Origin of the sequence: Bacillus sp. FSL R5-0434 (genome assembly GCF_038004745.1) — a bacterium.
Taxonomy (GTDB): domain Bacteria; phylum Bacillota; class Bacilli; order Bacillales; family Bacillaceae; genus Bacillus; species Bacillus halotolerans.
Genome location: NZ_JBBORV010000001.1, coordinates 935,001 through 1,392,366 on the forward strand (window position 1 = coordinate 935,001; position 457,366 = coordinate 1,392,366).

At 44.4% G+C, this 457,366-nt stretch carries 483 protein-coding genes, 18 tRNA genes, 1 rRNA gene, 11 pseudogenes, 8 riboswitches and 1 other annotated feature (2 of these 522 only partly in view); of the genes and pseudogenes, 333 read left to right on the forward strand and 180 right to left on the reverse strand.

Annotated elements, in window-relative coordinates; all coding sequences use genetic code 11:
- The 17 genes from rrf to NYE43_RS04800 form a co-directional block, all read left to right on the forward strand.
- Positions 1-61 (forward strand): 5S ribosomal RNA (rrf, locus tag NYE43_RS04720) (it extends 55 nt beyond the left edge of the window).
- A gap of 9 nt (positions 62-70) precedes the next feature.
- Positions 71-145: transfer RNA gene (locus NYE43_RS04725), tRNA-Asn, on the forward strand.
- A 5-nt stretch (positions 146-150) separates the two neighbouring features.
- Positions 151-242, forward strand: a tRNA-Ser gene (locus NYE43_RS04730).
- A 34-nt stretch (positions 243-276) separates the two neighbouring features.
- A tRNA-Glu gene (locus tag NYE43_RS04735) sits at positions 277-348 on the forward strand.
- Positions 349-357: 9 nt separating this feature from the next.
- A tRNA-Val gene (locus NYE43_RS04740) sits at positions 358-433 on the forward strand.
- A 7-nt stretch (positions 434-440) separates the two neighbouring features.
- A tRNA-Met gene (locus NYE43_RS04745) sits at positions 441-517 on the forward strand.
- Positions 518-530: 13 nt separating this feature from the next.
- Positions 531-607: transfer RNA gene (locus NYE43_RS04750), tRNA-Asp, on the forward strand.
- 12 nt (positions 608-619) lie between these two features.
- Positions 620-695, forward strand: a tRNA-Phe gene (locus NYE43_RS04755).
- Positions 696-700: 5 nt separating this feature from the next.
- Positions 701-773: transfer RNA gene (locus tag NYE43_RS04760), tRNA-Thr, on the forward strand.
- Between the two features lie 22 nt (positions 774-795).
- Positions 796-880 (forward strand) — tRNA-Tyr (locus NYE43_RS04765).
- A 5-nt stretch (positions 881-885) separates the two neighbouring features.
- Positions 886-959: transfer RNA gene (locus NYE43_RS04770), tRNA-Trp, on the forward strand.
- A 24-nt stretch (positions 960-983) separates the two neighbouring features.
- Positions 984-1,059: transfer RNA gene (locus NYE43_RS04775), tRNA-His, on the forward strand.
- A gap of 9 nt (positions 1,060-1,068) precedes the next feature.
- Positions 1,069-1,140, forward strand: a tRNA-Gln gene (locus tag NYE43_RS04780).
- Between the two features lie 49 nt (positions 1,141-1,189).
- Positions 1,190-1,264 (forward strand) — tRNA-Gly (locus tag NYE43_RS04785).
- A 5-nt stretch (positions 1,265-1,269) separates the two neighbouring features.
- Positions 1,270-1,340, forward strand: a tRNA-Cys gene (locus tag NYE43_RS04790).
- A 7-nt stretch (positions 1,341-1,347) separates the two neighbouring features.
- Positions 1,348-1,436, forward strand: a tRNA-Leu gene (locus NYE43_RS04795).
- Between the two features lie 254 nt (positions 1,437-1,690).
- Positions 1,691-1,772, forward strand: a tRNA-Leu gene (locus tag NYE43_RS04800).
- Positions 1,773-1,870: 98 nt separating this feature from the next.
- Here NYE43_RS04800 and NYE43_RS04805 read toward each other — a convergent pair.
- Positions 1,871-2,647: a sporulation protein gene (locus tag NYE43_RS04805; protein WP_341061090.1), complete on the reverse strand. Its 777-nt coding sequence runs from the start codon at positions 2,645-2,647 to the stop codon at positions 1,871-1,873.
- 153 nt (positions 2,648-2,800) lie between these two features.
- Here NYE43_RS04805 and NYE43_RS04810 point away from each other — a divergent pair, with 153 nt between their 5' ends.
- Complete coding sequence (locus NYE43_RS04810; RefSeq protein WP_010333477.1) at positions 2,801-2,998, forward strand: hypothetical protein; 198 nt, start codon at positions 2,801-2,803, stop codon at positions 2,996-2,998.
- A 40-nt stretch (positions 2,999-3,038) separates the two neighbouring features.
- Here NYE43_RS04810 and NYE43_RS04815 read toward each other — a convergent pair whose 3' ends face one another.
- Genes NYE43_RS04815 through NYE43_RS04825 form a run of 3 tightly spaced genes read right to left on the reverse strand, consistent with a single transcriptional unit; the run spans position 3,039 to position 4,776 of the window.
- Positions 3,039-4,175 (reverse strand): zinc-dependent alcohol dehydrogenase, encoded by a 1,137-nt coding sequence (locus NYE43_RS04815; RefSeq protein WP_198097931.1) that lies wholly within the window; start codon positions 4,173-4,175, stop codon positions 3,039-3,041.
- A 20-nt stretch (positions 4,176-4,195) separates the two neighbouring features.
- On the reverse strand, positions 4,196-4,555 hold the full coding sequence (locus tag NYE43_RS04820; protein ID WP_010333479.1) for a spore coat protein: 360 nt from the start codon (positions 4,553-4,555) through the stop codon (positions 4,196-4,198).
- Positions 4,552-4,776 carry a hypothetical protein gene (locus NYE43_RS04825; RefSeq protein WP_024120670.1) on the reverse strand — a complete coding sequence of 75 codons (225 nt, stop codon included), beginning with the start codon at positions 4,774-4,776 and terminating at the stop codon, positions 4,552-4,554. The genes NYE43_RS04820 and NYE43_RS04825 overlap by 4 nt, the downstream gene beginning before the upstream one ends.
- A 101-nt stretch (positions 4,777-4,877) precedes the next feature.
- On the opposite strand from NYE43_RS04825, the gene NYE43_RS04830 reads away from it, so the two are divergent.
- The 3 genes from NYE43_RS04830 (at position 4,878) to NYE43_RS04840 (ending at position 7,979) form a co-directional block, all read left to right on the forward strand.
- Entirely contained in the window at positions 4,878-5,570 is a 693-nt protein-coding gene (locus tag NYE43_RS04830; protein ID WP_341061093.1) for a Type 1 glutamine amidotransferase-like domain-containing protein, read from the forward strand.
- Positions 5,571-5,638: 68 nt separating this feature from the next.
- Positions 5,639-5,746, forward strand: a riboswitch (TPP riboswitch).
- 132 nt (positions 5,747-5,878) lie between these two features.
- Positions 5,879-7,651: a phosphomethylpyrimidine synthase ThiC gene (thiC, locus tag NYE43_RS04835; RefSeq protein WP_024120672.1), complete on the forward strand. Its 1,773-nt coding sequence runs from the start codon at positions 5,879-5,881 to the stop codon at positions 7,649-7,651.
- Between the two features lie 142 nt (positions 7,652-7,793).
- Positions 7,794-7,979, forward strand: a complete 186-nt coding sequence (locus tag NYE43_RS04840) for an FbpB family small basic protein (protein ID WP_024120673.1) — start codon at positions 7,794-7,796, stop codon at positions 7,977-7,979.
- A 39-nt stretch (positions 7,980-8,018) separates the two neighbouring features.
- Here NYE43_RS04840 and katA read toward each other — a convergent pair whose 3' ends face one another.
- Positions 8,019-9,470 (reverse strand): catalase KatA, encoded by a 1,452-nt coding sequence (katA, locus tag NYE43_RS04845; protein ID WP_341061096.1) that lies wholly within the window; start codon positions 9,468-9,470, stop codon positions 8,019-8,021.
- A gap of 398 nt (positions 9,471-9,868) precedes the next feature.
- Between katA and NYE43_RS04850 the strand changes: the two genes are divergently transcribed.
- The 6 genes from NYE43_RS04850 to rpsN all read left to right on the forward strand — a co-directional run bounded on the left by NYE43_RS04850 (position 9,869) and on the right by rpsN (position 14,637).
- Positions 9,869-10,636: an ABC transporter ATP-binding protein gene (locus NYE43_RS04850; RefSeq protein WP_101860917.1), complete on the forward strand. Its 768-nt coding sequence runs from the start codon at positions 9,869-9,871 to the stop codon at positions 10,634-10,636.
- A gap of 17 nt (positions 10,637-10,653) precedes the next feature.
- Positions 10,654-11,655: an aliphatic sulfonate ABC transporter substrate-binding protein gene (locus NYE43_RS04855; protein WP_106021575.1), complete on the forward strand. Its 1,002-nt coding sequence runs from the start codon at positions 10,654-10,656 to the stop codon at positions 11,653-11,655.
- A complete protein-coding gene (locus tag NYE43_RS04860) occupies positions 11,649-12,482 on the forward strand; it encodes an ABC transporter permease (protein WP_081638258.1) in 834 nt (277 codons plus the stop codon). The genes NYE43_RS04855 and NYE43_RS04860 overlap by 7 nt, the downstream gene beginning before the upstream one ends.
- Positions 12,483-12,501: 19 nt before the next feature.
- Entirely contained in the window at positions 12,502-13,638 is a 1,137-nt protein-coding gene (ssuD, locus tag NYE43_RS04865) for an FMNH2-dependent alkanesulfonate monooxygenase (RefSeq protein ID WP_103672353.1), read from the forward strand.
- 91 nt (positions 13,639-13,729) lie between these two features.
- Entirely contained in the window at positions 13,730-14,260 is a 531-nt protein-coding gene (locus tag NYE43_RS04870; protein WP_268544843.1) for a hypothetical protein, read from the forward strand.
- Positions 14,261-14,367: 107 nt separating this feature from the next.
- Positions 14,368-14,637: a 30S ribosomal protein S14 gene (gene rpsN / locus NYE43_RS04875; protein ID WP_341061101.1), complete on the forward strand. Its 270-nt coding sequence runs from the start codon at positions 14,368-14,370 to the stop codon at positions 14,635-14,637.
- A gap of 17 nt (positions 14,638-14,654) precedes the next feature.
- Here rpsN and NYE43_RS04880 read toward each other — a convergent pair whose 3' ends face one another.
- A complete protein-coding gene (locus NYE43_RS04880; RefSeq protein WP_095713775.1) occupies positions 14,655-15,128 on the reverse strand; it encodes a hypothetical protein in 474 nt (157 codons plus the stop codon).
- Between the two features lies 1 nt (position 15,129).
- On the reverse strand, positions 15,130-15,330 hold the full coding sequence (locus tag NYE43_RS04885) for a helix-turn-helix transcriptional regulator (RefSeq protein WP_095713785.1): 201 nt from the start codon (positions 15,328-15,330) through the stop codon (positions 15,130-15,132).
- Positions 15,331-15,523: 193 nt separating this feature from the next.
- Between NYE43_RS04885 and NYE43_RS04890 the strand changes: the two genes are divergently transcribed.
- Positions 15,524-15,597, forward strand: a tRNA-Gly gene (locus tag NYE43_RS04890).
- A gap of 90 nt (positions 15,598-15,687) precedes the next feature.
- Here the strand turns inward: NYE43_RS04890 and NYE43_RS04895 are convergent.
- Positions 15,688-16,311 (reverse strand): hypothetical protein, encoded by a 624-nt coding sequence (locus NYE43_RS04895; RefSeq protein WP_095713773.1) that lies wholly within the window; start codon positions 16,309-16,311, stop codon positions 15,688-15,690.
- A gap of 83 nt (positions 16,312-16,394) precedes the next feature.
- Here NYE43_RS04895 and queG point away from each other — a divergent pair, with 83 nt between their 5' ends.
- From queG to NYE43_RS04985, 18 genes and pseudogenes are all read left to right on the forward strand, one after another.
- Entirely contained in the window at positions 16,395-17,540 is a 1,146-nt protein-coding gene (gene queG, locus NYE43_RS04900) for a tRNA epoxyqueuosine(34) reductase QueG (RefSeq protein ID WP_268544832.1), read from the forward strand.
- A gap of 79 nt (positions 17,541-17,619) precedes the next feature.
- The gene (locus tag NYE43_RS04905) at positions 17,620-18,549 is read left to right on the forward strand and encodes an amidase domain-containing protein (RefSeq protein ID WP_095713771.1); all 930 of its coding nucleotides are present in this window, start codon (positions 17,620-17,622) and stop codon (positions 18,547-18,549) included.
- A gap of 37 nt (positions 18,550-18,586) precedes the next feature.
- Complete coding sequence (gene trmL, locus NYE43_RS04910; protein WP_081638260.1) at positions 18,587-19,069, forward strand: tRNA (uridine(34)/cytosine(34)/5-carboxymethylaminomethyluridine(34)-2'-O)-methyltransferase TrmL; 483 nt, start codon at positions 18,587-18,589, stop codon at positions 19,067-19,069.
- 117 nt (positions 19,070-19,186) lie between these two features.
- Entirely contained in the window at positions 19,187-19,828 is a 642-nt protein-coding gene (locus tag NYE43_RS04915; RefSeq protein WP_174754410.1) for a YhbD family protein, read from the forward strand.
- Entirely contained in the window at positions 19,819-20,532 is a 714-nt protein-coding gene (locus NYE43_RS04920) for a bactofilin family protein (RefSeq protein WP_341061108.1), read from the forward strand. Before NYE43_RS04915 ends, NYE43_RS04920 begins: the two co-directional genes overlap by 10 nt.
- Before the next feature lie 10 nt (positions 20,533-20,542).
- Positions 20,543-21,250: a polymer-forming cytoskeletal protein gene (locus tag NYE43_RS04925; protein WP_024120687.1), complete on the forward strand. Its 708-nt coding sequence runs from the start codon at positions 20,543-20,545 to the stop codon at positions 21,248-21,250.
- A 357-nt stretch (positions 21,251-21,607) separates the two neighbouring features.
- Positions 21,608-23,503, forward strand: coding sequence for a serine/threonine protein kinase PrkA (prkA, locus tag NYE43_RS04930; protein ID WP_024120689.1), 1,896 nt, complete (start codon positions 21,608-21,610; stop codon positions 23,501-23,503).
- A gap of 178 nt (positions 23,504-23,681) precedes the next feature.
- Positions 23,682-24,860 (forward strand): sporulation protein YhbH, encoded by a 1,179-nt coding sequence (gene yhbH, locus NYE43_RS04935; RefSeq protein WP_095713766.1) that lies wholly within the window; start codon positions 23,682-23,684, stop codon positions 24,858-24,860.
- Positions 24,861-25,019: 159 nt separating this feature from the next.
- Positions 25,020-25,484, forward strand: a complete 465-nt coding sequence (locus NYE43_RS04940; RefSeq protein ID WP_024120690.1) for a MarR family transcriptional regulator — start codon at positions 25,020-25,022, stop codon at positions 25,482-25,484.
- A gap of 35 nt (positions 25,485-25,519) precedes the next feature.
- Positions 25,520-26,186: pseudogene (locus tag NYE43_RS04945) on the forward strand (HlyD family efflux transporter periplasmic adaptor subunit).
- Between the two features lie 40 nt (positions 26,187-26,226).
- Positions 26,227-27,831, forward strand: a complete 1,605-nt coding sequence (locus NYE43_RS04950) for an MFS transporter (RefSeq protein ID WP_044156655.1) — start codon at positions 26,227-26,229, stop codon at positions 27,829-27,831.
- Between the two features lie 22 nt (positions 27,832-27,853).
- Entirely contained in the window at positions 27,854-28,384 is a 531-nt protein-coding gene (locus NYE43_RS04955; protein ID WP_003224063.1) for an NAD(P)H-dependent oxidoreductase, read from the forward strand.
- Between the two features lie 12 nt (positions 28,385-28,396).
- The gene (locus NYE43_RS04960; protein ID WP_024120693.1) at positions 28,397-28,771 is read left to right on the forward strand and encodes a hypothetical protein; all 375 of its coding nucleotides are present in this window, start codon (positions 28,397-28,399) and stop codon (positions 28,769-28,771) included.
- Between the two features lie 169 nt (positions 28,772-28,940).
- On the forward strand, positions 28,941-29,720 hold the full coding sequence (locus NYE43_RS04965) for a hypothetical protein (protein WP_341061113.1): 780 nt from the start codon (positions 28,941-28,943) through the stop codon (positions 29,718-29,720).
- Positions 29,721-29,725: 5 nt separating this feature from the next.
- Positions 29,726-30,097 carry a GntR family transcriptional regulator gene (locus NYE43_RS04970; RefSeq protein WP_024120695.1) on the forward strand — a complete coding sequence of 124 codons (372 nt, stop codon included), beginning with the start codon at positions 29,726-29,728 and terminating at the stop codon, positions 30,095-30,097.
- The gene (locus NYE43_RS04975; protein WP_106021565.1) at positions 30,094-30,792 is read left to right on the forward strand and encodes an ABC transporter ATP-binding protein; all 699 of its coding nucleotides are present in this window, start codon (positions 30,094-30,096) and stop codon (positions 30,790-30,792) included. Before NYE43_RS04970 ends, NYE43_RS04975 begins: the two co-directional genes overlap by 4 nt.
- Positions 30,793-30,808: 16 nt before the next feature.
- Positions 30,809-31,726 carry an ABC transporter ATP-binding protein gene (locus NYE43_RS04980; protein ID WP_024120697.1) on the forward strand — a complete coding sequence of 306 codons (918 nt, stop codon included), beginning with the start codon at positions 30,809-30,811 and terminating at the stop codon, positions 31,724-31,726.
- The gene (locus NYE43_RS04985) at positions 31,719-32,660 is read left to right on the forward strand and encodes an ABC transporter permease (RefSeq protein ID WP_268497993.1); all 942 of its coding nucleotides are present in this window, start codon (positions 31,719-31,721) and stop codon (positions 32,658-32,660) included. Before NYE43_RS04980 ends, NYE43_RS04985 begins: the two co-directional genes overlap by 8 nt.
- Before the next feature lie 91 nt (positions 32,661-32,751).
- Here NYE43_RS04985 and cspB read toward each other — a convergent pair whose 3' ends face one another.
- On the reverse strand, positions 32,752-32,955 hold the full coding sequence (cspB, locus tag NYE43_RS04990; protein WP_010333511.1) for a cold shock-like protein CspB: 204 nt from the start codon (positions 32,953-32,955) through the stop codon (positions 32,752-32,754).
- 444 nt (positions 32,956-33,399) lie between these two features.
- Between cspB and NYE43_RS04995 the strand changes: the two genes are divergently transcribed.
- Complete coding sequence (locus NYE43_RS04995; protein WP_341061120.1) at positions 33,400-34,230, forward strand: MetQ/NlpA family ABC transporter substrate-binding protein; 831 nt, start codon at positions 33,400-33,402, stop codon at positions 34,228-34,230.
- A gap of 2 nt (positions 34,231-34,232) precedes the next feature.
- Here NYE43_RS04995 and NYE43_RS05000 read toward each other — a convergent pair whose 3' ends face one another.
- Positions 34,233-35,312, reverse strand: coding sequence for a GGDEF domain-containing protein (locus tag NYE43_RS05000; RefSeq protein WP_095713756.1), 1,080 nt, complete (start codon positions 35,310-35,312; stop codon positions 34,233-34,235).
- A 172-nt stretch (positions 35,313-35,484) separates the two neighbouring features.
- On the opposite strand from NYE43_RS05000, the gene NYE43_RS05005 reads away from it, so the two are divergent.
- Positions 35,485-36,876, forward strand: a complete 1,392-nt coding sequence (locus NYE43_RS05005; protein WP_341061123.1) for an L-cystine transporter — start codon at positions 35,485-35,487, stop codon at positions 36,874-36,876.
- A 42-nt stretch (positions 36,877-36,918) separates the two neighbouring features.
- On the opposite strand, the gene NYE43_RS05010 is transcribed toward NYE43_RS05005, so the two are convergent.
- Entirely contained in the window at positions 36,919-37,359 is a 441-nt protein-coding gene (locus NYE43_RS05010) for a hypothetical protein (protein WP_024120702.1), read from the reverse strand.
- 154 nt (positions 37,360-37,513) lie between these two features.
- On the opposite strand from NYE43_RS05010, the gene NYE43_RS05015 reads away from it, so the two are divergent.
- Both NYE43_RS05015 and NYE43_RS05020 read left to right on the forward strand, forming a co-directional pair.
- Positions 37,514-38,083 (forward strand): YhcN/YlaJ family sporulation lipoprotein, encoded by a 570-nt coding sequence (locus NYE43_RS05015; RefSeq protein ID WP_024120703.1) that lies wholly within the window; start codon positions 37,514-37,516, stop codon positions 38,081-38,083.
- A 121-nt stretch (positions 38,084-38,204) separates the two neighbouring features.
- Positions 38,205-39,171 (forward strand): annotated as a pseudogene (locus NYE43_RS05020) (hypothetical protein).
- Here the strand turns inward: NYE43_RS05020 and NYE43_RS05025 are convergent.
- Positions 39,103-39,750, reverse strand: a complete 648-nt coding sequence (locus NYE43_RS05025; protein ID WP_024120704.1) for a spore coat protein — start codon at positions 39,748-39,750, stop codon at positions 39,103-39,105. The pseudogene NYE43_RS05020 and the gene NYE43_RS05025 overlap by 69 nt on opposite strands.
- Positions 39,751-39,894: 144 nt before the next feature.
- On the opposite strand from NYE43_RS05025, the gene NYE43_RS05030 reads away from it, so the two are divergent.
- Together NYE43_RS05030 and srtA are read left to right on the forward strand one after the other, a co-directional pair.
- Positions 39,895-43,461 (forward strand): 5'-nucleotidase C-terminal domain-containing protein, encoded by a 3,567-nt coding sequence (locus NYE43_RS05030; RefSeq protein ID WP_341061126.1) that lies wholly within the window; start codon positions 39,895-39,897, stop codon positions 43,459-43,461.
- Entirely contained in the window at positions 43,458-44,054 is a 597-nt protein-coding gene (srtA, locus tag NYE43_RS05035; protein ID WP_095713752.1) for a sortase SrtA, read from the forward strand. Before NYE43_RS05030 ends, srtA begins: the two co-directional genes overlap by 4 nt.
- A gap of 35 nt (positions 44,055-44,089) precedes the next feature.
- On the opposite strand, the gene NYE43_RS05040 is transcribed toward srtA, so the two are convergent.
- Positions 44,090-44,998, reverse strand: a complete 909-nt coding sequence (locus NYE43_RS05040; RefSeq protein ID WP_106021561.1) for an RluA family pseudouridine synthase — start codon at positions 44,996-44,998, stop codon at positions 44,090-44,092.
- A gap of 111 nt (positions 44,999-45,109) precedes the next feature.
- Here NYE43_RS05040 and NYE43_RS05045 point away from each other — a divergent pair, with 111 nt between their 5' ends.
- The 14 genes and pseudogenes from NYE43_RS05045 (at position 45,110) to NYE43_RS05110 (ending at position 60,084) form a co-directional block, all read left to right on the forward strand.
- Positions 45,110-45,505, forward strand: a complete 396-nt coding sequence (locus tag NYE43_RS05045; RefSeq protein ID WP_024120707.1) for a YhcU family protein — start codon at positions 45,110-45,112, stop codon at positions 45,503-45,505.
- Between the two features lie 136 nt (positions 45,506-45,641).
- Positions 45,642-46,064 carry a CBS domain-containing protein gene (locus NYE43_RS05050; RefSeq protein ID WP_024120708.1) on the forward strand — a complete coding sequence of 141 codons (423 nt, stop codon included), beginning with the start codon at positions 45,642-45,644 and terminating at the stop codon, positions 46,062-46,064.
- 122 nt (positions 46,065-46,186) lie between these two features.
- Positions 46,187-46,849 (forward strand): HAD family hydrolase, encoded by a 663-nt coding sequence (locus NYE43_RS05055; protein ID WP_024120709.1) that lies wholly within the window; start codon positions 46,187-46,189, stop codon positions 46,847-46,849.
- 15 nt (positions 46,850-46,864) lie between these two features.
- On the forward strand, positions 46,865-48,406 hold the full coding sequence (locus NYE43_RS05060) for a bifunctional GNAT family N-acetyltransferase/carbon-nitrogen hydrolase family protein (protein WP_024120710.1): 1,542 nt from the start codon (positions 46,865-46,867) through the stop codon (positions 48,404-48,406).
- Between the two features lie 123 nt (positions 48,407-48,529).
- Positions 48,530-49,338, forward strand: a pseudogene (locus tag NYE43_RS05065) (AEC family transporter).
- Between the two features lie 137 nt (positions 49,339-49,475).
- Complete coding sequence (locus NYE43_RS05070; protein ID WP_081638261.1) at positions 49,476-50,828, forward strand: aspartate aminotransferase family protein; 1,353 nt, start codon at positions 49,476-49,478, stop codon at positions 50,826-50,828.
- A 30-nt stretch (positions 50,829-50,858) separates the two neighbouring features.
- Complete coding sequence (gene glpP, locus NYE43_RS05075; protein WP_024120712.1) at positions 50,859-51,434, forward strand: glycerol uptake operon antiterminator GlpP; 576 nt, start codon at positions 50,859-50,861, stop codon at positions 51,432-51,434.
- A 170-nt stretch (positions 51,435-51,604) separates the two neighbouring features.
- The gene (glpF, locus tag NYE43_RS05080) at positions 51,605-52,429 is read left to right on the forward strand and encodes a glycerol uptake facilitator protein GlpF (protein WP_024120713.1); all 825 of its coding nucleotides are present in this window, start codon (positions 51,605-51,607) and stop codon (positions 52,427-52,429) included.
- A gap of 18 nt (positions 52,430-52,447) precedes the next feature.
- Entirely contained in the window at positions 52,448-53,938 is a 1,491-nt protein-coding gene (gene glpK / locus NYE43_RS05085; protein WP_024120714.1) for a glycerol kinase GlpK, read from the forward strand.
- 144 nt (positions 53,939-54,082) lie between these two features.
- Complete coding sequence (glpD, locus tag NYE43_RS05090; protein WP_095713746.1) at positions 54,083-55,750, forward strand: glycerol-3-phosphate dehydrogenase; 1,668 nt, start codon at positions 54,083-54,085, stop codon at positions 55,748-55,750.
- Positions 55,751-55,883: 133 nt separating this feature from the next.
- A complete protein-coding gene (locus tag NYE43_RS05095) occupies positions 55,884-57,629 on the forward strand; it encodes a phospho-sugar mutase (RefSeq protein WP_341061132.1) in 1,746 nt (581 codons plus the stop codon).
- A gap of 147 nt (positions 57,630-57,776) precedes the next feature.
- Complete coding sequence (locus NYE43_RS05100) at positions 57,777-58,919, forward strand: GAF domain-containing sensor histidine kinase (protein WP_069486301.1); 1,143 nt, start codon at positions 57,777-57,779, stop codon at positions 58,917-58,919.
- A complete protein-coding gene (locus NYE43_RS05105; protein WP_127695604.1) occupies positions 58,916-59,563 on the forward strand; it encodes a response regulator in 648 nt (215 codons plus the stop codon). The genes NYE43_RS05100 and NYE43_RS05105 overlap by 4 nt, the downstream gene beginning before the upstream one ends.
- Entirely contained in the window at positions 59,560-60,084 is a 525-nt protein-coding gene (locus tag NYE43_RS05110) for an NADPH-dependent FMN reductase (RefSeq protein ID WP_024120718.1), read from the forward strand. Before NYE43_RS05105 ends, NYE43_RS05110 begins: the two co-directional genes overlap by 4 nt.
- A gap of 15 nt (positions 60,085-60,099) precedes the next feature.
- Here the strand turns inward: NYE43_RS05110 and NYE43_RS05115 are convergent, their stop codons facing one another.
- Complete coding sequence (locus NYE43_RS05115) at positions 60,100-60,342, reverse strand: YhdB family protein (RefSeq protein WP_024120719.1); 243 nt, start codon at positions 60,340-60,342, stop codon at positions 60,100-60,102.
- A gap of 201 nt (positions 60,343-60,543) precedes the next feature.
- Here NYE43_RS05115 and NYE43_RS05120 point away from each other — a divergent pair, with 201 nt between their 5' ends.
- Positions 60,544-60,867 (forward strand): YqzG/YhdC family protein, encoded by a 324-nt coding sequence (locus NYE43_RS05120; RefSeq protein ID WP_213418462.1) that lies wholly within the window; start codon positions 60,544-60,546, stop codon positions 60,865-60,867.
- Between the two features lie 42 nt (positions 60,868-60,909).
- On the opposite strand, the gene NYE43_RS05125 is transcribed toward NYE43_RS05120, so the two are convergent.
- The 3 genes from NYE43_RS05125 to NYE43_RS05135 all read right to left on the reverse strand — a co-directional run bounded on the left by NYE43_RS05125 (position 60,910) and on the right by NYE43_RS05135 (position 64,592).
- Positions 60,910-62,355, reverse strand: coding sequence for a C40 family peptidase (locus tag NYE43_RS05125; RefSeq protein WP_341061143.1), 1,446 nt, complete (start codon positions 62,353-62,355; stop codon positions 60,910-60,912).
- Between the two features lie 152 nt (positions 62,356-62,507).
- Positions 62,508-62,948, reverse strand: coding sequence for a nitric oxide-sensing transcriptional repressor NsrR (gene nsrR, locus NYE43_RS05130; RefSeq protein WP_010333538.1), 441 nt, complete (start codon positions 62,946-62,948; stop codon positions 62,508-62,510).
- A 111-nt stretch (positions 62,949-63,059) separates the two neighbouring features.
- On the reverse strand, positions 63,060-64,592 hold the full coding sequence (locus tag NYE43_RS05135) for a mechanosensitive ion channel (RefSeq protein ID WP_024120722.1): 1,533 nt from the start codon (positions 64,590-64,592) through the stop codon (positions 63,060-63,062).
- Positions 64,593-64,758: 166 nt separating this feature from the next.
- Here NYE43_RS05135 and spoVR point away from each other — a divergent pair, with 166 nt between their 5' ends.
- Positions 64,759-66,165: a stage V sporulation protein SpoVR gene (spoVR, locus tag NYE43_RS05140; protein ID WP_024120723.1), complete on the forward strand. Its 1,407-nt coding sequence runs from the start codon at positions 64,759-64,761 to the stop codon at positions 66,163-66,165.
- Between the two features lie 30 nt (positions 66,166-66,195).
- On the opposite strand, the gene phoA is transcribed toward spoVR, so the two are convergent.
- On the reverse strand, positions 66,196-67,572 hold the full coding sequence (gene phoA / locus NYE43_RS05145; RefSeq protein WP_024120724.1) for an alkaline phosphatase PhoA: 1,377 nt from the start codon (positions 67,570-67,572) through the stop codon (positions 66,196-66,198).
- A gap of 538 nt (positions 67,573-68,110) precedes the next feature.
- Here phoA and NYE43_RS05150 point away from each other — a divergent pair.
- Positions 68,111-69,112: a C40 family peptidase gene (locus NYE43_RS05150; protein WP_024120725.1), complete on the forward strand. Its 1,002-nt coding sequence runs from the start codon at positions 68,111-68,113 to the stop codon at positions 69,110-69,112.
- Between the two features lie 69 nt (positions 69,113-69,181).
- Here NYE43_RS05150 and citR read toward each other — a convergent pair whose 3' ends face one another.
- Positions 69,182-70,057 carry a transcriptional regulator CitR gene (gene citR, locus NYE43_RS05155; RefSeq protein ID WP_024120726.1) on the reverse strand — a complete coding sequence of 292 codons (876 nt, stop codon included), beginning with the start codon at positions 70,055-70,057 and terminating at the stop codon, positions 69,182-69,184.
- Between the two features lie 108 nt (positions 70,058-70,165).
- On the opposite strand from citR, the gene citA reads away from it, so the two are divergent.
- From citA to NYE43_RS05175, 4 genes are all read left to right on the forward strand, one after another.
- Positions 70,166-71,266, forward strand: coding sequence for a citrate synthase CitA (gene citA / locus NYE43_RS05160; RefSeq protein ID WP_326323241.1), 1,101 nt, complete (start codon positions 70,166-70,168; stop codon positions 71,264-71,266).
- Positions 71,267-71,338: 72 nt separating this feature from the next.
- The gene (locus NYE43_RS05165) at positions 71,339-72,208 is read left to right on the forward strand and encodes an SDR family oxidoreductase (protein WP_341061149.1); all 870 of its coding nucleotides are present in this window, start codon (positions 71,339-71,341) and stop codon (positions 72,206-72,208) included.
- 248 nt (positions 72,209-72,456) lie between these two features.
- Complete coding sequence (gene bcaP, locus NYE43_RS05170) at positions 72,457-73,854, forward strand: branched-chain amino acid transporter BcaP (protein ID WP_024120729.1); 1,398 nt, start codon at positions 72,457-72,459, stop codon at positions 73,852-73,854.
- A 117-nt stretch (positions 73,855-73,971) separates the two neighbouring features.
- Complete coding sequence (locus tag NYE43_RS05175; protein WP_024120730.1) at positions 73,972-75,327, forward strand: sodium-dependent transporter; 1,356 nt, start codon at positions 73,972-73,974, stop codon at positions 75,325-75,327.
- A 37-nt stretch (positions 75,328-75,364) separates the two neighbouring features.
- On the opposite strand, the gene pdxR (NYE43_RS05180) is transcribed toward NYE43_RS05175, so the two are convergent.
- The gene (gene pdxR / locus NYE43_RS05180) at positions 75,365-76,771 is read right to left on the reverse strand and encodes a MocR-like pyridoxine biosynthesis transcription factor PdxR (protein WP_216394576.1); all 1,407 of its coding nucleotides are present in this window, start codon (positions 76,769-76,771) and stop codon (positions 75,365-75,367) included.
- 109 nt (positions 76,772-76,880) lie between these two features.
- On the opposite strand from pdxR (NYE43_RS05180), the gene NYE43_RS05185 reads away from it, so the two are divergent.
- Positions 76,881-77,309: a GNAT family N-acetyltransferase gene (locus NYE43_RS05185; RefSeq protein WP_095713736.1), complete on the forward strand. Its 429-nt coding sequence runs from the start codon at positions 76,881-76,883 to the stop codon at positions 77,307-77,309.
- Between the two features lie 32 nt (positions 77,310-77,341).
- On the opposite strand, the gene NYE43_RS05190 is transcribed toward NYE43_RS05185, so the two are convergent.
- Genes NYE43_RS05190 through sigM form a run of 3 tightly spaced genes read right to left on the reverse strand, consistent with a single transcriptional unit; the run spans position 77,342 to position 79,177 of the window.
- Complete coding sequence (locus NYE43_RS05190) at positions 77,342-77,632, reverse strand: hypothetical protein (RefSeq protein WP_024120733.1); 291 nt, start codon at positions 77,630-77,632, stop codon at positions 77,342-77,344.
- Complete coding sequence (locus NYE43_RS05195; protein ID WP_081638263.1) at positions 77,620-78,696, reverse strand: anti-sigma factor; 1,077 nt, start codon at positions 78,694-78,696, stop codon at positions 77,620-77,622. Before NYE43_RS05195 ends, NYE43_RS05190 begins: the two co-directional genes overlap by 13 nt.
- Positions 78,686-79,177, reverse strand: a complete 492-nt coding sequence (gene sigM, locus NYE43_RS05200; protein ID WP_024120735.1) for an RNA polymerase sigma factor SigM — start codon at positions 79,175-79,177, stop codon at positions 78,686-78,688. The genes NYE43_RS05195 and sigM overlap by 11 nt, the downstream gene beginning before the upstream one ends.
- Before the next feature lie 196 nt (positions 79,178-79,373).
- Here sigM and NYE43_RS05205 point away from each other — a divergent pair, with 196 nt between their 5' ends.
- The 3 genes from NYE43_RS05205 to NYE43_RS05215 all read left to right on the forward strand — a co-directional run bounded on the left by NYE43_RS05205 (position 79,374) and on the right by NYE43_RS05215 (position 82,333).
- Positions 79,374-80,369 (forward strand): aldo/keto reductase, encoded by a 996-nt coding sequence (locus NYE43_RS05205; protein ID WP_185848138.1) that lies wholly within the window; start codon positions 79,374-79,376, stop codon positions 80,367-80,369.
- A 135-nt stretch (positions 80,370-80,504) separates the two neighbouring features.
- On the forward strand, positions 80,505-81,104 hold the full coding sequence (locus tag NYE43_RS05210) for a 1-acylglycerol-3-phosphate O-acyltransferase (RefSeq protein WP_024120737.1): 600 nt from the start codon (positions 80,505-80,507) through the stop codon (positions 81,102-81,104).
- A gap of 101 nt (positions 81,105-81,205) precedes the next feature.
- Entirely contained in the window at positions 81,206-82,333 is a 1,128-nt protein-coding gene (locus NYE43_RS05215; RefSeq protein WP_024120738.1) for an NAD(P)/FAD-dependent oxidoreductase, read from the forward strand.
- A 24-nt stretch (positions 82,334-82,357) separates the two neighbouring features.
- On the opposite strand, the gene NYE43_RS05220 is transcribed toward NYE43_RS05215, so the two are convergent.
- From NYE43_RS05220 to NYE43_RS05230, 3 genes are all read right to left on the reverse strand, one after another.
- On the reverse strand, positions 82,358-83,257 hold the full coding sequence (locus NYE43_RS05220) for an NAD-dependent epimerase/dehydratase family protein (RefSeq protein ID WP_101860894.1): 900 nt from the start codon (positions 83,255-83,257) through the stop codon (positions 82,358-82,360).
- Positions 83,258-83,430: 173 nt separating this feature from the next.
- Complete coding sequence (locus NYE43_RS05225) at positions 83,431-84,768, reverse strand: hemolysin family protein (protein WP_341061152.1); 1,338 nt, start codon at positions 84,766-84,768, stop codon at positions 83,431-83,433.
- 58 nt (positions 84,769-84,826) lie between these two features.
- Positions 84,827-85,258: a MerR family transcriptional regulator gene (locus tag NYE43_RS05230; protein WP_095713762.1), complete on the reverse strand. Its 432-nt coding sequence runs from the start codon at positions 85,256-85,258 to the stop codon at positions 84,827-84,829.
- A gap of 157 nt (positions 85,259-85,415) precedes the next feature.
- On the opposite strand from NYE43_RS05230, the gene NYE43_RS05235 reads away from it, so the two are divergent.
- Positions 85,416-86,597 (forward strand): pyridoxal phosphate-dependent aminotransferase, encoded by a 1,182-nt coding sequence (locus NYE43_RS05235; RefSeq protein ID WP_326323244.1) that lies wholly within the window; start codon positions 85,416-85,418, stop codon positions 86,595-86,597.
- Positions 86,598-86,603: 6 nt separating this feature from the next.
- Here the strand turns inward: NYE43_RS05235 and NYE43_RS05240 are convergent, their stop codons facing one another.
- Complete coding sequence (locus NYE43_RS05240) at positions 86,604-86,843, reverse strand: hypothetical protein (protein ID WP_326323245.1); 240 nt, start codon at positions 86,841-86,843, stop codon at positions 86,604-86,606.
- Positions 86,844-87,251: 408 nt separating this feature from the next.
- On the opposite strand from NYE43_RS05240, the gene NYE43_RS05245 reads away from it, so the two are divergent.
- Positions 87,252-88,637 carry a hemolysin family protein gene (locus NYE43_RS05245; protein WP_101863766.1) on the forward strand — a complete coding sequence of 462 codons (1,386 nt, stop codon included), beginning with the start codon at positions 87,252-87,254 and terminating at the stop codon, positions 88,635-88,637.
- A 13-nt stretch (positions 88,638-88,650) separates the two neighbouring features.
- Here the strand turns inward: NYE43_RS05245 and crcB are convergent, their stop codons facing one another.
- From crcB to NYE43_RS05260, 3 genes are read right to left on the reverse strand one after another with little or no spacing between them, the layout of a single operon-like run.
- On the reverse strand, positions 88,651-89,007 hold the full coding sequence (gene crcB, locus NYE43_RS05250; RefSeq protein WP_024120744.1) for a fluoride efflux transporter CrcB: 357 nt from the start codon (positions 89,005-89,007) through the stop codon (positions 88,651-88,653).
- Positions 89,007-89,399 carry a fluoride efflux transporter FluC gene (locus NYE43_RS05255; RefSeq protein WP_341061156.1) on the reverse strand — a complete coding sequence of 131 codons (393 nt, stop codon included), beginning with the start codon at positions 89,397-89,399 and terminating at the stop codon, positions 89,007-89,009. Before NYE43_RS05255 ends, crcB begins: the two co-directional genes overlap by 1 nt.
- The gene (locus NYE43_RS05260) at positions 89,392-90,117 is read right to left on the reverse strand and encodes a glycerophosphodiester phosphodiesterase (RefSeq protein ID WP_151174873.1); all 726 of its coding nucleotides are present in this window, start codon (positions 90,115-90,117) and stop codon (positions 89,392-89,394) included. Before NYE43_RS05260 ends, NYE43_RS05255 begins: the two co-directional genes overlap by 8 nt.
- A gap of 234 nt (positions 90,118-90,351) precedes the next feature.
- Between NYE43_RS05260 and NYE43_RS05265 the strand changes: the two genes are divergently transcribed.
- The 3 genes from NYE43_RS05265 to NYE43_RS05275 all read left to right on the forward strand — a co-directional run bounded on the left by NYE43_RS05265 (position 90,352) and on the right by NYE43_RS05275 (position 92,547).
- Positions 90,352-90,459, forward strand: coding sequence for a YhdX family protein (locus tag NYE43_RS05265; RefSeq protein ID WP_024120747.1), 108 nt, complete (start codon positions 90,352-90,354; stop codon positions 90,457-90,459).
- A 150-nt stretch (positions 90,460-90,609) separates the two neighbouring features.
- Complete coding sequence (locus NYE43_RS05270; protein WP_095713728.1) at positions 90,610-91,725, forward strand: mechanosensitive ion channel family protein; 1,116 nt, start codon at positions 90,610-90,612, stop codon at positions 91,723-91,725.
- 78 nt (positions 91,726-91,803) lie between these two features.
- Entirely contained in the window at positions 91,804-92,547 is a 744-nt protein-coding gene (locus tag NYE43_RS05275; RefSeq protein ID WP_059293135.1) for an NAD-dependent protein deacylase, read from the forward strand.
- A gap of 24 nt (positions 92,548-92,571) precedes the next feature.
- Here NYE43_RS05275 and NYE43_RS05280 read toward each other — a convergent pair whose 3' ends face one another.
- On the reverse strand, positions 92,572-93,420 hold the full coding sequence (locus NYE43_RS05280) for a polysaccharide deacetylase family protein (RefSeq protein ID WP_024120750.1): 849 nt from the start codon (positions 93,418-93,420) through the stop codon (positions 92,572-92,574).
- Between the two features lie 282 nt (positions 93,421-93,702).
- Between NYE43_RS05280 and dat the strand changes: the two genes are divergently transcribed.
- Positions 93,703-94,554, forward strand: a complete 852-nt coding sequence (gene dat / locus NYE43_RS05285; RefSeq protein WP_341061161.1) for a D-amino-acid transaminase — start codon at positions 93,703-93,705, stop codon at positions 94,552-94,554.
- Between the two features lie 37 nt (positions 94,555-94,591).
- On the opposite strand, the gene nhaC is transcribed toward dat, so the two are convergent.
- Together nhaC and NYE43_RS05295 are read right to left on the reverse strand one after the other, a co-directional pair.
- Positions 94,592-95,953: a Na+/H+ antiporter NhaC gene (nhaC, locus tag NYE43_RS05290; RefSeq protein WP_326366323.1), complete on the reverse strand. Its 1,362-nt coding sequence runs from the start codon at positions 95,951-95,953 to the stop codon at positions 94,592-94,594.
- A gap of 125 nt (positions 95,954-96,078) precedes the next feature.
- Positions 96,079-96,579: a universal stress protein gene (locus tag NYE43_RS05295; RefSeq protein ID WP_024120753.1), complete on the reverse strand. Its 501-nt coding sequence runs from the start codon at positions 96,577-96,579 to the stop codon at positions 96,079-96,081.
- A gap of 447 nt (positions 96,580-97,026) precedes the next feature.
- On the opposite strand from NYE43_RS05295, the gene NYE43_RS05300 reads away from it, so the two are divergent.
- Both NYE43_RS05300 and NYE43_RS05305 read left to right on the forward strand, forming a co-directional pair.
- Positions 97,027-98,784: an ABC transporter ATP-binding protein gene (locus NYE43_RS05300; protein ID WP_284560410.1), complete on the forward strand. Its 1,758-nt coding sequence runs from the start codon at positions 97,027-97,029 to the stop codon at positions 98,782-98,784.
- A complete protein-coding gene (locus NYE43_RS05305; protein WP_341061168.1) occupies positions 98,781-100,802 on the forward strand; it encodes an ABC transporter ATP-binding protein in 2,022 nt (673 codons plus the stop codon). The genes NYE43_RS05300 and NYE43_RS05305 overlap by 4 nt, the downstream gene beginning before the upstream one ends.
- Before the next feature lie 45 nt (positions 100,803-100,847).
- On the opposite strand, the gene NYE43_RS05310 is transcribed toward NYE43_RS05305, so the two are convergent.
- From NYE43_RS05310 to NYE43_RS05335, 6 genes are all read right to left on the reverse strand, one after another.
- Positions 100,848-101,468: an NAD(P)-dependent oxidoreductase gene (locus tag NYE43_RS05310; RefSeq protein WP_268498477.1), complete on the reverse strand. Its 621-nt coding sequence runs from the start codon at positions 101,466-101,468 to the stop codon at positions 100,848-100,850.
- 38 nt (positions 101,469-101,506) lie between these two features.
- Positions 101,507-101,632, reverse strand: coding sequence for a hypothetical protein (locus tag NYE43_RS05315; RefSeq protein ID WP_081638264.1), 126 nt, complete (start codon positions 101,630-101,632; stop codon positions 101,507-101,509).
- Between the two features lie 106 nt (positions 101,633-101,738).
- Complete coding sequence (gene sspB / locus NYE43_RS05320) at positions 101,739-101,942, reverse strand: beta type acid-soluble spore protein SspB (RefSeq protein WP_010333571.1); 204 nt, start codon at positions 101,940-101,942, stop codon at positions 101,739-101,741.
- 212 nt (positions 101,943-102,154) lie between these two features.
- Positions 102,155-102,364: a YheE family protein gene (locus tag NYE43_RS05325; protein WP_024120758.1), complete on the reverse strand. Its 210-nt coding sequence runs from the start codon at positions 102,362-102,364 to the stop codon at positions 102,155-102,157.
- A gap of 158 nt (positions 102,365-102,522) precedes the next feature.
- Positions 102,523-103,884 carry a YheC/YheD family endospore coat-associated protein gene (locus tag NYE43_RS05330; RefSeq protein ID WP_069486318.1) on the reverse strand — a complete coding sequence of 454 codons (1,362 nt, stop codon included), beginning with the start codon at positions 103,882-103,884 and terminating at the stop codon, positions 102,523-102,525.
- Positions 103,874-104,965, reverse strand: coding sequence for a YheC/YheD family endospore coat-associated protein (locus NYE43_RS05335; protein ID WP_095713721.1), 1,092 nt, complete (start codon positions 104,963-104,965; stop codon positions 103,874-103,876). The genes NYE43_RS05330 and NYE43_RS05335 overlap by 11 nt, the downstream gene beginning before the upstream one ends.
- Before the next feature lie 262 nt (positions 104,966-105,227).
- On the opposite strand from NYE43_RS05335, the gene NYE43_RS05340 reads away from it, so the two are divergent.
- Both NYE43_RS05340 and NYE43_RS05345 read left to right on the forward strand, forming a co-directional pair.
- Positions 105,228-106,361: a DUF445 domain-containing protein gene (locus tag NYE43_RS05340; RefSeq protein ID WP_095713720.1), complete on the forward strand. Its 1,134-nt coding sequence runs from the start codon at positions 105,228-105,230 to the stop codon at positions 106,359-106,361.
- A gap of 145 nt (positions 106,362-106,506) precedes the next feature.
- Positions 106,507-106,860: a YlbF family regulator gene (locus NYE43_RS05345; protein WP_010333576.1), complete on the forward strand. Its 354-nt coding sequence runs from the start codon at positions 106,507-106,509 to the stop codon at positions 106,858-106,860.
- Positions 106,861-106,904: 44 nt separating this feature from the next.
- On the opposite strand, the gene NYE43_RS05350 is transcribed toward NYE43_RS05345, so the two are convergent.
- Positions 106,905-107,978 (reverse strand): DNA alkylation repair protein, encoded by a 1,074-nt coding sequence (locus NYE43_RS05350; RefSeq protein WP_341061175.1) that lies wholly within the window; start codon positions 107,976-107,978, stop codon positions 106,905-106,907.
- Positions 107,979-108,469: 491 nt separating this feature from the next.
- Between NYE43_RS05350 and NYE43_RS05355 the strand changes: the two genes are divergently transcribed.
- Positions 108,470-109,336, forward strand: a complete 867-nt coding sequence (locus tag NYE43_RS05355; RefSeq protein ID WP_024120763.1) for a Cof-type HAD-IIB family hydrolase — start codon at positions 108,470-108,472, stop codon at positions 109,334-109,336.
- Positions 109,337-109,448: 112 nt separating this feature from the next.
- A complete protein-coding gene (locus NYE43_RS05360) occupies positions 109,449-110,954 on the forward strand; it encodes a coproporphyrinogen III oxidase (protein WP_216394568.1) in 1,506 nt (501 codons plus the stop codon).
- Between the two features lie 18 nt (positions 110,955-110,972).
- Here the strand turns inward: NYE43_RS05360 and khtU are convergent, their stop codons facing one another.
- The 3 genes from khtU to NYE43_RS05375 form a co-directional block, all read right to left on the reverse strand.
- Complete coding sequence (khtU, locus tag NYE43_RS05365; protein ID WP_010333580.1) at positions 110,973-112,193, reverse strand: K(+)/H(+) antiporter subunit KhtU; 1,221 nt, start codon at positions 112,191-112,193, stop codon at positions 110,973-110,975.
- Between the two features lie 7 nt (positions 112,194-112,200).
- A complete protein-coding gene (gene khtT / locus NYE43_RS05370; protein ID WP_010333581.1) occupies positions 112,201-112,698 on the reverse strand; it encodes a K(+)/H(+) antiporter subunit KhtT in 498 nt (165 codons plus the stop codon).
- A 62-nt stretch (positions 112,699-112,760) separates the two neighbouring features.
- On the reverse strand, positions 112,761-113,099 hold the full coding sequence (locus NYE43_RS05375) for a hypothetical protein (RefSeq protein WP_103672383.1): 339 nt from the start codon (positions 113,097-113,099) through the stop codon (positions 112,761-112,763).
- A 165-nt stretch (positions 113,100-113,264) separates the two neighbouring features.
- Between NYE43_RS05375 and NYE43_RS05380 the strand changes: the two genes are divergently transcribed.
- Complete coding sequence (locus tag NYE43_RS05380) at positions 113,265-114,032, forward strand: enoyl-CoA hydratase (protein ID WP_024120767.1); 768 nt, start codon at positions 113,265-113,267, stop codon at positions 114,030-114,032.
- A 20-nt stretch (positions 114,033-114,052) separates the two neighbouring features.
- Here the strand turns inward: NYE43_RS05380 and NYE43_RS05385 are convergent, their stop codons facing one another.
- Complete coding sequence (locus NYE43_RS05385; protein WP_127695566.1) at positions 114,053-114,238, reverse strand: YhzD family protein; 186 nt, start codon at positions 114,236-114,238, stop codon at positions 114,053-114,055.
- 127 nt (positions 114,239-114,365) lie between these two features.
- Between NYE43_RS05385 and NYE43_RS05390 the strand changes: the two genes are divergently transcribed.
- The 6 genes from NYE43_RS05390 to NYE43_RS05415 all read left to right on the forward strand — a co-directional run bounded on the left by NYE43_RS05390 (position 114,366) and on the right by NYE43_RS05415 (position 122,114).
- Positions 114,366-115,262, forward strand: a complete 897-nt coding sequence (locus tag NYE43_RS05390; protein ID WP_106020628.1) for an ABC transporter ATP-binding protein — start codon at positions 114,366-114,368, stop codon at positions 115,260-115,262.
- Positions 115,255-116,514, forward strand: a complete 1,260-nt coding sequence (locus NYE43_RS05395) for an ABC transporter permease (protein ID WP_024120770.1) — start codon at positions 115,255-115,257, stop codon at positions 116,512-116,514. The genes NYE43_RS05390 and NYE43_RS05395 overlap by 8 nt, the downstream gene beginning before the upstream one ends.
- A 116-nt stretch (positions 116,515-116,630) precedes the next feature.
- Positions 116,631-117,857, forward strand: a complete 1,227-nt coding sequence (locus tag NYE43_RS05400) for a metallophosphoesterase family protein (protein WP_326323250.1) — start codon at positions 116,631-116,633, stop codon at positions 117,855-117,857.
- A 4-nt stretch (positions 117,858-117,861) separates the two neighbouring features.
- Complete coding sequence (locus tag NYE43_RS05405) at positions 117,862-120,759, forward strand: ATP-binding protein (protein WP_326323251.1); 2,898 nt, start codon at positions 117,862-117,864, stop codon at positions 120,757-120,759.
- 73 nt (positions 120,760-120,832) lie between these two features.
- Positions 120,833-121,777: a 3'-5' exoribonuclease YhaM gene (yhaM, locus tag NYE43_RS05410; protein ID WP_024120773.1), complete on the forward strand. Its 945-nt coding sequence runs from the start codon at positions 120,833-120,835 to the stop codon at positions 121,775-121,777.
- A gap of 124 nt (positions 121,778-121,901) precedes the next feature.
- Positions 121,902-122,114 carry a sporulation YhaL family protein gene (locus NYE43_RS05415; RefSeq protein WP_010333590.1) on the forward strand — a complete coding sequence of 71 codons (213 nt, stop codon included), beginning with the start codon at positions 121,902-121,904 and terminating at the stop codon, positions 122,112-122,114.
- A 43-nt stretch (positions 122,115-122,157) separates the two neighbouring features.
- On the opposite strand, the gene NYE43_RS05420 is transcribed toward NYE43_RS05415, so the two are convergent.
- The gene (locus tag NYE43_RS05420) at positions 122,158-123,024 is read right to left on the reverse strand and encodes a peptidylprolyl isomerase (RefSeq protein WP_101860879.1); all 867 of its coding nucleotides are present in this window, start codon (positions 123,022-123,024) and stop codon (positions 122,158-122,160) included.
- A gap of 158 nt (positions 123,025-123,182) precedes the next feature.
- On the opposite strand from NYE43_RS05420, the gene yhzE1 reads away from it, so the two are divergent.
- Together yhzE1 and yhzE2 are read left to right on the forward strand one after the other, a co-directional pair.
- Positions 123,183-123,269, forward strand: a complete 87-nt coding sequence (yhzE1, locus tag NYE43_RS05425) for a sporulation protein YhzE1 (protein ID WP_003327753.1) — start codon at positions 123,183-123,185, stop codon at positions 123,267-123,269.
- 125 nt (positions 123,270-123,394) lie between these two features.
- On the forward strand, positions 123,395-123,481 hold the full coding sequence (gene yhzE2 / locus NYE43_RS05430; RefSeq protein WP_003155248.1) for a sporulation protein YhzE2: 87 nt from the start codon (positions 123,395-123,397) through the stop codon (positions 123,479-123,481).
- 70 nt (positions 123,482-123,551) lie between these two features.
- Here the strand turns inward: yhzE2 and NYE43_RS05435 are convergent, their stop codons facing one another.
- Together NYE43_RS05435 and NYE43_RS05440 are read right to left on the reverse strand one after the other, a co-directional pair.
- Entirely contained in the window at positions 123,552-123,770 is a 219-nt protein-coding gene (locus tag NYE43_RS05435) for a hypothetical protein (protein ID WP_081638266.1), read from the reverse strand.
- A gap of 71 nt (positions 123,771-123,841) precedes the next feature.
- A complete protein-coding gene (locus NYE43_RS05440; protein WP_024120775.1) occupies positions 123,842-124,360 on the reverse strand; it encodes a DUF3267 domain-containing protein in 519 nt (172 codons plus the stop codon).
- A 207-nt stretch (positions 124,361-124,567) separates the two neighbouring features.
- Between NYE43_RS05440 and NYE43_RS05445 the strand changes: the two genes are divergently transcribed.
- Positions 124,568-124,909 carry a YhaI family protein gene (locus tag NYE43_RS05445; protein ID WP_024120776.1) on the forward strand — a complete coding sequence of 114 codons (342 nt, stop codon included), beginning with the start codon at positions 124,568-124,570 and terminating at the stop codon, positions 124,907-124,909.
- Here NYE43_RS05445 and NYE43_RS05450 read toward each other — a convergent pair.
- Positions 124,906-125,517 (reverse strand): HTH-type transcriptional regulator Hpr, encoded by a 612-nt coding sequence (locus NYE43_RS05450; RefSeq protein WP_127695558.1) that lies wholly within the window; start codon positions 125,515-125,517, stop codon positions 124,906-124,908. The two genes, NYE43_RS05445 and NYE43_RS05450, sit on opposite strands and share 4 nt — an antisense overlap.
- Positions 125,518-125,694: 177 nt before the next feature.
- Complete coding sequence (locus NYE43_RS05455) at positions 125,695-126,051, reverse strand: YtxH domain-containing protein (protein ID WP_024120778.1); 357 nt, start codon at positions 126,049-126,051, stop codon at positions 125,695-125,697.
- A gap of 127 nt (positions 126,052-126,178) precedes the next feature.
- Between NYE43_RS05455 and NYE43_RS05460 the strand changes: the two genes are divergently transcribed.
- Entirely contained in the window at positions 126,179-126,370 is a 192-nt protein-coding gene (locus NYE43_RS05460) for a hypothetical protein (protein WP_024120779.1), read from the forward strand.
- Positions 126,371-126,442: 72 nt separating this feature from the next.
- Here NYE43_RS05460 and trpP read toward each other — a convergent pair whose 3' ends face one another.
- The 3 genes from trpP to NYE43_RS05475 all read right to left on the reverse strand — a co-directional run bounded on the left by trpP (position 126,443) and on the right by NYE43_RS05475 (position 128,749).
- Positions 126,443-126,961, reverse strand: coding sequence for a tryptophan transporter TrpP (gene trpP, locus NYE43_RS05465; protein WP_185848128.1), 519 nt, complete (start codon positions 126,959-126,961; stop codon positions 126,443-126,445).
- Positions 126,962-127,084: 123 nt separating this feature from the next.
- Positions 127,085-128,164, reverse strand: coding sequence for a 3-phosphoserine/phosphohydroxythreonine transaminase (serC, locus tag NYE43_RS05470; RefSeq protein ID WP_326231391.1), 1,080 nt, complete (start codon positions 128,162-128,164; stop codon positions 127,085-127,087).
- 147 nt (positions 128,165-128,311) lie between these two features.
- Positions 128,312-128,749, reverse strand: coding sequence for an HIT family protein (locus NYE43_RS05475; protein WP_003327743.1), 438 nt, complete (start codon positions 128,747-128,749; stop codon positions 128,312-128,314).
- A 489-nt stretch (positions 128,750-129,238) separates the two neighbouring features.
- Here NYE43_RS05475 and ecsA point away from each other — a divergent pair, with 489 nt between their 5' ends.
- From ecsA to NYE43_RS05490, 3 genes are read left to right on the forward strand one after another with little or no spacing between them, the layout of a single operon-like run.
- Entirely contained in the window at positions 129,239-129,982 is a 744-nt protein-coding gene (gene ecsA, locus NYE43_RS05480) for an ABC transporter ATP-binding protein EcsA (RefSeq protein WP_024120782.1), read from the forward strand.
- A complete protein-coding gene (locus NYE43_RS05485; protein WP_101860877.1) occupies positions 129,975-131,201 on the forward strand; it encodes an ABC transporter permease in 1,227 nt (408 codons plus the stop codon). The genes ecsA and NYE43_RS05485 overlap by 8 nt, the downstream gene beginning before the upstream one ends.
- Positions 131,202-131,223: 22 nt before the next feature.
- The gene (locus NYE43_RS05490; protein ID WP_341061196.1) at positions 131,224-131,931 is read left to right on the forward strand and encodes an EcsC family protein; all 708 of its coding nucleotides are present in this window, start codon (positions 131,224-131,226) and stop codon (positions 131,929-131,931) included.
- A 16-nt stretch (positions 131,932-131,947) separates the two neighbouring features.
- Here the strand turns inward: NYE43_RS05490 and NYE43_RS05495 are convergent, their stop codons facing one another.
- From NYE43_RS05495 to hmoB, 4 genes are all read right to left on the reverse strand, one after another.
- Positions 131,948-133,138: a M20 family metallopeptidase gene (locus NYE43_RS05495; RefSeq protein ID WP_095713709.1), complete on the reverse strand. Its 1,191-nt coding sequence runs from the start codon at positions 133,136-133,138 to the stop codon at positions 131,948-131,950.
- Positions 133,139-133,210: 72 nt separating this feature from the next.
- Positions 133,211-134,602 carry a hypothetical protein gene (locus NYE43_RS05500; RefSeq protein ID WP_341061198.1) on the reverse strand — a complete coding sequence of 464 codons (1,392 nt, stop codon included), beginning with the start codon at positions 134,600-134,602 and terminating at the stop codon, positions 133,211-133,213.
- A 79-nt stretch (positions 134,603-134,681) separates the two neighbouring features.
- Positions 134,682-134,996: a hypothetical protein gene (locus tag NYE43_RS05505; RefSeq protein ID WP_341061200.1), complete on the reverse strand. Its 315-nt coding sequence runs from the start codon at positions 134,994-134,996 to the stop codon at positions 134,682-134,684.
- Positions 134,997-135,046: 50 nt separating this feature from the next.
- A complete protein-coding gene (hmoB, locus tag NYE43_RS05510; RefSeq protein ID WP_341061202.1) occupies positions 135,047-135,547 on the reverse strand; it encodes a heme-degrading oxygenase HmoB in 501 nt (166 codons plus the stop codon).
- A 121-nt stretch (positions 135,548-135,668) separates the two neighbouring features.
- Here hmoB and NYE43_RS05515 point away from each other — a divergent pair, with 121 nt between their 5' ends.
- From NYE43_RS05515 to NYE43_RS05540, 6 genes are all read left to right on the forward strand, one after another.
- Positions 135,669-137,813, forward strand: coding sequence for a transglycosylase domain-containing protein (locus NYE43_RS05515; protein ID WP_341061204.1), 2,145 nt, complete (start codon positions 135,669-135,671; stop codon positions 137,811-137,813).
- Positions 137,814-137,933: 120 nt separating this feature from the next.
- Complete coding sequence (gene hemE / locus NYE43_RS05520) at positions 137,934-138,995, forward strand: uroporphyrinogen decarboxylase (protein WP_106022384.1); 1,062 nt, start codon at positions 137,934-137,936, stop codon at positions 138,993-138,995.
- A gap of 74 nt (positions 138,996-139,069) precedes the next feature.
- Entirely contained in the window at positions 139,070-140,002 is a 933-nt protein-coding gene (gene hemH, locus NYE43_RS05525; RefSeq protein ID WP_106020617.1) for a ferrochelatase, read from the forward strand.
- A 14-nt stretch (positions 140,003-140,016) separates the two neighbouring features.
- Complete coding sequence (gene hemY, locus NYE43_RS05530; RefSeq protein ID WP_341061207.1) at positions 140,017-141,429, forward strand: protoporphyrinogen oxidase; 1,413 nt, start codon at positions 140,017-140,019, stop codon at positions 141,427-141,429.
- Positions 141,430-141,579: 150 nt separating this feature from the next.
- Positions 141,580-142,155 carry a TetR/AcrR family transcriptional regulator gene (locus tag NYE43_RS05535; protein ID WP_010333611.1) on the forward strand — a complete coding sequence of 192 codons (576 nt, stop codon included), beginning with the start codon at positions 141,580-141,582 and terminating at the stop codon, positions 142,153-142,155.
- 70 nt (positions 142,156-142,225) lie between these two features.
- The gene (locus tag NYE43_RS05540) at positions 142,226-144,553 is read left to right on the forward strand and encodes a YhgE/Pip domain-containing protein (RefSeq protein ID WP_103672392.1); all 2,328 of its coding nucleotides are present in this window, start codon (positions 142,226-142,228) and stop codon (positions 144,551-144,553) included.
- A 42-nt stretch (positions 144,554-144,595) separates the two neighbouring features.
- On the opposite strand, the gene fabHB is transcribed toward NYE43_RS05540, so the two are convergent.
- Positions 144,596-145,573, reverse strand: coding sequence for a beta-ketoacyl-ACP synthase III FabHB (gene fabHB / locus NYE43_RS05545; RefSeq protein WP_341061210.1), 978 nt, complete (start codon positions 145,571-145,573; stop codon positions 144,596-144,598).
- 121 nt (positions 145,574-145,694) lie between these two features.
- On the opposite strand from fabHB, the gene NYE43_RS05550 reads away from it, so the two are divergent.
- From NYE43_RS05550 to NYE43_RS05565, 4 genes are all read left to right on the forward strand, one after another.
- A complete protein-coding gene (locus NYE43_RS05550; RefSeq protein ID WP_095713702.1) occupies positions 145,695-146,471 on the forward strand; it encodes a YhfC family intramembrane metalloprotease in 777 nt (258 codons plus the stop codon).
- Between the two features lie 96 nt (positions 146,472-146,567).
- Entirely contained in the window at positions 146,568-146,750 is a 183-nt protein-coding gene (locus NYE43_RS05555; protein WP_081638270.1) for a hypothetical protein, read from the forward strand.
- A 133-nt stretch (positions 146,751-146,883) separates the two neighbouring features.
- On the forward strand, positions 146,884-147,924 hold the full coding sequence (locus tag NYE43_RS05560) for a M42 family metallopeptidase (protein ID WP_106020612.1): 1,041 nt from the start codon (positions 146,884-146,886) through the stop codon (positions 147,922-147,924).
- A 14-nt stretch (positions 147,925-147,938) separates the two neighbouring features.
- A complete protein-coding gene (locus tag NYE43_RS05565) occupies positions 147,939-148,346 on the forward strand; it encodes an ASCH domain-containing protein (RefSeq protein ID WP_101860869.1) in 408 nt (135 codons plus the stop codon).
- Positions 148,347-148,387: 41 nt separating this feature from the next.
- Here the strand turns inward: NYE43_RS05565 and gltT are convergent, their stop codons facing one another.
- Positions 148,388-149,677 carry a glutamate/proton symporter GltT gene (gltT, locus tag NYE43_RS05570; RefSeq protein ID WP_024120798.1) on the reverse strand — a complete coding sequence of 430 codons (1,290 nt, stop codon included), beginning with the start codon at positions 149,675-149,677 and terminating at the stop codon, positions 148,388-148,390.
- Positions 149,678-149,948: 271 nt separating this feature from the next.
- A complete protein-coding gene (yhfH, locus tag NYE43_RS05575; protein ID WP_024120799.1) occupies positions 149,949-150,083 on the reverse strand; it encodes a protein YhfH in 135 nt (44 codons plus the stop codon).
- Positions 150,084-150,240: 157 nt separating this feature from the next.
- Here yhfH and NYE43_RS05580 point away from each other — a divergent pair, with 157 nt between their 5' ends.
- The 4 genes from NYE43_RS05580 to NYE43_RS05595 all read left to right on the forward strand — a co-directional run bounded on the left by NYE43_RS05580 (position 150,241) and on the right by NYE43_RS05595 (position 154,350).
- Positions 150,241-150,975 (forward strand): MBL fold metallo-hydrolase, encoded by a 735-nt coding sequence (locus NYE43_RS05580; RefSeq protein WP_044156532.1) that lies wholly within the window; start codon positions 150,241-150,243, stop codon positions 150,973-150,975.
- 12 nt (positions 150,976-150,987) lie between these two features.
- Positions 150,988-151,983, forward strand: coding sequence for a lipoate--protein ligase LplJ (gene lplJ / locus NYE43_RS05585; protein WP_103672394.1), 996 nt, complete (start codon positions 150,988-150,990; stop codon positions 151,981-151,983).
- Positions 151,984-152,046: 63 nt separating this feature from the next.
- Positions 152,047-152,691, forward strand: coding sequence for an SDR family oxidoreductase (locus NYE43_RS05590; RefSeq protein ID WP_341061216.1), 645 nt, complete (start codon positions 152,047-152,049; stop codon positions 152,689-152,691).
- Between the two features lie 117 nt (positions 152,692-152,808).
- Positions 152,809-154,350, forward strand: a complete 1,542-nt coding sequence (locus NYE43_RS05595) for a fatty acid--CoA ligase family protein (RefSeq protein ID WP_103672396.1) — start codon at positions 152,809-152,811, stop codon at positions 154,348-154,350.
- 41 nt (positions 154,351-154,391) lie between these two features.
- Here NYE43_RS05595 and NYE43_RS05600 read toward each other — a convergent pair whose 3' ends face one another.
- Positions 154,392-154,787 (reverse strand): hypothetical protein, encoded by a 396-nt coding sequence (locus NYE43_RS05600; RefSeq protein ID WP_103672400.1) that lies wholly within the window; start codon positions 154,785-154,787, stop codon positions 154,392-154,394.
- A 142-nt stretch (positions 154,788-154,929) separates the two neighbouring features.
- On the opposite strand from NYE43_RS05600, the gene NYE43_RS05605 reads away from it, so the two are divergent.
- Together NYE43_RS05605 and NYE43_RS05610 are read left to right on the forward strand one after the other, a co-directional pair.
- Positions 154,930-156,222 carry a M48 family metallopeptidase gene (locus tag NYE43_RS05605; RefSeq protein ID WP_103672397.1) on the forward strand — a complete coding sequence of 431 codons (1,293 nt, stop codon included), beginning with the start codon at positions 154,930-154,932 and terminating at the stop codon, positions 156,220-156,222.
- A 115-nt stretch (positions 156,223-156,337) separates the two neighbouring features.
- A protein-coding gene (locus tag NYE43_RS05610; protein ID WP_127695692.1) for an IS3 family transposase occupies positions 156,338-157,488 on the forward strand; the annotation gives its coding sequence in 2 pieces (ribosomal slippage) (positions 156,338-156,611 and positions 156,611-157,488; 1,152 coding nt in all).
- A gap of 65 nt (positions 157,489-157,553) precedes the next feature.
- Here NYE43_RS05610 and aprE read toward each other — a convergent pair.
- Positions 157,554-158,699 (reverse strand): subtilisin AprE, encoded by a 1,146-nt coding sequence (gene aprE, locus NYE43_RS05615; RefSeq protein WP_024120806.1) that lies wholly within the window; start codon positions 158,697-158,699, stop codon positions 157,554-157,556.
- A gap of 441 nt (positions 158,700-159,140) precedes the next feature.
- Between aprE and NYE43_RS05620 the strand changes: the two genes are divergently transcribed.
- The 3 genes from NYE43_RS05620 to NYE43_RS05630 all read left to right on the forward strand — a co-directional run bounded on the left by NYE43_RS05620 (position 159,141) and on the right by NYE43_RS05630 (position 161,851).
- Positions 159,141-159,590 carry a GNAT family N-acetyltransferase gene (locus tag NYE43_RS05620; protein WP_024120808.1) on the forward strand — a complete coding sequence of 150 codons (450 nt, stop codon included), beginning with the start codon at positions 159,141-159,143 and terminating at the stop codon, positions 159,588-159,590.
- Positions 159,591-159,661: 71 nt separating this feature from the next.
- Complete coding sequence (locus tag NYE43_RS05625; protein WP_103672343.1) at positions 159,662-160,654, forward strand: NADPH:quinone oxidoreductase family protein; 993 nt, start codon at positions 159,662-159,664, stop codon at positions 160,652-160,654.
- A gap of 225 nt (positions 160,655-160,879) precedes the next feature.
- A complete protein-coding gene (locus NYE43_RS05630) occupies positions 160,880-161,851 on the forward strand; it encodes an ABC transporter substrate-binding protein (protein WP_151174888.1) in 972 nt (323 codons plus the stop codon).
- A 28-nt stretch (positions 161,852-161,879) separates the two neighbouring features.
- Here NYE43_RS05630 and NYE43_RS05635 read toward each other — a convergent pair whose 3' ends face one another.
- From NYE43_RS05635 to NYE43_RS05660, 7 genes and pseudogenes are all read right to left on the reverse strand, one after another.
- Entirely contained in the window at positions 161,880-162,461 is a 582-nt protein-coding gene (locus tag NYE43_RS05635; protein WP_095713691.1) for a histidine phosphatase family protein, read from the reverse strand.
- A gap of 71 nt (positions 162,462-162,532) precedes the next feature.
- On the reverse strand, positions 162,533-163,627 hold the full coding sequence (locus NYE43_RS05640; RefSeq protein WP_341061222.1) for an acetyl-CoA C-acyltransferase: 1,095 nt from the start codon (positions 163,625-163,627) through the stop codon (positions 162,533-162,535).
- On the reverse strand, positions 163,624-165,063 hold the full coding sequence (locus NYE43_RS05645; RefSeq protein ID WP_341061223.1) for an acyl-CoA synthetase: 1,440 nt from the start codon (positions 165,061-165,063) through the stop codon (positions 163,624-163,626). The genes NYE43_RS05640 and NYE43_RS05645 overlap by 4 nt, the downstream gene beginning before the upstream one ends.
- Before the next feature lie 6 nt (positions 165,064-165,069).
- Complete coding sequence (locus NYE43_RS05650) at positions 165,070-165,627, reverse strand: biotin transporter BioY (RefSeq protein WP_341061225.1); 558 nt, start codon at positions 165,625-165,627, stop codon at positions 165,070-165,072.
- Between the two features lie 134 nt (positions 165,628-165,761).
- A complete protein-coding gene (locus tag NYE43_RS21710; RefSeq protein WP_369810943.1) occupies positions 165,762-166,277 on the reverse strand; it encodes a methyl-accepting chemotaxis protein in 516 nt (171 codons plus the stop codon).
- 288 nt (positions 166,278-166,565) lie between these two features.
- Positions 166,566-166,943 (reverse strand): annotated as a pseudogene (locus NYE43_RS21715) (protoglobin domain-containing protein); the annotation flags it as partial.
- A gap of 257 nt (positions 166,944-167,200) precedes the next feature.
- Positions 167,201-168,730 (reverse strand): FAD-dependent oxidoreductase, encoded by a 1,530-nt coding sequence (locus NYE43_RS05660; RefSeq protein ID WP_341061227.1) that lies wholly within the window; start codon positions 168,728-168,730, stop codon positions 167,201-167,203.
- 111 nt (positions 168,731-168,841) lie between these two features.
- Between NYE43_RS05660 and NYE43_RS05665 the strand changes: the two genes are divergently transcribed.
- Complete coding sequence (locus NYE43_RS05665; RefSeq protein WP_339236479.1) at positions 168,842-169,699, forward strand: SDR family oxidoreductase; 858 nt, start codon at positions 168,842-168,844, stop codon at positions 169,697-169,699.
- A gap of 28 nt (positions 169,700-169,727) precedes the next feature.
- Here NYE43_RS05665 and NYE43_RS05670 read toward each other — a convergent pair whose 3' ends face one another.
- Complete coding sequence (locus tag NYE43_RS05670) at positions 169,728-169,961, reverse strand: IDEAL domain-containing protein (RefSeq protein ID WP_010333637.1); 234 nt, start codon at positions 169,959-169,961, stop codon at positions 169,728-169,730.
- Positions 169,962-170,253: 292 nt separating this feature from the next.
- Between NYE43_RS05670 and comK the strand changes: the two genes are divergently transcribed.
- Entirely contained in the window at positions 170,254-170,832 is a 579-nt protein-coding gene (gene comK / locus NYE43_RS05675) for a competence transcription factor ComK (RefSeq protein ID WP_024120818.1), read from the forward strand.
- 45 nt (positions 170,833-170,877) lie between these two features.
- Here comK and NYE43_RS05680 read toward each other — a convergent pair whose 3' ends face one another.
- Positions 170,878-171,777: an SDR family oxidoreductase gene (locus NYE43_RS05680; protein WP_101863809.1), complete on the reverse strand. Its 900-nt coding sequence runs from the start codon at positions 171,775-171,777 to the stop codon at positions 170,878-170,880.
- Positions 171,778-171,979: 202 nt separating this feature from the next.
- On the opposite strand from NYE43_RS05680, the gene NYE43_RS05685 reads away from it, so the two are divergent.
- Positions 171,980-172,249 (forward strand): excalibur calcium-binding domain-containing protein, encoded by a 270-nt coding sequence (locus tag NYE43_RS05685; protein WP_010333640.1) that lies wholly within the window; start codon positions 171,980-171,982, stop codon positions 172,247-172,249.
- A 40-nt stretch (positions 172,250-172,289) separates the two neighbouring features.
- Here the strand turns inward: NYE43_RS05685 and NYE43_RS05690 are convergent, their stop codons facing one another.
- The 3 genes from NYE43_RS05690 to NYE43_RS05700 form a co-directional block, all read right to left on the reverse strand.
- Positions 172,290-173,759, reverse strand: a complete 1,470-nt coding sequence (locus NYE43_RS05690) for a sodium:solute symporter family protein (protein WP_024120821.1) — start codon at positions 173,757-173,759, stop codon at positions 172,290-172,292.
- The gene (locus NYE43_RS05695) at positions 173,756-173,956 is read right to left on the reverse strand and encodes a DUF3311 domain-containing protein (protein ID WP_010333642.1); all 201 of its coding nucleotides are present in this window, start codon (positions 173,954-173,956) and stop codon (positions 173,756-173,758) included. The genes NYE43_RS05690 and NYE43_RS05695 overlap by 4 nt, the downstream gene beginning before the upstream one ends.
- Positions 173,957-174,181: 225 nt before the next feature.
- A complete protein-coding gene (locus NYE43_RS05700) occupies positions 174,182-174,544 on the reverse strand; it encodes a hypothetical protein (protein ID WP_024120822.1) in 363 nt (120 codons plus the stop codon).
- Positions 174,545-174,699: 155 nt separating this feature from the next.
- Between NYE43_RS05700 and NYE43_RS05705 the strand changes: the two genes are divergently transcribed.
- The 4 genes from NYE43_RS05705 (at position 174,700) to NYE43_RS05720 (ending at position 178,124) form a co-directional block, all read left to right on the forward strand.
- Entirely contained in the window at positions 174,700-175,320 is a 621-nt protein-coding gene (locus NYE43_RS05705) for a TVP38/TMEM64 family protein (protein WP_024120823.1), read from the forward strand.
- Position 175,321: 1 nt separating this feature from the next.
- Entirely contained in the window at positions 175,322-175,822 is a 501-nt protein-coding gene (gene lepB / locus NYE43_RS05710; RefSeq protein ID WP_024120824.1) for a signal peptidase I, read from the forward strand.
- Between the two features lie 197 nt (positions 175,823-176,019).
- A complete protein-coding gene (locus tag NYE43_RS05715) occupies positions 176,020-177,519 on the forward strand; it encodes a monooxygenase (RefSeq protein ID WP_339236486.1) in 1,500 nt (499 codons plus the stop codon).
- 77 nt (positions 177,520-177,596) lie between these two features.
- Positions 177,597-178,124, forward strand: a complete 528-nt coding sequence (locus NYE43_RS05720) for a MarR family transcriptional regulator (protein WP_339236489.1) — start codon at positions 177,597-177,599, stop codon at positions 178,122-178,124.
- Positions 178,125-178,150: 26 nt separating this feature from the next.
- Here the strand turns inward: NYE43_RS05720 and NYE43_RS05725 are convergent, their stop codons facing one another.
- The 5 genes from NYE43_RS05725 to NYE43_RS05745 all read right to left on the reverse strand — a co-directional run bounded on the left by NYE43_RS05725 (position 178,151) and on the right by NYE43_RS05745 (position 183,186).
- A complete protein-coding gene (locus tag NYE43_RS05725; RefSeq protein ID WP_032731040.1) occupies positions 178,151-178,348 on the reverse strand; it encodes a hypothetical protein in 198 nt (65 codons plus the stop codon).
- A 348-nt stretch (positions 178,349-178,696) separates the two neighbouring features.
- The gene (gene glcP / locus NYE43_RS05730) at positions 178,697-179,902 is read right to left on the reverse strand and encodes a glucose/mannose transporter GlcP (protein ID WP_103672334.1); all 1,206 of its coding nucleotides are present in this window, start codon (positions 179,900-179,902) and stop codon (positions 178,697-178,699) included.
- A gap of 71 nt (positions 179,903-179,973) precedes the next feature.
- The gene (gene ntdC, locus NYE43_RS05735) at positions 179,974-181,026 is read right to left on the reverse strand and encodes a glucose-6-phosphate 3-dehydrogenase NdtC (RefSeq protein WP_024120829.1); all 1,053 of its coding nucleotides are present in this window, start codon (positions 181,024-181,026) and stop codon (positions 179,974-179,976) included.
- A gap of 14 nt (positions 181,027-181,040) precedes the next feature.
- Positions 181,041-181,889: a kanosamine-6-phosphate phosphatase gene (gene ntdB, locus NYE43_RS05740; RefSeq protein WP_024120830.1), complete on the reverse strand. Its 849-nt coding sequence runs from the start codon at positions 181,887-181,889 to the stop codon at positions 181,041-181,043.
- Positions 181,861-183,186 (reverse strand): DegT/DnrJ/EryC1/StrS family aminotransferase, encoded by a 1,326-nt coding sequence (locus NYE43_RS05745; protein ID WP_213418489.1) that lies wholly within the window; start codon positions 183,184-183,186, stop codon positions 181,861-181,863. The genes ntdB and NYE43_RS05745 overlap by 29 nt, the downstream gene beginning before the upstream one ends.
- Before the next feature lie 105 nt (positions 183,187-183,291).
- Between NYE43_RS05745 and ntdR the strand changes: the two genes are divergently transcribed.
- Entirely contained in the window at positions 183,292-184,281 is a 990-nt protein-coding gene (gene ntdR / locus NYE43_RS05750; RefSeq protein ID WP_095713678.1) for an NTD biosynthesis operon transcriptional regulator NtdR, read from the forward strand.
- Between the two features lie 174 nt (positions 184,282-184,455).
- On the opposite strand, the gene NYE43_RS05755 is transcribed toward ntdR, so the two are convergent.
- Complete coding sequence (locus NYE43_RS05755) at positions 184,456-185,610, reverse strand: AbrB family transcriptional regulator (protein ID WP_101863817.1); 1,155 nt, start codon at positions 185,608-185,610, stop codon at positions 184,456-184,458.
- A gap of 107 nt (positions 185,611-185,717) precedes the next feature.
- Positions 185,718-186,920, reverse strand: a complete 1,203-nt coding sequence (locus NYE43_RS05760) for an MDR family MFS transporter (protein ID WP_024120834.1) — start codon at positions 186,918-186,920, stop codon at positions 185,718-185,720.
- 115 nt (positions 186,921-187,035) lie between these two features.
- Here NYE43_RS05760 and NYE43_RS05765 point away from each other — a divergent pair.
- Positions 187,036-188,767 (forward strand): annotated as a pseudogene (locus NYE43_RS05765) (ABC transporter substrate-binding protein).
- Between the two features lie 33 nt (positions 188,768-188,800).
- On the opposite strand, the gene NYE43_RS05770 reads toward NYE43_RS05765, so the two are convergent.
- Both NYE43_RS05770 and NYE43_RS05775 read right to left on the reverse strand, forming a co-directional pair.
- Entirely contained in the window at positions 188,801-189,115 is a 315-nt protein-coding gene (locus NYE43_RS05770) for a four-helix bundle copper-binding protein (RefSeq protein ID WP_341061235.1), read from the reverse strand.
- A 128-nt stretch (positions 189,116-189,243) separates the two neighbouring features.
- On the reverse strand, positions 189,244-189,681 hold the full coding sequence (locus tag NYE43_RS05775) for a ferritin family protein (RefSeq protein WP_024120837.1): 438 nt from the start codon (positions 189,679-189,681) through the stop codon (positions 189,244-189,246).
- Between the two features lie 183 nt (positions 189,682-189,864).
- Here NYE43_RS05775 and addB point away from each other — a divergent pair, with 183 nt between their 5' ends.
- From addB to NYE43_RS05800, 5 genes are all read left to right on the forward strand, one after another.
- A complete protein-coding gene (addB, locus tag NYE43_RS05780; RefSeq protein ID WP_341061237.1) occupies positions 189,865-193,365 on the forward strand; it encodes a helicase-exonuclease AddAB subunit AddB in 3,501 nt (1,166 codons plus the stop codon).
- Complete coding sequence (addA, locus tag NYE43_RS05785) at positions 193,352-197,056, forward strand: helicase-exonuclease AddAB subunit AddA (protein WP_341061239.1); 3,705 nt, start codon at positions 193,352-193,354, stop codon at positions 197,054-197,056. Before addB ends, addA begins: the two co-directional genes overlap by 14 nt.
- Positions 197,057-197,127: 71 nt before the next feature.
- A complete protein-coding gene (gene sbcD / locus NYE43_RS05790; RefSeq protein WP_103672327.1) occupies positions 197,128-198,306 on the forward strand; it encodes an exonuclease subunit SbcD in 1,179 nt (392 codons plus the stop codon).
- Positions 198,303-201,695, forward strand: a complete 3,393-nt coding sequence (gene sbcC / locus NYE43_RS05795) for an exonuclease subunit SbcC (protein ID WP_341061242.1) — start codon at positions 198,303-198,305, stop codon at positions 201,693-201,695. Before sbcD ends, sbcC begins: the two co-directional genes overlap by 4 nt.
- 12 nt (positions 201,696-201,707) lie before the next feature.
- Positions 201,708-202,010 carry a hypothetical protein gene (locus NYE43_RS05800; protein WP_103672325.1) on the forward strand — a complete coding sequence of 101 codons (303 nt, stop codon included), beginning with the start codon at positions 201,708-201,710 and terminating at the stop codon, positions 202,008-202,010.
- 33 nt (positions 202,011-202,043) lie between these two features.
- On the opposite strand, the gene NYE43_RS05805 is transcribed toward NYE43_RS05800, so the two are convergent.
- The 8 genes from NYE43_RS05805 to NYE43_RS05840 all read right to left on the reverse strand — a co-directional run bounded on the left by NYE43_RS05805 (position 202,044) and on the right by NYE43_RS05840 (position 205,744).
- Positions 202,044-202,262 carry a spore germination protein gene (locus NYE43_RS05805; RefSeq protein ID WP_095713669.1) on the reverse strand — a complete coding sequence of 73 codons (219 nt, stop codon included), beginning with the start codon at positions 202,260-202,262 and terminating at the stop codon, positions 202,044-202,046.
- A 31-nt stretch (positions 202,263-202,293) separates the two neighbouring features.
- Positions 202,294-202,695 carry a spore germination protein GerPE gene (locus tag NYE43_RS05810; RefSeq protein ID WP_095713668.1) on the reverse strand — a complete coding sequence of 134 codons (402 nt, stop codon included), beginning with the start codon at positions 202,693-202,695 and terminating at the stop codon, positions 202,294-202,296.
- Positions 202,688-202,870, reverse strand: coding sequence for a spore germination protein GerPD (gene gerPD, locus NYE43_RS05815; protein ID WP_024120844.1), 183 nt, complete (start codon positions 202,868-202,870; stop codon positions 202,688-202,690). Before gerPD ends, NYE43_RS05810 begins: the two co-directional genes overlap by 8 nt.
- Positions 202,867-203,484, reverse strand: coding sequence for a spore germination protein GerPC (locus NYE43_RS05820; RefSeq protein WP_326323262.1), 618 nt, complete (start codon positions 203,482-203,484; stop codon positions 202,867-202,869). Before NYE43_RS05820 ends, gerPD begins: the two co-directional genes overlap by 4 nt.
- Positions 203,485-203,508: 24 nt before the next feature.
- Positions 203,509-203,742: a spore germination protein GerPB gene (locus NYE43_RS05825; protein ID WP_024120846.1), complete on the reverse strand. Its 234-nt coding sequence runs from the start codon at positions 203,740-203,742 to the stop codon at positions 203,509-203,511.
- A gap of 14 nt (positions 203,743-203,756) precedes the next feature.
- On the reverse strand, positions 203,757-203,978 hold the full coding sequence (locus NYE43_RS05830) for a spore germination protein (RefSeq protein WP_010333672.1): 222 nt from the start codon (positions 203,976-203,978) through the stop codon (positions 203,757-203,759).
- Between the two features lie 492 nt (positions 203,979-204,470).
- Entirely contained in the window at positions 204,471-204,635 is a 165-nt protein-coding gene (locus NYE43_RS05835) for an aspartyl-phosphate phosphatase Spo0E family protein (RefSeq protein ID WP_106020581.1), read from the reverse strand.
- 152 nt (positions 204,636-204,787) lie between these two features.
- Positions 204,788-205,744: a CotH kinase family protein gene (locus NYE43_RS05840; protein WP_326323263.1), complete on the reverse strand. Its 957-nt coding sequence runs from the start codon at positions 205,742-205,744 to the stop codon at positions 204,788-204,790.
- Between the two features lie 157 nt (positions 205,745-205,901).
- Between NYE43_RS05840 and NYE43_RS05845 the strand changes: the two genes are divergently transcribed.
- From NYE43_RS05845 to NYE43_RS05855, 3 genes are all read left to right on the forward strand, one after another.
- Positions 205,902-206,807: a fumarylacetoacetate hydrolase family protein gene (locus NYE43_RS05845; protein ID WP_044156469.1), complete on the forward strand. Its 906-nt coding sequence runs from the start codon at positions 205,902-205,904 to the stop codon at positions 206,805-206,807.
- Positions 206,808-206,921: 114 nt separating this feature from the next.
- Positions 206,922-207,278, forward strand: coding sequence for a YisL family protein (locus tag NYE43_RS05850; protein ID WP_095713666.1), 357 nt, complete (start codon positions 206,922-206,924; stop codon positions 207,276-207,278).
- A gap of 168 nt (positions 207,279-207,446) precedes the next feature.
- Positions 207,447-210,131, forward strand: a complete 2,685-nt coding sequence (locus NYE43_RS05855; protein WP_341061249.1) for a S8 family peptidase — start codon at positions 207,447-207,449, stop codon at positions 210,129-210,131.
- A gap of 29 nt (positions 210,132-210,160) precedes the next feature.
- Here NYE43_RS05855 and NYE43_RS05860 read toward each other — a convergent pair whose 3' ends face one another.
- Positions 210,161-210,718, reverse strand: a complete 558-nt coding sequence (locus NYE43_RS05860) for a DUF2777 domain-containing protein (RefSeq protein ID WP_326323265.1) — start codon at positions 210,716-210,718, stop codon at positions 210,161-210,163.
- A gap of 174 nt (positions 210,719-210,892) precedes the next feature.
- On the opposite strand from NYE43_RS05860, the gene asnB reads away from it, so the two are divergent.
- Entirely contained in the window at positions 210,893-212,737 is a 1,845-nt protein-coding gene (gene asnB / locus NYE43_RS05865; protein WP_326230787.1) for an asparagine synthase (glutamine-hydrolyzing), read from the forward strand.
- 144 nt (positions 212,738-212,881) lie between these two features.
- On the opposite strand, the gene NYE43_RS05870 is transcribed toward asnB, so the two are convergent.
- Entirely contained in the window at positions 212,882-213,361 is a 480-nt protein-coding gene (locus tag NYE43_RS05870) for a DinB family protein (RefSeq protein ID WP_024120855.1), read from the reverse strand.
- 286 nt (positions 213,362-213,647) lie between these two features.
- Between NYE43_RS05870 and NYE43_RS05875 the strand changes: the two are divergent.
- Positions 213,648-214,477, forward strand: a pseudogene (locus NYE43_RS05875) (phytoene/squalene synthase family protein).
- Between the two features lie 28 nt (positions 214,478-214,505).
- On the opposite strand, the gene NYE43_RS05880 reads toward NYE43_RS05875, so the two are convergent.
- The gene (locus NYE43_RS05880) at positions 214,506-215,873 is read right to left on the reverse strand and encodes an MATE family efflux transporter (protein WP_095713661.1); all 1,368 of its coding nucleotides are present in this window, start codon (positions 215,871-215,873) and stop codon (positions 214,506-214,508) included.
- A gap of 123 nt (positions 215,874-215,996) precedes the next feature.
- On the opposite strand from NYE43_RS05880, the gene NYE43_RS05885 reads away from it, so the two are divergent.
- From NYE43_RS05885 to NYE43_RS05895, 3 genes are all read left to right on the forward strand, one after another.
- Positions 215,997-216,860, forward strand: coding sequence for an AraC family transcriptional regulator (locus NYE43_RS05885; protein WP_095713660.1), 864 nt, complete (start codon positions 215,997-215,999; stop codon positions 216,858-216,860).
- A gap of 17 nt (positions 216,861-216,877) precedes the next feature.
- Positions 216,878-217,900: a LacI family DNA-binding transcriptional regulator gene (locus NYE43_RS05890; RefSeq protein WP_024120859.1), complete on the forward strand. Its 1,023-nt coding sequence runs from the start codon at positions 216,878-216,880 to the stop codon at positions 217,898-217,900.
- Positions 217,901-218,104: 204 nt separating this feature from the next.
- Positions 218,105-219,133 (forward strand): Gfo/Idh/MocA family oxidoreductase, encoded by a 1,029-nt coding sequence (locus NYE43_RS05895; RefSeq protein ID WP_341061257.1) that lies wholly within the window; start codon positions 218,105-218,107, stop codon positions 219,131-219,133.
- Positions 219,134-219,184: 51 nt separating this feature from the next.
- Here the strand turns inward: NYE43_RS05895 and NYE43_RS05900 are convergent, their stop codons facing one another.
- Both NYE43_RS05900 and NYE43_RS05905 read right to left on the reverse strand, forming a co-directional pair.
- Positions 219,185-219,694: a DinB family protein gene (locus tag NYE43_RS05900; RefSeq protein ID WP_216394533.1), complete on the reverse strand. Its 510-nt coding sequence runs from the start codon at positions 219,692-219,694 to the stop codon at positions 219,185-219,187.
- 56 nt (positions 219,695-219,750) lie between these two features.
- Positions 219,751-220,359: a LysE/ArgO family amino acid transporter gene (locus NYE43_RS05905; protein ID WP_185848096.1), complete on the reverse strand. Its 609-nt coding sequence runs from the start codon at positions 220,357-220,359 to the stop codon at positions 219,751-219,753.
- 116 nt (positions 220,360-220,475) lie between these two features.
- Between NYE43_RS05905 and pdxR (NYE43_RS05910) the strand changes: the two genes are divergently transcribed.
- Positions 220,476-221,933, forward strand: a complete 1,458-nt coding sequence (pdxR, locus tag NYE43_RS05910) for a MocR-like pyridoxine biosynthesis transcription factor PdxR (RefSeq protein ID WP_185848095.1) — start codon at positions 220,476-220,478, stop codon at positions 221,931-221,933.
- A 1-nt stretch (position 221,934) separates the two neighbouring features.
- On the opposite strand, the gene NYE43_RS05915 is transcribed toward pdxR (NYE43_RS05910), so the two are convergent.
- Complete coding sequence (locus NYE43_RS05915; RefSeq protein ID WP_024120865.1) at positions 221,935-222,573, reverse strand: pentapeptide repeat-containing protein; 639 nt, start codon at positions 222,571-222,573, stop codon at positions 221,935-221,937.
- 207 nt (positions 222,574-222,780) lie between these two features.
- Here NYE43_RS05915 and NYE43_RS05920 point away from each other — a divergent pair, with 207 nt between their 5' ends.
- Positions 222,781-223,584 carry an alpha/beta fold hydrolase gene (locus NYE43_RS05920; protein ID WP_059293068.1) on the forward strand — a complete coding sequence of 268 codons (804 nt, stop codon included), beginning with the start codon at positions 222,781-222,783 and terminating at the stop codon, positions 223,582-223,584.
- A gap of 25 nt (positions 223,585-223,609) precedes the next feature.
- Here NYE43_RS05920 and cysC read toward each other — a convergent pair whose 3' ends face one another.
- The 3 genes from cysC to NYE43_RS05935 all read right to left on the reverse strand — a co-directional run bounded on the left by cysC (position 223,610) and on the right by NYE43_RS05935 (position 226,220).
- The gene (gene cysC / locus NYE43_RS05925) at positions 223,610-224,209 is read right to left on the reverse strand and encodes an adenylyl-sulfate kinase (protein WP_185848094.1); all 600 of its coding nucleotides are present in this window, start codon (positions 224,207-224,209) and stop codon (positions 223,610-223,612) included.
- Positions 224,206-225,375 (reverse strand): sulfate adenylyltransferase, encoded by a 1,170-nt coding sequence (sat, locus tag NYE43_RS05930; protein WP_326366223.1) that lies wholly within the window; start codon positions 225,373-225,375, stop codon positions 224,206-224,208. Before sat ends, cysC begins: the two co-directional genes overlap by 4 nt.
- Positions 225,376-225,509: 134 nt before the next feature.
- A complete protein-coding gene (locus tag NYE43_RS05935) occupies positions 225,510-226,220 on the reverse strand; it encodes a phosphoadenylyl-sulfate reductase (protein WP_341061262.1) in 711 nt (236 codons plus the stop codon).
- A gap of 200 nt (positions 226,221-226,420) precedes the next feature.
- Between NYE43_RS05935 and NYE43_RS05940 the strand changes: the two genes are divergently transcribed.
- Positions 226,421-227,104, forward strand: a complete 684-nt coding sequence (locus NYE43_RS05940) for a 2-phosphosulfolactate phosphatase (RefSeq protein WP_341061264.1) — start codon at positions 226,421-226,423, stop codon at positions 227,102-227,104.
- Positions 227,101-227,859, forward strand: a complete 759-nt coding sequence (locus tag NYE43_RS05945) for a phosphosulfolactate synthase (protein ID WP_105990569.1) — start codon at positions 227,101-227,103, stop codon at positions 227,857-227,859. The genes NYE43_RS05940 and NYE43_RS05945 overlap by 4 nt, the downstream gene beginning before the upstream one ends.
- 45 nt (positions 227,860-227,904) lie before the next feature.
- Here the strand turns inward: NYE43_RS05945 and NYE43_RS05950 are convergent, their stop codons facing one another.
- The 7 genes from NYE43_RS05950 to NYE43_RS05980 form a co-directional block, all read right to left on the reverse strand.
- The gene (locus NYE43_RS05950; RefSeq protein WP_341061267.1) at positions 227,905-228,534 is read right to left on the reverse strand and encodes a YitT family protein; all 630 of its coding nucleotides are present in this window, start codon (positions 228,532-228,534) and stop codon (positions 227,905-227,907) included.
- A gap of 95 nt (positions 228,535-228,629) precedes the next feature.
- Positions 228,630-229,745: a mandelate racemase/muconate lactonizing enzyme family protein gene (locus NYE43_RS05955; RefSeq protein ID WP_341061269.1), complete on the reverse strand. Its 1,116-nt coding sequence runs from the start codon at positions 229,743-229,745 to the stop codon at positions 228,630-228,632.
- An 8-nt stretch (positions 229,746-229,753) separates the two neighbouring features.
- Positions 229,754-231,022 (reverse strand): MFS transporter, encoded by a 1,269-nt coding sequence (locus NYE43_RS05960; protein ID WP_213418504.1) that lies wholly within the window; start codon positions 231,020-231,022, stop codon positions 229,754-229,756.
- Positions 231,023-231,111: 89 nt separating this feature from the next.
- Positions 231,112-231,963: a GNAT family N-acetyltransferase gene (locus NYE43_RS05965; protein ID WP_341061272.1), complete on the reverse strand. Its 852-nt coding sequence runs from the start codon at positions 231,961-231,963 to the stop codon at positions 231,112-231,114.
- A gap of 4 nt (positions 231,964-231,967) precedes the next feature.
- Complete coding sequence (locus tag NYE43_RS05970; protein WP_101860826.1) at positions 231,968-232,417, reverse strand: GNAT family N-acetyltransferase; 450 nt, start codon at positions 232,415-232,417, stop codon at positions 231,968-231,970.
- Positions 232,418-232,515: 98 nt separating this feature from the next.
- On the reverse strand, positions 232,516-234,354 hold the full coding sequence (locus NYE43_RS05975) for a bifunctional homocysteine S-methyltransferase/methylenetetrahydrofolate reductase (RefSeq protein WP_103672315.1): 1,839 nt from the start codon (positions 234,352-234,354) through the stop codon (positions 232,516-232,518).
- Positions 234,355-234,444: 90 nt separating this feature from the next.
- A riboswitch (SAM riboswitch) is annotated at positions 234,445-234,562 on the reverse strand.
- 107 nt (positions 234,563-234,669) lie between these two features.
- Complete coding sequence (locus tag NYE43_RS05980) at positions 234,670-235,161, reverse strand: YajQ family cyclic di-GMP-binding protein (RefSeq protein ID WP_044156433.1); 492 nt, start codon at positions 235,159-235,161, stop codon at positions 234,670-234,672.
- A 98-nt stretch (positions 235,162-235,259) separates the two neighbouring features.
- Here NYE43_RS05980 and NYE43_RS05985 point away from each other — a divergent pair.
- Positions 235,260-236,158: pseudogene (locus NYE43_RS05985) on the forward strand (CvfB family protein).
- Positions 236,159-236,211: 53 nt separating this feature from the next.
- On the opposite strand, the gene NYE43_RS05990 reads toward NYE43_RS05985, so the two are convergent.
- The 3 genes from NYE43_RS05990 to NYE43_RS06000 are packed head-to-tail and all read right to left on the reverse strand — an operon-like array spanning position 236,212 to position 238,249.
- Positions 236,212-236,796, reverse strand: coding sequence for a sporulation delaying protein family toxin (locus NYE43_RS05990; RefSeq protein WP_024120881.1), 585 nt, complete (start codon positions 236,794-236,796; stop codon positions 236,212-236,214).
- Complete coding sequence (locus tag NYE43_RS05995) at positions 236,793-237,728, reverse strand: sporulation-delaying protein SdpB family protein (RefSeq protein WP_216394528.1); 936 nt, start codon at positions 237,726-237,728, stop codon at positions 236,793-236,795. Before NYE43_RS05995 ends, NYE43_RS05990 begins: the two co-directional genes overlap by 4 nt.
- Entirely contained in the window at positions 237,713-238,249 is a 537-nt protein-coding gene (locus NYE43_RS06000) for an SdpA family antimicrobial peptide system protein (protein ID WP_024120883.1), read from the reverse strand. The genes NYE43_RS05995 and NYE43_RS06000 overlap by 16 nt, the downstream gene beginning before the upstream one ends.
- 181 nt (positions 238,250-238,430) lie before the next feature.
- Between NYE43_RS06000 and NYE43_RS06005 the strand changes: the two genes are divergently transcribed.
- The 4 genes from NYE43_RS06005 to NYE43_RS06020 all read left to right on the forward strand — a co-directional run bounded on the left by NYE43_RS06005 (position 238,431) and on the right by NYE43_RS06020 (position 241,434).
- The gene (locus tag NYE43_RS06005) at positions 238,431-238,778 is read left to right on the forward strand and encodes a PadR family transcriptional regulator (protein ID WP_010333707.1); all 348 of its coding nucleotides are present in this window, start codon (positions 238,431-238,433) and stop codon (positions 238,776-238,778) included.
- The gene (locus tag NYE43_RS06010; protein WP_326366227.1) at positions 238,775-239,362 is read left to right on the forward strand and encodes an HAAS signaling domain-containing protein; all 588 of its coding nucleotides are present in this window, start codon (positions 238,775-238,777) and stop codon (positions 239,360-239,362) included. Before NYE43_RS06005 ends, NYE43_RS06010 begins: the two co-directional genes overlap by 4 nt.
- A 19-nt stretch (positions 239,363-239,381) precedes the next feature.
- Positions 239,382-239,675, forward strand: a complete 294-nt coding sequence (locus tag NYE43_RS06015) for a DUF3784 domain-containing protein (RefSeq protein WP_024120885.1) — start codon at positions 239,382-239,384, stop codon at positions 239,673-239,675.
- A 136-nt stretch (positions 239,676-239,811) separates the two neighbouring features.
- Entirely contained in the window at positions 239,812-241,434 is a 1,623-nt protein-coding gene (locus NYE43_RS06020; RefSeq protein ID WP_341061282.1) for a M4 family metallopeptidase, read from the forward strand.
- Positions 241,435-241,476: 42 nt separating this feature from the next.
- Here NYE43_RS06020 and NYE43_RS06025 read toward each other — a convergent pair whose 3' ends face one another.
- Positions 241,477-242,331 (reverse strand): DegV family protein, encoded by an 855-nt coding sequence (locus NYE43_RS06025; protein WP_024120887.1) that lies wholly within the window; start codon positions 242,329-242,331, stop codon positions 241,477-241,479.
- A gap of 138 nt (positions 242,332-242,469) precedes the next feature.
- Here NYE43_RS06025 and NYE43_RS06030 point away from each other — a divergent pair, with 138 nt between their 5' ends.
- Together NYE43_RS06030 and NYE43_RS06035 are read left to right on the forward strand one after the other, a co-directional pair.
- A complete protein-coding gene (locus NYE43_RS06030; RefSeq protein WP_024120888.1) occupies positions 242,470-243,312 on the forward strand; it encodes a YitT family protein in 843 nt (280 codons plus the stop codon).
- Between the two features lie 18 nt (positions 243,313-243,330).
- Positions 243,331-243,786: a BsuPI-related putative proteinase inhibitor gene (locus tag NYE43_RS06035; protein WP_308314990.1), complete on the forward strand. Its 456-nt coding sequence runs from the start codon at positions 243,331-243,333 to the stop codon at positions 243,784-243,786.
- Positions 243,787-243,817: 31 nt separating this feature from the next.
- Here NYE43_RS06035 and NYE43_RS06040 read toward each other — a convergent pair whose 3' ends face one another.
- The 3 genes from NYE43_RS06040 to NYE43_RS06050 form a co-directional block, all read right to left on the reverse strand.
- Positions 243,818-244,015 (reverse strand): DUF3813 domain-containing protein, encoded by a 198-nt coding sequence (locus tag NYE43_RS06040; RefSeq protein ID WP_003224518.1) that lies wholly within the window; start codon positions 244,013-244,015, stop codon positions 243,818-243,820.
- Positions 244,016-244,168, reverse strand: coding sequence for a hypothetical protein (locus tag NYE43_RS06045; protein WP_024120890.1), 153 nt, complete (start codon positions 244,166-244,168; stop codon positions 244,016-244,018). It abuts the gene before it with no gap.
- Positions 244,169-244,272: 104 nt separating this feature from the next.
- Positions 244,273-245,085, reverse strand: coding sequence for a Cof-type HAD-IIB family hydrolase (locus NYE43_RS06050; protein WP_103672314.1), 813 nt, complete (start codon positions 245,083-245,085; stop codon positions 244,273-244,275).
- A gap of 119 nt (positions 245,086-245,204) precedes the next feature.
- Here NYE43_RS06050 and NYE43_RS06055 point away from each other — a divergent pair, with 119 nt between their 5' ends.
- The 13 genes and pseudogenes from NYE43_RS06055 to NYE43_RS06115 all read left to right on the forward strand — a co-directional run bounded on the left by NYE43_RS06055 (position 245,205) and on the right by NYE43_RS06115 (position 258,467).
- On the forward strand, positions 245,205-245,972 hold the full coding sequence (locus tag NYE43_RS06055) for a prolyl oligopeptidase family serine peptidase (protein WP_024120892.1): 768 nt from the start codon (positions 245,205-245,207) through the stop codon (positions 245,970-245,972).
- Between the two features lie 63 nt (positions 245,973-246,035).
- The gene (locus NYE43_RS06060) at positions 246,036-246,344 is read left to right on the forward strand and encodes a metal-sulfur cluster assembly factor (protein WP_003224525.1); all 309 of its coding nucleotides are present in this window, start codon (positions 246,036-246,038) and stop codon (positions 246,342-246,344) included.
- A 63-nt stretch (positions 246,345-246,407) separates the two neighbouring features.
- A complete protein-coding gene (locus NYE43_RS06065) occupies positions 246,408-246,578 on the forward strand; it encodes a YqaE/Pmp3 family membrane protein (RefSeq protein ID WP_003224527.1) in 171 nt (56 codons plus the stop codon).
- A 61-nt stretch (positions 246,579-246,639) separates the two neighbouring features.
- On the forward strand, positions 246,640-248,070 hold the full coding sequence (locus NYE43_RS06070; RefSeq protein ID WP_341061288.1) for an FAD-binding oxidoreductase: 1,431 nt from the start codon (positions 246,640-246,642) through the stop codon (positions 248,068-248,070).
- Positions 248,070-248,609, forward strand: a complete 540-nt coding sequence (locus NYE43_RS06075) for an MFS transporter (RefSeq protein WP_044156416.1) — start codon at positions 248,070-248,072, stop codon at positions 248,607-248,609. Before NYE43_RS06070 ends, NYE43_RS06075 begins: the two co-directional genes overlap by 1 nt.
- A 203-nt stretch (positions 248,610-248,812) precedes the next feature.
- Positions 248,813-249,850 (forward strand): N-acetyl-gamma-glutamyl-phosphate reductase, encoded by a 1,038-nt coding sequence (gene argC, locus NYE43_RS06080; RefSeq protein WP_326230777.1) that lies wholly within the window; start codon positions 248,813-248,815, stop codon positions 249,848-249,850.
- Between the two features lie 19 nt (positions 249,851-249,869).
- Positions 249,870-251,090, forward strand: coding sequence for a bifunctional ornithine acetyltransferase/N-acetylglutamate synthase (gene argJ / locus NYE43_RS06085; protein ID WP_341061291.1), 1,221 nt, complete (start codon positions 249,870-249,872; stop codon positions 251,088-251,090).
- Between the two features lie 14 nt (positions 251,091-251,104).
- The gene (argB, locus tag NYE43_RS06090) at positions 251,105-251,881 is read left to right on the forward strand and encodes an acetylglutamate kinase (protein ID WP_024120896.1); all 777 of its coding nucleotides are present in this window, start codon (positions 251,105-251,107) and stop codon (positions 251,879-251,881) included.
- Positions 251,878-253,035 carry an acetylornithine transaminase gene (locus NYE43_RS06095; protein WP_268543190.1) on the forward strand — a complete coding sequence of 386 codons (1,158 nt, stop codon included), beginning with the start codon at positions 251,878-251,880 and terminating at the stop codon, positions 253,033-253,035. Before argB ends, NYE43_RS06095 begins: the two co-directional genes overlap by 4 nt.
- A 70-nt stretch (positions 253,036-253,105) precedes the next feature.
- Positions 253,106-254,167 carry a carbamoyl phosphate synthase small subunit gene (locus tag NYE43_RS06100; protein WP_198097497.1) on the forward strand — a complete coding sequence of 354 codons (1,062 nt, stop codon included), beginning with the start codon at positions 253,106-253,108 and terminating at the stop codon, positions 254,165-254,167.
- Positions 254,160-257,252, forward strand: coding sequence for a carbamoyl phosphate synthase large subunit (locus NYE43_RS06105; RefSeq protein WP_185848086.1), 3,093 nt, complete (start codon positions 254,160-254,162; stop codon positions 257,250-257,252). Before NYE43_RS06100 ends, NYE43_RS06105 begins: the two co-directional genes overlap by 8 nt.
- A gap of 2 nt (positions 257,253-257,254) precedes the next feature.
- Positions 257,255-258,203, forward strand: a pseudogene (gene argF / locus NYE43_RS06110) (ornithine carbamoyltransferase).
- An 84-nt stretch (positions 258,204-258,287) separates the two neighbouring features.
- Positions 258,288-258,467 carry a YjzC family protein gene (locus NYE43_RS06115; protein WP_003239319.1) on the forward strand — a complete coding sequence of 60 codons (180 nt, stop codon included), beginning with the start codon at positions 258,288-258,290 and terminating at the stop codon, positions 258,465-258,467.
- A 45-nt stretch (positions 258,468-258,512) separates the two neighbouring features.
- Here the strand turns inward: NYE43_RS06115 and NYE43_RS06120 are convergent, their stop codons facing one another.
- A complete protein-coding gene (locus tag NYE43_RS06120) occupies positions 258,513-258,698 on the reverse strand; it encodes a YjzD family protein (protein WP_010333727.1) in 186 nt (61 codons plus the stop codon).
- 258 nt (positions 258,699-258,956) lie between these two features.
- On the opposite strand from NYE43_RS06120, the gene NYE43_RS06125 reads away from it, so the two are divergent.
- The 4 genes from NYE43_RS06125 (at position 258,957) to comZ (ending at position 261,590) form a co-directional block, all read left to right on the forward strand.
- Positions 258,957-259,694 carry a hypothetical protein gene (locus NYE43_RS06125; protein WP_095713629.1) on the forward strand — a complete coding sequence of 246 codons (738 nt, stop codon included), beginning with the start codon at positions 258,957-258,959 and terminating at the stop codon, positions 259,692-259,694.
- Between the two features lie 82 nt (positions 259,695-259,776).
- Positions 259,777-260,340 (forward strand): hypothetical protein, encoded by a 564-nt coding sequence (locus tag NYE43_RS06130; RefSeq protein ID WP_105990586.1) that lies wholly within the window; start codon positions 259,777-259,779, stop codon positions 260,338-260,340.
- A gap of 90 nt (positions 260,341-260,430) precedes the next feature.
- Positions 260,431-261,384 (forward strand): BMP family ABC transporter substrate-binding protein, encoded by a 954-nt coding sequence (locus NYE43_RS06135; RefSeq protein WP_341061297.1) that lies wholly within the window; start codon positions 260,431-260,433, stop codon positions 261,382-261,384.
- 14 nt (positions 261,385-261,398) lie between these two features.
- On the forward strand, positions 261,399-261,590 hold the full coding sequence (gene comZ / locus NYE43_RS06140; protein WP_003224559.1) for a ComG operon transcriptional repressor ComZ: 192 nt from the start codon (positions 261,399-261,401) through the stop codon (positions 261,588-261,590).
- 29 nt (positions 261,591-261,619) lie between these two features.
- Here comZ and NYE43_RS06145 read toward each other — a convergent pair whose 3' ends face one another.
- On the reverse strand, positions 261,620-261,850 hold the full coding sequence (locus NYE43_RS06145; RefSeq protein WP_229147837.1) for a hypothetical protein: 231 nt from the start codon (positions 261,848-261,850) through the stop codon (positions 261,620-261,622).
- A 165-nt stretch (positions 261,851-262,015) separates the two neighbouring features.
- Between NYE43_RS06145 and fabH the strand changes: the two genes are divergently transcribed.
- The 9 genes from fabH (at position 262,016) to NYE43_RS06190 (ending at position 271,867) form a co-directional block, all read left to right on the forward strand.
- On the forward strand, positions 262,016-262,954 hold the full coding sequence (fabH, locus tag NYE43_RS06150; protein ID WP_010333732.1) for a beta-ketoacyl-ACP synthase III: 939 nt from the start codon (positions 262,016-262,018) through the stop codon (positions 262,952-262,954).
- A 22-nt stretch (positions 262,955-262,976) separates the two neighbouring features.
- A complete protein-coding gene (gene fabF / locus NYE43_RS06155) occupies positions 262,977-264,215 on the forward strand; it encodes a beta-ketoacyl-ACP synthase II (protein WP_341061300.1) in 1,239 nt (412 codons plus the stop codon).
- A 79-nt stretch (positions 264,216-264,294) separates the two neighbouring features.
- Positions 264,295-265,080, forward strand: a complete 786-nt coding sequence (locus tag NYE43_RS06160) for a DUF2268 domain-containing protein (protein WP_024120906.1) — start codon at positions 264,295-264,297, stop codon at positions 265,078-265,080.
- Between the two features lie 189 nt (positions 265,081-265,269).
- Positions 265,270-266,256: an oligopeptide ABC transporter ATP-binding protein AppD gene (appD, locus tag NYE43_RS06165; protein ID WP_106020547.1), complete on the forward strand. Its 987-nt coding sequence runs from the start codon at positions 265,270-265,272 to the stop codon at positions 266,254-266,256.
- Positions 266,253-267,242 (forward strand): oligopeptide ABC transporter ATP-binding protein AppF, encoded by a 990-nt coding sequence (gene appF / locus NYE43_RS06170; protein WP_044156397.1) that lies wholly within the window; start codon positions 266,253-266,255, stop codon positions 267,240-267,242. The genes appD and appF overlap by 4 nt, the downstream gene beginning before the upstream one ends.
- A gap of 88 nt (positions 267,243-267,330) precedes the next feature.
- Complete coding sequence (locus NYE43_RS06175; RefSeq protein WP_168747417.1) at positions 267,331-268,956, forward strand: peptide-binding protein; 1,626 nt, start codon at positions 267,331-267,333, stop codon at positions 268,954-268,956.
- Between the two features lie 74 nt (positions 268,957-269,030).
- The gene (locus NYE43_RS06180; protein WP_105990589.1) at positions 269,031-269,981 is read left to right on the forward strand and encodes an ABC transporter permease; all 951 of its coding nucleotides are present in this window, start codon (positions 269,031-269,033) and stop codon (positions 269,979-269,981) included.
- A gap of 15 nt (positions 269,982-269,996) precedes the next feature.
- Positions 269,997-270,911 (forward strand): oligopeptide ABC transporter permease, encoded by a 915-nt coding sequence (opp4C, locus tag NYE43_RS06185; RefSeq protein ID WP_168747418.1) that lies wholly within the window; start codon positions 269,997-269,999, stop codon positions 270,909-270,911.
- 203 nt (positions 270,912-271,114) lie between these two features.
- A complete protein-coding gene (locus NYE43_RS06190) occupies positions 271,115-271,867 on the forward strand; it encodes a YjbA family protein (protein ID WP_341061306.1) in 753 nt (250 codons plus the stop codon).
- Positions 271,868-271,905: 38 nt separating this feature from the next.
- Here the strand turns inward: NYE43_RS06190 and trpS are convergent, their stop codons facing one another.
- Positions 271,906-272,898, reverse strand: a complete 993-nt coding sequence (gene trpS, locus NYE43_RS06195; RefSeq protein WP_010333741.1) for a tryptophan--tRNA ligase — start codon at positions 272,896-272,898, stop codon at positions 271,906-271,908.
- A gap of 58 nt (positions 272,899-272,956) precedes the next feature.
- Positions 272,957-273,168: a binding site (T-box leader), on the reverse strand.
- 471 nt (positions 273,169-273,639) lie between these two features.
- Between trpS and oppA the strand changes: the two genes are divergently transcribed.
- The 8 genes from oppA to spx all read left to right on the forward strand — a co-directional run bounded on the left by oppA (position 273,640) and on the right by spx (position 281,887).
- Positions 273,640-275,277 carry an oligopeptide ABC transporter substrate-binding protein OppA gene (gene oppA / locus NYE43_RS06200; RefSeq protein ID WP_216394519.1) on the forward strand — a complete coding sequence of 546 codons (1,638 nt, stop codon included), beginning with the start codon at positions 273,640-273,642 and terminating at the stop codon, positions 275,275-275,277.
- 107 nt (positions 275,278-275,384) lie between these two features.
- A complete protein-coding gene (oppB, locus tag NYE43_RS06205; RefSeq protein ID WP_044156389.1) occupies positions 275,385-276,320 on the forward strand; it encodes an oligopeptide ABC transporter permease OppB in 936 nt (311 codons plus the stop codon).
- Between the two features lie 3 nt (positions 276,321-276,323).
- Positions 276,324-277,241: an oligopeptide ABC transporter permease OppC gene (gene oppC, locus NYE43_RS06210; protein WP_024120915.1), complete on the forward strand. Its 918-nt coding sequence runs from the start codon at positions 276,324-276,326 to the stop codon at positions 277,239-277,241.
- Positions 277,242-277,245: 4 nt separating this feature from the next.
- Positions 277,246-278,322: an oligopeptide ABC transporter ATP-binding protein OppD gene (oppD, locus tag NYE43_RS06215; RefSeq protein WP_341061312.1), complete on the forward strand. Its 1,077-nt coding sequence runs from the start codon at positions 277,246-277,248 to the stop codon at positions 278,320-278,322.
- A 1-nt stretch (position 278,323) separates the two neighbouring features.
- Positions 278,324-279,241, forward strand: coding sequence for an oligopeptide ABC transporter ATP-binding protein OppF (gene oppF, locus NYE43_RS06220; RefSeq protein ID WP_024120917.1), 918 nt, complete (start codon positions 278,324-278,326; stop codon positions 279,239-279,241).
- Positions 279,242-279,350: 109 nt separating this feature from the next.
- On the forward strand, positions 279,351-280,568 hold the full coding sequence (locus tag NYE43_RS06225) for an MFS transporter (protein WP_326323284.1): 1,218 nt from the start codon (positions 279,351-279,353) through the stop codon (positions 280,566-280,568).
- A gap of 165 nt (positions 280,569-280,733) precedes the next feature.
- Complete coding sequence (locus NYE43_RS06230) at positions 280,734-281,312, forward strand: GNAT family N-acetyltransferase (RefSeq protein WP_010333747.1); 579 nt, start codon at positions 280,734-280,736, stop codon at positions 281,310-281,312.
- A 179-nt stretch (positions 281,313-281,491) separates the two neighbouring features.
- Positions 281,492-281,887, forward strand: a complete 396-nt coding sequence (gene spx, locus NYE43_RS06235; protein WP_024120919.1) for a transcriptional regulator Spx — start codon at positions 281,492-281,494, stop codon at positions 281,885-281,887.
- A gap of 42 nt (positions 281,888-281,929) precedes the next feature.
- On the opposite strand, the gene NYE43_RS06240 is transcribed toward spx, so the two are convergent.
- Complete coding sequence (locus tag NYE43_RS06240) at positions 281,930-282,586, reverse strand: TerC family protein (RefSeq protein WP_044156385.1); 657 nt, start codon at positions 282,584-282,586, stop codon at positions 281,930-281,932.
- A 186-nt stretch (positions 282,587-282,772) separates the two neighbouring features.
- Between NYE43_RS06240 and NYE43_RS06245 the strand changes: the two genes are divergently transcribed.
- The 4 genes from NYE43_RS06245 (at position 282,773) to pepF (ending at position 286,889) form a co-directional block, all read left to right on the forward strand.
- Complete coding sequence (locus NYE43_RS06245; protein WP_120698858.1) at positions 282,773-282,898, forward strand: hypothetical protein; 126 nt, start codon at positions 282,773-282,775, stop codon at positions 282,896-282,898.
- Positions 282,865-283,521 (forward strand): adaptor protein MecA, encoded by a 657-nt coding sequence (gene mecA, locus NYE43_RS06250; RefSeq protein WP_024120921.1) that lies wholly within the window; start codon positions 282,865-282,867, stop codon positions 283,519-283,521. Before NYE43_RS06245 ends, mecA begins: the two co-directional genes overlap by 34 nt.
- Before the next feature lie 157 nt (positions 283,522-283,678).
- A complete protein-coding gene (locus NYE43_RS06255; RefSeq protein ID WP_213418515.1) occupies positions 283,679-284,830 on the forward strand; it encodes a competence protein CoiA family protein in 1,152 nt (383 codons plus the stop codon).
- Positions 284,831-285,059: 229 nt separating this feature from the next.
- Entirely contained in the window at positions 285,060-286,889 is a 1,830-nt protein-coding gene (gene pepF, locus NYE43_RS06260; protein ID WP_341061314.1) for an oligoendopeptidase F, read from the forward strand.
- 35 nt (positions 286,890-286,924) lie between these two features.
- Here pepF and NYE43_RS06265 read toward each other — a convergent pair whose 3' ends face one another.
- From NYE43_RS06265 to NYE43_RS06285, 5 genes are all read right to left on the reverse strand, one after another.
- Complete coding sequence (locus NYE43_RS06265) at positions 286,925-287,092, reverse strand: hypothetical protein (protein ID WP_024120925.1); 168 nt, start codon at positions 287,090-287,092, stop codon at positions 286,925-286,927.
- A gap of 313 nt (positions 287,093-287,405) precedes the next feature.
- Positions 287,406-288,305, reverse strand: a complete 900-nt coding sequence (gene spxH, locus NYE43_RS06270; protein ID WP_024120926.1) for a protease adaptor protein SpxH — start codon at positions 288,303-288,305, stop codon at positions 287,406-287,408.
- Positions 288,302-288,700 (reverse strand): globin domain-containing protein, encoded by a 399-nt coding sequence (locus tag NYE43_RS06275; RefSeq protein WP_010333756.1) that lies wholly within the window; start codon positions 288,698-288,700, stop codon positions 288,302-288,304. Before NYE43_RS06275 ends, spxH begins: the two co-directional genes overlap by 4 nt.
- A 256-nt stretch (positions 288,701-288,956) precedes the next feature.
- Positions 288,957-289,688 (reverse strand): lytic transglycosylase domain-containing protein, encoded by a 732-nt coding sequence (locus NYE43_RS06280; protein ID WP_268498316.1) that lies wholly within the window; start codon positions 289,686-289,688, stop codon positions 288,957-288,959.
- A 14-nt stretch (positions 289,689-289,702) separates the two neighbouring features.
- The gene (locus NYE43_RS06285) at positions 289,703-290,275 is read right to left on the reverse strand and encodes a CYTH domain-containing protein (protein WP_024120928.1); all 573 of its coding nucleotides are present in this window, start codon (positions 290,273-290,275) and stop codon (positions 289,703-289,705) included.
- Between the two features lie 123 nt (positions 290,276-290,398).
- On the opposite strand from NYE43_RS06285, the gene NYE43_RS06290 reads away from it, so the two are divergent.
- From NYE43_RS06290 to NYE43_RS06305, 4 genes are read left to right on the forward strand one after another with little or no spacing between them, the layout of a single operon-like run.
- Positions 290,399-290,767: a UPF0738 family protein gene (locus NYE43_RS06290; RefSeq protein WP_024120929.1), complete on the forward strand. Its 369-nt coding sequence runs from the start codon at positions 290,399-290,401 to the stop codon at positions 290,765-290,767.
- A 28-nt stretch (positions 290,768-290,795) separates the two neighbouring features.
- On the forward strand, positions 290,796-291,431 hold the full coding sequence (yjbM, locus tag NYE43_RS06295; protein ID WP_024120930.1) for a GTP diphosphokinase: 636 nt from the start codon (positions 290,796-290,798) through the stop codon (positions 291,429-291,431).
- A gap of 19 nt (positions 291,432-291,450) precedes the next feature.
- Entirely contained in the window at positions 291,451-292,251 is an 801-nt protein-coding gene (locus NYE43_RS06300) for an NAD kinase (protein ID WP_010333761.1), read from the forward strand.
- A gap of 14 nt (positions 292,252-292,265) precedes the next feature.
- Positions 292,266-293,165: an RluA family pseudouridine synthase gene (locus tag NYE43_RS06305; protein WP_198097491.1), complete on the forward strand. Its 900-nt coding sequence runs from the start codon at positions 292,266-292,268 to the stop codon at positions 293,163-293,165.
- Between the two features lie 17 nt (positions 293,166-293,182).
- Here the strand turns inward: NYE43_RS06305 and prpE are convergent, their stop codons facing one another.
- On the reverse strand, positions 293,183-293,920 hold the full coding sequence (gene prpE / locus NYE43_RS06310) for a bis(5'-nucleosyl)-tetraphosphatase PrpE (protein WP_024120932.1): 738 nt from the start codon (positions 293,918-293,920) through the stop codon (positions 293,183-293,185).
- A gap of 183 nt (positions 293,921-294,103) precedes the next feature.
- Here prpE and NYE43_RS06315 point away from each other — a divergent pair, with 183 nt between their 5' ends.
- The 10 genes from NYE43_RS06315 to cotO all read left to right on the forward strand — a co-directional run bounded on the left by NYE43_RS06315 (position 294,104) and on the right by cotO (position 303,142).
- Positions 294,104-295,948 carry a monovalent cation:proton antiporter family protein gene (locus NYE43_RS06315; RefSeq protein WP_044156372.1) on the forward strand — a complete coding sequence of 615 codons (1,845 nt, stop codon included), beginning with the start codon at positions 294,104-294,106 and terminating at the stop codon, positions 295,946-295,948.
- 62 nt (positions 295,949-296,010) lie between these two features.
- Positions 296,011-296,119: riboswitch (TPP riboswitch) on the forward strand.
- 80 nt (positions 296,120-296,199) lie between these two features.
- Positions 296,200-296,907, forward strand: coding sequence for a thiaminase II (gene tenA / locus NYE43_RS06320; protein WP_101860802.1), 708 nt, complete (start codon positions 296,200-296,202; stop codon positions 296,905-296,907).
- Positions 296,885-297,502 (forward strand): thiazole tautomerase TenI, encoded by a 618-nt coding sequence (tenI, locus tag NYE43_RS06325; RefSeq protein ID WP_198097489.1) that lies wholly within the window; start codon positions 296,885-296,887, stop codon positions 297,500-297,502. Before tenA ends, tenI begins: the two co-directional genes overlap by 23 nt.
- Positions 297,486-298,595, forward strand: coding sequence for a glycine oxidase ThiO (gene thiO / locus NYE43_RS06330; RefSeq protein WP_103672302.1), 1,110 nt, complete (start codon positions 297,486-297,488; stop codon positions 298,593-298,595). Before tenI ends, thiO begins: the two co-directional genes overlap by 17 nt.
- The gene (thiS, locus tag NYE43_RS06335; protein ID WP_081638285.1) at positions 298,595-298,795 is read left to right on the forward strand and encodes a sulfur carrier protein ThiS; all 201 of its coding nucleotides are present in this window, start codon (positions 298,595-298,597) and stop codon (positions 298,793-298,795) included. Before thiO ends, thiS begins: the two co-directional genes overlap by 1 nt.
- Positions 298,792-299,562: a thiazole synthase gene (gene thiG, locus NYE43_RS06340; protein WP_185848074.1), complete on the forward strand. Its 771-nt coding sequence runs from the start codon at positions 298,792-298,794 to the stop codon at positions 299,560-299,562. The genes thiS and thiG overlap by 4 nt, the downstream gene beginning before the upstream one ends.
- Entirely contained in the window at positions 299,559-300,569 is a 1,011-nt protein-coding gene (thiF, locus tag NYE43_RS06345) for a thiazole biosynthesis adenylyltransferase ThiF (protein WP_341061324.1), read from the forward strand. Before thiG ends, thiF begins: the two co-directional genes overlap by 4 nt.
- An 18-nt stretch (positions 300,570-300,587) precedes the next feature.
- A complete protein-coding gene (gene thiD, locus NYE43_RS06350) occupies positions 300,588-301,403 on the forward strand; it encodes a bifunctional hydroxymethylpyrimidine kinase/phosphomethylpyrimidine kinase (protein ID WP_101860798.1) in 816 nt (271 codons plus the stop codon).
- Positions 301,404-301,539: 136 nt separating this feature from the next.
- Positions 301,540-302,316, forward strand: a complete 777-nt coding sequence (gene fabI / locus NYE43_RS06355) for an enoyl-ACP reductase FabI (RefSeq protein ID WP_024120941.1) — start codon at positions 301,540-301,542, stop codon at positions 302,314-302,316.
- Positions 302,317-302,416: 100 nt separating this feature from the next.
- Positions 302,417-303,142 (forward strand): spore coat protein CotO, encoded by a 726-nt coding sequence (cotO, locus tag NYE43_RS06360; RefSeq protein ID WP_326323276.1) that lies wholly within the window; start codon positions 302,417-302,419, stop codon positions 303,140-303,142.
- Positions 303,143-303,228: 86 nt separating this feature from the next.
- On the opposite strand, the gene cotZ is transcribed toward cotO, so the two are convergent.
- The 5 genes from cotZ to cotV all read right to left on the reverse strand — a co-directional run bounded on the left by cotZ (position 303,229) and on the right by cotV (position 305,796).
- A complete protein-coding gene (gene cotZ, locus NYE43_RS06365; protein ID WP_024120943.1) occupies positions 303,229-303,678 on the reverse strand; it encodes a spore coat protein CotZ in 450 nt (149 codons plus the stop codon).
- Between the two features lie 127 nt (positions 303,679-303,805).
- Positions 303,806-304,294, reverse strand: a complete 489-nt coding sequence (gene cotY, locus NYE43_RS06370; protein ID WP_003239243.1) for a spore coat protein CotY — start codon at positions 304,292-304,294, stop codon at positions 303,806-303,808.
- 150 nt (positions 304,295-304,444) lie between these two features.
- Positions 304,445-304,951 carry a spore coat protein CotX gene (gene cotX / locus NYE43_RS06375; protein WP_095713607.1) on the reverse strand — a complete coding sequence of 169 codons (507 nt, stop codon included), beginning with the start codon at positions 304,949-304,951 and terminating at the stop codon, positions 304,445-304,447.
- An 88-nt stretch (positions 304,952-305,039) separates the two neighbouring features.
- Positions 305,040-305,369, reverse strand: coding sequence for a spore coat protein CotW (cotW, locus tag NYE43_RS06380; RefSeq protein WP_326323277.1), 330 nt, complete (start codon positions 305,367-305,369; stop codon positions 305,040-305,042).
- 40 nt (positions 305,370-305,409) lie between these two features.
- Positions 305,410-305,796, reverse strand: a complete 387-nt coding sequence (gene cotV, locus NYE43_RS06385; protein WP_105953710.1) for a spore coat protein CotV — start codon at positions 305,794-305,796, stop codon at positions 305,410-305,412.
- A gap of 155 nt (positions 305,797-305,951) precedes the next feature.
- On the opposite strand from cotV, the gene NYE43_RS06390 reads away from it, so the two are divergent.
- From NYE43_RS06390 to NYE43_RS06405, 4 genes are all read left to right on the forward strand, one after another.
- Positions 305,952-306,308, forward strand: a complete 357-nt coding sequence (locus NYE43_RS06390) for a DUF1360 domain-containing protein (protein ID WP_326323278.1) — start codon at positions 305,952-305,954, stop codon at positions 306,306-306,308.
- 285 nt (positions 306,309-306,593) lie between these two features.
- Complete coding sequence (locus NYE43_RS06395) at positions 306,594-306,800, forward strand: hypothetical protein (RefSeq protein ID WP_095713604.1); 207 nt, start codon at positions 306,594-306,596, stop codon at positions 306,798-306,800.
- A gap of 81 nt (positions 306,801-306,881) precedes the next feature.
- Complete coding sequence (locus NYE43_RS06400; protein ID WP_010333783.1) at positions 306,882-307,022, forward strand: YjcZ family sporulation protein; 141 nt, start codon at positions 306,882-306,884, stop codon at positions 307,020-307,022.
- Positions 307,023-307,185: 163 nt separating this feature from the next.
- On the forward strand, positions 307,186-307,440 hold the full coding sequence (locus NYE43_RS06405) for a stage VI sporulation protein F (RefSeq protein ID WP_024120950.1): 255 nt from the start codon (positions 307,186-307,188) through the stop codon (positions 307,438-307,440).
- Between the two features lie 65 nt (positions 307,441-307,505).
- Here the strand turns inward: NYE43_RS06405 and NYE43_RS06410 are convergent, their stop codons facing one another.
- Positions 307,506-309,785 carry an ATP-dependent helicase gene (locus NYE43_RS06410; protein ID WP_341061328.1) on the reverse strand — a complete coding sequence of 760 codons (2,280 nt, stop codon included), beginning with the start codon at positions 309,783-309,785 and terminating at the stop codon, positions 307,506-307,508.
- 115 nt (positions 309,786-309,900) lie between these two features.
- Here NYE43_RS06410 and NYE43_RS06415 point away from each other — a divergent pair, with 115 nt between their 5' ends.
- Positions 309,901-310,155: a hypothetical protein gene (locus NYE43_RS06415; protein WP_024120952.1), complete on the forward strand. Its 255-nt coding sequence runs from the start codon at positions 309,901-309,903 to the stop codon at positions 310,153-310,155.
- Positions 310,156-310,226: 71 nt separating this feature from the next.
- Here the strand turns inward: NYE43_RS06415 and NYE43_RS06420 are convergent, their stop codons facing one another.
- From NYE43_RS06420 to NYE43_RS06430, 3 genes are read right to left on the reverse strand one after another with little or no spacing between them, the layout of a single operon-like run.
- A complete protein-coding gene (locus NYE43_RS06420) occupies positions 310,227-310,649 on the reverse strand; it encodes a GNAT family N-acetyltransferase (protein WP_024120953.1) in 423 nt (140 codons plus the stop codon).
- Between the two features lie 4 nt (positions 310,650-310,653).
- A complete protein-coding gene (locus tag NYE43_RS06425) occupies positions 310,654-311,169 on the reverse strand; it encodes a YjcG family protein (protein ID WP_010333788.1) in 516 nt (171 codons plus the stop codon).
- 28 nt (positions 311,170-311,197) lie between these two features.
- Positions 311,198-311,920, reverse strand: a complete 723-nt coding sequence (locus NYE43_RS06430) for an esterase family protein (protein ID WP_024120954.1) — start codon at positions 311,918-311,920, stop codon at positions 311,198-311,200.
- Between the two features lie 166 nt (positions 311,921-312,086).
- Positions 312,087-312,207: riboswitch (SAM riboswitch) on the forward strand.
- 67 nt (positions 312,208-312,274) lie between these two features.
- Between NYE43_RS06430 and metI the strand changes: the two genes are divergently transcribed.
- Together metI and metC are read left to right on the forward strand one after the other, a co-directional pair.
- Positions 312,275-313,396: a cystathionine gamma-synthase/O-acetylhomoserine thiolyase gene (metI, locus tag NYE43_RS06435; RefSeq protein WP_095713630.1), complete on the forward strand. Its 1,122-nt coding sequence runs from the start codon at positions 312,275-312,277 to the stop codon at positions 313,394-313,396.
- Positions 313,389-314,561 (forward strand): cystathionine beta-lyase, encoded by a 1,173-nt coding sequence (gene metC, locus NYE43_RS06440; RefSeq protein WP_101860794.1) that lies wholly within the window; start codon positions 313,389-313,391, stop codon positions 314,559-314,561. Before metI ends, metC begins: the two co-directional genes overlap by 8 nt.
- A 32-nt stretch (positions 314,562-314,593) precedes the next feature.
- Here metC and NYE43_RS06445 read toward each other — a convergent pair whose 3' ends face one another.
- Together NYE43_RS06445 and NYE43_RS06450 are read right to left on the reverse strand one after the other, a co-directional pair.
- Positions 314,594-315,139 carry a GNAT family N-acetyltransferase gene (locus NYE43_RS06445; RefSeq protein ID WP_101860793.1) on the reverse strand — a complete coding sequence of 182 codons (546 nt, stop codon included), beginning with the start codon at positions 315,137-315,139 and terminating at the stop codon, positions 314,594-314,596.
- A gap of 57 nt (positions 315,140-315,196) precedes the next feature.
- On the reverse strand, positions 315,197-316,387 hold the full coding sequence (locus tag NYE43_RS06450) for a DUF819 family protein (protein WP_283912918.1): 1,191 nt from the start codon (positions 316,385-316,387) through the stop codon (positions 315,197-315,199).
- A gap of 173 nt (positions 316,388-316,560) precedes the next feature.
- Between NYE43_RS06450 and NYE43_RS06455 the strand changes: the two genes are divergently transcribed.
- Positions 316,561-316,633 (forward strand) — tRNA-Val (locus tag NYE43_RS06455).
- A 279-nt stretch (positions 316,634-316,912) separates the two neighbouring features.
- On the opposite strand, the gene NYE43_RS06460 is transcribed toward NYE43_RS06455, so the two are convergent.
- Positions 316,913-317,368: a hypothetical protein gene (locus tag NYE43_RS06460; RefSeq protein ID WP_257963047.1), complete on the reverse strand. Its 456-nt coding sequence runs from the start codon at positions 317,366-317,368 to the stop codon at positions 316,913-316,915.
- 53 nt (positions 317,369-317,421) lie between these two features.
- Positions 317,422-318,057 (reverse strand): response regulator aspartate phosphatase, encoded by a 636-nt coding sequence (locus tag NYE43_RS06465; RefSeq protein WP_260627274.1) that lies wholly within the window; start codon positions 318,055-318,057, stop codon positions 317,422-317,424.
- Positions 318,058-318,333: 276 nt separating this feature from the next.
- Here NYE43_RS06465 and NYE43_RS06470 point away from each other — a divergent pair, with 276 nt between their 5' ends.
- Positions 318,334-318,621, forward strand: coding sequence for a putative quinol monooxygenase (locus NYE43_RS06470; protein WP_223203927.1), 288 nt, complete (start codon positions 318,334-318,336; stop codon positions 318,619-318,621).
- Between the two features lie 357 nt (positions 318,622-318,978).
- Here the strand turns inward: NYE43_RS06470 and NYE43_RS06475 are convergent, their stop codons facing one another.
- The gene (locus NYE43_RS06475; protein WP_185848067.1) at positions 318,979-319,206 is read right to left on the reverse strand and encodes a spore coat protein C; all 228 of its coding nucleotides are present in this window, start codon (positions 319,204-319,206) and stop codon (positions 318,979-318,981) included.
- Between the two features lie 411 nt (positions 319,207-319,617).
- The gene (locus tag NYE43_RS06480; protein ID WP_024120994.1) at positions 319,618-320,013 is read right to left on the reverse strand and encodes a hypothetical protein; all 396 of its coding nucleotides are present in this window, start codon (positions 320,011-320,013) and stop codon (positions 319,618-319,620) included.
- A 283-nt stretch (positions 320,014-320,296) separates the two neighbouring features.
- On the opposite strand from NYE43_RS06480, the gene NYE43_RS06485 reads away from it, so the two are divergent.
- The 7 genes from NYE43_RS06485 to NYE43_RS06515 all read left to right on the forward strand — a co-directional run bounded on the left by NYE43_RS06485 (position 320,297) and on the right by NYE43_RS06515 (position 325,459).
- Positions 320,297-320,737, forward strand: a complete 441-nt coding sequence (locus tag NYE43_RS06485) for a DUF805 domain-containing protein (RefSeq protein ID WP_024120995.1) — start codon at positions 320,297-320,299, stop codon at positions 320,735-320,737.
- A 370-nt stretch (positions 320,738-321,107) separates the two neighbouring features.
- The gene (locus NYE43_RS06490) at positions 321,108-321,374 is read left to right on the forward strand and encodes a hypothetical protein (RefSeq protein WP_024120997.1); all 267 of its coding nucleotides are present in this window, start codon (positions 321,108-321,110) and stop codon (positions 321,372-321,374) included.
- Positions 321,375-321,710: 336 nt separating this feature from the next.
- Positions 321,711-322,430, forward strand: a complete 720-nt coding sequence (locus tag NYE43_RS06495; protein ID WP_101860789.1) for an NPP1 family protein — start codon at positions 321,711-321,713, stop codon at positions 322,428-322,430.
- Between the two features lie 349 nt (positions 322,431-322,779).
- Positions 322,780-323,616, forward strand: coding sequence for a chitosanase (gene csn, locus NYE43_RS06500; RefSeq protein ID WP_095713539.1), 837 nt, complete (start codon positions 322,780-322,782; stop codon positions 323,614-323,616).
- A 497-nt stretch (positions 323,617-324,113) separates the two neighbouring features.
- A complete protein-coding gene (locus tag NYE43_RS06505; protein ID WP_095713538.1) occupies positions 324,114-324,236 on the forward strand; it encodes a biofilm-forming protein in 123 nt (40 codons plus the stop codon).
- An 89-nt stretch (positions 324,237-324,325) separates the two neighbouring features.
- Positions 324,326-324,613 carry a YozQ family protein gene (locus NYE43_RS06510; protein WP_101860788.1) on the forward strand — a complete coding sequence of 96 codons (288 nt, stop codon included), beginning with the start codon at positions 324,326-324,328 and terminating at the stop codon, positions 324,611-324,613.
- A 432-nt stretch (positions 324,614-325,045) separates the two neighbouring features.
- On the forward strand, positions 325,046-325,459 hold the full coding sequence (locus NYE43_RS06515; RefSeq protein WP_024121003.1) for a YjdF family protein: 414 nt from the start codon (positions 325,046-325,048) through the stop codon (positions 325,457-325,459).
- 51 nt (positions 325,460-325,510) lie between these two features.
- On the opposite strand, the gene NYE43_RS06520 is transcribed toward NYE43_RS06515, so the two are convergent.
- Together NYE43_RS06520 and NYE43_RS06525 are read right to left on the reverse strand one after the other, a co-directional pair.
- Positions 325,511-326,017 carry a GNAT family N-acetyltransferase gene (locus tag NYE43_RS06520; RefSeq protein ID WP_024121004.1) on the reverse strand — a complete coding sequence of 169 codons (507 nt, stop codon included), beginning with the start codon at positions 326,015-326,017 and terminating at the stop codon, positions 325,511-325,513.
- Between the two features lie 312 nt (positions 326,018-326,329).
- The gene (locus tag NYE43_RS06525) at positions 326,330-327,196 is read right to left on the reverse strand and encodes a LysR family transcriptional regulator (RefSeq protein WP_185848066.1); all 867 of its coding nucleotides are present in this window, start codon (positions 327,194-327,196) and stop codon (positions 326,330-326,332) included.
- A 128-nt stretch (positions 327,197-327,324) separates the two neighbouring features.
- Here NYE43_RS06525 and NYE43_RS06530 point away from each other — a divergent pair, with 128 nt between their 5' ends.
- The 3 genes from NYE43_RS06530 (at position 327,325) to NYE43_RS06540 (ending at position 329,351) form a co-directional block, all read left to right on the forward strand.
- Positions 327,325-328,296 carry a DMT family transporter gene (locus tag NYE43_RS06530; protein ID WP_341061335.1) on the forward strand — a complete coding sequence of 324 codons (972 nt, stop codon included), beginning with the start codon at positions 327,325-327,327 and terminating at the stop codon, positions 328,294-328,296.
- Positions 328,297-328,313: 17 nt separating this feature from the next.
- Positions 328,314-328,457, forward strand: coding sequence for a YrzO family protein (locus NYE43_RS06535; protein ID WP_024121008.1), 144 nt, complete (start codon positions 328,314-328,316; stop codon positions 328,455-328,457).
- Between the two features lie 126 nt (positions 328,458-328,583).
- Complete coding sequence (locus NYE43_RS06540) at positions 328,584-329,351, forward strand: MerR family transcriptional regulator (RefSeq protein WP_095713534.1); 768 nt, start codon at positions 328,584-328,586, stop codon at positions 329,349-329,351.
- Between the two features lie 182 nt (positions 329,352-329,533).
- On the opposite strand, the gene NYE43_RS06545 is transcribed toward NYE43_RS06540, so the two are convergent.
- Together NYE43_RS06545 and NYE43_RS06550 are read right to left on the reverse strand one after the other, a co-directional pair.
- A complete protein-coding gene (locus tag NYE43_RS06545; protein WP_024121010.1) occupies positions 329,534-329,728 on the reverse strand; it encodes a DUF4177 domain-containing protein in 195 nt (64 codons plus the stop codon).
- Between the two features lie 326 nt (positions 329,729-330,054).
- Positions 330,055-330,363 carry a YjdJ family protein gene (locus NYE43_RS06550; RefSeq protein WP_101860785.1) on the reverse strand — a complete coding sequence of 103 codons (309 nt, stop codon included), beginning with the start codon at positions 330,361-330,363 and terminating at the stop codon, positions 330,055-330,057.
- Positions 330,364-330,712: 349 nt separating this feature from the next.
- On the opposite strand from NYE43_RS06550, the gene NYE43_RS06555 reads away from it, so the two are divergent.
- The gene (locus NYE43_RS06555; protein ID WP_257963045.1) at positions 330,713-330,835 is read left to right on the forward strand and encodes a hypothetical protein; all 123 of its coding nucleotides are present in this window, start codon (positions 330,713-330,715) and stop codon (positions 330,833-330,835) included.
- A gap of 26 nt (positions 330,836-330,861) precedes the next feature.
- Here the strand turns inward: NYE43_RS06555 and cyoE are convergent, their stop codons facing one another.
- Both cyoE and NYE43_RS06565 read right to left on the reverse strand, forming a co-directional pair.
- Entirely contained in the window at positions 330,862-331,848 is a 987-nt protein-coding gene (gene cyoE / locus NYE43_RS06560; RefSeq protein ID WP_101860924.1) for a heme o synthase, read from the reverse strand.
- A gap of 125 nt (positions 331,849-331,973) precedes the next feature.
- The gene (locus NYE43_RS06565) at positions 331,974-332,210 is read right to left on the reverse strand and encodes a hypothetical protein (RefSeq protein ID WP_024121014.1); all 237 of its coding nucleotides are present in this window, start codon (positions 332,208-332,210) and stop codon (positions 331,974-331,976) included.
- A gap of 276 nt (positions 332,211-332,486) precedes the next feature.
- Here NYE43_RS06565 and NYE43_RS06570 point away from each other — a divergent pair, with 276 nt between their 5' ends.
- Positions 332,487-333,887, forward strand: coding sequence for a polysaccharide deacetylase family protein (locus NYE43_RS06570; protein ID WP_341061336.1), 1,401 nt, complete (start codon positions 332,487-332,489; stop codon positions 333,885-333,887).
- Positions 333,888-333,937: 50 nt separating this feature from the next.
- Here the strand turns inward: NYE43_RS06570 and NYE43_RS06575 are convergent, their stop codons facing one another.
- Together NYE43_RS06575 and NYE43_RS06580 are read right to left on the reverse strand one after the other, a co-directional pair.
- Complete coding sequence (locus NYE43_RS06575) at positions 333,938-334,411, reverse strand: YjfA family protein (protein ID WP_059336143.1); 474 nt, start codon at positions 334,409-334,411, stop codon at positions 333,938-333,940.
- A gap of 127 nt (positions 334,412-334,538) precedes the next feature.
- On the reverse strand, positions 334,539-334,706 hold the full coding sequence (locus NYE43_RS06580) for a YjfB family protein (protein WP_101860783.1): 168 nt from the start codon (positions 334,704-334,706) through the stop codon (positions 334,539-334,541).
- 125 nt (positions 334,707-334,831) lie between these two features.
- Here NYE43_RS06580 and NYE43_RS06585 point away from each other — a divergent pair, with 125 nt between their 5' ends.
- Complete coding sequence (locus tag NYE43_RS06585) at positions 334,832-335,731, forward strand: DUF2268 domain-containing protein (RefSeq protein ID WP_095713529.1); 900 nt, start codon at positions 334,832-334,834, stop codon at positions 335,729-335,731.
- Positions 335,732-335,745: 14 nt separating this feature from the next.
- Here the strand turns inward: NYE43_RS06585 and NYE43_RS06590 are convergent, their stop codons facing one another.
- On the reverse strand, positions 335,746-336,138 hold the full coding sequence (locus tag NYE43_RS06590; protein WP_185848064.1) for a ribosomal maturation YjgA family protein: 393 nt from the start codon (positions 336,136-336,138) through the stop codon (positions 335,746-335,748).
- Positions 336,139-336,239: 101 nt separating this feature from the next.
- Positions 336,240-336,806: a YjgB family protein gene (locus tag NYE43_RS06595; protein ID WP_101860781.1), complete on the reverse strand. Its 567-nt coding sequence runs from the start codon at positions 336,804-336,806 to the stop codon at positions 336,240-336,242.
- Between the two features lie 146 nt (positions 336,807-336,952).
- Here NYE43_RS06595 and fdhF point away from each other — a divergent pair, with 146 nt between their 5' ends.
- The 4 genes and pseudogenes from fdhF (at position 336,953) to NYE43_RS06615 (ending at position 342,006) form a co-directional block, all read left to right on the forward strand.
- The gene (fdhF, locus tag NYE43_RS06600) at positions 336,953-339,910 is read left to right on the forward strand and encodes a formate dehydrogenase subunit alpha (protein ID WP_101860780.1); all 2,958 of its coding nucleotides are present in this window, start codon (positions 336,953-336,955) and stop codon (positions 339,908-339,910) included.
- Positions 339,903-340,464, forward strand: a pseudogene (locus tag NYE43_RS06605) (DUF1641 domain-containing protein). The gene fdhF and the pseudogene NYE43_RS06605 overlap by 8 nt, the downstream one beginning before the upstream one ends.
- A gap of 197 nt (positions 340,465-340,661) precedes the next feature.
- Entirely contained in the window at positions 340,662-341,303 is a 642-nt protein-coding gene (locus NYE43_RS06610) for a DUF4352 domain-containing protein (RefSeq protein ID WP_101860778.1), read from the forward strand.
- A gap of 76 nt (positions 341,304-341,379) precedes the next feature.
- The gene (locus tag NYE43_RS06615; protein WP_101860923.1) at positions 341,380-342,006 is read left to right on the forward strand and encodes an NUDIX hydrolase; all 627 of its coding nucleotides are present in this window, start codon (positions 341,380-341,382) and stop codon (positions 342,004-342,006) included.
- Between the two features lie 31 nt (positions 342,007-342,037).
- Here the strand turns inward: NYE43_RS06615 and NYE43_RS06620 are convergent, their stop codons facing one another.
- The gene (locus NYE43_RS06620; RefSeq protein WP_101860777.1) at positions 342,038-342,316 is read right to left on the reverse strand and encodes a hypothetical protein; all 279 of its coding nucleotides are present in this window, start codon (positions 342,314-342,316) and stop codon (positions 342,038-342,040) included.
- Between the two features lie 389 nt (positions 342,317-342,705).
- Here NYE43_RS06620 and NYE43_RS06625 point away from each other — a divergent pair, with 389 nt between their 5' ends.
- The 3 genes from NYE43_RS06625 (at position 342,706) to NYE43_RS06635 (ending at position 345,701) form a co-directional block, all read left to right on the forward strand.
- Positions 342,706-343,896 (forward strand): cytochrome P450, encoded by a 1,191-nt coding sequence (locus NYE43_RS06625; RefSeq protein WP_095713522.1) that lies wholly within the window; start codon positions 342,706-342,708, stop codon positions 343,894-343,896.
- A gap of 23 nt (positions 343,897-343,919) precedes the next feature.
- Positions 343,920-345,098 (forward strand): macrolide family glycosyltransferase, encoded by a 1,179-nt coding sequence (locus NYE43_RS06630; protein WP_095713521.1) that lies wholly within the window; start codon positions 343,920-343,922, stop codon positions 345,096-345,098.
- 63 nt (positions 345,099-345,161) lie between these two features.
- A complete protein-coding gene (locus NYE43_RS06635) occupies positions 345,162-345,701 on the forward strand; it encodes an AAA family ATPase (protein WP_101860776.1) in 540 nt (179 codons plus the stop codon).
- 67 nt (positions 345,702-345,768) lie between these two features.
- Here the strand turns inward: NYE43_RS06635 and NYE43_RS06640 are convergent, their stop codons facing one another.
- Positions 345,769-345,954, reverse strand: a complete 186-nt coding sequence (locus NYE43_RS06640; protein WP_024121027.1) for a hypothetical protein — start codon at positions 345,952-345,954, stop codon at positions 345,769-345,771.
- A gap of 178 nt (positions 345,955-346,132) precedes the next feature.
- Here NYE43_RS06640 and NYE43_RS06645 point away from each other — a divergent pair, with 178 nt between their 5' ends.
- Positions 346,133-346,951: a uroporphyrinogen-III synthase gene (locus NYE43_RS06645; RefSeq protein ID WP_339236703.1), complete on the forward strand. Its 819-nt coding sequence runs from the start codon at positions 346,133-346,135 to the stop codon at positions 346,949-346,951.
- A gap of 75 nt (positions 346,952-347,026) precedes the next feature.
- Here NYE43_RS06645 and NYE43_RS06650 read toward each other — a convergent pair whose 3' ends face one another.
- From NYE43_RS06650 to NYE43_RS06660, 3 genes are all read right to left on the reverse strand, one after another.
- Positions 347,027-347,779, reverse strand: coding sequence for an ABC transporter permease (locus NYE43_RS06650; protein WP_024121029.1), 753 nt, complete (start codon positions 347,777-347,779; stop codon positions 347,027-347,029).
- Positions 347,779-348,531, reverse strand: coding sequence for an ABC transporter ATP-binding protein (locus tag NYE43_RS06655; RefSeq protein ID WP_216394667.1), 753 nt, complete (start codon positions 348,529-348,531; stop codon positions 347,779-347,781). The genes NYE43_RS06650 and NYE43_RS06655 overlap by 1 nt, the downstream gene beginning before the upstream one ends.
- Positions 348,532-348,652: 121 nt before the next feature.
- A complete protein-coding gene (locus tag NYE43_RS06660) occupies positions 348,653-349,624 on the reverse strand; it encodes a DMT family transporter (RefSeq protein ID WP_151174947.1) in 972 nt (323 codons plus the stop codon).
- A gap of 128 nt (positions 349,625-349,752) precedes the next feature.
- Between NYE43_RS06660 and NYE43_RS06665 the strand changes: the two genes are divergently transcribed.
- The 13 genes from NYE43_RS06665 (at position 349,753) to NYE43_RS06725 (ending at position 364,831) form a co-directional block, all read left to right on the forward strand.
- Entirely contained in the window at positions 349,753-350,265 is a 513-nt protein-coding gene (locus NYE43_RS06665; protein ID WP_373271218.1) for a cupin domain-containing protein, read from the forward strand.
- Positions 350,266-350,639: 374 nt separating this feature from the next.
- The gene (locus NYE43_RS06670) at positions 350,640-351,056 is read left to right on the forward strand and encodes a DUF1641 domain-containing protein (RefSeq protein ID WP_010333866.1); all 417 of its coding nucleotides are present in this window, start codon (positions 350,640-350,642) and stop codon (positions 351,054-351,056) included.
- 39 nt (positions 351,057-351,095) lie between these two features.
- Positions 351,096-352,274: an NAD(P)/FAD-dependent oxidoreductase gene (locus tag NYE43_RS06675; protein ID WP_024121033.1), complete on the forward strand. Its 1,179-nt coding sequence runs from the start codon at positions 351,096-351,098 to the stop codon at positions 352,272-352,274.
- Positions 352,275-352,473: 199 nt separating this feature from the next.
- On the forward strand, positions 352,474-353,895 hold the full coding sequence (uxaC, locus tag NYE43_RS06680; RefSeq protein WP_341061340.1) for a glucuronate isomerase: 1,422 nt from the start codon (positions 352,474-352,476) through the stop codon (positions 353,893-353,895).
- 72 nt (positions 353,896-353,967) lie between these two features.
- Positions 353,968-355,347 carry an MFS transporter gene (locus NYE43_RS06685; RefSeq protein ID WP_341061342.1) on the forward strand — a complete coding sequence of 460 codons (1,380 nt, stop codon included), beginning with the start codon at positions 353,968-353,970 and terminating at the stop codon, positions 355,345-355,347.
- A gap of 99 nt (positions 355,348-355,446) precedes the next feature.
- Positions 355,447-356,460, forward strand: a complete 1,014-nt coding sequence (gene allD, locus NYE43_RS06690) for an ureidoglycolate dehydrogenase (RefSeq protein ID WP_106022260.1) — start codon at positions 355,447-355,449, stop codon at positions 356,458-356,460.
- Between the two features lie 4 nt (positions 356,461-356,464).
- The gene (locus NYE43_RS06695; RefSeq protein ID WP_106022259.1) at positions 356,465-357,484 is read left to right on the forward strand and encodes a zinc-binding alcohol dehydrogenase family protein; all 1,020 of its coding nucleotides are present in this window, start codon (positions 356,465-356,467) and stop codon (positions 357,482-357,484) included.
- Between the two features lie 23 nt (positions 357,485-357,507).
- Positions 357,508-358,587: a mannonate dehydratase gene (gene uxuA, locus NYE43_RS06700; protein WP_341061344.1), complete on the forward strand. Its 1,080-nt coding sequence runs from the start codon at positions 357,508-357,510 to the stop codon at positions 358,585-358,587.
- Positions 358,584-359,420, forward strand: coding sequence for an SDR family oxidoreductase (locus tag NYE43_RS06705; RefSeq protein ID WP_341061346.1), 837 nt, complete (start codon positions 358,584-358,586; stop codon positions 359,418-359,420). Before uxuA ends, NYE43_RS06705 begins: the two co-directional genes overlap by 4 nt.
- 45 nt (positions 359,421-359,465) lie before the next feature.
- Complete coding sequence (locus tag NYE43_RS06710) at positions 359,466-360,734, forward strand: MFS transporter (protein ID WP_024121040.1); 1,269 nt, start codon at positions 359,466-359,468, stop codon at positions 360,732-360,734.
- 87 nt (positions 360,735-360,821) lie between these two features.
- Positions 360,822-361,823: a LacI family DNA-binding transcriptional regulator gene (locus NYE43_RS06715; protein WP_024121041.1), complete on the forward strand. Its 1,002-nt coding sequence runs from the start codon at positions 360,822-360,824 to the stop codon at positions 361,821-361,823.
- Between the two features lie 78 nt (positions 361,824-361,901).
- On the forward strand, positions 361,902-363,341 hold the full coding sequence (locus NYE43_RS06720) for a tagaturonate reductase (RefSeq protein WP_213418544.1): 1,440 nt from the start codon (positions 361,902-361,904) through the stop codon (positions 363,339-363,341).
- A complete protein-coding gene (locus tag NYE43_RS06725) occupies positions 363,338-364,831 on the forward strand; it encodes a UxaA family hydrolase (protein WP_339236725.1) in 1,494 nt (497 codons plus the stop codon). The genes NYE43_RS06720 and NYE43_RS06725 overlap by 4 nt, the downstream gene beginning before the upstream one ends.
- Positions 364,832-364,869: 38 nt before the next feature.
- On the opposite strand, the gene NYE43_RS06730 is transcribed toward NYE43_RS06725, so the two are convergent.
- The gene (locus NYE43_RS06730; RefSeq protein WP_044156273.1) at positions 364,870-365,634 is read right to left on the reverse strand and encodes a sulfite exporter TauE/SafE family protein; all 765 of its coding nucleotides are present in this window, start codon (positions 365,632-365,634) and stop codon (positions 364,870-364,872) included.
- A gap of 337 nt (positions 365,635-365,971) precedes the next feature.
- Complete coding sequence (locus tag NYE43_RS06735) at positions 365,972-366,436, reverse strand: DinB family protein (RefSeq protein ID WP_101860768.1); 465 nt, start codon at positions 366,434-366,436, stop codon at positions 365,972-365,974.
- A gap of 203 nt (positions 366,437-366,639) precedes the next feature.
- Between NYE43_RS06735 and rapA the strand changes: the two genes are divergently transcribed.
- Both rapA and phrA read left to right on the forward strand, forming a co-directional pair.
- Complete coding sequence (rapA, locus tag NYE43_RS06740) at positions 366,640-367,776, forward strand: response regulator aspartate phosphatase RapA (RefSeq protein ID WP_081638280.1); 1,137 nt, start codon at positions 366,640-366,642, stop codon at positions 367,774-367,776.
- Positions 367,766-367,900, forward strand: a complete 135-nt coding sequence (gene phrA, locus NYE43_RS06745; RefSeq protein ID WP_024121047.1) for a phosphatase RapA inhibitor PhrA — start codon at positions 367,766-367,768, stop codon at positions 367,898-367,900. The genes rapA and phrA overlap by 11 nt, the downstream gene beginning before the upstream one ends.
- A 41-nt stretch (positions 367,901-367,941) precedes the next feature.
- Here phrA and NYE43_RS06750 read toward each other — a convergent pair whose 3' ends face one another.
- Complete coding sequence (locus tag NYE43_RS06750) at positions 367,942-368,196, reverse strand: YciI family protein (RefSeq protein ID WP_213418546.1); 255 nt, start codon at positions 368,194-368,196, stop codon at positions 367,942-367,944.
- 109 nt (positions 368,197-368,305) lie between these two features.
- On the opposite strand from NYE43_RS06750, the gene NYE43_RS06755 reads away from it, so the two are divergent.
- Positions 368,306-369,253, forward strand: coding sequence for an N-acetylmuramoyl-L-alanine amidase (locus NYE43_RS06755; protein WP_213418547.1), 948 nt, complete (start codon positions 368,306-368,308; stop codon positions 369,251-369,253).
- Positions 369,254-369,501: 248 nt separating this feature from the next.
- Here NYE43_RS06755 and NYE43_RS06760 read toward each other — a convergent pair whose 3' ends face one another.
- Positions 369,502-369,729 carry a hypothetical protein gene (locus NYE43_RS06760; protein WP_024121050.1) on the reverse strand — a complete coding sequence of 76 codons (228 nt, stop codon included), beginning with the start codon at positions 369,727-369,729 and terminating at the stop codon, positions 369,502-369,504.
- Positions 369,730-370,138: 409 nt separating this feature from the next.
- Between NYE43_RS06760 and NYE43_RS06765 the strand changes: the two genes are divergently transcribed.
- Complete coding sequence (locus tag NYE43_RS06765; protein WP_024121051.1) at positions 370,139-370,762, forward strand: poly-gamma-glutamate hydrolase family protein; 624 nt, start codon at positions 370,139-370,141, stop codon at positions 370,760-370,762.
- A 54-nt stretch (positions 370,763-370,816) separates the two neighbouring features.
- Positions 370,817-371,653 carry a manganese catalase family protein gene (locus tag NYE43_RS06770; protein ID WP_103671550.1) on the forward strand — a complete coding sequence of 279 codons (837 nt, stop codon included), beginning with the start codon at positions 370,817-370,819 and terminating at the stop codon, positions 371,651-371,653.
- A 45-nt stretch (positions 371,654-371,698) separates the two neighbouring features.
- On the opposite strand, the gene NYE43_RS06775 is transcribed toward NYE43_RS06770, so the two are convergent.
- Positions 371,699-372,295, reverse strand: coding sequence for an ImmA/IrrE family metallo-endopeptidase (locus tag NYE43_RS06775; RefSeq protein ID WP_103671551.1), 597 nt, complete (start codon positions 372,293-372,295; stop codon positions 371,699-371,701).
- A 160-nt stretch (positions 372,296-372,455) separates the two neighbouring features.
- Positions 372,456-372,797 carry an HTH-type transcriptional regulator Xre gene (gene xre, locus NYE43_RS06780; protein WP_024121054.1) on the reverse strand — a complete coding sequence of 114 codons (342 nt, stop codon included), beginning with the start codon at positions 372,795-372,797 and terminating at the stop codon, positions 372,456-372,458.
- Positions 372,798-372,975: 178 nt separating this feature from the next.
- On the opposite strand from xre, the gene NYE43_RS06785 reads away from it, so the two are divergent.
- From NYE43_RS06785 to NYE43_RS06970, 37 genes and pseudogenes are all read left to right on the forward strand, one after another.
- Entirely contained in the window at positions 372,976-373,155 is a 180-nt protein-coding gene (locus NYE43_RS06785) for a hypothetical protein (protein ID WP_095713505.1), read from the forward strand.
- A complete protein-coding gene (locus NYE43_RS06790) occupies positions 373,142-373,978 on the forward strand; it encodes a phage portal protein (RefSeq protein WP_341061354.1) in 837 nt (278 codons plus the stop codon). The genes NYE43_RS06785 and NYE43_RS06790 overlap by 14 nt, the downstream gene beginning before the upstream one ends.
- Positions 373,878-374,678: an ATP-binding protein gene (locus tag NYE43_RS06795; RefSeq protein ID WP_185848054.1), complete on the forward strand. Its 801-nt coding sequence runs from the start codon at positions 373,878-373,880 to the stop codon at positions 374,676-374,678. Before NYE43_RS06790 ends, NYE43_RS06795 begins: the two co-directional genes overlap by 101 nt.
- Positions 374,678-374,845, forward strand: coding sequence for a hypothetical protein (locus NYE43_RS06800; RefSeq protein ID WP_024121058.1), 168 nt, complete (start codon positions 374,678-374,680; stop codon positions 374,843-374,845). The genes NYE43_RS06795 and NYE43_RS06800 overlap by 1 nt, the downstream gene beginning before the upstream one ends.
- Positions 374,846-374,938: 93 nt before the next feature.
- Positions 374,939-375,289, forward strand: a complete 351-nt coding sequence (locus NYE43_RS06805; RefSeq protein WP_253295357.1) for a phage portal protein — start codon at positions 374,939-374,941, stop codon at positions 375,287-375,289.
- Positions 375,276-375,482, forward strand: a complete 207-nt coding sequence (locus tag NYE43_RS06810; RefSeq protein ID WP_024121060.1) for an XtrA/YqaO family protein — start codon at positions 375,276-375,278, stop codon at positions 375,480-375,482. The genes NYE43_RS06805 and NYE43_RS06810 overlap by 14 nt, the downstream gene beginning before the upstream one ends.
- Positions 375,483-375,598: 116 nt before the next feature.
- Positions 375,599-376,108 (forward strand): sigma-70 family RNA polymerase sigma factor, encoded by a 510-nt coding sequence (locus NYE43_RS06815; protein ID WP_024121061.1) that lies wholly within the window; start codon positions 375,599-375,601, stop codon positions 376,106-376,108.
- 117 nt (positions 376,109-376,225) lie between these two features.
- The gene (locus NYE43_RS06820) at positions 376,226-377,017 is read left to right on the forward strand and encodes a terminase small subunit (RefSeq protein ID WP_024121062.1); all 792 of its coding nucleotides are present in this window, start codon (positions 376,226-376,228) and stop codon (positions 377,015-377,017) included.
- Positions 377,014-378,315, forward strand: coding sequence for a PBSX family phage terminase large subunit (locus NYE43_RS06825; RefSeq protein WP_024121063.1), 1,302 nt, complete (start codon positions 377,014-377,016; stop codon positions 378,313-378,315). The genes NYE43_RS06820 and NYE43_RS06825 overlap by 4 nt, the downstream gene beginning before the upstream one ends.
- Positions 378,316-379,806 carry a phage portal protein gene (locus tag NYE43_RS06830; protein ID WP_101860762.1) on the forward strand — a complete coding sequence of 497 codons (1,491 nt, stop codon included), beginning with the start codon at positions 378,316-378,318 and terminating at the stop codon, positions 379,804-379,806.
- Between the two features lie 19 nt (positions 379,807-379,825).
- Positions 379,826-380,653: an XkdF-like putative serine protease domain-containing protein gene (locus NYE43_RS06835; protein WP_024121065.1), complete on the forward strand. Its 828-nt coding sequence runs from the start codon at positions 379,826-379,828 to the stop codon at positions 380,651-380,653.
- A 21-nt stretch (positions 380,654-380,674) separates the two neighbouring features.
- Positions 380,675-381,613 (forward strand): annotated as a pseudogene (locus tag NYE43_RS06840) (phage major capsid protein); the annotation flags it as partial.
- Positions 381,614-381,636: 23 nt separating this feature from the next.
- Positions 381,637-382,020: a protein YqbG gene (yqbG, locus tag NYE43_RS06845; protein WP_103671556.1), complete on the forward strand. Its 384-nt coding sequence runs from the start codon at positions 381,637-381,639 to the stop codon at positions 382,018-382,020.
- Positions 382,017-382,373, forward strand: a complete 357-nt coding sequence (locus tag NYE43_RS06850; RefSeq protein WP_326324158.1) for a YqbH/XkdH family protein — start codon at positions 382,017-382,019, stop codon at positions 382,371-382,373. Before yqbG ends, NYE43_RS06850 begins: the two co-directional genes overlap by 4 nt.
- A complete protein-coding gene (locus tag NYE43_RS06855) occupies positions 382,370-382,858 on the forward strand; it encodes an HK97 gp10 family phage protein (RefSeq protein ID WP_095713498.1) in 489 nt (162 codons plus the stop codon). The genes NYE43_RS06850 and NYE43_RS06855 overlap by 4 nt, the downstream gene beginning before the upstream one ends.
- A 12-nt stretch (positions 382,859-382,870) precedes the next feature.
- Positions 382,871-383,311, forward strand: coding sequence for a phage tail terminator family protein (locus NYE43_RS06860; RefSeq protein WP_106020456.1), 441 nt, complete (start codon positions 382,871-382,873; stop codon positions 383,309-383,311).
- A gap of 2 nt (positions 383,312-383,313) precedes the next feature.
- Entirely contained in the window at positions 383,314-383,526 is a 213-nt protein-coding gene (locus NYE43_RS06865) for a hypothetical protein (protein WP_059336109.1), read from the forward strand.
- A complete protein-coding gene (locus NYE43_RS06870; RefSeq protein ID WP_024121072.1) occupies positions 383,526-384,926 on the forward strand; it encodes a phage tail sheath family protein in 1,401 nt (466 codons plus the stop codon). The genes NYE43_RS06865 and NYE43_RS06870 overlap by 1 nt, the downstream gene beginning before the upstream one ends.
- A gap of 1 nt (position 384,927) precedes the next feature.
- The gene (locus NYE43_RS06875) at positions 384,928-385,371 is read left to right on the forward strand and encodes a phage tail tube protein (RefSeq protein ID WP_003220592.1); all 444 of its coding nucleotides are present in this window, start codon (positions 384,928-384,930) and stop codon (positions 385,369-385,371) included.
- An 89-nt stretch (positions 385,372-385,460) separates the two neighbouring features.
- On the forward strand, positions 385,461-385,907 hold the full coding sequence (locus NYE43_RS06880; protein WP_014113481.1) for a phage tail assembly chaperone: 447 nt from the start codon (positions 385,461-385,463) through the stop codon (positions 385,905-385,907).
- Positions 385,908-385,948: 41 nt separating this feature from the next.
- Positions 385,949-386,089, forward strand: coding sequence for a hypothetical protein (locus NYE43_RS06885; RefSeq protein ID WP_341062718.1), 141 nt, complete (start codon positions 385,949-385,951; stop codon positions 386,087-386,089).
- A complete protein-coding gene (locus tag NYE43_RS06890) occupies positions 386,090-391,246 on the forward strand; it encodes a transglycosylase SLT domain-containing protein (RefSeq protein ID WP_341061365.1) in 5,157 nt (1,718 codons plus the stop codon).
- Positions 391,239-391,898: a LysM peptidoglycan-binding domain-containing protein gene (locus NYE43_RS06895; protein WP_185848049.1), complete on the forward strand. Its 660-nt coding sequence runs from the start codon at positions 391,239-391,241 to the stop codon at positions 391,896-391,898. The genes NYE43_RS06890 and NYE43_RS06895 overlap by 8 nt, the downstream gene beginning before the upstream one ends.
- 15 nt (positions 391,899-391,913) lie before the next feature.
- A complete protein-coding gene (locus NYE43_RS06900) occupies positions 391,914-392,891 on the forward strand; it encodes an XkdQ/YqbQ family protein (protein ID WP_341061368.1) in 978 nt (325 codons plus the stop codon).
- Positions 392,891-393,157 carry a DUF2577 family protein gene (locus NYE43_RS06905; RefSeq protein WP_024121076.1) on the forward strand — a complete coding sequence of 89 codons (267 nt, stop codon included), beginning with the start codon at positions 392,891-392,893 and terminating at the stop codon, positions 393,155-393,157. Before NYE43_RS06900 ends, NYE43_RS06905 begins: the two co-directional genes overlap by 1 nt.
- Before the next feature lie 58 nt (positions 393,158-393,215).
- The gene (locus tag NYE43_RS06910; protein WP_024121077.1) at positions 393,216-393,641 is read left to right on the forward strand and encodes a DUF2634 domain-containing protein; all 426 of its coding nucleotides are present in this window, start codon (positions 393,216-393,218) and stop codon (positions 393,639-393,641) included.
- Entirely contained in the window at positions 393,634-394,680 is a 1,047-nt protein-coding gene (locus NYE43_RS06915) for a baseplate J/gp47 family protein (protein ID WP_044156236.1), read from the forward strand. Before NYE43_RS06910 ends, NYE43_RS06915 begins: the two co-directional genes overlap by 8 nt.
- The gene (locus NYE43_RS06920; protein WP_339236762.1) at positions 394,664-395,242 is read left to right on the forward strand and encodes a YmfQ family protein; all 579 of its coding nucleotides are present in this window, start codon (positions 394,664-394,666) and stop codon (positions 395,240-395,242) included. The genes NYE43_RS06915 and NYE43_RS06920 overlap by 17 nt, the downstream gene beginning before the upstream one ends.
- Entirely contained in the window at positions 395,239-395,511 is a 273-nt protein-coding gene (locus tag NYE43_RS06925) for a hypothetical protein (RefSeq protein ID WP_198097782.1), read from the forward strand. Before NYE43_RS06920 ends, NYE43_RS06925 begins: the two co-directional genes overlap by 4 nt.
- Before the next feature lie 2 nt (positions 395,512-395,513).
- Positions 395,514-397,628 (forward strand): terminase, encoded by a 2,115-nt coding sequence (locus NYE43_RS06935; RefSeq protein WP_445213841.1) that lies wholly within the window; start codon positions 395,514-395,516, stop codon positions 397,626-397,628.
- 10 nt (positions 397,629-397,638) lie between these two features.
- The gene (locus NYE43_RS06940; protein ID WP_216394651.1) at positions 397,639-397,968 is read left to right on the forward strand and encodes an XkdW family protein; all 330 of its coding nucleotides are present in this window, start codon (positions 397,639-397,641) and stop codon (positions 397,966-397,968) included.
- Positions 397,965-398,129, forward strand: coding sequence for an XkdX family protein (locus NYE43_RS06945; RefSeq protein WP_185848046.1), 165 nt, complete (start codon positions 397,965-397,967; stop codon positions 398,127-398,129). Before NYE43_RS06940 ends, NYE43_RS06945 begins: the two co-directional genes overlap by 4 nt.
- A 43-nt stretch (positions 398,130-398,172) precedes the next feature.
- On the forward strand, positions 398,173-399,012 hold the full coding sequence (xepA, locus tag NYE43_RS06950) for a phage-like element PBSX protein XepA (protein ID WP_216394650.1): 840 nt from the start codon (positions 398,173-398,175) through the stop codon (positions 399,010-399,012).
- A 55-nt stretch (positions 399,013-399,067) separates the two neighbouring features.
- On the forward strand, positions 399,068-399,337 hold the full coding sequence (locus NYE43_RS06955) for a hemolysin XhlA family protein (RefSeq protein ID WP_024121085.1): 270 nt from the start codon (positions 399,068-399,070) through the stop codon (positions 399,335-399,337).
- 12 nt (positions 399,338-399,349) lie between these two features.
- Positions 399,350-399,613 (forward strand): phage holin, encoded by a 264-nt coding sequence (locus NYE43_RS06960; protein ID WP_024121086.1) that lies wholly within the window; start codon positions 399,350-399,352, stop codon positions 399,611-399,613.
- A gap of 12 nt (positions 399,614-399,625) precedes the next feature.
- Positions 399,626-400,522 carry an N-acetylmuramoyl-L-alanine amidase gene (locus NYE43_RS06965; protein ID WP_216394649.1) on the forward strand — a complete coding sequence of 299 codons (897 nt, stop codon included), beginning with the start codon at positions 399,626-399,628 and terminating at the stop codon, positions 400,520-400,522.
- Between the two features lie 76 nt (positions 400,523-400,598).
- A complete protein-coding gene (locus NYE43_RS06970) occupies positions 400,599-401,690 on the forward strand; it encodes an acyltransferase family protein (RefSeq protein ID WP_255004241.1) in 1,092 nt (363 codons plus the stop codon).
- On the opposite strand, the gene spoIISC is transcribed toward NYE43_RS06970, so the two are convergent.
- The 6 genes from spoIISC to steT all read right to left on the reverse strand — a co-directional run bounded on the left by spoIISC (position 401,687) and on the right by steT (position 406,172).
- Positions 401,687-401,839 (reverse strand): three component toxin-antitoxin-antitoxin system antitoxin SpoIISC, encoded by a 153-nt coding sequence (spoIISC, locus tag NYE43_RS06975; RefSeq protein ID WP_151174960.1) that lies wholly within the window; start codon positions 401,837-401,839, stop codon positions 401,687-401,689. The genes NYE43_RS06970 and spoIISC overlap by 4 nt on opposite strands.
- An 83-nt stretch (positions 401,840-401,922) precedes the next feature.
- Positions 401,923-402,093, reverse strand: a complete 171-nt coding sequence (locus NYE43_RS06980; RefSeq protein WP_024121090.1) for a type II toxin-antitoxin system SpoIISB family antitoxin — start codon at positions 402,091-402,093, stop codon at positions 401,923-401,925.
- Positions 402,093-402,839 (reverse strand): toxin-antitoxin-antitoxin system toxin SpoIISA, encoded by a 747-nt coding sequence (gene spoIISA, locus NYE43_RS06985; protein WP_024121091.1) that lies wholly within the window; start codon positions 402,837-402,839, stop codon positions 402,093-402,095. The genes NYE43_RS06980 and spoIISA overlap by 1 nt, the downstream gene beginning before the upstream one ends.
- Positions 402,840-402,948: 109 nt before the next feature.
- Positions 402,949-403,950 (reverse strand): inorganic phosphate transporter, encoded by a 1,002-nt coding sequence (locus NYE43_RS06990; protein WP_024121092.1) that lies wholly within the window; start codon positions 403,948-403,950, stop codon positions 402,949-402,951.
- A gap of 12 nt (positions 403,951-403,962) precedes the next feature.
- Complete coding sequence (locus tag NYE43_RS06995; protein WP_010333926.1) at positions 403,963-404,580, reverse strand: DUF47 domain-containing protein; 618 nt, start codon at positions 404,578-404,580, stop codon at positions 403,963-403,965.
- Between the two features lie 275 nt (positions 404,581-404,855).
- Positions 404,856-406,172, reverse strand: coding sequence for a serine/threonine exchanger (steT, locus tag NYE43_RS07000; protein ID WP_099042852.1), 1,317 nt, complete (start codon positions 406,170-406,172; stop codon positions 404,856-404,858).
- A gap of 394 nt (positions 406,173-406,566) precedes the next feature.
- Here steT and NYE43_RS07005 point away from each other — a divergent pair, with 394 nt between their 5' ends.
- The 4 genes and pseudogenes from NYE43_RS07005 to NYE43_RS07020 all read left to right on the forward strand — a co-directional run bounded on the left by NYE43_RS07005 (position 406,567) and on the right by NYE43_RS07020 (position 410,923).
- Positions 406,567-407,517 carry a ring-cleaving dioxygenase gene (locus NYE43_RS07005; protein ID WP_341061377.1) on the forward strand — a complete coding sequence of 317 codons (951 nt, stop codon included), beginning with the start codon at positions 406,567-406,569 and terminating at the stop codon, positions 407,515-407,517.
- A 143-nt stretch (positions 407,518-407,660) separates the two neighbouring features.
- Positions 407,661-407,756: pseudogene (locus tag NYE43_RS07010) on the forward strand (hypothetical protein); the annotation flags it as partial.
- Positions 407,757-407,764: 8 nt separating this feature from the next.
- Positions 407,765-409,939 carry a glycosyltransferase family 39 protein gene (locus NYE43_RS07015; protein ID WP_341061379.1) on the forward strand — a complete coding sequence of 725 codons (2,175 nt, stop codon included), beginning with the start codon at positions 407,765-407,767 and terminating at the stop codon, positions 409,937-409,939.
- A gap of 12 nt (positions 409,940-409,951) precedes the next feature.
- Positions 409,952-410,923: a glycosyltransferase family 2 protein gene (locus NYE43_RS07020; protein WP_341061381.1), complete on the forward strand. Its 972-nt coding sequence runs from the start codon at positions 409,952-409,954 to the stop codon at positions 410,921-410,923.
- A gap of 457 nt (positions 410,924-411,380) precedes the next feature.
- Here NYE43_RS07020 and htrA read toward each other — a convergent pair whose 3' ends face one another.
- On the reverse strand, positions 411,381-412,736 hold the full coding sequence (gene htrA / locus NYE43_RS07025) for a serine protease HtrA (RefSeq protein WP_198097772.1): 1,356 nt from the start codon (positions 412,734-412,736) through the stop codon (positions 411,381-411,383).
- A 219-nt stretch (positions 412,737-412,955) separates the two neighbouring features.
- Here htrA and proG point away from each other — a divergent pair, with 219 nt between their 5' ends.
- The 10 genes from proG (at position 412,956) to NYE43_RS07075 (ending at position 423,294) form a co-directional block, all read left to right on the forward strand.
- Complete coding sequence (gene proG / locus NYE43_RS07030; RefSeq protein ID WP_341061385.1) at positions 412,956-413,741, forward strand: pyrroline-5-carboxylate reductase ProG; 786 nt, start codon at positions 412,956-412,958, stop codon at positions 413,739-413,741.
- 127 nt (positions 413,742-413,868) lie between these two features.
- Positions 413,869-414,693, forward strand: a complete 825-nt coding sequence (gene dppA, locus NYE43_RS07035; RefSeq protein ID WP_024121100.1) for a D-aminopeptidase DppA — start codon at positions 413,869-413,871, stop codon at positions 414,691-414,693.
- A 15-nt stretch (positions 414,694-414,708) separates the two neighbouring features.
- Positions 414,709-415,635: a dipeptide ABC transporter permease DppB gene (dppB, locus tag NYE43_RS07040; RefSeq protein ID WP_101860745.1), complete on the forward strand. Its 927-nt coding sequence runs from the start codon at positions 414,709-414,711 to the stop codon at positions 415,633-415,635.
- A 5-nt stretch (positions 415,636-415,640) separates the two neighbouring features.
- Positions 415,641-416,603: a dipeptide ABC transporter permease DppC gene (gene dppC / locus NYE43_RS07045; protein ID WP_024121102.1), complete on the forward strand. Its 963-nt coding sequence runs from the start codon at positions 415,641-415,643 to the stop codon at positions 416,601-416,603.
- A 4-nt stretch (positions 416,604-416,607) separates the two neighbouring features.
- Positions 416,608-417,615, forward strand: coding sequence for an ABC transporter ATP-binding protein (locus NYE43_RS07050; RefSeq protein ID WP_341061387.1), 1,008 nt, complete (start codon positions 416,608-416,610; stop codon positions 417,613-417,615).
- An 18-nt stretch (positions 417,616-417,633) separates the two neighbouring features.
- Positions 417,634-419,265 (forward strand): dipeptide ABC transporter substrate-binding protein DppE, encoded by a 1,632-nt coding sequence (gene dppE, locus NYE43_RS07055; RefSeq protein ID WP_038954184.1) that lies wholly within the window; start codon positions 417,634-417,636, stop codon positions 419,263-419,265.
- 107 nt (positions 419,266-419,372) lie between these two features.
- On the forward strand, positions 419,373-420,308 hold the full coding sequence (locus NYE43_RS07060; RefSeq protein ID WP_198097767.1) for a S66 peptidase family protein: 936 nt from the start codon (positions 419,373-419,375) through the stop codon (positions 420,306-420,308).
- Between the two features lie 2 nt (positions 420,309-420,310).
- The gene (gene ykfB, locus NYE43_RS07065) at positions 420,311-421,411 is read left to right on the forward strand and encodes an L-Ala-D/L-Glu epimerase (protein ID WP_198097766.1); all 1,101 of its coding nucleotides are present in this window, start codon (positions 420,311-420,313) and stop codon (positions 421,409-421,411) included.
- On the forward strand, positions 421,408-422,298 hold the full coding sequence (locus NYE43_RS07070) for a C40 family peptidase (RefSeq protein WP_198097765.1): 891 nt from the start codon (positions 421,408-421,410) through the stop codon (positions 422,296-422,298). Before ykfB ends, NYE43_RS07070 begins: the two co-directional genes overlap by 4 nt.
- Positions 422,299-422,310: 12 nt before the next feature.
- Positions 422,311-423,294 (forward strand): ABC transporter ATP-binding protein, encoded by a 984-nt coding sequence (locus tag NYE43_RS07075; protein WP_198097764.1) that lies wholly within the window; start codon positions 422,311-422,313, stop codon positions 423,292-423,294.
- A 41-nt stretch (positions 423,295-423,335) separates the two neighbouring features.
- On the opposite strand, the gene NYE43_RS07080 is transcribed toward NYE43_RS07075, so the two are convergent.
- Together NYE43_RS07080 and NYE43_RS07085 are read right to left on the reverse strand one after the other, a co-directional pair.
- The gene (locus NYE43_RS07080) at positions 423,336-424,382 is read right to left on the reverse strand and encodes a lactonase family protein (protein ID WP_103671576.1); all 1,047 of its coding nucleotides are present in this window, start codon (positions 424,380-424,382) and stop codon (positions 423,336-423,338) included.
- 89 nt (positions 424,383-424,471) lie between these two features.
- Entirely contained in the window at positions 424,472-425,332 is an 861-nt protein-coding gene (locus NYE43_RS07085; protein WP_101860741.1) for a dimethylarginine dimethylaminohydrolase family protein, read from the reverse strand.
- A 188-nt stretch (positions 425,333-425,520) separates the two neighbouring features.
- Here NYE43_RS07085 and NYE43_RS07090 point away from each other — a divergent pair, with 188 nt between their 5' ends.
- Together NYE43_RS07090 and hmpA are read left to right on the forward strand one after the other, a co-directional pair.
- Positions 425,521-426,039 carry an acyl-CoA thioesterase gene (locus NYE43_RS07090; protein ID WP_024121110.1) on the forward strand — a complete coding sequence of 173 codons (519 nt, stop codon included), beginning with the start codon at positions 425,521-425,523 and terminating at the stop codon, positions 426,037-426,039.
- 249 nt (positions 426,040-426,288) lie between these two features.
- A complete protein-coding gene (hmpA, locus tag NYE43_RS07095; protein ID WP_326324137.1) occupies positions 426,289-427,491 on the forward strand; it encodes an NO-inducible flavohemoprotein in 1,203 nt (400 codons plus the stop codon).
- A 73-nt stretch (positions 427,492-427,564) separates the two neighbouring features.
- Here hmpA and NYE43_RS07100 read toward each other — a convergent pair whose 3' ends face one another.
- Positions 427,565-427,789: a hypothetical protein gene (locus NYE43_RS07100; protein WP_103671579.1), complete on the reverse strand. Its 225-nt coding sequence runs from the start codon at positions 427,787-427,789 to the stop codon at positions 427,565-427,567.
- Positions 427,790-427,939: 150 nt separating this feature from the next.
- Here NYE43_RS07100 and NYE43_RS07105 point away from each other — a divergent pair, with 150 nt between their 5' ends.
- The 9 genes from NYE43_RS07105 to NYE43_RS07145 all read left to right on the forward strand — a co-directional run bounded on the left by NYE43_RS07105 (position 427,940) and on the right by NYE43_RS07145 (position 434,936).
- Positions 427,940-428,671: a DUF421 domain-containing protein gene (locus NYE43_RS07105; RefSeq protein WP_024121113.1), complete on the forward strand. Its 732-nt coding sequence runs from the start codon at positions 427,940-427,942 to the stop codon at positions 428,669-428,671.
- A 112-nt stretch (positions 428,672-428,783) separates the two neighbouring features.
- Positions 428,784-429,311, forward strand: coding sequence for a DinB family protein (locus NYE43_RS07110; RefSeq protein WP_326324135.1), 528 nt, complete (start codon positions 428,784-428,786; stop codon positions 429,309-429,311).
- Entirely contained in the window at positions 429,301-429,816 is a 516-nt protein-coding gene (locus NYE43_RS07115; RefSeq protein WP_095713471.1) for a GNAT family N-acetyltransferase, read from the forward strand. The genes NYE43_RS07110 and NYE43_RS07115 overlap by 11 nt, the downstream gene beginning before the upstream one ends.
- 32 nt (positions 429,817-429,848) lie before the next feature.
- A riboswitch (guanidine-I (ykkC/yxkD leader) is annotated at positions 429,849-429,961 on the forward strand.
- Positions 429,962-430,043: 82 nt separating this feature from the next.
- Entirely contained in the window at positions 430,044-430,382 is a 339-nt protein-coding gene (locus NYE43_RS07120; protein ID WP_024121115.1) for a DMT family transporter, read from the forward strand.
- Positions 430,382-430,699 (forward strand): DMT family transporter, encoded by a 318-nt coding sequence (locus NYE43_RS07125; protein ID WP_024121116.1) that lies wholly within the window; start codon positions 430,382-430,384, stop codon positions 430,697-430,699. The genes NYE43_RS07120 and NYE43_RS07125 overlap by 1 nt, the downstream gene beginning before the upstream one ends.
- 70 nt (positions 430,700-430,769) lie before the next feature.
- A complete protein-coding gene (gene purU / locus NYE43_RS07130; RefSeq protein ID WP_024121117.1) occupies positions 430,770-431,672 on the forward strand; it encodes a formyltetrahydrofolate deformylase in 903 nt (300 codons plus the stop codon).
- A 361-nt stretch (positions 431,673-432,033) separates the two neighbouring features.
- Positions 432,034-433,131, forward strand: a complete 1,098-nt coding sequence (proB, locus tag NYE43_RS07135) for a glutamate 5-kinase (protein WP_044156184.1) — start codon at positions 432,034-432,036, stop codon at positions 433,129-433,131.
- An 11-nt stretch (positions 433,132-433,142) separates the two neighbouring features.
- Positions 433,143-434,390, forward strand: coding sequence for a glutamate-5-semialdehyde dehydrogenase (gene proA / locus NYE43_RS07140; RefSeq protein ID WP_326324133.1), 1,248 nt, complete (start codon positions 433,143-433,145; stop codon positions 434,388-434,390).
- Positions 434,391-434,510: 120 nt separating this feature from the next.
- Positions 434,511-434,936 (forward strand): organic hydroperoxide resistance protein, encoded by a 426-nt coding sequence (locus NYE43_RS07145; RefSeq protein ID WP_326324131.1) that lies wholly within the window; start codon positions 434,511-434,513, stop codon positions 434,934-434,936.
- A gap of 29 nt (positions 434,937-434,965) precedes the next feature.
- On the opposite strand, the gene NYE43_RS07150 is transcribed toward NYE43_RS07145, so the two are convergent.
- Positions 434,966-435,409, reverse strand: coding sequence for a MarR family winged helix-turn-helix transcriptional regulator (locus NYE43_RS07150; RefSeq protein ID WP_095713468.1), 444 nt, complete (start codon positions 435,407-435,409; stop codon positions 434,966-434,968).
- Positions 435,410-435,552: 143 nt separating this feature from the next.
- Between NYE43_RS07150 and NYE43_RS07155 the strand changes: the two genes are divergently transcribed.
- The gene (locus NYE43_RS07155; protein WP_095713467.1) at positions 435,553-435,963 is read left to right on the forward strand and encodes an organic hydroperoxide resistance protein; all 411 of its coding nucleotides are present in this window, start codon (positions 435,553-435,555) and stop codon (positions 435,961-435,963) included.
- A 119-nt stretch (positions 435,964-436,082) separates the two neighbouring features.
- Positions 436,083-437,186, forward strand: a complete 1,104-nt coding sequence (locus NYE43_RS07160) for a glycosyltransferase (RefSeq protein WP_326324127.1) — start codon at positions 436,083-436,085, stop codon at positions 437,184-437,186.
- Between the two features lie 4 nt (positions 437,187-437,190).
- On the opposite strand, the gene NYE43_RS07165 is transcribed toward NYE43_RS07160, so the two are convergent.
- Positions 437,191-437,661, reverse strand: a complete 471-nt coding sequence (locus NYE43_RS07165) for a nucleoside deaminase (RefSeq protein ID WP_024121123.1) — start codon at positions 437,659-437,661, stop codon at positions 437,191-437,193.
- 130 nt (positions 437,662-437,791) lie between these two features.
- Between NYE43_RS07165 and NYE43_RS07170 the strand changes: the two genes are divergently transcribed.
- Positions 437,792-438,418 carry a histidine phosphatase family protein gene (locus NYE43_RS07170; RefSeq protein ID WP_341061401.1) on the forward strand — a complete coding sequence of 209 codons (627 nt, stop codon included), beginning with the start codon at positions 437,792-437,794 and terminating at the stop codon, positions 438,416-438,418.
- A gap of 37 nt (positions 438,419-438,455) precedes the next feature.
- On the opposite strand, the gene metE is transcribed toward NYE43_RS07170, so the two are convergent.
- A complete protein-coding gene (gene metE / locus NYE43_RS07175) occupies positions 438,456-440,744 on the reverse strand; it encodes a 5-methyltetrahydropteroyltriglutamate--homocysteine S-methyltransferase (protein ID WP_341061403.1) in 2,289 nt (762 codons plus the stop codon).
- 128 nt (positions 440,745-440,872) lie between these two features.
- A riboswitch (SAM riboswitch) is annotated at positions 440,873-441,028 on the reverse strand.
- Between the two features lie 131 nt (positions 441,029-441,159).
- The gene (isp, locus tag NYE43_RS07180) at positions 441,160-442,119 is read right to left on the reverse strand and encodes a serine protease Isp (RefSeq protein ID WP_024121126.1); all 960 of its coding nucleotides are present in this window, start codon (positions 442,117-442,119) and stop codon (positions 441,160-441,162) included.
- A gap of 222 nt (positions 442,120-442,341) precedes the next feature.
- On the opposite strand from isp, the gene rsbRB reads away from it, so the two are divergent.
- Positions 442,342-443,175, forward strand: coding sequence for an RsbT co-antagonist RsbRB (gene rsbRB, locus NYE43_RS07185; protein ID WP_024121127.1), 834 nt, complete (start codon positions 442,342-442,344; stop codon positions 443,173-443,175).
- 33 nt (positions 443,176-443,208) lie between these two features.
- Here the strand turns inward: rsbRB and NYE43_RS07190 are convergent, their stop codons facing one another.
- From NYE43_RS07190 to NYE43_RS07205, 4 genes are read right to left on the reverse strand one after another with little or no spacing between them, the layout of a single operon-like run.
- Entirely contained in the window at positions 443,209-443,973 is a 765-nt protein-coding gene (locus NYE43_RS07190; protein WP_095713462.1) for a CbiQ family ECF transporter T component, read from the reverse strand.
- The gene (locus NYE43_RS07195) at positions 443,948-445,591 is read right to left on the reverse strand and encodes an ABC transporter ATP-binding protein (RefSeq protein ID WP_341061406.1); all 1,644 of its coding nucleotides are present in this window, start codon (positions 445,589-445,591) and stop codon (positions 443,948-443,950) included. Before NYE43_RS07195 ends, NYE43_RS07190 begins: the two co-directional genes overlap by 26 nt.
- Positions 445,578-446,177, reverse strand: a complete 600-nt coding sequence (locus NYE43_RS07200; protein WP_101860626.1) for an ECF transporter S component — start codon at positions 446,175-446,177, stop codon at positions 445,578-445,580. Before NYE43_RS07200 ends, NYE43_RS07195 begins: the two co-directional genes overlap by 14 nt.
- Positions 446,174-446,779: a YkoF family thiamine/hydroxymethylpyrimidine-binding protein gene (locus tag NYE43_RS07205; protein ID WP_044156171.1), complete on the reverse strand. Its 606-nt coding sequence runs from the start codon at positions 446,777-446,779 to the stop codon at positions 446,174-446,176. Before NYE43_RS07205 ends, NYE43_RS07200 begins: the two co-directional genes overlap by 4 nt.
- A 96-nt stretch (positions 446,780-446,875) precedes the next feature.
- Positions 446,876-446,987: riboswitch (TPP riboswitch) on the reverse strand.
- A gap of 101 nt (positions 446,988-447,088) precedes the next feature.
- Between NYE43_RS07205 and NYE43_RS07210 the strand changes: the two genes are divergently transcribed.
- The 7 genes from NYE43_RS07210 to mgtE all read left to right on the forward strand — a co-directional run bounded on the left by NYE43_RS07210 (position 447,089) and on the right by mgtE (position 452,505).
- Entirely contained in the window at positions 447,089-447,775 is a 687-nt protein-coding gene (locus tag NYE43_RS07210; protein ID WP_198097650.1) for a response regulator transcription factor, read from the forward strand.
- Positions 447,776-447,778: 3 nt separating this feature from the next.
- Positions 447,779-449,143: a sensor histidine kinase gene (locus NYE43_RS07215; protein WP_268543616.1), complete on the forward strand. Its 1,365-nt coding sequence runs from the start codon at positions 447,779-447,781 to the stop codon at positions 449,141-449,143.
- Positions 449,140-449,820 (forward strand): PepSY domain-containing protein, encoded by a 681-nt coding sequence (locus tag NYE43_RS07220; protein ID WP_341061413.1) that lies wholly within the window; start codon positions 449,140-449,142, stop codon positions 449,818-449,820. The genes NYE43_RS07215 and NYE43_RS07220 overlap by 4 nt, the downstream gene beginning before the upstream one ends.
- Before the next feature lie 92 nt (positions 449,821-449,912).
- On the forward strand, positions 449,913-450,425 hold the full coding sequence (locus tag NYE43_RS07225; protein ID WP_101860630.1) for a PepSY domain-containing protein: 513 nt from the start codon (positions 449,913-449,915) through the stop codon (positions 450,423-450,425).
- Positions 450,426-450,501: 76 nt separating this feature from the next.
- Complete coding sequence (locus NYE43_RS07230; protein WP_003218541.1) at positions 450,502-450,639, forward strand: transcriptional regulator SplA domain-containing protein; 138 nt, start codon at positions 450,502-450,504, stop codon at positions 450,637-450,639.
- A gap of 108 nt (positions 450,640-450,747) precedes the next feature.
- A riboswitch (M-box (ykoK) riboswitch) is annotated at positions 450,748-450,914 on the forward strand.
- Between the two features lie 95 nt (positions 450,915-451,009).
- Positions 451,010-451,132, forward strand: a complete 123-nt coding sequence (locus NYE43_RS07235) for a hypothetical protein (RefSeq protein WP_010330178.1) — start codon at positions 451,010-451,012, stop codon at positions 451,130-451,132.
- A gap of 17 nt (positions 451,133-451,149) precedes the next feature.
- Positions 451,150-452,505 (forward strand): magnesium transporter, encoded by a 1,356-nt coding sequence (gene mgtE / locus NYE43_RS07240; RefSeq protein WP_024121136.1) that lies wholly within the window; start codon positions 451,150-451,152, stop codon positions 452,503-452,505.
- Between the two features lie 43 nt (positions 452,506-452,548).
- Here the strand turns inward: mgtE and tnrA are convergent, their stop codons facing one another.
- Entirely contained in the window at positions 452,549-452,881 is a 333-nt protein-coding gene (gene tnrA, locus NYE43_RS07245) for a MerR family transcriptional regulator TnrA (RefSeq protein WP_003239028.1), read from the reverse strand.
- Between the two features lie 193 nt (positions 452,882-453,074).
- Here tnrA and NYE43_RS07250 point away from each other — a divergent pair, with 193 nt between their 5' ends.
- The 3 genes from NYE43_RS07250 to NYE43_RS07260 all read left to right on the forward strand — a co-directional run bounded on the left by NYE43_RS07250 (position 453,075) and on the right by NYE43_RS07260 (position 454,102).
- On the forward strand, positions 453,075-453,230 hold the full coding sequence (locus NYE43_RS07250) for a hypothetical protein (RefSeq protein ID WP_010333974.1): 156 nt from the start codon (positions 453,075-453,077) through the stop codon (positions 453,228-453,230).
- A gap of 87 nt (positions 453,231-453,317) precedes the next feature.
- Positions 453,318-453,500 (forward strand): hypothetical protein, encoded by a 183-nt coding sequence (locus tag NYE43_RS07255; RefSeq protein ID WP_024121137.1) that lies wholly within the window; start codon positions 453,318-453,320, stop codon positions 453,498-453,500.
- A 137-nt stretch (positions 453,501-453,637) separates the two neighbouring features.
- Positions 453,638-454,102 (forward strand): MarR family winged helix-turn-helix transcriptional regulator, encoded by a 465-nt coding sequence (locus tag NYE43_RS07260; protein ID WP_081638289.1) that lies wholly within the window; start codon positions 453,638-453,640, stop codon positions 454,100-454,102.
- 18 nt (positions 454,103-454,120) lie between these two features.
- Here NYE43_RS07260 and NYE43_RS07265 read toward each other — a convergent pair whose 3' ends face one another.
- Positions 454,121-455,242, reverse strand: a complete 1,122-nt coding sequence (locus NYE43_RS07265; protein WP_198097648.1) for an MGDG synthase family glycosyltransferase — start codon at positions 455,240-455,242, stop codon at positions 454,121-454,123.
- Positions 455,243-455,335: 93 nt separating this feature from the next.
- On the opposite strand from NYE43_RS07265, the gene NYE43_RS07270 reads away from it, so the two are divergent.
- Positions 455,336-455,887 carry a YkoP family protein gene (locus NYE43_RS07270; protein ID WP_101865237.1) on the forward strand — a complete coding sequence of 184 codons (552 nt, stop codon included), beginning with the start codon at positions 455,336-455,338 and terminating at the stop codon, positions 455,885-455,887.
- 22 nt (positions 455,888-455,909) lie between these two features.
- Here the strand turns inward: NYE43_RS07270 and NYE43_RS07275 are convergent, their stop codons facing one another.
- Positions 455,910-456,683 (reverse strand): metallophosphoesterase, encoded by a 774-nt coding sequence (locus NYE43_RS07275; protein WP_267476670.1) that lies wholly within the window; start codon positions 456,681-456,683, stop codon positions 455,910-455,912.
- A 238-nt stretch (positions 456,684-456,921) separates the two neighbouring features.
- Between NYE43_RS07275 and NYE43_RS07280 the strand changes: the two genes are divergently transcribed.
- On the forward strand, positions 456,922-457,366 hold the 5' end (the start) of the coding sequence (locus NYE43_RS07280) for a DUF6044 family protein (protein WP_024121141.1). The gene runs 1,247 nt beyond the window's last position; only the first 445 of its 1,692 coding nucleotides appear in the window; its start codon is at positions 456,922-456,924; the stop codon falls past the right edge of the window.

Below are 457,366 nucleotides of genomic sequence, written 5' to 3' on the forward strand. Positions count from 1 at the left end.
AGCTCTTCAGCGCCGATGGTAGTCGGGGGGTTCCCCCTGTGAGAGTAGGACATCGCCAGGCAGACTTCATTCCGCAGTAGCTCAGTGGTAGAGCTATCGGCTGTTAACCGATCGGTCGTAGGTTCGAATCCTACCTGCGGAGCCATTATTGGAGAGCTGTCCGAGTGGTCGAAGGAGCACGATTGGAAATCGTGTAGGCGGTCAACTCCGTCTCAAGGGTTCGAATCCCTTGCTCTCCGCCACTGATATTTATACATAATCACAATTGAAAGTCTGGGCCCGTTGGTCAAGCGGTTAAGACACCGCCCTTTCACGGCGGTAACACGGGTTCGAATCCCGTACGGGTCATTATATGATGGAGGATTAGCTCAGCTGGGAGAGCATCTGCCTTACAAGCAGAGGGTCGGCGGTTCGAGCCCGTCATCCTCCACCATTATCATCGCGGGGTGGAGCAGTTCGGTAGCTCGTCGGGCTCATAACCCGAAGGTCGCAGGTTCAAATCCTGCCCCCGCAACCAATTAAAATCAAATGGTCCGGTAGTTCAGTTGGTTAGAATGCCTGCCTGTCACGCAGGAGGTCGCGGGTTCGAGTCCCGTCCGGACCGCCATTTAAATAATAAGGCTCGGTAGCTCAGTTGGTAGAGCAACGGACTGAAAATCCGTGTGTCGGCGGTTCGATTCCGTCCCGAGCCACCACCTATGCCGGTGTAGCTCAATTGGTAGAGCAACTGACTTGTAATCAGTAGGTTGGGGGTTCAAGTCCTCTTGCCGGCACTGTTTTTTCAAAACTTAATGTGGAGGGGTAGCGAAGTGGCTAAACGCGGCGGACTGTAAATCCGCTCCCTCAGGGTTCGGCAGTTCGAATCTGCCCCCCTCCACCATTTATAGGGGCATAGTTTAACGGTAGAACAGAGGTCTCCAAAACCTCCGGTGTGGGTTCGATTCCTACTGCCCCTGCCAAATTTATGACATCTTGAGATTATGGCGGTTGTGGCGAAGTGGTTAACGCACCAGATTGTGGCTCTGGCACTCGTGGGTTCGATTCCCATCAATCGCCCCATATTATCATTGGGCTATAGCCAAGCGGTAAGGCAACGGACTTTGACTCCGTCATGCGTTGGTTCGAATCCAGCTAGCCCAGTCTCACTTTTTTATATCAATTGAATATAATGTATTAAGTCCCTTAAGATGCGGAAGTAGTTCAGTGGTAGAACACCACCTTGCCAAGGTGGGGGTCGCGGGTTCGAATCCCGTCTTCCGCTCCAATTACGGCGGCATAGCCAAGTGGTAAGGCAGAGGTCTGCAAAACCTTTATCCCCGGTTCGAATCCGGGTGTCGCCTTTCTTTTGCCGGGGTGGTGGAATTGGCAGACACACAGGACTTAAAATCCTGCGGTAGGTGACTACCGTGCCGGTTCAAGTCCGGCCCTCGGCACCAATTTTACTTACTTGATAAGTTAAATTGGTGTTTGTGCTTAAAAATATAATGAAGCTAATCATATCAATGATCTACTTATGTAGATCATTTTTTTATTGTATGAAAGTGTCGAAGTAAGCATTGGGCTGTATTTCATAAAAAGTCGCTTTAGCCCTTTATTATTATATTTCCCAAAAAACTTTTTTGAAATACATTGACACTTTATCATATCCATGATATATTTATATTCGTCGGTTAGATACGACGTAAAACTTGCCGGTGTGGCGGAATTGGCAGACGCGCACGACTCAAAATCGTGTTCCTTCTGGAGTGTCGGTTCGACCCCGACCACCGGTATACAAAAGAACCCCGTTTCTTACTTATGTAAGAAACGGGGTTTCGTTTTTATTAAAAGAAGGAGCCTATATTAATAAGCAGAGGCTCCTTTTTGTTATTTACTCAGCATATTGGTCGATGATCTCTTCTAAGACCTCTTCAAGTTGTTCGATATCATCAAGCTCTGATTGTCTGAAACGGACACGTACAAGCTGCTCTCCGTCATTATATATCTCTTCCAGCCATCCACGCAGGCCTCTTGCCCGGCGATCAACTTCGAAAATAATTTCTAAACCGTCTTCCTCTAAAAGAAAAATAAGCTCTAATTCATCAAGCATCTGACGGTAATAGCCTGATGTTGGAACAAACTCAAATTCTTGAACGAAAGGCAGACGGCGCTGGAAGTAAGATGCCTGTTCACAGTCTGCTTCGTTAAGACGGAAGCCAAGGTTCTCAATTGCTTCTAATACATTTTCAACCCAAGGATGTGCTTCTACGAAGATACGATCGTGATCTGATTTATCAATACCGCCTTGAATGTCAAGGTCTGTCACTACTACGACTTCTACCTTCCCTACAGTAATCGGTGTATCAAGAGGCAGGATGAAGGAGAACGGAAATCGGTGTTCTTCTCCAGGCTGAATGGTGAATGAACCAGTTACCCGAAAAGAATGAATTGTTGCGTGTTTCCGGTGCTCTTCATCGTCTTTTACAATGACATATCTTGTGTTGAGCTGTAAGTCAATATAACGGATATCCTGGGCGATTTTCCCGCCTTTTACATGTACAGTTCCGCGGACTTCTTCTCCTGGACAATACGCATCTTTCTCCAAAATGGTATCGACTTTTGCTGCACCGATGCCGGCACTTGCGGCAAGTTTCTTAAAAAATGACATATTAGATCTTCCCCTTTTTCTTTTTCTCAACAGTTATACGTGGGAAGAAGGAAAAAAGGTTCATTTATTTTGAAATAAATGAACCTTTTTTCCTATATTCGTTTATCTGAGGGACAGACTAAAAGTGATGCTTAAGTATAGGAGGAGATATGAATGAATAAAGAAACGATGGTCGCTGATGAATTACATAGAATGTTTTTAGCTGGTGAGCTGCAAATCACAGTCGAGGAGGACATTAACAATCTTTCAGAAAGACTGAGAAGCGGTGAACTCAGATTAGACAGTTTGACCGGGGAAGATGCGTTTATAAAAGAAACAGTAAACGAAGCGTTAAGAAGAGTGGAGCAATAAAATAGAGAGACGGCTTCTCAAAATGAGAGACCGTCTTTTTTTATGGTTTAAGAAGCACTTTAATGGCTCCGTCTGTTTTCGTATCAAACACCTCATAACCGTGCTTTGCTTGATCTAACGGCAGAACATGGGTAATGATGTCGCCCGGATCTACTTTACCTGTAGCAATCAGTTCATACAGGTACGGCATATAATGAATGACGGGGGCTTGGCCGGTTCTAATATTTACGTTCCTTTGGAAGATGTCTCCGAATGGAAATGCATTGTATCTCATTCCGTACACACCTGTCACTTGAATTGTGCCGCATTTTCTGACAGCCTGTGCCGCCGTTACCAGCGCACCCATGGCTCCGCCGTGCATTTTAACACCGGTGGCGAGAAATTCAAGCGGGGACATTTTGCCGTCCATTCCGACGCAGTCGATGACGACATCTGCACCGCCCTGTGTGATTTCTTTCAAATATGAACCAGCGTTTTCATGATGCTCGAAATTAACGATTTCTACATTGTTTGTTTTTTTTGCGTGCTGAAGGCGATAGTCTACATAATCCACTGCAATGACTCTTTTGGCGCCTTTCATCCATGCGAATTTTTGCGCGAGCAGCCCGACAGGACCGCAGCCGAGAATAATGACGGTATTTGCCTCTTTTACTCCTGCGTTGTCTACGCTCCAATAGGCTGTCGACATAGCGTCTGAAAGCAATACCAATTTCTCATCTTCTACTTCACAGTCATCAGGAAGTTTAAAGGGAGTGAAGTTAGCATAGGGGACGCGCATGTATTCAGCCTGGCCTCCGGGATAGCCGCCTGCTGAGTCTGAATAGCCAAAATAAGCACCGACTTCGCCGTTTGCATTTGAATTGTCACATTGGCTTTCAAGCTGGTTTTTGCAGAAAAAACATTCGCCGCAGCTGACGTTAAACGGTATGATGACACGATCGCCTTTTTTAACCTTGTGAACGTCGGGGCCTGTTTCTTCAACAATGCCCATTGGTTCATGGCCGATGATATAATCTTCAGGAAAATTGGGAACCATGCCGTGAATTAGGTGTAAATCAGATCCGCAGATTGCTGTGGTTGTCAGTTTGACGATGATATCATCAGGTTTTTTGATTTCTGGCGCTTTTACCTCTTTGACGCGGACGTCTTTAATGCCTTGATACGTAACAGCTTTCATTCATGATGTCTCCTTATTGTTTAGTGATCGGGCGTTGCGAATGTTCCGAGACGGTTCGTGTTATCGGGGAAAAGTTTTAGTCCGGCGATATCAACGGCTGTTTGTGCTGATTTCATATCGATTTGAAATTGTTTGTCCAAGTCAGAAGGGAAAAGCCAGCCTTTTTCCATCATGAGCTGTGATAGTTCTCCGTGCAGGTAAATAGCGGCGTCTAATTGATTTCGCAATGCTGTTCTGAGTTCTGGGCTTGCGGTTTCCGTGATGGCGACAGCATAATTTTTGATGCCGGTTTTTACGGAAATTAAGAAATCTAGGGCAAGTGCTGAATCAGCAAGGTCAGGCATGCCTTTTGCGTTTTTCGGGTCTAAGAAATCGTTCAATGATAGTCACCTCCTGTTATTGTCGGGGCCTTTTGATAGAGGCTCTGAAGCTCAGTTACGTCCCGTACAGACTGCTGTACATCCTTCTCCATAAGGGCTCTCAGTTCCTGATCGAACACCAGTCCCTGCATCATTTTTGATTTAAGTAAACATACGGTTTTGAAGTTGAGGATTTCGTGTAAATCAACTGTTTCGTGGTTTGCCAAACGGTCTTGTTCCATTTATTCGGTCACCTCCTGATTCAAAGGTATTTTTACCTTGTATCATGCTTTTATGCGAAAGTGCTATAATGGGGAAAATATTTTCTTGGGGGAGTCGGATGATGAAACAGATTATTGCGATGGGTGGCGGAGGTTTTTCAATGGAACCAGATCATCTGGTTCTTGATCAATTTATCATTAATCAGTTAAAGCAGCCCTCACCTCGCATTTGTTTTTTGCCAACGGCAAGCGGGGATGCGGAGAACTATGTTCAGCGGTTTTACCATGCTTTTCAAAAGCTTGATTGTGACCCGTCTCATTTGTCTTTATTTAAGCCGCCGACAACAGATTTAGCCTCCTTTATTATGGAGAAAGATGTGATTTATGTCGGCGGGGGAAATACAAGAAATTTGCTGGTGCTGTGGAAGGAGTGGGGACTGGATCACATATTGAAAAAAGCTTGGGAGAACGGGATTATTTTAGCGGGATTAAGTGCAGGTGCGATCTGCTGGTTTGAAGAAGGTGTGACGGATTCTGCCGGACCGCTGACCGGTTTGAAAAGCTTGGGTTTTTTGCAAGGCAGTTTTTGTCCTCATTATGATGGAGAAAAGGATCGGAGACCTACATATCATCACATGATATCAGAGAAAGCGTTGAGCAGCGGTTATGCGGCGGATGATGGAGCAGCTCTTCATTTTATTGATGATCATTTTTTTCAGGCTGTGAGTTCAAGATCTGATGCAAATGCGTATCAGGTGGTGCTTCATGAAAATGAAATCTCCGAAATAGCATTGCCGATTACATATTTGTCTTGAATTTGCTGAATATTTTATACATTGCTCTTTTTTTCAGTTTGTTTTTATGATACGATAAGTGCGAAATTAATAGTTACTGGGGGTGCCCGCTGACGGGCTGAGAGAGAAGATATGCTTCTTAACCCTTTGGACCTGATCTGGTTCGTACCAGCGTGGGGAAGTAGAGGAATTGTTTTTATTATTGCTGAATACTGCAATAATATGTTTCTTTCTGACTGTAACCGGGTTCATTCAATTGAATCCGGTTTTTTGTGCTGGTTATGGGCTTGATTTTGTCCTTTCAAACAAAGAGAGGGGAAGGATAAGTGATGCAAAATCATTCAGTGCAGCAAGCCAACATTTCCATTATGTCGAGTTTTTCGGGGAGTAAAAAAGTATATGTAGAGGGGGCTTCGCCGGATATTCAAGTGCCGATGAGAGAAATTGAACTCAGTCCGACAACAGGATCATTCGGCGAAGAGGAAAACGCGCCGGTTCGTGTCTATGATACAAGCGGACCGTATACGGACCCCGATGTAAAAATTAATATTCAAGAAGGTTTAAAACCGCTTCGGCACAAGTGGATCACTGGGCGCGGCGATGTTGAAGAATACGATGGACGTGCTGTGAAGCCAGAAGACAACGGCTATAAAAAGGCTAACCCTAATGTAAGCTATCCCGGGTTAAAACGGAAACCGCTGCGGGCGAAAACAGGCCAAAATGTCACTCAAATGCATTATGCGAAAAAGGGGATAATTACCCCTGAAATGGAGTTTATCGCTATTCGTGAGCATGTGTCTCCCGAATTTGTCAGAGATGAAGTAGCCAGCGGCCGGGCGATTATTCCAGCAAATATTAATCATCCGGAAAGTGAACCAATGATAATCGGCCGAAATTTCCATGTGAAAATTAACGCGAATATCGGGAATTCAGCCGTTACATCTTCGATTGAAGAAGAAGTGGAAAAAATGACGTGGGCGATTCGCTGGGGAGCAGATACGATGATGGATCTTTCCACGGGGAAAGATATTCATACGACGCGTGAATGGATTATCCGAAATTGTCCGGTTCCGGTTGGCACCGTTCCGATCTATCAAGCGCTTGAAAAAGTAAACGGTGTAGCGGAGGATTTAACGTGGGAAATCTACCGTGACACGCTGATTGAGCAGGCTGAACAGGGTGTGGATTATTTTACGATTCACGCGGGTGTTTTGCTGCGATATGTGCCGCTAACTGCTAAACGGACAACGGGAATTGTGTCACGCGGCGGAGCGATTATGGCCCAGTGGTGTCTGGCTCATCATCAGGAAAGCTTTCTGTATACTCATTTTGAAGAAATCTGTGAAATTATGAAAACGTATGATATTGCCTTTTCTCTTGGAGACGGGCTTCGCCCAGGGTCAATTGCCGATGCCAATGACGAAGCGCAGTTTGCTGAATTAGAGACTCTCGGAGAACTCACGCAAATTGCCTGGAAGCATGATGTTCAGGTGATGATTGAGGGGCCGGGTCATGTGCCGATGCATAAAATCAAGGAGAACGTCGATAAACAAATGGAAATCTGTAAAGAAGCGCCTTTTTACACGCTAGGACCGCTGACGACGGATATTGCACCGGGCTATGACCACATTACATCAGCGATCGGAGCGGCGATGATCGGCTGGTACGGTACGGCCATGCTTTGTTATGTGACGCCGAAGGAGCATCTCGGGCTGCCAAACCGTGAAGATGTGCGGGAAGGGGTTATTACATACAAAATTGCGGCGCATGCGGCTGACCTTGCAAAAGGGCATCCGGGAGCGCAAATACGAGATGACGCTTTATCAAAAGCCCGCTTTGAATTCCGCTGGCGAGACCAATTTAACCTGTCGCTTGATCCGGAAAGAGCGCTTGAATATCATGATGAGACCCTGCCTGCTGAAGGGGCGAAAACGGCTCATTTCTGTTCGATGTGCGGGCCGAAATTTTGCAGCATGAGAATTTCTCAGGATATCCGTGATTATGCCAAAGACAAAGAGCTTAATGAGTGGGATGCCATTCAAGAGGGCATGAAAGAAAAAGCCGAGGAATTTGTGAATCAAGGGAGCAAACTTTATAAGTAACAGTATAGAAAGTCATTGACAGGCCGAATTGAATACGTTTAAATATAGCTAATATACATTTCCAACATTTGCTGATCGGATCACCGAAGGCTCTTATCTTTTGAGATAAGAGCCTTTTTTATTTTTAAAGGAGGGAGAAATGATGGGAACCAAAAAAGAGAAAGGGAGAAGACGCTTCAGAAAACGAAAAACATATGGCAATCAGATGCTGCCGCTGGCGCTTCTTATTGAAAAGAACAAGCGGGAGATAATGAATAGTGAGGAGTTAATGGAAAAAATTTATATGAAGATTGACGAGAAGCATACGGCAATCCGTAAATCTATGTAAAAAACCCGCTGAATAAACAGCGGGTTTTTTTCTATGCTATTAAACTTCTTTTTTAATTGGCAAACCTAAGCCCTCTGCTACGCGTCTTCCGTATTCAGGATCAGCTTTGTAAAAGTGCTCGATTTGGCGGAGTTTGATTTCTTCTTTTTCTACCGGTTTCATTGCATTTACGATATTTTCTACAAGGCGGGTGCGTTCCTCTTCGCTCATTAAACGGTAGAGATCGCCAGCTTGTGTGTAGTGATCATTGTGATCGTAGCTTACGCTGTCAGCCCTTCCTTGTACTGGATAAGCCGCTTGTTTATCCTCAGGTGACTCAGTCGGTCCGCCGAAGCTGTTTGGCTCGTAGTAGACGGAGCCGCCGCCGTTATTGTCAAAGCGCATTTGTCCGTCACGCTGATAGTTTCTTACTTCGTTGCGTGCGCGGTTGATCGGCAGGGCCTGGTGGTTTGCTCCCACACGGTAGCGATGCGCATCATGATACGCAAACAGACGCCCTTGAAGCATTTTATCCGGTGATACATCAATACCGGGGACCAGTGTTCCAGGTGAGAATGTTGCTTGTTCTACTTCTGCAAAGTAGTTTTCCGGATTTCTGTCAAGAACCATACGGCCGACTTCAATGAGCGGATAGTCTTTTTGAGACCATACTTTTGTGACATCAAACGGATTGAAGCGGTACGTATTTGCATCTTCTAAAGGCATGATTTGCACATATAATTTCCATGCAGGGAAATCGCCGTTTTCGATTGCATTGAACAGATCTTCAGTATGATAATCGGGGTTTTCACCGGCAATTTTTGCTGCTGTCTTCACATCAAGGTTCTTCACGCCTTGTTCTGTTTTAAAGTGATACTTGATCCATACGCCTTCGCCTTCGGCATTTGTCCATTTGAATGTATGGCTACCAAAACCGTGCATGTGGCGAAGTGTAGCAGGAATTCCGCGGTCAGACATCAGGATCGTCACTTGGTGTAGAGATTCCGGTGAAAGTGACCAGAAATCCCATACAGCTGTAGGATTTTTCAAGTGTGTTTTTGGATCTCTTTTTTGTGTATGGATAAAATCAGGGAACTTAATCGCATCGCGGATGAAGAATACCGGCGTATTGTTGCCGACGATGTCATAGTTTCCTTCTTCTGTATAAAACTTAACAGCAAATCCGCGCGGGTCGCGAACGGTGTCAGCAGAGCCAAGTTCACCGGCAACTGTTGAGAAACGGATGAACAAAGGTGTGCGTTTGCCGACTTCTGATAAGAAAGCAGCTTTTGTATATTTTGTTACATCGTTTGTCACTTCAAAATAACCGTGTGCGCCTGCACCTTTAGCATGAACGACACGCTCAGGAACACGTTCTCTGTTAAAATGGGCCAATTTTTCGAGTAAGTGTACATCTTGGATTAAAGTTGGTCCGCGAGAACCGGCAGTCATTGAATTTTGATTATCTCCAACTGGAGCTCCCCAGCTAGTTGTCAGTTTATTTGAACTCATGTCATCACCTCTTGGAATTGATAAGAACATAATATCATCTATAAGTAAAAAGTCAATATTATTTTATAATGATTATAAAATAATCATTTTTATAATACGATAAAAACTATTGAAAAAAGCAGAAAACCCTTGGCAGAACAGTTTAATAGAGATGATCGAGGGTTCATAGAAATAAGCGCTATTTGCGAATATGAAAAGTAAGTGATAAACATTAATCCAAAAAATGTTGAATAAAAAAGAGTTGACATATCGGAATAATTTGAATTAACATGATATTCAAACAAAAAAACAATTGGGCAGCTGATCGGACCGCCGAAGGCTCTCATCTCTACAAAAACAGAGATGGGGGCCTTTTTGTTTTTTTAGAAGGCGGGGTTGGCAGAAGGAGAGGGATAAAAGTGGCTGTGACCATCAACATCAAGGAAAAAGCATTTGCTCAAGAAGGCCGCCAAACTACGGTCTTGGAGAATATTCAATTATCAATTGCACCGGGTGAGTTTTTAACGATCATCGGACCGAGCGGATGCGGAAAAAGCACACTTTTAAAGATAATTGCAGGACTTGATTCTGATTTTAGCGGGAGTGTCGAAATTAACGGACGCCATGTGACTGCACCAGGTATTCAGCAAGGATTTATTTTTCAGGAACACCGTCTTTTTCCTTGGCTGACGGTTGAGCAGAATATTGCCGCCGATTTGAATTTGAAAGATCCTAAAGTCAAACAGAAGGTAGATGAACTGATCGAGATTGTCAGATTAAAAGGATCGGAGAAAGCATATCCGCGTGAGCTGTCGGGCGGTATGTCTCAAAGAGTGGCCATCGCACGAGCTCTTCTGCGGGAGCCGGAGGTGCTGCTTTTGGATGAACCGTTCGGTGCGTTAGACGCGTTTACTCGAAAACACCTTCAAGACGTGCTGCTGGATATATGGCGGAGGAAAAAGACAACGATGATACTCGTCACTCATGATATAGATGAATCTGTTTATTTAGGGAATGAGATTGCGATCCTAAAAGCCAAACCGGGAAAAATTCACAAGCTGATGCCAATTCATCTGGCTTATCCCCGAAACAGGACGACGACTGATTTCCAAGCGATCAGACAGAAAGTGCTGTCGGAATTCGAAAAAACAGAAGACTTTGAGTATGCAGAAGGATCAGGGATATAGAAAGGGCTGAAGCAGAGATGAAAAAAGGAATCATTGTATTGGCATCTATTTTTTTTCTGCTGGCAGGGTGCGGAGCAAATGGAGCCAGCGGTGATAAAAAACCATTGAAAGAAATTCGGATCGGAATACAGCAAAGCTTAAGCCCGCTTTTAATTGCCAAGGAAAAAGGCTGGTTTGAAAAGGCTTTTGAAAAAGAAGGCATCAAGGTGAAATGGGTGGAGTTTCAAAGCGGGCCGCCACAATTTGAAGGGCTTGCAGCAGATAAACTTGACTTTTCTCAAGTCGGCAATTCACCAGTGATCGCTGGACAGGCGGCAGGCATTGATTTTAAAGAAATCGGCTTGTCTCAGGACGGATTAAAGGCGAACGGAATACTTGTGAATCCAGCCAGCGGGATTAAGGAGGTCAAAGATTTAAAAGGAAAGAAAATTGCTGTAGCGAAAGGCAGCAGCGGCTTTGACTTTTTGTATAAAGCGCTTGATCAATCAGGCTTGTCAGCTGATGACGTGACCATTATTCAGCTGCAGCCTGATGAAGCGGCCTCTGCGTTTGAAAACGGTTCGGTTGACGCTTGGTCCATCTGGGAGCCGTACCTATCCTTAGAAACAATCAAACACGGAGCGAAACTTCTTGTGAACGGGGAAAGCACCGATTTATATTCACCAGGGTTTACATTAGTGAGAACAACATTCTCTAAGGAACATCCAGACGAAGTGGTCCGTTTTCTGAAGGTATTTAATCAGGCGGTTGTATGGCAAAAGGAACATCCGGATGAAGCGGCTGACTTGTATGCAAAAATAAAAGATCTCGATAAAAAGGTCGTTGAAAATGTGCTGAAAAATACGGAGCCTCTGAATGAGGTTATTAGTGAAGACATTATAAAAGCGCAGCAGGAGACAGCGGATTTTCAATTTAAAACAAAAGCGATAGATAAGAAAATTGATGTGAGAGAAGTTGTTGATAATTCATTTATCAAAAAAGCGTTAAAGGAAAAAGTCTCTGGAGGTGATCCATCATGAAAGCAGAGGCTGCAGGTTCACTGCCGAAAGCAAATGCTGAAGCGATACAAAGAAAGCCCCATAGAATCAAATACGGGTGGGCAAAGGGGCTTCTGCTGCCTGCTGTGATCATAGCCATCTGGCAGGTGATCGGCAGTCTTGGCATCGTGTCGGCGACAGTGCTCCCTACACCTGTTGCGATCTTGCTGACGTTTAAAGAGCTCATTTTGACAGGCGAGCTCTTTGGCCATCTGCAAATCAGTATATACCGGGCAGCGCTTGGTTTTGTACTTGGTGCGGGGCTTGGACTTTTGATCGGAATTTTGGCCGGATTTTCAAAACGGACGGAATTGTATCTTGACCCATCATTGCAAATGCTCAGAACTGTTCCGCATCTGGCTGTCACGCCGCTGTTTATTTTATGGTTCGGTTTTGATGAAATATCTAAAATTTTGCTGATTGCGCTCGGCGCTTTCTTCCCTGTGTATATCAATACATTTAACGGCATTCGCGGAGTTGACGCTAAGCTGTTCGAAGTTGCCCGGGTGCTTGAATTTAAATGGCACCAGCAGATGACAAAAGTGATTGTGCCGGCATCCCTGCCCAATATATTGCTCGGCATTCGCTTATCGCTGGGTATTGCATGGCTTGGGCTTGTTGTAGCGGAGCTGATGGGTTCAAGCTCAGGGGTCGGTTATATGATCATGGATGCCAGACAATTTTCACAAACAAATAAAGTGTTTGCCGGGATTATCATTTTTGCGGTGGTTGGAAAGCTGACGGATTCTTTTGTCAGACTGCTTGAACGAAAGCTATTAAAGTGGAGAAACAGTTACGAGGGAAAATAGACGAAAAGGAGAGATTGATATGGACATTCTTTGGTTTATTCCGACACATGGAGATGCAAGGTATTTAGGGTCGGAAAGCGATGGACGGACGGCGGATCATGAATACTTTAAACAAGTGGCGCAGGCCGCTGACAGGCTGGGGTATACAGGAGTCCTTCTGCCTACGGGAAGATCGTGCGAGGACCCTTGGCTCACAGCCGCGGCGTTAGCCGGGGAAACAAAGGACTTAAAGTTTTTAGTCGCGGTACGGCCTGGGTTAATGCAGCCTTCTCTTGCAGCCAGAATGACCTCTACCTTAGATCACATTTCAGATGGACGGCTGCTGATTAATGTTGTGGCAGGGGGCGATCCGTACGAGCTAGCCGGGGACGGACTGTTTATCAGTCATGATGAGCGCTATGAAGCAACGGACGAATTTTTAACTGTTTGGCGGGGGCTTTTGCGCGGAGAAACGGTTACCTATGAAGGAAACCATATAAAAGTGGAAAACAGCAATCTGCTATTCCCGCCGCGGCAAGCACCGCACCCGCCTATCTATTTCGGCGGGTCCTCACAGGCTGGAATTGAAGTCGCGGCAAAGCATACAGATGTGTATTTAACGTGGGGTGAGCCGCCTGAGCAGGTAAAAGAAAAGATCGAGAGAGTCAAAAAGCAAGCGGAAAAAGAGGGAAGAACAGTGCGGTTCGGCATTAGGCTGCATGTGATCGCCCGTGAAACAGAACATGAGGCGTGGGAAGCGGCTGAGCGTTTAATCAGCCATTTGGATGATGACACGATTGCCAAAGCACAGAACGCTTTGCGCCGTGCTGATTCTTCGGGTCAAAAGCGGATGGCGGAGCTTCATCGAGGCGATCGGACAAAGCTTGAAATCAGCCCGAATCTGTGGGCGGGTATCGGCCTGGTCAGAGGAGGGGCAGGCACGGCTCTTGTCGGAGATCCGCAGACTATTGCCGACCGTATAGCGGAGTACCAGGCCCTCGGCATTGAATCATTTATTTTTTCCGGCTATCCTCATTTAGAAGAAGCGTACTATTTTGCAGAGCTCGTCTTCCCGCTTTTGCCGTTCGAAAATGAGCGGACAAGGAAACTTCAGAAAAAAAGAGGAGAAGCCGTCGGTAACACTTATTTTGTCAAAGAGAATCATGCGTCAGTTTAAGTGAAAACACAGCCTCCGAACATGGTATGATAATCAAAAAAGGGGGCTGTTTTTTCTGAAAATACTTATAAGTGCCGTTACTCTGTTGGTCATGCTGTCAGCATGCGGAAATACGAAGCACATGGAAATCAAAGAGGCAGATGTTTCAGATATTGAAAAAAACAGAATGAAGATTGCGGCTCCGCATTCATTCGCTGCTGAAGTTACTAATATCAATGAAAGCATTTCTGAGGCAGACATGTACATTGAACATTACCAAAACGGAAAGCTTGTTGAAACGATAGGTCCGGTAACGGCTGATTACACGGAAGAAAATCCCGATACATTACAATTTGTTTATTTTGAGAATGAGGAAGGGCAGAAAAAAATGAGCACCGTTCACTTTGGCATTGTTGATGAACAAGGGAGCAGCACGGCTGCTTCATCGTTTCAGCGTGACGTCAGCGCTGCACAGGAAATGACTCAAAATATTTCATCAGCGGAGCCAATTTCTTTCGGGAAACCGGTATTGATCGGCAGCAGCATAAAGGATTCTAACGGTACAATGAAAACCTCTGAAAACAAAAATGAACTGATTAAACATAAAGATGCTCTGCTTTATTATGTTGAATTGCATAAATAAAATGGACGGCTTCGGCCGTCTGTTTTACCGAGCGGTGTGCTTGCATTTTAGAATACATCGTGATACATTTTAAATCGTAAATATTACGATTTAAAGGAGGCTTTTTCTTGGCTAAGAAATCAAAAGTGGCAAAAGAATTAAAACGCCAGAAGCTTGTTGAACAATATGTTGCTATCAGACAAGAGTTAAAGGCAAAAGGAGATTACGAAGCACTCAGCAAGCTGCCGAGAGATTCAGCACCGGGAAGACTCCATAACCGCAGTATGGTAACGGGCCGCCCGAGAGGATATATGAGAAAATTTAAAATGTCCAGAATTGCATTTAGGGAGCTGGCGCATAAAGGTCAAATTCCGGGTGTGAAAAAAGCAAGCTGGTAAGAAAAAACTCCGGACGATTACACCGCGCCGGAGTTTTTTTCATTTTTCTTGAAGGAAATGACGTAGGATATGTGCTGGATGATCATGATGATAAACACGATAATAATAGGGAAAAAGGGAATGTGTGACTGAAACAGCGGATAAAAAATGAGCAGGACAGCGGCGGCAGGCAGTGAAAAGTAGACGGCGATATATGACGCACGGCAGGCTTTTGCCGTCATCATCTGCTCTCTTTCATCCTGTTCCTCAAATTCATCTGGCAGCAGGAGATTTTTTGACGCAGGTCGGCTTTTCTTTTGTAAATAGATATAAACTGCAGCTGCCGCAATAAAAAGAATAAACGGGGTGATGTTTATTTCAAACATCATCTGGCCGTTCCTTGTGCTGAAAAAGGCTTCAATGCCTTCCGAAGCTTCAAAGTATGCAATCAGTGTCCAGCATGCAAGGCCGAACAAAACGAGGTGAAATGCTGCTTTTGTTTTCATGCCCATATTAGTCTTCCTCCTCTAGCCAAAAGACATCCTCCATTTTCATGGAGAAGGCTTTGCAGATTTTTAATGCTAATAACAGTGAGGGAACATAGTCTCCTTTTTCAATTGCTGCTACCGTTTGTCTCGTGACGTCGACCGTTTCTCCGAGTTTTTCCTGAGAATAGCTGAAACGCGCTCTGAGCTCTTTCACTTTATTTTTCATCATGACGTCTGCCACCTTCACATTCTCACTTTCTTCCATTGTATAGTTTATTTAACATTATGTAAATGTAACTTAACAATATTACAAAAATAAAAATTTTTTTCGACAAATTTTTTATATTCTCTTGACGAAAAATTAATAAACGTGTAACATAATAAAAGTCAAAGCGGTGCTGACACCGCCAATAATAAATGCGGGTGTAGTTTAGTGGTAAAACCTCAGCCTTCCAAGCTGATGTCGTGAGTTCGATTCTCATCACCCGCTCCATACATACGTTATTAACGCAGTGTTTCGTTTCTCAGATAAACGAAGTATTGCGTTTTTTTATGTGTAAAAGAACACGAATCTCGTGTTCTTTTACGTAAGCCAATGTACTGTATGGCAGCCGCCGTGAATTTGTTCAAACATTTTCGTTAATGATGTTAATAGGTTAACGGCGTTTTCTTTTTTAATCGATGGCGGGAAAAAGATGATTTGCAGCATGCTTTTTGTATCTGCTGTGACGGGTTTTTGATTGACTTTGTTTTTGAAATCGCCGAATACCCCGTCTTCATCAGAATAAATCAGTATGTTATCTTTTTCTCCTATTGAAATCCGGACTGGCTCCTGAAGCTTGCCAGCATCATAGATCATAATGGGGAGAGAATATTTTAACGCGAAAAAATGTATGGTATCATGGGCTGAATCCTCGCTTTCCATGAATTGTTCTTTGGATATCGGGATCAGCATTTGCTCCATCGGCGTTTTTTCTCCCTCGAATGAAGGGTCAAGCTGCTTAAAGATTGTCTGCCATTCTTTGACGTAAGGCTGGCTGGAAATTCCGCCGTCCGCATAGTCAAAAAACAGGGACTCTTGAAATAAACGAAGTCTGCCTTTCAGCATTTGCGGAGAGGGGCCGACTTCAATATTTTCATATATCACAGCGGCTGCATTTATTCCTGCCGCGCGTTCAGTAATAACAGGATCAAGTTTGATATTCACATGCATTCACTCCAATTACGGGATATCAACCTATTATACAACGGCTTATTGTTTTATCACAAAGAAAGGAGGCTGTGCAAACCATGAACGTTTATCAGCTGAAAGAAGAATTAATTGAATACGCGAAAAGCATTGGCGTGGACAAGATCGGTTTTACGACCGCTGATACATTTGCCAGTTTAAAAGACCGTTTGATTCTTCAGGAGTCACTCGGATATCTTTCCGGTTTTGAAGAGCCTGATATTGAAAAAAGAGTGACGCCGACGCTGCTTTTGCCGAAAGCGAAATCAATCGTGGCGATTGCACTTGCTTATCCTTCGAGAATGAAGGATGCGCCAAGAAGCACGCGAACTGAGCGCAGAGGCATTTTTTGCAGAGCCTCCTGGGGAAAGGACTATCATGACGTCCTGCGGGAAAAGCTCGATCTTCTGGAGGATTTCCTGAGAAGCAAGCATGAGGATATCAGGACAAAATCAATGGTCGATACGGGTGAATTGTCTGATCGGGCAGTGGCGGAACGGGCCGGAATTGGGTTCAGCGCCAAAAATTGTATGATTACAACGCCAGAGTACGGGTCTTATGTGTATTTGGCGGAAATGATTACAAATATACCTTTCGAGCCGGATGTGCCGATTGAGGATATGTGCGGATCATGCACCAAATGTTTAGATGCTTGCCCGACGGGAGCGCTTGTGAACCCTGGGCAGCTTAACGCTCAGCGCTGTATATCTTTTCTGACCCAGACAAAAGGATTTTTGCCGGATGAATTCCGCACGAAAATCGGAAACCGACTGTATGGATGCGATACGTGCCAAACGGTATGTCCAATCAATAAAGCGAAGGATTTTCATCTGCATCCTGAAATGGAACCGGACCCCGAGATTGCAAAACCGTTGCTGAAGCCGCTTTTAACCATCAGCAACCGTGAATTTAAAGAGAAATTCGGACATGTTTCAGGCTCGTGGCGCGGAAAAAAACCGATTCAGCGGAATGCGATTCTGGCGCTTGCCCACTTTAAAGACACCTCCGCACTGTCTGAACTGACGGAGCTTATGCATAAAGATCCGCGCCCGGTCATCAGGGGAACGGCTGCCTGGGCTATCGGGAAAATCGGAGACAACACATACGCGGAGGAGCTTGAAAAAGCACTGGAAAAAGAAAATGATGAAGAGGCAAAGCAGGAAATTGAAAAAGGAATTGAATTGCTAAAAGCCGGCATGACTAAATAAGTCTTGTCCTGACATACGTATAGAGCAGAAGGAAAAAACACTTGAGATGCAGCCAAGTGTTTTTTCTCTATAAAAAAGTATGTCGGGTGGGGTGAGCTTGAAGCACATATTAGAACAACTAGCGGAGGAGCGTCTCAGCTATCTGGTCAACGGGCATGATCTGAGACAGGAGCCTCAAGTCGGAGACCTGGAAGTCATGGAACGAAAGAAAAAGCTTCTGGAAAAACGTAAGATTGAGATGATAAAAGCGAAAGCAAAAGCTGTCATAGACTATGTGCAGGTTGAGGATGACGGAACCGCCTGCATCAGGTATATCATACACTTCGAATATCTATACAAGGAGCAGGATGACAGTCTGTATATGGAAGAGCAGATAGAAGAAAGAGTCGCTTTTGTTTATGATCAAATTCTGATTAAGGATCAGGAAGTGATAAAAAAACCGGCGGGGTTTAGTGAAGGCCAAAGCATTATTGACTATTCACAGGAAGAAAGGGAAGCGTTTGGCCGAGCTTTTCAATATGACCGGCTCGGAGCGGTACAATATGCCGAAAAATATTGGAACAAGCGTAATCCGGCTTATAAGAATTTCAGCGATAATTGTACGAATTTTATTTCTCAGTGTCTTCATGCAGGAGGAGCGCCAATGCGCGGTCACCCGAACAGAGGATCTGGCTGGTGGATGAAACAAAGCTCTTGGAGCTATAGCTGGACGGTGGCGCACTCGATGAAAATGTATTTGACGAATTCCAAGGCCGGCCTTCGGGCGGTTCGGGTGAAATCAGCGGAAGACCTGGTGCCGGGTGATGTGATTTGCTATGATTTTGAGGGAGACGGCCGGTTTAATCATACAACGATTGTGGTGGCGAAGGACAAAGGCAATATGCCGCTTGTCAACGCCCAGTCCTATGACAGCCGGATGAGGTATTGGTCATACGAGGATTCAACTGCATACACACCGTCTATCCGATATGCCTTTTTTCATATCGTTGATGATACGACAAAAGAGTAATTAATGATATAATGATGAGCGGATAAGAAAAATAGAGGTGAACACAGTGGCATTACATGTCGTTTTATATCAACCAGAAATTCCTGCTAATACAGGGAATATCGCACGTACTTGCGCAGCAACAGATACAACGCTCCACCTGATTCGTCCGCTCGGCTTTTCAACAGATGATAAAATGCTGAAGCGCGCCGGACTTGATTATTGGGAGTTTGTAAACGTAGTGTATCATGACTCGTTAGAAGAATTGTTTGAGGCATATAAAAAAGGGCAGTTTTTCTTCATCACGAAATTCGGCCAAAAGCCGCATACATCTTTTGACTACACGGATATTGACGAGGATTATTTCTTTGTGTTCGGAAGAGAAACAAGCGGCTTGCCAAAGGAATTAATTCAAAATAATATGGACCGATGCCTGCGCCTTCCGATGACAGAGCATGTCAGATCGCTAAATCTGTCCAATACCGCAGCGATTCTTGTGTATGAGGCGCTGCGTCAGCAAAATTACCGAGATTTAAAATAGTGAAAAACCCGCTCATGTGTATGGGCGGGTTTTTTTTATAGAACTGTGTTTTGTTATTTTAGGCTTAACAACGTAACAGTGTTATGTTACAATGTATCCATCAAAGGAGCTGGACTTATGGAAGATCAATTAATCTCTAAAAAAGAATTGCTTGAAGAAACATCCATCTCATACGGTCAGCTGTATCGATGGAAACGAAAAAATTTAATCCCTGAGGAGTGGTTTATACGTAAATCCACATTTACAGGGCAAGAGACGTTTTTTCCTAGAGAGGATATTTTAAAGCGCATTTCAATCATTCAAAAGATGAAAGAAAATTTGTCTTTGGATGAGATGCGGGAGATGCTGTCACCGAAAATGAAGGATGTGAGCATGACAGCTGATGAATTGCTGACGAAAGGTTTGATATCAAAGCCGGCTCTGCATGTCTTTTCAGAAGGCGGAGCAGACACGGTGTTTTCTTCTCGGGAGCTGTTGTCGCTGTATGTGCTTGAAGGGCTTTTACAATCCGGAAATGTCAGCTTGGAAGAAGCGAAAATGGCTGCTGAGGTATTGAGGAAGTATGATACAGCGGAGATCAAGAAGCAGACGGAACTGATCATTTTACGCAAGCTGGGTGTAACGACTTGTTTTATAGCGGCTGCCGCGGACAGCATCCTTTTTGAGTCGTCCGTCAAGATTGTCGAAAGAGTGGATTTAGCAAATGCTTCAGAGGAACTAAAGACAAAATATATGCAGGAGGGCCATCAATGGAAATAATGGATAATCTGGTGATAAACGGTACGGGGAGTTCAAAGGGCGGAAAATTTCAATCAGTTGAGATTAATGGCAGCGGAACCGTGGCCGGAGACGTGGAGTGTGACTCTTTTTCATTTAACGGGACCGGTAAAGCGGATGGGAGCGTCAAGGCAAAAACAGTAACCATCAGCGGTTCAGGGAAAATTCATGGGGATGTTGAAGCAGAATCCATCCGCATGAATGGAACAGGCTTTATTCAAGGTGATACCGCCGCTAAACAATTGAAGGTTGCGGGATCGTCAACATTTGGCGGAACAGTCAAGGCTGATGACATTGTGATCACCGGAAAGGCGGTCATGGAAGCTGATTGTGAAACGGAAACATTTCAGACCGAAGGGAAATGCAAAGTCAGCGGTCTTTTAAATGCTGATCAGGTGAATATCAAGCTTTCTTCCGGAGAGAGTTATGTGCGGGAAATCGGCTGCCGCCATCTTCAAGTGACGGGCAGAAAAGGGATGCTGACATTGCTGAAGCTGATGCCGACCCCTGTGTTAACGGCTGAATTGATCGAGGGGGACGTGATTGAGCTGACAAATACGAACGCCAAGACTGTGCGGGGAAACACAGTGAAAATCGGTCCGAACTGCCGGATTGAGACCGTGGAATACAGCGGTGATTATACTTGTTATCCGAACGCTTCGGTAGGCATGTACACAAGAATGTAAGGAGGATCATATGGAAACAGTAAAATTAGGGAATTTAAAATTATATGGTGCCGGGCACGCTGCGGGAGGTGCCTATCACCATGTCAGCATCAAAGGTGAAGGTACGGTTGGAGAAGGACTGTCCGCTGCAGGCTGCCGCATATACGGCACAGGCCGTTTTCTCGGGAACGCGGAGACTGAACGGCTGAAAGTATTCGGAGAAAGCGAGTTTGAAGGCGATTTGACTGCGGACAAAATCAGCATATATGGGACGATGCAAGTCAGAGGAGCTCTTCATGTTGGCCGATTGAAGCTGAAGGGTCTGACTGAGATCGGCGGCAATATGGCAGGGGATTCGTGTGAAGCAAAAGGAAAGCTCAGCGTGAAAGGCGATTGTGAAATCGAATCGTTTCATATCACTGGCTGTGTGGACGTAACAGGTTTGTTGAATGCAGGCGAGATTGATATCGGATTGAGCCATGATGCCAGCCGGGTTCGGGAAATAGGCGGAACGTCCATTACTGTAAAAAAACGTGCGCGCTTTTTTACGCGAAAAAAAGCGAAACTAACTGCGGAGCTGATTGAAGGAGATAAAATCTATTTGGAAAATACCGAGGCGGCGGTTGTCAGAGGGAAAGAAGTCGTTATCGGGCCTGGCTGTAAAATCGGCACAGTTGAGTTTGAAAACAAATGCGAATGCGATCAGCATTCAAAAATGATGAAAAGAATTAAGTTGTAAAACATTGTTCTGTTACAAAGAAAAAGGGCGCTCTCAGGAGGGAGCACCCTTTTCTTTTTATTCTTTTCCCGGCTTGCTATCGTACCCTGCGGTAAAAATTGATACTAAAAAAGTGACAATGACTCCCATCATGATGATTGTTTTCACCGTCTCTCCCCCTCTTCAATTTTTCCTGCTGTCCGAGTCTGGATGATTCTGTATTTTCTTTATTATGAACGCACGCAGTCTGCCTTGTCAACGCTGTATAAGGTATCTTTATTTTTAAGAAACCAAAGCATGTATCACGAGCTGACGGCATAGATTGTATCAAAGTACCTTTTTTTGCACAGCGCATCAAACATGATAGAGGAGGTCCTTATGGATATATTAAAGAAAATTGAAAAGTACAGAGAGGAAGAGCAGCGTCTGAAATGGGAAGGAACATTCGCTGATTATTTGGAGATTATTAAAGAGAATCCAATGGTCGCGCAATCTGCTCATTCTCGTGTTTTTAATATGATAAAAGACAGCGGGATAGAGGAGATTGACGGACGGAAGAAGTACAGCTTTTTTGACCGCGAGCTGTTCGGGCTTGAAGAATCCCTCGAGCGCCTTGTGGAAGAATATTTTCATCCGGCTGCGAAAAGGCTTGATGTCAGAAAGCGGATTCTGCTTTTAATGGGCCCTGTGAGCGGCGGTAAGTCAACGCTGGTCACGATGCTCAAAAAAGGTCTTGAAGCGTACACGCTGACGGATAATGGTGCTGTATATGCGATTAAAGGCTGCCCGATGCACGAGGACCCCCTTCATTTAATCCCTCATCATTTGCGGGAGGATTTTTACAGAGAATACGGCATTAGAATAGAAGGAAGTCTTTCACCATTAAATGTGATGAGGCTGGAGGAAGAGTACGGAGGGCGTATTGAAGATGTGAGGGTGGAGCGAATCTTCTTTTCTGAGGATAAGCGTACGGGAATCGGCACCTTTAGCCCGTCTGACCCGAAATCTCAGGATATTGCCGATTTGACGGGAAGTATTGATTTTTCAACCATTGCCGAGTACGGTTCTGAATCTGATCCGCGAGCCTACCGGTTTGACGGAGAGCTGAACAAGGCGAACCGAGGCATGATGGAGTTTCAGGAGATGCTGAAATGTGATGAGAAGTTTCTCTGGCATTTGCTCTCACTGACACAGGAAGGGAATTTTAAAGCCGGGCGATTTGCGTTAATTTCTGCTGATGAGCTGATCGTAGCTCACACGAATGAAACGGAGTATCGCTCATTTATTTCTAATAAGAAAAACGAAGCCTTGCACTCCAGAATTATTGTGATGCCTGTTCCTTATAACTTAAAAGTGTCTGAGGAAGAAAGAATTTATGAAAAAATGATCGCAGAAAGTGATGTATCGGATGTTCATATTGCTCCTCACACCCTTAAGGTCGCCGCGATGTTTTCAATCCTTACGAGATTAAAAGAGCCGAAGCGGTCTGATATTGATCTGGTGAAGAAAATGAGACTGTATGACGGAGAAAGTGTGGAAGGCTTTAATTCAGTAGACGTTGAGGACATGAAGAAAGAATATAATGATGAGGGTATGAGCGGAATTGACCCGCGCTACGTGATCAACCGCATTTCTTCAACCATTATCAGAAAAAATATGGAGTCGATCAATTCCCTTGATGTTCTCCGTTCTTTAAAAGAAGGACTTGATCAGCATCCGTCTATTTCAAACGAGGATCGGGAGCGGTACTTGAATTTTATTTCTGCAGCCCGTAAGGAATATGATGATATTGCGAAGAAGGAAGTCCAAAAAGCGTTTGTGTATTCATATGAAGAATCAGCCAAAACGCTCATGGATAATTATCTCGACAACGTAGAGGCTTATTGCAATAAAAATAAGCTGCGTGATCCTTTGACAGGGGAAGAAATGAATCCGGACGAAAAGCTGATGAGATCGATCGAAGAACAGATCGGCATTTCCGAAAACGCGAAAAAAGCGTTCCGCGAAGAAATCTTAATCCGCATCTCCGCTTATGCGAGAAAAGGAAAGCGGTTTGACTACAATTCCCACGAAAGACTGCGTGAAGCCATTCAGAAAAAATTGTTTGCTGATTTGAAGGATGTCGTTAAAATTACGACCTCAACGAAAACGCCTGATGAGCAGCAGCTGAAGAAAGTAAATGAAGTCGTAGCCCGTTTAATTGATGAGCACGGCTACAACTCGACGAGTGCCAATGAGCTGCTGAAATACGTCGGCAGCCTGCTGAACCGATAAGCAAGTGACCCGTCCGAACAGGGCGGGTTGTTTTGTGCCATTTTCTAAATAGTTTGTCAATTAACTGTACTTATGCGCATATGATGAATATAAATCTTTTCGAAAGACTTGTTTCATAATCTGGCACAAGCCGGAATAGGTATGTATCACGACCACAAATGGTTAAGGAGGGGAATTCATGTCCCAAAATGACAGCGGCCATTTTTTAATTTCTGAGGAAAACTGGTCCCTCCATCGCAAAGGCTTCGATGACCAGCAGCGCCACCAGAAAAAAGTACAGGAAGCCATAAAAAACAATCTCCCGGATCTCGTAACCGAGGAAAGCATTATTATGTCTAACGGCAAAGATGTAGTGAAAATTCCAATCCGATCACTGGATGAGTATAAAATCCGCTATAACTACGATAAAAATAAACATGTAGGGCAAGGGGACGGCGACAGCCAGGTTGGAGATGTTGTAGCCCGGGACGGATCAGACAAAAAGCAGGGGCCGGGTAAAGGCCAGGGAGCCGGAGATCAGGCAGGCGAGGATTATTATGAAGCAGAAGTTTCACTAATGGATTTAGAAGAAGCGCTCTTCAAAGAATTAGAGCTTCCGAATCTTCAGCAAAAAGAAAGAGATAATATCATCCACACGGATATTGAGTTTAACGATATCCGTAAAACAGGGTTAACCGGTAATATTGATAAGAAAAGAACAATGATGTCGGCTTTTAAACGCAACGCGATGACAGGGAAGCCGTCTTTCTATCCGATTTATCCGGAGGACTTAAAATATAAAACATGGAATGATGTCACGAAGCCTGAGTCAAAAGCTGTCGTGTTAGCAATGATGGATACGAGCGGCAGTATGGGCGTGTGGGAAAAGTACATGGCGAGAAGCTTCTTTTTCTGGATGACCCGCTTTTTACGGACGAAATATGAAACAGTTGAAATTGAATTTATTGCCCATCATACAGAAGCAAAAGTTGTGTCTGAGGAAGATTTCTTTTCAAAGGGAGAAAGCGGCGGAACAATCTGTTCTTCCGTATATCGAAAGTCGCTTGAGCTGATCGATGAAAAATACAGCCCCGCCCGTTATAATATTTACCCTTTTCATTTCTCCGACGGCGACAATCTCACATCTGATAATGCCCGGTGCGTGAAATTGGTGAATGATATTATGAAGAAAGCGAATTTGTTCTGTTATGGCGAGGTTAATCAATACAATAGACACTCGACGTTAATGTCGGCTTATAAAAATGTGAAAGACGAGAAATTCAAGTACTATATTTTAAAGCAGAAGTCAGACGTTTTTCAGGCGCTGAAGAACTTTTTTAGAAATGAAGAAACTGGCATCAGCCATCAATTATCCTAGTGAAGAGCCCATTTCAGGGCTTTTTTTTATTTAAAAAAAGTAAGAAAGCGATTACGAAAAAAATAAGAAGAAAAAAGGAATTTTTCCTTTGACAAATCTTCTTTCATTTATTAATATTTTATCTTGTGAACTATTATTGAGGAATGAGGTGAAAAGGAGTTGACTGAATCAGAACGTGCTTTGCTCACTTTTGAACAGCTCTTCGATACGTCTCGGTCTATCTATAAAAAACAGAAGAAGATATTGGAGATTGTGCTTGAGCCTTTTGATATTACAGTCCTTCAATATTTACTGATGTTTAAAATTCATCAAAGCGGAAGCACGCCGCTCAGCAAGCTGGCCATGTCTCTTGATCTTAAGCCTGCTTCTGTGACCCGGATGACCGATATCCTATATAACCGGCAATTGATGAATCGATATGACAGTCCGGATGACCGCCGTATCGTCATGATTCAGTTAACCGAAGAGGGGGAAAAACTTTTACAGAAAGCCGCTGTGCAATACGCAAAAATGGGCGCGAGCCTGTATCAGAAGCTTGACACGTCTCAGCTTCAATATTTGCGTAAGCTTGCCGGGAGTTTATCAAAACTCGCTGAAGGCTGTGCAGAAAAAAGCGGTAATTGAAAACTTCCCACATATTTTCACCAGCTTTCCACAAAATGATAGAGGAAGAAACGAAAGGAGAAAAACAAAATGAACAGAGGACGTTTAATTCTGACCAACATTATCGGTTTGATTGTTGTTCTTGCAATTATAGGCGGAGGTGCTTACTACTATTATCAAAGCACAAACTACGTAAAAACAGATGAAGCAAAAGTAGCCGGCGATATGGCAGCTATCTCAGCTCCAGCAGCAGGTAAAGTATCCGACTGGGATCTTGAAGAAGGAAAAACAGTGAAAAAAGGCGATACAGTTGCAAAAATCAAAGGTGAACAAACGGTTGATGTGAAATCCATCATGGATGGAACAATTGTGAAAAACGAAGTGAAAAACGGACAAACCGTACAGGCTGGTACAACAATTGCGCAAACGATTGACATGGACAACCTGTACATCACAGCAAATATTAAAGAAACAGATATTGCGGATGTTGAAGTAGGAAATAGTGTAGACGTAGTAGTTGACGGAGATCCTGATACAACTTTTGACGGTACTGTAGAAGAAATTGGCTATGCGACGAACTCAACTTTTGATATGCTTCCATCTACAAATTCAAGCGGAAACTACACAAAAGTAACGCAAAAAGTTCCTGTTAAAATTTCAATCAAAAACCCATCTGATAAGGTGCTTCCAGGTATGAATGCATCTGTTAAGATTTCTGAGTAAAACAGATCAGTCATCAAACCATGAAAGGAGGTTGTCTTAGATGGCTACAGGCAAAGAAAAAAATACAAAAAGCCCTATGACATTGCTGATTGTGCTAATGGCGGGTTTGTTTTTGGCAATACTAAACCAAACATTGCTTAACGTCGCAATGCCGCACTTAATGACTGAATTTGGCGTAAGTGCAACGACGATTCAGTGGCTGACAACAGGTTACATGCTTGTTAACGGCGTATTGATTCCGTTATCTGCCTTCCTGATTACACGTTTTGGCCAACGGAGTCTCTTTCTCGTTGCGATGTTCTGTTTTACGCTCGGTACGTTAGTCTGCGGTATCGCACCTAACTTCTCTGTAATGCTGATCGGCCGTTTGATCCAGGCCGTGGGCGGAGGTATCTTGCAGCCGCTCGTTATGACAACCATTCTGTTAATCTTCCCGCCTGAAAGCAGGGGGAAAGGAATGGGGATTTTCGGACTTGCGATGATGTTTGCTCCAGCGGTCGGCCCGACTCTTTCTGGGTGGATTATTGAGCATTACACATGGCGCATTATGTTTTACGGACTTGTGCCGGTCGGCGCAATTGTTATCATCGTGGCTTTCTTCATCTTTAAGAATCTGGTGGAGCCGCAAAAAATCAAACTTGACACACTTGGAGCGATCCTCTCAATTGTCGGTTTCGCATCCTTATTATACGGAGTCAGTGAAGCGGGTTCTGACGGCTGGACCGACCCGGTTGTACTGTCTACAGTTATAATCGGCGTCATTGCAATTATTGCTTTTGTTGTTCAGCAATTGCGCCATGATGATCCGATGCTTGATTTCAGAGTGTTTAAATACGACATTTTCTCACTCTCAAGTGTTATTAATATCATTATTACAGTGGCACTTTACACTGGTATGTTCCTGTTACCGATCTATCTGCAAAACCTGGTCGGATTTACGGCGCTTCAATCCGGTCTGCTTCTGCTTCCGGGTGCGATCGTGATGCTGATCATGTCTCCGATTTCAGGTATTTTGTTTGATAAATTCGGCCCGAGACCGCTTGCGATTATCGGTCTGGTCGTGACAGTGGTGACAACATTCCAATATACGCAATTGACCATCGATACACCGTATACACACATTATGCTTGTATACTCAATTCGCGCATTCGGTATGTCACTCTTAATGATGCCTGTCATGACAGCCGGGATGAACCAGCTTCCTGCCCGTCTGAACAGTCACGGAACGGCGATGAGCAACACGCTCCGCCAAATCAGCGGATCAATTGGAACAAGCTTAATTACGACGATTTATACAAACCGCACGACATTCCATTATTCACAAATTGCAGATAAAACAAGCACGGCGGACCCGAACTTCCTCCATGCGTTCCAAAATGCAGTTTCGAATATAATGGTGAATATGAATGTGCCTTATGAAACAGCGAAAACGTATGTTTACTCACATATTTATAAACACGCGACACTCGATTCAAACGTCATGGGGATTAATGACGCCTTTATGTGGGCGACATTATTCTGTGTGGCAGGTGTGATTCTCAGTCTTTTCCTGCGTGATGTCAGAAAAGATAAATTGCGTGCGGAGAAAAAGAAAAAAGAGGAGCTTTCATTGCTTCCGGCTCCAAAAGAAGTTAAGGAATCTTAAACTGTACAGGGAGGTTTCCTGAATGAAAATTTATGTAGTGTATGACAGTGAAGGCGAACATACAAAGGTATTGGCAGAAGCGATTGCTGAAGGCGCTCGGGAAAACGACGCGGCTGAAGTATTCATCGACCACGTAGATCAGGCGGATATCCGCAAGCTTAAAGACATGGACGCGATTATTTGGGGATGCCCCGGGCATTTCGGAACAATCAGTGCAGGTCTGAAAACTTGGATCGACAGACTCGGCTACTTATGGGCTGAAGGCGAGCTGATCAACAAAGTCGGCGCAGTATTCTGCACAACGGCAACAACACACGGCGGCTTGGAAATGACAATGCACAACTTAATCACGCCAATGTTCCACCAAGGGATGATTGTTGTCGGTCTGCCTGGCAATGTGCCTGAAAACGCGCTGTACGGTTCTTACTACGGAGCGGGCGTCACTTGCCCGGTAGACAGTGATGAGTTAATGTCTGAGGAAGGTATCCAGCTGGGCCGCGCATTAGGAAGACGCGTCAGCCAAGTTACAGGAAACTTAACAGCCGGACAGTAAGGAGAGGTTAAAATGGCCATTATTATAGCAATTATTGCTGCTGTCATTGTGATTGCGGGCCTTATCACGTATAACGTCCGCAACGCCTCTGCTGGACTCGAGAAGCGAGAAACAGCTGAAAAAATCGCCCCTCCAGAAGAGGAAGAAAACGAAGCACAATACCCTGCTGAAGCACGGGCTGCTGAGCATGTCCCAGCCGTTGTAAAAACTGACTCTGAAAAAGAGAAAAGTGACTCAATTGGGGATGACTTCTACAGGCAGGCGCTTCAAAAGTTTAAGCATTCTGAGGAAGATCAGAAAGACAAAGAGGTCACTGAAAAAAGTGACAAAATGCAGGACAGCAGTTATCGTGATGCGCTGCTCTCCATGAAAAATAAAAAGAAATAATATCAAAGGCAAATCCGTTTACTCATGGCGGGTTTGCTTTTTTTATGCTGTTTAAATGCATAAAACTTGGTTTTTTATAAAATAAATCCATGGAATATGTTGTATTTCAGAAAGTTCTAGTGTACTATTTGAGTCATACACTTCATAAGTGTTTTTAGGAGGAAAAACAATGAAACCGTTTTGGGGTTTAGTAAAAAAGGATCTGAGACTGTCAAAAATGCGGTTTTTTGCATGTCTCGGTGCAGTCATACTTTTAGCTGCCGGAAGCTTTTTATTGGAACGATTGACTGAAGAACCTTTAGCTGCTTTTGGATGCTGGGTAATGCTTGCCATTTTTCAAGTGTTTTTAGCTCCTTTGCTGATCTACAATAGTCTTCGTGTAGAGGGGAAAAATCAGCTATGGTTATATAATCCAAACGGCGCAGCCGCGCTTTTACTCTCGAAGCTGACTACCGGTCTTGTCTATCAATTTATTTTTCAGTTTTTGATTTCAGTTTATGGAGTCTTTCTTTATCAGTACCTTGACTCAAAAGCGCTCATTGCTGATCAAGTTCCGCTTGCAGGCACTATACTGATCTTTAATCTTTATGGGCTGGTATTTACTGCTTATCTTTCCTGTGCGGTGATCCTGCTGTGGAATGTGTTTCATTCTTTAAAATCGAGTTCTTCCTTCATCAGGCGGTTTCGCTGGTTCATTTGTATGTTACTGGGGATAGGGTGGTTTTATGTAGAGGACCATTTGATCATGCCTTGGGTGACACCGCTGGATAAACTGTATTATTTCACAACGTATGGAGATGTCGGTTTTACATACAAGGGATCCTTAGGGTGGAGCGTGGAATTAAACATCTTCCATCTTCCCTATCCGTCTATTATAGTCATGCTGGTTTTGGCAGCTGTATTTCTTTTTCTGGCTTCCAGGCTCCTGCAGCGAAAAGTTGAGGTGTAGAGAACATGAGACAAGACTTTCAATCCTCTAAACCGATTTATTTGCAAATTGCTGATCAAATCTTTTATAGGCTGGTCAGACAGGAGCTTGTTCCCGGAGACAAGCTGCCGTCTGTCAGAGAAATGGCAATTCAAACAAAAGTAAATCCGAATACGATTCAAAGAACCTACAGTGAAATGGAAAGGCTGGGAATTGTGGAGACAAGAAGAGGGCAAGGGACGTTTATCGCTGACAAAGCTGAACTCGTGGATGAACTGAAAGAGAGGCTTACCCGTGAAGTGTTTGAAAGCTTTATTCATCAAATGGCAGAGCTGGGATTAACAAAAGAAGAAATGCTGGCAGGCATTAAAAAATACACGGGAGGAGGACAGGAATGAATATTGTATTTGACAATGTGTCTAAGAGATACGGCGGCCACACGGCGCTAAACAATATATCATTCACTTTATATCCGGGAAAAATTTACGGATTTTTGGGCTCGAATGGCAGCGGGAAATCGACAACCTTGAAATTAATGGCCGGATTGATGTTTCCTACTACAGGTTCAGTAAAAGCGGGTGAACAGCCTGTAACAAGAGACATGATCAAGCAGACGGCTTATCTAACAGAGTTAGACATGTTTTATCCCGGATTTACGGTGAAAGATATGCTCGATTTTTACGAATCACAGTTCCCTGACTTTCAGATGGAAAAAGCCTATCAGCTGCTTGAGGAAATGCAGCTGAAGCCTGAAAAAAAGATAAAGCAGCTTTCTAAGGGGAATCGAGGCCGTCTTAAAATCGTGCTGGCACTATCAAGAAAAGCTTCCGTCATTCTGCTGGATGAGCCTTTTTCCGGTCTTGATCCAATGGTCAGGGATTCAATCGTAAACAGCCTCGTTTCTTATATTGATTTTGAGCAGCAGATCGTTGTCATTGCGACACACGAAATTGATGAAATTGAAATCCTGCTTGACGAGGTCATCGTGCTCGCCGACGGAGAAAAAATGGCACAGCGTGATGTAGAAGAGATTCGCGAGCAGGAAGGTATGTCCGTGCTGCAATGGTTTAAAACGAATATGGAAGTTTACTAGAAAGAGGAGGAATTTGATGAAAACAGTATTGGAATTAAAAAATGTGACAAAAAACATCAGAGGCCGGACGATCATTGATCATCTGAGCTTTACGATTCGCGAAGGCGAAGTATTTGGATTTCTGGGACCAAACGGAGCAGGGAAAACGACGACAATCAGAATGATGGTCGGTTTAATGAAGCTGTCACAAGGTGACGTGCTCATTTGCGGCCAATCAATCACAAAAGATTATGCCAAGGCAATCAAACATATCGGGGCTATTGTAGAGAATCCAGAGCTGTATAAATTCTTAAGCGGATATAAAAATCTCCAGCAATACGCAAGGATGGTAAAGGGTGTCACGAAGGAAAAAATTGATGAAGTGGTAGAACTGGTAGGCCTCAAAGAAAGAATCCATGATAAAGTGAAAACCTACTCTCTGGGAATGAGACAGCGTCTCGGCTTGGCACAATGCCTTCTGCACGATCCGAAAGTGCTGATTTTGGATGAACCGACTAACGGCCTTGATCCGGCGGGAATCAGAGAAATCAGAGACCATTTAAAGAAGCTGACGCGAGAAAGAGGAATGTCTGTCATCGTATCAAGCCATCTGCTGTCAGAAATGGAACTAATGTGTGACCGAATTGCGATTATCCAAAAAGGAAAACTTATCGATATTCAGAATGTAAGAGATGAAATAACTGATGAAAAGGATACATATTTCTTCCATGTGGAGCAGCCGAAAGAAGCTGCTGCGATTCTAAAAGAATATGATTCGGTAATCAAGACAAACGGTTTGGAAATCAAACTGGCTAAAGAGGACGTCCCTGCAGTCATTGAATTGCTGGTCATGCAGCAAATCCGCATTTATGAAGTCAAAGTGATTACAAAATCATTAGAGGATCGTTTCTTAGAAATCACAGGCGAAGCAAAAGAGGAGGTTCAACATGCTTAATTTGATTTATAATGAGTGGATCAAAATTTTCAGCCGTGTCGGAACATGGGTGATGATCGGAATCCTGGCTTTGACAATGATCGGGTGGGCATTTTTAACAAACCACTTTTCAACCGATGAAGCAAATCCGAAGTGGGAAGAAACGCTTCAAGCACAAAATGCTGATTTGAAGAAGGCGATGAAAGAAGATCCTTCCCTAAAAGGACAATATGAAGAAACGATTACAATCAATAACTATCGCATTGAACATAATATCCCGAGTGACACTGGATATACCGTTTGGTCTTATGTAACGGATTCTGCCGGTTTTACAATCCTTACTGGGCTGTTCACGATTATAATTGCAGCTGGCATCGTCGCAAACGAATTTAACTGGGGTACGGTTAAGCTGTTAATGATTCGGCCGCTCAGCCGTTTTCAAATTCTGCTTTCTAAATATATTACCGTTCTTTTATTTGGTCTCTTATTGCTGTTTATATTATTTATAGGTTCAACTTTGCTGGGACTGGTCTTTTTTGGAACAGGCGGGGACACTGCCGCGAATGTTCATTTAATCTATAAAGATGGTCATGTATTGGAACAAAACATGTTAGGATATTTGGCCAAAACGTATCTCTCAGAATCTGTTGCGGCTTTAATGCTGGCTACGATGGCATTTATGCTGTCCGCAGTATTCAGAAACAGCTCTCTTGCTGTAGGGTTTTCTATCTTTTTATTGGTAACGGGCACGACAGCCACTACATTTATGGCGATGAAGTTTGACTGGGCGAAGTATATTTTATTTGCCAATGTTGATCTGATGCAGTATGTAGAAGGAACACCGTTAGTGGAAGGGATGACAATCACTTTTTCTATTGTGATGCTGGTGATTTACTTTGTCGTCTTTCTGTTGCTTGCTTTCGGAATCTTTATGAAACGGGATATTGCGAACTAATGAAAAAAGCTGTTTTGCATAAGCAAAACAGCTTTTTCTTTTAAATAAAAACTGCAGGCTTGCACCTGCAGTTTTTATTATCAATTTATGCTTACGCTTCTTTAGTAACGTTAGCAGCTTGTGGTCCACGGTTTCCTTCAACGATTTCGAAAGAAACTGATTGGCCTTCTTCTAAAGTTTTGAAGCCTTCGCCTTGAATAGCAGAGAAATGAACGAATACATCGTCTTGACCTTCTACTTCGATGAATCCGAAACCTTTTTCAGAGTTGAACCATTTTACTTTACCTTCTAACATGAAATTTCCTCCTAAAGCGATCATAACGCTTAAATTCACTATTCTTGCTCTAAAACAAACTTCCAAGACGAAAACTCTTACAAAACTTTCTTCTTAAAGATAGTTCGAACAAAAATAATTACCTTTACTCTACCAGTAATTTTGAGAAAAAACAACTGTTAAACGAAACTTTTTTCGGAAAATAACATATTATTTTTCATTTTGATATTTATTTGCCGAAATGTATCTGTTTTTTCGATACGTGATCATATGTTTGCAGGACTTTTTACTTTAATTTCTCTTTACGCAAAGGTAGGGTAATAGTAATTGACAACCCTATCTGATATGAGTAAGGTAAAGTTAACCAATGTTACAAATGACAACGTTTATCAACTAAGAGCGTCTGATTTTTATGTCTGATATTGCTTGCATGCTCTAATAAATAGATAGGAGTATGGTGTCACAATGAAAAAGTGGCTTGTATGCAGTTTTGTTCTTATTCTTTTCATTTCATTTTCTGCATGCTCACCGTCAGCAGAACATGAAACGATAAAAATTGGAATTGCTGAGTCGGACGAAGCGATATGGAACTATATCGTAAAAAAGGCTGAAGCGGAAGGGCTTAATATTCAGCTGATTCCATTCTCTGATTATGCAGAATCAGATATTGCGCTGGCTAACAAAGAGATTGATGCCAATGCTATTCAATCCATTTCATATTTTCAGTCGTTTTCAAAGAAATACAAACATAAACTGGCACCGCTCGGCACGACATACATAGCGCCTATGGGCATTTATTCAAAACGATATCAGCGAATCAAAGATATTCCGCGCGGTGCTGTTGTTGCTGTCCCAGATGAAGCGCTCGATTTTGGGCGAGCCCTTACGCTGCTGCAGGAAGCGGGTTTGCTTACTTTGAAGAACGGATTTAACGGAACCGGTTCAATTGATGTGATAAAAGATAATCCGAAACACTTGAAATTGAAAACCGTACGCCGACAGGATGTATTGAGCGGAGCCGACGTGTTTGTGATGAATACAGCCGCCGCAAAAAAAGCGGGGCTGAACCCGCAGAAGCATACATTAAAGGGCGGCAGACAAACCGGGAAGGAAGATATGAATGTAATTGTTGTCAGAGCTGAGGACAGAGATCGCGAAACACTGCAAACCATCCTTGAACTCTATCAATCAGATGATACAGCGGCATTTATAGAGAAAGAGTATCAAGGGATGCTTGTTCCCGCTTTTTTGCCTTTACATCGTCTTTCAGATTGGAAGAATGAATTCAAAAAATGAATTCATTCTTTTTTTTCAGAAAACCATACTTTGTTTCGGCCGCTTTCTTTCGCTTTATACAGCATTTGATCAGCAAGAACCGGCAAGGTTTCCGGCTTATCTGTGTTTCGGGGGTAATGGGCTACCCCCAGTGAGGCCGTAACGGCAAGCTTTTCCCCGTTTGTTAATACAATCGGTGTATGACTAATCGAGTGCCTGATCCGTTCGGCGATTTGGAATGCTTTCTCGGGCGTGCAATTTGGCAAGAGGACGGCAAATTCCTCGCCGCCGATCCGTGCGGCAGGATCAGTGTTGCGGATATTTTGTTTTAGTCGGGATCCCAGCTCTTTTAGAACCTGATCCCCCTCATGATGGCCGTATTGATCGTTAATGGTTTTAAAGTGATCGATATCCATATAAATAAGCGAAAATTGTAAAGATGGAGTGTGTGCAGCCTGTTGATACAGGTCTTGTGTGATTTCTTCAAACTTTCTGCGGTTATAAATACCTGTCAAAAAGTCAAAGTGCGCCTGGAACTTATACTGTTTAAATAAAAGATGTGCATTTGTTTCATGCTCGATAATATATAGGCTGAGCATGCCGCCGATAATTGAAATCAGCCAAAAGTAAAAGTGAAGCTTAAGTGAATAGATATCAACAAATACATAGAAGAAAAAGGAGATGAAACCATTTGAAATGATTAAAAGTAACAGAACGTGTTTCAGCTGAACTTTTTCTCTCCTTGATGCAATAAGTGACAGCACGGCAGCGATACAAATTGTAATCATGGAATACAGCGCTGATTCATTCAAGCTGATCAGCATGCGTCCTGCTGCGATTATCATCAGGGCTGCCGCCGTAGACACCCAGCCTCCATAAAGAGCGGCGATCATAATAGGGATATTTCTAAAATCTATGATTGAATGGTGATACGTCAAACCAAAATTCATAAGAATAACCCCGAGGAGACCGCAGGCAGTTCCTTTTATTAACTGAAAGGACAGGCGGTCTTTTTTATGTATTAACCTTTCTTTAAACAGGTGGGTGAACAGATAATTAAATGTGATTAAAATGGTCAAATTTACGAACAGTTCTTTCAGCAATATTATCACCCTTATATAAGTTACTAAAGAAAGGGGGGAATGAAAAGAACAAAAACGGTATTCATTGGGTTTTTTTATCCAAATATTGATGCTGAAATAATTCTTACTTGAACTATCGGAATTTGTGTAATATAGTATATAAGAAAAATTTTGAAGGGAGAGTTTGCCTCAATTGGAGACTTTGCTAGTCATTTTGCACGTATTTATTTTACTTTTACTCATTATTGGGCTATTTGCCATGCAGAAGAAACATGTTTCTTTTTCAAAACGTGTGTTTACTGCCCTGGGGCTGGGGATCGTTTTTGGATTTGCGCTTCAGCTGATATACGGTCCGACTTCAAACATTGTGGTTCAAACAGCCGACTGGTTTAATATTGCCGGGGGCGGATATGTCAAATTGCTTGAAATGATTGTCATGCCGCTTGTTTTTATTTCCATTCTAGGCGCTTTTACAAAGATGAAGCTGACAAAAAATCTCGGGAAAATCAGCGGTTTGATTATCGGGATTTTGGTTGCGACTACAGCGGTAGCCGCGGCGGTTGGTATTGCGTCCGCCCTTTCCTTTGATCTTCAGGCGATTCAGGTTGACCAAGGAAATACAGAGCTTTCTCGGGGACAGGAGCTTGAACAGAAATCAGAGGAGATGACAGCGAAAACACTGCCGCAGCAAATGATTGAGCTGCTTCCTGGAAATCCGTTTTTGGATTTTACAGGGGCTAGACCGACATCAACTATCGGAGTCGTTATTTTTGCCGCTTTTCTGGGCATTGCATTTCTAGGTGTGAGACGGAAACAGCCGGAACAGGCTGAAACGTTCAAAAAATTGATTGATGCTGTTTACGCCATTGTCATGCGTGTTGTTACTCTCATCTTGAGACTGACGCCTTACGGTGTGCTGGCCATTATGACAAAAACGATTGCGACAAGTGATATTGACAGCATTTTGAAACTGGGTATGTTTGTCATTGCTTCATATGCCGCGTTAATTGTAATGTTTATCATCCACTTGCTTCTGCTGACGATCAGCGGATTAAATCCGGTTGTTTATTTGAAAAAAGCGCTGCCTGTACTCGTGTTTGCATTTACGTCACGATCAAGCGCAGGCGCTTTGCCGCTGAATATTAAAACACAAAGAAGCTTGGGTGTCCCGGAAGGAATTGCGAATTTCGCCGGCTCGTTCGGGCTATCTATCGGCCAAAATGGCTGTGCAGGCATTTATCCGGCTATGCTGGCGATGATGATTGCCCCGACAATCGGTCAAAATCCGTTTGATCCGGCGTTTATTATCTCAGTTATCGCGGTTGTTGCCATCAGTTCGTTTGGTGTCGCCGGGGTTGGCGGCGGAGCTACATTCGCTGCGCTGCTCGTTTTATCAGCGTTAAATATGCCTGTCGCGCTCGCCGGTTTATTAATCTCTATCGAACCGTTGATTGACATGGGACGTACTGCGCTGAATGTCAGCGGAAGTATGACATCAGGCCTGATTACCAGCAAAGTCACGAAGGAAATAGATTCTGGTGTATTCCAAGATCGATCCAATGTGATCGAAGCGGAAGAAGCCTAGTCATATTAAACGTGTAATCCCGCGGGGGATTACACGTTTTTTTTAACGGCCGGGTTCTAAGTCTTCCAGCATTTCCATTACAGTGTTGTCATCCATTACATTCATTGCGCTTTGTTCGAAATGGATTGGCTCTGCATATTGCTGCTGTCTATTTCTGGCTGTTGTTGTGTCCGTTTGGCGATTATGCTTAGACTGAGACTGATGCTGTTGAGGGTGGCTTTGCTGCTGGCCTGCATGCTGATGCTGCCGGCCATTTTGCTGACGATTTTGAGATTGATCTTGATTATTCCCGCCAAACGCCTGTTTCATCATATCTCCAACATTAGAAACATCAAACGACTTATTTTGAGAATTCCGGTTGCTCATTTGACCTGTAATAAACCCGCTGATTTTTTGCCGGATCTGCGGTGATAAAGCAGCAACAAGCACAGTTGAACCGATAACTAAGGCTGTCGGACTGATTCCTTTTCGCTGATTGAACAACGTGATCCCTCCTTTATAAGTGTATTGATATTTTCCCCTCTGATTAGACAAATTAACCGTTTTATTTCCCGGGAAAGCATTTCCGTTATTTTTTCATGCATATTTAGAGCCAATTAGAAAAACCTATAAGTAAAGTGATAAAGGAGGAATTCACATGCTTGGAAAAAAACAAGTCCTTGCGTCCATGCTTCTTATCCCTTTGCTTATGACTGGCTGCAGTATGGCCAATCAGGGTGAGGGCAGACGTGATAATGCAGAGCCTGAAAATGTTAACTACCGCAATCCGGCAAATGATAACGGCACAAGAAATATCAACAATGCAAATGATAGCCGTGACAACGTTGACAATAATATGACGAATAATGGTAATGACAATAACGGTAATGATAACCGTAAGTTGGAAGTTGCTGATGATGCAGCCGATAAAATTACCGATATGAAAGAAGTTAAACACGCGAATGTGATTGTTGCCGGAAATCAAGCGTATGTTGCAGTTGTATTAACAAATGGGAAAAAAGAAGTTGGAAAAGATCTGAAAAAGAAAATTTCCGATAAAGTTAGAGACACTGATAAGAACATGGACAATGTTTATGTTTCTGCAAATCCAGACTTTGTTGATCGGATGCAGGGGTATGGCGAACGGATTCAAAATGGTGATCCGATTGCAGGATTCTTTGATGAATTCAGTCAAACAGTACAACGTGTCTTTCCGCAAGCTGAATAACAGATAAAAAGCCGCATAACTTGTGCGGCTTTTTTCTTTGCAGAAATGACACGCTGTGAACTAAGGCTGCATAGAGTAAAAATAAAAGGTACAAGACGGACCGGCTCAGGGAGGGAGACGTTTGCAGGGTGGCATAGGAAAGCGTGCGGCATCCGCTCTATTCCTGTGCGGAGTCCTTGTGATGCTGGCCGTAAGCTCGGCCATCGTATCAAGCACGATGTATATTCTGTCTTTGCCAGGGCAGACATCTGGGATAACGAAAGAACAAGTGACGAAGCACATGAAGAAAGAGTCATTTAAACAGGCCGATGTTTATTACACTTCTAAGGAAAAATCCTTACTGCCATTAACGAAAGAAACGCTTGAATATGCGGTGAGTATTAATCAGGTCATGCTTGACTATTCGAATCATAAGCCTATTGATATTATTTTTTTTCCTAATGAAAAACAGATGGAGGCTTATTCCGGTTTATTGGATGTTGTCGGCTTTTATTCTGAGCGGGAGCAGCTGATCGGATTATTGCCTGAAGAGAAAAAGCAGCTTTTAGAAGGTGATGATGTAGCGGTTTATCTGTATCAGAGATTATTGATTCATGAGTACACACACCATGCGTTTCATCAGAAATTACGGGAGCTCGAAGCAGGTCCTGATGAGTTCCCCTTATGGTTCCATGAAGGATTAAGCGAGTGGATCGCGAACTATGAATTGCTCATAGATCCGATCACGTTTACTGTCGTGCCGTTTGACCGTTTGCAGACAGATCAGAACTGGCAGGAAGCTCGATCGGAATATGAAACCGATGTTTATTTGCAAAGCTTTTATATGATCAATGAGCTGACGGAAACATACGGGAAAGACATTATTTTGGAGATTATAAAGGAAACAGCGAAAAAAGGGGATTTTAAAAAAGGGTTTAAAGCGGCGACGCAGGATAGTCTTGATCAATTTGAAAAAGATTTTACCAGAACGTTTGAAGAAAATGCGGCATTGGATAGTTTCTATCCAATGCCTTTTTTATTTAATGAAGTCCCTGCTGGCCCATACCGCCTTGAGTCGGAGGCATTTGTCCTTGTGCAGGGGCAAATGAATTTCTCAGTTGTTCCATATCCTGCGCGTCAAGCTGCGGAACTTGGTAATAACCATGTTTGTTTTGGTAAAGGAAAATCTCAAAAGCCATTTCGACATACTGCTGAATTTGCGCAGACAGTACACGTCTTACGGCCGGATTTGTCATTTCTAGAGAAGCCATCGTCAGCATAGATGCCTGTGCCTTAACAGCGCAAAGCATTTGGCGGCTGATGATGCTGTCATCAATGTCATTCATGGATTGAACAGGTTTCTTAGGCTGTGCCGGCTGCATACCGTAAACAGTCTGGTTGTCTTCTTTCATCATATAAGTTGCCGTTTTTTGTGAAGGCTCGCTTCCTGTTTTGAAGCACTCTGCCGTTAAGTTATATTGAGATGTAATGAATTGATATTGACGGTCAAGGATGTTTAATAATTCCTGATCCTTACAGAATTGTCTCAGCATCATAAACTGATCAAGCACAGTAAGCGTTCCGGAAAGCACCTCGTGCATATCAAACATTTCATGTCCGCCGTGATTTTGATGCGGTTTGCCTGGTATCCCTTTATTCTGTGATTGCTGCTGAAATTGCTGATCCAAACCGAATTCCTCCTTTTTTTTCAGATCAGCTGTATTTTGTGCTTGTCTGCGGTGTTTTATGCAGCGCCTGACAGGATTTATATACTGATTGTCGAAGTGATTATCAAATAAACGAATGATGCAAGATGTAAGGGAGGAAAACTGATGAGGCGTTTTTTGCATGTTGTTTTGATCATACTTTTCATTTTCTTGAATGTCATGTCCGCTTATGAAGCTGTAAGAGCTGCTGAGCCAGAACCAATATCGGTTGAAAAAGCGATACAGCAAAAAGAGGGGCAAGCTCTTGTCGAAGGATATACAATCGGCCAAGCCGTTTCACCCCAGCATTACAATCTGACAAGCCCTTTTTCAAATGATTATAACGTTGCTATAGCGGACAGCAAAAACGAGACATCACCCGATCACATTCTTCCCGTGCAAATCCCCTCAGCGTTTAGAAGCCAATTCGGACTGCAAACGAACCCGCTGCTTCTTGGGAAAAAGATAGCTGTTCAAGGTGAGCTTGAACATTATTTTAATACGGCAGGTCTTAAGAAGGTTCAGTCAATGGTCTTAAAGGATGACGCTGAATCTCCGCCGGCAGCACAGCCTATTACAATACAGGAAGCGCGCGGCCGAATGAATGAACATGTCACGATTAAAGGCGTTGTTACTGCCGATCAGAGCGCAATCGGAGGCGGAAAGCTGTCGACCTTTATGCAGGATGACACAGGCGGCATCAACATTTATTCGGCAGCACCAGAGAATTTCCCTGAGTTAAAAGAAGGAATGGACATTACGGTGACAGGGAAAATAACGACTTACCAAGGGCTTACTGAAATAGTTCCGGATACATCAGGCATCCGTATTACCCAATCAAATCAGCCTCTCCCTGTCCCTGAATTTTCAACGATCAATGAACTGGTCAATGGCAGCTTGGGTGATCAATATGAAGGGCGTCTTGTAACAGTCAAAGCTTATATTTCTTCCATTCCAAATTCTCAAGCAGGCGGCGGTTACAATGTTACGATGATTGATAATGATCACCACGCAATGACACTGCGTGTTATGAGTGAGACAGGTATCATTGATGAACTGACTGAGGATAAATGGTATGAAATCACTGGCGTGTTGAGCAGATATCAATCCTTTCAGCTTCTTCCGCGAAAATCAGCAGACATGAAGCTGCTTCAAGAGCAGCCTGCCCCGCCGCCTTCAGAAGGCGAATATGAAACTGTGGTTGATCGCGTTGTAGACGGTGACACCATTCATGTCAAAAAACCGATACTTGGCACGGCAAAAATCCGCTTTGTAAATGTAGACACGCCAGAAACATACCACACACCAAAAAATGAAGCGGATGAAAATCAATTAAGATTTGGAAAAAAAGCCTCTGACTATTTAAAAACTGTTTTGTCTCCAGGAGATCACATTACTGTAAAAGTCGGCAGCGAAGCCATGGACAGCTATGGGAGACTTCTTGGACAGGTTGTGACTGAGACAGGGGCAAATGTAAATTTAGAACTCGTGAAAAATGGCTATGCTCCAACATATTTTATTTGGCCTGTTGAAAATGAAGAGGATTATCAGGAATTTCAGGCCGCAGCCGCCAATGCTAAAAAGGAGCAAAAAGGCATTTGGAATGAAGCGGATCCTCTAATGGAAATGCCGTTTGAATTTAGAGCCAGAGAGCAGGGAAAAGGGCTGACAAGGTATGTGGGAGACTCATCAAACAAGACCTATGTTTCGCCAGCAGACTGGAAGCAGGTGGCTGTGGAAAACAGGATCTTCTTTGCTTCAGCAGCTGAAGCAGAGAGTGCCGGTTACAAGAAAAAGCAAACCTCTCTCCAAGAAAATATACCGCTTAGAATTTTAAGCATGAACGATTTACATGGGAAAATCGATCAGCAATACGAGCTTGACCTTGATGGAGACGGCAGTCCAGATGGCACATTCGGACGCATGGACTATGCAGCTGCCTATTTGAAAGAAAAAAAGGCGGAAAAGAAAAACACGCTCACTGTGCACGCCGGGGATATGATCGGAGGAAGTTCGCCCGTATCATCTCTTCTTCAAGACGAACCAACTGTCGAGCTGATGGAGGATATCGGATTTGATGTCGGAACTGTGGGCAATCACGAGTTCGATGAAGGTACGGATGAACTCATGAGAATGTTAAAAGGGGGAGATCACCCGAAAGGCACTAGCGGCTATGACGGACAAAACTTTCCCCTTGTGTGCGCCAATTGTAAAATGAAGTCTACCGGAGAACCCTTTTTGCCGGCTTATGACATTATAAACGTAGAGGGCATACCAGTTGCTTTTATTGGGGTTGTCACACAGTCGGCGGCCGGAATGGTCATGCCTGACGGAATAAAGGATATTGAGTTTACCGATGAAATACAAGCGGTAAATGACGCTGCCGAAGAGTTGAAGAAAAAAGGCATCAGGGCCATTGCAGTGCTCGCACATATGTCTGCCGAACAAAATGGCAGTACAATAACAGGCGAATCTGCTGACCTTGCAAACAAATCAGATTCTGAGATAGACATCATTTTTGCAGCGCATAACCATAAGGTCGTCAATGGTGAAGTGAACGGCAAGCTGATCGTTCAGGCGTTTGAATACGGAAAAGCGATAGGTGTTGTAGATCTGGAAATCAATAAACAGACAAAAGACATCGTCAAAAAATCGGCTGATATCGAATATGTCGATCAAAGCAAGAAAAAACCTGATGCCAGCGCCTCAGCTATTTTAAGCAAGTATCAGGCCCTTGCTGAACCGATTATCAGCGAAGTAGTCGGTGAGGCGGCTGTTGATATGGAAGGCGGTTATTCTAATGATGGCGACACACCACTTGGGAATTTGATTGCTGATGGCATGAGAGCGGCGATGAAAACGGATTTTGCGCTAATGAATGGCGGCGGGATACGGGAAGGACTGAAGAAAGGCCCAATTACATGGGGAGACCTTTATAACATTCAGCCGTTTGGAAATGTGCTGACGAAGCTTGAGATTAAAGGAAAAGATTTGCGGGAGATCATCAATGCGCAAATCTCACCGATTTTCGGCCCTGACTACAGCATAAGCGGGTTTACGTATACGTGGGATACAGAAACAGGCAAAGCGGTTGATATAAAGATGGCAGACGGAACCGAAATCCAGCCGGATGCCACATACACATTGACCGTTAATCATTTTATGGCGACGGCGACAGGAGCCAAATACCAGCCAATCGGATTGCTTGGGAAACATCCGGTTACAGGGCCTGAGGATTTAGAAGCGACTGTAGAGTATGTAAAAAGCTTTGATAAGCCGATTTCATATACGAAAGAAGGCAGAATAAAACTGGCTGAAGACAGTCAGGCTGAAGACCCAGTCACTGAAGACCCGGCAGACAGTCCGGGAACAGACGATCCGGGCAAGGTAAATCCGACACCTGGGGAAGAACAGCCTGATCTAAGAGAGACCCCGGGGACAGCTCCGGTCCATCAGCTGCCGCCTGCAGTCATTTCGACCTTTGAAGAATTAACAGAGACCAAACAGCCTGCCACTGCCGCCGGCCGTATAAACACACTGCCTTTGCATAAAGAAAGTGAGGAAAGCGGTTCTGATCATAAGCTTCCGGATACATCAGCAGGATACTACAACTTCATTGTGATCGGCGCAGCGGTCTCACTGTCCGGAACGTATTTATATATCAGAAGGAAAAGGAGTGCCGCTACGACGTGAAAAAATATATTCCTCTTGTGATCATTGTGATCGGTCTTGTGATCACAGGCTACGGGGGCTTCAAGCTGATAGATACCAGCATGAAAACAGAGCAGACATTAAAAGAAGCAAAAAAGGCGGCTGAACAGCCGCAGGCCATTGCAGGCACGAAGAAAAACGATAATCAAGCCGAGAAAAAATCATCGTTTAAGCCGAAGACCGGCCAAGCAAGCGGCATACTGGAAATACCGAAAATCAATGCGGAGCTTCCGATCGTGGAAGGGACCGATGCAGATGATTTAGAAAAGGGTGTGGGGCATTACAAGGACAGCTATTATCCAGATGAAAACGGGCAAATTGTACTGTCAGGACATCGGGACACCGTTTTTCGCCGGACAGGAGAGCTTGAAAAAGGTGACCGGCTCAACATCATCCTTTCATATGGTGATTTCACATATGAAATTGAAAAAACAAAAATCGTGGATAAGGATGATACCTCCATTATTACGCTGCAGCACGAAAAGGAAGAGCTCATTCTGACCACCTGCTATCCTTTTTCATACGTCGGGGATGCCCCGAAACGTTATATTATTTACGGAAAACGTATTTCGTAAAAAAAAGCCGCAGGACAATCCCTGCGGCTTTTCTTTCATGATAAATACGTATGGCAAAGGCTTTCTATATCAGCGGGAAGAGGTGCTTCGGCAACGACCAGCTCTTCGGTAATTGGATGAACAGCCTGTACCTTTTTGGCATGCAGTGCCTGCCTGTTAAGAAATTGGCTCCCGCCTCCGTAAAGTGTATCCCCAGTAAGCGGATGGCCGATGCTTGCCATATGCACACGGATTTGATGTGTTCTGCCTGTTTCCAGCTCTAATTCAGCAAGCGAGAGCTGTTCTCTCGCATTGATAGAAAGGGTACGGTAATGGGTGACGGCGGCTTGTCCGCCTGGCGAAACCCGCCGTCTTGTCGGATGTGATCTGTCTCTTCCAATCGGCGAATCGATCTTGCCTTTTTTCGGTTTCAGTTTTCCTTCAACAATTGCGAGATACGTACGCTTCAGCGTTTTTTTCTCTAACTGCTGGTCTAAGATGGCATGCGCCAGACGGTGCTTGGCGAATACGACAGCGCCTGATGTATCCTGATCAAGACGGTGGACATGGCGCACTTTGATTGTTTCGCCATTCACCTGAAAGTGATATGCGATCAAATTGGCGAGTGTGCCGGTTTGGCCTTCTTCATTTGGATGAGTGGAAATGCCAGCTGGTTTATTGACGATTAACATGTGGCGGTCTTCAAATAAGATATCAAGCTCTCCATACTCAGGTATGACGGAGGACTCTTCGTTTTCCTGAAGATCAATAAACAGGCGGTCACCCTTTTTTACGAGTATGTTGTTTTTGACATGCTCGTGATTGACCTTTATATTGTGATAAGTCATCCATTCTTGGATAACGGGTTTAGAAGCTTTGAGCTCTGTTTTCAGCACAGAAAACAGCCATTGTCCGTCCTGTTTTTCACTGATTATCAGCTCTAGCCCTTTGCCTTTTTCTTTCATGATCAAATGGCTCCTTTTTTGCGCGAAAGGCCGCTGCTTCTCATAGGAAACACTTACCTTAGCTTTCGCGTTTTTTTCTGTGATATTCTTGAGAAAGACTTTGGATATTCGATGGCAAGAAAGGTGATAGACGTGAGAATCGTGAACGCAGCAACTGAAGAACAGGAAAGCTTTATCAAGGAACTGTCAATGGAGCTTTTCCATCATGTATTTCCTCTTTATTTCTCCGAACTGGACATTCAGCGCTTTAAAAAGAAAGGCGTTCTGTCTTTAAATAACCAATATTACCAAGGAACATTAAAAGAAGCTTTTCAAATTATGGCTTGTCTGCAAATGATACATATTATTCTGACAAAGCCTTCACCGCACGATGACTTGAGTGATCAAGCCATTTTTGATAAAAACAGCAAGATGCTGAATGATTGCGGAGTATATTTTCCGTTTGCTTTATCTGATTTTCAACCGAAAACAAACAATGCCTTTTCGGGTCACAGAAGGCTGATATAATCTGCGGCAAGAGCTTTTCCGTTTCGAGAAAAGCTCTTTTTGCATCAGAGAAATCATACCACAAAACCTTTCCTGCAACTCCCTTTTTAATCATCCGGTGTCTGAACATACTAATGATTGAAAGGGGTGCTGACCAATGAGTTCAGTTAAACATTCAATGACAACGCAGGTAGCAACCGTTTCTCCGAATCAAACGATTCAGGAAGCGGCTTCTCTGATGAAACAGCATAACGTCGGGGCGGTTCCCGTGGTAGAGCAAGGTGTTTTAAAAGGAATGCTGACTGACCGTGACATTGCATTGAGAACCACAGCTCAAGGCCGAGATGGCCAGACACCCGTTTCAGAAGTGATGTCAACAGACCTCGTATCAGGAAATCCTAATATGAGTCTGGAAGACGCGTCGCATCTGATGGCCCAGCACCAAATCCGCCGCCTTCCTATTGTAGATCAAAACAATCTAGTCGGGATCGTTGCGCTTGGAGACCTGGCTGTCAATCAGATGTCGAACGAGTCTGCTGGAGAAGCGCTGACAAACATTTCTCATCAAAACTTGCATTAATAAGAAAGAGCTTGCAATGTGCAGGCTCTTTCTTCACATAAACCCTTACTTTTTGAAAGCAGAGACGTTTCGGGGTATAGTGTATACATATGTCTCAATTCGGGCCAAAGGAGTTGTACGCAGTGATAAAAGCGTTAATTTTTGATTTTGATGGGCTTATTCTTGATACAGAAACCCATGAATATGAAGTCCTTCAGGAAATTTTTGAAGAACATGGCTCAGTTCTGCCGTTATCCGTTTGGGGCAAGGTTATCGGAACAGCGGCGGGATTTCGGCCATTTGAATACTTAGAAGAGCAGATAGGCAAAAAGCTGAACCATGAAGAGCTGACAAAACTGAGAAGAGACCGGTTTGCAAAACGCATGGAAACAGAAAAAGCGAGACCTGGTGTTGAAGCGTATCTGAATGCGGCAAAGGATTTAGGCTTAAAAGTAGGACTGGCTTCCAGCTCAGATTATAAATGGGTATCCGGCCATTTGAAGCAACTTGGCCTGTTTGACGAATTCGAAGTGATTCAGACAGCTGATGATGTAGAAGAGGTCAAGCCCAATCCCGAGCTGTATTTGTTAGCGGCAAAGAATCTTGGAGTATCGCCGTCGGAATGCCTCGCATTCGAGGATTCCGTCAATGGTTCGATTGCTGCCAAGCGAGCGGGCATGAAGTGTGTCATCGTTCCAAATCAAGTAACAGGCACCTTGATGTTTGAAGAATACGATCACAGGCTCGAATCAATGGCGGAGATGGAGCTCGCCCTATTGCTTGATCATCTGAACGCACAAAACTAGAAAGGAGCGAGTAGATTGTCTGAGAAATTAGATTTGACCCGTTTTGAAAAGAAAATGGTCATCCGTAATATCGAAGAGAAAGATATCGACAACATTATCGACCTTCAAAAGGACTGCTTTCCAGGCATGGAGCCGTGGAAGCGCGAGCATTTAATCAGCCATCTGGAGCATTTTCCGGAAGGGCAGTTTTGTGCAGAATTCGAAGGTGAAATTATCGGTTCGTGCTCAAGCCTCCTGATTAACTTTGATGAATATGATGACCGCCATACGTGGCAGGACATTACAGATGACGGATACATCACCAATCACAATCCGGATGGCTTAAACATGTACGGGATCGAGGTCATGGTGCATCCTGATTACAGACGGATGAAAATCGGCCATCGTTTGTATGAGGCAAGAAAGGATTTGGCAAGACGTTTAAATCTGAAAAGCATCATCATAGGCGGACGGATACCGAACTATCATAAATATGCTGATGAAATGACTGCGAGAGAGTATGTTGAACAGGTTACACGCCATCAAATTTACGATCCTGTCCTTTCTTTTCAGCTGATGAACGGTTTTACCCTGATGCGGATTAACCCGGATTATCTTCCGGATGATACAGCTTCAATCAAATATGCGACGCTCATGGAATGGAATAATGTCGATTATCTGCCGCAGCAGACAAAGCGTTATTATAAATCGGCCTTCCCTGTGAGAATTTGTGTCATTCAATACGAAATGAAAAAAATCTATTCCTTTGAGGAATTTGCAAATCAAGTAGAGTACTATGTCGATGTCGCATCTGACGCGAGGTCTGATTTTGCAGTGTTCCCGGAAATTTTCACAACCCAGCTGATGTCCTTCCTTGAGGAACGTTCACCAAGTTTGGCGGTACAGAGAATTACCGAGTATACTGAGGATTACATCAGTCTGTTTACAGACTTGGCTGTTAAGTATAATGTCAACATTATCGGCGGATCTCATTTTGTAGAAGAGGAAGGGAAAATTTATAATATCGCCTACCTGTTCAGACGTGATGGAACGATTGAGAAGCAATATAAACTGCATATTACGCCGAATGAACGCAAATGGTGGGGAATCAGCGCGGGCGACCAGGTACGTGTGTTTGATACGGACTGCGGGAAAATTGCGATCCAAATTTGCTATGACATTGAGTTTCCTGAGCTTGCCCGCATTGCGGCCGATAAAGGCGCAAAAATTATTTTTACGCCATTTTGTACGGAAGACCGCCAAGGCTACTTGCGTGTCAGATACTGTTCACAGGCAAGAGCAGTCGAAAATCAAATTTATACCGTCATTTCCGGAACGGTTGGAAACCTGCCGCAAACGGAAAATATGGATATCCAATATGCTCAGTCCGGCATCTTTGCCCCTTCTGATTTTGAATTCGCAAGAGACGGCATCGTTGGGGAAACCAATCCGAATATTGAAATGGTTGTCATTGGCGATGTTGACTTAGAAATTCTCAGAAGACAGCGCCAAAACGGAACAGTGCGTCAGCTCAAAGACAGACGCCGCGATATTTATCATATTCACTATAAAAAATAATGCGAAAGCCCGCCTGAATTGGCGGGCTTTTTTAAAAAAAGCGGAATTGAAACGCTTCCGTGCTTTCTTTAAAATAGAAATAAATGTGTGTACATCGGAAAAGAAGGTGCCCTATGGAGCCCTATGGAGTTTCTGCTTGTTTTAGTTCCTGTTTTCGGAATCTTCGCAATTGGTTATATCGGACAGAAAACACTCGGTTTTGATATACAGACACTGTCCAAAATGTCATTATATTTAATGTCTCCTTTTTATCCTTTTTTCATAAGTATCCGAACCAAGATCACTGTGCCATGATTCTCTCATCAGCCTTTATGAATAACGGTAATTACGGCACGCCTGTCATATTGCTTGTGTTTGGGACGGCGGGGCTGGATACGGCTGTTGTGTTAATGGTGCTGCAGCAGTTAATTATGAGTACTATCGGCATGTATTACGCTGCAAAGGGCGGTTCGGAGGAAGGCGGATGTAAAACGGTGATGACTCGGGTTATCCGTATGCCTGTGGCGTACGGAGCACTTTTAGGCGCAATACTTCAGCTTATGCATATTTCAATCCCTAAAGAGTTAATGACAGGCATTGAACTGGTCGGAAATGCGACGATTCCGACGATCATGATTATTCTTGGCATGCAGCTTGCGCTGATCTCTTTCAGGAATATTGAATATAGAAAAATTTCTTATTCTCTGCTGCTGAAGCTTATGGTATCACCGTTAATTGCGCTGGCATTCACATTGATTTTGCCTGTGGATGACATGACGAAGCAAATCATGATTCTCGTAGCGGCCATGCCGACCGCTGCCAATACGACCTTAATGGCCGTTCAGTTTAATACAAGGCCCGAAGTCGTTTCCAGTGCCACTTTTATCAGCACAATGCTGAGCATAGTCACTTTGCCGGTCCTGCTTTGGATGCTGCATCCTCTTTCTTCTTGATGAAAGAGGATGTTTTAATTACCCGGCGGTTTATTGACTCCTTTGTCGTCTGGCTTTATATTGAAGTCAGGGAAATCATCACCTAGACATCACATAAGAGAAGGTCTGTTTCAATTTATTTATTGAACGCTAATGAAATGGAGATGATGGGGATGGAAAACATTCAGCAAAATCAGGGATTAAAGCAAAAGGATGAGCAATTCGTGTGGCATGCTATGAAGGGAGCGCATCAAGCGGACAGTCTGATTGCCCAAAAGGCGGAAGGAGCCTGGGTGACTGATATAGACGGACGCCGCTATCTTGATGCGATGTCCGGTTTGTGGTGCGTTAATGTTGGTTACGGCAGAAAAGAGCTTGCGGAGGCTGCTTATGAACAATTAAAGGAACTGCCGTATTACCCGTTAACGCAAAGTCACGCACCTGCGATTCACTTGGCGGAGAAGCTGAATGAGTGGCTTGGCGGCGATTATGTGATTTTCTTTTCCAACAGCGGATCGGAAGCAAATGAAACCGCTTTTAAGATCGCTCGCCAGTACCATCTGGAAAACGGCGACCACAGCCGTTATAAATTCATCTCTAGATATAGAGCCTATCACGGCAATACGTTGGGAGCACTCTCTGCAACCGGCCAGGCACAGCGGAAATATAAATATGAACCGTTAAGCCAAGGATTCTTGCACGCCGCCCCGCCTGATGTCTACCGAAATCCTGAAGACGCCGATACGCTAGAGAGCGCAAATGAAATTGACCGCATCATGACATGGGAATTAAGCGAAACGATTGCCGGTGTCATTATGGAGCCCATTATTACTGGCGGAGGCATTTTAATGCCGCCGGACGGATATATGAAGAAAGTGGAGGAAATCTGCCGCCGCCACGGCGCCCTGCTGATTTGTGACGAAGTCATCTGCGGATTTGGGCGGACTGGCGAGCCGTTCGGATTTATGCACTACGGCGTGAAGCCCGATATCATTACAATGGCGAAAGGGATTACAAGCGCGTATCTGCCATTGTCAGCGACCGCAGTTAAACGGGAGATTTTTGAAGCATACCAAGGAGAAGCTCCTTATGACCGTTTCCGCCACGTCAACACATTCGGCGGCAGCCCGGCAGCCTGCGCATTGGCTTTGAAAAACCTGCAAATTATGGAGGATGAACAGCTGATTCAGCGATCCCGCGATCTCGGAGCAAAGCTTTTAGGTGAGCTTCAGTCGTTGAGAGAACACCCTGCAGTAGGAGATGTAAGGGGAAAAGGGCTGCTGGTCGGAATCGAACTTGTCAAAGATAAGCTGACTAAAGAGCCGGCTGGCGCTGACCAAGTGAACCAAGTGGTTGCGGCATGCAAAGAGAAAGGGCTGATCATCGGCAAAAACGGCGATACAGTCGCCGGATATAACAATGTCATTCAGCTCGCCCCGCCATTTTGTCTGACAGAAGAAGACCTTGCATTTATCGTAAAAACGGTGAAGGAAAGCATACTGACGATTTGATACAAAAGTGATTTGTTAAAGGAGCACACTATGAGTTTTCACAACCAGCCTATTTTACCGGCTATTCGCAATATGAAGCAATTTGATGAGTTTTTAAACAGCTCGTTTTCGTACGGCGTGATACTTGATATTCATCTCGGACAATTAAAGGGCGTGATCAGAGAGGCGCAAAAGCACGGGAAGAAGATGATGGTGCATGTCGATTTAATCCAAGGGATCAAACATGATGAATACGGAGCGGAATTTATCTGCCAGGATATCAAGCCAGCGGGGATTATCTCAACAAGATCAAACGTGATTGCAAAAGCGAAGCAAAAGAAAATCTATGCGATCCAGCGTTTGTTTCTGCTTGATACAAGCGCAATGGAAAAAAGCATGGAGTTTGTCGGCAAGCATAAGCCTGACTTCATTGAAGTGCTGCCGGGCATCGTGCCGTCACTTATTCAGGAAATTAAAGAGAAAACAGGTATCCCTATCTTTGCGGGAGGTTTCATCCGCACAGAACAAGATGTAGAACAGGCACTGAAAGCTGGTGCCGTTGCTGTCACCACATCTAACACCAAATTATGGAAAAAATATGAAAACTTTTTGACAAAAAGTGATTGACACCGCTTTCATCCACTGATACAATTGAACTAGGTTAATACAATGTGATGGAGAATCCGGAGACCCACAGCAGCTCTTTACGGTAAAAGTTATACATCCGTAAAGCGGTTTGTTGTGGTTTTTTTATACTCTATCATACTTCTTAATCGCAACCTTAGGAGGAATTATCTATGACAGCATTTTGGGGAGAACTAATCGGTACGATGCTGCTTGTTATTTTTGGCGCAGGTGTTTGTGCAGGAGTCAATTTGAAGAAATCGCTTTCATATCAATCTGGCTGGATTGTTGTTGTATTTGGATGGGGATTAGGTGTGGCAATGGCCGCTTATGCGGTCGGCGGCATCAGCGGCGCCCATCTCAATCCCGCGTTAACGATAGCATTAGCTTTTGTTGGTGATTTTCCGTGGAAAGAGGTTCCGGTTTACATTGCGGCGCAAATGATCGGTGCAATGATCGGTGCGGTGATTGTTTACCTTCATTACCTGCCGCATTGGAAGTCTACCGATGATCCCGCTGCCAAGCTGGGTGTTTTTTCAACCGGACCCAGCATTCCGCATACGTTTGCAAACGTTTTAAGTGAGGTTATTGGGACATTTGTCCTTGTGCTTGGAATTTTGGCGATTGGGGCAAATGAGTTTACAGAGGGACTTAACCCTTTAATCGTCGGTTTTCTCATCGTTGCTATCGGTATTTCTCTTGGAGGAACCACGGGATATGCAATTAATCCCGCCCGCGACTTAGGCCCGCGGATTGCCCATGCACTTCTGCCGATTCCGGGGAAAGGCTCATCAAACTGGAAGTACGCATGGGTTCCTGTTGCCGGCCCGATTTTGGGCGGATCATTCGGCGGTGTATTTTACAGCGCAGCGTTTCAGGGGCAGATTACAAGCAGTTTCTGGATTGTAAGCGTTGTTTTGGTTGTGGTATTGTTAGGACTCTATGGCTATACGAAAAAACATGCAGCTAAAACACTATCAAATTCAAAATATATTTAAGCAAAGGGGAGACATCTTATGGAAACTTACATTTTATCCTTAGATCAAGGGACAACAAGTTCAAGAGCGATTCTGTTTAATAAAGAAGGCAAAATCGTTCACTCCGCTCAAAAGGAATTTACACAATACTTCCCGCATCCAGGGTGGGTTGAGCATAATGCAAATGAAATTTGGGGATCTGTCCTTGCTGTTATCGCATCTGTCATTTCTGAATCGGGAATCAGCGCTTCTCAAATTGCCGGAATCGGCATTACCAACCAAAGGGAAACAGCGGTTGTTTGGGATAAGGATACAGGAAAGCCTGTGTATAATGCGATCGTTTGGCAGTCACGACAGACGTCTGGAATCTGCGAGGAGCTTCGTGAAAAAGGATATAATGATACATTCAGAGAGAAAACAGGCCTTTTGATAGATCCATATTTTTCTGGCACGAAGGTGAAATGGATTTTAGACAATGTGGAAGGCGCAAGAGAAAAAGCGGAAAAAGGCGAGCTGTTGTTTGGAACGATTGACACATGGCTCATTTGGAAAATGTCAGGCGGAAAAGCCCACGTGACGGATTATTCCAACGCCTCAAGAACGCTGATGTTTAATATTTACGATTTGAAATGGGACGATGAGCTGCTTGAGATTTTAGGCGTTCCGAAATCAATGCTCCCTGAAGTGAAACCGTCCTCTCATGTGTATGCGGAGACAGTTGATTATCACTTCTTCGGAAAAAATATTCCGATTGCTGGAGCGGCAGGCGACCAGCAGTCCGCGCTGTTCGGCCAGGCGTGCTTTGAAGCAGGCATGGGGAAAAACACATACGGCACAGGATGTTTCATGCTGATGAATACAGGGGAAAAAGCAATTAAGTCGGAACACGGGCTGCTAACAACAATCGCCTGGGGCATTGACGGTAAAGTTGAATATGCTTTAGAAGGAAGTATTTTTGTCGCAGGCTCAGCCATCCAATGGCTCAGAGATGGAATGAGAATGTTCCAGGACTCTTCGCTTAGCGAATCATACGCGGAGAAAGTTGATTCAACTGACGGCGTATATGTCGTTCCGGCCTTTGTCGGCTTGGGAACGCCTTACTGGGACAGCGATGTGCGCGGTTCAGTTTTCGGCCTGACAAGAGGCACAACAAAAGAACATTTTATCCGTGCCACGCTGGAGTCATTGGCTTATCAGACGAAAGATGTGCTTGATGCAATGGAAGCGGATTCTAACATTTCATTGAAAACGCTTCGTGTGGATGGCGGCGCTGTTAAAAATAACTTTTTGATGCAGTTTCAAGGGGATATTTTGGATGTGCCTGTGGAACGACCGGAAATCAATGAAACAACTGCGCTTGGCGCGGCATATTTGGCAGGTATCGCTGTGGGGTTCTGGAAGGATCGTTCTGAAATTATTAACCAGTGGAATCTGGATAAGCGTTTTGAACCTAAATTGGAAGAAGAAAAACGAAATGAGCTGTATACAGGCTGGCAAAAAGCCGTTAAAGCAGCTATGGCTTTTAAATAAAATAAGAGTATGTTATAATGGTTACAAGTTAATAAGAACGGTCCTGAGATGAGGAGAGACCACAGCACCAAAGTGTGAACATGCACTTTGGCTGTTGTGGTCTCTTTTTCTATTTACTTACCGTGACAACAAGGAGGAAACGTAATAATGAAAAATCAATTTTCAAGTCTTGAGCGGGATCGCATGCTGACAGACATGACGAAAAAAACATATGATCTATTTATTATCGGAGGAGGAATTACAGGAGCTGGTACAGCTCTTGACGCGGCATCAAGGGGCATGAAGGTCGCACTCAGCGAAATGCAGGATTTCGCGGCTGGAACATCAAGCAGATCAACAAAATTGGTTCATGGCGGATTGCGCTATTTAAAACAATTTGAAGTGAAAATGGTCGCTGAGGTAGGGAAAGAGCGGGCGATTGTCTATGAAAACGGCCCGCACGTTACCACACCGGAATGGATGCTGCTTCCGTTTCATAAAGGCGGCACATTCGGTTCATTCACAACCTCTATCGGTTTAAGAGTTTATGACTTCTTAGCCGGCGTAAAAAAATCAGAACGCAGAAGTATGCTTTCAGCAAAAGAAACGCTGCAAAAAGAGCCTTTGGTGAAAAAAGACGGCTTAAAAGGCGGCGGCTACTATGTTGAATACCGCACTGACGATGCGAGACTGACAATCGAAGTCATGAAGGAAGCGGTCAAATTCGGGGCAGAGCCTGTGAATTATTCCAAAGTAAAAGAACTCCTTTATGAAAAAGGCAAAGCAGTCGGTGTATTAATTGAAGACGTTTTGACGAAAAAAGAATATAAAGTATACGCGAAAAAAATCGTCAATGCGACAGGCCCTTGGGTAGACCAGCTCAGAGAAAAAGACCATTCTAAAAACGGAAAGCACCTTCAGCATACAAAAGGTATTCACCTTGTATTTGACCAATCTGTCTTTCCTTTGAAACAAGCGGTATATTTCGATACACCGGACGGCCGCATGGTGTTTGCTATTCCGCGTGAAGGCAAAACATACGTGGGCACAACCGATACCGTTTACAAAGAGGCCCTGGAGCATCCGCGCATGACAACTGAGGATCGCGATTACGTCATCAATTCAATCAATTACATGTTCCCGGAACTGAATCTTAAAGCGGATGATATCGAATCAAGCTGGGCTGGTCTGCGTCCGCTCATTCATGAAGAAGGAAAGGACCCTTCCGAGATTTCACGCAAAGATGAAATTTGGACGTCAGATTCAGGCTTGATCACTATTGCCGGCGGTAAGCTGACCGGGTACAGAAAAATGGCGGAGCACATTGTCGATCTTGTTCGTGATCGATTAAAAGAGGAAGGCGAAAAGGATTTCGGCCCATGCAAAACGAAAAACATGCCGATTTCAGGCGGGCACGTCGGCGGTTCTAAAAACCTTGCATCCTTCGTGACGGCGAAAACGAAAGAAGGCATTGCGGCCGGCTTATCAGAAAAAGATGCGAAACAGCTGGCTATCAGATACGGCTCCAACGTAGAGCGTGTCTTTAATCGGGTCGAGGCACTGAAAGACGAGGCTGCGAAGCGAAATATCCCGGTTCATATCCTTGCCGAGGCAGAATACAGCATTGAAGAAGAATTGACTGCAACGCCTGCTGACTTCTTTGTCCGCAGAACGGGACGTTTATTTTTTGATATCAATTGGGTAAAAACATATAAAGACGCCGTTATTGATTTTATGAGCGAGCGATTCCAGTGGGATGAGCAGACGCAAAACAAACATACAGAAAACCTTAACAAGCTATTACACGATGCGGTTGTACCGGTCGAACAATAAAAATAACGGGCTGTCTGCAGCCCGTTTTTTCTTTTATGAGCCAGAAAGCGTCAGATCTCAAGATATCAAGTGACAGAGACGCTCTCTTCATATTAAAATAATGGCATATGGCTGATACATAGGAGGACGAATTATGACTTGGAGAAAGAGCTATGAACGCTGGAAACAGACAGAAAATTTAGATCCTGAATTAAAAAAGCTCCTCACTGAATTAGAGAGGAATGATCAGGCTCTTGAAGACTGCTTCTATAAAAACCTTGAATTCGGAACTGGGGGTATGCGCGGAGAAATTGGCGCCGGTACGAATCGGATGAATATTTACACGGTGCGCAAGGCATCAGCGGGATTTGCGGCATACATCTTGCAGCAGGGTGAGGAAGCGAAAAAACGGGGCGTTGTCATTGCGTATGATTCCCGCCATAAATCACCGGAGTTTGCGATGGAAGCGGCAAAAACGCTTGCTACACAAGGCATCCAAACGTACGTATTTGATGAGCTTCGCCCGACGCCGGAGCTGTCATTCGCTGTCAGACAACTGAACGCTTACGGAGGAATTGTTGTGACGGCTAGCCATAACCCGCCTGAATATAATGGGTACAAAGTGTACGGTGATGACGGCGGCCAGCTGCCTCCGCGTGAAGCAGACATCGTCATTGAGCAGGTAAACGCCATCGAAAATGAACTGACAATCACGGTCGATGATGAAGAAGCGTTAAAAGAAAAAGGCTTAATAAAGATCATCGGTGAAGAGATTGATAAGGTCTATACTGAAAAACTGACATCTATTTCCGTTCATCCTGAGTTATCCGGAGAAGTGGATGTGAAAGTGGTTTTCACTCCGCTGCATGGAACCGCAAACAAACCGGTCAGACGCGGGCTCGAAGCCCTTGGCTATCAAAATGTCACGGTCGTGAAGGAACAGGAACGGCCAGATCCGGACTTTTCAACTGTAACATCTCCGAACCCGGAAGAGCATGCTGCATTTGAATACGCTATTAAGCTCGGCGAAGAGCAAAATGCAGATATTCTTATTGCAACAGATCCGGATGCGGACCGCCTTGGCATTGCGGTGAAAAATGATGAAGGCAAATATACAGTGCTGACAGGAAACCAAACCGGCGCGTTGCTGCTTCATTATTTGCTTTCTGAAAAGAAAAAACAAGGAATCCTGCCTGAGAATGGCGTCGTTCTCAAAACAATCGTAACAAGTGAAATCGGCCGCGATGTCGCATCTTCATTCGGACTCGATACGATTGATACACTGACGGGCTTTAAGTTTATCGGGGAAAAGATTAAACAATACGAAGCCTCAGGCCAGTACACTTTCCAATTCGGATATGAAGAAAGCTATGGTTATTTAATCGGAGATTTCGCCCGCGACAAGGATGCCATTCAGGCCGCACTTTTGGCAGTTGAGGTTTGCGCGTTCTATAAGAAACAAGGAACGTCATTATACGAAGCGTTAATGAATATCTTCAAAGAATATGGTTTTTACCGTGAAGGGCTGAAATCACTGACGCTGAAAGGAAAACAGGGAGCGGAGCAGATTGAAGCGATTCTTGCTTCCTTCAGACAAAATCCGCCGCAAACAATGGCCGGTAAACAGGTTTTCTCAGCAGAGGATTACGCTTTAAGCAAACGGATGGTTTTGACGGAAAATAAAGAAGAAGCCATCGACCTGCCAAAATCAAATGTATTGAAATATTTCTTGGAAGACGGATCTTGGTTCTGCCTCCGTCCTTCTGGTACTGAGCCGAAGGTCAAATTTTATTTCGCCGTAAAAGGAACATCCCTACAAGACAGTGAACAGCGTCTTGCCGCACTTTCTGACGATGTCATGAAGACAGTTGACGAAATTGTCGAAGCAACAGCAAATTAATTCTAAAAAAGCTGGATCACGCAATGTGATCCAGCTTTTTTCTATTTCTCATCCAAAAGTCTGAAAGAAAATCATCCTTCATGTGAAGTAACAATATTCAAAAAACTGGTATAATCTTAGATAATAACCATAGCCGGAGTGAGAGACGTGACCAAACCGAGGGTGGAAAAATTAAGAACGCTGAAAACCATTGCCGAGACTTTGAATCAAGGACACGATGTCAAAGCAACGCTGAATGAAGTTTTAAAAGAATTGCTGAGCTTAACGAATCTTCAGTCTGGATGGATCTTTCTCATTGAAGAGGACGGTTCCTATACGTTAGCAGCAGACGCATACCTGCCGCCTGCTTTAAGCCGCAGGGAAAAAGTGCTGATGTGTGAAGGGGAGTGCTATTGCCTGACGAAATTCAATAACGGCGGACTTAGAAAAGCAGCCAATATTATGAACTGTAAACGCATAGAATCAGCTGAAGAGCTGCATTGTTTTGACACAGAAGGGATTACGCATCATGCAACCGTTCCCTTAGAAGATGGAGACAGACGGTTTGGTTTATTAAATGTGGCGGCGGCTGGAAAGACACTTTTTGATGAGGAGGAGCTTCATTTGCTGGAGGCGGTTGCTTTTCAGATCGGAACGGCGATACAGCGGATGAGACTTGCTGAATACAAACAAAAAAACGCTCTTTTAATGGAGCGGAACCGTCTTGCTCAGGAGCTGCATGATTCAGTCAACCAGATGCTGTTTTCCGTCAGTTTAACAGCAAAAGCGGCAAAGACATTAACACAAGAAGAGACCCTGCAGCAAATGATTGATTTTATTCAAACGTTAACGCAGGACGCGCTGGCTGAAATGAAGTCCTTAATCTGGCAGCTTCGTCCCGGAGGATTGGAAAAAGGGCTGGCTGAAGCCATTAAAAGCTACGGCACTCTGATCGGATTGAATGTCGTCTTTACACAAAAAGGATGTCCGGCCCTTCGTGATGAAGAGGAGCATATGCTGTGGCGTGTCGTGCAGGAAGCCCTCAATAATTGCAAAAAGCATGCCGGGACTGATACAGCGTATGTCAGAATTACTGCTTCTTCGTCCTATGCAGAACTGGATATTATTGATCATGGGGCAGGGTTTCGTTATGAAGCGCACGACGGCCTGCCTTCACTTGGCATCAAAGGAATGAAAGAGCGGGCAGAAAAAGCCGGCGCGGAATTTTTCATTGAGTCAGAGCTTGGAGCTGGCACGAAGCTGTCTGTCAGACTTCCGCTTACCAATCAGAAAGGAAGGACAGTGAGATGAGAATTGTAATAGCGGATGATCACCATGTTGTCCGGAAGGGGCTTCGTTTTTTCTTTGCCACCAAGGACGACATTGAAGTTGTCGGAGAAGCGGCAACCGGAATTGAGGCCCTCCGTGTCATCGAAGAAACAAAGCCTGATCTCGTTCTGATGGATCTGTCGATGCCGGATATGGATGGAATAGCAGCAACAAAAAAAGCAGTACAGCAATTTCCCGGTGTCCATATCGTCGTGCTGACGAGCTACTCTGATCAGGAGCATGTAATCCCTGCGCTTCAGGCAGGAGCGAAGGCGTATCAGCTAAAGGATACGGAGCCGGAGGAATTGGTGAAAACACTGAGACAGGTTGATTCAGGCGAATATATGCTGTCTTCAGCTATTATGCCCCATGTCCTGACACATATGAAAAAACAGAATGAACCGGAAAAAGAAAAATTTTATCAATTAACCCGGCGGGAAAGAGATGTGCTAAACGAAATTGCTTGCGGAAAAAGCAATAAAGAAATCGCAGCATCGTTGTTTATTTCAGAAAAAACAGTAAAAACCCATGTGTCTAATCTTTTAGCAAAGCTTGAGCTGGCGGATCGCACACAAGCAGCGCTTTTTGCAGTGAAATACAACCTGAATGGAGAGACTACAAAGTGAACATATTAGTGATTAGCGGCTCGCCGAGAACACATGGCAGGACAAGAATTGCGGCAGCCTATATTTCATCTGTGTATCAAACGGATTTGATTGATTTGAGCGAATTTATATTGCCGTTATTTAACGGTGAAGCCGAACAGGCCGAGCTTATGCGGGTACAAGAGCTGAAGCAGCGCGTCAGCAAAGCGGATGCGATTGTATTACTATCTCCTGAATATCACAGCGGCATGAGCGGCGCTTTAAAAAATGCACTGGATTTTTTAAGCAGCGAACAATTTAAATATAAGCCAGTAGCTCTTTTGGCAGCAGCAGGCGGCGGAAAAGGCGGAATCAATGCGCTGAACAATATGAGAACCGTGATGCGGGGCTTATATGCCAATGCTATTCCGAGGCAGCTTGTGCTTGATCCGGTAACGATTGATGTGGAAAACGCAACAGTAACGGAACATATGGCGGCCAGCATAAAAGAGCTGATGGAAGAATTGCACATGTTCGCAAATGCAGGAACCCCCGGCGTCTAAACACCGGGGGTTTTTTTATGTGAGAAGCGCTAATTGATCCTCATATGTCAGCTCAGTGGCATGGTCAATATAGCGGAGAAGAGAATACAGCACCTTTTCTAATACAGCATAATCCTGTTCAAAATGGTATGCATGCAAAAAATGCTCAATTCTTTTTGATAACAAATCATCCTCTGTCCGCACCATTAAAATTAATAAATTATCCCATTGGGAACGATGGGTGTAATACAATGCTTTGTCGTAATCAGCATAATCCATATCAATCGCTTCTCCTTTCCTGTGTGAGAAGTTCAGGATTAGTTTATGCCGCATCAGCTGTTATTGACGGGGCAAAACTTGGCGTCTGCGTCAGAACTGGGGTAGCAATATGAGGGAGACATAAAATGAAAATGTCTGAATGAAGCAAGCGGTTTTGGAAAACCTAAGATGAAAATAATCTGGGTACAGGAGACTGAAAACATGAAATCTCTGCCGTATGCCATTGCGCTTCTGTTTTGCGGTTTCATCATCTTATCGATGGCTGCAAAAGGGCATTCAGAAAACATGAACGAGTCTGTTCAAAAGTGGGAACAGCTCGCTTGGAGTAAAATTCAAGATGAATATAAAGTGGCTTCTTTTTCCGATTACGCCTATATGGGGCGGACCGAGGTGAATGATCAGCAGACAAAGGATGTCTTTCGGGTGACCGTCAAACAGAATGATGAAACATTTTCCGTGCGCGCGGAAGTATATTTTCACCCTGTGACAAAACATATGATCAGCATCAATGTGTTTCGTCTTTAATAACAAAACTGTACAGCCGACAAAGGCCATACAGTTTTGTTTTTAGAAATAACGCTTTGCTCCGAGGTAGCGCTGTTTCCAGTATGAGTTGTTCATATTTGAAATGACAACCCCTGAGTCGTTGGCATTAATGAATTCCCCGTTTCCGAGGTAAATCCCGACATGAGAAGGGCCGGCTTTGTATGTCGAAAAGAAGACAAAGTCTCCGACTGCAGGCTGGCTGACAGATTTCATGGTGTTCCAGTAGCCGGCCGCCGTTAATCTGGACACAGATGTCACTTTGTTTAGCGCATAGTAAATGAATCCGCTGCAGTCAAATCCGGCCGGTGTCGTTCCTCCCCAGCGATATGGAACGCCAAGCTGCTCCTTAGCGGCCGCGATCATTTTGTTAATCTTCGCGCTTGTTGAGATCGTGCTGCCTGAAGATCCGGAACTTGAATTTGAAGATGAAGCTTTGCCTGTAATCGTGAGCTTCTGGCCGATTTGTAAGACATCGTTTTTCAAGTTGTTTTTCTCCCGGATCTGCTGGGCTGTCACATTGAACTTTTGAGCGATCACCCATAAGGAATCCCCGCTCTTCACCGTATATGTAGTCGTCGTTGTGCCGGAGCTTGAATTTGACGAAGACGGTGTTGTTGATGTGCCGGAACTTGATTTGCCGGTCAGCTTCAGCACTTGTCCGACGTACAGAACGTCTGATTTCAGATTGTTGCTGTTTCGGATTTGCTGTACAGTCAGGTTATATTTGTTTGCGATCTTCCAAAGTGAGTCTCCGCTTTTTACGGTGTACTTCGTTGTTGCTGATGCTGATTGATTCGATTTGGATGAATTGTCTTTGGATGACGAATTAGAACCCGCTGATTTTGTTTTTAACACTTGATTCACATAAATGGTATCTGATTTTAAATTGTTCAATACCTTCAATTCAGCGATGGACATATTGACTTTGTTCGCGATTTTCCAAAGCGAATCACCTAGCTGCACTTTGTAAGTGCCAGTCGAAGCTGAAGAGCTTGAGCTCGATTTAGATGATTTAGAGCTGCTTGAAGTGCCGGAACTGGAATTTGAAGAAACCTTTCCGGATACTTTTAATTTTTGCCCTGCACGAATCATGTCGCTGCTCAATCCGTTTAACTTTTTCAGTTCCTGTACCGGCATCTTATACTCATTGGCAATCAGCCATAGTGAATCGCCGCTTTTCACTGTGTAAACAGAATTTCCGCTCTTCTTTGCTGTTGAGCCTGAAGAAGATGATGAAGTGCCGGAATTGCTGCCTGGGATGGTAAGCGTCTGGCCGATTGACAGGACGGTAGTCGAAAGATGGTTGGCGGATGTGATGGCCGCTACACTTGTGTTGTAGTTTTGCGCCAGCTTCCATAAGGAATCTCCGCTTTTGACTTTAATCGTTGCTGCTTCAGCGGGTGTAATCGCTAGTGTTGTGCTGACAATCGCGGATGCTGTCAGCCCTGCTGCTAATTTCTTTTTCATCTGAGCTCTCCTTTTTCCCCCAATGATTTTGAATATGCTGTTTCTTTTTTATATCGGCAGATTCAACTCATCGTTTTGCCTTTTTTAAAAATCAGTCATATTATCTTAACAGAAAGCAGGAAAAAGGACATAAAAAAAGAAGGAATCATCAACTATTCCTTCATTTTCAAAAGCTGCATAATTTCCTCTTTGTTTTTGACAAGGTCTCGCAGCGTATATTTGTTTAAAACGGCAAGATAGGCCATAAGCGCTTCATTAAGCACGTGTTTTAAGCCGCACACTGGAGAAATAATGCAGAGATTTCTATTCGCATCAAAACATTCAACAATATTAAAATCGTCTTCTGTTTTTCTGACGACCTCTCCAATATTAATGTCTTCAGGATCCATGCCTAAACGTATGCCGCCTCCACGTCCGCGTATCGTTTCTACATATCCGAGCTGACCGAGCCTGTATATGACTTTCATGAGATGATTTTTTGAAATAGAATACGTTTCGGCGATCTGTTTTATATTTGAAAGTTCTCCGGGACGTTCTGCAGCAAGAAAAATCAAAACTCGTAATGAATAATCTGTATAATTTGTTAACTTCATATTAAGACCTCGGAATAAGACATTTTCTATATCTTATCATAATCTATTATAAAATGAAAAAAAAGGAATTTCCCTAAAAAAGCGTGCACCCTGCTGGGCACACGCATTTTTTTAATTCATGTCATTGGAAGGATTTTGTTTTGAACGGTTTTTCGTATCAACCTCGGTGTTTTGAATTTTGCGTTCGAATTTAGAAAGATAACGTGAAGCAAAATCCTTTCCGCCAAGACCGAATGATAAACCGAATGCAAGTGCGAATCCGCCAAGCACGATGATAAATGCGGAATTGACAATTGTGTCAGCGACTCCGAGCTGATCTAGTGCCATAAAGAAAGCCAGTGCGATGATTGTATACTTTGCAATCGCAGCTAAAGATTTGAACTCCTGACCTTTGATCATGCTGGCCAGTACCTTGCGCACCAATTCTCCGGCGTAAAGGCCGATTCCAAGGATAAATACTGCGACAAGGACATTCGGCAGATACGCGATGATGCCTCCTGCGATCTCAACGAGTAAATGCAGCTGAACAATTTGCAGCGCCTCGGCTGTAAACAGCAGGATCACAATGATTTGCGCAATCATACCGACAACTTGGGAGAGTGACAGCTTTGCGGATGCGCCAGGTTCTACGCCCATTTTTCCTAATAAAGAATCAAATCCTGCACGGCGGAGCAGTCCGGACACCATTGTGTTTACCCATTTTCCGGCCCATATACCGGCTAAAATCAGTACGATGGCGATAATGATATTCGGAAGCATGTTTAAGATGGTATTGAGCATAGAGACGGCTGGCTGAGAAATGCCGGCGACATCAAGACGATCAAGCGCTGAAATGACAACCGGAATTAAAATCAGCACATAAGCAATGGTCCCGATGACAGCTGAAAGGCTTGTATCCTTTAAGTAAATGGATAACCCCATACGAGCAGCGAATCTTTCTGTACCGATGCTTGCTAGGAAATTTGTGATGATGTCACGGACCAGACGGGCGATGAGCCAGCCGATTAAAACGATCAGCGCCGCAGCGAATAATTTCGGCAGAAAAGCGAGTACGCTTTCCGTCATATTTGTAAACGGGCCTGAAATTCCGCTGATATTCAGTGAAGATAAGACTCCCGGCAAGAATATGAGCAGCACGAGGTAAAAGACAATTTGTGAAGCGGCGTTAACTGCCTGGTGAATATCTTTCCCTTCAGATACCAAGTTCCATTTGCGCAGTTTTTCGCTCGTGTTCAGCTTCATCCCGATTTTTTTGACAAGAAAGCTTAACACAGAAGCTGCCGCCCAGCCTAACAGCAGAATCAATCCGGCCTTCAGCACGCTCGGAACAGCTGCTGCAATAGCAGAAAGCATGCTGACAAAAGGCGAAGCCACTGTTGTCAGGTGCAAAATGTTAAAGAATAAAATAAAGACGATAATCAAAGCGATAAAATAAACGACCTTGCTTACGATTTTTTCCGATGAATAGCGTGACGGCTTTTTCTCAGCAAAGATCTTGTCGTCGATTTTTGTTTTTCTGAGCCCTTTGTACACCGCTTTTTCAATGATTTTGGCGATAGCCCATCCGATTAATAAGACAAGCAAAGCAATGATGAGGTTTGGCAATTTACTGAGATAAGAAGAAAACATGTCTGCTGCGTTCAATTGGTATCGCTCCTTTTTTTCGTAATATGGTCTGTTTTTACCCACTGACACATTTGGCAAACAAGCCAATGTGCAGGGCAAGTTTTTTTCAGGCGGAAATGTGACTTATCATCTTTTATCAGGCGGGCTCATACATTATAGATAAGTCCAAGTAGGGGGGATTCGGTTGAACGCGGAGGAGAAAAAGGGATTACAGCGGGCAATTGAGGAAATTACCGAAGTTGCAAAAGGATTCGGCCTTGATTTCTATCCGATGAGATATGAAATCTGCCCGGCTGAAATTATTTATACATTCGGCGCGTACGGGATGCCGACAAGATTCAGCCACTGGAGCTTCGGGAAACAGTTTCACAAAATGAAACTGCATTATGACCTTGGATTAAGCAAAATTTATGAGCTTGTCATTAACTCAGACCCATGCTACGCCTTTTTGCTGGACAGCAATTCACTGATTCAAAATAAATTGATTGTCGCCCATGTACTCGCCCACTGTGACTTTTTCAAAAACAACTGCCGCTTCCAAAACACGAAGCGTGACATGGTGGAAAGCATGGCGGCAACGGCGGAGCGGATTAAGTATTATGAACGGATTCACGGAATAAAGGAAGTGGAGGCCTTTTTAGACGCGATCCTTTCAATCCAGGAGCATATCGATCCTTCTTTGGTGCGTCCGAAGCTCCAGTGGAGTGTGGATGATGAGGAAGAAGAGTTTGAGGAAATGGCTACGCCGTACGATGATCTATGGAATTTAGATGGAAAGAAACCGAGAAAACAACTGAAAAAATCAAAAAAACCTTTCCCGCCGCGGCCCGAGAAAGATATTCTGCTTTTTATTGAAGAGCATTCAAGGGAACTTGAGCCGTGGCAGCGTGATATTTTGACGATGATGAGAGAAGAAATGCTTTATTTTTGGCCTCAGCTGGAAACGAAAATTATGAATGAAGGATGGGCCTCATACTGGCATCAAAGAATTATCCGGGAGCTTGATTTAACCTCTGATGAAGCGATAGAGTTCGCCAAGCTGAATGCCGGGGTTGTCCAGCCGTCAAAAACGGGAATCAACCCTTATTATTTGGGACTGAAGATTTTTGAAGATATTGAGGAACGGTATAACAATCCGACTGAGGAAATGAAGAAAATGGGCGTCAAGCCGAACTCAGGCCGGGAGAAAATGTTTGAGGTCAGAGAGATTGAATCAGATATCTCATTCATCCGCAATTATTTAACAAAAGATTTAGTGATGCGCGAGGATCTTTACCTGTTCCAAAAGCAGGGCAGAGACTACAAAATCGTCGATAAAGAGTGGGAGGCTGTCCGCGATCAGCTTGTGAGCATGCGGGTAAACGGAGGATTTCCGTATTTGACAGTAAACGAAGGCGATTATCTGAAAAATAACGAGCTCTTAATTAAGCATTGGTATGAGGGCATAGAACTGGATTTGAAATACTTGGAGAAAGTGCTTCCTTATTTATACCAGCTGTGGGGAAGAAGCGTGCATATCGAATCTGTGCTGGAGGATAAGCAAGTGATGTTTTCGTATGACGGAAAAGGGGTTCACCGCAGGTATTTATAAGAAAAAAGGATGCAGTGTTCTGCATCCTTTTTATTTTCCTGTTTTCAAAATGTTAAATATGATTTTTGCCTGGTCGGTATTGTTGATCAGTCCGCTGAATTTCTCTTTTCCGGGGCCGTACGCGTATACCGGTACTTCTTCACCGGTATGATCGGTACTGGTCCAGCCGCTGTTAGAGCGGGTGTTGAAAATTTTGATGATGGCTTTGTAGGCGCCTTTGCTTTTGTCAGCCTGTGAAGCGGCTTCAATACTTTTCATTTCTTCACGTGTGAAATCCAGATCTGTATAGCGGGCGAGCACATCTTTGACCGGTTTGCCTTCGCTGATTTTTTTGGCCATAAACTCAGGTGTTTTTTTCGCGGCCAAAATCGGCTCCGCATGCCAATTTTTTTCGCCGTTTGCACCGATGGTAAATCCGCCTGTTGTATGATCAGCAGCTGCAATCACAAGCGTATGTTTATCTTTTTTCGCAAATTCAATAGCGGCTTTATAGGCCTGTTCAAAATCCTTAACCTCGCTCATGGCTCCGACAGTATCATTGTCGTGAGCGGCCCAGTCAATTTGGCTGCCTTCGACCATCAAGAAAAATCCTTTTTTATTTTGATTCAGCCGGTCAATTGCTGAAACAGTCATATCTTTCAGGGATGGGGTTTTGCTGTCGCGGTCGAGCGCTTTATCAAGCCCACCGTCTGCAAAAAGCCCGAGCACCTGCTGATCTTTATTTTTCTTCAGCGCTTGTTTTGTTGTCACATAGCTGTAGCCCGCTTGTTTAAATTCTTTCGTTAAATTTCTGTCCTTGCGGGTAAAGTAGGATTTTCCGCCGCCAAGCAAAACGTCAATTTTTTGTTTGCCTTTTATTTTATCATCCATATAGCTGTTGGCGATTTGGTTCATATTTTTCCGCGATTCATTGTGAGCGCCGTATGCTGCGGGTGTGGCGTGGTTAATTTCAGAAGTTGCGACAAGCCCTGTTGACTTGCCTTGCTGCTTGGCTTCTTCGAGTATTGATTTCACTTTTTTTCCGTTTTTATCGACGCCAATTGCATTGTTATATGTCTTAACGCCTGTCGCCAATGCTGTTCCGGCGGCTGCTGAATCTGTAATATTATAGTCAGGGTCATCCGGGTGCGTCATCATCATGCCTGTCAGGTTCCGGTCAAATTCAGTTAACTTCGGGTTGTTCGGTGTTTCACCGTTATTTTTCATGGAACGGTAGGCGTTTATGTACGATGCTCCCATGCCGTCCCCAATCATCACAATGACATTTCTGATCTCATCTTTGTTTTGTTTTTTGGCGCTTGCTTTTTCGGTCTGCTGCAGCTCTGCACCGGCGAATATACCGGCTGTAAGCACGGAAACAGCTGCGACTGGCAGCAATTTTGATTTCATTTTTTGAAACAGACTCATTTTTTTGCAGGCCTCCTTTAATTTGTTCTGCTTATTACGATAGGGAATGTTTGTTAAGTGCGGCTGTTGATCCTGTAAACATTAAGTAAAGGATTGTGATGAATATAAATTGTCTGTGTCCGTTATCTTGCCTTTCTTTCATCAAAGCATTCATTTTTCCGGAAAAATCTTTACCTCATGGTTTATGCGTGATATGGTTGATTAAATAAAAAAACTGCGGATACCCGCAGTTTTTATCGAAACCTATAAGTTCAACATTCTTTTGCTATGTCATAAATCCCCAAAACCTTCTTCAATTATTTCCTAAATGTTGATAAACCGCCCAAAAAACATGACAAAAGCACTCGTTTTTTGTCACCTTTGAAATGAAAATGAAATATTTAATACCCTTAAAAACTTTTTTTGAAAACGAATAATTAAGAAATTTGTCACGTGAAGTCAAGACTATTTCTGTTGGGAATCCATCCTTATAATAGAAAACAAGATGATTAATTAAAAAAAGAGATAATAATAGATATACATATTTAGGGAGGAAAACATGAAAAAGCAAATCATTACAGCTACAACAGCAGTAGTTTTAGGATCGACCTTATTTGCAGGAGCGGCATCTGCACAAAGCGTCAAGGTGAAAAAAGGCGACACGTTATGGGATCTTTCAAAAAAATACGGCACCACAATAAGTAAAATTAAATCAGAAAACAAGCTTCATTCCGATATTATTTACGCAGGACAGACTTTATCTATTAACGGTAAATCGGCAGCATCAGGTTCAAAAAGCAGTTCATCTTCTTCTACATACAAAGTAGTGAGCGGCGACAGTCTTTGGAAGATTTCGAAAAAATACGGCATGACGATCAATGAACTGAAAAAACTGAACGGCTTAAAATCAGATCTTCTGCGTATCGGACAAGTTCTGAAAGTGAAGGGCTCAAGCAGTTCAAGCAGCTCCGGCTCATCAAGCGTGTCTACGTCTGCAACTTCTACATACAAAGTAGTAAGCGGCGACAGTCTATCTAAAATCGCGAAAAAATACGGCACAACGGTTAGCAAAATAAAGAGTCTCAACGGCTTAAAATCAGATTTAATCTATGTCGGACAAGTATTGAAGGTGAAAGGAACAAGTTCAAAACCTGTCACTTCCTCTAAACCTTCATCTAGTTCAAGCAGCAAAGTATCATCTACATCACTTAACGTAAGCAAACTGGTTTCTGATGCAAAAGCGCTAACTGGAACGCCGTACAAATGGGGCGGAACAACAACTTCCGGTTTTGACTGCAGCGGATTCATTTGGTACGTATTAAACAAACAAACAAGTGTGGCAAGAACGAGCACTGCGGGATACTGGAGTTCCATGAAGAGCATTGCCAGCCCGTCTGTCGGTGATTTCGTATTCTTTACAACATATAAATCCGGCCCTTCTCACATGGGGATTTACATTGGAAACAACAGTTTCGTTCATGCAGGATCTGACGGTGTACAAATCAGCAGCCTGAACAACAGCTACTGGAAGCCTCGCTACCTCGGTGCGAAAAGATTCTAATTTTACGAAGTAACCCGTTCATAGAACGGGTTTTTTTCATTAGACGGAGCATCTTCGTTTTGGTTACATTTAAAAATGAAAATGTGATAAAAAGTCCAAAAACTTTTTTTCCTTCTTATTTTCATAAAGGGCGATCGCATAAGCACCGGCATAAGGCAACTGCACAGAATGGTAAGGAATTCTGATCATCTGTTTTTCCTCTAATTCGCGCTTTACTGTAGATAAGGGGAGGAATGAAACGCCAAGTCCTTCTTTTATAAACCGTTTCGTTATATGGGTTTGTGTGACTTTCATTGTTCTCACAAATGGAAAAGTCACTCTGACTTGACGGAGTAAGTCGTCCCAGTAGTCAGGATGATTGTGGGTCAAAAGCAGGTATTGCTCAAGCACCTCTTTGGCATCAATTTCTTCGTCTGATGTGAAACGCTGATCAGGAGGCGCAACGAGGACGACAGGGTCCTTATATAAACAGTGGCATGTTAAAGAAGAAGACTGGACTTTTAAACAGCTCAGTCCGATATCCGCCTCGCCGGCTTTAATCAGAGACGAGATTTCTGCCGATTCAAAAATTTTCACTGCAATTTCTGTTTCGGTATTCATTGAAGTGTATCGTTTCATAACAGATGGAAGCACGGTATCGGCAATAAGCGGCGAAACCGCGAGCTGTAAGGTTTGAGAGTAGCCTTGTCTCACTCTGTGGAGCTCTGCCATGCTGTTTTCATAGTCATCAAGCAGCCTCAGTGCGAACGGCAAATAAGCCCTGCCTTCATCGGTTAACTGAATCTGCCTGCCTTTTCGCTCGAACAGCTTGCAGCTGATTTCTTTTTCTAATTGCTTGATATGAACGGTTACAGTGGGCTGAGATAAAAAAAGCGTTTCTGCTGTTTTTCTGAAGTTTTCATATTTCGCTGCGGTCACAAAGGTGTGAAGCCATTTGAAATCCATTTCCATTCTCCCTCTGATTAAGATTTTTAATTAATTCCCTTTAAAATATTCAATATTTTTTAAATATTATATTTACTATAATAACAGAAAAGGATAGGGGGAATACAAATGGTACATTACGGATTAAAGGGAATTACATGTGTGGACACATCAATCAGCCATATTGATGGCGAAAAAGGTCGGCTTATCTACAGAGGGCATCATGCAAAAGACATCGCGCTGCATCACAGCTTTGAAGAAGCCGCTTACTTGATTTTATTTGGAAAACTGCCGGCATCAGATGAATTACAGACATTTGAAAAAAAGCTGATTGCGGAGCGAAACCTGCCTGACCGCATCGGGCGTTTGATTCAGTCGCTGCCAAACAACATGGACGACATGTCGGTACTGAGAACGGTTGTTTCAGCATTAGGGGAAAATACGTACACGTTTTATCCAAAAATAGAAGAAGCGATTCGGCTGATTGCCATCACGCCGTCCATTATCGCTTACAGAAAACGCTGGGTGCGCGGCGAGCAATCCATTGAGCCATCTTCCCAGTATGGACATGTCGAAAACTATTATTATATGCTCACAGGTGAGCAGCCTTCAGAAGCAAAAAAGAAAGCGCTTGAAACATATATGATTCTGGCCATGGAGCACGGCATGAACGCATCAACTTTCTCAGCACGGGTCACTTTGTCTACAGAGAGTGATTTGGTATCGGCCATTACCGCGGCGCTTGGCACGATGAAAGGCCCGCTGCACGGAGGGGCTCCATCTGCTGTGACGAAAATGCTTGAAGACATTGGAGAAAAAGCGAAAGCTGCAGCGTATTTGACAGCAAAGCTTGAAAAAGGAGAACGCCTGATGGGATTTGGGCACCGCGTGTATAAGACGAAAGATCCGCGGGCAGAAGCTTTGAGACAGAAAGCTGAAGAGGTTGCAGGCGATGACCGTGATTTGGATCTGGCGCTGCATGTAGAGGCAGAAGCGATTCGTTTGCTGGACATCTACAAACCGGGCCGCAAGCTGTACACAAATGTTGAATTTTATGCAGCGGCTGTCATGAAGGCGATTGATTTTGATGATGAATTGTTTACACCGACGTTTTCAGCAAGCCGAATGGTAGGCTGGTGCGCACACGTGCTGGAACAAGCAGAAAACAACATGATTTTCCGCCCGTCAGCTAAATATACAGGGGCTATTCCTGAAGAAGTACTTTTATAAACATATTTTGCGGTTTATTCGCTGCTGTGATGTGGTAAACGATCAGTATTATCATGTCTAGGAGTGATCAATATGAACCCAATGGACAGACAAACAGAAGGACAAGAACCGCAGCGGCAGGACCGGCAGCCGGGTATTGAGTCCGAAATGAATCCTCTTCCTTTATCAGAGGACCGTGATTATAAAGGAAGCGGAAAACTGAAAGGAAAAGTCGCGATCATTACAGGAGGCGACAGCGGAATCGGGAGAGCGGCAGCAATCGCGTACGCAAAAGAAGGGGCGGACGTCTCCATTCTTTATCTGGACGAACATTCTGACGCGGAGAAAACGCGAAAACAGATTGAACATGAAAACGTCCGCTGCCTGCTGATTCCGGGTGACGTCGGAGATGAGAAGCATTGTGAACAGGCTGTACAGCAAACCGTAGACCATTTTGGGAAGCTGGATATTTTGGTTAACAACGCAGCTGAACAGCACCCGCAGGACAGTATTCTTGATATTTCAACAGAACAGCTTGAAAAAACCTTCCGCACGAACATTTTTTCAATGTTTCATATGACGAAGAAAGCTTTGCCTCATTTGAAAGAAGGGAGCGCAATCATTAATACGACCTCGATTACCGCTTATGAAGGGGATACCGCATTAATTGATTATTCCAGTACAAAGGGGGCAATTGTCTCCTTTACACGATCAATGAGCAAATCTCTTGCGGACAAAGGCATCAGAGTGAATGCGGTGGCGCCCGGTCCGATTTGGACACCGCTGATTCCGGCGACATTCCCGGAAGAAAAAGTGAAGCAGCATGGACTTGATACACCGATGGGCAGACCGGGACAGCCGGTTGAGCATGCGGGGGCGTACGTCTTGCTCGCATCTGACGAATCTTCCTATATGACGGGACAGACGATTCATGTAAATGGCGGCCGTTTTATTTCAACATAATGTACAAAAAACCAGCAGATTTGCTGGTTTTTTTGTGCATGAAAATATGTTACCGCAGAAATTTGTCGAATTTTTTAAAAATTTAGTTTTCATTTTCAGATTTTTATATATAATATTGAGTAGGAGAAAGGAATGATTCATCACCAGTACAAATATAGTAGAAAAAAAGAAAAACGGCCATTACCGCTCATGAATTCAGAAAATTCAAATAAAATATAAAGAAAACATCAGCTAGGAGTTGAAGGGGAATGAAAGGAAGCGTATTTAGGAAGAAAAGCATACAAGATTTAATCGCTGCAACAAATGGAGAAAAATCCTTAAAAAGAGAATTAGGGGCGTTTGACTTAACATTGCTTGGGATTGGGGCCATTATTGGTACTGGGATTTTTGTACTGACGGGGACAGGGGCAGTAACTGCCGGACCCGGACTGACCATTTCATTTGTTGTCGCAGCGCTGGCTTGTTTATTCGCTGCATTGTCTTATGCTGAATTTGCTTCAAGTGTGCCTGTCTCAGGTTCCGTGTACACATTTACTTATGCTACAATGGGAGAACTTTTGGCCTTCATTATCGGGTGGGATTTAATTTTAGAGTATATGCTGGCGGTAAGTGCCGTTTCAGTCGGGTGGTCCGGGTATTTTCAATCATTTTTGTCCGGGCTGGGCATTCATCTTCCGGTTGCCTTAACGGCTGCTCCGGGGGCTGTAAAAGGAACATTTACCATTTTTAATCTGCCTGCGTTTGTCATTGTTCTTGCGATTACGTATTTGCTTTATTTAGGTATCAGAGAATCTAAAAGAGTCAACAACATAATGGTCATTTTAAAAGTGCTGGTCGTTCTCTTATTTATTGCGGTGGCAGCTGTTTACGTGAAGCCGGATAACTGGCAGCCGTTTATGCCAATGGGCTTTGGCGGCGTATTCAGCGCAGCGGCGCTCGTTTTCTTTGCTTTTATCGGATTTGACGCTGTATCCTCTGCTGCGGAAGAGACGAAAAACCCTGGGAAGGATCTGCCGAAAGGAATTATTTTCTCATTATTGGCTTGTACGATTTTATATGTTACTGTATCAGCCATCATGACAGGGGTTGTTCCGTTTGCCCAGTTTGCAGGCATCGATCATCCGGTTTCTCTCGTTCTTCAAAGCGCGGGGCAAAACTGGGTGGCAGGCATTATCGATATCGGCGCGGTTTTGGGAATGACAACGGTTATGCTTGTGATGCTTTATGGACAGACACGCGTTATGTTTGCTATGTCTCGTGACGGCCTGGTTCCGGGCTCGCTTTCTAAGGTTCATCCGAAGCATAAAACACCTTATGTTGCGACTTGGTTTTTCGGCATTATGTCGGCGCTTCTCGGTTCACTTGTTCCGCTTGATGAGCTTGCCAAGCTGGTAAACATCGGAACGCTGTCAGCGTTTGTGCTGATTTCTGTGGCGGTTATCGTATTGAGAAAGAAACAGCCTGATCTCCCGAGAGCTTTTAAATGCCCAGGGGTTCCGGTTATCCCGGGCTTAGCAATTCTTTTCTGCCTGTTCTTAATTTTTAATCTTGGATGGGTGACGATTGTCCGCTTCCTTGTGTGGCTGTTAATTGGCATGGCGATCTATTTCTTATATTCAAGAAAGCATTCAAAATTAAATCAATAACTCTCAAAGAAGAGAGCGGCTTACACTGGCCGCTCTCTTTTCTATTCTCATCAAATGAATGTATAGAAATAAGCATGAAAATAAGAGATAATATAGGCTGGAAAGGAAGTGACATCATTGTCTGAGCAAAAACCAGTCCAATGGGCTTCAAAAATCGGTTTCGTCATGGCTGCCGCTGGATCAGCCATCGGCTTAGGCGCGATTTGGAAGTTCCCTTATGTAGCGGGGACGAATGGAGGAGGCGCCTTTTTCCTTATTTTTGTGCTATTTACCATTCTCTTGGGCTATCCGCTTTTAGTGGGAGAATTTATCTTTGGGAGACGGAACCAAACGAATGCCATTGATGCATATAAAAAAGAAGCGCCGCGAACAGCTTGGTTTCTCACAGGATGGGTCGGCGTAGTGGCTTGTTTCTTAGTTTTATCGTTTTACAGTGTTATCGGAGGATGGATTTTACTATATATAGTGAAAACAGCATCAGGTTCACTGTCAGGACTCACCCAGGAACAGTACGGTGCACTTTTTGGTTCTGTTATTCAAAATCCCGTGCAGACGCTCGCGGCTCAGCTTATCTTTATGGTGCTGACTGTGCTGGTTGTCGCCAGAGGGGTTCAAAAAGGGATTGAACGGGTAAGCGCGGTGATGATGCCGATTTTGTTTATATTGTTTGTCCTGCTTGTTCTTCGGTCGCTCACGCTGGATCATGCGATTGAAGGCGTGAAATTTTTGCTTGTGCCTCATTTCGGCGATTTGACGCCGGAGTCTGTTTTATTTGCGCTGGGACAGGCTTTCTTTACGTTAACACTGGGGGTTTCGGTCATGGTGACTTACAGCTCCTATCTGCCGAAAACGCAAAATATCCCGCGGTCTGCAGCCTCCATTGTCGTCATGAATATCATTGTGACACTTTTGGCAGGCCTGGCTATTTTTCCTGCGGTTTTCTCCTTCGGATTGGAGCCGAATGAAGGTCCGACTTTGCTGTTTACAGTGCTTCCGGCCGTTTTTGAACAGCTTCCGTTCGGCATCCTGTTTTTCATCGGCTTTCTTGTCGCATTTTTATTTGCCGCACTGACCTCTGCCTTTTCAATGGTGGAAATGATTGTAGCCATTATCGGCAAAGGCGATGAAACGAAGAGGAAAAAACTGTCATGGACAAGCGGGTTTTTAATCTTCTTAGTCGGTATCCCATCTTGCTTATCTTATGGCATGCTGAGCGATGTGCGCATATTTGATAAGACGTTTTTTGACGTTGTCGATTTTACTGTCAGCAATGTTCTGCTGCCATTAGGCGCCCTGTTAATTTCTATTTTTATTCCGCTGAAAATATCGAAACAGGAGTTGTGGGCAGAAATGAGACAAGGATCGCATCCCGGAAAAGCATTCTTTTATATATGGTTTTATTTGCTCCGTTTCGTTGTGCCGCTGGCTATTATTATTGTGTTCTTAAATTTAATCGGGATTATATCCTTTTAGAAAAACAGGCTCTGTTGGGGGCCTGTTTTTTTGTTTTTTATGATTTCATCAGCGGCTCCCATGCGGTTTTCAGCTTTTTGATACCGAGCCGGATGTCCTCTTCAGAAAGCCCTCCATAACCGATTAAGACAGAAACAAACGGCGGCTGGCTTTTGTACGATGGAGATACCGGATAGACATTCACTCTGTTTTTGGCAGCGGCTTTTATTGCATCAACCTCACTGGCTGAAAACATGAGCCGGAGCAGGATGTGAAGCCCCGAGTTTTTTCCGAGAACCTCCACACTGTCTCCCAGTTCAGTTCGTATCGCTTCCAGCAGAACAGCGTGTTTTTTTCGATACAAGGATCTCATCCTGTTCAAATGCTTTTGCCATTCGCCGTTTTCAATGAAATCTGCCAATGCCAATTGATTATGAGAAGAGACGGTCTGTTTCATCAAAAGCGCATTTTTTCTTACGGGTTCAATAAGTGCAGCAGGAAGAATCATATAGCTGATCCGCAAGGAAGGGAGCAATGATTTTGAAAAAGTGCCGAGATAAATGACCCTGCCATTCGGGTCAAGGCCTTGCAGAGATGGAATGGGCTGCCCGCTGTAGCGAAATTCTCCATCATAATCATCCTCAATAATAAATGAGTTTGCCTCTTTTGCCCAAGACAACAGCTCCTGTCTTCGGGCGATCGTCATTATGCTCCCGAGCGGGAATTGATGCGAGGGAGTCGTATAGACAAGATGCGGGCTCTCGGGTTTAAGGATAGCCGGCAGGACTCCTTCTTCATCAGTGCAAATGGGAATCACGTTCATGTGATTGGCCTCAAACATTCGTCTTGAACGGTGAAATCCCGGTTCTTCAATCCCGATTTTTGTTCCCGGCTGAAGCGTAAGGCAAAGAATTTGCAGAAGGACAGTAGTGCCTGCTCCGATAATAATCTGGCTGGGGTCACAATTGACACCCCGTGACAGTCTGACAAATCGGGCTATCATTTCTCTGAGTGCAGGTTCTCCTTGAGGATCGCCTGAGGTGTAAAATTGTTCAGAATACAGATCGAGACTTTTCACTATGCTTTTTCGCCAAGCGTTAAAGGGAAAGTGGACCGGATCGACATTTCCTTGATGAAAGTTAATAACAGGTTCTATTTCTTTATGAGTGACCGATTGAGGAGGCGGTTGATATGATACTGGAGCAGCCGGAAACTCAGGTTCAATTTCTGCCGCAAACCAGCCGATTTTAGGCTTGCTTTTGACATATCCTTCAGCGGTTAATTGCTCGTAGGCGCGTTCTACCGTTGCCGTGCTGACACCGAGCAAGCCGGAGAGCCTGCGTTTTGACGGAAGCCTCATTCCCTTGGTGATTCTGGCATGTGTCATTTCTTGTTTGAAATAGGTGTAAAGCTGTTCATACAGCGGTGTTTTGCTTGTTTTGTCCAGAAACGGCGTGATATCCATTTTATCTCTCCTTTGCATCTGGCGTGGTCATTTTTTCAGGTTTTGGCTATTTGGTGAATGCCATAAATCGGATATTATCATTGTAACGAATGGAGAGGGGATTGATAAGATGCTTCATATCAAACAATTAACGACTAGAGAAGAATGGATGGAAGCATATCCGGTAATGCGTGAATTAAGAACAGAGCTGGATGAAAAGACGTATTTACATAGGCTGGAGCGCTGTGTCCAAAAAGAGTCGTATATGCTGTTTGCCTTATATGAGGATAAAGCGATCAGGGCGCTGTGCGGCGCACTGCCAAGGGTCTCGCTTCATAAAGGAGAGTACGTATGGATAGCGGATCTTGTCACAAGCGGGTCTCACAGATCTAAAGGGTACGGCAAACTTCTTTTGGATTATGCGGCAAACTGGGCGAGAGATGCGGGCTATCCTCTTGTCAGTCTTTCATCAGGCCTTCAGCGCAAAGACGCCCACAGATTTTATAAGGATAAAATGGGATTTACGATTGAAAGTTATTTATTCAGAAAACAGCTGTAATAAAAAAGACGCCGTTTCAGGCGTCTTTTCTGCTAAAAGCCAAACTGTAAGTTGGTATCCACTGATACGATGGTATACACACAGATAATCACAAAGAGATTAAGTACAACGCCGAGCAGGCCGGGACCCGTGCGTCCTCTTTTGATGAAAAGCTCGATAACGCCAAACGGAACGGCGGCCATGGCAAACGGCAGCATTTGATAAGAATAAGAGGTCACATTGCTGATAATCGCCAAATTAAGCAAGAGCAAAGACAGAATTGCTGTCCCGACAGATATCCAGCCAAATACATTATGTTCTTTAAAAATTCTTACCAATTCCATAATTCCACCTCGCCGACATTTGCTGATTTTACTGATTTGTTTTTCAGCATGCGCTGGATTTCCTTGGTCGGTCCTGTAACGACTGAGCCGTATACATTAACACCATTTTTCTCTACATAATCCAAGCGGGAGTCCACTTTTAAATCTTTTCGTTTTGAGATGACCTGCGCCCATTTCTCGTGCTTCGATATGTAAGTTAAAGCATCGATAAATTGGTCGCCGTTTGACTTGCCTTTTGTATCAAGAGCAGTCAGGAACTTTGAATCTTTCCCTGGGTAGCCAAGCGGCTCTGCGTAAGGGGTATCCTTTGTATTGTTCTCTGTTTCAACTGCGTTCCACAAAAAGCTTACATCATAGCCGCTGAATTTTTGATACACTTCTTTTGTCGGATATGCCCGGTCATAAGAAAGGTAGACCTCGGAAACAGTCCCTTCAGGCAAAGTTTTTAATGTTTTTTCTGCTTTTGCGGTTGTTTGTTCAGATCCGCTTGATGGGTGTGTAAAGTAATGGCCGGCTTTATGGATTTCTAAGTCATAGTAGTTGACGACCGGCGCTTTCACTCTGTCATAAAACATTTCCACCCGTTCATTCCCCACGGCGGCCGTTTTTGTGCCAATCTGTTTTTGCAGCGGGAATTCTGTATTCATGCCAAACAGCTTCACCTGGCTCTTCAGTCCAGAAGTATCGACAAGAACATTTGGCATAGTCAGGGCTACAGTGACTGCGGCAGTTTCCATAAATTCATTGCCGGTGCTGTGTTTTCCTCCCATTCCGTAATAGAGGTAGCTTCCCAGCGTACATAGCGGCAAAATCATTAATGTCGAAATGACGGCAAGCGCGGAAATACGCAAATAAGACTTCCGTTTGCCGTAGGCCAGAATGGCTTTTTGTTTTTCAGGACTGATGTCGACATCCCAATCATGATCGTCTGGCAGCTCACTATCAATCATTTCCTGATACACTTCGAGCTTCTCAAGTTCCTCTTCAAACGCGGTCATTTCCTGATCGCTCATTTCACCGTTTTTATATTGATCAAAACGCTTTTTAAATTCTTCATTCATCATTAACACCTCTATTATAAAGTGCTTTCAGCCGCTGTCTGGCACGAAACAAAACACTTTTAAAATTCGCCTCTGAAATATTCATAATATGGGATGCTTCTTTGTAATTTAATTCTTTTAAATAATATAGTGTTAACGCCTCCCGATAGTTATCGGGGAGCTCGGACATATAACCAGTCAGCACTTCCTTTATCTCTACCTGATGGGCAGGGCTCTGAACAGCAGTTTGAAAGAGACTTCCAATCAAATCATCAGAAATGGTTACTTCTTTCTTATGCTTTCTGACGTAATCAATGAAGGCGTTCCGCGCCACTTGAAAAAGCCAGGGCTTTACTTTGCTGTGATCATAGGAGTGAATGTGTATGTATGCCCGCATAAAGGTTTCCTGCAGCAAGTCTTCGGCAAGATGCTTGTCTTTTGTCATGGAGAGCAGGAACCTGTAAACATCATTCATGTACATTTGGTAAATTTCATCGATCGTCACTGCCTTTTCTCCCCTCTATGTTATACACGCATAAGAAAGGTTTAAAGTTGCACATTACATGCAAACGGCTTTTTAATACGTAATTAAACACCATTACTCTATAGTACCTAAAATTTGCCCTGAAAGATAGTGGTGAGAAATGTTTAACATTTTTTCCATCAGGGAAACCATAGTGAAAAAGTGAAGGAGTGGCACAATGGAATATACCAGTATCTCAGACACAGGAATAAAAGCCTCCCGAATTGGACTCGGCACATGGGCGATCGGCGGAACCATGTGGGGAGGCACTGATGAAAAAACATCGATCGAAACCATCCGCGCCGCTCTTGATAAGGGGATCACACTGATTGACACCGCGCCGGCGTATGGGTTCGGGCAGTCCGAAGAAATTGTCGGGAAGGCGATCAAGCAGCATGGGGCAAGAGATCAGGTTGTTCTTGCCACTAAAACGGCGCTGGATTGGAAAAACAATCAGCTGTTCCGCCATGCTAACAGAGCGAGAATTATACAGGAGGTCGAGGATTCCCTGCAACGTCTTCAGACGGATTATATCGATCTATATCAGGTGCACTGGCCTGATCCGCTTGTCCCGATAGAGGAAACAGCAGAAGTGATGAAGGAATTATATGATGCCGGGAAAATCCGCGCGATCGGCGTCAGTAATTTTTCGGTTGAACAAATGGATACATTTCGGGCTGTTGCTCCGCTTCATACAATCCAGCCTCCTTACAATCTGTTTGAAAGGGAAATTGAAGAGAATGTGCTTCCGTATGCGAAAGACAAACAGATGACAACACTATTGTACGGCAGTTTATGCAGAGGGCTGTTAACAGGAAAAATGACAGAAGATCATTCGTTTGAGGGAGACGATCTCCGAAATCACGATCCGAAATTCCAGAAGCCAAGATTTAAAGAGTATCTTTCTGCTGTCAATCAATTAGATGAGCTGGCGAAGACACGGTATGGAAAATCAGTGATTCATCTGGCCGTCAGATGGATTTTAGACCAGCCGGGAGCTGGGATCGCCCTTTGGGGGGCTAGAAAACCTGAGCAAATAGAGGCGGTATCAGAAATTACCGGCTGGACGCTGAGCAGTCAAGATAAAAAAGACATCAATACCATATTGGAACAGACGATATCAAACCCGGTCGGACCGGAATTTATGGCGCCTCCGACAAGAGAGGGCATATAACAAAAAGCTGAGGATGATTCCTCAGCTTTTTGACGTTAAGAAAAGAGAAATCTTAAAAATTAGTACCAGGTAATAAAAAATGTTGTTATAATAAGTAACAGAAAGAATCATTGATTACGACAAAGGAAGTGCGATATGTATAAGTTTTGTGCAAATGCTTTAAAAGTTATTCTTTCTCTTCGCGGAGGAGTGAAGGTGTATAACAAAGAAAACCTTCCGGCCGATTCAGGTTTTGTCATCGCGTGTACACACTCTGGCTGGGTTGATGTGATCACACTCGGAGTCGGGATTCTTCCTTATCAAATACACTACATGGCGAAAAAAGAGCTTTTTCAAAATAAATGGATCGGTTCGTTTCTGAAGAAAATTCATGCCTTTCCGGTAGATCGGGAAAATCCCGGCCCAAGCAGCATTAAAACGCCGATTAAGCTGCTGAAAGAAGGAGAAATTGTCGGAATCTTCCCAAGCGGAACAAGAACCTCTGAGGATGTGCCTTTAAAAAGAGGCGCAGTGACAATTGCGCAAATGGGGAAAGCGCCCCTTGTTCCGGCCGCTTATAAAGGACCTTCAAGCGGAAAGGCGTTGTTCAAAAAAGGAAAAATGAAGCTGATTATCGGTAAACCTTTGCAGCAGGCTGATTTTGCCCACCTTCCGTCTAAGGAAAGGCTAGCGGCTATGACAGAGGCTTTGAATAACAGCATTAAAGAGCTTGAAAAGAAGCTGGAACAACTTTAATTCATCAGTCATTGCATTCATCCATTTCCCGATTGTTTATAATTTCCTGGGCCATTAGCTATACTAAATGAGGTATTGATCATTGGGAAAGGTTACGGATCATGAAAAAAATGATAATAGTCGGGGCTGGAATTTTGGGAGCATCAACAGCATATCAGCTAGCCAAAATGGGTGCAGAGGTTCTTGTTATAGATCGGAAAGATAAGGGCCAGGCCACCCATGCAGCGAAAGGCATTATCTGTCCATGGCTGTCTCCTCGCCGTGATCAGGCTTGGTACCGGCTGGCAAAGGACGGAGCGCGCTTTTATCCTCGGTTCATAGAAGAACTTAGAAAAGAAGGCGAGACGGACATTGGTTATGCTCAAGTCGGTGCTCTTAGTATTCATCAAGATATAGAAAAGATAGAAAAGATCGAAAAACGTGTGCGGGAGCGTAAACAAGCTGCCGCGGAAATTGGTGAGATTACCTTTCTTCATGAAAACCAAACCGCTGATTTGTTTCCTCTGCTGGCTGAACGGTACCATTCTGTTCATATAAGCGGAGCCGCCCGCGTGGATGGAGAAGTGCTGCGAGATACATTGTTGAGATCTGCTCAAAGAAACGGTGCAGTCATTTTAAAAGGTGATGCTGCGCTTCGACATCATTCGAATCGTGTCACAGGCGTAACTGTCGGTAATGAAATCTATTCTTCTGACGAGGTTATTGTTTGTGCCGGTGTTTGGGCAGACCAATTGTTAGCGCCTTTGGGAATTCACTTCAAAGTAAGTGTGCAAAAAGCGCAAATTGTGTATGTGCAGGTGCCGAATGTAAATCATATCGACAGCTGGCCTGCAGTGATGCCGCCTTCCAAAGAATATCTTTTAGCTTATCATGATAATAGAATAGCGATCGGTGCGACACGTGAAGATGAGATAGGCGGACGTGATGTGCGGGTAACGGCTGGCGGGCTGCAGGAACTTCTGAGCAAAGGATTAGAAATGGCTCCCGGCTTAGCGAACAGCACCTTTCAAGAGGCAAGAGTCGGCTTACGCCCCTTTACACCAGGCGATGTGCCGGTGATCGGATCTCTTCCCGGCTGGAATGGGATCATAGTGGCAAACGGCCTTGGATCGTCTGGTTTAACAATGGGCCCCTATATGGGGGAGCAGTTGGCGAAGATGGCCCTCAAAATGGATTTGGATATCAATTTAGATGATTATGATATAAAAAAAGCAGCAGGGGTCCGGTGATCGCCTGCTGCTCTTTTGTGGTGTTTATATTTTTGATAATGATAGCTGATCCTCTGGCAGTGCTTTAAGAGAGCCGTCATTATTTAATACAGAACGCCATGTATAACGCGGTTCATAGCCAAGGACCTTTTTGGCTTTATCGATTGCCATCAGCGTTTCATATCCCTTTATATCTCTCTTTAAAGATACATCGGGGAAAAATCGTTTTACTAAGTCTTCACTCGGCTCTTTCATGATGGTATCGGGTGCAGTAATATGGAAGACGTCATTTCCGAGATTGTTTTTTTCGAGTGCTAGAAGGCAAGCATGTGCAGCATCCCTGACATCACAATACGCCCATGCGTTTTTCTTTTGAATATCCTTTTGCTGCTCGTTCCAGTGCATGCCTGGGATTTTTTCGTACTCATCAGGCTCATATATATTCGCAAAGCGGAGAGTGACAATTTGTGTATTGATCAGCTTTGAATACATATCTGAGAGGATTTCGGTCAGCCGTTTTGCCATCGCATAAGATGACTTTACGATCGTTGGATGCTCCTCGTCTACGGGAAGGTAACTGAGCTCGTCCGGCACAAATGGATATCCCAGCACTGTTTCACTTGAAGCCCACACAAGCTTACGGATTTTAAAATCTTTACAGGCTTCCAGGATATTAAAATTAACAAGCATATTATTTTCAAATATCGCCTGTGATGTATTCCTGACATCTGTAGGGATATTCCCAAGGTGAATCACAGCGTCACAGCCCATAATTAGCTGACATACCTGACCGTAATCCCGTAAATCAGCTTGAATAAATTTTTTCGATGCGGATTCTTCTTTTAATACTCTGTCTGATGCTGTCACATCATGGCCGGCCTCTAATATTGTTCTTACAGCCCAGCGTCCGATTTTACCTGCTGCTCCAGTTACGACAACTTTCATGTTTTCGCTCCTTTTCGATAATAATGCAGAGATGTTCGTTTTTCTCGCAGTTGCACCTTTTTAGAGTTCCCGCGGATGACCGATTTATTAGCAGCAGTTTTCAGAAGAGAGGTATGATCACGTCAAAAACGAACCAGAATAAAAAAAGACACCCCAATAAAGGGTGTCTTTTTTTATTCTGGTTCTTTCGACTCTCCAACTTCTATCAGCTCTTCTGCTGCGAGCTTTTTCACTTCAATATAAGCGACGTGGTGGCCGTCAATTTCATTAATAATAAATTCACAGCCTTCTTCGATAATTGAATCGTTCTTTTCAACATCGTATTTCTGAGTAAGGAACCAGCCGCCGATCGTATCGACTTCTTCATTCTCTAAATGAATGCCGAGCAGGTCGTTCACTTGGTCGATCAAGACTTTACCGTCCAGCATGTAATGGCCTTCGCCGATTTTGCGGATTTCGCTGATTTCATCAATATCAAACTCATCGCGGATTTCGCCAACGATTTCTTCAATAATGTCCTCTACCGTCACCAGTCCGGCAGTGCCGCCGTATTCATCTGACAGGATTGCCATGTGGACTCTTTCTTTTTGCATTTTGACAAGCAAATCATGGATCGGCGCAGATTCAATCACATGAATGATCGGATTCACGAATTGAGAGATGGTGGAATCAACAGAAACCTCGCCGCTGATGCAGGCGGTCAGCACTTCTTTAATATTAATAACCCCGATAATATTATCTTTATCGCCCTCTTCTACTGGGTAGCGGGTATATTTTTCAATTTGAATGATTTCCATCATTTCAGAAATCTTAATGTCGTGCGGAAGGCTGACAATCTCGGTCCGCGGGATCATAATTTCTTTCGCGAGCCTGTCGTCAAATTCAAAGATTTTATTCACATATTTAAACTCTGACTGGTTAATTTCACCGCTTTTATAGCTTTCCGACAGAATGATTCTTAGCTCTTCTTCAGAGTGAGCCAATTCGTTTTCTGATACGGTCTCCAGGCCAAAAGCTTTTGTCAATAACCGTGCGGAATTGTTCAAAAGCCAGATGAACGGGAACATGATGCGGTAAAACCAAATCAGCGGTTTCGCAAACAGCATAGACACTGCTTCCGCCTTTTGGATGGCAACTGTCTTAGGTGCAAGTTCTCCGACAACAACGTGCAGGAACGTGATAATGGCATACGCCAAAATAAACGATATGATATGTGAAAGGGAACTTGGTACGTCCAATTGTACGAAAAGCGGATGAACAAGCCTTTCAATCGTTGATTCCCCTAAAACCCCTAATCCAATGGAAGTCAATGTAATTCCAAGCTGACACGCAGATAGATACTCATCAAGATGCGTGGTCACTCTTTTTGCGGCAATTGCTGCTTTATTTCCTTCCGCGATCAGCTGATCAATCCGTGAGCCTCTGATTCTGATAATGGCAAACTCAGATGCTACGAAAAACGCCGTCAGGGCGATTAAAACAGCGACTAAAATCAAATTCACTATGTCCAATTAGAACCTTCACTCTACAATGAGAATGAAGGTAACACCTCCTGTTAGTAAAATGGTTTTAACTTAACAGCAGCATAAATGATTGGAACACGGCGAGCTTTTCGGGTGTAAGTTTGCTTTTTAGCTTGTCACGCTCCTCAGGCTCCAGCCGTTCAAACCGATGCAAGATTCCGGAGATGTTTTGATTCATATAATCAATTTCAGATGCCAGATTTCCAATTTCGTCATGAGCTATGGCTGAAGAGGGAAACTGGTTCTCCAGTCGATCTTTAATATCGGACAGGGCCAATCTCTGCTGCTTGCAATCTACAATAAATATGAGTCGTTTAAGTGCGTTTTCATCGTAGTAACGATAATTTGAACAGGATCTGGCCGGCGTCAGCAGACCAAGATTCGTATAATAATCAACTGTTCGTTTCGTTACTCCGGCAAGTGCCGCTAGTTCACTGATACGATAAGTCTCAGCCCCATCTAAATCCCTCCCAACCATCACGTTATAGTTATGAGAATAGTTTAATATATGAAGGGTGCCTTACACAAGTTTATTGTTTTTTTGAGATGCCGGATATGGAAATTGTGGCATCCGAATTCTGATTGAAGTAACATAGATAGATAGAATGTTCAATTTATATGTGCAGAAGGGACAGATGAGATTGGCTGGTTTATCGCGGGAAATTGAAGAGAACCTTAATAAAGGATCGTGGATTCGAAAGCTGTTCGATGAAGGAGCGAGACTGAAGAAAGAGTTCGGGAATGACCAGGTGTTTGATTTTTCAATCGGCAACCCGGTCGTTGAACCGCCTGAAGCCTTTACGAGAGCATTAATAGAAGAAGCTGAAAAAGGAAACCACGGATACATACAAAATCAGGGCCTTCCTGAAGCTAGAGAAAAAGTCGCGCAATTTCTGGCAGGCCGCTTTGCTGCCGAGTTTTCAGCTGAGCGCGTTGTCATGACAGTAGGTGCGGGCGGCGCATTGAATGTGGCGTTAAAAAGTATATTAAATCCGGGAGAAGAGGTCATCATTCTCGCTCCTTACTTTGCAGAATATAAATTGTATATTGAGAACTATGGCGGGAAGGCTGTCAGCTGCCCGCTGACAGCCCGGTTCGAGATTGATATTGAAGCGGTCAGGCAGGCGATCACCCCGCAGACGAAGGGTCTCATTCTGAATACACCGCATAACCCGACGGGAACCGTACTCAGCCAGAAAAATATAGATGATCTAGGCGCTCTGTTAAAAGAGATCGAAGAGACAAACGGCCAAACCATCTATGTGCTGTTTGATGAACCGTACAGTCAGCTGATTTATGATGAAGAACTGGCAAATCCGTTTCAAACGTATCACCGTGTCATTTTGGCGAGCTCATTCAGTAAAGACCTCGGCATAGCAGGGGAGCGGCTCGGTTATATCGGCTTAGACAGCAGCATGCCGGATGCTGACCTTTTGATAAACGCTTTTGTGTACTGCAATCGAACGCTTGGATTTGTAAATGCGCCTGTCATGATGCAGCGGGCTGTGGCGAGAATGGACGATTTAAGAATAGACGCAAGCGCTTATAAAGAGCGCAGGGATCTCATGGTTGATATTTTAAAGGAAGCCGGTTTTGAATTTGAAATGCCAAAAGGCGGTTTCTTCGTTTTTCCGAAGTCGCCAATTGAAGATGAAGTCGCATTTTGTGTGCATGCAGCGCAAAAATATAAATTGTTAATTGTACCGAGCAGCGGTTTTGGGATGAAAGGGCACTTCCGTTTATCCTTCAGTGTGCCGCTGGAGCAGATCAAAAAATCACGCGACATCTTTATTGCCTTATTTAAAGATTTTTCATAGGCCGTCTCAGACAAAAAGATAACAGCTAGTTGAGGCTGTTATCTTTTTTATTTGTCGTATGCCCCAAGCTTTGCCCCGTTCTTCAATTCCTGATTTTAACTCTCCCTCGGATAAACCGCCAAATTCAATCATAACAGCAGAGCCAGCAAAATGAAGGAAAAACCATTTATAACCACCTTGCCTGCGCTGCGTGATCGACGCATCTTTTAAGCATTCAAATGATCTAACGGTCACCAATTGTCCCATTTTAAACGAGCTTCATCCTATGCACGCCTCTAAATCAGTATACGAACGAATGAGCTGTATGAGCTTCAACAAATCAATGCCCGATATTTCAGCGAACAGCGTCTTGCCAATAGTTTTAGCATCTTAACAGGTGCAGAGTCAGAGATTGAAAGGCTATACACGGATATCGAGAACTTGCTGGCCGGATGAATCAATAGTTTGTCCCATGATAAAAGTCTAAAAATTAAAAATCATTTTTGGAATGAGTTGTGTTACAATAAAATATACAATTTATAATCAAACTTTGACTTGGAGGTGGTATGATGGGGCCCTCTGCTTAGGCAACAATACACCGCGTACCTCAATGTTAAGGAAAAATGATTATATCAGGAGGTGACTCCTTATCCTTTAATGAGGGGATAAGGTTAAATGGACGATATTGACAGTCTGATTTTAATTGGTGTGCTCATTGCTTTAACTGCATTTTTCGTCGCAAGTGAGTTTGCGATAGTTAGAGTAAGGAGATCCAAAATTGATCAGCTTATAACAGAAGGAAACAAACGGGCGATACTCGCAAAGCGTGTCATTACAGATTTGGATGAATATTTATCTGCATCCCAGCTGGGCATTACAGTGACATCGATTGGACTCGGCGTGCTGGGGGAGCCGGCATTTGAACGGCTGCTGCACCCATTGTTTGAACCGCTCGGCCTGCCGGAATCGGTTTCTCATGCAGTCTCTTTTGCGGTCGCGTACGGCTTGATTACATTTCTGCATGTTGTTGTAGGTGAACTGGCCCCGAAAACGGTCGCGATTCAAAAGGCTGAACAGCTAACCTTGCTGATAGCGGGTCCGCTGCGACTATTCTATTTGCTCCTGTTTCCGTTTATTTGGATCCTGAATGGATCGGCGCGGCTTTTATGCGGCATGTTTGGTTTAAAGCCGGCGTCAGAACATGAGGGTTCTCATTCTGAAGAAGAACTCAGAATGCTGTTGTCTGAGAGTTTAAAAAACGGAGAGATTAATCCGTCTGAATATAAATATGTGAATAAGATTTTTGAATTTGATAACCGCATTGCCAAAGAAATTATGATACCGCGGAAGGAAATGGCCGCTGTATCAACAGATATGACAATGGCCGAGATGCTGGAGGTTATGCTGAAAGAAAAATACACCCGCTGGCCTGTCACGGATGGGGACAAAGACAGTGTAATCGGCTTGGTCAATACGAAGCATTTGTTTTCTGATTTGCTGTTTATGACAGAAGAGGAAAGAATGAAAATGACGATCCATCCGTATGTGCGGCCAGTGATCGAAGTCATTGAAACAATTCCGGTTCATGATCTGCTGATTAAAATGCAGCGTGAACGCATTCATATGGCGATTTTGTCGGATGAATACGGCGGAACCTCGGGACTTGTTACGACAGAGGACATTCTTGAAGAAATTGTCGGCGAGATCAGAGATGAATTTGATGAAGACGAACAGCCGCTGATCCAAAAGCTTGGTGACCGCCATTATATTATGGATGGAAAGGTTCGCATGGATCAGGTGAACAGCCTTCTTGGCGCATCGATTCAAGAAGACGTGGACACCATCGGCGGACTGATATTGAAAGAAAACATTGATATTGAGGCTGGTGAATCCATTCGCATCGGATCATATACAATAAAGGTGCTGAAAATGGATGGCCGTTTGATTAAGCAAATAGATATAAAAGAAGAAATCAGCAAAACAACCGGGGTTACGGCCCACCATACGCTGCCGATGCCCGAGCCGGTCATGCTGAACAGTGCAACCTTGAGCGAGAAATAAGCTCAAGGTTTTTTTATGTCAGCAGCGTCCAGCCGCACCAAAACGCCAAGAGAGACCCGCAAAGCGTTAAGCCGATATATAGGATGCTTTCCTTTACACGCTTGGCCAGCAAGAGCTGAACACTTTCAACGCTGAAAGTGGAAAAAGTGGTAAAGGCGCCAAAAAAGCCGGTGCCGATGATGAGTGCTGCAGATGAATTTGTCACGTGAAGCCCTGTAAAAAGACCAAGACCGAGGGCACCCAGTATATTAACGGTCAAAATGCCGACTGGAAAACGAAGGCTTTCGGTTTTAGATGTTATGACATTGCCGAGCCAAAAACGCAGCACAGCACCGAGTCCTCCCGCTGCGAAAATACCAGCTAGTGTCATCATTGCTCCCGCCCCTTTCCTATTTGAAATCGGGCTAGTTGCCGTCCTGCCAAAACGCCAAAGAGGGCAAGCACGATTCCGGATATGAATGAGGAAGCCATATACAAAACAGCTAATGACGAATGGGATTGCAATAGCATGACCGTTTCTTTAGAAAATGTTGACATGGTTGTAAAGCCTCCGCAAAAACCGGTGCCTAAAAAAGCCGATAGCAAAGGCCGTTTCGCCCTAATTATAAAAAAGCCGGTCAGAACGCCTAGTAGAAGGCTGCCTGCCGCGTTCTCCAGCCAAGTTGCAGCCGGGAATATGTCATTGTTTATGCCGATGTTCAATCCGTATCGGAGACAAGCGCCAAGGGCGCCTCCGATAAAAACTGCACTATATCTATTCATGTTTTCCATCCTTTAATACGTAGTCCGGGTAGTCTGTGACAATACCGTCCACGCCTATGGCCTGCAATTTGGCTGCTGTTTTCTGATGCCTTACTGTCCATGCAAACACTTTTAATCCGTTTTTATGGGCGGAAGCGATCATGAGACGATTGAGACGTGTGTATTTGATGTTGACATAATTTGCGAAAGATTTGCAGGCTTTCAGCTGATTTCTGGACAGCATGCCAAAATTCGGCCTTGTAATAACGGCTGTCGGAATCGATGGATAAAGTTCGCGGAACCTTTGGATGGAGCGGAACCCAAAGGATTGAACAATATTGTTAATAGAAAAAGAAAATTGTCCTAACAGCTGTCCCACTTCTTCTTCAATCCCGATTTGCGAAGGATGGCCTTTTAGTTCAATTAAAAGTCCGATTTTTTTATGGTAGCGCTTGAGCACGTCCTCCAGAGTCGGGATTTTTTCTCCTTGAAAAGCGGGGCCGTACCAGCTTCCTGCATCGAGTGCCTGCAGCTCCTTCAGCGTAAAATCCTTAACAAAGCCTGAACCGTTTGTTGTCCGGTCCACTCTGTCATCGTGTATAACGACAATCTGCCTGTCTTTTGTTAGCTGGACATCCAGCTCAATCATATCTGCATTCATTTCTGCCGCGAGATCAAATGCAGCAATTGTATTTTCGGGAGCGTAGCCGGATGCTCCGCGGTGGGCAATGGTGTACAAGCTTGTCAGCTCCTCATATGGGCATTTCTGTTATTGTATCAAATCCATATATGCACCGCGATACCAACTTGTGAATTTTTTTCTGTCATATTTGAATAGTCCAAGCTGAAAACAACGTATAACTGAAACAAGAACACTCACCGTATCCGAGCATATTTCGGCAGAAAAATAGTGCTTTCGACATGTTCACAAAATATTCTGTTACTTTATAATAGCAAAAAAGGAGGCGAGATCATGGGAAAAGGGAGAATCAGAGTGGAGGAAAGAATTAAAGCCGAAACAGATGTTGAAATGCAAAAAGCAACTCTCCTTGATCAGACACAAACGAAAAAAAGTAAGTGACTGTCCCTATTGAATCTGGCTGAATGGTTAAAATGAGAAATTGCCCCGGCGCTCCGCCGGGGTTTTGTGTTTTATAAAGACATTTAGAGAAGCATTCTGCCGAATATTTTAGTATAATAAACATTCGATTGGGATAGAGGGGAGACTGCCATGCTAGATCATCTGCAGCAATATTTCACGCTTGATAAAATCATACAAACCGGCATCAGTTTGGCAATTTTGCTGTTGTTTCTTATACTAAGAAAACTGTTTACAAGATATTTCTTTAATTTGCTTTTTAATATGACAAACAAACCGAAAACCGAAATTTTTAAACAGGTGGTTGTGGCATTCGATAAGCCTGCCAGGTGGTTTTTTGTTGCCTTAGGGCTGTTTTTAGCGATCCGCTATTCACCGTTTTTAGATGCACAGATGCCGCTGATCAGCAAAATATACCGCTCGCTGATTGTGGCGCTGTTGAGCTGGGGGCTTTGTAATTTGACCGCTACATCATCTTTTATTTTTCATAAAGTGAATCAGCGCTTCGAACTGGATATGGATGATATTCTGGCGCCATTTTTGTCTAAGCTGCTCCGTTTTGTCATTATAGCGCTCAGTGTGAGCGTGATCGCGCAGGAATTTAATTATGACGTCAATGGGTTTGTAGCGGGCCTTGGGCTTGGCGGATTGGCTTTTGCGCTAGCAGCGAAAGACACGATCAGCAACTTCTTTGGCGGAATCATCATTATCACTGAAAAGCCGTTTACGATCGGTGATTGGGTGGAGACGGCGACAGTGACCGGATCAGTGGAGGATATTACCTTCAGAAGCACAAGATTCAGAACAGCGCAGGGTGCGCTTGTAACGGTGCCGAATTCCACGCTGTCGATGGAAGCCATCACGAACTGGACGAGAATGACCAAGCGCCAGATTACGTTTTCCATTCATGTATCCTACGCAACGCCGATTGAGAATTTGGAACGCTGCATTCGTTCGCTCAGAAAGATGCTGCTTGAACATGAAGGCGTCGATAATGATACAATCATGGTCAATTTCGATACGTTTGCTGACAGCTATTACAATTTATTTTTCAACTTCTATACAAAAACAACGGTTTGGGCGGAGAACCTTCATGTCAGAGAGGATATCAACTATAAAATTATTGAAATCCTCGGCGCTGAAGGGGTTGAATTTGCTTATCCCGGACAAATGGTGTATGTCAACCAGAAGCACCAGCACGATCCGTTTCAAGTAAATCTCAATAAAGGGGAAAAGGAACGGGCTTAAAAAAGAAAGACTTCGTCTCAAAGAGGCGGGGTCTTTTTCATGGTAAAATAAGAAAAAAGACTGTAAGGCGGTGTTGAATTGGAAGCATTCAGAAACATGTTGAATGAAGCACAGCGAATTGTCGTGCTGACCGGAGCGGGAATGAGCACAGAATCAGGCATACCCGATTTTCGCTCAGCCGGCGGCATCTGGACTGAGGATGCCTCAAGGATGGAGGCGATGAGCCTTGATTATTTTTTAAGCTATCCGCGTCTGTTTTGGCCTAAGTTCAAAGAATTGTTTCAAATGAAAATGAGCGGGAGCTATGAACCGAATGAAGGGCATTTGCTTTTGGCTGAACTGGAGAAACAAGGGAAGCAGGTGGATATATTCACACAAAACATTGACGGCCTTCATAGAAAAGCCGGAAGCAGACATGTATACGAGTTGCATGGCTCTATCCAAACAGCGAGCTGTCTCTCATGCGGCGCCCGATATGATCTCCCTCATTTGCTGAAGCATGATGTGCCGGAGTGTACAGCGGTCGGAAATGACGGTGAGGTGTGCGGAACGGTATTAAAAACCGATGTCGTTCTGTTTGGCGATGCCGTTTTGCATTTTGACACGCTTTATGAAAAGCTGGATAAAGCCGACCTATTATTGGTGATCGGCACGTCTCTTGAGGTTGCTCCCGCCAGATTTGTGCCTGAGGATGCAAGCCGGATTCCAGGCATAAAAAAAGCCATTATTAACCTGGAGCCGACGTACTGCGACAGTTTGTTTGATTTCGTCATCCATCAAAAAATCGGAGAGTTTGCCCGGAGCTTGGGCATAAAAAAGTGAGGCCGCAGATAAGCGCCTCACTTTTTATTCATGAACCGGAACCATTGTATCCTTTAACACACCGAAGGAATAGCCCTTTTCTTTCAGTTTATGGATTAGCACCGGCAGTGCGTTTACTGTAGCAGGAAGATCGTGCATGAGAATCACATACGGCCGATTAGAATGGCTGTGTTCCATATTGTCAAGCTGCTGCAATACTTCTGCTACGTATTTTGAGTTGCGGTATTTCCAGTCCATGCTGTCAATCGTCCAATCCCAGTACACAAAACCGTCTTTTTCTAGATTGCGAATTTGTGAATCTGTAAGAGACGGCTTGCTGCCGTAGGGCGTTCTGACGAGATCAGTGCGATAGCCTGTAATGCTTTCCAGCGTGTCACGCGCCTGCTGCATTTCTTTTAGCGGTGATGTCGGCGTTTGATAAAACAATTTGTTATTATGCGTGACCCCGTGTAAACCGAGTGCATGCCCTTCATTTCCGGCCCTTTTAACCGCGTGTTTGAATTCGTTCATTCGCGGTGACAGCATAAAAAATGTCGCCTTTACATCGGCGCTTTTCAGTACGTCCAGCAAGCGGTTTGTAGAGGCTGACGGGCCATCATCGAAGGTTAAATAAACCGTTTTGTCTCCCATATTCTGCTCGGTCTGCAAATGTTTTATCAGCAGGCCTGGGGAGTCGTCTTTCAGCTTCAGGCTTTCCTTCTCATCACGAAGCTGGCTGTTTGTTGTGACAGTGATCTCCTTTGCTTTCGAGGAGCTGTTGGAATAACCTAAAATCACCATAAGCAAAAGCAGCACACATAAAACTGCTAAACTTGCAAATTTAAAAGCAAGCGAAACTGCAGAAGGAGAAGCGTCTCCTCTCGTTTGTCGCATAACAATCTCTCCATTGGCATAAAATCTCTACATACCGCTGTATTGGCAGCTCTGAAGGTGCCATTGTTTACAACCTATGTATTACGAGTCAAGTATACAGGAATAAAACTGGAAAGAACATAGAAAAAATGTCGAAATGTCAGATTTTAAGGAAAAAATAATCTCCTTCCCAGCTATTGAGTTCTTCATCTTTCTGTTTTTCAGCTGGTTCGATATGGTAGAATGAGTGACAATGACAGCTTGATTAGACATCAGGATAAATACGAAAAAGGGAGGGCTTATATGAAGATTTTAGTCAATGGCCAACTGGTGGAGCGGAACGAGGCATCCGTTGATGTGGAAGATCGCGGTTATCAGTTTGGAGACGGAATCTATGAGGTTATCAGGGTGTATAAAGGGGTATTATTCGGCTTGCGCGAGCATGCGGAGCGTTTATTCAGAAGCGCGGGTGAGATCGGAATTTCACTGCCGTTCAGTTTAGAAGATTTAGAGTGGGACCTGCAAAAGCTTGTGCAGGAAAATGCGGTCAGCGACGGAGCGGTTTACATTCAAACCACAAGAGGGGTTGCTCCGCGAAAACACCAATATGAAGCGGGCCTTGAGCCGCAGACGACGGCCTATACATTTTCTGTTAAAAAGCCGGAACAGGAGCAGACATACGGCGTTTCAGCCATCACGGATGAGGATCTTCGCTGGCTGAGATGCGATATTAAAAGTCTGAATTTACTGTATAATGTGATGGCAAAGCAGAAAGCCTACGAAGTGGGAGCATTTGAAGGCATTTTAATAAGAGACGGAATTGTTACAGAAGGTACATCTTCTAATGTTTATGCTGTTTTAAACGGTACGGTGCGGACGCATCCGGCTAACCGAATGATTCTCAATGGGATTACACGAATGAAGATTTTGGATCTCATCGTAAAGAACGGCATAGAGCTTGATGAAAAGCCCGTTACTGAAGAAGAGCTGAGACAGGCGGAGGAAATCTTTATTTCTTCAACGACGGCAGAGATTGTTCCGGTTGTGACGCTTGATGGAAAATCAGTCGGAAGCGGAGTGCCCGGACCGGTGACAAAACAGCTGCAGGCGGCTTTTCAAGAAAGCATTCAGCAGGCAGCCCGCGTATCATTTTAATGATAAAAAAGAGCCCGCTTTGCAAGCGGCGCTCTTTTTATTTTTTTACAAATCCAACTAAAATCGAGATGATCGGCGATATATAGAGGAAGAACGTAAATGGGATATAGTCAATGACGGGAACACCAAGCGCGGTTGCCATAAAAGCCCCGCTGACGCCCCAAGGGATTAATGGATTAATCAATGTTCCGCCGTCCTCTAATGATCTTGATAAAAACTTCCGCTGAATGTTTTGTTTGTCATATAAGGATTTATATGACTGTCCCGGTATTAATATAGATAAATACTGTTCGCCTGTTGCAAGATTGACACCGATACTGGAGCAGACAGTTGCTGCAATGAGACTGCCCTTTGAACGGATTCCTTTCATCACACCCTCCAATAGTGCGGAGATCAGGCCGATTTTCTCCATTAAACCGCCGAGTGCAAAAGCGATCATAATAAGAGAAACTGAGCCCATCATGGATTGCAGTCCGCCTCTGTTGATGATTTTAGCGGCAGCCTCATTGTCAGTTTCGAACATGGTGCCATTTTGCAGGGCTGACATAAAAGCCTGAATGCTGCTGTCGGGAACAAAGATGGCTGTCAAAATTCCCGAGGAAATAATACCGGCAGTCAGAACGGGAATAACGGACACGCGCTTAATCGCCAGCAAAACAACTAAGAGCGGAGAAAGAAGCGCCCACGGTGTGACGTTTGCTGCATCTTTTATTCCGGCAATAACATGTGCAATATCATCTGTTGAAGCAGCGTCCGCTGAGACTGATAAACCAAGAAAGTAAAAAAGGACAACGGTGATCAGCAAGGCGGGAATAGTTGTGCCCATCATGTGGCGAATGTGTTCAAAGATCGATATTTCGCCTATACCCGCAGCAAAATTTGTTGTATCCGACATCGGTGACATTTTATCACCAAAGCAGGCTCCGCAAATGACTGCCCCCGCCGTCCATTCGAGCGGAACGCCCGCCGCGCTCGCCACGCCGATCAGTGCCACGCCAATTGTGCTTACAGTTGTCAGGCTTGAGCCGACAAGCGTGCTGATGATCATGCAGGAAAACAAAGCAGTCAACAGAAGATGGCTCGGTTCAATAAAGGACAAAGCATAAACTGTAACGGACGGTATGGCGCCGCTGTACATCCAAGCGCCGATTAAGATACCGATCAGTGCCAGAACAATGATCGGCTGTACACCGTTTTTAATCCCGTTTACAATTCCTTTTTCAAGGCTGTTCCAGGAAAAACCGTACCATAAACCGGCTGCTGAAAGCAGGACAACACATAGGAACAGCGGGATATGCGGTTCTGTATGAAGAAAAAATAAGCAGGAGGTAATGACTCCTAACATTAATATAAATAAACCGACGGCTAACGGAAACGTCAGCTTTTTTTGAGAATCCAAAACAACACCCCATCATTTTCTTTAATGCTTTTGTGCTTTTGGGCACGAAAGCATTATATCAGAAAAAAACGAAAATCCGTGTTTTTTCACAATTATGAATATAAAAAAGCGAGCACGTGGCGTGCTCACTTTACGATCAGAACCGGTATATCTGATTTCGCCGAAAGCTTTTCACTTACACTTCCAAACAAAAGTTTCTTCAGTCTGTTTTGGTCTCTGCTTCCGGTTACAATCAGATCGGCTGAAACCCGGTTGGCATGCTCGATAATTGATTCAGCCGGGTCACCTTCCAATATATCGATATCTCCCTCTGTCTGCTGATCATTCAGCATCATTCTGGCTTCTGCGATGACTTCTTCCGTACGGTCTTCATAAATCATTGGCTCCGGTGGCGCAACATCTGATATCAGCGGGTCAGGAACACTTGTCATGCCTCCGCCAATATAGCTTGCCCCTGCTGCGGGCCTCGGCGGGTCGATGATGGTCTGGCTGTCTTTCATATCATGTGAATGGGCGACTGTAATGGCTGCATTTACCGTTTTCGCAAGATCAATGGCTGTCTGAAGCGCTTTCTTACTGTTTTCACTTCCGTCAAACGCAACAATAATACGGTCAGCATGAAACATCATTCTCACCCTTTCAAAAAACGTCGTACAATACAATACCCGACATCATATCTATTTAATCTTTTCTCTGTTCAAGTAATGATTGACAAAAAAAGGTTTTGTTTATATTATGAAAAAAGAGTGAAAAACCAGAATGAATGGAGGGTTTGCTATGCCAAGGAATGATATGTCTTACAGAACAGTTTCATATTGGCGCGGCAAACCCTTATTCTGTTTTTTTGAATTGGGTTAATCCGCGCGCCGAAAAGCGCTCTGTACATCATAATCGATAACAAAAGGCATGGAGCTGACGCTTCATGCCTTTTTTATATACAAAATCTTAAGAAAGACAGGTGTATCGGATGTGAAGACAAATACAGAGGCAAGGATTGGTTATGACAACCTGAACGAAAAGAGCTGCAAGGAAAAAATAGAAGGCGGCTGACGAGATAAAGGAGATGGGGATGGATGTTTTCAGTATTGAAAAAGCTAGGCTGGTTTTTTAAAGCCTACTGGCTGCGCTATACCATTGCGATTGTGCTTTTATTATGTGTAAATGTACTTGAGATGTTTCCGCCTAAATTGTTGGGGAACGCCATCGATGATATGAAATCGGGGGAGTTTACCTCAGGCGGGCTGCTGTTTTATGTCAGCGTATTTTTAGGTTTGACGGCGGTGGTGTATATCATGTCTTATTTTTGGATGCACCAGCTGTTCGGCGGAGCGAATGTGATGGAAAAAATTCTCCGCTCTAAGCTGATGGGCCATTTGCTGAAAATGGCGCCGCCGTTTTATGAAAAATACAGAACAGGAGATTTAATGGCGCGGGGGACAAATGATCTCCAGGCTGTCAGTTTAACGACGGGTTTTGGCATTTTGACATTAGTCGATTCCACAATGTTTATGATGACGATCTTTTTGACGATGGGGTTTTTGATCAGCTGGAAGCTGACGCTTGCGGCTATAATACCGCTTCCCATTATGGCTGTTGCGATCAGCATATACGGAAGTAAAATTCATGAAAGGTTTACAGAGGCACAACATTCTTTCGGAGCGCTGAATGACAGGGTGCTCGAATCGGTCTCGGGTGTGAGAGTGATTCGCGCTTATGTGCAGGAAACGAATGATGAACGCCGTTTTAATGAAATGACGGCCGATGTGTATCGGAAGAATATGAAGGTAGCCTTTATTGATTCTCTGTTTGAGCCGACTGTTAAGCTGCTTGTCGGCGCCAGCTATCTGATTGGGCTGGGGTATGGAGCGTTTCTTGTTTTCCGTAATGAGCTGACGCTTGGCGAGCTTGTTTCCTTTAATGTCTATTTGGGCATGATGATTTGGCCGATGTTTGCGATCGGTGAATTAATTAATGTGATGCAGCGCGGCAACGCGTCCTTAGATCGGGTAAATGAAACCCTTTCTTATGAACCGGACGTAACAGATCCGAAGCGGCCGTCTGATTTAAAAGAGCCTGGAGATATTGTTTTCAGCCATGTCAGCTTTACATATCCAAGCTCAACAAATGTGAATATTCAAGATATTTCTTTTGCCGTGCGAAAAGGGCAGACTGTCGGGATTGCAGGTAAAACAGGGAGCGGTAAAACGACGATCATTAAGCAGCTTTTGCGCCAGTATCCAGCCGGTGAAGGGAGCATCACATGTTCAGGTGTGCCGATTGAGCAGATTCCTCTTGACCGGCTCCGCGGATGGATTGGATATGTGCCGCAGGATCATTTGCTGTTTTCCCGGTCTGTAAAAGAAAACATCTTGTACGGAAAGCTTGAAGCAAGTGATGCTGAGGTAAAGAAGGCTGTTTCAGAAGCTCATTTTGAAAAAGACTTGCAAATGCTTCCGGCCGGTCTGGAGACAATGGTGGGTGAAAAAGGCGTCGCACTCTCTGGAGGGCAAAAACAAAGAATTTCAATCGCGAGGGCGCTGATGGCGAATCCGGAGATTTTAATCCTGGATGATTCTCTTTCCGCTGTAGATGCAAAAACGGAGGCGGCTATTATCAGCAATATCAGGAAAAACCGCCAAGAGAAAACGACATTTATTCTGACGCATCGTTTATCAGCTGTGGAGCATGCCGATCTCATCCTTGTGATGGACGGCGGCGTGATTTCTGAGAGAGGCACACATCAAGAGCTGATGGCCAATAACGGATGGTATCGGGAACAATACGAAAGGCAGCAGCTGTTCACTGCAGAAGAAGGGGGAGCAGGGGCATGAACACGGGAAAAACATTATGGAGATACGCACTCCTATATAAAAAATTGCTGATCACTGCCGTCCTGTTGCTTGCGATTGCAGTCGAGGCAGAGCTGACCGGACCGTTTATCGGCAAAAAAATGATTGACGACCACATCCTCGGCATTGAAAAAACATGGTATGAGGTCTCGGAAAAAGATAAAAATGCAGTTGAATTTGACGGCACCTCCTATGTCAGGGAGGACCGGATGCAGGGAGCGGCTGCTAAAGAGAAAGAAGCGCATATTTATCAAGTGGGAATGGCGTTTTATTTCGTTGATCAGGCTGTCAGCTTTGACGGGAACAGAACAGTTTCTGACGGAAAGCTGACGATCACTAATGGGAACGAAAGCCGGACGTATCCTGCTGAAAAGCTGACAAAGCAGGAGATTTTTCAGTTCTATAAGCCGGAAATGAAGGGTATGACGTTTCTTATTTTTCTGTATGCCGGTTTGCTTGTCTTCTCGGTATTTTTCCAATATGGGCAGCATTATTTATTGCAGATGAGTGCCAACCGCATTATTCAAAAGATGAGACAGGATGTGTTTTCCCGCATTCAGAGACTGCCGATCCGCTATTTTGATAATCTTCCCGCGGGCAAAGTAGTCGCAAGAATTACAAATGATACCGAGGCAATCAGAGATTTATATGTGACAGTGCTGTCGACGTTTGTGACAAGCGGCATATATATGATCGGGATATTTACGGCGTTGTTCCTGCTGGATGTAAAGCTCGCGTTTTTATGCTTGGCGATTGTGCCGATCATCTGGCTGTGGTCGATTATCTACCGGAAATACGCTTCCTATTACAATCATCAAATCCGTTCGATCAATAGTGACATTAATGCAAAAATGAATGAGTCTATTCAAGGCATGCCGATCATCCAAGCTTTTCGCCATCAAAAAGAAACAATGAGAGAGTTTGAGGAATTAAATGAATCTCATTATTACTATCAGAACAGGATGCTGAATTTAAATTCCTTAATGTCACACAATCTTGTGAATGTGATCCGCAACCTTGCGTTTGTCTGTCTGATCTGGCATTTTGGCGGCGCAAGTCTAAACGCGGCAGGAATTGTTTCCATCGGTGTGCTGTACGCGTTTGTGGATTACTTAAACCGCTTATTCCAGCCGATTACAGGTATCGTCAATCAGTTTTCTAAGCTGGAACTGGCGCGGGTGTCCGCCGGGCGTGTTTTTGAACTGCTTGAAGAAAAGGAAACGGAAGAAACGGGTGAACCGGCGAAGGAGCGCGCGCTAGGGCGGGTTGAATTTCGAGACGCATCATTTGCTTATCAAGAAGGAGAAAATGTTTTGAAACACATTTCCTTTACAGCACAAAAAGGCGAAACTGTAGCGCTTGTCGGCCATACCGGATCAGGCAAGAGCTCGATTTTGAATATCCTCTTCCGCTTTTATGATGCGCAAAAAGGGGATGTGCTCATCGATGGGAGAAGCATTTACAGCATGTCAAGGCAGGAACTTAGATCCCATATGGGGATTGTGCTGCAGGACCCGTACTTATTTTCAGGAACAATCGGTTCTAACGTCAGTCTGGAGGATGAAAGAATTTCAGAAGAAGACATCATAGAAGCACTGCGGCAAGTCGGGGCTGAGTCGCTTCTTGAAAAGCTTCCGAAAGGCATCAGCGAACCTGTCATAGAAAAAGGCAGCACGCTATCCTCAGGAGAGCGGCAGCTCATTTCCTTTGCAAGAGCTCTGGCGTACGATCCCGCCATTTTGATTTTGGATGAAGCAACGGCGCATATTGACACGGAGACAGAGGCTTTGATCCAGAAGGCACTGGATGTAGTGAAACAAGGGCGCACGACATTTGTCATTGCTCATCGGCTTTCAACCATCAGAAACGCGGATCAAATTTTAGTGCTTGAAAAAGGAGAAATTGTTGAGAAAGGGAATCATGAGGAACTAATGGCGTTAAAAGGGCAATATTATCAAATGTATGAGCTGCAAAAAGGACAGAGGCACTCCATTGCATAGTTTTCAAAAACCCAAGACATTCAATGTTTTGGGTTTTTGTACGCATTAATAAGCCAGTCCTACCCGGCAGCCGATATAGTCTCCTGTAAGAAGCTCGTGATACAGAAAAGCCGCAGTGTCGCCGACAGTGATCTTTTTGCCTTCCGCCGGCAAGACGTTGCGCTCTGCACGGTATTCACCTGCTGCTTCTCCGTCGGGGAGATATGTGGGGCAGATCATGGTCCAGTCTAAGGACGAAGCTCTGAGCATTTCATATACCCTTGCATGCTCCTTGGCAGCGCGGGTCAGCTTTCGTTTTGATTCATTTGTTTCAAATCGGTATTTTCCTGGTTCAAATCGTGAATTAAGAATGCCCGCGGTGCCGATCGTTATGAGCCGTTTGATATGCTGTTCCTGCATAATGGCAAGAATATGTGTCATGGCAGCTGACAACGTATCGTCGCCATCTGTACCGAGACAGCTGATGACGATCTCAGCATCCTTCATAACTTCTTTCACATCTTCTCGGCAGCGGGCATTCCCGATAACGATCCGTTCTTTCGGCAGGCCAAGTTTATCATTCGATGATCTGATCAGAGCGTAAATATCGAGTTGTTCATTGGTGCCTGCCAATCTTAAAAAGGCTTGTCCGACACGGCCGGTTGCGCCAAATAAGGCAATTTTCATGAAAAAACCTCCTCGCCCCTCATTATAAAAGGATGTACTCAGTTTGAACAGCGCGGGAAAGAATACCTGTACAAAAAGACAGAGCGATGGGAAACATATTCATTAATCATGGATATACTTACGAACTGCACCAGCTCCCAATTCACAATAGCGATGAATGGCACCTTGATTCCCTCCCTTTTCTCCTAGGATATGTGGTGTAGGAAAAAAGGGTGACAAATATAAAGAAGGCGCGGAAACCGCGCCTTCTGTCAGCCATTTATTGAATTGTTATTGTACGCGTCCGCCCATGTTCTGCTGAGCGAAAGATACTAAACGTTTTGTGATTTCTCCTCCGACAGAACCGTTAGCGCGGGAAGTCGTATCCGCTCCAAGGTTAACGCCGAATTCAGAAGCGATTTCAAGTTTCATTTGGTCGATAGCCTGAGCTGCGCCAGGTACTAGTAATTGATTTGAAGAGTTTTGGTTTGCCATGTGTAAAATCTCCTTTTTTATTTGATATGGTTGGGTTAACTGGAGTTGCACCAGTCTGTGGACCCGTCTCGGGTGTCACTGCCGTCTCGGCGTAACCCAATGCTTTGCCGGCTTGTTACTACGTATTATGTTAGATTTGACTGAAACTCATGCGGGGATTTTAGTGGTAAATCTTGAGAAGGCATAAAAAAAGCTTAGCCGCTCAGGCTAAGCTAATCGTAAATATGAAAAAGCATCAATTCATGTATCTCGTTTTTGAGTGCAGGCTCATCAGCACGGGCGGGAAACAAATCTCCCCATTCAATCTCGCCGCTTTTATGATAGATGCCCTCGTAATGCATGCCTTTATAGTAAAAGGAAATTGTCCATCCGGGCAGTTTTTGTTTTTGAAACAAAGGTTTCCAGCTGAAATGAGAAATCATCAGGGGCCACGCTCCTTGAAATTGATATCAATTGACATGGATACGGACGAATTACATTCATTGTATCATTGTTGCAAAACATCATTGAAGGGGCTTTATGATGAACTTGTCCTTGCGTTGAATAAACTTCAAGCCCGCTTTTACATAAAGCGGGCAAATTAGGATGGCCACAGCGATTCATGGGAGGTAATGGCCATCTTCGAAAGATATGAAGCATATTCAAAGCTTCTTCGTTTTGTCAAAGAATCGACAGATTGCAGACTCGGATGAGAAAAAATACTGCGGCCCGGACGTGAATTCGCTTCAAACATCCATACCTTACCGTTTTGGTCAATGCCAAAATCAAAACCAATCTCGCCGATGAACCCTTCGATATGGTCATGGAGCACTTGGCTGGCGGTCAATGCCGCCGCAGAAAGCTTTTTAATGACATGTATTCGTTCCGCCGGATCATCGTATACTTCGGCCAGCGTTTTCACTTTTCCGCCATTCGATAGGTGTGTTGTAATGCTGTTTTCTCCTGAAATTTTTACTGCGATAGCGGTCACAGTCCATTTCCCTTTACTGTTTTTATTCGTATGAACGCGGAAATCGGCTGGTTTTCCCTGAAATTCAATCAAATTTACCCCTTGCTGAACGAGAAAGACAGCGGGATCATGCTGTTTTTGAAATTCATCCAGAAATGCGGAAGCATCGGGATAGTCGATTGAAGAAAAAGATTTGGCATCATTTGTATGTTTCACAGTCAAACCGGATTCCGTTTTGGCGAGCTGATAAATCCCGGTGCCGAGTGCTCCGTCCGCCGGTTTTATATAAACCTTGCCGAATGAATCACTCAGCTCTTCAATCCGCTCAACAGTAGGATGAAGGATTGATTTCGGTAAGTAAGGAGCCGTTCTCGGGTCTTTTTCCAGCAATTGATGAACATCCCATTTGTTGAAAAATGTTTTATTGAACCATGGGATTTGATATTCATTGATCAGCCGGTTTTTTGTATTCTGCAAGACAATTGAGTTCTCGATTTTTCTATTCGGCAAACGGTCATACACGACGTTCGGCAGCGGGACAATGTGTTTCTCCCAGCCATTTTCCCTGTATAGAAGCGCTTCAATCGTCCCTTCCTGCCAATTGATTTGGTGCGCGCCGAACACGAAGCAATAGCTTCCTGTTTGTTCATGCAAAGTGAGCAGTTTAGAAAAAAAGAGAGAACGGTCCTTAAAAGGGCGCTCAAGTGATGCGGTAAACCCTGCGGTGAAGATGCCGATTAACGGACCAATGTGCACCGAATGATCATGAATGAGAATATCAGCCCGGCTGCGATGCGGTATCAGCAGTTCGTGAAACAGATTTTCAGAGAGGAGCACTGTCTGTTCGAGATTTCGTCTGAAAGTAACATGGCATCTGACAACCTTCGTTCCGAATGAGGCAGACAAAAGGCCGTCTTGCTTCATTGCGGAGGGCAGAAACAGAGTATTTTCACTGTTTTTGTCTATGCCGATCAAAAACCGTTTACGATTCACGCGGAAGGACTCCTTTCTGGTTTTGCAGCGAAAATAGATATTTGCACCGCTTAAGAGGACAAGTATATAGATGTTCTTTTTTCTCAGGAGAAACATGAAGTATTGATTTTCTGCCTGGTTTAGAATTGATATCCAGGATCCAGATCCTCCCGTCCTTCGCAAGGCATATATCCAGACCGAGTTCAAATAATGGCCCGTATCGCTCATCAAGATAATACGGAACCGATTGGGTAATCGAGAATACGTCATCCAGTAAGACTACCTGCTGTTTTTTCGGGATATTTTCAAACCATGTATCAAATGTAAGCGTATCCGATCCGCCTGATAAATTGGCCAGCAGCCCGTTTTTGTATCCGCGTCTCACTGCCTTTCCGACGGTATGCCATTCACCGTCCTCATTTTTTTGCATAAACAGCCGGATATCACAAGGGTATTGCTCCTTATCTTGGATATTTAAATAAGGCTGCATCAAATATTGGTGCTGAAGCACTTTTTTGCACCAAGTTTTAAATGAAGCTTGGTTGGAAAAGGATTTTGTCTGTTTATCCTTTCCGATATGGTAGGTGGCGGTTATGTTTTTCTTGCCAAGCTCCAGAAGTATCACGCCTCTGCCGCCAGCACCGAACGCTGGCTTTAAAATACAGGCTTTTTCTTTCAATAAATACGAATGGATTTGTTCAAATCGGCTCACTTTCATGGTTTCCGGAATGTAAGGATTGATCACAGAATGCTCCTGCAAATCTTGAAACACAGTCCATTTATCAGGAAGACCCCGCCCGATAAATTCGGTTTTCGGATATTTTTTGAGCCATTCAACGATCGGTTTTGCTTTTTGTGATTGTGAATCCTTCCCATAAAAGCAGCGGTCATAAATATAATCGGGAATCGCAAGTTCTGTTTCATTCCAATTGCTGCTGGCGGGATGATAAACCAGCGCTTTGACACGCAGGGTGTCGGGCAAAATGTCAAACGGTGTAAAGCGGATCAAACGTATGCCGAATTCGGGCGCTCTTGTGGCCAATTCTGCGGAATAATCCTGCTCGTGCTGGCGGGTTAAGGACATAAAACCGAGTGTTATCATGGTGAGACTCCCCCTTTTATTAAAAAGCTGCCGGCGGGTGTCAGCAGCTTTACGCTTCAAAAAACATCAGGAACACAGCTGTCGGTAGTCTACTTTACAGATTACGATTCAGCATCTTGCCCTATTCCTGTTAAACAAGCTGATTTTATGGCCATATGTTTTGTCTCCTTGTTTGCTAAGTGATCACACCAACCTCTATAATACAAATAGGTCATTCTATTTATGAAAAAGTAAAAGCACAGATGGAGGCAGATGAGCAGGAATGGGTATTGCAGGAACCTTTATATTTATGATCGTGATCGGCGCAGTTATCGGCGCGGTGACCAATCATTTAGCAATTCAAATGCTATTTAGGCCGTATAAGGCATATTATTTGTTTGGAAAACGAGTCCCTTTTACTCCGGGATTGATTCCAAGAAGACGTGATGAGCTTGCGAAACAAATGGGGCTGATGGTGGTAAACCATTTATTAACGCCTGAGGGTATTAAAAAGCGGCTTGTTTCAGATTCAGCCAAAAAGCAGGCGCTTCAAGTCGGAGAACAGCTGATTCAAAACCTGTCGCTATCTGAAATGACAGTAAAAGAAGCGCTTGAAAAAGCCGGAGTAAAGCATCCGGGTGAAGCGGCAGACGCCTGGATCAGCCGCTGGACGGATGATAAATTGAATGAACTTTTCCGCCGATATGAGCATCAAACGTTAAAGGAAGCACTGCCATTGGAAGTGCAGGAAAAGCTAGAAGAGAAGATACCGATGATTTCAGGCTATATTTTGGCGCGAAGCATTCATTATTTTGAAAGTGAAGAAGGAAAAATCCGTCTCGGCAATATGATTGATGATTTCTTAAAAGAACGCGGTATGCTTGGAAGCATGGTGCAAATGTTTCTCGGCAATTCAAGCCTTGCTGATCGCGTGCTGCCGGAGCTTCTGAAGTTTTTGCGGAATGAGGAAACGAATAAGCTGCTTTCTGATCTTCTGAAAAACGAATGGGGCAAGCTGAAGGAGTATACATTTAATGAAGCGGACGAAAAATGGAACGCAAAAGTACTAATCTTTAGCCTGAAACAAAGAGTGCTGCAAGCATTTTCAACTGCTCCGTTTTTTGAAAATACGATTGGCTCGCTTACAGCCCGCTATGAAAATGACCTGAACCATCGTATCCTGCCGGCGCTTTTAGACAAATTGCTTGAGGGGATTTCAACCAATCTTGAAAGTGTATTAAAACGAATGCGCCTTGAGGAAATTGTAAAGGAGCAGGTGGATCAGTTCCCGGTACAGCGTCTTGAAGAAATGGTGCTGTCGATTTCGAAAAAAGAATTTAAAATGATAACCTATTTGGGCGGCCTTCTCGGCGGAATCATAGGTGCAATTCAAGCGTTGTTTGTCATCCTTTTTTAAGAAGAAACGGGTTTCGATTAATGAAAGGAGCTCCATAGTCTGTTATAGTGGAGTGGTATGTCAATCGGCAATAATGAAAGGAGCTCCATAGTCTGTTATAGTGGAGTGGTATGTCAATCGGCAATAATGAAAGGAGCTACTTACAATGGCTGTTAATTTTTATGATGTAGCGTATGATCTGGAAAATGCATTGCGCGGGAGCGAAGAGTTTACCCGTTTAAAAAACCTGTACGATGAAGTAAACGCAGACGAGTCTGCGAAACGAATGTTCGAAAACTTCCGTGATGTGCAGCTGAGACTTCAGCAAAAACAAATGGCTGGAGAAGAAATTACAGAAGACGAAGTGCAGCAGGCTCAAAAAACCGTTGCGCTTGTGCAGCAGCACGAAAAAATCTCTCAGCTGATGGAAGCGGAGCAGCGTATGAGTATGCTGATCGGCGAATTAAACAAAATCATCATGAAGCCTTTAGAAGAGCTTTACGGCAGTGTCGAAGGCTAATCATTCAAAATCCCTTCTGGAAAAGAAGGGATTTTTTTATTCGTTCAGCAAACTAGAAAATCCAGCGATTTCTTTACCTCTCCATTGATGATTACTGATAATGTATGAATTCCTTTGTAATGTTTTCTTGTAGATAAATCCTTAAAGGTTTGTGTTTTGGTATATGATTTTGTTTCGTTTTTTCGTATATTCGTTTCTGTTATTTTAAATACCTTTCGATGATGCTGGCCTCTGGCTTTTACGTAATCAATGGCGTACTCAATTCTTACTTTCTGATCCCTGTCTGAATGAATGTGAAAAGTAAACTTGAGGGTTTCGCCAATAGAAATACGGCTGGACTCGCACGTTAAATCTTGCAGTTGAATCGAGTCAGCATCGTGATAGCCAAAAAGCGATAAAGCCTGTTTATCGCCTTTTTTTAACAAGGTCCGGTAAGCGTGTTTGATGATCCAGTCTGTATGAGGATGTGTTCCATACCATTGTTCTGCGACTTTTCTCAGCAAGTGAGGATGCGTTTTTGATATATCATTAAGGTTGTTGGCCACACTTTTTCTCACATACAAAGACTCGTCCTGCATCAGCTGCTCAAGGATCGGCAGCACGGGGGAGGGGTCCGATTTCAAAGCGGGTATCGATTTTCCCCATGGGAGGCGGGGCCTGCTTCCTTCACTCGCAAGTCTTCTTACGTGCTCATTTTCATGCTTAGACCATATCAGGAATTGTGCAATCATTTTTTCCTGATTTAAAAGCAAAAAAGGTCTCACAGCAAATTCTGAAGTGGAATATGCCGTAAAGTATTCTAACGCCTTCATTGAATCATCCCAATGCTCTAACCCATACTGCTCCACATAATCAGGAAATATGATTCCGCTGAGTCCCTTAAAATGAGGAGCTGCATCCCATAATACTGCAAGCGCTTCGCCATAATGTTTCGGCAGTGTTTCGTATAAAGCAACGGTAATGCGGCGCATGCGTTCTTTTAATGCGAGCCCAGGCCATTCTCCCGTCATTAAGAGTTCCTCGAATTTGTCTTTGTTGAATGCAGGATAGGTTTCTTTTACAGTATCTGTAAATCGAGAGATCAGTTCTTGATTATAAATTTCTTTTAATACAGTCATTGGACCACCGCTTTTTTCATTTAATGTTTATATTGTATACGAATGTACGTTCCTATTCAAGTGGAAGAATCCAATAATTAACATTACACGCTACCTTAGTTACACAGATATTGGTTACTTTTTTTAGTTAAAAAAACCCTTGTCATCTGCAGAGAAAACTGGGATAATAACATTGAAAGCGCCTACACTTACCTATTTCAAATGGATACGGTCGCATATCATGCCGTTATATAGAGGGGATAAGCAACAGAGAGTAAGTGTTCGGAGCGCATCATTGGTCAAATAAGGGGTTCCTGATACATGATTTTTCGTAAGTAAATCGAAATAACGATATTAGGGAGAATGGCTGCTTCGATCGTATCCTATTATGATTGCGTATATAAAGTCTGCTGAGTCAGGCTTTTTTTGCTGTACAGAAAAGGTTGTTCTAAACACAGAGACAGGGTCATATCCTATACACAAGTACAGTCATCAAGGAGGGGGACATCTCTGTGTCTAAACAATTGCTTGCCTTAAACATAGATGGAGCGCTGCTTCGGTCGAACGGGAAAATTCATCAGGCAACGAAAGACGCGATTGAATATGTTAAGAAAAAAGGGATTTACGTCACACTTGTCACCAACCGCCATTTTCGCTCAGCTCAGAAAATAGCAAAATCGCTGAAGCTTGATGCAAAGCTAATCACCCACAGCGGCGCCTATATCGCTGAGAAAATAGACGCGCCCTTTTTTGAAAAAAGAATTTCTGACGATCATACTTTTAATATCGTTCAAGTGCTTGAGAGCTATCAATGCAACATCAGGCTTCTTCACGAGAAATATTCGATTGGAAACAAGAAAAAGGTCAATTCAAATTTGCTTGGGAAAGCGCTGATCCACCCGTCAGATCCCATCTTTTACCCGGTTCAGTTTGTTGAATCGTTAAGTGATCTTCTGATGGATGAACCGGTGAGTGCGCCCGTCATCGAAGTATATACAGAACAAGATATTCAGCAAGACATTACAGAAACGATTACAAAAGCATTCCCGGCGGTTGACGTGATTCGCGTAAACGATGAGAAGATGAACATTGTTCCAAAGGGAGTTTCGAAGGAAGCGGGCCTTGCACTTGTTGCTTCGGAACTGGGGCTGGGGATGGAGGATGTAGTCGCTATCGGCCATCAGCAAGACGATCTTCCGATGATTGAGCTTGCCGGACTTGGGGTTGCAATGGGGAACGCTGCACCGGAAATAAAGAGAAAAGCAGATTGGGTCACAAGGTCAAATGACGAGCAAGGCGTCGCATATATGATGAAGGAATATTTCCGTATGCAGCAGCGAAAAGGGTTCCTCGATAAGTTCCACATGAAACGCGTATAAAAAAAGCCGCTCGCGCCCAAACAGGTGCGGCGGCTTTTTTGCCGGATTGATTTTAGCTGTTTATTTCTGTACACTAAAGAAAGTTTTGAATCTGATAAATTAGGTGATGAAGTTGCAAATTAAAATAGAAGGCATACACGATGACCGCCTTCATCGGCCATTGCAAAATATCGCAAATTTGTTTTATGAGGAATGCGATCTTGTCTACGGCGGAGAGGAGCCGGCGGATCTTGTCATCTCTTTAGCCTGCACGCAAACGGATGAGCATGTGACGGTTTCAGGAGAAGTGAAAGGAACCGGAATTAAGGAACACCATACTAAATCTTTTTCTCCTGATATGAATGAAAAAGAAGCTTTCAAACAAGTAAAAAACACAATTTCTTATGTTTACTTAAATCTACTTCAAGCGCATACGGGCATGACGCAAAAGTGGGGAATTCTCACGGGAATCCGCCCGACGAAGCTGCTTCATAAAAAGCTGCAAAGCGGGATGCCGAAGGAACAGGCGCATGCAGAATTGAAAAAAGACTATTTAATTCATGATGAGAAAATCGAATTGATGCAGCAAATTGTCGACAGGCAGCTGGCGGCAGTTCCTGATTTGTATCAAGTAAAGGACGAAGTCAGTATTTATATCGGCATTCCTTTCTGCCCGACCAAATGTGCGTATTGCACATTCCCTGCATACGCCATCCAAGGACAAGCAGGCAGAGTCGGCTCATTTTTATGGGGGCTGCATTACGAAATGCAGAAAATCGGCGAATGGCTGAAGGAGCATGACGTCAAGGTCACAACCATATATTTTGGCGGCGGGACGCCTACAAGCATTACAGCGGAAGAGATGGATCTACTGTATGAAGAAATGGTCCGCTCCTTCCCGGATGTGAAAAACATTCGGGAAATTACTGTGGAAGCCGGCCGCCCCGACACGATTACTGAAGAAAAACTTGCCGTGTTGAACAAATATGATATTGACCGGATCAGCATTAACCCGCAATCCTATGAAAACGAAACGCTCAAAGCAATCGGCCGTCATCATACGGTGGAAGAGACCATTGAAAAATATCATCTGTCACGCCAGCACGGCATGAATAATATCAATATGGATTTAATTATCGGTTTGCCTGGCGAAGGCGTGAAGGAGTTCAGACACAGCCTCTCAGAAACCGAGAAACTGATGCCGGAATCGCTGACTGTTCATACCCTTTCCTTTAAGCGGGCGTCAGAAATGACAAGAAACAAACATAAATACAAAGTTGCCGGGAGAGAAGAGGTTTCTCAAATGATGGATGATGCGGTAGCTTGGACGAAAGAACATGGATACGTGCCTTATTATTTATACCGCCAGAAAAATATTCTTGGAAATCTGGAAAACGTCGGGTACTCGATTCCGGGCCAGGAAAGCATCTACAACATTATGATTATGGAAGAAGTGCAGACGATTATCGGCATCGGCTGCGGTGCGGCAAGTAAATTTATTGATCCGGATACAGGGAAAATCACACACTTTGCCAATCCGAAAGACCCGAAATCATACAATGACCGATTTGAACACTACACGGACGAAAAGATCAAATATTTAGAGCAGATTTTTCAGAGAACGACAAAGCAGCACTGATCACAGTGCTGCTTTTTTTTATCCCCGCTGTTTTTTCACAGGCTGAACGTCCGGCTTCCATTTAAACACCTTGTTTAGCTGGCGGTAAATCCATTTTGACTCTTTTGTTAATAATGGCCCCAAAATCGCCAGAATGAGGACATATAATGCGGCGAACGGCTTTAATGTGGCTGACAGGCCGCCGGCTATGCCGAGGTTGGCAACGATAATCGAAAACTCACCCCGTGATACGATCGTAAGACCGATATTGGATGAGGCTTTATGAGAAAGCCCTGCGCGGCGTCCAGCCACCATTCCGGCGATAAAGTTTCCGAATATGGTCAGGATCACAGCTCCCAATGCCAGCCAAACCGCTTCACCAAGTGAAAAAGGGTCTATGCTGAGGCCGAAGCTGAAAAAGAACATCGCGCCGAAAAAGTCGCGAAACGGAACGACAAGGTGCTCAATCCGATCGGAATGCTCTGTTTCCGAAAATACCAAACCGAGCAGCAGCGCGCCGATGGCTTCTGCCACATGAATTGTCTCTGAAAATCCGGCGATGAAAAAGAGCGCTGCAAAAATGACGATAATAAACACTTCGTTCGAGCGAATGTCCAACAGCTTATTCAAAAGCGGCGGGAGCTTTCTGGCCGCGATAAAAAACAGCAGCATATAGCCAAATGCGATCAGAATGGACAAAAGCGCACTCCCGACTGATGTCGCGTCTCCAAGCACAAGGCCGGAAACAACAGACAGATACACGGCAAGGAAGATATCCTCAAACATAATAATGCCGAGAATCAGCTCTGTTTCCGGGTTGGCCGTTCTTTTTAAATCGACCAGCACTTTTGCGACGATCGCGCTTGAAGAAATGGTGATGACGCCTGCCAGCACGAGGACTTCCAGAAAAGAAAACCCGGTGATAAAGCCATAAAGCAGTCCGAGGCTGAAGTTAATCAAAATATAAATTGATCCGCCAATTGCGATGGATTTTCCAGACTTGATCAGCTTTCCGACAGAGAATTCAAGTCCGAGATAGAAAAGGAGGAAAAGCACGCCCATCCGCCCGAAAAACTCAATGATTTCACTGCTTTCTATAAACGTGAGGTCAATGATCCCGACTTTAGGGGCATGAGGGCCAAGCAGCATCCCTAAAATAATGAGAAACGGGATAATTGAAAACTTAATTTTATTTGCGATGACACTGGCAATTGCCACAAGCACAAGCGCTGTTCCGACTTCAAAAACAAGATGATCCATCCGCTGATCACACGCCCTCTCTAGAAAGAAAATCATGAGTCAGTTTTTTCAGATGCTTTCTTTCACCTGAGAGGACAAGGGTATCATCTTCTTCAATCACCGAGTCAGCGCCTGGATTTAAAAACTTTTGCTGGTTGTGTTTAATGATGGCGATGACAGTGACATCATAGTTTTGACGGACATCAAGTTCGCCGAGGGTGCGCCCGATTGACTTCGCGCCTTTTTCCACCTTAAACCATTCAATAATGAGGTCGCTAAACGCCATCTCGATGGATTCCAGCGCCTGCGGCTTATAGACCATGCCGCCTAAAATGGCTGCAATTTGCCTTGCTTCAGAATCATCCAATGAAATATTGGAAAGAAGCTCATCCGGATCCCGATCATCAAATCGATAGATTTCTCTTCTTCCGTCATCATGAATGATAATCGTCATTTTTTCGCGGTTTCTTGTTTCAATTTCAAATTTTTTGCCGATTCCCGGCAGATCGTTTTCTTTTATATTCAATGAAAATCCCTCCGAATGTAGTGTTGGCATAAAAGATAGGGTACAAACAAAACGATATACATTCATATTCGGAGGTAATTAGACTGGTATTTGACAGGGACGGCACAAACCCTTTCCAGCCTGTTGATGTGAGGATCATCAAGCGGCTTGACAGATAACGTTCTGATAGACTGCGCCAATGGATTGTACTCTTTAATAAACTCCGCCAGATGCAGACTGCCCGGTGACGGCGTTTTGGCTGATTGTGATTCTTTCGGATATGAGGACATTGGCACATAGCTGTCAGTGCTTGCATCAAACTGGGAGGGCAGGGCCACGTCAGAAGGGGGAAAGCACACCATAAATAAGCTTAATAGAAAGCTGATCAGCAATTTATCCATGTTACCTTCCCCCTTTCTCATTCTATATCCCTTCCATTTCACTATATAAAACTTTATGTTCCCATTCAAATGATATGCATTTTTCAGTATCTATTGACCTTGAAAAATAAAAAAGGTTTCTTTAAGGACGGTGGGGAATGTATATGAGAAAGAAAAAAAGAAAGCGTATACATGGAGGTGTTTCATATGGATTATATTCAATATGAACTGAAGGGGCCTGTGGCAGAAATTGTGCTGAATCGTCCTGATGCTCATCACGCCTTGAATGAGCAAATGCTTTTCGAGCTGAAGGAGGCGTGTGAAAAGGTTTCTGAAAGCGAGGCGCTCATCGTCCTCCTGAGAGGTACCGGAAAAGGTTTTTCGGCAGGCGGCGATATACGGATGATGACCTCTGAGCATGATCCTGATCAATTTAGGCAGCTGATGGATACGATCGAAGCCATTACTTTAACGTTATACGAAATGAAAAAAGTGACAATTGCCGCTGTTCATGGTGCTGCCGCTGGGCTGGGCTTGAGTTTAGCACTTTGTGCTGACATTGTGCTTGCGGAGAAAAATGCCGTCCTTGCAATGAACTTTATCGGCATCGGCCTTGTTCCTGATGGCGGGGGACATTATTTGCTGAAAAAAAGGATTGGGGAAGCGAAAGCGAAAAAGCTGATTTGGAGCGGGAAAAAGCTATCCGCTGAAGAAGCGGCTGGCATGGGTCTCTTGGATGGAACATTTAACGGAGATCCTGCGGAAGGTGCAAGACCTTATGTTGAAACGCTTTTAGCCTCGCCCTTATTGGCAATGATTGAGACGAAAGCCATTTTTCAAAGCCTCCATATTGATGAATTGAAGAAGGTGCTGGCTCTTGAACGAAGTGCCCAGGAGAGAATGAGGAGGACAAAAGATCACCAGGAAGGAATCCGTGCATTTTTAGAGAAACGGGAGCCGAAGTTTCAAGCATAACAGATCAGCCGGGAAGCTGATCATCTCTGAAACAAAATCAGCTTTCCGGCTGCATTCACTAAACGATGGGTATGACGATGAAGCTCTTTTTCCTTTAACAGGGCTTCACCCTGCTGTTTTGCCGCATCTTCGTTTTCCGCCTCAAATCGCTCGTTTATCAGTGTTTCTCCCGAAGGATCAAAAGCCGTAAGAAAATACTCCGCCATCATATTTCGCCTCCAACTTCATCATTTATCGTTCTTTCTTCATTTATATTCTAAATAGCAAACCAAAATCCTTTATTATGTTTTAACCAAATATAGTATATAATGGGGCAGGGAAGGAGGAGATTCGGTGCTGACGATTGATCACGTAACGAAGACATTTGGAGATTATAAAGCGGTTGACGGTTTGAATCTGGAAATTCCGGAACAGCAAATGTTTGGCCTCTTAGGCGCAAACGGAGCGGGAAAAACGACGACCTTTCGCATGATTCTCGGTTTATTAAGCATTACGGAGGGTACGATCAGCTGGAAAGACCGTCCCGTCAACTACAGTATGAGCAACAAAATCGGATATTTGCCGGAAGAGCGCGGACTTTATCCGAAAATGAAGGTAAAGGACCAGCTTGTCTATCTGGCAAGATTAAAAGGCATGGAGAAACGCGAAGCCGTAAAAGAGCTCGGAACATGGCTTGAACGCTTCAATATAACAGAATACGAGAATAAAAAAGTAGAAGAGCTTTCAAAAGGAAACCAGCAGAAAATCCAGTTTATTTCGTCGGTTTTGCATAAGCCTGAGCTGCTGATTCTCGATGAGCCATTCAGCGGGCTGGACCCTGTCAATGTCGAGCTGTTGAAGGAGGCTGTTATCTCTTTGAAAAACAGCGGTGTCTCGATTTTATTTTCCAGCCATCGGATGGAGCATGTCGAGGAGCTGTGTGAGCACCTTTGTATTTTGCAAAAAGGGAAGCCTGTTGTGCAAGGCAGACTGAAGGAAATTAAACGTTCATTCGGCAAAAAGAATGTGACCATTCATTCCGATGACGATCTGCATTTTTTACAGGGGCACGAAGGAATTACGCAATGGAAAGAAACGGCCGGCGGCGTAAAGCTGCAAATTGCCAATGAAGACATCTCTCAAGAGATCTTCGCCATGCTACAAGGAAAAGGATTTATTCGAAAGTTTGAGCTTGAAGAGCCGTCACTCCATGATATTTTTATAGAAAAGGTGGGGGCCGTCTATGAATAAATTTTTGATCATGCTTTCTCATACATACAAAAATAAGATTATGGCAAAGTCTTTTATTATTTCTACTGTCATCACGGTTCTGCTTGTATTGGCTGTCACCAATTTAGAATCGATCATTTCTATGTTTCAAGGAGAAGATACAAAAGAGAAAATTGCTGTTATTGATGAAACAAACGAATTATATCCGATTTTCTCAAAGCAGCTGAAAGCAGTCGATACAGACAGCGATCTTGATGTGAAGCAGTCTAAGCAATCAGAGGAAAAGGTTATAAAGCAAGTCAAAGAGGAAACGCTTGATGGGATGCTCATTATCAAAAGAGATGAAAAAGGGACGATCTCAGGGACGTACAAAGCGTTAACGATTTCGGATGAAAGCACGTACCAAACACTGCAGCAGGCGTTAACACAAACAAAAACCGCTGTTGGAACAGAGGAGCTCGGCGTTTCGCAGGAAACCATCAGCAGCCTCTATGCGCCTGTCACTGTCGGGCAGGAGGCGCTGAAAGAGGGTGCAAAGTCTGAGGAAGAGCTGGGGCAGGCGATGGGGCTTGTTTACATTATGCTGTTTGTCATATATTTCTCCGTTATTATGTATGCCAGTATGATTGCGATGGAGGTTGCGACTGAAAAATCTTCGCGTGTCATGGAAATCCTCATCTCAAGCATGCCGCCGATCCAGCAAATGTTTGCAAAGCTGTTAGGCATCGGGCTTGTCGGAATAACACAGCTTGCTGTCATTATTTCTGCCGGATATCTATCGCTGAAGCTGAACAAAACGAGCGAAACGGCTTCATCTGTCGGCGGTTTTCTTAATCTGACCGACGTTCCCGTTTCTACCGTGATATATGCTGTTATTTTCTTTTTGCTCGGTTACTTTTTATATGCGACACTGGCCGCGTTTCTTGGCAGCGTCGTCAGCAGAATAGAGGACGTGCAGCAAACGATCACACCGATGACGCTTTTGGTGGTTGCCGGTTTTATGATTGCCATGTTCGGACTAAACGCTCCGGACGCAGGATTTATTACGGTCACATCGTTTATCCCGTTCTTTACGCCGATGATTATGTTCTTGCGCGTCGGCATGCTTGATATTCCGTTTTGGCAGGCGGCTGCCGGCATCGGGATAACATTGCTCACCATTATCATACTTGCCGTCATTGGCGCCAGAATCTATAAAGGCGGCGTCTTGATTTACGGCAACTCAAGCGCGTTTAAAGCAATCAAACAAGCGCTGCGTTTGTCAAAAAGCTGATTGGAAAACAGCCTGGGGATGCTCAGGCTGTTTTTGATTGTATTCGTTTTGACAGAACGTGCATTCGCAAGAAATCGGTGCTAAAATAAGGGTACTTCATCCTGGAAAGGAGCAGAATGTTGACTGATCTAACCTTTATTCATGCGGCAGATCTTCATCTCGACAGCCCGTTTTACGGGATATCGCATCTGCCGGAACCCATTTTTGCCCGGATCAAAGAAAGCACGTTTTCAAGCGTGAGACATATTATAGACGCTGCAATCACAGAGAACGTTGATTTCGTTTTGCTGGCGGGGGATCTGTTTGATGAGGCCAATCGAAGTTTAAAGGCGCAGCTCTTTTTGAAAAAACAGTTCGATAGACTTAGAGAGTACAGGATTTCAGTCTATGTGATTTTTGGGAACCATGATCATCTCGGCGGAGAATGGACGCCGATTGAATGGCCGGAGAATGTTCACATGTTTACATCCCCAGTCCCTGAAGAAAAATTGTTTTATAAGAATGACAGGCGCGCAGCAAGCATTTACGGTTTCAGCTATCAGACCAGAGCCGTGACGGAAAACCAAGCCGCCCGCTACCGGAGATCAACTGACGCGCCCTTTCATATCGGGATGCTCCACGGCACGTTATCAGGATCTGAAGGACACGATCCATATTGCCCGTTTACTCAGGATGATCTTGTGAAAAGCGGGATGGATTATTGGGCGCTTGGCCATATTCACAAACGCCAGGTTGTTTCTGCCGGGAATCCGGCCGTGATATATCCGGGAAATCCTCAAGCGCGCCATATGAAGGAAACAGGAGATAAAGGCTTTTATCTTGTCCGTGTGGAGCGCGGAAATATTTCCTATGAATTTAAGAAAGCGCATGACGTCCTGTGGGAGAAAGCAGAAGTTGATGTGTCAGCGATAGAGAATATGACCGCGCTCTTTCAAATTGTCGAGGATACGTTTTCAAAGCTGCGGAAAAAAGGGACTCCTGCTTGTGTGAAGCTCGTATTACAGGGGATCGCGCCAGAATGGTTATCGGATGCGCCGAGAGGTTCACTGGACGAGCTCCTTGAAGCCTTTCAGGAGCAAGAGGTAGACGAGGAGAATTTTATATGGCCGCTCTCATTAGAAGATGAGACGGAAAATGAAGCAGAGCTTAAGAGCCTTGATCCTTTTTTCGGCGGTTTATTGGAAGACATTGAACAGACTGATCTTGCAGGCGTGCTGGAAGGACTTGAACGGCATCCTGTATATAGGAGACACGCAGACCGGTTTAGTCAAGAGGAGATAAAGGAAATAAAAGAGCAGGCACAGGTTTTATTGAAAAGACAGCTTAAGGTGCTTGAGTCATGAGGCGGTGAAAGCAATGCGAATCATATCAATACATATCTACCAATACGGAAAATTTTCAAATCGAACCTTTCACTTTTCCGCCTCGCCTGTCCAATTAATCTACGGATTAAATGAGGCAGGAAAAACGACGATGATGTCATTTATCGAAAGCATGCTGTTTGGTTTTCCGAAATCGAAAAAATATGAACCGAAATCCGGCGGTGTGTATGGCGGTGTTCTTGAGGCTGAGCACTCTGAATACGGCGTGATGAAGATTGAACGGACGAAAGGAACCGCTGAGAAGGTAAGGGTGTACACAGAAACCGGAGAGGTAAAGCAGGAAGATTTTCTGAAGCAGCTGTTCCAGGGTACGGACAGGGCGCTGTACAAAGCCATTTATTCGTTTGACGTATTCGGATTGCAGGAAATTCACGCCTTTAATCGGGACAAGATTGGAGAATTCCTGCTGTTTTCCAGCCTGTTTGGCGCTGAATCCGTATCAAAGCTTGATTCAAGATTGATGAAGGAAAGCGAAAGGCTCTTTAAACCAAACGGCCGAAATCCTCATTTGAATCAGGAGCTGGAAACGCTGAAGCAGCTGGCAGCAAAGCTGAAGCAGGCTGAAGCGGAGGAGGCGGGCTATCATCAGCTTCTTGAGGAGAAAAGAACGCTCGAGTCCCGTCTTGCTGTTGCTGAAACAGAGCTGAAAGAGACTGCGGAACATATTCGAAACATCGACAGGGCCATTGAACTGAAGCCGGTGCTAACCGAAAAAACTGCGCTGGAACAGGCGATTGAACAATATCCGGAGCATGCGGGGCAATTCCCTGCTGACGGGTTACATCGTTTAGAAAAGTATGAATCCCATCTTCATCCGAAATCCGCACAGCTGGAGGCGCTTCGGGTAAAGCTTGCAGAGTTGGACAAACAGCTGCAAAAGCTTAACCCGAATGAGGATATATTGGCGAATGAAGCGCTTATCCTAGAGCTATCATCAGCGTATCATATGTACCAATCCTACGGGGAACAGCTTGCCGCCATCCAGGCTCAGCTGCGTCAGTCCTCTTCACAGGCAGCGGCTGGGCTGGAGCAGCTGAATAAAACAGATGAAAATGAACTGCTGAATATGAACACGTCTTATGACTATGAATGGCAGCTCCAGCAGGCGGTGCGGCATTACGTACAGGCAAGAGACAGAAAAAGACAGCTTGATGAAGCGTTTGAAGCGGCGCGGCGCGAGCTGGAAGACGCTGAAAGGGCAATTCGTGACGTATCTACCGCCATACTTGAAAACAGCCAAAGAAAAGAAAAAGAAGCCGCTCTTAAAGCATATGATGAAGCACAGGGACAGCATCAAGAGCAGATGAAACTGAGGGAACAGCTGAAGTTCTTCGAAAGGCAGCAGGCGAAACAAAAGAAGATCGTGATTGCAGCAGGCATTCTCTTCATGGTTCTCTTTCTGCTGCTGGGGCAATGGATTCCAGCCATATGCGTCGGCGCTGCACTCATGCTGTATGCCTTTACAACTGGCAGAAAGCCGCTGTCTTCTGAAGAAGTAAGGGAGAGGGAAGAGCCAGAGACGGATATTTCTCCGCGAGAAGCCGAAGCGATTAGAGAAGCGCTATGGGAGGATGACCGCAATAAACAGCACCTCACATCGTTGCGGGCAGAGCTCCAGCAGAAAGAGGCAGCTTACGAAAGGATCATCCAGCAATTCGAACAGTGGGAGGCCGATATGGCTCCCTCCTTCAGCCAAGCTGAGCAATTCATGAATGAACTCGGATTTAAGGAAGACCCTTCCTTCTTACTGGATGCTTACAATGTAATGAAGGATGTAAAAAAAGAAGTGAAGAAAAAACATGAGCTGACGATCGAAGCCGGGAGATTACAAAAGCATCGGCGGACATTTGAGGAACGCGTCAGAATGCTGCTTTCTGACAAAAACGATTCTCAAACCCCCGTGGCTGATGTCCTTCACGCACTGCGGAAAAATGCGGAACGCGAAAAAGAGATCGAGAAGCAAAAAAGAGAAATTGAAACAGATATCCAATTTCACGAAGAGCAGGTGCTGGAGCTGGAGCAAGAGATACGGTATTTCCAAGCGCAGATCGAACAATTATTCACTGAGGCGGGTGCAAAAAACAGAAATGAGTTTTTCGCCATAGCCGACATCAGCAAGAAATTGAAGGATACTGAAATAAGGCTGTATAACGTTAATGCACAGCTTCAAGGTGTCAGCTCAGCAGAACTTCATCTGGCGGACTCCGGCACTCTTTCTGAATTGGAACAAAAACGACTGCAGGAACATGAAAAAAAAGAACGGCTCGATGAGGAGCTGAAACAGCTGCGCGCTCAAATCGCAATGCTTTTGGTCAAACAGGAACAGTTAGAGGCTTCGGGATTGGTCTCAGATCTCAAATTGCAAAATGAAATGCAAAAAGAGCGTGTAAAAGAAGCTGCAAAAAAATGGGCATCGATTCAAATGGTCAGACATGTGATCAGAAACAAAATGGAGCGGCATAAAAAAGTCGGCCTGCCGCGTCTTTTGGAGACGGCTGGAGAATTCTTCCGCCCGCTGACTGACGGCAGCTATCAATCGATTTATTTTTCCGAAACAGATGATTCCATCATGGTTATGAACAGCGCTGGAACGGTATTTCAGGCGGAAGAGCTGTCTCAGGGCACGTGTGAACAGCTGTATACAGCAATTCGTTTCGCTCTGGCCGTTACTCGTCAGGATGGGGCAATGCTGCCATTCCAGCTCGACGACAGCTTTGTACATTTCGATCAGAAACGTCTGAACCGCGTGCTGGAAATGCTTGCTGTTTTATCAGGAGGAGAACGGCAGATTTTCTATTTTACATGCCATGAACATGTAAAAAATGCGTTTCAAAGTGATCAAATCATCCATTTAGTATCATAAATGAGGTTATATAGCTGAAAATCGGTATGTGATATACTGATATTATGTAAGATACGGAGGGAGCTTTAATAGTATGGCTAAAGGGATTATGCTACATGAGGTTGGCGAACAGGTTGACCAATATCTATTGATCAAATCCTTAACAAAAGGGATTGCAAGCAATGGAAAACCGTTTTTAACTCTGATGCTTCAAGACCAGTCAGGTGATATTGAAGCCAAGCTGTGGGATGCCAAGCAAAGTGATGAAGTAACCTATGCGCCGCAGACGATCGTTAAGGTTGTGGGGGATGTCCACCATTACCGCGGACGCACCCAGCTGAAGCTGAGAAATATCAGACCGGTGAGCGAGAATGAAAACGTCAATATTGATGATTTTTTGGAAACTGCGCCGATTCCGAAAAATGAAATGCTGGATACCATCACTCAATATATATTTGAAATGAAAAATCCAAATATCCAGCGGATAACAAGATATTTGGTCAAAAAGCACGAAGCAGAATTTATGGATTACCCGGCGGCTACGAAAAATCATCACGAGTTTGTCTCAGGTTTAGCGTATCACGTCGTCTCTATGCTGAATCTGGCAAAAGCAATTGCTGATTTATATCCGTCTCTTGACCGTGATCTTCTTTATGCAGGAGTTATCCTTCACGATCTCGGAAAAGTGAAAGAGCTGTCCGGGCCCGTTTCCACTTCCTATACAGTAGAAGGCAATCTGCTCGGCCATATTTCCATTATGGTCACAGAGCTGTCAAAAGCGGCTGAGGAGCTTCAAATCGATTCTGAAGAGGTGTTGATCCTTCAGCACTTGATCCTGAGCCATCACGGCAAAGCAGAGTGGGGCAGCCCAAAACCACCGATGGTAAAAGAAGCGGAAATTTTGCACTATATTGATAATCTGGATGCGAAAATGAATATGATGGACAGAGCGCTGGAGCGCGTGAAGCCGGGTGAGTACACTGAACGTGTATTTGCACTTGAAAACCGTTCCTTTTATAAACCGACTTTTCATCAATAATCAAAAAGGACTGATGCTGACATGTTCAGCTCAGTCCTTTTTTACATGCTTTTCCCGCTCATAACCTGTCTCATTCCTGCATAAGGTTAAAAATAAAGAATCTATGCAAAAGGGGGAGAAGCCCGTGTTGTTTTTTCCATGGTGGGTATATCTTTGTATTGTGGGTATCATTTTCAGTGCATATAAGCTGGTTTCAGCAGCCAAAGAGGAAGATAAGTTAGACCAGTCTTTTATTGAAAAAGAAGGTCAGATTTATATTGAAAGGATGGAAAAAGAAAAAGAACGCCGCACGTCCCAGCAGCGTGAGGAAGAAAACCAAAATCATTCCATCGCATAAAAAAAGCTGCGCAGCTCCGGAGAGCCTGCACAGCTTTTTTTTATTATTTAGAACTGCTTGAAGGACTGCTAGTAGAAGCAGAAGTGTTAAATGTATCCTTCAAATCTTTATCCTTCACATCGATGTCAGCTTTTTTCATTACTTTTTGAACGGCTGCCTGCACAGCTGTATTGTCATTAAGTTTTTGCTCAAGAACTTCAGATTTCAGCTCTTTTTTCATATCTTCATATTTTCCGCGTTCTTCAGTCTTTTTGATGATATGGTAGCCATATTGTGTTTTCACAGGATCACTGACTTCGCCAGTTTTTAATTTGAATGCAGCTTTGCTGAATTCAGCGACCATACCGTCTTTCGCAAACCAGCCAAGGTCCCCGCCTTGTGAAGCAGAGTTGTCTGTAGAGTATTCTTTCGCAAGGTCTTCAAATTTCTCGCCTTTTTTCAGCTTTTTCTCCACTTCTTCAGCTGTCTTTTTATCAGCGACAAGGATGTGGCTTGCGCGGATTTTATTTTTTAAGCCTTCCCAGTATTCTTTTATATCGTCATCTGTAACCTTGATGTTATCTTTAGCTGCTTTTTGTGTAAGCAATTCAAATTTAACTTGTTCTTTAAGGTAATCTTTTCCATATTGATCTTCTAACGCAGTATATTGATCCCCGAGCTGTGTTTTGTATTCTTTCAGCTTGTTGTCAATTTCTTTATCTGATACTTTGTATTTCTTGTCCAAAACTTTTTCTTGCACCAGCTGAGTCAGGACGCTCGCTCCAGCTTGTTTTTTCATGTTTGTGTAAAGTTCGCCTTTTGTTACATCGCCTGCGTCTGTTTTTGCGATGACTTCTTTGTCGCCGCTGCTGCAAGCACTGAGAGCGAGGATGCTTGTAGCAGTGATAGCTGCTATTGCGATTTTCTTCATTGTTTCAAACACTCCTAATCATTCCAAATTGAATTGCCTATGCGTATCATAACATATTGTGGCTTTCTGTAAAAAGATTTTAAATAAAGGGCATTCGTCTAGTCAAACTTTTCCTGATGACATACAAATATATTGATCAAGAAAAGGAGGTATGTAACATGAGCGGAGGATATTCAAACGGTTTCGCTTTGCTTGTTGTACTGTTCATTTTGCTTATCATTGTAGGTGCAGCTTACATCTACTAAGCAGCAAAAGGGATCGCTTGTTGAATAAGCGATCCTTTACTTTCACAAGCGCCTAATCGTTTCATCAATTAACTGCATAAGATGTAATTGGAAAATAAAGCTTTTTACAGGAGGTGCTTTTTAAGATGGGTGAAGTATTTGCAGGCGGTTTCGCTTTATTGGTCGTCTTATTTATCTTGTTGATTATCATCGGCGCTTCTTGGCTTTACTAATCAATGCAAAAAAGCATAGCTGCCGGTTCTAGCGAGACCGGCAGCTATGCTTTCTTTACTTCCTTCATATTTAAACAGTAAAGGATATCTCCACAAATGAAGAGATCAGTAAAATTAATATACATACATTGATAAATCGAAATACCTTATCCTGGCGCTCTTCAGGAATCTCTCTGACAAGGCATAATGTATTGGTGAGCCTGTTTATAAAGTAAACAATAAACAAGGCAGTCACGATAAAATAGAATAAAATGATGGGAGATTCCCCCTCTCTCTGAACTGCTCCCATATTACATTACCAAATATTTATCAAAAAAGATAGAATGTAAACTGAAAAATCGGCACAGCGCCAAGCGTCCGCTACTTTTCGACCAAAATATCCAAGCCGTCTGCTTCCTGATCGATAAAGCATGCTTTCGGTGCTTGCATCAGCTTCAGAGCCAGCAAAAAGTCAGGCAGACAGTAGCCTGCATGAATGCCTGAAATCATGCAGAAGTAATGGGCGTGATTCGGAAACGCCAGCGCGGCGTAAAATAATACAGGTGTTATCAGCATAAAAGGGCTTAACAGTGAAATCAGCATCGTCGTTTTCGGTATTCGTTTCCACGTTCGCATACGCCATATATAAATCTTTTTTTCTATTTTTCTTTTTTTGCAGATGATCGGCAGGACATGGATGACTTTATGTACAAATAAAATAACGACGAGCAAAACGCCGAACAGCGGTACATATTCATCGCTCAAGCTTGTTTTAGGCCGCAACAGCTCAAATGCTAAGAAGTTAGATATAAAAACCATAATCATGAAACACACAGCAATCAATATTATGCGAACGGCACCATAATCTTTCATCAGATTTATGGTTTTCCAGCAATTCATCAAAGTCATCCTTCCGTACATCTTGAATAGAATCTCAAAATAATTTACTCCTCCCAAGAAAAAAAATCAATGCTTTTTTAAGAAAAAATATCTTTCAATAGGTATTTTTTTGAAAGGAGCAAACAATCTATGAAATATGGGGTTAGAACTTTCTTCTCAGTGAATTATCAGCTAAAATAAGATTAAAGATAGAAAGAAGTGGTGTGGATGGATTCGATGGATCATCGCATTGAGCGATTGGAATATTACATACAATTATTAGTGAAAACAGTGGATATGGACAGGTACCCTTTCTATGCGCTGCTGATTGATAAAGGGCTGAGCAGAGAAGAAGGGGAAGAGGTTGTGCGCATATGCGGTGAATTGTCGGAGGAGCTGGCAGCACAAAAAGCGCAAGGATTTGTAACCTTTGATAAGCTCCTTGCGCTTTTTGCCGGACAGCTGAACGAAAAATTAGATGTTCATGAAACGATTTTTGCCCTGTATGAGCAGGGGCTTTATAAAGAACTGATGGAAGTTTTTATAGACATTATCAGACACTTTGATTAACTGTTTACAGGTTCAAGTTCTTCGGCTGATTTATCCGCAGCAGTGTCCGTTGCTTTTTTCTTCAGTTTTCCGTTTACGCTTTCAAAGTCGTTGTCGATATTTGTGAGTGATGTTTCAAAGATTTCCATAAAATCATCGCCGTATATATGGCGGATCATACACATCATTTCTGCCACTTCAGGGAACTTTCCGAATAAATGATACAGAGGCTGTGACCCTTTAAAAACCGCGTTGCGCGTCGGATCAAATTCTTCAAGCAAGCTCCAGAATACCTCAGTTCCTTCCTCAGTCAGCTGAACATATGTGTTTCGTTTATCGTTCAGCCGTTTTGAAAACCTTAAATACCCGCGTTCCTCAAGCTTTTTTGAAAAGTTAAATGCAGTTGAAACGTGCATGACTCCGAACTTTGCAATTTCAGAAATGGAAGCTCCATTCAGCTGATAAGCAATCCATAAAATATGGTGCTCATTAATATTCAGGTCATACGGTTTGAGCCATTGCTGCCAATCCTTCTCAATCGATTTCCAAAGAGCTTTGCTAAGCTGAGCCATTTTCTGGGTGAAGACCAGAGCCTCTTTCACATCATAAGGCGGTTCCACTTGATTCATTACGTCACCTGCTTCTCTTTATCTTTTTCTCTATTATGCCAATAAAATAAAGATTAATAAAGATGAAAATGTAAGAATTTTTTAATAAATTCTTGAGCCGTTGCTAGGAAAGGCTTTTGCGAATAAAAAAAGTGCAGGTCATGTTTTGACCCGCACTTTTTTCCTTTGAATAGGATATTAGTTTTGTAAGGTTTTCTCCAGCTGTTTGATTTTTTCTTCAATATCGGCGATTTCTTTTTGAAGATCCTGCTGATGAGGTTTGATCTCTTCCTGCCATTTTTTAATTGAGGTTTGCAGTTCACCGCTCACGTCTTTAATGACATCTGCACTTTCTTTTGCCGCTTTCACTAGCTGGTCCTTTAAAGTTAAGCCGTCTGATTTTAAGCGCTTGATCGTTTCTTCAAAAGAATCGCAATTGGTTTTGATTTTTTCACGCAGCTGTTTACCTGAAGAAGGTGCTGATAGAAGAACTGCAGCACCACCGATGATGCCGCCCACGAATAGTCCTGTTAATAGAGAACGTCCGTCCGCCATTAAAATCACCCCGTTTTTTTCTTGAAATATGATACGTGCAGCTTTTTCAATTTTGTTCGAAGAATGAACTTCTATACATAGCTTGCTTTATTTTAGCATATTTTTTAAGTGAAAAGGAGGGAGAAGGTTGTCTGTCTTTATGATTGTGTTATCCTGCATCACCCTTGCCTTTGCAACAGGCGCCATTTACTATATCAGACTTCTCAGCCAGGCTGCTTCTTATCCGCCGAAGAAAGTCATCCGGCAGAAAGCGCTTGTTTGTTCAACCGGAACCGCCTTTACACTATGTCTTATCTTTTTCACAAAACTCCTCGCTTAAAACATGCTGACATGCTGCGGGCTCTTTTTTAAAAAAACCTCTCCCGGAAGCGGAAGAGGTTTTGTGTCACATTTATTTTGCAGCTTCCATAAAACTTGAGCGTCTTAAAATGGTTTGCACAATCGGATACATTATGATCATGGCAATTGTATTCAATACAGCTGCCGGAAGAACGACTGCGGCGAATAATGCGGCGAAACCGCCAGGCAAACCGACGATAAATAAAGCTGACGTTAAAAATACAGTTCCTGATAAGATGGTGCCGATGACTGTCAGCACTGTGGCTGCAGCTGTTTTCTGGCTCTTTCTGACCAGAAGGAACAGGAAGAAAAACAGAAACGCTGATACAGGTTTGTCAATGATATTCGGAATCTGTCCGGCCGGAAATGCGGTTGTAAGAGCTGAAATGATCCCGGTCACAATCCCGATAACGAGTACATTTTGCACCCGCGGGAACAGAAGGATGCCCATAAACATCATGATCAGCATCATATCTGGTTTCATCCCGCCTAAAAAGGGCGGAATAATGGAATGGAGCGCTGCGCCGATTGCGGCAAACAGAGCCATAATGACTAACTCTTTTGTTTTCATAACTATGCTCTCCTCTGCTAAGCTTTTTGCCCTCCAATAATATGCTCATCATTTATTGCGAAGGCTTAAAGAATTTGTTATGCAAACAGTATACCAAACGAATGGTTTGCACAGCCAGACTTTTTACTCATTTTCCTGCTGGAATTTCTTCATGAACGCAGCTAATTTTTCACAGTCTTCCAGTGACACCGCATTATAAATGGAAGCACGGCAGCCTCCTACTGAACGGTGTCCGCCAAGGCCTACCATTTTTGTTTCTTTTGCCTCCTGAACGAACTTTTTCGTTAAACCGTCATCACGGAGCGTAAAGGTAACGTTCATGCGTGAACGGCTATCCTTTCTGGCATGGCCTTTATAGAAGCCATTGCTTTCGTCAATGCAGCTGTAAAGAACCTGTGCTTTTTGTTCGTTGCGCTGTTCAGCGGCTTCAACTCCGCCGTTTTTCTTCAGCCACTCAAGGACGAGGCTCAGCATATAAATGGCAAATGTAGGCGGAGTGTTGTAAAGAGAATCCGCTTTGACATGTGTTGAATATTTAAGGATTTTCGGAACGTTGGCATTTTCATTTTGCAGCCATGATTTTTTCATTACGACAACGGTAACACCTGAAGGACCAAGGTTTTTTTGGGCACCGCCGTAAATGACGTCAAATTTGGATACATCGATTTTTCGGCTTAAAATATCGCTGGACATGTCAGCGACAAGCGGAATTGGAGAATTCGGGAATTCTTGCCACTGTGTGCCGAAAATCGTATTGTTAGATGTAATATGTAAATATGCGCCGTCTTTTACATCTGTAAGGTCAACCTTGGGAATGTAGCTGTAATTGTCTGATTCGCTTGTCGCCGTCACAGATGTGTTTCCGAACAGTTTCGCTTCAGCGAGCGCTTTTTCAGACCAAGCGCCTGTCATCACAAAATGAGCGGTTTTTTCAGGTGTTAAAAAGTTCATCGGAAGCATTGAGAATTGAAGGCTTGCCCCGCCTTGAAGAAACAGAATGTCATAGTCTTCCGGGATGCCCATCAGTTCAATCAGCAAGCTTTTCGCTTTTTGATGCACCGCTTCATATTCTTTGCTGCGGTGGGAAAGCTCCATAACGGACATGCCGGATTCATTAAAATCAATAAACTCTTTCTGTGCTGTTTGCAGAACTTCTAATGGCAGCGCTGCAGGACCTGCGTTAAAATTCGTTGTACGTTCCATCATGATCTCTCCCTGTTTTCCACGTTAATGTAATAAATAATACAATTATCCTATCACAAAAATTCAGTTTTTTTGATAAAAAATTAGAATTATCAAAAGAAAATGACGAATATTTGCGAATTGTTCACAAATAAAAAAACCTCATCTTTATGATGAGGCCAGGCGTTTGGCAATGGATGAAGAAATGTCTTGGAGATCTTCCGGTTTGTAATCATCTGCATGTGTTTTCCACACTGCTCCGAATCCGTCTCCTTTTCCGTAGCGCGGGATAATATGCATATGGTAATGGAAAACAGATTGTCCTGCTTTTTCGCCGTTGTTGTTTAACGTATTTAAGCCGATCGGTTCAAATTCATCCCTGATGGCGCGGGCAATTTTCGGAACGGCGTGAAAATATTGTTTCGCTAATTCGTCTGTAAATTCGTAAACATTTTCAATATGGGTTTTCGGGATAACAAGGGTGTGGCCTTTCGTCACTTGGCTGATATCGAGAAATGCCAGCACATGTTCATCTTCATAAACCTTTGCTGACGGGATTTCGCCGGCGATAATTTTACAAAAGATACAATTCTCTGCACTATGCATGAGGGTTCCTCCTTATGAAATTGTTTTTTTATGTATAAACTCATCGTACCACAGAAATGAAGAAAATAGAAAACAGGATGAACGGCGGAGCGTTCACCCTGAATGCAGAGGAATCAGCTTTATGAAGAAAATGTGATATGCCTTTGGTAAGCACCTCATTTGTCAATAAAATGAAGACTTGTTTAATGCCTAACGATTCCTGCGATAAACACCTCATTTGATAGTCAGCTTCAGAAATGAAGATTCATCAATTCAGTGAATGCAAAAAGGTTTGAGCATAGGACATGTTATTTTCTATCCAACTGTGCCTAAGACGTCTTTGACAAACACCTCATTTTTCAGTTGATATGCTTTTTCCTCTACAACGATTATATTGTCCAGAAACCTGTCTCTTTATTACAGCAAATTCATCATTTGTTAAAAGGGAATTGTTTCAAATCAGGCTTTGTTTTTGGTACTATGAAGAAAAACAATATAAGGGGAGAAACTATGTCTCTGCTATCGGTAAAAGACTTAACCGGCGGTTATACGAGAAATCCGGTTTTGAAAAACGTGTCATTCACCCTTGAGCCGAACCAAATTGTCGGTTTAATCGGTTTAAATGGTGCAGGTAAAAGTACAACAATCAGACATATCATCGGGCTGATGGACCCGCATAAAGGATCTATTGAGTTAAACGGGAAAACCTTTGCTGAGGATCGGGAAGGCTATCGGTCCCAATTCACTTATATTCCTGAGACACCCGTCTTATATGAAGAACTGACGCTGATGGAACACCTTGAATTGACGGCGATGGCATACGGCCTTTCAAAAGAAACGATGGAAAAAAGATTGCCGCCGCTGTTAAAGGAATTTCGAATGGAAAAAAGGCTGAAATGGTTCCCGGCGCATTTTTCTAAAGGAATGAAGCAGAAGGTCATGATCATGTGTGCGTTTTTGGCAGAGCCTGCGCTCTACATCATTGATGAGCCGTTTCTGGGACTTGATCCGCTGGCAATTAATGCTCTGCTTGAGCGGATGAATGAAGCGAAGAAAAGCGGGGCGAGCGTGCTGATGTCAACGCACATCCTGGCAACGGCGGAGCGCTATTGCGATTCGTTTATCATTTTACATAACGGCGAAGTGCGGGCGCGCGGCACGCTGTCCGAGCTCAGAGAGCAGTTTGGAATGAAGGACGCGGCGCTGGATGATTTGTATCTAGAGCTCACAAAGGAAGACGCTGGCCATGAATAACATGCTGGATATTTGGCAGTCACGGCTGCAGGAGCATATTAAAGAAACAAGAATGTATATGAAATATATGCTCAACGATCACCTCGTTATCGTTTTGATCTTTTTTATCGCAGGTGCGGCGAGCTGGTACAGCAAATGGGTACGGGACATTCCCGCTCACTTTCCGTCCTTTTGGGTGATGGCCGTTCTGTTTTCACTCGTTCTGACAGGATCTTATGTGCGGACGCTTTTAAAGGAGGCTGACCTTGTCTTCTTATTGCCGCTTGAGGCTAAGATGGAGCCGTATTTGAGACAGGCGTTTGTTTACAGCTATGTGTCCCAGCTGTTTCCGCTGATTGCACTGAGCCTTGTAGCGATGCCGCTTTATTTCGCTGTCACGCCGGGAGCATCGCTCGTGTCGTACGCGGCGGTATTTGTACAGCTTCTGCTGCTGAAAGCGTGGAATCAGGCCTTGGAATGGCGTATGACGTTTCAAAATGACCGAAGCGTGAAACAGATGGATCTTGTCATTCGTTTTGCCGCTAATACACTCGTTCTGTATTTTGTTTTTCAGTCTGTTTATGTGTATGCGCTTGTGATCTATATCATTATGGCGGCTCTTTATCTTTATGTGTCTTCCGCTGCAAAAGGAAAAACATTTAAATGGGAAAGCCATATTGAATACGAATTGAGACGCAAGCAGCGTTTTTACCGGATTGCCAATCTGTTTACGGATGTGCCGCATTTAAAGAAACAAGCGAAACGGAGAGCGTATCTCGACTTTTTGCTGCGGTTTGTGCCGTTTGAACAGCGTAAAACGTTCGCCTATATGTTTGCCCGCGCGTTTTTGCGTTCAAGTGATTATCTGGGCATTCAAGTCAGATTAACCGTTATTTTCGCGCTGATTATTATGTATGCGTCTGCAAGCCCGATGATCGCAGGGATTTTGACTGTGTTTACCGTCTTTATCACAGGCATTCAGCTTCTGCCGCTGTTTGGCCACTTTGACCATCTGGCGCTTCAAGAGCTATATCCTGTCAAAAAGGAAGCGAAGCTGAAAAGCTATTTTTCTCTATTAAAAACTGCGCTTAGCGTGCAGGCTCTGCTCATGGCAGCGGCCTCTGCATATGCTGCGGGCGCTGCAGGTTTTCTGTACGCGCTGATCGGCTCTGCCGTCTTGATCTTTGTCGTTCTGCCGTCTTACATGACCGCCAGATTAAAAAAACACGGAAAGCTGTGAGCTGAAAAAAGGGGTAGGTCAAATGAGCGAGAATCTGCTGATGCAGGAAGCTCTTCAATGGAAAATGCATTTTTTGCGAAAGGATTCCATGTTTGAACGCTTCTCAAAGCGTGTGCAAACAAAGGTGAATGAACGAATACCTGAAAAAATTCATGCAGCGGTAACTGAAAGCGTGAAAAAAATGGTGGAAGCAACGATGGCAGGATCTAATATCACCACTTATAAGAAGGATACAAGCACGCTTTCACTCAGTGAAAAAAACGAGCTTGCGAAAAAAACGATTGCTTCTTATCAGAAAGTGGCGGCTGCTGAAGGAGTCGGCACCGGGGCGGGCGGCATCTTTTTAGGTATTGCCGATTTCCCGCTGCTGCTTTCCATTAAGATGAAATGTTTATTCACTTTGTCCTCGATATACGGCTTTGATGTGAAGAATGCAGAAGAAAGGATGTTTTTGCTTCTTGTATTTCAGCTTGCTTTTTCAAGTGCTGACTGCCGCAAATCGCTTTTTTCTGTCATTGAAAACTGGGAGACGGAGAAAAAGGATATTGACTGGAGAGTGTTTCAGCAGGAGTATCGCGATTATATTGATGTCGTCAAGCTTTTTCAGCTTTTACCAGGGGTAGGGGCTGCAGTCGGCGGAATTGCCAATTATAAACTGCTTGCTCAGCTTGGAGATACAGCAAGACACGTTTTTCATCTGAGAATATTAAAGGAAACAGCCGGAGAGTAAAACTCCGGCTGTTTTTTTAAGATAAATGGTAAGTGATTGCAGCGCCCGCAAGCACTTTTGCAGCAGTCAGCATCGCTTTTTCATTGATATCAAATTTTGGATGGTGGTGGGAAAAGATACGTTCAGGCTGTTCAGGAGCGGCGCCGGTAAAGAAAAAGGTTCCTTTGACATGCTGTAAGTAATAAGAAAAATCTTCGCCGCCCATTTGCGGTTCACCTTGAAGAACCTGATGAACGCCGTCTGTGGCTTTTGCGACGTTTACCAGATGGTCGGTCTCCGCAGGGTGATTGACTACCGCCGGGTAGCCGCGTTCATAGTTGTAGTCATAGGAAGCGCCGTGCATGCTGCACACTCCTTTTACAACAGCTTCGATTTCTTTTTCCAGAATGTCGCGGACATTTTCATTAAACGAACGAGCTGTGCCAATGAGAGTTGCATGGTCTGCAATCACATTAAACGGGTTATCAGCCATGAAAGAGCCTGTCGATATGACAGCGGAGTGAATCGGATTGACTTTACGGCTGACAATATGCTGCAGCGAGGAAACGATTTGCGAGCCGATTAGGACGGCGTCTTTTGTATCATGGGGGTGAGCGCCATGGCCGCCCTTTCCGTGAATGCTGATTGTAAATCTGTCAGCTGCGGCCATTACGGCACCGGAGCGGCAGAGAATGGTACCGATCGGCTCAGTCGCCCAAAGATGGGTGCCGAATATGACGTCTGCGTTTTCAAGACAGCCGTCTTCAATCATCGGTTTTGCGCCCCCTGGCGCGTACTCCTCAGCGTGCTGGTGGATCATAATAAATGTTCCTTTCAGATCATGCCTGTTCTGATAAAGCACCTTTCCGACGGCAAGCAGAGCCGCTGTATGGCCGTCATGGCCGCATGCATGCATGACACCGGGCACTTTGGAGGCGTAAGGAACATCTTTTTCATCCTGGATGGGAAGGGCGTCAAAATCGGCCCGCAATGCGACAGCAGGACCGGGCTCGCTGCCTTCAATATAAGCCAAAACTCCATTGCCGCCGACTTTGGTGCGGATCGGGACTCCTAACGATTCGTAATAGGAAGCAATAAAAGCGGCTGTTTTTTCTTCCTGATTGGACAGTTCAGGGTACATATGGAAATGGCGCCTGATTTCCACCATTTCATCGAAACAGCTGTCGAGCTGTTTGTTTATCTCTTTTTGCAGCGTCTTTATGGACAAAGCCGCTTCCCCCTTTTCTAAGCTTTTCCATGATTGTATAGAAAAAGTCTGAATATTTCAACTGGTCGGGTTTCAAAGCATGATCATCGCTGCAATGGTTGTCACCGAAAGTCCGATCACAACGGGGAGGAAGTTCTTTCTGGCAAGCTCAAATGGATCGACCTTGCAAATGGCTGCGGCGGGAATGAGCGCCCATGGAATAAGCGTACCGCCGCCCACCCAGATAGCTGATATTTGCCCGAGTGCGGTCAGGACGGCTGGATCAGCATGGAGAGCGGATGAAAAGAGCTTGGCGATGGAGCCGGCGAGGGAAATGCCTGAAAAACCTGAACCGTCGAGTCCGGTTACGGCTCCAGCGGCAGTCAAGGCTGCGGCGGCAAGCTCCTTAGACATAGGCATGGCGTGGGATAAGGCGATGCCGAGATCATTGACAATGCCGTGTGAATGTTTAGGGAGTTCAGTACCCAAGATGCTCTCATAGCCGGAATCACCAAGATAAAAGAAAGCGGCAATTGGAATGACGGGACCGAAAACCTTAAAGCCGAATTGAAACCCCTCGATAAAATATCCAGTGATTTTTTCAAGCCCTTTCTGTTTATACACAAGGAAATGAACGATCAGCAGGATGCAAATGGCCGATCCGCCAATTAACGCGGTTGCATCATTTCCTTGAAGGTTGAATATGACCATGCACGCGATATCGGCGCCAAATACAAGAGGAATCAAAAGAGCCAGCAATGACCGAAGACGTTTCGGCAAATACATTGAAGTGTCATGTTCTTCTGACATCATCGGGGAAAAAGAAGCGGGCCGCAATTGTTTTTTGCGTTCACGCTGAATCATAAAGAAAGCGGCAGTTGTTGTGGTCACGCCCATAATCAGAACGAGCGGAATGCTTGCTGAGATGACATCACCGACAGGGATGCCTGCTGCATCAGCTGTCAGTTTTGGCGCTGCCTGAATGACAAAGTCTCCTGAAAGGGCAAAGCCGTGCCCGAATAAATTCATTGCCATGGCGGCAGCGATAGGCGGCAGGCCGGCACGGGCGGCTGCCGGAAGCAGAACGGCGCCGATTAAAGCGACACCCGGCGAAGGCCAGAAGAATAGAGAAATGGCAAACATCAGTCCGCCAATCAGCCAGTATGCAATTACAGGACCTTTAACAAGACGGACAAAGGGAGAAATCATCGCTTCATTTATCCCTGTTTTCGTTAACACATCACTCATAGACACGATAAAACAGATGATGAAAATCGTAGGGAGCAGCTCAGATGCCGCATAGATGAAGCTGTGGAATAAACTGCTGACCGAAGCTGAAAGCGAATGGCTGGCCCATAACGAAATGATGAAAATCCCAAATAACGAAATAAAGGTTGTATCTTTTCGCAACAGCATAAAAAGAATGATCGCTCCAATAAAAAACACATAAAGAACATGAACAGACATAATCCCGATTTCCATCATTGATCACTCCTTCCGCTTCCTACAGATTATTCATAGGCGGGCGGAAGGTGCCGGGACAGATAGCATCTGACCGCAGATATTACTTCAGATAGACATGAATATGTTTTAGCTGCTCGATCAACTCGTGCTTCAATACTTTTTTAGCCTGCTGCTGATGCTGCGGGTAGCATTCGGGTGAAAAAATAACGGCACCGACAGCAAGCCAGTTTTTTCGGTAGGCGATTATGCTTTCCGAAGGCTCTAAATATGAACCGTCCTCACGCGTCATTTCAAAATCGTCAAATCCGAATTGGAAGCCGCAGCACGAGCAGATTTCATAGGAGTGATGCCCTTGGTCATCATATGCCGGTTCTGTCAGCCCTTTAAACCCGCAGACTGGGCAAATATACTTCATCTAGCTTCCCTCCCTTTCGCCATAAAAAAAGCTGCCGGACATTCCGGCAGCTATTCGACAGCAACATATGTGGTGACATACGAAGGCCGGGAGAAAATGGACGTTGTGTCAACTCTGGCAGACGTGCCGCGTTTTTTGTGGGCTTCTTTGTATGAGCCTGACTGCTGCCAGTCTTGGAAGGCTCTTTCTGTTTCCCACAAGGTGAGAATGACGTACGTGTCGCTGTCAAGCGGACGCAGGACACGAATGGCTTCAAAACCGGGCTCGTTTTCGACTTTTCCCGCTCTGTTTTTAAATCTGTTTTCAAACAGCGGCCGTCCTTCCTGTGTGACGGCTATATTGTTCAATACTGCGAAACCGGGATGCTTCAAGTCCCCGACTCGGTCAATGACTTCATAGGAATGGGGGGCCTGAAAAACCGTTTCTCCGTTTGTTTCGTGAATTAAAATCGCATTTTCCTGTCCCTGCATCAAAAGCATATTTTCCGAGAAATGTTTTTGCACGATGTTTTTCAAAAAATCGGCTGTCCCATATGTAATATAAACCTTCATATCAGCCACCTCCTGCTTGCTAGTATATCAAAACAATGGTATAAGTTTCTATTGGCGACTGCTTCAAACATAAATCCAAACAATTTTTCCCATACTACCTTTAGAAAGGCGAGGTGAGTTCATGTTTAAGATAAAGAAAAAGAAACTTTTCATTCCCATCATTATTTTAGTGTTAACTGCTTTTCTCGCTTTAATAGGATATATTTCAATTATTTTTCTCGGTCATTATGTCATAGATGAAAAGAAGCTGATCCTTCACGCATCTTCAAAAATTGTTGACCAAAACGAGGATGAGGTCGCAAGTCTGTATACAGAAAATCGTGAACCGGTCTCTATCAATGAAATTCCGAAAGAGGTCAGAGAAGCGTTTATCTCAGTGGAAGATAAGAGATTTTATGAACACCACGGTATCGATGTGAAATCTGTCGGAAGAGCGGTGTACCGCGATATATTAGCAGGAGGAAAAGTAGAAGGCGCGAGCACGATCACCCAGCAGCTTGCCAAAAATATTTTTCTGACACATGACAAAACGTTTTTAAGAAAAACGAAAGAAGTGATCATAGCGATCAACCTTGAACGGGATTACAGCAAGGACAAGCTGCTGGAAATGTATCTGAACCAGCTATACTTCGGACACGGGGTTTATGGAATTCAAGCTGCATCCCATTATTATTTTAATAAGGAAGTTAAAGATTTAACCGTGTCAGAAGGCGCGGTCTTGGCTGCTATTCCGAAGGCGCCTTCTACGTATTCTCCTGTTTTGCATCCTGATAAAAGCAAGGAGCGGCGTGATACGATTCTCGGCATGATGAATGACCAAGGCTATATCAGTGCGAAAGAGGCTGTCAGCGCGCAGGGGAGGACGCTCGGGCTGAACGTGAAAAAACAGTCGGAAACACCTTGGTTTGACAGCTATATTGACCTTGTGATCCAAGAAGCGGAGGACAAGTATTCCATTTCCGGAGAGCAGCTGCTTCAAGGCGGGTACACGATTAAGGTGCCGCTTGATTCAAAACTGCAAAAAACGGCATATCAAGTCATGAAGGAAGGCAGCTATTATCCCGGAACAGATCAAGATGCTGAAGGAAGCGCAGTCTTTATCAACAATAAAACGGGCGGTGTGGAAGCAGCGATCGGCGGAAGAGATTACACGGCTAAAGGATATAATCGTGTGACAGCTGTGCGCCAGCCGGGGTCAACGTTTAAGCCGCTGGCCGTATACGGACCTGCGATGCAGGAAAAGAAATTCAAGCCGTACTCTCTGTTAAAGGATGAATTACAATCCTACGGAGATTACACACCGAAAAACTATGACGGCCGTTATGAAGGGGAAGTCACGATGTCTGATGCCATCACTTACAGCAAAAACGCGCCTGCAGTGTGGACGCTGAATGAGATCGGTGTGGAAACGGGGAAATCTTATTTGAAGGCAAACGGCATTGATATACCGGATGAAGGGCTTGCTCTGGCTCTCGGCGGTTTGGAAAAAGGCGTGTCACCCCTCCAGCTTGCCGGCGCTTTTCATACGTTTGCCGCGAATGGAACATACACCGAGCCGTACTTTATTTCAAACATAACAGATGAAGACGGGGAAACAATAGCCGATCATAAAGAAGAAGGAAAACGAGTATTCAGCAAACAGACGTCTTGGAACATGACGAGAATGCTTCAGCAGGTGGTTAAGAAGGGAACAGCAACGTCCGGCACCTATCACGGCGATCTTGCCGGGAAAACCGGTTCTACTTCATATACAGGCGTTTCCGGCGCAACAAAGGATGCCTGGTTTGCAGGTTATACGCCGAACATAACGGGAGCTGTCTGGATGGGCTATGACAAAACAGATCAAAACCATTACTTAAAAGGCGGAAGCGCATATCCGACCAGAATGTTTAAGGATATTTTGACACAGGCTGGCGAAACGGGTTCTGCGTTTGCGAAGCCTAAAAAAGTAAAAGAACTTGAAAGCCCAATTGAGCTTGAGCCTGTCAAAACGCTGACGGCTGACTATACATTTAGGGCAGCGGGGCTGTTTACGATTGAATTAAAATGGGATGCGCAAGAGGATGATCGGGCAGTGTACAGAATTTATGTAAATAAGGACGGCAAGGAAACGCTTCTTGATTCTGTTGAAGGAAAGGGAAGCTATGAGATCCCATATGCCAATTTGTTTTCGGGCGCTTCCTATAAAGTGGTGCCTTATAATACACAGACAAAAAAAGAAGGAGAAGGAACCGATTACGTTCAGCCGAAACTGTTTTCCTCTTAATGGAATTCGGCGATTTTTTGAACTTTGAGCCGCATTTCTATACCATTTGCCCAAAACGAGGTATAGTGTAATGGTCAAGGAACACGAACGTATGGTTGCAGTATGAAAGGTGGAAATCAGATGAGGAAACGAGAAACGTTTAACGAGACGTTTTTAAAAGCTGCGCGGGGAGAAAAAGCGGATCACACGCCTGTTTGGTACATGAGACAAGCCGGGCGCTCACAGCCGGAGTACCGTAAGCTGAAGGAAAAATACGGATTGTTCGAAATTACACATCAGCCCGAATTGTGTGCGTACGTCACAAGACTTCCGGTCGAGCAATACGGAGTCGATGCTGCAATCCTTTATAAAGATATTATGACGCCGCTTCCGTCGATCGGTGTAGATGTTGAAATTAAAAATGGAATCGGGCCGGTGATTGATCAGCCGATTCGTTCTCTGCAGGACATTGAAAAGCTCGGCAAGCTTGAGCCGGAACAGGACGTGCCGTATGTGCTCGAAACGATCAAACTGCTTGTCAATGAACAGCTTGACGTCCCGCTAATCGGTTTCTCTGGTGCGCCTTTTACGCTTGCCAGCTATATGATCGAAGGCGGGCCTTCGAAAAACTACAATAAAACAAAAGCCTTTATGTACAGCATGCCGGATGCCTGGAACCTGCTGATGACAAAGCTTGCCGACATGATTATCGTGTACGCGAAAGCGCAAATTAAGGCGGGCGCAAAAGCCATTCAAATCTTTGATTCATGGGTTGGCGCGCTGAATCAAGCGGATTACAGAACGTACATCAAACCGGTGATGAACCGAATTTTTTCTGAGCTGGCATCGGAAAATGTGCCGCTTATCATGTTTGGTGTAGGTGCCAGCCATTTAGCAACGGATTGGCATGACCTGCCTCTCGATGTTGTGGGGCTCGATTGGAGACTCGGCATTGATGAAGCCAGATCAAAAGGCATCACCAAAACGGTGCAAGGCAACCTGGACCCGTCCATTTTGCTTGCTCCTTGGGAAGTGATCGAGAAGAGAACGAAAGAGATTCTTGATCAAGGCTTAAAATCGGACAGCTTCATTTTTAACCTCGGGCACGGTGTATTTCCTGATGTCAGTCCGGAAGTGCTGAAAAAGCTGACTGCATTTGTACATGAATATTCTCAATCAAAGAAAATAGGCCAATACTCCTGAGCATATTTTTTGGTATCAGGATAAAAGCCTGTCAAAATTGTTTTGTGATAGATCATCTAAAGAGGGTGTAAACAGTGGGTAAAAAGAAAATGGGGCTTCTCATTATGGCGTACGGCACGCCTTACAAAGAAGAAGATATAGAGCGTTATTATACACATATCAGAAGAGGCAGAAAGCCTGAGCCTGAAATGCTTCAGGATCTGAAAGACAGATATGAAGCAATCGGGGGCATTTCGCCGCTTGCCAAAATCACAGAAGAACAGGCTTATAAGCTTGAACAGCACTTAAACGAGATTCAGGATGAGATTACGTTTAAAGCGTATATCGGGCTGAAGCATATCGAGCCGTTTATTGAAGACGCTGTGGCAGAGATGCATAAGGACGGCATTACAGAGGCGGTCAGCCTTGTATTGGCACCGCACTTCTCCACATTCAGCGTGCAGTCTTACAACAAACGTGCGAAGGAAGAGGCTGAAAAACTCGGGGGCTTAACAATTACGTCTGTCGAAAGCTGGTACGATGAACCGAAGTTTGTGAAATATTGGGTTGACCAAGTGAAGGACACGTACGCGTCAATGCCGAAGGAAGAAAGAGAAAACGCGATGCTCATCGTTTCCGCGCACAGCCTTCCGGAAAAAATTAAAGAGTACGGAGATCCGTACCCGGATCAGCTTCATGAATCCGCGAAGCTGATCGCTGAAGGCGCAGGCGTATCTGAATACGCTGTCGGCTGGCAAAGTGAAGGCAATACGCCTGATCCGTGGCTCGGACCTGACGTGCAAGATCTGACACGTGATTTATTTGAACAAAAAGGCTATCAAGCATTTGTATATGCGCCTGTCGGATTTGTCGCGGACCATCTAGAAGTGCTTTATGACAATGACTATGAATGCAAAGTGGTGACTGACGATATCGGCGCCAGCTATTACCGGCCGGAAATGCCAAACGCTAAGCCGGCATTTATTGATGCTTTAGCAACAGTCGTTTTGAAAAAATTAGGACGTTAAAGAAGGCGATGAACATGAGTGACGGCAAAAAACATGTAGTCATCATCGGCGGCGGCATTACCGGTTTAGCCGCCGCCTTCTACATGGAAAAAGAAATCAGAGACAAAGATTTGCCGCTTGAGCTGACGCTTATTGAGGCAAGTCCGAGAGTAGGCGGAAAAATCCAGACAGTCAAGAAGGACGGCTATATCATCGAAAGAGGGCCTGATTCATTCCTGGAACGGAAAAAAAGCGCTCCGCAGCTTGTCAAAGACTTAGGTCTTGACCATCTGCTTGTGAACAATGCGACCGGACAATCTTACGTGCTTGTCAACCGCACTTTGCATCCGATGCCGAAGGGGGCTGTAATGGGAATACCGACAAAAATCGCGCCGTTCGTGTCAACGGGGCTGTTTTCTCTGTCAGGGAAGGCGCGAGCTGCAATGGATTTCATCCTGCCCGCAAGTAAATCAAAAGAGGATCAGTCACTGGGAGAATTTTTCCGCAGACGTGTCGGGGATGAAGTTGTCGAGAATTTAATCGAGCCGCTTTTATCAGGCATCTATGCAGGTGATATCGACAAACTCAGCCTGATGTCAACATTCCCGCAATTCTATCAGACGGAACAAAAGCACAGAAGCCTGATCCTTGGGATGAAAAAAACAAGACCTCAAGGCTCCGGCCAGCAGCTGACAGCCAAAAAACAAGGGCAGTTTCAGACGCTGACAACAGGCCTGCAGACGCTTGTCGAAGAGATCGAAAGTCAACTAAAGCTGACAAAGGTATACAAAGGCACAAAGGTTACTAAGATTAGCCGAGAAGGCACGGGCTACTCGCTTGATCTTGATAACGGCGTATCCCTTGATGCCGAATCTGTGATTGTAACAGCCCCGCATAAAGCTGCCGCAGGAATGATTTCCGATTTGCCGGCTGTTGCAAATCTGAAAAACATGCATTCCACATCTGTGGCGAATGTCGCCTTGGGCTTCCCGGAAGGCGCCGTTCAAATGGAGCATGAGGGCACGGGCTTTGTCATCTCAAGAAACAGTGATTTCGCGATCACAGCTTGTACGTGGACGAACAAAAAATGGCCGCACGCAGCGCCGGAAGGAAAAACACTGCTTCGGGCATATGTCGGAAAAGCCGGAGACGAATCCATCGTCGACCTCTCAGATAACGACATTATCAATATTGTGCTGGAAGACTTAAAGAAAGTAATGAAAATCAACGGTGAGCCGGAAATGACATGTGTCACGCGCTGGCATGAAAGCATGCCTCAGTACCATGTCGGCCATAAACGCCGTATCAATGAGCTCCGTGAAGCGCTGGCTTCCTCATATCCTGGTGTGTACATGACGGGCGCATCCTTCGAGGGTGTTGGAATCCCGGACTGTATCGATCAAGGAAAAGCAGCTGTGTCAGACGCGCTGAAATATTTATTCGACTAAAAACCTCCGTACCTCGTACGGAGGTTTTTTGTGCCTAGATGATGGCAATATTGTGTAAAAAATGTTTGAATTGTTCAGCATGGTATGATACATTTGCATATGTACTTATTGACTAAAATGTTCAAATGGTCAGTTTTGAGGTGATATACAATGTCAATAGATCGAAAAAAGCTCATTTTGGAGGCTGCCACAAAGTCTTTCACACAGTTTGGCTATAAAGCGACGACAATGGATTTGGTGGCGAAGCTTGCGAACGTGGGAAAAGGAACCATCTATACGTTTTTCAAAAATAAAGAAGAGCTGTTTGATGATATTTTCTCTACGTTATTAAAAGAAATGAAGCAAAAAGCTGACGAAGCGATGGAGCCTGATCTCCCGTTCCATGAAAATGTTCACAGAGCGCTGTTTGCCATTCTTGAATTCAGGAAAACACATCAGCTGACGATTAAAATTTTTCAAGAAAATGCTGAGATTGGTACAATGGCAGTTCAGGACGTGATTCAGAAAATGGAGCGTTCCATTCTTTCTTATATTAAAAATAAGATAGAAGAGGGTGTCGAAAACGGAGATATCAAGCCGTGTGATCCTGAGCTGACGGCTTTTGTCATGTTGAAGCTTTATATCGCGCTCATTTTTGATTGGGAAAAACAGCATCCCCCGCTTGATAAAGAAACGATTGCGGAACTGCTTGAGTTGTATGTTGTCAAAGGATTGTCAGCCAACTAGATAATCCTTTCTCTTTACAAGAAAATGACCATTTTTCATGATGAGTCAGTTTTAGAATGGAGGCATCAGGATGAACACAATACGAAGTCAATGGAAAGACATCGTAACGAGTAAAAAATTATTGATTCCCATCATCGCCATTTTGTTTGTCCCGCTTATTTACAGCGGTGTTTTCTTAAAGGCCTATTGGGACCCGTACGGCACAGTTGACCAGCTGCCTGTCGTTGTCGTCAACCAGGATAAAGGAACGACATATGAGGGAGAAAAGCTACAAATCGGTGATGATCTGGTAAAAGAATTAAAGGATAATAAAAGCTTTGACTGGCATTTTTCCACTGATCTCGACCAATCGTTAAAGGACTTATTAAATCAAAAATACTATTTAGTAGTCGAGATTCCAGAAGACTTTTCTAAAAACGCCAGCACTGTAATGGACAAAAATCCGAAAAAACTGGATTTGAAATACCATACGAATGCCGGTTCAAACTATGTAGGAGCAACGATTGGCGAAAAAGCGATTGATAAACTGAAAGCTTCTGTTTCTAAAGAAGTGACCGAGCAATATACGAAAGTGATTTTTGATAACTTTAAAGATATTGCCAAAGGTCTCAGCGACGCGAGCAGCGGAGCGAAAAAAATTGATGACGGCACTAAGGACGCAAAAAACGGAAGCGCCAAGCTGAAAGAAAATCTGGAGAAGCTGACAGAAAGCACTGCGACAATCAGTGACAAAACGGCACAGCTTGCAGCAGGAGCAGCTAAAGTAACAAGCGGCATTCAATCGCTTGACAGCTCGCTCGGCAAATTCCAGGACAGCAGCAATACCATTTATGAAAATTCAGGAAAAATTGCCGCGGGGTCAAGTGAGCTGACAGGCAAGCTGAATGAACTTCTTGCCGGCCAGCAGACATTGCAGCAGGGATTTCCAAAGATTACAAACGGGCTGGATCAGCTTAATACAAAGGCCGCAGAGGCTTCTCAGAAAGTAGAAAAAGCAGAGAAGGTCATAAACGCAGTCGATTTGACACAGCTTGAAACAGCTGTCAGCAACCTTGAAAAATCTGAAACTGCCATGAATGAATTTAAAAAGCAGCTGACAGAGTTTGAAAACAGCTTGAAAAACCGTGATCAGGCATTTAAAAATGTGATCAATTCAAGCGAGTTCTTAACAGCGGAACAAAAAAGCCAGCTGATCAATTCTGTTGAGAAGAAGCTTCCGCAAGTAGATGCGCCTGATTTTGATCAAATCATTAGCCGGCTCCCTTCAGTGGACCAGCTTCCTGACATTTCAACGATTAAAGCCTCTCTGGAAGATGTAAAAGAGCAGGCGGCACAGCTGAAAGCAATGCCGGAAGCTACATCTAAGCTTTATAACGGTGCAAAAGCGACGCAAGATGCAATTGACAAATTAACTGAAGGAACCGAGAAGATATACAACGGTTCACAGCAGATCACAGATAGCCAAAATAAACTGACAGCCGGTATTGGAGAATACAATAAACAGTTTGCAAAAGCAAAAGCGGGCTCAGAACAATTGGTGACAGGCGGCAGCCAAGTGTCGGGCGGCTTACTGAAACTGTTAGACGGTTCTAAACAAGTTCAAAATGGATCATCAAAACTCGCTGAGGGATCTGAATCGCTTGATACAGGTTTAGGCAAGCTATTGGACGGCACAGGACAGCTGTCTAATAAGCTGAATGATGCGGCTGATCAAACAGGGGATATCAGCGCTGATGATAAAACATACGGTATGTTTGCGGATCCGGTCAAAACTAATGACGACGCGATTCATTCCGTCCCTAACTACGGAACAGGGCTGACGCCTTATATCCTATCAATGGGTTTGTATGTCGGCGGCATTATGCTGACGGTCGTATTCCCGCTGAAGGAAGCGTCAGGACGCCCTAGAAACGGTTTTGAGTGGTTCTTCAGCAAATTTAATGTCATGATGCTCGTTGGAATCATTCAATCGCTGATTGTGGCGACGGTCTTGCTTCTGGGAATTGGTCTCGAGGTTGAGAGCACGTGGAGGTTTTACGTGTTTACGATCATTACGAGTCTCGCTTTCCTTGCGATGATTCAATTTTTGGCCACGACGATGGGCAATCCGGGCCGGTTTATTGCAGTCATTATTTTAGTGCTGCAGCTCGGGGCCAGCGGAGGAACCTTCCCATTAGAATTGCTTCCGAATTTCTATCAGGTGATCCATGGCGCGCTGCCGATGACCTACAGCATAAACGGGTTCAGAGCGGTGATTTCAAACGGAGATTTCGGCTACATGTGGCAGATGGCCGGTGTCTTAATCGGCATTGCTCTAGTCATGATCGCGCTGAGCATTACCTACTTTACGATCTTAAGCCGGAAGGAAGACACTTCAGAAGAACAGCCGGCTTCCTAATGAAAAAGACCTTGTTTCTCAGGAAACAAGGTCTTTTTTGATTTAACATCCCCATTTAATCAGAAGTCCGGTATACGTTAATCCTCCGCCGAATCCGAAAAGCATCAGGGTTTGGTCTTTTTTCAGCTTCCCGGCTTTCACTGCCAGATCAAGGGCCAAAACAATAGAGACTGAAGATGTATTTCCGTAGTATTCGACACTGGTGAGTGTTTGTTCAATCGGAAACGGTGTTTTTTCACAAATCGATTCGATCATGCGCAAGTTGGCGCTGTGGGGAACAAACCAATCAAGATCATCACGGCTGAGCCCTGCTTTGTGTAAAAGATGTTCAAATTCACGGGGAATGGTTCTTGCGGCCCACTTATACACTTCGCGTCCGTTTTGTACCATTTTCCCGGAATCCGCAAGCGGCATGCCGTTGAGTTCGCTCCGCAGTCCTGCCCTATACAAAATATCTGCACCTTTTCCATATGTTCCTTGGACGGAGGCGAGGAATCCCGGTGCCTCTTCAGTTCGTTCAACCAATAGTGCGCCCGCAGCATCGCCGAACAGCACGCATGTCGTTCGATCTGTATAATCAGTCACTTTTGACAATGTTTCTCCGGCGATGACGAGAATTTTTTGATGAAGCCCGGATGTAATCAATCCGTTTGCCAAATGGAGACCGTATGTCAGTCCTGCGCATGTCGCATTGATATCTAACGCGCCGGTGTTCTCCCAGCCGAAATATTCCTGCACCCGGCAAGCCGTACTCGGAAAGGCATAATCTGCTGTTGTTGTGGCGACGAGAATCATATCCACATCTTCAAGTGTTCCTTCGTAACGGCTCTCGAGATCTTTGACTGCTTCAATGCATAAGTCTGAAGTGAACTGCTGCTCATCGGCAATCCGCCGTTCTCTCATTCCTGTGCGCTGAACAATCCATTCATCAGACGTATCTACGATTTTTTCCAGATCCGCATTGGTTAAACGCCGGGTCGGCGCATAGGTGCCGATTGCTGTAATGTTTGCTTTTGACATAATAACACAACTCCTTTTATTATCAGATTATAACACTAGATATTAGTATCTGGTACTAAAAAGAGGATTTTTGATAAAAAAAGAGAAACTGTCAGTAGAAAACCAGAAAAGGAGGAAAAAAATGGTCAGTCAAGGAGCGATAGCCTCTATGATTATTTCCGGGGTTATTGCGTTTTTGTTGCCGATCGGACTGATGATATGGTTTAGGCGAAAGTATCATGCTCCGATTAAGGTGTTTTTTATTGGCGCTCTTACGTTTTTTGTCTTTGCTCAGCTGTTGGAGGGCGGCGTTCATGTTTATGTGCTGCAAATGAATGAAACGACGAAAGAAGTGATGAAGCATCCAGTCTGGTATGCCATTTACGGATGCTTGATGGCCGGGATTTTTGAGGAGTGCGGAAGGTATATCATGATGCGTTTCTTTATGAAGCGCCGTCTTTCTTGGGCGGACGGTCTGGCCTTCGGAGCGGGCCACGGCGGTCTGGAGGCGATACTAATAACCGGCTTGTCCAGCATTACGCTTATCGTGTACGCTTTTGCGATCAATAGCGGCACTTTTGAACAGCTTTTGATTAATCAAGATGTGAAGCAGGCACTTATGCCGATTCAGGCGCAGCTGCTGAATACACCTTCGTATGAATGGCTGCTCGGCGGAATTGAAAGAATCAGCGCCATCTCTGTTCAAATCGGTCTGTCACTATTTGTGCTGTATGCGGTTAAAAGCCGCCGGCCGCTGTTTTTGCTGTATTCGATTCTCTTACACGGGCTGTTTAATGTACCGGCGGTTTTATACCAAAAAGGAGTGATAGAACATGCGGCGGCTGTTGAACTCATCGTTGCTGGGATAGCCGCGGCATCAGTGGTTTGGATTGTAAAGGCAAAAAGGCTGTTTCAATAAAAAATCCAAGCAGCAGTAACAGCCCGCTTGGAAAAATGTGAATGAAATATTCGTTTAGGCATGGGTATCAGAATATTTCTGATTCAGTCCTTAGCAATGACAGCAAGAGTGGCAGCGTTTTTTGCAAGAGCAATGTCTTTTCTTTTTCTTCTTTTTCTCGCAAGGGTCATGGCATTCTTTCTCTTTCTTGCAATGGTCGTGGAAATCCTTATCGAACCACTCGTCAAAGAACCAAAAATCATCAAACCAAAAATTACAATGATGTTTCCGTTCATGTGAATGACGACAGCACATAGATATCCCTCCTCTTCCCATGCTCTCTACAGCATATGCTAGATTGATAGGAAAAGATTGGACGGGTCTATCAGGAAAAGAGTATATTTTAAATAGAAAATAAAAGGAGGAATGTCCTATGACGTCCGTTCGTAAAACAATGGAGCTGATTAAAGAACTCGTTTCTATTCCAAGTCCGACAGGGAATACATATGAGGTGATCAAATACGTTGAAAACCTTTTAAAAGAATGGAAGGTCGAAACGGTTCTGAATCATAAGGGCGGTTTGATTGCCACGCTTCCGGGCCGCGATACATCCCGTCATCGAATGCTGACGGCGCACGTTGACACCTTGGGCGCGATGGTGAAAGAAATTAAAGCTGACGGCCGGCTGAAAATCGATTTGATCGGCGGTTTCCGCTATAACTCGATCGAAGGGGAGTATTGCCAAATTGAAACGGCTTCAGGGAAAACGTATACGGGCACCATTTTAATGCATCAAACGTCTGTGCACGTGTACAAAGACGCGGGAAAAGCGGAGCGCAATCAAGAGAATATGGAAATCCGCCTGGATGAGCCTGTACACTGCCGTAAGGATACGGAAGAGCTTGGCATTGGCGTCGGAGATTTTGTTTCGTTTGATCCCCGTGTTGAGATCACATCCAGCGGATTCATTAAATCACGCCATTTAGATGACAAAGCAAGTGTGGCCTTGTTGCTTCGCTTAATCCATCAAATTCAAACAGAAGAAATTGAACTGCCGTATACGACTCATTTTCTGATTTCTAATAATGAAGAAATCGGATACGGCGGGAACTCTAATATTCCTGCTGAAACTGTTGAATACTTGGCGGTGGATATGGGGGCTATCGGCGACGGCCAGGCGACAGACGAATATTCGGTTTCGATTTGTGTGAAGGATTCGAGCGGTCCGTATCATTATCAGCTGAGAAAGCATTTGGTCGATTTAGCTGAAAAGCACCATATTGACTATAAGCTTGATATTTACCCGTATTACGGGTCGGACGCCTCAGCAGCGATCAAATCCGGGCATGATATTGTGCACGGCCTGATCGGGCCGGGAATTGACGCTTCGCACGCTTTTGAGCGAACGCATAAGTCTTCTCTCCGCCATACAGCGAAGCTCCTGTATTATTATGTGCAATCACCGATGGTATAAGAGGGAGAAAACAAATGAAAATCTATGAACTGAAAAGCACTTTCGGCTGGGAAGGCGATGAAGGTCTTGGAGAACAGCTGATCCAGCAAATCCTTGCTGGAGAAAAAACGGCCACCTGCGCGCCGAAATCATTATATTCAAAAGATGAACTGAGTGATGTATATCAAACAGCGGGACAGCTTGTAACCGTTTATGATAAACATGATCATCCGAGATGCAATATAAAAGTGACAGATGTGTTTGAAACGACATTTGGAGCGCCTGATATGAGGTTAGTCAAAGGAGAGGGCAACGGAGACCGAATTGATGAATTTCAAGAGGACCATCGAAGAGCATGGGCGGATCTGATCAAAAATGGCGAAATGGAACTGAATGAGGACACTGTTTTGATTACAGAGCTGTTTGAGCTTGTCCAAGATTAAAAAAAGCCTGCGGGGCGTTGAGAACCCCGCAGGCTTTTTGATTAACCGGAAATGGTTGCGTTTTGATCTGCTTTAGATTGGCTCATGACAGCTTCCGCTTTTGCAGGATTAAACATGCCTTCCCATTTAGACATGACAACGGCAGCAAGTGCGTTACCAGTCAGGTTTACAACTGTACGTGCCATGTCCATAATGCGGTCTACACCGGCAATAAAGGCAAGTCCTTCTGCCGGAACACCGATCGTGCCCAGTGTTGCAAGCAAGACGACAAAAGAAGTTCCCGGAACGGCAGCCATTCCTTTAGATGTCACCATCAAAACTAATACAAGCGTAATTTGGTGCCAAATTGTTAAATCAATGCCGTATACTTGTGCAAGAAACAGCGCTGCAATAGATTGATAGAGAACGGAGCCGTCTAAGTTAAACGTATATCCAATCGGGATAACGAAAGACACAATACCTTTCGGACAGCCGATTTTCTCCATTTTTTCCATGATGCGCGGAAGAACGGTTTCAGAGCTGGACGTACTGAACGCCAATAAAATTTCGTCCTTCATGTAAGCTAGGAATTTGAAGATGCTGATACCGGCAATTTTTCCGACAATCCCAAAAATGACAATTAAGAAGAAAGCCAGTGCGACATATACCAATCCGACAAGCTTTCCGAGAGATAGAAGAGAACCGAGTCCGAATTTAGAGACAGTAACTCCGATTAGAGCAAAAACCCCGAATGGCGCTACTTTCATCACAAGGTTTACCACATGGAACATCGAATGGGAAACGCCTTCAAAAAAGGCTAATACTGGCTTGCCTCTTTCACCGATCGCGGAAATTCCCAATGCAAATAGTACGGTAAAGAAGATGATGGCAAGAAGATCCCCTTCGACCAAGGATTGGAAGAAGTTTGTCGGCACAATGTGCAGGAATGTCTCTGCCACTGATTTATTGCTTTGTTCTTTTTCTGTTTCAACATATTGACTGATGTCTGTTTTTTGAGCTTCGTGTATATTAACTCCTGTACCCGGGTGGAAGATGTTTGCAAGGGCTAGTCCGAGAATGATGGCAAAGGTCGTAATGATCTCAAAGTACAGAATTGTTCTGAAGCCTAATTTACCAACTTGCTTTCCATTTCCAGCTCCGGCTACACCGATGATTAAACTGGAGACAACAATAGGAATCACTATCATTTTGATTAAGCGTAAAAAGAGATCCCCGATTGGCTGCAGATAAGTAGGCAGTGCTGGGTTGCCGTACCAAATAACGCCAGCAATAACACCTAGAATAAGTCCAACGAATATTTGCGTGGCTAATCCAAACCTAATTCTTTTCATAGATTACCTCCCAAAAAACAAAGTATCAACATATATCATGAATAGACATATATTTAATCTCACTATTAGATCAAATTATAATAGATAAGAAATAGGTTCGTCTATAGTAAATTATATTTTGAAAATATAGAATATTCAAAAATATAAAGTGAATCACCATAATTATCTAAAAACAGGTGAGCTTTGACCCAACCTGACTATTATTTCAATATAAAGAGAAGTTAGAAGAATGAAGAAAATCTCACACTGTATGCGTGAGATTTTCGCCCCTTTACATATCGCTTACTTTTATACAGTCGTTGCAAATATTACCATAACACTCATGCTGCTCATCAATCTTTTTTCCGCATTCCGCGCACTTTTTCGAAGGCAGGTTTCTAAAAAATTCAGTAATTTTCCCTAGCATAACCAATCCCTCTTTCCCCTTTGTAATGTTTTCATTGTAATATAACAGAAAGTGAAATTCAACATCTGTTTTGATACAATGTTTAAAACATGCTTTTTTTTAGAAAAATGGGTATATTGAAGGAGGATCAATTTTCTTTGAAAAGAAGGAGGACATTATGAAAGTTACAGTTATCGGATGCTACGGCGGTTTTCCGGCCGCAAATGAAGCGACGTCGGGTTACTTGTTTCAATCGGGGGATTTTTCATTGTTAGTGGACTGCGGAAGTGCCGTGTTATCTAAGCTGTTTGGATATGTCCCGGCGGAAAAGCTGGACGCGGTGGTTCTGTCTCATTATCACCATGACCATATTGCCGACATCGGGCCGCTGCAATTTGCGAAGCAAGTCGGATCATTCCTCGGCAAAGGAGAGCACTCGCTTCCGATTTACGGACATGATGCTGATATAGAACAGTTTCAAAAGCTTACATATAAAACGCATACGAAAGGGATTGCCTATCAGCCTGATCAGCAGCTGACTGTCGGTCCGTTTACGATCACCTTTTTAAAGACGGTTCACCCGGTGACTTGTTATGCGATGCGGATTACTGACGGCAGCCATACTGTTGTGTATACTGCTGATTCCAGCTATCAGGATTCATTTATTCCGTTTTCGAAAAACGCTGATTTATTGATCTCAGAATGTAATTTTTATGCTGATCAAGACGGGACAAGCGCAGGCCATATGAACAGCTTGGAAGCAGGGCGAATTGCAGAAGAAGCGGGAGCGGGCGAGCTGCTTCTGACCCATCTGCCTCATTTCGGCGTGCATGACAACCTTCGCAAAGAAGCCAAGACCGTTTTTAACGGGAAAGTGAACATTGCGAAATCTGGTTTTGTGTGGGAAGGATAAAGGAGGAGCACCATGTTATTTATTGACAATCAAAATATCAATGATCCGCGGATCAATCTTGCTATCGAGGAGTATTGCCTTAAATATTTAGACCCTGAACAGCCGTATTTGCTTTTTTACGTGAATCAGCCGTCTATCATCATCGGAAAAAACCAAAATACAATAGAAGAAATCAATACAAAGTATGTAGAGGAAAACGGAATTATCGTCGTTCGCCGTTTATCTGGCGGCGGGGCTGTGTATCATGATTTAGGGAATTTAAACTTCAGCTTTATCACGAAGGATGACGGTGAAAGCTTTCATAACTTCAAAAAATTCACTGAGCCGGTGATTCAAGCGCTACAACAGCTCGGAGTTGAAGCGGAATTAAGCGGCCGGAATGATATTGTGGTAGATGGCCGCAAGATATCAGGGAACGCCCAATTTGCCACAAGAGGCCGCATCTTCAGCCATGGCACCCTCATGTTTGATTCAGCCATTGATCATGTTGTGTCCGCTTTAAAAGTCAAAAAGGATAAAATTGAATCAAAGGGCATCAAATCAATCAGAAGCCGTGTGGCAAACATCAGTGAGTTTCTTGATGATAAAATGACGACCGAAGATTTCCGCAGTCATTTGCTCAGACATATTTTCAATACAAATCACATTGAAGATGTGCCGGAGTATAAGCTGACTGAAAAAGATTGGGAAGTCATTCGCAAAATCTCGGAAGAACGCTATCAAAATTGGGACTGGAACTACGGCCGCTCACCTAAATTTAACCTGAACCATTCAAAGCGTTATCCGGTCGGGTCCATTGATTTGCGTTTGGAAGTAAAAAAAGGGAAAATTGAAGACTGCAAAATTTTCGGCGATTTCTTCGGTGTGGGCGATGTGTCGGAAATCGAAAACCTGCTGATTGGAAAGCAATATGAGCGCAGTGTGATCGCTGATGCGCTGGCTGATGTGAATCTGAAGCATTATTTTGGGAACATTACGAAAGAAGATTTTCTTGATCTGATTTATTAATGTCAAACACATTGTTTGAAAGGAAATTTGTGTTTTGAAATAATGGAGGCAGGGGGGATTCACATGAAAGTGTTTTTAATCGGAGCGAACGGACAAATCGGACAAAGACTTGTTTCTTTATTCAAAGAGAATGCTGATCATTCCGTCAGAGCGATGGTCAGAAAAGAAGAACAGAAAGCATCTTTGGAAGCGGCCGGCGCGGAAGCTGTGCTAGCAAATCTAGAAGGAAGCCCGGAAGAAATCGCAGCCGCGGCAAAAGGCTGTGACGCGATTATTTTTACGGCGGGTTCCGGCGGGAGCACAGGCTATGATAAAACGCTGCTGGTGGATCTTGACGGAGCGGCAAAAGCAATAGAGGCTGCGGAAATCGCGGGAATCAAACGTTTTATTATGGTCAGCGCCCTGCAGGCCCACCGCCGTGAAAATTGGAATGAGGCACTTAAACCTTATTACGTGGCCAAGCATTATGCTGATAAAATTTTGGAATCCAGCGGCTTAGCCTATACGATTATGCGTCCGGGAGGCCTTCGCAATGAACCGGGAACAGGAACGGTTTCCGCAGCCGCAGATCTAGAGCGGGGTGATATATCACGTGATGACGTTGCGGCAGCAGTCATTGCCTCTTTAGATGAAACCAACACGGAAAATCGGGCTTTTGATCTCACTGAAGGAGATACACCGATTGCCGAAGCTTTGAAGAATCTATAACACTACTGACACTCGGGGCTTTTTGCTCTTGAGTGTTTTTTTGTGTTTCTCTATAATGAAAAGGAAAGCTTATCTTCAATAATGAATGACTACTCATTCACTTTAAGGGGTGGGAGAATGAATCTGGTTTCAAAATTAGAAGAGACAGCATCTGAGAAGCCGGACAGCATCGCATGCAGGTTTAGGGATCAAGTGATTACTTACAAGGATCTGAATGACAATATTCAGCGTTTTGCGGACGGCCTTCAAAAAGCGGGTATGGAAAAAGGGGATCACCTTGCTTTGCTGCTTGGCAATTCGCCTGATTTTGTCATCGCATTTTTCGGCGCATTAAAGGCCGGTATTGTGGTGGTGCCGATCAATCCGACGTACACGCCGACAGAAATCGGCTATATGCTGACAAACGGCGATGTCAAAGCAATCGTAGGAGTAGATCAGCTTTTGCCGATTTATGAAAGCATGCACGAATCTTTGCCAAAGGTCGAACTCGTCATTTTATGCCGGACGGGAGAAACTGAGCTGGAAGTTTCAGATCCCGAAGTCAGAATGAAAATGACAACGTTTACAAAAATGTTGCGTCCGACACCCGGTGCTGCACGCCATCCAGAGGTTGTGCCTGATGATACTGCGGTAATTTTATATACGTCAGGAACAACGGGAAGACCGAAAGGCGCGATGCTGACCCACCAGAATTTGTTCAGCAATGCAAACGATGTCGCCGGGTATTTGGGAATGGATGAGAAAGACAATGTGGTTTGCGCTCTTCCGATGTTTCATGTTTTTTGCTTAACTGTCTGCATGAACGCTCCGCTGATGAGCGGCGCATGCGTGCTGATTGAACCGCAGTTCAGCCCCGCATCTGTTTTTAAGCTTGTAAAGCAGCGGCAGGCAACGATTTTTGCCGGCGTGCCTACGATGTATAACTATTTATTCCAGCATGAAGAAGGCAAGGCAGATGATTTTTCTTCTATTCGCCTGTGCATCTCGGGTGGTGCGGCCATGCCGGTCGCGCTGCTTACGGCATTTGAAGAGAAATTCGGCGTCACCATTTTGGAGGGCTACGGGCTTTCGGAAGCATCGCCTGTCACATGCTTTAACCCGTTTGACAGAGGGAGAAAACCAGGCTCCATCGGGACAAGTATTTTGCATGTCGAAAACAAGGTCGTCGATCCGCTCGGCCGAGAGGTCCCTGATCACCAGGTGGGCGAATTGATCGTAAAAGGGCCCAATGTGATGAAGGGCTATTATAATATGCCGATGGAAACGGAGCACGCTTTAAAGGACGGATGGCTTTATACGGGAGACCTGGCAAGGCGGGATGAGGACGGTTATTTTTACATTGTTGACCGGAAAAAAGACATGATTATTGTAGGCGGCTACAATGTGTATCCGCGTGAAGTGGAAGAGGTCCTGTACAGCCACCCGGACGTAAAGGAGGCTGTTGTCATCGGCGTGCCTGATGCTGAAAGCGGCGAAGCGGTAAAGGGATATGTCGTACCGAAACGGTCTGGTGTCACAGAAGAAGAAATGATGGCGCATTGTGAAAAGCATCTGGCAAAATACAAACGGCCTGCCGAGATCATCTTTCTTGATGAGATTCCGAAAAATGCGACAGGCAAAATGCTCAGACGGGCGCTCAAAGATATGCTGCCTCATTAATGTGAAAAAAGCGAAGCCAGTGGGCTTCGCTTTTTTCATTGTTAATCCTTTGCTTCTTTTTTAATGATAGTTTGCAGCGCTTTGGTATCGTTTCGCGTTAATTTGTAATACGTGCCGTCTTTCAAAAAAATGGCCTGCTCGCTGTCGTCAATCCATAATCTGAATGAGTCAAATCTGTCTTTATGAAATTTAATCGTGCCTTCGTAATCAGGAGCTGATGTTTTTTCGGTTTTCAGCTGCTTTCCCTGATTCATAATGTCCAGCATATCTTTGACGTGCTGTCTTTTTTCGATTTCAATCTTTTCCCGCCCGTCTGAAGACAGGGTGATCAATTCCGCATCAACCGATTGATATACATCGCCTGACCGGCTGTAAAGGTAGAAAAATGCAATAAACACAAGACCGATAACAACGATGGCTGCTACTATTTTTTTCATCTGCATCACTCCAAACATTTGCTAGTTTCTCCAGCAAAGGGCGATTCCATGCGAAAAAGTCCGAACTCACAGCTTGGTTCTAAGAAATTGAATTTATGATTACAATAGAAGTAATGGGTCTAGATGTGAGGAGTGAGGCGTTATGCGCAAGTGGATTGCGGGTGCAGGGCTTGCATATGTGCTGTATGGGCTTTTTTTCTATTGGTATTTCTTTATGTCCGGCGATTCCGCTGTGCCGGAGGCCGTGAAAGGAACACAGGCTGACCCGGCTTCTTTCATGAAGCCGTCTCAATTGGCTGTCGCCGAACAGTATTCTGATGTGAAGAACTTTTTATTTTTTATCAGTATTCCTCTTGATTGGTTTCTGTTTTTTGTATTGCTGACCAGCGGTGTTTCAAAGAAAATCAAGCAATGGATGGAAGCGGCTGTGCGTTTTCGTTTTTTGCAGATCATCGGTTTCGTGTTTGTGCTTTCGCTGATCACGGCTCTGGTGACGCTGCCTTTGGATTGGATAGGCTATCAGGTATCACTTGATTACAATATTTCGACGCAGACAGCCTCCAGCTGGGCTAAAGATCAAGTCATTGATTTTTGGATCAGTTTTCCGATCTTTACACTTTGCGTGCTGGTGTTTTATTGGCTGATCAAAAAGCATGAAAAAAAATGGTGGTTTTACGCCTGGCTGTTAACAGTGCCGTTTTCGCTGTTTCTGTTTTTTATTCAGCCGGTGATTATTGATCCTTTATACAATGATTTTTATCCGCTGAAAAACAAAGAGCTGGAAAGCAAAATTTTAGCACTGGCCGAAGAAGCAGATATTCCGGCTGATCATGTATATGAAGTGAATATGTCAGAGAAAACAAACGCGCTTAATGCCTATGTGACAGGAATTGGGGCTAATAAGCGGATTGTTCTATGGGATACGACGCTCAATAAACTCGACGATTCAGAAATTCTCTTTATTATGGGGCACGAAATGGGCCATTATGTCATGAAGCACGTGTATATCGGAGTGGCTGGCTATTTAATCGTGTCGCTAGCGGGATTTTATATGGTTGATAAGCTTTACAAGCGGGGGGTACGGCTTGCACGCAATCTGTTTCATGTAGAGAGCCGGCGTGATCTTGCGGCATTGCCGCTGTTATTGCTTATCGTATCTGTTTTGAGCTTTGCTGTTACGCCTTTTTCTAATGCTGTTTCCCGCTATCAGGAGAATAAGGCTGACCAATATGGGATTGAGCTGACAGGGGACAGCGAAGCCGCAGTCAGAACGTTTCAGGATTTGGCTGTTACGGGGCTGAGCCAGGTTGATCCGCCTTTTCTCGTGAAACTTTTCAGAGGGAGCCATCCTTCGATCATGGAACGGATTCAACATGCGGAAACCGAAGAAAATACCTCAGAACACCCGGCCTCAGAACAGGGGGACGACCAATAAAAAAAGAAGCAGGTATGGAGGGGACTGACCCCATAAGATGAGACAAATAAAAAACACCTTCAAGTTTGAAAACGGATAGTTGTTATCCGAAATAAGACTTGGAGGTGTTTTTTGTATGGGAACAAGAATGAGTTATCCGATTGAAGTCAAACAGAAGGCTGTAGAAATGAGATTGGCAGGCGTGCCTATGAAAGAGATCATGCAGGAATTGAATATCAGGAATAAGACGCAGGTTCAGACATGGGTTAGATGGCATAAAGCTGGGGATACACATCGATTTGAACAGCCTGTTGGTAAGCAATACACTTACGGAAAAGGTCCGGAGTATTCTTCCGAATTAGAGAAACTGCAGGCAGAGAACCGTTATCTGAGACAACAAAATGAAGTTTTAAAAAAGTACAACGAATTGGAAAGGAAGTTGATAGCCAAACGTCAGTCGAACTTGTAGAAGTATTGCACGGCACAATGACCGTACAGAATATCTGTGTTCATTTAGGTATCTCACGAGCGTCTTATTATCGTTGGAAGAAGAACCTGATGAAAGATCATCCCAAGCGCCATTTGGAAAAACAAATCGGCACGTTGTGCCGAGAGCACAAGTATCGATATGGATATCGAAAAATTACAGCTATATTAAAAAAGGAAATGCGTATTAACCATAAAACGGTTCAGCGTATCATGCAGAAAAATCAGTGGCAGTGCCGGGTTAAGGTGAAAAAGCGCAAGAAGAATGGGCAGCCATATGCCGTGGTTGATAATATATTAGATCGAAACTTTCAGTCCGATCATCCTCTTGAAAAACTAGTAACGGATATCACGTATTTGCCTTATGGACAGAAACAATTGTACCTTTCCAGTATATTGGATGTATACAATGGAGAAGTAATTGCTTTCACGATTGGAGATAAGCAGGACACAGACTTTGTCTTAAACACACTTGATCAGCTGCCAACACTGCCTCAGAACTGCGTGTTACATAGTGACCAAGGATCTGTGTATACATCTTATGAGTATCAGAAAGCTGTTAAAACAAAAGGCATTACCATGAGCATGTCCCGCAAAGGGACGCCCGCTGATAATGCCTCCATCGAATCGTTTCATTCCTCACTAAAGTCTGAAACGTTCTATCTTAACAGCATTAATCGAACCACGACCGCCATCGTAGAACGCACTGTCAAAGAATACATTTATTATTATAACAACATTCGTATTCAAACGAAACTAAACAGCCAATCACCGATAAGCTATCGGCAATTGGCTGTTTAAAAGGTGTTTTGATCCCTGTCTCAAAAACGGGGGTCAGTCCCGGAGTGACCTGCTTCTCTTTTATCTTATTGTGCAGCTGCTTGAACGTTGATTAACCCTTTTCCATAGTAGAAAGAGCTGCCAAGGTTTGTCGCAGTGCTTTCTAAACGATCACGGACTTGCGCATTTGACCAAGTCGGATGTTTAGAAAGGATTAAAGCTGCTGCTCCGGCAACGTGAGGTGTCGCCATTGAGGTTCCGTTGTAAGAGCCGTATGTGCCGCCAGGAAGTGTGCTTTGGATCGACACGCCGGGAGCCATAACGTCAAGCTCAGAACCTGCGCTTGAGAAGGAAGCTCTTTGGTTGCTGCTGTTTACTGCGCCTACTGCAATAGTAGAAGGATATTTTGCAGGGTAGCCGACTGTGCTTGAGCTGCCTGAACTTCCTTCGTTTCCGGCTGCGGCAACAACGACGATACCGCTTGCAACCGCTTTATCGACTACTGTTTTCAACGCTGTAGATCCAGTAGGTCCGCCAAGACTCATATTGATGACATCCATGTTGTTAGAAATCGCCCATTCAATACCGTTAATAATCCAGCTGTATTGGCCGCTTCCTGTAGAATCAAGCACTTTTACTGCATATAATGATGCGCTAGGCGCTACGCCCAGAACACCAATTGTGTTATTAAGAGCGGCAACAGTACCGGCTACATGCGTGCCGTGAGAACTGCCGTCTTGGTATGGGTTTGTTTCAGAAGGTACGAAGCTTGCTCCGCCTCGAACGTTTAAGTCAGGATGAGAAGAGTCAATTCCGCTGTCGATGACAGCTACTTTTACATTAGAGCCTGTGTAGCCTTGAGAGTGAAGAGCCGGCGCTTTAATTTGAGAAATGCCGTAAGGAACAGATTGCGCATATTCATGTGCAACATGATCTTCTTCCACATAAGCAACACTCGGATCTTTTTTCAGTTCTTTTACAGCTTTTTCATCCAATGTTGCTGTGGCTGCATTTACATACTTAAATTGCTTTTGAACTTTCCCGCCTTTTTCAGAAATAACATCTTTTTTCTTGGCGGTGCTCATAGCTCCCATTGTCTGTTTAAACCCGACAATGTACTTCTTTTCTTCACTGTTTTTTCCGGCAGCCTGTGCAGACATGTTGCTGAATGCCATCGTGAAGATTAGCGTGAACGCAAACAACAAGCTGATCCACAATTTTTTGCTTCTCACTCTTTACCCTCTCCTTTACGATTTCAGAGCAGCCCATTAATAGACTATTCTGTGAATTTATTGTAATAGATTGGATGCTATTTTAGTAGACCCATTTTTTTGAGATTGTTTTATTTCTATTTAGGTATATCATCTCTCGTTATTTCTATAGAGACTCGAAATAACTGCATTCATACAGAAAAGAACGAAAATAGACATGAGTAAATAATCATTATGTTGAAATTTCATGTTTTTTCAGGTTAAATCCTCCCGCGACCAGAAAAAACCCTGTCGAATAAATCAGTTCCATTGACCTGCATGTTTTTCTATGAGATCAATGGATATTATCGTGATATTTTTTCCATGCATGCTGAAAAAAGTATTCTGATCAATATGGTTTACAGAAAATTCTATTAAATATAAAATGTAATTCTTAACAGTATATAGAGAGAAGGAAACGAGATGAACATTCGTCAAGCTTTACCAGCAGATGCGGCAGCTATAGCACCGCTGTTTAATCAGTATCGAGAATTTTATAAGCAGGCGTCGGATCTGGAAGGAGCGGAGGCTTTTTTGAAAGCACGCCTGGAAAAGGAAGAGTCTGTTATTTTTATCGCAGAAGAAAATGGGGAATTCATTGGTTTTACACAGCTTTATCCAGCCTTTTCTTCCGTGGCTATGAAAAGAATCTACATATTAAATGATTTATTCGTCGCTTCTTCTGTACGAAAAAAGGGAGTTGGCCGGCGGCTGCTTTCCGCTGCAAAGGATTATGCCGCGGAAAACGGAGCGAAATGTTTAAAGCTGCAGACGGAACATCACAACCGGACGGCAAGAAGTTTATATGAGCAAAACGGCTATGAAGAGGAAACCGCATTTGTGCATTACAGCCTTAATGTGCCGGAGAAATGAAAATAGAGGCCTCATGATTTGGTTTTTTGGCCGATGTTCGGTTACGATAAAAATGAAAAGGAGTGTGCCGAATGTCAACGTTATTTCAAGCATTGCTGGCAGAAAAAAATGCAGATGATGTTTCAGTCAATATCAAAACCATATCAACAGAGGATTTGCCGAAAGACGGCGTGCTGATTAAAACAGCATATTCAGGCATCAACTACAAAGACGGCTTGGCCGGAAAAGCGGGCGGCAATATTGTCAGAGAATATCCGCTTATTTTAGGCATTGATGCTGCAGGTACGGTTGTCTCTTCAAATGATCCGCGTTTTGCCGAAGGGGATGAAGTCATTGCGACAAGCTATGAGCTTGGTGTCTCACGTCATGGCGGATTAAGCGAATATGTTTCAGTGCCTGGCGACTGGCTGGTGCCTTTGCCAAAGAACCTTTCGCTGCAGGAAGCGATGGCGTACGGAACGGCGGGGTTTACAGCGGCGTTATCTGTGCATCGTCTTGAACAGAACGGACTCTCTCCTGAAAAAGGGAGCGTGCTTGTCACCGGAGCAACCGGCGGTGTCGGCGGAATTGCAATAACGATGCTCAGCAAACGCGGCTACAACGTGGTCGCAAGCACAGGAAACCGGGAGGCGGCTGACTATTTGAAGCAGCTCGGTGCTGATGAAGTAATCAGCAGGGAAGATGTCTATGACGGTAAACGTAAGGCGCTGTCCAAGCAGCAATGGCAAGGAGCTGTCGATCCTGTAGGCGGTAAGCAGCTTGCCTCGCTTTTAAGCAAAATCCAATACGGCGGATCTGTCGCGGTGAGCGGTTTAACGGGCGGGGGAGAGGTTCCTGCAACGGTGTATCCGTTTATTCTTCGCGGAGTCAGCCTGCTGGGGATAGACTCAGTCTATTGTCCAATGGATCTTAGAGCGGCGGTTTGGGAGCGCATGGCCTCCGATCTTAAGCCTGAACAGCTTCTGACAATCATAGACAAGGAAGTCTCATTAACAGAAGCACCTGATGCGCTAAAAGATATTTTGCAAAATCACATTCAAGGAAGAGTCCTTGTAAAACTGTAAAATTGAAGTTTCAGCTTGCAGAAAAAACGATGCTTTTTCTGCAAGCTTTTTTGTTTGATTCTAGAATATGCAAGTGCATCTCATAGCAACAGAGAAACGTTCCTTCGATGTGAAACTTTCTATACTGATTTTCAATAATAATAGTGATAATGATTATCATTCCGTGTTATACTATCTTTTGGACATCTTAATTGAGAAACTACATACAGGAGAGACTGGAATGTTATGAAAAAAACACTGATTATTCTTACAGTTTTACTTCTTTCTGTTTTGACTGCGGCTTGTTCTTCTTCAGCCGGCCATCAAAACAGTGAAGAAAATAAAGCAGCGGTAACACATGATTTAGGGAAAACGAACGTGCCTGAGCATCCGAAGCGGGTCGTTGTGCTTGAGCTTGGCTTTATCGACACTTTGCTTGATCTCGGCATTACGCCTGTTGGAGTGGCGGATGACAATAAAGCAAAGCAGCTGATCAACAAGGATGTACTGAAAAAAATTGACGGCTACACCTCTGTCGGCACACGGTCACAGCCAAGCATGGAAAAAATCGCTTCGCTAAAACCGGATTTGATTATTGCAGACACGACCCGTCATAAGAAGATATATGATCAGCTGAAAAACATCGCGCCGACGATCGCGCTTAATAATTTAAATGCTGATTATCAGGATACAATTGACGCTTCTCTTACCATTGCCAAAGCAGTCGGCAAAGAGAAGGAAATGGAGAAAAAGCTGACAGCGCATGAAGAAAAAGTGAATGAAACAAAGAGAAAGATCAGTGCGAACAGCCAATCTGTGCTTTTGATTGGAAATACAAATGATACGATTATGGCCAGAGATGAAAATTTCTTCACATCGAGACTTTTAACACAAGTCGGCTATCAATATGCGATCAGCACGTCCGATAACAAAAAAACCGGTAATGGCGGCGACTCTGTGAACATGAAAATGACACTTGAGCAGCTGCTGAAAACAGACCCGGATGTAATCATACTGATGACAGGAAAAACAGACGACATTGACGCGGACGGCAAACGCCCGATCGAAAAAAATGTTCTGTGGAAGAAGCTGAAAGCAGTGAAAAACGGACATGTGTACCATGTTGATCGTCAGGTATGGTCTCTGCGCCGCAGTGTGGACGGAGCGAATGCGATTTTAGATGAGCTTCAAAATGATATGGCAGCAGAAAATAAATAAGAAAAGACAGGCAAACGCCTGTCTTTTCTTATTGAATAAAACCGGATAAGTGGCTATTGATGTTATAATCTTTAATTTTCCATTTTTCTTCTGCAAATTCAATGTTACTGAGGCAGGCATTGACAAGGCGCGTATTTTGAAGCTCGGCATCACCGCCGGAAATCTCTGTCAGCAGTGCGTGAATCGCTGCGCCGTGCGCGACAATCAGTACCTTTTGATTTGGATATGCGTGGTTTACTTTCACCAATCCGCCCATCAGCCTGTCCGTGAGCTCTTTTAGCGTTTCCATGTTTGGATAGTTCTTGTCCGGATAGCGCTTTGTCCGTTCTTCAAGCGGCATGCCCTCCGCGTCCCCGTAATCACGCTCCTTAAAGTCATCCATCTCAACGATAGGAAGATTGAGGTATTCATTAATAATGTCCGCGGTCCTTCTGGCTCTTTTCAGCGGGCTGGTGACAATGATATCCCAAGAGAAATCTTTTAAGTATTCTCCGGTTTCTTTTGCTTGGCGTTCGCCTGTCGCGTTCAGCGGGATATCTGTTTTCCCTTGGCATTTTTGCTGCAGGTTCCAATCGGTTTCTCCGTGTCTTACTAAGCAAACGGCTGTCATAAAATTCCCCTTCCTGACTTTGATCTTATCGCTATTATACTAAATCAGAGGCATGCATCCTATGAAAAAGCCTATGCCAAAACCTCAAATAATAAAGCCAAGCCGATTCCGCCGCCGCTTCCGATGGCGGCGACAGCATATTGACAGCCTGTCCGTCTCTGCGCTTCATAAAACAATCTGGTGACCAGTGCCGCCCCGGAAGCGCCGTAAGGATGGCCGAGAGCTAACGCGCCGCCCCGCACATTGATCTTCGTATAGGGAATGCCAAGTTCTTGTGAGCAGACACATATTTTAACGGCAAAGGCTTCGTTGATTTCGTATAAACCGATATCGTCACTTGTCAACGCGTTTGCAGCTAAAAGCTTTTTGATCGCTTCAACCGGCGCGGCGGACGGATAGTTGGGATGAGTGCCGCTAACGGCGCTTCCGATAAAGCGCAGCACAGGTTTATAGCCGAGGGATGCAGCTTTTTTCTCTTCCATGACAAGGAGTGCAGCCGCTCCATCTGAAATGCCGCTGCTATTGGCGGCTGTAACCGTTCCGGAGCTGGTGTCAAACACCGGCTTTGCACGAGAAATGATCGCTTCCATCGGCCGTCTTTTCAGAAAAGCTTCGTCTGTTTCCAACTCCCCGAGAGGAACAATCTCTTCACGGTACAATCCTTCGGTATGAGCACTCCAGCTGCGTTGAAAGCTGAGAAGCGCGTATTCGTCCTGCATGTTTCTTGGGATGGCATAGCGTGCTGCTGTATATTCGGCCGCCATGCCCATATCGGGATCACCAACAGTGTCCGGCGAAAAGCGGGCTCTTTCTGAAAAAGGCGATCGGCTGCTGCTTTCTGCGCCGCCTGCGATATAAATGTTTCCGGCACCCGCTTTGATAAGATTGCATGCGGAACGCACTGCTTCAAGCCCGGAGCCGCATTGTCTATCAATCGTCATGCCGGGAACAGATAAAGGAAGTCCAGCTTGAAGTGCTGACAGACGGGCGAGGTTGCCGCCTCTGCCAGTGGCGTTTCCCAAAATCACCTCGTCAATTTGATCCTCTAACTTTCGGCCGAGACAGCTGATGAGAGGAGCGGCCAAATCCTCCGGCAGAAACTGCTTCAGCAGTCCGTTTTCTTTTCCGAAAATCGTTCGTTTTGCATCTGCAATAACCGCGTTCAATTCACCATACCCCGCAGCCATTTTTTTACGTTCGAACGGGCAATTTTGCCGCTGCTTGTTTCCGGCATACTGTCTGTAAATACCCATTTTTTCGGGATTTTGTAGGATGCCAGTTTCTGCTTGCACCAGGCTTTCAGCTTTTTGGCGTCTGTATTCCCGCAAATGACGGCCGCGGCGATTTCTCCCCAATACTCGTCCGGAATGCCTGCCACAGCTGCTTTTTCAACCTCTGGGCAGGAGAGAAGCACGCGCTCAATTTCTTCAGGGAAAATATTTAATCCGCCATATACGATCATCCCGTTTTCCCGTCCTGCTATGTACAGAAATCCCTCTGCATCAACATAGCCCATGTCATCTACTGTCATCCATTCCGATTGATCTGGTGTGCGGCTGTTTACATAGCCTGAGAACTTCATCGGGCTTTTGACGAATATTTTCCCGATTTCCCCCGGCTGACAGATGTCCCCGGCGGCGCTGCGGATCTCTATGCGGACATTATGAAAAGGGCGGCCCGCTGAATGAGGTTTTCGTTTGCTGTCTTCTGGTGAGAGATACGCAACAAAGCTAAGCTCAGATGTGCCGTAAAAATCGTACAGCTTCAAATGAGGCCATTTTGATGCAAGCTTCTCCTTGGATGCTGCCGGCCAGTCCGCTCCCGAAGAAATGATTTTAACGGAGCTGTCAGGGAAAGCGTGAATGTTGGCGAGGGCATCTGTCATTGTCGGTACGGTATAGAGTACGCTGATGGATTTCTGTGTTAACCACTCCTTCGTTTGAGCGGGAATGAATTTTTTAAGCAAACAAACGGTACCCCCGAGATACAGAGTGCTGACAGCACCGTATAAAAAGTGAGAGGACAGTAATGTTCCCTGAATCAGAACTTTGTCATTTGAAGAGACCAAAAAATCAGTATTTGTACAATGAAAGCTTTCAATCCAAGAGCGATGAGAGCGCGTAAATGCTTTCGGCTTGCCTGTTGAGCCTGATGTAAAGCCCATATAAAAGGGAAGCTCCGGATCAACGGCTGGGGCCGGGGCAGCGGATGCCTCTGAGATATGCGCCATACAGTCTTCCAGCCAAACTACGGGTGTCAGACAATCTGTCAGTTTGTTCTTAAAAAGAGATGAAGCCACCACAAAATCAGCACCGCTTAATGCCAGCCGCTCACCGCATTCAGCCGCACTCCAGCGTGTATCAATAGGAACCGCCGTACATCCGGCCGCGGCAGCTCCGGCAAACAGCTGTAAAAATGCAAGGCTGTTTGGGAGCAGGATGGCTACACGTTTTGGAACGTTTGGCTGCGCCCGCAGCCAATTGGCAGTTTGGGTGACGAGCCGGTTCCAATCCCGATATGTAATATGTTCAGATTCAGTCTGGATCGCAATCCGGCTTGGATTTTTATTGGCAAAGGATAGATATGTATGTGTAATGGTCACAGAATGTCAGCCTCCTTTTGTATACATCGTATCAGAAAGAGACAAGGCTTGGGTGATCTTAATGGCAAGCAGCGCAGATGCTGCCGCTTTTAATAAATCGCCGGGCACAAATGAAAGACTTATAAAACTGGCCTGTAACAGATCAATATGCATGATAAAAGCTTGTACAGGAATGCCAAGCAGGTAAATAAAGGCGATGCCGAATACAATATGAATGAAAAAGAGACGGAACACTGTCACCTTACGCAGTCTGTGAACAGCTAGGCTGATCAGCCACGAGGCGAACGGATAAGCAATCAGAAAACCCGCGCTCGGTCCGAAAAAAACGCCAAACCCGCCGCGGCCGCCGGGCAATAGCGGCGCTCCAAAGGCGACGAGCAGCAAAAAGACAAGCTGGCTTAAAAAAGCGGCTTTGGGTCTGAGAATGCTGCCGGCCAGCATGACACCGAGCGTCTGCAGTGTAATGGGGACAGGTGTAAAGGATAAGAAAAGAGGGGGGATAAAACCAAGCACTGCCATCAGTGCAGTAAAGATTGCAATGTGCATCATGTTTAGTAATTTCATATAAAATCCTCCAGCTAACGAATAAAATATGGTTATACAATAAATGCAGACAGCTTTTATGTCAACTTAATTTTAATTAGGGTTTACAAACGGGCGCAAAAAAACCGGCCCTGCGGTCGGCCGGTTTTTGATGATTATTCTTCTGTAAGAATGACAAGCGAATCAACAGAAGCAGCCACATGAGAAACGGCGCGGCTGACCTCCTGGAGCCCTCCGAGAAAAGCCTGCAGATCGACGTCAATTTTTCCTGATTGTTCTTTGCTGACTTTCATGCTGTGAACGATTTCATCGAATAAACGGTTAATTTGTGTCATTTTTTCTTTGCTTTCGCTGACAAGTCCGTTCACGTCTTTAATATGCTTCGACACGATGTTGATTTGTGTATTGGTGTTGTTCACAAGCTCGGACACTGTAGAAACGGTTTTTTTCGTATCTTCAGACAGCTTTCGCACTTCATTGGCCACAACGGCAAAGCCTTTGCCGTGTTCGCCTGCACGGGCTGATTCAATAGATGCGTTTAGCGACAGAAGATTCGTTTGTTCGGCGATGCCTGTGACGATGCCGAAGATTTTTTCAATTTGCTGTGCGATTTCATCCAGCTTGACCATTTCTTTTTCGATTTGGACGAGGCTCGTATCGATCTGGTTCATCTGTTTTTGCTGGATTTCAAGCTCTTTTTTCCCGCCGATCGACTTTTCTTCAACGGTGCTGGATGTCACTGTGCCGGCTTTGGATGCTTCGGAAATGCCTTCAGATTTGTCAACAAGCTCTTGAACGGATCGGCTTGTTTCTGAGAACAAATTTGCGATCGACCCGGAGGTTTCTTGGATTCTCTGATGCAGAAGATTTTTCCTTTCTTCTTGTTCATCGCGGGTTTGGTTGTACTCATTCTGAAACGCTTCAAGGACAAGCTGCTGTTCTAAGTTCAAGATTTTAGTTGTTGCTTTGATTGCTTTCAGCAGTTCCTGGTGATCTGTAATTGATTTTTCATAAATGTCAATCATTGATAGAAGCAATTCCTGAAACGCCCCCATGTACCATTTTGGCAGAAGGCCGATTCGTAAATGGATAGAAGCAATTTTATTTCGTTTTTCAATAAATTCATCATCAATGACACCGGCAAACATTTCTTGAATATGCCGTTTTAACGTTTGTTTTAAGCGGTCAACTGAGCTGTGGTCGTTAATGATATCCATTAATGAGCTTTCATGATCAAGATTTTTATAGAAAGCGTCAACGATGTAAACAATGTTTTGTTGGATTAAGGGCTGTAGCTCCTGCAGCACGTGCAGCTCTGGATCTCCCAGTCTGACCATTTTGAGCTGTTTTTTCACATCTGAGAACTTGTTTGTGAGCTGAATGCGGTTTTTTTGCTGGTCGTTTGAATCTGAAAAATAAGCCGTTTCTTTTTTTCTATCTTTTTTAAATAACAATACAGTGATCCCCCTTGGGAAAATATAATTTTATCTTTTGGCTTTTTAAGCCTTTTTCTTTTTTATCGGTCAAGGGAAGCACGAATGAAGACGGCAGATAGAAAATATTTATAAAAAAACCGTTCAGTTATATGAACGGTTTAATCAAGGTCAATTCGTTTTAGTGGTTTGATGGCCGGTCCTTCAACTACCTCGCCAGTTGGTTTAAAGCGTGATCCATGGCACGGACAATCCCATGTGTGCTCTCCATCGTTCCATTCCACTTCACAGCCTAAATGGGTGCAGGTTGTATCAACAAGATGCAGGCAGCCCGTTTCATCTCTGAATGCCCCCGCGCGTCTGCCGTTAATGGTGACGGCTTTTCCTTCACCTGGCGCGATCTCTTCAAACTCGACGTCCGGTTTTTCAAGCTTCCCTTTAATGAAATGCTTAGCCACATCTGCATTGTAAGAAATCACCTTTTGCAAGCCGGGATTCAGATGGAAACGAGACGGTGTAAAAATACTCTCATATGGATTGTCTTTTTTCTCCACAAGGTCTGACAAAAGCTGAGCTGCGACAGCTGCTGATGTCATGCCCCATTTTTTGAAGCCGGTCGCAACGAGAATATTGTCTTCGTTTTCAGACATAGGCCCGATGAATGGGATTTTATCGATTGTCACGAGATCCTGTGTGGACCAGTAATAGGGAATGCTTTCGATTCCAATTGTGCTTTCTGCCAATTGTCTCAGCGTTTCGTAATGGGTCGACATGTCTTTGCCTTGGCCTGTTTTATGGCTTACTCCGCTGAAGAGAATCAGCTTTTCTCCGTTCACAATGGTGTAGCGAAGGGCAACTGACGGCTGGTCTATACTTAAATACATGCCCTCAGGATAGTCGATTTTCGGCTTGACGGCGAGGACATAGGATCTATCAGAATACATTCTTGCTGCATATAACCCGCCTCCGTCATAAAAAGGGAAATGGGAGCAGCATACGATAAATCGGCTTTTAATGGCGTGCCGGCTTTTTGTAACAACTTCAGGCATTTCTCCTTTTTTAATATCAAGCGCAACAGTCTCTTCATAAATCCGTCCGCCCTTTTGCACGATCTGATCAAGGAGCCCGGTTAAAAAGTGAAGCGGGTGAAATTGGGCCTGATTCTTCATCACGAGCGCCAGCTTAGAGCCGACGGGAAGCGGAAGATCTTTTAAGAGATCCCTTTCAATCCCGAGTTTTGTGTATGCCTCATGCTCAGTGCGGATTTTTTGTACAGCATCTTCACTTGTTGTGTAAAGGTAAGCGTCTTGTTCGGCCCATTCGCAATCGATCTGAAGTTCATCAACAATTCCTTTTATATAATCAATTGCATTCTGGTTCGCTTCATAATAAAGCCTTGCGTGGTTCAGTCCGAAATTGCGGATTAATTCATCATAAATCATGTCGTGCTGCGCTGTAATTTTTGCCGTTGTGTGGGCCGTTGTGCCATTGAGAACCTGATTCGCTTCAATCAGAATGACACGGAAGCCTCTTTTGGACAGCTCATAGGCCGTCGTGATTCCTGTAATGCCTCCTCCAATAATGGTGACATCACATTCCGTATCTTCTTGCAGCGCCGGAAAAGAAGGCAAGTCCGCCGATGTTTTCCAATATGTTTCGGGAGCTTCTTTTGAAAAAGGTTGATTAGCCAAACCATTGTACCTCCAATATCATTTATTCTTAATTTTTCCATTTTCTATCTTTTCATACATAGGAAGCAGGCTTTGTTCATACCATAATAGGGTTGAAAAGGAGTGATTGCATTGGCGAATGAGAAAAAGAAAACATTGCCGCCGCAGCATCAGGACCAGCAGCCGGGATTCGAATATCTGATGGATCCCCGTCCGGTATTTGATAAGCCGAAGAAGGCAAAAAAACTAGCGGGCAAAACGGCCATTATTACAGGCGGAGACAGCGGGATCGGACGCGCTGTATCGGTGTTATTCGCAAAAGAAGGGGCGAATGTGGTCATTGTGTATTTTAATGAACATCAGGACGCCGAAGAAACAAAGGAGTATGTAGAGAAAGAAGGGGTGAAGTGCCTGCTGATTGCAGGAGATGTCGGAGATGAAGCCTTATGTAATGAAGTGGTAAGACAGGCCAGCCAGGCTTTTCCAACCATAGATATTTTGGTTAATAATGCCGCTGAGCAGCATGTGCAGCCGAGCATTGAAAAAATCACTAGCCACCAGCTGATCAGAACCTTCCAGACGAACATTTTCTCTATGTTTTATTTAACGAAGGCTGTGCTGCCTCATTTGAAAAAAGGAAGCAGTATTATCAATACAGCATCGATCACCGCGTACAAAGGCAATAAAACACTGATCGATTATTCAGCGACGAAAGGAGCCATTGTCACTTTTACAAGATCCCTTTCCCAATCGCTTGTCCAGCAAGGCATTCGTGTCAATGCGGTTGCGCCGGGGCCAATCTGGACACCGCTCATTCCGGCTAGCTTTGCTGCAAAAGATGTGGAAGTGTTTGGTTCGGATGTGCCGATGGAACGGCCGGGCCAGCCGGTGGAAGTGGCGCCGAGCTATTTATATCTTGCCAGCGATGATTCCACTTACGTCACCGGCCAGACCATTCATGTCAACGGGGGAACGATTGTAAATGGGTAATTAAAAAAGCCAATCCTTAAGGATTGGCTTATTCGCTCTGTTTGAGCGCTGCATATTCTTTAGAGAGCGTAAGAAACGCATCTTTATCTTTTTCGTCCAAGGCTTTGTTGATTTGGTCAGTCAGCATGGTCAACCGACGCTTAAACAAGGATTCATCGAGCACCATTTGAATGTAAATATCCATCATTGTTACATCAAATTCTTTTGTTTTTTGCGTGTTGCGGGACTTCATGAGCTCAGTGTACGACTTTTTCTCTTTCATAAAGAATCCCCCCAATGCCTTTTTTATAGTATATGGATAACGGTCGAAAAAATCAATAAATTTTTATAATCTTTAGACAACTAATACTTGGCAATCTATCGACATATCCTGCGAAATGCTGTGATCTGAAATCATGCAGTAAAGTAAAATCGGTTTATTACTAGTAAAATAGAACTAAAAAATATAAATAAAAGATGATTTTAGTTCATTTGTTAAAAAATCCTGTCGTTTTATAAACACAGATGATAGATTATTAGTATAAATTTTGCAGAAAAAGGATGGAGGCCATAACATGAGTCAGAAAACTGACGCACCATTAGAATCGTATGAAGTAAACAGCGCAACAATTGCCGTTTTGCCAGAAGAAATCGACGGCAAAATCTGTTCAAAAATCATTGAAAAAGACTGTATGTTTTACGTCAGCATGAAGCCGCTGCAAATTGTCGACCGAAGCTGCCGATTTTTCGGATCAAGCTACGCGGGAAGAAAAGCGGGAACTTATGAAGTGACAAAAATTTCTCACAAACCGCCAATCATGGTGGACCCTTCGAACCAAATCTTTTTATTCCCTACACTTTCTTCGACTAGACCCCAATGCGGCTGGATTTCCCATGTGCATGTAAAAGAATTCAAACCGACTGAATTCGACGATACGGAAGTGACGTTTTCAAACGGAAAAACGATGGAACTGCCGGTCTCCTGCAATTCGTTCGAGAATCAGGTATACCGGACAGCCTGGCTCAGAACCAAATTTCAGGACAGAATCGAACACCGTGTCCCGAAACGGCAGGAATTTATGCTGTACCCGAAGGAAGAGCGGACGAAGATGATTTATGATTTTATTTTGCGTGAGCTCGGGGAGCGGTATTAGAAAATAGAAAGGAGCTGACCAAATAGGGCAGCTCCTTCTAAAACGCTAGGCCGTCGGAATTCCGCCAGTGATGCCGTATATTTGAGATGTCACATAGCTTGAATTCTCTGAAGCTAAGAATACATAAACATCTGCCAGTTCCACCGGCTGTCCCGCGCGGTTTAATGGTGACGGCGGCGTCCCTTTGCCGAATTTCGGAATGTTTTCAGTTGGCTGTCCGCCGGAAATTTGCAGCGGAGTCCAGATTGGTCCTGGCGCAACAGAGTTCACTCTGATGCCTTTGGGCGCCAGCTGTTTTCCGAGCGCAACGGTAAAGCCGATAATGGCGTTTTTCGTCGCCGCATAATCTAACAGCATCGGGCTTGGGTTGTAGCCTTCAACTGAAGTTGTGGTAATAATAGACGCGCCCTCCGGCAAATACGGTAGCGCCGCTTTAACAACCCAATATAGCGAGAAGACGTTCACTTCAAACGTTTTATAGATTTGTTCAGTAGGAAGGTCTTCGATGTTTTGCACTGCTTGCTGTTTACCGGCAACGAGCGCTAACACATCCAGCCCGCCGAGTTCGTTATGCGCTTGTTTGACTAAATCGTGACAAAACGATTCGTCACTCAGATCACCTGGAATCAGGACTGCCTTGCGTCCTTCTGCTTCAATCAGTTCTTTTACTTCTTTTGCATCAGGCTGTTCCGCGGGCAAATAGTTAATTGCCACATCGGCGCCTTCCCGCGCATAAGCGATGGCGGCAGCGCGGCCAATACCGGAATCACCGCCGGTGACAAGAGCTTTTCGGCCATTTAGTTTGCCAGCTCCTTTATAGCTTTTTTCTCCGCAGTCCGGAACCGGCTTCATTTTTTGCTGCAGACCGGGCGGTTCTTGGTATTGTTCAGGAAATTCATCGTGAAAAAATGCTGTTAAAGGATTGTTTCGTTTTGTATCAGACATCATCAACGCTCCTTTTTGTGTGGTGTACATTCGTATGTGTACCCTTGAGCAAAGTGAGAAAAACATGTTTTGGCAGTTTGCATCTCTGCAAGACAAAGAAACTGCCGCTCCTTCCATATTTATCTTGTAAAATATGACGAATTGAATTATGATAAAATCGCTATAAAACAACTAAATATTGGGTATGGGGGAGTATATTGTCATGAAAAAAGCCGCGGCGCTTTTGCTGTCACTCGGTCTCGTTTTCGGTTTTTCATACGGAGCTGACCATGTGGCGGAAGCCAAAACGAAGGTAAAGACGTATAAGAACTGCAAGGAATTAAACAAAGTGTACAAAGGCGGGGTAGCCCGTACGTCCAAGGTGAAAAATAAAGGCGGAAAAACGAAGTACAAGCCTTACGTATCTAAGGCGCTTTATGATGCCAATAAAAAGAGCGACCGTGATAAAGATTTTATCGCCTGCGAACGCTAAACAAAAAAGCAATCTGTTGTCCAGATTGCTTTTTTCTTGTTTAAGCGGCTTGATCAGCAGCTGTGCTTTTCGTTTTTCTTGTCACGAGACTTACCGCTATCATGACCGTAACATTCAGCAGCAAAGCGACAATGCCGACGTTTAAGTCTTTCGCCGCTTGCGGCAGCGCCGGAAATAAAGTGCCGATTGTTGTTTCCGTAACCGTAATATAAGAAACCGCTCCGACTCCCGTTATAATGCCGGCAAAGGCTCCTTGTTTGGTCACGATCTTATGCTTGAACAGGCTGAACAGCAGGGCCGGAAATAGCTGTGTGACGAGGCTGTATCCCATAAGGAGAAGCGTAACGATTGTGTTCCCGCCTTTGAATGTAAAGTACACAGCAATCAGCGCAATCACAGGCACTAAACATTTAGCTAATAATGACACCTGCTGTTCCGTCGTGCGGGGAGCAAACACTTGATAAACATTTTTGGCAAACAAAGTGGAGGCCGACATTAAAATCATGGAACCCGGCACAAGCGCTGTCAGCAGTCCGGCTGCACCGATGATTCCGACAAACCAAGGATCAAAGGTTTGAAGAGACAGTCTCAAAAGTGATAAATCCGCGTCTGCGCCTTTCAGACCGGGAACTTGCAGGATAGCCGCAAAGCCGACGAAAAGGACGAATAGAAGGACCAGCTGGTATAAAGGCATAATAATGGCGTTTTTTCGAAAGACTTTTGGGTTTTCTGCTGAATAGGAAGCGGAAAACGTATGGGGCCACATGTAAAAGCCCAGCGCCGTCAGCAGCACGGTTGAACTGAACCATGCAGCACTTTGCCCTGTTTCGGGCAGGGTAATAAAACCGGGATTTGCGTTTTCAATCTGCTGAAACATGTCTTGAAATCCGCCGTAGTAATGAATCGGCAGATATATGCCTAAGAATAAAACGACGGCCAAAATCATGATGTCTTTGACAACGGATATCCAGGCGGACCCGTGGATGCCGGATACCATAACGTAAACTGTGATTGAAATGACGCCGATCCAAATGGCAGCAGTAGGAGAAATTTTTCCGTAAGACGTTTCCGATACAATCAATCCAAGCCCTTTCAGCTGCAGCACAAGATAAGGAATAAGCGCGGCAATGCCGACAAGTGAGACGAGCACGCCAAGCAGCGGGCTGTTGTACTTTTTGATGAAAAAATCGGACTGCGACATCAGCTTATGCTGTTTCGCATAGGACCATACCGCCGGCAGGAGCCAATAAGAAAGAATATAGGCCAGACAGCCGTAGGCGATGATGTAAAAGGCAGGCCCGCCTTTTCCGTAAGCCCAGCCGCTTCCGCCGAGAAACGTAAACGTCGTATAAATCTCTCCTGCCATCAATAGGAAAACAAAAACAGTACCGAAGCCGCGGCCTCCAACCGTCCACTGCTCAAGGTCCATGTCTTTTCCTTTTTGGGCGCGTACACCGAGAAACATGCTGAATAGCAGGACACCAAAAATGATGATGAGAGCTGCGTTCATTCTGCTTCCTCCCTTTTATTTTCTTTGTCGAGGACATACACGATCGCCATCAGGACAGAGGTCAGCAAAGCCCACATGACGACATAGGCGAGAATGAATGGCATGCCAAACAGATAGGGTGTCACTTTGTTTGCAAAAGGGATGCCAAGCAAAAGTCCGATGAAGGGCAAAGCGGCAAGAATGTGAATCAGTTTCATAAAATCCTCCTTTGATCAAAAGTTGGGCGGTGCGTGTCATGTGCAGGCTGCAAATCATGTCGCTAATTTGGCGGCACATGTCATTTTTTGGGGAGTGAAAGGCTGTGGTACGAATTATAAATAAATTTATTTTGTTTGTATAGTGCGAATTGTCAGAAATTTATTCTTGAGGAGCTAGAAGAGGGGACGGGCGCAAGGAGGGGAATACAGAATGATTCGAAAGACTCATGGCGAGTCCGGCGAAAATAAATAGTATGTTAACAAACTGCTTACTTGCTCCCGGATTCGCGGGTTAAAATAGCGGTGTTTTTCTTCGTAGCCATCGATGACAAATAAATAAAGCGTAAAGGCTTCATCACGCTCAGCCTCGTGGATGGCGATTTTTCTTTTCCTCAGCTCTTTTCTGACCTCAATCAGATCCTTTTGTGCTATTTTTAATGATTCGTTGATAAGTTGTATATAAGGGTGTTTCAATTTTAATGAGCTTTTCTCAATTCCGCCGAGATCGCGGTTTAAAATGGTAATGACCATAGGCAAAAAGAGAGCCCGCTCTATCAATTCATATCCTTCCGGCTGCAAATGCGGCATGGTAACTCCTTCTTTCTTAAGGGAACGTTTGTTCTTGTTATATTCTATATCGGCTGGTGAAATGTTTCAAGACAGAAAAAATCACCAAAACTTTTTAGTTTTTCGCCGAGAATGTGTAGAATAAGGATAGACAAACCCGGTGAGGAGTATAAACGTTGGAGCAATTTTTATCCTATTTGACAGAGGATCGTTTAACTGAATTATTTCAAAGCTATAGGGCTTTCGGTCCGCTTATTGCTGTGCTGCTGCCTTTAGTTGAAGCATTTCTTCCGTTTTTGCCGCTTATCGTTTTTGTAGTGGCGAATACAAATTCGTTTGGATTGTGGGAAGGCTTCATCCTGTCATGGGCCGGATCAACAGCGGGGTCCATTCTCGTGTTTTTCATTGTCCGTCATTATGGACAAAGAAGGGCTCTTGGATTCATCCGCAGGCATCCGTCTGTCAGAAAGCTTATGTTATGGGTGGAAAGACACGGTTTTGGCCCGATGTTTCTGCTGCTTTGTTTTCCATTTACACCGTCTGCCGCGGTGAATGTGGTCGCCGGTTTGTCAAGGATCGGGACGCGGCCGTTTGTTTTGGCGGCAGCTTCGGGAAAGCTCGTCATGATTTTTATGATCAGCTTCATCGGATATGATCTTCACGCGCTGATCACACAGCCGATTCGCACGGTGATTGCCGTTCTGGTGATTGCTGTCTTATGGTATGTCGGCAAAAGGGTGGAACGGCATCTGCATGTGAGAGCCAGCCAGCGTGAGCATGATGGAGGGAGACAGTAACATGAAAAAACGGTTTTGGTTTCTTGCCGGTGTCGTGTCCGTAGTTCTCGCCATTCAAGTCAAAAATGCCGTCTTTATTGATTACAAAGTAGAAGGCATCAGCATGAACCCGACTTTTCAGGAAGGGAACGAACTGTTGGTCAATAAATTTTCACATCGATTCAAAACCATCCATCGTTTTGATATTGTTTTGTTTAAAGGCCCTGATCAAAAAGTGCTGATAAAGCGAGTCATTGGATTGCCCGGTGAATCGATCAAATATAATGACGATCAGCTGTATGTGAACGGAAAACAGGTGGCTGAACCATTTTTGAAACCATTGAAATCTGTATCTGCCGGAAGCCATGTAACGGGAGATTTTTCACTGAAAGAAACGACAGGGAAAAAGACGTTATCGAAGGGGCAATATTTTGTAATCGGAGATAATCGCATATATAGCTTTGACAGCCGGCATTTCGGTCCGATCAGGGAAAAAGACATTGTCGGAGTCATTTCGGATTAGGAACTGTACACTGAGAAAAAGGCGCCATTTGAAAGGCGTCTTTTTTGTGCTGGTTGGAAAAATATGTTGCGAGATCATTTGTCACCCGATATAATTATTTTTGTTACGTGTGTAACAAAATGAAATATTTATTAACACTTATTTCTTTTTTCTTAGGGTTTTTGTTTAGTTGCTGATAAAACAAAAGGAGTGATCTCATGATGGATTACAAAACAGTTATTATCGGAGGCGGACCGGTTGGATTGATGCTGGCTTCTGAGCTGGCATTGGCAGGGGTAAAAACATGCGTGCTTGAGCGGCTTGAACAGCCAGTGCCGTATTCGAAGGCGTTGACGCTGCACCCCCGCACGCTTGAGCTTTTTGAAATGAGAGGGCTGCTTGAGCGTTTTGCGTCTCGTGGGAAAAAGATATCTTCCGGCCATTTTTCAATGCTCGATACCCGTCTTGATTTTTCCAGTCTGGATACGAGCTGTCCTTATACGCTATTGCTTCCGCAGACCGAGACTGAACAGCTGCTTGAGGAACGTGCGCGAAGCCTGGGGGCAGAGGTGTTACGGGGGGCAGAGGTGCTAACGGTAACGCAAAACGAAGAGGCAGTGCAAACCGTTTTCAAGGATCGGGAAGGCATTGTGCGGACGCTGAGCAGCCTGTTTGCCGTTGGCGCTGACGGAGCAGGGAGCGTCGTTAGGAAACAGGCGGGAATTGCGTTTCCTGGAACAGACAGCACCGTCACCGCAGCTCTTGGTGATGTGAAGCTTCTTTCTCCGCCGCCATCAGGAGTTTTGTCGCTTTGTACGACAGAGGGAGGAGTCATGATTGTTCCGCTTTCTCCTGACCGGTACCGCGTTGTGTTGATCAGCCCTTACCGCACGCAGACGCCGAAAGATGCTCCTGTCACAGAAGAGGAGCTGAAAACAGATCTCATCCGGATATGCGGAACTGATTTTGGCTTAAACGAGCCTACGTGGATGTCCCGATTCGGGAATGCCTCCCGTCAAGCGAAGGAGTATCGGAGCGGCAGACTCTTTCTTGCGGGCGATGCAGCACATATTCATTTTCCTGCTGGCGGCCAAGGGCTGAATGTCGGTCTTCAGGATGCCATGAACCTTGGATGGAAGCTTGCGGCGGCTGTCGGCGGCTCTGCACCTTCATGGCTTTTGGACAGCTATCACGCAGAGCGGCATCCGGTGGCGGAAGATCTTCTTCGGAACACAGAGGCGCAGACGCGGCTGATGGATTTCACGAAGGCCGGTCTCCATTTGCGAAGCATGGTGTCCGATATGCTTGCTTTTTCCGATGTGAATCGCTTTATAGCGGGCCAAATTTCTGCAATCGATGTCGGGTATGAAGCTGACCAAAACATGCCGCCGCATCGGTTGAACGGCAAAAGACTTCCGGATGTGGAACTGCGGCTTTCTGATGGCAGTATGGAACGCCTCTATAACTGCCTGCATAATGGGTCATACGTTTTGCTGTCACTGAAACAAGGAGCTGATAATGACCACATCCCATTTAAAGGCTTGCACACAGTGTGTGCTTCTCTTGCAGAACCTCGTGAAGAGTGGAGAGACGTGCATACTGTATTGGTTCGGCCTGATGGCCATGCCGCCTGGGCAGTCGATGCCGCAGGGCCAGATGCGGCAGAAGTGATTCAAACAGGTATCAGGCGCTGGCTGCCGATTGCCAGCCGTGTGTAACACAAATCGATTGTTTCATCTGTAACAAAACGTTATGATATAAGAAACAATTGATTAATAAAGGATGGAAGAGCCGTATGGATACAGAACATACTAAGCGATCACTTTTTGAATTATATACGGAACTCATTCATCAGCAGGAGAAATGGGAGGGGCTCATAAAAGTCTTTTTGGCTGATGAAATGAAGAAGCTGGATCAGGAGCACGGACAAAAATCTCAATTAACGATGACAGAAATTCATGTTCTTTCCTGTGTGGGGGAGCATGAGCCGATCAATGTCACTTCGATTGCCGACAAAATGAATACGACGAAAGCGACGGTGTCACGCATCAGCACAAAATTGCTTGGCGCCGGCTTCCTTCACAGAACACAGCTCAGCGATAATAAGAAGGAGGTCTACTTCCGTTTGACGCCGGCAGGGAAGAAGCTGCACAACTTGCATCAATACTATCATCAAAAGGTTGAGCAGCGTTTTCTTTCCTTTTTTGACCGTTATACAGAGGAAGAGATTCTGTTTGCGGAAAGGCTGTTCCGGGATCTGGCGACGAAATGGTATCCGTCCTCAGAAGAAATGGAAGAGGGGTTTCACAACGTTTTTAAATAAAAAACACGCACTGAGGTGGGTGTTTTTTACGTTTCTTCTTTCTTTTTCAAGATTGTAAGGTAAATCAGATTTCCTCCGGCTAAAATGATAAGCGGCAGTCCAGGGGAACTGGATGTCACCAAATTATAAATCAGCCAGATTCCTAAACATATTCCATAATATAAGTGCATTGCTTTCTCGGGGTTGTCGCGCAGCAAACTCCCTTTAAAAATCTTTTTCATCATAACGCCCCTATTAATTTTATGATTTCTCCTTTAGTTTACATGCATCTTCGGTTAATCTCAAAATTCGATCTTTGGCTTTTGATGCTTCCTCAGAATATGCTGAGGAAATTTAGGAATTATTTTTGATGGGGAGCAACAGTCTAGTATACCTTGATTTATGGATGTATCATAAAACAATTCTGTAAATACCTTTGCTTGTTACCTGAACGTATCTCGGACAGGTACAGAATCATAATCACTTCTATCATCTACTATCTCCCTTGCTAAAACACTGTTTTCTCCTGATAAAAAAGAGGACATTAAGTCCTCTTCTTACTTACGATACGCCTATTAGTATCTTTAATTTTTTTACTGTGTTTTTGAAGCTTTGCTTTCAAGTGAAATAGGGTCTTCTGTTTTAGTTCTCCTAATCTTTACAGAAATACCTACTAGAATTACCGCCATCGTTGTAAATATTCCCATGGTTAATAAGATCGTATCATGATTTAAACTCCATCCAATTAAGAAAGAGATTATCGCTCCACCGAAACTTGCCGAAGCAATAAATAAACTTGTAACTTCGTCAACGTACTTTTGAATAATGATTGATGCTAGTGTTAAAGCAATGGGAAATATGCCCGCTATACTTAGACCAATCAAAAATGTGCCACCCAATTGAAGTATTGGGTTATTTATATAAGAGAAGGCGATCAACAAAACTATTAAACAACTGCAACTAAATAGGAGGTACTTAGAAAAATCAAGCCTTCTGCTTACGAAACCAATCAGTATTCTTCCTATGATGATCCCTACCCAGAAAAAGGAGACACTGATAAGACTGATTTGTTCATTGTCTTGGTTTATCATAATTGAAGGTAAAAAGTTGGCGAAATTTGTTTCGATACCAGCATATAGAAAAGCAAAAAATACAAAAAAGCCTAATTGCTTTGATTTTTTTCTATCTCCTATAAAGTATTGAAATGCTCCTACATTTGGCAAGGCCACTTGCTGGTTAGCATTCTTAGCGTACTTTCGGTTCTTGGATAAGAAAATTAACCACCCTGCTAATAGGACGAACAAAAAGGTGAATATGCAGTAATACGGTAAAAACCAGTTATTGATATTGATGAAGGAATTAATTAATAATGGGAAAGTTAAAGCGCCTAATCCAAAGAGGACTTCCAGCTTACTCATTTTTTCTGCATTACTTTCGAAATTAGCAATAACAAAGGAACCAACTGTCGTTTCTAATGTACCTGCTCCATATCCTAAGAGAAAAGCCATTACAACAATATAATACCAATCCTTAGTGAGAAAAAAGATACTTAACGCTACAAGCATAATTGTCAAAGCTAAAGTAAGTGTCCTAAAGTGACTGTATTTCTTAATCATTAACGGTGCGATTAATACTCCGCTTAGGAATCCGGTAAACTGAAAGAAAATGATGATCGAAATATCATCTGTTGTCTTGTTAAAAGACTCTAAAAGAAATGGTGTCAAACTTCCTGTTGATATATGGATAATACCCACTGTGAAAAAGAAAGCATATCCAAATAAATATGTCCCTCTTAACATTCATTACACCCCTATATGAAAAAGCAGGAAAATAAATTCCTGCTTTTTCAGTAACTTATCTCTTCGAAATACTAGTTGACTGCTAAAACAGACATTGTTTGAGAGTTGCTATCTTTCTCAAAGAACATTTCTAATACTTCCTGAGATCTAAAACCATCGTTAAAAGAAGGGATCTCAACCCAATCTTTCTGAGTTGATGAAATCCAATTGATTAACTCGCTTCTAAAAGAATCAGCCCAACCATAAAATTCGTTTGGCGGATCGTTTAAGAGACTTTGCGGCACTGGGCAGTCTACCACGTTCAAGCCATCTATGAGCTTGTAAACGTGAGGATTGCCTGTGTGGTATTTAAACTCTTTTTTGTGTCCAACTACCTCAATGCTAAAACCGCAGTCTTCAGGTACAGAACATTTTGATGTGATGATATTTACAAATACCTTGTTCTTCAGTTGACCATAAATTTCTGCATAGTCATCTACAAGTACCTGTTTATCCTCTTTTGTTTTTACATTTGTGTTCATCTTTGCCCTTACTGATTCTGTGATGAAATCACTCTCGAACAAATACCATACCATGTCGATAAGGTGAATACCCAGATCCCCCAATGACCCGCTGGTCTTCTTACTATTAGCGTCATCTCTCCAAGTAAACTTCTTACGTCTAAGTGCACTATTTTTCTTGAAGTGTACTTTTATGGACAGTATGTTACCTAGTTCATTATTGATAATTAAGCTTTTTAAGATATTTACGTAAGACAAATATCTATAATTAAATCCCATACTAGCTCTTACGTCTAACCTTTCAGCAGTATCTTTCATAATGCTTGCTTCTTCAAGAGAAATAGCCATAGGCTTTTCACACAATACATGCTTATGTTTTGCTAATGCTTGCAAAGCATGTTCTTTATGGCAAAAGTTTGGAGATGCTACAATTAAACCTTCTGAGACATCAATTAGTTCATCTACATTTTCATATGTCTTCCCACCGAAAGTTTTAACAAAGCTTTCCGCATTTTGTTGATTTATGTCATACACCCCTACTAACTCTGCATTTTTAATTGTAGATAAAGCAGTTGCGTGCGCTCTTGCAATACCACCTGCACCTATGATACCAATCTTCTTCATACTCTATTTCCTCCTCATGATCCAATTAATTTTTTCAAGGTATTGGTAATTCCTTTTGAGTACTCACTATCGGTTATCAATTGATGCAGATTTTTGGCTTCTTGTGTTGCATTTTTAAGTAGATATCCATTTCCTACTGCCTGTAACATACGAACATCATTTCCGCTATCTCCAAATGCGATAGCTTTTTCAGTATTTAGGTTGTATTTCTCTAACATAAACTTTACAATTTCATTCTTTCCTGTTCCCATGGGTATAAAATCTACATCATAGCTGTCTTCTGGATCACCTGCTAAGGGATTGCAACGATTTATATTAACTGAAACTCCGTATTCCTCGCAGATCTTTTCAATTGCTAATAGGTTTTTCTTGTCGTTTATTTCATCTTGTTCCTGATAATAAAAATTATGCTTATACCGTGACGTTCCTAATTGAGTTTGCGGATTCAAAAGAATGTTATGATTTTCATGTAACTGTTTTACAAGTATCTCAATCTTTTCTTTACTAAACTCTTCATTTATACGACTGTTCCACTCATTATCTTGCTGTCCGAAATTATGCTCTGAAAAGTACGTAATTTCAGTTCCAAGATCACTAGCTATAAAATGCGGGAAATATCTAAATTTTCCTCGTCCCATTTTATCCAGAATAGATTCTATACTGCTCCCGGTAACCCATCCGATGAGTAGTTCCCCATCTTTACTTTTTTGTTCTAGATAATCTTCGAGTTCATATATGTCTCGTTGTTTTTGTTCATCGATTGTATGCGGAAAATACGTTTCATCAAAATCACAAAAAACAATATACTTAGGATGGTCAACCTTGGATAACGTTTTATACTCTGACTTCTTGCTTAATAACATGAAACAGACCCTCCACTACTCTGTCTTGTTCTTCTAAAGTAAATGACGGATATAATGGCAAATGCAGTACCTGGCTATGAGCTTTTTCCGTATGGACCAATTGGAGTTTTGTATACTTGTCCTGTACTAAAGGAGTTTTTTGCATATGAGACAGGATTGGATAATATACATCTGTTTGAACACCAAACTCTTCATTTAATTTCGTCATGATATTTGTCCTATCTTCTGTTCTTACCTTAATAGGAAACAGATGCCACACATGATCTTCACTTAATTCCGGTAATTCAATAAGACCTTTATTCTGTAATTCTGCTAATTGAGTAATGTATCTATCCGCCAAAAACAGTCTTTTGAAGTTGTTTAATGAAAGATACTTCATTCTCTCTAAACCAATAGCTGCTTGTAAATTGTCCATTTTTGAGTTAAGTCCAAAATCGATGACTTTCTTATTTTTCACATTTACTTCAAAACCATGATAACTAAATTGAATGCATTTTTTAGCGAGTTCTTCATTATCAGTTGCTATTGCTCCAGCCTTACCACATACACCAAAATTCTTATATGGATTAAAACTTAATGTAGTGATGTCTGCATCCTTTCCTAAGTCTGTCAGTCCAATTCCTTGGCAAGCATCCTCAATTACTTTCAATTGATAACGATTGGCTATTTGACGGATATGCTTCATTTCTGAATGTTTTCCGTATAAATGCACAGGCAGAATAAATTTTGTATAAGGAGTTATTGCTTCCTCGATTTTGTTAGGATCGATGCAGAATGTTTGCGGGTTAATATCTACATAGACAGGAACGCCTCCCAAAGCTAACACAGCATTTTCAGTAGCTGCAAAGCTATTAGCTGGCATGATCACTTCATCCCCACGATTTAACCCTAAAGCCAATAATCCTATCATAATAGCATCCGTTCCACTGCTAGTTGCAATTACATACCTTTTATGTAAATATGTAGATAAAACATCTTCGAATTGCTCTAAATAGGAACCACTCGTAAATTTTCCAGTTGGCAAAACTGCAGTTAATGTATTTAAGATATCATCCACTTCATCATTGGTTATTAATCTGTCTACAGGCATAAAAGGGACTTTACTGATTTCACGATTTTTTTGGTAGTTGAAAAGGTCGTTTTCAATATCTGTATTTTCTTTTAATACTTGTTTCCACCGCTCGTTTGCAATACTGTCTTCAATAACAAGTTCTTTTCCTTGCATGTCACCTTTTAAGTGTTTTAGCAATAACATGTTTTCTTTACTTTTACCTGAAACTCTAACCTGTTTTTGCATGAACAGTACCTCCAATGATTTTTATAATCTGGAAAATTTGATACAAATTTATCCTAATTTCTGAAACCGATAACATGTCAATAACTTTTTTGAGGAAGGGAAAATATGCCTACAATTGATGAAATAGCAAAATTGTGCAATGTGTCTAAAACCACAGTATCAAGAGTATTGAATAATCATCCTTATGTATCAAAAGAAAAAAGAGATATGATCTTAGAGGCTATTAACGATCTTGACTACACTCCCAATTATTTAGCTCGGAATTTTAGGAGAAATAAGACACAAACGATAGCTTTATCGGTTCCGAGTATCGACCATCCATTTTTTGCTCAATTAATAAAAGGGGTCTCTCATGAAGCGCTGTTTAAGAATTACAAGGTCATTGTATTTCAAACCTTTTATGACCAACAGACAGAGCTGGAATTATTAGAGTTATTGAAACATAAAGAAGTTGATGGCATTATTCTTGGAACTTTAGAAAATGAATGGGATAAGATATCCCCTTTCTTAAAGTATGGTCCTATCTTATTGTGTAATGAATATCATCACTCAGCGGACATAACGATCATTGGGTATGATGAATTTGAAGCCGCATACATGGGGGTAGCACATTTAATTGAAAGAGGACATAAAAAAATTGGATTTTGTTTTGATACTCCATATAGCGAAGCTCAATGTCAGAGGAGAGAGGGTTACTTGAAAGCTTTACAAGATTACAATTTACATCATAGAAACGAATGGATATTCGGCGAATTGTTTAATATCGAGGATGGCTTTCGTGTTTTTCATAAGATAAAGGATCTAAAGGACAGACCCTCAGCAATATTTACAGGAAATGATCAAGTCGCCGCAGGGATTATTAAACAGGCGATAAAAAATGGCTTTAAAGTTCCAGAAGACTTAGCTGTAATTGGTTTTGACAACCATTCGATTTGCCAAGTCGTTACTCCGACCATAACAACAATTGATATTCCCATAATAGAATTAGGTCAACAGGCTGTGTTGAAAATAATCGAGTATATTTCGGGGAACACTTCTTTAAACAGAAAAATTATTAAACTGCCAACAAATCTTATTATAAGAGAATCAACGTAACTAGAGATTTTCACTTCCTTATCATTTTATCACTTTGTATAGAAAAAAGAGGTTATCATATATAACCTCTTTTTCAATCAGGAAATTTCACTTTCCTGCCTCATTTTGAAGTCTCCATACTCTGCAGAATAGAGTCGCTCCTGCCCTTTTCTTCCTAAGTATTCCTTTTTTTAACTAGGCATTGCTGCCGCTTATCGAACTCTCTTTGCCTTTTTTTTCACCATGAAGATGGTGAAGCAGACGATAAAACGGCGGCAAGAGGGCGATGACAAGGATGACGCGTATGACCTGAACCGCAACGACAAAGGTGGAATCGGCATGCAATGTAACAGACGTGGTCGCCATTTCTGCAATGCCGCCGGGTGCAAATGCCAAAACAGAGGTGATCAGCGAAATCCCTGTCAGTTTGGAAACGATCACCGCGCTTAAAAGCATAGCGGCAATTAAGCCGACTGATGAAATGAAACCGACGATCATGATACGTGTAACGCCGGCAAACATGCTTTTGTACATCTTAGAACCGATTGTAGCCCCCAGAAATATCTGCGAAAGATGGTTGGCCTGTGACGGCCACCATGCAAGCATGTCATGGCCTGTTATTGAAGCGCCGCCTATGTGCACGGCCGCTACACCGAGCATACTGCCGAGCAGCCACGGAGCGGGAAATTTTAAATATTTTGCCGCTTTACAAGCTCCCCAGGCAATGAAAATGAGAACGCCGGTCCACAGTACGGGAGCGAGCCCGATTTCTGTCGTAGCAGCGGATACCGTTTGTGTTGCGGCACTTGCAGGGCCATCTTGTTTAGCGTAAATCAGGATAACCAAAAACGGAATAGACAGGACCACGAGCAGCACCCGCATCATTTGAACGAGACTGACAATAGCGGTATTGGCACCGACCTCCTGAGCAATACTCGGCATGGCGGACAGTCCGCCGGGAGCCGTGCCGACAAAGCTGGTCATCATATCCGTTTTGCTGAAACGCCAAAGCACATAGCCTGACAGCATGGCAAGAAGTATCGATAAAATCAGCATGATGCCGACCGAAAACCAATGATCTTTGAGGACAGACAGAACGGATAGGTTCAGCTTTTGGCCCAATTCAATGCCGAGGATCATCTGCCCGAGAGCGAGCCACCGGCGGTTAATTCCTTTTTGGTCTGGCGCCATCATCAGCCAAGCCGGCCGTATCATAGCAAGACAGCAGGCGACAATCAGCGTTCCGATCATCCATCCGATCGATATTCCGGTTAACGAAAGAATAAACCCCCCGGCTGCACTGATTGCGATAAACCATAGATCTGTGAGGAGATTTTTGTCTTTCTTCAATATAAAACCCTTCTTCCTATAAACTTACAGCTCCAATTGTTCATGTAGTGAATGTATGATTACTATAGTATATTTTTGTTGATAAAGAAATTATGAATTTTTTTCTGTCAGCCATTGATTTTTCTTATGACCTTATATTCAATCCTCTCCATGATATGAGACTGCAAGAAACCGGCGGCGAGAAGACACACGGAAAGAGTGTAAAACATGATTTCTCCGCCAAACGAAGTCAGGATCAGTCCGCCGGCCAGCGGTCCGATTGACCGTGAAATATCCCAATGCAAGCCGTATATCGCATAGAAACGGCCGAGCATATGCGGCGGCGCCAGCCGGGAAATAAAGGTTTGGATATGAGTGAGTCCGATGCTTTCTCCAACCGTCATCACGGCAGCAGTCAGCATAAGCAGCGTTAAAGATGTTGAGAATGCAAAGCCGGCGGCCGCAAGTGAGTAGCTAATATAGGTAATGAGAAGAATCGTTTTCATCGATAACTTTTCTGTCCATTTTACTAGAGGTACTTGAAGAACAAAGCTTAATAAAGCTTTTGCTGCCGAATAGATTGCCAGCATGGACAGGTAATCAGAAAACATACTTTTGCTGAACAGCCTGTATGTCGTTTCTGTTTGCGCGTATAACATGCTGATTGGGAGAGAAAGCAGCAAAAGGATCAAAACAGGCCGATATCTTGTGAAACGCGCGGATAATGCTGCGGGATGATCGGCTTTTAGCGGCTTTGTTTCTGGTAATTTAAAGGCGGCGATAAGAAAATAAATGAACAGCGCCGCGGCATCTAATGCAAATATCCAAACGGGATCATGAGCGTACAGCAGCAGCCCAAGCAGCGGACCTGCCGTCAAGCCTGCTGAGTAGATGGCATTGATGACGGCAAAAACTTCCGAACGTCTGCTTTCCGGCGTGCTTTCGGCGATCTGTGCGCGTGATGCAGGAATGTACAGGGATCTGCCGATGCCGTTGAGGATATAAAGGAAAGCGAAAAAATACGCATCATGAGCAAAAACAAAACCCGCCATTGCCGCTGTTTGCAGAAGCAGGGCAGTCAGGATCGCTGTTCGCCGTCCGAGCTGATCTGTCACACGTCCCGCTATGAGTGTCAGGCAAATATCAGCGAAGGGCTGAAGACTGATGATAAGCATGGGAAGCATCACGCTTCCGTTTAATTGCTCATGCAGATACAGCACCATAAACGGCCCCATCATGGCCCCTGTCAGGCTTGTGAGCATTTCGCCGAAAAATCGGAGCCAAACGGGTGCTGTGTAGCGGGATTTAATTGATTGGAAGAGGATAAACATATGATTTCCGCCTTTCGCTGTTTGATATAGTAGTAGTGTATAGAAGGGGCGGCGGGCCAAAAAGAGAAGAAAATAAGAGAAAAAGATTCCCCTTTTTTGTCAGGAGGTGCAGGGATTGAAGCTGATTGACCACTATGTGGCGCTCGCAAAAGCTGAGAGCGGCGAACCGGGACAGATGAAGGAAATGCCGCTCAGTGAGATTGCGGCTTGTTTATATTGTACAGAGCGAAATGCGAAGCTGATTTTACATAAGATGGAGAGCAAAAAGTGGATCATTCGCGAAAGCGGATCGGGGCGCGGCCATAAATCAAAAATCGCTTTTCTCCGTCAGCCGGAAGATTTGCTGCTTCAAACTGCCAAGGAATATACAACAGCCGGTAAACTTGAAAAAGCAAAAGAACTGCTTGACCATTATCAGCCGGCATTTCCGGGGATTCAAAATATGTATGACTTGTGGTTTTCTGAGGTGTTCGGTTTTGTAACAGAAACCGGACAGGATGGTGAACAGGATGTGCTGCGCTTGTTTATAGCCCCAGCAGCGGTAAGCAGTTTTGATCCGTGCAGGATCTTTCTGCGATCAGAGGGCCATTTTGTCAAGCAGATTTATGATACACTGCTCCGGTTTGATCGGGAAAAGAGAGAGCCGCAGCCGCATTTAATCCACGGATGGAATAAGGCGGGGGAAAAACGCTGGCGATTTTTTCTTCGGAAAGGCGTTTCTTTTCATAATGGAAAGCCATTGACGTCAAGGGATGTTGTATTTACGTTTCAGCGTTTTATGGATCATGATGAAAATCCATATAAATGGCTGCTGAAAGGTGTTGAACGGATTTCAGAGAAAGGGCCTTTTTGTGTGGACATTGAGCTCGATCAGCCGAATGAGCTTTTGCCATATATTCTTTGTGATGAACGGCTGTCTATCCTGCCGGCAGAAATGAACGGCGGGGTGAATGGGACGGGACCTTTTTGCCTTGTTCAGCATGACGAACACATGCTCATTCTTCAAGCCAACGAGCGTTATTTTAAGGGCCGGGCATTCTTAGATCGTATTGAGTTTGTGTTTACTGAGCAAGCAGATGATATGTACGGATTTACCCTTCGAGAAAAACAGAAACCTCCTGAGCGGCAAACTGTTTTTGAAGAACGGCATGTTCAATACTTGTCACTAAACCTTAGAAAGATAGGACCGCTTCAGCATCCAAGCTTGAGAAAAGCCCTTCGGCTGCTGATTTCATCTGAACAGCTCGTTCGTGAGGCGGGAGGAAACAGAAGCATTCCGGTATCATCTTTTTTCCACCCCGGCGCCTTTTGACTGGGGAGATGCTTCCCCTGCGGAATTAATGAAAAAAAGCGGATATGCGGGGGAAACGCTGTCACTGTTTACCTTTTCTGAAACGGATCATCGCGAGGACGCAGCGTGGATTCAAGAGGTTTGTGAACGGAACGGTATTAGGCTTGACCTGGAATTTTGTGCTGCTGCCGATTTGCGCCGCCCGGAAATCGTACAAATGGCTGACATCATTCATGACAGCGCAACGTTTTATGAAGAAAGCGAGTTTGGTTTTTTGCATTTGCTGCTTTCGGAGAACAGCTTTTTGCATCAGCATCTTTCAGATGAACAGAAACGGACATTTTCAGAAATGATAGAACGGTTTTTTTCATTGCCCGACCGGCCTTCCAGAATGAATATAGTAAAACAAATTGACCGTCAGCTTATAGGCGATTTCAGCGCGATTCCGCTGTATCAAAATGTGCTTGAGGTTGCATCGAGTGAAACTGTTGAGGGTCTGATGCTGGATGAAGAGGGGTGGATTGATTTTTACTCTGTATGGCTGTCAAAAGAGTGAAGAGGGCTCTCATTTGACCCCTCTCATGCTTCGTTACGCAGTCATTTTGCGGCAGTGATCGGCGCATGCAAAGCAAGACGTCGCGCACGCTTGGCAATGATCATGATCATGCTTTTCGCATTCAGTGCCGCAGGCTTCACAAATATCGGCGCAAAGTGCGCAAATTTCTTTCATAAAGGGGCTGTCCGTTTGCATGGCTTTCACTGCCAGCGCGCAAATATCCGCACATTCCCTGTCAAGCCGGATGCAGCCGCTCAGATCGTGGTGCGCACTTTCTTCTAAACATTTTGTAAAACAATGGTTGCAAGCTTCCATACATTCGATACAAGCTTCAATGGTTTGCTGCATGCTTGATTCCCCCTCATATGTTCGTGTATGATGTTATGTTTCCCGGCTGAGGTTAAGAAAAACAGTGGAGTGTGTTTTAGGGGGAGAGGGTGTAAATATAATCTGATCGTGTCTATCAAAATCGTGTGCTAGCGATCCATCAAATAGTATAAAAACCAGACAGCATGGTTTTGTTCATCTCGTGCGGCGCGCGTAAAGATACCCTTTGCCTTTACATTTGAGGTTTCCTCAGCTGCGCGTAAGTAAAAGTCAACGGTTTTTTGTTCATCTTTAAAAGCGGCATCAAGTCCTCTTGTAAAAGTGTCCGGGCATTTCTCTGTTTGTTTCGGCATGATATGTTTGCCTGTAATGGCTCCGTATAATGAGGAGAAATCACGGAGATGGCGGATCTCATCGCGCCTGATTTCTTCAATTTGTTTTCTGACATCGGCAGGGTGGGCAAGTTCAGCAAGCCTGCGGTAGCATTGAACCGCGCTGAATTCTCCGTTGATGGCTTTCTGGAGATTTTGAATCAAAACAGGGTCTTCCCGGTATTGCGCTGGATAAGGAAAATAGCTGTAATACAAGGGGGTTCAACTCCATTCTTAAGGAATTGGGCTTCTGTAAAAGTATATGTGAGGCCAGAAAACATGTGCGGAGAAATTCACTTCTCATAAGTGAAAAGGCCGTTTTTACCAATAGATCAGATTGGTCATTTTCGTCAATATTCGATAAAATATAAACAGATAAAAAGAGAGGGGTCTTCTAATTTGGGAGCAGAGTTTTTAGTAGGCAGGTCCGGGAGTGGAAAAACGAAGCTGATCATCGACAGCATTCAAGATGAACTGCGCCGGGCTCCATTCGGGAAACCGATCATTTTTCTAGTCCCGGATCAAATGACGTTTTTAATGGAATACGAGCTTGCTAAAACGCCTGATACGGGCGGCATGATTCGTGCTCAAGTCTTCAGCTTTTCACGACTGGCCTGGCGCGTCCTCCAGCATACGGGAGGAATGAGCAGGCCGTTTCTTACGAGCACGGGCGTACAGATGCTCCTGCGGAAGCTCATTGAAGAGCACAAACAGGAGTTTAAAGTCTATCAAAAAGCAAGTGATAAAAGCGGTTTTACCGCACAGGTAGAACGGATGCTGACTGAGTTTAAGAGATACTGTCTGGAACCGGAAGATATTCGACGGATGGCGGATAGCGGAACAGCTTCCGAGTATCGGGGGGAACGTATTTTATCTGAAAAGCTTCATGATTTATCGATCCTGTACCAGCAGATGGAAAAAAGCCTTGAGGATCAGTATCTTCATTCTGAGGATTATTTGACACTATTGGCAGAGCATATCCCGCAGGCGGAAGATTTGAAAGGGGCACATGTCTATGTAGACGGCTTTTATCAGTTTACACCGCAGGAATTCAGGGTGTTAGAGCAGCTTATGCTTCAGGCAGAGCATATCACGTTTTCACTCACAGCGGACAAGCCGTCACATGAGGGGGAGCCGCAGGAACTTGATTTGTTCAGAATGACGGGAAAAACGTATTATCGCCTCCACCAGACGGCAAAGGAACTGAATCTGGACATCACCTATAAAGAGCTTGATGAATCAAAGCGGCACAAGCGCGCACCGGAATTAGCCCATTTAGAAGCACAGTATGAAGCGCGTCCGGTTATTCCGTTTACTGAGAAACAAGAGGCTTTTACCGTGATGCAGGCCGCTAACAGACGAGCAGAGCTGGAAGGTATTGCCCGGGAAATCCACAGCCTTGTCAGAGAGAAGGGCTACCGTTACAAGGATATGGCGATTCTAGCGCGTCAGCCGGAAGACTATAAGGATATGGTCAAGGAAGTATTTGCAGATTACGAGATTCCTTATTTTATTGACGGGAAAACATCTATGCTGAACCACCCGTTAGTAGAATTTATCCGGTCAAGCCTTGACGTATTAAAGGGAAATTGGCGTTATGAAGCGGTGTTCCGCTGCGTGAAAACCGAACTGTTATTCCCGCTTAACCAGCCGAAGGCCAAGGTAAGAGAGCAGGTTGATCAGCTGGAGAATTACTGTATCGCTTACGGGATCAAAGGCGATCGCTGGACAAAGGATGATCGTTTCCATTACAGACGTTTTGTGTCGTTAGATGATGAATTTGCGCAGACCGATCAAGAAATCGAAATGGAAAACATGCTGAATGACACGCGCGATTGGATTGTTCCGCCGCTGTTCCAGCTGCAGAAACGAATGAAAAAAGCAAAAACGGTTCAAGAGAAGGCGGAGGCGCTTTACCGTTATTTAGAAGAGACAGATGTGCCGCTGAAGCTGGATCAGGAAAGACAGCGGGCTGAGGAAGACGGCAGAATCATTGAAGCACAGCAGCACCAGCAGGCGTGGGATGCAGTCATTCAGCTGCTTGAGGAGTTTGTGGAAATGATGGGCGAAGATGAAATTTCTCTCGATTTGTTTCAGCAAATGATGGAGACCGGTGCAGAGTCGCTGACATTCTCTCTCATCCCTCCGGCGCTTGATCAGGTGTTTGTCGGCAATATGGATTTGTCCAGAATATACGGCACCTCATGCACCTTTGTGATCGGGGCAAACGACGGCGTCCTGCCGGCTCGCCCTGACGAAAACGGGGTGCTGTCGGATGATGATCGTGAGTGGCTGAAGACGATAGGTATTGAGCTTTCCTCCGGCGGGCGGGAGCGTCTGCTTGATGAGCATTTCCTCATCTATATGGCGCTTTCAAGCCCGTCTGACCGCCTTTATGTGACGTATCCGATTGCTGATGCGGAAGGGAAAACGCTTTTGTCGTCGATTGTAATCAAGCGGCTGGAAGAACTGTTTCCGCAGCATCGTGAGCGTCTATTGACAAATGAACCGGAGCAGGTCAGCGATGAGGAACAGCTTATGTACCTTGTCAATAAAAGCGTGGCACAATCATACACCGCTAGCCAGCTCAGATTATGGACGAGGGAATATGAAATCAGCGACGTATGGTGGAGCGCGTACAATGCGCTGATGAATGAACCTGACAGGCTGGAGTCGAAAAAGCTTTTCTCAAGCCTGTTTTTCCGAAATGAAGTCAAGCAGCTTGAACGCTCTGTATCGAGACAGCTCTATGGTGAACGCATTCAAGGGAGCGTGTCGAGGATGGAAACCTTTAACGCTTGTCCGTTCTCCCATTTTGCGTCTCACGGGCTGCATCTGAAGGAACGTCAATTTTTCAAGCTTGAAGCACCGGATATCGGGCAGCTCTTTCATTCGAGTTTAAAACTGATTTCAGACCGGCTGCGCGAGCACAAAATAGATTGGCGCGACCTAACGAAGGAGCAGTGCGAGCTGTTTTCTTATGATGCGGTCGAGCGGCTGGCGCCGAAACTGCAAAAAGAAATTCTGCTCAGTTCAAACAGACATTATTACGTGAAGGAAAAACTGCAAAAAATTGTGACACGCGTGTCCGGCATTTTAAGCGAGCATGCAAAAGCGAGCGGATTCGTGCCGATCGGCCTTGAATTGGGCTTTGGCGGAAAGGGCCCGCTCCCGCCGCTTACCTTTAAGCTGAAAAACGGCTGTACGATGGAGCTCGTCGGGCGGATTGACCGCGTGGATAAAGCGGAAAGCTCTAAAGGCCTGCTCCTCCGAATTGTCGACTATAAATCCAGCGATAAAGGCCTTGACTTGGCGGAAGTGTATTACGGACTTGCGCTGCAAATGCTGACGTATCTGGATTTATCGATTACACATTCGTTAGACTGGCTAGGAATGAAAGCCACGCCGGCCGGAGTGCTGTATTTCCATATTCATGACCCGATGATACAATCGAATCTTCCGCTCGGACTTGATGAAATTGAACAGGAAATTTTTAAGAAATTTAAGATGAAGGGCCTCCTCCTCGGTGATCAGGAAGCGATTCGCCTCATGGATACAACCCTTCAAGAAGGAAGATCAAATATCATCAATGCGGGCCTGAAGAAAGACGGCTCACTCAGATCGGATTCAGCGGCAGTCGGTGAAAAAGAATTTGAGCTGTTGACGAAGCATGTGCGCCGCACCTTCCAAGAAGCAGGCGAGCAAATCACTGACGGGCGCGTATCCATTGAGCCGTATAAAATGAAGAACAAGACGCCTTGCACATACTGTGCGTTCAAATCAGTATGCCAATTTGATGAATCATTAGAAGAAAACGAGTATCGTCTGTTAAAGGCCGAAAAGGACAAGACGGTACTTGATTGGATAAAGAAGGAGGCTGATGGCAATGAACATTCCTAAACCGGCAGACAGCACATGGACAGATGACCAGTGGAATGCCATCGTCTCAACCGGCCAGGATATCCTTGTGGCAGCGGCGGCAGGCTCCGGTAAAACCGCTGTTCTTGTCGAAAGAATGATCCGGAAAATCACGGCGGAAGAAAATCCGATTGATGTAGACCGGCTTCTCGTTGTCACCTTTACAAACGCCTCAGCGGCAGAGATGAAACACCGGATCGCGGATGCACTGGAAAAAGAGCTGGTGAAACGCCCAGGATCACTGCATATCCGACGCCAGCTGTCGCTGTTAAACCGGGCCAGCATTTCAACGCTTCATTCGTTTTGCCTGCAGGTGCTGAAAAAATATTACTACCTGATTGATCTTGATCCGGGCTTTCGGATTGCTGATCAGACAGAAGGCGAGCTTCTCGGGGACGAGGTGCTTGATGAGCTGTTTGAGGATGAATATGCAAAGGGTGATAAGGCGTTCTTTGAGCTTGTCGACCGCTACACGACTGACCGGCATGACTTAGATCTGCAATATCTCGTGAAACAGGTGTACGAGTATTCCCGTTCCCATCCTGATCCGGAGACATGGCTGAAAAGCTTTGTTCATTTGTATGATGTAACAGAAAAGAGCGCGATCGAGGAACTGCCGTTTTATCCGTATGTACAAGAAGATATTGCGATGGTGCTGGACGGAGCAAAGGAAAAGCTGCAGCGTGCCCTTGAGCTGACAATAGCGCCGGGCGGACCTGCGCCGCGCGCTGAAAATTTTCTCGATGATCTCGCGCAGATTGATGACCTGATTCAGCATCAGGATGACTTCAATGAACTTTATCAACGCGTGCCCGCTGTCTCCTTTAAGCGTGCTAAAGCGGTGAAAGGGGACGAGTTCGATCCCGTCTTGCTTGATGAAGCGACAGACTTAAGAAATGGCGCCAAAAAACTGCTTGAAAAACTTAAAACCGATTACTTCACCAGAAGCCCGGAGCAGCATGTAAAAAGTTTGGCTGACATGGAGCCTGTCATTGAAACACTCGTCCAGCTTGTTATCAGCTACGGGAAACGGTTTGAAGCCGCGAAGCAGGAGAAATCGCTTATCAATTTTTCTGATTTGGAGCATTATTGCCTGTCCATCTTGACCGCTGTGAACGAAAAAGGCGAACGTGAGCCGAGTGAGGCGGCAAGATTTTATCAAGAGCAGTTTCATGAGGTGCTTGTCGATGAATATCAGGATACCAACCTGGTGCAAGAATCCATTCTTCAGCTCCTCACAAGCGGGCCGGAAGAGACAGGCAACCTGTTTATGGTAGGAGATGTCAAACAGTCGATTTATCGATTCAGGCTTGCGGAGCCGCTTCTTTTTCTTTCAAAGTACAAACGGTTTACAGAGAGCGGAGAAGGTACGGGCCGGAAAATCGACTTGAACAAAAACTTTCGAAGCAGGGCTGATATTTTAGACAGCACAAACTTCTTGTTCAAACAGCTGATGGGCGGCAAAATCGGCGAGGTCGATTATGATGAACAGGCTGAGCTGAAACTCGGAGCGGCGTATCCGGAAAACAACGAAACGGAAACAGAGCTGCTGCTGATTGACAAGTCAGAGGAGGCGGACGCAGGCGAGGAAGCGGAAGAGCTGGAAACGGTGCAGTTCGAAGCTAAAGCGATCGCTAAAGAAATACGCAAGCTGATCTCATCGCCATTTAAAGTATATGACGGGAAAACGAAGACACATCGCAATATTCAATACCGCGATATCGTGATTTTGCTGCGATCGATGCCGTGGGCGCCGCAAATCATGGAGGAACTGCGAGCTCAGGGCATACCGGTTTACGCCAATTTAACATCAGGATACTTTGATGCGGTAGAAGTGTCTGTGGTGCTTTCTGTCCTGAAGGTGATTGATAACCCGTATCAGGATATTCCGCTTGCTTCCGTTCTGCGTTCACCGATTGTCGGTGCTGACGAGAACGAGCTGTCTTTGATCCGGCTTGAAAACAAAAAGGCGCCGTACTATGAAGCAATGAAAGACTATCTGGCAGCCGGCGACCGAAACGATGAGCTCTATCAAAAGCTGCAAACGTTTTACGGACATTTGCAAAAGTGGCGCGCTTTTTCGAAAAACCATTCGGTGTCAGAGCTGATCTGGGAAGTGTACCGCGACACAAAATATATGGATTATGTCGGCGGGATGCCCGGCGGAAAACAGCGCCAGGCTAACTTGCGTGTCCTTTATGACCGGGCGCGCCAATATGAATCGACGGCATTTCGCGGCCTGTTTCGATTCTTGAGGTTTATCGAACGCATGCAGGAACGCGGCGATGATCTGGGAACGGCGAGAGCGTTGACCGAACAGGAGGATGTTGTCCGTTTGATGACGATTCACAGCAGCAAAGGGCTCGAATTTCCAGTCGTCTTCACAGCGGGACTCGGCCGGAATTTCAACATGATGGATCTCAACAAATCCTACCTGCTGGACAAGGAGCTTGGGTTTGGCACGAAATTTATCCATCCAGAATGGCGCATCAGCTATCCGACGCTTCCGCTCATCGCGATGAAGAAAAAAATGCGCAGGGAATTGCTGTCTGAGGAATTGCGTGTCCTCTATGTTGCTTTAACGAGGGCAAAGGAAAAGCTGTTTCTTGTAGGCTCATGCAAGGATCATCAGAAACAGCTGGCAAAATGGCAGGCATCCGCGTCCCAAGCTGACTGGCTTCTGCCGGAATTTGACCGCTATCAGGCGAAAACGTATTTGGATTTCATCGGACCTGCTCTTGTCAGACACAGAGACTTGGAGTCTTTAGCTGAGGGCGGTACGGCAGCGGTTTCTGATATATCAGGCCATCCGGCCCGCTTTGCTATTCAAATGATTCATTCATATGATCTGCTTGATGATGAGCTGGAAGAGAGACTGGAAGAAAAAAGCGAACGCCTTGAAGCGATCCGCCGTGGTGAACCGGTTCCCGGCCCGTTTGCATTTGAGGAAAAAGCTCGGGAGCGGCTGGTCTGGAAGTATTCGCATCACGAGGTGACACAAATTCGCACGAAGCAGTCCGTTTCTGAGATTAAGAGAAGAAGAGAGTACGAAGACGAATACAGCGGACGGGCGCCCGTTAAACCGGCTGATGGAAGCATTCTGTACAGACGCCCGGCTTTCATGATGAAAAAAGGCCTGACAGCAGCAGAAAAAGGAACAGCTATGCATACGGTCATGCAGCATATTCCGCTGACACATGTGCCGACGATAGAAGAAGCGGAACGGACAGTGCAGCATCTTTATGAAAAAGAGCTGCTCACCGAAGAACAGCAATCCGCTATCAATATCGAGGAAATCGTTCAATTTTTCCATACGGAAATTGGCGAAAAACTGATCGGCGCTAAATGGAAGAACCGCGAAGTTCCATTCAGTTTGGCGCTTCCGGCAAAAGAGATTTATCCTGATGCGAAAGAGGCGGATGAGCCGCTATTGGTGCAGGGGATCATCGATTGTCTCTACGAAACAGAGGATGGCTTATATTTGCTGGACTATAAAACAGACCGAATTGAGGGTAAATTCCAGCACGGCTTTGAAGGAGCAGCCCCGATCCTGAAAAAGAGATATGAAACGCAAATTAAGCTGTACACAAGGGCCGTTGAACAAATTGCTCAAACGAAGGTAAGAGGGTGTGCGCTTTATTTCTTTGACGGAGGGCACATTCTGACTTTATAACGAGATCCATAAGCTCCGGGAATTCAGACGGAGCGGATCTCGTTTTCTATACAAAAGAGAGGTGAACGCATTTGCGGATTTTACATACGGCTGACTGGCATCTAGGAAAAACCCTTGAAGGAAGAAGCAGGCTGAGTGAACAGGCGGATGTATTGGACGAACTGAATACAATCGTAAAGGAAGAGCAGATCGATGCTATTGTGATGGCGGGAGACGCGTTTGATACCGTGAACCCGCCGGCTTTAGCCGAGCAGTTATTTTATGAAAGCCTGTCCGCTCTCAGTGACAGAGGAAAGCGCCCGATCGTTGTCATTGCCGGAAACCATGATAATCCTGACAGATTGTCCGCTGCTTCACCGCTGACACATGAGAACGGCATTTATTTAATCGGCTATCCGACAACTGAACCGCTTCATATAGAAGTGCCTTCAGCAGGTGAGCTTTTGGCTGTCGGAGCGCTGGCATATCCGTCTGAGGCACGGTTAAATGAAGTTCTTTCCGATACATTTGATGAGAAACTTCTCCGTGATCACTATGATGTGAAAATCAGGCAGGCGTTTGAACAGATTACAAGCCGCTTCCGAAAAGACGCCGTAAAGATTGCCGCCAGCCATATTTATGTTGCGGGCGGCAACCAAACGGACTCGGAGCGGCCGATTGAAGTCGGCGGCGCTTATACGGTGGCCGCTGAAAGCCTGCCGGCGGATGCCGCTTACGTGGCGCTTGGCCATTTGCATCGGCCGCAAACGATTAAACGGGCGCGAACGCTTGCGCGGTATTCTGGATCTCCGCTGGCCTACAGCTTTTCTGAGGCAGGCTACGCCAAATCGGTGACCATTGTAGACGCAAAGCCTGGCGAAGAGGCCTCATGGCATGAGGTTTTATTATCAAGCGGCAAGTCTCTCGTGAAATGGAAAGCGCAAAATGGTTTAAGCGAGGTATACAGCTGGCTCGATGAAGGCAGGGATCAGAATGCCTGGATTGATCTTGAAATCCGTGTGACGGACCAGCTGTCACTTGAAGACATTCACAGACTGCGAAAAGCACATCCGGGCTTTATCCATATCAGGCCGGTCTTTGAAGAACAAAATAGTGAGCGCGAACGGATCGAGGTTAAGCATGTGTCCATCGAAGACCGTTTTAAGAAATTTTATGAAAAACAGACAGGCGGCGCAGTGCCGGATGATGAAATGGTGAAGCTGTTTTTAGAGCTTGCATCAGGCGCAGAAGATGAGGAGGAAGCAAGATGAAGCCGATCGCCTTAACGATAAAAGGGCTCCACAGCTTTAGGGAGGAGCAGACGATAGATTTTGACAGCCTTTCCGGTGCGGGTGTCTTCGGTATTTTCGGGCCGACAGGAAGCGGTAAATCCTCGATCCTTGATGCGATGACCCTTGCTTTATACGGAAAGGTAGAGCGGGCGGCGAACAATACGCACGGGATCTTAAACCATGCGGAAGATTCGCTGACTGTTTCCTTTACCTTTGCGCTTCAGACCAATCATCAAACCTCTTACAAAGTCGAGCGTGTGTTTAAGAGAACGGATGAAATGAAAGTGAAAACAGCGCTTTGCCGTTTCATCGAGATCAAGGATGAGCAAACTGTGCTTGCTGATAAGGCCAATGAAGTGAACAAAAGAGTCGAGGAGCTCTTGGGGCTGACCATCGACGACTTTACGAGAGCGGTTGTGCTGCCGCAAGGGAAGTTTGCTGAATTTCTTTCCTTAAAAGGGGCGGAACGCAGGCATATGCTTCAGCGTTTATTCAATTTGGAACAGTATGGAGACCGCCTTGTGAAAAAGCTGAGACGGCAGGCGCAGGAAGCCAATGCGAGAAAAAACGAAATGCTTGCAGAGCAATCGGGTCTCGGCGAGGCGAGTTCAGAAGCGGTTGAACAAGCTGAACAAGCGGTTGAACAAGCGGAAGCCAAACTGGAATCAGTGAGAAAAAATCGTGATCAAATAAAAGAACGGTTTGCGGAGCATCAAGAGATCTGGAATGTCCAAAAGGAAAAAATCGTTTATGAAGCAGAGAAAAAGCAGCTTGAAGAGAAAGAACCGCATGTCGGCAGCATGCAAAAACGCCTGGCGGAAGCGGAAACAGCAGCCGCTTTAAAGCCGTATGCGGACCGATACTTGGAAGCGGTACAGCATGAGGAGAAGGCCGCGAGGGAAGAAGTGCTTGCCCAAAAGGATTTAACAGAACGCACCGCTTTCTTTCAGCAAAAGAATGGAGAATATGAAGCGTGGCGCCGCCATAAAAGCGAGAAAGAGCCAGAGCTTTTAGCTGAGCAGGAACAGCTCTTCCGCTTGCAGGAGATCGAAATCAAATTGAGAGAGGCCCAGCAGGAGGCAGAGCGCAAACAGGCTGAACTTCAGCAGAAGGCCGAAAATCTTCAATCTGTCATGAAGGAATTAGAAACCGTAACTGACCGTCTTACAAGGGGACAAAACAGACAGACGGAATTAAAACAGCAGCTCAAAACCTTGCAGGTAACCACTGATGAGCGGAAAAGCTGCCAGCAGGCCGCTGAAATGGCTTTGCGGATCAGACAGACTGAGGAGCAGCTGGCAAAAGAGAAAAAACGCATTGACGCATTGAACCTTGTATTACAGAAGATGAATGAGGAAAAGAACACACTCGTTCAAAAGGCTGAAGCGGAAGAAAATAAAATCATACAGGCATATGAGGCTGTGCAAGCTGTGTATCATATGGTCTGCGAGACGGAACGATCCCTTACGCGTACTGCTGATCAGGCAAAACAGCGACAAAACACACTTCATACTCAGCGTGAGAAAGCAAGAATGGCAGCACTAACTAAAGAGTTATCGGAAAAACTGATTGCCGGAAAACCTTGCCCGGTCTGCGGTTCAACCGATCATGACCCGTCTGCCTCAGCACATGGGACATATGAGCCGGATCACAATGTTAAAGCAGAAATCAAACAGACAGAAGATTTGCTGTCAGAAACGGCGGCGCTCAGTCAGGAGGTTCTTTCTGCCAAAATCACACTTGAAGAGCAGTCCGCCCGCTTTCTCGAGCAGTGTCCGTTTTTGAAATCGATTCAAGCGCCGACTCTTGAGGCAGCTGCTTCCTGCGAGAATCAGCCGGTGCAGGAAGCTTTTCATGCCGCAAAAATTGAATGGAAGCAAATCAAACAGGACATCCTGTCAGTCAAAACACGAATGACCCAAATGATTGGCGCATATCAGGAATCATTAAAAAAAGTCGAGCAGCTTAATGAAAGAATGAGTTTTGAAAAAAGAGAGGCTGACCGTATTGGCAGCATGATCGCAGAGCTTCAGTCCTCGATGGACAGCCAGCAGAAGATGTTTCATGAAGCATTTGAAGGCCAATCCCTGGATGAAGCGGAAAAATGGCAGCAAGCCATTGAAGAAAAGGATCGGGCCGCGGAAGAGTGCGAGAAACGAATTGAACGCAGTATCGCTTTTCTTTCTGAGCATGAGTCACAAAAGGAGCGGCTGCGGGAATCGAGCCATCAGCTTGAAAGGGAAAAACTGGAGCTTCACTATGCCGCAGAACGTACGAAGGGCGTCGTAGCTGATTATAAGCAGGAACTCGGAGACTATGTAAAAGAGGATTCCATCCAAACGAAGCTCCGCTCAGTTCAGCAGGATCTGAAATGTTTAAAGGAAAAAGAACAATCTCTATATGAAGAGCTGCAAAGCGCCCAAATGATGCTCAATCAGGCAAAAAGCCGCGCTTCAGCAAGCGAGCATACGCTTAAGGAAGCGGAAGAAAGGTTGAAAAAAGCGGAAGCGGATTGGCTTGAACATGCGAAAAGCACCAGCTTTGTCCGGGCTGACGAGGTGGAGCGCAGTCTCATCCCAGCCGATGAGCTTGAAAAGATCAAAGGCAGCATTGACCAGTTTCTGGATAAATGTAAGCAAAATGCCGCAAACTTAAAACGTGTGTCTGATAAGCTCGCCGGCAGATCCTTATCCGAAAGTGAATGGAACGAAACCGTCACGTCCTTAAAAGAAGCCGAGGAGGCATTTGGGACTGCTATGGAAGAAAAAGGAGCGGCGGCCAAAGCGCTGGCTGTGATCCGCGACCATCACAAACGTTTCAATGAAATTGAAGCTGAGCTGAAAAAATGGCAGACCCATATCGACAGGCTGGACAAGCTTCAAGCGGTGTTTAAAGGCAATACGTTCGTTGAATTTTTAGCTGAGGAACAGCTTGAAAGTGTTGCACGGGATGCGTCAGCACGGCTCGGCGTGCTGACAAGACAGCGTTATGCCATTGAAGTGGATTCAGAAGGGGGATTTGTGATGCGGGATGATGCCAATGGAGGCGTTAAGCGCCCGGTATCAAGCTTGTCAGGAGGGGAGACCTTCCTTACCTCGCTTTCTCTTGCTCTCGCGCTGTCTGCGCAGATTCAGCTTCGCGGTGAATACCCGCTTCAGTTCTTTTTCTTGGATGAAGGGTTTGGAACGCTTGACCAAGATCTGCTTGATACGGTTGTCACCGCCTTGGAAAAACTGCAGTCAGACAATCTGTCTGTCGGCGTGATCAGCCATGTGCAGGAACTGCGGGCGCGGCTTCCGAAAAAGCTGATCGTACATCCGGCTGAACCTAGCGGACGCGGCACAAGGATAACACTTGAGATGATGTAAGGGGGCGCGGATGTGGCAAAACAGACTGTCGGGATATGTGAGCTATGCGGGCGGAGCGATGTCCAGCTGACAGAGCACCACCTCACACCGAAGGAAGAAGGCGGAACGTTCCTGCCGACTGCGATGCTTTGCATCCCTTGCCATAAACAGGTCCACGCCTTGTATACAAATCAGGAGCTGGCAGTTCGACTGTCCGGAATAGAAGCGCTCAGAAACGATCCGCAGCTTGCCCGGTTTGTTAAATGGATCAGAAAACAGCCGCCTGAAAAGCTGATTAAAATAAAGAAGTCCAATGAACGGAAAAAGAAAAAATAAAAAGCAGCCCTCTCTTTGCAGAGCGGCTGCTTTTTATCCGTTTCCAACCATATCCTGATCGCTGACATCGGGGTCTATATAATTTGTCGCGTTGACTACGTTGTTTAAAAGAAGGAAATCTCCCGTGTTTCCTGCTCCCGAACCGAGCGCAGATTTTGAAGAGCTTTTCGGAGAAAGGTAAAAGGAATCACCAAAGTTCACGACTCCGCCCGATATGGAATTGATAGCTATAGGCCCGACAATTGCTGGCATAGACGACACCCTTTATAGAAGTCTCTGTTTATTATATGCCCGTGCCGGACGATTGTGAGTTTGGAGGCAGAATCTGACGGATATGTTTAATCCGCGCGTCGCCGCGTACGACCGAAGCTGAGCCTGCGTGAAAGACGGAAGAGGATGAGACCCCTTGAATTTTGATGTTGCGGACATGGATGACAGGCACTTCATGGCAAAAAGCGGTTTGCACGCCCGTTTCCGGAAGAAGCTTCACAGCGTGCTGATCAAAAATAGGGTACTCCTTTCTGTTAAATGAGCCCTCATTTTCATAAAACGTTGAAAGCGAGCGCTGAACAGCGAGCACTTTTATTTTCATATCAATTTCGTTTGTATCGCCTGCTTGAAATACGCTTGATATACCGAGCGAGTTAAATTTAATCTGTCTGATGCGTGATATACGCTTAAGCATGATTCGACGGCAGCGGAGCAAACGGACCGATAATAAGAGATTCAGGCGGCGTATCAAAAATAGACGATAAATAGATGGATTCTGCGTCTCCAATTTGGAAAACAGAGGAACTGGATACACCGTTCATTCGGATATCTCCGACTTCCAGGCTACGGTTGACGACGGTAAAGATCATGCTTGCTCATCTCCTTTCATCTCGGAGGGGATATGTTCGAGAAAATGTTCCACAGCACGGATCACGTCACGCTTCACATGCTCAGCGATATGTTCCGCATATTGTTTGGGCGGCATGTTTTCTTCTTTTTTGATATGGGACATATAATAGTGAATCCGGCTGTCTATTTGTTTTCTGATGTCCTCAATTACATGATGCCGATTTGTGTCGTCAAGCCTGCTGTCATATTGGTTTTCTAGCTGCTCCAAAACAGCCGGGATTTCCTCGGTTAAGTACATGTCGACGTTCTGCCGGATTTGCTGCATGAGCTGGGCGCTCTCTTCCTGCTGCATCATTCCGATTTCCGGTGTAGTCTGGCTCACTTCAAAGTTTTGAACGCTGTTCGGGTCTGTCGGATTTAAACCGATATTCAGCGTGCCGTCGAGCCGTTCGATTTTCAGCTGATCAAATTTATATTCCACACGCTCAATGGTTGTGGCCGGCCGCTGTTTCATCGTATTCATTTCAGTTTGCATCTCTTTCAGCTGGCGTTCGAGCTGCTGAATATGCAGCGCCTGCTGCTGAACGAAGGAATTCAAATTTTGCAAGTAAGAGGAAATGGATTGATCATACATGTTCTTTCACCTCTCATCTTATTATTAACGGCCAGGGGGCTGGAGCGGCACCAATGATCCTGTATCGGGCCCTTCCGATTCAACCTGTTCCCCCGAAGCGGAAACCTCAGGTGCGGGTTCCACATAGCTGCCCGTATTATACAAGTTTGAAAGAGACTTAATAGATCCGGCGCTCCCGATTTGCAGTATGGAGGAGTTGCTGATTGATTCCAGCCGGAGATAGTTAATTTGGATGGTTTGATTGATATAAAAATTCATGAAGCACCGCTCCTTTACGCATTGCCTGCGATCGGCTGATCAACCACATCATTGTCGTACACATTCGTTGCGTTTTTATAATTCATCACCTTCAGACTGTCACCGGTATTAAAGCTGCCTGCCCCGGCAAACGTTCTGACCTCGGCTTGAGGAGAAATGGTAATGCAGTCTCCGATATGAACGACTCCGCTCGTACCGACCGCATTAATTTTAAACGCTCCGACAATTGCCGGCATACGAGCACATCCTTTGTTGGAAAATTGAAAAAAGGCAGGTGAAGTAAGGACAAGATTTGTTTCTGCTGGGCTATTCACGATAGCTTATGACAAACGCACATTTGTGTGAGAGAAAATTAAATGGGGACATGCCGGAGAGATTTACAAAAAAATCCGTTTGTTTTTTCCAGATGAAGGTTTAAACATTTCAGAAGCTGGGTATTGTCTATGGTCAAGCGGAAATGCGGCGATGCTGCCGCTGTCCGCCTGCGTGATTGTATATTGTTTTGCGTTGGTGTATGTGCAAAAGAGGTACAGGAAATGTCTTTCGGAGTAATTCGTGCTGCTGGAGTGTTATCTGCCGTGATGTTTCATGCTGATCCAGAAAGGGTCTGCTGTATTGTTCAACATGTTGTTTTCGGGCGGCAAATTCTCGACCTGAAGCATGTCTCAGGATGTTGATGAGCAATAGCGGCGGGTGAGGCGGGAAGCCTTTAAATACATATCATATGATCACACACGGGCGTTTTGCTCCCAAGAGGTGATTTCTTCTTTAATTCGAATATTGAGCAGACTGTCCAGCTCTTGGCTGCATTGAATCGTTTCTTTCGAATTCATACCGTATTTTTGTGCTGTTTCAATTAGCATAACTCTCATTTCTTCAATTTTTGTATTCATGAAACAATCTCCAATTCTAGATTTTATTTTGATGCATACTGGATATAGATAGTATAACCTATTCTGGCTGAAAAGGTTGCCTTTCGTCAATTTGACTAAAAAAGCGACAATTTTTGCTGCGGTCTTTTTGACTTGCTCTGGTGGAGAAAGGACTATAGTCTCGCCAGGTGTACTTGTAAAAAGTCCTGCCGCTCTTCGATTTCGCGCAGGATATTTGCTTGCTCCTTCTCTAATTGTAAGGGGCTTTTTTTCATATGCGGATCATCGCTTGCTCTTTGACAAATGTCAAAATGCCAGTCCCTGATAAACGGAGACAGACGGTCAATCGTAAACTCCCGGCTCAGCACGTTTTTCATTAGCGCGTGATATTGTGCCCGGAAAGCTGGGATGGAGAGAAGTCTTGACGCAAGTGTACGGCCGTTTGTCAATAGAGGGTCTTCTTCTGTAAATCCGTATGCGGCAAGCGCTTTTGTTTCCATTGGAGCGATGTGAAAGCGGCCGGCCTCGTTCAAACAAAAGCCGTAATAAAAGGCTTGGCGGGTGCAGGCGCTGCCGATCAGCCACAGGAAAAACAGCTTTACATCAAGATACATTTTAATTCGTTCGGCAAATTCGTCATCCTCCGCTGTACAGATCAGCTTGAGAAATTCACGTAAGTATGCGGTGCGCTGTCTGTTTTCAATGGAAGCTTCGTGTTTGAAAACAGACAGCGGAACCCTCGGATCGGTATCCTTCACTTCATAAATGGCTCCTTTCGGAAGCCGGCGATTCTCATCGAGCCCATCAATTTTCAAATAAATGCCTTCCCTTTGACCATTGATGATCAGAAAGATGTAAGAAGCATCCTGGGAAGCGACGCCGATTTGATGAAAAAAACAATAAGCAAGCCTGCGCCGCATCAGTGAAGGATCATCTTGTTCCGCATTCAGATAAAACTTTTTTTCACCGAGCGGAGACTGATCACAGTTTATTTCATAGGACGCCTTTTGCAGGCTGTCACGCTGTGTGAGAAGAATGGGAGAAACGATTCTGTCTGTCATCATCAGTCCTTTGGCAGTCCCCGTTCTGTTAAGCTGCTGCCGACGAAAAAATAAATGTATGCTTTCCATATTCTTTCCTCCTCCTCAGAAGCCATTTGTATGATATGTACAGCGAGCCAGTCCCGAAACGGGAATGAAAACACGCATTTGATAAAAAGGAATTTCAGCATTCGACAGAGAATAACTTGAAGTAGAACTCTGATTTAAAAGATGATGGAGGAATAACATGAAATTTGCGACAGGGGAACTTTACAACCGAATGTTTGTCGGCCTGATCATTGAAGATGACAAAATTATGGACTTGCAAAGGGCTGAAAAAAAACTGTTTGAACTTGAGACGATTCCGGGTTCGCTGATTGAGTGTATCGCAGAAGGGGATAAATTTGTTGCGCATGCAAGGCAGCTGGCCGAGTGGGCGAAGAAACCAAATGATGAGCTTGGATCATTTATTTACTCATTATCTGACGTGAAGCTCCATGCGCCTATTCCTAAGCCGTCAAAAAATATCATGTGCATCGGCAAAAACTATAGGGATCACGCAATTGAAATGGGCAGCGAGGCTGACATTCCGGAGCATCCGATGGTATTTACAAAATCGCCTGTAACAGTCACTGGCCACGGTGATGCGGTAAACAGCCATGAGGAGGTCACCTCTCAGCTCGATTACGAAGGAGAGCTTGCTGTCGTCATCGGAAAAAGCGGCACCCGCATTTCAAAAGAAGAAGCTTATGACCATATTTTCGGATATACGATTGTGAATGATATCACGGCGCGGGATCTGCAAAAAAGACATAAGCAGTTTTTTATCGGAAAAAGTCTGGATACGACATGTCCGATGGGACCTGTGCTTGTACATAAATCGTTAATTCCCGATCCAGAGCGCCTTAAGGTTGAAACGAGGGTCAACGGCGAGCTGCGCCAATCCGGCTCGGCAAGCGATATGATTTTCTCTGTCGCGGAATTAATCGAAACTCTTTCAATGGGGATGACGCTTGAAGCGGGGGACATCATTGCGACCGGCACGCCGTCTGGTGTAGGAAAAGGCTTTACACCGCCGAAATTTCTGCGGCGAGGCGATCAAATCGACATCACGATTGAACCCATCGGAACGCTGTCAAATCAAATCGGCTGATCATAAGGAGGGCGGCACAGGAACCGCCCGCTTTTTCTGTGAATCATCTTTGTAGCAAGGGACAAGTTCGTGGTACTATAAGTGGGGTAATGTTATCTGATAGGGGGAACATGTATGACACACATGCATATTACATCATGGGTGGTAGCGCTGATCCTGCTTTTCGTCAGCTACTCGCTGTATTCATCAGGAAGTGCGAAGGGCGCCAAAATCACTCATATGATTCTGCGGTTATTCTATATCCTAATTATTTTGACAGGTGCTGAGCTGTTTGTCCGTTTCGCCAACTGGAACGGGGAATACGCTGGAAAAATGCTGCTTGGCATTATCACCATCGGCCTGATGGAAATGCTATTGATCCGCAAGAAAAAAGAAAAATCAACTGGCGGACTGTGGATCGGCTTTATCATTGTCCTTGTGCTGACAGTGCTGCTCGGTCTTCATCTGCCGATTGGATTCCGATTATTTTAATAGAAAAAGCTTGAACCCGGTTCTAAAGAGAATCGGGTTTTTTTATATGGTTCCTCCCTGATATTCCAAATCATTTAAAATAACCTTAAAATTCCCTGTAAGCGGTATCTCGGCCTATGAAATTATGATACTCTTCAAAAAGATTCATTATTTTACAGGAGGGATAACATGAAACGAAGAAAATTCAGCTCTTTTTTGGCGGCAGTGCTCATTTTCGCACTGATCTTCAGCCTTTTTTCTCCAGGCACCAAAGCAGCTGCTGCCGGAACCATTGATGTAGCTGGTGTGCTGGAAAAAGGAAAAGAACAAACGGGAACCATGAAGGAACCGGAGCAGGCGAAATGGTATCAAGTGAATCCGGGAAAGGCAGATATTCAGAAAGACTCTCATATGGCACTGACTGTTAAGAGTGATGCTGTTCTGAATGTATCTGTCTACCCAAGCAAGGAAAAAGCGCTTAAAGATGAGACGTTTGACATGTACCGTTCCTACACAGCAGAGGATGGAAAGAGTGAAATTGTTTTTCCTTATGCATGGAGCGGCCCTTACTATGTAAAGGTTGAGAACCTTGGAGAAGAGGAAACGGAAGACGGAGGAAGCGCAGAAGCAGCTACCGAAGCCAAATATACGATTGGATATACAGGCACCAAAAAGCAGCCCTCAGATCTGGAAGAGGCAGAAGCCTGCCCGGTGGAAATGAGTGTCGATCAGAAAAAATCGGGAAAAGGCATTCTGGCAAAACTGAGAGCGATTCGTGATGAGCAGCTCAGCCAAACAGCAGAGGGCAAAGAACTGACAAGCCTTTACTACAAAGCGGCTCCATTTATTGCTGCAAAACTCGCACTCAATAAAACAGAGAGAAATGAAGTCTATCAAGATCTTGTGACGTTAAAACCGATGTTTGACGATGTGTCAGAAAATGGCGCAGCGTCTGCATATAAGGTAACCGAAAAGGATCAAAAAGCAATCAATCGGTTATATGAAACAGCTTTACAATCCGTTCCGTCTTTCCTGAAAGGGGATATAAAGAAACAGGCGGAGCGATTAAACATCACAAAGCTTGAGGGCAAGACGGCAGGAGCGGTTTTATCTGAAAACAGCCTGGCGGCAAAAAGCGAAGTTCAGACAACAAAGGTGATTTTTAAGGTAAAAGACAATAAAAGCCTCTCATCAGTACATAACGAAATGAAGGGCTTTTCTGCCAGCGCGCAATCGAAAAAAGACATTTCCAATGTGAATAAGGCAAAGAAACTGTTTGACAACCTCTACTCTTTTGAACTGCCGAAGGATCAAAAGCAAAGCGGGACATACACGGCAAGCGCAAAACGTGTGAAAAGCGCTGCCGCGACATTATCCCAAATGTCTAACGTAGAATTTGCTGAACCGGTTCAGGAATACAAAAGCATGTCTAACGACGTTCAGTACTCTTACCAGTGGCCGCTTAGAAACAATGGTGAAAACGGCGGCATCAAAAATGCAGATGTCAAATATGAGCCTGCCAGCACATTGCTGTCCAAGCGCAAGCTGAACGATACATTGATTGCGGTTGTGGACACAGGTGTAGACAGTACGCTTGCTGATTTAAAAGGGAAAGTAAGAACCGATCTGGGACACAATTTTGTGGGACGGAATAACAATGCAATGGATGATCAAGGGCATGGAACGCATGTCGCCGGCATTATCGCCGCCCAAAGTGATAACGGCTATTCCATGACTGGCCTGAACGCCAAAGCGAAAATTATACCGGTTAAGGTGCTTGATTCAACAGGCTCCGGAGATACTGAACAAATTGCCCTCGGCATCAAATACGCAGCTGACAAAGGAGCAAAGGTCATTAACTTAAGCTTAGGCGGAGGCTACAGCCGCGTGCTTGAATTTGCTTTGAAATACGCGGCTGACAAAAACGTCCTGATTGCGGCAGCCAGCGGAAATGACGGAGCCAATTCCTTATCTTACCCAGCTTCCTCTAAATATGTCATGTCAGTCGGAGCGACGAACCGCATGGATATGACAGCAGACTTTTCTAACTACGGGAAAGGTCTCGACATCAGTGCGCCGGGTTCTGATATCCCGAGCTTGGTGCCGAACGGAAATGTGACGTACATGAGCGGAACGTCCATGGCGACGCCTTATGCGGCAGCTGCGGCAGGGCTGCTGTTTGCGCAAAATCCGAAACTTAAAAGAACAGAAGTAGAGGAACTCCTGAAAAAGACAGCGGACGATATTTCCTTTGAAAGCGCCGACGGTGAAGAAGAGGAAATGTATGACGATAATGGCGATCCAATCGAAATTCCCCGCATTCCAGGAGTTGACTGGCATTCCGGATACGGCCGGCTGAATGTGATGCAGGCTGTCAGCGCTGTTGATTTACAGGTGAAGGTCAATAAGCTGGAAAGCACGCAAACAGCCGTCAGAGGAAAAGCGAAAGAAGGCACGCTGATCGAGGTGATGAACGGCAAGAAAAAACTCGGCAGTGCCAAAGCGGGAAAAGACGGTACATTTAAAGTCAGCATCCCGACTCAGAAACAAGATAAAGTCCTGCATGTGAAAGCCTCAAAAGGCGATGCAAAAACATCCATACAAGTGGTTGTCGTGAAAGGAAAACCATCCGGCACACCGAAAGTAAAGGCTGTCAAAACGAAAGACACAGCAGTAAAAGGCACGGCCAACAGCAAAGCGGTGATCAAAGTGAAAAACAAATCGAAAAAAGTGATCGCTTCTGGTAAAGCTGACGCAAAAGGTGCCTTTACGGTAAAAATCAAAAAACAAAAAGCCGGTACGGTGCTGTACGTCACGGCAGCTGATACGGATAAAAAAGAAAGCAAGGCTGTAAAGGTTGTTGTAGAAAAATAAAGAAAAAGCGGTGCTGAAGCACCGCTTTTTTATTTGCGTCCCCGCTGGACCGCTGAATACATAATGGAACGTTTTCCATCGGAAGCCGTCCATTCGAACCGGTCGCCAGCCGCTCCTCTGCTGTAATGGTGCTGCAGCGCGCATTGGGCGGTATCATTTGAAAAGTGATAAAAGGAAACACCCTGTTCCTCTGAGATATTTGAAAAGACCTCTTTATTATAAGAAAACACGCAATCGAATACCGATAAACCAAAGCTGTGCAAATGCTGCAAAAAAGCGAGAAAGGTTTCATCATCCAGCGAATCCAGAAGCGTCATAAGCGGACGTTTTACCGATTTTTCATAGCGTATGCATTCTCCGCCGGAAAGGGAGATGTCTTCTCCGCAACATGTCAGAACCATTTTGTCCTGGAAATCGGCCTGCTCCCACTTCCCTTCGCGCTGAATCCAGATCGGTCTGTTTTGAAGACTTTCCGCCAGCAGCACTTCACCTTCTTGGTTTTCGATTAAGCATATGCCGTCTTCGACCAGAATGGTGCCGTATTCCCATTTCTGTTCATCTTTATATAGAAATTGTTTTCGTTTCATAAATGAAGTGCTCTCCTTTTTTCTTCGTTCCTCTCTTTTCTTTCCAATACAAGCCTGTCCCATACAACTCTTTTGTGGACAAATCAACTATCTGTCTATAGATGCATAAACTTACTAAGGTGCTGAAAGAAACGAATTTGATACCGAAAGAAACGGGATTGGAGCTGATATCACATGTGTGGAATTACGGGTTGGGTCGACTTTAAAAAGCAGCTCGTCCAAGAAAAACAAACGATGAACAGAATGACAGACACTCTTTCCAAACGGGGGCCTGATGATTCTAACGTTTGGGGAGAGCACCATGTTTTATTCGGACATAAAAGGCTTGCGGTTGTTGATATTGAAGGCGGACGCCAGCCGATGGCATGCACCTATAAAGGGGATACGTACACAATTATTTACAATGGTGAGCTGTATAACACGGAAGATCTGCGCAAAGAGCTGCGGGCGCGGGGCCATCAGTTCGAGCGGACATCTGATACCGAGGTGTTGCTGCACAGCTACATTGAATGGCAGGAGAATTGTGTGGATCGCTTGAACGGCATTTTCGCCTTTGCCGTGTGGGATGAAAAGCGTGATCTGCTGTTTGCGGCGAGAGACCGTCTTGGCGTGAAGCCGTTTTTTTATACGGAGCAAGGCTCTTCTTTTCTCTTCGGATCAGAACTCAAAGCCATCCTCGCACACCCCGAGGTGAAGGCGCGGGTGGACAGAACGGGTCTCTCGGAAATTTTCGGGCTCGGACCGTCCAGGACCCCGGGGACAGGCGTGTTTAAAGGCATTAATGAAGTCCGTCCGGCCCATGCGCTGACGTTTTCTAAAGACGGACTGAACATATGGCGTTATTGGAATGTCAAAAGCGAGAAACATACGGACAGCTTTGAAGACAGTGTGGCCAATGTGAGATCGTTGTTTCAGGATGCGGTGACGCGGCAGCTAGTGTCGGATGTTCCGGTTTGTACGTTCCTATCCGGCGGACTTGATTCGAGTGCGATTACCGCCATTGCCGCAGGCCATTTTGAAAAGGAAGGAAAAGCCCCGCTTCATACTTATTCGATTGATTACGAAGAAAACGACAAATTTTTTCAAGCGAGCGCCTTTCAGCCGAATGACGACGGGCCGTGGATTGAAAAAATGACAGAGGCTTTCGGCACGACGCACCATAAATGCGTCATCAGCCAAAAAGATCTCGTCGATCATTTGGAGGAAGCCGTTCTGGTCAAAGACCTGCCGGGAATGGCTGATGTCGACTCATCCCTATTGTGGTTTTGCCGTGAAATCAAAAAGGACTTTGTCGTCAGCCTGTCAGGAGAATGCGCGGATGAGATTTTCGGCGGATATCCGTGGTTCCATACAGCAGACGTTGAGTCCGGTTTTCCATGGATGAGATCAACTGAAGAGCGGGTGAAGCTGCTCTCCGGTTCGTGGCAAAAAAAATTGAATTTGAAAGAATACGTACATGCAAAATACGAAGAAACCCTGGCCGAAACGCCGTTATTAGACGGTGAAACAGGTGAGGATAAAGCAAGGAGACAGCTGTTCTATTTAAATATGCTTTGGTTTATGACCAATCTTTTGGACCGGAAGGACCGCATGAGCATGGGGGCGAGCCTTGAGGTGCGGGTGCCGTTTGCAGATCATCGGCTCGTTGAATATGTCTGGAATATCCCATGGGAAATGAAAATGCATGACAACCGGGAAAAAGGCATTTTGCGAAAAGCGCTTGAAGGCATTTTGCCTGATGAAATCTTATATCGTAAAAAAAGTCCGTATCCGAAAACGCACCATCCTGAATATACAAAAGGCGTCAGCGAGTGGCTGAAAGCGATCAGGAGCCAAAAGGACTCCGTGCTCCATACCTTGCTGGACAGAAACCAATTGGATCAGCTTTTAGAGACGGAAGGCTCCTCCTTTCAGGTCCCATGGTACGGACAGCTGATGAAAGGACCGCAGCTGATCGCCCATCTTGCCCAAATTCATACATGGTTTGAGGCGTATCGGATTGATATTGACGAGAGGTAGGTTCTATGCAAATGTTTTTAAAAGCCGGAGATGTATAGATTAAAATAAGAAAGGATAGATGGGCAGAGAAATATATGCTCTATCTATCCTTTTTTTTACAACAGCAATATCGAAGTGTTGTTGCGCCAAAGTCCCCACGTTCCTTCAATATGAATGAATAGGTTTTAATGTTCTGCCGATAAAACTAGCTGATACTGGGCTTAACTTTAATTCCCTAGCCCATACAGAAAGTTGACCAATATGGTGGATTTCGTGAGCGATTATATGGTGTAATATTTCATCTCGCGTATATAGAACATCTTTCTCCCAAGGAACGCTTACAAGTTCATCTTTTATTTGCTCTGAATGTGTTTCTAAAACATCAATAATTTCAGTTCGGAATGTATTTGAGAGGGATTTCACTTTATCGAGTGTATGATAATCAGCGAACTGAACAACGATATCTTCTTTTCCTTGGATAGCACGAACCCAACTATATTCCACGTCAATAATATGAAAAAGGGTATATAAAATATTCTCTACCCCGCCAAGATGGTTTTTAAGTAACTCTTCAGTGCTTAGTTGATGACACCAAGTAAACCATTGATCTCTAACCTGCCAGTTATATTCAAAAAATTTTATCACTGAACTCACTCCATTACTATAATGTATTAAATAACAATTAGCCCTTTTTTCCGTGATTCCTCTTTTATTGAAGCAGTGATTGAGAAGTGTTTAATCTCTATCTGTTGTATGGCATTAAAAATAAAAAAGCATATCTCGTTGATGGTCCTGTTCAGACTAGGTATTCGAGGTTTATATGATTGAAGCAGCATGTTGCGCATTTTTCATTCTTGTTACTTTTACAAAGTAAGAATCGGCTTTTTCTTCATATACAATTAGGAGAAAACATAATAGACTTGAAGAAGCAGTGATACATAGGAGTGAAAAGAAATGAAAGAGATAAAAGAAGCTTATCAGCAGTGCGGACAGATTGTCAGCGAATACGCGCCAGCCTGTTACCAGGCATTCTCATTTCTCCCGCTGAAGCAAAGACAAGCTGCTTGGGCGGTTTTGGCGTTTTGCCATACGGCAGCCAGTGCAGACGAGAAGGCGATACCTGTATTTGAAGCTGAGGCTGAACATGTTTTTCAAAGGGCAAGTAACGGGAAACACGATTTGTGGAAAGCGTTCGACCATGCGTATCAGACATTTACATTAGACAGCGAGCCTTTTCGGGAGTTCCTTGCCGCAAAGAAAGATGAATCGAAGACGCATGAAACCCTTGATGAACTGCTCATGGACGCATATCAGACGGGCGGAAACGCGGGATTGATGCTGCTGCCGATGCTGACGCGCCGAAATCAAGATCAGCTCAAACAAGCAGCGGTCTCTCTCGGCTTGGCCATACAGCTGATTCGAATTTTAAACAATCTCGGAACGGACCAGCATCAAAAAAACCGCATTCCCCGCCAGGTGATGCAGCAATTCGGCTATACGGAAGACGATCTCCAAAAAGGCACCGTCAATAAAGCGTTCACGATGACGTGGGAGTACATCGCTTTTGAAGCGGAGGCCTACCTTGAAGAGTGCCTGGATGCCCTGCCGATTTTCCCTCAGTATTCTCAAAAAGCGGTAAAAGCTGCAGCTCAGCTGTACCGAGCCATTCTGGAAAAAATCCGAGCAGAGCAGTACAACGTATTTGGACACAAGCATGCCTTAACAGACAGCGAAGCAAAAATGATTCTGTCCGAGCTGTAAAAAAACACCCGGCTTGTTCTGCCGGGTGTTACGCCATACCTTTTTGAATCCAGATCCGTGAGCGCCATCTTCTGTACATTAAGATTCCCCGGACCCATTCATCCGCGATAAAAGAAATCCATACGCCGGCAAGCCCGAAACCGAGATGAATGCCGAATAGATAAGCAAGCGGAAGGCCGATGCCCCACATGGAAATCATCGCCATGTAGACCGGGAATTTCGCATCCCCCGCGGCGCGCAGAGAGTTAATAATAATCACATTAAACGAGCGGCCCGGTTCAAGGATGATGGTCATCGCAATCAAAAGGCTTGCGGTAGCAATAATATCAGGGCTTTGTGTGAAAATGCCGATAAGGTCTTTTGAAAAGATTGTCATCAAAACAGATGTGGCCGCAGCGATTCCGAGCGCCCAATACAAGCTTTTCATGCAGCGCTCATAAGCAGCGTCAAACTGTTTGCCGCCGATATAGCGGCCGATTAAAATTTGTGTGCCCTGGCTGATCGCAGTCCCGAAGAGCAGAATAAACATCGTAATATTCTGCGTATACACTTTGGTTGTTAAAGCCTGCGCCCCCATGATGGCAATAAAATATGTGACAATCATTTGCGAAAGGTTATAAGAAAGCTGTTCGCCTGCTGAAGGAATGCCGATTTTCAGCAGCTTGCGCAAATGGTCTTTATGCATATGAAATACTTTTTTCAACGACATCTTCAGCTGAATGCGTTTGTTTACAATGACAATCATCGCGATTAATCCGATAACACGCGCGATAGATGTGGACATGGCAACTCCGGCAACGCCGAGAACAGGAAAGCCGAACAGACCGAAAATGACAACAAAGTTTCCGGCAATGTTTAAAATGTTCATGCCGATTGTGACAAACATTGTATCTTTTGTGTGGCCGTAGCTTTTTAAGATCGCGCTGAATGTCATGATTAAAGCCTGAATAAAGGACAGACCTCCGACAACTTGTAAAAAGACTTTAGCGTCAGGCATCAGCTCATTTGATAATCCCATCATATGAAGCAGAGGAACTGCCGCAAAAAAGATGAGAGCGCTGATCGCAAGGCTGATGAAGAAGTTGGCTGCGATTGACACATAAGCGACTTCCATAGCTTCTTTCTTTTTCCGGGATCCTAAAAATTGTGAGATGACAACAGTTGTTCCTGTTGCGATAAAACTGAACATCACGATAATTAAATTCAAAATCTGGTTGCTGACGCCGACTGCCGCCACACTGTTATCTGAGTATTGGCTGAGCATCAGTGTATCAGCATTACCCATAAACATATATAATGAGACCTCAATAAAGATCGGCCAAGTAAGCGAAAATAATGAGAACGATTTGTCAGCGGGTTTTTTCAAAGCAGTTGATTTGAAGACAGCTTGTTTCATAGTGTCTAACCCCTTTCGTAAATAAAATCAACGTTTTAAAGTGTACCTCCATTTCCTTATAATAAAAAGGGAGAGAAACGATACTTCTTGCAAAAATCCGACTTAAAAAGGAGGGTGATCAAATTGCCTCGCATCCTGTTTACAGTCCCGCCTTTTCCGGTGTTTATTGCAGCCGGAGAAGGGGTTTTTAAAAAAGGAGAAACCCATGTCAAACGCGTTTTTTCTGTATTTGATCTGATATACGTCAAGCAGGGGACGTTATATATCACTGAAAATGAAAAATCGTTCTCTGTTGAAGGGGGCGAATATATCTTGCTTTCTCCCGGTCTTGAACACTATGGGACAAAGGGCAGTGATGAAGCGACCTCCTATTATTGGCTTCACTTTGATGAACATCAATATGAATTTACCGCAAAAGGGGGCAGCAATTGGGCAGAGCTTCAGCAGGAAAAGGGGAGCTTCGAGGAGCCGGCCCGCTACGGGCTCGCATTGCCGAGAAAAGGCAAGGTGCAGCGCCCGCAATTTATGGCGCAGCAGTTTGAAAGGCTCATTGATTACTCCGCAGAAAACTCCGATTTGCCGCTCAGAAAACAAATCTTGTTTGAAGAGCTGATGCTGCACCTTCAAAAGGAGGCGTTTCAAATTCCATCTGCAAAAGAGCGGGTGGCATGGGAGGCGGCCCGATACTTACAGGAGCATTATAAGGAGAAAACGACAATCAAGGATCTGTCGCTCGCCCTGCACTATAATCAGGATTATGTGACCCGCTGCATGCAGCAAGTGCTTGGTGTCACGCCGGGGCAATACACAAATCGGGTGAGAATGACTGAAGCAAAGCGTCTTTTATCCTCGACAAATGATAAAATGGGCGTCATCGCGGAAACGATTGGAATGGAGGACCCGACATACTTTTCAAAGCTCTTTAAGCAAATTGAAGGCATTTCACCAATTGAATACCGGAAAATTGTCAGCCGGAAAGTTCAATGAGCAGACGAGGGATGAAGATGAAAACGACAATTTACGATGTGGCGAGGAAGGCGGGTGTCTCGATCACGACCGTATCGCGCGTCATTAACCATACGGGCCGGATCAGTGACAAAACAAGGCAAAGGGTCATGAATGTGATGAAGGAAATGGAGTACACGCCCAATGTCCACGCCGCTGCTTTATCGGGCAAGCGGACCAATATTATCGGCCTTGTGACGCCTGATATTTCAAACCCGTTTTACGGCGAGCTCGCGAAAAGCATAGAGGAAAGAGCGGATGAGCTTGGTTTTCAGATGATCATTTGCAGTACCGATTACGATCCGAAAAAAGAAACGAAATATTTTTCTGTCCTAAAGCAAAAAAACGTAGACGGCATCATTTTTGCGACAGGAATTGAGAATCATGACAGCATGTCAGCTTTAGAGGAAATCATTAGCGAACATATCCCGCTCGCCATGATTTCTCAGGATAAGCCCCTTCTTCCGATGGATATTGTTGTGATGGATGATGTTCTCGGCGGGTATGAGGCTGCCAAGCATCTTTTGTCACTGGGCCACACGAGGATTGCCTGCATTGTGGGTGACGGGTCAACGACAGGTGAAACAGACAGAATCAAAGGATTCCGGCAGGCGATGGGGGAAGCGAATGTGCCGGTCGATGAGTCGCTGATTGTTCCGACACGCTTCTCTTTGGAGAGCGGAAAGGAAGAGGCGGGAAAATTGCTGGACAGGGATAGGCCAACCGCTATTTTTGCTTTTAACGATGTATTGGCCTGTGCCGCCATTCAGGCGGCGAGAATAAGAGGCATCAAGGTTCCGGATGACCTGTCCATCATCGGGTTTGATAACACCATCCTTGCTGAAATGGTCGATCCGCCCCTGACAACGGTAGCCCAGCCGATTAAAGAAATGGGGCAGCGCGTCATTGAACTGCTGGCGGAAGAAATCGAAGGAAAACGAAAGGCAAAACAAAAAATCGTGTTATCACCCGAGCTAGTGATCAGACATTCTACAGCACCGTTCAAGAAAAGAATCCGATAATACAGCGGGTTCTTTTCTTTTTGACAGCGAAGGCGAAAAAGATATTGCATGGGAAGAAAGGACATTGTAAAATGAAATCACCTTTTGAGAAAGCGCTTGCGCAAAAATATATCGGCCAAAAAGTGGATGAACCGCTATTTTTTTAATCATTCTGGTAAAGCGCTTTCATTAGGCGGAAAAAAAGGAGAATAAGGAGATGAGGACATGGGAAATCGAGTAAGATGCGCGGTAATAGGGTTAGGGAGACTGGGATACTATCACGCAAGAAACCTTATGACCAGCGTTCCGGGAGCTGAGCTTGTCAGTGTCGGTGATCCGATGACAGAAAGAGCCGAGCAGGTCGCTAAAGAATTCGGGCTTGAAAAATGGTCGGATGATCCGCATGAGATTTTAGCAGATCCCGAGATTGATGCAGTGGTCATCGTAACGCCGACAAGCACACATGGGGAAATGATCATCAAAGCGGCGGAAAACGGCAAGCAGATTTTCGTTGAAAAACCGCTGACATTAAACCTTGAGGAATCAAAATCAGTTTCTGAAAAAATAAAAGAGACAGGTGTCATCTGCCAAGTCGGTTTTATGAGGCGTTTTGATCCTGCATATGCGGATGCGAAACGGCGGATAGACGCGGGTGAGATCGGCAAACCCATCTATTATAAAGGCTTTACACGCGATCAGGGAGCGCCTCCCGCTGAGTTTATCAAACATAGCGGAGGGATCTTTATCGACTGTTCCATCCATGATTACGATATTGCCCGTTATTTGCTCGGAGCGGAGATCACTTCTGTTTCCGGACACGGCCGGATTTTAAACAACCCGTTTATGGAACAATACGGCGATGTTGATCAGGCGCTGACGTATTTAGAGTTTGATTCCGGCGCAGCGGGAGACGTCGAGGCAAGCAGAACCTCTCCATACGGCCATGACATCCGTGCAGAAATTATCGGGACAGAAGGCAGTATTTTCATAGGGACATTGAGAAACCAAAATGTGACCATCCTGACCGCTAAAGGGAGCAGCTATGAGATCATCCCAGACTTTCAAACTCGTTTTCATGAAGCCTACTGCTTAGAACTGCAGCATTTTGCAGAGTGCGTCCGGAATGGAAAAACACCGATTGTGACAGATGTCGATGCGACGATCAATTTAGAAGTCGGCATCGCCGCGACCGATTCGTATCGAAGCGGCAGGCCTGTACAGCTTGATGTGGAGCGTGCTTATACAGGTATGTAAAAGTTAATAGGTTCCATTTGAGGCTTTTCCGCCAAAAAAAGCAAGGACAGTTTAGCCCTTGCTTTCTCTTTTCTCATATAAATAGTACATATAATCAGTAGGTACGCCTGAATGGCCCAGCTGTCTTAGCATGGCTGTCACGTTCCCTCTGTGATAAGTGCCGTGATTGACGACATGCAGGATGGTGTCTGCATAGGTTGATTCCAGTGTACCGAGTTTCGGATGCTGCATGGAGAAGGTCTGTTCTAAGTCCGTTTGGCGGCTGAAGAAATGATGATACTGTAATTCCAACTCGGAAGCGTGCTGTTTAATCGCTTCCATATTGCCATGCGCGGACTCGAATTTGCCTGTGCCGTCTATAATCTCTTGGTAGTCCACTCCCGAAAGAACGTTCAGCCATATGTAGTCAGCCCTGCACATATGAAGCAGTACGTCACTGACTGAAGGGAATACGCTCTTTACTTCTTGAAAAGCAGTTTCCTCCGGCAGGTGTTCGATATGGTTCAAGATTCGCTTGTTCGCCCAGGAATGGTAGTCATAAAACTGTTTAGCATCAGTCACAAACATCGCCCCCTTTTCTAAATAGAATTCGATGTTTAGGCTGTGGTTTCCTCCAGTTAACGAAAGATCGAGAACAAGAAATAGACGGCGGCAGTCCACATTACCACCGCAGAACATTTGTTTACGATCAACATAAGCCTGCCGCTCGTATCTATCGTCTGAAACAGCCGGCCCGCTATTGCAAGACTGATAAACCAAATCCAAGACACAGCGATGCAGGCGGCCATAAAGAGCCATTTCTCCAGTCCAGAATATTGTAAAGAGCTTGTACCGATGACGCCGACAGTGTCTAAAATGGCGTGCGGGTTTAACAGAGACACGGCTGCGGCAAATGCGGCTTGTTTCTTTGCTGTGAATATATTGTTTTCTTTGTCATCCGTTTTCGGACGGCTGTTCCATGTCACCCAGCCCATGTAAATGAGAAACAAAAATCCCACGGCCATCATTCCCGTCTCAAAAACAGGCACCTGCTGCACAATGACAGATACACCCGCAACCGCTAACACAATGAGCAGGGTATCGCAGACAGAAGCACTGATGACGGCTGGAAGCGCCAGCCAAATATGCCTTTGCCACGCTCCCTGCTGAAAAATAAACACATTCTGCGCCCCCAGCGGCAAAATTAAGCTGAAGGCCAGCACGATTCCGTGAATCATTGCATTCATGCTGAAAAACTCCTTTCACATCTGTTTTTCTCATAATAATAGAGAAGATTTTACATGTCTCCGGCCATTTGGTTGGTTTTGAAACCAGCCAAATGTATAATGTAAAAAAAGGGGGCTTGACGTTGTCACATTGGCAGCCAAGCCGTGAATCGGACATTCCGCTTCATCGGCAAATCGAACAATATATAAAAGAAAAAATTCTCCATGGCGAGTGGGCTGTAGGGACGAAAATTCCGTCGCAAAGAACGCTGGCGGATATGTTTCAGGTCAACCGAAGCACAGTGACATCGGCGATTGATGAACTCACGTCTCAAGGTCTGTTAGAGGGGAGAAGAGGCGGCGGCACAAAGGTAGTAAACAGCACATGGAGCGTGCTTGCGTCAGCTCCGCCGCTTGATTGGAGCACCTATGTCCGCTCAGGGATTCATCATCCCAATTCTTCTATCATTCAGGATATCAATAAAAACGAGGCGCGAGCGGATATCATTCGGCTGGGGACGGGAGAGCTTTCACCAGAGCTGCTGCCGGCTGAAACGATGCGCAGGATGTTTCAGCAAATCAATCCGCATGTTCTGTCTTTAGGATACGAACAGCCGAAAGGGAATATAGACCTGCGAGAGGCGGTGGCTGAGCATTTAAAAACAAAGCATATCAATGTGTCACCTTCAGCCATTTTAATTGTATCCGGCGCACTGCAGGCGCTCCAGCTCATTTCGATCGGGCTTTTAAAGCGGGACTCAGTCATTTTGACAGAAAAACCTTCCTATCTTCACTCTTTGCATGTTTTTCAATCCGCAGGGATGCGGCTTCGCGGTGTGCCGATGGATGAAGAAGGAATGCAGGCGGGGCTGATTTCAGCTTACCGGAAGCAATACGGTGGCCAGTTGCTTTACACGATCCCGTCGTTTCATAATCCGACTGGCATTGTCATGACAGAGAAGAGAAGGGAAGAGGTTGTCAGTCTGTCAAAAAAAGAGCAGCTGCCGGTCATTGAGGATGATGCGTACGGTGATTTGTGGTTTGAAGAACAGCCGCCGCTGCCGTTAAAGTCGATGGATCAGGAAGGCAATGTCCTGTATCTCGGCACGTTTTCGAAAACAGTAAGCCCCGGTCTTCGAATCGGCTGGCTGGCCGGCCCGGAACCAGTTATTGAAAGGCTGGCTGACATTAAAATGCAGACGGATTACGGATCGAGCGGCCTCTCTCAATGGGCCGCGGCGCAATGGCTGTCACAAGGATATTATGAAGAACACCTCGCTTGGGTAAGAAAGGAGCTGAAGAAAAGGAGAGACGCGGCACTTCAGCTTCTTCAGCAGTATGCAGGAGATATTGCCGAGTGGGAAATCCCAGCCGGCGGCTTTTATATATGGGTCACATTCCACAAACAACTGCCTGTCAGGCAGCTGTTTCTTGAATTATTGAAACAGCAGGTGCTGGTGAACCCCGGTTCCGTTTATGACGGCGAAGACCGGCACAGCATCCGGCTGTCGTATTCCTATGCGTCTCTTCAGGATCTGAAAATCGGCATCAAGGCGGCTGCAGATACAGCCCGCCGCCTGATGACGCAGGCTTAAGCTAGACGATGACAGCTCCCAGCGCTCTGGCAAAGGCCATTGCGTGCTCCGGAGCAATTTTGCAGCCCTTTAATTTGTCTAGTGAGACATGGATCTGTTCAAACCGGCAGGAACTGATGTCCACGTTTTGAAGTGACGTACCGGTAAAGTTGGCGCCCTCCAGTTCGCACGCATCAAAGTGTGTCTGCTGAAGCGCCATGCTGCTGCATTCACTTTGCAGAAGGACACAATGATGAAATAGAACGTGTTTCATACTCGAATAATAAAATGAACTGAATTGTCCGTGACATTCCTCGAACGATACATTCCGCAGCGTTGAGTCCGCCAGGTTCATCCCGACCATTTTCGATTGCTTGAATAAAGTTCTGTGCAGAACAGCCCCGCTGAAATCGGCGTTCGATACATCACATTTTTCGAAAATCACATCTGTCAGCTCAATAAAACGAAAGGAAACATCGATAAACACGACATTCCGAAATACGGTTTTTTCAATACAAAGCCTGTCTATGTCCTCACCGGAAATTGAACAATCTTCAAATAAATGCATGCTGATCACATCATCTGTTGCAGCCGTTTCATGAAAATCGGCAGCTTGCAGGTTTTCTGGTACGTACGGTTTTTGAATCGCTGTTTTATTCATCATTTGACATCCTTTACATTCCTGAATGACCTAAAGCCATCAGGATCAATTTCATTGATCGTTTCCGCGGATTGATACATATAGTAAAACGTGAAGAGCCTTTTCTGGGTGCTGCACCCCGCTTGTTTTGTAAGCATAAATGCAAAGCTTCCCGCACGTCAAGGCGTTTACAAGACGGGAAAGAAAAGGGAATAGGAGGAATGTGGAGTGGGGCATTACGTAAAAACCGAGGAGCATGTGACACTGTTTGTGGAGGATATCGGGCATGGAAGGCCTATTATCTTCTTGCATGGCTGGCCGCTGAACCATAAGATGTTTGAATATCAAATGAATGAGCTGCCGAAAAGAGGATTCCGTTTTATTGGCATCGATTTTCGGGGCTACGGTGATTCCGATCGCCCGTGGGAAGGCTACGATTATAATACGATGGCAGATGACGTGAAGGCCGTCATTTATACGCTGCAGCTTGAGAATGCGATTCTCGCCGGCTTTTCGATGGGAGGTGCGATTGCAATCCGCTACATGGCAAGGCATGAGAGCGCCGATATCGATAAACTGGTTTTATTGTCAGCGGCCGCGCCAGCATTTACAAAGCGCCCGGGCTATCCGTACGGCATGAGGAAACAGGACATTGATGACATGATTGAACAATTCAAAAGCGATCGGCCGAAGACGCTTGCTGACCTGGGAAGACAGTTTTTCGAGAAACAAGTTTCTCCGGAGTTCCAGCAATGGTTTCAGAATCTTTTGCTGGATGCTTCCTCTTACGGAACGATTCACTCAGGCATTGCGTTAAGAGACGAGGATCTCAGAAAGGATCTGGCGGAAATCAAGGTGCCGACACTCATCTTGCATGGCAGAAAGGACAAAATCGCTCCGTTTGATTTTGCCAAAGAATTAAAACGCGGCATAAAGCAGTCAGAATTGGTTCCGTTTGAAAACAATGGGCACGGGCTCTTTTATGAGGAAAAAGAAAAAATAAACAGCCTGATTGCGCAGTTTGCTAAATAAAAAAACCCGATCAATGTCGGGTTTTTTAAATGATGCCTTTGTGCTGCAATTTTTTGATGATCAAATCAGCTCCATCCGCAATGGACGTTTGGTCAGATTCAATGATCAAATCGGGAGAAAGAGGCGCTTCATAGGGAGAATCAATCCCCGTGAAATGTTTAATGTCTCCGTTGCGCGCTTTTTTATAAAGGCCTTTCGGATCCCGCTGTTCACAAATCTGGAGCGGGCACTTCACATAAATTTCGAGAAATTCTCCATCGGGAAACAGCTCTCTGACCATATCCCGATCCTCTCTGAACGGAGAAATAAAGGCTGTTAAGATCATTTGGCCGCTATCGACAAACAGCTTCGCGACTTCCCCGATCCGGCGGATGTTTTCGATTCTGTCCTCAGCCCGAAAGCCGAGATCTCGATTCAATCCGTGGCGGATATTATCGCCGTCAAGAACATAACTCCGAATTCCCATGTGATAGAGCTTTTCATCTACGGCATTGGCAAGCACTGATTTTCCTGAGCCGGACAGACCGGTAAACCAAAGGGCGCAGCTTTTATGCCCGTTTAAGCTCTGTCTGTCAGATTTTTGGATCACCGCTGGATGCCAAACGATATTCGGGTTGTGTGTCATTCTGATCCCCCGCTGTTTCTCTGAATGGCAACAGGCTGCTGATGGAGCCCTTTTATCAGCACGCTTGCGACCTCGGGCCGGCTGAATTCTTTCGGCGGCTTTTTGCCTTGGCGGAGAAGCTCCCTCACTTTGGTGCCTGATAAATGGATGTGATCCCTCGCGCTGTGCGGACATGTTTTGGAGGTGCCCATATTTCCGCATTTCCGGCAGTAAAAGCTATGCTCAAAAAACAGCGGCTTGATACCCAGCTCTTCCTCGGTGAATGATCCGAAAATGGTCTGTGCGTCGTATGTTCCGTAATAGCTGCCGACGCCTGCATGATCGCGTCCGACGATAAAATGGGTGCAGCCGTAATTTTTGCGGACGAGCGCATGGAAAATCGCTTCACGCGGTCCGGCATACCGCATGGCGGCAGGGAACACCGATAACATCACCCGATCCTTTGGATAATACTGGTCAAGCAACACTTGGTAGCTTTCCATTCTGATATCACTCGGAATATCATCTGATTTCGTTTCTCCTACTAGCGGATGAAGCAGCAGACCGTCGACGGTTTCCAACGCTGTTTTTTGAATATATTCATGGGCTCTGTGAACGGGATTCCGCGTCTGAAAGCCGACAATCGTTTTCCAGCCGAGCTTATCAAAGGCCGTTCTCGTTTGTGCCGGCGCTGCATAAAACTGTTCGAAGGACTTATCGGGAAGGCGGCTGACAAGGATAGGCCCTCCAATACAAAAGTCCGGACGCTCCAGCAGTTTTTTTACTCCGGGGTGGGCGGGATCGTTTGTTTTATAAACAGACAGCGCCTCCTGTGTTTTATCTGGCTGATAGATATCGGTCACTGTCATCATGCCGTACGTCACGCCGTGTTTCACAAGCTTCACGTGATTTCCGACAGACAGCTGTTTGGCTGTTTCTTCGCTGACAGGCAGCGTAATAGGCAGGCTCCACGGCAAACCGTTCGCCAGCCTCATCTCTTTCACAACGGAATGATAATCTTTTTCTCCCAAAAAACCTGTTAACGGGCTGTAGCCGCCGATCGCGATAAGCTCGAGGTCGCTCAGTGCCAGCTGATCAAGCTCAGCTTCGCAAGTGCAGCCATCAAAAGTGCATGCGGGATCGAAGCGGTTGATTAACACCCCTCCATGGGGCTCGATTGCATTCACGTGCTTAACCTCCATCTTTGCGTTTTACATTGTTTTTTAATAGTCTGCCATTTCTTCGCTGGACGGGCTTTCTCATCAATAGAAAATGTAGATTGAAACCTGCCGGCGCTTCCATTCTCACGACATACGGTCTTTCATTCCTGGTGCAGACCGCATTCAGTTTTCTCGCGTCCGGCCCATCTTCCCGCTCTCTCATCATTTGGGTTTGAAGAAGGCAATGTGCACATTTCACAGCCTATGCTCGGGTAATTTTGATCGTGCAGTTTGTTGTAAGGCAAATTGTGGAGCCGGATGTACGTCCAAACATCATCCCATGTCCAGTGAATGAGCGGACAGATTTTAATAAGCTTAAATTTCTGATCCTGATTGATGAATTGAATATGCTTTCTCGTCGGCGATTGCTCCCGGCGCAGACCTGATATCCAAGCTGTCATGCCAGATAAGTGTTTTTGCAGAGGTGCAATTTTCCGTAATTGACAGCAGAGATTCGGGTTGTGTTTCCATAATTCATCGCCGTATTGCGCCGCTTGTTTTTTTAAGTTCAGCTCGGGTTCAAGCAGCTGGATCGTAAATGCCGGGTATTTTTGTTTGACGGCTTCGATCAGCTCATATGTTTCCTGAAAATGGAGCCCTGTATCTAAAAAGATGATGTGCGCATGTTTGTTGATCTTTGAAATTAAGTCGAGAAGCACCATCCCTTCAGCGCCAAAGCTGCATGCATACACGATCTTATCCCCGTATGTCCTGTAAGCCCATTTCAATACATCGAGCTCATCGATCAATTGGTTCGTCATCTCTTTTGCCAGCGTTTCGTTCCATGTGTCAAAGGTGATGTGTTCGTTCAATATTTTCCCCCCGTTTTGCATCTGTCTGTTTTTTATCTATTGATCGAGTTATAGGCAGACTATTCACTTTTGAGATAAAGGTTCAGGGTTTTTAGGTGTGCGGCCGCCTAAAATGAGGAGACGGAGGCGCGGCGGAACCAATAAGAGACCAGCTGAATATGCTTTTTAGCAAAATGGTTTTATGCCCAAGGAGAGGTATTATGCCGATTACCATTTATCAGGGGCATCATCATTCACTTGCCCCGGCAGATATCAATATCGTTATTGACGTCATTCGAGCCTTTACCGTGGCCCATTTTGCTTTTATCGGCGGGGCGAAAGAAATTCTCTTGGTCCGGACAACTGAAGAAGCTTTCAAGTTGAAAGAAACCTATCCGGATTATGTATTAACAGGAGAGGAAAAGGGGGTCGGAATCAAAGGATTTGATTTGGATAATTCTCCAAAACGTATGGCAGAGCAGGATATGGCGGATAAGCGGCTGATCCAGAAAACGACAAACGGCGTCACAGCGGCGTTAGGAGCGCTGAAGGCCAAGCATCTTTTTGTGACCGGATTTTCTAATGCCAGAACAACAGCGGAATATGTGAAAAAGCTCGCTGCAAAAGATTGTGTGCTGAACATTGTGGCTTCCCATCCGTCAGGTGATGATGATATGGCGTGTGCGGAATATATCAAAAGCATCATAGAAGGGACGAATGGTGCGGCGGCCGAAGTGATTGAAAGAATCAAAAACTCATCCGTTGCGGAGAAGTTTTTTGACAGGAGCCAGCCGTTATTTGAACCGGAAGACATTGCGTACTGTACAAAAGAAATAACGGGCGATTTCGTGATGAAAGTAAAACAAGAAAGAGAAGTTCCAACGATAGAGAGGGTCATGATATGAATGATTTTTCACTAGAATTGCCAGTGAGAACAAGTAAACCGAGAGAAAACGGACAGACCATTTTAATCGACAACGGCTACCCCTTACAGTTTTTCAAAGATGTGATAGGCGCGGCATCCGACTATATAGATTTTGTGAAATTCGGCTGGGGCACTTCATTACTTACGAAAGACCTTGAAGAAAAAATCAGCTCCCTGAAAGAGCATGACGTGAAGTTTTTCTTCGGCGGCACGCTGTTTGAGAAATATGTAAGCCAGAATAAAGTCAACGAATTTCATCGGTACTGCACCTACTTCGGGTGCGAATATATTGAGATTTCAAACGGCACTCTCCCGATGACGAATAAAGAAAAAGCGGCTTATATTGCTGATTTTTCTGATGAATTTCTTGTGCTCAGCGAGGTGGGCAGCAAGGATGAGGAAGTATCAAGCTGCCAGTGCTCTGAGGAATGGCTTGAGTATATTCTCGAAGATATGGAGGCAGGCGCAGAGAAAGTGATTACGGAAGCAAGGGAAAGCGGGACAGGGGGGATCTGTTCCAGCAGCGGAGATGTCCGGTTTCAAATCGTTGATGATATCATTTTGTCGGATATTGATATCAGCCGAATGATATTTGAAGCACCGAACAAAACGCTCCAGCAAGGTTTTATTCAAAGGATCGGGCCGAATGTCAATCTGGCGAATATCTCATTTCATGATGCGATTGCTCTGGAGACTTTGCGCTTGGGGTTAAGATCCGATACCTTTTATTTGTAAAACAGCGGCTGCAGGGCTCTCTGTATCGGGAGAGCCTCTTGCCTATTATTTTTTATGACGGTACATAGGCGTAAGTATGGGAAGAGAGGTCAGGCGGATGTTATAGATGAAGTCGATGACTCTTGTTGATATCACTTGGCAAATCAGAGCTTGAATCACAATGCCCCAGGCAATAATTGATGCGGTAATCATAAAAATGATGCAATTCATAATGAGCAAGATGGTTCCCGGGTTTCCGCCCCGGTAAATTGAGATCATAAGAGCAAGGGCTCCAAACCCTCCGTTAGAAATTTTATATTTGTATAAAAGTCCGATGCCGAGTCCTAATAAAACAGCGCCGCTTGCCAAATCAAGCCACAGGTTTGAGGTGATGTCCGGAAAAATGACATCGAAGATCAATACCGATACAGAGGTGACGGTAATCGAGGCGAGAGTTCCGGTGAATGTTCTCATCTCCAGCCATTTTAAAGCAGTGAAAAGCATCGACACATTCACAGCCCATACCGAGAAGCCGTGGGGAATGTGAAACAAATGGTGCAATAAGACCGCAATACCTGCCGCCCCGCCTGTCGGAATATCATGCGGAAATAAAAATAAGGACATGCCGAGTCCCTGTAATACACCGCTTGTGACAATCATAAACGTGAGTTTTGCTTTCATCAGCAGTTCAGCCATTAAGTCATTTGCTCCTTTATGAAAAGACTTGTCCGCTGTTACCATTTTATGAGGCTGTCCATGATTTATGTCTATAAATAAAGGGATGGTACAGCTTAAAACGCTGAACCATCCCACATATACCGATTGATGATCTCCATATTGATCTCTTTGCCGATCCCTGTTCCTTTCGGGAGGTGCACGATACTTTTTGAAGGCTGAAGGCTGATCAGTTCTGTAAAAGGATTCTCCATTACGTCCCACTCAATCGGTTCAATTTGGTCGTTCTCCATTTTTGACCACGGAGGCAGACAGGCCTGCGCAAATAAAGCATAAAGCCGGGAAAGAGCACCGTCATAGGCATGGGCAGACGCTCTCACACCGAAATAACGCGCGAGCTGGAGGCAGTCGCGAAACTCATCGATTCCATTGACATGCATGACATCAGGCTGAATAATATCCAGGCAGCGCTGTGAGAGGAGAGGCGCAAATTGTGCCGCGCTTTTCATATTTTCTCCGCCGGCGACAGGAACGGATAAACGGCTCCGCAGCAAAGTGTAATCCTGCGGCTGGTCAAAAGGCAGAGGCTCTTCCAGCCAGCTAAAATTGGCCCATTTCGAAAAAAGACGCTCCCACTTTAAAGCTGCTGCTGTATCGTAGCTTTGGTTTGCGTCCAGAATAATAGAAACAGAGCTGCCGGCCGTGGTTTGCAGGGCAGTGATATGCCGCACATCTTCCTCAAAGGTTGTCCCGCCGATTTTGACTTTGATTTGATTGAAGCCCTGTTTCAATTGAACTTCAACATTCGTAAGCGAGCTGCTTATCCATTGCGGATGGTCTGAATATGATTGGAAAGAGGCATATACAGGGAGTTCTTCTCTGTACCGCCCGCCCCACATGTCGCATACGGAACAACCTGCCGCTTTTGCCGCAATCTCCGTCAGTGCCATGCTTACAGCCGATGCCGCCCGCTGATGCCATTTTTTGATTGTGCGCACTAAAGGCAGGCGGCTGCCTGCCTGTTTACCTAAGAGATAGGGAATGATTCGTTTTGTGAAACCGACATGCAGGGCCGGGAGCCAATCCGCGCACTCTCCCCAGCCGTCAATGCCGCTTTCTGTGATAATTCTGATCAGATAGCATGTCCGGTATTGTTTAAATCCGTTTGCATCTCCGTAAGGTTTCTCTAATCGGTGCAAGAGCGGAAAGGTCTCGATCCGTTCGATTTTCAAACCGGACGCTACCTTTCCTCAGCCGGCTGAAGCCGATTGCCATTCATTGCAGGCTCTTCTTTTTCATTCGTTTCTTCTTTATTTTGTTTGACATGAATCAGCGTAAGCACAAGAATACCGACAACCAGTGTCAAGCCCGCAATGCTTAAGAACATGCCGGGTCTTGACCACTGCATCAAGCGCCCGAAAATAGGAGGCCCGATCGCCACCCCCAGAAAACGCACTGATCCGTACAGCGATGTCACAAAACCCCGTCGTTCTTTGCCGACAGCGCCTGTGATAAAGCTGTTAATACAAGGAAGGACAAGGCCTGAACCGATACTGCTCAGCACGAGAACGCTGATAAAGAGGACAAGATTTTCAATGAATGACAGTGCCGCGTAAGACACAGTCATAAACGCTAAACCGATGACGATCAGTTTTTTCATTAACGATTGCTTTTGTCCGATTTTGCTGCCCGTCGTATAGGATGTCACACACATGACCAAAAGGGGAATCGCCAAAATCAGCCCTTTTTTGACGCCGTCTGTATCGTATGTTTTTTCCAGTACGTCTGATAGGTAAAACAAAATGCCGAATAAGGTAAACAAACAGGTAGCCCCGGCTAAATAAGCGGTAAACAGCCATCTGCCTTCATGCTTAAATACACTTAACAGCCCTTTTGCATATTTTCCGATAGGAGGCGGTTCTTTTTCTTTTTCCTTTTCTTTAATAAAAATCCAAGTCAGTACGATTGAAATGATACAAAACACAGGAAAGGCAAAAAATGCGCCATACCAAACGATCAGGGCGATAAGTGAACCAATAATCGGCGATAGAACTTTCCCCATTCCGTTTGACGCTTCAACAAGGCCGAGCACTCTGCTTTCCTGCGCGCCTTTAAATAGGTCCGCTGACAGCGCCATCGCAATCGGTCCCGTTCCGGCTGCTCCGATACCCTGAAGAGCCCGGCCAGCCATGACCCACGGATAAGCATTGTCAAAAAAACCTGCCGCAAACCCGGCCAGCAATCCGCCTGCTCCATACAAAAATAAGCAGGGAATAATGATGATTTTCCGTGAAAACCGGTCTGCGAGATAGCCGACAATCGGAATCGCAAACGCCGCAATCAGGGAAAACACCGTGATCACGAGACTGACTTGAAATTGGGATAAATGAAGTTCAGATTTCATTTTTGGCAGTATAGGAATAAGCATAGAGTTTCCAAGGGTTAATATTAAAGGGATTGAACCGATAGCTACAATCGTCATTCCGTTATTTTGTTTTGATGTTTCCATCTCAAAGCACACTCCTTTTCTTCTGCTTAGAGTGTCCCTGAAGGCATTAAAAAAACCGAACAGAATCTTCCTGTTCGGGTAAAAAAGGGTTAACCGAGCGCTTGTGAGATGACAGCGAATAATTGTCTGTTTCGTGCAGGCAGCATCTTTTTTTGGTACATCATAAGCGGGGGCTCATCGTCTAAGTGAAATCCCATTGCTTCCAGGCTGTCATGCAGCAACGGGCTTTCCCCAGGCACGTCGATTCGGATGGGTCCTTGTTTTCCTGCGGCCAGCCTGTTGACCAATACAGCAGCGAGACCCGGTGACGGTGCGATAAGCGGGCCTAATTTCAGATTGGCCGGTGTTTGGACAGATAAGCCATAGCCAATGAATGTGCCTTCATTATTTCTGGCAATTACACATTCCGCTGACTGAGAGATCAAATGATGCAGAAGTGCTGCTCTGTCTCCGCCAAAGGCGGCTTGATCAGCCGCGATTAATTCCGGAAAATCCTTTTCTGTAAAAGATGTCAGTTCAATGTCATGCTGCTTTGTAAGCGGCTTGAAGCTTTGACAGCTGTATTTGCGGATTGAACCCGCTGTTTGAAATCCGGCTTTTTCATAAAGCGGCAAACCTTCCTTCGTGGCGCAAAGCATGATGGCGGTGTTTTCATCGACTTGGCTGATACACGCGTTCGCCATACGCCGCCCCAGACCTCGCCGTTTGTACTCGTTGTCGACGATAACGAGTCCGATAGAAGCAAGTCGGCCATACAAAAACAAACCGATGCAGGAGATGATGTCTCCTTGGCTGTTTTGATACCCGAAGAAGCGTCCATGTTTTACAAGCAACTGTAGCTCTCGTTCGCCGTAATCCGGCCACCCGGCTTGCCGGCACAGACGCAATAGGCCGGGCACATGTTTTTCAGTAAGCTGAATCAGCTCAATTGCTGAATGCATGTCATCACCTGCTTGTTCCTGTTTTTTTGTACATCACAATATGGGTGCCAATGCCGGAAATCTCAAACGGCTCGCCAAGTTCTTTCCAGCCAAGCTTTTCGTAATAGCCTTTCACATGGTATCTTGCGTTGCACCAGACCGCCTGCACGCCCATATCGGCCAGCTTCTGCTCCGCGTATGTGATCAGTGTGCTTCCGGCTTTTTGATCACGGTATTCTTCGAGCGTTGCCATGCCTCTAAGCCGATATGCGGGTGAATCAGTCAATAGCGGCTGATTTTCGGGAGAAAAGGAAGCGATGCTGATCAGCGTTCCTTCAAAAAAAGCGCCGAGATGGAAAGAGCCTTCTGCTTGATCCTGTTCATATTTGCATTGTTCAATTGATTGATGGGGACGCAAAATGCGGTTCCTGATTTCATATGTATCTTCTGCGGGTATGGTTTTCACTTCAAGCATGATGTTCCTCCTCTTATGTGATTTATTTTCTATATCGTAACACGAATCGGGTTTGAAAAAGACTGCCCAATTGGTTCGGACAGTCTTAGAAAGCGATGTTAATGCAAATAAATATTCTGACGCTGTTCATCTTTTTGCTTAATGTAAGAAGTAAGTTCCGACGTCAAGTCAGATCTGAGAAAAGGCGTGATTAAATAGATGCCGTTAAACAGCTCGCAGGCAGTATCCAGCAGGGAGCGTGCAATCGCAAGGCCTTCCGCCTTTTGTTTCTCTTTATCTTCGCCGGCGCGCGCCATTTTTTCGCGGATGGAATCGGACAGCTTGATGCCCGGAATTTCGTTATGGATAAACTCAGCGTTCCGGCTGCTTGTCAGCGGCATAACGCCGATATAAATCGGAGTCTTCAAATGCTTTGTTTCATTATGAATATCGACAAGCTGCTGCTCCGAATAGACGGGCTGTGAGATAAAATAATCAGCGCCGCAGTCTATTTTTTTCTCCAGCCGTTTTACGGCTTTATCGAGATGGCGGACGTTTGGATTAAAAGCAGCGGCCACTGAGAAATTGGTTTTCTTTCCGAGCGGTTTTCCGGACAGAGACAGCCCTTCATTGAACTGTTTAATCAGCCTGATTAAATCAAAGGATGTTAAATCATAGACAGACGTTGCACCCGGGAAATCACCGATTTTAGAAGGATCGCCGGTAATCGCCAGCACATCATGCAGCCCTAATGTGTCGAGTCCCATTAAATGTGACTGGAGGCCGATAATGTTTCGGTCCCGGCATGTAATATGGACAAGAGACCGCATATCGAGCTGCTGCTTGACAAGGGCGCCGCAGGCAACATTGCTGATCCGCGGGGTTGCCAGTGAGTTATCGGCGAGCGTCAGGGCATCGATTCCCGCTTCTTTTAATTCGGCAGCGGCGGACAGAAATTTGTCAAAGCTCAATTTCTTCGGCGGGTCCAGCTCAACAATAATTGAGCGCTTTTCCGCAGCGATTTCATTTAATCCCGGCTCTGTCCGTTCGTGCTGAACGGTCACCAATTCCTTTGCCCGAACCTTTACATACTTTTCCGTAACAGGGGCGAGTCCGCCCACAGCCTCTGCCATAGCCCGGATGTGGTTTGGCGTGGTGCCGCAGCAGCCGCCGATAATCCGCGCGCCTTGCTTGCGGAACTCAGCTGCGCTGTTTTGAAAATACTTGTCGTCAGTTTCATATACAAGCCGGCCTTCTTCGAGTGAGGGGAGGCTGCTGTTCGGGTAGACAGATAAAAACACGTCATCAAAAATCGGCACTTCACTGAGCGCTTCAATCATGTGGTAAGGGCCGAGCCGGCAGTTAATGCCGACGATATCGGCACCGAGATCCGCAACCGAGCGCAGCGCATCAGAAAGCGGCGTTCCATCCTGAAGTACGCCTTGCTCATGCATGGATACATTCAGCATAATCGGAAGATCGGTTTCTTTTCGGGCGATTTTCAGCACTTCACGGGCTTCTTCCAAATCATAATACGTTTCTAACAGCAAACCGTCTGGCTCTTCATGCAGCAGTAAATACAGCTGTTCGCGAAAGCTTCGTTTGATTTCGTCAAGGCTGTACGCATTTTTGTTAAACGTGCGGATGCCGCCCATCGTCCCGAGCACATACGCATCGCCGGCGGAAGCCCGCGCGATTTTTACAGCCTCCTGATTCATTTTTTTGATGTCATCTTCAAGGCCGTGTCTCGATAATTTAATATAGTTCGCTCCGTACGTGTTGGTCTGAATGATGTTTGCTCCCGCTTCGACATAGGCTTTATGTATACGCTGAATTTCCTCAGGTTTTGAAAGATTAAGCTCCTCAAAGCACCTGTCTATTCCGAAGGAGTAAAGCAGCGTGCCCATTGCGCCGTCACCGATTAACACCTGTTTCTTCAAATCTTCTAAAAGTCCCATTGTCTGCCTCCTTTATTCACATTCAGCAAGGAAAAAAGAGAAATAAAAAAAGTCCTCTTAAGAAGAAGACTTTGTCAGTGATATTGTCTCTTCTTATCTTCCAAGCTGTTCGAGCTTGCTGGATTTAGCACCTTGGTCATGGCAATGCGCCATTACACCGGTTGCTGAAGCTTCGTCGGGCCAGTCCCTCTGCTTCTCTTGATAAGAACGGATATGAAATTTTACATGTTCAGGAGATGCCAAAAGATGCCTGGCATTTTCCCTTTCTCCAAATTTACCGAAAATAAAGACAATAATCAATAGGAATCAGAAAATTTATCTGAAATTTATAAATTGAACGTCAATTGGCAGATCGGCACCTCGAACTGCTGCGATAACCTGCTGAAGATCATCCTTGTTTTTTCCGGTGACACGCACTTGATCATCCTGCACTTGAGATTTTACTTTCAGTCCGGAGTTTTTGATGATGGTATTGATTTTTTTGGCGTTGTCTTTGTCAATCCCTTGAACAAGCTTTGCGCGCTGGCGTACGGTGCCGCCGGACGCGTTCTCAATTTTGGCGTAATCAATGTTTTTTGTAGGCACGCTGCGCTTAATCAATTTGCTGACAAGCACATCCTTGAGCTGGCTTAATTTGAATTCGTCATCGGAAACAAGAACAAGCTCTTCTTTATCTAATGAAATGTCACTTTTGCTCCCTTTGAAGTCATAGCGTGTGCTGATTTCCTTCAGTGCGATTTGAATCGCGTTTTGCACTTCAGGGAGTTCCACCTTGGATACAATATCAAATGAACTTTCTTTTGCCATATGAAAACCTCCATAACATTTAACTTATGTGTTGATTATAGTAGAATAAAGAGAAACTTCCAACAGAACAAAGAATCAATTTGTGATGATTGGAAAAAATGTTAACAAGATCCGCAGTGAAATAAGCGGGAAGAGGAAGGACGATAGCATGAGACCAGGGCAGCAATTAACCTTGAGTATAGATCACGAAACGGACTTCGGTTACTTTTTAACCGATGGAGAAGATACGATTCTCTTACATAACAGTGAAGTGACAGAGGATATAGAAGACAGAGATGAGGTAGAGGTATTTATATACGTTGACCAGCAGGAACGGCTTGCAGCAACGATGAAAATTCCGGTCATCAGCGCTGATGAATACGGATGGGTAGAAGTGGTGGACACGGTAGAGGATATGGGCGTATTTGTCGATGTCGGCCTTTCGAAAGACGCGCTTGTCGCAACAGAGCATCTGCCGCCGTATGAAGATGTCTGGCCGCAAAAAGGGGATAAGCTCTACTGTATGCTGAAGGTGACAAATCGGGGGCGCATGTTTGCCAAACCCGCACCGGAGGACATCATCAGCGAGCTGTTTACGGACGCTTCAGACGATCTGATGAATAAAGAGCTGACCGGAACGGTGTACAGGCTGATCGCTTCAGGATCGTTCATCATTACGGATGACGGAATCCGCGGTTTTATTCATTCATCAGAAAGAAAAGAAGAGCCTAGACTCGGCTCAAAAGTGACAGGACGTGTGATTCAAGTGAAGGAAGACGGCTCAGTGAATATGTCGCTTCTTCCGAGAAAGCAGGATGCGCTGTCTGTTGATGCCGAGTATATTCTTAAGTATTTAAGAACGAGAAACGGCGCCATGCCGTACAGCGACAAAAGCCAGCCCGATGATATCAAAGAACGTTTTAACATGAGCAAGGCTGCCTTTAAACGGGCGCTTGGCCACTTAATGAAAAACGGAAAAGTGTATCAGGAAGACGGCTGGACATACGAGAAAAAATAGTGCATGAAAAAGGCTCACCTGCAGCAGAACTGCGGAGCGAGCCTTTTTTATTTCTAATTTAATTCATCAACCAGCGTTCTGATTGCCATTTCGCGATCCACATTGTCTGAAATCGCGATCGGCGTAATATCAATGGCAAGAATGACAAGAATCAGCGCACCGGCTGCGGCAACATAAGAAACATAATAGAAATAGTTAGCGGTATCGACCGTGTTGACGAGCTCGGCTTGAACTCTGGACGTATCATCCTTGGAAGCGGCGATGTCCTTTGCAGCTTCTACTTTTTCTTCAACGATTTGACCTGCTTTTTTCAGCAGTTCATCTACCTTCATTGCATCTTTGCTGTAAACAGCTTTCTTCAGATTGTCAAAAAAGTCAGCATCCTCTTTTTTGATATCAGCAACAACCTGATTGGCAAAAGCCTTTGCCTGTTTTGTGTTGAGCTTGTCAGTCATGGCTTTATTAAATACCTCTGGAAGCTTTTTGCCCACTTCACCCTGAGCAAACACAAACCCTTTAAAAATCTCTTCACCTGAATACTCAAGCTGCTTCGCCTGTGCTACACTTTCCTGCTGCTTCACCAAAAACACTGTCGTCACCAATACAACCGACAAAAATACAAGAAACGCCTTCTTCAAACTGAAACCTCTCCCTTCTTTTCTTTTTTATTCCACTTCAGTCTGCGTATATATGTAAATTGAAACGTGGAATCAATTGGAGTGAGATACAATATCAAAATGCCGGCCATGATGAGTGAAAAGCTGATTAAACCCAGCATAACCGCGAATATCTCGTGCATAAAAACAGCGATGATTAAAATCAATCTCCAATGCTTCTTCGGCGCGAACAGTGCCGCAAAGATGACAATCTGGACGAGAAGCGTCCCCCATGTCGGAATCACCACAAACGGACTAGTCACAAACGGCTTCGTTAATGCCTGAAAAAAGCCGTTGAAGCCGATGGTTTTTTCCTGGGCGAAATAATAGACGGCTGTACCGTCAACCCATTCCTGCTGAGACAGCTTAGCGACAGTAGAGTGAAAATAAAGCACTGCCACTTGGAGTCTGATGACAAAATAAGAAATAAATGCTGTGATTTTTCCAATTGTTCTTTGGCCCTTTGCATCATCAGGCCTTCCGCTCCAATGCCATTTTCTCGGATCGGTCAGCGTGATAGGAATGAGCAAAAATGTCATAACTGCGGCCGCCTGCTCGCCTCCGTCGATGACAATTAACGACGACTGCAGGCTGTAACTGACATACCAATGGAGAATCCCGGTGATTCTGGGGCGCCACCCGATCACAACAAGCACCAGAATGGCAATACAGACCCACCTGAACAGATTTAACATCATATAGTTATTTTCGCCGAGGCAAAAGAGACTGAGATTCATTTTACAAGCAGGGTAACTGCTGATTCCGCTGGCTGGCTTCATAATGAGGCTCGGATGATTGACAAGCAGCGTCAGCAGGCTGGATAAAGCAATAATGCTTCGCGCGAGTCCGTATACATTTGTCCACGGGTTTTTTTTGTCCCATCCGGTGATGGTCTGTTTTATGTTTTCGAGCATGAGATCACAACCTTGACTATGCTTTTTACCTGATAAGACGAAGCGGTGTATTTAGAATAACTCCACGGAACGATATCCTCTTTCGTTAAATAATAGCTGCCGCAAAGCAGCGGGCGGGGCGCCGGTGTTTGCAGCTGAACGGTTTTGGCTTTGCTTTTGCAGGCACTCAGGTCCGTTTCTTTACATTCTGTCCACTGTTCCTTGCCGACTTGGCTGTAGATCACGCCCATTTCTACGCCCTGCGATCGCCCATAACGATACAGGCCGAATAGATTATCAGCCCTCATATTAGGCCACCTGACCTTGGCGCTGGCATCTCCATCTTCATATAAGCCGATGGCGGTATCACGGGGGTTTTTGCTGAAAAAGCCCCAGCCTTGAGGAATGACGCTGGACATGAGAAATTTGGAGTCCTTTGTCAGCGGAATCGGTGTTGTCCCTAAGCTGCCAATGATTGAAAACAGAAATAAAGACCCCCAGAGGACTGAAAAAATGATAAAAAATGATATCGATTTCTGCATTCGACTGCTCCTTTTTAAACTGAAGAAATTCATTTTTCTTACTTTTCATAATATAAAAACATTTTTGTAATAAAAAGGTTAAAAAGTATGAGAAATTCCATTTTTGTTAATGGGAAAAATAGGACATTTTTCATATCTATATGTCATTGATATATAGTGATTTTTTCGATATATTTAAACCATGAAAACGAATCAAATTAACGACCGCTGGATTGTTCAATTTCGCAAAGGGATTTTCGAGCTGGCTATTTTATCCCTGCTGCGCTCAAAACCGATGTATGGTTATGAGCTGACATCGTCCTTAAAAACAACCCCGGCACTGGCTATTTCAGAGGGTGCGATTTATCCGATTTTGAAACGGATGACGGAGAAGGACTGGGTCGAATTTTTTTGGCAAGATTCTTTGGACGGCCCGAAAAGGAAGTACTACAAAATGACGCAAAAAGGAGAAGAGATGTTAAAAGAACGGCTGGAGAAGTACCTGGAAACCCATCAAGCTTTATTGTCTTTATCGGGGGATTTGCTATGAATGCACAGCACATCATTGACCGCTATACGGAGGAACTAAACGCTGAGCTGGCGAATATGCCTGAAGTAGAGAGAGAAAATACGATAGCCGAATTGAAGGGCCATTTAACCGCTTTTGTACAAGACAGATTGAATGCCGGCCATGGTGTAGAGGAGCTGCGGGAAGCTGTTGAAAATGAGTTTTCTCATCCGAAAGAGCTTGCCGAAGCGATGATGGGTGAAGGGGAGGAACAGAAACGGAGGGGTTCTGTGTTAGGAAAAAGCGGACTTTCAGTCTTTCTTATTGCTGTGATCATACTCCTGCCGCTGCTGCCGCCCTCATACAGATATGTGCCATTGGCTCTTTATTTGGCGGTGCTCGCAGGTTATGTGTGGAAGCGGAAGAAGTTAATGATGTTTGCGGGTGTAAGAAAAAACAAAATGCGCTCTCAACATGAGATTGTCACGATTTCTAGGGTCGGTGCGGGCTATCTGCTGTTTTTGGCTGTTCTGCTTCTTGTGCAGCCGCTCATCAATGCATTCGTCGTCCTTCTGCTGATTGTGGTTAGCTGTGCCGCTTTTTTTCTTTATTTAAACGTCAAGTAATGTTGTAGGAGGCTGTAATATGGAGATCAGCATCAATTATCTATTAATTGTCATTTCGCTTTTATTCTTTGTGGTAGCCTATTTTGTCGGGATCAAAAAACAGACGTGGATGCTGGCGGGGTTTAATGAGGCACGTATCCGGGATAAGGATCGGCTGGCCAGAATAGCAGGCTACTTTTTCTTGAATTCCGGTTTGTTCATTCTGCTGAACAGCTTTATCTCATTTCAAGGCCAGGAGCAGCTGATTCCGCCGCTTATTTTGGCATATGGCGCAGGGGTTATTATTTACGTGAATAAAAAACTGGTAGAATAGGAGCTGAAGGACGGAGCGAAACCTCTGTCCTTCTTTCTTTTTCCTGAAAATAGGAACGAAGCACCACATACAAGTTTCGGTTTTTTTGTTAGGATGAACGAAAAAATAGATTCCAAAACAGGAAGGATGTGGTGTTTTGCGTGCACTGTTCAAAACATCTCTGTTTATGGCCGGCTTATGCACGGCGGCTCAATGTGTTTTTGCATCAAATGCCTCAGCAGATCAAAGCATCAAATACGACCATACGTATCAAACCCCTTCATACATCATCGAAAAATCACAGCCATCATGGCAGCCAGCTCAAAACCTAACGCAGAAAGAAGCGCTATTTTCATATCTGGACAAGCAACAAACGCATTTTAAGCTTAAAGGAAACGCGAACAGACATTTTCGCATTTCAAAAACACTAAAGGATTCAAAGACAAAACAAACATTTTTTAAATTAGAGGAAGTGTATAAAGGGATTCCTGTTTACGGTTTTGGACAGGCGGTCGCGATGAAGGAAAACAAACAAGTGAAAAGTTTCTTCGGGAAGGTGCACCCGCAAATAAATGACATATCTGTCACACCGTCTGTATCTAAGAAAAAAGCCATACATACAGCGCGCCGTGCGCTTGAGGCCTCCATTGGAAAAATCGAGTATGTTGACGGAGAACCGAAAGCCGAATTATATATTTATCCGCACGAAGGCGCATATGATCTTGCCTACCTTGTAAGACTTTCGACGTCTGAACCTGAGCCTGGTTATTGGCATTATTTCATTAATGCCAAAAGCGGAAAGGTCATCGATTCTTTTAATGCCATTCATGAAGCAGCCGGTACAGGGATCGGCGTATCAGGCGAAGAAAAAAGCTTTGAAGTAACTGAACAGAATGGGCGTTATTATTTGGCTGACGAAACAAGGGGAAAAGGGATAAATACTTTTGACGCAAAGAACCTGAACGAAACCTTGTTTACCCTTTTGTCTCAATTGATCGGGTATACAGGCAGTGAAGTGGTCAGCGGCACGTCCGTATTTCATGACCCGGCGGCTGTAGATGCCCATGCAAACGCACAAACCGTTTACGACTATTACAGCCGCACGTACGGCCGCCATTCTTTTGATCAAAACGGCGCGAGAATTACGTCTACCGTACATGTGGGAACACAGTGGAACAATGCGGCGTGGAACGGTGTGCAGATGGTGTACGGGGATGGTGACGGCGCTAGGTTTAAGCCGCTGTCCGGATCGCTCGACATTGTGGCGCATGAAATGACACACGCGGTCACCCAGTATTCCGCCGGCCTTTTATATCAGGGAGAACCCGGCGCGTTAAACGAATCCATTTCTGATATTATGGCGGCGATGACAGACCGGGATGACTGGGAAATCGGCGAGGATGTATATACGCCGGATGTACGCGGGGATGCTTTACGTTCCTTAGAGGACCCTTCCAAGCAGGGGAATCCGGATCATTATTCAAACCGTTATACGGGCACAGAGGATTACGGCGGGGTGCATATTAATTCGTCGATCCACAATAAAGCGGCATATCTTCTCGCAGAAGGCGGCGTGCACCATGATGTGCGGGTAGAGGGGATCGGGCGTGAAGCTTGCGAGCAAATTTATTATCGGGCTTTGACATATTATGTAACGCCTTCTTCAGACTTCAGCATGATGAAGCAAGCGGCAATCGAAGCTGCCAATGATTTATACGGTGAAGACTCAAAGCAATCAGCTTCTGTCGAAAAGGCGTATGACGCAGTGGGAATCCAATAAAAATGAAAAAACAGCCAGGGCTTTTTTAGCCTGGCTGTTTTTTTATGATCTTCCCAGAAAAAATATGGCCAGTGTGCCCGGCCCGGAATGGGATCCGACAGCAGAGCCGATGGAGTGCATGATGATGTCTTTCGGCTTGAACGCGTCTTCGATCAAGTGTTTCATTTCATTGGCTGTTCCTTCGTTAGCGGCATAGCTGATTCCGACGGTTTGTTCGCTCCAATTGTCTCCTCGCTCTTTCATTAATTCAATAATCCGTTTGAACAGCTTTTTCTGTCCGCGGATTTTTTCAAGAGGCACAAGCTTGCCGTCCTCCATATGAAGAAGCGGTTTAATATTGAGCAGACCGCCGACAAAAGCGGACGTTTTTGAAATTCGGCCGCCCCGGGCGAGGTACGTTAAATCATCGACTGTAAAAATGTGCTCAAGCTGTGCGCAAAAGCTCTTTACAGACGTTTCAATTTCTTGTATTGTATTTCCGTTGATACAGAGTTCGCGTGCATGCCGGACGGCCAGACCGCAGCCTAATGAAGCGCATTTGGAATCAATCACCCGCAAATCAAAATCGGGGAATTCTTCCTTCACTTCATTGGCGATCATGACGGCTGTCTGATAGGTGCCGGAGAGTCCTGAGGAAAAAGCGATGTAAAGTGCGGGCTCTCCTGTTTTGGCATATTGCAAAAATACATTTTTAATTGTTTGCGGTGAGGCTTGGGACGTCTTTGGCGCTTCCCCATTTTGCATCGCTTCAAATATTTGTTCCGAATGAATCGTGACTGCATCTTCATATTCTTTGTCGCCGAGAGAAACCCTAAGCGGGATAAAGCCAATGCCGTTTTCCTCAAAATAAGAACGAGGCAGATCAGCGGCGCTGTCAGCGATGAGATGAACTGTCATTTTGCTTCCCTTCTTTCCGTTTATCGCTCGTCATCATGTGATTTAAGCCAACTATATCATATTAATTTGTCAAAATCGTGTTCAAATATTTGTTTTAAGGGAAAACATAATAAAGAAGAATGAGCGGAGGAACATGCCATGGTACTAGATCAAACAAAAAAATTACTCATCGTCATCATCGGGGCTTTACTTAATGCGGCCGGGCTGAACTTATTTCTGATTCCGGCAGATGTATATGCCAGCGGATTCACAGGTGTCGCCCAGCTTTTATCAAGCGTCGTTGACCAATATGCCCCTTTCTACATATCGACGGGAACGCTCTTGTTCCTCTTAAATATTCCGGTCGGTATTTTAGGATGGCTGAAGGTCGGCAGATCGTTTACGGTGTACAGCATTTTGAGTGTCGCACTGACCACATTGTTTATGGGAATCCTGCCTGAAATGAGACTGTCTCATGACATCCTGCTGAACGCGGTATTCGGCGGCGTGATTTCCGCGGTCGGAATCGGTTTAACATTAAAGTACGGCGCTTCGACAGGCGGCCTTGATATCGTCGCTATGGTGCTGGCCAAGTGGAAGGATAAACCCGTCGGCACGTATTTCTTTATTCTGAACGGGATTATCATTCTGACGGCAGGATTATTGCAAGGTTGGGAGAAAGCTTTATATACCCTTGTTACTTTGTATGTGACAACGAGGGTGATCGACGCGATTCATACCCGGCACATGAAGCTGACAGCAATGATTGTGACGAAAAAAGCGGACGAAATCAAAGAAGCCATTTATGGAAAAATGGTGCGGGGCATAACGACTGTCCCAGCCAAAGGAGCTTTTACAAACGAGCAGAAAGAAATGATGATTATCGTCATCACGAGGTATGAATTGTACGATTTAGAAAAAATCGTAAAAGAAGTGGACCCGAAAGCATTTACAAACATTGTCCAAACGACCGGGATTTTTGGTTTCTTTAGAAAAGACTGACGAAAGCAGGTGGAAGTCGTGAAACGGCTGCTTGTGATGCTCTTGCCTGTGGTGCTATTAATAGGCTGCGGGAAAAATGAGCAGACAGAACCCGATAAGGAGGTATCAGGCGGAATGGAGAATCAAGAGGTTGTTTTATCTGTTGACGCAATTCAGGAGCCTGAACAAATCAAGTTTAACATGTCACTGAAGAACCAAAGCGAACGCAGTGTGGAGTTTCAATTCAGCACGGGACAAAAATTTGAACTTGTCGTGTACGATTCAGAACACAAAGAAAGATACCGTTATTCGAAAGACAAAATGTTTACACAGGCTTTTCAAAACCTGACGCTTGAACCGGGAGAAACCTATGATTTCACTGATGAATGGAAGGAAGTACCGGAGCCGGGAACATACGAGGTGAAGGTGACGTTTAAGGGCAAAGCGGAGAATCTTAAGCAGGTCCAGGCTGTTCAGCAGTTTGAGGTCAAATAATAGGCTATGGCGAATCGCCATAGCCTTTTTTTTATTGCAATTTATCCAGTTGATCTTGAAATTGATGAAGCTGTTGACGTTCCGCATCTGTCGAATTGGCATACGCAGAAGACACAGCATTTTTGGCCCTCAGAATCGCTTGCTCCTGATCGCCTTCCTCAAAGCCGTTTGTCACCATGACAGCCTGTTGAACAAATGATTTCGCCTGCTGAAACAGTTCGTTTCTCATTTAATATTCATACTGCCTTTCAGCCGAGTCTCGTGCCGCGGCATGCTGGTGAGCTTCTTCTAAAGTAGACCGATATGGAAATCTTGCGGCGTGTTGCCCGATGGAGTCTTTACCCTGCTGAATAAACCTTTTGGATTTGCTTCGTTTACCCATTGTGAGACTGCCCCCTTCCATACTTTGACGAGATGAGTCGTCTCCCATAGTATGCTGGGGCGGGTAAAGGTTTATAAGTGGGAAAAATTAAAACACTCCGCTCTTTATATTGAGAAATATTCTTTCAAAAATTGGGCGACCCCATCTTCTTCATTGGAACCCGTCGTTTTGTCAGCGATCTGCTTGACTGCGTCAATTCCATTTCCCATGGCGACGCCGCATCCTGCAAATTCGAGCATTTCCAGGTCGTTATCTTCATCGCCAAAAGCGATGATCCGTTCTCGCGGCACGCCGTAGTAATCGCTGATTTTCTGCAAGCCAATCGCTTTGTTCATGCCGCTTTTAATAATCTCAATCACATGCCACGGGGCTGCCCATCTTCTGTGATCGATCACCTCGGCGTGCACATCTGTTAAATAAGCTCGTATCTCTGGCACATCTTCCTCTTTCGCATGGATGAGCACAGAGGTGACATCCTCACCGAGATTTTCACGCAAATCGCCGACGGTGACATTTGTTGTGTTCATGTTAAAGGCGTCAATCAGATGCTCATCATGATAATGGAAGTACACATCATCGATGACTTCAGCAAGTATATTATGTACGTTGTAGGTCTCGCTGATATCCACAAGCTGTTTGACAACTTGAAGCGGCAGTGAGGTATGATACCGTCCCCAGCTGTCATCTTGCGGATGGTGGACAAACGCTCCATTGAAATTGACGATCGGCGTTGTCAGATTCATCTGCTCATAGTACATGGAACTTGAACGGTACGGCCGGCCGGTGGAGATGCAGACGTAATGTCCGTCATTTTTTAGGCGCTGTATCGTTTGAAGGGTGTTTTCTGATATTGTTTTATCGTCCTTTAATAATGTTCCATCTAAATCTAATGCGATTACATAGGGTTTTGTCTCCATGAAAAGCTCCTTTAACCTAAGATTTTACGCGAGTTGCCTTAATGACAGTGTAGCTTTTTACCATCTTTATTGTCTACATGTTACACTTATGATTATGGTTATCCTAAGGAGGGGACATTGTGATTCAAATTGAAAATCAGACCGTTTCCGGCATTCCGTTTTTACATATTGTAAAAGAAGAGAACCGGCACCGTGCTGTTCCTCTTGTTTTCTTTATACATGGCTTTGCAAGCGCAAAGGAACACAACCTTCATATTGCTTATCTGCTTGCGGAGAAGGGCTTTAGAGCCGTTCTGCCGGAGGCTCTGCACCATGGTGAACGGGGAGAGCAAATGGCTGTTGAAAAGCTGGCCGGCCATTTTTGGGACATCGTGCTAAACGAGATTGAAGAGCTTGAAGTACTCAAGAACCATTTTGAGAAGGAAGGCCTGATAGAAGGCGGCCGTATCGGGCTTGCGGGTACATCAATGGGCGGCATTACAACGCTTGGCGCCTTAACGGTTTATGACTGGGTACAAGCCGGCGTCAGCCTGATGGGAAGCCCGAATTATGTCGAGCTGTTTCAGCAGCAGATCGACCACATCAAATCTCAGGGCATCGATATCGATGTGCCGGAGGAAAGGGTGCGGGAGCTCATGGAGCGCCTTAAAGTGCTGGATCTCAGCCTTCAGCCGGAGAAACTTCGCCAGCGCCCGCTTTTATTTTGGCATGGTGTTAAAGATCAAGTCGTGCCTTACGCGCCGACCCGGAAATTTTATGACACGATTAAATCTTATTACAGCGAGCAGCCGGAACATCTCCAGTTCATTGCGGATGAAAGAGCCGATCACAAAGTGCCGCGGGCCGCTGTGTTAAAAACCGTTGAATGGTTTGAAACGCATTTATAAAGCACAAAGGTGTAAACACAGGCCGGATTTACGTTATACTGTAGAAAAAAGGAGTGAGGGAACGTGGAAGAAGCATTAAAAGAAAACATTATGGGCGCCCTGGAACAGGTTGTCGACCCTGAGCTTGGCGTTGATATCGTAAACCTCGGGTTAGTATACGATGTTGATATGGATGAAGACGGCTTAACGCACGTCACAATGACACTGACGTCAATGGGATGCCCTTTAGCACCGATTATTGTGGATGAAGTGAAAAAAGCGCTTGCGGACATTCCGGAAGTGAAAGAGACGGAAGTTCACATTGTGTGGAATCCGCCGTGGACTCGGGACAAAATGTCAAGATATGCAAAAATCGCGCTTGGCATACAATAAAACAAAAGAGGACAGCCTTACTGTGAGGCTGTCCTTTTTACAGCTGAAAAGGAGTGAAGCAAAATGATGTACCTGCTTGCCGTTCTATGTCCGCCGCTTGCTGTTTTGTTTACGGGAAAGCCGTTTCAGGCCCTGCTCAATCTCATATTGACATGCATCTTTTGGCTGCCGGGCGCCATTCACGCTTGTTTTATCGTGGCTGACCGCCGCGCTGAAAAACGGGCAAGACGATAATCTGGAAAAAAGAGGACGCAAACATGGTATAATGGCCATAAAAAACAGCAGGGAGAGCGCCATGAAAAAGAAATTGCTTGCATTCGCGCTGTGCACCGGTGCGTATGCGGCCCTGTTTGCGTACTCTGTTCACTCAGAGCAAAAAAGCGGCTCCAGCGAGATGACCGATGTCAGCCGCTTGATGCCGGTGAAAATTAAGCAGACGGTGAAAGGGCAGGAAGAAAATAACCTCATTGACACAGTCAAAGAGGCCAATCGAAAAAACATAAAAATCTCAATAGCCGGAACACAGCATTCGATGGGCGGCCATACATATTACGAGGACGGCATCGTTCTGGACATGACAGGCTACAACAAAATCCTCGCTTTCGATAAAGAGAAAAAAACCATCAGGGTCCAAAGCGGGGCGACGTGGAATGACATACAGAAATACGTAAATCCATACGGGCTTGCGGTAAAAGTCATGCAGTCACAAAATATTTTTACAATCGGAGGATCTCTCAGCGCCAATGCCCACGGGCGTGATATCCGCTATGGATCGCTGATTGATACAGTCAAATCATTCCGTCTTTTAAAAGCCGACGGCACAATTGTCACTGTCACTCCAAAAGATGACTTATTTTCAGCAGTCATCGGCGGGTACGGTCTTTTTGGCGTGATTCTCGATGCTGAGCTTGAATTAACGGATGACGAGCTGTACGTCATGCAGACGGAAAAAATGAACTACAGCACATACGCTGACTATTTTACAAAGCATGTCAAAGGCAATCCCGGTGTCCGCATGCACCTCGCTCGCATCTCAACAGCAGAAAAAGGATTTCTAAAAGACATGTATGTCACAAATTACGTATTATCAGACGAGCAGGATCAGCTGACATCTTACAGCGATCTCAAAGAGGATGAGCATACACAGGTGACGAAATTCGCGCTCGGCCTGTCAAGAAGGTACGGGTGGGGCAGAAACTGGCTGTGGAATACCCAGCAATCCTATTTTCTAAGCCAAAATGGAACAAAGATCTCACGCAATAATGTCATGCGGTCAGAATCAAAATTTCTCGAATACGAAAACAATGAAAATACAGACGTGCTGCAGGAATACTTTGTGCCGGTGAAGGAGTACGCTTCCTATATTGATGACCTGAGACAAACGCTGTCACACGAAGACCTGAATCTGCTTAATATCACGATCCGGTATGTGCAAAAAAACGAAAAAGCTGACCTGTCTTATGCGAAGGATGATATGTTTTCGCTCGTGCTTTTAATCAACGAGGGCTTTTCAAAAGAAGACCAGGCTGACGCTGCCAGGATCATCAGGCGCATGACAGACGTTGCGCTCAAACACGGAGGAAGCTATTATCTGCCGTATATGACATATCAGACAAAAGCGCAAATGAGACAGGCGTATCCGAAAAGCGAAGCGTTTTTTCAGAAAAAAAAGACGTATGATCCGGATGAGCGGTTTATGAATTACTTTTATCAGAGGTATAAATAATGGGGAAAAACAAATTAAAATGGCTGACACTTTCACAAAGTAGCGTGTTTTTCGCAAGCAGTTTAATCTTTCCGTTTTATATTCTGTTTGTGAAGAATATCGGCTCAAGCTACACGCAGTTCGGGTTTTCCTACGGATTATTCGGACTGAGCGGAGCGCTCATTTACCCGCTCCTCGGCCGGCTTTCTGAAAGGATCGACAGCCGCTATTATCTGCTTGCGAACTCATGGGGCATGGCGGTTCTGCTTTTGTATGTCCCGCATGTTAACAGCGTTCTTCAAGTGTACATCGTGCAAGTGCTGTTAGGTCTCTTTGGGGCGATGCAAAAACACGGAGAAAAAGTATTAATCGCCGACTTTACAGACACCGGGGAACGCGGAAAAAAGATTGGGAATTATCATTTTTGGACCGCTGTTTTTTCAGCAGCTGCCATTATGCTCGGCGGTTTTCTCGCCGACTTTTTTACGGTGCAAATGATTTTTTATACAAGCTCTATTCTATATTTTCTGAGCGGATTGATGATGATGAAAACAGGCTGACACGGTCAGCCTGTTTTTTTATACAGCTGCAAATGGCGCCGGGCCAACAACTTGAAGCGGTTTCTGCCTGCTTTTTAAGAGTCGGTTTTTTATTGAACAGAAAATTTATAAATGAATAAAAATATTAAATATACGATTGAATTAATTTTTATTCATGTTATAATGTTAAATAATTTCACAAAGACCAAGAAGGTGAATTCGTTTTGAAAATAGGAATTGTAGGCGCTACGGGTTATGGAGGCGCCGAACTTGTCAGGATTCTTACACATCATCCTCATACAGAAGAATGTATACTTTATTCATCCAGCGGGGAAGGAAATGTCTATAGTAATACTTACCCTCATCTTACTGGCTTGGCTGAGCAGAGGCTGAAGCCCATTGATATGAATACAATCAAACAGGAAATCGATGTCATGTTTCTTGCTGCGCCCCCGGGAGTATCAAGTGAACTGACTCCGCAGCTTGCAGAGGCGGGAATTTCGGTTATTGATCTGTCAGGTGATCTGAGGATCCAAGAGCCTGCTGTATATGAAAAGTGGTATAAACGGACAGCGGCACCAAAAGAAACAATTCAAGAGGCAGTTTACGGTCTTTCGGAGCTGAATCAAAGGAACATTCAGCAGGCGAAGCTCATCGCCAATCCGGGGTGTTTCCCGACGGCTGTGCTGCTAGGCCTCGCGCCTCTGGCTCAAAAAAAGCTGCTTGATGAATCGTTCGTTATCGTTGATGCGAAAACAGGCGTTTCCGGTGCGGGGAGGAAAGCATCCATGGGAACCCATTTTTCTGAGCTTAACGACAATTTTAAAATTTATAAAGTAAATGAACATCAGCACACCCCTGAGATTGAACAGACGTTAAAAGAATGGCAGCCAGAGTTGAAGGCTATTACATTTTCTGCTCACTTGGTTCCGATGACAAGGGGAATCATGGCGACAATGTATACGCAATTAACATCTGACCTATCTGCAGAAGATCTGCACGATTTATATTCGGAATTTTACCAAGATTCATATTTTGTGAGAGTGAGGCCAAAGGGTCATTACCCGCAAACGAAGGAAGTGTTCGGCAGCAATTTCTGCGATGTATCCGTTACCCTCGACGAAAGAACGAACAGGGTCACGATCGTATCGGTAATTGATAATCTGATGAAGGGTGCCGCTGGGCAGGCAGTACAAAATTTCAATATCATGAATGGCTGGAACGAAGAGACAGGTCTTACCATGACACCAATTTATCCATAGAACAGGAGAGAATCGAACCATGATTCAGTTGAGTGAAGATCAAATAGTGAAAGTAAAAGGCGATGTATCCTCGCCAAAAGGATTTCAGGCAAAGGGCGTGCATTGCGGGCTGCGCTACTCGAAAAAAGACCTTGGCGTCATCATCAGCGAGACACCGGCAGTGAGCGCGGCAGTTTATACGCAAAGCCACTTTCAGGCGGCTCCGATTAAAGTCACACAGGACAGCTTAAAGCATGGATCAGCTCTGAAAGCAGTCATTGTCAACAGCGCCATTGCCAATGCTTGTACAGGGGAACAGGGCTTAGAGGATGCATACAAAATGCGGGAGAGCCTTGCTTTACAGCTGGGCATTGAGCCGGAGCTTGTCGCCGTTTCTTCAACTGGTGTCATCGGCGAACATTTAAATATGGAAAACATTCAGGCCGGCATCGAGCTTTTGAAAGAAACGCCTGCGGGATATGGAGATTTCGAGGAAGCGATTTTAACGACAGATACCGTCATCAAGCAAACGTGCTATGAACTGACAATCGGCGGTCAAAAAGTCACCATCGGCGGAGCGGCTAAAGGCTCCGGAATGATTCACCCAAACATGGCAACGATGCTGGGGTTTGTGACAACAGACGCGGCAATCGAAGAAAAAACGCTGCAAAAAGCGCTCCGCGACATCACTGACGTCTCTTTTAATCAAATTACAGTTGACGGAGAAACCTCCACCAATGACATGGTATTGGTCATGGCAAATGGCTGCGCGGAAAATGAGTGCCTTACGGAAGAGCATAAAGACTGGCCGCTCTTTAAAAAAGCGCTTCTTCTGGCTTGCGAAGATTTGGCTAAGGAGATTGCCAGAGACGGAGAAGGCGCGACAAAACTAATCGAAGCCCAAGTAAAAGGGGCGAAAAACAATCTTGATGCAAACGTAATTGCCAAGAAAATTGTCGGGTCGAACCTCGTAAAAACCGCTGTATACGGAACAGACGCGAACTGGGGGCGCATTATCGGGGCTATCGGGCACAGCGCGGCTCAGGTGAAGGCTGAAGAAGTAGAGGTTTATCTCGGGGGCCAATGCCTGTTTAAAAACAACGAGCCTCAGCCATTCTCTGAATCTCTCGCGAAAGAATATCTTGAAGGAGACGAGATTGCCATCGTCATCAAGATGCATGAAGGAGACGGGAACGGAAGAGCATGGGGCTGTGATCTGACTTATGATTATATCAAAATTAATGCGAGCTATCGCACGTAATAAAGGGGAGCACAATGAAGAAAACAATCGTTTTTAAATGCGGGGGAAGTGTCATCCGTGAGCTGTCGGAAGAATTTTTTCAAAACCTGAAAGAATTGATGGAGTCAGGATGGAAATTGGCAATCGTGCACGGCGGCGGACCGGAAATCACACATATGCTGAAACGGTTAAACATCAAAACAGAATTTGCAGGCGGACAGCGGAAAACAACCAAACCGGTATTGGAAGTCGCTGAAATGGTACTGTCCGGCTCAGTGAATAAATTTTTCGTTGCCGAGCTTGCAAAACACGGGCTCCGGGCTGCGGGAGTGTCCGGCAAGGATGGAGGCCTTCTCGAAGCAGACTATCTTGATCCGGACACATACGGGGAAGTCGGAGAAATTAAAAAGGTTAATGCCTCTATGGTAAACGCGCTGATGGATGAAGGCATTATCCCGGTAATCGCGCCCCTGTCCTTGACGAGCGATTACAAAACACTGAATGTCAATGCTGATCTTGCTGCTTCGGCAGTCGCCGGGGCGCTGAAAGCCGATAAGCTGATGTTCGTCACAGACGTGGAAGGAATTATGAAGGAAAAACAGCGTCTCGACATCCTGACCCCTGAGGAAATTCAGACTCTCATTAAACAGGAAGTGATCACAGGCGGGATGATACCAAAGGTCAATTCAGCCTTGTCAGCATTATCGGACCAGGTATCAGAAGTGATGATCGTAAATGGAAAAGGATCGTTTTTCTCAAATCAAACATTTCAAGGAACAAAAATCGTCAAAGCAAAGGAGGCTGTTTCATGAGCAGCTTGTTTCAAACCTACGGACGGTGGAACATTGAGATAAAGAAAGCGAAGGGAACTTGCGTTGAGGATCAAAACGGCAAAACATACCTCGATTTCATTCAAGGGATTGCGGTTTCCAACCTAGGTCACTGCCATGAAGCGGTCACAGAAGCGGTCAAAAAACAGCTCGACAGCGTATGGCACGTATCCAATCTGTTTGAAAACAGTCTTCAGGAGCAAGCGGCACAGCAGTTAGCAGCAAACAGTGCCGGAGATCTCGTTTTTTTCTGCAACAGCGGAGCGGAAGCGAATGAAGGCGCGATTAAGCTGGCGCGAAAAGCAACTGGAAAAACGAAAATCATCACATTTCTTCAATCATTCCACGGCCGCACCTATGCAGGGATGGCAGCTACTGGACAGGATAAAATCAAAACAGGCTTCGGTCCGATGCTGGAAGGCTTTCACTACCTCCCGTACAATGATCCTGGCGCTTTTGATGCTCTTGGGGAGGAAGACGGCATAGCCGCAGTAATGCTTGAGACCGTACAGGGAGAAGGCGGAGTCAATCCGGCCAGTGCAGAATTTTTAACAGCCGTACAGTCGTTTTGCAAGGAAAAGCAGGCGCTTCTGATCGTAGATGAAATTCAGACCGGCATTGGACGGACGGGAAAGGGCTTCGCATACGAACACTTCGGCCTCTCACCTGATATCATCACAGCTGCAAAAGGATTGGGGAACGGCTTTCCAGTCGGTGCGGTAATCGGCAAGAAAGAGCTGGGAGCAGCGTTTACTCCTGGGTCTCACGGAACGACTTTCGGAGGGAATATGCTGGCGATGGCCGCCGTCAATGCAACATTGCAGGTTGTATTCCAGCCTGACTTTCTGCAAGAGGCTGCTGATAAGGGTGCGTTTTTGAAAGAACAGCTGGAGGCTGAACTGAAGAGTCCTTTTGTGAAGCAAATTCGCGGCAAAGGATTAATGCTTGGAATTGAGTGTGATGGGCCGGTTGCAGACATCATTGCTGAATTGCAGACATTAGGCTTGCTCGTACTGCCGGCCGGACCGAACGTGATTCGTCTGCTGCCGCCGCTCACCGTGACAAAGGATGAAATAACAGAAGCCGTCAGCAAGCTGAAACAAGCGATTGCTCAGCATTCCGCTGTCAATCTGTAATTTTTTTTCGATGTAAAAGCATAAAAATTCATTTTTATAATTAATTATTCATCAAGAGGTGGGCTTTTAGATGGAAGGTTATTTAGTATTAGAAGATGGAACAGTGTTCAGCGGAGAACTGGACGGACATGAAAACTGCACGGGCGAAGCTGTGTTTTTCACAGGAATGACGGGTTATCAGGAAGTGCTGACAGACCCGTCATACAAAGGACAGATTATCGTATTTACGTACCCGCTGATCGGCAACTACGGCATTAATGAAAACGACTTTGAAAGCAAAAAACCGCAAGTGAAAGCAGCGGTTGTTTACGAGGCATGCGATCATTTTTCTCATCATGAAGCGGTATACAGTCTTAAGGAATATCTGAAAAAATGGAACATCCCGCTCTTGTCCCATGTCGATACGAGGGCTGTCGTCAAAAAAATCCGCGCGAACGGAACGATGGGGGCGTCTGTCACTGCCTCTAAAGAAGCGGCTGAGATTGCCCTGCAGCCTGAGAACGTCGCAGAACAGGCGACCGCACAGGACATCAGCACAATCGGTGAAGGAAATAAACATATTGCTCTCATTGACTTTGGCTATAAAAAATCAATTGCATCATCCCTCGTGAAACGAGGCTGCAAGGTCACTGTTATACCGTATCAGCAAATGGAATCGGTTTACGGCATAAAGCCCGACGGTGTCGTGTTATCCAACGGACCCGGAGATCCGAAAGCCATTACACCGTATATGGAACAAATCAAAAACATTGTCAGCCGCTTTCCGACACTCGGCATATGTCTCGGCCACCAGCTGATTGCGCTCGCTTTCGGCGGAAATACGTTTAAGCTGCCGTTCGGACACAGGGGCGCAAACCATCCGGTCATCGACCGTGAAACGAAGCGGGTGTTCATGACCAGCCAAAATCACAGCTATGTGGTTGATGAAAAATCCATTAATCAAGAAGAGCTGACGATTAGATTCCACCATGTCAATGACACGTCAGTTGAAGGGCTTTCCCATAAAAAGCTGCCTGTCATGAGTGTGCAATTCCACCCGGAAGCCCATCCCGGGCCGGCGGAAAGCGAATGGATTTTTGATGATTATTTAAAGAATGTGATACCAGCAAGGAGAGAAATCGCCCATGCCTAAAGACACCAGTATTTCAAGCATATTAGTAATCGGCTCAGGCCCGATCATCATCGGCCAGGCGGCAGAATTTGATTATTCAGGCACTCAAGGTTGCATCGCGCTCAAGGAAGAAGGCTATCGGGTTATTCTCGTCAACAACAACCCGGCAACAATTATGACCGATGAAGCTTTCGCGGATGACATTTATTTTGAACCGCTGACGGTAGAAAGCCTGACAGACATTATTAAGAAAGAAAAGCCCGACGGACTTCTGGCCAATTTAGGCGGGCAGACTGCACTGAATCTTGCGGTTGAACTTGAAGAAGCGGGTATTTTAAAGGCGCACGGCGTCAAACTTCTGGGTACATCCGTTGATACAATTCAAAAAGGAGAGGACCGGGAAAAATTTCGTTCTTTAATGAACGAGCTGAATCAGCCAGTTCCAGAAAGCGAAATTGTCGATAACGAAACAGATGCCCTTCGTTTTGCTGAATCCATCGGCTTTCCTGTCATTATCCGGCCTGCTTACACGTTAGGCGGAAAAGGCGGGGGCATCGCGCCTACGAAAGAAGCATTTGCCGCCATGATCAAGCAAGCGCTCCTGGCTAGCCCGATCAATCAATGCCTGGTAGAAAAGAGCATTGCCGGCTTTAAAGAAATTGAATATGAAGTGATGCGCGACAGCAACAACACATGCATTACCGTCTGTAATATGGAAAACATCGATCCGGTCGGTGTGCATACAGGCGATTCGATCGTAGTGGCGCCTTCACAAACATTAACTGATGAAGACTATCAAATGCTCCGGACGGCAAGTCTGACGATCATTTCGGCACTTGATGTCGTAGGCGGGTGCAACATTCAGTTTGCGCTTGATCCGTTCAGCAAGCAATACTACGTCATTGAAGTGAATCCGCGTGTGAGCCGTTCATCTGCTCTCGCGTCAAAAGCAACAGGTTATCCCATTGCGAAAATGGCTGCGAAATTGGCGGTCGGATACACGCTTGACGAATTAAAAAACCCGCTTACAGGCTCCACTTATGCGAGCTTCGAACCGGCATTGGACTATGTCATCGTCAAGTTTCCGCGCTGGCCGTTTGATAAATTCAAAAACGCGGATCGCAAGCTCGGCACAAAAATGAAAGCCACCGGAGAAGTGATGGCGATTGAACGTAATGTAGAAGCGGCGCTCCAAAAGGCGGCAGCCTCTCTTGAGCTGAAAAACGTCGGCACGCATCTGCCGGAGCTCGGCGGCTTATCAATTGAAGCGCTCTGGGAGCTGGCAATCACACCTGACGATCGAAGATTTTTCGTTGTGATGGAGCTGTTAAGCCGAAGCATATCAATAGAAGAAATCCATGCAAAAACAAAAATCGACCCGTTTTTCCTTCACACCTTTAACAATATCATCAAGCTGGAAAATCAGATCATGGAAGCGGGGAGCGACCTTTCTTTTGATTTATTGAAAAAGGCAAAGGAAAAAGGGTTTTCAGACGCAACGATTGCCTCACTTATCGGCAAGACAGAGGCAGAGGTGCGCGCTCTTCGCAAAGAGAAGGGGATTACGCCTTCCTTCAAAATTGTTGATACTTGCGCAGCTGAGTTTGATGCGAAAACCAACTATTTTTACTCCACGTATTTCGGAGAAACCGATGGAGACATCAGCCGCAAAGAGAAAAAGCGCGCGCTGATTATCGGCTCAGGACCGATTCGCATCGGGCAGGGCGTTGAATTCGATTACAGTGCTGTTCATGGGGTGTTAACGCTGCAAAAGCTTGGATTCGAAACGATTATGATTAATAACAACCCGGAAACCGTGAGCACAGATTATGAAATTGCGGACCGCCTGTATTTTGAACCGCTGACAACGGAGCACATATTAAACGTGGCGGAGCAGGAAAACATTGACTTTGCGATCGTGCAGTTCGGCGGCCAAACCGCGATCAATGCTGCTGAAGCGCTCGAAAAAGCCGGAATCACGCTTCTCGGCACATCGTTTGAAACGCTTGACGTGTTAGAGGATCGCGATCAATTTTATCAGCTTCTTGATGAACTCGGATTGCAGCACGCTAAAGGAGAAATTGCCTATACAAAAGAAGAGGCTGCAGAGAAAGCAAACGGCATCGGCTATCCTGTATTAATCCGTCCTTCTTATGTCATTGGCGGAATGGGCATGATCATCGTTGAATCGGAAGCTGCGCTTTCTCAGCTGCTGGACGGAGAAGACAGCATGCCGTACCCGATTTTGATTGATCAGTACGTGTCAGGAAAAGAAGTCGAGATTGATCTGATTTCCGATGGCGAAGAAGTCTTTATCCCGACATATACCGAACATATTGAGCGGGCGGGCGTCCACTCAGGAGACAGCTTCGCCATTCTCCCGGGGCCTTCTGTCACAAACAAACTGCAGCAGGGAATAAAAGATGCTGCTCAAAAAATTGCCCAAAAGCTTTCATTTAAAGGTATTATGAACATCCAATTTGTGATCGATAACGAAACCATTCTCGTCCTTGAAGTGAACCCGAGAGCGAGCCGTACAGTTCCGGTCGTCAGCAAAGTCATGGGCGTCCCGATGATTCCGCTCGCCACAAGGCTGCTGGCGGGGGCATCTCTAAAAGATGTAAACCCGGCAGTTCAAAATCACCACGGCGTTGCTGTAAAGTTCCCGGTCTTTTCCTCACATGCGATTCAAGATGTAGATGTCAAGCTTGGACCGGAGATGAAATCGACAGGAGAAGGCATGTGTGTTGCATACGACGCCGACAGCGCGTTGAAAAAAATCTACACGCGTGTTTGGAATCAAAAAGGAAGCATTTATTTGCAAAACGGACCGGAAGATTTGAAGACATTAGCGGAAAACGCCGGCTTTACGGTTCATGAAGGCACATTCGCCTCATGGATGGAACAGGATGAAAAAGCGCTCCATATCCATTTGAATGGCTCTGAAGAAGCACGCAAAGAGCGTTTGGAAGCCATGACACACGGCATTACCGTCTTTACTGAAGAGGAAACCGTACGGGCGTTTTTGCAAAGCGGATCAGGCAGTCCGCACCCTGTTTCCCTCAGAGATCTTTATAAAAAGGAAGTGGCATCATGCACACAGTGAATATGGGAGAAATGCTATTCGGAAAAGACCTATTAACGCTAAAAGATCTCAGTGAACAGGATATCAGCGCGTTGCTTGCTGAAGCCAGTGAACTGAAACAAAACAAGATTCAGCCTATTTTTCAAGGCAAAACCCTTGCGATGATTTTTGAAAAATCATCCACACGGACACGTGTTTCATTTGAGGCCGGCATGGCGCAACTTGGCGGAAATGCCCTCTTTTTAAGCCAGAAAGATCTGCAGCTGGGCCGCGGTGAAACTGTGGCTGACACGGCAAAAGTGCTCTCGGGCTATGTAGATGCAATCATGATCCGGACCTTCGAGCATGAAAAGGTGGAGGAGCTTGCTGAACACGCTGATATTCCGGTCATCAACGGGCTTACTGATAAATATCATCCTTGCCAGGCGCTGGCGGACCTATTGACGATCAAGGAAATCAAAGGCGATCTCAAAGGTGTGAAAGTCGCATATATCGGTGACGGAAATAATGTGGCGCACTCCCTGATGATCGGCTGCGCAAAAATGGGCTGTGATATCTCGATTGCTTCGCCTAAGGGATACGAAGTGTTAGACGAAGCGGCGGAAGCAGCCAAAGCATTTGCCCTTCAATCCGGTGCTTCCATTACACTTACAGCTGATCCGATTGAAGCCGTAAAAAATGCGGACGTCATTTATTCAGATGTATTCACAAGCATGGGACAGGAAGCGGAAGAACAAGAGCGTCTCGCAGTCTTCGCGCCTTACCAGGTGAATGCATCGCTTGTCAGCCATGCTAAACCTGACTATACATTTTTGCACTGTCTTCCTGCACACCGTGAAGAAGAAGTGACGGCAGAGATTATTGACGGTCCGAATTCCGCTGTATTCCAGCAGGCCGAAAACCGTCTCCATGTGCAAAAAGCGCTGTTAAAGGCGATCCTTTACAAAGGGGAATAACCGAAAAAACTGCTGAGCCGGTCTCAGCAGTTTTTTTATGGAAACATATTCACACCCGCTTAGGCGCATACTACACGAAAAAGGAAAAGGAGGAAAAACAGTGGGACAGCAGCATCAATTCCGGCCCGGGCAGAAAGCGCCCAACAACGGCATCTACGTAGAAATCGGCGAGACGGGGAGTATGGTCAAAAACCCGCAAAAGGTCCATCTGTCAGCAGGAGATATGTTTCCTGAAACATCTAATCACAACCGCCTGTGGACGTATAAAAGAAAACCGTGATCACGAAAAAACCCAAAACAATACATGTTTTGGGTTTTTGGCTTATTAATGCTGGCTGGCATTGTTGTTCATAGGCATGATTGCTGCTAGCGCCATGATCAGCACATATAAAACGACAGCAATTACGGATGATGTTGTGAAGTTATACGCTACACTGTTCATGCTGGCAATCAAATAGCATGCCATATGCGATAAAAGGAACGTCCAAATAAAAGCAATAATAAATCGCACGTTTCCACCTCGTCCTTCTCATTCTATTCTAGAAGTTATCATACCATACATAAAGCGAAGGGGGAATCTAATTTTAGAAGAAAGTGAGGTGACAAAAGAGTCTGATTCGTCACATTTTTAATGGTAAAATATAAAAAATAAATATCGTCAATTGGTATAATAGCCAAAACATAGAAAGGCTAGGACTTTACCTTATTCGTTTCTTTTCTTTTTACATAAGATAGCGTGAGATGAAGTGTGAAAGGAGGCGGGCAAGCGATGGGAATAACGGAAAGGTATTTTCAATTGGGAACGGAGCATAACGTGATTCATCTGCCCTATCGTCCGAACGGCTTTGGCATCTTTGTCCTCGGGGACAGAACCCACTTTGTCGGTAATGATTCAAGTTTTTGGCTTCAGCATTATGGCAGAAATCAGCTTTTAAATATGCTGAGGGACGAAGGCTATACCATTTTTAACAGCAATCTGTTCGGAAGGCACTGGGGCGCGGGAAAAGCGGTCACCTATGCCAAACAGCTGATACATTTCGTGTTGAAGCAGGAAATACTCAATCCGAAGATTCATATTTTAGCAGAAGGGATGGGCGCTCTCGTGGCCGATGAACTGCTTCGTTTTTCCCCGGATCATATCCGATCAGCCGCGATGTTGAATCCTTGTCTCGATCTTCAGGCACATTATGAATCAGAAAAAGAAAATAAATTTTTCTATAAACAATTTTTGAAAGAGGTATCGGAAAGCTACGAAATCTCCGAAAAAGAAGCGGCTTCACTCCGTTATAAAACAATCGAAAGCTATCCGAGCAGCGTACCGGTTCATATATGGCAGCGGATGACCGGAGCACCGTATCCGTACAGCCTGCATGCGGAAGTATTTAAGGAAAAGCAGCAGCAAAACCAAGGCTGTCCGGTTGACATAACGTTTCATTTATTTGAGCACCCAAGCAGGATCTATGCATCAATCTGCAAATTCTTTCACAGGCATGAAAAAGAGTTATAAAGAATACAATAACAATAGCCTTCTCTTTTGCGGAGGCTGTTTTGCTTTGGATAAATGAAAAACCGGAAGGGCGGCAGATGAAATGGAATCAACGCTGATTGTAGGGGCGGATGAATTTTTCGGCCTTTCTTTATGCGAGCGAATGATGGATGAAGGCATATACGTCGATGTCGTTTTGGCTGAAACAGATGATGAAAACAGACAAATGTACTTAGAAGAAAGACTCATGTGGCTTGGAAGAAACGAACACTTTCGGCAGCTTGAGCACATTGAGGATCAAAAGTATGATACAATTTGTATCCAATATGACTGCGGCTTTTTGCCTTTGGACCAATATAAATCCGCTTATGTATTGGTATACGAACAAGACCGAAAAGAGTGGGAGAAACGTGAAAAGACAGGTTCAGAAAAAGCGGTGATCCTTCCTAAAATGTATGGGCCGTGGAAAGAAGAACAGGAGGAAGAGGGCTTTTATACAGAAGATGTAGCTGACGAGCTGTTGAGATTCCTGCTTGAGCCCGGCCGTGATACCGGCAAAGATTGCATTTTTGATTTGCAAGTCACGAAAAAAACTTCAAAAGATGAAGCGAAAACAAAAATTCTCGAGTGGAAAAGACAATTTTCATCAATTTTCGACAAATATTAAGAAAAACCTTCCATGTTTCGAGTTTTCTAGATACAATAAACGTATCATTTTAATACATGTGATAGCTTGTCAAAAGGAGTTGAACATGACTTGATCACAAGGCTTGTCATGATCTTTTCTGTCCTCCTTTTATTAAGCGGATGTGGACAAACTCCGTTTAAAGGAAAAATTGAGAAGGTCGGCATGCTCTTTCCTGATACGATTAATGACCTCGTATGGGGCACAAAAGGGTATAAAGGATTACTGAATATACAATCTAAATACAATGTGGACGTCTACTATAAAGAAGGCGTAAAAACAGATGAAGATATTATAAATGCGATTGAAGATTTTCATAAGCGCGGCGTCAATCTCCTCTTTGGCCATGGAAGTGAGTATGAAGAAGTATTTAACTTGGTTAGTGAAGACTATCCGGATATGCAGTTTGTGATTTCAAATGCAAAAGCAAAAGCGGACAATGTCACAAGCGTTCATCTCAGCGGGGAAGCAATCGGCTTTTTCGGCGGAATGACCGCTGCCCATATGTCAAAAACCAATCAGGTCGGCGTCATCGCTTCTTTTTCATGGCAGCCAGAAGTGGACGGCTTTATAAAAGGGGCTAAGTATGAAAATCCTAATATAGAAGTGAATACAAAATATACGGATCACTGGGATGATGATTCGACTGCGGTGAACCTTTATCAAAAAATGAAGAAAGAAGGCGCGGATGTTGTATATCCTGCCGGAGACGGGTATAATGTTCCTGTCATTCAGCAAATCAAAAAAGACGGCCTATATGCGATCGGCTATGTCACAGATCAATCCGATCTTGGCGAAAACACCGTGTTAACCAGCACGGTGCAAAATGTGGACAAGGCCTATGAAATTATAGCTGAGCAATTCGACAAAGGGACTTTAAAAGGCGGCGATCACTATTACGATCTGAAAAGCCGAGTTGTCGAAATGGGAACCTTCAGTCCGCTTGTGGACAAAGCCTTTCAGAAAAAAATCGCCAAACTGGTCAAAACATATAACAAAACAGGTGAACTGCCAAAAAACGAGTAACGGGGTGACTTTACATGCAGCACGAAAAATCACTTGAGTTTCTGCAAATAGCAATGAAATATCTGCCTGAAGCGAAAGAGCAGCTTGAAAAATCAGGAATAGAGCTGTCCATGGAGGCCATTCAGCCGTTTATGAATTTATTTACAACGGTAATGGCGGAAGCCTATGAGCTGGGTAAATCCGACGCGAAATCTGAAACCGAATAAGAAGAAGCCACTTTCTCGAAAGTGGCTTTTCACATGATTTTCTTTTTAATAGCGGATACCATAGGCGCGAGTTCCTTCAGAGCGGGCTTGATTTGATCGAGAGAGTTCATAATCGAACCGATTTGGTTCATAATATACATGTAATCAATCGTCTCTTCTTCGTTTGTCGGGGAAACCTCCTCCTCCTGCACTTCTTCTTTTTCTGTTTTTTGTTTGGTGTTATCGCCGAACATCATTTTTGAAAACACATCCACCTGCATACGCCTCCTTTTCCATATACCATACTCTATGAGTAAGATGGACCGATAGTTTAGACGAATATATTGCCATGTGAAAAAAAATAAGATAGAATTAGTACCTGATACTAATAATTGATCATAACCTGATTGATCTTCTAAATTAACTATATAAAGGAGTCTTCCCTTATGAAAGCTGGAATACTTGGAGTTGGACGTTATATCCCTGAGAAGGTTTTAACAAATCATGATTTAGAAAAAATGGTTGAAACTTCTGACGAGTGGATTCGTACAAGAACAGGAATAGAAGAAAGAAGAATTGCCGCTGATGACGTATATTCATCACATATGGCTGTTGCAGCAGCGAAAAAAGCGCTGGAACAAGCTGAAGTGTCCGCTGAGGATCTCGATATGATTCTCGTTGCGACTGTCACACCTGATCAGTCATTTCCTACAGTTTCTTGTATGATTCAAGAACAGCTCGGCGCAAAGAAAGCATGTGCCATGGATATCAGCGCGGCTTGTGCAGGCTTTATGTACGGGGTTGTAACGGGTAAACAATTTATTGAATCCGGAACTTATAAGCATGTCCTTGTTGTCGGTGTAGAAAAGCTCTCAAGCATTACAGACTGGGAAGACCGCAACACAGCCGTTCTGTTTGGTGACGGAGCGGGCGCTGCGGTAGTCGGGCCAGTCAGTGATGACAGAGGAATTCTTTCATTTGAACTAGGAGCAGACGGCACAGGCGGTCAGCACTTGTATCTGAATGAAAAAGGACATACAATCATGAATGGACGTGAAGTTTTCAAATTTGCGGTCCGCCAAATGGGTGAATCATGCGTGAATGTCATTGAAAAAGCCGGACTCTCAAAAGAGGACGTCGACTTTTTGATTCCGCATCAGGCGAACATCCGCATCATGGAAGCTGCACGTGAGCGTTTAGAGCTTCCTGTCGAAAAGATGTCTAAAACTGTTCATAAATATGGAAACACTTCTGCCGCATCCATTCCTATTTCTCTAGTAGAAGAATTGGAAGCCGGTAAAATCAAAGATGGCGATGTGATCGTCATGGTAGGATTCGGCGGAGGATTAACTTGGGGCGCCATTGCAATCCGCTGGGGCCGATAAAAAAAGGTGAGGTGCACACAAGATGAGTAAAAAAAGAGTAGTTGTTACAGGACTCGGAGCATTGTCTCCGCTTGGCAACGACGTCGATACAAGTTGGAATAACGCAATCAACGGTGTGTCCGGGATCGGTCCGATCACTCGTGTTGATTCTGAAGAATATCCGGCTAAAGTAGCCGCTGAATTAAAAGACTTTAATGTTGAAGATTACATGGACAAAAAAGAAGCAAGAAAAATGGACCGTTTCACTCAATATGCGGTTGTCGCTGCGAAAATGGCAGTTGAAGACGCAGGTCTTGAAATTACTGATGAAATCGCGCCGAGAGTCGGTGTTTGGGTTGGTTCCGGAATCGGAGGGCTTGAAACGCTTGAGTCTCAGTTTGAAATCTTCTTAACAAAAGGCCCAAGACGGGTAAGCCCGTTTTTTGTGCCGATGATGATTCCTGATATGGCGACAGGCCAAATTTCTATCGCTTTAGGAGCAAAGGGAGTTAACTCTTGTACGGTAACTGCATGTGCAACAGGAACAAACTCTATCGGTGACGCATTTAAAGTGATTCAGCGCGGCGATGCAGACGCTATGATCACAGGCGGAACAGAAGCGCCGCTGACTAGAATGTCATTCGCGGGCTTCAGTGCCAACAAAGCGCTTTCTACAAATCCGGATCCGAAAACTGCGAGTCGTCCGTTTGATAAAAACCGTGATGGATTCGTTATGGGTGAAGGTGCGGGTATTATCGTTCTTGAAGAACTTGAGCATGCACTTGCACGCGGCGCCAAAATTTACGGAGAAATCGTCGGTTACGGTTCGACGGGAGACGCTTATCATATCACAGCGCCTGCCCAAGACGGCGAAGGCGGAGCGAGAGCGATGCGAGAAGCCATTAAAGATGCCGGCATTGCGCCTGAAGAGATTGACTATATCAATGCTCACGGCACAAGCACATATTACAATGACAAATATGAAACAATGGCGATTAAGACAGTTTTTGGCGAGCATGCCTATAAACTTGCGGTAAGCTCTACAAAATCTATGACGGGCCACCTTCTAGGCGCGGCGGGCGGTATTGAAGCCATTTTCTCTATCCTTGCCATTAAAGAAGGCATGATCCCGCCAACAATCAATATTGAAACGCCTGACGAAGAATGCGATTTAGATTATGTGCCTGATGAAGCACGCAGACAGGATCTCAGCTATGTTCTCAGCAACTCACTGGGATTCGGCGGACATAACGCAACGCTAATCTTCAAAAAATATCAGTAATCATGACGCCAAACCGGCTGCCCTAAAAGGGTAGCCGGTTTTTTTCGTGCGCATAGGATAAAAAAGAGGAGGCGATAGCATGAGCGTGGAACAAACATACAAATGGTTTGAAAAAGCCGCTTCAATAGATGATCTGGCGCATTACATTGTCCCGTACTTTTCAAGAACGAAGAAAGAAGACTGGAAAGGCATCTTGGGACATTTGCAGCATCACGGAATGTTTAAAAACATAAAAGAGGGAATAAGCACGTCTTCCATTCTGAAAGAAAAAGGGCTTTTCCGACATATACAAAAAGAGGAGCAGTACCTCAAAAAGAAGTGGCAAGGACCTGACGTGCCAATCGTAGCACTGCCGGTTGATGAACGAAACAGAAGAATCCGTTTAGAATTCGGGTCAAAATCAGGGCTCGCCTTTCCAGATAAAATGTTTCTCTTTCTCTCGTCAGATATCGAATTGTCCTCGGTTTCAGCCCTTATGACACATGAATATCATCATGTTTGCCGGTTAGATCATATGACAAAAGAGGAAAAAGACGTCACATTACTTGATACAATCATCATGGAGGGGCTGGCAGAATATGCTGTTTATGAGAGGTTAGGCCAGAGTCAAACGGCTGAATGGACCACCTGGTATACCCCTCTGCAGCTTGAGGTGTTTTACGAAAAAAAGATTGCGCCCCATCTGAACATCAAACGGGGTCATCGATTGTTCGATCAGCTTTTATACGGCAAAGGATATCAGCCGAAAATGCTTGGATACGCAGTCGGATTCAATATTGTAAAAAAATATTTAACAGAGAACAGAGCCAGTACAGCAGAAGGGTTGTCCATCTCTCCTGAAACCTTTTTGAAAGCAACGCTTTAAAAGAATAAAATAATGGAATTCCATTAATAATATTACAATTATCCTAAAAAATTCTTGATTTTGCAAAATGATTGTAATAATATACAACTATAAAATTTTTCGATAATTCAATATTGTTTATTATTTCTGAATAGAGGGATTACTTTCTCTTGAAAACGTTTGACGACAAGAGGGGGAAGGGGAGCTAGCATGAGCACGCTTTTAGAAGTGAATAATTTAAAGACTTATTTTTTTAGAAAAAAGGAGCCGATCCCTGCGGTGGACGGAGTCGATTTCTACATCAAAAAAGGCGAAACCGTCGCGCTTGTAGGCGAATCGGGCTCCGGCAAAAGTATTACTTCATTGTCTATTATGGGTCTCGTCCAGAGCTCAGGCGGAAAAATCATGGACGGTACGATTAAACTCGAAGACAAGGACCTCACCACATTCACTGAAAATGACTATTGCAAAATCCGCGGAAACGAAGTATCCATGATCTTTCAAGAACCAATGACCTCCCTTAATCCGGTGTTAACGATCGGAGAACAAATTACCGAAGTGCTGATTTACCATAAAAATATGAAGAAAAAAGAAGCGTATCAAAGAGCCGTCGAACTCTTGAAGATGGTTGGGTTTTCAAGAGCGGAGCAAATTATGAAGGAATACCCGCACCGTCTATCTGGCGGCATGAGACAGAGGGTAATGATTGCCATCGCGCTCAGCTGTAATCCAAAACTGCTTATTGCCGATGAACCGACCACGGCGTTAGACGTGACGATACAAGCCCAAGTGCTGGAGCTAATGAAGGATCTCTGCCAGAAGTTTGATACTTCAATTTTGCTGATTACACATGACTTAGGTGTTGTATCGGAAGCAGCCGACAGAGTCATTGTCATGTACTGCGGACAAGTCGTAGAAAATGCCTCAGTCGATGAGTTATTTTTAGAGCCCCTTCATCCTTATACAGAAGGACTGCTATTGTCTATTCCAGTCATAGATGGAGAGATTGATAAATTAAATGCGATTAAAGGCAGCGTGCCGACACCGGATAATCTGCCGCCGGGGTGCCGTTTTGCTCCAAGGTGCCCAAAAGCGATGGATAAATGCTGGACCCATCAGCCTTCGCTTTTGACGCACAAAAGCGGAAGGTCAGTGAGATGCTTTTTATATGAGGAAGAAGGTGCCGAACAATCATGACAGCAGCTAATCAGGAAACAATTTTAGAACTTCGAGACGTAAAAAAATATTTCCCAATCCGCTCAGGCTTTTTTCAAAGAAAAGTTGGTGATGTGAAAGCGGTGGACGGTGTTTCGTTTTCTTTAAAAAAAGGAGAAACACTCGGAATCGTTGGAGAGTCGGGCTGCGGAAAATCGACTGCCGGCCGAACGATGATCAGGCTGTACAAACCGACTGAAGGCCAGATTCTCTTTAAGGGACAGGATATTTCCAATCTGTCAGAGGAGAATTTACGAAAAAACGTCCGCAAAAATATTCAGATGGTCTTTCAAGATCCATTTGCTTCGCTGAATCCAAGAAAAACGCTGCGTTCTATTATTAAGGAGCCTTTTAACACACATCACATGTACACGATGCGAGAACGAAATGAGAAAGTCGAAGAGCTGCTTGCGAGAGTAGGCCTTCATCCGTCGTTTGCCTCACGTTATCCCCATGAATTTTCCGGCGGGCAGCGTCAGCGGATCGGCATTGCGAGAGCCCTCACGCTGAATCCGGAGCTTATCATTGCAGACGAACCGGTTTCTGCACTTGATGTATCGATTCAGGCCCAGGTCATCAACTTAATGGAAGAATTGCAGGAAGAATTTAATCTGACGTATCTATTTATCTCTCACGATTTAAGTGTTGTCCGCCATATCAGTGACAGGGTCGGAGTAATGTACCTCGGCAAAATGATGGAACTGACCGACAAGCATGAGTTATATGACAATCCGCTACATCCATACACCCAAGCCCTTTTATCATCTGTCCCGGTTACAAGAAAAAAAGGATCTGTCAAACGCGAACGCATCGTCCTGAAAGGAGAACTGCCCAGCCCGGCCAATCCGCCTAAAGGCTGTGTTTTCCATACGAGATGTCCTGTTGCAAAACCGATATGCAAGGAACAAATACCAGAATTCAAAGAAGCTGCTCCCAGCCATTTTGTGGCTTGTCACCTTTATAGCTAACTGTCGCCCGCACAGCTTTGAGAGGGGGTATGCATACTACATAAACAGCAGCTAAGAAGAACGAACATTTCAAGAGGGGGAATATCTAATGAAAAGACGTAAAACCGCACTGATGATGCTAAGTGTATTAATGGTGATGGCCATCTTTTTATCGGCCTGCTCGGGATCGAAGTCAAGCAGCAGCGAGAAAAAATCAACCGGCAAACCGCAGCAGGGCGGGGACTTGGTTGTTGGTTCAACTGGGGAGCCCACTTTGTTTAACCCGCTTTACTCTACTGACGTTTCCAGTTCTGATATTGAAGGGATGATCTATAGCACTTTACTGGAAACAGATGAAAAGTTAAATGTGAAGCCTGCACTAGCCGAGAAAGTGACAGAATCCAAGGATGGTCTGACTTATAATGTCAAGATCAGAAAAGGTGTAAAATTCCATGACGGAAAAGAACTTACAGCGGATGATGTCGTTTTCACATACAGCATACCTTTAAATAAGGATTATAATGGTGAACGCGGCTCTGGTTTTGAATCACTAAAGTCTGTTACAAAAAAAGGTGATTATGAAGTTGAATTTAAATTAAAGAAAAAAGATGCATATTTTTACAATGTTGTTCTAGATAGTTACGGTATTTTGCCTAAACACATTTTAGGGAAAGTACCAGTTGCAGATTTAGGCGAAAATGAATTTAACAGGAAGAATCCGATTGGTTCAGGTCCATTCAAGTTTGCTGAATGGAAAAAAGGGGATTATGTAAAACTTGAAGCCAATGAAGATTATTACGGCGGAAGACCATATTTAGATACAGTTACAGTAAAAACAATCCCAGATTCAAATGCAGCTATTGCCCAGTTAAAGGCGGGAGATATTGATTTCTTTGTTGTCCCGGGTACTGATTTTGAGACAGTCAAAACATTTGATAATGTGCAAGTTAAATCAGATCTTGGTTTGAACTACAGCTATATCGGATGGAATGAAAAAAAAGATTTATTTAAAGACAAAAAAGTCCGCCAAGCTCTTACGCACGCACTTGATCGAAAAGCAATGGTGGATCAAGTATTAAACGGTGATGGTGAAGTCGCAAACGTTCCTGAAAGTCCGCTATCTTGGAATTACCCGAAAAGTGATGTGCCTACATTTGATTACAATCCTAAAAAAGCTAAAAAGCTACTGAAAGAAGCGGGATGGAAAGATACAGACGGAGACGGTTACCTTGATAAGGACGGAAAGAAATTCTCGTTTACCATTAAGACCAATCAAGGCAATAAAATTCGGGAAGATTTAGCGGTTGTTGTTCAGCAGCAGCTAAAAGAAGTAGGAATTGAAGCAAAACCGCAAATTGTAGAATTTAGTGCTCTTATTGAACAGACGAGTCCGCCAAATTGGGATTATGATGCATTACTGCTCGGATGGAGTCTAGCTACGTTCCCTGACCAATACACGATCTTCCATTCAAGTCAGTCTGAAAATGGCTTGAACAACATTTGGTACAAAAACCCTAAGGTTGATAAACTCTTAGTTGAGGCAAAGTCAATCACAGACAGAAAAGAATATCAGAAAAAATACGAAGAAATTTATAAATTGATTGCAGAGGATCAGCCTTATTCATTCTTATTTTATTACAATTATCATAGGGCAATCCCGGCAAACATGCATGGGTACGTATTCCATCCTAAGAATGACTTATACCATATTGAGAAATGGTGGCTTGAACAATAAAAATTATATCCCTAGAGAGGTGAGGATTCAGCATCCTTTCCTCTTTATCCTATTTTAGAAAAGGGGACAAGAATATGGTTACATATATTGTTCGTAGAACATTAATGTCTCTGCCGATTCTTTTGGGCATTACAATATTATCTTTTGCGATAATGAAAGCGGCACCAGGTGATCCGATGTCACTTATGATGGATCCGACAATCAGTCAAGCGGACAGAGCGAAATTTATAGAAAAGTACGGACTTAATGATCCTGAACCAGTTCAATATTTAAAATGGCTTGGAAACATGTTGCAAGGAGATTTTGGTACATCTATTGTTAAAAAAGGTACACCTGTTTCCGACTTAATCCTATCACGTTTACCCAACACTCTGGTGCTCATGGTATTTTCAACACTTGTTGCTCTTCTGATTTCCATTCCTTTCGGTGTTCTTTCTGCAAAACGCCCTTATTCAAAGCTTGACTACGGTATAACTGTCACGTCATTCTTAGGTCTGGCTATACCTAATTTTTGGTTCGGATTAATTCTAATTATGATTCTTTCGGTAAATCTCGGTTGGTTTCCTACGGGGGGCGTTAGTACTTTAAATGCTGATTTTAACATTTTTGACAGACTTCATCATTTAATTTTACCTGCTTTTGTTTTAGCAACTGCTGATATGGCTGGTATTACTCGTTATACACGTTCAAGTATGCTCGATGTATTGAAACAGGACTATATAAGAACAGCTCGTGCAAAAGGGTTTAGAGAAAATAAAGTGATTTTCAAACATGGCTTAAGAAATGGTCTTCTTCCTGTTATTACAATTTTCGGATTGATGATCCCGTCATTTATTGGTGGTGCTGTCGTGGTAGAACAGATTTTTACTTGGCCGGGACTTGGGAAGTTATTTATTGATTCAGCATTTTCCAGAGATTATCCGGTTATTATGGCGATGACTGTTATTTCCGCTGTTTTGGTTGTACTAGGAAACTTGATAGCGGATATTTTATATGCATTAGTTGATCCGCGAATCGAATATTAAAAGGGGGAGGTACATATGACAATTCCGAATACTGCAGCTCCCTCTAATGAGGTAAAGCTAAAAGAAAATATTAGACAAAAACCAGAAACAATGACTAAGATTTTTTTTGAAAAATTTTTAAAGAATAAGTTGGCTGTTATAGGAGGTATTATTTTAACAGTCATTATTTTAATGGCCGTTTTTGCACCTTTTATTGCGCCTTATTCGCCAGAAAGTCAGTCACTATTAAATAAACTGAAGCCGCCAAGCTCTAAAAATTTAATGGGAACAGATAAATTTGGCCGTGATATATTCACAAGGGTGTTATATGGGGCTCGTGTTTCCTTATTAGTCGGTTTTGCTTCAGTAATTGGTGCAATTACAATAGGCACTGTAGTTGGCGCTGTGGCAGGATATTTTAAAGGTATAGTAGATGCTATTTTGATGAGGATAGTAGATGTAGTCCTATCTATTCCAGATATTTTCCTCCTTATTACATTGGTAACAATTTTTCAGCCGGGTATGGATAAGTTAATTTTAATTTTTTCTCTGACAGGTTGGACAACAACAGCGCGGCTGGTTAGAGGAGAGTTTTTATCACTGAGATCAAGAGAATTCGTATTAGCTGCTAAAACGATTGGGACTAAAAATTACAAAGTCATTTTTTCGCATATATTACCCAATTGTCTAGGACCAATAATTGTCTCAGCCACTTTAAAAGTGGGCAGTGTAATTCTAGCTGAATCAACATTAAGTTATCTGGGCTTTGGAATCCAGCCTCCAATTGCAAGTTGGGGGAATATGCTTCAAGATGCGCAAAACTTTACGTTGATGATTCAAGCATGGTGGTACCCATTATTTCCCGGGCTATTTATTTTAATTACCGTGCTGTGCTTCAACTTTGTCGGAGACGGTTTGCGGGATGCTCTTGATCCTAAAAATATTAAATAAAAATGAAAATCATGTTCGTTAGAAAATGTAACGAATTCCTAGAGTAAGCAGATTTCCTTTGTCAGAAAATATACGAGGAAGTCTGCTTTTTGTGTTTATAACAGAAACCCAGTTATTCCAGATTTCCTCAATCTCTATGGAATAATTTCTCTGCACCTTGCCTATACTGTGGACAACAGTTTTTATAAAGTGAGGGGTTAGAGATGTTATTTCTTCATGATGTGTGGGTCAATTGGTTTGAAGGGGAAGAAAATGGCTACAATGTATGCCACTTTCATGAATGGCGCAAGGAAGATACGGTTGAGCTTTTGGATCAGGTGCCTCTCTTAAGGGTGCCGTCAGTATTGTTTCATTACATAGAAAACGATTTGTCAGAGCTTCCAAAAGATTTGCTTGAAGAGGTTCATCAAAAATCGTACATTCGCAAAAATCATGAACGCACAAAGCTGGAGTATTGTTTTGTTGTGACGGACGGAATCGGCATTTTGGCTGTTGATACAATCGGCTACACGATCCCTGTCAGAAAAAGCCGCCTTATTCCGCGCCAGGAGCAGCTCGTGTATGAAATGGTGAAAGATGTAGAGCCGGAAACGTATGAATTTGAGCCGAAGAAGCTGGATTCCTCAAAAGAATATCATATCTTATCATTGGCACCAGAGCACGTCAGAGGATTAACGAGAAAAGAGCGGCAAATTAAGCAGCTTATGTTTATGGCGCTGGATCAATTAAAAGGGCTGAAAAACCGTGCGGAGATTGGCTACTGGTACACAGAGTGGAACCCGCATATGTATGAACAAATCAAACGGATGAGCTTTGAAGAGATTTGGGACATGCTGTATAACGAAACCATTGAAGGCTGGTCGGACAAGCATTTGGCTTTTTGCGAAAACCTGATCAAAGGACAGCCTTTTTTCGAGAAGCTTTGGGAAATAGAAAATGAATCAAAGGTAAATTAAAAAAACCGCTCTTGCAAATCGCAAGAGCGGTCTTTTTGTTATCGTCTTTTTCGGCCGAGACCCATGGCATTTTCCATTTTTTTGAGCATTTTGTTTGCTGTCCGGTTCGCCCGCTCAGCGCCTTCATCAAGAATCCGGTCTAATTCTTCGGACTCAATCAGTTCATGATAACGGTCTTGAATTGGCTTCAATGCACCGACTACCACTTCTGCCAAATCACCTTTGAACTCGCCATAGCCTTTTCCTTCGTATTTCGCTTCAAGCTCTTCAATCGTCGTATTGCCGAGAATTGAATAAATCGTAAGAAGATTGGAAACGCCCGGTTTGTTTTCTTTGTCAAATTTTACAATACCTTCAGAATCTGTCACAGCGCTTTTGATTTTCTTTTCAAGCTGCTTTGGTTCGTCCAGCAATGTTATAAAAGATTTCTGGTTCGGATCAGATTTACTCATTTTCTTCAGCGGGTCAGTCAGAGACATGATCCGAGCGCCTACTTTTGGAATCTTGACTTCCGGAATTGTAAAGATGTCGTTATATTTTTTGTTAAATCGCTCTGCAAGGTTTCGGGTCAGCTCAAGATGCTGCTTTTGATCCTCGCCGACAGGCACAAGATCTGTTCCGTACAGCAGAATGTCTGCAGCCATCAGCGGCGGGTACGTTAACAGGCCCGAGACAACAGCTTCTTTGCCATTTGACTTGTCCTTAAATTGAGTCATTCGTTCAAGCTCACCGATATAAGCGACGCACTGCATCATCCAACCGGCCTGTGCATGTGCGGGAACCTCTGATTGAATAAACAGTGTTGCCTTTTCAGGGTCGAGACCGACAGCTAGATAAAGCGCAGCCAGACTGCGGATATTTTTTCTCAGCTGAAGCCGATCCTGAGGCACTGTGATCGCATGCTGGTCTACGATGCAAAAATAGCTGTTATAATCATGCTGCAGTTCGACAAACTGCTTCATTGCACCGATGTAGTTGCCGAGTGTAACGGAACCGCTTGGCTGGATGCCTGAAAAAATCGTCTGTTTCATTGGAAAATCAACCTCATTTCTTAGAACATAATAAAAAAGGCTCATTCTTCCCCTGTAAAAAAGGGACGAATGAACCGTGGTACCACCCTGATTATTCCATTAAAATGGAATCACTCTGACGTTTGTAACGGAGACTGCTCCGGCTGAGCCTACTTTTTGGTTCGGTCAGCTGCTCCAAAGTCCATTCCACATTGCCCGATATCTGCTCCCAGCACCGCAGACTCTCTTCAAACGGGTGAAATGTGTACTACTCTTTTTCATAGCAAGCTTTTCTTTTGATTGCTTCATTATAAATCAATTATAACCAATTGTCATCCTGAAAAAACGTTCTTTTTGCATGAAAATTGTAATGATATAAATAAAAGAACAGTTATAAATCGCCCAAATGATAACCGCTCTCAGCAGTTAAACAGCCAGATATTATATATATAAAGCAATATGGATTGGAAACTCCTAAAATAGTTTTTAATCAATTTATGCTTTAAACGGCAGAAGGATATCGTGTTATTGGCAGAAAAACTAACGAAGTTTAAAAATTTTAAATTGATAAAATAATATTGCAATAAAGAATTTGTTTCATTATAATGAACTTGTTCACTCTATTGTTACAGCTTTTTTACAAAAATAATCAGAAAAGACGGAACAGAATAAAAGTTATGTAAACTTAGGTTCATTTGTCTGATATTTCTGAGGATTTAGCCGTAAGGAGCTGAAAAAATGATTATTAGGGGGTTTGTGGATATGAAAAAACGTTGGTCGATTGTCACGTTAATGCTCATTTTCACTCTCGTGCTGAGCGCATGCGGATTTGGCGGCAGCGGTTCAAACGGTGATGGGAAAAAAGACAGCAAAGGGAAGACGACTCTTAACATTAATATTAAAACTGAGCCGTTCTCCTTACATCCCGGATTGGCAAATGACTCGGTATCAGGCGGGGTTATCCGTCAGACTTTTGAAGGATTGACACGTATTAATGCAGATGGTGAGCCTGAAGAAGGCGCAGCTTCTAAAATTGAAACAAGCAAAGATGGAAAAACCTATACGTTTACGATTCGTGATGATGCAAAATGGTCAAACGGTGACCCTGTCACAGCGCAAGATTTTGAATATGCATGGAAATGGGCGCTTGATCCTAATAACGAATCACAATACGCTTACCAGCTCTACTACATAAAAGGTGCTGAGGCGGCAAATACCGGTAAAGGCAGCCTTGATGATGTGGCAGTAAAAGCTGAAAACGATAAGACATTAAAGGTTGAACTAAACAACCCGACTCCATACTTCACTGAATTAACAGCATTTTATACTTATATGCCGATTAACAAAAAAATTGCAGAGAAAAACAAAAAGTGGAACACAAATGCCGGAGACGATTATGTGTCAAACGGGCCATTTAAGATGACGGCATGGAAACACAGCGGATCTATCGATCTTGAAAAGAATGATCAATACTGGGATAAAGACAAAGTCAAACTGAAGAAAATCAATATGGTTATGATCAACAACAACAATACTGAACTTAAAAAATTCCAAGCTGGCGAACTTGATTGGGCTGGTTTGCCGCTCGGACAGCTTCCGACTGAATCGCTCCCTAGCTTGAAAAAAGACGGTTCTTTACATGTTGAGCCGATGGCGGGTGTGTATTGGTACAAATTCAATACTGAAGCGAAGCCGTTAGACAACGTCAATATCCGTAAAGCGTTATCTTATGCGATTGACCGCCAATCGATTGTTAAAAACATTACACAGGGTGAACAAATCCCGGCAATGGCCGCAGTTCCGCCGACAATGAAGGGATTTGAAGTTAACAAAGAAGGCTACTACAAAGACAACGATGTCAAAACGGCAAAAGAATACCTTGAAAAAGGCCTGAAAGAAATGGGCTTAAGCAAGGCATCTGACCTGCCGAAAATCAAATTATCTTATAACACTGATGATGCACATGCAAAAATCGCTCAAGCAGTGCAAGAAATGTGGAAGAAAAATTTAGGCGTGGATGTAGAGCTTGATAACTCAGAATGGAATGTATATATTGATAAGCTTCACAGCCAAGATTATCAAATCGGCCGTATGGGCTGGCTTGGAGACTTCAACGATCCGATTAACTTCCTTGAGCTGTTCCGTGACAAAGACGGAGGAAATAACGATACCGGCTGGGAAAATCCAGAATTCAAAAAACTTCTGAACCAGTCACAAACTGAAACTGATCCAACTAAACGTGCTGAGCTGCTGAAAAAAGCAGAAGGTATTTTCATTGATGAAATGCCAGTAGCGCCAGTTTATTTTTATACGATTCCTTGGGTGCAAGACGAAAATCTGAAAGGAACCATCATTACTGGAACCGGAGAAATTTATTTCAGAAACTCGTACTTTCAATAAGTCTTATTTGTGAAAACAAAAACCTCAAGGTATATGGGGACCTATTTCCCATATACCTTTCTTACTGATGGATTGTAAAAATGTAAAAACCATGGAGGTGTTCCCCCTTGCTAAAATACATCGGAAGACGTTTAGTCTATATGATTATCACATTATTTGTGATTGTAACCGTGACATTCTTCTTAATGCAAGCAGCACCGGGCGGGCCATTTTCAGGTGAGAAAAAGCTTCCGCCTGAAATTGAAGCAAACTTAAATGCGCATTATGGCCTGGACAAGCCGCTGTTTGTACAATATGCGAGCTATTTGAAATCAGTTGCAATGTGGGATTTCGGACCGTCATTTAAATATAAAGGTCAGAGTGTTAACGACCTGATCAGTTCAGGTTTCCCCGTTTCATTCACTCTTGGAGCAGAAGCTATTCTCCTCGCTTTAGCGTTTGGTGTACTGTTTGGGGTGATTGCAGCCCTTTATCATAATAAATGGCAGGATTATACCGTCGCGATTTTAACGATCTTTGGTATTTCAGTTCCGAGCTTTATCATGGCGGCTGTGCTGCAATATGTGTTCTCCATGAAGCTTGAGCTGTTTCCGGTCGCGGGGTGGGAGTCCTGGTCATACACCTTTTTGCCTTCCATCGCACTTGCTTCCATGCCGATGGCGTTTATTGCCAGACTTTCCCGTTCAAGCATGATCGAAGTGTTAAACAGTGATTATATTCGCACAGCGAAAGCAAAAGGGCTGTCGCGTCCTGCAGTTACAGTGCGGCACGCCATCCGAAACGCGCTGTTGCCGGTCGTTACATATATGGGCCCTATGGCCGCTCAAGTTTTAACTGGAAGCTTTATCATTGAAACTATTTTTGGTATCCCGGGGCTTGGTGCACACTTTGTTAACAGTATTACAAACCGTGATTATACAGTCATTATGGGTGTAACGGTGTTCTTCAGTGTCATCCTGCTGTTATGTGTATTAATCGTAGACGTGTTATACGGCATTATTGATCCAAGAATTAAGCTTTCCAAAGCAAAGAAAGGAGCCTAGGCCATGCAGAACATTCCAAAAAACATGTTTGAACCAGCCGCAGCGAATGCCGGCGATGCTGAGAAAATAAGTAAAAAGAGCCTTTCCCTCTGGAAAGATGCGATGTTACGCTTCCGCAGCAATAAGCTTGCGATGGTCGGGCTTGTTATTATTGTTCTCATTATTCTCATGGCGATTTTTGCGCCTGTTTTCTCAAAATATGATTATTCGACTACCAATCTCTTAAATGCGGATAAGCCGCCTTCAAAGGATCACTGGTTCGGGACTGATGATCTAGGAAGGGACATTTTCGTCCGTACATGGGTAGGTGCGCGAATTTCAATCTTTATCGGTGTCGCGGCCGCTGTTCTTGACTTGCTGATCGGTGTGATTTGGGGCAGTATTTCAGGGTTCCGCGGAGGCAGAACAGATGAGATTATGATGCGTATCGCAGATATCCTTTGGGCTGTTCCTTCATTATTAATGGTTATCCTGCTGATGGTCGTTCTTCCGAAAGGGCTGTTAACGATTATTATTGCCATGACGATTACGGGCTGGATTAACATGGCCAGAATCGTTCGCGGACAAGTGCTGCAGCTGAAGAACCAGGAATACGTGCTTGCGTCGCAGACACTCGGGGCGAAAACATCCCGTTTGCTGTTTAAACATATCGTGCCGAACGCAATGGGCTCTATTTTAGTCACGATGACACTAACTGTTCCAACCGCGATTTTTACAGAAGCCTTTTTAAGCTATTTAGGACTTGGTGTTCCGGCTCCTCTTGCAAGCTGGGGAACGATGGCTTCTGACGGATTGCCTGCATTGACCTATTATCCGTGGCGTTTGTTTTTCCCTGCCGGTTTTATCTGCATTACCATGTTTGGTTTTAACGTTGTCGGTGACGGATTAAGAGACGCACTGGATCCTAAGTTACGTAAATAAGGGAGTGATACGGGTGACACGCCTATTAGAAGTAAAAGATTTAGCGATTTCATTTAAAACATACGGCGGAGAGGTCCAGGCGATCCGCGGAGTGAATTTCCATCTGAATAAAGGAGAAACATTAGCAATCGTCGGGGAGTCAGGCTCCGGAAAAAGTGTGACATCTCAAGCGATCATGAAGCTGATACCGATGCCTCCGGGTTATTTTAAACGCGGTGAGATTTTATTTGACGGCAAGGATTTAGTGCCGCTGTCCGAAAAAGAGATGCAAAATGTACGGGGGAAAGAGATCGGAATGATATTCCAGGATCCGATGACCTCTTTAAACCCGACAATGAAAGTCGGTAAACAAATTACGGAAGTGCTTTTTAAACACGAAAACATTTCAAAGGAAGCTGCGAAAAAACGTGCTGTTGAGCTGCTTGATTTAGTAGGTATCCCAATGCCGGAAAAACGGGTCAACCAATTTCCGCACGAGTTTTCAGGCGGGATGAGACAGCGTGTTGTCATTGCGATGGCACTTGCGGCGAATCCGAAGCTGTTAATTGCCGATGAGCCGACAACTGCTCTTGACGTGACCATCCAAGCGCAGATTCTTGAATTGATGAAAGAATTGCAAAAGAAAATCGACACGTCCATCATCTTTATCACTCACGATCTCGGTGTTGTGGCTAACGTTGCTGACCGGGTCGCTGTCATGTACGCGGGACAGATTGTAGAAACCGGTACGGTAGACGAGATTTTTTACGATCCGAGACATCCGTATACTTGGGGACTGCTGGCATCCATGCCGACACTTGACAGCTCAGGAGACGAACAGCTGACGGCAATCCCGGGCACGCCGCCTGATTTGACAAATCCTCCAAAGGGAGATGCCTTTGCGCTCCGGAGTCCATATGCGATGAAAATTGATTTTGAACAGGAGCCGCCAATGTTTAAGGTTTCCGATACTCATTATGTGAAATCGTGGCTGCTTCATCCTGATGCGCCAAAGGTAGAGCCGCCTGAAACGGTAAAAGCGAAAATGCGGACGCTGGCGAATACGTATCAAAAACCTGTCTTAGTGAGAGAAGGTGAATAAATTGACGGAAAAACTATTAGAAATCAAACATTTAAAACAGCACTTTGTTACGCCGAGAGGAACGGTTAAAGCCGTAGATGACCTGTCGTTTGATATCTATAGGGGCGAAACATTAGGTCTGGTTGGTGAATCTGGCTGCGGAAAATCGACAACAGGCCGAAGTATCATTCGGCTGTACGAAGCAACTGATGGCGAGGTGCTGTTTAACGGTGAAAATGTTCACGGTAAAAAATCCCGCAAAAAGCTGCTCGAATTCAACCGCAAAATGCAAATGATTTTCCAGGACCCATATGCATCGCTGAATCCGAGAATGACAGTCGCAGATATTATTGCAGAAGGCCTCGACATTCATAAGCTGACAAAAACGAAGAAAGAGCGTATGCAGCGGGTTCATGAGCTCCTGCAAACAGTGGGTTTAAACAAGGAGCATGCCAACCGTTATCCGCATGAATTTTCCGGCGGACAGCGGCAAAGAATCGGGATCGCGAGAGCTCTTGCCGTTGATCCTGAATTTATTATCGCGGATGAACCGATTTCTGCATTGGATGTGTCTATTCAGGCACAGGTCGTGAACTTAATGAAAGAACTCCAAAAGGAAAAAGGGCTCACCTACTTGTTTATCGCCCATGATTTATCAATGGTCAAATACATCAGCGATCGTATCGGAGTGATGTATTTCGGAAAGCTGGTTGAACTTGCGCCGGCAGATGAACTTTACGAAAACCCGCTACACCCGTATACAAAATCATTGCTTTCTGCCATTCCGCTTCCTGACCCGGATTATGAGAGAAATCGTGTCCGCCAGAAATACGATCCGTCCGTGCATCGGCTAAAGGATGGAGAAAAGATGGAATTCCGTGAAGTAAAACCAGGTCATTTTGTGATGTGCACGGAAGAAGAATTTAAAGCCTACTCATAATAAGTTGAAAATCCTTCAAAACAAATGTTTTGAAGGATTTTTTTATACAGGCTGATAGAAAGTAAGAGTCATATCTTTTACAATTAGAGGAAAAACGGAGGCGGACACTATTCAAATTATTCATCAGAAAAATGTCTTTGCGCTGCTTCTGTCGCAATCTCTGCAATCTTTAGCTGGAGTACTGGTGACAATCGTTTTAATGGTAAGGGTCTATCAAATGACCGATTCTGTCTTTTTTTCGGGTCTTATTTTATCATTCATGTCGTTTGCAAGTGTTGCGGCAAGCTTTTGCATTTCAGATGCACTCCATAAGCTTGGTTTTAAAAAGGTGCTTGCCGGTGCAAGTCTGCTGAGAGCGGTCTTTGCGATGCTAATCGCATACAGTGTCAGCCAAAACGGAATTTCCTCCTTGATCATGACGCTGCTGTTTGTTTTTTGTTTTTCATTTTCGGGCGCCTTTTTTCAGCCGGCAAGGTTCGCGCTGCTGCCTGTCATTGTTTCAAAAGAGCATTACGTGAAAGCGAACGGCGTGATTTCACTCGCTAATCAATTGTTTTTAACAGCTGGCTGGGGACTTGGAGGTTTTCTTACATATGCTGTATCTTTTGAGTTCGTTGTCGGCAGTGCCATATGCCTGTTTGTCTTTTCCGGAGCTTTCATCAGCCTGCTTCATGTGAACGATGAAGGAATGAAAAGAACAGCTGAAACAGCATCTGCCAGAAGTGTATGGAAGGATTTGATGACAACCCCGATTGTAAGAGACATCACTGCAATGGACATGATAGAAGCTCTTGCCGGCTCAGTTTGGTCATCTGCCATTCTTTTGGCTTTTACAGTGGCTGTTCTGCATGAAACAGAAGTGTGGTGGGGAATCTTTAACGCTTCTTATTTTATAGGTGCTATGATCGGCAGTGTCATCGCCATCCATTTTTCTGCATTTTTTGAGCGAAACATGGGGTACGCGATTATATTCAGCTCACTTGTAATGTCAGTGCTGACATTTTTCTTTGCGGTTTCTCCCTTGCCATTTTTATGCGCCCTGGCTTGCGCGGCGATGGGGCCTTTTTATCAGGTCAGAGATATTTGTCAGGAAACCGTATTGCAGGAGGTCATTCCGGCACATAAGCGCATCGGGATCATGGCTGCCAAAAACGCGCTGTTGACTCCTTGGTCTGGTGTTACTTATTCCATCATGGGACTGCTGGCTGATGCTGCTGGTGCAAAAACAGCTTTTATTTCGGCGGGTGTATTATATGGCATGACTTTTTTGATTGCGTTGGCACAGCCCGGCCTGAGTCGTTACAAACGGGAAAAACACGCGAATTGAGCATGACAAACATCTCCGGTGGAACGACGAATCGTCTTACTTGCCGAAAAAAAATGAAACCATGCGGAACGTTCGTACGTCTTTATAGATGTAAGGCTGTTTAAACAAGAAGAAATGGGGTATATCTAAAAGTATGAAGACAACGAACTCATAAGGAGCAAATCAATGAACTGGTACGAAAAGCTTAGCGAGTACTTTCCAATTGAAGAATTGAAATCAAAAGCGCATATGGAAGCTCTCTTGAAAGAGCGAAGCGATATTTATCATAAAGACGAAGGCAAGCATCATATTTTAATGTTTGCGGAATTTGAATCTTTTATCTTCGTTGATTATCTGTATGTGTCAAAAGATGCAAGAGGGCAGGGGCTTGGCGGCAAACTGATTGCCAAGCTGAAAAAGAAAAATAAGCCGATATTGCTTGAGGTGGAGCCTGTGGACGAAGATGATGCTGATACAGAAAAACGCCTGAGATTTTATCAAAGAGAGCATTTTAAGCATGCTCAGTCAATTGGGTACCGGCGCCGGTCATTGGCTACGAATGAAGTCAACAAGATGGAGATTCTGTACTGGTCACCGAAAACAGAATCAGAAGAAGAAATTCTTGAAGCCATGAAACAGACATATGAAAACATTCATACTTATAAAGATGAGAAATGGTACGGGGAATCATACGAAAAAACGGATGAAGTCCTGACACTCATTGATGAAGAAAAGCAAAAAAATATTTTCGATGAGTTAAGCTAATTGAGAATGCAAACACATGAATAAAATAAAAATTTGCTGGATTGACACATTTTTTTCTTAGGACACTGTTCACACTTACTTTTTTATAGTATAATACCTATAAAGATTCCTTTTTTAGAGTAATTTCAATTTAAGAATAAAATAGATGTTCATCCTACTAATTAGAGGAGTGAAGATGAATGGTTACATTATACACATCACCAAGCTGTACTTCATGCAGAAAGGCGAGAGCGTGGCTCGAGGAGCATGAGATTCCTTATGTAGAAAGAAACATTTTCTCTGAACCTTTATCAATTGATGAAATAAAACAAATCTTAAGAATGACTGAGGACGGAACAGATGAGATCATCTCAACCCGTTCAAAAGTATTCCAAAAATTGAATGTGAACGTTGAATCAATGCCGCTGCAAGACTTGTACCGCTTGATCAACGAGCACCCAGGTTTGCTTCGCCGCCCGATCATCATCGATGAAAAACGTTTGCAGGTCGGATACAACGAAGACGAAATCAGACGTTTCCTGCCAAGAAAAGTCCGCTCTTTCCAATTAAGAGAAGCACAGCGTTTGGCAAACTAATAGATCGCACGTTAAAAAGAAGGCTGAGACATCAGCCTTCTTTTATTTTTCAACCTGCTGATAATAAATGCTGGCAAGGATGACAAAGACGACGGTTAAAATGGGGAGAAGCGCTTCAACGGCGCCGTGCTGAGCCATAAAAAAAGACAGCTTTTTATCCCGGACAATCATTTCTCCGCCTGTATAAGCCAATAATCCGCTTCCCGCATAAATCAATAAAGGTATTTTCTCAAGCGCGATGTGGATAAGTTTGCTGCCCCAAATAATTACCGGCACCGATACACACAGACCAATCATAACGAGAGAAAGCTCACCGTGCGACGCTCCTGCGACAGCAATAACATTGTCCAGCGACATAAACAGGTCTGCGAGTACAATTGTTCGTATGGCTTTCCACAGAGAGGTGCTGCTTTTGACATGCTGGGCGTCTTTTTTTTCAATTAATAGCTGGTATCCCAAATATAGAAGGAAAATTCCGCCAGCGCATTGCAGGAAAGGAATATTCAAAAGATAAACCGCTGCGCTTGTTAATCCAATTCTCATCGCAACGGCGATAAATGTTCCGAGAATAATGGCTTGCTGTCTTTGCTTGTCCGGTAAATTTCGGCTGGCCATGGCGATCACGACTGCATTATCGCCGCCGAGAATCAGATCAATTCCGACGATAAGCAGCAGCGATATCAGATAGTCATGCTCCATGAATCGGCACCTCGCTTTCGTTCCATCGCTTGTACCACTAATATATGAAGCGGGACGCAATTTATGATAGCGGTGCGGAAGACAAGCCATTTTTTGGCCAAAGATGCATTTTTATTTCTTTTGTGACTGATTTATCATAAAATAGAAATACAAAGGAATTCACACTTGCCTTGGTTCAAGGTTAAGATGTGGACGGAATGGGTAAAGTGTAGTAAAGTACTATTAATCGGGAGCTTAGATGTCCCTTCAACATCTTATATAGAAGGGAAGGTTGGCAAATGGAAATTGAAAGAATTAACGAGCATACAGTAAAATTTTATATGTCTTATGGAGATATTGAAGATCGCGGTTTTGACAGAGAAGAAATTTGGTATAACCGTGAGCGCAGTGAAGAACTATTCTGGGAAGTTATGGATGAAGTTCATGAGGAAGAGGAATTCGCTGTTGAAGGTCCTCTTTGGATTCAAGTTCAGGCACTGGACAAAGGATTAGAAATTATCGTCACCAAAGCCCAGCTTTCCAAAGACGGACAAAAGCTCGAACTGCCGATTCCTGAGGATAAAAAGCAAGAACCAGCATCTGAGGATCTTGACGCCTTGCTGGATGATTTTCAAAAAGAAGAGCAAGAAGTCAATCAGGAAGAGAAGGAGCAAAAGCTTCAATTTGTCTTGCGGTTTGATGACTTCGAAGATGTAATTTCTCTATCTAAATTAAACGTTAACGGAAGTAAAACGACTTTATATTCGTTTGAGAACCGATATTATTTATATGTGGATTTTTACAATTTGACTGATGAAGAGGTTGAAAATCAGCTAAGCATCCTGTTGGAGTACGCGTCTGAATCCTCAATCAGCATACACCGTCTTGAAGAATACGGCAAGCTGGTTGTATCAGAGCACGCTCTTGAAACGATAAAAAAACACTTTGCATCATAGCAGACCGATTTCTTGACGGAAATCGGTTTTTTTCTATTTCAAAACAACATATTGAAGCTGGAAAATCAAAAACATACATAGAGGCAAAACATCAGCGAACAGGAGTTCATCGGTTATTTCCAGAAAGAGTTATGAATCTGGAAAGGAGAGATGACAATTGTTTAGTGCTGTGACAGAAGACGGCCAAGTGTTTCACCTCATAGGCAGGCAGAGGAGAGAACAATTAAAGCAGACCAGGTTTTTCTGCCCGGTGTGTGCAGAGGAGCTCGATGTGAAGCTAGGGTCTCAGAAAGCGCCGCATTTTGCCCATAAACAGAACAAGTCCTGCACGATAGACATAGAACCTGAGAGCGCCTATCACTTAGAAGGAAAACGGCAGCTTTATGTATGGCTGAAAACGCAAAAGTCTTCCCCGCTCTTAGAGCCGTACGTGAAAGAGATTAAACAAAGGCCCGACATCTTGGCAAAAGTAAAGGGTGATACGCTTGCAGTTGAATACCAATGCGCGACTCTCGCTCCAGATGTCTTTCAAAAAAGAACAGCCGGTTTCAAACAAGCAGGAATGATACCGCAGTGGATTCTTGGAGGCAGCCGCTTAAAACGGACATCATCATCCTTTTACCAGCTGTCCGCTTTCCATTGGCAGTTTATCAATGCCAGTCCGAACAGCGATCTGTTATGTTACTGCCCCGAAACACATTCTTTCCTGAGGCTCAGCCGCATGATCCCGTTTTACACAACCCATTTTTACTGCTCCGTCCAAACGATTCCAATCCGCCAGGCAGCGGCTGAAGATTTATTTTGCACTGAACCAGATTCGTCGTTTAAGCACTCAGATTGGACAGGAGCCATTCTCCGTTTTCGCCGCAAAACTCATCGCTTTCTCTCTAAAGATATGAATCGGATCAGGCTTCTGTTTTATGAAAAACGGCAAACACCTCTCTCTTTTCTTCCGACAGAGGTGTTTGTTCCTGTAAAGAAAGGAGCTGTTTTTAAGAGTCCCGTTTTTGTATGGCAGGGCTATCTTTATCTGTTTATTACGGATCTTGGATACAAACATGCGCCTATTCGCTTTTCAGCCGTTTTGCAGCACTGCAAAATACACATTCATAAAAAGAACATTTTGCTAAGAGGCGTATACAGGAATCAGGATTTCATTGAGGCGGTTAAACAGTACATTGAGTTTTTGTGCAAGAAGGGATTTTTGAGGGAGACTCAGAAAGAAGTATATGTGCTGAATCAGCCCGCAAAGCGCAGCCAATCATTACAGGATCTCATTGAAAAAGACAGAAGCTGTTTTATCGAATGAGTTTTCCTGATTTGGCTCAACCTAAGACAAAGGTGGTGGGCTGGTTGTGAGAAGCACAAAAGGAAAGGTTTTTCGTGTTTTTACTGCTTTTTTGGCATTCGTTCTCTTCATAACTGCATATGATTTGACAAATGGCAGTGAAAAACCGGAAGATATTCACAACACAAGTTTATTGAGAAACAACCGTTTTTTCAATTGGCTTGAATCAAAGAAAACGAGGGGGATCACCATGGCTGAGGAAAAAAAAGCTAATCAACTGCCTGACCGAAGCGAGGTAAAGGTAGAGGACACATGGAGACTAGAGGATATTTTTCCTAGTGATGAGGCCTGGAATAAAGAATTTCAAGCTGTCAAAGAATTAATACCGGATTTATCTAAGTATAAAGGCAAGCTGGCTGATTCAGCTGATCATTTATACGAAGCCCTTACTTACCAAGATAAGGTGATGGAGCGTTTGGGCAAACTTTACACATACGCGCATATGCGCTCAGACCAAGATACCGGGAACTCCTTTTATCAGGGGCTTAATGATAAGGCTGGAAATCTGTATACACAGGCCGCAAGCGCAACAGCCTATCTTGTTCCGGAGATTTTATCCATAGAGGAAGACAAACTGCAGCAGTTTATTCTTGAAAAAGAAGAGCTGAAGCTTTACTCACACGCGATTGAAGAAATCACAAAGGAACGCCCGCACGTGCTGAGCGAGAAGGAAGAAGCGCTGCTGGCTGAAGCTTCTGAGGTGCTGTCTTCGTCGTCAAATACGTTCAGCGTGTTAAATAATGCCGATATTACATTCCCATCTATTACAGATGAAGAGGGAAATGAAAAACAGATCACTCACGGCAATTTTATTAATTTCTTAGAAAGCGAAAACCGCGAAGTCCGCAAAAATGCGTTCGACGCTGTATATAAAACATACGGCCAATATAAAAACACAATGGCGACTACCTTGAGCGGGACTGTGAAAAAAGACAACTTCTACGCAAGAATGAAAAAGTACAAATCAGCACGAGAAGCTGCGCTTTCTAACAACAGTATCCCTGAAGAGGTATACGACAATCTCGTCAAAACGATTAACAAGCATCTTCCGCTGCTGCATCGTTATATTGCACTGAGAAAGAAAGTGCTTGAGCTGGATGAAGTGCATATCTATGATCTGTATACACCGCTTGTGAAGGATGCGGGGATGAAGGTTACGTACGAACAAGCTAAAGATTATATGCTAAAGGGGCTTGCACCTTTAGGAGAAGAATACCGCTCTATCTTAAAAGAGGGGCTTGAAAACCGCTGGGTTGATGTTTATGAAAATAAAGGGAAACGTAACGGCGCTTACTCTTCTGGAACATACGGCACAAATCCGTATATTTTAATGAACTGGCATGATAACGTCAATAATCTCTTTACGCTGGTCCATGAGTTCGGCCACTCTGTTCACAGCTACTATACGAGAAAACACCAGCCATATCCTTACGGCAATTACAGCATCTTTGTCGCGGAAGTTGCCTCCACGACAAATGAAGCGCTGCTTGGTGAATATTTGCTGAACAATTTAGAGGACGAAAAACAGCGTTTATATATTCTCAACCATATGCTTGAGGGCTTTAGAGGAACCGTCTTCAGACAAACGATGTTTGCAGAATTTGAACATCTTATCCATATAAAAGCGCAAGAAGGAGAGCCGCTGACACCTGAGCTCCTGACCAATGTATATTATGATCTGAATAAAAAGTATTTCGGAAACGACATGGTGATTGATAAAGAAATCGGACTTGAATGGTCAAGGATTCCGCATTTCTATTACAACTACTATGTATATCAGTATGCGACAGGGTACAGTGCGGCCCAGGCGTTAAGCAGCCAAATTTTGAAGGAAGGCAAGCCTGCGGTTGACCGTTATATTGACTTCCTGAAAGCGGGCAGCTCACAATATCCGATCGACATCCTGAAAAAAGCGGGCGTTGATATGACGTCTCCAGAACCGATTGAAGCTGCGTGCAAAATGTTTGAGGAAAAACTTGTTGAGATGGAAGAACTGCTGTTAAAAGTAAAGCAGTCTTAAAAAAATTGCCTGTGCATAAATGATGCACAGGCTTTTTAAAATCCTTTAAAGGTTTTCCGATGGTTCAGGCGGTACAAGGTAAACAGAATAGAGAGAAACAGCAGAGGGGATGTAATGTAAAGAGGCAGCATATGCATCATAGCTAATAAATTTAAACAGAAAAAAACAACAATGCACACAATTGAGATCACATTAAACATCATGGCGATCCTCCTCGTCCTTGTTCCTTACAAGCATATGAATGAAATCTGTCAGTTATGTTTTGTGACAAAAATATGAACATTAAGCTTAATGGTTGTCAACAGTCGACAACTTTTGATATGATAAGGATGTGAAATTGATCACAAACAAACATTACCCCTTTGTTTGACCGTGAAAAATTTCTCCCATCCCCTTTGTTGTCGTTAAGACATATGAAACCGCGCTTATCCCGGCGCGGTTTCTTTAGTGCTTTGAACGGAACATATGTTTGATTTTTGCGCAAAAAAACAGCCTCAAGCATATACACGCCTGCGGCTATTTTTCACATGATTGGTATTCATCAGAACTGCTGGTGAGGGACTGCCAAAACATTCCATGCTTGGCCTCTACTTTGGCAACCTTTTTAGCAAACGCCAATTTTTTCATTTCCTTTTCTACCTCTTCAAGACTCAAATCATATACAAGAGCGATTTCCTTAGAGGCAACGAAACGGAAATATTCAATAAAACATTCCAGAGGCGGTGTTTCTGACGGCTTCGGCTCGTCGCCAAGCATCTCAAATAAGATTTCTTCATATACATGATATGAATAGCTGCCGGGGACCTTAAGTCCTTCGTCTTCATGCTGCGTATTAAAAAACGTCAGCGTCGGTGTGGCTGTAACATCCATCTCAGCCGCGATTTTCATGTCACATTGAAGCGCCTTTACCGCGCTTTGGGAGTGAAGGTCTTTTTGAAATTCCTCGAGATCTAGGCTTGTTTTTGACGCTATTTCCAAAAGCACGTTTTCATCCGTAATATTCTTCTTCGAAACGAACAGACTCTCTTGCATATTCCGAAGAAATTGCATACCGGCTCTTCTTCCTTGAAGTTCGGCTGCCTTAAATGCGAGAGCGGCCATATATGGAGAAGAGAGCGGCTGATCTTGCTCAAACCATACACTGCCGTCACACGGCATACCGGAGCGGCTAGCGATCTTTTCCCAGGCTTCTGCCAGAAGATGCTTTTTGCGTTTCTTATTTAACGCTGTAAGGCTTGCGGATGCTATGATGCGTAAGGTAAAAAAACGTCCGTATCTGATTTTCATTTTTTTTATGACAGGCTCTAAGGACCAGCATTCGGGACATAAAGGGTCAACAAACATGTATATTTCCAGCGGTTTTTTTGGATGGCCGTGGCAATGGGCGAAGTATTGCTCATGCTGATAGTTTGTCAATATGATCGATCCTCCGCTTCTGTTTGATTCACCATATGCCTTGCTGTCAACTCCAGCCGGCCAAACAAAAATTCACGAATATCGCCCTCTAGTCCTACATGGTCCATTGCGTCTTTCATACAGCTGAGCCACGCATCGGCCCTCTCGTTTGTAATTGGAAAGGGAAGATGTCTTGCCCTGAGCATGGGATGGCCGTGTTCCTCAGTATAAAGGGGAGGCCCGCCTAAATACTGTGTCAAAAATTGCTTCTGTTTCCTGGCCGTTTCTGTTAAATCGCTCGGAAATATGGGCTTAAGCAAAGGATGAGACGCGACACGCTCATAAAAAGTATCAACAAGTTGCGATAGAAGTTCTTCTCCAATCGCTTCATAAGGTGCGTTAAACGATTGTCCCATGTTGACTACTCCTTTAAATATGGCTAATAGGAATCATAATTCCTATTGCAAAAAGTTATTTTCTGTATTTATTTCAATTCATCTATGATTTATTTTAGCAACAAGGCATCATTTCTACAAACAAACTGCCTTTTATGTGCTTGAAGACAGGGTTCGGCTTTAGAGCCGGGTTTGTATTTCATATCATATCACATACAAATCATGAATGTGTAAGATTTCACTCCGCAAAAAAACCGGAGGGCAAGAGCCGCTCCGGTTACGCGTAATAGGTTGCTGTTATTTTTTTTACATAGTTTTGAGTTTCTCTGAAAGGCGGAATGCCTCCGTATCGATCAACGTTTCCCGGTCCGGCGTTATAAGCTGCTAACGCCATGGATACATTGCCATCATATTTATCCAGCATTTGTTTTAAATACTTCGTTCCGCCCTCAACGTTTTGCTGCGGATTAAGCGGATTGGAAACACCAAGTGAGGTTGCTGTTGACGGCATCAGCTGCATTAAGCCCATTGCGCCTGCACCGCTGACGGCTTTTGCATTAAAGGCTGATTCCTGTTTAATGACAGCGCGGATTAATTTTTCATCGACTCCGTATTTGTCAGAGGCTTTTTTTATAGCGCTGTCGATTGAGAAGTCACCCGAGCTGACGGTTTTATCCTCTTGTTTGTTTGAGGAGACATCAACAGCAGCTGTTTCAGTGCTTTCACTCGCTTTTGTCATTTGGGCGACATTGCCGTTTGAATAGGAGGTAAGCCCGTAAGCTGAAAGCAGTGACGGCGATGTCCCGTAAACGCTGTTCAGCTGGCTGAGCGGGCTTGAAGATGCTGCTGACGCTGTTGTTTGCTGGGACAGTCCATTTGTATATTGGCTGAGCAAGGAGCTGAAGCTTGAAAGCGGGCTTTCGGCACTCTGACTGCCCGTGCTGCTTGCATTTGATATAGACTGTAATGCCTGAAGCTGAAGGAGAGCCGCCCAATTCGTTACGTTCACTATGTCATTCCACCTTATATAGACTTTCGTTTTTCTTCATAAAAACGCTGAATTTTATTTTTGGTTTCGCGCAGAGGAATACTGAATTGCTGAAGCAGCTTTTCAAAGGCCAGTTTGCCTTCATGCCAGTCAGCCGCCTCAAATTCGATTTCATAATCCTCTTTATTTAAATATCGGCTGTGATCTAAAACTATTAAACCTTTTTCTGTTTCTTTTTCTGCACGATTTGTTGCTAAAGATCCAAAATAATGAATGGCGTCTGTATCGATGTGAAGCTTCTTCAGCTGGTCCTCGACAGGGCCTTTCGGAATCGTGAAACGTGTAAAGTCGGATACGCCGGAAAGTTTCTGGTGGGTTTCCAGAAGTCCAACTTCAGCCGGTTCTTTTAACGTCAGCACATACTCGCCATTTTTCTTGCGTATTCGAAGCGCCGCATGTTTTTGTTTCAGTGCGAAGCTGTTTGTATCAAAATAGTGATTCTCTTGATTTGTAAATTCTTTTTCTGTCAAGTGCAGTGCTGCAGCTATGTTTTCAAATTCATGTTTTGTCAGCAGATTTTTAAATTCAATTTCAATTTCTTGGCTCATGATTGTCTTCCTTTCAGCTCTGTAAATCTCATTTTTACTATTATCTCTTTAGATGTTAGGTTTATCAATATCGAGCTTGATATGATAAAATGAATCTGTACTTTGTTTATAAAGGAGAGCATTATGCAAAACAGAATCGAAATCTTAAATGCAACACTATCGGATGATGAGCTTCGCCTTACCTGTGAGACAGAAGGAAACGAAGCAGAACGCAAGCCGTCAGGTCAAATGCTTGTTGATTCTGACAACATTGCTTTTGTATACATACTTGAATTAGCTGATTCTTTTGAATATGTCATGATAAAGGAACATATATGGCCTGAACTGAAGCAGGCCCATGATCAAAGAAAACCGATTGTTTTAGAGGCAGGGAAGGAAAGCATTGAGCTGTCAGGCCTCTATGAGGAGCTGGAGTATCTTTTAGAAAATATTAAAGATAATGCGAACTATGGAGAAGAAATGGAAGAAAAAGTGAAACGCGTATTTCTATAGAAACTGGTGCTGAATTGGGGGATGTATGATGGATGACAAGCAATGGGAGCGTTTTTTAGTGCCGTACCGCCAGGCTGTTGAAGAATTAAAAGTGAAGCTCAAGGGGATCCGCACGCTTTATGAATATGAGGATGACCATTCACCAATTGAGTTTGTGACAGGACGCGTCAAGCCTGTGGCGAGTATACTCGAAAAAGCCAGACGGAAAAGCATACCGTTACATGAAATTGAAACCATGCAGGATATCGCAGGCCTTAGGATCATGTGCCAATTTGTCGATGACATCCAATTTGTAAAGGAAATGCTGTTTGCCCGAAAAGATTTCACCGTTGTGGATCAGAGAGATTATATTGCAGAACATAAAGAGAGCGGGTATCGGTCATATCATCTTGTCGTAATGTATCCTTTGCAGACGATATCCGGAGAGAAACATGTTCTTGTTGAAATACAGATCCGTACGCTGGCGATGAATTTTTGGGCGACCATTGAGCATTCATTAAATTATAAATACAGCGGAAACATTCCTGAAAAAGTAAAACTGAGGCTTCAGCGCGCTTCTGAAGCGGCTTCACGGCTTGATGAAGAGATGTCGGAGATCAAGGGTGAAATACAGGAAGCTCAAGCTGCCTTTTCTAGAAAGAAAAAAGGAAGCGAGCATCAATAGGTAAAGGGGAAGAAAAAGCATGAAATTTGCCGTATCGTCAAAAGGAGATAATGTTTCTGATACGCTGAAAAGCAAAATACAGGCGTATTTATTGGATTTTGACATGGAACTGGATGAAAATGAACCGGAAATCGTCATTTCAGTCGGGGGCGACGGGACGCTGTTATACGCTTTTCACAGATACAGCGACAGGTTAGATAAAACAGCTTTTGTCGGCGTTCACACGGGTCATCTTGGGTTTTATGCGGACTGGGTTCCTCATGAAATTGAAAAACTCGTGCTCGCAATTGCGAAAACACCGTATCATACTGTGGAGTATCCGCTCCTTGAAGTGATAGTGACCTATCATGAAAATGAGCGAGAGGAAAGATATTTGGCGTTAAATGAATGTACGATTAAAAGCATAGAAGGAAGCCTTGTGGCGGATGTGGAAATCAAAGGGCAGCTCTTTGAAACGTTCCGAGGCGACGGCCTTTGCCTGTCAACGCCTTCTGGGAGCACAGCCTATAATAAAGCGCTGGGCGGAGCGATTATCCATCCATCCATCAGAGCGATTCAGCTGGCGGAAATGGCATCTATCAATAACCGCGTATTCCGGACGGTCGGATCACCGCTCCTTCTCCCTTCCCATCATGATTGCATGATTAAACCGAGAAACGAAGTTGACTTTCAAGTAACAATTGACCATTTAACTCTGCTTCATAAGGATGTAAAGTCCATCCGCTGCCAGGTTGCATCCGAAAATGTAAGATTTGCAAGATTCCGTCCGTTTCCGTTTTGGAAAAGAGTCCAGGATTCATTTATTGGAAAAGGTGAGTAGAAAGAGGACGTATCGTGGAGCAATTTATTATTGAAAAGAACATCACTTCCGCTGAAGACGGAATGACTTTAAAGGAATATACGGGCGAGCTGGGGATTTCTAAACGTCTGCTGACCGACATCAAGTTTAGCGGAGGTGATCTTCTCATTAACGGTGAGCATGTGACTGTTAAATACGTATTGAGAGAGGGAGACCTTCTGGTTGTAAAGTTTCCTGAGGAACAGGTGAGCGAGACGCTTTTGGCCGAGCCAGTTCCGCTCGATATTCTGTATGAGGATGAACACGTGCTTGTGATAAACAAACAGCCGTATGTGTCATCTATTCCGTCGCGAGAGCACCCGGCGGGAAGCATAGCAAATGGCATCATCCATCACTACCAAAAAAACGGAGTGCGGGCCACGGTGCATCTTGTCACCCGGCTAGACCGGGACACGTCTGGTGTCATGCTGATTGCCAAACATCGCTTTGCCCACTCCATTTTATCGTCGGCGCAAAAAAACGGCCTTGTGAAACGCAGATATGTTGCGGTTGTGCATGGACGTATGACAGAGACAGAGGGAAAGATAGACGCCCCGATTGACAGACATCCTGACAGTATCATTGAACGGATGGTGACACCGGGCGGTCAGAAGGCTGTTACTCACTTTCGTGTCACACGTATAACAGATGACTTAACCTCGGTGGCATTGCAGCTTGAGACAGGGCGGACCCACCAGATTCGCGTCCATATGAGCTATCTCGGACACCCGCTGTGCGGCGATACGTTGTACGGCGGAACGAGACAAAAGATTGACAGGCAGGCGCTGCACAGTGAGCAGCTGTCGTTTATCCACCCGCTGACGCAGGAGAAAATGACGTTTCATGCGGCTCTGCCGCACGATATGCAAGAATTAGTTAAAGGAGAGAATCATTAAAACGATTCTCTCCTTTTTTATATGGGGCGAAATCTAGATTCGTCATAGGGCATAGAGCTTGGAACGGAGACTGTCTCCAGTTCGGGAAAACGCAAGGCCGTCAGTTCATTCCCAAACACACAGCCTGTATCAATGTTAATGGTGCGATTTATGATGCGGGGCTCTTTAACAGGTGTGTGTCCGTATACAACCCATGCTTTCCCGTTATAGGCGGCGGCCCAATCCCTCCTGACGGGTCTGCCGTCCGGATACGTTTCACCCGTCACATCGCCGTAAAGTACAAAGTCCTTTACTCTCCTTGTGTTTTTGCCGATATCGTCAGCCTTTATGCCAGCATGGGCGACAACCAATTCCCCATTATGTAAAATGTCGTAAAGCGGCGCAGTTTCATACAGCTTCATAAATTGTTCGCTGACTTTTCTTCTTTCTTCTTCAGAAAGTGCTTTAAGCTCTGCCGCAGTTGTTTCAAGACCGTGCATCACTTTAACGGGATTTCCTTTTAAGTAGCGGTACAGCTTATTGCAATGATTTCCCGGGACATAACGCACTGCTCCTTGTTCATAAGCGCCGGCTACAAAGCGGATGACTTCAATTGATTTAGGGCCTCGGTCTGTCAAATCCCCGGCAAAAACAAGCATCCTGCCTTCATCATGTACAGGCAATCCATTTTTTATTGTGTATCCAAGTTTTTCTATCAGGGCTGTCATTTCATCGTAGCAGCCATGAATATCGCTGATAATATCGTAGTAAGCCAATGCAGCATCCTCCTTACTCATGATTTTATTTATTATGAAGCAAATTGCTGTGAGTCATCACCAGCTTTTATGTGCAAATTATAGAAGAATCATTTTCTAAAAAAAATGAGACCTTATTACTTTATTTTTCATCATCACCCTTGTTAAAATCGCGTTATGTTTTTTTAAAAGGAGGTTCAGATTATGGCGCATACATCTGTCGCATCATTAGTTGTCGTACTTATCGTTGCATTTTTAACTCCCATCCTTTTGCATCGGTTTAAACTCAGCATTCCTGTTGTAGTTGCTGAAATTATTATGGGATTGATTATAGGAAAAAGCGGTCTTAATTTAGTTGTGGAGGGTGATACTTGGCTTCAGACGCTCTCTATGCTGGGATTTATCTTTTTAATGTTTTTAAGCGGGCTTGAAATTGATTTTTCATCCTTTGAGAGAGGAAAGAAAAAACAGTTTCTGCAAAACGGCAAGGAAGCACCCAATACATTTGCCACAGCATCCATTATTTTTATCGGTATTTTTATTTTATCATTGCTGCTGTCCTATGGGTTCGTCTTGGCCGGATTTATCCAAAATGCTTTTTTAATGACGCTTATTATTTCTACGATTTCGTTAGGTGTTGTTGTTCCAACCTTAAAGGAAGAACGGATCATGGATTCAAACATCGGGCAGATTATCCTGCTTGTTGCTGTGATTGCTGACTTGGTCACTATGATTCTTCTTGCTGTATTTTCTTCTCTATACGGAGAGGACAGCGGAAACATGTGGCTCTTGATGATCCTGTTCGCAGCCGGAGTAGTGCTTTACTTCTTCGGCCGGGTCTTCAAACACCGTTCTTTTGTTCAATCCATGTCAAAAGGGACGATCCAGATCGGGACTCGTGCTATTTTCACCTTAATTATCGTACTGGTGGCTCTGTCTGAATCACTGGGGGCAGAAAATATTCTCGGCGCTTTCTTAGCGGGCGTGCTTGTTTCCCTGCTCTCGCCGAACAAGGAACTGGTTCAGCAGCTTGATTCCTTCGGCTACGGGTTCTTAATACCGATTTTCTTTGTGATGGTCGGTGTAAAATTGGATATTTGGACACTTTTTCAGGACCCGAAAATTTTAGTGATGATTCCGCTGTTGCTTATGGCGCTGTTAGTAAGCAAAATTCTTCCTGTCCTGTACTTGAAGAAATGGTATGATAACCGCACAATATTGGCGTCTGGTTTCCTGCTGACATCAACGCTTTCTCTTGTGATTGCCGCTGCGACAATCGGCCAGCAGCTTCATGTAATCAGCGCAAATATGTCAGGAGCGCTTACGCTGGTGGCGGTTATTGCAAGTATTTTTACGCCGGTCGGTTTTAAAAAGCTGTACAAAAAACAGGAGCAGCCGGAGGAGAAAAAGAAGATCACATTTATCGGCGCTAATCAAATGACACTGCCTGTGACACTTGAATTGCCTGAGAGCGAGTATGAAGTGCGTGTCGTGCACGTTTATCAAGAAAACGCTGAGGAAAAGCTGTCAGACTCAGTATTTTCCGTCGAAACGATTTCTGATTATGAGCATCAAACCCTTGAATCACTCGGTATATTTGATACAGAAATCCTTGTAGTGGCGACAGGGGATGAAGACATGAATACAGACATCGCATTATACGCCAAAGAAAAAGGAACAGAAAGAGTCATTGCCAGCACCGGATCACCGGAGAACGAAGCGAAATTGAAAGAGCAGGGCATCAGCATCTTTTCCATCTTGCTGTCGACCAAAACGCTGCTTCGCGCGCTGATAGAAGCGCCTGGCGTCATGAAACTGCTCACGAACCAAGAGTCCTCGCTGTATCAAATTAATATGGAAAACAGCAAATACGACGGCGTGATTCTCCGTGAATTCCCTTTAACAGGCGATGTGATTTTTGTCAGGATTTTCCGAGGTGTCGACAGCATTGTTCCTCACGGCGATACAAGGCTGAAAATCGGAGACCGTTTAATTGTCACCGGATCACGCGGGTACGTAACGGATCTTAAGAAAACATTGGAAGGATAATATCTTGACCAAATAAGGATTCGTGTTAATATAGAAGTGCAGAACAATTCAATATGTATTCGTAAAACCACTAGGGGTGTCCTTTATAAGGGCTGAGATAAAAGTGTGACTTTTAGACCCTCATAACTTGAACAGGTTCAGACCTGCGTAGGGAAGTGGAGCGGTATTTGTGTTATACAACTATGCCAATTCCAAACCACTTTTCCTTGCGGGAAAGTGGTTTTTTTATTAACAGACAGGGGGAATGACGTGTGAAGTTTTCAGAAGAATGCCGCAGTGCAGCCGCAGAATGGTGGGAAGGCAGCTTTGTCCATCCATTTGTTCAGGGGATCGGTGACGGAACTCTCCCGATCGACCGCTTTAAATATTACGTGCTTCAGGATTCTTACTATTTAACTCATTTTGCAAAGGTGCAATCGTTCGGTGCCGCTTATGCAAAGGATCTTTATACAACAGGACGCATGGCCAGCCATGCTCAAGGTACATATGAAGCGGAGATGGCGCTTCATCGCGAGTTTACGGAGCTTTTGGAAATTAGTGAGGAAGAACAGAAGGCATTTAAGCCATCTCCTACCGCTTACTCTTATACATCTCATATGTACCGTTCGGTCTTGAGCGGGAATTTTGCAGAAATCTTGGCAGCTCTTCTCCCGTGCTATTGGCTTTATTATGAGGTTGGTGAGAAATTGCTGACATGTGATCCGGGGCATCCGATCTATCAGAAGTGGATTGGTACCTACGGCGGTGACTGGTTCAGACAGCAGGTGGAAGAACAAATTAACCGCCTGGATGAGCTGGCGGAAAACAGCACCGAGGAAGTGCGTGCCAAGATGAAAGAGAATTTTGTTATTTCCAGCTATTATGAATATCAGTTCTGGGGAATGGCTTATCGAAAAGAAGGCTGGTCAGACAGCGGCGTAAAAGAGGTGGAAGGGCTTGGAGCTGCACGCCATAACTGATGACCGCAAGCCGGTTGAAGATCTAGCGAGATCAATTATAGCCATTCAGGATGAGGTTGATTTCATCCATATTCGTGAACGGTCTAAATCGGCGGCTGACATTTTGAAACTGCTGGAGCTTATTTCTGAAGGCGGTGTTGATAAGCAAAAGCTGGTGATGAATGGCCGGGTTGATATTGCGCTTTTTTCAAATATTCATCGCGTTCAGCTGCCGAGCAGCAGCTTTTCGCCGAAACAAGTAAGAGCGAGATTTCCTCACCTGCACATTGGGCGATCGGTGCATTCACTTGAGGAAGCGCTTCAGGCAGAAAAGGAAGACGCTGATTATGTTTTGTTCGGCCATGTGTTTGAAACGGATTGCAAACAAGGACTTGAGGGCAGAGGCGTGTCTTTGCTTTCAGAAATCAAACAGAGGATCTCGATTCCGGTTATTGCAATTGGCGGAATGACACCTGCCAGATTAAGAGAAATGAAACAAGCAGGTTCAGACGGTATCGCTGTCATGTCCGGAATTTTTTCTTCCGATGATCCTTTGGAAGCTGCCAGACGATATTCCCGCAAGCTAAAGGAGATTCAGTATGAAAAGGCATTATGATGCAGTTGTCATTGGAGGCGGAATTATTGGTTCCGCGATCGCTTATCAGTTGGCAAAAGAAAAGAAAAACACCGCATTGCTTGAAAGCGGAACAATCGGCAGCAGAACAACAAGCGCCGCGGCAGGGATGCTTGGCGCCCATGCTGAGTGCGAGGAGCGGGATGCGTTTTTTGATTTCGCCATGCACAGTCAGCGTTTGTATCAGGGTCTTGGAGAGGAGCTACTTGCCTTATCCGGCATTGATATCAGAAGGCATGAAGGCGGTATGTTTAAGCTTGCATTCTCCGAAGAAGACGTGTCCCGCCTGAGACGGATGGACGATTTGCATACTGTCAGCTGGCATACAAAAGAAGAAGTGCTGGAAAAAGAGCCGTATACGGCCGGTGAGATTTACGGGGCGAGCTTTATTCAGGACGATGTTCATGTTGAGCCTTATTTTGTGTGCAAGGCATACGCTAAATCGGCTAAAGCGCTTGGTACGGATATTTTTGAGCATACTCCCGTTCTTGATGTGGCACGTGGCGGTGAATCCATTTTGATCAAAACGGGTTCCGGTGACGTGCATGCGGACCATGTCGTGGTTGCCAGCGGGGTCTGGAGCGGGATGTTTTTTAAACAGCTCGGGTTGAACCAGTCATTTTTTCCTGTAAAAGGAGAGTGCCTGTCTGTTTGGAATGATGATATTCCGCTGACAAAAACACTTTATCATGATCATTGCTATATCGTACCGAGAAAAAGCGGCAGACTGGTTGTCGGCGCGACGATGAAGCCTGGTGATTGGAGCGATAAGCCGGATCTTGGCGGACTTCAGTCGGTTATGGAAAAAGCGAAAACGATGCTGCCGGCGATTCAGAATATGAAGGTTGATCGTTTTTGGGCGGGACTGCGTCCGGGGACAAAGGACGGAAAACCATACATTGGCAGACACCCTGAGGACAGCCGCATTTTATTTGCGGCGGGCCATTTCAGAAACGGGATTCTGCTTGCTCCTGCAACGGGTGCTTTAATCGGTGATCTCATTATGAATAAAGAGGTCAAGGCAGACTGGCTGCACGCCTTTCGAATTGATCGCAAGGAGGCGGTTCAGATATGATGCTTCAGCTGAACGGTAAACAAGTTGAGTGGGATAGAGACACAGGTACGATTCAGGATTTGCTTGCGTCTTATCAGCTTGAAAATAAAATCGTGATCGTTGAAAGAAATAAAGAAATTATCGGTAAAGAACAATATCACGAGGTAGAGCTTTCTGATCGTGATGTCATCGAAATTGTCCATTTTGTAGGAGGCGGATGAGAATGCTAACAATTGGCGGGAAACAATTTCAATCAAGGTTGCTGCTGGGCACGGGAAAATATCCATCGTTTGACATTCAAAAGGAAGCGGTGGCTGTTTCAGAGTCTGATATTTTAACATTTGCTGTGCGGAGAATGAATATCTTTGAAGCGTCTCAGCCTAATTTTCTGGAGCAGCTTGATTTATCAAAATATACGCTTCTGCCAAATACAGCAGGCGCCAGCACGGCGGAAGAAGCAGTTCGAATTGCACGGCTTGCGAAGGCATCCGGGCTTTGTGACATGATTAAAGTCGAAGTCATCGGGTGCAGCCGCTCCTTGCTGCCCGATCCTGTGGAAACGTTAAAAGCGTCTGAACAGCTTCTTGAAGAAGGGTTCATTGTGCTGCCGTACACTTCGGATGATGTGGTACTGGCGAGAAAGCTTGAAGAGCTTGGTGTTCATGCCATTATGCCGGGGGCTTCTCCGATTGGATCGGGACAGGGGATTTTAAATCCTCTGAATCTGTCATTTATCATTGAACAGGCGAAAGTGCCTGTCATCGTGGATGCCGGAATCGGATCGCCAAAAGATGCGGCATATGCAATGGAGCTTGGAGCGGACGGCGTACTGCTGAATACGGCCGTATCAGGTGCGAACGATCCGGTGAAAATGGCGCGCGCCATGAAGCTCGCGGTAGAAGCAGGACGTCTATCTTATGAAGCAGGCCGCATTCCAGCCAAGTCATATGGGACGGCTAGCAGTCCGGGAGAAGGTCTTCCTGTATGACGGACAGGTACTCCAGACAGGAGCTGTTTGCTCCAATCGGCCCCGAAGGCCAGAAGAAACTGAGAGAGGCGCGCATTGTGATCATCGGCGCCGGCGCACTGGGAACAGCCAGCGCAGAGATGCTGGTGAGAGCGGGCGTCGGATCGGTGAAAATCGCCGATAGAGATTACGTCGAATGGAGCAATCTTCAGCGCCAGCAGCTTTACACAGAAAATGATGTCAAAAAGGAACTGCCGAAAGCAGCAGCTGCTGAGCAGCGTCTTCGTTCCATTAACAGTGACGTGGATGTGACCGGACTTGTCATGGATGTCACAGCAGAAAACGTATCGGAGCTGATTCGCGGCGCATCAATCATTGTAGATGCCGCCGATAATTTTGAAACCCGGCTCATTGTGAACGATGCTGCGGTGAAAGAAGGCATTCCGTTTCTTTACGGCGCTTGTGTGGGGAGCTACGGTCTTACGTTTACTGTATTGCCGGGAGTAACACCCTGCCTTCATTGTTTACTCGATACTCTTCCGATTGGCGGTGCGACATGCGACACAGCCGGCATTATCAGCCCGGCTGTTCTGCAGGTTGCTGTCCTTCAGGTGACAGACGCCCTGAAACTGCTGACGGGAGAGGAATGCGAGCCTGTGCTGCGCTCCTTTGATCTGTGGAAAAATGAGCGGTCAGAGGTAGGAGCAGCGGGACTTAAAGATGACTCGTGTCCAAGCTGCGGCACAAAGGATTTTCCGTTTTTATCATATGAAAATCAAACGAAAGCAGCAGTATTGTGCGGCAGAAACACGGTGCAAATCAGATCCTCTTTCACAAAAGAAGCAGATCTTGACGTGATGGCGGGGCAGCTGAGGCAGGCGGGGCTGGAAGTAGCAGCGAATCAGTATTTAATTTCCTGCCGCTCGGATGACATGAAAATGGTGCTGTTTAGGGACGGCAGAGCATTGATCCACGGAACAAATGATATTGCCAGGGCAAAATCCATCTATCATAAATGGATTGGGTAATAAAAGGAGTGTAGTTTGATGAGTATATATAAAGCCTTGACGATCGCCGGCTCTGACTCAGGCGGCGGCGCGGGGATACAGGCAGATATTAAAACCTTTCAGGAGCTTGGTGTATTCGGAATGTCTGCCATCACGGCGGTCACTGCTCAAAATACACTTGGCGTCCACGGCGTGTACCCGCTGACTGCAGAGGCATTGAGAGAGCAAATTGACGCTGTGGCGGAGGATTTGAGACCGGACGCCGTAAAAACAGGAATGCTTTGGAATGCGGAAATGATTGAAGAAGTGGCAAGGAAAATTGATCAATACGAATTAAGCCGGGTGATCGTTGATCCGGTTATGATCGCGAAGGGCGGGGCGTCCTTGCTTCGGGATGAATCAATCGCTACGCTGAAGGAGCTGCTGATTCCAAGAAGCTATGCGATCACTCCGAATGTGCCGGAAGCAGAAGCGCTGACGGGTATGGCGATCCGTTCGCTTGATGACCGGAAGAAAGCTGCGGAACAGCTGGTGAAGATGGGTGCGCAGCATGTGATTATCAAAGGCGGGCACCAGCCTGAGGACAATCACATTACTGACCTTCTTTTTGATGGAAACATGTTTATGCAAATCAGCCATCCTTATATCGATACGAAGCATACGCATGGCACAGGCTGCACCTTTGCTGCGGCTTTAACAGCCCAAACCGCTAAAGGAGACAGCATCCATCAGGCATTCGAGGTTGCTGCCAACTTTGTCCGCGAAGCTGTGGGAAATACGCTCGGCATCGGATCGGGCCACGGACCGACAAATCATTTCGCTTTTAAACGAAACAGTATAAAAATAAACCGATGAGACCACCTGCTTATGGTGGTCTCTTTCATGTTTGACTTTGGTATGCGCTTTTCATCTGGACAAGGTTATGATATGATAGGTATTAAGATCAGGTACTAATACTATGTCTTTAACAAATATAGGAGGCTTTATACATATGAATTTTTCACTTGAAGGCCGCAACATTGTTGTTATGGGAGTAGCCAACAAACGCAGTATCGCTTGGGGAATTGCGCGCTCTTTACATGAAGCGGGCGCACGATTGATTTTCACATATGCAGGTGAACGCCTGGAGAAATCTGTTCATGAACTCGCTGGAACTTTGGAGCGGAACGATTCCATTATCCTTCCTTGCGACGTGACAAACGACGCGGAAATCGAAACTTGTTTCGCAAGCATTAAGGAGCAGGTCGGTGTGATTCACGGTATCGCGCATTGTATCGCGTTTGCCAACAAAGAAGAGCTTGTCGGCGAATACTTAAACACAAATCGTGAGGGCTTCCTTCTAGCTCACAACATCAGCTCATACTCACTGACTGCTGTCGCAAAAGCGGCGCGTCCGATGATGACTGAAGGCGGAAGCATCGTAACGCTGACTTACCTTGGCGGAGAGCTCGTTATGCCGAACTACAACGTGATGGGTGTAGCGAAAGCTTCTCTTGACGCAAGTGTGAAGTACTTAGCAGCTGACTTAGGAAAAGAAAATATCCGCGTTAACAGCATTTCTGCCGGTCCGATCAGAACATTGTCTGCTAAAGGCATCAGTGACTTTAACTCCATCTTAAAAGACATCGAAGAGCGTGCGCCGCTACGCCGCACGACTACACCTGAAGAGGTGGGAGATACAGCTGCATTTTTATTTAGCGATATGTCCCGAGGCATCACAGGTGAAAATCTTCATGTTGATTCAGGTTTCCATATCACTGCCCGCTAAGCAGATTCACCATCAAGCAGTCCCTAATAGGGATTGCTTTTTTATTTCTTCTGATTTTCAGCATTCTGTCATATAGATAGAATATGACAGAATCGGAGGGATGAAGATGTCTAATAAGAAAAGAAACGCGGATAAAAAACCGCTCATGTATATTGTTCAGCCGGATTATATGGAAACCCGCTCGTCCATGCAGGAGATCGTCATTAAAAGAAAAGCCAAACCGGCTCCGCCAAAAGCAGAGGAACAGCCGGTTTACCATGAAAAAGAGCGGGAAGACATTCAGGTAAAAGATGCCATGGAAACAGAGGGAAAAGAGCGGGAAGACATTCAGGCAAAAGATGCTCAGCAAACAGAGAAAAAACAGGCAGAGGAACAAGTGAGTCAGCAAAAACAAGAGGCGAGAGAGCCGGAGAACCAGAAAAAGCAGCAGGAACCATTAGAAGAGCCGCAGGCAATTGAAGACACCGCCAAACAGCAACCTCAGGAAGCGGAAAAAAAGGAAGAGCCTGCACCTGAAGCCCGTAAGCCTGAAAAGGAACCGGAGGCCGTGCATAATGCAGCTAAAGCTGAAGAAAAGACACCGCCGGCCAGAAAAGTGAAAAAACCGATGAGCAAGATGTCCATCCATGAAAAAATCGACTTTTTAACAAAACTGCCGCATAACATGCCGAGAGCGCTTTGTCTGATTGAAGCCAATGGGAAAACGTACAGAGGCGTGATTGTCGGAAGAAGAAATGATTCCGTTCTGCTTCGGACGACCGGAAACGGCGCTCCGACTGAGCTGGCGATCGATGATATCACATCTCTGCACCCGTTAGGTTTTTAATGAAAGCAAAAAGCTGCCCGGCAGATCGTTCCGGCAGCTTTTTTACATAGAGAAAAGCCTGCAAATCTGCAAGCTTTTCCGCCTTATCATGAATGATGATGTGTTCGATTGATTAAACGGGGATTTAAGCAATTGATCGCGCAGAAGCAGTCTAAATCCACTTCAATGCAGTAGTGCGTTTTTTCAAGTCGGAACACTTCACAAATCGTGTCTTTATCGGTGAAGTCCAAAATGTGTTTGTGTTCGTCAAAAGCGATTAATAAGGATAGCGTTGCGCAGCTGCCATGAACTTTTTCCACTCTAAAAAATACTGTATTAAAGCAAGGTCCGTTATCCAGCTCGCCGACATTACCGAAGGCGACTAAAGGCTTTGATTTTGATGTAAATATTGCAAAAGGCACTGTATCGCCTAATGAATGGCTTACAGACAAAAGCTTGGAATGGCAGCCGGCCGGGCAATCCTCTTCAACCGCGTTTTGCAGATCTTCAATTTGTTCTACCGCTTCACGCACGCAGCTTGATGTTTTCTGGCTCATATTATCCCTCCTGCCTTGTAATTTTGAGACTGGCGAAATGATGGAGAGTCAGCTGCCTCACTTTCGAAGCAGCTGAATAATTTGCACCTGTAATAGAGCTTGGAAGGGGATTCCTCTTTACAAGTGTTTATCCATTGTGATGATGCTTTTTATCTTTATGAGGCGAAGTTCTGTCAACTAACTCAGGTGACAGGCATTGAATCGCACAGAAGCATCCGAGGTCCACTTCGATGCAAAAATCTGTTTTTTCTAGCCCGAAGAAATCCGGGTCGCAAGGGTGGCAAACACTTAAGGTATCGCCTTTGACATCGACCGGGCGTAAAATAGAAAGTGTTGCACAGCAATCGCATAATTTTTCAACGCGGAAGAAAATGGATTCAAAGCATTGCATATCATCCACAAATCCCCCCACGTTTCCGAATGTGGAGAACAATCCGCCTTTTTTATCAAAAACGAGAAACGGAATTGTGTCTTTTCCAGCAATCGTAGGGTTTAAAAGGTTGGTATAGCAGCCAGTCGGACACTGTTCTTCAACTGCCTCCTGCTCTGCTAAAATCTTTTCCACTGCATCGCATACACAGTTCTCATGCCGGCCATGGGTTTTTCCGCAGCTCATTGATTTCAGCTCCTTCTTTATAGGGTATTTGACTTTAGTCCTTAACAACATATGTACTCGTGCCTCACTTGGTGTGGGTGAACGTCTATATATTCATCATATGCTGGGAAAATAAGAAAAAGCAGAGCGTTTTAGCTCTGCTTTTAGGTCCTAGAGGACGAGTGTGATAACTAGGATGGCAATGAGAGTGTTTGTTGCTGTAGAGACAAGTGTTGCAATATCGACATCTACTGTTGAGACGTTTACGCCGCGGGAGCATTCGATGAGAAGTTTTTGGCGGTTTACTTGCTTGTTAGCTGTCAGCTGCAGTAAATCTTGTGCGACTAATTCAGCGATTACACCATCTGCAATGGATGTGAGAGTTGCTGTTACGACAGCGGCATTAATTGCAGTTACAACTGATGTAACGGCTTGAACGTCTGTTGATGTAACGTTGATATCACAAGAGTCTCTGATAATAATTGTCTCATCGGAGACTTGTTTGTTAAGATTTGCCTGAGCCAGATCTTGATTGATAAAGGCATTGTCGTCGCCGAATCCATTGCCATTGCAGCAAATATCGCAATTACATTTTCTTTCTTCTTTTTTATCTTTTTCGTCTAACGGATGGTCACAGTCAGGATCAAGTGCAACCCAAGAGTATGGTCTGCTTTCCATATCTATTCCTCCTTTTCTTTTACTGTTATTAAATGAGCGAGCCTCTTACTTTGACTGAGGCATATATCCTGATGAAGAACCCTATTTTTTATGATTGGCTTGAATTGTTATTGTTTTGCCGTCTTTGTCTGAGCTGTTCAATTAATTGCTCTCTGCGGCTTAGCGGTTTTTCGTTCTTTTTCTCTTGCGCGGCTGCTTCTTCTTTTTTCTTCTTTTGATTTTCAACTAATGCAGCTGATTTAGCCTGCAAGTCTTTTACCAGATTCAAGAGCATTTCTTTTTCTTCATCTGATACTTTTTTCATTTTGTCTTTCGTGACGCCGTGTTTAAGAAAGATATTTTGAACAAGCATTTTCGTCATTGGATCAGCTTCCGGCAGCTTTGCAAGCTCTTCTTTGAATTTATCGTTATCTGACATTTGTTTTCACCTCGACTTTTAAGTTTATGAAAAGAAAGGGTTAAAGGACGTCAAGTTCATTGAGAATGCTGTTTAGCACCTGAAGCAAAATTTGTACAAAGGTTATTATTTCGTCGGCAGATAAAGTAATTTTGATGTTTCGGCTGTTGATAATTTTAATGATGGTTCTTTTTTTGATTTGGGAGTTATCGAGGATGAGTATTTCGCTTGCGACTGCGTCAGCTAAGTTCTCGTCGGCGATGACGAGCTGTGTTGCCAGGATAATCATTGTTGTGACCAAGGCTTGTATAGAAAGGGCAGCTGTTATATGTGACGTATCTATTGTGATATTTTCGCAATCAATGACTTCGATCTGCTGCTCGAATTCGCTAGATAATTGCTCAAATATTTCAGGATGCAGGGATTCAACTTTTTCTTCAAATGACATAACCTTCACTCCTTTCTTATCCATACTGTATATAATGCAGAAGAGGTGCAGAGCGGAATAAGAAAAATAACCAATTTTCAACAGGACAAGATACAAATTCATGAAAGCTAGGGTTTCTGCATATATGTGAAGGGGATGATGAAAGGAGTGAACCAGTGGTTATCAATTGGCTGTCTCTTTTCCTTTTTTCGCTTGCGGTCTTCCGGCTCGCGCGTCTTTTCGTGTTTGATACGATTATGGCGCCGCTGCGCAGCCTTTTTCATGAAGAGAAGGAGGAAAAGGACGCGGACGGGAACATTGAAACGTATATTGTCATAAAGGGAACGGGTGTGAGGGCGTTTATCGGTGAATTGCTGAGCTGCTATTGGTGCACAGGCGTGTGGTGCGCCGGCTTTTTGATTTTGTGCCAGGCCTTTATTCCAGAGGCGGCCCAGTGGCTGGTTTTGCTGCTGGCAATCGCAGGGCTGGCCGGTATTATTGAAACCCTTGTATCAAAATGGCTGCAGGAATGAGGCATTCCCACCAGCAACTTTCCGTCAGTATCCGCATAAAATAGCATATATGACATAAGGAAAGGAAGGGATCAAAGTGAATCAATTTAACAAACCTTCCCAAAAAACTCCATATACAGATTCATCGTATCAAACAAAAAAGATCAAAAAGAAAGGCTGCGGATGCGGCAGTAAAAAGAAAAAACCTCAATAGCTTGACACTGACAAGAGACCGGAGATGTCCGGTTTTTTGTTTTTTTAACAATGCTGATACGCTCAGCATATGTCATGAGAGGGGGGGATCTCATGAACGAGTTTGAAAAATTCATAGAGGGCAGGTATGGACCGCACGATCAAAAGCAAAACAAACATGACAAGACGATCAAACATATTGAAAAGGAATTGGCTTTATTTGACGAAGCCGGCCTGTCGTTTGAACAAGAAATTGAAGAATTGGCTGAAAAGACGGAAGCCTTACTGAAAAAACGGCAGGCTCAGCATGATCCATCATAAATCCGCAAGAGCCCTATGCGAATATCCAAGCCGATCATGATGTCTCACATAGTGTATAGAGAGTAAAGGAGGTGCTTAGTTATGGGATTTGGTTACGGAGGCGGCTGCTACGGCGGCGGTTATGCTGGAGGATATTCAGGCGGTTACGGTTCAACATTCGTTCTTGTGGTTGTACTGTTCATTCTTCTCATCATCGTAGGTGCATCTTTTTTTAACTACTAAGAAATGAATGAAGGAGGAAGTGCGGATGATTCCCGTGCTTCTTCCTACTTTATGTACCCTTTGCTGCTTTTTAAATCAGTAACTTATTTTTGATTGCAAATTATCACATTATGCGTAAAGCGTTCATACAATACTGTATTACTCCGCCAAAAGGAGGCGTATCATGGATAATCAATTTTTTAAGAACATTGAAAAGAAAACAGGCGTGAACATGCAGGATGTCATGAATCTTGCAGGATCACTTCAAAACGCCAATTTTAAAGATGAAAACACAGTCCGCAGCGTCATTAAACGCGTGGCGCAGCTGGCAAACAGACGCGTGCCGAAAGAACTGGAAGATAAGATTGTCCAGTCCATTACAAGCGGAAAAGAAAAGCTTGATTTTGGAACGATTTCTAAAATGCTGGATAGTAAATAAGCGGATGGCCTGGGCAGCGGGCCTTTTTTACAGTGAAAAACCCGGCAGTATCACTGCCGGGCTGTTTATTTGGGCAAGGGCTGTCTCGTTTGCTGCAAAAGAGGATACAAAAACCTTGAACGGTGGGCGGTTTTGCCGCGCCTGTTTGCGGGACAAGACAAATATAAATGCTGTTTGGCCCGTGTCATTGCAACATACAGAAGGCGTCTTTCTTCTTCAAGCGGAGCTTCGTCTCCCTTTCTCGCTGTTTCTAGTGAGAAATCATGCGGGATGGAGCCGTCTACCGTGCCTAATACATAGACGGTTTGGAATTCGAGGCCCTTTGACCGGTGAATGGTCATCAGCTGCACGCCGTTTTCATCCGTTTTGTTTTTTTCAGCAGCCCGCATGTGATCAACATGGGCGAGAAAGTCAGGGATGGTTTTGAATTTTTTGGCGACAACCTTGACGTCACGCAGGTCATCAGAGCCTTTTTCCAGCTTATTTCCTTCGTTGCCCCGTTTTTTTAAGTATTCGGAGAAGCCCATTTTTCCTTCGGCAAAGGTAATGGCTTCCACCGGCTTCATGGTGCGGATGCTTGCGAAAAAGGGCACGATTTTTTTGATTTTATCCAGCTGGAACGGCTTAAGATCCGGCAGTTTGGCCAGCGCCTTGATCATTGAGCAATCCTCGGTAATCGAGAGCGCCTTCAGCGTGTTTAAAGCAGACTGCTTTAGAAATAAGGCAGGCAGCAAGTGTTTAATCGCTTCAGCATCATCCTCGTTTTGGCTTGCGTACAAGTATGCGAGTATCTGGCGGACGATCCTTCTGCTGTAAAAGGACTGGACGCCGCGATCTGCGGTATACGGAATTGATGATTGATGGAGCCTTTCATAAATGGCGCGGCCGGCGCTGTTTGTCCGGTAGAGAACCGCAAAATCTTCAGGTTTTGCGCCGTTTTGAATTTTTTCTTTCATATCGGAAACCACCATTGTCGCTTCTTCTTCTTCGTCATAAGGATAAAACAGCACAGGGACCTGCGCGTCGTCACGTGCGGCTTCCAGCATCTTGGCATACCTGTTTTTGTTCTTTTTCACGACAATATCAGCACAGGAAACGATCGGATGTGTTGAACGGTAGTTCGCTGTTAAATAGATTGTTTTGGCACCGGGATAATCCTTTTGAAAATCCAGAATAAAAGAAGGGCTGCTGCCGCGAAACGCATAGATTGACTGATCGTCGTCACCGACACAGCACAGGTTTTGTTCCGGACTCGCCAGCATTTGCATGATTTTATATTGAACCGGATTAATGTCCTGAAACTCATCGATTAAAATATACGTAAACCTAGATTGATATTGCTCCAGAAGGTCAGGCCGTTCGATAAACAGTTCATAGCAGGCTGATGCCATATCATCAAAATCAAATTGGCGGTGTTCTTTTTTCTGGCGCTCATAATATTCGTATAGGCGGTAAACTTGTTTTTCCCACTCATCCTTTAAAGGAATACGTTCATTCGGCAAATAAGTGTTTTTCCAGAAGCCGATTTGCTGCAAAGCCTGATCGACGGGAAACTCTTTCTCATCTACGCCTTCTTCATAGAGTGCTTTTTTCATATATTGTTCCTTTTGCCACTCCATTTTCAGCAAATGTTCGCCATTCCATTTGGCAGAATCATAGTGATATAGGATTTTATAAAACAAGCTGTGGAATGTTCCGGTGACAAGTCTTCTGACTTTTGACGGCTGTAATCCGTACTGCTTCGCCATGCGATCTTTCATTTCCGCGACGGCTTTTGTTGTAAAGGTGACAAGCAGCATATGTTCCGGCGGTATGTCTAAGTGTTCGATCATGTGGGCAGCGCGCGCGGTCAGCACACGTGTTTTTCCGCTTCCTGCACCGGCAAGCACCAATAAAGGGCCTTCCGTTTCCGTGACAGCTTTCAGCTGATCTGTGTTTAAGCCGACAGTCGGAAAAAGGCTCATATCAGGTGTTTCCGGTCTTTTTATAAAAGGTGTACCAGGTTTAATATGTCTTGGAGTCTGCCATTCCGTGACACCGGGTGCCGGATCAGCTGATATCGCTTTTCCTTTAGGCAAACGAAAGACGCCGGATTCCTGAAAGTCTTCTTTTCTCTCTTCTTTCGCCGGTTTTGGTTCGCAGGCTTCCTCACACGCCGGGAAATCACCAGGCTGCCGGTGAATAAATGCAGGCGGTTCAGCGATGTTGAGCCTTAACAAAACAGGCTTTCCGCAATGAGAACAAAATAAATTCCCTTTTATTCCTTCTTCATAGAGGAATTGATAATGTTCTCTCGAATATGTATGTAAATGTATTGTTCGATCATTCAGTCGGGCGCATTTCAAAAAGGGGTCCTCCCAATAAAAAGGTGTTCATTACAGACAAAGACTATCATATCAAAAGAAACGTGTTTCAAAAAGTAAGTTTAAGGGAAAAGAACAGCAGAAGGGTGGGGATCGTATGATATATGCAGGTCAAATTCAGAACCAGCAATACGCTCAATATGCCAATCGCACAATAGGCCATAAACAGGATTATGCCGGAACAGAGAAGATCAGCTATGTCCCATTTCAGCGGGTATACAAGGAACTTGAAAAGCAGCAGGAGAATCTAACGGCTGCTGAAAGAAAAGTAAACGAGGCGAAACGTAAGCGCTCTCTTTATAAAAGATTGCGAGAAAAAGGGATAGGCACATCTATTAATCGATATGTATAAAAAACCGTTCACATGAGAGAGCGGTTTTTTATATGCGAAAAAATCCGGATCTCAGAAGACCCGGATGGTGTTTAATCCTTAATCATTTGCAAATGGGGAATGCCAGCATCGAGAAATTCCTTTTCAGACAGCACCCGATATCCATGTTTTTTGTAAAATGGCACTGCTTGTGTCTGCGCATTTAACATAAAACCTGAAGCACCGCCGTCTGCTGCCGCTTTTTCCAGCGCTTTCATAATGATGCCGCCGACGCCGGCTGAGCGGTGGCTTTTTAAGACACAAATTCGCTCTAATTTGCCGTATCCGTTCTTTAGCCGCCATCTTCCGGCGCCGACCGGCTGATCTCCGTCATATACCACAATATGCTCTGATTCGTTTTCGAGCTCATCAATTTCTTCTTCAGCTGGTACGTTTTGTTCTTTGACAAAGACTTCTTTTCTTACATAAAATGCATCTTTCATTTGTTCTTCATTTTTTGCGATAACTGCTTCCAATCGTTTATTCTCCTCCGCCTAACAGGAACGTTTCATATACCGTCCACGAACCGTTTTCCAATTGATACAGCAGATGAAAACGGTCAACAATTTCTTCATGAGATACTTCCTGCATTTTTAACTGCCCTAATACATCCGAATGCTCATCGTCGGAAAGGTTTTGGCCGACCGTCACATGCGGAACAAAATTGTATTCCTGATTACCGGCTAATACACCGGTGTAAAGTTTTTCATTCAGTGTTTTTAATTCTTCCGTCGGTTCTGCTTTAATGTAAATGACATTATTGACAGGCGCAAAAGAACTGTATTTGGTCATTTTGAGAACAATCGGATGAGATTCTTTAGCGATTTCTCTCAATTGTGATACCAATTCACCGGCTTCCTCTTCTGTAAATTCAAATGAAGATCTCAGCGTCAAATGAGGCGGGATCAGGGAATAGCTCGGATCATAGCGCTTTCTGTAAGAGTTCGCGAGATCTTGCAGTTTTTTTGATGGAAATAAAACAATTCCGTATTTCATAGTATGTCCCTCCTGAAAATAAAGTATGTTAGAGCATTTTTTTCAGAGCCGGCGTAATGAGCGGCTGCCAGTATGTCCACTTGTGGTCTCCGTCAAATGGCTCAAAATAATAATCGGAAAGCTTTTCCTCCAAAAGCTTTTTCAGCTCCTGATTCGGTTCTGTGAAGTCCAAAATATTGCCGTCTGTCGTATGGACGTCTGTTTCTTTTGTTCCGATTTGGTGATAAAGAGAGAGGTGTTTGATATCGTCTGACTGTTTCACGGCTTCTAATACATGTTGATCTACATAGGGAGACTGCATGATGATGTTACCAAACATATTCGGATAATCAAGCGCTGTCATAAGAGAAACGGTCGCTCCGAGAGAATCACCGATCAGTGTCCGCCCGTAGCCGACTTGGTACGTCGGAAATTCATGGTCCGCAAAAGGAACTAGCTCGTGGGCAATAAATCGTTTATAAGCCGAAAACTTAGAACCTTCCGGATGATAGGTTTTTCTGCGTTCTTTTACATCCTTGTAAGGAACACCGATAATAATGCATCGGTCTATTTCTCTTTTGGACAGCAATTCCTCCACTTGTCTGCCGATTCTCCCCAGCCTGAAATAATCGTGGCCGTCCTGCGCGATAATAAGATGATATTTATAAAGAGGGGAGTAGTTTGACGGCAGATAAACGAGTACTGTCATTTCCTCGTTAAGCTCTTTTGAAAAGAGCTTCTTTTCTTGAACTGTGCCGTTTTTCGGTGCCATAATACATTCCTCCAGGACATCACTAGACTTTCTTGCGTTTGAAATTATTGTACCATGAATTATTAGAAATTTCTCTCTTTAAACAGTTCGGTGCCCGAAGAAAAAAGTATTGAAATAAACTGCAAATTGCGCTAATATAAAACAATCAGAAAATTGAAATCGATATTTCTTATCGTGAGAGGTGGAGGGACTGGCCCTTAGAAACCTCAGCAACCGGCTTGTTTTGCATACGTGCAAAGCGCCAAGGTGCTAAATCCAGCAAGCGTACTATGCTTGGAAGATAAGAAGAAGCGTTAAACCCCTTCTTCTTATGAAGAAGGGGTTTTTATTTTGAAAAGGGAAGGTGTCAGCTATATGTCACAGCACGTTGAAACGAAATTAGCCCAAATCGGAAACCGAAGCGACGAAGTAACGGGAACAGTGAGTCCCCCTATTTATTTATCAACTGCATACCGCCACAGAGGGATCGGCGAATCGACCGGATTTGATTATGTTCGGACAAAAAACCCGACACGCCAGCTTGTTGAGGACGCGATTGCCAGTTTAGAAAATGGAGCGAGAGGGCTTGCCTTCAGTTCGGGAATGGCAGCGATACAAACGATTATGGCGCTGTTTAAAAGCGGGGATGAACTGATCGTTTCATCGGATTTGTATGGCGGCACGTACCGTCTGTTTGAAAATGAATGGAAAAAATACGGCTTGACCTTTTATTATGATGATTTCAGCGATGAGGACTGTTTACGCTCCAAGATTACACCAAATACAAAAGCGGTGTTTGTGGAAACACCGACAAATCCGCTGATGCAGGAGGCGGACATTGAAAAGATCGCCCGGATCTCAAAAGAGCACGGTCTTCTGGTGATTGTTGATAACACATTTTATACACCGGTTTTGCAGCGTCCGCTTGAGCTCGGAGCCGACATTGTCATTCACAGCGCAACCAAATATTTAGGCGGCCATAACGATTTGCTCGCAGGCCTTGTTGTTGTAAAGGATGAACAGCTTGGAGAAGAAATGTTTCAGCATCAAAACGCCATCGGCGCGGTCCTGCCTCCGTTTGACTCATGGCTTTTGATGAGAGGAATGAAGACGCTCAGTCTCAGAATGCGCCAGCATCAGGAGAACGCGCAAGAGCTTGCGGCCTTTTTAGAAGAGCAAGAAGAAATCAAGGATGTGCTTTACCCGGGAAAAGGAGGCATGCTATCCTTCCGTCTGCAAAAAGAAGAGTGGGTGAATCCATTTCTAAAAACACTGAAAACGATTTGCTTTGCAGAAAGCCTCGGCGGGGTGGAGAGCTTTATTACATACCCTGCCACACAGACGCACATGGATATTCCTGAAGAAATCCGTATCGCAAACGGTGTCTGCAACCGTCTGCTGCGTTTTTCAGTCGGAATTGAACATGCGGAAGATTTAAAAGAGGACCTAAAACAGGCTTTATGTCAGGTCAAAGAGGGAGCTGTTTCATTTGAGTAATCACAATTGGACGCTGGAAACCCAGCTCGTGCACAATCCATTTAAAACAGACGGTGCAACCGGGGCGGTCAGTGTACCGATCCAGCACGCCTCGACCTTCCATCAATCTTCATTTGAAGAATTTGGCGCATATGATTACAGCCGCTCAGGCACGCCGACAAGAACAGCTCTCGAAGAAACAATTGCCGCACTGGAAGGCGGAACGAGAGGGTTTGCTTTCAGTTCAGGCATGGCTGCGATCTCAACAGCATTTTTACTTCTCTCACAGGGCGATCACGTTCTTGTGACAGAAGATGTATACGGCGGAACCTTCCGCATGGTGACAGAGGTTTTGACCCGTTTTGGCATTGAGCACACGTTTGTTGATATGACGGATATCAACGAAGTGGCGCGGAATATCCAGCCAAACACAAAGGTCATTTATATGGAGACACCGTCAAATCCGACACTTGGAATTACTGATATTAAAGCGGTTGTCCAGCTTGCAAAAGAAAACAGCTGTCTGACCTTTCTGGATAATACATTCATGACACCGGCACTGCAGCGTCCGCTTGATCTCGGCGTGGATATTGTGCTTCACAGCGCAACAAAATTCCTGAGCGGACACAGCGATGTGCTGTCAGGACTGGCTGCTGTCAAGGATGAAGAGATTGGGAAGCAGCTGTATAAGCTGCAAAACTCGTTCGGCGCCGTCCTTGGCGTGCAAGATTGCTGGCTCGTGCTGCGCGGCTTAAAAACATTGCAGGTCCGTTTAGAAAAAGCGAGCCAAACAGCGCAGCGGCTTGCGGAATTTTTCCAGAAGCATCCGGCGGTGAAACGCGTGTATTATCCGGGGCTGTCTGATCATCCGGGGGCCCAAACCCATAAAAGTCAGTCGATGGGAGCGGGTGCTGTGCTTTCTTTTGAGCTTGAAAGCAAAAAGGCCGTTAAGAAATTAGTAGAGAATGTATCACTTCCGGTCTTTGCTGTGAGCCTTGGCGCCGTCGAATCGATTTTGTCCTATCCGGCAACGATGTCTCACGCGGCAATGCCTAAGGAAGAGCGTGAAAAACGCGGCATCACAGACGGCCTGCTCCGTCTAAGTGTGGGAGTCGAACATGCAGATGATTTAGAACGTGATTTCGAACAAGCGCTGAAAGAAATTGCGCCCGTAGCTGCGCGTTAAAAAAGAAGCCGGGCGATATCCCGGCTTCTTTTTTATTTTTCATCATCAGGATTCAGAATCGCCAGTACTTGATGATCCTCCCATTTTCCATTGATTTTCACGTTTTTTCGGGCAATACCCTCTTTATGAAATCCCGCTTTTTCTAATACGCGCATGGACCCCAGATTGCGAGGCATGACACCGGCTTCAATGCGATGCAGCTTCAGATCGTGAAACGCATAATCAACAATCAGTCTGACCGCCTCTGTCATAAGGCCCTTTCCGTTATGGGCTTTATCTAAAAAGTATCCAATAAACGCGCATTGCAGCGCTCCGCGGATGATTTGGAAAAGGGAAACCGTCCCGATTAATGTATGGTCTTTATTTGTGAAGATGCCGAAGTGATACTCTTGGTCATTTACCAGCCTTTGCTGATATTGTTCGATCCTTTTTCTCTGCCCTTCAATCGTATAGTAATCGTCTGCGCGAATCATGGAGAACTGTTCAAAAAATGCCCGGTTTTCGCTTTGCAGCCGAAGATTCTCTTCAGCATCTTCTGTTTCTAAAGGTCTTATATAAATGGTATGTCCTTTTAACATACAGTGATCTCTCCGTTTCTCTTACATAGTATTCTGAGGAAAGTGTGAAAATCCTTTTTATAAAAAGGAAGAAAACCAATTTCCCATAAAGGTGCCAACATAATTGCCGATCAAGTAGCCGAGTGTGCCGACCAGCATAATCGGTGCAACAAGCTCCCGCCATCCTTTGGCAATCGCCATCGCAGCTGCTGTCGTAGGGCCGCCGACTGTGGCGTTTACGGCAAGCAGAATTTCCTCAAGGCGCACGCGGAACAATTTACCGACAGCTAAGGAAACCGCTAAATTGCTGATGGCGATGATAAAGACAAATAAGAGAATAAGAGGCGCATTTGTGATGATTAACCGGAGATCTGCAGGAATGCCAATCACCACAAAAAACAAATAAATCAAGTAGGTGCCAAGCTCCTGAGATCCATTGAGCCTTTCAAAAAAACGAGGGAACAGAAAGATGATAAGAACGGTTAAAGACGTAAGCACAAGGTACTGATCGCCAAGCGTCCCGGTCAAAAGGGGATGAGAAAACGTAATTTTGAAATAGCCGGAAATCTTACCACTTACCGCAACAAGGGCAAAAGCAGCTCCAGCGTTAAAGGCAATATCCTTTAATGAAATGTCCTTCCGCTTCCAATAGCTTTCCGCGCTGTTACCATTGTTTCCTTCCGCTTTTGCCTGATCTTCAAACGGCATCGCATAATGCCGGCGAAACCATTTGAGTGCGGGAATGCTGATTAAAATAAAAAACAACAGCGCCATCATAAAGTTATCTGCCACAACCGTTGCCGACACATATTCGCCCGGTGTCTCAAATTTCGCAGCCATCGCCGCAAAATTAATCCCGCCGCCAATATAGGAGGCACTGATCATCCCGCCGATCTTATCTAGATAGGGAATATGCTGTTTTAATAGAAAAAAAGCGATGATGCTGCCAACCACTGTCCCTAAGGAGCTTATAAGAAAAATAAACAGCAAACGCCTGCTTTCCTTAAAAATCTGCCGCACATTGATCTGAAACAGCAAAAGAGGAATCGCAAGCGGCACTACATATGACCATACGGTGTCGTATACAGGCGATTCAACAGGAAGCACTCCTATATTTGTAAACACCATTGCACCTGCCAGTGCGATAATAGCACCTGACACAGCGGAAGCCCACTTAAACCGCTGCTCCAGCCAGATGCTCACTGCCGCCCACACCGCAATAAATCCCCATAATACCCATACATCATCAGAAGAAATCAAAGAATGCAAAACCCCATCACCCCTATTGTTAGAAAATTAAGACATATTATAATAGCCGATGAACATAACAGCAAGTCCGAAAAAAAGTTTTTCTAAAAAAGCAGTTGACGAATAGAAGGGAAGGTTATATAATAGAACTTGTCAGAAAGACAACAACATACCCAGCAACACATACATATCATGATTCCGTAGCTCAGCTGGGAGAGCGCTACCTTGACAGGGTAGAGGTCGCTGGTTCGAGCCCAGTCGGAATCATAGCTTAAACCCTTGCGTAGCAAGGGTTTTTTACTTTTTATAGGGGTTGTCGGTTTTATTAATGCAGAATATGATTTAAATGAAAACCCAAGAATAAAAATTGAGTTGAGAAGATAAAGTAAAAACCCCATTTGTAAAGTCCAAAATGGGGTTATTTCTTAGATTTCATATTAAGTTGCTGCTCTATCTGCGACCTTATAAGTGGACTGCTCAGAAAGAGCGTATGAAGCGCTAGATACTCCAACAACGCCAAGCAAGAGCGCTAAACAAATTGCAATTTTACATTTTTTCATTTAAATGTTTCCCCCTTTGAATTTGTTTGCGTGCTTCAATTGCCATTTGATAAAAATCGACCGCATCATGTCTGTCTTCTTTGTTGGTCAAAAAATCAGCAACAGCAACAGCGTATTCTTCCATATCACCGTAAAGGTTTTTCTCTTCGAAGAACTTGAACACTTCTCTAAGTGTTTGTAAGTCGAATGATAAATAAAGACCTTTAACCAGTTTTAATTTCTCGGTTACTTCCTGGTTGTTGTGTCGGGCAGCAACCTTCTGACCTTCCTGGTATAATTCTAATGCAGTCTTTAAATCATTTTTCTTTGCTTTGACATATGCCAGATTAAAAATCGCTTTGGACTCATAAATGTGCTTTCGATTCTTATGAATTTCATAGGTGATTTGAAAATGTTTCTCATAATTGTCAAGTTCTTCAAGATTATTATAACATAATCCCACATTAAAATGAGCTGAACCAATTAAATGTTGCTCCCCTATTTTTATAGCATCATTTAAGGCTTTTCAGCTGTTTCTAAAGCGTCCTCATAACACATTTTATCTAGCCAGTTCCCAAAGATAACAAACTGACATTGGACCATTTCTTTGCCATATGTAAGGTTCCCCTGAGCATCTTTTTGCTCTTTAAATATAGAGTATGCTCGCTGGGCATAATTCATTGAAAAATGAGTCTCTTTCATATAGTAATAGACTTCTGACATTTTGAAATAGAACTCTGCCTTATCTGTATTTGCGTTTTTATCTAATTCGGCTTCGCGATAATATGTTAAAGCAATAACTAAATCTCTCGTTCTAAAATGATACATGCCGGTAAAAAAATGATAATAGAACTCTATTGTATTGGTGAGGGATTCAGGGGCCATATTTTCCCTTGTCTTTTTGAGGTAAGCATAAACACCATCTATATTTTCAGAGTCAGGTTCGAGATACGACAGCATTATTTCGTGCCGTAGCTTTAATAGCTGAAGATAGACTGCAACCTTTTCATTTTTCTCCATCATATCGAATTCTTTTTCAACTTTTCTTTTCATTTCTTTTGCTTTCTCAACTCGACCCTGCTTTATTACAACATACCAATGATTAATGTCTGTAGTTACATAATGATATGGGATTAAATCCGAAACAGACAATCAAATACCTCCTTTTATTTACATATATTTAATATTATACCGCTAAGGACCCCCTCTAATAGAATATTTTTTGAAAAGTCCCTCTATTTAGATTAAAAAGGGTCGGAATAAACATAAATAAGGACCATATCGTCTGATATCGACCCTTTAGCTTGCTTTAGAATTTATAGAAAATTGGTCTAAAAGGCTATCGATGTCGTTTAATGATGTATAAATGACATCTACATTTTTCAAGAAAATGTTATAATGAAAAGTCATAAAATGATGTGAGGAGGAATTTCGGTGCATTACATAACTGCATGCTTAAAAATCATCAGTGATAAAGACCTTAATGAAATAATGAAGGAATTTAAAAAACTTGAGGAAGAAACAAACAAAGAAGAAGGGTGTATTACATTCCATGCTTATCCGCTTGAACCATCAGAACGCAAAATAATGCTTTGGGAGATTTGGGAAAACGAAGAAGCTGTTAAAGAACATTTCACGAAAAAACACACAAAAGACGTTCAAAAACAAGAATTAACGGAAGTAGAATGGTTAATGAAAAGCAATGTGAATGAGTAAAAGGTTCCTTAAAAACATTCAATGGCTAAGAATCAACCACCTGTAATTAAGTAGTAAAGTGTTGGCGGATTGTTGTCCAATTCTGCCAACAATCATCATTTTCATTCAGAAGTCATCAGATGTACAATTCAATAGGCTTTGAAATAAAAGGGCAAACTTGATTTTTTGGCTTAGAAATTCATTGAGCGTGTCTCTTTTTAGGGTCAAAATCATTGAAAAGTTCAGCGGTGTTTAATTTGAACCTGGATAGGAACATAAAATCTCAATTTTCTAAGAAAAGCTCCCACACAATAGGGAGCTTTTCTATTTTCACATCACTTGATATAAAGCAGAAACTTTTATAGATGTTTAAGAGATTTAGTGATGTTTTTTATACGATTCGACAAAATCATAATAATGATCATCGTCATCATAATACTTTTTATCGTAATGATAATCGTGATCATCATCATACTTCTTGTCATGATCAAAATCATAATACTTATTGTCACAATCATAATGCTTCTTATCGTGGTCATAATACTTTTTGTAATAAGTTTTTTTCCAAGTGTAATACTCTTCTTTATATTTTTTATAATAACCCAATTTAAGCCCTCCTATTATTTTAATCAATATTAATATATGAAGTTTATATGATATGGTATGGCCAAATTTACTAATAATTTATTAATAGGGCTGTTTTTGATAGCCAAATGATAAACTGTTTATGAAGATAAGTTAGGTGAAAGGATTCGGTCACAGTGAATAGACGAAGTATGTTGTAATGCCATTTGGGAACAGATGAGGACGAATAGGGGACAAACTTTTTAGTCAAAACAAAAGGTTTTATCAGAAATTCTTGTCAGAAAACCCTATAATATAAAACGTCAGTTCGTAACGGCATATAGCCCCTACCTTGACAAGGTAGAGGCCACTGGTTCGAACCCAGGCGGAATCATACACGAAAAAAACGGCAGGAAACGCTGATAAAGGCGTTCCTGCCGTTTTTGTTTTGTGTTATCTTTTCGCAATGAGATAAAGTGATATGGCTCTTTGGGTTTGAAGAGGATTATGAATCGTAATCACCCACTGGTTTCTTCGCCTCGGAAAACTGCCTATTGCATACATTGGAGCATAATCACGTGGAGTAAACCCGCCATTTATTACCTTTATATCTCTTCCTTCAAGATAACAAACAAGGTATTCACCGGGATCTATGACCTGTTGGTTAGTCCATGCGTAAGAATAAAAGCCGTCTCCGAGATCCTCGGTGGAAGATGGCGGTATAAAGCCATCTACATTCAATGTTATTTCTCTTCTTCGCTGTCTTTCTGAAAAGTCTTGATTTCTTTGCGTGTGATGAGCAGGTGGTAAGTGAGGAATTAACACAGGAACATAAAAGTAATGATACAAAGCAACCACTCCTTCGTTTACATTCATACAAAGTGTATGTTGGCGTATTTCGTTAATTCCTGTTTTGTTGTCAGTTGACTAAGAATGGAACTAAAGGAGTGAGGACAATCAGCTTGTCCATTTTTGTTTTACGACTGCCTTCATTTTTTGTATAGCAAGTTCTTTGATATTGAGGTCTTTTTGCCATTGACTAGTTTTATAGCCCTCCCTATTTTTAATCATTTTTATGATATAATGGATATGTTTTTCAGTAATTTACAGTGTCGGTAATGGAGGAAACTATATGAAATGGTATTGGAATGGCTTAAAGAACTATGTCAATTTTGAAGGGAGAGCTCGGCGAAAGGAATATTGGATGTTTCATCTCTTTAATGGCATCATTTGTTTTATTTTATTACTGCTATCATTAATACTAGTTGGATTATTAACATCAGGCCCATTGGCGGCAGAAGGATATGCCGGTTCTCAAGTAGGATATGTAATTGGATATGGCGGGGGATTACTGGCATATATTCTGATCTTTCTTTATCAGTTAGCTGTTTTTCTTCCGTCTCTTGCTCTCAGTATCCGCAGATTGCATGATATCGGCAAAAGTGGCTGGTGGATATTTATAGGCTTTATTCCGGTGGTCGGTCCTATTATTATGCTGATCTTTAACTGCCAAGATAGTGAAACAATAGAGAATCAATATGGAGCAAATCCTAAGATTATAAATGAATCGTAAATTGCGCCCCAATTGTTAGACAATGAGTTTAGCGATTGGGGTGTTTTTTATAGCCTGAAAAACTCATAAGGAAACTACATATTCAAGATAGAGAACAACTTCACCAAAGAGGGAGGAATAAATCAACCTTAGAGAATATTGTGCCAGGATATCGGCATGAATGATCTTACATTATTTGGTTTAACGTGGTTAACTGCATTTTGAATAGTTATTTATTTTTCTTCTTAACCACATCCTAAGCACCTTTGTTTATAGTTTTCGCAAAGGATTGAATTAATATGCTGATCAAGAAGACATTTAGAATGGAACGAATCAAAGTGAACTTAATGGACAAACTTATATGGATTAAAAAGAAGAGAGGAGGGTGGAAATGAGTAAAAAATGGCTGCAAATAATAACTGCGTTATGTCTATCCACTTTTATATTAATGGGCTGTAATAATGATCAAAATAATAATGATCAAGATAACAATACTCCAGATGTTGAGGAGAACGATCAAGATAATAATGGTAACAATGCGCCGGGTGTTGATGAGGACGATACGATCAATAAAGATGATGAAAAAGATAATGAGACTGATCCCGAAGATCCGGTTGAGGATAATGAAGATGCCGATAAAGATAAAAAAGATGAGTAAGGAAACAGCACATCATCATTGTTTGCAGAAGAACCGACACTTCGTGCAGAGAAGTTTTAGTATTCTTTTCTGATGCTTTCTGCTGGCGGTGCTACAGACGAAAAACGTGCTTGAAAGGCTCTAAAATGACAAAAAGCTCTGTCCTTAGCGGATGGGGCTTATTGTGTGTTTGTGACACGTTTTTGAAATGAATATGATTTACAGAATTTAAAACATAAGAAAAATTCAAATAATACTTTAGAAACAAAATGTGTGAAGTTTGTAAAAATGACATTGATTTCAACTCGAATTTTTGATAACTAATAATTGTCTATATTGTCAAAAGGAGTTGGAATCATGAACAAATTTTTCTTGGCTCTCTTTTTATCCGTTTTCGCTTCTGTCAGCATTGTTTCAACAGCAAATGCAGCAGTAATCGATCATGACAAGGTTGTCGGCTTTAAAGAGGCAGCGCCTGCCACTGTTACTCAAAAAGCGGCGAAACGTTTTCAGCCATATTTGAAGGTTTATAGCGGGTGCGTGCCTTTTCCTGCAGTCGATGCACAAGGCAATACAAGTGGAGGTTTAGAGCCTACTGGAGCGCCTGAAGGACATTGCAGCAAAAATACAGGACAAGTATATTCGCGTTCTGCTTGGTACAATGGTGTTTGGGCAATTATGTATTCCTGGTATTTTCCAAAAGATGAAGCCTCTCCAAAATTAGGTCACAGACATGACTGGGAAGGAATCGTTGTATGGATTGATAATCCAGCAAATCAACATCCAAAAGTTTTATCCATTGCATATTCCGGACACGGAAAATTCACAAATGCAGCACCAAGTGGAAGCAACATGAGAGGTCATCATCCTTTGATTGCATATGACAGCACTTGGCCGCTGAACCATGAATTACTTATGAGCGATGATGTAGTAGGCGGAACTCAACCGTTAATCGGATGGGATGATTTAACTCCTGCCGCAAGGAATGCATTACATACAACAGATTTCGGTAAAGCAAATGTTCCTATTAATGATAATAACTTTACCAGCAATTTAAAGAAAGCATGGTTTAAATAAAAACATCTTGGTATTGGGAAGAGTCCTTACAAAGAAGGATTCTTTTTTTGACTTACATGAATTCCTATTAGTTACAGTTTCTACGATAGCTGATTGGCAATGATTACTTTTAAAAATGGAACGAATGATAATAAGAGAAGTCCTTGTCGGAAAGCCTTTTCTCTCAAGAATCTCTCTGTGGTGAAAATGATGTCTGTCTTTTAAATGAGAGGATAAGGTTCAAGCCGCAATCTTCTAAGAGTAGTAATTAAGATTCAAAAAATTGACAAATCGATGTATTTTCAACAAAAGGTCAGCCCCTTCATGTATACTGAGTCCGTAATTACAATATGTAGAAAGGGGTAATAGAATGAAAATCAGTTTGGAGAAAAAAGCAGGTTTCTGGAAGAAGGCAGCGATTTCATCATTTATTTTCACCATGTTTTTTACCCTGATGATGAGTGATACGGTTTTTGCGGCCGGACTGAACAAGGATCAAAAGCGCCGGGCGGAACAGCTGACCAGTATCTTTGAAAACGGCACGACGGAAATCCAATACGGATATGTGGAACCCTTGGGTGATGGAAGAGGCTATACATGCGGACGGGCAGGCTTTACAACGGCTACCGGGGATGCATTGGAAGTAGTTGAAGTATACACAAAGGCAGTACCGAATAACAAACTGAAAAAGTATCTTCCTGAATTGCGCCGTCTGGCCGAAGAAGAAAGCGATGACATAAGCAACCTCAAGGGATTTGCTTCTGCCTGGCGTTCGCTTGGAAATGATAAAGATTTCCGTGCTGCCCAAGACAAGGTAAATGATCGCTTGTATTATCAGCCTGCCATGAAACGATCAGAGAATGCCGGATTGAAAACGGCATTGGCAAGAGCTGTGATGTACGATACAGTTATTCAGCATGGCGATGGTGATGACCCTGACTCTTTTTATGCCTTGATCAAACGCACGAACAAAAAGGCAGGCGGCTCACCTAAAGACGGAATAGATGAGAAGAAATGGTTAAATAAATTTCTGGACGTGCGTTATGACGACCTGATGAATCCAGCAGATCCGGACACCCGTGATGAGTGGAGAGAATCTGTTGCCCGTGTGGATGTGCTTCGCTCTATCGCCAAGTCGAACAACTACAATCTGAACGGACCGATCAATATCCATTCAGCAGAATACGGTGATTTCGTAATCAAATAAGCAGCGAGTGTAAAGAAACAGGCTGCACCTTTGCGTATAGACCCGCCGCCTTCATTAATATGGCGGGGTTTAAGGTATGAACCGATTGTGTAAATGTCATTACTATTACTTAGCCCTTCTCAGAGAGAAGGGCTTTTTTCAATCTAATCTGCTTTTCCGATTCAATGAAAAAAACCAGATTCACTAGCATGAATGTATCCGATCCAACGGCAGTCACATCAGCAATTAGGCTTAATACATAATTCTAGACTTGTTTTCATGCTGGCTGATCCTCTAAATAAAGAGTGTTTTTCTTACAGTAAAGGGAACAGTTTCTGTCATATTACATTCTTTAAACTTATTGTGTTGACTGAAAGATAAATTATGCTTTGGCAGATACAGAACTAATGACGAATGATTTTTTTGTTATTGGTCAAAAGGGGTGAATGAATGCCTGCTCAAAAGACAGAATAAGGGTGAAGCTGATATTCCAATGTTTTCAGAAAAGAGGTGAAAGCATGACTAAAAAAGGGATTCAAAATTCAAGTATTGAACAAATAAGAAATGATCATGAGACTGAAACAGCATTCAAGGCAGATGACCCTAAAAAACGTGGCACAGGTTCAAAGAGGACCAAATAAGTTTTGTTTCAATGGAAAGCCTAATATCAAGATAGGGCCAATTGTTTTTGGCCTGTCATATTGATTGATAAGGAATGGGAGTGGATGATGTGACTCAAAAAAATGGAGCAGACAGACCTGATGATTATAAAAGATTTTCGGAAATCGACAAGGATTTTGATTTTAATCAAAATGGCGATCCTAAGTCAGAGACATTAGGCAAGAACGAGCAAACCAATAACAAAGAAGAAGCAAACGAAAATATGGATGTTGCAGGAAGATATTTTGAACTGTCAGATTACAAAGGAACCACTCAATTGGAACAGGGTTTGGCTGAAACGCATGAACAAGTCAGTGATGACTATTTTGAGGGAACCATCGACCAAAACTTGGACTAATAATCAAGCGGAGCTGACTCGAATGAACTTGAGTTAGTTCCGTTTTTCGTACAAAGATGAAACTGGTTCGGCAGAGGCTGCTTTCATAAAGGGGCATGCAAATAATGGGATCCTCGCTTTTGCGAAACAAAAGGAAACCGTAGCTTGATATTCTATTGAAAGAAGAGAATGCAATTCTATTTAATTTTTTTCAGTCTTCTTTGGTTTCCTTGATTTTGAATAGAGAAAAAAGGTTCAAGCTGATGCATGACTTATTCTTGAAGTATGCACTCAATATCTTTTCTCTAAAGGGAAAAATTGATAAAATTTATGCGGAAGAATGAAAAAACACGATTCGGTTGGTAGTCCGAATGCATTTTTATCATGTCAGTAACCTTCCCCTCCTCGGGATGTCCGTCATTCTTTCATCATTTAAAAGAGGGGGGAATCGTTATGAAATTAACGATTTACTACAATGGTCAGTTTTGGGTAGGAGTTATTGAGGTTGTGAAAAACGGAAAACTAAAGGCCTCTCAGCATTTGTTTGGAAAAGAGCCGAAGGATTCTGAAGTATTCGATTTTGTTAATAGACAACTCTTAAAGACTCTGTCCCAGTCTGAGCAGGAAGGAGTTCGTGTAAAGGCCCAAGATCAGAAAAAGATAAATCCGAAAAGATTGCAACGTCAGGTTTCGAAGGAATTGAAACGTGCCGGAGCATCCTTAAAGGCACAGGATGCGATGAAACAAGAGTTGGAAGCGAAGAAGCAAAGGAAAAAACAAATAACGAAAGAACAAAGAGAAAAAATAAAAGAACAAAAGTATCTCATCAGAAAGCAAAAAGCTAAAAAAAAGCATAGAGGAAAATAACTTGAAAAAGCAGGCATAGAGCCTGCTTTCTTATAAGTGAAGAATATGTTTTTACACTTTAGCGTATCTCCAATGGATAAAGTCTTTTTCTTCACGGTCCAGTTTAAACCCTAACTTCTTCAAAATATGTTGTGATCCCATATTGCCATGATCACATCTTGCCGCAATACAGTTAACATTCTCTTCGCTTAATGCCCAGTTTATTAACTTTTGAGCAGCCTCAAAACAATAACCTTTACGGCGGTGACTTTTATTTGTTGCAAAACCGATTTCAACCATGCCATCCGTATCCGGGTCACCTAAAAACCCAGTTCCTCCGACAATTTCATAATCATCCTTCTTTAAAATGATCCATGAATCAAATCCTCTTGTTCCTTTATTTTTGATTAAAATCTCGCGGAAATAAGGAATTGCTTCAAAAAAATCGGAGTTTGGCCATTCCCCATTTGTTTTATAACCCAGGTCTATAATAGCCTGATGATCCAGTTTAGATGCAGCGTCTAGAAGGTTAACATCAATCGTTTTTAATAGTAACCGATCCGTTTCAAGGAGAACCATCTCTTTAGCCTCTCTTCTATTTGATATCCATACATGTGATTCTTTTTATATTCATTTACCATGAATCGAGAATTAATTGTCCTCTCTATAACAAGTTTGTCACAATGCATATTCATTATTTTCTCTCTCTATAACGTATCCGTAATATGTGCCGCACCAGAAAAATTCATGAACTTGATAACAGAAATAAACGGATGTTAAGGAGTAAAGGGGGAGCAGAGATGGTGCCTGCTCTTTATTATGAAAAGATATTTGCGGCTAACAGGAATATGCATAAGTTTGGCGGTGAGAACAAAGCAGTAGCAGACTTCCTTAAGACATACTCATACTTTGATGCTCACTAATCGTCTTCAGCAGGCTGCGCATCGAATTTGTCATGTAAGCGTCTTTGTGCCGAATAAAGATGGTTGAGATCATGCTATATTTCTCAGGCAGCGGGTGACAATAAACCTTACCTGCGGCTGAAAGATGTGTTATGGCAGATTCGGGTACGACTGTGATTCCAAGACCAAGTGCAACACTATTTAAAATGGTCTCTAGAATGTTAAACTCCAAAATTCTTTTTGGCAGTAAACCTTCATCTTTGAGCCAATGTTCCAGCCTGGAACGATATCCGCATCCTTGATTAGACACAAGGATCGGCGTCGTCATAAAATCCTCTATTTGAAACGTTTTATTTGCTGTTACTAGAGTGAGTTTTTCAGTATTGACATCATATTGTTCGAGAATGGAATGCTTAATTGGCCCTGATATAAAAGCCCCGTCTAATTCGTGGTTAGCTACCTTCTCAATAAGCTCCTCCGTTAAACCAGCCTGCAATGATAAATCAACGTTAGGATACTTTTTATAATAGGAGGCTAAGATGGGCGGCAGTATCCTCACTGTTTCCACTGTCCCGATTTTTAATATTCCCGACGGTATATCACTATCAAGAAAGACTTGTTTTAGCTCCTCAACATCTATCAAGATTTTGTTCACGTATTCAAGCATTTTTCGGCCCTCGGGATTTAATGTTACCCCTTTTTTATGCCGATTGAAAAGAGGTGTTTTGAGTTCGTTTTCTAATTGCTTAATACGTGCTGTTACATTGGATTGTACATAGCTTAATTCCTTTGCAGCGCCGGTAATACTTTTGTGATGAGCAACGCTTTGGAAAATTTGTAAGTCTCGCAGTTCCATTTAGTATCCCTCCTTCATTTAAAATATCATTATAAATGATGTTTTTCATCATTTTTATTCATTTTACATGATGTCACCCTTCTTTTTATAATTCTCATTGTCAATACAAGAAAAGGAGGGGAATGACAATGAAAAACGGTCAATTATTCATTGGTGTCCTCACATGTTTAGTAGCAAGTATGTCGTGGGGCGCAATGTTTCCAGTTGCAGATCATGCATTAGCATTTGTTGATCCATTTTATTTTTCATCTATTCGATACGGTGTTGTAGCAGTTATCTTAGTGATTTTATTATTGGTGAGGGAGGGGAAGAAATCATTTCGTCTAGAGGGTAAAGCAAAACTGCTCGTTTTTTTTGGTGTGATGGCGTTTACTGTATACAATGTTTTTATTTTTTGGGGCCAAAGATTGATGGGGGAGTCTGGAATCATGACTGCGTCTATTGCAGAGGCACTTATGCCAATCGTTTCTATTTTTATCCTGTGGGGATATAAACATGTGAAACCGAAAAAATATAAGATTATATCTATTATGATTGCTTTTTTTGGAGCCGCATTCGTTATTACCAAAGGCGATATGAGTTTCTTTTATACATTGAAAGATAATCTGTTTTCGTTAACCTTTATTTTAATGGGGGTTGTGGGATGGGTAATCTATACAATGGGGGGACAGCTATTTCAAGAATGGTCTACGCTGCGTTATTCAACATTGACGTGTTTATTCGGTACAGCTGTAACAGGTATTCTAACAGCTGTGCTCACCGCTCAAGGATACGTGTCCATACCTAGTATAAATGTGATTGCTGAAATTAAGTATGACTTAATATTTATGATTACTTTACCAGGTATCGTAGCTCTCCTTAGCTGGAACTATGGTGTTAAAATTTTATCACCCATTAACGGGATTTTATTTATTAACTTTGTTCCCATTACTACATTGTTAATCATGATGATACAAGGATCTAAAATAACCACTTTTGATGTAGCAGGAACACTGCTTGTCATGACAGCGCTTATTCTAAATAACATTTTTCAGCGTAAGGAAGATAAAAATGATAAGCAGTCTTTAGAAAGTGAACAAACACAGTTGACTATCTCTTAAACGTTGGAGGATGCTATATGCTTGAAGGTTTATTGTTTTTCATTTCGGCTGGCATTGTCTGTGAACTAGCAGCAATTAATCGGAATGGCCGCAAAAATATAAAACAGCAGGAGGAGTTCAATCAACTTTTAAAAGAACTTCTTAATAGAGACATCAAATAAGTTTCGGTATATGACATGTTGCAGATAAATCATCTCCTTGAAACATTCAAGGAGATTTTTTTAAAAAAAGCTTTGACATTCACGTTACGTCAAAGTGTACGGTTAATGTATAAGGAGGGAGAAGAAATGGAATATACCGTTCAGAAGTTAGCCAAATTAGCGGGAGTCAGCACAAGAACGCTTAGGTATTATGATGAGATTAACCTTTTACAGCCAGCACGGATTAATTCATCTGGATACCGAATTTATGGGGAAAAAGAAGTCAACCAATTACAGCACATTTTATTTTATCGAGAGTTAGGCTTCCAATTAGAGGAGATAAAAAAATTAATCTTTTCCCCATCTTTTAATCGTCATAAAGCATTAAAGGATCATCATGCAGAGCTTCTAGAAGAAAGAGCCCGGATTGATAGCCTTATACAAAATGTAGAGAAAACAATTCATGCAGAGGAGAGAAACGAAAAAATGAGAGATGAAGAGAAATTTAAAGGATTTAAAAAAGAGCTTGTGGAAGAAAACGAGCGGAAATACGGAGCGGAAATACGCCAAAAGTATGGAGAAGAAGCGGTGGAAGAAACTAACCAAGAAGTGTTGAATATGACAAAGGAGCAATATGAAGAGCTGACCGCTACAGAAAAAGAAATGTTTGAAAAACTTAAAAAAGCATTTGAAGAAGGAGATCCAAAAAGTGAAGATGCCTTGAAAGCGGCGGAATTGCACAAAAAATGGCTTCTTTATCATTGGAGCGACTACAGCAAAGAAGCTCATGCAGGTCTAGGGGAGATGTATGTATCAGATGAGCGCTTTAAGCGATATTACGATCAACATGGTGAGGGATTAGCTGAATTTCTAAGACAGGTGATCTATGTGTATACTGGGAAAGTAAATGATTAAGCATCGAACTGATGCATGGACTTTATCGAGCGAGAACGAAAGCGAAGTTTGAAGCACGATTGAAAAAACTAGAGTCTTTCTTTGTCATGAAGGGTCAAAAAAGCTTACTAATTGTAAGCTTTTTATGATTTGTCATTTATAAATGTAAGTTACTCAATGGTAAGAATGCTTAGCCATAAAGACTAAGCATCTTCCACATCTCTTTCAAATATCATTTCAAAATAAGCAGCTGCTCCATACCCGTCTATACTAGGGGCGAAAATCTGAATAAACTTCCATCCTCTTTGAGCATAGTCACGAATGATTTGTTGGTAGTCTTCTTTGGGTCTTCTTCTCATGGTACTAAGTTCGACTCTAACGAATTCATACTCTTTCATCATGTGATACCTCCTGTAAGGTTATACGAAAGAGCGAGAGAAAAGTTCCGAAAGATGGAAAAACAAAAGGTGAAACCGAAAATAACCAATGAGGCAAGAACATTCAAGTTCGGATCATATAAACGCAGTTCTGATTGACCATACGAATATAGAGAAGATGTAAATCGTGCACCTAATCGTGGAATGCTTAGAAATCAAGTACGCGGAGCGAGATACGCCTTGCCATATCCTTTAGATGAACTGGCGATTAAAGAAAAAAGAGGGGGAGGATCATAACGGTGCTCCTTTTATGGTATTTCAATGGGGCATGGGAAATGACATATTCTTTACCGAGCCGTGTGGCAATCGCGAATCAGCAAAAAAAGTGATAATAACACATATAAAAACGAACAGATCATCAGTATACTTATGACCGGATAGTGTTTCGCAGAGTATATGAAAAAATCCAGCTGTGAAATTTGTTTGGGGCTGGTGATGGTGTCAATGCCGTTAAGGAGCTTTGAAAATTTGGCTGTGTAATTCCAATCGAATTGATCTGAAACAAGCTCGCTTCCTTGATACCAATTGACAGCGGCTAAAAACAGAAAAGCCATGAATGAAAATCCAAGCTGAACAACTAAAACAATCCCTTTCATCGTACGCCTCCAAATCAATGAACATGAGAAAAGCAGATCATATATAACCATAATGTAGGTGGTTGGACAATTTTTTCTTTATTCCGGATTGGGATAGCTGACAATGGAAAGGATCTCAATCTGTAATATTTCATATCTTAGAATGGAGAGCCAGTATGTATTTCATTGGAGCTTTAGTTCAGACTGGGCTGGTATTTTTTTGCTCTTTCGGCTTTTGCCGCTCTCAGCTATGTGTTATTTTGGATATTGGTGATCATATCCAGAAAGTGTGGTGTCCATGAACAAAGAAATCCTAAAATACATACTCACTATTTTTTCAATATGTGCAGCCCTCCAGGAAACCGATGATATGAGTATTGCCCATAGCTGGATTTTGACTGAAATCGTACGATTTTTGATTTGCGCGGCTGTGTTTATTATCCTGACATTTCTATTAGAGACTGTTTTCACAAACAAAAAAGAGTCACATTAATGTGTGGCTCTTTTTGCATAAAATCATCAGATTAATAACATTACAAATGAATCAATCATCATGACAAAAAACAGCAAGCAAAAATAAATGAGTGAGTAGACAAACATATCCTTTGCCCACTTTACGTCATCGTCTGTTTTGAATCCTTGCATGCTTTTTTTGATCCATATACCTCCGAGAACCAAGGCAGTTAAAAAATAAAATGGGCTTATATGGCCGGTGCCGAGAGAAAAAGGAAATAATAGCGTAACCGGCACCAGGACTGCAATATATTGAATCATTTTTACTTTCGTTACATGATTTCCTTTTACAACAGGCAAGAGCGGGACACCAGCCGCCCGATATTCCTCTTTGCGTCTTATCCCAATAGCCCAAAAATGCGGGGGCTGCCACAGAAACATAATGGCATATAACATGACGGCGGTTACACTGATTTCTCCTGTGATGGCACAATAACCCATCAGTGGCGGAGCAGCTCCCGGAAAGCTTCCGACAAACGTGCTCCATACCGAGGCCCGTTTCACCCATACTGTATAGATGATGGCATAAAAAATAAAGGCGGCCAGTCCGAGAATTGCAGTTAAAGGGTTGAGGGAATACAGCATGGCAAGACCTGCTATTCCTAAAACAGAGCCATACGTTAAGATCAAAGCAGGCGGCATTTTTCCTGTGACTGAGGCCCTGCTGCGGGTGCGCTCCATTTTTGCATCCATATGCCGATCAAAATAGTTGTTGTAGACAGTGCCGGAGGCCATGACGAACGCGGTTCCAAGCATTGCCGTTATCATTGTCATAAAAAAAGCGAGTCCTGTTAATGGTTTTTCTGAGCCCACAAATGCGATCCAAAATCCGCCGAAGGCTGCTATCGAGTTTGATACGATAATGCCGGGTTTTGCAAGCTTTATAAAATCGTAAACGGATACCCGGTTCGAGGCTTTTATGTATTTTGTTTCAGAAATCGGAGCAGAAACTCTTGAATTCTCCAAAAATAGACGCCTCCCCCAAAACTGCATGCTTTTGTTATCGTACCAAGAGGCCATCCAGATCACAATTATTTCCTGTATTTGTCATGATATTGTCAATTTTTATACAAAAAAAGGGGAGCTGGACTGCCCCCATTCTCGGTAAACACCGCCTGCTATCTGTTGTATCCTCCATATCCGCCGCCGTATCCGCCGCCGTATCCGTACCAAGGGTAGTAAGGAGGGCGCGGGTAGTAGTAAGGCGGACGCGGATAAAACGGATAAAACGGTCTTGGATAATAATAAGGCGGATAAAATGGCGGTCTAGGGCGCGGACGCGGGTAGTAATATGGCTGTCTTTCATCAAAAGGTGAAACTTGCTCAAACTGATCGTAATTAACAGGAAATTCCAAGAGGGTTACCTCCCTAGCATTTTTTATTCTGTTTACCTTATTCCTGATATGAGAAATGGGTGTATGTCCATCGACCAAATTGTTTTTTTTTATTGAGTAAATCCTCAGAAAGGGATTGACAAGAACTTCTAAATCTCCTATTATTACAAAAGTGAAATAAATGTTACTTTAATGTTACAAAAATATTTCTAATTGAGTACGAATGAGCATAAAGAACATCATCTGAATCTTTTGATGGGATATAAATCGAAGTGATTACGAAAGAAGGAGTTTGTGTTGTTGGCGAGAAGAATCAAATGGTTTCAAGTATTATTAGCAGTTGTTTGTGCGGCAGGGCTTATTGGCTTTTGCCATAATACATCAAAAAAAGAAACGGTCATGAATCAAGTGAAAACCGATTCTCAGTATGGAGATGTGGAGATCGCAACGCTTGTGAATGACGGGAAAACCTTCAATTACGCGGTCAACTACCCTGTTTTTAAAAATAAAAAAATGGATGCGGCATTAAAGAGTTTCGCAGAGAAAGAGGTTCGCCAATTTCAGAAGGAAACGAAAGATGCTGACCAGGAGCATACAAAAAAGCGCAATGAACTCAACATCGATTATGAAATTGTTCATTATGCCAAGCAGACAGCGGCAGTGGTCTTTAATGAATATAAATACATAGGCGGCGCGCATGGACAAACCGTAAAAAAAACATTTAACTTTGATTTTAGCAAGGAAGCCTTTCTTTCTATTGATGATATTTTCATAAAGGACTCTGATTATTTACAAAAGCTTTCGCTGATCGCTTATCATGAGCTTAAAAAGAATAAGGACATTGCAGCGGACGACGAATTGTTAAAAGAAGGAACTGCACCGGCAAAAGAAAATTTCAGCCGTTTTGCCGTCAAGGAAGATTATATCGAGTTTTATTTTGATACATATCAAGTCGCTGCGGGCTATCTTGGAGAGCAGTCGATTGCGATTAAGAAAAATCTTTTAAAAGATATATTGAAAGAACAATATATTGATAAAGCGAAAAACAAAAATAAAATCAAAGAACAAAAACCGAAGCACGAAGTCATTTCATTACCTAAAGAAGAAACAGTTGATCCGAATAAAAAAGTCATTGCGCTTACTTTCGACGACGGCCCGAATCCTGCGACAACAAATCAGATTCTGGACTCCTTGAAGAAATATGAAGGGCATGCAACGTTTTTTGTGCTGGGCAGCAGGGTTCAATATTATCCGGAAACGTTAAAAAGAATGCTGAAAGAAGGAAATGAAGTGGGGAACCACTCATGGAGCCATCCGCTTCTCACAAGGCTTTCAGTGAAAGAGGCTGTAAAGCAGATCAATGACACGCAGGACATGATTGAAAAAATAAGCGGGTATCGTCCGACGCTTGTGCGTCCTCCATATGGCGGCATTAATGATGAACTGCGCAGCAAGCTGAAAATGGATGTCGCGTTATGGGACATTGATCCGGAAGATTGGAAAGACCGAAATAAAAATACAATTGTCAACCGAGTCATGAGCCACGCGGCTGACGGAAAGACGATTTTAATTCACGACATTTACGGCACTTCTGCTGATGCGGCCGATGAGATTATCAAAAGACTGACCGATCAAGGCTATCAATTGGTGACGGTCACTCAGCTTAAAGAGGTAAAAAAACAAAGGGAAGCTAAATAAATGTGGAAAGGCTGTCGCGGGAAATGCCCGTTGGACAGCCTTTTTTCTTTTTAATAAGAGCCTGTGGTTGCCCATACATTCAGGTTGGGGCCTGAATATTTACCGAAAGCGTAGGAGGTTCTCGGGTCTAAGTCATAGACCATAGGCGTATAACAAGATTTTTGGCCTGCCACCGCTTTGCCATTGCCGCCTGCAGAGTCACAGTTATATCTCTTTTTGTCTGTGTTCCGGGTTATTTCCGCGTTTGCTTCATAGCCTGTTGTCAAGGTGTTGTTCATCGTTATTTTTGCCCATGCCGTTTTGCATGTACTGCTGAACTTGAGCTCGACGACTCCGATGACTTGATTGTTTGCGTTCACTAAGTTAGAAGATTTTTTTGTGGCGGCGCTGGACGCACAATCATTGTAATAAGGGCTTTTTCCATCGTAGGCATGTGTTTCCGCATGAGCGGGTGCTCCCTTGATGGCAAAAATAAATACGAATGCGAACAACACCAAAGACACCTTTTTAACCATTCTTTTCATCTCTTCCTGACCTCCTTAAAATGACAAACAATAAATCATACGGAGGAAAGGCCAAAACATGCATGCTTTTTTGTGAAAGATAAAGGCGGCCGGGAGGATGGAGTTCTTGGCCGCCTGGGGTGTGGAGCTAAGCTTTCAGGTCAATTTTATGTCCGAGTGTCGGATGCTGAATCAGCTTAAGGGTTTGGTCAGCATTTTGCTGGGCAGTGTCCAGCATCTTTTTCGTTAAAGCGATATTAACATTTTGCGCCAGATTTGCTTGATGCATGGCAACTGATAATGCAGGAATATCCATTGCTACACCTCCTATGCCTTACCTATCGGCGGCCGGCTTTGATTTTATAGGGCAGAAAGGCTTAATTTTTTCTGTTGACCTTTACGCTGCGGCATACCGTATATTTTTCGTGAGGAGGGATTAGGATGAATATCGTAATAGAACAGACCTTTCAGCAATATGAAAAGCTGTTTTCGATGGAAGAACACGAAAGAGAGGACGAGTTTCGGTATACGATGATGGGACCGTTTGAAAAAATGTGGAGCGCCATACAGGTTCCCCTAAAAGCGAAGACACCAAATGGATATGATGTGATCATGGCTGTAAAGATGCTTGGTTATTTGGATGTGTGTAATGCTGAAACCGGACAGACAGCATTAAGAAAACTGCAGCAATTGCATATTGCCGAGACTGCTGAATCTGCGCTGCAGCAGTGTATACATTTTGCCGAGCGTGAAAAGCTGCGAGTAAATGCGGAAGAAATGAGGTTCGGGCTTTACATTGCTGATCCAAGCAAGCTGAAGCTGCAAAAAGGGTATTGCGGGTTTGGGGGAATTCCAGGCTTTATTCACGTTTGGATGTATCCGAACAGCTATAACCTTCTTAGGATTTCATCGATGATTGCCCATGAATTTCACCATAATCTGCGGTTTTCGTATTTTGATTTTCACCGAGGTTCTGTGTCAGTCGGGGATTATCTTGTCATTGAAGGGCTGGCTGAGTCATTTGCGCGGGAGCTCTTTGGCGAAGAACAATTAGGTCCTTGGGTTACTCGCTTTGATCGGGACGATTTGCAATATTCCATTGAAGTCATAAAAGAGGTGATTGATGTAAAAGGCTTTTCGGAGGTGAGCCGTTACATGTTTGGAGATCAAATAGCGAAAGCGCAAGGCTTTGAGCCGGCGGGATTATCTGCTTTTGCCGGATATGCGGTTGGATATCACGCTGTTCAGTCTTTTATGAATAAACACCGGGTCGATATAAAGGAGGCCACACTCTTGGATACAGAGACGATTCTGTCTCAGTGCGGGCTGTTCTCGACATAAGAAAAAGCGTCACGTCAGCGGCGCTTTTTGATGTTTTGATGGATCAGCTCTATGAGTGTGCAGGTGACAATTCCCATCGTATAAGCTATGATATCGCTCCATAAAAATCCGTACCCCAGCACGAGGCCGCCGAGCGAAGTGCCCCTGGTCCGGTCGATCCACTCAGCATGGTACAGCTGGCTGCATTCGATAATAACGCAAAATGAAAGGCTGATAATGCCTGTTGTGATGGTTTTCATCGTATGAAACAGAAAGCCGCAGCCCGTAAAAATCATTGCGGCCCACAGTGCATCTCCGAGATAGGCATTGACGATATCCGGGAGAAAACAGGAGAACGCTCTTGACCCCAGTCCCAACCCAATGATGAGGATTGTAAAGGCCGCATATATGAACCGGTTCCTTCTCATGAATGATTGATACCTCTTCCCGCATTTTCCCTCCCATGTATTGTAAGGAATCCATCCTCACTTTGTCCATAAAAAAAGCGGCTGAACAGCCGCAGGTACTTTTATCTTGCTCTTAGATTGACATGGTCGGCTGTCTGGTCTTTCCCAATGACGAAATGGAGCTCATAAGGGCCTGTATCATAGATATAGTCGATTTCATCCGTGAATGGGACGGTTAAAATTCGGTCGGCGGGGCCAATTTGACCGCTCAGCACATCCGGTGTAACCCCTCCAAGATTCAGACGGCGTTCTACTCCGGTTCCAAAGTAACGGATTTCTGAAATGGTCATGTCTTTGTTATAGGAAAAGCCGTAGCCGGGATTTCCCATATTCCAGCTGTATAGATCAAACATATTGTTTCCTCCAGCCGGTCTTTCCGGTTCTCCCATCTTGGCATGGACATCCCCTTTTGTGCTTTTGTTAATCGTAAGACCTTGTACCTGCTGCGGCATTTCACCTGTAAAAGCGGTGTTATAAAGATTTTTTACAAGCTCAGCGGATGATGAGGTTGTTTCTTCAGCAGGCGGATTTGCCTGAGCGGCAGCTTTTGCCGGAATTGCCGTCCCGAAGCCAAAAACAGTGCCTGACAGTGCTGCCGCCGCTGTTAATGCGGAAATGGTTTTCTTCATGGTTATCCCTCCCTTTTTGTCTATCATGACGTTTCCCGATGTTCGTGCATTAAAACATTTGTATGCGCTCTGTATGTTTTAATCAGCACATGTAAGGGAACTGAAATGGGTAATTCGGTATATAAACGCAAGAAAGGGGAATGGAGATGGCGGACACAAAAAAAGTAACCATAAACGGCGTTGAGATGGAGACAGCCGGAGACCAGACGGTGCTGCAGCTTTTGAATAACAGTTCAATCGAAGTGCCGCAAGTATGCTATCATCCGAGCCTTGGGCCGATAGAAACATGTGATACGTGTATTGTCAGCATCAATGGTGAGCTGAAGAGATCGTGCTCTGCTGAAATAAAGGATGGCGATGTCATTGATACGCTTTCGTCTGACGTGAAAAAGGCACAGGTCATCGGGATGGATAAAATCTTATATAATCATGAGCTTTACTGTACAGTTTGCGATTACAACAATGGAGGATGCGAAATACATAATACGGTGAAGGAAATGAAAATCAATCACCAAAGCATCCCGTTTGATCAAAAGCCTTATCATAAGGATGAATCCCATCCGTTTTACCGTTATGATCCTGATCAATGTATTTTGTGCGGCCGCTGTGTCGAAGCATGCCAAGACGTACAGGTGACAGAAACACTGACGATTGACTGGGAGCGGGAACGCCCGCGCGTCATTTGGGATCATGACGTGCCGATTAACGAGTCGTCATGTGTGTCGTGCGGCCATTGCTCAACCGTATGTCCGTGCAACGCGATGATGGAAAAAGGAATGGAAGGGGAAGCCGGATATTTAACAGGCATCAATAACGAATCACTGCGCCCGATGATCGAGATTACGAAAGGCGTAGAGACAGGATACGGCTCGATTCTCGCCATTTCTGACATGGAATCTGCCATGCGTGATGAACGAATCAAAAAAACCAAAACCGTCTGCACCTATTGCGGTGTCGGCTGCAGTTTTGATGTTTGGACTAAGGGCAGAGATATTCTGAAAGTGGAGCCGCAGGAGGAGGCGCCTGCCAATGGCATTTCCACTTGTGTAAAAGGCAAGTTCGGCTGGGATTTTGTAAACAGTGAGGAGCGTCTGACAAAACCGCTCATCCGCGAAGGCGACCATTTCCGGGAAGCAGAGTGGGAGGAAGCCTTAACACTGATCGCAAGCAAGTTCACTGAATTGAAAGAAGAATGTGGCCCTGACTCACTTGCTTTTATCACGTCGTCTAAATGTACGAATGAAGAATCCTACCTGATGCAAAAGTTGGCCAGAGGGGTTATCGGCACAAATAATGTGGATAACTGCTCGCGCTATTGCCAGTCTCCGGCTACTGCCGGACTGTTCCGGACAGTTGGATATGGCGGTGACTCAGGATCGATTACAGATATCGCCCAGGCAGATCTAGTTTTGATTATCGGTTCGAACACGTCAGAGTCGCACCCGGTATTATCTACCCGCATTAAACGGGCTCACAAGCTGAGAGGGCAGAAGGTCATCGTGGCCGATATCAGAAAACACGAAATGGCTGAGCGTTCTGATCTATTTGTCCAGCCGCGTGCCGGATCAGATATCGTCTGGCTGAATGCCATCGCCAAATATCTGATTGAAAGCGGCAAGGCTGATGAACGCTTTTTGCAGGAAAGGGTCAACGGCCGGGATGAATACGTGAAAAGCCTTGCGCCGTACACACTTGAATATGCAGAGGAGAAAACCGGAATTGATAAACAAACCCTGATTCAAATGGCTGAAATGATTCATGAGGCTGACAGTGTGTGCGCGTTGTGGGCCATGGGTGTGACCCAGCACATTGGAGGCAGCGATACAAGCACTGCGATTTCAAATTTGCTGCTTGTCACAGGTAACTACGGAAAACCGGGTGCGGGTTCTTATCCATTACGCGGCCATAACAACGTCCAGGGAGCAAGTGACTTCGGAAGCATGCCTGATAGCCTGCCGGGCTATGAAAAAGTGAAGGATGAACAAGTCCGCAAGAAATACGAACAAGCCTGGGGTGTGCAGCTGCCGAAGGAGCCGGGCATGACCAACCATGAAATGATTGAAAAAATCCATTCCGGCCAGCTGAAAGCGATGTATGTAAAAGGGGAGGAAATGGGTCTTGTCGACTCAAATATCAATCATGTGCACGCCGCATATGAAAAGCTTGATTTCTTTGTTGTGCAGGACATTTTCCTATCTCGGACGGCAGAATTTGCAGATGTTGTTCTTCCTGCGAGCCCGAGCCTTGAAAAAGAAGGCACCTTTACAAATACTGAACGCCGTATTCAGCGTTTAGACCAGGTATTTGAACCTCTGGGTGAATCAAAGCCGGACTGGCAGATTATTATGGAGATAGCGAATAAGCTTGGGGCCAATTGGAATTATGAGCATCCTTCCGACATAATGGAAGAAGCTGCAATGCTGTCACCAATTTATGCAGGAGTAACCTATGAACGTCTTGAGGGCTACAATTCCCTGCAATGGCCTGTTCGTGCTGATGGGAAGGATTCGCCTTTACTCTTTACAGAGCGTTTTCCTTTCCCGGACGGCAAAGCGATTCTTTATCCGGTTCAATGGACTGAGCCCGAGGAGTTCGGTGAAGAATATGATATCCATGTAAATAACGGCAGGCTCTTGGAGCATTTCCACGAAGGAAACCTGACGTATAAATCAAAAGGCATTTCTGAAAAAACGCCGCATGTATTCTTAGAAATTTCTCCAGAGCTTGCGGCAGAACGGGGGATTCAGGACGGGACCTTTGTCAGACTCACATCGCCTTTTGGAAATGTGAAGGTGAAATGCCTGATCACCGATCGTGTCAAAGGGAAGGAAGTGTATCTGCCAATGAACGATTCTGGGGAAGCGGCGATTAACCTGTTAACAGGCAGCCACGCAGACAAGGATACCGACACGCCTGCTTACAAAGAAACATCAGCGAAGATGGAAATCTTGAAGCAGGATGGAATCAATCCGCTGCCTAAAATCAATCACCGCAACGGAAATCCGCAGCCGCAAATTGGTGTGCAGGTTCATAAGAAATGGGCGCGGAAGGACTACATTTTCCCTGGCGACGCAGTGAAAAGGGGGCTTGGGCACAATGGCTAAAGCGATTAAACGCATTCAGAAAGTACAGGTGACCGAAGAAGATCAGCGCAAACGTGATTTAGAAGAAATCGAAGATGCCTTAGTCGACAACAAAGAAGCCATTCTGGAGACGCTGCAAATGCTTAGGCACATGAACGATCGGGGCGTACTGCCTTTGCTCCGCGGTCTTTTTGGCCAAGGTGATAAAGTCCTTGACATCCTAGTGAAAAAGGCAGATACAGAGGAAACGGCCAATATGCTTAAAAACCTGCTTCTCCTGTTTGGAACGCTTGGCATGCTGGATGTCAAACAGCTGGAGCCGCTCATTTTGAAAGTGAATGCCGGTGTGGCGAACGCGGTAGAACAGAAGAACAGCGAAGAGAAAACAGGTTATTTTGATATCATCCGTTCGCTTAAAGACCCGGAAATCAACAAAGCGGTTACGCTGCTGTTCTCCTTTTTAAAAGGAATGGGACAAGATACAAAGGAGCTGGAACGCACAACTCAGCCTCCGGAACATCAAAAGCATCATCAGGAACCCCCGAAAGAAAAGGGGAATGGATAAGCGAGATTGACACCCGCCCGAGCCGGCTGATGCCAGCTCGGGTTTTTTTGATGAAAAGGTCTAATGGACTAGTAAAAAATATTCATATTCTAGGAATGAGTAAGTTTGTAACGAATGAAATAGAAAAAAATGATGCTTTCTTACCTGTTAATAAAAGGAAAAATCTGATTATAATAGAAAACGATTACTTTAGATGGGGGAACGATCATGAAAAAAGTCTTATTGTTATTATTTGTCTTGACGATCGGGTTTGCACTTTCTGCGTGCAGCCAATCAAGCGATGCGTCTGAAAAGGAAAAGCCGAAAGAAAAAAAATCGCAAGAAGAGCTTGAAAAGGAACTTGATAAGGAACTGAAAAAAGGCGGTGAGCCGAAGATTAAAAAAGATGATCAAATACATAAAATAGGAGAAACGTTTAAAGCGGGACATACGAATTTTACAGTGAATAAAGTTGATAGAGTACAAAAAGGTGAATATTCGGAATTTGGGGGAGCTGTAGACTCGAAGCTAAAAACAATAAAAGATGATGAGGAACGGCTCATTATAGAAGTTACGATAGAAAACATAGGGAAAGATTCAATGCAATACAATTTTCTCGGGTTAGACTTAAAAGACAAGAAAAATCAATCAGTCCAGCCGGTTTTTTCAATAGAAGAGAAGGGCAGGATCCTGATGACAGGAACACTGACATCAGGGAAAAAGGTTACAGGTGTACTCAGTTATGTCATCCCTAAAGGAGAACAGAAACATTACACACTGGTATATAATCCGTTTTTAGCTGATACAAATAGCAGTAATACTGAAGAGAGAGTAAAGGACGATATTGATTATTTGGTGAAATTAGATTAGAACTTGATTTACAGCTGCACGTTTTTCATTAGTGAAACGTGCATTTTTTATAGAGAAAAATAACTTGAAAGGACGAGTGATAAACGTGCAAACCAAATGGCTGGAACGGGCCCAGCGGATTCAGGCGATCGCACAGGCGGGGCTTGCTTTTTCCAAGGATGTGTATGACAGGGAAAGGTACGAAGAGCTGATGAAGCTCAGCGCAGAGATGATGGCGGATTACTCGGAGAAGGACATTGAAGTCATCACTGATTTATGGAAAGGCGAGAAAGGCTATCCGACACCGAAGGCGGATGTTCGCGGCGCGGTATTTCGAGAGAATCGCATATTGCTTGTCCGGGAGAAGCATGACGAGCTGTGGTCACTCCCAGGCGGGTTTTGTGAAATTGGTTTATCACCCGCTGAAAATGTGATCAAGGAAATCAAAGAAGAGTCGGGTTACGATACAGTGCCTTCTCGATTACTGGCCGTGCTGGACAGCCATAAGCATCCTCACCCCCCTCAGCCTTATCATTACTATAAGATCTTCATTGAATGCAGCATAACGGGCGGGCAGCAGAAAACCGGAATTGAGACGAACCATGCCGCTTTTTTTCCGGAAGACAGGCTCCCTCCGCTTTCTCCAAAACGAAACACACAGTCACAGCTCAGTATGCTTTTTGACTTTCAGCGTCATCCGGATAAAAAAACTGTATTGGATTAAACAAAAAAGAGCCGGAGGCTCTTTTTTGTTTTTACAGGGCAATATGTTTTTCGCTGGCTAGCTTCAAAAGGGTTAGTACCGAATCGGCTTGTTTATGGCCGAGCTTTTGTTTTAGTTTGCTTTCTTCCACTAAACGGCTTCCATATATATCGACAGAGGCTTTGTCGACGACAGTATGCCAGTTTTCCTGTTTTTTTCCCTCAACGAGCGGTTTTGAATGTCTCTCAGAAAAAGAGAACACAAACAATACAAATGCAAGTGAAAGTACGATGCCGACAACTAGTTTTTTACGGTTGATCTGTGATGTCATTTGTTCTCTCCTTCACCATTTTACTTTCTATTTAATCATATCTTCAGCATGCTTTACATAATGGAAAAGTCATCTTTTAGAGTAGTGCTTACGTTGCGGATGAGGGCGACGTGTGAGATTTTCATAAGCTATTGATTGCGTTTCTAAAATCGATGAGCATGCCTAAGGTCACGTTGTGAACCAAATTGGGTGTGCGTAATAGAAAAAAATTGAAAGATTATGGTAAGATGAACAACATTCGAGGGGGATTATATGATGCCTGCACCGGCATCTTGAAGACCTGCCTGCTGTTTCAGACGACAAAATGGATGTCCCTCTCTTTTTCGATAGCAGGAGGTGGTGAAGTTCGTCAATTGCTGAATCTTTTCTTTCATGGGGAGGGGAAACGCATGAATGTGGTAAATCGGCGACAAGCTTTGCAGCGTGCACTGATGAACGGAAAAAATAAACAGGATGCTTATCATCCGTTTCCGTGGTACGAATCGATGAGAAAGGAAGCTCCTGTTACCTATGATGAAGACAATCAAGTATGGAGTGTTTTTCTTTATGATGATGTCAAAAAAGTGATTGGGGATAAAGAGCTTTTCTCCAGTTATATGCCGGAGCAGACAAGTTCTATCGGGAATTCGATCATTAATATGGACCCGCCAAGACACACGCAAATCCGTTCTGTTGTCAATAGAGCGTTTACACCGCGTGTCATGAAGCAGTGGGAACCAAGAATTCAAGACATCGCAGATGATCTGATACATCGTTTTCATGGACGAAGCGAGTTTGATTTGGTTCAGGATTTCTCATATCCGCTTCCTGTCATTGTGATATCTGAGCTTTTAGGCGTTCCTTCAGAGCATATGGATGCGTTTAAGACATGGTCTGATATTTTGGTGAGCACACCAAGAGATGGAAGTGAGGAAGCGGAGAAAGCCTTTCTGAAAGAGCGGAACAAGTGCGAGGAAGAGCTAGCCGCGTTTTTTGCCGGCATCATAGAAGAAAAACGGAAGAAACCGGAACAGGACATCATCTCCATTTTAATTAAAGCGGAAGAAACCGGTGAGAAGCTTTCCGGAGAAGAGCTGATTCCGTTTTGTACATTGCTGCTGGTGGCGGGAAATGAAACGACAACGAACTTGATTTCAAACGCGATGTACAGCATTTTAGACACGCCGGGCGTTTATGACGAATTGCGGCGGCATCCAGAGCTGATGCCTCAGGCGGTGGAAGAAGCTCTGCGTTTCAGGGCGCCTGCACCTGTTTTGCGGCGAATTGCCAAGAGGGATACGGAGATTGGTGGCCATCAGATGAAAGAAGGCGACATGGTGTTAGCGTTTGTGGCGTCTGCAAATCGTGATGAAGCGAAGTTTGACAGGGCGCACATGTTTGATATTCACCGCCATCCCAATCCGCATATTGCGTTTGGCCACGGCATTCATTTTTGTCTTGGGGCTCCGCTTGCACGGCTTGAAGCAGCCATCGCGTTAACGGCATTGACTCAAACGTTTTCTCGTATGGAGCCGGTCAGTATCACCCCGATTGAAAATAGCGTGATTTACGGACTAAAGAGTTTTCGCGTCAACATATAATATGAAAATTGGAGGCTGAAATGATGAGACAGCATCATATCTCAATTATTAATATCCCGGCATACGGACATGTGAATCCCACTCTTGCGTTAGTGGAGAAGCTTTGTGAAAAAGGGCACCGTGTCACTTATGCGACGACTGAGGAATTCGCGCCTGCGGTGAAGCAAGCCGGGGCAAGCCCGCTTTTATATCAAACTACGATTAACGTGGAACCGGAACGCATTAAGGAAATGATAGAGAAAAATGAAACACCGATTAGCATTTTAAAAGAATCGCTCGAAATCTTGCCTCAGCTTGAAGAATTATATCAAAATGACCAGCCTGATCTTATCGTTTATGATTTTATCGCATTTGCGGGAAAATTGTTTGCTGATAAGCTGAATGTGCCGGCCATCAGGCTCTGTTCTTCCTATGCGCAAAATGAATCCTTCCAGCTTGGAAGTGAAGAGATGCTCAAGCAACTCAAACAAGCGGAGGCCGATTTCCAGGTTTACCTTGAGAAAGAAAACTTACCGGCTGTCTCATTTGAACACTTGGCTATACCGGAAGCGTTAAATATTGTCTTTATGCCGAAGTCTTTTCAGATTAAAAACGAAACCTTTGATGAGCGATTCTGCTTTGTCGGCCCTTCACTTGGAAAACGAGGTGAACAAGAGAGCCTGCTGCCGGAAACAGGAAATCGTCCGCTCATGCTGATTTCATTGGGAACCGCTTTTAACGCATGGCCGGAATTTTATCGTATGTGTATAGATGCATTTCGGAATTCCGACTGGCATGTTGTGATGTCAACAGGGATATCAATTGAACCTGACAGTCTAGGTGACATTCCTGACAACTTTACAGTACGCCAGCGCGTTCCGCAGTTGGATATCTTAGCGAAAGCCGATCTGTTTGTTTCTCACGGGGGAATGAACAGTACGATGGAGGCAATGAATGCGGGGGTACCGCTTGTTGTGATTCCGCAAATGTATGAGCAGGAGCTCACTGCCCGGCGTGTTGATGAATTAGGCCTCGGCGTCTATTTGCCGAAAGAAGAGGTCAGCGTCTCCCGTTTGCAGAAGGCAGTTCAGGACGTATCCGGAGATAAAGAAATGCTCAGCCGCGTAAAAGACATGCAGAAAGACGTAAAAGAAGCAGGCGGAGCGGAGAAGGCAGCCGCGGAAATTGAAGCCTTCATAAAAAAGTCTGTCGTTCCGCAATAACATATTTGCACCCGAAATCTGCTGAGATTTCGGTTTTTCTTCTTTTAAAAAGGATGGGATGCAATGAGTAAAGAAAACGCCGTCTATCTGATTACAGGGGTGATGGCAGCGGGAAAGTCCACAGTTGCCCAGCTTCTTTCTGAGCGTTTAGACAAGAGCGTTCATGTCAGGGGAGATGTATTTAGAAAAATGATTGTAAACGGCGAAATGCAAATGTCAGACACTCCTTCAGCTGAGGCGCTGGAACAGTTGCGTCTTCGCTACCGGCTAACGGCTAACGTATCGGATATGTATGCTGAAGCGGGGTTTCATACGGTGGTGCAGGATGTGATCATCGGACCTATGTTAGAAGAAATGGTGAAGTTGATCAGTTATCGTCCATTGTATGTGATCGTGTTGGCACCCCGAGCTGACATAATAGCCGCAAGAGAATCAGCACGCAAGAAAAAAGGATATGGAGATATCAGCATTGAATCTCTCGATGCCGTCTTGCAGTCAGAAACACCGCGTCTTGGCCTGTGGCTGGATTCGTCAGAGATGACGCCGGAAGAGACGGTGGGAATGATATACAAAGGGCTGGAGACTGCAGCGAAAATAAAATAATGAATCCCGCTTTCTCCAGCTTGTTCTCGGGTGCAGAGGCTAACCCCTGACCCGCGAACACCATCTATTAAATATTCTTTTTCATCCCGCATCTCCGGCATTCTCTCAAAAACTTTCCGCCTTTTACGGAGCTTTTAAAAAGCGTATAGTTACAATTATCACAGCGTCCGCTATGGACGTCGGGATATTCGTTGAATTCATAAATAACCGATGTGTCGTAGCCTTTTGTTTCGTATTCTTCTTTTGTTTCCATGGTCGATCCTCCGTTAAAGCGTGTCTGTTGTTTATATTACAGCATGCATCCGGTGTATTCAACGGGTAATGAGAGACATTTGGTTCATCTTGATTTCTCCCTTGGTTTGCGACACAATAGCTTTATTAAAGGTTATATACATATAAAGCCTAAGCTGGCAAAGAGGAGAGGAACGGATATGGGTAAAGGTTTACATGGAAAACGCGTTGCGATCGGCGGTTCTCGGAAAACGGAAGAAATCAGCACAATCATTGAAAAACAGGGCGGAATTTCTGTCGTCCGGCCTCTCCAAGGAACAGTGTACTTGGCAGAGGAGCAGGTGGAGCCGGAGCTGCGCAAATTTGCGGAAGAAAAAGCCGACTGGGTGATCTTTACGACAGGCATCGGTACGGAGACGCTTGTGAAGATGGCAGAGAAAATCGGCGTAAAGGACGAGTTTCTGCTGGCGATTCGCCAGGCTAAAGCGGCGTGCCGAGGGTACAAAACATTGTCTGCGTTAAAAAAGCTTGGAATCACCGCAGAGGCTTCTGATGAAGATGGGACAACCAGCGGATTGATCCGGTCCTTGGAGCCTTACGACTTTTCAGGAAAAAAAGTAATGGTGCAGCTTCACGGAGAAAATGCACCTGCCCTCATAGCATTTTTGGAGGAAAAAGGAGCTTCAGTTTTGCCGATTCTCCCTTATCAGCATATCCCGCCAGAGGAGGAAACGGTAGAACAGTTATGCCGGGAACTGCTGAATGGTGAATTGGATGCTGTTTGTTTTACCACGGCGATTCAGGTTCGTTCTCTGTTTCAATTTGCCAAGGAGCGCGGCTTTATCAATGAAGTGAAGGCTGTATTCGAAGAGCGTGCCATCGCAGCGGCTGTCGGAAAAGTGACTGCTGAAGCGCTGCGGGAAGAAGGCATCACAAGGCTGCTTGCTCCGGAGATTGAGCGGATGGGCGCGATGATTATTGAACTTTCACGGTATTATGAAGAAATGGCTGGGGAATAACCAGCACAAAAGCCGCTTTTCTGTTGAGAAGCGGCTTTTATGTGATCTGCAAATCCCGAAATCGCTGTCATAATGTTAACCATTTTGCTTCAGCTGCTGATGCGCGGTAAATAATGACGGGTATGTCAGCATGCTGAGTAGGACACAAGTCAGCGCGGCGGACGCCATCGTTGTAAAAACAATCAAAAGCTGAAAGCGTACCGCCTGAATCGGATCGGCGCCCGCTAAGATCTGGCCGGTCATCATGCCGGGAAGCTGGACGAGCCCTAATGTTTTCTGGCTTTCGAGCGTTGGGATCATACTCATTTTCATGGCGGAAGTCAGGATATGCTGTATGGATTGTTTTGGTGTGCCGCCAAGCGACAAAATCAATTGAATTTCTTCCTTGCGCACCCCGACCTCGGAGCTGAGCCGGTTTAAAAACAGGCTCGCGAGCACCATTGAATTTCCGATGACCATTCCGCTGATCGGGATGACATACCGTGCGGTAAGCGGGATGATGTGAAGCGCCAGAAGAATGCCTTGGGTGACGATTTCTACAATCGCTAACGCTACAAACACCCTCCAAAAAGAACCGATTTTCATTTTCTTTCGTTTGACGACGTTTTGCGCCGCCACCGCCAGCATTAACAGCACCATCAGCAGGATAAACACAGGGTGATCCCCATGAAATATCAGCGACAGCACATAACCGATCACAAGCAGCTGTACCGCCGCCCGGATCGTTGCAATCATCATATCTTTTTCAACGCCGGCTTTAAAGGATTTTGATAAAAACAAGGCAATCAGCACAAAGATCATGGTGAATGAGAGAGAAAGGTAATCCATTACCGTGTGCCTCCCTTCAAAAATTCACGGGCTGCTTCATGCTGAGGATGCGAGAAAAATGTGTCTGTCTCCGCGATTTCCAACAGCCGGCCATCAGCCATAAACCAAATGGTATCGGCTACTCGTTTCGCCTGTTCCATGTTATGGGTCACCCACATCACCGTCAGTTTTTTCTCTTGCTGCTGCCTTTTGATCAGCTCTTCAATCTCCAGAGCAGAAACAGGGTCCAGGGCAGATGTAATTTCGTCCAATAATAGGATGGAGGAAGGGTTTGCGAGTGTTCTGGCAAGTGAAAGCCTTTGCCGCTGTCCGCCTGATAAATCCTTGGCGCTTCTGTCTAACAGCTCTGGAGACAGGCCTGTCAGTGAAGCGAGCTCTTCAGGAGAGTAAAGCTGGGTTTGGTGGAGCTTTTGTACCAGATTCAGATTGTCACGCACCGTTCCGTCAAGGACGGGGGCGGATTGAAAGGCAAGGGAGGCCGTCCGCCTCAGTTCATTCACATTCCAGTCTCTGACTTCCTTTCCGTAAATCTTCACTTCACCGTGATCCGGTGTTTTCATCAAATTACACATTGACAGCAGTGTGCTTTTTCCTGAACCGGAAGGGCCCAAAACGGCCACGATTGCACCCTGTTTAATGTCTCCGGTGACATCCTTTAATACATCATAGGTTTGTCCCTCTTGTTCATAGCTTTTTCGCACAGATGTGAATGAGATTGCTGGTATATCGTCTTTTTGATTGTTTGCTTCCATTAAAATATCACCTTTCAGTTAAGTGGGCTTAGACTATACATAAATATAACGTGAAACAGGTCTCTTTTGGAAGGCGTTAAAAAGAAAGGAGAACGGGCTTTCGCCCATTCTCCAGAAGCTGCTAAGCAGTCAGATTTGACTGAGTTTTCTCTTTAGGTTTTTGTTGGGAAGCGAAGGTATGTAACACCATTCCGGCAATAATGATCATTAATCCGGCAAACGATAAAATGGAAGGGAAAACACCTGACAGCAGGATTATTTCACCAAGCAAAGCGAATATCACTTCCCCGGATTGTGTTGCTTCAACAGCAGCAAGCTTTTGCGGATTATCTCTTACCATATCCGTTGCCCAGAAAAATAAAACGGTCGCAATGATGCCTGAGCTGACGGCAACGATAAAGGATTGAACGGTTTGTCCCGCGGTCGGGAGGCCATCTGACCACCAGCCGTAAGCTGCCAATACAAGCCAGAATGGAAGGCTTGCAAGGGTCATTCCCAGCACACGCTGGAACGTATCAAGCCTGCCTCCGTATTGCTCAAGCATTCTCCGGTTTCCCAGCGGATAGGCGAAAGCCGCAATGACAACCGGCAGCACGCTGAAGAGCAGCATTTTTCCGGAAAGCGATTCTGCATGCTGGAGCTGAATCAGCGCTGCCCCAATCAGAATGACGACGGAAGTGCCCAGCGAAACAAGGGGAATCTTTTGCCGAACGAGCAAAGTGCCTCCAGGCGTGTCTTTTTTCTCATAGAAAAATGGAGACAGCAGCACACCGGCTACAATGGTAATTTGCCATGTTCCGGCTACGAGCCAGCCCGGCCCGAATGCGGCGGCAAACGTGATCGGCGCATAAAAAAGAACAAAGCCGACGAAGCTCCACTTTATCCAAAAAAACGGCTTTTTCCGCATCTCTTGTAAAAGAGGAACGAACTTCCCTTTCATTATGACAATCAGACATAAAAACGGAACCATAAAAATAAAGCGTAGCGAGGCGCTCCAAAGCCAGCTGCCTCCGGATAATTCCATCGCCCTGTTTAAAATAAAGGTAACGGCGAAAAAGAGAGAAGCCAATATTCCGATTACGATAGCTTTCATCAAATCCCTCATTCTGGCATTATTTTTTTATACTATACTACCCTGGATGATACAGATCAACGGATTGTGAGAAAATAATGATGTTTTACGGATCAATATATGTGGAAGACAGAAATAGGGAGGTGAAAATGATGGAAACAGAAACGTACTTTTTTCAGGATGACGGCAGGGTTCCAAATCACCCTGATTTTCCGCTCGTTATCTATAAAAATGTTTTTATGGGACGTGCTGAACAGGCAGAGCGGATCGTCAATCGGCATGGCTGGCTAAACAGCTGGTCGGGCAGTGTTTTTCCGTACCATCATTATCACAGCAACACGCATGAAGTCCTAATCGCAGTCCGAGGGGAGGCTGTTATTCAATTTGGGGGAGAAAAAGGAGCTGCTGTTCCTATCAAAACGGGCGACGCAGCGGTCATCCCAGCCGGTGTCGGCCATAAAAAGCTAAGCGCGAGCCCCGATTTTACCGTGATCGGCGCTTATCCAGACGGTTCTCGGTATGATATGAAGACGGGAAAGCCGGATGAAAGAGCGGCTGCGCTAGAGAATATAGAGCAAGCAGTACTTCCGGCATTGGATCCAGTTACAGGAAAAAGAGAACCTCTATTAGACATATGGGTAACGCGTAGGGGAGAAAATTGATGGATTGTCAATAACTAGTGCTGAAGAAATGTTATGACACGGGCACCATATAAATTAATTTCATAATCGAAGCAATTCACGTTCAAATTTTGTTCAAAAAGTGTTATCATATAGAAGGTAATCAAATTGGAGTTTTTTATGTTTGCTATTTTCAGAGAGAGTAAAGGATTTTGACTTATTCAATGGTTTATTTTTGAGATAAAAATAATACTGAATATGGCAAGATGAAAAACTGGGTAGTAAACATTTATTTTTGCGAATGATTGTGCACGAATTCACAATCCTTCTTCTCATGCTTTCAAACATGAGATCAGGGAGAGGCACTACCCTTTCCAAAAAATCAGCATACTGCTTATAGTAAAGGAGAATTGGATATGCCAGAAACAATCGATCAAACAAATGCGTCTGTCAGCCAAAGCCAGCAAGATCTTATTGATCAGCTGTTAAAGCCAGAAGTTCAAGAATCACTGACTGTTTTAGTTGACCAGCTTCCAAAGCTGACTGAGTTAGTGAATATTTTAACGAAGTCTTACGATTTCGCTCAGTCTGTTGCGACTGACGAAGTATTGAAAAGCGATACAGTCGGTGCAATCACTGAAATTCTTGAGCCTGTAAAAGAAACAGCAAAAGAAGTGGCTGCGACTGCAATCGAAGCGAAAGACCGCGCGGATGCTAGCAACGAAACGATTGGACTTTTCGGCCTGTTGCGCATGCTGAAAGATCCTCAAGCTCAAAAGCTGTTCCGTTTTGCTAACAGCTACCTTGAAATCATGAACGAAAAACAAAAATAATCTCAGATTCAAATTGATATAAAGGACGGAGGATATACGATGTCAAAACATATTGTCATTTTAGGCGCTGGTTATGGCGGTGTTCTTTCTGCTTTAACAGTTCGCAAACATTACACAAAAGAACAAGCACGCGTGACAGTGGTAAACAAATACCCAACTCACCAAATCATTACGGAATTACACCGTCTTGCAGCAGGCAACGTGTCTGAAAAAGCGGTTGCAATGCCGTTAGAAAAACTTTTCAAAGGCAAAGACATTGATCTTAAAATCGCGGAAGTCAGCTCTTTCTCTGTTGATAAAAAAGAGGTTGCGCTTGCTGACGGTTCTGCATTAACTTACGATGCGCTAGTAGTAGGCCTTGGTTCTGTCACTGCTTACTTCGGCATCCCAGGACTTGAAGAAAACAGCATGGTTCTTAAATCTGCTGCTGATGCTAACAAAGTTTTCAACCACGTTGAAGACCGTGTGCGCGAGTACTCTAAAACGAAAAACGAAGCGGATGCAACAATCCTTATCGGCGGAGGCGGCTTAACAGGCGTTGAGCTTGTCGGTGAGCTTGCTGACATCATGCCGAACCTTGCGAAAAAATACGGCGTAGACCACAAAGAAATCAAATTGAAATTGGTTGAAGCAGGTCCGAAAATCCTTCCTGTTCTTCCGGATGATCTTATCGAACGCGCAACTAAAAGCCTTGAAAAACGCGGCGTTGAGTTCTTAACAGGCCTTCCTGTTACAAATGTAGAAGGAAACGTGATTGATCTGAAAGACGGATCAAAAGTTGTTGCCAACACATTTGTTTGGACTGGCGGCGTACAAGGAAATCCTTTAGTCGGCGAATCAGGTCTTGAAGTGAACCGCGGCCGTGCGACAGTTAACGATTTCCTTCAATCTACATCTCATGAAGATGTATTTGTTGCCGGTGACAGCGCAGTTTACTTTGCGGCAGACGGCCGTCCATACCCGCCAACTGCACAAATCGCATGGCAAATGGGTGAGCTGATCGGTTACAACCTATTCGCTTACTTAGAAGGAAAAACACTTGAAACATTCCAGCCAGTAAACTCTGGTACACTTGCAAGCCTTGGACGCAAAGATGCGGTAGCCATCATTGGTGCTAATTCTACACCGCTTAAAGGTCTTCCTGCTTCCTTGATGAAAGAAGCAAGTAACGTACGCTACTTAACACACATTAAAGGACTATTCAGCCTAGCTTACTAATCCTTTCTTGTAAAATCGGACATTGCCAAAAAGAGGTCTTTTCAGGCAGCTTTACGGCAATGTCTTTTTGCGCTTATTTGCTAACGTTAACATTTAAATTTTAAAAAGAGATTGATCCCAGAGGAATATAAAGGTAAAATAAAAACAAATCAAAATGTTAACGTTAACATTTTGAAATAGAATGAAAGACGGTGAGGACATGGAACCCTTTATGGGAGAAAACTTTTTGCTGAAAAATGAAACCGCTGTCAACCTCTATCACCATTATGCGAAAGACATGCCGATTATTGATTATCACTGCCATTTGAGTCCGAAAGAAATCTATGAAAATAAGAGATTTCAAAACATGACAGAAGCCTGGCTGTATGGAGACCATTACAAATGGCGCATCATGAGAGCCAATGGAATTGAAGAAACATACATTACAGGCGATGCAGCTGATGAGGAGAAGTTCATGGCATGGGCGAGAACAGTACCGATGGCGATTGGCAATCCGCTCTACAATTGGACCCATTTAGAGCTGCAGAGATTTTTTGGGATTTACGAGATACTAAATGAGCAATCGGCGCCAAATATTTGGAAACGGACGAATGAACTGCTGGAAGGAGAAGGCTTCGGGGCAAGGGATTTCATTGTGAAATCAAATGTAAAAGTAGTATGCACAACCGATGACCCTGTCGATTCCCTCGAGTACCACCTATTATTAAAAGAGGACAAAGATTTTCCTGTCAGTGTGCTGCCGGGATTTCGGCCGGATAAAGGGCTGGAAATCAATCGCGAAGGCTTTCCGGATTGGGTGCAGGCGCTTGAAAAGGCTGCGTCACTTTCGATTACAACCTATGATGAGTTTTTGAAGGCTCTTGAAGAACGAGTGCGTTTCTTCCATTCAGTCGGAGGCAGAGTATCTGATCATGCGATTGATTCAATGGTGTTTGCCGAAACGGACAAAGAGGAAGCGGGCCTCATTTTTACCTCAAGATTAAACGGGGAACAGGTTTCTTACGAAGACGAGAAGAAATTCAAGACATATACGCTTCAATTTCTTTGCGGATTGTATGCTGAGCTTGACTGGGCGATGCAGTTTCATATCAATGCACTCAGAAATACGAATACGAAAATGATGAAGAAATTGGGGCCGGATACAGGCTATGATTCTATGAATGACGAAGAAATTGCGAAGCCTTTGTACAGGCTGCTGAATTCAGTCGAAATGAAAAACCAGCTGCCGAAAACGATTTTATATTCGCTCAACCCAAATGATAACTATGTCATTGCCAGCATGATAAATAGCTTTCAAGACGGCATCACGCCTGGGAAAATACAATTTGGCACAGCATGGTGGTTTAACGATTCCAAGGATGGGATGCTTGATCAAATGAAAGCGTTGTCAAACGTCGGGCTTTTCAGCCGTTTTATCGGCATGCTGACTGATTCCAGAAGCTTTTTGTCGTATACACGCCATGAATACTTCAGACGGATTGTCTGCAATCTGATCGGCGAATGGGCTGAAAACGGTGAAGTGCCGAAAGATATGGAGCTTCTTGGCGGTATCGTACAAGGCATTTGCTATCACAATGCGAAACAATATTTTCAATTTCAAGAAGAAAAGGCAAACGTATAAAATAAGTTCCGCTCAGATACGTCATACTGAGCGGACATCTCATCGAAAATTCTTAAGACACAGAGGTGGAAGATGCGAGCAGAACTGGAAAATAAGGTTGTGTCTATTGAAACGGAGAAGAGGCTTTCGCTGAAGGAGAAAATTTCCTATGGTTTTGGTGATTTTGGGAACGGTTTTATGTTTGATTTAGGCCAAATTTATTTATTAAAGTATTTTACTGATGTGGCGGGAATTCCGGCTGCAATGGCGGGAAGTATTTTTTTAGTCAGCAAGCTCTTTGCGGCTGTAACAGACCCCATTGTCGGCTCATCAATTGATTATCGCAAAAACATCGGCAGGCGGGGGAAATTCAGGCCTTATTTATTAATCGGCAGCATTGTTCTTGCGGTGCTTACTGTTCTTATTTTTCTGTCCCCGAATGTATCAACGACAGGCAAGCTGATTTATGCGTATGCATCCTATATACTGTGGGGCGTGGGCTATTCATTTGTAAACATTCCGTACGGTTCATTGGGAGCGGCGATGACTCAAAATACTGAAGACCGGACTTCTATCTCTACTTTTCGCCAAATCGGTTCACTCGGGGCTTTGTTTATCACGAGCGTGGCCGTCATGCCGCTGCTCGTCAAGTTTGATAACCCGAAGGTAGGCTATCCGGTGGTCATGGGATTGTTTGCTGTTCTCGGTGTGCTTTGGTTTTATATTTGCTATCGCAACTGCAAGGAACGTATTGTTATTGCGGAAGCGCCAAAAGAGAAATTAACATTTTCATCTGTCGTCAAAACGTTTATAACGAACAAACCGCTGTTAACCCTTGTCCTGATGACCATTTTTTCGATTTCCGCATACAACATTAAATCCGCAATGCTCGTATACTTCGCACAATATAACCTAGGCAATGTCGAACTGATGGCTTATATGAACTTTATCATTATTGGATCTTCCTTTTTGGGCGTCGTGTTTCTGCCAAAGCTCGTCAAGATGTTTGGAAAGAAACAAACCGCAATGATCGGTTTCGGCATCAGTGTTGCCGCGGATCTGATCAACTTTATGCTTCCTTCAAATGTATATGTGTTTACCATCCTTGCAAGCATCGCGTTTATTGGGATCAGTATTCCCAATGGCATTACGTGGGCGCTTGTCTCAGATATCATTGACTACGGCGAGTGGAAATCCGGTGAGCGGAAAGAAGCAACGACATATTCCCTCTTTAACTTCTCGCGAAAGCTTGCTCAGTCATTGTCTGGTTTTCTCTCGGGGATCGGATTGGGGCTTGTCGGATATATGCCGAACGTAGCCCAGACGGCACAGGCGCTGATCGGCATTAAAGCGCTTCTTCTTCTGTATCCCGCCATTGCTTTAGCATTAGCTATGATCATTATCGGTTTTCTTTATAAACTGACAGATCAGCAGCATGCACAGATTGTCGAAGAGCTTCAGCATAGAAACTGATCAAACAACCATATAAAGAATATTTTGAATAGTTAGCAAGTAATAATAATTTGTAAGGTTTTCGCTAAGTGATGAAACTGAAAGAAAGGAGGCTCTTTATTGAATACGGTAACGATTTCCGCTGAAGAAGCGAAGGAACTGGTTCAGCAAAAGCTGATCGGCGCCAATTTGAATGAACGAGATGCCGAAAAAGTAGCAGACGTGCTCATACACGCTGATTTACGCAATGTGAATTCTCATGGTGTTTTGCGAACAGAACATTATGTGAACAGGCTGAGGGCTGGAGGCATCAATCCAAAAGCGTGTCCCATTTTTAAAGAAACGGGGCCGGTGACAGGAGTGCTGGACGGTGATGACGGGTTCGGCCATGTGATTGCCGATAAGGCGATGGCTCATGCCATTGAAATGGCAAAGAAAAATGGTGTTGGCATGGTCACCGCGACAAACAGCAGCCATTGCGGAGCGTTAAGTTATTTTGTGCAAAAAGCGGCTGAGGAAAAACTGATCGGAATCGCTATGTCTCATACTGACAGTATTGTAGTCCCGTTTGGCGGGAGGTCTCCTTTTTTAGGCACGAATCCAATTGCTTACGGTGTGCCGGCAAAGCATAAAAAACCGTTTATCCTAGATATGGCGACGTCAAAAGTGGCATTTGGAAAGATTCTGCAGGCGCGTGAAGAGGGCAGAGAAATACCAGAAGGATGGGGAGTCGATGAAAACGGAGAGACGGTAACAGACCCTCACAAGGTCGTCTCACTTTCAACGTTCGGGGGTCCTAAAGGCTACGGGCTATCTGTTGTGGTGGATGTGTTTTCAGGTTTGCTGGCTGGGGCGGCTTTTGGTCCGCATATCGCTAAAATGTATGGCGATCTTGATCAAAATAGGAAGCTTGGACATTATGTTTGCGCGATCCATCCGTCCTATTTTACCGGACAAGATACGTTTTTAGAGCAGATGGACGCCATGCTTGATGAACTGCAGCAATCACCTTCGGCTAGAGGAGTCGAGCGAGTGTATGTGCCTGGCGAATTGGAGCAGCTGCATGAGGAAAGAAACAGGAAACACGGAATTTCAATTGCTCGGAGCGTGTATGAATTTTTAAAAAGCAGGTGAGAAAATGAAAGCGGTTCAAGTGCGAAAAGCGTATGATTTGGTGACAGCAGACATGGAAAAGCCTGTTCTTTCAAAGGCTGATGAGGTGCTCGTCAAAGTAAAACGAGTCGGAATTTGCGGTTCTGACATGCATATTTATCATGGCACGAATCCGCTTGCGACACTTCCGAGAGTAATCGGACACGAGGTAACGGGAGAAGTGGGGGAGGTTGGTGCAAATGTTAAAGGCCTGAAAGCCGGAGACCATGTTGTGATTGAACCGATTTCTTATTGCGGAAACTGTTATGCCTGCCGTAAAGGCCGGCCAAATGTTTGTGCGAAGCTTTCTGTGTTTGGCGTTCATGAAGACGGCGGGATGCGGGAATATGTTGTGCTTCCTGAAAAGCAGCTTCACGCGGTTTCAAAAGAGCTGCCTTGGGAGGAGGCAGTTATGGCCGAGCCTTATACAATAGGTGCCCAGGCTGTTTGGCGGGGACAGGTGGAAAAGGGTGATCGCGTTCTGATTCAGGGGGCGGGGCCTATCGGCATCTGTGTGTTAAAAATGGCAAAGCTAGCGGGTGCTTCCGTCATGATAACCGACTTAAATAATGAGCGGCTGACATTTGCTACAGAAAACGGTGCCGACGCTGTTGTGAATGTTCAAACAGAACATGCGGCTGAGCGGGTTCGGGAATGGACGGGCAATGAAGGAGCCAATGTAGTCATTGATGCTGTCTGTCTCCCTGCGACTTTTGAGCTTTCCGTTGATGTTGTTTCTCCGGCAGGGCGTGTGGTGGTGCTTGGATTTGATGAGAGAGCGTCACAAATTCCTCAGCTCCCCATTACAAAAAAAGAAGTCACGATTACCGGCTCAAGACTCCAGACAAATCAGTTTCCGAAAGTTGTAAAGCTGCTGAATGAAGGCCGGTTAGCGCATAACGGGCTCGTCACCCATACGTTTTCAGTTGAAGATGTCCATCACGCGTTTCAATTTATCAAGGAGCATCCCGATCAGGTGCGGAAGGCAGTGATCACATTTGATTAAAAGGCTCAATCCGGAGGTGTAGGATGAATATTACATTTCGATGGTATGGACGAGGCAACGATACAGTCACACTTGAACACGTGAAACAAATTCCCGGGGTGAAAGGCATTGTCTGGGCTCTCCATCACAAACCTGCCGGGGAAGTGTGGGAAATAGAGGAAATCAAAGCCGAGACGGAATATATACAATCCCATGGTTTTCATGCGGAGGTTGTCGAAAGCGTAAACGTTCATGAAGCGATTAAACTGGGCAGCGAAGAACGCGGCCGGTACATTGAAAATTATAAGCAGACCATCCGCAATCTGTCTGCTTTTGGCGTGAAAGTGATTTGCTACAATTTTATGCCGATTTTCGACTGGACACGCACCGACATGTTCCGTCCGCTGGAAGACGGCTCAACCGCTCTGTTTTTTGAAAAAGCCAAAGTGGAGAGCCTGGAGCCTCAAGAGCTGATTCGGACGGTGGAAGAAGCGTCTGACCTGACACTCCCAGGGTGGGAGCCTGAAAAAATGGCTCGGATCAAAGAACTGTTTGAGGCCTACAGGACGGTCGATGAAGAGCAGCTGTGGAACAATTTATCATTTTTTTTGAAGGGAATTCTGCCGGTTGCTGAAGCGCATGGCATTCAAATGGCCATTCATCCGGATGACCCGCCTTGGCCGATTTTTGGATTGCCGCGTATTATCACAGGAGAGGCAAGCTATGAGAAGCTGCGGGCCATATCAGACTCACCTTCTAACTGCATCACCTTATGTACCGGTTCCATGGGGGCCAATCCCGCCAATGACATGGTGGAAATTGCTAAAACATATGCCGGGCTTGCTCCCTTTTCACACATCCGCAATGTGAAGATCTTTGAAAATGGGGATTTTATTGAAACGTCTCATCTGACAAAGGACGGTTCGATTAATATTCAAGGGGTCATGGCAGAACTGCACAAGCAGGATTACAACGGATATGTCAGGCCGGATCACGGTCGCCATATTTGGGGAGAGCAATGCCGTCCGGGCTACGGCTTATACGATCGCGCTTTAGGCATCATGTATTTGAACGGACTGTGGGACGCGTACGAATCAATGGCGAAAAAAGAGGTGGAATTATGATTCCTCTTCATCATCGACTGGCAGGTAAAGTTGCTGTTATCACAGGGGGCAGCGGTGTGCTCTGCTCGGCAATGGCCCGGGAGCTTGCCCGCCATGGCATGAAGGTGGCGATACTGAACCGGTCAGCTGAAACAGGACAAGAGGTTGTGAGGGAAATTACGAAAGCTGGCGGCACGGCATGTTCCGTTTCTGCTGATGTGCTGGACAGGACGTCGCTAGAGAAGGCGAAGACTGATATCCTTGACCGATTTGGCGCTGTTCATCTCTTAATCAATGGAGCAGGAGGAAATCATCCCGCTGCGATTACTGATGTGGAGACATATGAAGAAGAAGGAGAAGGGCAATCATTCTTTGACATGGATGAAAACGGATTTTCAACTGTTTTTTCAACCAACTTCACTGGGGCATTTCTGGCTACCCAAGTATTTGGAAAGGAACTGCTGAAGGCAGACTCACCAGCCATTGTGAATATCTCATCAATGAGCGCTTATTCACCTATGACGAAGGTTCCGGCGTACAGTGCGGCCAAAGCATCAATCAATAATTTTACAATGTGGCTGGCTGTGCATTTTGCGGAAACCGGACTGAGGGTTAACGCAATCGCACCAGGCTTTTTTCTGACAAAACAAAATCACGATCTGCTGATCAATAAGGATGGAAGCTTTACAGACCGCTCTAAAAAAATTATTGCGGGAACACCGATGAAGCGATTTGGAAAACCGGAGGACTTGCTCGGCACGCTTCTTTGGCTGGCGGATGATTCCTATTCAGGCTTTGTCACCGGCATCACCGTTCCTGTCGATGGAGGTTTTATGGCTTATTCAGGAGTGTGACGAAAGCAGATACAGATACTGAACCAACATAGGGGTGAGGTTGAAATGTTTTCTAAAGATAAGCTTCCAGTCATCCTTTTTTTGTTCCTGGCTGGTGTGATTAACTATCTGGACCGTTCGGCATTGTCCATTGCAGCTCCATTCATTCAGGATGATCTCACACTGTCCGCTACACAAATGGGCTTGATTTTCAGCAGTTTTTCGATTGGATATGCCGTTTTCAATTTTCTTGGCGGTGTGGCATCCGACCGCTATGGAGCAAAATTGACCTTATTTGTGGCCATGGTCGTTTGGTCGCTGTTCAGCGGAGCAGTTGCATTGGCTTTTGGCTTTGTCAGCCTGCTGATCATACGAATTTTGTTTGGAATGGGGGAAGGGCCGCTTTCGGCGACCATCAATAAAATGGTCAATAACTGGTTTCCGCCGACTCAGCGGGCGTCTGTTGTCGGAGTCACAAATAGCGGAACGCCCCTTGGCGGAGCCATTTCCGGACCAATTGTCGGCATGATCGCCGTTGCATTCAGCTGGAAGGTTTCCTTCGTTCTCATCATGATCATCGGATTGATTTGGGCTTTTCTCTGGTTAAAATTCGTAAAAGAAAAGCCGGCTGAGCCAATGGGCAATGCACCTGCGATGAAAGTTGAAGCCGCTCCTGAGGAGAAAATTCCGCTGACCTTTTATCTGAAACAAAAAACAGTCTTGTTCACGGCGTTTGCTTTTTTCGCTTACAACTACATCCTCTTCTTCTTTTTGACGTGGTTTCCGAGCTATCTTGTCGAGGAGCGGGGATTAAGTGTTGGGTCAATGAGTGTCATCACAGTCATTCCGTGGATTTTAGGATTTATCGGCCTGGCAGCCGGGGGATTTGTTTCGGACTATGTATACAAAAAAACAGTCCGGAAAGGCGTGCTGTTTTCGCGTAAAGTCGTGCTCGTCACGTGTTTGTTTTCTTCCGCGGTATTGATTGGTTTAGCTGGGCTTGTCACCACAACTGTAAGCGCTGTTACGCTCGTGGCTCTGTCTGTCTTCTTTTTATATTTGACGGGCGCGATCTACTGGGCTGTTATTCAGGATGTAGTCGACCAAAAGAATGTCGGTTCTGTTGGCGGATTCATGCATTTTCTCGCCAACACCGCAGGCATCATCGGTCCCGCTTTAACCGGCTTTATTGTTGACCGGACGGGTACTTTTTCTGGCGCATTTTTACTTGCCGGAGGGCTGGCCGTCTTCGCTTCACTGGCTGTCATCCGTTTTGTGCGGCCGATCATCGGCAGCGCAGCAGGAACGCATGCTGATGATACGGTTTCTTATTAATCTGGAAATATGGTGGGAGAGGCGGTGTGTTTGATGATACAATATGTAATAACGAATCGCAGCCGGTATGATAAGGAAGGGAAATAGATGGTAACCATTAAAGATATCGCAAAACTTGCAAACGTATCCCACACAACCGTTTCCAGAGCACTCAATAACAGCCCTTATATTAAAGAACACACAAAGAAAAAAATATTGGAGCTTGCCTCACAGCTCAACTATACACCGAATGTGAATGCAAAAAGCCTTGCAATGCAAAAATCCCATACGATCGGGCTTTTCTTTACAAGCATCACAAACGGAACCTCACACAGTTTTTTCGCTGATACCATAAAAGGCGTAAACCAGGCAATCAGCGAGGAGTACAATCTGTATGTGCGCGGCATTGATGATCTGAAAAGCTATGACTCTGTAACACCAATGAGATATGACGGCATTATTTTAATGAGTCAAAGCGATATTGATAATTCTTTTATTTATCATATTCGGGAAAAAAAGATCCCGCTCGTCGTGCTGAACCGGGATGTCGATGACAGGGGCATTACCAACATATTGTCCAATGACAAGGAAGGTTCTCAGGAAGCTGTAGAATACTTGATTAAAAACGGACATCAAGACATCGCCATCATTGAGGGAATCGAAGGATTTAAATCCTCTCAGCAGCGAAAGGAAGGCTACTTAGCAGCGCTGATTCGCCATCATATACCGATCAAACATGAATACAGTGTAAAAGGGCAATACGATATGGAGAGCGGCTTTCAGGCGATGGAACGCCTGCTGGCGCTTCCGAACACTCCAACCGCTGTCTTTTGTTCGAATGATGACATGGCGATCGGAGCAATGAATGCCATATTTGCCAAGGGGATGCGCGTGCCTGATGATATATCTGTCATCGGATTTGATGATATTGGTTTTTCGCAATATATCACGCCAAGGCTTTCTACAGTGAAACGTCCTGTTGAAAAAATCAGCGTGCTCGGTGCAAAAAAATTATTGAAGCTGATCAGCACACCTGATACGAAAGCAGAAAAAATCTTTGAAAACACAGAGTTTATGGTGCGTGATTCAGTAAAAGATATCACGACATGATGCCCCGTTTTTCCAGCGGGCATTCTTTATAGAGAAAAATGTTAACGTGTGCATAAATCCGAAAGGGAGGCAATGACGGTGCAAAAGCTGAATAAAAAATTGTACGAAAGCTATACACAGTATCCGGAAAGGATTCTCCAATTTGGAGAAGGAAATTTTCTGCGGGCGTTTGTCGATTGGCAAATTGAGCAATTGAATCGACATACTGATTTCAATGGAAGTGTCGCGGTTGTACAGCCGAGAGGTTCAGAGAAAATCAAAAGATTAAATGACCAGGATGGCTTGTATACTCTTTTTTTACAGGGAATGAAGGATGGAGAAGCGGTAAACGAAAAGATGATTATCAATTCAATCAGCCGCGGGATTGATCTGTTTTCCGACTATGACGAGTTCAAAAAGTTGGCTTCAAGCGAAGCACTGCGTTTTATCATTTCTAATACGACCGAAGCTGGTATTGTTTGTGAGAAAGAAGACCGCTTAGAGGATAGGCCGCAAAAAACATTTCCAGGGAAATTAACAGCTTTTCTGTACTTTCGCTACCAGGCTTTTGCCGGAGACGAGACAAAAGGGTGTGTCTTGATTCCGTGTGAGCTGATTGAGAATAACGGGCAAAAGCTGAAGGAAGCGATTCTGCATTATGCTGATCTATGGGAGCTGGAAGAGGGGTTTACGCAATGGATTCAGAACGCCAACACGTTTTGTAATAGTTTAGTAGACCGTATTGTTCCCGGTTTTCCTGTAGACAGCATTAATGAGATCACTGCGGAATTAGGCTATCAAGATGAACTGGTTGTTGTGGGAGAACAGTATTATTTATGGGTGATTGAAGGGCCGAATTGGATTGGAGAAGAATTGCCCTTTGCGGCAGCTGGTCTCCATACAAAGATTGTTAGCGATCTGACTCCATACCGGACGAAAAAAGTGAGAATTTTAAATGGCGCGCATACGGCAATGACGCCAGTGGCTTCCTTATACGGTTTGAAAACGGTGCGTGATTCAGTTGAACATCCGGCAGTGGGGCGCTTTGTTGAGGAGCTGATTCATGATGAAATACTTCCTGTTTTGAAAATGGAAGGGCTTACTCAATATGCGGAGGATGTGCTGGGTCGCTTTAAAAACCCGTACATCAAACATTATGTGGAAAGCATTGCACTGAATTCAGTGTCAAAGTTCAAAACGAGAAACCTGCCGACCCTTCAGGAATATGTTGAACAAAAGGGACAGCTTCCTGAACGTTTAGTGTTTTCATTCAGCGCGCTTCTGTATGTTTATCGAAAGAAGGAAATGCAGGATGACCCGGCTGTTCTTCAATTTTTCCAAGAGGTTTGGAATCAGGAGACCGGAGATATGCTCCGTATCGCTTCAGCCTTATTAGGAGAACAATGGCTGTGGGGAGCAAATCTGAATGAAATTCCGAAGCTGACTGAGAGAGTCGCTGCTTACTTGAATCATATTCAAGAACTGGGAATGGAGCAGGCTCTTGAACAATGCTGTCTGCAAAGGGGGAAAGTGCTGTGAAATCATTTATAAAGATTCATAGACAAGACAATGTCTTGCTTGCTCTGCGTGATATTCAGAAGGGAGAGCAACTGAACGCGGACGGCGTGTCGATTGAAGTAAAAGATGATATTAAAAGAGGCCATAAGATTGCATTGCAGCATATAAAGGAAAACGGCAGCATCATCAAATACGGGTTTCCGATCGGGCATGCGTTAAAAGATATTTTTATTGGGGAGCATATTCATGTTCATAATGCAAAAACAAATTTATCTGATATCCAAACGTACAGTTATACACCGAGATTTGAACAAAATCCATACACACATGAGGACCGAACATTTAAAGGATATAGAAGAGAAAACGGCAATGCCGGTGTTCGCAATGAATTGTGGATCGTGCCAACCGTCGGCTGTGTCAATGGAATAGCCGAAAAAATGCTTCAGCGGTTTGTCAGAGAAACGGGGGATATTGCCCCATTTGACAACGTATTAGTGCTAAAACATCAATACGGATGCTCACAGCTTGGCGATGATCACGAAAATACTAGGCAAATCCTGCTGAACGCCATTCGCCATCCAAATGCCGGCGGTGTCTTGGTGCTGGGGCTCGGCTGTGAAAATAACGAGCTGGCAGCAATGAAAAAAGCGCTTCAGGATGTCAACAAGGATCGGGTGAAATTTCTCGAATCCCAGTCGGTGACAGACGAAATGGAGGCAGGTGTCGTATTGCTGAAGGACATCCATGAAGCGGCCAAAGGGGATAAACGGGAAGACATCCCGCTTTCTGAACTGAAAATAGGGTTGAAATGCGGTGGGTCTGACGGTTTTTCCGGCATCACAGCGAACCCATTGCTCGGACGATTTTCTGATTATATCATTGCGCAGGGAGGCAGCACGGTGCTGACGGAGGTGCCGGAGATGTTCGGTGCGGAAACGCTGCTGATGCAGCGGGCTGCCAATGAAGAGGTATTCCATAAAATTGTCGATTTAATCAATGATTTTAAACAATATTTTATAAAGCATGATCAGCCGGTGTACGAAAACCCTTCGCCAGGCAACAAAGCAGGCGGCATTTCCACCCTTGAGGATAAATCGCTGGGCTGCACGCAAAAGGCGGGGATTTCTCCTGTCTCGGATGTATTAAAATACGGTGAAGTGCTTCAGACAAACGGACTGACGCTATTGAGCGCGCCCGGCAATGATTTAATCGCCTCCTCCGCATTGGCTGCTGCCGGCTGCCACATTGTTCTGTTTACAACAGGACGAGGCACGCCGTTCGGCACTTTTGTTCCAACGGTAAAGGTGGCGACGAATACACAGCTGTACGAGACGAAGCCGCACTGGATTGATTTTAACGCAGGTCTCTTAGCAGAGGATGATGTTCATGAGGAATTTGTGCTTCGTGAGTTTATCGATTATATCACGAAGGTTGCAAGCGGAGAGCTCGTGAATCACGAAAAAAACGACTTCAGAGAGCTTGCCATTTTTAAATCGGGTGTGACGCTATAAACCAAGAAAGGCTATCCTGTTCAGGATAGCCTTCTTGGTTAAATCAGCTTCAAACCGCTGATTAAGATAATGGATGCCATAATAAATTGCAGCGGACGGGGTGAAAATCTAGGTGAAAGATGACTGCCAACCAGCACCCCCGGAATGGAACCGATAAGCAAATTGGCCGCTAACAAATAATCAACGCTCCCGAAGCTTGCGTTTAAAATACCTGCCGCAGTAACGAGCAGAAAAGCATGCGCAATATCTGTTCCGACAATGTCGGATGTTTTCATTTTAAATAAGTACAGCATAGCAATCGCAAACAACGAGCCGGAACCGATCGACGTTAAGCCGACGATAAACCCAAACACGACACCGATAAGAATCGTAAGCATCCGCTTATCTTCGAGCGGCATCAGCTGCCAGCGGTTCGGGCGAAGTTTTTTGTCCAGAAACAGGCGGACGATGATCGAAATGGCAACTAGGGTCAACACATAACCAAGAGCGTGTTTAATAATCTCTTCCTGATGCTGGTGGAAGGCGGGGAACAAATGAAGTATGCCAATGGCTATAGAAGCACTCGGAATACTGCCGATGGCTAAGTATTTTACCAATTTAAAATTGATTGTTTTCTGCCGCCAATGGGACGCAACACCAAACAGCTTGGTGATCGAGTTATAGACAAGGTCCGTACCGACTGCAATGGAAGGATTGATTCCAAGCACTATTAAAAGAGGAGTTAAAAGCGCAGCTCCGCCTACACCTGTCAATCCGACTAAGACACCGACTAACAAACCCATCAAAATGATGCTAACACTCATGATAAAGGCCTCCTGAAAACCCGACTATTTTTATCAGATTATATATGATTAGGTCGCTTTAATCAATTAAATTTTTTGAATATTTGTACGTGTGTTTCATTGATTTTTGTATGCTCAATATCTTTATTCATTTGCCCTATAATGAGTGTCAGGACGAGATGGGATTGAGTTTGACCGGTTAAAACAGGTAATTCCGGTCGGTATTTGGCTGAATGAGGTCAACCAGTCAGCTATATGCAAATATCGGCTGTCACTGGGAATCGCGGTGTGTTGGATACGGTAGTGAACTGAAGGCAATAAAAAAAGATACCTTTAGATCAGGTATCTTTTCTTTAGGTTACATACGCTGCTGATAAAACGGCAGCTCCGTATGGCCCATTTCTCTTACATAAACAAACAGGTTGCCTTTATGGTGAATTTCATGCTCCATCGCAAGCTGAAGCAATGCGCTGCCAGTGACTTTTCTTCCGAAAGTGGCTGTCAGGTCAATTTCTCTGTCAAGGTGTTCCTCAGTGAGCTGCTCAAGGATGGCAGCCGTTTTTTCTGTAAACGCTTTAGCCAAAACATTGAGATCTGTTTCCGTTTCTTCCTGCTGGTTTTGAAAAGGTGAGGCATTGCCTTCTTTAATGACATTTGCGAACAGATGGAAAGTCGTCAGGATGTGCTTGACAAGCTCTTCTGCTGACATTGATGTTTCCGTCGGTTTGTAGCTGTAATGATTTTTGCTGATTTTTTCTGTCAGCTCAATCGTCACATTGCGATGTGACAAAAAGTGACTCACAATTTGAGTGGATTGGCTCAATAGAATCTCCTCCATATGTAAAAATAAATGGTGCAATGAAATCCTATATCAATGGGCATAAATTAACAAGCAATATGCTGAGAAGTGATTGTATTTTTTTGCGGTTAGCCGAAATTCGACAATTGCGGTCTTTTTGCGTTCTTCTTTTTCTTGTAAATATGATAAAATATGACATATCTCGGGTATATAAAAGGGGGGATTAATTGAGGATGAAGCAGACTATTCCGTCCTCTTATGTCGGGCTTAAAATTAATGAATGGTATACCCATATCCGGCAGTTTCACGTAGCTGAAGCCGAACGGGTCAAGCTCGAAGTAGAAAGAGAAATCGAGGATATGGAAGAAGATCAAGATTTGCTGCTGTATTATTCTTTAATGGAATTTAGGCACCGTGTTATGCTGGATTACATTAAGCCTTTGGGAGAGGACACCTCGCAGCTAGAGTTTTCAGAATTATTAGAAGACATCGAGGGGAATCAGTACAAGCTGACAGGACTGCTCGAATACTACTTTAACTTTTTTCGCGGGATGTATGAATTTAAGCAGAAAATGTTTGTCAGTGCCATGATGTACTATAAGAGGGCAGAAAAGAACCTTGCCCTTGTGTCAGACGACATTGAAAAAGCTGAATTTGCTTTTAAAATGGCTGAGATCTTTTACAATTTAAAGCAGACTTATGTCTCTATGAGCTATGCCGTTCAGGCGTTAGAAACGTATCAGATGTATGAAACGTACACTGTCCGCAGAATCCAATGTGAATTCGTTATTGCAGGTAATTATGATGATATGCAGTATCCAGAAAGAGCATTGCCCCATTTAGAACTGGCTTTAGATCTTGCAAAGAAAGAAGGCAATCCCCGCCTGATCAGTTCGGCCCTTTACAATCTCGGAAACTGTTACGAGAAAATGGGTGAACTGCAAAAGGCAGCCGAATACTTTGAGAAATCTGTTTCTATTTGCAAGTCGGAAAAGTTCGACAATCTTCCGCATTCTATCTACTCATTAACACAAGTTCTGTATAAACAAAAAAATGATGCCGAAGCGCAAAAGCAATATCGTCAAGGATTGGAAATCGCCCGTCAGTATAGTGATGAATTATTCGTGGAGCTTTTTCAATTTTTACATGCGTTATACGGAAAAAACATTGACACAGAATCAGTCTCACACACCTTTCAATTTCTTGAAGAACATATGCTGTATCCTTACATTGAAGAGCTGGCGCATGATGCTGCCCAATACTATATAGAGAATGGACAGCCTGAAAAAGCACTTTCCTTTTATGAGAAAATGGTGCACGCACAAAAACAAATCCAGAGAGGAGATTGTTTATATGAAATCTAAATGGATGACAGGTTTGTTGCTCGTTGCGGTCGGGTTCAGCTTTACTCAGGTGATGGTCCATGCAGGAGAAACAGCAGATACAGAGGGAAAAACATTTCATATTGCGGCACGCAATCAAACATGATGATGACAAAAAAAGACCCTCCGGTTGCGGAAGGGTCTTTTTTATTTCAGCTTCCATTCCTTAATGGTCAGCTCAGAGGACCCGCTGAACACCAATGGATCAGCTTGTCCGATTTCGCGCGCCTCTTCCAGTGAGCCCGCTTTGATGACGTATGCTCCGCCTGTGGCATCGCTGAAAGGCCCGAACATTTTTAAGCGTTTTTCTGCCTGCAGGCGGTCCAAAAATTCATAGTGTCCGGCTACATGCTCCTGATTGAATTGATCTGTTCTCGTAGTCAGCATTAAGTACGTATTCAAGAATGTCTCCCCCTTTTGAACTTTAGCTTAGCACAATTATCCATATAGCGGTGCTTTTCGTCCTACGAATGCCACCTATTGATGAAAAAAGAAAAAGGAGAGATGATAGGTGAGCATTCAAGTGAAGAAAAATGTGGTTTCTGAGGCGAAGTACGCGCTGAAATGCCCGAATGCGATGTCCGCTGAATACATTACCATTCACAACACGGCAAACGACGCGTCCGCTGCCAACGAAATTAGCTACATGATTGGGAACACCAGCTCGACAAGCTTTCATTTCGCGGTTGATGATAAAGAGGTGATTCAAGGATTGCCGCTTAACCGTAACGCTTGGCATACTGGTGACGGCACAAACGGTACAGGCAACCGCAAGTCGATTGGCGTTGAAATTTGCTACAGCAAATCGGGAGGCCCAAAGTACGAGGCAGCCGAGGCATTGGCGATCTCTTTTGTGGCACAGCTTTTGAAGGAGCGGGGCTGGGGAATTGATCGAGTCAGAAAACACCAAGACTGGAACGGTAAATACTGCCCGCACCGCATTTTATCAGAGGGGCGCTGGGAGCAAGTCAAGGCGGCAATTGAAGCGGAATTAAACGGCAGCGCCTCAGCGAAAAAGGTTTCTCCTTCTGCGCAAGTGTATCATGTGAAAAAAGGAGATACGCTGTCCGGCATTGCAGCATCACACGGTATCAGTGTGAAAACTCTGCAAAGCTTAAATCACATCACTGATCCAAATTACATTAAAGTCGGACAGGAGATCAAGCTTTCCGGGACTGCCTCTTCCTCTAAAAGCCATGCCGCATCCTCTTATCCGCTGCCATCGGGGGTAATCAAAGTAACGAGCCCGCTGACAAAAGGCACAAAAGTAAAGCAGGTTCAGGCTGCGCTGGCAGCTCTTTATTTTTATCCTGATAAAGGGGCGAAGAATCATGGGGTGGACGGTGTATATGGGCCAAAAACAGCAAATGCTGTCAAACGCTTTCAATCTGTCAGCGGATTAACGGCAGACGGCATTTACGGGCCGAAAACGAAAGCTGAAATTAAACAAAAACTATAATGAAAAAAGGAAGCTTCACTTGGATGGAGCTTCCTTTTTTGCCTTACATACAAACGGCAGCAAGAACCTTTTGACTGATTTGGCACAGCAGGAGAGCGCCGCGCCACAAGTGGATTTTAAGAGTTATGAACAATTTGCTAGGCATAAAGTTAACAAGAAATCTAGAAAAGCAAAAAACCTTCGAGCAATAAAATAGAAAATAAAAAGACCCGGTGATCACCGGGGAAAAGAAATAGAACGTTAAAGGTTTAGTAATACTTTTTATATTCTACTTTGTAATCATAGTCATGCTTGTCATGATCATAACACTTTTTGCCGTGGTCATAATATTTTTTGTCATGGTCATAGTATTTTTTGTCGCAATCATAATCTTTCTCATGATCATCATAATACTTTTTATCGTGGTCGTAATACTTCTTGTAGTACTTCTTTTTGTAAGTGTAATACTCTTCTTTATATTTTTTATAATAACCCATACTAACGCCTCCTTTAATGTTTGATCAGTTTTATTATATGGATTAAAAAAGAGATGGTATGGTCAAATGTATTCGTTATCAAAAAAAGGCTGTTTTCAAAAACAAACTGATAAAAATGGATAGCGTGCCAGCTTACATAAGCCTTTTAAAAGAATGATTTATAACATTTATACTTAATCCACCTGTAGATCGACCGCATAAGGCCCCCATTTAAACGCCGCAGTTTTTCTTTCTAGTAAAATAAGTGCTTACTTTTCTATCGCCTCAGCTGTTGAAAGAGTTGACACATTCCAGCAAGATATCGATAAATCCCTTCATATATCTCCTGATATGGAAATACGATAAAAAGGTTTTCATTCATAGATGAGTAGAGTAAACTGGTGCTGACTGATAAAGGAGAGCGCTTAACATGAAAGATATGTATGACAGTTTTTTATCTCTTTCTGCGTCTGAATCGGAATACCGGATTATTTATGAAGAGAACAGCGGGAGCGAGCATATTGTCATCGGCCCTCACGGCGGAAGAATTGAGCCGGGCGTCAGCGAACTGGTGCGGGCATTTGCTGATCAAAGTTCCATTTATATCTTTGAAGGATTGAAGCAGCGCAACAACCGTTCGCTCCACCTGACAAGCACTCGTTTTGATGAACCGCTTGCCATAGAAAAAGTAAACGCCCACCGATTCGCGCTGGCATTTCACGGCTATCATGATCTGAAAAAGCCGCATACATTGGTCGGGGGCGCGGATCGGATAAAAGCAGAAGCCATTTGCGAGTTGCTGAATGAGGCAGGTTTCAGTGCGGAACTGGTCAGTGAAAAAGACCGGCTGGCAGGTGTTCATCCGCAAAATATCGTCAATCGGACGAAAAGGGAGATGGGGCTGCAGCTGGAATTGAGTACGGCGCAGCGGAGCGCGCTGTTTCACAATTTTGGCTGCCGTAAGGGACAATACATAGAAAATAATCTTTTTTCTCGATATGTGAATGCCGTTAAGCTTGGTTTTTATGGAAGAAGCAAGCAGGACCTGCAATAACTGCCTATTCCTTCATATGCTGTGATTGTTTGAATGCGCAGGGAGGAATAAACGATGTTTTATCATATTAAAGAGCTTCAGTATCAGGCAAAGCCTTCCCATCCGGATCCTGTTTATGCGAAAAAGCTCCAAGAGGTGCTGGGCGGCCAATTTGGTGAAATTAGTGTGATGATGCAATATTTGTTTCAGGGTTTTAACTGCAGGGCGGATGCCAAGTATAAAGATTTGCTATGTGATGTGGGGACGGAAGAGATCGGACATGTGGAAATGTTGGCTACGATGATTTCCAGGCTTCTGGATGATGCTCCCGCTGATGTACAGGAGAATGCTTACAAAAGCAACCCCGCTATTGCAGCAGTGATGTCAGGGATGAATCCTCAGCACGCTATTGTGTCCGGCTTGGGTGCGATGGCATCAGATAGTGAGGGTTATCCGTGGAATGCAAAATACATTATCTCAAGCGGAAATCTGCTGGCGGATTTCCGTGCAAACTTAAATGCGGAAGCCCAGGGGCGCCTTCAGGTGACACGGCTTTACGCCATGACTGATGATCCCGGGGTAAGAGATATGCTGTCATTTTTGATTGCGAGGGATACTTATCATCAAAATATGTGGTATGCAGCGATTAAAGAGCTGGAAGAAAGAGAACGGGATATTGTCGTTCCCACGACATTTCCGCGTGAGCTAGAAAAGCAGGAAGTATCCTATGACCTGTTTAACTTTTCCAGAGGGGATGAAAGCTCACAAGGAAGGTGGGCTCACGGTGAATCATTTGACGGCCGGGGAGAATTCAGATATATACCGGCTCCGATTGCATTTGGTCCGGAACCTCATTTTAAACCGGCACCGAAGTGGTTGCATGATACGATGCCTCCCATGTCAAAATGCTAGTTTCTCTGCCGGGCTGAGGACATATGTCCCCAGCCCGTTTTCATGTCAGCCGCGCCTTCTGATATTGTACAGTGCTTTTGCTTCCGCTACCAGTAATGGGGGCTGATCTTCCTCATATTCCGCTTTTGGCCGCTTATCAGATAATAAATAAGCAAGCCGCTTCTGAAATTGAATACCTGCTTTACGCCGTTCAAACATTTCAAGTCTTTTCTCAGCAAAGTCCTTTGTTACCCGGAATACCGTCGCAATGGTTGCAAGAGCCTGACTTCTCCATTGCGGCAGTTCCATCTGCAACAGCATAAAGGTTGGCACACAGAAGTGGTACATAAATTGGTTCGCCTGAAATTCCTGCAGCTCCCTGAAGAGCTTGTTCATCTGAAAATGATTGCCTGCATGCTTTAATACGTGGCACAGTTCATGGCCAAAATCCTCCCATTGCTCTTCCTGGGACTTTTTTTGGTTCAATATGATACTGTACATGCCGTCGTATTTCACCATCATGCTTCCCATATCCTCGAAATGAACCCATATATCAAGATCGTTTGCGATTTTCAGCATGTCAATGTGATGGGGAGAGGTGATGCCCAGCCGGCTGTATAAATTTTTTACGTATTCCTCCAGATGTGATAAGTAATCGCCCAATTGAATACTCCCTTTCGAACATATGTTCTGTTTGTAGCGAGAAAGAAAAGCCCGTTTAGGACTAAAAAGTGTGTTGAAATCTTTCCCTTTTCTTTAAAAAATAAACACTTTTTCTTTATATCGGTCTATTTTTTATATGTTTTAGAGAACAGAGAAATAATTATTTGTTTTTCGGTTTCCGGTTTTTCTCTTTTTCTTTTAAATAGTTGATAAATTCGATGGCCTGCTGTTTGCTTTCAGGGGAAAAATCCTGCATATCCCGGTATGCGAGCTGCAAGTCCGGATCAGAAAACATATCATCATCAGATTTTTTTTCTTTTCCTGTTAATAAGTAATCCGTTGTCACTTGGAAGTAATCAGCCAGCTTTTGCAGTGTGTCGTAATCAGGTTCGCTTCGCCCGTTTTCATAATGAGAATATCGTGCGCGCGATACACCGATGTGAGATGCGATTTCTTCCTGTGTCCTTTTCCCTCTGAGACTCTTCAATCTGCCGCCTATCATACTATGACCTCTCTTTTTTAAACTCCCTAAGTTACTTATGATTATAGATACAATCTGTATCAAAATAAAGTTATGATAAAAAAAGTATCAAAAATAACTTGATGATACAGAATGTATCGTTTATACTTGGTAACAGTTGATACGAATTGTATCAAAAACAAATCGGGGGAGTGATCACATGCATCCGATTCAAATCGTTTTTAGTGAACATCCGATAGATCAGCGCCATCTCGGACAATCCGGCGGCTCCATTTCTTTTACGGCATGCGGCCTTCCGGTATTCCAATTTGAAAATCGAGAACAATTTCAAGCGTACTTGCTGTTAAAAGAAGAGGTGAAACGCAATGAAAATGGATAAAAGCTATCCTTTTCCTATGTATTCAGGGCTGTTGAATTCAGAACATTATGTCAAAATAGGCTCGGCCCTGTGGCTGTTTCTCTGGTTTATCAGCTCAACGACAAAAGAAAATGAAAAGGATGGCGTGAGCTGGGGAATTGTGCTCGGCCATAAGCCATTAAAAGCAAGAGAGATGGCGGCAGTATTCGGTGTAAGTGAAAAAACAGTCAGAAGATGGCTGGAGCTTCTTGAAAGACATGGATACATAAAGGCTGCCCGCGCGCCATACGGACTCATGATTTCTGTGAAGCACTCTAAAAAATTCAGCTTCAGATCGGACAAAACTGCACACCGCAGCGATAATGAGCGGTCATTTTCGCCGCTGGCACAGGACAAAGAAGACCGCTCTAATATAGATAAAACAAAAACATATGCTGCTGCTGATGATGCAGTGGATCACATTGCGAAGCGGTTTACACAATTACGGTCGGCTCAAGAAGGACGCACCGTGTATCCTTCCTCCAGAGATTATCAAGCCATCGCCCGTATTGTCGCCATCGGCGTTCCTGTAACGCAAACAATCAAATGGCTTGAGGAATGTTTTCAAGCTTTTGAAAACCGGCGAACCGCTGCTTCAGAAACGATAAAGGCCTTTCGCTACTGTTCGAAATTCATCGAAGACCGATTTTTCGCGCAGCAAGCTAAAAAGACCGCCGCAATACACCATGAGAGGAATGAAAGTAATGACAAAACATACAATCGAGCAGATTTTAGACGAGTTGAGAAAAGGGAGACGTCCATTACTGGCGGACAAACCGGCCGAATCAGACGCAAGCCGGTATGATTGCCAGCGATGCAAGGATCAGGGAGGATATCTCAGCCGGCAAGACGGTCTGGAAGTGTGGACAATGTGCAGCTGTATGGCAGAACGAAAAGTAAAACGGCTGCTTGGCGTCAGTGAAATTACTCCTGCCTTCAGACAGCTTGGCTTTCATGAATTCCGCACCCAAGGGAAGCCACAGGCCGTCAAGGACGCGTTTGAATGCGCCAAAGAGTTTGTGGCGGATTATGAACAAATCAAGGACAGCCGGAAAAACAGTATCGCCCTTTTGGGTCAGCCCGGTTCCGGGAAAACACATCTTCTTACCGCTGCGGCCAATGACCTGATGAGAAAGCGCCATGTGCCGGTCATTTATTTTCCGTTCGTCGAAGGCTTTACTGATTTAAAAAATGATTTTGATCTTTTGGAAGCCAAGCTGAACCGAATAAAGCAGGCAGACGTGCTGTTCATTGATGATCTCTTTAAACCGGTAAACGGCAAACCGCGCGCCACTGATTGGCAGCTGGAACAAATGTATTCCGTTTTGAACTACCGCTACTTAAATCATAAACCGATTCTGCTTTCAAGCGAGCTTACGATTGAAACGCTCGTCCGGGTTGATGAAGCGATCGGCACGAGAATCTATGAAATGTGCAGTGATTATTTAGTGATTATCAAAGGAACAGCGTATGACCTGAATCATAGATTGGAGGGCATCAGATAATGTGCAAGCTCTGTAAGACAAAGAAAGTAATTGTTGAACATACCGGGATCGGAGCGGTTTTTCATCCATGTCCGAACTGCCGGTCCGGCAATGATTTAACGCCGGTTATTCAAAAGCTGGAACAAATGCTGACAGCCGGAAAAGCGGGGCTGAATGCCCGTGATTAAACAGCTGGCTGCTCTGTTCGCGTTGCTGTTTCGGGCGAAGCGGACAGAAAAAAACATCGAACAATGGTACAAGGATGACGGGAAGTGAAGCAGATGCCGGAAACAAAACAATTTGAAATGAGTCCTGCGCCGTGGCGTGCTGTCGCATGCGGGGATGAGAAGCCAATTTATATCTATTCTGCTTACAGTGAAGAAGAAAAAGAGAGATTCCCTTATTCAAACGGCCGGCTGATCGCCGCTGTATTTGACCTCAGCTCTTTTTCGCAAATAAGCAATGCCAAATTGATGGCAGCCGCACCTGAGCTGAAGGAAGCGGCTAAAGCGGCGCTGGATTTTCTGAACGGGAATTCCGCTCATTCAAAGGAGCACATCATAAAGGTATTAGAAGCAGCCAACAAAAGCGCTGAACCCGAAAGGAAGGAAATGACATATGATCAACCCTAAAAAACTCGTAAATATTGATTCCATCACGCTCGACAGCCAGCTTGAGGATGGGAAAATCCGCGTTATTATAGTCGACGGCATAAAGCAAGAAGCCTGGATCACAGAAGCTCCGGAGCACGGGAAAACGCTTGTTGAAACGAGAAAGGGAGACCTTGCCCGCGTAGAATTTGAAATCGGCTACAAATTAAATTAAAGCGAAAAAAGAATACGTCCAAGACGGAAAGCCTGCGGACACTGATCAACATGCACAGCATTTGTGCGTTGATTGGTGTCCGCTTTTTTATTGCACAAATGAGGAGGAATCATAGAATGCAAGACTTATTATTTGAATATAAACGCACATTAAAACAAACAAGAACACAATATAAACCGCTCGCTGAAGCAGATGAATCAGTGCTCTCAGCTGAGGACATGAAGGATAAAAAGATTATCAGAAACATCATCACAGACCTTGAATATGTAACAGAATGGCTTGAAAAAGGAAGACAGCCCGGCATCAGACGGGCGATTGACCGGCGTGATGCGTATCAGCGGCTGATGATCAAAGATCCAAGAATCATAGAATCATTTTCTTGCGATATGATGTTTGAGCCGGACGGACAGGTATCTGAGGAAGACAGGGAGAGAATCCGAGAAGCTTTATCCCTTTTAACGGACAGGGAGAAAGAAATGTTTTTGCTGCACAAGGTGGAATGCTTTTCTTATGAACGCATTGCCGATCTTCTTGGCGTCAAAAAATCAACTGTGCAGACAACAATCAAACGGGCTTTATTAAAGATGCAAAGACAGCAGGAGGAAATAAACCGATCGCTTGCCTGAATGCTTGTCATACGTTTGCCACCTATAAGTGAAAAGAGCATGACACATAAGCGGACGGCATAACCAGCCGCTTTTATGAATAGAAATCCATGCTGGAGGTGGCGGTGATGCCGTAGCATGAAAACACAACAGAGAGAACAAGCATTAGCAATCTATCAGCACCATCAGGGAAATATCACAAACCGGGCCATTGCAGACACAATCGGCGTTTCGGCGAAAACAATCGGCATCTGGAAAAAACAGGACGGATGGAAAGAAGCCTTGTTTTCTGAAAACGGACATAAGCAGCGCCGCATAGAAAACGATGAATTAAATGAACGGCAGCGGCTGTTCTGCCTGTACTACGTAAAAAGCTTCAATGCGACACAGTCAGCGATCAAGGCGGGCTATTCTCCGGACAGCGCCCATGTGACGGGCTGCAGGCTGTTAAAGAATGAAAAGGTTGCCGCTGAAATCAGGCGGATAAAAAAAGAAATGGTGAATGAAGTGTTTATTGAAGCGATGGACGTTTTGCAGGTATATGTCAAAATCGCGTTCGCCGATATCACGGATTATGTGACCTTTGGCAAAAAAGAGGTGCAGGCCGTCGGAAAGTCGGGACCGCTGTTTGATGAAGATGATAACCCGATCATGAAGGAAATCAGCTTTGTCGACGTCAAAGACTCCGGTCTCGTTGACGGCACAATTGTCACGGAGGCAAAGCTCGGCAAGGAAGGCATCGCCATTAAGCTTGCCGATAAGATGAAAGCACTTGAAAAGCTGTCATTATACTTTGATTTGTTTCCGGATCAATTTAAACAAAAAATAGAAAATGAGAAGTTAAAGCTCGCGAAACAAAAAGCGGAAAAAACTGATGACGGCCGCGAGCCAATTGAAATCATGATCAAACGAAAAGAGGACAAGGCATGATTGTAAAAGAAATCAATCCTCATTTTGAAGATTACGTGTTCAATTGGGAGCAGACGTACCAGTTTCTCGTCGGCGGCTACGGCTCATCAAAAAGCTATCATACGGCGCTGAAAATCGTGTTAAAGCTGTTGAAGGAAAAGCGGACGGCGCTCGTCATACGCGAGGTGTTCGATACCCACCGGGATTCGACCTTCGCTTTATTTGAAGAGGTGATTGAAGAGCTTGGTCTCACGAAGGCAGCCGCAGCACTTTCTTCCCCGCTTCAGCTACGGTTTCAAAACGGCAGCCGGATCATGTTCAAAGGAATGGACAACCCGGCGAAGCTGAAATCTGTTCACAACATTTCTTTAATATGGATTGAAGAGTGCTCTGAGGTGAAGTATGAAGGCTTTAAGGAATTAATCGGCCGTCTTCGCCACCCTGAGCTGAAGCTGCACATGATTTGCACCACCAATCCCGTCGGCACCTCCAATTGGACGTACCGGCATTTTTTTCGGGATGAACGCAATCAGCGGTTTGTGCTGGATGACAGCGAGCTTTACGAAAAGCGGACACTTGTCAGGAGAGATACGTATTACCATCATTCCACGGCAAACGACAACCTCTTTCTCCCGAAAAGCTATATCAGGCAGCTTGACGGACTGAAGGAATATGATCCTGACTTATACCGAATTGCCCGTAAAGGCAGGTTCGGCGTCAATGGAATCAGGGTGCTACCGCAGTTTGAGGTGCTCCCGCACGACCGTATCGAAGAACGTATTGCCGCCATCAGCCAGCCGATCCTTCGCACAGGCATGGATTTTGGTTTCGAAGAATCCTACAATGCTGTCGTCCGTCTCGCCGTCGATCCTGATAAGAAATATCTCTACATTTATTGGGAGTATTATAAAAACAAAATGACAGATGACAAGACGGCTGAGGAGCTGCAGGAATTGGTTAAAACACAGGAAATGATCAAAGCCGACTCTGCTGAGCCGAAAAGCATTCAATATTTCCGCCAGCAGGGTTTTCGGATGGTCGGAGCCAGGAAGTTTCCCGGCTCCAGGCTTCAATACACCAAAAAGGTCAAACGCTTCAAAAAAATTTTCTGTTCGGACCGCTGTGAAAATGTCATCTATGAGCTCAAGACACTGACGTACGCCAAAGATAAAAACGGCGCGCTGATTGAAGATGAATTCACGATTGACCCGCATACGCTTTCTGCTATTTGGTATGCGCTCGATGATTATGAGGTCGCAGATGTGAAGGAAACAGCGCAAAAACGAATCCGTCCGAACCGAGAAAGGAGGAGGTCATAAATGCCGCACAATCAAACAGTCAGAGCAACGGTTTTAAAAGCCAATGCATCTGCTCCTCAGACAAAGCAAATTTATGAAGACGACTTTTCTGATTTGTACGGAGAGGATATCATCGCTCCGCCCTACAATATCACCGAGCTCAAAACAATTGCTGAATACTCAACCATTCTTCAGCAATGCATTGATGCGTACAGAGTGAATATTACTGGTTTTGGTTTTGATGTGGAGTACACGTTTGATGTCAACGCCACTGATGTTGACCAGGCGAAAAAGAAAAAAGCGGAAAAAGACTGGGCCAGACTTGAAGCCTTTTACAAATGCCTTCACTTTGATGAATCTGCTGAAATGATTTTAGGCTATGCCATTGAAGACAGGGAAAAAACCGGAAACGGCTTTATGGAAGTGCTTCGCGACGGGATGGGAAAACCGGCCGGCATTGAATATTTGGATGTGAAATATATGCGCGTATGCGGAGCCGGCGAGCCTGTCGAAGTATCTTTTATGTATGAAGAAAACGGAAAAGTGAAGAGAATCAAAAGGCAAAAACGGTTTCGGAAATTTGTGCAGATGATCAATGGAAAAAAAGTATTTTTCAAAGAATACGGCGATCCCCGAAAAATGGACATGCGCACGGGCGAATATGTCAGCACACTGGCTGAAAAGCACCAAGCAAACGAAGTGATCCATCTTAAAATCGGAAGCGGCGTATACGGCGTGCCCCGCTGGGTAGGCAATATCGTCAATTTATACGGCGCCCGGAAAGCGGAAGAGCTCAATTTTATGTACTTTAAGCAGGGGCGTCACGTACCCGCGGCGATTACGGTGGAAAACGGGATGCTGTCTGAAGCTTCTTACCGGGAACTGCAGGAGTATATGAATGACCTTGAAGGTGTGGAAAACGCCCATAAATTTCTTCTGATTGAGGCGGAAGGCATCGCGAAGGAGAAGGACCTTCACGGCGGTGAAGATATCACACCGGTTTCTGTGGAAATCAAATCCCTTGCGGAAATCCTGCAAAACGACGCCTTGTTTCTTGAATATGATGAAAAAAGCAGAAATAAGCTGCGCTCTGCTTTCCGTCTGCCCCCGCTTTATACGGGAGAAGCTCAGGAATACAACCGGGCTACGGCTGATACAGCGAGAAAAATTACGGAGGAGCAGGTGTTTCAGCCAGAGCGGAAAACGCTTGTCAACAAATTGAACACACTGCTTTTGCCGGAGCTGAATCTTCATGATGTGAGGCTGACATTAAAAGGACCGGACTTTCGTGATCCGCTTGAGATTGCGAAAGTGCTCGGTCCTTTTATTACAGCTGGAGCCGTTTCGCCGAATGATTTGCGAGACCTTGCCGGACGGGTGCTCGGCAAAACGCTTGAGGAGTGGCCGGAGGACATTTACAAACGCCCTGCCGGACAGGATGCTGAAAAGACAAATCTGACAGCACTTATGCAGGAGCTGAAGGACAGCATCGAAGATATCAAAACGTCCTGAAGGGAGGTGAATCAAGCAGGTGGCGCGGGAATTGAAAAATGCCAAAATCAGCTTTGTCAGCTATGTGGACAAGGCGGCAAACCAGACAGAATTTTTCTTTACGAAGTCAGCCGAACCTCCGTCATTTGAAAAAAAAGTTCGGCTGTTTACGAAAAGCGAGCAGGATGAACAAAAGCTCGTATACGGAATTGTGTATGAGCCTGATGTTCCAGATGCCCACGGCGACTATATGACCGCAGAAGAAATTGAAAAAGCGGCGCATGGCTTTCTTGCAGACGCGCGGGAGATTGATATCAATCACAGCTTTGAAGGCGGCACAGGCGTGGTCGTTGAATCCTATGTGGCGCCCGATGATTTTATCATCGGAACAAAACGGATTACAAAGGGCTCGTGGGTGCTTGTGACAAGAGCGTCAGATGAGGTGTGGGAACAAATCAAAGCCGGCATCATCACCGGCTACAGCATGGCGGGCACTGCTGATGTATATGAAGAAGAACCGGTTGAAAAAGCCGGATTTCTAAGCGTATTTAAGCAGCTGCTGGCCGACAAAACAGGAAAGGAGACTGAAGAAATGAGGAAAGAAGACATGAGGGAATCAATCGAGCATGCGCTGTATCCGTTGCTCAAACGGCTGGAGACAATTGAAAAAAACACAGAAACAGAGGAAAAACCGGAGCAGACGGGAGATGACGAGCGCCTGAAGAAGCTCGTTGAGGACATGATTGCCCCGCTGATCGAACGCATTGAGGCCCTGGAAAAAGCTCGGGGAGCCTCTAAACAGACGGCGGACGATGCGGCCGGCAATACAGAGCAAGTCAAAAAATCAATCTGGAGCGGACTGCTGTAAACCAGTCAAAGAGGAGGAAATCAATTGAGAAATCAAGAGATCATTCGGAAAGCGGAAATGTCGCTTTCTGCTTTAAAAAGCGGCGGGCTCATGAACCCTGCACAAGCATCAGCTTTTATCCGCATGGTGCAAAACACGCCGACGATTTTCAGTGAATCCCGTGTGATTCAAATGGAAAACGATTCGCAAAAATTTGAGAAAATCGGTTTCGGCCAGCGTATTTTGCGCGCGGCTCAAGAAGGAAAGGCGCTGACAACAGACGAACTGACGGTTCCGACGACAAGCACTGTCCAGCTGAACACAAAGGAAGTCATTGCGGAAATTAACATTACGTACGACACGCTCGAAAACAATATTGAAAAAGGCGGACTGCAGCAAACGATCATGCAAATTTTAGCAGAGCGGGCGGCAGTTGATATTGAAGAGCTGATCGTAAACGGAGATACTGCATCAGCAGATCCATACCTGGCGCAGCTGGACGGCATCCGTAAACAAGCAGTGTCCCACATCGTCGATATGAATGGTGAAGAACTGTCCAGAGCGACATTTAAAAAAGGCTTAAAGGCTGTTCCGCCAAAATATTTGCGCATCCCTCAGGAATTCAGATTCTATACATCGCACGGCTTAGAAGTTGAATGGAAGGACCGTGTGGCGGACCGCCAGACAAATCTTGGGGACCAGGCTGTTCAGGGCGGCTTGTCCACAGCATTTGGCGTACCGGTAAAAGGGGTATCCAATATCCAGCCGTACGCAGTCGGAGAGGGAGACGCGCAATATGATGCGTCCGATATCATTCTGACACATCCGAAAAATATCATTCTCGGCTTCTCACGCAATATTCGAATTGAAGTCGACAAGGATATCCGCTCCCGTAAGTTCATCATTGTCTTAACGGCGAAGCTGGACAGCAAGTTCGAGGAAGAGGATGCCTGCGCTAAATTAATTAACGTAAAAGAATAATCGAAATGGGGTGGCCAGCTTATATGCTCATCGAACCGACGGACGTTGCCGCCTATTCGGTCTATGACCAGGTGAAAAACAGGCCGGAAGAACTGCTGGCGCAGGATATCATCGAGGCGGAATCGGAAGCGGCCCTCATTACAGGGCACAGCTTTACAGACAGCATCTACGACCCGCTCCCTGAAAAGGCGAGATTAGCTTTGCTGAAGCTCGCCCAATACTTTGCGCTAGTAAACAGCGACGAATCAGCCGCATCAAGATATCAGTCTGAGAAAATGGGGGATTACTCCTACACGGTTTCCGGTGAAGCCGGCATTCAAAAGCCCGATGTATATCATTTGCTGGAAGAGTTTATCGCACCGGACTATGTTCCGGAGTCTGCCAGATTGAAGGTGCGGTCGTTATGAGTTATCAGCAGATGCTGATCCATCGCTGTGATATTTATCATGCAACAGCGCAGCCGCCGCTGGCAGGACGATTCGGAATTCCGGCGGACAAGCTTCAGCCGGTATTTTCATATCCGAATACACCTGATGAAGAAAATGTCCCTTGCTACTTTACAGAAAAAACGCAGCAGCTGATTCAGGAGGAGCCTGATCAAACCGTGTATCACAGCTTGCTTGTCCATTTTCCATTCTCTGCGGATATCCGGATGAACGACAAAATCATTTGGCAACACAACAGCTATATTCTGAAGCTGCCAAAAAAGATCAGACACCATCATTGGGAAGTCATCGCTGTCAGAGATGAAAGTCTATGAAGATAGCGGGACTTAAAAAGCTGAACGCATCGTTAAAAGAAGCGGCATCCGGCGGTTTTTCCCGCGAGGCGTCCCGGTGGCTTGAAGAGTGCGGGCAAGATTTTCTGGAGATCGTACAATCTGAACTCATCAGCACGCAAACGATAGATACAGAAAAACTGCTCAGCTCCTTTCAGAAAGGCTCAGAGGATAACCTCTGGAAGGTACAAAGCGGCGGACTCTCACTTGAGGTCGGGACCCAGCTTGAATATGCCTCTTTTCTCAATGACGGCCACTGGACATCGAAAGCGGACGATGTGAGATGGGTGCCGGGGCATTTTCAAGGCTCACGGTTTATCTATGATCCGGCTTCTTCAACAGGCATGGCACTCAAGAAAAAATGGATACCCGGCACGAGCTATTGGGAGCATGCACTGCTTCTATATGAACAGCTGTTTGCAAAATCAATGGAACATAAATTGCGCCAGTGGCTGAAAAAGATGTAAAGGAGGAGCCGGATGAACAGCGAAACAGGATCGATCATGGCTTTTTTGTACAGCCAGTGGTCTGTTCCCATTTATGAAAGCGAGCTGCCTGATCAGTTTCAAGTGCCGTCTTTATATGTCCCTGCGCCATCTGTTTTTGAAGAAACAGATACAGTCTCCACATTTAAAAAAACCTACAGTCTCAATGTAAAGCTGTTTCATCTTGACTCCGTGCAGGCGCTGGATGAAGCGGACAGGCTGGCGGATGCCATCAGAGAAGCGAGAAATATAGTTCCGCTGCTTAGTGAATCCGGTGAGAAGACAGGGGATATGCTTCGCATCACCCGAATTGAGACAAGGGTGGGAGACAGGGGCGAGGCGGTCATGGTGATCAGGTGGAGCAGCCGATATTATTATCATAAAACAGAACAGCCTGTCTTACAGGATATCGATATGAACAGCGGGGTGAAATAGCGGTGGCAAAGCAGAAACAAGCGAAGGCTGTACATACAGAGAGCCGGGAAGCTCTTTTTGATACAGCGGATTTGATCAAGCACGCAAAGGAACTGTTCGGCGTTAAGCCGGAGATCCTTCAGGGGGCTTTATTTGGCGTGGACAAAACACGCCTGACGAAATCAGAGGCAAGTCAATTGATACAAACATTTTTAACTAAGGAGGTCATGCAATAATGAATGGCGGAACATTTACAGCAGGAAAAGAAAAGGACCGTGCAGGCATTTATTTCAATTTTAAAACGACGGCACAGGAACGGGTGTCACTCGGTGAACGGGGGACGGTCGCACTTCCGGTCGCATCAAGCTGGGGCGAAGCGAAAACATTCGTCTCCATTTCAAGCGTGGAGGATTTAAACAAAAAAGTGGGTCTCAGCATCGACGATCCATCTTTATTACTGTTGCGTGAAGCGAAGAAAAACGCGAAAACGGTATTGATGTACCGCCTCACTGAAGGCGTCAGAGCATCTGCCGATATTGCCGAAGGCGTTAAAGCGACTGCTTTATACGGCGGATCAAAAGGGAATGACATCATCATCCGCATTAATGAAAATGTACTGGATGCAGCGTCATTTGATGTCACAACGTATATGGATGAATCAGAAGTGGATAAACAGACTGTCAAAAAAGCTGAAGAATTAACAGCAAACGGCTATGTGACATTTACCGGAACAGGAGATCTTTCCTCTTCAATTCCGCTGACTGGATCAGAAGGAGACACGGCTGCCGAGACGCTGAACGCATCTGCGGGAATCCGTTTATCCGGCGGTACAGATAAAGCGCCGGTCAACTCAGACTATACCGATTTCTTGGCTGCGGCTGAAACGGAGAGCTTTGATGTCATCGCTTTGCCGGTTGCAGAAGGAGATCAGCTGAAGGCGACCTTTGCCGCATTCATTAAGCGTCTGCGTGACGGTCAAGGGCAAAAAGTCCAAGGGGTAACAGCCAACTACAGCGGTGACTATGAAGGCATCATCAACGTGACAGAAGGTGTGCTGCTGGAAGATGGAACAGAAGTGACACCGGACAAAGCGACGGCGTGGGTAGCCGGCGCAAGTGCGGGAGCAACCTTTAACCAATCTCTCACATTTGTGGAGTATGAAGGTGCCGTTGATGTCTTAAACCGCCTTGACCACGACGCAATTGTGGAACGCTTAGGAAAAGGCGAATTTTTATTCACATTTGACGCCCGCGATAAATCGGTAAGCGTAGAAAAAGACATTAACTCACTTGTCACGTTTACGGCTGAGAAAAACAAGAAGTTTGCGAAAAACAAAATCGTCCGTGTACTCGACGCAGTCAATAACGATTTAACACGCGAGCTGAAAGCATTAATCAAATCAAGAAAGGGAAGCGGAAGCGACATCCCGGCCTCTGAAGACGGGCTTCAGTATGTGAAAACGATGATTACGCAATACATGACAACGCTTCAGGATGCGGGCGGTATTACCGGTTTTGATTCTGATCAAGATATCACAATTTCAATGAATGAAGACCGTGACGGCTTCTTGATTGACCTCGCTGTACAGCCTGTCGACGCAGCAGAAAAATTCTACTTTAATGTGGAGGTAAACTAATATGGCATTAAAAGCACAAAACACGATTTCAGGTAAAGAAGGACGCTTATTTCTCGATGGCGAAGAAATGGCGCATATCAAAACATTTGAAGCAAATGTGGAGAAAAACAAGTCTGAAGTAAATATTATGGGCCGCCGCATGACAGGCCATAAAACAACAGGCGCAAACGGAACAGGCACAGCGACGTTTTACAAAGTCACATCAAAATTTGTGATCCTTATGATGGATTACGTCAAAAAAGGCAGCGATCCTTATTTCACCCTGCAGGCTGTGTTAGATGATAAATCTTCCGGAAGAGGAACAGAAAGAGTCACGCTTTACGACGTAAACTTCGACTCCGCAAAAATCGCCAGCCTCGATGTCGATTCAGAAGCATTAGAGGAAGAAGTTCCGTTTACATTTGAAGACTTCGACGTGCCTGAAAAGCTTTCTGACACGTTTTAATCAAAACTGAACAAGCCATAAGCAGACCTTTCTGAGAAAGGTCTGTTTTTAAATGATGAAATCAATTTAAAGATAAGGGAGTTTTTTACATGAGCGAGAAGAACGAAAACGTATATGATCTTTCCTTTTTTATGCCGGGAAAAACAATCGAAGCCGAAGAAATCAAAGTGCCGATCTCTAAACGTTTTGTTGATAAAAAAGGAAATATCGTACCATTTATTTTCAAAGCGATCACGACAGAGCGCATTGACGAACTGGAGAAAGAAACAACAACTTATAAAAATGTAAAAGGCAGAGGCCGTGTAAAAGATTTAGACAGCCAGCGCTTTTATGCCCGAATCGCAGTGGAATCGACAGTCTATCCGGACTTCCGTTCAAAAGATCTTCGAGAAGCTTACAAAACGGCCGACCCGGTAGAAGTAGCGAAACGTGTCCTGTCTGTAGGAGGCGAATACGCAAACTGGCTCAACAAAGCAATTGAGATTAATGGATTCGAAGATGAATTAGAAGACCTGGAAGAAGAAGTAAAAAACTAATAAAAGATGGGCATAAAGAAGCCGTGTATCTCTATTATGCGATGCACGAGCTTCATTATTCTCCATCAGATTTATTAGAACTGTATGAAGCGCCCAGAAACTTTAAGGCGCTGTTGTATGGGCTGATTGGGTATAAGCTGGATACCCTTGAAAAACAAGCAAAGAAAGGAGGGGCATCGTAATTGGCAAAGCTGACAGCAAGATTTGAAATGGAAGACCGTGTAAGCAAAAAGTTAAGAAAGATACAAAATGGGTTTAGAGCGCTTGAAAAGTATAGAAAAATGGCGCAGCGAAATAGCTCTATAGATATACGAAAAGAAAGCAAAACGGTGTTAAGGACAATTGACCGCATACAAAAATCTATAAAGAAAAAGCTTGGCGCCCAAATGATTTCCATTTCAGCTGAGGATAACGCCAGCACTGTCATTCAGAAGGTTCAAACTCAATTGCAGGGATTGCCGTCATCGGTATCTATTAAAATTGGCGCTAATGATCAAGCGACAGAAAAGTTTGAACGATTAAGAGAGCTCGTTGCGGGTTTTAAAGGTTTTACGATTATGCTGAGGGCAGAAGATCAAGTTTCTCCGGCTGTGCAAAAAATACAGCGTTATATGGAAACCGCACTTCAAAATGGTTACTCTGTTACGATACGTGTGATTGATCACGTCATGAAAACAGTCGGCCGCATTTCAGCAGGCATTGATGCACTTACACAAAAAGATAATCAAATTCAGCTCACTTTGAATGATCAGGTATCAAAAAAGCTGGATGAACTTCAGAAGAAAATGGATAGCTTTGGGAAACTAAAGACAGCTGAGAAAACAGCTCCCCCATCAGCTAAGAAAGCAGAGAGCAAAAAGGGAGAGGGAAAAGAAGGCGGTTCCTTCTGGGGAAACCTCGTTGAAGAAGGCAAAAAGAAGATCAAAGAAAAGCTAGATGAAAAAGTAACTGAATATAAAGAAGCCGTTATTGATCGTGTTACCCAAAAATTTGAAAAGTTTAATCCAGAAAAAATACTTGATGATAAGTTTTATGCTTTATTGGATAAAGTGTTCGGTCCCGAAGAAAAAACTCCGGCAGAAAATGCGGGCTGTTGCTGCAACGGGTTGAATCCAGGATCTGGAGGAGCCGCAGAATCAGGAGGCGGAGGCCTTTTAGATTCATTTATCAGTGAAGGTACAGCCGGTATCAGCAATGCAATTGAGGAATTAAAAAGTACCTTTTTGAAGAAATTTGAACATTTTACACCCGAATCGATCACCTCAAAATTAGAATCATACACAGAATCCATTACATCTAAAATGACTGCACTAGCTGAGAAGTTCAGTCCGGAGACGATTTTGACAGAGCTGGATAAGTTCTCAAGCTCCTTTATGGGAAAAGTGGATGAGATCGCGACAAAGTTCAGCCCGGAAACGATTTTGACAGAGCTGGATAAGTTCACAACATCGTTTATGAGTAAGGTGGATGCAATCGCGACAAAGTTTAGTCCGGAAACGATTTTGACAGAGCTGGATAAGTTCACAACATCGTTTATGAGTAAGGTGGATGCAATTGCGACAAAGTTCAGTCCGGAAACGATTCTGGCACAGCTGGATAAGTTCACAACATCGTTTATGGGAAAAGTGGACAAAATCGCAAGTAAATTCAGTCCTGAATCTATCTTTAAGCAACTGGACAAATTTACGGATTCCTTTATGAAAAAAGTAGACGATATTGCAAGTAAATTCAGTCCTGAAGCCATTTTTAAACAACTGGACAAATTTACAGATTCCTTTATGAAAAAAGTAGATGATATCGTAAGCAAATTCAGCCCAGAAACCATTTTTAACGAACTGGATAAGTTTGCGGATTCCTTTATGAAAAAAGTGGACGATGTCGTAAGCAAATTCAGCCCAGAAACCATTTTTAACGAACTGGATAAGTTTGCAGATTCCTTTATGAAAAAAGTGGACGATGTCGTAAGCAAATTCAGCCCAGAAACCATTTTTAACGAACTGGATAAGTTTACAGACTCCTTTATGAAAAAAGTGGATGATATCGCAAGTAAATTCAGTCCGGACGCGATTCTCACTAAAGCAGAAGACTTTGTAACAAATATTGTTGACAAAATCTCTGAAAAATTCAATTTCCTCAACCCAGATAAAATCGCGAATAAAGCAGAAAAGTTTTTTGATAATATTGTCTCAAAAATCGCGAAAAAATTTGAGAAATTCCGCCCTGATAAAATTATTGAAAAAGCGGGAGAGTTTTTTGAAAAGATTATAAAAGGCATTGCTGAAAAACTGGGGAATCTGGATTTTGGAGGACTGCTTGGCGGCAAATCCAGCGGAAGCAAAGACAAACAAAAAGCCTCAAAAGCCAATACAAATCACTCAACTTCAAACAACTCAAACCGCACTAAAAAACCTTCTATGAACCAAAAAGCGTCAGGTTCTAAATCGAAGAAGTCAGGCGGCAAATGGGGCGGGGCTTGCGGATGCTGCTGTGCCGGAATCAGTACAGGCAAAAGCAAAAAAGTCAAAAATAGAAATGGTTCATCAAACAAGGGCAATAAATCAAATCCTGTGAATACGCCTAAATCGGCAAAAGCAGCTAAAGGCGGATCAGGCAAAGGTTTTTCAGGCCTTCTGAAAACATTGGGAGAATCAAAAGGTTTGAAGGGCGGACTGAAGGGCTTAAAAGGAGCCGCAAAAGGAATACCGGGATTAGGCGAAATTTTGTCTCTTACTGACTTAGCCGGAATCAATAAGGATAATGCCGGTGAAAAAGTAGGTTCAGCCGGCGGAGGTTTAGCCGGAGCAGCTGCCGGAGCAGCTATTGGAAGCGTTGTGCCGGGAGTCGGAACCGCTATTGGCGGTGTTGTAGGAGGAATTGCCGGCACTTTCGGCGGTGAAAGTTTAGGGAAGGCATTTGATGCCGGCGCTCTAAATGATACATGGAATAGCATTACAGAGGGTGCGCAAAATGCATGGTCAGCCATTCAGGGTATTTGGGGAACTGTATCAACATGGTTTATGGACAATGTTTGGACACCAGTGTCATCCGCAGTTGTGGGCGTGGCTACAAGTATATGGTCAAATATTGTAAACGCATGGACCACGATACAAACAATCTTTAGTACCGTGGCAACATGGTTTATGGATAATGTTTGGACACCGGTGTCATCCGCGGTTGTCGGTGTGGCTACAGCGATATGGTCTAAAATTGTAAACGCATGGACTACGATTAAAAATGTGTTCAGTGCAGTTGCTTCATGGTTTATGAGCAATGTATGGGAGCCAGTCAAATCGGCTGTTATCGGAGCGGCAACCACTATCTGGGATAAAATGACTGGCGCTTGGAATAAGATTAAGAGTGTTTTCAGTACAGTATCAGGATGGTTCATGGATACAGTCTGGAACCCAGTTAAAAATACAGTCTTAGATGTAGGCAAGGGAATATCTGATGCTTTCCAAAAAGCTTTAGATACGGTCAAGAACATTTGGAAGGGTCTGAGCGGCTGGTTTAAAAAGAATATTCAAGAACCTCTTACTAAGGTTGGAGAAACCGTTTCAGATGCTTTTTCTAAAGCGTTCGGCTGGGTAAAGAAAATTTGGGATAAAGCAGGCGGCGTTGTCTCAAGCATTGTCAACTTCGTAACTGGCGGAGGAGACCCGGATGACTATAAAGGAGAAAAAACTAAAACTGATAAACATGCCACAGGCGGCTACATCACCAAACCAACCATCTCATGGATCGGTGAAGCCGGCAAGGAATTCGTTATCCCAGTTGATAACAACCGAGGCAGAGGTAAAATGCTTCTTTCACAAGCGGCGTCTAAACTTGGTATGCAAGTCGTAGACGATATGGGAACCGCTTCGTCTTCTGCTGGAAGCCCGGTATCTGTTTCAAGAGGAGCAACTGCCAGTTCGTTATCAGGATCAGCCTCTCCATCAATGGACACTGCAAATCTTACAGGCCAAGCGTCCACACTCGGACAGCAATTTTCAGAAGGCTTTGGTAAAGGCATCAGCAATCAGCCGGTCAAAATGGAAGATTGGAAAAAGAAAAACATCAATACGCCATTTTCACAAATGATTTCTTCTTCACCAAATTACGGAAAACAGATGGTAAGCGGCTATGCTAAGGGGCAAAACGGCACAGCAACCGGAACAGACGGCTTTTTACAATCAAAAGTCAAAACACCGTTCCAAGCTACTGTAAACAAATCTTCATCATGGGGAAGCAGTACAATCAAAGGGTTTGCTTCCGGACAAAATAGTTCGCAAACAGGCACTGATCAGTACGTTAACACTCATGTGAATAAACCGTTTGTCCGTTCTAAAGAATCATCAAACGGCTGGGGAAGCGGCATGATTGGGAATTTTGTTTCAGGTATGACTTCAAAGGCAAGTGAAGTCCATGAAGCCGCCAAGGAACTCGCGAAAAAAGTTGAGACGGCTTTCCGTGAAGAATTAGATATCCATTCGCCTTCTCGAGTTATGATGAGTCTCGGTCGCTTTGCATCTGTCGGTGTAGTAAAAGGATTGGATTCTGTCGATGTGAAAAAATACGCTGAAAAGCAAGCCGGTTCACTGGCAGCTGCTTATTCCGGAATGGGTGCAGTAGGGGGAAATGTGAAGCAGTGGCTTATGGCTGCAATGATGGCCACAAAGACACCATTAAGCTGGCTTCCAGGATTGATGACGATTGCTCAGTATGAATCAGGGGGCAACCCGAACTCTATTAACCTGTGGGATAGCAACGCGAAGGCGGGAAATCCATCACAAGGACTCATGCAGACAGTCCCGACCACATTTAATGCTCATAAAGCACCGGGCATGGGTAACATTAGAAATCCGATTCACAACGCTGCTGCCGCTATCGGCTATATCAAAAGCAGATACGGCTCAATTGATAATGTACCTGGTATTAAAAGCTTAAAACGTGGAGGTCCCTATGTCGGTTATGCCAACGGCGGACTGATCACAAAAGAACAAATCGCCCGTGTCGGTGAAGGAAACAAGCGGGAATGGATCATTCCGGAGGAGCGAGGCATACGCGGCCGCTACCTCCTTCAGAGAGCAGCGCAAGCTCTGGGTATGGAAGTGACAGATCCGTCTCAATCCCAGCAGTCTGAGCTTTCATCAGGCCAAGTCTCCGCTGTTACTTCGGCAAGCCGGCCAACGACAGCAGTATCCGGATCAAAAGAAATTTATATTCAATTTAATGGTGACCAGCACTTCCATAATGGACAAGACGCTGAAACTCTTGCAGCGAAAATCAAGCAGGCGCTTATAGACGAACTGCAAAAGGATATCAATATTGGAACGAAGGGAGTCGTTGCATTTGACTAAATCCGTATATGAATTTTGGATTTCACAAGGGAAGGACAAGCTGCGGCTCCCCGTACTTCCCGACCAGCTGAATATTTCAAATACGGTTCAGAATGAGACGGTTAAAGTAGCTAAGTTCGGTGACCTTACATTTATTGACGAACAGGGAGCGAAAGAAATTTCGTTCTCTTCGTTTTTTCCGAAGAAATACAGCCCGATAGCTGAATATCAGAATATCCCTTCTCCAGAGAACGCCATTGTTAAAATTGAAAAATGGATGAAGGCTAAAAAGCCTGTTCAATTTTTAATTACGGGAACAAAAATCAATATGACATGCAGCATTGAAAGCCTTAAATACAGTGAAGGTGACAAAGAGATAGGAGACAGGGATTTTGATATTGTACTAAAAGAATACAAAACCGCCTCACCCCGAAAAATCAAGCAAAAGAAAAAAACAAAGGCAAAACGTCCGTCAAAGGCCTCTCCGAAAACCTATACAGTAAAAAAGGGAGACACGCTTTGGGACATTGCCGGCAGGTTTTACGGGAACAGCACGCAATGGCGCAAAATTTGGAACGCCAATAAAACAGCCATGATTAAACGAAGCAAACGAAATATCAGGCAGCCGGGCCATTGGATTTTTCCCGGTCAAAAATTAAAGATACCGCAATGAAACAGGTGATGTATGATGATAGAATTGTTCGTCATTAAAGATACAGAATGGCTTGAGCTGGTAGCGGAAAGCGTGTCGCTGGAGGGGCACCGATATCAAGCGCCGCGTTCTATTGAAGCGACCATCGTCATCAAACAGGGCGACCAGACGTATTACAGCGTCACAGAAGGAGATACCGTCTTGTTTAAGTGGAAGGGAAAAGAGCTTTTCCGCGGGATCGTCTTCGCCCGAACGCCTGATGAACATACGCTTGCCTTCAGTGCGTACGATATGCTGCAATATCTGGTCAAAAATCAGGATGTGTACGTGTTTTCCAATCAGCGTGCTGACCAGATGATCAGGAGGATCGCCAATGATTTTCAAATTCCGACAACCTCTATTGCGAACACAAGTCATACGATCAAAAGCCTTGTGATTAAAAATGATACGAGCCTGTACGACATCATATTGAAGGCTTTAAAACAGACAAAGAGCCAGACGGGACTGAATTATCAGCTGTATTCGGAAAAAGGAAAGCTCGGTCTGCGCGCTTGGCCAGATCCGTCGGAGATATGGGTGCTGGAAACCGGCGTCAATATTACGGGCTACCAATACAGCACGTCTATAAATGATACCGCAACACGGGTGATGCTGCGCCGCCAGAAGGATAATAAGACGTATAAAGCGTCTGCGAAGGACAGTTCAGGCTTAAACAAATACGGCGTGCTTCAATATACGGAGACCGTAACAGACGAAATTAACCAGGCGCAGCTTCAGCAGAGGGCCGACGTACGACTTGCTGAAAAAAAGGGCGTAAAAAAAGAACTGAAAAATATTCAGGCCATCGGCATTCCAGAAGTGCAGAGCGGCTTGCCTGTCTATATATCCATTCCGGAGGCAGGTATCAAAAAAACCTATTGGGTAGATACAGACCGGCATGAGTTTAAAGGAACGAAACATACGATGACCATTGATGTTGTCGAAAAGAATACGATGCCGGAAGGGGTTTCCTGATGAGACTGAGTGAAGCCATCAAACATTTGGCCGTCGGTGCGGTTGATGCTGAATCTCCGGTGGAGCTGCTCCCAGCTGAGGTGGTTTCGGTTTCTCCTGTTGAAATCAAATTAAAAGAAAACAGCAAACTGATTATACCGGCTGACGCCCTCATCATCCCAAAACGGATGCAGTCCGGAGGAGATGATGCACTCGAGCTGGGGGATCGCGTCATGACTGCAGCTCTGACAGGCGGGCAATCGTTTTTTATTTTAGATAAACTGTAAACAAAACCGCTTCGGACGAAGTGGTTTTTTATTTAGCATGTATAAAGGAGTGGGCATCATGGCCCTGACACCAGAAGTGGAGTTTGAGGATATTGAAGATGACGGCGAAGTCATTGAAACCTCGCAAACCTACAAAATAGATTTTGAAAACGGAAGAATTACAAATGAGCTGATTACCGGGCTTGAAGCAATCAGACAGTTTGTGTATATCGCCTTACAAACTGAACGATATGCGTATTCAGTTTACAGCCATAATGTCGGAAATGAGCTTCAGGACGTGCTTACAGATCATGAGACGACTGATGCCTACAAAAAAATGGAGATTCCAAGGCTCATAGAAGAGGCACTTGTTTATGATGACCGTATTTCCGCTGTAACAGACTTTGAGATAGAAAAACAAGGCGATGCGTTTCATGTTTCCTTTGTAGTCGAGACAGATGAAGGATCGCTTGAGATTGAGGAGGTGATTGGTGAAGATGTTTGAGGATCAGACCTTTGAAGATATTATGGAGCGTATGCTGAACAGCATCTCCGCAGATATTGACACGAGAGAAGGCAGTGTTATTTATAACGCATTAGCCCCGGCGGCAGCCGAGCTTGCGAAGTCGTATATATGGCTTGATACCGTGCTTGAGCTTGTGTTTTCTGATACTGCGCAAGGAGAGTTTTTGGACCGGCGCGCTGCGGAAGCGGGGATTGAACGGACAGCTGCCACAAAGGCCGTGAGAGCAGGGGAGTTCACAGCTGGCGTTAGAATTCCTGAAGGCTCCCGCTTCTATGTGGACAATCTTTATTTTCAATATACAGGAGACGGGACGCTTGTCTGTGAAACGCCGGGAGAAGCAGGAAACGCCAATCTGACCGGACGCAATCTGTTGTCACTGGATACCATCCCGGGATTGGAAAAAGCCATTGTCAAAGAAATCCTGATTCCGGGGCGTGAAGAAGAAGGAGACGATAGTTTAAGAGAACGGTATTTTACGAGGGTTCGGCGTGAGGCTGTCAGCGCCAATAAAATGCATTATAAAGAGTGGGCTGAAGAAGTGGACGGTGTTGGAAAGGCAAAGATCTTCCCGCTTTGGAACGGAGATGGGACGGTTAAAATTGTCGTCACGAATGCCAATCTTGAACCGGCTTCTGAAATCTTAATTCAAAAAGTGAAAGACTATATTGACCCTGAGCCCGGTCAGGGCGAGGGACAGGCGCCAATCGGAGCCGTTGTCACAGTGGAGAGCGCGGTCTGGAAGGAAGTTGAGATTTCTGCCGAGGTGCTTCCAGAAGTCAATCACTCGATTGATGAAGTAAAGACAGAAATTCAAGAAGGCGTTTTAAATCTCTTTAAGAAAATGGCATTCGAAGATAACATTATCCGCCTTTCTCAAATTAATAACATCGTCTATAATTCGCCGTCTGTCAGTGATTATTCAAATATTAAAATCAACGGCACTTCCGAAAATTTAGTGCTGAGCGACGTAGAAATCCCTAAGCTTGGGCAGGTGAATATCATTGAGCAAACAAGATGACATGATTTCATATCTGCCGCCGTTTCTCACCAGCTTAAAAGAAATGTCGGAGCTGCTGAAAGCGGAAGCACCTGAGTTTGATCAGCAAAATAACAGCATATTTGATCTGACAGACCAGTTATTTGTCCCGACAGCAACATGGGGGCTTAGCCGCTGGGAAAAGATTTTAAACGTGCCGCGGGAATCGGGAGACACCGATGAAATCAGGCGATTACGGCTCATTTCGAAGATGTCGAACATCCCGCCGATCACCTACAGGGCCATTGAGCAGGCGGTGAACCGTTTCTTAAAAAAACCGTCGGCACAAGTCCGCCTGCTGCCCGGTGAATACCGCTTTAATGTAGACATCAATATTGATGATCTCCAGCACATGAATGAGCTGATCGAAGCATTGGAAAATATGAAGCCGGCACATCTGACGTATACGCTCAGAGGCGGATTGAATGAGACGCTCCAAATAAAGGACACAGTCATCCTGAATCACCGAAGATACCGAACAGCCAGTGAGCTGAAGGTCGGTTATTCTGTCACCCTTAACAATAATGAGGTGGTCTTAACTTGATTTCAACCATATACAGAGAACGTGCAGCTGCCGATCTCAAAAGCAGAATTGATCACGTACTGCTTAACGGACAAAAAACAGAAATAGTAGAGCTCTCCATTGCCGGAGCGATAGTCACCGTTCTGACAAAACGTGAGGAAGACATCAAGCATATCGAAACGGTACAAATTGTTGACGAGCTGGGCAATGTCATTACAGAAAGAAAAACAGACCTGGACGTGAGTGAAAACAGAACACTCGATTTCAGATTTACCTTTGAGGTGGTGTAAACATGGCATACGAAGAAAAAACAGACTGGCTTCCGGATGATCCAATTAACGAGGACGACGTCAACCGCTGGGAAAAAGGCATAAAAGACGCCCACACCGACCTGGCTGCCCACAAAAACGACATGAACAACCCCCACAACACAACAAAGGCGCAAATCGGGCTGGGGAATGTGGACAATGTGCAGCAGGCGTCCAAGACGGATTTTGATGAACATGAGCAAAATCAGGTGCGGCATATTACAGAGGAAGAGAGGGTGAAATGGAACAGTGGACAGTTATCTAAGATTACAAATAATAATGGACAACCTATGTTCAATATCACGAGTGATTTCCATACAGAACTGTTGAACTATCCTACATTGACTTATTTTTCTTATACTGGCACGCCTCTAAATTCACCAGGCGGCTCAGGAAGAGGGTTTTGGACTTGCAGTGACAGCAAATTAAATGGTCATGTAATTGTGATGACAAATGATAATAAAACTTTCCGTAAAACTCTCTTAAACGGCAACTGGTCAAATTGGATTGAATTAGAGACGACGGAGGGCGCTCAAACAAAAGTGAACGCTCATGCAGGTAAGGCGGACATACATGTCACACAATCAGACAAAGACAAATGGAATAACAGTCAGCTTTTTAAAGTCACAGCAGATAACGGTCAAGCAAAAATATACTTAAGCGAAACAGATGATTTCCATGAAATTGTTCCGAAGAACGCTGGAATGGTTCATTTCACCTCGATGTCAAAAACGTTAAATGGTCCAGGTACTTCGGTCAGGGGCATATGGACAATCAATGCTGCCGGTGATTACGGTCAGATTATCGCTTTTGATAATGCTAATAAAACGTATCGGAAAACGATATCAGGAGGAAACTGGTCCGAGTGGATTGAATTAGAGACAACAGCTGGGGCAGAGGCAAAGGTATCTAATCATGCTAAGGATTCAGTAATACACATTACATCTGCTGAGAGAAGCAAATGGAATGGAGCTCAGCTTACTAAAATAACAAGCGATATAGGAGGGGTGTCCATTGCAGCAAACGAAGGAGAGGACATTCTTCAAAAAATAATTGATCAAGGTAGAGGCATGGGCACATTTTATGCACATGGAAAAGCTGTAAATGCTCCATCTCCATTTTCAATTAGAGGCGTATTTCATTTGACTAGCCAATCAACCGACGGTAAAGGTATGTTTGGTTGGGTCTTTGCTACTGATTACAGAAACAATGTCTTTACGAATTATTATGATGGAAGCACTGTTGCATGGCAAGGATGGAACAAGGTTGAAACTGAAACCAGCGCACAAGCTAAAGCGGATAAAGCTTTGTCTAATGCTAAAAACTATGTTGACACAAATTATACAAATCAAAAATTAACCGTGCTTACCGGCTCAAATGCAATCCAAGATGCGAGAACAAGCGGAAATGATTACCCAGCTGGTATTACTTTCATGGACATAGGAGCCAATAACACAACAGGATACCCGCTTACTTATGGAATTGTAAAAAATGAAAAGCATAGTAATTTTCGATTTGCTCAGTATTTTTATGGAACTGGAAATGAATCTAGCTCCTACTTTACTAACACAGGTTCTTGGATCCGCCATTGGTGGGCAGATTCAGGATGGACGGCTTGGCAGAAAATTTCTGGATTTGCTCACGCGAATATTGGTACTACTGGAAAACAGTTGTTAACAAAAGGCGAGTCTCAAAAAGTTAATTTCAATAGGAAAATAAAAGACAGCCATAACTGCTTTGATGCTACAAACAACCGTTTTGTTGTACCGAATGACGGAATGTATTTAGTCAATGCAGGTATATATATAGAAAATTATTTAGAATATGCAAACTATGAAACATCTATATATGTAAACGGGAGTAGATATAAAAACATCGCACATTATAGAATCAGCCCTTCGAATCCCGAAGATAATACGAACATTAATATAGGTATATATGGTGCAGCAACAGTATCTGTCAACAAGGGAGACTATATTGAGATTTATTTGTATGTTGGATATAACGGGCAGACACAACGCTATATCACAGATAGTTTAGGTTGGTACAACTACTTTGATATAACAGAAATAGGTGGCCAAAATTACCCTGTACGATAGGAGGTACAAAATGATATTATACGATGCAATCATGTACAAATACCCTGACGCAGTGCCAAGAAAAGATTTCGAGCTGCGGAATGACGGAGATGGTTCCTACATTGAAAAGTGGAACCTGCGCGCCCCGATCCCGACGCAAAAAGAACTGGAAGCCTGGTGGGAGGAATCGCAAAAAAATCCTCCGTACGAGCCGCCTGATCAGGTGGAGCTGCTTGCTCAGGAATTGTCGCAAGAAAAGCTGGCACGCAAAAAGCTTGAAGAGCTAAACAAAACGTTGGGGAGCGAGCTGTCAGATATAAAGCTTTCATTATTATCTTTGAAAGGAGAGAGTGCTGAATGAATTATTGGGTGCTTGCCCTCTACTATGAGTGGGCGACAACGGATATGGTGAAACAGGCCATCGCATATCAAGACTGTTCATTTGAGGATCTGGCAGAAGGCGTGAACAAAAAACTGATCACTTCTGGCCAGTATGAAGAAATTACCGGTAAAGCCATGTAGGCTTTTTTATTTTGCTCGTTTTTACATGAAAAGGAGGATAAAAATGGTCAAGTATCAATATGAATTTCCTCTCGATAAGACTGGAAAAGCTGGAGCTGTAAAGCCGTATAGAGGAGAAAAAACCGATTTTGTCACACCTGTTTCAAATCTCTCAGGTGTAGCGGAGATTTTAACAAATGCCGCGTTAAAGGCCACTGAGGCATACAGTCAGCTCGGACAAGACCGGCTTGGCGCAGTTCTGATTTCTAAAGTAAAGGGCTGGGCGTATGCAGATCGTGAAGGCACGCTCTTTATAGAAGAAAGCGACAATAACAATGTCTGGACAACGACAGCAGTAGTTAATGTTGCTGCAGGTGTTCTGACAGCGACTGACTGGGTGTATATCACGAAACGCTATTACCGATTTCGGTATGTTAACGGCAATCTCCAGCAATCGGAGTTTGTGTTATATCAATCAGTCGGCGCAGGTGAAATGGACGTACGCTTAAATGAAAATCTTCCTTTGCAAATCGATTTGAAGGAAAACCAAACAGACGATGGGCGGTTGAAAGTGGAAGCTGGCAAAACGTTTGACTTTGTTTTTCATGAAAATGCCGAGTCCGCCGGCGAAGGTACTGCTTTACCCGTGGACGGTGCCGCGCATTTACTCGTTGAAGTATTCGGCACAGCGGAAACGAGTGAGGTGAAATTTTGGGGGAAATCTGTGTCAGGACAGAAACTTCCAATCAGAGGCGTGAAATCGGATGATGCTTCTTCCGCTTGCAGCACCTTAGGCAAGGATGAGGCTTGGTCCTTTGATATTAAAGGCTTTAAGGAGATCGTAATGGAGATTGCCAGCATGACCGGCGGGAGTCTATCAATTAAAGGAACCGCGGTCTCTTAACCATTGCAATTGGCCTCGGAAAGGAGGTGATCCGCATGTAAAGGAGGAGTGAATGATGCAGCAAGACATAGATGTTAATGTGTTTCAGCAGGATTTAGCAGACATGAAAGGCGAGCAAAAAGCGCTCGAACAGAGAGTTTCGGCATTGGAACGCGTGTCTGACCGGCAAGACCAGCAAATCATGACGCTGAACGAAAAATTAAACAAAATTGATGAAAATACAACATGGATTAAGCGCACCATTACAGGTGCCATCATTACAGCAGTGTGCACAGGTATCATAGGCGGAGCCATCGCCATTATGTACAACCTGCTGCAGCATTAAAGGGGGATTATCATGAAAACGTATGATAAAGGCACGGTCACTAGGACGGTGCTTCTTTTGCTTGCGCTCATCAACCAGAGCATGCTGATGTTTGGCAAATCACCATTGGACATACAGGAAGAGCAGGTGAATCAGCTTGCAGATGCTCTGTATTCAGCAGGATCAGTGATCTTCACAATTGGGACAACACTAGCAGCTTGGTTTAAAAACAACTATGTAACAGAAAAAGGGAAAAAGCAACGCGACTTGCTAAAGGAAAATAATCTGACGAAATAAGGAGAGATGAAAATGGTTAACATTATTCAAGACTTTATTCCGGTCGGTGCCAATAACCGCCCAGGCTACGCGATGACACCTCTTTATATTACCGTACACAATACAGCGAATACGGCAGCAGGCGCCGATGCCCAAGCGCATGCCCGCTATTTGAAAAACCCTGATACGGCGACAAGCTGGCATTTTACAGTTGATGATACAGAGATTTATCAGCATCTGCCGTTAAATGAAAACGGCTGGCATGCAGGAGACGGGAACGGAAGCGGCAACCGGGCTTCTATTGGGATTGAAATTTGTGAAAATGCGGATGGCGACTTTGCACAAGCAACAGCTAATGCCCAGTGGCTGATCAAAACATTGATGGATGAACACGGTATCAGCCTCGCTAACGTCGTGCCTCACAAATATTGGTCAGGGAAGGAATGCCCTCGAAAACTGTTGGATACGTGGGACTCGTTTAAAGCGGGAATTGGCGGTGGCGGGAGCCAAACTTACGTCGTAAAAAAAGGTGACACACTTACATCCATAGCGAGAGCGTTCGGTGTTACTGTTGCTCAGCTGCAAGAGTGGAACAATATCGAAGATCCGAATCTCATTCAGGTTGGTCAAGTGTTAATTGTAAGTGCTCCTTCGTCCGCTGCAGAGCCAGAACTCTATCCGCTCCCTGACGGTATCATTCAGCTGACAACACCATATACCTCAGGCGAACACGTCTTTCAGGTGCAACGAGCGCTGGCGGCTCTCTACTTTTATCCTGATAAAGGAGCTGTGAACAACGGAATTGACGGCATTTATGGGCCGAAAACAGCAGACGCGGTTGCGCGTTTTCAGTCTGTTAACGGTCTACCCGCCGACGGTATCTACGGACCTGCGACAAAAGCGAAGATCAGTACTCTATTAGTTTTGTAGAAAAAGAAAACATTGACAACGTCTGCTAGTAAAACCATACTGAATATGAGAAATTTGTATTTTGGGTGGTCATACTGTGCAAAAAGATATTAAATTAAATAACGTCAAAGGCGTATTGATATTTTTGGTTGTATTTGCCCATCTGCTGGGTGTCAGTAAAAGCGGGCTGGAAAATATGATTGAAATCATTTATTCATTCCACATGCCTGCTTTTATTTTTCTAAATGGTTATTTTTCCAAAAGGCCATCAATCAAAAAAGTTATCAATCTCATACTGTTATATGTTATTTTTCAAACCTTTTACTGTGTGTACCGTTACTACGCAGGGAACTTTTCTGTCATTCAATTTACTTACGGCAGCCCGCATACTCATTTATGGTATATTGTCAGTCTGGGCAGCTGGTATGCGCTGGCTATCATTCTAAAAAAAATTAACGTGAGAAAAATCTTACAGGCAGCTTTGCTGATTTTGTTGCTGGGGCTAAGCTTTTATTCCAGGTTTTATGCAGATCAAATTATAGAGTTTATCAAAATATATTATAGCAACATGCATACGCAAACACTGTCTATATTAAGAACCTTTGTTTTCCTTCCGTTTTTCCTGGCTGGTTTTTATTGTTCAAAAGATCTCATGTATAAAATATACAGCTCTTTAGACAAATTTAAGTTTAAATTATTTTTCACTTTATCTGTCTCTGTATTGGTATTTATTATTTTGGATGAGCATAATGATAAATTTGATCAGCTGTTTTTTGGTTTCCTTGGCTACCAAAAGTTCCATATAGAGAATCTTAGTTATACAGGGATTGTACTTTTTCATTATTCCTTGGCTGTGTTAGGCATTTATTTAATATTAAATGCAGTTGGTGCTAGTAAAAGCAAGTTGACCCAATGGGGAGAAAACTCACTTGCTATCTTTTTATTTCATATGATTTTTGTCTTTCCGCTTTTTAATCACAATAGTTGGTTAAACGAGCAAAACCCTGACACGCGGTTGATTATTTGTTTTACGATGGCATTAGGAATAACGTATCTATTTGGATCGCGTGCATTTAACCGGATAGTGAAATATATCATTTATCCAATGAGGTATTTAGAAATCATTTATGCAAGGCTCCTTAATCAAACAGATAAAAATGATGAATATAAAAAGCGACATATTGTTTAAGTGTCGCTTTTTTTTGTCCGTTTATTTAAATGTTTCAATATCATGGCACTCCGCTCCCTCACCCGAAGCGAATACCCGGAAAAGCCAAACCTCCCGTAATCAATAACCTTCACACGCCGCACCAATTTTTTCACTGTATCACCTGACATTATCCTCTGTTTGTTTTATTATATGTAACCCCTTAAGAAAAGGAATAAGGACAAGAGCTGTTTCTCTTGTCCTTTTAGTGTGATCATGCTTTTTTTCGTTTATACTCATCAATCAGCCGTTCGTTTTCTTTGAAGATTCTTGCTGTGTGCGGGCTGACTTGATAGCTTGCGACACTGGTGGTTGAACGTTTTTTCAGGATTTTAAACGGTTTCTTTGCCCGCGGATGGCATCCGTTTTGAAACGCGTTTTCCATTATCCTTCACCTTCCTCCTCAATTGGCAGCACCAAATCATATATGCTCGTTAATGATGTGAAAAGCAAATAATCAAATTCCGTTACAATACTGTCAGACGTCAGTTTGATGACATAGCTCTGTGTCTCGATTGTAAAGGGAATGAGCACTACTTTTCCATACTGGTCGTAATAGACATCCTTTCGATCCAGCCTCGTTTGCACGTCAGCGGGATCCTCCATGTGCTCGGTTAACCGGTCTTTATCAGACTGTGTCGAATAGTGACAAAGGCTGGCCGTCAGATTCATTTTATCAGCATAGGTTTTCAGCAGTTTATCAATTCCTTCAGCATATGCTTCTATACTTCCATAATAAACATGAATCGGTTCGTTTTTCAATAGATATTGGTATGTTTTCAGCCGATCGAGATACATGTGGAGCATTTCGTTGTTTTCTTCGAGAATTTCTCTTGTGTCTGTTTCCAGTTCACTGCCGGCCAGTTTTTTCACATAAGCGCTCAAAAAGATAAAAGCGTCAATTAAAGCAAAGCTGACAGCGACAATGACATACCGTTCCCAGTTTGTGAACAGGGAAGAGGGATCATATGTCCAGTATATCATGGCGCCCAAAACAAACAGCAAATACCATGTTTTTCGGATGGCGGACATTTTTTCTTTGACCTTCGCTTCGAACCGCCACGTGGCGTATACGTATAAGCCTAAAGCGGCCATAGTGCACCAGACCATGATTTGAAAGAATAAAAGCATACATCAATCCCTCGCATCTGAAATAGGTTCTGATTATTGTATTCTAGAAATGCGGCTGGTTTTCCTGTTTCATCAAAAAAACCGCTCCTTTGACAGAAGCGGTGAAACATTAAAAAATCATATTTAAGATAAAGTAGGCGATAGCACCAAGTGTCGCTGAAATCGGAAGCGTGATGACCCATGTAATGAGCATCCGCTTAGCTGTGCCCCAGTTTACGCCTTTTACCCGGTGTGATGCACCGACGCCAAGGATTGATGAAGAAATGACGTGGGTTGTACTGACCGGCAAATGAATAAATGTGGCGCCGAAAATAATGGCTGCCCCGGTTAAGTCAGCGGATACACCGTTTACCGGACGAATCTTCATGATTTTTCCGCCAACGGTTTTAATGATTTTCCATCCGCCGATTGAAGTTCCGAGACCCATGGCTGTCGCGCAGGCGAATTGCACCCAGGTTGGAATATCATTAGCAGAAGTATGTAAATTTGCTGTGATGAGAGCCATTGTGATAATTCCCATTGCTTTTTGCGCATCGTTTGTTCCGTGTGTATAGGATTGCAGGGCAGCAGTTATAATCTGCACTCTGCGGAATTGCTTGTTCGTTTTCGCCAAATTGCTGTCTTTGAAGATCAGCTTGACGATGCTGTAAAGAATATAACCAAGGACAAAGGCAATAATTGGTGATAAGATGAGTGCCTCAATGATTTTAATGAAGCCCTTATAATTTAACGCAGTAAATCCGGCTGCCGCAACGGCTGCACCGGCAATCGCCCCGATGATGGCATGGGATGAGCTGCTTGGGATGCCGTAATACCAAGTGAGCAGGTTCCACGCTATTGCTGCGACTAAAGCAGCCAAAATAACAACAGAGCCATTTTCCAAAGTATAAGGGTCTACAATATCTTTCGTAATGGTTTTGGCAACACCTGTAAACGTCATTGCTCCGACAAAGTTCATCACTGCCGCCATTATAATGGCATGGCGCGGTTTCAACGCTTTTGTTGATACTGAAGTCGCAATTGCGTTCGCCGTATCATGAAACCCGTTGATGAAATCAAACGCCAGAGCAAAAATGACTATTAGTATCGTTAATATAAATAGAATATCCATTTTTACCCCTCGTTACGCGTTTTTCATAATAATGGTTTCAAGATTATTGGCAACACTTTGGCACGAATCGGCAATTTCTTCAAGTGTTTCGTAAATTTCACGATATTGAATGACTTTAATTGGATCTGTTTCATTTCCGAAAAGATTCTTTAATGATTTTCTGTGCAGGTTGTCACAGCTGTGCTCATACTCTTTAATTTTGATCGCGTGAGGCTGAATATCCTTTAAGCGGTTTTCTGCCAGCAGCTCAATTGTAATCAAAATTTCTTTCGCGCATTCTCTGATGTATCCGCTGAATTTATCGATATGCTCGTCTGATGAAGTAATTGAGAAAATCTCCATCATGGCAGAGAAATGTTCGATTCCGTCAAGCACATCATCCAGGCTGTTTGTCAGCTGAAGGATATCCTCGCGCTCAATAGGAGTGATGAATGCTTTGTTAAGCTCTTTGATCATGACATGAACATGATTGTCACCTTTTGTTTCATATTCCTTTAACGTATCTGCAAACTCTTTAAGCGTCGTTTGGTTAGTGACCTTAAAATTCAAAAAATATTCTGCAGTTTCGTCTATGTTCTTTGCAATTTCTGTTAAAAGGAGTGAGAACTTATCTTTTTTTCTTCTTATCATTAAAAACCCTCCATAGTTTGAATGAACAATGCACACATCAAATTATTATATAGCCTTTTGTCGAAAAAAAACAGGAAAAGTCGAAAAAAACGCGGCTTGACTTTTTCGATAAAACGTGTCTCCTTATTTTGGCCTACTTCACCTCAAAAAAACGAACCAAGTTTGCAAAATCTTTCTGGTTAACGTAAAAAGTATATCAAAAGTTGTGTTTTTTTTGTCAACATTTATCTTCTGATTCACCAAAAAACGGTTCCCTAAACAAAGGAACCGTTTTTTTAGCTGGCTTTTCGTTTTTGCATCCAATAATACACAGGGAGTCCGGCCAGACCGATGAGAATTGATAATCCGCAGCTTAATGTGTCTGTAATGAGTGTGCTTCCCAATACAAAGAATGAACCTGCGATCGCCAATATCGGCATGAACGGGTAAAGCGGAACACTGTAAGCACGCGTTTTTCCCTTTGTTTGTTTGCGAAGAATAAATACTGCAAAAAAGGCCATCACATAAAAGATATAGATCATAAAAATAGAGATTTCAGAGAGCTTATCAGGATTACTGATGAGCATCAGGATGATCGCCACAGCGATTTGGAAAGAAATCGCAATCCACGGTGTGCGGAATGTCGGGTGCACGCGGGACAATTTCTCAGCAAAAGGCAGCTGTTTTCGTTCTGCCATCGCAAAGGTCACACGCGGGAAAGAAAGAACCTTTCCGTTTAAACAGCCGAAGATGCTGACAATAATTCCGATACTGACCAGCTTTCCGCCGATTGAACCGAACAGCATGCTGGCAGCAGTGCTTGTCGCATTTTCTCCAAGTGTCACAATTTCGTTTGCGGACAGGATGTGAAGCAGCGCAAAATTAATGAAGATATAAATGGCTGTTACGATTAACAGTCCGCCAGTCATTGCGCGAGGCAGAAGCTTCTCAGGATTTTTCATTTCTCCGCCGAGAGCCGCAAGCAGGATCCATCCGTCATAAGCAAACAATGTGGCCAAAATGGCTGCACCGAAATTCATATCAGAAATGCTTTCGTTTACGGCTGTAAAGATATGCTGATCGCCTTTCCAAAGGCCGAAAATAATGATACAAGCAATCGGAATCAGCTTTCCGACCGTTGTCAGCGTTTGAACAAAACCGCCGTATTTTGTACCGATAATATTAATTACACATAAAAAGATAACTGCGATAATACCGATTACCTTTGATAGTCCTGAACCCCAGCCGAAAAGATTCGCCATTAAAGATCCAAAATATAAACCGAGTGCCCCGATAATCGCCGGGCCGTAAATAATGATCTGCACCCAGCCGCATAAAAATCCCCAAAACTCGCCGTATACTTCTTCAAGATACGTATAAAGTCCGCCTGTTTTCGGAATCTGCGTACCGATTTCTGCAATCGTCAGTCCGCCTGCCAGCGTTAATATACCGCCCAACAGCCACGCAAATAGCGCAGTTTTTGAGTCTCCTGAATAAGCGAGCACAGCACCGGGCTTCATAAAAACGCCGGAACCGATAATGGTTCCAATAACAAGAGTAAGGGCAAACAAGAGGCCTATCTCTTTTTTTAAACCGTTTTCTTCAGTATGCATGTCCTTAACCTCCTATGATGAAGCTTCGTGATGAAGAATCTATTTTTCATATTGTAAACCCTATTTTAGAAAAGTGAAATAAAATAAATTTTCTGATTTTCGATATTTGCTTTATTTCCATTCGTAAAATCTGTGAAATCGTCTATTTACTATCTCTTGAAACGAATGAAATTGAGGATAATCTTATCTAAAGTTCGTGTTTTGCGAAAGGTGTTCAAGCGGAGAATGAGCACATTAAACGGCTGACAGCGGGACTTAGCAGGATGCAGGACCTAGATGAAGCTGATATGTTGACTTTCGTATGTGAATAAAATACCTTGTAATTAGGAAAATAAATATACATCTTTAATATAATATCTCGAAATCGAGATAAATTGACCTGGAGGGACAGCATATGAAAGTCAACGGCATTCACCACGTGTCCGCATTAACAGCTGACGCGCAAAAAAACTTAGATTTCTATAGTAAAGTATTAGGATTAAAACTCGTCAAAAAATCCGTAAACCAAGATGAACCGACGATGTACCATCTATTCTACGGAGATGAAGTGGCAAATCCGGGAACGGAACTGACGTTTTTTGAGATTCCCCGCATTGCGCCGTTTCATGCGGGAACAAACAGTATTTCTTCTATTGGATTGCGTATTCCAAGCACAGAAGCGCTGCATTACTGGAAAGAACGTTTTGAAGAGCATCAGGTGGCGCATAGCGGCATCGCCCAAAGAGCCGGACGTGACATATTGGCGTTCGAAGATCATGAAGGACAGCGCCTTGTGCTGACTGCTGATGAGAAAGGCAAAGGTTATGGTCTGCCTGTTAAACAAAGCGGCATTCCGGAAGAATTTTCATTTCGCGGGTTAGGGCCTGTTGAATTGACAGTGCCGTACGCTGAACCAACATTACATGTATTAACCAATATTCTTGGGTTTACAGAGGTCAGCCGAGAGCCGGTTGAAGGACAGGGAACAGCGGTCATTTTAGAATCTGGAGAAGGCGGTGCGGCCGCAGAAATCCATTTAATTGAAAGAAATGATCTTCCGCGCGAACGTCAAGGAAAAGGAAGTGTCCATCATGTCGCATTTCGCGTGAGAGACGAAGAAGAGCTTGCCGGATGGCACCGCATCATCAGCCGGGAAGGCTTTAGCAACTCAGGCATCGTTGAGCGCTACTATTTCAAGGCGCTGTATTTCAGAGAACCGAACGGCATTCTGTTTGAATTATCTACAGACGGTCCGGGCTTTATGGTTGATGAAGAAATTGATGAGCTTGGCCAAACCATCGCTCTTCCGCCATATCTTGAGCATAGAAGAGAGGAAATCGAAGCAAGACTGAAGCCGATTCAATAACGATATATTGTGATTCTTTGCCTTCCGGCGTCACCGGAAGGCTATTTTTGTTCAAAAACGGCTTACATATGGATATTAGGTACAAAATATCAGATTTAGATCAGGATAAAGACCCGAAAACTTTTGCTTTTATAGACTGATCGTATGAATTGGTTTTGGCAAAAATATTGCCTTTGTTTATTAATAGTTTTTTCATATTTGCTTGTTACACTATTTCAAAGTTAGACGAAAAGGAGTGAAGACAAACGTGGAAAAGAAAAAACGCGAGCTGGACATCTTCCTGATTCTCATTTTGCTCGCATCTGCATTTTTAAATATCTATAACATCTGGAATGATGATACGGTGAATCCTTATTACACCGCTGCAGTCTCAAGTATGATGCAAAGCTTTCATAATTTTTTCTATGCCTCATTCGACGCGGCGGGGTTTATAACGGTTGATAAACCCCCTATTACGTTCCAAATACAAACCATCAGCGCACTTATATTCGGTATGCACGGCTGGAGCGTCATCCTGCCTCAGGCATTTGCTGGTGTAGGTTCTGTCCTTTTAATGTATCTGTTAATAAAACCAACATTCGGTAAGACGGCAGCAAGAATTGCCTCTTTCATCATGGCGTGTACACCGATTGCGGTGGCTGTGGCCCGGACAAACAATGTTGATGCATTACTGGTATTTTTCTTATTGCTGGCTACATGGCTTCTCTTTAAAGCCATCAGAAAAGGAAAGCTGATCTGGCTGTTAGCAGCATTTTTCGTCGTTGGTGCAGGTTTCAACACAAAAATGCTTCAAGCTTATATGATTTTGCCGGCTTTCTTATTGTTCTACCTGATTGCGGCAAACGCCACAATCAAGAAAAAAATCGTTTCATTGGTAAGTGCGTTAGCCGTATTAGCAGCCGTTTCGTTATCGTGGCCGCTCATCGTTGACAATATCCCTGCGAGCAAGCGGCCTTATATCGGAAGCAGCCAGACCAACTCTGTTTTGGAATTGGCTTTCGGATACAACGGAATTCAGCGGCTGACAGGACAAAATTCCGGCGGCGGTCAGGGCGGGTCAAGCGGAGACGCACCAAAAGAAATGCCTTCTGCGGAGAACAGTTCATCTGACGCTCAGGCACCGCCTAATCAGTCATCAAGCAGCAGCTCATCAAACGATGGCAAATCTGCAAATGGCAATATGACGGCACCGCCATCCAATGGGGAAATGCTAAGCGGCGGTCAAGGAGGCCCTCCGAGCGGCGGAGATGGCGGCCAAGGCGGACCCGGCGGAGACGGAGGGAAAGGCGGTACAGGAACCGGCTCGAAAATGAAATCAGGTACAGGAATGTTCGGAACGGGAACACCTGGCCCGCTTCGGCTCTTCCAACAAGAACTATCTGATCAAATCAGCTGGCTGCTGCCATTTGCGCTTTTTGGAATTGCAGGCTTGCTGATTGCAGGCGCGCGAGAAAGAAGAAGATTATCTGTTGATCAGAAGGAGACGGTGTTCTGGGTTGCATGGCTTGTGCCGATTGCCGGATTCTTCAGCGTAGCAGAATTTTTCCATCATTATTATCTCATTATGCTGGCGCCGCCGATTGCTGCACTTATCGGAGCTGGATGGGTTGCGCTCGTTCAGTTATACCGAAACCATACAGGCTGGAAGTCTTGGCTTTTGCCGGCGGCGATGATTGCCACAACAGGATTTGAATTGTTTATTCTGAGAAACTACAACGATCAAATCGGTGTTGGATGGAGTATCGGCGTAGGGGTTATCGGTGCGTTATCTGCCATTGCTCTTTTGATTTTTAAACAGCGCCAAAAACCGCTCACATATTATATATCACTTGCAGGTCTTCTCTTATTGCTTGTGATGCCGATTTATTGGGCAAGCACACCTCTTCTGTACGGAGGAAACAGCTCTCTTCCTGAAACAGGGCCGCAGCTCGCTTCAAGCAGCGGAAAAGGCATGGGAATGAACGAGTCGAGTGTAAATGAAAAATTAATTGAGTATTTAGAAGAAAACAACTCCGGAGCGGAATATTTATTCGCCACAACTGATTCAAACACGGCGGCTCCGTATATTATCAAAACGAAAAAGGCCGTCATGACGATCGGCGGATTCAGCGGTTCTGACCCGGCCATCACGCTGACTCAATTTAAAAAGCTCGTAAAAGAAGGAAAAGTGAAATACTTCTTGGCTTCAGGAATGGGGAAAGGCGGAAACAATGAAATTGTCGAATGGGTTCAAGAAAACGGCAAGAAAGTTTCTTCTGATAAATGGCAGTCAAGCGCTGATCAGCAGACATCATCTGATCAGACTGATTCATCAGGTACGTCAAGCGAGAGCAACGCTTCAGGCCAAACCGGCAAAATGGGCGGTGGGCCTGGCGGAATGAACCAGTCAGCTGCATTATACGAACTACATGCTGATGAATAGGAGGAAAAAAACATGAGCAGACATATTCAATATTCAATTGTGGTACCTGTGTATAATGAAGAGCTTGTCATTCATGAAACCTATCAGCGCTTAAAAGAGGTCATGGATCAAACGAAGGAAAACTATGAGCTGCTATTTGTCAATGACGGCAGCAAAGATCGCAGTATTGAGATTTTAAGAGAACACAGTCTGATTGATCCGAGAGTGAAAATCATTGATTTTTCCAGGAATTTTGGGCACCAGATCGCGATTACAGCGGGAATGGATTATGCACAGGGGAATGCAATCGCCGTCATTGACGCCGATCTGCAGGACCCTCCTGAGTTAATTTTAGACATGATTGAAAAGTGGAAGGAAGGCTATGAGGTCGTATACGCCGTACGGACAAAACGAAAAGGGGAAACCTTATTCAAAAAACAGACAGCGGCCATGTTTTACCGGCTTCTCAGCAGCATGACAGATATTGATATCCCGATTGATACCGGGGATTTCCGTCTCATGGACAGAAAAGTCTGTGATGAAATGAAAAAATTAAAGGAAAAAAATCCTTTTGTCCGAGGACTCGTCAGCTGGGTAGGCTTCAAACAAACAGCAGTTGAGTATGTACGTGATGAAAGGCTTGCCGGAGAAACGAAATACCCGCTTAAGAAAATGCTGAAGCTTTCAATGGACGGCATTACGACATTTTCACATAAACCGCTGAAACTGGCAAGCTATGTCGGGGTCTTAATGTCAGGCGCAGGATTTCTGTATATGTTTATCGTACTGTATTTGAAGCTGTTCACCGACAGCACCATTACCGGCTGGTCATCGCTTATCGTCATCCAGCTCCTGTTCAGCGGCATCGTACTTCTGATACTGGGCATGATTGGTGAATATATCGGCAGAATCTATGATGAAGCCAAAGACCGGCCGCTTTACATCGTACAGAAATCGTACGGGATTGAAAATAAAAGACTCTATAGAGACCAGCATATGTCCTAACCTGAAACCCCTGTCCATTACGGACAGGGGTTTTTTATGTGCTGTATGGTGATCAAAGTAAAAGATGCTGATAGGGAAGGAAGAAGAGACTGTGAACTTGCACTGCGGTTCACCGCGAGCTGAAATCAGCTGTTAGATTGAGGGTTTTTTAAGAAACGCATAATCACAGCAGTGCCTGTTATGTTTAATAGAATACTGGTCCCCAGTGTAACGCCCCATGCCAATGTTGATGCAGGAAGGAGAAAGCTCAGCATCAGAAAAGCCAACCCTGCGCAAATTATGCTCAATCCACGGTTTTCATGTCATACCTCCTTTTTAAACAATGCTTCAAGCATCTGATTAGAATGATGTCAGCCTGTATCATATACGGGTGGCTCAGCAGAAAGTTTCATAGAGCAGATAGGTCTTTTGTCTAATAAAAAGCCTCAGACCGCTTTTGCGGCCTGAGGCGCTTTTCTTAAGAAGGTGTTTCTTCTTTTTGATCGAGTTTGATTTTTTTCGTCATTTCTTTGCCGTTTCTGAGGATTTTCACTTCGACGGTGTCGCCGATGTTTGCGTCTTTATATAAGATATTGCGCAATTCGCTGCCTGTGTCGATTTCTTTTCCTTTTAAGCTGATGATAATATCTTCAGCTTTCAGCCCGGCCTTTGCAGCAGGGGAGCCTGAAGCGACTTCACGGATGTATACGCCTTTATTCAGCTGGCTGCCGAACAGGCCGAGTGTGCCTTCCTGATAGTTTTGCGGCACTTGTTCTAAATCAAGCATGCTGACACCGATATACGGACGTTCAATTTGCCCTTTAGACAGCAATTCTTCAGCTATCGGTTTTACATCATTGCTTGGAATGGCAAATCCGATGCCCTCAACATCATCTTCACTGATTTTCATACTGTTAATGCCGACAATTTTACCGTCTGTATTTAACAATGGACCGCCGCTGTTACCCGGGTTAATCGCGGCATCAGTTTGAATCACGTTAATGCTTGTTTGACCGGCTGAGGTTGACATTGAAACTGTTCTATCCACGCCGCTTACAATTCCCTGTGTTACTGTGCGAGACAGGTCTTTTCCGAGCGGATCTCCAATCGCAATGACGGTTTCGCCTGTTCTGAGATCTGATGAATCACCGAAGTTTGCTACCTTTGTTACGTGGTCATCACTGATTTGAAGAACAGCTAAATCTGTTAAAGAGTCACTGCCTACGAGCTTAGCTGTCACATCAGTGCCGTCGTATAAAGACACCTTGAGTGAAGTTGCGCCTTCTACAACGTGGTTATTCGTAATGACATAAGCCTTGCCGTTCTCTTTTTTGAAAATGACACCCGATCCTGAGCCGCTTTCTGTATCTTCACTTGAATCAGAGCTGGAACCGGAAGAGCCAAACAAAGAGCTGTTTGACTGAGCCTGAAGGTTTGTGATGCCGACAATCGCCGGTGAAAGATCTTCCACCATATCTGAGATTTTAGAAGAATCCTCACTCTTAAATGCAGATGAGCTTGTCGAGCTTTTGCTTGATTCAGAGGATGTGCTTTTAGCTGTAACAGATTGAGTTTGCTGCTGGCTGGACGTCTGTTTCGCTGCGTCCTGAGAATCGTGGTCGCCAAGCGGTGTGAACGTATAGATGCCAAGGGCGAGACTTCCGCCGATGACTCCGCCAAGCAGCGGCCTGAACCATCCGAATCCGCGTTTTTTCTTCTCTTGATCATGAATCACATTGCGGGCTGAGTAAGACGGGTTTTGATCATTCTCTTTCGTTAAAAAAACCTCATTCTCTTGTCCTTCTGTTCTATTTTCGTCACGATAGTTATCCATCATGTTCACTCCGTTTCTCTCTATTTTCAACTCATTACATTTTGATTATGGCAGTTTTATGACTTGATTTTATCATAAACAAAAACTGTGGGATAAAAATGAAAACATTATGGGAAATTGTGAAAAAGTGCGAAAAACGGTACACTTTATAAGGAATATTGTACATGAAAGGGCTGAAACGATGGAGTCAATCGGATTGGATTGATCGGGTATGGCAGCATGGCGGATATGATCGCCAGACAGCTGTTGAAGCATAAACAAGTAGAGGAAAATGAGCTGTTTGTTGAGACAAGAACTAAGGGAGAGAGGCTTCAGGCTTTGCTCGCTGATTATCCAGACGTTTCGGCAAAACCGCTTGAGATATGGGCGGAAAAGTGCGCCTTGATCTTTATATGTGTCCCGCCGCTCCATGTCATTGAAACAGTACGCCGGCTTCACCCGTATGTGAACCGGAATACTCATATTGTATCCATTGCGGCTGGTGTGCCTCTGCGGCTTTTAGAGGCTGAAACGGCAGCTGGAATATCACGGTTGATTCCGGCCATTACATCTGAAGCGGAAGCCGGCATCTCACTGGTTGTTCACAGTGAAGCACTGGCGGCACAGAAGAAAGAACGTTTGGATGAATTGTTATCGGCTTTCAGCAGTGTGCGAGAAATAAAAGAATCAAATTTGGATGCCGCCAGTAATCTGACGAGCTCTGCTCCGGGCTTCATCGCCGCAGTGTTTGAAGAATTAGCGCTGTCGGCTGTGAGAAACAGCGGCCTGACAAAAGAAGAAGCCTTTGATTTCCTGATACACTCATTGTATGGGACAGGCAAGCTGCTGATCGAAAAGAAGATGTCCTTTGAGGAGACGCTGAACCGTGTTGCAACGAAAGGCGGAATTACAGGGGAGGGAGCGGCGGTGATACGTGCCTCTGTGCCGCATGTTTTTGATCAAGTATTTGAAAAAACACTCGAAAAATATGAGCAGCTGACAGAACAGGCAGCAAAAGAAACATGAATCCTTGAAAGAGGATTCTTTTTTATCTCTGAACGTTAGTGATTTTTCCCAGCTATATTGCATTTTTCCTCTTTTTTTAATATAATCTGTTAGAATATTCATAATTTAGTAAAAAAGGAGGAGCGTTATGAAACTGTACATGTCAGTAGATATGGAGGGTATTTCAGGTCTTCCGGATGATACCTTTGTTGATTCCGGCAAGCGTAATTATGAACGCGGACGGCTGATCATGACCGAAGAAGCAAACTACTGTATTACCGAAGCGTTTAACAGCGGGTGTACGGAGGTGCTGGTGAATGACAGCCATTCGAAAATGAATAATCTGATGATTGAAAAGCTTCATCCCGAGGCAGATTTGATCTCCGGCGATGTTAAACCATTTTCAATGGTGCAGGGGCTAGATGATACTTTCACGGGTGCTTTGTTTCTCGGTTATCACGCAAGAGCCTCAACTCCCGGTGTCATGTCTCATAGCATGATTTTCGGTGTCCGTCATTTTTACATAAATGATCAGCCTGTCGGTGAGCTTGGATTAAATGCTTACGTTGCCGGTTATTACGATGTCCCGGTAATAATGGTAGCCGGTGATGACCGGGCGGCCAAAGAAGCTGAAGAGCTCATCCCGAATGTCACGACAGCTGCTGTTAAACAAACGATTTCAAGGTCTGCAGTCAAATGTCTGTCGCCTGCGAAAGCCGGCCGGCTGCTGACAGAAAAAACCGCATATGCCTTGCAGAACAAAGATAAAGTTAAACCGCTTACACCGCCTGACAGGCCTGTATTAAGCATTGAATTTGCCAATTACGGTCAAGCTGAGTGGGCTCATCTAATGCCGGGTACAGAAATCAAACCGGGAACCACAACCGTTCAATTTCAGGCGAAGGATATGCTTGAAGCCTATCAGGCTATGCTTGTCATGACTGAACTGGCAATGCGAACATCATTCTGCTAAAGGGGTGTTAAGGCTTTGGCAAGATATATAATGAAGCGTTTTTGGGCAATGGCAGCTACGATTTTGGTCATTACCACCCTGACTTTCGTTCTGATGAAGGTCATTCCCGGATCTCCTTTTAATGAGGAGAGGGGCACAAATGAAGCGGTTCAAAGAAATCTCGAAGCCTACTATCACTTAGACGATCCTCTCATTATCCAATACATCATCTATCTAAAATCCATCATTACATTCGATTTTGGCCCTTCTATTAAAAAACCGTCAGACAGCGTAAATGATATGCTGGAACGCGGATTTCCCGTTTCCTTCGAACTTGGGATGGCAGCGATTGTCATTGCTGTGATCTCAGGGCTGATACTTGGCGTAACTGCCGCGCTGCGCCGCAATGGCTTTTTGGACTACGCTGCGATGAGCCTCGCGGTACTCGGCATTTCCATCCCGAATTTCATTATGGCGACGTTGCTTATTCAGCAGTTTGCCGTCAATTTTAAACTATTTCCCGCCGCTACGTGGACGAGCCCGATCCATATGGTGCTTCCGACCGCAGCGCTTGCAGTTGGACCGATGGCGATTATCGCCAGGCTGACAAGATCAAGCATGGTCGAAGTCCTGACACAGGATTATATCCGCACAGCGAAAGCAAAAGGGCTGTCTCCGTTCAAAATTATCGTAAAACACGCACTCAGAAACGCGCTCATGCCCGTCATTACCGTACTGGGAACTCTCGTTGCCAGCATTTTAACAGGAAGTTTTGTTATTGAAAAAATCTTTGCCATTCCCGGAATGGGAAAATATTTTGTCGAAAGCATTAATCAGCGGGACTATCCCGTGATTATGGGAACGACCGTTTTTTACAGCGTCATTTTGATCGTAATGCTGTTTTTGGTCGACTTGGCCTACGGTCTGCTGGACCCGCGCATTAAACTGCATAAGAAAGGGTGAAGCGTATGAATCTCCCTGTACAAACAGATGAACGCCAGCCGCAGCAGCACGCTCAGGTGCCGGACGAATGGTTTGTTTCGAATCAGGAAAAGACCCAAGAGACCGATTCAGTCAAACGGCCGAGTTTGTCCTATGCGCAGGATGCCTGGAGGAGGCTGAAGAAAAATAAACTAGCGATGGCCGGGCTTTTTATTCTTTTATTTCTATTTGTGATGGCAGCAATCGGTCCTTTTTTATCTCCTCATAGTGTCGAGCGCCAATCGCTGACAGAACAAAATCTTCCGCCTTCTGCAGATCATTGGTTCGGTACCGATGAGCTTGGCCGGGATGTGTTTACACGAACATGGTACGGAGCGAGGATTTCGTTATTTGTCGGAGTGATGGCCGCACTGATTGATTTTTTGATCGGTGTCATTTACGGAGGCATTGCCGGCTATAAAGGCGGCAGAACAGACAGTGTCATGATGCGGATTATTGAAGTGCTGTACGGGCTGCCGTATCTTCTTGTTGTCATTTTGCTGATGGTCTTGATGGGTCCGGGGCTCGGCACCATTATCGTAGCGCTGACTGTTACGGGATGGGTCGGCATGGCGAGAATTGTAAGAGGCCAAGTGCTGCAAATAAAAAATTACGAGTATGTGCTCGCCTCGAAAACCTTTGGTGCGAAAACCTTTCGCATCATCCGCAAAAATTTGCTGCCGAATACAATGGGCGCGATCATCGTACAAATGACTTTAACTGTACCTACCGCCATATTCGCAGAATCATTTTTGAGCTTTCTCGGTCTCGGCATTCAAGCGCCGTTTGCCAGCTGGGGTGTGATGGCGAATGACGGCCTGCCGACCATTTTGTCCGGGCATTGGTGGCGCCTGTTCTTTCCTGCCTTTTTCATCTCGTTAACGATGTACGCGTTTAATGTGCTGGGGGACGGATTGCAGGATGCACTGGACCCTAAGCTAAGGAGGTAGCTGTATGGAGAAAGTTCTGTCAGTCAATGATTTGCACGTTTCTTTTACGACTTACGGCGGGACGGTTCAGGCGGTCAGAGGCGTGAGCTTCGATTTGTACAAAGGCGAAACCTTTGCCATTGTCGGTGAATCGGGCTGCGGCAAGAGCGTCACCTCTCAAAGCATTATGGGACTGCTCCCGCCCTATTCAGCGAAGGTGACAGACGGCAGCATTTTATTTAAAAACAAAGACCTTTGCCGTCTCTCTGACAGAGAAATGAGGAGCATAAGGGGCGCGGACATTTCAATGATTTTTCAAGACCCGATGACGGCGCTAAACCCGACGCTGACTGTCGGCGACCAGCTGGCGGAAGCGCTTCTTCGTCACAAAAGGATGACGAAAAAGGCGGCTGAGAAAGAGGTTCTGTCCATGCTTGCATTGGTCGGCATTCCGGATCCTGAAGCACGCCTGAAGCAGTACCCCTATCAATTCAGCGGCGGTATGAGACAGCGGATTGTCATTGCGATGGCGCTGATCTGCGAGCCTGATATTTTAATAGCGGATGAACCGACAACTGCCCTTGACGTCACCATACAGGCGCAAATACTGGAACTGTTTAAAGAGATTCAGCGAAAAACAAAGGTTTCTGTCATTTTGATCACACACGATTTAGGCGTGGTTGCCCAGGTTGCTGACAGGGTGGCTGTTATGTATGCCGGAAAAATAGCGGAAATTGGCACGAGAAAAGATATATTTTACAAGCCGCAGCACCCTTATACAAAAGGGCTGCTGAATTCTGTCCCGCGGCTGGATCTTGAGGGCGCGGAGCTGATTCCGATTGACGGCACGCCGCCGGATTTATTTTCACCGCCGCCGGGCTGCCCATTTGCCGCCCGTTGTCCGAGCAGAATGATCGTGTGCGACAGGGTATACCCTGATCAAACCGTTCGATCCGGCACGCACGCTGTTCACTGCTGGCTTCAGGATAAACGGGCTGAGCACGCGGTGCTGCCGGGAGCGAAGGATGAATAACGAAAAAGGGGGAAGAGGATGAAGAGAGTGAAGAAGCTATGGGGAATGGGCCTTGCACTGGGACTTTCATTTGCGCTGATGGGATGTACAGCTAATGAGCAGGCTGGAAAAGAAAGCGGAGAAGATAAGGCAAAGACAAGCGGAGAAAAGGTACTGTACTTAAATAATGAAAATGAACCGACCTCGTTTGATCCGCCGATCGGTTTTAATAACGTGTCTTGGCAGCCGTTAAATAACATCATGGAAGGGTTAACGCGCCTCGGCAAAGACAATGAACCGGAGCCGGCGATGGCAGAGAAGTGGTCTGTGTCGAAAGACAAGAAAACGTACACATTTACGATTCGGGAAAATGCGAAATGGACGAACGGAGACCCTGTGACAGCCGGAGATTTTGAATACGCTTGGAAACGGATGCTTGACCCGAAAACAGGAGCTTCTTCCGCGTTTCTCGGCTATTTTATTGAAGGCGGCGAAGCCTATAACAGCGGAAAAGGGAAAAGAGACGATGTGAAGGTGACGGCAAAGGATGATCACACCCTTGAAGTGACGCTTGCCGCACCGCAAAAATATTTCCTGAGCGTGGTGTCAAACCCGGCGTATTTTCCGGTTAACGAAAAAGTCGACAAAGAAAATCCAAAGTGGTTTGCTGAAGCCGATACATTTGTCGGAAACGGCCCGTTTAAACTGTCAGAATGGAAGCATGATGACAGCATCACAATGGAAAAAAGCGATACGTACTGGGATAAAGAAACCGTGAAGCTTGACAAAGTGAAATGGGCAATGGTGAGTGACAGAAATACAGATTATCAAATGTTCCAGTCCGGTGAATTGGACACCGCATACGTACCGGCTGAGCTAAGTGACCAGCTGCTGGATCAAGACAACGTGCACATCGTTGATCAGGCGGGTTTATACTTTTATCGCTTTAATGTCAATATGGAGCCGTTTCAAAATGAAAACATCAGAAAAGCTTTCGCAATGGCTGTTGATCAGAAGGAAATCGTAAAATACGTCACGAAAAACAATGAAAAACCGGCACACGCTTTTGTTTCGCCCGGGTTTACACAGCCTGACGGCAAGGACTTTCGGGAAGGGGGCGGAGACCTGATAACACCAAATGAAAACAAAGCGAAGCAGCTGCTGGAAAAAGGAATGAAGGAAGAGAAGTATGACAAGCTGCCTGCGGTCACGCTTACTTACAGTACGAAACCGGAGCATAAAAAGATTGCTGAAGCCATCCAGCAAAAATTGAAAAACACCCTTGGCGTCGATGTGAAGCTGGCCAATATGGAGTGGAACGTGTTTTTAGAGGAGCAAAAAGCGCTTAAGTTTCAATTCTCACAAAGCTCATTTCTGCCTGACTATGCGGACCCTATCAGTTTTCTGGAAGCCTTCCAAACAGGAAATTCAATGAACCGCACAGGCTGGACCAACAAAGAATATGATCAGCTGATGAAACAGGCGAAAAATGAAGCGGATGAAAAAACGCGTTTTTCACTCATGCATAAGGCGGAAAAGCTTCTCATCAATGAAGCGCCGATCATTCCGGTGTATTTCTATAATCAGGTCAATCTGCAAAACGAACATGTAAAGGACATCGTCCGGCACCCTGTCGGCTACATCGATTTAAAATGGGCCGATAAAAACTAACGCGGCGATTGAGAAAATACTGCTCTCTTTATGTGAAGGAGCGGTATTTTTTCTCTTATTTTCACGTATACGTAGGGTGCAGAGCAAATGAAGGGAGCTGATCGGAGTTGAATCACAAGCCGAACGCACTGAAAAAAGGCGATACAGTCGGTGTCATCGCACCTGCAAGCCCGCCTGATCCGAAAAAGCTTGAAACGGCGCTTTTGTTTTTAGAGGAGCTCGGTCTTCAGGTAAAGCTGGGCAAGGCGCTGAAAAACCAGCACGGCTATTTAGCGGGACAGGATGATGAGCGGCTGGCTGATCTGCACGAGATGTTCAAAGACCAGGAGGTGAAAGCGGTGCTGTGCGCATGCGGAGGCTTTGGCACGGGACGGATCGCTTCAGGCATTGATTACAGCTTGCTCCGCAAACATCCTAAAATCTTTTGGGGATACAGTGATATTACGTTTTTACATACCGCCATCCATCAAAACACAGGCCTCGTCACTTTTCACGGGCCGATGCTCAGCTCAGATATAGGCTTGGAAGACGTTCATCCCCTGACAAAAGCGTCATATGAGCAGCTGTTTCAAGAGACTGTATTCACCTATACAGAAAAGCTTTCTCCGCTGACGATGCTTGTTCCGGGGAAAGCGGAAGGAGAGCTTGTCGGCGGCAATCTTTCCTTGCTGTCATCGACACTCGGCACGCCGTTTGAAATTGATACGAGGGGAAAGCTCCTGTTTATTGAAGATATTGATGAAGAGCCGTATCAAATTGACCGGATGCTGAATCAGCTGAAAATGGCAGGGAAGCTGGCGGACGCAGCCGGTATTCTTGTTTGTGATTTTCATAACTGCATCCCGGTGAAGCGGGAGAAATCTTTGACACTTGAGCAGGTGCTCGAAGACTATATTGTGTCCGCCGGAAGGCCTGCTCTTAGAGGGTTTAAGATCGGCCACTGTTCGCCGAGTATTGCCGTTCCGATCGGTGCGCACGCTGCCATGGATACAGCCGAAAAAACGGTCGTCATTGAGGCGGGCGTTTCTGAAGGGGCGCTTTGAGTATGAAGATCACAAAAATAGACACGAAACGGGTCGCCGTGCCGCTGACAAAGCCGTTTAAAACGGCGCTTCGCACAGTGTATACGGCCGAATCTGTTATCGTCACGATCACTTATGATAATGGCGCAATCGGATGGGGAGAAGCGCCTCCGACAATTGTGATTACCGGAGACAGCATGGACAGTATTGAAAGTGCGATTCATAATGTCTTAAAGCCGGCACTGCTTGGAAGAAGACTGTCCGGCTGCGAGGCCATTCTGCATGACATCCAGCATCTTCTGGAAGGGAATCAAAGCGCAAAAGCAGCTGTAGAAATGGCTGTATACGACGGCTGGGCGCAGATGAGCGGACAGCCGCTTTACCAAATGCTCGGCGGATATCGAAGCACACTTGAAACGGACTACACCGTCAGTGTGAACTCGCCTGAAGAGATGGCGGCGGATGCAGAGAGCTTTCTTAAACAAGGCTTTCAAACGCTAAAAATAAAGGTTGGCAGAGATGACATTGAGACAGATATCTCCCGTATTCAAGAAATCAGAAAGCGTGTCGGGCCTGGGGTAAAGCTGCGTTTGGATGCCAATCAGGGATGGGTGCCGAAAGAAGCGGTAACGGCGATTCGGAAAATGGAGGATGCCGGCCTGGACATTGAGCTTGTCGAGCAGCCTGTCCATAAGGATGATCTTGCCGGGCTCAAGAAAGTTACGGATGCAACGGACACCCCAATCATGGCTGATGAAAGTGTATTTACTCCGCGACAGGCATTCGAAGTCCTTCAAACCCGCAGCGCCGATCTGATCAATATTAAATTGATGAAGGCAGGAGGAATCAGCGGTGCAGAGAAAATCAATGCCATGGCTGAGATTTGCGGGGTGAAGTGCATGGTCGGCAGCATGATCGAAACAAAGCTTGGCATAACAGCTGCGGCGCATTTCGCGGCAAGCAAAAAAAACATTACCCGCTTTGATTTCGACGCCCCACTCATGCTGAAAACGGATTTGATCAAGGGCGGGATTATTTACAGCGGCAGCACGATTACGATGCCTGACAAAGCTGGTCTTGGCATTACCGGAGTCGTGCATCAGAAAGGAGGGATAGAGACATGAACCATACTGTTATATCAGCAGTTGCCAACATATGGACAGCACCTGATACACCTCGTCCATTTGATCAAACAATGCTCGATCCAACCGTGTCGATCAGAGAATGGCTCAATAGCATGACCTATGATCAGCGGCTTGGGTTATGTACAGATAATGTGATCCAGACACAGGTTCTCTTTGGAGAGGAGGTGCTGGTCACGGCAGAACAGGATGAATGGGTGTCTGTCGTTGTGCCCGGCCAGTCATCCCGCAAGGATAAACGCGGATATCCGGGCTGGATGAAAAAGAACCAGCTGAAAAACACAAATCTCCCACAATCGAATCACACCGTGGCGATCAGCAAACCAACAGCTTTTTTGTATGGGGATACCGGAGATAAGGAAATTGAACTGAGCTTCTTAACTGCTCTGCCGCTGATTGAAGAAGAGAATGGCTTTTTCAAGGTAGCGACTCCTTTTGGAGATAGGCTCCTGCGACAAACTGATGCGGCGCTTGTTCAGAATAAGAAAGGAACGGCGGAAGACATCATTCAGACAGGGGCAAGTTTTCTCGGGCTTCCTTATTTATGGGGAGGTATAAGCGGGTTTGGATTTGACTGCTCTGGTTTTATGTACAGCGTATTTAAAGCAAATGGATACAGGATTCCCCGTGATGCGGGAGACCAGGCGAAAACAGGGAAGGAAGTGCCGCTTCACGACATCGGTGCAGGTGATCTGCTGTTTTTTGCATATGAGGAAGGAAATGGAGCAATTCATCATGTAGGTCTGTCCATAGGAGACGGAAAAATGCTCCATTCTCCTAAAACAGGGAAATCGATCGAAATTATCACGCTGAAAGATACAGGATATGAAAAAGAGCTTTGTGCGGCACGCCGCTGTTTTTCAGAATGAGGAGGGAGACACATGACACCACTGCTAGAGGTCAGTCAGCTGAAAATGCATTTTGACGCAGGGAAAAAGCGAACAGTCAAAGCGGTCGACGGGGTAACCTTCCAGATTCATGAGGGGGAGACGTTCGGGCTTGTCGGAGAATCCGGCTGCGGGAAATCAACCTTGGGAAGAGTGCTGATGCGTCTTTACCATCCCACAGAAGGAAGCGTCAAATACCGCGGAACAAATCTTCACGCCCTCAGTGAGAAAGAGCGGTTTGCCTATAACCGCAAACTGCAGATGATTTTTCAGGACCCTTATGCATCGCTCAATCCGCGGATGACCGTTCGAGAAATCATTCTAGAGCCGATGGAAATTCACAATCTTTACAATACCCATAAAGCGCGGCTTCTCGTTGTGGACGAGCTGCTTGAGGCAGTGGGGCTTCACCCGGATTTCGGCAGCCGTTACCCGCATGAATTCAGCGGCGGTCAAAGGCAGAGAATCGGGATTGCCAGAGCGCTTTCATTGAATCCGGAGTTTATCGTAGCGGACGAACCGATTTCTGCGCTTGATGTGTCGGTTCAGGCGCAAGTGGTCAACCTGCTGAAGCGGCTTCAAAAAGAAAAAGGGCTCACATTTCTGTTTATTGCCCATGATTTATCGATGGTAAAGCATATCAGCGACAGGATCGGCGTTATGTACTTAGGCCACATGATGGAAATTACAGATAGCGGCACATTGTATCGTGAACCGCTGCACCCGTATACGAAGGCGCTGCTGTCCTCGATTCCGATTCCGGACCCCGAATTAGAGGACAAGCGTGAGCGCATCATTTTAAAAGGGGAGCTGCCGAGTCCGGTACATCCGCCGAGCGGCTGTGTGTTTCGGACGCGCTGCCCGGAGGCGATGCCTGAATGCGGGGAATCACGCCCTTTGCTTCAAGAAATCGAAGCCGGCCGTTTCGTTGCCTGCCATTTATATCGAAATGCTGAAACGAAAGAAAAGGTAAGATAAACAAAAAGCTGGCTCCGTTGTTGGGAGCCAGCTTTCATTTATCATTGCTGTAAAAATTTCACGCACACCGGATAAGGGACAGAAACGGTTGAAGGAAGCAGCGTCAGCCGGCCTGTCTCTGTGTCTCTTTCAAACAATACGAGATTGCCCGTTTCTTCATTTGAAGCGACAAGGAAGGTCTCCGTTGGATCCAGCACAAAGTCACGAGGCCAGTTTCCTTCAGTCGATACTCTTTCCACAAATGCCAGCTCGCCTGAATATTGATTTACTTCAAACACAGCGATGCTGTCATGGCCGCGGTTTGCAACGTAAACAAAACGCCCATCCTGAGTGACGTGAATGGCGCTTCCCTGGCTGTTATCTGTGAAATCATCAGGGATGGCAGAGACAACTTGAAGTTCTCTGAATTCGCCGGCTGTTGGATTGTATTCAAGCGCAATCACTTCATTGCTTAATTCTGTCATGACATATGCGTATTTTTCTTTCGGGTGAAAAGCGATATGACGAGGGCCTGCACCGGGAGCGAAGGAATGGCTTCCGGATTCAGTTAATTCACCGTCTTTCAGCTTATAGGTGTACAGCTTATCTGTTCCTAAGTCAACCGCTACGACATAATTATGTTCAGGTGTAAAGCCCGCATAGTGTGTATGCGGCTTTTCCTGTCTTTCATGCGGACCCTTTCCTGTATGGACGGCTTCTGAAGCGGGAGATTGCAAACCTCCGTCTTGTTGAACCGGAAAAGCGTGCACCTTCCCGCTGTGATAGTTGGCTGTCAATACGAATTGCTGATGATCATCGACGCTCACGTGGCATGGCGATGGGCCATCGATTAACTGATGATTCAGAAATGTTAATTCGCCGCTGTTTTTATCGATTTTATAGGCAGCAATACCGCCTTTACCGTCTGCTTTTTCAATTGAATAAAGAATCGTGTTGTCTTTATTCGGCGTCACATATGTGGGGTTTCCCAGCTTTGCGGCAAGCTTTGGCTCGCTGAGTGTTTTTTTCTCAGTATCCAGCTCGAATGAATAAATGCCTTCACTTCCGCCTTTTGTATATGTTCCGACATATCCTATGTACTTTGTCATGCGATTTCCCCCTTAAAAATGATGTCATCTCTATATTAACGTATCTTAAAGAAATACGCTGTTCAAAACATGAAAAAGGGGAATATTCTTCATTCGCCTCGAATGAGCGGCATCGTACAGCATCTGAAGGAACCGCCTGATTTGATAATTTCTGACAAGTCAATTTCGATGATGTGATAGCCTCTTTTGGATAATTCACGATTCACATGACGATTGCCCGGCAGGCTGATGATGGTCTTTCTGCCGATAGACAGGACGTTTGTGCCAAGTGTAAATTGTTCGTTTTCGGGTACCTCAATGAGATTGTAACGCTCTGCCAGCATATCGACTTCCTGCTGCGGAAGGGCTTCAGGGTAGATTAATGCTTCGCTTTCAGAAATGATATTAAATACGCAGTCCAGATGCAGAAATTTTTCATGGAGCGGAACTGAGATGATGGTATATTCAGGAAGCTCTTCTTGCAGCTGGCCGACCGCTGAGATGTCCGTGCGCTGGCTGATTCCGACATAAACGGTATCGCCATCTATGACGACGTCCCCGCCTTCAATGCTAGTATCCAGCATCCGGGTATAAGGAATTCCTTGATTGTGGAAAAATTCTTTTATCACAGCTTCTTCCCCTTGGCGAATGGGCTCAGTCATGCTGGAAAGAAAGGCTTTTTCCCCGATGACAAAACCGATATCCCGGGTAAATACCTGCTCAGGCAGTCCGTGCTGAACAGGCAAAAGGATGACCTCAATGCTGTGTGACCTGAGCTCTTCTACTAAGCGTTTGTGCTGCTCTTTGGCGGTTTTGACCTGAATATTGTCATCTTCAAAATGTTTTTGGGTTTCATTAATAACGTCCTTAATTGTCATATGCTCGGGTTTGCATAAAATAACTTTCTTCAAGGTGTCATATTCTGTTTGGCATACCGTTTTGTGCTGATGTTTTGGAACGGATACATCCATTTGTTTCTCCTCCTGACCGTGTGAAGAATACGTATATTATTCCCTTGTCAGCCAAATCATTAAACATTTAAGAAAGAAAACCTGACAGACAAATCATTTTAAATTTTAGACAAATGGATGAGAATATTGTTTAATAGGAGAATATGAGTGCATTTACTAATCGATCAGACATCAAAGGGGAGAAAGGTATGGAAGCACAGGAAACAAAATATTGTAAAGAGTCAAAGGTTGTGAAAACCAGCAGGGTATTCCCTCTCGATACGAACAATCATAATACGCTGTTTGGCGGAAAACTGATGAGTTATATCGATGATATTGCCTCTATTTCAGCAGCGCGCCATTGCAGACGTGATACGGTAACGGCTTCGATGGACTCTGTCGATTTTCTGAAACCGATCGGGCAAAGGGAGTCTGTCTGCTTGGAATCATATGTGACTTGGGTCGGCACATCTTCCATGGAGGTGTTTGTGAAAGTCATCAAAGAGCATCTGATGACTGGTGAACGAGAGCTCGCCGCGACATCTTTTTTGACCTTTGTCGCATTAGACTCAAACGGTAAGCCGGTGCCTGTGCCGAGAGTTGTACCGGAAACAGAAGAGGAAATCATGCTGCATAACACAGCGGTTCAGCGTGCCAGTGAACGGAAAAACCGAAAAAAACACAGTCAGGCGCTGGCAAATGCGCTTGGAACAGACAAGCCTTGGTAAACATGAAACCCAAAACATACGTTGTTTTGGGTTTTTTGTGCCTTCCATTATTTCGCTGTTAATGTGATCATTACAGAGGTTAGTCCGTTTTTGCTAGGGGATTCTATAAAAAAGCAACAATTGTCACGTTAAATTGATAATTTTGTGACAACTTTATTAAAGATTCATTTTAAATATATCTTTTAAAGGAAAGATCATGTATTTTAAAGATATATTTTAAATACATCTTTTCGGAAGGGTTGTTAAACGATGTTAGATAACAAAACAATCGAAATCATAAAAAGCACTGTACCAGTATTACAGCAGCACGGAGAATCCATTACAGAACGTTTTTACGACCTCATGTTCCAAGATCATCCTGAGCTTTTAAACATTTTTAATCAAACAAACCAAAAGAAAAAAACACAGCGTACCGCCCTGGCGAATGCCGTTATTGCAGCTGCAGCCAATATTGACCAGCTTGGCAATATCATTCCGGTCGTCAAACAAATCGGCCATAAACACCGCAGTATCGGTATTAAGCCTGAACATTATCCGATTGTCGGCAAATATTTGCTGATTGCGATTAAAGATGTTTTGGGAGATGCAGCGACCCCTGACATTATGCAGGCGTGGGAGAAAGCGTATGGAGTTATAGCTGACGCTTTTATCGGAATTGAAGAAGAAATGTATGAACAAGCGGAACACCAAACTGGCGGATGGAAGGAGTATAAGCCTTTCATCGTTGCGAAAAAAGTGCGTGAAAGCAAAGAAATAACATCCTTCTATTTGAAACCGGAAGACGGCAAGCCGTTACCTGAATTTCAAGCAGGGCAGTATATCAGCATTAAAGTCCGGATTCCTGATTCTGAATATACGCATATCCGTCAATACAGCTTGTCTGATATGCCGGGAAAAGACTATTATCGAATTTCAGTTAAGAAAGACGGTGCTGTGTCTTCTTATTTACACGAAGGGCTGCATGAGGGGGATTCATTAGAAATCAGTGCACCGGCAGGAGATTTTGTTTTAGATTCTTCATCCCGCAAAGATCTCGTTTTGCTTAGTGCCGGAGTTGGCATCACACCGATGATCAGCATGCTGAAAACATCTGTTTCCAAACAGCCTGAGCGGCAGATTCTGTTTATCCATGCCGCGAAAAATAGTGAATACCACGCACTACGCAATGAAGCAGAAGAGGCAGCAAAGCATTCTTCTGTTAAAACGGCATTTATGTATCGCGAGCCGACAGAAGAAGACCGCGCGGGTGACATTCAATTTCATGAAGGTCAAATTGACCAGCAGTTCCTCAAAAGCCTGATCGCCAATACAGATGCGGATTATTATATTTGCGGTTCACCGTCATTTATCACTCAAATGCATAAGCTTGTATCGGAGCTCGGGTCAGCGCCAGAGTCTATTCATTACGAACTGTTCGGTCCTCAATTAAGCATCGCACAGTCCATTTCTTAATACACACAGCTCTTCTCTTATATGAGAAGGGCTTTTTTTAGGAAAATAGAAGAAGGCGGACGAGCGCCTTCTTCTACATCCGCACAATGACTGATCCGCCTCCGCTTGAGCATACGCGATTTTGCTGCTCTTGAATCGTTCTCAGCAATTCATTGTTCACCTCGATGGCTCTGATCAAATGCTCCATTTTAAGCTCTAAACCGGCCAGCCTGTCAGCTGTATGGTATGGCTGATAGGCTGCGGATTTTGACTGTATGCTTTCATATTGCCAATTGGCACTCTTATGCTGATGTTTCATGCTGTCCCTCCAATAACATGACTTTCTACTATGTTATGTGCCTGCATTCTGCACGTTCGCCTATTTGGATGAAGAGGTAAGATATGCATAGCGTTTCAGTTACAGGGAACAATATATTCATTATGACTAGCGGATGGAGGGCAATGATCAGTGTTATGGATGGTATGGGCATTTTTATTCAAGCCTGTTATCGTGTTTTCGATTGCTTATATTTTGTTTCGGCTTGCCGGAAAAAAAGCCGTGTCACAAATGAACAATTTTGATTTGCTTTTGACCTTTGCAATCGGAACCATCATCAGTGAGCCGATCCTCACATCCAAGCTGCCAATGTCTATTTATTACGCAGGCGCCTTTTTATTGCTTTATCTTCTGATGAGCAAGCTTGCTCTTTCTAATAAGTGGAGATGGCTGCTGGTGGTCAGTCCGACAGTGTTAATCCGGAACGGGGATATCGATGAGCGTGGACTCAAAAAAGAGAGGCTGACCGTCAATGAGCTGCTCGGAAAACTGAGAGAAAAGGGCTATGCAGATCCGGCTGATATTGACCTTGCCATCATTGAAGAAACGGGAGAAGTAAGCGTGATCCCGACAGAAGAAGCGAGAGCAGTGCAGGTGCGGGATTTGAATATGGAGGCTGAACGGAACTTTATCCCGATTCCTCTCATATTGGACGGCGAGATCCTTGATCACAATTTGAAGTACCTTCAAAAAAACCGAAGCTGGCTGTTTGAAAAGCTTGAGGAAAAAGGGCACAGCCCAAAACAGCTGTCTTTGGTCACGCTCGGCACGTTAAATGACCGCGGTGACATCTCACTCGATTTGAATACATCCAACGATGCGCACCATGATCCGTATTTGTACAAGCCTGGAAATAACAATTAAATGTGCTGCCGACATTCTTTGGCGCTTTTTTGATAGATTAGATTGTGCCTTCTGCAAAGGAAATGTTCCCCCTTACGTCAAAATGTACACATAGGTAAGGAGGGAATGGAACATGAGGGACTTATTCATTAGAAAAGACATGGCGCCGACAGTCAGTCTGCTGTATTCCGCAGTGGAAGAAAACAGCCTCCGTCTGGCATCCATTGTTAGCCGCATGACTCGCAGAGAGCTATATTATAAGGGGTGCTGTCAAACAAAAAACAGCACGGCACAGCTGATGCAGCATATCGCAAATGTTGATATCAGATGGGTGTGGCGCATAAAGGAGAATCGGGTCCCAGAACATATTGAAGACATTTACGGCCCGATGACAGATGAAAGCGGACGATTGCCTGAACCAAAGAATCAGCCGGGTTTAGAAGAACTTTTGACAAGACATCAACATGTCATAAACGAGCTGAAATCGGTATGTAAGACCTTGACCGAGAACGATTTGCATCAGACGCTTTCTTACGAGGGTGACAAGGCAACAGTAAGATGGGGGATATGGCATATGGCGGATCATAATCGCTATCATCAAGCTCATATTGAAGCCCTTAAAAAAGAATGGAAGCAGGATATGATCAAAAATGCGCGCTGAAACGAAGCTTGTGACCGAACGGATTCGTTTGCGCTGTATGGAGGACCGGGATCAAGAATCTTTACTTGAGCTTTTCAGCGACCCTGAAGTGATGAAATATTATTCCGGTTTAAAAGATAAACGGCAAACCCGCGAGTGGATTGCTTGGAACAAAAGAAATGAAAAAGGGTACCGGGTCAGTCTCTGGATCGCCGAAGACATACAGACGGGGGATTTTTTAGGCCAATGCGGAATCGTGCCTCAGCAAACCGAAAATGAAACGGCAATGGAAATCGGCTATATGTTTGCCCGCCGGCACTGGGGAAACGGCTATGCGCAAGAAGCGGCCAAAGCCTGCCTGGACTATGGTTTCAAGGAGCGGCAGTACGGCAAAATTGCGGCTTTGATTGACCCGGATAACAAAGCGTCTTTACGGGTGGCAGAGAAAATCGGCATGCTTTACAGCCGGACGATCAGAAAATGGAATAAACCGATCGCTGTGTATGAAAGAAAATCTTACAATTGAAGACAGCGTCGAGGTGTAGTATCATAAGACCAGATAAAGTTTTCTAGGGTTCCGCATGTTAATTAACATGGACTGGTCCGAGAGAAAACACATATGCGCATCATAACAGCGCATATGCACACGGAGGGAAAAAAGCCCGGGAGAGTCAAGCTCATTATGAGTCGACTGTCCGGGGTTTTTTTGTTTTCGGAGAATTTTATTGCATAAATAGAAAGGAATGATGTGATATGAAATGGGGATTGGTTGTGCTAGCCGCCGTGTTTGAGGTTGTTTGGGTTGTGGGCTTAAAGCATGCTGACTCAGTCTTAACATGGAGCGGCACTGCCGTCGGTATCATAGTTAGCTTTTATTTGTTAATGAAGGCGACAGCCAGCCTGCCGGTCGGTACAGTATACGCCGTCTTTACAGGCCTTGGCACGGCAGGAACGGTGATGAGTGAAATGTTTCTGTTTCACGAACCGGTCGGATTGCCGAAGCTTTTGTTAATCGGCGTGCTCTTAATCGGTGTGATCGGATTGAAGCTTGTGACACAGGATGAGGCTGATGAAAAAGGAGGCGAGGCATAATGCTTCATTGGATCAGTTTATTAGGCGCGGGATTTTTGGAAATGGCAGGCGTCGCACTTATGAATCAATTTGCGAAAGAAAAAAGCCCCAAATGGGTAGTGCTGATCATTATCGGTTTTGCCGCCTCATTTTCCTTATTATCTTTTGCTATGGAAACCATTCCGATGGGCACCGCTTACGCCGTTTGGACAGGAATCGGCACCGCGGGCGGGGCGCTTATCGGCATTCTCTTTTACAATGAGCCGAAAGACGCCAAACGAATCTTCTTTATCGCTTTAATCTTATGCTCAGCCGTCGGTTTAAAAATTCTGTCATAAATTGATTTTTATCAAATCTTCAGTATAATGGATAATTAGTTTAGACTTACAAAGATAAGAGGGATTATTCATGAAATCATATATGACCCAGCGGTTAAATGAATACCGTGACGGAAATGAAGATAAAGGGCGTCTCTTGGTCAGCTGTCCTGATCAGCCGGGTATTGTTGCTGCGGTTTCTGCGTTTTTATTAGAACATGGCGCCAATATTATTGAATCCAATCAATATACGACAGATCCTGAAGGCGGGCGTTTTTTCCTGAGAATTGACTTCGACTGTGAAGGCATTCAGGAGAAAAAAGAAAAACTTCAGGACGCGTTTTCGTCTATTGCGGATACATTCGACATGACGTGGAGCTTAACGATGGCCAGCGAGCTGAAGCGTGTCGCTATTTTTGTATCAAAGGAGCTTCACTGTCTGCATGAGCTCATTTGGGAATGGCAAACAGGCAATCTCATGGCGGAAATCGCGGTTGTCATCAGCAACCATGAAGATGCGAGAGACCTTGTTGAACCGCTGAACATTCCATTCCACTATTTAAAAGCGAACAAAGATATCAGAGCGGAAGTTGAGAAACAGCAGCTTGAACTGCTGGAGCAATATGATATTGATGTGATCGTTCTTGCTCGCTACATGCAGATCTTAACGCCTGATTTTGTGTCGGCTCATCCGAATCGAATCATCAATATCCACCATTCCTTCCTGCCTGCTTTTATCGGTGCCAATCCGTATAAACGAGCTTATGAGCGGGGGGTCAAATTAATTGGCGCAACTTCTCACTATGTCACAAATGACCTTGATGAAGGGCCGATCATTGAACAGGACATTGAGCGTGTTGACCACCGCGATAATGCCGACGCGCTGAAAAATATCGGCAGAACGATTGAACGCAGCGTTCTTGCCCGCGCTGTGAAATGGCACCTGGAAGACCGCGTGATCGTTCACGAAAATAAAACCATTGTCTTTAACTAGACTGCCAGACGCCCGCGCAATGCGGGCTTTTTTGATGTGGAAAAAACCTTGACAAGAGGCTTTTTTCTTTGCATAATATAAAAAAATCATTGAGCGTTGAAGAGGATTAGTAAGCAGACCTTTCTGTGACAGAGAGCAAAATGAGTAGCTGAAACATTTTGCCGCATGAAACCTGCCGAACCTGCCTTGGAGTCTTAGGGGGAAAACCTAGGCGCATAACCTGGCGTTACAGGGAAGCGGAACGTGCTGAAGTGCGTTCAAACAAGGTGGTACCACGGAAACCCATTTCGTCCTTATTAATGAGGATGAAATGGGTTTTTTTATTGTAAGTTGGCTGGCGAAGAGCCGCGGAGGAGAATAAATGAAAAAACAAAGAATAGTAGTGAAGATAGGAAGCAGTTCGCTTACAAATAGCAAAGGAAGCATTGATGAGGTAAAAATCAGAGAACACGTTCAGGCAATTTCTCTTTTGAAAAAAGCGGGGCATGAAATGATTTTGATTACCTCGGGAGCAGTAGCGGCGGGGTTTTCCAGTCTCGGTTATCCGTCCCGTCCTGTTACCCTCAAGGGAAAGCAGGCGGCAGCCGCGGTCGGACAAACACTGTTAATGCAGCAATACATGAATCAATTTAAACAATACTCACTTACCCCGGGACAAATCCTTTTGACGAGAAATGATTTTTCGAAGAGAGAGCGGTATCGAAACGCGTATGCAACGATTATGGAATTGCTGGAGCGCGGTGTTATCCCTGTTATTAATGAAAATGATTCTACGTCTGTTGAAGAATTGACTTTTGGCGACAATGATATGCTCTCTGCTTTGGTCAGCGGATTAATTCATGCAGACCAGCTCATGATCCTGACTGACATTAACGGGCTGTATGATGCCAATCCAAATGAAAATCCTGATGCGAAACGATTTGATTATTTGCCGGAGATCACCCCTGAATTGCTGGGATACGCGGGTTCAGCCGGATCAAAGGTCGGCACGGGCGGTATGAAATCAAAGCTGTTAGCTGCACAAACCGCACTGTCTCTTGGGGTCAAAGTATTCATCGGAACAGGCAGCGGCGAACAAAAGCTGGCGGATATTTTAGATGGCAGGGGAGATGGGACTTATATCGGCGACAAGGAGCTATCCTCAGTCAACAATACGAGACAATGGATTCAATTCCACTCGCCGATATCAGGGGAAATTGTTATTGACGCAGGTGCCGAAGAGGCGATGGTTCATAACGGAAGCAGTCTTTTACCGGCTGGCGTAGTGGGCGTGAACGGAAGCTTTCCAAAAGGGGCTGTCGTGGAAGTCCGGGGACCGGGCGGTGTGATCGGCAAAGGCCAGACCCATTATTCATCAGAGGAGATTATGGAGGCAAAAGGCAAACGAAGCAATGAGCTTGATTTTGACAAAACGTTTGAGGTCATTCACAGGAATGACTGGGTCAACTTAAAAGACTAGGGGGCGGAAAAATGAGTGAAGTTTCTGTAAAAGCGACGCTGGCGAAAGAAGCAGCAGCTGAAATGATGATGAAAACAACGGCTGAAAAAAATGAGGCGCTCAGTCTCATTGCAAATGGACTCCGTAAAGAATTGGATTTTCTCTTATCAGAAAATGCAAAAGACATTGAGAACGGAAAAGCAAATGGGTTAACACCCGATGTCATTGACCGTCTCACGCTGGATGAGAAACGCATACGCGACATCGCGGACGCGGTAGAGCTATTGATTGATCTGGCTGACCCAGTCGGCGAATCTCTTGAAACAATTGAAAAAGCGAACGGCCTGTTTATTGAAAAAATCCGTGTGCCGCTCGGTGTTGCCGGAATGATTTACGAGGCGAGGCCAAACGTCACAGTTGATGCGGCTACCCTCTGCCTGAAAACAGGAAATGCGGTTGTCCTGCGGGGGAGCTCCTCGGCCATTCACAGCAACAAAGCACTCGTCAGTGTTATTCACAGAGCGCTTGAGCAATCAGCGCTTCCAATCAACGCTGTGCAGCTGATTGAGGATACGAGCAGAGAGACAGCAAAAGAACTCTTTACGTTAAATGACGGATTGGATGTATTGATTCCGCGCGGAGGAAAAAAACTGATCGATCTCGTTGTAAGAGAATCAACAGTCCCGGTATTAGAAACCGGAGCCGGCAACTGTCATATTTTCATAGATGAAACGGCAAATCAGCAAATGGCTGAAAAGATTGTCATAAACGCCAAAACGCAGCGCCCTTCCGTGTGCAATGCTATTGAATCACTGCTGATCCACAAAGCGTGGTCAGAGCAGCACGGAAAAGAATTGCTGACGCAGCTGGAAAAAGCGGGAGTCGAAATCCGCGGCGATGAATTCGTATGCGGGCTTCATTCTTCAAGCAAACAGGCGTCAGAAGAAGATTGGGGAACGGAATACTTAGGGCCTGTCATCAGTGTAAAGACGGTTGAAAGTGTACAGGAAGCTGTGCAGCATATCCAGAAATACGGCACTAATCATTCTGAAGCCATTTTAACTGAAAACGATAAGCATGCGGCTTACTTTCAAACGGCTGTAGACGCCGCCGCGGTCTATCATAACGCGTCGACCCGTTTTACCGATGGCTTTGAATTTGGCTACGGAGCAGAAATCGGCATCAGTACACAAAAGCTTCATGCAAGAGGACCGATGGGGCTTCCTGCATTAACTTCTACAAAATATATCATTAAAGGAACAGGACAAATTCGCGAATAGCACGATGTATTAAAAGGCTTATCTCTCAAGGAGGTAAGCTTTTTTATAAATAAAAAATTGACACGTTAAATTTAATTGTGTACAATTTAATTGTGTAAAACAAAAGAGGAGGAATACAATATGAGTCAGCCATTATTTACAGCATCCGTTTCAGCGATAGGAGGAAGAGAAGGAAAGGTAATTTCATCAGACCGCGTTCTCGAGCTCGATGTCGCAATGCCGGGAACACCGAGATCAAAGAAATTAGAAAAAGCGACAAATCCGGAGCAGCTGTTTGCGGCAGGTTACGCAGCTTGCTTTGACAGTGCACTTCAGCTTGTAGCAAGAACAGAACGAGTAAAAGTGGAGACAGAGGTTACAGCGCATGTCAGCCTGCTAAAGGATGAAGCAGATCAGGGCTACAAACTGGGTGTGACGCTGCAGGTGAAAGGAAAAGGAGTCAGTGCATCAGAATTACAGGCACTTGTCCAAAAAGCGCACGGTGTCTGCCCTTATTCAAAAGCAACATCCGGCAATATCGATGTCACATTGGAAGTCGCTGAATAAAAAATGAGGATGCCTCACATAGGGCATCCTCATTTTTTTTGGTGCAGCGTTTCAAGCAATGTATATAGAGCCGATTTTAAGTGTTTTAATTCCTCGCCGGACTGGCCTGAGAGTCCCAGAATCGTTCCCGGAATATCAGCCGCTTTTTCTTTTAATAACGTTCCGTTCTCTGTCAGGCTGATCATCACCAACCGCTCATCCTCTTCAGATCTTTTTCTGGTAATCAAGTCCTGCTGCTCCATCCGTTTCAGCATCGGTGTCAGCGTTCCGGAATCCAAATACAGAAGCTCGCCCATTTTTTTGACGGAAAGTGTTTCGTGTTCCCACAATAAAAGCAAAGCCAAATATTGAGGGTATGTCACATTCAGCTTTTCAAGCAGCGGCTTGTACTGCTTTGTCATTTCCCGCGAACTCGCATAAAGCAAAAAACAAAGCTGATTCTCTAATTTCATATGATCAAATCCATTTTGCATCTGTGTTCACCAACTCTTTCTGACATTACATACTATTGTAGCTGAAAATCACCACTTTTCCTATTCTCGGCAAACAAAACATGTTTAAAAAGATGTGTATGGGAAATATAACAACTAAAGACAAATAAGGAGGCTGAAAACAAATGGCATTATTTACAGCAAAAGCCACTGCTCGCGGCGGACGTTCAGGACATATTCAATCAGATGACGGGGTTCTCGATTTTGACATTGTCATGCCCAATGCAAAAAAAGAAGGACAAACTGGAACAAACCCGGAACAGCTCTTTGCCGCAGGTTATGCAGCATGCTTTGGCGGCGCGCTTGAACACGTGGCCAAAGAACAAAATATTGACATTGATTCAGAAATTGAAGGACAGGTCAGCCTCATGAAGGATGAAAGTGACGGCGGCTTTAAAATCGGAGTCACACTTGTCGTCAATACAAAGGGATTGGATCGGGATAAAGCCCAAGAGCTTGTCGAGGCTGCTCATGAATTTTGTCCTTATTCTAAAGCGACAAGAGGAAATGTTGATGTAAAATTGGAATTAAAATAATTTGCAGCATCCTGAGAGTTCTCAGGATGTTTTTTTGATATGAACGGATTGGTTATGATCTTTTCGAAGTGTGAATACATGTAGTATAGGTGGATTCAGACTAGAGAAAAGGTGAGCGAATGAAAAGACCGAAGCTGTCAGTTTGTATGATTGTCAAAAATGAAGAACGTCATATTGTCCGCTGTTTAGAGAGTGTGCAGCATATTGCTGATGAAATCATTGTCGTTGATACCGGATCAAACGATCAAACAGTAGAAATTTGCAGAAGTTTTCATGCTCAGGTCTATCATCATCAATGGACACAGGATTATTCGCAGGCAAGAAACATCAGTTTACAGCATGCCAAGGGTGAGTGGATTTTGATTTTGGATGCAGATGAAGAGTTAGACGTGGATACGGGAAGCTTGCTGCGTTCACTGCTGAATGACTGCAGGCAGTCCCTTGGTTACGTAAAGGTTATAAACTATACGGGAAAGCAATGGGATGAAAACGAAGCATTTGAACAAATGCAGATCAGGCTGATACGGAATCAGCGGAAGATAACGTTTAAGGGAAGAATTTGCGAAAAGCCCGTGGGTGAGGAGGCAAGCGGCGCTTTCTCTCTCCCTTGTGTTATTCACCATTACGGCTATCTGGAGCAGGAGGCAAAGTGTAAGCATAAACGTAATTTAAGCATATTGAATACAGAATTATTGACGTCATATGCCGACCCGCTTCTCATTTATCAGAAAGCAGCTGAGTACGACAGAGGCGGTGAACAGAGCAAAGCCATCCGCCTGGCAATGAAGTGCATAAATGAATGCAACAGCAAAAAGCAAACTCCTCCAGCGGTTTTATATTATATCAAGTTTCAACTCTTCATTGATTCTGAACGGTATGAAGAAGCTGAGCGGGATATTGATGAAGCACTGCGGCATTATCCAGATTACAGCACCCTTTACTACTACAAAGGGATAATGAAGTATCAGCTTAAAAAAGTCAGAGAAGCGATTACAGCATTTGAATCCTGTCTGCAAACGCAAGGTGAAAACCATCAGTACGTACAGGTTAAAGGAGCCGCTGATTTTCGATCCCTTTGCTGGCTGGGCGTCTGTCACGCTGAATTGCATCAACATATGACAGCAGTTTTATATTTGCAGAAAGCGCTGAAAGCAAACCCGAGGTGTACTCAGGCACAGCAGCTGCTCAGTGAATTAACAAAGGATCAGGCCGCACATGCCTGATCCTTTAATATTCTTTTTTATGGTCAACATCCCGCCATGCTTGGAACGGAGACAAATGCTCCGCAAGAGTCACGTGATAAAAGGGGATCGTTCTCTCTTCAGCAGGTTTATCAATTTCTTCATAAATAAATGAATCATCAAATCCTGCTTCAGCAGCATCTGTATGCTCAGCAGCATAGTAAACGGCTTTCGGCCGGGCCCAGTAGATGGCGCCTAAGCACATTGGGCATGGCTCGCAGCTCGTATACAACATGCAGTCATCCAGCTGGTATGTCCCAAGCGCTTTACAGGCGTTTCGAATAGCAGTTACTTCCGCATGGGCAGTCGGATCATTGCTTGTAGTGACGTTGTTCTGTCCTTCGGCTATAATGGCTCCGTCCTTCACGATAACGGCTCCGAAAGGCCCGCCGATTCCAGCGTTCACTCCTTCACGAGCAAGCTCGACAGCCCGCTTTAAAAAAGCTTCATGATTCATCCCATACCCTCCCAGTCGATCGAATGATATAAGTATAGCCGAAAAGAAGTGAAAAAACATTCTCAAAAAAATGAAAAATAAACAAAATATTTGGGGGATTTGCTAAGATGAAAAAAAGGGAGGGGAGCATATGCTGCATTTGTATATCGCCAGGCATGGACAGACACATTGGAACGTAGAAAAAAGGATGCAGGGCTGGCTGGATTCTGGTGTAACAGAACTTGGGCTGTACAATGCCCGCGCTCTTGGAGAACGGCTGAAGGATATTGAATTCAATCAGGTTTACATCAGCCCGAGCAAGCGGACAGAAGAGACGGCAAAAGCTATATTGGGATCGCGCCGCCTGCCGCTTGCGAAAGATCGTATATTCAGAGAAATGTCACTGGGGTCATGGGAAGGGAAGAAACAAGAGGATATTGAAAGAGACGAGCCTGATCTTTTTCATGCTTATTTTCATCATCCTGAAGCATATCGCCAGCCGGGATGTGAAACATTTTTTGACCTTGAAAGCCGGGCAAGGCTGGCTCTCCAATCGATTTTAGACAGCCATTCTTCAGGGAATATTCTTCTGGTTACCCATTCTGTCTTTATATTAATGCTGTTAAATATCATAAAGGGAAGAGGCATTCATGACATATGGAGTTCTGCTTACATACATGATACGTCTTTGAGCCTTGTGGCATTTGATAAAAATGGAACAGCCAAAATACTAAAAGAAGGGGATGGGGAGCATCGAAAACCGATTCCCGTTTTCTAAAAGAAAAAACCATCTGCATTTGCAGATGGTTTTCGTATTATACAAGCTGTGTCTGCTTAGCTCTTGCCTGTTTCGCCGCTTCAACCATATTTTTTAAGGCTGCGACTGTTTCTTCCTGCTGTCTTGTTTTTAAACCGCAGTCAGGATTTACCCAGAAACGGTCAGTCGGACATACCGCAAGCGCATCAATGATAATGTTGTACATTTCCTCAGTTGACGGGACACGTGGACTGTGAATGTCATAAACACCAAGCCCGAGCCCTTTCAAATACGGATGCTCTTTTAAGTAATCCAAAAATCCTCCGTGGCTTCTGCTGTGCTCGATCGTAATGACATCAGCGTCAAGATCATTGATCGTATCGACGATGTCTTCGAAGTTGCTGTAGCACATATGTGTATGAATTTGTGTTTCATTTTTCACAGAAGAGGTTGTTAATCTGAATGCTTCGGCAGCCCAGGTCAAATACTCATCCCAATCACGGGTTTTTAACGGAAGGCCTTCACGCAGGGCTGGCTCATCGACTTGAATGATTTGAATGCCCGCGTCTTCAAGCGCTTTTACTTCTTTGCGGAGGGCGAGTCCGATTTGGAATGCGATTTCTTTTCTCGAGATATCGTTCCGAGGGAAGGACCAATTTAAAATCGTAACAGGACCTGTCAGCATTCCTTTTACATGCTTGGATGTTAACGATTGAGCGTATACAGTATCTTTCACTGTCATCGGTTCAATAAACTCTACATCTCCATAAATGACCGGCGGGCGTACACAGCGTGAACCGTATGATTGAACCCAGGCGTACTTCGTAAAGGCGAAGCCGGCCAGCTTTTCACCAAAGTATTCAACCATGTCTGTCCGTTCGAATTCACCGTGAACAAGAACATCAAGATCCAATTCCTCCTGAATATCAATCCATCTTTTCGTCTCCGCATTGATAAAGTTTTGGTATTGTTCATCAGACCACTCGTTTTTCCGCCATTTTTGGCGTGCGCTGCGTACTTCAGCAGACTGCGGGAAGCTTCCGATTGTTGTTGTCGGCAAAAGCGGGAGTCCGAGAGATTCATTTTGCAGGGCTAAACGTTCTTCAAACGGAATCGGACGCTTGAAGTCTTTATCGCTTAATTGTTCAAGCTCTTTCTTTTGTTCAGAATTGGCTCCTGTTGCAAATTGTTTGAGCGCTTTGATGTCCGCTTTCGCTTGCTGAATTCGCTCGCTGATGGCGGCTTTGCCTGATACTAAGCCTTCTTTTAAAGCTGTCAGCTCTGCCAGTTTTTCTTTCGCGTAGGACAATCCGTTCAGCAGATCTTGTTCCAAATGCTCATCTGGGTGTTTCGCTACCGGAACATGAAGCAGGCTGCTGGAAGGCTGAATCCACAATTCATCAACCTGTGCAATGCTGAGGATATGAAGCACGGCATCCAGGCGTTCTTCAAGATCCGCTTTCCAAATGTTGCGTCCGTCTATGACACCGGCTGCCAGCACTTTATCTTTCGGAAAGCCGTGTGTCTTAAGCTGTTCCAGGTTTCTGCCTTTATCATGAATGAAATCAAGCCCAATACCCTGTACAGGATAAGAAATGAGCTCCTCATAAGCATCAACAGAATCGAAATACGTTTGCAAAAGTACATTCAAGGAAGAAAGCTCATTTGTGATGCTCTCGAATAACTCTTTTACGCCGCGTACATCCTCAGCTGAAGCGGTGACAAGCGCAGGTTCATCAATTTGAACCCATTTTACGCCTTCTTCTTCAAGCTCTTTTAAAAGCTGTACATATAACGGCACGAGACGTTTTTGAATTGCTTTAGCTTCAGATGGCTCGTAGCCTTTTGCAAGCGTGACGAACGTATAAGGGCCGACGATAACAGGTTTTGTTTCAACGCCGTACTCCTGTTTGATTCGGCGGTAGTCTTCAAGCTGTTTGTTTCTTGTCAGGCGGAACTCTAGGCTCTCGTCATATTCCGGCACGATGTAATGGTAGTTTGTATTAAACCATTTTGTCATTTCACTTGATACGGCGTCTTTTATTCCGCGGGCGATGGCGAAGTATGTATCTGTACTGTCAGTCAGGTGTCTGAAGCGTTGCGGGATCCAGTTGAAACTGACCGCAGTGTCAAGAATATGATCATACTGTGTGAAATCAGAAACAGGCACAACATCAATCTGCTGGTCAATTTGCGTTTTCACTGCGGATAAGAATAATTCATCGATTTGCTTCAAAAACGTATCTTTATCGCTGTTTCCTTTCCAATACGCTTCAAGCGATTTTTTCCATTCTCTGTTCAGTCCGATTCTTGGAAATCCTAAATTCGATGTTTTGATTGTTGTCATTGTTTCTCCTCCTTTATATGTAAAACACTCTTGTTGACCCGCGGATACAGGCTGTTAAGAGGTTTTCTCACAACTAAAAAGCCTCTTTCCCATGAGAGAAAGAGGCTTTTTTGCAAAACATACAGCCTCTCTCATCTCTCAGAAACAATCTGATGGAATTAGCACCGTGCCTTAAGAGATATAAATCTCGGCGCGAAAATCAGTGCGCCCCATTTCACAATGGAATTACGGTCGGTTGCTGTTGGGGTCAAAAGGCCAATCCCTCGCCCAACTCTCGATAAGAGAAAATGTTATTAATTTTTTGAAAAGTTGAATCATTTGTTGGTAATCTTAACAGCAATTCAAATTCATTGTCAACAAAGATTTTGAAATTTTTTTTACAAATTACAGTATATATTATATGAGAAAAATAATATTATAGGGTCAGTAAATGTGACTGCTCTGCTTTCTCCGATAGCTCATCAGGAGCGGTTAAATACAGGAATCCATTCCCGGCCAATGTTTTTGCGATATCGAGCGGAAGTGTCCTGCGGATCAGCTGCGCATAAAGCTCAGATTCAGAGAGCTCTCTTTGAAAAGATTCTTCTTCAAAGCTTTTAATTAAAGCAAGCGCTCCGCTGACATGAGGGGCAGCCATTGAAGTGCCGGTAAGCTTCCCGTATTTCTTGTTGGGAAGAGTGGATAAAATGTTTTCACCAGGTGCAACAAGATCAATCTCTTTATTTGCGTTTGAAAATTCTGACGATTCACGCGCTACTGAAACAGATCCAACCGCAATTACATCATTATACGCAGCAGGATAGGAAAGCTCCTCTGTGCGTTCGTCGCCGTCACCCTCATTTCCCGCAGCACAAACGACTAGCACTCCGTTTTTGACGGCGTTTTTGACCGCTTCCTCCAGTTCAGGCACATCGCTCGGTCCGCCAAGGGACATTGAGATGATATCAGCCTTTTGCTCAACAGCATAGTTAATGCCGTTAATAATCCATTCGTACTTTCCGCTGCCGTTTTCACCGCCAAGCACCTTTACAATTAAAAGGCTTGCCTCAGGCGCAACTCCGGCGATGCCGCCGTTTGAATCGTTAGCCGCAATCGTTCCGGCAACGTGTGTGCCGTGTCCGTTGTAGTCGGAAATGGCATCTTCCTTGCCGCCGTCATCATCTGTGAAATTCTTGCCGCCGATGATTTGGTTTTTCAGATCGGGATGGCTTGTATCGCAGCCGGTGTCCAATACAGCAATTTTTACATCTTTGCCTTTAACCCCTTTTGCCCACACTTCTGGCGCCTTAATCACTTTAATACCCTCAGGAAGCTCGTTCACATCCATGATCTGCTCATTCGTCACATACGGGATCAAGCGGATTTCACCATTCATAAAAAAGCCCTCCTTTTTTATGCTTGCAAGTGGATACAAGGGTGTTATCTCACATTATATGAAAAAAGCAGCCGCTCGGACAGTGTCGTTTGAAGCATTTTGAAAAAATAGGATACAATCCAATGGATTAGTAATTTTCAAAATAATGGATGTCTCTAGCGTGTATGGCTGGGATTCAGCTGTCAGTCAAGTTATAATAGAAGTTGGGAAAGGAGCAGTGTGATGAAACTGAATGAAAAAATATTTGCGTTTTTTTCTGAGCATGTAGAACAAATGGCCGAGGAATGGATTGACACAATGGAGGAAAGCGATCCGAATTCGATTTATGCCTTACATAATGCAACTGTAACCGAGGAGCTGAAAGAGCAGGACAGAGAGTTCTACCGGCATCTGAATTACATGTATGTTTTACCGGAAAAACAATTTCTCGATGAATTTCAACAATGGGTTATTGAGCTGACGAATGATCAAAAACATCTCGATACCCCGGTGCAATACGTCATCCGTGAGTTTATGAGAAACCGAAGATTATATACGAAGTATTTTGAGAAGTTCGCAGAAGAAAACGAGTCGGCATTTGGACCGGGAGAGAAACAAAAATGGGCCGATTTGATTGTGAAAGTTTTTGATTTTACCATTTATACATTCGTCGATCACGCTGAATCGAATGCAAAACAGCAATTAAATGCCCAGAGAGAAATGATACTGGAATTAAGCTCGCCTGTCATTACTCTGAGCAAAACGACAGCTCTGCTGCCGCTTGTCGGTGATATTGATACTGAACGGGCAAAGTTTATTCTTGAGAACACGCTTAATGCATGTGCGAAAAGACGCGTTGAGCATCTGTTGATCGATCTTTCAGGTGTCGTCGTTGTTGATACAATGGTGGCGCACCAAATCTTTAAATTGATTGAGGCGCTTACTTTAATCGGTGTCAGATCCACATTGTCTGGAATCAGACCAGAAATTGCGCAAACCGCTGTACAGCTTGGAATTGATTTTACGAACATTAATATTAAAACCAATCTTGCCCAAGCATTGAACTATCATCAATAATAAAAAAGCCGCTATTCAACATAGCGGCTTTTTCTATGAGGTAAAACATAAAGACACAAGAAAAGATCCTGCGAATAACAAGAGAATGAGGAAAAAGAACAGCCAGTCGCGCGGGCTGACGGTAAGCGACCGGTAATACGTCCGGTTTCGGCTGCCTGTAAATCCTTTTGATTCCATCGCAAGAGCTGTTCGTTCCGCTTTTCTGATCGCGCTTGCTAATAGCGGGATGGTATAGCGCTTTAACGCGCTGATTTTTTCTTTTAATCCATTTTCCGCCGCTCCGCCTCGGATTTTATGTGCCTGCTGGATCAGCTGGACCTCCTCTTTTAACAGAGGGAGAAAACGAAATCCGGCAATGACGCCATATGCAAGCTTCGGGGACAGCTTGCACTGCTGCACAAGACTCAGCATAAATAAAATCGGATCGGTTGTAAAAACAAACATCATTGATAAGGCAGAAAAGCACAAAATCCGAAACCCGAGTGAGATGCCGACAGCCACATTTTCACTGTTGATCGAAAAAGGGCCGGCTTGGAACAGAAAATTATCTGCGGTCGTCGGAATCTTGCCGAAAACAGCGGCTGTCCATACGCAGCCGAATGCTAAAATCAAAAACGGAATCGTGAACAAAAGCCATTTTTTCAGCGGTATTCTGGCCGCAAACAAGACACCCGCAACAATCATGATATAAAAGCACGCCGGTGTGTAAGGATTGTAAATAAACGACAGCATGACGACACAGCAAAAAACCGCCGCTGCTTTTACTGCCGGGTTAATGAGATGTAACGGCTGCTTCATCACGCACCTCCTGCTGGTATGTCATCCATTCATATCGAAGGGGGAGGGTGAGCTTTGCTTTTTGGACGAGCTCGGCTTCCCTAGAAAATAATTGTTCCGGTGTTCCGTCAAAGGCCAAATGTGTGCCGTGAAGCACAAGCACGCTGTCAGCATATGAAGATACAAGCTCCATATCGTGTGTGATCATGAGGACAGCGGTGCCTTCTGTCTGGATATGCTGAATCATTTCCATGCATTCAGCGGCTGTTTTGGCGTCTTGGCCATAGGTCGGTTCGTCTAAAAGCAAAACCGTTACATCGTGCATCAGCATTGTGGCGACACTCAGCCGCCGTTTTTGCCCTTGGCTGATCGCAAACGGATGGTGGTCCGCCAAATGTGCAAGGCCGAAACGCTGCAGCAGGTTCTGCGCTTTTTTCTCGGTTTCGGCATTTGCCGCATGGCCAAACAGCAGCTCATCATATACTGTGTCAGTCACAAACTGGTGCTCTGGATTTTGGAAAACCAATCCCATTTGTTTGCGAAGCTCTTTTTCTTTGTAAGACTCCAGCGGCTTATCATGCAGAAGAATCTTGCCGCTTTTGGGTTTGAGCAAACGGGCGAGAACAGACAACAGCGTAGATTTTCCTGTGCCGTTTGGCCCGACAAGTGCCGTCAAAGAGCCTGCACGCAATGAAAAACTGATGTCTTTGAAAATGGTCTGCTGTCCTCTTGAAAACGATAAGTTCTGGACCTGCACCGCGTGTTCAGCAGAAAGAACCGCTGCTTCTTCAGCAGGCCCAGCAGGGAAGGGTTCCTTGAACAGCGTTTCTTTTGACAATGTAAACGGTATGCTCACGTTTTCTTGTAAGCCACAAATTTTTGGCGCAGCGATTCCCATTGTTCTTAACATGTTTGAGTGATGCTGAAACATATCCTTAGTCGGCCCGTCTAAGGCTTTCTTGCCTGCTCCATCCAGTACGATTGTTCTTTCAACCCAAGGCGCCCACTCATCAAGCTGATGTTCGATCACGAGAAGGCCGAAGCCTTTTTCCTGCTGAAGCTCTTTGATCATTTGAACGAATTCCCGTGCTGAATAAGGGTCTAAAAGGGAAGTCGGTTCATCCAGAATAATGAGCTCAGGCTCCATCGCCAAAATACAGGCGAGCGCGACTTTTTGCTTCAGTCCCCCTGACAGAGTGGAAATCGTTTTTTCCTTTACATGAGTGATGTGTAATTTTTCCAGAACGTCATCAATTTTCTTCACCATTTCTTCTTGGGGGATTTGCAGATTTTCCAATCCAAAGGCGATTTCATCCTCTACTGTCAGCATACAAAACTGCTGCTCAGGGTCCTGAAAGACGACTCCGACATGCTGAGCGATTGTTTCAGAGGTTTCAGCGTCAGTGATCGGTTTTTGAAATAAGAATACATGCCCAGACAGCATCCCGTCGCAAGCTTCAGGGTAAAGCCCGTTTAAACAGAGGGCAAGCGAGCTTTTTCCGCACCCGCTCGGCCCTAACAATAAAGCGCATTCTCCTTTTTGGAGCTCAAACGTTATATCCTGAAAAATCGGTTTCTCGTTTTCTTCATATGAAAAGCTAAGCCGGTCAACCGAAAGCAACTTGTTATAGGCTTGCATGATTTGATACCCGTTTCCGTTTCTTTTTCAGTTCCTTTCCGAGTGCCATTCCGTTTAAGACACCCGTATATGCGAGAGAATCGCTGACAGCTTTTCCGAGAAGGCCGGCCAGGACCGCACCTGAAACGAGACGGATCACAAGCATAATGAGCAGATAGCCCGGTGAGTACGCCGCATAACCGGAAACAAAGAAATCATAAATAAAGCTGGACACCGAAGACCCCATACCCGCCAGAAGCAGCACAGGAAGGGAATAAGCTTTCCAGCGTGTCGCAAGAAATACAGCTTCTGCTCCGAGACCTTGAACAATGCCGATAACGATAACCATCGGGCCTGAAGGATTTCCCAGCAAACATTCAACGAGAGCTGCGATGATTTCTGAAACAAGGGCCGCGCCCGGTTTACGAATGATGTACGCGGCAATCACCGACACGATAAACCAAATGCCGTAAATCGGTTCATAAGCGATGGGCCCGAACATCCCTGCAAGTACGTTTCCGAAATGGGTGAATACTAAATACACAATGCCAAAAACAATACTGATAACAGACATGATGACAATTTCTTTTACTTTCCAGCTTTTCATTTTATCCCTGCTTTCTGTTTTCTTGATGGACTGTTTGCCGAGAAGTTCACGGTCATGGTGACATGGGCTGTTTGCTGATTTGCCATGCGGAAAGCGGCTTCCAGTGTCCGGAACACGTCGTGTGCATCTCCGTCTACCTCACTTGCGTAATGAACACCCTGTACAAAGGTGCCGTCAGCCTTAGCGATTTCAACAGCTTTCATGATGATGTCCATATAATTCGGCTCATTCATCGGATAAAGCGCAAATTGGCAAGGAGCCTCTGCTTTCAGGTCGTGAACAGATTCTTCGTTGACACGCTTTTCATCTGCTGTCAGATATGTATCTCCTTGTGTATCGCCCGGGCAGCCGATGGAAAACGTCCCGTTCATGACAATGTGCTTTTCGCTATTTGCTGCATACAGGTAGATGGCTTTAGCGGCGTCGAATACATGAGCGATCGATCCGCGCAAAACTGTACTGATATGATCGGTCTTTGTCCAAACCTTTGACGTATCCGTTTTTTTCAGCGCAGACTTGATCACACTGATAAAATCATCTGTCATCGGGTATAAAGAGAACCGAAATCCGGCGATTCTGCTTGTACCGCATAAGTTGTCCATTTCTCTGACCTCCTGTTTTTTTGGTAAAATAAAAAACTGCATATCCTTAGGGAATATGCAGTCATAGATCGAGTAAGCGCACGAAAAAATACACCTTTCGGTCAACCTGCACTTCCCCACGCTGGTATTATCCAGATCGGGTCATAAGGGATCAAAGCGCGTTTTTGCGCGCTTTATCTCAGCCATAACAGCACCCCTAGTGCTTTCCGTATACAATTTTTTATTTTGACATCATAATAGATGATAAGAATCATTTTGTAAACAATGAAATCATTTTTTTCATATAGGAACATGAGAGGATGATCGGAATTGGAAAAAGGGCACATATTAATTGTGGAAGATGAAGAAAAAATCGCCAGGGTCCTTCAGCTTGAATTGGAATATGAAGGATACAGCGTCACCATCAAACATAATGGCTCTGAAGGACTTAACGCGGTCACGGAAGGTTCGTATTCCCTATTGCTGCTCGATGTCATGCTGCCAGGGTTGAGCGGGCTTGAAGTGCTGCGCCGGCTGAGGAAAACGGATCAAGAGACACCGGTTATTTTATTAACAGCCCGCGACAGCGTTCCAGATAAGGTAACGGGGCTTGACATCGGTGCGAATGACTATGTCACCAAGCCGTTTGAAATTGAAGAATTGCTTGCCAGAATCAGAGCGGCACTCCGCCAAACCGGAAGCAAAACAGAGGATATCGGCACATTTTTGACATATGACGATTTGCAGGTGAACGAGAAAACACGTGAAGTCAGACGGGGAGACAAAGAAGTTGAATTAACGCCCCGGGAATTTGATTTGCTCGTCTATATGCTGAAGCATCCGCAGCAAGTGCTGACGAGAGAGCAAATTCTCAGCTCTGTATGGGGGTTTGATTACATCGGTGATACAAATGTCGTCGACGTGTACATAAGATATATCAGAAAAAAATTGGACTATCCTTACGAAAAACAGCTGATTCATACCGTACGCGGGGTCGGCTATACCATTAAGGGGTAAATGATGAAGCTGAAGACAAAGATTCATCTTTATACATCCATTTGGCTGTTGATTTTATTAGTATTGGTTCATACTGCGGTCTATCTCATTTTTTCATCGGCACTCACCTCAAAGGATGCGGCCCGTCTTGCCGATGAAACGGACAATATCGCCGAAGCTCTTCATACCGCCGAAACACAAGGAGTGGCTTTGCAGGATATGCTGCAGGCCTATCTTCCGGCAAATGGAATGGTGCGGGTAGTGAGTGCGGATCGGAAAGCCGTCATGACCATCACAAAGGAAAAAGCATATAAAGACTTCCCTCTTTCTTTTCACAGCGGGGAAACGACAGACGTGACAAAGCATGAAGGCAAACTGTTTGCAGCAGCAGCTGTCCCGGTCATTTGGACAGACGGACAAGTCGTATCGCTTCAGCTCGTGGAAAGGCTGGAGCATACAGAAGAGAGTCTTCTTCTGCTAAGAATCATCTTAATTGCGGCCAGCGCGGCTGTCTGTATCGCTTCCTTCTTTGCCGGCAGCTTACTCGCCCGCCATATCACCAATCCAATCAGACAATTGGTGACAACGATGAAAGACATACAGAGAGAAAAAGCATTCAAAACAATTTCTCTGGAAGGACAGTCGCATGACGAACTGTATCAAATGGGGCTGACCTTTAATGAGATGGCGAGCATGCTGAAAGAGCACTACGATAAACAGCAGCAATTCGTCCAAGACGCTTCACACGAGCTGAAAACCCCGCTCACCATTATTGAAAGCTACAGCAATCTGATGAAACGCTGGGGGGCAAAAAAGCCTGAAGTGCTTGAGGAATCCATTGAAGCTATTCATTCAGAAGCGGTCCATATGAAAAAACTGACCAATCAGCTGCTTACGCTGGCCAAGACCCATAAAGAACTGGAGCTTGATCTGAAAACGGTTGACCTGATCGAAGTGTCGCGCGCCGTCATACAAACACTCCAGCCGGTTTATAAACGCGACATCTTTCTCGAGACGGACAAGGAGAATTTGCTTGTAACGGCAGATGAAGAACGCATAAAGCAGCTGCTGACGATTTTGCTTGATAATGCCATAAAGTATAGTGACAAGGCCATTGTGATTTCCGCAGGAATCAATAACAGACGTCCGTTTTTGTCTGTAAGGGATGAAGGAATCGGCATACCTGAAGAGCATATCCCGCGTCTGTTTGAACGTTTTTACCGGGCGGATGAGGCGCGTAACCGCAAAACAGGCGGAACGGGTCTAGGTCTATCCATTGCCAAACATATTGCCGATGAGCATGGCATTGACCTGTCTGTAAAAAGCAAACCGGGACAGGGAACAAATGTCACAATGCAATTTAGAGAACAGAATGGGGGAGCGCTATGACAAAACGTATGAAAACAGGAGCTGCGGCGGCGGCAGCCGTTTTAGCCATTGTCATCTGCGCGGTTCTTATCATTAAGCAGACTCATGAGGACGCGCTGTCAAAGGAGGCAGTCATAAAAAAAGTAGAAACCTCCTATGAAGGCGACATCACAAAAGTGACGCAATCCAATGATAAAAAAACGTATGATATGACTCTGGAAAATCCAAAAGGAATTTATTTTCTAAAAGCTGATGCTAAATCGGGCGACATATTGTCAATGAACAGAGTGAAAAAGACGAACACATCTGAGATGACAGAAAAAGAAGCTGAGCAGCTCGCTCTGGTGCGGGTGCCGGGCACCGTCAAAAAACACACGCGAAAACACGGAGTTGCGTCGTATACCATTCAAAAAAATAATGGGGAAACATACGAAGTGAAGGTAGATATGAAGACAAAAGCGGTGGTGTCCGCTGATAAAATCAGCAGCAAAGACAAACAAAAGACAACAATTTCGGAAAAAGAGGCAAAAGCCATTGCAGAGCGTGAGGCTGGAGGAAAAGCGGATGACGCCGATTTGGAAGAAAGCGAAGGCACTCTCCTGTTTGAAGTAGATGTTGATCTCCCGAATGACAAGGAAGCTACGGTGAAAATAAACGCCTATACCGGCAAAGTTTCTAATATTATCTATGAAGACTAATGGTTTTCTCATCAAATTCTCATCTTTCTCTCGTTTTCCTTTCATGTTGAGTGTGTAAACTGAACTCATAACGAACAAGGGAGGAATCACATATGCTGAAGAAAAGATGGATGATTGGCTTATTAGCAGGGTGTTTAGCGGCCGGAGGATTCAGCTACAACGCGTTTGCGAAAGAAAATAATGAACATACACAGTCTGTTTCTGAAACTGGCGGACTTACTGAACAAGAAGCGGAGTCCATTGCCAAAACAGTTGTTGACGGAACAGTGGATGACATCGACAGAGACATCTATAACGGCAAAGAAGCTTATGAAGTTGAAATCGAAAAAGACGGTGAAGATTATGATGTTTATGTGGATATCAAGACCAAACAAGCGCTCAATGACCCGTTAAAAGAGAAAAAAGAGCAAGTTGTTTTGACAAAAGAAGAAGCAGAACAGATTGCTCTAAAGAAAACAGCTGGAACCGTCACAGAAAGCAAGCTGGATGAAGACGACGGTGCTTATATCTACGAAATTGAGGTTCAAACGAAACAAGGGACTGAAGCAGAATTTGACATCTCTGCAAAGGACGGACGTATTATGAAACAGGAATTAGACGACTAACCCCGCACCCGCGGGGTTTTTTTCATGATAACGAGCCGCTTTTTGGACAATCTAATAAGAAAAGGAGGCGAAGCGCTTGGAAAAGAAAGAAGAACAATACATCAATCAGGCTGAGTATGTTCCACATCCGACGAAGGAAGGGGAATACGCCTTATTTCTTCATGAAACCTATCATTTGCTTTCAGAAGATGATGAGACGCAAACAACAGAATAAGGGCTAAGGCCCTTATTTTATTTCATCTGATGAGATGTAAACGCATAAATAACTTTTTTAAGTTGACATAGCTTGTTTTTTTCTGTAATCTCAGTGTGTCAATTCAATTACGAACTTCGTTAGGTGAGGCTCCTGTATGGAGATACGCTGCTGCCCAAAAATGTCCAAAGACGCCAATGGGTCAACAGAAATCATCGACATAAGGTGATTTTTAATGCAGCTGGATGATTGCTCCTATGCCATACAGTGCTAAAGCTCTACGATTGAAGGCGCCCGCACGCTTTTTTTGCCGTGCTTCTTTCACCTTCAATCCAGAAGGCTTTTTTTATGCCTTGAAAACGAAATGTTGAACAAAAAGGAGGTGCGGAGTATGGATTCTCCCCATTCGAGTCAATCTGAAGAAGTACCCATATACTATGACAGCAAGACAATTGATTACACGATGAGGAGACGATCTGCCGCACCTTCTGGCGAGGCCGGCACGTCTCCGTAGAGGAGGTACGAGTCCCGATGGTTCAAAACATGACCTATGACGAACTCATTTTACGCATCATTATCTTATTGCGAGACGGAAAAATCAGGGATTTCAGAAGTGTTATTGATGAGCTTCAGCCCTATGATATGGCGTTTATTTTTAAAGAAATGCCGGAAAAACACCGCGCCCGCTATTTATCTTATTTAACTGTTGATGATATTACTGATATGATCGGCGAACTGGAACGGGAATTTCAGCTAGCCGTCTTAAATAAAGTCGGAAAAACAAAAGCAACACTCGCCATGAACAAAATGGACAACGATGACCTCGCTCAATTGCTTGAAGAAATGGATGAAGAACTGAAGGAACAGCTTTTATCCAGCATGGAAGCCTCAGAGTCAAAAGCCGTTCAGCTCCTTATGAATTACCCGGCTGATTCAGCGGGGCGCATGATGACCAACCGTTATGTGTGGATTCCTCAGCATTACACGGTAAAAGACGCGGTCGTCAAACTAAAAAGTTTCGCGGAAATCGCAGAGTCTATCAACTACTTATATGTTATAAATGACAGTAAGCAGCTTGTCGGCGTTCTGTCATATCGCGATTTGATTCTCGGGGAACCGGAAGAAAAGGTACAAGACTTGATGTTTACCCGTGTCATTGCAGCAGACGCGCTTCAAGATCAGGAAGAAGTGGCGCGGCTGATTGAACGTTACGATTTCTTAGCGATTCCGATTGTGGAAGAAAACAATGTGCTTGTCGGGATCGTGACGGTCGATGATATCATCGACGTCGTTATTCGGGAAGCCGATGAGGACTACGAAAAATTCGCTGCATCAGGTAAAGCCATTACCTTCGATACAAAAGCATATGTTGCAGCATACCGCCGCCTTCCATGGCTGATCCTGCTTTTGTTCATCGGGCTGATTTCAGGCAGCATCATGAGCTATTTTGAAGATACGCTGAAGCAGGTCGTGGCGCTGGCATTCTTTATGCCGATGGTGTCAGGGATGACAGGGAATACAGGAACACAGTCTCTCGCGGTTGTCATCAGAGGTTTATCTAAAGAAGAAATGAATAAAACAACGATTGTGAAACTGATTTTTCGGGAGCTCAGAACGAGTATTTATATCGGTGCCGTCTGTTCTGTCTTAATTACGGTGATCGCCATTATATGGCAGGGGAATGTGCTTTTAGGATTTGTTGTCGGCTCTTCACTGCTGCTGACCTTAATTATCGGCACGATGTCCGGAACAATCATCCCCATTATTCTGCATAGACTGAATGTAGACCCGGCCATTGCGTCAGGCCCGCTCATTACGACGTTAAATGATATTTTGTCATTATTAATTTACTTTGGTATTGCGACTGCATTCATTCACTCATTATAAACGATAAAAGTCCGTCTCAGATTGCGAGGCGGACTTTTATCGTTTAACGGTTTTTGTACCTAAAGTGAGCATTAAGCTGCCCCTCCAGCATTTTTTTTCGTACTTGCGGATCGTTTTTTACCATTTGTTCTTTTTTGCGCATATCTTTTAAAATTTCAGCTGTCTGCACGCCGTCTTCGCGTTTGTTGGCAATATCCATCAGCCGCTCGACGTCGGCAAAAGAATATTTTCTCGTTCCCCTTGAAGAACGCTGCGGATAAATCAGCTTACGCTCCTCATAATACCTGATCTGTCTTACGGACAACCCTGTCAATTCACTGACAATCCCGATTGAAATCACTTTTTTGTCTTTATAAGAATGATCTTCTGTGGTCATTTTTCCACCCCTGGATGTCTTTTGATAATAGTATATAAAAAACATAGAGAAAAAACCTGACGCTTGTTATATTTTCTAACATGAAATAGCAGATTTTTGAAAAAATACGGCAGAAAAATTAACAAGAATGATGCGTAACCTATAAGCGCGTTTTATCCTTTATGTAACGATTAAATGAGGAGGAAGGATAATCATGGAGGAAGAAAAAGCGGTCTCACTGGCAAAGGAAATAATCGAGTTGGATATGAAACGGGATGAAATGCTTGAAACGTTTATGCAGCTTGCCGGAGAACATGCTTTTCAGCTTTTAAGATCAGTTCAAAACGGACTTTACCGAAAATCTTCGTAAACATAAATTCTTTACATTAGATTCACACCACATTCATTTAAAAAGAGTATCTTATTTAGAGGATACCTTAAAATGAAGGAGGACGCTATGAGTAATTTATTGAAAACTGCATTAGAAAAAGAACGAAGCCATTATTCAGAAAAACTCTTTCAAATCGGAGTTTATAATAAAGAAGTAATGAACAAAATGACACTTTCTGAACTGCGGAAGGAATACGCATATTTCTTTCGCAGCATCCCATATCACCAAAAAAATCCTTATACAAAATAACGAGTATAAGGATTTTTTTGTTTCCTGAAAAGGAATTTCTCGAATTATAGCGAATAAAAATAATAAGGGCATTAAACTCTTATTATATGTAAGGGTTTTCATTATTTTTTTATAAAAATTCTATATACGGGGTAGATATGATGAGATTATCGTTTAACGAAGAAGAAGTTGAGCGTGCGATGAATTTGTACAGAGTTTTTGCAAGGGCTTTCAAAAGTGTGTCTGAACACAGCATCCGTGACAGCAAAGAGCACGGCTTTAATCCCACAGAATTTGCCGTACTGGAACTTTTGTATACGAGAGGCCCGCAAAAATTACAGCAAATTGGGTCGCGACTTCTGCTTGTAAGCGGAAACGTCACATATGTCATTGACAAGCTAGAAAGAAACGGGTTTTTAGTCAGGGAGCAGGACCCGAAAGATAAACGCTCCGTTTACGCGCATCTCACGGATAAAGGGAATGAGTATTTGGATAAAATTTATCCAATCCATGCGCTCCGTATAGCGAGAGCGTTTTCAGGCCTTTCGTCTGATGAGCAGGACCAGCTGATCCTCCTGCTGAAGAAAGCAGGTATTCACAGCCAGCATTTACTGTTTCGTTAGTCATTCCACACTCTCTTTTCAGGAGGGTGTTTTTTTATGTTCACATTCATCTAATATCCTTTTTAAAACCTCCCCAATCTCCCGGTCACACATTTGGCCAAGATACTCCCTGACTTGCTTCTCTGCTGCTGCCCGTTCATTCGATTGAAAAAATGCGGAAATGCGTTCCTCTGCCCGCTTCATATCCCAGTTTCTTATATCTGTGACAAGCTGCCGTTCTTTTAACAGGTTCACATTCATTTCCTCCTGTCCCGGCAGCGCATGATAGATAAAAACCGGAAGCCTTTTCTTTAAGCATTCACTGATGGTTACGCCTCCTGGCTTTGTCATGACGCCTGAGGCTTGTGCGTACAAACTGTTCATTTCTGCTTTGCTGTGAAGGTATGGGATCGCTTCGATAAAAGGATGTTGTAAACTTTTGACATAGCGGTAGAGCTTTTCGTTTCTGCCGCATAATATTTTGTATAAGATGTTTCCGCCTGGCGACAGCTCCTGGACCAGCTTAAAAATACCTCCGACTCCCATACTGCCGCCTGTAATCATGACGGTATAAGGCGGACGATGCTGACAGGTTTCTGCGGTTCCTGTTTCATAAGCCCGGTGAACGGGAATGCCGGTCAAAAATATTTTTTCCTGGCTGATTCCTTCGGTCATGAGCTGCTTCTTGATATCCATGATCGGGACAAAGTGGTAGTCAATGTTCTTCCGCCCCCATACCTGATTCACAAAAAAATCCGTGTATACATTTACAATGGTCATGTTTGGATATTCCGGTTTCAGCCGGTTTAGCAGGTAAGAAGGCAGGGCGTGTGTGCAGAAGGCGATATCAGGCTGTTTTTCTTTGAGAATCTGTCTCATGCTTTGCATAAACAGCCATTCATACATGGCATAGCGTTTGACATTTTTACACTCTCCGCAAGCGAGAAGCTTGTATATTCCGCTGTACGTTTTCGGGAAATATTGAATCCATTTTAAATAAGCTGAGGAGGACAGTTGTTCTAAACGTTTATACGTATGTGAAAAGATATCAATTTTTTCTGAATGCAGTCCTTTAGATTCCAGATCAGCCTTCAGGGTATCAGCAACATGATGATGCCCGGTGGAAATGCTTAAAAAAGGAAAAATAAGAATGTTTGTCATGTCCGTCCTCCTTAAAAATATGGCAACTATATTTTGGGGAGAATCATCACAAAATATAAGGGTGTTTTTTTTGATGATAAGGAAGGTGAAGAGATGAAAACCTGTTTCCTTTCCATTTGGAGAGTAATTGACCCGATTTATTTCTTTTTTTCGAGGCTGACTTTGATTGAAGATGAGCGAAAATGCGTCTTTCGAGTCAGACTGACGAAATACAAAGGGCATCATGTCGTGCTGAGTGACGGAACCCATATAAGAAAAAACGATGTGCTCGTTAAAATCCATCTGCACAACATCAAGCTGATCAGGGAACTGCAAAGCATTGAAAGCGCAGTCAGAAAAGGAATCATTATTTATCAAAAAGTATATCAATCAATGCCGATGCTGCTGGAGTATATCAACAATCATAAAAAAAGCGAAAAAATCAAAGGAATCATTGGCATTACAATGCTTGATAAAGGGGTAGAAAGACTCGGCTTTGACGTGGTAACCCCGGTCAATCCTTTTTACAGATCCTTTAAAAAAATCACCCATATGCCGATTTTATATTTAACGTCAAAGCCAGTGAGCTTGCGAAATCTGCCGGATTCATCCTATTTGTTTATCTCGAAAGAAAAGCTTCAGCACACCTATCAAAAAAAAGACTGATGCCATGGTCAGCACAGTCTTTTTAAATTTGATGGAAAGTCACTTCGGGGCGGCTTCCTACACGGATATTAACGCCAGTTTGTCCTAAACCTTCACTGATATAAAACGGTTTATCGTGATGATAATGAAGCCCTTTAATCATATTCATGCGTACAAGCTTGCCCATTTTCACCAAATGATACGGCTTTGGCCAGTGGATTTGCCCTCCGTGAAAATGGCCTGATAACAGGTAGTCAAAATGAATATCCTGCATCTCTAAAATAATGTTTGGATCATGTGTCAATACAAGGTAATAGCCATTCTGAAGGCCTTTATAAGAGTTTGTGATTTTACTGCGATTCGTACTGTAATCGTCAATTCCGATAATATTAACAGGCCCTGCATCAGTATTGATGTGAACATGTTCATTTTGCAGCGTAATGCAGCCATTTTCCTCCAGCACTCGCTTTAATCTTTGAAAGTCCTTATCTTTTAATACATAATCATGATTGCCAAACACCGCGTACATGCCATAAGCAGGCTTCAGTTGTTGCAGTGCCTGCAAGTAGCCGGCAAGCTTTGGAATATTTCGTTTCCGGTCAAGAAAATCTCCGGTCAGCGCAATGATGTCTACAGGTTGATTATTTGTTAAACGATACAGCTCATCAGGCGATACAGAAATGTTTTCTAAATGAAGATCCGATAAATGAAGGATATTCAGTTTTTTTCTTGCTGGAAGGCCGTCTTGCTGATCAATTGAAATCGTGTTGACCTTCACATCTTTTGTGTTGCGGTTTGCTTTATATATAAATGGCATAACAGCAAGTATGACCAATGAAAGTAAGATGAACACATGTATCCCCTCCCTTCTACCAGTATAGTAAGTGATCCAGCCTTATGGATAGCGGGAATTAATGGGTTGAAGACCAGTTTGAAAAATGCAGAAAGGATTGTCATTTGATGAATGTTTTAGAAGGGAAAAGGGATAATAAATTTTGACAGGTGAGGCAGATCATGCCCAATAGAAGTCAGAATAACAGATGGATGTGTTAGGGATGTTACGATTAAGACAACACAAAAAAGAAACATATTATCTTTTGATGGCTTTATTTCTCCTTTTGCTGTATGTCTCCCCGCTTTTTATTTTGAAGGAAGACGCCCATATTCGCGTACACGATAATTTGGATTCCAATATCGCTTGGTACAAGGTGCTGGCCGACAGCGGAGAAATCATCGGCAAAGTTGATGCTGCCATTCCGCAAATCATTAACGGACTGCCACGGGATGCGTTCGGCACTGAGTGGAGCGGAATTGTTTGGCTGCACGCGTTGTTTTCTTCTATGACCGCCTATGCGGTAAGCCAGACCATTACGAGAGTTGTCGCTTTCTTCGGAATGTATGTGCTGCTGAAGAAACATGTGATTCCCGAACAGAAAGCGGCATTGATCCGAATTGGCGTATCGCTCGCATTTGCTTTAACGCCTTTTTGGCCTTCTGGAA

What these genes read in the sequence shown, in the direction of transcription:
- NYE43_RS05810 (WP_095713668.1), bottom strand. Translation starts at nt 202,695, where the DNA reads ATGCTTAAGCGTATATCACGCATCAGACAGATTAAATTTAACTCGCTC.
- NYE43_RS05970 (WP_101860826.1), bottom strand. Translation starts at nt 232,417, where the DNA reads ATGCTTGAAGTGAAAACCATACCCGCAGAAGATACATATGAAATCAGG.
- NYE43_RS05445 (WP_024120776.1), top strand. Translation starts at nt 124,568, where the DNA reads ATGGATTCGATGGATCATCGCATTGAGCGATTGGAATATTACATACAA.
- NYE43_RS05975 (WP_103672315.1), bottom strand. Translation starts at nt 234,354, where the DNA reads ATGGGACTTTTAGAAGATTTGAAGAAACAGGTGTTAATCGGTGACGGC.
- NYE43_RS04925 (WP_024120687.1), top strand. Translation starts at nt 20,543, where the DNA reads ATGGAAACAGTAAAATTAGGGAATTTAAAATTATATGGTGCCGGGCAC.
- NYE43_RS05245 (WP_101863766.1), top strand. Translation starts at nt 87,252, where the DNA reads ATGGACGATATTGACAGTCTGATTTTAATTGGTGTGCTCATTGCTTTA.
- NYE43_RS05485 (WP_101860877.1), top strand. Translation starts at nt 129,975, where the DNA reads ATGAATAACATGCTGGATATTTGGCAGTCACGGCTGCAGGAGCATATT.
- NYE43_RS05255 (WP_341061156.1), bottom strand. Translation starts at nt 89,399, where the DNA reads ATGAATAGATATAGTGCAGTTTTTATCGGAGGCGCCCTTGGCGCTTGT.
- NYE43_RS05050 (WP_024120708.1), top strand. Translation starts at nt 45,642, where the DNA reads ATGAGTTCAGTTAAACATTCAATGACAACGCAGGTAGCAACCGTTTCT.
- purU (WP_024121117.1), top strand. Translation starts at nt 430,770, where the DNA reads ATGAAATCATATATGACCCAGCGGTTAAATGAATACCGTGACGGAAAT.
- hemY (WP_341061207.1), top strand. Translation starts at nt 140,017, where the DNA reads ATGAGTGACGGCAAAAAACATGTAGTCATCATCGGCGGCGGCATTACC.
- cspB (WP_010333511.1), bottom strand. Translation starts at nt 32,955, where the DNA reads ATGTTAGAAGGTAAAGTAAAATGGTTCAACTCTGAAAAAGGTTTCGGA.
- NYE43_RS06915 (WP_044156236.1), top strand. Translation starts at nt 393,634, where the DNA reads ATGTTTGAGGATCAGACCTTTGAAGATATTATGGAGCGTATGCTGAAC.
- NYE43_RS05380 (WP_024120767.1), top strand. Translation starts at nt 113,265, where the DNA reads ATGGATTATATTCAATATGAACTGAAGGGGCCTGTGGCAGAAATTGTG.
- NYE43_RS04985 (WP_268497993.1), top strand. Translation starts at nt 31,719, where the DNA reads ATGCTTAATTTGATTTATAATGAGTGGATCAAAATTTTCAGCCGTGTC.
- NYE43_RS06315 (WP_044156372.1), top strand. Translation starts at nt 294,104, where the DNA reads ATGGCGCATACATCTGTCGCATCATTAGTTGTCGTACTTATCGTTGCA.
- NYE43_RS07225 (WP_101860630.1), top strand. Translation starts at nt 449,913, where the DNA reads ATGCTGAAGAAAAGATGGATGATTGGCTTATTAGCAGGGTGTTTAGCG.
- NYE43_RS06820 (WP_024121062.1), top strand. Translation starts at nt 376,226, where the DNA reads ATGAAAACACAACAGAGAGAACAAGCATTAGCAATCTATCAGCACCAT.
- NYE43_RS05270 (WP_095713728.1), top strand. Translation starts at nt 90,610, where the DNA reads ATGCTAGATCATCTGCAGCAATATTTCACGCTTGATAAAATCATACAA.
- NYE43_RS06180 (WP_105990589.1), top strand. Translation starts at nt 269,031, where the DNA reads ATGGTTACATATATTGTTCGTAGAACATTAATGTCTCTGCCGATTCTT.
- fabF (WP_341061300.1), top strand. Translation starts at nt 262,977, where the DNA reads ATGAGTAAAAAAAGAGTAGTTGTTACAGGACTCGGAGCATTGTCTCCG.
- NYE43_RS05300 (WP_284560410.1), top strand. Translation starts at nt 97,027, where the DNA reads ATGTTTTCAGTATTGAAAAAGCTAGGCTGGTTTTTTAAAGCCTACTGG.
- yhfH (WP_024120799.1), bottom strand. Translation starts at nt 150,083, where the DNA reads ATGCTAGGGAAAATTACTGAATTTTTTAGAAACCTGCCTTCGAAAAAG.
- NYE43_RS06445 (WP_101860793.1), bottom strand. Translation starts at nt 315,139, where the DNA reads ATGTTAAAAGGACATACCATTTATATAAGACCTTTAGAAACAGAAGAT.
- mecA (WP_024120921.1), top strand. Translation starts at nt 282,865, where the DNA reads ATGGAAATTGAAAGAATTAACGAGCATACAGTAAAATTTTATATGTCT.
- NYE43_RS05820 (WP_326323262.1), bottom strand. Translation starts at nt 203,484, where the DNA reads ATGTATGATCAATCCATTTCCTCTTACTTGCAAAATTTGAATTCCTTC.
- cotO (WP_326323276.1), top strand. Translation starts at nt 302,417, where the DNA reads ATGAAGATGTCTAATAAGAAAAGAAACGCGGATAAAAAACCGCTCATG.
- NYE43_RS04805 (WP_341061090.1), bottom strand. Translation starts at nt 2,647, where the DNA reads ATGTCATTTTTTAAGAAACTTGCCGCAAGTGCCGGCATCGGTGCAGCA.
- NYE43_RS06495 (WP_101860789.1), top strand. Translation starts at nt 321,711, where the DNA reads ATGAACAAATTTTTCTTGGCTCTCTTTTTATCCGTTTTCGCTTCTGTC.
- NYE43_RS05195 (WP_081638263.1), bottom strand. Translation starts at nt 78,696, where the DNA reads ATGATGAATGAAGAATTTAAAAAGCGTTTTGATCAATATAAAAACGGT.
- NYE43_RS04965 (WP_341061113.1), top strand. Translation starts at nt 28,941, where the DNA reads ATGAAACCGTTTTGGGGTTTAGTAAAAAAGGATCTGAGACTGTCAAAA.
- opp4C (WP_168747418.1), top strand. Translation starts at nt 269,997, where the DNA reads ATGACAATTCCGAATACTGCAGCTCCCTCTAATGAGGTAAAGCTAAAA.
- NYE43_RS06230 (WP_010333747.1), top strand. Translation starts at nt 280,734, where the DNA reads ATGAACTGGTACGAAAAGCTTAGCGAGTACTTTCCAATTGAAGAATTG.
- NYE43_RS07190 (WP_095713462.1), bottom strand. Translation starts at nt 443,973, where the DNA reads ATGAAGCAGCCGTTACATCTCATTAACCCGGCAGTAAAAGCAGCGGCG.
- NYE43_RS06635 (WP_101860776.1), top strand. Translation starts at nt 345,162, where the DNA reads ATGAGTAAAGAAAACGCCGTCTATCTGATTACAGGGGTGATGGCAGCG.
- NYE43_RS04840 (WP_024120673.1), top strand. Translation starts at nt 7,794, where the DNA reads ATGGGAACCAAAAAAGAGAAAGGGAGAAGACGCTTCAGAAAACGAAAA.
- hemE (WP_106022384.1), top strand. Translation starts at nt 137,934, where the DNA reads ATGAGGAAACGAGAAACGTTTAACGAGACGTTTTTAAAAGCTGCGCGG.
- NYE43_RS06050 (WP_103672314.1), bottom strand. Translation starts at nt 245,085, where the DNA reads ATGGAGACAAAACCCTATGTAATCGCATTAGATTTAGATGGAACATTA.
- NYE43_RS06935 (WP_445213841.1), top strand. Translation starts at nt 395,514, where the DNA reads ATGGCATACGAAGAAAAAACAGACTGGCTTCCGGATGATCCAATTAAC.
- NYE43_RS05515 (WP_341061204.1), top strand. Translation starts at nt 135,669, where the DNA reads ATGTTTAAGATAAAGAAAAAGAAACTTTTCATTCCCATCATTATTTTA.
- NYE43_RS04980 (WP_024120697.1), top strand. Translation starts at nt 30,809, where the DNA reads ATGAAAACAGTATTGGAATTAAAAAATGTGACAAAAAACATCAGAGGC.
- NYE43_RS06100 (WP_198097497.1), top strand. Translation starts at nt 253,106, where the DNA reads ATGGAAGGTTATTTAGTATTAGAAGATGGAACAGTGTTCAGCGGAGAA.
- NYE43_RS05845 (WP_044156469.1), top strand. Translation starts at nt 205,902, where the DNA reads ATGAAATTTGCGACAGGGGAACTTTACAACCGAATGTTTGTCGGCCTG.
- cotV (WP_105953710.1), bottom strand. Translation starts at nt 305,796, where the DNA reads ATGTCATTTGAAGAAAAAGTTGAATCCCTGCATCCTGAAATATTTGAG.
- NYE43_RS06685 (WP_341061342.1), top strand. Translation starts at nt 353,968, where the DNA reads ATGCGAGCAGAACTGGAAAATAAGGTTGTGTCTATTGAAACGGAGAAG.
- NYE43_RS06675 (WP_024121033.1), top strand. Translation starts at nt 351,096, where the DNA reads ATGTCAAAACATATTGTCATTTTAGGCGCTGGTTATGGCGGTGTTCTT.
- NYE43_RS05385 (WP_127695566.1), bottom strand. Translation starts at nt 114,238, where the DNA reads ATGGCGGAGTATTTTCTTACGGCTTTTGATCCTTCGGGAGAAACACTG.
- NYE43_RS05580 (WP_044156532.1), top strand. Translation starts at nt 150,241, where the DNA reads ATGAAAGTTACAGTTATCGGATGCTACGGCGGTTTTCCGGCCGCAAAT.
- NYE43_RS04915 (WP_174754410.1), top strand. Translation starts at nt 19,187, where the DNA reads ATGGAAGATCAATTAATCTCTAAAAAAGAATTGCTTGAAGAAACATCC.
- NYE43_RS07265 (WP_198097648.1), bottom strand. Translation starts at nt 455,242, where the DNA reads ATGACAAACATTCTTATTTTTCCTTTTTTAAGCATTTCCACCGGGCAT.
- NYE43_RS05835 (WP_106020581.1), bottom strand. Translation starts at nt 204,635, where the DNA reads ATGAATACAAAAATTGAAGAAATGAGAGTTATGCTAATTGAAACAGCA.
- NYE43_RS05695 (WP_010333642.1), bottom strand. Translation starts at nt 173,956, where the DNA reads ATGAAACTGATTCACATTCTTGCCGCTTTGCCCTTCATCGGACTTTTG.
- ykfB (WP_198097766.1), top strand. Translation starts at nt 420,311, where the DNA reads ATGAAGATCACAAAAATAGACACGAAACGGGTCGCCGTGCCGCTGACA.
- NYE43_RS05240 (WP_326323245.1), bottom strand. Translation starts at nt 86,843, where the DNA reads ATGGGACAATTGGTGACCGTTAGATCATTTGAATGCTTAAAAGATGCG.
- NYE43_RS05860 (WP_326323265.1), bottom strand. Translation starts at nt 210,718, where the DNA reads ATGAAACGAAAACAATTTCTATATAAAGATGAACAGAAATGGGAATAC.
- NYE43_RS06880 (WP_014113481.1), top strand. Translation starts at nt 385,461, where the DNA reads ATGAGCGAGAAGAACGAAAACGTATATGATCTTTCCTTTTTTATGCCG.
- NYE43_RS07110 (WP_326324135.1), top strand. Translation starts at nt 428,784, where the DNA reads ATGAGGGACTTATTCATTAGAAAAGACATGGCGCCGACAGTCAGTCTG.
- NYE43_RS07100 (WP_103671579.1), bottom strand. Translation starts at nt 427,789, where the DNA reads ATGAAACATCAGCATAAGAGTGCCAATTGGCAATATGAAAGCATACAG.
- citA (WP_326323241.1), top strand. Translation starts at nt 70,166, where the DNA reads ATGGTACATTACGGATTAAAGGGAATTACATGTGTGGACACATCAATC.
- NYE43_RS06650 (WP_024121029.1), bottom strand. Translation starts at nt 347,779, where the DNA reads ATGGATTACCTTTCTCTCTCATTCACCATGATCTTTGTGCTGATTGCC.
- NYE43_RS06430 (WP_024120954.1), bottom strand. Translation starts at nt 311,920, where the DNA reads ATGGCACCGAAAAACGGCACAGTTCAAGAAAAGAAGCTCTTTTCAAAA.
- NYE43_RS06945 (WP_185848046.1), top strand. Translation starts at nt 397,965, where the DNA reads ATGAATTATTGGGTGCTTGCCCTCTACTATGAGTGGGCGACAACGGAT.
- yhzE1 (WP_003327753.1), top strand. Translation starts at nt 123,183, where the DNA reads ATGAGCGGAGGATATTCAAACGGTTTCGCTTTGCTTGTTGTACTGTTC.
- cotX (WP_095713607.1), bottom strand. Translation starts at nt 304,951, where the DNA reads ATGGAAAGCAGACCATACTCTTGGGTTGCACTTGATCCTGACTGTGAC.
- NYE43_RS07270 (WP_101865237.1), top strand. Translation starts at nt 455,336, where the DNA reads ATGAAAACCTGTTTCCTTTCCATTTGGAGAGTAATTGACCCGATTTAT.
- NYE43_RS06490 (WP_024120997.1), top strand. Translation starts at nt 321,108, where the DNA reads ATGAGTAAAAAATGGCTGCAAATAATAACTGCGTTATGTCTATCCACT.
- NYE43_RS05500 (WP_341061198.1), bottom strand. Translation starts at nt 134,602, where the DNA reads ATGATGGAAATCGGGATTATGTCTGTTCATGTTCTTTATGTGTTTTTT.
- NYE43_RS05535 (WP_010333611.1), top strand. Translation starts at nt 141,580, where the DNA reads ATGTCAATAGATCGAAAAAAGCTCATTTTGGAGGCTGCCACAAAGTCT.
- NYE43_RS05590 (WP_341061216.1), top strand. Translation starts at nt 152,047, where the DNA reads ATGAAAGTGTTTTTAATCGGAGCGAACGGACAAATCGGACAAAGACTT.
- queG (WP_268544832.1), top strand. Translation starts at nt 16,395, where the DNA reads ATGAACGTTTATCAGCTGAAAGAAGAATTAATTGAATACGCGAAAAGC.
- oppC (WP_024120915.1), top strand. Translation starts at nt 276,324, where the DNA reads ATGCAGAACATTCCAAAAAACATGTTTGAACCAGCCGCAGCGAATGCC.
- NYE43_RS07235 (WP_010330178.1), top strand. Translation starts at nt 451,010, where the DNA reads ATGGATTCTCCCCATTCGAGTCAATCTGAAGAAGTACCCATATACTAT.
- NYE43_RS06645 (WP_339236703.1), top strand. Translation starts at nt 346,133, where the DNA reads ATGGGTAAAGGTTTACATGGAAAACGCGTTGCGATCGGCGGTTCTCGG.
- khtU (WP_010333580.1), bottom strand. Translation starts at nt 112,193, where the DNA reads ATGGATCATCTTGTTTTTGAAGTCGGAACAGCGCTTGTGCTTGTGGCA.
- katA (WP_341061096.1), bottom strand. Translation starts at nt 9,470, where the DNA reads ATGAGTTCAAATAAACTGACAACTAGCTGGGGAGCTCCAGTTGGAGAT.
- NYE43_RS05625 (WP_103672343.1), top strand. Translation starts at nt 159,662, where the DNA reads ATGTCAACGTTATTTCAAGCATTGCTGGCAGAAAAAAATGCAGATGAT.
- NYE43_RS05215 (WP_024120738.1), top strand. Translation starts at nt 81,206, where the DNA reads ATGAAAAAAATGATAATAGTCGGGGCTGGAATTTTGGGAGCATCAACA.
- NYE43_RS06030 (WP_024120888.1), top strand. Translation starts at nt 242,470, where the DNA reads ATGGTACTAGATCAAACAAAAAAATTACTCATCGTCATCATCGGGGCT.
- ntdC (WP_024120829.1), bottom strand. Translation starts at nt 181,026, where the DNA reads ATGAAGAAGATTGGTATCATAGGTGCAGGTGGTATTGCAAGAGCGCAC.
- NYE43_RS07170 (WP_341061401.1), top strand. Translation starts at nt 437,792, where the DNA reads ATGCTGCATTTGTATATCGCCAGGCATGGACAGACACATTGGAACGTA.
- oppA (WP_216394519.1), top strand. Translation starts at nt 273,640, where the DNA reads ATGAAAAAACGTTGGTCGATTGTCACGTTAATGCTCATTTTCACTCTC.
- NYE43_RS07080 (WP_103671576.1), bottom strand. Translation starts at nt 424,382, where the DNA reads ATGACAAAGTACATAGGATATGTCGGAACATATACAAAAGGCGGAAGT.
- NYE43_RS05280 (WP_024120750.1), bottom strand. Translation starts at nt 93,420, where the DNA reads ATGCGACAAACGAGAGGAGACGCTTCTCCTTCTGCAGTTTCGCTTGCT.
- NYE43_RS04975 (WP_106021565.1), top strand. Translation starts at nt 30,094, where the DNA reads ATGAATATTGTATTTGACAATGTGTCTAAGAGATACGGCGGCCACACG.
- NYE43_RS05555 (WP_081638270.1), top strand. Translation starts at nt 146,568, where the DNA reads ATGACAGCAAGAGTGGCAGCGTTTTTTGCAAGAGCAATGTCTTTTCTT.
- thiS (WP_081638285.1), top strand. Translation starts at nt 298,595, where the DNA reads ATGCTTCAGCTGAACGGTAAACAAGTTGAGTGGGATAGAGACACAGGT.
- NYE43_RS05045 (WP_024120707.1), top strand. Translation starts at nt 45,110, where the DNA reads ATGGCAAGAAAGGTGATAGACGTGAGAATCGTGAACGCAGCAACTGAA.
- NYE43_RS05230 (WP_095713762.1), bottom strand. Translation starts at nt 85,258, where the DNA reads ATGGTTGGGAGGGATTTAGATGGGGCTGAGACTTATCGTATCAGTGAA.
- NYE43_RS05165 (WP_341061149.1), top strand. Translation starts at nt 71,339, where the DNA reads ATGAACCCAATGGACAGACAAACAGAAGGACAAGAACCGCAGCGGCAG.
- NYE43_RS07075 (WP_198097764.1), top strand. Translation starts at nt 422,311, where the DNA reads ATGACACCACTGCTAGAGGTCAGTCAGCTGAAAATGCATTTTGACGCA.
- NYE43_RS05630 (WP_151174888.1), top strand. Translation starts at nt 160,880, where the DNA reads ATGAAAAAAACACTGATTATTCTTACAGTTTTACTTCTTTCTGTTTTG.
- NYE43_RS05600 (WP_103672400.1), bottom strand. Translation starts at nt 154,787, where the DNA reads ATGAAAAAAATAGTAGCAGCCATCGTTGTTATCGGTCTTGTGTTTATT.
- NYE43_RS05980 (WP_044156433.1), bottom strand. Translation starts at nt 235,161, where the DNA reads ATGGCAAAAGAAAGTTCATTTGATATTGTATCCAAGGTGGAACTCCCT.
- rsbRB (WP_024121127.1), top strand. Translation starts at nt 442,342, where the DNA reads ATGAAACTGAATGAAAAAATATTTGCGTTTTTTTCTGAGCATGTAGAA.
- NYE43_RS04905 (WP_095713771.1), top strand. Translation starts at nt 17,620, where the DNA reads ATGTCGGGTGGGGTGAGCTTGAAGCACATATTAGAACAACTAGCGGAG.
- NYE43_RS06910 (WP_024121077.1), top strand. Translation starts at nt 393,216, where the DNA reads ATGGCCCTGACACCAGAAGTGGAGTTTGAGGATATTGAAGATGACGGC.
- NYE43_RS06810 (WP_024121060.1), top strand. Translation starts at nt 375,276, where the DNA reads ATGATCAACCCTAAAAAACTCGTAAATATTGATTCCATCACGCTCGAC.
- proB (WP_044156184.1), top strand. Translation starts at nt 432,034, where the DNA reads ATGAAAAAACAAAGAATAGTAGTGAAGATAGGAAGCAGTTCGCTTACA.
- NYE43_RS07115 (WP_095713471.1), top strand. Translation starts at nt 429,301, where the DNA reads ATGCGCGCTGAAACGAAGCTTGTGACCGAACGGATTCGTTTGCGCTGT.
- NYE43_RS07120 (WP_024121115.1), top strand. Translation starts at nt 430,044, where the DNA reads ATGAAATGGGGATTGGTTGTGCTAGCCGCCGTGTTTGAGGTTGTTTGG.
- NYE43_RS05620 (WP_024120808.1), top strand. Translation starts at nt 159,141, where the DNA reads ATGAACATTCGTCAAGCTTTACCAGCAGATGCGGCAGCTATAGCACCG.
- NYE43_RS05350 (WP_341061175.1), bottom strand. Translation starts at nt 107,978, where the DNA reads ATGACTGTATTAAAAGAAATTTATAATCAAGAACTGATCTCTCGATTT.
- NYE43_RS04880 (WP_095713775.1), bottom strand. Translation starts at nt 15,128, where the DNA reads ATGGGCATGAAAACAAAAGCAGCATTTCACCTCGTTTTGTTCGGCCTT.
- NYE43_RS05335 (WP_095713721.1), bottom strand. Translation starts at nt 104,965, where the DNA reads ATGATAACACTCGGTTTTATGTCCTTAACCCGCCAGCACGAGCAGGAT.
- NYE43_RS05840 (WP_326323263.1), bottom strand. Translation starts at nt 205,744, where the DNA reads ATGGAAAGCATACATTTATTTTTTCGTCGGCAGCAGCTTAACAGAACG.
- NYE43_RS06095 (WP_268543190.1), top strand. Translation starts at nt 251,878, where the DNA reads ATGAGCAGCTTGTTTCAAACCTACGGACGGTGGAACATTGAGATAAAG.
- NYE43_RS05150 (WP_024120725.1), top strand. Translation starts at nt 68,111, where the DNA reads ATGAAAAAGCAAATCATTACAGCTACAACAGCAGTAGTTTTAGGATCG.
- nsrR (WP_010333538.1), bottom strand. Translation starts at nt 62,948, where the DNA reads ATGAAGTTAACAAATTATACAGATTATTCATTACGAGTTTTGATTTTT.
- NYE43_RS05115 (WP_024120719.1), bottom strand. Translation starts at nt 60,342, where the DNA reads ATGGATTATGCTGATTACGACAAAGCATTGTATTACACCCATCGTTCC.
- NYE43_RS06670 (WP_010333866.1), top strand. Translation starts at nt 350,640, where the DNA reads ATGCCAGAAACAATCGATCAAACAAATGCGTCTGTCAGCCAAAGCCAG.
- cotW (WP_326323277.1), bottom strand. Translation starts at nt 305,369, where the DNA reads ATGTCAGATAACGATAAATTCAAAGAAGAGCTTGCAAAGCTGCCGGAA.
- NYE43_RS06800 (WP_024121058.1), top strand. Translation starts at nt 374,678, where the DNA reads ATGTGCAAGCTCTGTAAGACAAAGAAAGTAATTGTTGAACATACCGGG.
- NYE43_RS07155 (WP_095713467.1), top strand. Translation starts at nt 435,553, where the DNA reads ATGGCATTATTTACAGCAAAAGCCACTGCTCGCGGCGGACGTTCAGGA.
- NYE43_RS05235 (WP_326323244.1), top strand. Translation starts at nt 85,416, where the DNA reads ATGAGATTGGCTGGTTTATCGCGGGAAATTGAAGAGAACCTTAATAAA.
- NYE43_RS06620 (WP_101860777.1), bottom strand. Translation starts at nt 342,316, where the DNA reads ATGACATCACAGATCAACCGTAAAAAACTAGTTGTCGGCATCGTACTT.
- phrA (WP_024121047.1), top strand. Translation starts at nt 367,766, where the DNA reads ATGAAATCTAAATGGATGACAGGTTTGTTGCTCGTTGCGGTCGGGTTC.
- NYE43_RS06585 (WP_095713529.1), top strand. Translation starts at nt 334,832, where the DNA reads ATGAATATCGTAATAGAACAGACCTTTCAGCAATATGAAAAGCTGTTT.
- NYE43_RS06705 (WP_341061346.1), top strand. Translation starts at nt 358,584, where the DNA reads ATGATTCCTCTTCATCATCGACTGGCAGGTAAAGTTGCTGTTATCACA.
- fabI (WP_024120941.1), top strand. Translation starts at nt 301,540, where the DNA reads ATGAATTTTTCACTTGAAGGCCGCAACATTGTTGTTATGGGAGTAGCC.
- proA (WP_326324133.1), top strand. Translation starts at nt 433,143, where the DNA reads ATGAGTGAAGTTTCTGTAAAAGCGACGCTGGCGAAAGAAGCAGCAGCT.
- NYE43_RS06010 (WP_326366227.1), top strand. Translation starts at nt 238,775, where the DNA reads ATGAATGCACAGCACATCATTGACCGCTATACGGAGGAACTAAACGCT.
- thiC (WP_024120672.1), top strand. Translation starts at nt 5,879, where the DNA reads ATGCAAAATCATTCAGTGCAGCAAGCCAACATTTCCATTATGTCGAGT.
- NYE43_RS06395 (WP_095713604.1), top strand. Translation starts at nt 306,594, where the DNA reads ATGAACGAGTTTGAAAAATTCATAGAGGGCAGGTATGGACCGCACGAT.
- yjbM (WP_024120930.1), top strand. Translation starts at nt 290,796, where the DNA reads ATGGATGACAAGCAATGGGAGCGTTTTTTAGTGCCGTACCGCCAGGCT.
- pdxR (WP_216394576.1), bottom strand. Translation starts at nt 76,771, where the DNA reads ATGGATATCACGCCGTTTCTGGACAAAACAAGCAAAACACCGCTGTAT.
- NYE43_RS06715 (WP_024121041.1), top strand. Translation starts at nt 360,822, where the DNA reads ATGGTAACCATTAAAGATATCGCAAAACTTGCAAACGTATCCCACACA.
- NYE43_RS06025 (WP_024120887.1), bottom strand. Translation starts at nt 242,331, where the DNA reads ATGACAGTTCATCTCATCGCTGACAGCGCCGCTGATCTGCCTCGTTCT.
- NYE43_RS05190 (WP_024120733.1), bottom strand. Translation starts at nt 77,632, where the DNA reads ATGGAATTGGTAAGAATTTTTAAAGAACATAATGTATTTGGCTGGATA.
- NYE43_RS05400 (WP_326323250.1), top strand. Translation starts at nt 116,631, where the DNA reads ATGTTGACTGATCTAACCTTTATTCATGCGGCAGATCTTCATCTCGAC.
- NYE43_RS07200 (WP_101860626.1), bottom strand. Translation starts at nt 446,177, where the DNA reads ATGAAAAGCTGGAAAGTAAAAGAAATTGTCATCATGTCTGTTATCAGT.
- NYE43_RS06545 (WP_024121010.1), bottom strand. Translation starts at nt 329,728, where the DNA reads ATGAAAGAGTATGAATTCGTTAGAGTCGAACTTAGTACCATGAGAAGA.
- NYE43_RS05650 (WP_341061225.1), bottom strand. Translation starts at nt 165,627, where the DNA reads ATGAAATTACTAAACATGATGCACATTGCAATCTTTACTGCACTGATG.
- NYE43_RS07220 (WP_341061413.1), top strand. Translation starts at nt 449,140, where the DNA reads ATGACAAAACGTATGAAAACAGGAGCTGCGGCGGCGGCAGCCGTTTTA.
- thiG (WP_185848074.1), top strand. Translation starts at nt 298,792, where the DNA reads ATGAGAATGCTAACAATTGGCGGGAAACAATTTCAATCAAGGTTGCTG.
- lepB (WP_024120824.1), top strand. Translation starts at nt 175,322, where the DNA reads ATGAAAAAACGGTTTTGGTTTCTTGCCGGTGTCGTGTCCGTAGTTCTC.
- NYE43_RS04995 (WP_341061120.1), top strand. Translation starts at nt 33,400, where the DNA reads ATGAAAAAGTGGCTTGTATGCAGTTTTGTTCTTATTCTTTTCATTTCA.
- NYE43_RS05435 (WP_081638266.1), bottom strand. Translation starts at nt 123,770, where the DNA reads ATGGGAGCAGTTCAGAGAGAGGGGGAATCTCCCATCATTTTATTCTAT.
- NYE43_RS04960 (WP_024120693.1), top strand. Translation starts at nt 28,397, where the DNA reads ATGGCCATTATTATAGCAATTATTGCTGCTGTCATTGTGATTGCGGGC.
- NYE43_RS04815 (WP_198097931.1), bottom strand. Translation starts at nt 4,175, where the DNA reads ATGAAAGCTGTTACGTATCAAGGCATTAAAGACGTCCGCGTCAAAGAG.
- NYE43_RS06415 (WP_024120952.1), top strand. Translation starts at nt 309,901, where the DNA reads ATGATATATGCAGGTCAAATTCAGAACCAGCAATACGCTCAATATGCC.
- dppC (WP_024121102.1), top strand. Translation starts at nt 415,641, where the DNA reads ATGAATCTCCCTGTACAAACAGATGAACGCCAGCCGCAGCAGCACGCT.
- NYE43_RS05855 (WP_341061249.1), top strand. Translation starts at nt 207,447, where the DNA reads ATGAAACGAAGAAAATTCAGCTCTTTTTTGGCGGCAGTGCTCATTTTC.
- NYE43_RS07090 (WP_024121110.1), top strand. Translation starts at nt 425,521, where the DNA reads ATGGAAGCACAGGAAACAAAATATTGTAAAGAGTCAAAGGTTGTGAAA.
- cyoE (WP_101860924.1), bottom strand. Translation starts at nt 331,848, where the DNA reads ATGCAGTTTTGGGGGAGGCGTCTATTTTTGGAGAATTCAAGAGTTTCT.
- NYE43_RS06240 (WP_044156385.1), bottom strand. Translation starts at nt 282,586, where the DNA reads ATGGAGCATGACTATCTGATATCGCTGCTGCTTATCGTCGGAATTGAT.
- NYE43_RS06805 (WP_253295357.1), top strand. Translation starts at nt 374,939, where the DNA reads ATGCCGGAAACAAAACAATTTGAAATGAGTCCTGCGCCGTGGCGTGCT.
- NYE43_RS06125 (WP_095713629.1), top strand. Translation starts at nt 258,957, where the DNA reads ATGGGAATAACGGAAAGGTATTTTCAATTGGGAACGGAGCATAACGTG.
- NYE43_RS06530 (WP_341061335.1), top strand. Translation starts at nt 327,325, where the DNA reads ATGAAAAACGGTCAATTATTCATTGGTGTCCTCACATGTTTAGTAGCA.
- NYE43_RS05635 (WP_095713691.1), bottom strand. Translation starts at nt 162,461, where the DNA reads ATGACAGCCGTTTGCTTAGTAAGACACGGAGAAACCGATTGGAACCTG.
- NYE43_RS06595 (WP_101860781.1), bottom strand. Translation starts at nt 336,806, where the DNA reads ATGAAGAAAACCATTTCCGCATTAACAGCGGCGGCAGCACTGTCAGGC.
- NYE43_RS05205 (WP_185848138.1), top strand. Translation starts at nt 79,374, where the DNA reads ATGGAATATACCAGTATCTCAGACACAGGAATAAAAGCCTCCCGAATT.
- NYE43_RS06665 (WP_373271218.1), top strand. Translation starts at nt 349,753, where the DNA reads ATGATGGAAACAGAAACGTACTTTTTTCAGGATGACGGCAGGGTTCCA.
- NYE43_RS06955 (WP_024121085.1), top strand. Translation starts at nt 399,068, where the DNA reads ATGCAGCAAGACATAGATGTTAATGTGTTTCAGCAGGATTTAGCAGAC.
- spoIISC (WP_151174960.1), bottom strand. Translation starts at nt 401,839, where the DNA reads ATGTCAGGTGATACAGTGAAAAAATTGGTGCGGCGTGTGAAGGTTATT.
- sbcC (WP_341061242.1), top strand. Translation starts at nt 198,303, where the DNA reads ATGAAGCCGATCGCCTTAACGATAAAAGGGCTCCACAGCTTTAGGGAG.
- NYE43_RS06710 (WP_024121040.1), top strand. Translation starts at nt 359,466, where the DNA reads ATGTTTTCTAAAGATAAGCTTCCAGTCATCCTTTTTTTGTTCCTGGCT.
- glpP (WP_024120712.1), top strand. Translation starts at nt 50,859, where the DNA reads ATGAGTTTTCACAACCAGCCTATTTTACCGGCTATTCGCAATATGAAG.
- xepA (WP_216394650.1), top strand. Translation starts at nt 398,173, where the DNA reads ATGGTCAAGTATCAATATGAATTTCCTCTCGATAAGACTGGAAAAGCT.
- argB (WP_024120896.1), top strand. Translation starts at nt 251,105, where the DNA reads ATGAAGAAAACAATCGTTTTTAAATGCGGGGGAAGTGTCATCCGTGAG.
- serC (WP_326231391.1), bottom strand. Translation starts at nt 128,164, where the DNA reads ATGGAACGTACAACGAATTTTAACGCAGGTCCTGCAGCGCTGCCATTA.
- NYE43_RS07050 (WP_341061387.1), top strand. Translation starts at nt 416,608, where the DNA reads ATGGAGAAAGTTCTGTCAGTCAATGATTTGCACGTTTCTTTTACGACT.
- NYE43_RS05670 (WP_010333637.1), bottom strand. Translation starts at nt 169,961, where the DNA reads ATGAAAGAGAAAAAGTCGTACACTGAGCTCATGAAGTCCCGCAACACG.
- NYE43_RS06175 (WP_168747417.1), top strand. Translation starts at nt 267,331, where the DNA reads ATGAAAAGACGTAAAACCGCACTGATGATGCTAAGTGTATTAATGGTG.
- cotY (WP_003239243.1), bottom strand. Translation starts at nt 304,294, where the DNA reads ATGAGCTGCGGAAAAACCCATGGCCGGCATGAGAACTGTGTATGCGAT.
- NYE43_RS04825 (WP_024120670.1), bottom strand. Translation starts at nt 4,776, where the DNA reads ATGGAACAAGACCGTTTGGCAAACCACGAAACAGTTGATTTACACGAA.
- NYE43_RS06070 (WP_341061288.1), top strand. Translation starts at nt 246,640, where the DNA reads ATGAAAAAGAAATTGCTTGCATTCGCGCTGTGCACCGGTGCGTATGCG.
- NYE43_RS07160 (WP_326324127.1), top strand. Translation starts at nt 436,083, where the DNA reads ATGAAAAGACCGAAGCTGTCAGTTTGTATGATTGTCAAAAATGAAGAA.
- yhaM (WP_024120773.1), top strand. Translation starts at nt 120,833, where the DNA reads ATGGCTAAAGGGATTATGCTACATGAGGTTGGCGAACAGGTTGACCAA.
- NYE43_RS06555 (WP_257963045.1), top strand. Translation starts at nt 330,713, where the DNA reads ATGAGTATTGCCCATAGCTGGATTTTGACTGAAATCGTACGATTTTTG.
- yqbG (WP_103671556.1), top strand. Translation starts at nt 381,637, where the DNA reads ATGCTCATCGAACCGACGGACGTTGCCGCCTATTCGGTCTATGACCAG.
- NYE43_RS07145 (WP_326324131.1), top strand. Translation starts at nt 434,511, where the DNA reads ATGAGTCAGCCATTATTTACAGCATCCGTTTCAGCGATAGGAGGAAGA.
- cysC (WP_185848094.1), bottom strand. Translation starts at nt 224,209, where the DNA reads ATGACACACAACCCGAATATCGTTTGGCATCCAGCGGTGATCCAAAAA.
- NYE43_RS07250 (WP_010333974.1), top strand. Translation starts at nt 453,075, where the DNA reads ATGGAGGAAGAAAAAGCGGTCTCACTGGCAAAGGAAATAATCGAGTTG.
- NYE43_RS05420 (WP_101860879.1), bottom strand. Translation starts at nt 123,024, where the DNA reads ATGAAGAAAATCGCAATAGCAGCTATCACTGCTACAAGCATCCTCGCT.
- NYE43_RS06005 (WP_010333707.1), top strand. Translation starts at nt 238,431, where the DNA reads ATGAAAACGAATCAAATTAACGACCGCTGGATTGTTCAATTTCGCAAA.
- uxaC (WP_341061340.1), top strand. Translation starts at nt 352,474, where the DNA reads ATGGAACCCTTTATGGGAGAAAACTTTTTGCTGAAAAATGAAACCGCT.
- NYE43_RS05265 (WP_024120747.1), top strand. Translation starts at nt 90,352, where the DNA reads ATGGGAAAAGGGAGAATCAGAGTGGAGGAAAGAATTAAAGCCGAAACA.
- NYE43_RS05185 (WP_095713736.1), top strand. Translation starts at nt 76,881, where the DNA reads ATGCTTCATATCAAACAATTAACGACTAGAGAAGAATGGATGGAAGCA.
- NYE43_RS06875 (WP_003220592.1), top strand. Translation starts at nt 384,928, where the DNA reads ATGGCATTAAAAGCACAAAACACGATTTCAGGTAAAGAAGGACGCTTA.
- NYE43_RS06065 (WP_003224527.1), top strand. Translation starts at nt 246,408, where the DNA reads ATGATGTACCTGCTTGCCGTTCTATGTCCGCCGCTTGCTGTTTTGTTT.
- NYE43_RS06855 (WP_095713498.1), top strand. Translation starts at nt 382,370, where the DNA reads ATGAAGATAGCGGGACTTAAAAAGCTGAACGCATCGTTAAAAGAAGCG.
- NYE43_RS07195 (WP_341061406.1), bottom strand. Translation starts at nt 445,591, where the DNA reads ATGCAAGCCTATAACAAGTTGCTTTCGGTTGACCGGCTTAGCTTTTCA.
- citR (WP_024120726.1), bottom strand. Translation starts at nt 70,057, where the DNA reads ATGGATTTCAAATGGCTTCACACCTTTGTGACCGCAGCGAAATATGAA.
- NYE43_RS06145 (WP_229147837.1), bottom strand. Translation starts at nt 261,850, where the DNA reads ATGCAGGTGGATGTGTTTTCAAAAATGATGTTCGGCGATAACACCAAA.
- NYE43_RS04810 (WP_010333477.1), top strand. Translation starts at nt 2,801, where the DNA reads ATGAATAAAGAAACGATGGTCGCTGATGAATTACATAGAATGTTTTTA.
- csn (WP_095713539.1), top strand. Translation starts at nt 322,780, where the DNA reads ATGAAAATCAGTTTGGAGAAAAAAGCAGGTTTCTGGAAGAAGGCAGCG.
- ntdB (WP_024120830.1), bottom strand. Translation starts at nt 181,889, where the DNA reads ATGTTATTAAGCAAGAAGTCAGAGTATAAAACGTTATCCAAGGTTGAC.
- phoA (WP_024120724.1), bottom strand. Translation starts at nt 67,572, where the DNA reads ATGAGTCTGTTTCAAAAAATGAAATCAAAATTGCTGCCAGTCGCAGCT.
- NYE43_RS05880 (WP_095713661.1), bottom strand. Translation starts at nt 215,873, where the DNA reads ATGAAACAAGCTGTCTTCAAATCAACTGCTTTGAAAAAACCCGCTGAC.
- NYE43_RS04885 (WP_095713785.1), bottom strand. Translation starts at nt 15,330, where the DNA reads ATGAAAAATAAAGTGAAAGAGCTCAGAGCGCGTTTCAGCTATTCTCAG.
- NYE43_RS05325 (WP_024120758.1), bottom strand. Translation starts at nt 102,364, where the DNA reads ATGATTTCTCATTTCAGCTGGAAACCTTTGTTTCAAAAACAAAAACTG.
- metI (WP_095713630.1), top strand. Translation starts at nt 312,275, where the DNA reads ATGTCACAGCACGTTGAAACGAAATTAGCCCAAATCGGAAACCGAAGC.
- cotZ (WP_024120943.1), bottom strand. Translation starts at nt 303,678, where the DNA reads ATGAGCCAGAAAACATCAAGCTGCGTGCGTGAAGCGGTAGAACAAATT.
- NYE43_RS05690 (WP_024120821.1), bottom strand. Translation starts at nt 173,759, where the DNA reads ATGAACGCAGCTCTCATCATCATTTTTGGTGTCCTGCTATTCAGCATG.
- NYE43_RS07005 (WP_341061377.1), top strand. Translation starts at nt 406,567, where the DNA reads ATGAAAGTCAACGGCATTCACCACGTGTCCGCATTAACAGCTGACGCG.
- appF (WP_044156397.1), top strand. Translation starts at nt 266,253, where the DNA reads ATGACAGCAGCTAATCAGGAAACAATTTTAGAACTTCGAGACGTAAAA.
- NYE43_RS06405 (WP_024120950.1), top strand. Translation starts at nt 307,186, where the DNA reads ATGGATAATCAATTTTTTAAGAACATTGAAAAGAAAACAGGCGTGAAC.
- lplJ (WP_103672394.1), top strand. Translation starts at nt 150,988, where the DNA reads ATGTTATTTATTGACAATCAAAATATCAATGATCCGCGGATCAATCTT.
- argJ (WP_341061291.1), top strand. Translation starts at nt 249,870, where the DNA reads ATGATTCAGTTGAGTGAAGATCAAATAGTGAAAGTAAAAGGCGATGTA.
- htrA (WP_198097772.1), bottom strand. Translation starts at nt 412,736, where the DNA reads ATGGATAACTATCGTGACGAAAATAGAACAGAAGGACAAGAGAATGAG.
- proG (WP_341061385.1), top strand. Translation starts at nt 412,956, where the DNA reads ATGGCGGATATGATCGCCAGACAGCTGTTGAAGCATAAACAAGTAGAG.
- NYE43_RS06485 (WP_024120995.1), top strand. Translation starts at nt 320,297, where the DNA reads ATGAAATGGTATTGGAATGGCTTAAAGAACTATGTCAATTTTGAAGGG.
- NYE43_RS05945 (WP_105990569.1), top strand. Translation starts at nt 227,101, where the DNA reads ATGAATGATTTTTCACTAGAATTGCCAGTGAGAACAAGTAAACCGAGA.
- NYE43_RS05940 (WP_341061264.1), top strand. Translation starts at nt 226,421, where the DNA reads ATGCCGATTACCATTTATCAGGGGCATCATCATTCACTTGCCCCGGCA.
- NYE43_RS05595 (WP_103672396.1), top strand. Translation starts at nt 152,809, where the DNA reads ATGAATCTGGTTTCAAAATTAGAAGAGACAGCATCTGAGAAGCCGGAC.
- NYE43_RS06885 (WP_341062718.1), top strand. Translation starts at nt 385,949, where the DNA reads ATGCACGAGCTTCATTATTCTCCATCAGATTTATTAGAACTGTATGAA.
- NYE43_RS06505 (WP_095713538.1), top strand. Translation starts at nt 324,114, where the DNA reads ATGACTAAAAAAGGGATTCAAAATTCAAGTATTGAACAAATAAGAAAT.
- NYE43_RS05120 (WP_213418462.1), top strand. Translation starts at nt 60,544, where the DNA reads ATGAAATCTCTGCCGTATGCCATTGCGCTTCTGTTTTGCGGTTTCATC.
- NYE43_RS06940 (WP_216394651.1), top strand. Translation starts at nt 397,639, where the DNA reads ATGATATTATACGATGCAATCATGTACAAATACCCTGACGCAGTGCCA.
- hmpA (WP_326324137.1), top strand. Translation starts at nt 426,289, where the DNA reads ATGTTAGATAACAAAACAATCGAAATCATAAAAAGCACTGTACCAGTA.
- NYE43_RS06075 (WP_044156416.1), top strand. Translation starts at nt 248,070, where the DNA reads ATGGGGAAAAACAAATTAAAATGGCTGACACTTTCACAAAGTAGCGTG.
- NYE43_RS05070 (WP_081638261.1), top strand. Translation starts at nt 49,476, where the DNA reads ATGGAGATGATGGGGATGGAAAACATTCAGCAAAATCAGGGATTAAAG.
- NYE43_RS07255 (WP_024121137.1), top strand. Translation starts at nt 453,318, where the DNA reads ATGAGTAATTTATTGAAAACTGCATTAGAAAAAGAACGAAGCCATTAT.
- fdhF (WP_101860780.1), top strand. Translation starts at nt 336,953, where the DNA reads ATGGCGGACACAAAAAAAGTAACCATAAACGGCGTTGAGATGGAGACA.
- NYE43_RS05720 (WP_339236489.1), top strand. Translation starts at nt 177,597, where the DNA reads ATGGATACAGAACATACTAAGCGATCACTTTTTGAATTATATACGGAA.
- NYE43_RS06790 (WP_341061354.1), top strand. Translation starts at nt 373,142, where the DNA reads ATGAAAATGGATAAAAGCTATCCTTTTCCTATGTATTCAGGGCTGTTG.
- NYE43_RS06965 (WP_216394649.1), top strand. Translation starts at nt 399,626, where the DNA reads ATGGTTAACATTATTCAAGACTTTATTCCGGTCGGTGCCAATAACCGC.
- ssuD (WP_103672353.1), top strand. Translation starts at nt 12,502, where the DNA reads ATGGACATTCTTTGGTTTATTCCGACACATGGAGATGCAAGGTATTTA.
- NYE43_RS06400 (WP_010333783.1), top strand. Translation starts at nt 306,882, where the DNA reads ATGGGATTTGGTTACGGAGGCGGCTGCTACGGCGGCGGTTATGCTGGA.
- NYE43_RS07070 (WP_198097765.1), top strand. Translation starts at nt 421,408, where the DNA reads ATGAACCATACTGTTATATCAGCAGTTGCCAACATATGGACAGCACCT.
- NYE43_RS06860 (WP_106020456.1), top strand. Translation starts at nt 382,871, where the DNA reads ATGAACAGCGAAACAGGATCGATCATGGCTTTTTTGTACAGCCAGTGG.
- NYE43_RS07165 (WP_024121123.1), bottom strand. Translation starts at nt 437,661, where the DNA reads ATGAATCATGAAGCTTTTTTAAAGCGGGCTGTCGAGCTTGCTCGTGAA.
- NYE43_RS05680 (WP_101863809.1), bottom strand. Translation starts at nt 171,777, where the DNA reads ATGTCTGATACAAAACGAAACAATCCTTTAACAGCATTTTTTCACGAT.
- NYE43_RS05210 (WP_024120737.1), top strand. Translation starts at nt 80,505, where the DNA reads ATGTATAAGTTTTGTGCAAATGCTTTAAAAGTTATTCTTTCTCTTCGC.
- NYE43_RS06590 (WP_185848064.1), bottom strand. Translation starts at nt 336,138, where the DNA reads ATGAGAAGGAACCGGTTCATATATGCGGCCTTTACAATCCTCATCATT.
- fabHB (WP_341061210.1), bottom strand. Translation starts at nt 145,573, where the DNA reads ATGTCAAAAGCAAACATTACAGCAATCGGCACCTATGCGCCGACCCGG.
- NYE43_RS04920 (WP_341061108.1), top strand. Translation starts at nt 19,819, where the DNA reads ATGGAAATAATGGATAATCTGGTGATAAACGGTACGGGGAGTTCAAAG.
- NYE43_RS05540 (WP_103672392.1), top strand. Translation starts at nt 142,226, where the DNA reads ATGAACACAATACGAAGTCAATGGAAAGACATCGTAACGAGTAAAAAA.
- NYE43_RS05605 (WP_103672397.1), top strand. Translation starts at nt 154,930, where the DNA reads ATGCGCAAGTGGATTGCGGGTGCAGGGCTTGCATATGTGCTGTATGGG.
- NYE43_RS06015 (WP_024120885.1), top strand. Translation starts at nt 239,382, where the DNA reads ATGGAGATCAGCATCAATTATCTATTAATTGTCATTTCGCTTTTATTC.
- dppA (WP_024121100.1), top strand. Translation starts at nt 413,869, where the DNA reads ATGAAACTGTACATGTCAGTAGATATGGAGGGTATTTCAGGTCTTCCG.
- NYE43_RS06960 (WP_024121086.1), top strand. Translation starts at nt 399,350, where the DNA reads ATGAAAACGTATGATAAAGGCACGGTCACTAGGACGGTGCTTCTTTTG.
- NYE43_RS05960 (WP_213418504.1), bottom strand. Translation starts at nt 231,022, where the DNA reads ATGGAAACATCAAAACAAAATAACGGAATGACGATTGTAGCTATCGGT.
- NYE43_RS05095 (WP_341061132.1), top strand. Translation starts at nt 55,884, where the DNA reads ATGACTTGGAGAAAGAGCTATGAACGCTGGAAACAGACAGAAAATTTA.
- trpP (WP_185848128.1), bottom strand. Translation starts at nt 126,961, where the DNA reads ATGAAAACAAAAGAGTTAGTCATTATGGCTCTGTTTGCCGCAATCGGC.
- NYE43_RS06425 (WP_010333788.1), bottom strand. Translation starts at nt 311,169, where the DNA reads ATGAAATACGGAATTGTTTTATTTCCATCAAAAAAACTGCAAGATCTC.
- NYE43_RS06995 (WP_010333926.1), bottom strand. Translation starts at nt 404,580, where the DNA reads ATGATAAGAAGAAAAAAAGATAAGTTCTCACTCCTTTTAACAGAAATT.
- dat (WP_341061161.1), top strand. Translation starts at nt 93,703, where the DNA reads ATGAAGATTTTAGTCAATGGCCAACTGGTGGAGCGGAACGAGGCATCC.
- appD (WP_106020547.1), top strand. Translation starts at nt 265,270, where the DNA reads ATGAGCACGCTTTTAGAAGTGAATAATTTAAAGACTTATTTTTTTAGA.
- comZ (WP_003224559.1), top strand. Translation starts at nt 261,399, where the DNA reads ATGCAGCACGAAAAATCACTTGAGTTTCTGCAAATAGCAATGAAATAT.
- NYE43_RS05995 (WP_216394528.1), bottom strand. Translation starts at nt 237,728, where the DNA reads ATGCTCGAAAACATAAAACAGACCATCACCGGATGGGACAAAAAAAAC.
- NYE43_RS06275 (WP_010333756.1), bottom strand. Translation starts at nt 288,700, where the DNA reads ATGGGACAATCGTTTAACGCACCTTATGAAGCGATTGGAGAAGAACTT.
- NYE43_RS05490 (WP_341061196.1), top strand. Translation starts at nt 131,224, where the DNA reads ATGAGCGAGAATCTGCTGATGCAGGAAGCTCTTCAATGGAAAATGCAT.
- xre (WP_024121054.1), bottom strand. Translation starts at nt 372,797, where the DNA reads ATGATAGGCGGCAGATTGAAGAGTCTCAGAGGGAAAAGGACACAGGAA.
- NYE43_RS05905 (WP_185848096.1), bottom strand. Translation starts at nt 220,359, where the DNA reads ATGAATGCAATGATTCACGGAATCGTGCTGGCCTTCAGCTTAATTTTG.
- NYE43_RS06580 (WP_101860783.1), bottom strand. Translation starts at nt 334,706, where the DNA reads ATGGATATTCCTGCATTATCAGTTGCCATGCATCAAGCAAATCTGGCG.
- NYE43_RS07205 (WP_044156171.1), bottom strand. Translation starts at nt 446,779, where the DNA reads ATGGACAACTTATGCGGTACAAGCAGAATCGCCGGATTTCGGTTCTCT.
- NYE43_RS06770 (WP_103671550.1), top strand. Translation starts at nt 370,817, where the DNA reads ATGTTTTATCATATTAAAGAGCTTCAGTATCAGGCAAAGCCTTCCCAT.
- tnrA (WP_003239028.1), bottom strand. Translation starts at nt 452,881, where the DNA reads ATGACCACAGAAGATCATTCTTATAAAGACAAAAAAGTGATTTCAATC.
- NYE43_RS05760 (WP_024120834.1), bottom strand. Translation starts at nt 186,920, where the DNA reads ATGTTTATCCTCTTCCAATCAATTAAATCCCGCTACACAGCACCCGTT.
- NYE43_RS06830 (WP_101860762.1), top strand. Translation starts at nt 378,316, where the DNA reads ATGCCGCACAATCAAACAGTCAGAGCAACGGTTTTAAAAGCCAATGCA.
- thiD (WP_101860798.1), top strand. Translation starts at nt 300,588, where the DNA reads ATGAGTATATATAAAGCCTTGACGATCGCCGGCTCTGACTCAGGCGGC.
- NYE43_RS05770 (WP_341061235.1), bottom strand. Translation starts at nt 189,115, where the DNA reads ATGCAGCAAACCATTGAAGCTTGTATCGAATGTATGGAAGCTTGCAAC.
- uxuA (WP_341061344.1), top strand. Translation starts at nt 357,508, where the DNA reads ATGAATATTACATTTCGATGGTATGGACGAGGCAACGATACAGTCACA.
- gltT (WP_024120798.1), bottom strand. Translation starts at nt 149,677, where the DNA reads ATGAAAAGAATTAGGTTTGGATTAGCCACGCAAATATTCGTTGGACTT.
- NYE43_RS05475 (WP_003327743.1), bottom strand. Translation starts at nt 128,749, where the DNA reads ATGCATAGTGCAGAGAATTGTATCTTTTGTAAAATTATCGCCGGCGAA.
- NYE43_RS05295 (WP_024120753.1), bottom strand. Translation starts at nt 96,579, where the DNA reads ATGTTTCATGCTGACCGTATTATTGTTGCGTTTGACGGAAGTGAAAAC.
- NYE43_RS04830 (WP_341061093.1), top strand. Translation starts at nt 4,878, where the DNA reads ATGAAACAGATTATTGCGATGGGTGGCGGAGGTTTTTCAATGGAACCA.
- NYE43_RS06900 (WP_341061368.1), top strand. Translation starts at nt 391,914, where the DNA reads ATGATAGAATTGTTCGTCATTAAAGATACAGAATGGCTTGAGCTGGTA.
- gerPD (WP_024120844.1), bottom strand. Translation starts at nt 202,870, where the DNA reads ATGATCTTTACCGTCGTCAACCGTAGCCTGGAAGTCGGAGATATCCGA.
- sspB (WP_010333571.1), bottom strand. Translation starts at nt 101,942, where the DNA reads ATGGCAAACCAAAACTCTTCAAATCAATTACTAGTACCTGGCGCAGCT.
- NYE43_RS04870 (WP_268544843.1), top strand. Translation starts at nt 13,730, where the DNA reads ATGCTGTCAGCATGCGGAAATACGAAGCACATGGAAATCAAAGAGGCA.
- NYE43_RS06760 (WP_024121050.1), bottom strand. Translation starts at nt 369,729, where the DNA reads ATGGGTTATTATAAAAAATATAAAGAAGAGTATTACACTTACAAAAAG.
- NYE43_RS06630 (WP_095713521.1), top strand. Translation starts at nt 343,920, where the DNA reads ATGAGACAGCATCATATCTCAATTATTAATATCCCGGCATACGGACAT.
- NYE43_RS04855 (WP_106021575.1), top strand. Translation starts at nt 10,654, where the DNA reads ATGAAAAAAGGAATCATTGTATTGGCATCTATTTTTTTTCTGCTGGCA.
- NYE43_RS05440 (WP_024120775.1), bottom strand. Translation starts at nt 124,360, where the DNA reads ATGAATTGCTGGAAAACCATAAATCTGATGAAAGATTATGGTGCCGTT.
- NYE43_RS06000 (WP_024120883.1), bottom strand. Translation starts at nt 238,249, where the DNA reads ATGCAGAAATCGATATCATTTTTTATCATTTTTTCAGTCCTCTGGGGG.
- crcB (WP_024120744.1), bottom strand. Translation starts at nt 89,007, where the DNA reads ATGACACTAGCTGGTATTTTCGCAGCGGGAGGACTCGGTGCTGTGCTG.
- NYE43_RS06550 (WP_101860785.1), bottom strand. Translation starts at nt 330,363, where the DNA reads ATGAAAGGGATTGTTTTAGTTGTTCAGCTTGGATTTTCATTCATGGCT.
- ntdR (WP_095713678.1), top strand. Translation starts at nt 183,292, where the DNA reads ATGCCTACAATTGATGAAATAGCAAAATTGTGCAATGTGTCTAAAACC.
- NYE43_RS06285 (WP_024120928.1), bottom strand. Translation starts at nt 290,275, where the DNA reads ATGAGCCAAGAAATTGAAATTGAATTTAAAAATCTGCTGACAAAACAT.
- NYE43_RS06990 (WP_024121092.1), bottom strand. Translation starts at nt 403,950, where the DNA reads ATGGATATTCTATTTATATTAACGATACTAATAGTCATTTTTGCTCTG.
- NYE43_RS05895 (WP_341061257.1), top strand. Translation starts at nt 218,105, where the DNA reads ATGGGAAATCGAGTAAGATGCGCGGTAATAGGGTTAGGGAGACTGGGA.
- NYE43_RS06040 (WP_003224518.1), bottom strand. Translation starts at nt 244,015, where the DNA reads ATGAGAAACGAACTGTTTCAGCAGGCGAAATCATTTGTTCAACAGGCT.
- NYE43_RS06105 (WP_185848086.1), top strand. Translation starts at nt 254,160, where the DNA reads ATGCCTAAAGACACCAGTATTTCAAGCATATTAGTAATCGGCTCAGGC.
- yhzE2 (WP_003155248.1), top strand. Translation starts at nt 123,395, where the DNA reads ATGGGTGAAGTATTTGCAGGCGGTTTCGCTTTATTGGTCGTCTTATTT.
- NYE43_RS05745 (WP_213418489.1), bottom strand. Translation starts at nt 183,186, where the DNA reads ATGCAAAAACAGGTTAGAGTTTCAGGTAAAAGTAAAGAAAACATGTTA.
- NYE43_RS06660 (WP_151174947.1), bottom strand. Translation starts at nt 349,624, where the DNA reads ATGAAAGCTATCGTAATCGGAATATTGGCTTCTCTCTTTTTCGCCGTT.
- NYE43_RS06525 (WP_185848066.1), bottom strand. Translation starts at nt 327,196, where the DNA reads ATGGAACTGCGAGACTTACAAATTTTCCAAAGCGTTGCTCATCACAAA.
- NYE43_RS06290 (WP_024120929.1), top strand. Translation starts at nt 290,399, where the DNA reads ATGCAAAACAGAATCGAAATCTTAAATGCAACACTATCGGATGATGAG.
- NYE43_RS06785 (WP_095713505.1), top strand. Translation starts at nt 372,976, where the DNA reads ATGCATCCGATTCAAATCGTTTTTAGTGAACATCCGATAGATCAGCGC.
- NYE43_RS06300 (WP_010333761.1), top strand. Translation starts at nt 291,451, where the DNA reads ATGAAATTTGCCGTATCGTCAAAAGGAGATAATGTTTCTGATACGCTG.
- NYE43_RS05345 (WP_010333576.1), top strand. Translation starts at nt 106,507, where the DNA reads ATGGCTGTTAATTTTTATGATGTAGCGTATGATCTGGAAAATGCATTG.
- steT (WP_099042852.1), bottom strand. Translation starts at nt 406,172, where the DNA reads ATGCATACTGAAGAAAACGGTTTAAAAAAAGAGATAGGCCTCTTGTTT.
- NYE43_RS05375 (WP_103672383.1), bottom strand. Translation starts at nt 113,099, where the DNA reads ATGAGAAAGGGGGAAGGTAACATGGATAAATTGCTGATCAGCTTTCTA.
- NYE43_RS05950 (WP_341061267.1), bottom strand. Translation starts at nt 228,534, where the DNA reads ATGGCTGAACTGCTGATGAAAGCAAAACTCACGTTTATGATTGTCACA.
- NYE43_RS06610 (WP_101860778.1), top strand. Translation starts at nt 340,662, where the DNA reads ATGAAAAAAGTCTTATTGTTATTATTTGTCTTGACGATCGGGTTTGCA.
- spx (WP_024120919.1), top strand. Translation starts at nt 281,492, where the DNA reads ATGGTTACATTATACACATCACCAAGCTGTACTTCATGCAGAAAGGCG.
- hmoB (WP_341061202.1), bottom strand. Translation starts at nt 135,547, where the DNA reads ATGAAGGTTTATATTACATATGGGACAGCCGATTTTTTGAAAAACATC.
- NYE43_RS05125 (WP_341061143.1), bottom strand. Translation starts at nt 62,355, where the DNA reads ATGAAAAAGAAATTAGCAGCAGGGCTGACAGCATCCGCGATTGTCAGC.
- NYE43_RS05805 (WP_095713669.1), bottom strand. Translation starts at nt 202,262, where the DNA reads ATGCCAGCAATTGTCGGGCCTATAGCTATCAATTCCATATCGGGCGGA.
- prkA (WP_024120689.1), top strand. Translation starts at nt 21,608, where the DNA reads ATGGATATATTAAAGAAAATTGAAAAGTACAGAGAGGAAGAGCAGCGT.
- NYE43_RS05830 (WP_010333672.1), bottom strand. Translation starts at nt 203,978, where the DNA reads ATGCCGGCAATTGTCGGAGCGTTTAAAATTAATGCGGTCGGTACGAGC.
- NYE43_RS06540 (WP_095713534.1), top strand. Translation starts at nt 328,584, where the DNA reads ATGGAATATACCGTTCAGAAGTTAGCCAAATTAGCGGGAGTCAGCACA.
- thiF (WP_341061324.1), top strand. Translation starts at nt 299,559, where the DNA reads ATGACGGACAGGTACTCCAGACAGGAGCTGTTTGCTCCAATCGGCCCC.
- NYE43_RS05715 (WP_339236486.1), top strand. Translation starts at nt 176,020, where the DNA reads ATGATGGATTACAAAACAGTTATTATCGGAGGCGGACCGGTTGGATTG.
- comK (WP_024120818.1), top strand. Translation starts at nt 170,254, where the DNA reads ATGAGTCAGAAAACTGACGCACCATTAGAATCGTATGAAGTAAACAGC.
- NYE43_RS05040 (WP_106021561.1), bottom strand. Translation starts at nt 44,998, where the DNA reads ATGAAAGAAAAAGGCAAAGGGCTAGAGCTGATAATCAGTGAAAAACAG.
- bcaP (WP_024120729.1), top strand. Translation starts at nt 72,457, where the DNA reads ATGAAAGGAAGCGTATTTAGGAAGAAAAGCATACAAGATTTAATCGCT.
- NYE43_RS06265 (WP_024120925.1), bottom strand. Translation starts at nt 287,092, where the DNA reads ATGATGTTTAATGTGATCTCAATTGTGTGCATTGTTGTTTTTTTCTGT.
- NYE43_RS07085 (WP_101860741.1), bottom strand. Translation starts at nt 425,332, where the DNA reads ATGGATGTATCCGTTCCAAAACATCAGCACAAAACGGTATGCCAAACA.
- NYE43_RS05965 (WP_341061272.1), bottom strand. Translation starts at nt 231,963, where the DNA reads ATGCATTCAGCAATTGAGCTGATTCAGCTTACTGAAAAACATGTGCCC.
- NYE43_RS05505 (WP_341061200.1), bottom strand. Translation starts at nt 134,996, where the DNA reads ATGAAGTATATTTGCCCAGTCTGCGGGTTTAAAGGGCTGACAGAACCG.
- NYE43_RS06640 (WP_024121027.1), bottom strand. Translation starts at nt 345,954, where the DNA reads ATGGAAACAAAAGAAGAATACGAAACAAAAGGCTACGACACATCGGTT.
- NYE43_RS07275 (WP_267476670.1), bottom strand. Translation starts at nt 456,683, where the DNA reads ATGCCATTTATATATAAAGCAAACCGCAACACAAAAGATGTGAAGGTC.
- NYE43_RS05550 (WP_095713702.1), top strand. Translation starts at nt 145,695, where the DNA reads ATGGTCAGTCAAGGAGCGATAGCCTCTATGATTATTTCCGGGGTTATT.
- NYE43_RS05310 (WP_268498477.1), bottom strand. Translation starts at nt 101,468, where the DNA reads ATGAAAATTGCCTTATTTGGCGCAACCGGCCGTGTCGGACAAGCCTTT.
- glpF (WP_024120713.1), top strand. Translation starts at nt 51,605, where the DNA reads ATGACAGCATTTTGGGGAGAACTAATCGGTACGATGCTGCTTGTTATT.
- NYE43_RS05565 (WP_101860869.1), top strand. Translation starts at nt 147,939, where the DNA reads ATGAAAATCTATGAACTGAAAAGCACTTTCGGCTGGGAAGGCGATGAA.
- NYE43_RS05030 (WP_341061126.1), top strand. Translation starts at nt 39,895, where the DNA reads ATGAGGCGTTTTTTGCATGTTGTTTTGATCATACTTTTCATTTTCTTG.
- NYE43_RS05340 (WP_095713720.1), top strand. Translation starts at nt 105,228, where the DNA reads ATGGGTATTGCAGGAACCTTTATATTTATGATCGTGATCGGCGCAGTT.
- NYE43_RS06765 (WP_024121051.1), top strand. Translation starts at nt 370,139, where the DNA reads ATGAAAGATATGTATGACAGTTTTTTATCTCTTTCTGCGTCTGAATCG.
- fabH (WP_010333732.1), top strand. Translation starts at nt 262,016, where the DNA reads ATGAAAGCTGGAATACTTGGAGTTGGACGTTATATCCCTGAGAAGGTT.
- NYE43_RS05725 (WP_032731040.1), bottom strand. Translation starts at nt 178,348, where the DNA reads ATGATGAAAAAGATTTTTAAAGGGAGTTTGCTGCGCGACAACCCCGAG.
- NYE43_RS06655 (WP_216394667.1), bottom strand. Translation starts at nt 348,531, where the DNA reads ATGGAAGCAAACAATCAAAAAGACGATATACCAGCAATCTCATTCACA.
- glcP (WP_103672334.1), bottom strand. Translation starts at nt 179,902, where the DNA reads ATGTTAAGAGGGACATATTTATTTGGATATGCTTTCTTTTTCACAGTG.
- NYE43_RS06520 (WP_024121004.1), bottom strand. Translation starts at nt 326,017, where the DNA reads ATGGTTCTCCTTGAAACGGATCGGTTACTATTAAAAACGATTGATGTT.
- NYE43_RS07150 (WP_095713468.1), bottom strand. Translation starts at nt 435,409, where the DNA reads ATGCAAAATGGATTTGATCATATGAAATTAGAGAATCAGCTTTGTTTT.
- NYE43_RS06515 (WP_024121003.1), top strand. Translation starts at nt 325,046, where the DNA reads ATGAAATTAACGATTTACTACAATGGTCAGTTTTGGGTAGGAGTTATT.
- NYE43_RS05455 (WP_024120778.1), bottom strand. Translation starts at nt 126,051, where the DNA reads ATGGCGGACGGACGTTCTCTATTAACAGGACTATTCGTGGGCGGCATC.
- NYE43_RS06815 (WP_024121061.1), top strand. Translation starts at nt 375,599, where the DNA reads ATGCAAGACTTATTATTTGAATATAAACGCACATTAAAACAAACAAGA.
- yhbH (WP_095713766.1), top strand. Translation starts at nt 23,682, where the DNA reads ATGTCCCAAAATGACAGCGGCCATTTTTTAATTTCTGAGGAAAACTGG.
- NYE43_RS06130 (WP_105990586.1), top strand. Translation starts at nt 259,777, where the DNA reads ATGGAATCAACGCTGATTGTAGGGGCGGATGAATTTTTCGGCCTTTCT.
- NYE43_RS06245 (WP_120698858.1), top strand. Translation starts at nt 282,773, where the DNA reads ATGTGGACGGAATGGGTAAAGTGTAGTAAAGTACTATTAATCGGGAGC.
- NYE43_RS04950 (WP_044156655.1), top strand. Translation starts at nt 26,227, where the DNA reads ATGGCTACAGGCAAAGAAAAAAATACAAAAAGCCCTATGACATTGCTG.
- NYE43_RS06625 (WP_095713522.1), top strand. Translation starts at nt 342,706, where the DNA reads ATGAATGTGGTAAATCGGCGACAAGCTTTGCAGCGTGCACTGATGAAC.
- NYE43_RS05560 (WP_106020612.1), top strand. Translation starts at nt 146,884, where the DNA reads ATGACGTCCGTTCGTAAAACAATGGAGCTGATTAAAGAACTCGTTTCT.
- pepF (WP_341061314.1), top strand. Translation starts at nt 285,060, where the DNA reads ATGGCTGAGGAAAAAAAAGCTAATCAACTGCCTGACCGAAGCGAGGTA.
- NYE43_RS05395 (WP_024120770.1), top strand. Translation starts at nt 115,255, where the DNA reads ATGAATAAATTTTTGATCATGCTTTCTCATACATACAAAAATAAGATT.
- NYE43_RS06575 (WP_059336143.1), bottom strand. Translation starts at nt 334,411, where the DNA reads ATGAAAAGAATGGTTAAAAAGGTGTCTTTGGTGTTGTTCGCATTCGTA.
- NYE43_RS06730 (WP_044156273.1), bottom strand. Translation starts at nt 365,634, where the DNA reads ATGAGTGTTAGCATCATTTTGATGGGTTTGTTAGTCGGTGTCTTAGTC.
- NYE43_RS06795 (WP_185848054.1), top strand. Translation starts at nt 373,878, where the DNA reads ATGACAAAACATACAATCGAGCAGATTTTAGACGAGTTGAGAAAAGGG.
- mgtE (WP_024121136.1), top strand. Translation starts at nt 451,150, where the DNA reads ATGGTTCAAAACATGACCTATGACGAACTCATTTTACGCATCATTATC.
- NYE43_RS21710 (WP_369810943.1), bottom strand. Translation starts at nt 166,277, where the DNA reads ATGAACCAGATCGATACGAGCCTCGTCCAAATCGAAAAAGAAATGGTC.
- NYE43_RS07125 (WP_024121116.1), top strand. Translation starts at nt 430,382, where the DNA reads ATGCTTCATTGGATCAGTTTATTAGGCGCGGGATTTTTGGAAATGGCA.
- glpK (WP_024120714.1), top strand. Translation starts at nt 52,448, where the DNA reads ATGGAAACTTACATTTTATCCTTAGATCAAGGGACAACAAGTTCAAGA.
- ecsA (WP_024120782.1), top strand. Translation starts at nt 129,239, where the DNA reads ATGTCTCTGCTATCGGTAAAAGACTTAACCGGCGGTTATACGAGAAAT.
- NYE43_RS07260 (WP_081638289.1), top strand. Translation starts at nt 453,638, where the DNA reads ATGATGAGATTATCGTTTAACGAAGAAGAAGTTGAGCGTGCGATGAAT.
- NYE43_RS05685 (WP_010333640.1), top strand. Translation starts at nt 171,980, where the DNA reads ATGAAAAAAGCCGCGGCGCTTTTGCTGTCACTCGGTCTCGTTTTCGGT.
- NYE43_RS05105 (WP_127695604.1), top strand. Translation starts at nt 58,916, where the DNA reads ATGAGAATTGTAATAGCGGATGATCACCATGTTGTCCGGAAGGGGCTT.
- dppE (WP_038954184.1), top strand. Translation starts at nt 417,634, where the DNA reads ATGAAGAGAGTGAAGAAGCTATGGGGAATGGGCCTTGCACTGGGACTT.
- NYE43_RS06535 (WP_024121008.1), top strand. Translation starts at nt 328,314, where the DNA reads ATGCTTGAAGGTTTATTGTTTTTCATTTCGGCTGGCATTGTCTGTGAA.
- NYE43_RS04955 (WP_003224063.1), top strand. Translation starts at nt 27,854, where the DNA reads ATGAAAATTTATGTAGTGTATGACAGTGAAGGCGAACATACAAAGGTA.
- NYE43_RS05700 (WP_024120822.1), bottom strand. Translation starts at nt 174,544, where the DNA reads ATGCCGCATTTGCAGCCGGAAGGATATGAATTGATAGAGCGGGCTCTC.
- NYE43_RS06850 (WP_326324158.1), top strand. Translation starts at nt 382,017, where the DNA reads ATGAGTTATCAGCAGATGCTGATCCATCGCTGTGATATTTATCATGCA.
- NYE43_RS05305 (WP_341061168.1), top strand. Translation starts at nt 98,781, where the DNA reads ATGAACACGGGAAAAACATTATGGAGATACGCACTCCTATATAAAAAA.
- NYE43_RS06190 (WP_341061306.1), top strand. Translation starts at nt 271,115, where the DNA reads ATGTTATTTCTTCATGATGTGTGGGTCAATTGGTTTGAAGGGGAAGAA.
- NYE43_RS04970 (WP_024120695.1), top strand. Translation starts at nt 29,726, where the DNA reads ATGAGACAAGACTTTCAATCCTCTAAACCGATTTATTTGCAAATTGCT.
- isp (WP_024121126.1), bottom strand. Translation starts at nt 442,119, where the DNA reads ATGAATGGTGAAATCCGCTTGATCCCGTATGTGACGAATGAGCAGATC.
- NYE43_RS05915 (WP_024120865.1), bottom strand. Translation starts at nt 222,573, where the DNA reads ATGAATAAAACAGCGATTCAAAAACCGTACGTACCAGAAAACCTGCAA.
- NYE43_RS06695 (WP_106022259.1), top strand. Translation starts at nt 356,465, where the DNA reads ATGAAAGCGGTTCAAGTGCGAAAAGCGTATGATTTGGTGACAGCAGAC.
- NYE43_RS05220 (WP_101860894.1), bottom strand. Translation starts at nt 83,257, where the DNA reads ATGAAAGTTGTCGTAACTGGAGCAGCAGGTAAAATCGGACGCTGGGCT.
- addA (WP_341061239.1), top strand. Translation starts at nt 193,352, where the DNA reads ATGAACATTCCTAAACCGGCAGACAGCACATGGACAGATGACCAGTGG.
- thiO (WP_103672302.1), top strand. Translation starts at nt 297,486, where the DNA reads ATGAAAAGGCATTATGATGCAGTTGTCATTGGAGGCGGAATTATTGGT.
- trpS (WP_010333741.1), bottom strand. Translation starts at nt 272,898, where the DNA reads ATGAAACAGACGATTTTTTCAGGCATCCAGCCAAGCGGTTCCGTTACA.
- NYE43_RS05825 (WP_024120846.1), bottom strand. Translation starts at nt 203,742, where the DNA reads ATGAATTTTTATATCAATCAAACCATCCAAATTAACTATCTCCGGCTG.
- NYE43_RS06870 (WP_024121072.1), top strand. Translation starts at nt 383,526, where the DNA reads ATGAATGGCGGAACATTTACAGCAGGAAAAGAAAAGGACCGTGCAGGC.
- NYE43_RS06045 (WP_024120890.1), bottom strand. Translation starts at nt 244,168, where the DNA reads ATGGGTAAACGAAGCAAATCCAAAAGGTTTATTCAGCAGGGTAAAGAC.
- NYE43_RS07020 (WP_341061381.1), top strand. Translation starts at nt 409,952, where the DNA reads ATGAGCAGACATATTCAATATTCAATTGTGGTACCTGTGTATAATGAA.
- NYE43_RS06160 (WP_024120906.1), top strand. Translation starts at nt 264,295, where the DNA reads ATGAGCGTGGAACAAACATACAAATGGTTTGAAAAAGCCGCTTCAATA.
- metE (WP_341061403.1), bottom strand. Translation starts at nt 440,744, where the DNA reads ATGACAACAATCAAAACATCGAATTTAGGATTTCCAAGAATCGGACTG.
- NYE43_RS05850 (WP_095713666.1), top strand. Translation starts at nt 206,922, where the DNA reads ATGACACACATGCATATTACATCATGGGTGGTAGCGCTGATCCTGCTT.
- spoIISA (WP_024121091.1), bottom strand. Translation starts at nt 402,839, where the DNA reads ATGCTTTTATTCTTTCAAATCATGGTCTGGTGCACTATGGCCGCTTTA.
- NYE43_RS07215 (WP_268543616.1), top strand. Translation starts at nt 447,779, where the DNA reads ATGAAGCTGAAGACAAAGATTCATCTTTATACATCCATTTGGCTGTTG.
- NYE43_RS06980 (WP_024121090.1), bottom strand. Translation starts at nt 402,093, where the DNA reads ATGGAAAACGCGTTTCAAAACGGATGCCATCCGCGGGCAAAGAAACCG.
- asnB (WP_326230787.1), top strand. Translation starts at nt 210,893, where the DNA reads ATGTGTGGAATTACGGGTTGGGTCGACTTTAAAAAGCAGCTCGTCCAA.
- NYE43_RS06905 (WP_024121076.1), top strand. Translation starts at nt 392,891, where the DNA reads ATGAGACTGAGTGAAGCCATCAAACATTTGGCCGTCGGTGCGGTTGAT.
- NYE43_RS05890 (WP_024120859.1), top strand. Translation starts at nt 216,878, where the DNA reads ATGAAAACGACAATTTACGATGTGGCGAGGAAGGCGGGTGTCTCGATC.
- NYE43_RS06825 (WP_024121063.1), top strand. Translation starts at nt 377,014, where the DNA reads ATGATTGTAAAAGAAATCAATCCTCATTTTGAAGATTACGTGTTCAAT.
- NYE43_RS05015 (WP_024120703.1), top strand. Translation starts at nt 37,514, where the DNA reads ATGCTTGGAAAAAAACAAGTCCTTGCGTCCATGCTTCTTATCCCTTTG.
- NYE43_RS05450 (WP_127695558.1), bottom strand. Translation starts at nt 125,517, where the DNA reads ATGAATCAAGTGGAACCGCCTTATGATGTGAAAGAGGCTCTGGTCTTC.